Below are 461373 nucleotides of genomic sequence, written 5' to 3' on the forward strand. Positions count from 1 at the left end.
CCCTGGACCTGTTCGACGCCGCGACCGCCGAGCGGATCGGCGAGCGCTTCGTGCGGGTGCTGCGGGCGCTGGTCGCCGAACCGGGGCGGCGGGTGGGGGAGGTCGAGGTGCTGGACGAGGCCGAGCGCGCCCGGATCCTCGTCGAGTGGAACGACACGGCGACCGCCGTGCCCGAGGGCACCCTGCCCGAGCTGTTCGCCGCACAGGCCGCACGCACCCCGGACGCGGTCGCCGTAGTAGCCGGCGAAAGCACACTCACCTACCGGGAACTGGACGAGCGAGCAGCCCGCCTGGCCCGCGCCCTCGTGGCGCACGGGGTCGGCGCCGAGACCGGCGTCGCGGTACTGATGGAACGCTCCACCGACCTGGTGGTGGCCCTCCTCGCCGTGGTCAAGGCCGGCGGCTTCTACGTCCCCCTGGACTCCCGCTACCCCCAGGCCCACCGCGAGCTCATCCTCACCGAAACCAGCACCAAACTCCTCCTCACCGACACCGCACTCCGGGCCGAAGCCGAGCAACTGCCCGCCACCGTCCTCATCGCCAACGACGTGGACGCGAACGTCGACGGGCCCGACTTCCCAGTCCAGGCCCACCCCGAGCAACTCGCCTACGTGATGTACACCTCCGGCTCCACCGGCCGCCCCAAGGGCGTCGCCATCACCCACACCGACATCACCGCCCTCGCCACCGACCACCGCTTCACCAGCCCCGCCATGGAACGCGTCCTACTCCACTCCCCCCACTCCTTCGACGCCTCCACCATGGAACTCTGGGTCCCCCTCCTCACAGGCCGCCAGATCATCATCGCCCCCACCGGCGACCTCACCACCGACGCACTCGCCCACCTCATCAAGCACCACCAGATCACCGGACTCTGGCTCACCGCAGGCCTCTTCAGCCTCACCGCCGACGAAAACCCCACCGCCTTCACCGGCGTCCGCGAAATCTGGACCGGCGGCGACGTCGTCTCCCCCACCGCCACCACCCGCGTGCTCGAAGCCTGCCCCGGCACGGTCATCGTCAACGGCTACGGCCCCACCGAAACCACCACCTTCGCCGCCACCCACACCATCACCGAGAACCCCACCGGCCCCCTCCCCATCGGCCGCCCACTCGACAACACCCGCCTCTACATCCTCGACACAGGCCTACGCCCCGTCCCCACCGGCAGCATCGGCGAGCTCTACATCGCCGGCACCGGCCAAGCCCGCGGCTACCTGAACCGCCCCGACCTCACCGCCGAACGCTTCACCGCCGACCCCCACGGCCCAGCCGGCACCCGCATGTACCGCACCGGCGACCTCGCCCGCTGGACCCACAACGGCGAACTCGAATACGCCGGCCGCGCCGACCGCCAAATCAAACTCCGCGGCTTCCGCATCGAACTCCCCGAAATCGAAACCGCCCTCCTCGCCCTCCCCGGCATCGCCCAGGCCGCCGCGCTCGTCCGCGAAGACACCCCCGGCCTCAAGCGCCTCATCGCCTACACCGTCCCCACGCCCGGCGCCACCCTCGATCCCGCCGCCATCCGCACCCAACTCGCCACCACGCTCCCCGAATACCTCATCCCCGCCGCCATCGTCGTCCTCGACGCCCTCCCCCTCACCGTCAACGGCAAGCTCGACCGCAACGCCCTTCCCGCCCCCACCCACACCGCGACGGTCGCCCACCGCGCCCCGACCACCCCGCGGCAGGAGACCCTGTGCGAGGTTTTCGCCGGGGTGCTGGGCCTCCCCCAGGTCGGCATCGACGACAACTTCTTCGAGCTGGGCGGCCACTCGCTGCTCGCCACCCGCCTGGCGAGCCGGATCCGCACCGCGCTGGACGTCGAGGTGGCCATCCGGACGCTGTTCGAGGCCCCCACCGTCGCCGCGCTGGCCGACCGCCTCGATGCCGCCACGGTCCCACGCCGTCCGGCCCTGACCGCCGGTCTCCGCCCCGAGCAGCTGCCGGTCTCCTTCGCGCAGCAACGCCTCTGGTTCCTCGGTGAGTTGTCGGGTCCGAGCGCCACCTACAACATCCCGCTCTGCCTGCGCCTGACGGGCGAGTTGGACGTCACGGCGCTGGACGCCGCGCTGCGCGATGTGGCCGCCCGGCACGAGGTGCTGCGCACCGTCTTCCGCGCGGTCGACGGCAGCCCGTGCCAGCAGGTGCTGCCCATCGAGTCCGTTGGACAGCTGCTGACGGTCACCGATGCGGCCGACCTCTCCGAAGCCGAGCTGACCGCGGCCGTTGCCCGCGCCGCGCGCCACACCTTCGAGCTGTCGGTCGATCTCCCGCTGCACGCCTGGCTGTTCAGCACCACGGCGACGGAGCATCTGCTCGTCCTGGTGGTGCACCACATCGCCGGTGACGGCTGGTCCATGGGCCCGCTGGCCCGTGATGTGTCCACCGCCTACGCCGCCCACCTGGCCGGGCAGGCACCCGACTGGCAGCCGCTGCCCGTCCAGTACGCCGACTACGCGCTCTGGCAGCGCGAGGTGCTCGGCTCGCCGGATGCCCCGGAGAGCCTGCTCGCCCAGCAACTCGCCTACTGGCGACAGGCGCTGGCCGACCTTCCCGACGAGCTCGTGCTGCCTGCCACCCGCCCCCGCCCCGCCGTGGCCAGCCACGACGGCGGTACGGTCGACCTTGCCATCCCCGCCGAACTGCACGACCGACTGGTCGAGTTGGCGCAGGCCGAGGGCGTGACGGTGTACATGGCGCTGCAGGCGGCGCTGGCCGTGCTGCTCTCCCGGCTGGGCGCCGGCACCGACATCCCGATCGGCAGCCCGATCGCGGGCCGCACCGACGAGGCCCTGGACGATCTGGTCGGCTTCTTCGTCAACACCCTCGTCCTGCGCACCGACCTGGCCGGCGCCCCGAGCTTCACCGACCTGCTCGCCCGGGTCCGCGAAGCGAGCCTGGCCGCCTTCGCGCACCAGGACGTCCCGTTCGAGCGCCTGGTGGAGACGCTGGCCCCCGCCCGCTCGATGGCCCGCCATCCGCTCTTCCAGGTGATGCTCTCGCTGCAGAACAACGCCGCGGCGGTGCTCGAACTGCCGGGCCTGGCAGCCTCGCTGGTGCCGGCCGGGCAGCTGGCCGCACGCTTCGACCTGTCCTTCACGCTCGCCGAGGAGTTCACCGCCGACAGCGCTCCCGCCGGTCTGCGCGGCACCCTGACCTTCGCCCGCGACCTGTTCGACGCGAACGACGCCGCCGCGCTCGCCGAGCAGTTCGCCCGCGTCCTGCACGCGGTCATCACCGCGCCCGAGGCACCGGTCGCGAGCGTCGAGGTGGTGACCGAGGCCGACCGCCACCGGATGCTCACCGACTGGAACGACACCGCACACGAGGCGCCCGCCGGCACCCTGACCTCACTGGTCGAGGCCCAGGTTGCCCGCACCCCCGACGCAACTGCCCTGGCCTCCCTTGGTGTTGAGTTGAGCTATGCCGAACTCAACGGCCAGGCCAACCGGCTGGCCCACCACCTGATCAGCCAGGGCGTCGGCCCGGAGTCGCTGGTCGCGGTCCTGATCGAGCGCCGTGTCGAGCTCATCGTCGCGCTGCTCGCGGTCCTCAAGGCCGGCGGCGCCTACCTGCCGATCGACCCCGACTACCCGGCCGAGCGCATCGCCTACATGCTGGAGGACGCCGCCCCCGCCGTCATCCTGGCGACCCGGCAGACCGCCCACCTCGCCGACCACCGGCAGCTCCTGATCGACGAGCTCGACCTCACCGGCCGCAGCACGGCGAACCCCGACGTGGCCGTGCGGCCGCAGCATCCCGCCTATGTGATCTACACTTCCGGTTCCACCGGCCGCCCCAAGGGCGTCGTCCTCCCGCACGCCGGTGTGACCAACTACGTCTCCCGCTGCCGGGAGGCGTACCCGGAGCTGGCCGGCACCACCCTGGTGCACGCCTCGATCTCCTTCGACGCCGGGGTGACCGCGCTCTACGGCGCGCTCGCCTCCGGCGGCCGGGTGCACGTCGCCGCACTGGATGAGAAGCTGCCGGACGCACTCGCCGGGGAGCAGCTGACCTTCCTCAAGGTGACCCCAAGTGGCTTGGCCTACTTCGACGCCCTGACGGACCGCCATATCAGGTCGGGCCGACTGATGCTCGGCGGCGAAGCCGTCAACGCCGCGCAACTCGCGGACTGGCGGCGCCGCAATCCGCAGGTGGCCGTGGTGAACCACTACGGCCCGACCGAGGCCACCGTCGGCTGTCTCGACCACCTGCTCGACACGGGCGCGGCGATCGAGGGCGGGACCGTGCCGATCGGCCGCCCGATGTGGAACACCCGCGCCTACGTACTGGATGCCGCGCTGCGCCCGGCGCCGGTCGGTGTGGCCGGCGAACTGTACATCGCGGGCGCCCAGTTGGCCCGTGGCTACCTCGGCCGCCCCGGCCTGACTGCCGAGCGCTTCACCGCCGACCCCTACGGCCCCGCCGGCAGCCGGATGTACCGCACCGGCGACCTGGTGCGCTGGAACCGGGACGGCCGGATCGAGTTCTTCGGCCGCGTCGACGACCAGGTGAAGATTCGCGGCTTCCGCATCGAACTCGGCGAGATCGAGCATGCACTGACGGATCATCAGCAAGTCTCCCAGGCTGCCGTGCTGGTCCGGGACGACCGGCTGGTCGGCTATGTCGTGCCGCGCGGCGAGCTCGACCAGGCGCGGCTGCGCGAGCACCTCGCCGCCACCCTGCCCGACTACATGGTCCCGGCCGCCCTCGTCGTCCTCGACGAACTGCCGCGCACGGTGAACGGCAAGCTGGACCGCAAGGCCCTGCCCGCCCCCGAGTTCACCACCGGCGCCGGCTACCGCGCCCCCGCAAGCCCTCAGGAGCACACGCTCTGCGAGGTCTTCGGGGAGGTACTCGGCCTGGACCGAGTCGGCCTGGACGACAACTTCTTCGAGCTCGGCGGCCACTCCCTGCTCGCCGTCACGCTGGTCGAACGGCTGCGCGCCCGCGGCCTCCAGGTGAACGTCCGCGCGCTGTTCTCCGCGCCGACCGTCGCGGCCCTCGCACAGGCCACTGCGGGCGGTACCAAGGTCATCGTCCCGCCGAACCTGATCCCGGCCGGTGCCGAGGCGATCACGCCGGAGATGCTGCCGCTGGTGGAGCTGACCACCGGGCAACTCGCCACCATCACCGAGGCGTTCCCCGGCGGTGCGGCCAACATCGCCGACATCTATCCGCTCGCCCCGCTCCAGGAAGGCATCTTCTTCCACCACCTGATCTCCGAGGGCGAGGGCGACGACCTCTACGTCTCGCCGACCACGCTCACCTTCGACTCCCGCGCGCGACTGGACGCCTTCCTCGCCGCGCTGCAGCACGTGGTGGATCGCCACGACATCCTGCGCACCGCCGTCCACTGGCAGGGCCTGCCCGAGCCGGTCCAGGTGGTCGCCCGGCACGCCGAACTCCCGGTCGTCACCGTCGAACTCACCGGCGCCGCCGACCCGGCCACCGAATTGGCGGCCGCCTGCCGCCGGTCCCTCGACCTGACCCGCGCGCCGCTGCTGCGCGCCCATCTCGCGGCCGAACCGGGCACCGGGCGCTGGCACCTGCTGCTGCACCGCCACCACCTGATCACCGACCACACGGCCATGGACATCCTGATGGCCGAGATCCGCACCCTCCTGGACGGCCGCCGGGACGAGCTGCCGACCCCGCTGCCGTTCCGCGACTTCGTCGCCCAGGCCCGCCTCGGCATCCCCCGCGAGGAGCACGAGCGGTTCTTCACCGAACTGCTCGGCGACATCACCGAGCCCACCGCACCGTTCGGCCTGCTGGACGTGCGCGGCGACGGCACGCAGGTCACCGAGGCCCGCCGAGCCCTGTCCCCCGAGCTCGCCGCCTCCTTGCGCGAACAGGCCCGCCGACTCGGCGTCAGCCCGGCGACGCTGTTCCACACCGCCTGGGCGCGCGTGGTCGCCGCCACCGCCAACCGGGACGACGTCGTGTTCGGCACCCTGCTGTTCGGCCGCATGAACGCCGGCACCGGCGCCGACCGGGTCCCCGGACTCTTCATCAACACCCTGCCCACCCGCCTGCGCACCACCGGCCTGAGCGTCACCCAAGCCGTCGACGCCATGCGCCGCTGCCTCGCCGACCTGCTGGTCCACGAACACGCGCCACTGGCCCTCGCCCAGCAGGCGAGCGGGATCGCCGCTCCGGCCCCGCTGTTCACGGCACTGCTCAACTACCGCCACGGCAGCGGCCCAGCCACCGCCGACGCCGCTCCCGAACCGGCCGGCATCCAGGTCCAGCACGGCCACGACCGCACCAACTACCCCATCACCGTGTCGATCGACGACCACGGCACCGACTTCGGGTTCTCGGTCCAGGTCGCCGACCCGATCGATCCGGAGCTGGTCTGCTCGCTCTTCGACACGGCGATCCGCGGCCTGGTCACGGCGCTCGCGAGCGCGCCCGAGACCCGGTTGGACCGGATCGACGTCCTCACCGACGAGCTGCGCCACACCCTGCTCACCGAGTGGCAGGGCGCCCCGGTCGGGACCGTCCCGACCACCCTGCCCGAGCTGTTCGAGGCGCAGGCCGCCCGCACCCCGGACGCCATCGCCGTCAACGACGAGCAGACCAGCCTGAGTTACGCGGAACTGAACGCGCGGGCCAACCGCCTGGCTCGCCTGCTCGTCGAACGCGGCGTCCGCCCGGAGACCCTGGTCGCCGTCCGGATGCACCGCTCGGCCGACCTGGTCGTCACGCTGCTCGCCGTGCTCAAGGCCGGCGGCGCCTACCTGCCGATCGACCCCGACTACCCGGCGGACCGCATCGCCTACATGGTCGCCGACGCCCAACCGCTCCTGACCATCACAGCCACCGCCGACACAGGCGCCGCCGGCCTGGCACTGCACGACCCCACCACCGCTGCCCGGCTGGCTGAGCTGCCCGGCACCGACCTGACGCCCGCCGAGCGGGGCGCCGAACTACTGCCCGAGCACCCCGCCTACGTCATCTACACCTCCGGCTCCACCGGCCGCCCCAAGGGCGTCCTCATCCCCCACACCAACGTCGGCCGGCTCCTGGCCGCCACCGACCACTGGTTCGACTTCGACACCGACGACGTATGGACCTGGTTCCACTCCTTCGCCTTCGACTTCTCCGTCTGGGAACTCTGGGGCGCCCTCCTCTACGGCGGCCGACTCGTCGTCGTCCCCACCGACATATCCCGCTCACCCGCCGACTTCCTCACCCTGCTGGTCCGCGAGCGGGTCACCGTCCTCAACCAGACCCCGTCCGCGTTCTACCAGCTGATCCAGGCCGACGCACAACACCCGGAACTGGGCGCCGAGTTGGCACTGCGCACGGTCGTCTTCGGCGGCGAAGCACTCGACCTGCCCCGACTGCGCCCCTGGTACACCCGGCACCCCGACCACGCACCACTGCTGGTCAACATGTACGGCATCACCGAGACCACCGTCCACGTCACCCACAAGGCGCTCAACGCCGAGCAGCTCACCACCGGCAGCGTCATCGGCCACGCCATCCCCGACCTGCGCGTCTACGTCCTCGACTCCGCCCTGAAGCCCTGCCCGCCCGGCACCACCGGCGAACTCTACGTCGCCGGCCCCGGCCTGGCCCGCGGCTACCTGAACCGCCCCGCCCTCACCGCCGAGCGCTTCATCGCCGACCCCCACGGTCCGGCCGGCACCCGCATGTACCGCACCGGCGACCTCGCCCACTGGAACCACAACGGCGAACTCGAATACACCGGCCGCGCCGACCACCAGGTCAAGATCCGCGGCTTCCGCATCGAACTCGGCGAAATCGCCCAAGCCCTCAGCACCCACCCCGCCATCGCCCAGGCAACCGCAACCGTCCGCGAAGACGCCCCCGGCGACGTGGGGGCACCCGCCCCCAGCCTGGCGGCCGGGAGGTGCCCCCAGGCCGGAGGCTGGGGGAGCGTAGTCGGGTACGTCGTCGCGTCGGAGCCCGTCGACCCGGCAGAGCTGCGCCGGCACACCGCCCAGTACCTGCCGGACTACATGGTCCCGGCCGCCGTCGTGGTCATCGACCGAATCCCCCTGACCGTCAACGGCAAGCTCGACCACCGCGCCCTCCCCGCACCCGACTTCACCACCGCCACCACCAACCGCGGCCCCTCCACCCCCCACGAAGAAATCCTCTGCGAAGCCTTCGCCAACGTCCTCGGCCTCCCCCGGATCGGCGTGGACGACAACTTCTTCGAACTCGGCGGCCACTCACTGCTGGCCGTCTCGCTGGTCGAGCAACTGCGGGCGCGCGGCGTGCAGGTCAACGCGCGGGCGCTGTTCACCACGCCGACCGTCGCCGGTCTCGCGCAGGCCGCCACCGGCAGCGCGGTCGTCGTGCCGCCCAACCTGATCCCGGCCGGTGCCGAGGCGATCACGCCGGAGATGCTGCCGCTGGTGGAGCTGACTGCCGGGCAGCTCGCCACCATCACCGGGGCGTTCCCCGGAGGCGCGGCCAACATCGCCGACATCTACCCGCTCGCCCCGCTCCAGGAAGGCATCTTCTTCCACCACCTGATGGCGGACGGGCGGGCCGGCGCCGATGTGTACGTGCTGCCGACCGTCCTGCGGTTCGACTCACGCGAGCGGCTGGACGCGGTGCTCGGCGCTCTCCAGCACGTCGTCGACCGGCACGACATCCTGCGCACGGCGGTGTACTGGCAGGACCTGCCGGAGCCGGTCCAGGTGGTCGCCCGGCATGCCGAACTGACCATCCACCAGGTCGAGATCGAGGGCGCGGACCCGGTCGGCGAGCTGCTCGACCGCTGCCCCGCCGCCATGGATCTGGCCCAGCCACCGCTGCTGCGCGCCTGGACGGCCCCCGAACCCGGCACCAACCGCTGGCTGCTGCTGCTCCAGCGGCACCACCTGACCACCGACCACACCGCGATGGAAGTGCTGTTCGCCGAGATCAACGCCGTCCTCGAAGGCCGGCAGGACTCGCTGGCAGCGCCGCTGCCGTTCCGCGACTTCGTCGCCCAGGCCCGCCTCGGGGTCTCCCGGGCCGAGCACGAGCGCTTCTTCGCCGAGCTACTCGGCGACATCACCGAGCCGACCGCACCCTTCGGGCTGCTGGACGTACGCGGCGACGCCTCGGGTGTGGGAGAAGCCAAGCTGGCCCTGGACGCCGACCTTGCCGGGCGGCTGCGCGAGCGGGCACGGGCACTCGGGGTGAGCCCGGCCACCGTGTTCCACGTCGCGTGGGCGCGGGTGGTGGCGGCAACCTCGGGCCGCGACGACGTGGTCTTCGGGACGGTGCTCTTCGGCCGGATGAACGCCGGCAGCGGCGCGGACCGCGTGCCGGGCCTGTTCATCAACACGCTGCCGGTGCGGCTCCCGACCGTCGGGGTCAGCGCGCTGGAGGCCACACTCGCGATGCGCGGACGGCTCGCCGACCTCCTGGTGCACGAGCACGCCCCGCTCGCCCTCGCGCAGCAGGCCAGCGGAATCGCAGGCGGCGCACCGCTGTTCACCGCGCTGCTCAACTACCGCCACAGCGCGGCGGCGACGCCCGACGCGGACCCGAGCGGCATCGAGGTGCTGCACAGCCACGAACGCACCAACTACCCGCTGACGGTGTCGATCGACGACCTCGGCACCGGCTTCGTCCTCACCGCGCAGACGGTCGCGCCGATCGACCCCGCTGTGGTGTGCACGCTGACCCGTGAGGCCGTCACGGCTCTGGTCGACGCACTGGAAACGGCCCCGCAGACGGCACTTGCCCGCATCGAGGTGCTGGACGAGGCCGAGCGCGCCCGGATCCTCGTCGAGTGGAACGACACGGCGACCGCCGTGCCCGAGGGCACCCTGCCCGAGCTGTTCGCCGCACAGGTCGCACGCACCCCGGACGCGGTCGCCGTAGTAGCCGGCGAAAGCACACTCACCTACCGGGAACTGGACGAGCGAGCAGCCCGCCTGGCCCGCGCCCTCGTGGCACATGGGGTCGGCACCGAGACCGGCGTCGCGGTACTGATGGAACGCTCCACCGACCTGGTGGTGGCCCTCCTCGCCGTGGTCAAGGCCGGCGGCTTCTACGTCCCCCTGGACTCCCGCTACCCCCAGGCCCACCGCGAGCTCATCCTCACCGAAACCAGCACCAAACTCCTCCTCACCGACACCGCACTCCGGGCCGAAGCCGAGCAACTGCCCGCCACCGTCCTCATCGCCAACGACGTGGACGCGAACGTCGACGGGCCCGACTTCCCAGTCCAGGCCCACCCCGAGCAACTCGCCTACGTGATGTACACCTCCGGCTCCACCGGCCGCCCCAAGGGCGTCGCCATCACCCACACCGACATCACCGCCCTCGCCACCGACCACCGCTTCACCAGCCCCGCCATGGAACGCGTCCTACTCCACTCCCCCCACTCCTTCGACGCCTCCACCATGGAACTCTGGGTCCCCCTCCTCACAGGCCGCCAGATCATCATCGCCCCCACCGGCGACCCCACCACCGACGCACTCACCCACCTCATCAAGCACCACCAGATCACCGGACTCTGGCTCACCGCAGGCCTCTTCAGCCTCACCGCCGACGAAAACCCCACCGCCTTCACCGGCGTCCGCGAAATCTGGACCGGCGGCGACGTCGTCTCCCCCACCGCCACCACCCGCGTGCTCGAAGCCTGCCCCGGCCTCGCAGTGGTCAACGGCTACGGCCCCACCGAAACCACCACCTTCGCCGCCACCCACACCATCACCGAGAACCCCACCGGCCCCCTCCCCATCGGCCGCCCACTCGACAACACCCGCCTCTACATCCTCGACACAGGCCTACGCCCCGTCCCCACCGGCAGCATCGGCGAGCTCTACATCGCCGGCACCGGCCAAGCCCGCGGCTACCTCAACCGCCCCGACCTCACCGCCGAACGCTTCACCGCCGACCCCCACGGCCCAGCCGGCACCCGCATGTACCGCACCGGCGACCTCGCCCGCTGGAACCACAACGGCCAACTCGAATACGCCGGCCGCGCCGACCGCCAAATCAAACTCCGCGGCTTCCGCATCGAACTCCCCGAAATCGAAACCGCCCTGACCACCCACCCGAACGTCACCCAGGCCGCCGTGCTGGTCCAGGGCGAGAAGCTGGTGGCCTACCTGGTTCCCTCCGGTGACCTCGACCAGGCGGCGCTGCGCACCGACCTCGCCGCGATGCTGCCCGCGTACATGGTCCCCGCCGCCATCGTCGTCCTCGACACCCTCCCCCTCACCGTCAACGGCAAGCTCGACCGCAACGCCCTCCCCGCCCCCACCCACACCCCGGTCTCGACCCGTGCGGCACGCACCCCGCAGGAGGAGGTGATCGCCGTCCTCTTCGCCGAGGCCCTGGGCCTCCCCCAGGTCGGCATCGACGACGACTTCTTCGACCTCGGCGGCCACTCGCTGCTCGCGGCCCGCCTGGTGGGCCGCGTCCGGGCCACGCTGGGCGTGGAGTTGGCGCTGCGCGACCTGTTCGAGGCACCCACCGCGGCCGGGTTGGCCGCACGGCTCGGCGGCGGTGCGGAGCTCGGCGACAAGTTCGCCGAACTGATGCCGCTGCGCCGGGACGGCGAACTGCCACCGCTGTTCTGCGTCCACGCGGGGTACGGCGTCGGCCTCGGCTACAGCCGGCTGCTGCCGCACCTGGCCGGCCGCCCGGTCTACGCCCTGCAGGCCGCGAGCCTGACCCGGAGCGAGGGGCTGCCGGAGACCGTGGAGCAGATGGCCGCCGACTACGTGGCGCTGATCCGCGCGGTCCAGCCGAGCGGTCCGTACCACCTGCTGGGCCACTCCTTCGGCGGCCTGGTGGTCTATGCCATGGCCGAGCACCTCCAGGCGCTCGGCGAGCAGGTGGCGCTGCTGGGCATCATGGACTCCTACGCCTACGCCGACTACACCGTCTCCGGCACCGAGCGGGACGAGCAGGAGACGCTGGCCGTCTTCCTGCAGATGTTCGACGCCGAGCGTCCGGCTCCCGAGGACACCCCGCTCACCCGGGACCAGGTGGTCCAGGCCCTGGTGGACAGTTCCGCCGCCGCGTTCTCCGCGGCCGACCTGTTCGCGATGGGCGATGCCTGGGAGCGCCACGTGGGGATGATGCGGGCGTACCAGCCCGCTCCCTACCGCGGCGACGCGCTGTTCTTCACCGCGCTCCGCGAGCGCCCCGAGGGCACGCCCACCTCCGCCAGCTGGCAGCGGTACCTCGGCGGCCGCGTGGCCGACCACGAGATCGACGCCACCCACCACGGATTGATGAACGCGGGCCCGATCGCCGAGATCGCCCGGATCATCACCGCCCACCTGGAGGCGTAGCGCCCACCCGCCGGCGGAAGGACCAGGCCTGAAGTTGTCTGATCATGTTTGGCCGACGTTCTTCCGCCGGATAGCGCCAACCGGTATCTATGTCCCGTTCGTGATCCACCGCCAAGCCATCACCCCCACCAACGGGACGAGGTATCCCCCATGCGACTGCGCTCAAGTGCCCTCGGCAGCCTGCTCACCGCTCTGCCCCTCCTCGGCGCGCTGGTCGTCGCCACCCCCGCCCAGGCGGCGGCCGGCAGCGGCAACCTGATCGTCAACGGTGACGCGGAGGCCGGCGGCTCCTGCACCAACGACTGGAGCGCGGCCACCACCGTCCCCGGCTGGACCGTCGAGGCCGGCGGCATCAACGCCATGTGCTACACCGTCGGTTCCTTCGGCCAGCCGAACGACGGCCACACGCCCGGCAAGGCCTTCTTCGGCCCGGGCAACTTCGGGGACGGCGCGATGGCGCAGACCGTCGATGTCTCCTCGGCGGCCACCGCGATCGACGGCGGCGGGGTGCACTACAACCTCGGCGGCTGGCTGGGCGGTTGGACCGTCTACGGCGGCTACGTCGCCGTCAGCCTGCACTTCCAGGACGCGAACGGCGACCCGGTCGGCGCGACCGCCAAGCTGCCGACCGTCTCCGCGACCGACCGTGGCCTGTCCACGAAGTTCCTCTCCCGCACCACCACCGGCTCCGTCCCGGCCGGCACCAGGTCGATCCAGGTCGAGGTGCAGTTCCTGTCCACCTCGAACGAGACCGGCTACCTGGACAACCTCTCCCTCACCCTCGACACCCCGGTCACCGCACCGGCGCCGGTCGCTCCGCCCGCATCGAGCGTGCCGGGCTACGACCACGTGTTCACGGTCATGATGGAGAACACCGACTACTCCGAGATCATGAACGACCCGACGGACACGCCGTTCATCCACAGCCTGATGTCCCAGGGCGCCACCCTCACCGACGCCCACGGCGTCTACCACCCGAGCGACGAGAACTACCTGGCCATCGCGGGTGGCGACACCTACACCAAGGGCGCCACCTACTGGCCCAACATCAACTCCCCGCAGCGCAACCTCGGTGACACCATCGAGGCGGCCGGCAAGAGCTGGAAGGCGTACGAGCAGGGCATGGGCACGCCCTGCAACACCACCACCCAGTACGACGCCAAGTACATGCCCGACGACGCGCCGTTCATCAACTACACCGACATCAGCGGCAATCCGGCCCGCTGCGCGGCCCACCTGTTCGACACCTCGCAGCTGACCACCGACTTGCGGTCGGCGGCCACCACGCCCAACTTCTCCTGGATCGCCGCTGACGACTACTACGACGGCGAGGCCTCCGGCAACGGCAGCGCCACCAGCCTCCAGACGCAGGACGGTTGGCTGAAGCAGACGCTCGCCCCCGTGCTGTCCTCCCCCGCGTGGACCCAGCAGCGCTCGCTGCTCGTCCTGACCTGGGACGAGAGCGAGAGCGAGGGCTACAACCACGTCGCCACCGTGGTCCTCGGCTCACAGGGCACCGTTCCGGCCGGCACCAGCAGCCCGTCGCACTACGACCACTACAGCATCGGCCGCACCATCGAGTCGGCCCTCGGCCTGCCGGGGCTGACCGCCAACGACACCTACGCGACGCCGCTCAACGCCGCCTTCGCACCGTCCGCGGCGGCCGTACCGACGCTGACCGGCGACCTGAACGCAGTGGCGAACGGCGGCAACACAACCCTGCGCTACGCCCTGCCGGACGCCTCGCAGGTCAGCGCGAAGAACTGGGTCGGCATCTACCCGGCGGGCGTCACCCCGGGCTCGCAGTCCTCGCTCGCCTGGGCCTACACGCCGAACCAGAGCGGCGCGGTCACCCTCGCCACGGGCAAGCTGAACGGCGCGGGCAAGTACGACGCGTACTACCTGGCCAACGACGGCTACTCGGTGCTGGCCGGGCCGTTCCCCCTGACCGTCGGCTGACGCCGCGCAACGATCCAGGGGTGAGGCCCCGGCCCCGGGGCGGTTTCCCGGGGCCGGGGCCTCACCCCTGGATCCGCCGCCACCCCGCCTCCCCCTCCAGCGCGTACCCCAGCTCCAGCAGCACCCGCTCCTGCCCGTGCGCCGCCGACAGGTGCACCCCGATGGGCAGACCCTCCGCCGTCTGACCCACGGGCAGCGAAATCCCGGGCCCGCCGGTCACGTTGTTGACGGGGGTGAACGCCACGTACCGGTGCAGCCGCTCGATCAGCTCCTCGAACGGCACGTTGGGGCTCAGGTGCCCGAGCAGCGGGGTGGTGTGGGCCAGCACCGGCGACAGGATCACGTCGTAGGCATCGAACACCGACGCGTACGCGTGCTCCGTGGCCCGCAGGCGGCGCAACACCCCAGGGGTGCGCAGGAATTCGCGGTGGAAGGTGCGGCGCAGGCCCAGGGTCAGGCCGTCGAGCCGGCGGGGCTGGAAGCTGCGGTCCAGCAGCAGCTTTCCGGTGGCGGCGATCAGGAAGGCGATGAAGCCCCAGTAGAGGGTGAAGTCGCGCTGGAACTGCCGGTCGAAGGGCAGAGTGGTGGGCTCGACGTGGTGGCCGAGGTCGGCCAGGCGGGCGGCGGTCCGCTCAACGGCCTGGCGGGTCTGCGCGTCGGTGGCCGCCACCGGCGAGTCCACCACCAATCCCACCCGCAGCCGCCGGCTGCCCGGCCCCTCGATCAGGCCCAGCGGGGGCAGCGCGGCCGGACGGTGGTGCTGCTCGGCGGCGGCGAAGAAGGCGGCGGTGTCGCGCACCGACCGGGTCAGCACACCGTCCGTCACCAGATCGATCGGCAGGCGCCGGCCCTGGTCGTTCAGCACCAGCCGGCCGCGGGTCGGCTTGAGGCCGACCAGCCCGCAGCAGGCGGCCGGGATCCGGATCGAGCCGCCGCCGTCGTTGGCGTGCGCGATCGGCACGACGCCGGCGGCGACCAGCGCGGCCGCTCCGCCGGAGGAGGCGCCGGGCGAGTGCGAGGTCTGCCAGGGGTTGCGCACCGGCTCGGCGGTGCCGAATTCGGTGGAGGCGTTGAGGCCGAACTCGGGCAGCCGGGTCTTGCCGAGCACGGTCACGCCGGTGGCGAGGAGTTGTGCGGCGAAGCCCGAGGTGTAGCGCGCGGGGCGGGGGCGGAACGCCGCGCTGCCGTGCCCGGTGGGCATGCCGCGCAGGTCGACGTTGTCCTTGAGGAAGGTGGGCACGCCGTGCAGCAGTGCGTCGGGGCTGTGCCGGCCGACTCGCGGTGTCCGGTAGGACGCGAACGCGACCGGGGCCAGCGCGTCCTCCACCGTTCGGGCGCGCTGAGCGGCGGCCTCGGCCAGTTCGCCGGGGCTGACCTCGCCGTTTCGCACCAGCCGGGCCAGCGCCACCGCGTCATGGTCACCCAACGCGTCGTCGCCGAATGCGTGCACCCGCTGCTCCGCGGTACGAGCCATGCCAACCCCATCCCTACCGACCGGTAATGTCATCGAGGCCGCAGTCTAGAACCGTTGGGGTTCGAAGGTCAGCCGAATCCACGTCAGTTCCCGTGCCTGCCAAGCCGACCCCGCGTCGCGCTCTGGCTTGCGGCCGGGCTCGGCGGCACAATGGCGGGCATGCCGATCACTGTCGTCGCGGCCGAGAAGATCCTCGCCGAGAACTTCGCCCCGTGGGTGCTGGAACTGGGCCTGACCGTCGCCGAGACCGGCGAGCGGCACGCGGTCCTGCGGCTGCCCTGGTCGGACCGGCTGGCCCGGGAGGGCGGCGGGATCTGCGGGCAGGCGCTGATGGCGGCAGCCGACACGGCCTGTGCCGTGGCGATCTCCTCGGCGCGCGGCGGGTTCGGGCCGATGACGACCGTGCAGCAGTCGACCGGCTTCCAGCGGCCGATAGCGGGGGCCGATGTGATGATCATGGCGCGAGTGACCAAGCTGGGGCGGCAGCTGGCCTTCATCGAAGTGGATCTCACCGCCGGCGACGCCACCGACCCGGCCGCGCATGCGAGTGCCGTCTACGCCTTCCCTGCGTAGGGCGTTGCCCGCCACACGGCAAGCCGCACGGCGGTGCTCCAAGATCGGCGACTTCAATAAATGATCTTGCCATCGGATGATTGAGCGAACGCGAGCTGGGCACACGCAAGGAGATCGGCCCGGCCGAGCTCCGGGCCCCCAGCCCCCGAGGAGGTCGGATCGTGGATCCTGTCCAGCGCTATGCCGTCTCCCTCCCCGGCCCAGTCTGCGGGCACCGGCCCGCGACCGTGGTCGTGGTGCACTGGACACCCAGATCCGTCGACGGTAACTCCGTCTACACGGACGAGACCGGTGAATTCCAGGTCTCGATCAACGCTGATGGTGTGGCCAGCCGTCTGGACGCCGACGACGGCCACCAGCACCAGTGCCTGCACGCAGTACCCCTGCCGCGCACCGGCTCCCCCGTGGGGTGACACCCTCACCCCCCGCTGCCCGGCGACCGACACCCACGGTCACCGGGCAGCAGCCTGTGCACGGCAGCTCGCAGCGTTACGATAAGAGGGCAATCCATCACATCGTGTAGCAGATCCCCCCGGTCAGCGTCGCGGCGCCGCCATCGAAGGAGCAAGCCCCATGCCGTCCACCGCCCGCCGGCTGATCGGCTGCCTCGGTCTGCTGCTGGCCACCTCCTGCAGCTCCGCCGCACCGCACCCCGGCGCCGGGGCGGGCGCATCCCCGCCGTCGAGGTTGACCGCCAATGCGGCGACAGCTGCCCTCGCCACCCAGCTGACGCCCGATCAGCTGGCCGGCCAGCGGGTGATCTACTCCTACGAGGGCCTGACCCCGCCGGAGCCGCTGCTCACCGCGATCCGCGCCGGGCGGGCCGCCGGTGTGATCTTCTTCCGCGGCAACACCGCGGACCCCGACCGGTTCCGCCAGGCGGTGGCCCAGCTGCGGCAGGCCCAGCAGGAGAGCCCGGTCCATCTGCCGCTGCTGCTGATGACCGACCAAGAGGGCGGCCTGGTACGGAGGTTGCCCGGCGCACCCGTGCTGTCCCAGAAGGCGGTGGGCGCGCAGCCCGATCCGGTCACGGCAGCGGCGGACGCCGGCGCCGGGGCCGCCGCCAACCTCTCCTCCTACGGGCTGAACGTCAACCTCGCCCCGGTGCTGGACGTCTCCCACCAGCACGGCGACTTCACCGACCGGACCCAACGCTCCTACGGGCAGGACCCGGCGGCCGTGGCCAGGCTCGGCCAGGCGTTCATCACGGCGCAGCAGCGGCACCAAGTGGCCGCCACCGCCAAGCACTTCCCGGGGCTGGGCACCGCCGGGGGCGACGCCAACACGGACGACCTCCCGGTCACCCTGCCGGTCTCGGCGAGCCGGCTCAGCCAGGTGGACGAGGCGCCCTATCCGGCGGCGATCGAGGCCGGCGTGGACTTGGTGATGGTGTCCTGGGCGACCTATCCGGCACTGGACCCGGCGCATCCGGCCGGCCTTTCCCCGGCGGTGGTCCAGGGCGAGCTGCGCGGTCGGCTGGGCTTCACCGGGGTGACGGTGACCGACGCGCTGGAGGCCGGCGCGCTGTCCGCCTTCGGCGACGTCGGCGCCCGGGCCGTCGCTGCCGCGGGTGCCGGCATGGATCTGCTGCTCTGCTCGGCCCAGGACGCGAACCAGGGGGCCGATGCAACGGCCGCGCTCTCCGACGCCCTCACCACCGGGCACCTGAACCGCCCCGAGTTCACCGCCGCCGCCGAGCGGATCGCCGCGCTGCGCGCCCGCCTGACCTGACGGATCATCAGATCGGCGCCCGGGGAACGGCTTCCACCAAAACGACATGACGCTGCCCGAGGTCGCCACATAGGGTGACCGGATGCGACATGACAATCAGGTCCTGGTCTTCGACGCGGACGACACGCTTTGGGAGAACAACGTCCGATTCGAGCAGGCAACCGAGCTGTTCCTGGACCTGGTGGTGCCGCCCGCGGCGAGCCGGGAGGCCGCCCTGGCCGAGCTGAACCGGATCGAGGCGGCCAACGCCAGGACGCTGGGTTACGGCTCCAAGGTCTTCCAGCGCAGCATGGGCGAGTGTTTCGAGCTGCTGCACCAGCGGTCGCTCGCCCCGCAGGAGGCGGCCCGGCTGGCGGAGCTGGCCGCCTCGGTCACCAGCGCCGAGGTGGAGCTGATCCCGGGCGTGGCCGACACCCTCGCCGCCCTGGCCGACCGGCATCACCTGATGCTGCTCACCAAGGGCGACACCGCCGAGCAGCAGGCCAAGGTGGACGCCTCCGGACTGGCCGGCCACTTCCAGTCCGTGCACATCGTCGCCGAGAAGAACCTCGCCACCTACCAGCAGCTGATCGACCAGCACGGACTGCTCCCCGGGCAGACCTGGATGATCGGCAACTCGCCGAAGTCGGACATCCTGCCGGCTCGCGGCGCCGGGCTGAACGCCGTGTTCATCCCCAACCCGCACACCTGGGTGCTGGACCACGCCGAGCTGGACCCGGCGGACACCGGGGTCCTGCACCTTGACGCCTTCGCCGAGCTGGGAGAGCACTTCTGATGGTCCGTCAGTTGACTCCGTCGGTCTCCTGCGTCTTCGTCTGCCATGACGGCGCGGGGCGCGTGCTGCTGGCCCGCCGGGGTGCGGCGGCGCGGGACGAGCCGGGCCGCTGGGACTGCGGCGCGGGGGCGCTGGAGTTCGGCGAGAGCTTCGAGGCGGCGGTGGCCCGCGAGGTGTGGGAGGAGTACCGCGCCGACGCGCTGGCGATCGAGGTGCTGGGCGTGCGCAATGTGCTGCGCGGCGAGCCGGTCGACTCGCACTGGGTGGCCGTGGTCTGCGCGGTGCTGGTGGACCCGGCACGGACGACGATCGGTGAGCCGCACAAGTTCGACCGGCTCGACTGGTTCACCCCGGACGCCCTGCCGGCACCGCTGCACTCCCAGCTGGCGCCCACCCTGGAGCTGGCGCTCAACCGCCTCCGGACGCCCGCGACCTGACGGCGGCCTGCCCTCAGAGCTCCAGCGCCCCGGCAGCGGTCAGAGCTCGACCGCTCCGGCGGCCGTCAGCGCGACCGCCGCCTCCGGCGAGTAGAGCGAGAAGGTCAGTGACTCCTGGAGGTAGAGCCGCACCTCGCGGGTGTCGTGCGAGAGGTAGCCGATCGACAGGTCCTGGCCGAGGTGGAGCTCGAAGTCCCCGCCGCGGGTGGAGAGCACCACCGCGCCGGCCAGCGCCGGAGCCCAGATGATCTCGCCGGTCACCACCCGGGCCAGGTGCTGGCGCACCGGGTAGCCGTGGTTGGAGGTCTCGTTGACGGCGGTGTAGGCGTCGGCGCCGAGCAGCAGCGAGTACGGCCCGTCGACGCCGGCCAGGCGCAGCGTGGTGAGCGCCCGGCTGACCGCGTCGGGGTAGTCGGCGACGTCGTGCGGCAGGGTGATCGGGCCGCTCTGGGCGCCGCTGCGCACGCCGGTGATGCCGGCGGCCGGCCAGCCCTCGAAGACGGCGGTGTCCTCGGCCTGGGCGATGCTGCGGGCGGCGTCCTTGACGGGCTGCCAGTCGGAGTCCTTGCTGCCGCGTTCGACGTTGTCGATCTCCTGGCGGGAGAGGGTGAAAGGCACCCGCAGTTCGACCACCGGGCGGGATTCGCGGGCCCGGGCCTCGGTGCCGGGCACCAGCGGGTCGATCGGCCGCTGGTGGCCGGAGCCGACGGCGGCCAGCTCCGGGCCGTCGGGTCCGGACAGGTCGACCACCCGGCGGCCGGCCAGGTGCAGGGTGAAGGTGCGGCGGGCCTCCTCCTCGATCTCCTCCCAGGCTTCGCTGGAGATCGGGGCCAGTTCGCGGTGCAGGTTGTTCATCGGTGCGGGCTCCTTCTGAGGCTGCCGATGCCGAGGGATCCGTCGGCGCGGGAGCTGGGTGGTGCGGTGGCCGGCTCGGCGGTAGCGGCGGCGGCTGGGGCTGCGCCGGGCGCCGGCGGCGGGTCGTCCAGCAGGTCGGCGGGCGGCACGAAGAACAGGCTGCCGGTGACCGCGGTGGAGAAGTCCAGGATGCGGTCGTGGCCGGCCGTGCCGCGGCCGAGGAACATGTTGCGCAGCATCTCCTCGGTGACGGCCGGAGTGCGGCAGTAGCCGATGAAGTAGGTGCCGAACTCCCCGTCCGCGAAGCTGCCGAACGGCATGTTGGCGCGCAGGATCTGCCGTTCGGTGCCGTCCGGCGCCGGGTCCAGGCTGGTCAGGGCGACATGCGAGTCGGCGGGCTTGACCTCGTCGGGCAGCTCGATGTCGGCGAGCTTGGTGCGGCCGATGGCCCGTTCCTGGTCGTCGGTGCCGAGCTGCTGCCAGGCCGTCAGATCGTGCAGGTACTTCTGGACGATGACATAGCTGCCGCCCGCGAACGCCGGGTCCTCGGCGCCGATCAGGGCGGCGGCGTCGGCTTCCGCGTCCTCCGGGTTCTCGGTGCCGTCGACGAATCCGAGCAGGTCGCGCCGGTCGAAGTACTGGAAGCCGGCGGTCTCGTCGGCCACCCGTACGGCGTCGCCCAGCCGGGCCATGATCTGCCCGGCCAGTTCGAAGCAGACGTCGGCGCGTTCGGCGCGCAGGTGGAGCAGCAGGTCGCCGGGGTGGCGGGGGCGGTGTGCCGGGGGCCGTGCAGTTCGGTGAAGGGGTGCAGTTCGGCCGGGCGCGGTCCGCCGAAGAGCCGGTCCCAGAGCGCGGAGCCGATCCCGGTGACGCAGCTGAGCCGGCCGTCGGGCACCCGGAACCCGACGGCGCGGCGCAGCCCGGCGAGCTCGGGGAGCAGCTCGCGGACCGCGCCCTCGCCGCCGGGCCGGACGGTCAGCACCAGGAACCGCGCGGCGCTGGTGAGCGGGGTGCTGACCGTCTGGGGTCTGGCGTCGGTCACTGCCGCTGCTCGCTGCGGTCGCCGGCCCAGAGGGTGTGGAAGGTGCCTTCGCGGTCGACGCGCTGGTAGGTGTGGGCGCCGAAGAAGTCGCGCTGGGCCTGGATCAGGGCGGCCGGCAGGCGGTTGGCGCGCAGCGAGTCGTAGTAGGCGAGGGCGGTGGCGAAGCCGGGGGTGGGGATGCCGAGCTGGGCCGCGGTGGTGACGACTCGTCGCCAGGCGGACTGGGCCTCGCCGAGCGCCTTGGTGAAGTACTCGTCGGCGAGCAGCGTGGGCAGTTGGGGGTCGGCCTGGTAGGCGGCGGTGATCCGGTTGAGGAAGCGGGCCCGGATGATGCAGCCGCCGCGCCAGATGGCAGCCATGTCGCCGAGGTTGACGTTCCAGCCGTATTCGGCGCTGCCGGCCTGGATCTCGTGGAAGCCCTGCGCATAGGCGACGATCTTGGAGGCGTAGAGGGCCTGTTCGACGTCCTCGGCGAACCGGTCGGAGGCGGCGCTGTCCAGCCAGGTCTCGGTGGGGCCGGGCAGGTCGCGGGCCGCCTCGCGCAGCGCGACGCTGCCGGAGAGGGAGCGGGCGAAGACGGCTTCGGCGATGCCGTTGACCGGCACGCCGAGGTCGAGTGCGGTCTGCACGGTCCAGCGTCCGGTGCCCTTCTGCTCGGCCCGGTCCTGGACGATGTCGACGAACGGCCGGCCGGTCTCGGCGTCGGTGTGGTTGAGCACCTCGGCGGTGATCTCGATGAGGTAGGACTCCAGGCGGCCGGCGTTCCAGCCCTGGAAGATCTCGGCGATCTCGGCGGGCTGGCGGCCGGCGCCGTGCCGCAGCAGGTCGTAGGCCTCCGCGATCAGCTGCATGTCGGCGTACTCGATGCCGTTGTGCACCATCTTGACGAAGTGTCCGGCGCCGTCGGGGCCGACGTGGGTGCAGCAGGGGCGGCCGTCGACCTGGGCGGCGATCGACTCGAGCAGCGGGCCGAGGCTCTGGTAGGCCTCGGCGGTGCCGCCGGGCATGATACTCGGGCCGTTGAGCGCGCCCTCCTCGCCGCCGGAGATGCCGGTGCCGACGAAGTGCAGGCCGCGCTCGCGCAGGGCGGCCTCGCGCCGCCGGGTGTCCTGGAAGTGGGCGTTGCCGCCGTCGACCACGATGTCGCCGGGTTCCAGCAGCGGCACGAACTCGTCGATCACCGCGTCGGTGGGAGCGCCGGCCTTGACCATGATGACGATGCGTCGGGGGCGGGCGAGGCTGGCGACCAGTTCCTGCGGGGTCTCGGCCGGGACGAAGTCGCCCTCCTTGCCGAACTCCTCGACCAGGGCCCGGGTCCGGGTCGGCGTCCGGTTGTAGAGGGCCACCCGGTGGCCGTGCCGGGCGAAGTTGCGGGCCAAGTTGCGACCCATGACGGCGAGTCCGATGACGCCGATGTCGGCAGGTGTCCGCACGCTCATGCAGAGGGCTCCAGTCGTTCGTCTCGTGCCGCGGTTGGGCGGTGGGCCGGGCCGGCCGGTGCCGCGAGGACGGGCCTCTGCCAGCCTGCCGTGCCCGGGTGGCGCGCGCACTTCGAAACGCCAGTCGGTACCGCGACGACATCCGTACGGCGCCCGAAGAACATGTACTGAGAGTCTGTCAGCTGGGGTGCGTCCCTGACCGCGCCCCGGCCAGGACGGCCGGACTGTCAGAAGTAGCCGGGGTTCCTTCGCAGCTGTCGGAGCGTCAGTAGCACCGGGGTGTATACACCTATGGATATACATCGTGTGTATAGTCGGCGGCATGTCACTCGGACACACCATCCTGGGCCTCCTGGAGTCCCAGCCACGGCACGGCTACGACCTCAAGCGCGCCTATGACGAGCAGTTCGGCCACACCCGCGCACTGCCCTACGGGCAGGTCTACGCGACCCTCTCCCGGCTGCTGAAGAACGGCCTGGTCGAGGTCGACGGCACCGAGCCGGGCGACGGGCCGGAACGCAAGCGCTATGTGATCACCGAGGCCGGGATCACCGATGTCGCCCGCTGGCTGGCCGAGCCGGAGCAGCCCAGCTCCTACCTGCAGAGCACCCTCTACACCAAGGTGGTGCTGGCGCTGCTCACCGGCCGCCCGGCCCGCGAGCTGCTGAGCACCCAGCGCACCGAGCACCTGCGCCAGATGCGCGAGCTGACGCAGCGCAAGCTCACCGGCGACCTCGCCGACCAACTGCTCTGCGACCACGCACTGTTCCACCTGGAGGCCGACCTGCGCTGGCTGGAGCTGACCGCGGCCCGGCTCGACGAACTGACCCGGAAGGTGCGTGGCTGAGATGACGACGACCACCGCCCCGAACACCGCCCCCGGCGCCGCCGCCCGGGACGGCGCCCTGCTGGCCGGGCTGGACCTGCACAAGAGCTTCGGCCCCACCGCCGCCCTGACGGGCGCGAGTCTGGACGTGCTGCCCGGCGAGCTGATCGCCGTGCTGGGCGCGTCCGGCTCCGGCAAGTCCACCCTGCTGCACTGCCTGGCCGGCCTGACCCGGCCCGACGCGGGCACCGTCGGCTATCGCGGCGCGGACCTGTGGGCCATGTCGGATGCGGCCCGCAGCGCGCTGCGCCGCACCCAGTTCGGCTTCGTCTTCCAGTTCGGCCAGCTGGTGCCGGAGCTCACCCTGCTGGAGAACACCGCGCTGCCGCTGCGGCTGAACGGGCAGCGCCGCCGGCCCGCCGAGCAGCAGGCCCGCGAGTGGCTGGAGCGCCTGGACGTCGCCGACCTCGCCGGCAAGCGGCCCGGCGAGCTGTCCGGCGGCCAGGGCCAGCGGGCCGCGATCGCCCGTGCCCTGGTCACCGGCCCCTCGGTGGTCTTCGCCGACGAGCCCACCGGCGCGCTGGACTCGCTGCACGGCGAGCGGGTGATGGCGCTGCTGAGCGCGGCGGCCCGGGACAGCGGCGCGGCCGTCGTCCTGGTCACCCACGACCTGCGGGTGGCGGCCTACGCCGACCGCGAGGTCGTGGTCCACGACGGCCGCACCGAGGACCGGGGACGGCTGCTGTGACGAACACTGCGCGTTCGGCGTCCTGGCCCACCCAGCTGCTGCTCGGTGTGCGGATGGCGCTGGCCGGCGGCCGGGACTGCCGGCTGCGCACCCTGCTCACCGCTGTCGGTGTCGGGCTGGGCGTCACCGCACTGCTGCTGGCCGCCTCGATGCCGGCCGTGCGCGCCCACCGGGACGACCGGCTGCGCGCCCAGTCCGGCGCGCTGATCTCCGCCCCGCACGCCGACCGGTCGGACCACAGCCTGCTGATGACCGACATCAGCACCAGCTTCCACGGCCGCCAGGTGCTCGGCCGGGCGGTGCACCCCGAAGGCCCGGCCGCCCCGGTGCCGCCCGGACTGACGAGCTATCCGGCGCCCGGCACCATGGCGGTCTCCCCCGCCCTGGCCGAGCTGCTGCGCTCCCCGTCCGGCAAGCTGCTGCGCGACCGGCTGCCCGAGCCGATCACCGGGACGGTCGGGCAGGCCGGACTGGTCGGCCCCGGCGACTACGCCTTCTTCCTGGGCAGCGACCAACTCACCGACAGCGCCGAGGGCGTGGTGCGGCTGGACCACTTCGCCGACAAGCTGCCGCCGAAGCCGACCGATCCGCTGCTGGTGCTGCTCACCGTGGCCGGGGTGGTGATCCTGCTCTGCCCGGTGGCGGTGTTCCTCGCCGCCGCCGTCCGGTTCGGCGGCGAGGCCCGCGACCGGCGACTGGCCGCGCTGCGGCTGGCCGGCGCGGACCGGGCGACGACCGCGCGGATCGCGACCGGCGAGTCACTGCTCGGGGCGCTGTTCGGCCTGGTGGTCGGAGCCGGCTGCTACCTGATGACCCGTCAGCTGATCGAACGTTTCACGGTGGCCGGTCTGAGCGTGTTCCGTAGCGACCTCTACCCGCAGCCGGTGCTCGCGGCCGCCGCTCTGCTCGCCGTGCCGGTGCTGGCGGTGCTGGTGACGCTGCTGACCATGCGTCGGATCGCCGCCGAGCCGCTGGGCGTGGTGCGCGGCGCCCGGACCAGGCCGCGCCGCGTCTGGTGGCGGCTCGCACTGCCGGCCACCGGGGTCGCGCTGCTGGTCGGCGAGCGGGACCAACTGGCCGTCGGGTACAGCACGCAGGGGATCGCGATCGTGGTGATCGGGCTGCTGCTGCTCCTGGTCGGCACCACGCTGCTGCTGCCGCCGCTGCTCGACTGGGCCGGGCGGGCGCTGCGCCGGGTCGACGGACCGCCCGCCTGGCAACTGGCGCTGGCCCGGGTGCGGTTCAGCCCGGAGACCGCGACCCGCCCGGTGACCGGCATCGTGGTCACCGTCGCCGGGGCGATCGCCCTGCAGACCCTGCTGGGCGCCATGGCCACCGCCCGCGCCACCATGGACACCGGCTACACCGACCGGTCCCTGATCAGCGCGCACTTCAGCCCCGGCAGCGGAGCGCGCGCCACGGAGTACGCGAACCGGGTCCACGGCACCGCCGGAGTGGCGGACGCGCTCGGCTACACCGAGTTCTACGGGACCAGCGGCGTGCAGGGGGTGCCCGTCTGGGTGGCCGACTGCGAGACGCTGCGCCGGTTCGCGCCGATCACCGACTGCGCCGACGGCGATGTGTTCACCGCCCGCGGCGCGGTCGGGCCCGCGACGGTCGGTGCGCTCAGCGTGCTGGACTCGGCGACTCCCTGGCAGCCACCGGCGCCCCGGGGCGAGGTGAGCATGCTCAACGTGCCCGACCAGCCGCCCGGCCCGCCGGCCAGGACCGGCCTGCTGGCCACGCCGGGAGCCGTGCCCGCCGACCTGCTGCGAGCGAAGCGTGCCACCCTGGCGATCCACACCGTGCCCGGCCAGGCGGACGCGGACGAACTGGTCCGCACCGCGGTGGCCCGGCTGGACCGGCAGGCCGCGGTGTACCGGCCGACCGACCCGCTGCCGGACCAGGGGTTCCTGAGCATCCGTCGGGCGCTGACCGCGGGCACTGCGGCGATCCTGGCGCTGATCGGCGCCGGCATGCTGGTCGGGCTGTTGGAGCAACTGCGCGAGCAGCGGCGGACCTTGGCCGTGCTCACCGCCTTCGGTACCCGGCGGCGCACGCTGGCCTGCTCGCTGCTGTGGCAGAGCGGCGTCCCGGTGCTGATCGGGCTGGCGCTGGCGACGGTCTCGGGGATCGGCCTGGCCGCCGCGCTGCTCTACCTGGAACGGCTGCGGCCGGTCGTCGCCTGGCAGGACGTCCTGGTGCTCACCGGGGTCGGGGCCGCGGCGGTCCTCGCGACCACCCTGCTGAGCCTGCCGGCGCTGTGGCGGCGGACCAACGGGGGCGGGCTGCGGCACGAGTAGCGGCGACCGGCGGGTGGAGAACACGGACGGCGTATCGGAGCGGCAGCTCAAAGGGCCGCCCTGAGCATGCCAAGCTTGACTTTCCGTCAGGGCCCCGCCCGTGCTCCACCCGCCGGGCGACCGATCCAGGAGGCCGCCTTGAGCCCGTTCGCCAAGCACGCCCACGCCACGCACACCAAGCTCTGCCAGCACCCGCTCCCCCACGACTACTTCGGCAGCCTCGCACCGCTGCGCTACCGGACCCCCGACTTCAGCCGCGACCTGCTCACCGCCATGGTGGCCGAGCTGCGCCACCGCCGCGGCCGCAGCCGGCTGAAGGTGGTCGACCTGGCCTGCGGCTACGGGGTCAACAGCGCACTGCTGAAGCACGGCGTGGACTTCGCGGGCTTCGCGCGCCTCTACCGGCGCCCGGCCGATCCGGAGGGCGCGGTGGCCCGGGACCGCGCCCACTTCGCCGCCCGGCCGGTGGACCAGGAGCTGACCGTGGTCGGCGTCGACACCTCGACCGCCGCCACCGGCTACGGCCTGGCCACCGGCCTGCTCGACGCGGTGGTCAGCACCGACCTGGAGCACGGCGAGCCGACCGAGGCCGACCGGGCGGCACTGGCGGACGCGGACCTGGTGCTGGCCACCGGCGGCGTCGCCACCCTGGCCCGGGTGCTGGCCCTGCAGACCACGCCCCCGGCCGTGCTCGGCTGGCCGCTCTACGGGCAGTGCACCGAGGAACTCGTCGACTGCCTCACCGCGCACCGCCTCACGGTCTCCAGCCCCGACACCACCCCGCGCCACCAACGGCACTTCGCCACCCCGCACGAGCGCGAGGCCTACCACTACAGCCTGCGGCGCCAGCGACTCGAAGTGGCCGGCTCGGCTGCTGAACGCAGCCTGTGCGTCACGCCGTTGCTCGCGATGCCGCACGCCTGAGCCGCCACTGCACGCCATTTGAGCCGACCGGCGACCCGCAGCCGTCGACCTTGACGGGTGCGTGGTCCGGTCGGTGGCGCGCAACGACGGCAGGAGGCCGGCAGTGCTCAGCTTTCACGGCGCGTGGCGGATCACCGTCGTCGCGCTGCCCGCCCGGCCTACCGGCTCAACGCCCGCCGCGGACCGCCAGCCGGCCGCCGACCCACCGCCGGGTGGCCGCGTGCCGTCCCCGGCGGCGGCCGGCGGTGCGGTGGCGGCCCGGGTCGGTGAGGCTGAGCAGCAGGGCGAGTAGCGGCGGTCCGGTCAGCAGCAGCACGGTGATCATCAAGCCCGGCACCTCTTCCGATCGTGAGCGAACGGCTCAAGGGCAGTCTCGCCAGTGACGACCGGAAGGTAACCGTCCGTCACCCCGGCGAGCCAAGCCGATCACCCGCCCCGCGCAACCGCGGTCCGGCGAGCGGCCGCACCGCCGTCCCATCCGGGTGAGTACCCGCAACCCCGGCCGTCGACTCACCCGGACCGGATCCGCCCCGGGGCGCGCTGATCCGCGGTCGGCGCGGGGACAGGCCCTAAGCTCCCCACCAGCACACGGCGCGGACCAGGGGAGGCGATGAGGTGCGAGCGCTGCTCCACGGGGCGTGGCGGACGGTCCTGCCCGTGCCCGGCGATGCGCACGGGCCGCTGCCGCCACTGCTGCTCGGCCTCACCCTGCTCAGCGGAATGATCGACGCGGCGAGCTATCTGATCCTGGGTCATGTCTTCGTGGCGAACATGACGGGCAACGTGGTCTTCCTCGGCTTCGCGCTGGCCGGCGCGCCGGGCTTCTCGGTCGCCTCCCAGCTGGTCGCGCTGGCGGCGTTCGTGGTGGGGGCGTTCCTCGGCGGGCGCCTGCTCGGTCCGATCGGGCACCGCGGCCGGGTGCTGGTGCGGGCCGGGCTCGCCGAGACGGTGCTGCTGGCCGCCGCCGCACTGGTACTGGTGGTCGACCCGGTGGCGGAGGAGGGCAGCTCGGACAGCTCCCGCTACCTGACCATCGCCGTGCTGGCCGTCGCGATGGGCATCCAGAACGCGCTGGTCCAGGTGATCGCCGTACCGGGGCTGACCACCACCGTGCTCACCCGCACCATCGCCGCCGTCTTCACCGACTCCGGACGCACCGGGCGCTTCCAGGAGCAGGGCGGCCGCCAGTTGCTCTCCGTGCTGGCCCTGGCCGGCGGGGCGGTCACCGGAGCCGCCCTGGTGTTCCACAGCGACCAGCCGGCCGCCGTCGCCGTCCCCGCCGCCCTCGCCGCCGTGGTCACCCTCGGCGCCGCCAGGTCGACGCGAGCGGGCGGCGAGTGGGCGACGCCGCGCTGAGCAGCCGGGTGATGCTCCCGTCGTCCTCGGCGATGTCCCGCACGTGCCGGAAGCCCAGCTTGCCGAGCGCGGCCCGCGAAGCGGCGTTCGACTCGGCCACCGTCGCATAGACCTGCTCCAGGCCCAGCGCCTCGAAGCCGTGGGCCACCACGGCCCCCGCCAGCTCGGTGCCGAGGCCCTGGCCCCACCGGTCGGGGGCGAGGCAGTAGACCAGCTCGTGGCCGTCGACGACCTTGGCCGGCTTGATCTCGGCATGGCCCGCCAGGCGGCCGTCGCCCTGGCGCACCGCCCAGACGTGGAAGCGCTCGCTCGCGTAGGCGCGGGTGAAGATCCGGGCGAACGTGGCGCGGTAGTCGGCCTCGGGCCACGGTCCGTTCCCCATCCACCGGGAGACCCGGGCGTCCATGAAGAGCGCCGTGAAGTCGTCCTCGTCCGCTGGAACATAGGGCTCCAGCAGCAGCCGCTCGGTGCGCAGGGTCGGTGTCATGGCCGGTGACGCTAGCCGCCGCCGTTCGCTCGCGGCAACCGGGTTACGTCAGCTGATCAGCAGGAACGCGTCCCATTCGGGCAGGCCTGCCGGGGGGTGGGTGTACGCGTGCAGGGCCAGGGCGGCGCCCGCCGCGCCCTCCAGCAGGCCCGGCGCGCCAGCCAGCGGGCCCGGCGCCTCGCCGGCGCCGAGCGCGGCGTCGAGCTCGCGGGTGACCGTGGCGGCCAGGGCCGGCAGGTGGGCGGCCAGGTCGGCGGAGCCGGAATCCTGCGCCATCCGCTGGGTGATGCGCAGCAGGCCGCCGGTGCCGTGGCAGAGCCCGGTGCCCTCCAGGTTCCAGGAGGACGGGTCGCGCAGGGTGTCCGCCAGGGCGGCGACGGCGGTGCCCCGCCAGTCGGCGCGGCCCAGGGCGGCGCCCGCGAGGAACAGCGCACGGGCGACGCCGGGGGTGCCGTAGCACCAGGCGGCCCGGGTCGGCGGATCGGCGGGCAGCCGTCCCGCCTCCTCGTCCTCGACGCGCACGGTCATCGGCCAGGCGGCGTCGATGCGCCGGGCGACCAGCCAACCGGCCAGCGCCTCGATCGCCGTGTCCTGCCCGGGCACCTGGACGCCGTGCAGGCGGGCCAGTGCCAGCAGGGCGAGCGGACCCGGAACCCCGTGCGCCAGGCCGAGGTTGAGGTGTCCCCTGGGGAACTCGGAGTCAGGCCCTGGCAGTCCCGGGCCGCCGGCGGTCCACCAGTGCGGCAGCCCGCCATCGCCACTCGGCTCGGCCAACTCGACCAGTGAGCTGAGCAGTTCGGCCAGCGGAGGCCGGTCCGGCGCCAGGGCGAGCAGCAGCCGGCCGAGGCCCGTCGCGCCCGAGACGGTGTCAAAGGCGTGCGCCCGCAGGCCCGCGCCGGCGGCCAGGTCTTCCCTGAGCATGGCGGTGCGTTGGGCGGCGGCCTGCCCGACTCGGGGCGCCAGGCCATCCAGCAGGGCGCGGTACTCGCCCGGCCGCCGAACCATCGTGCGGGCGGCGTACGCGATGGCGCCGACCCCGGAGTACAGCCCACTGCTCTGCATCGCCCCGGGTGACTTCGCGGCGGCCACAAGGTGCCCGTGCGCGGCCCGGCGCAGGTCGGCATCGTCCACGCCATCGGCCAGCGCGGCCAGCACGACGGCGGCACCGGCCCGGCCGGCGGCGAGCGAATGCGCGGCGCCCTGCGATCCGCCGTCGAAGGCCTCGGGTGCACTCAGCAGCTCGGCCACCGCACGGATGGCGTCCACCGCGCTCACCGGCCCGACCGCCGAACTCGGTGGGCCGCCACGGCGCCCCAGGCCCGGCCCGCCCCGAGCGACCGCACAGCGCCCTGCCGGCCGCCGTCGAACGCCTCACGCGCACCCACCGGCCCAGCCACCCCACGGCTCACCGGCCCAGCCCCTGTGCTCGGTGCGCCGCCACGGCACCCCAGGCCCAGCCCGTCCCGAGCGCCCCGCCGTCCAACCGCGAAGGCCTCAGGCCCACCCACCCCACACATCGCCCCCACCGCGCTCACCGGCCCAACCCCCGCGCTCGGTGGGCCTCCACGGCGCCCCTGGCTACCGCGTACGCGCGACGTTCCGCCTCGGGGTCGATGCCGGCCAGCCGGTTGTGGCTCATGTGGAGCAGGGAGGCCAGCACCGGGTTGGCCGACGAACGGTCCAGCCTGGCCGCGTAGGCGGCGAGGACGGCTGCCCGCTGCTGCCAGGCTGCCGTCAGTGCGGGGTCGGCGGGGAGCAGGCCGCCTGCCGGGGAGCTCGGGCCGTCGGGGCCGATCGCCCGCAGCGCTGCCGCGCGGTGCGCGCGGAACGCCTGGTGATGCTGCTCCGACTTCGGGTAGGCCGCCGCCAGCCAGGCGCTGACTGGCGGTCCGTCAGCTACACCGTTCAGGAAGTCCCGTGCGATGCCGGCCGTGTTCACGGCGGCCACCAGCTCCCGGGGGAGGCCGCGCTCTGCTCGAGCCAGCCGCAGCGCGGCGAGGGTGACCAGACTGTCGGCATGGAACACCCGTTCGGCATCCGCCAGTAGCCCGGGTCCGCCGTAGCGGTCGGTCTCGGGCGCGTAGGTTTCCAGGCGCAGGTCGGCGGCGAGTCCGGCCCGGCGCAGCTCGACTGCCCAGTCGTGCAGCGTGGACAGCAGGTCGGCTGCCAGGGCCGGTGGCGCGCCGTGGAAGCGCAGCCGCAGGTGGGGCGCCGGGTCCTGGTAGCGGATGAAGAACCAGCGGTCCACCTCCCCCGGCAACGCGTCGACCAGTCGGGGCAGTTGGTCGACCAGGATCTCCTCGTGGCGTGCTTCGGCGGCGGCCAGGCGGGCGAACAGCCAGGATCCGCCCGGCAGTTCGACGCTGCGCGGGTGCCGAGCGGGGAGCGGGATGCGCGGCCGGGGCGTCAATCCCGGGGTGGCCCGGCGGCGCAGTGGGACCACCAGCTCGGCGGTGTGTGCGCCGGCCGGTCCGCGCAGCCAGCCGGCATCGCTTGCGGGGGCCGGGTCCTCCTGCAGCACGGTGGCCGCCTCGGACCGCGCCTGGCGGTGCAACAGCCGCTGATGCCATGGGAGATCGAGGTCCAGGCTGATCCGCTGGTCACCGCTCGCCAGCCGGACGGCGGCCGGCACGCCCCAGCGCCGGCGCCACCGGGCCAGCCCCTCGGCCCACTGCTCGAACGGGGCCGAGGCCGGGACGGGTGCGGTCAGCCGCCAACTGGCCGGCGCCAGCACCACCCTGCCGCGCCGCACCCGGGGCAGCGCGGGTGCGCTGCCGGCCGCTCCCCAGTCCCATGCCTGCCAGGGGCGCTGTCCGGTGAGCTGCACCTCCTGGAGGAACCGGGCCGCATTGGGCGCGCCCGTGCGCAGGTTGAGCGCATGGCGGGCGGTGGCCCGGACCTCCCGGCCCAGGCTGCGGGAGTAGACGGCGAGCCGTTCGAGGTCGGCCACCACGACCAGGTCGTCCAGCGGCAGCACGGCCGGACCGCCCGCGTCGGGGAAACCGCTGACCACCACCCGGTGGTTGAGCCAGCGCGGTGTCAGCGCGATGTTGGCGTGGCGCGGCCGGTAGGGGGTGAACTCCAGGTGCGCTTCCACCACTTCGCCTTCCCCACCCCCGGCGGCTTCGGCCAGCAGTGCTCCGCCGCCACCGTCCCCGCCCGCACCCGCACCCCCGCCCGCACCCGCGCCCGCGCCCGCGCCCGCGCCCGCGAGCAGCGTGGCGAAGCGGCCGAAGGTCGCACCGGCCCGGTCGCTGCCGGCGGTCGGAGAGAGCAGCAGCCGGAACTCCCCTGCGTCCAGCGCCTCGACGGACTCCGCCGCCAGTTCGGCGTACAGCTCCAGCTCGGCGGGCGGGACCTGGGCGGCGCCGTCGGCCGGCTCGCCGGGCGCCAGGCGCTCCAACAGCTCGTCGTCCAGCACCACTTCCGGCAGCAGGCCGTCTGCTCCCCGGTCGGCGAGGGCACCTGCCGCCAGTTCGGCCAGGAGCCGGTCGCGGGCCTTGTCGGCGTCGGTGCGGGCTCGGGTCGGCTGCGGATTGGCCGCACCACGGCCGCCGACCGGACGCTGGTAGCCGGCCGGCGGCCCCAAGCCGGTGTCGGAGTCGAGCAGTTCGGCCAGTGGCACAGGGCTGTGCACGCCGTACCGCTCGACGAACTCCGCGTGGTACGTGCGCAGTTGCTCGGGAGCGGTGATCGGCGGCGACAACCGCCAGAGCACGGTGGCGGCCTGCTCCAGCTCGGTGCGCACCTGGTCGGGCAGGACGACTTCGGCGTCCAGCGCAAGGTCCGCGTGGATCGGGCGATCGGCCGGTGCGAGGCGGACCATCCGCGCCCGCGTCGCACGGATCAGCTCACCGCCCTGGCCGCGCGGTGCCGTTGCCGCCCGCGCCAACTGGTCGCGGATGTCCGCTAGTTCGGGCCGGACCGGATGGTCGGCCGGCAGTCGGTCCAGGACGTGGCCCAGCAGGTCCGTGCAACTGGGCGCAGGCGTCAGGTCGGTGTGCAGGAATCCCTGCTGGACCAGGGTGCGGACCAGGGCCCCGATCGCCTCGGCGGAGGCCGCCGGGAACTCGGCTGCCAGCGCGGCGAGCAGTTCGCCGTGCCCGATGGGCGCGGCGGCGGCCCGCATGGCGGCCCGGACCACGGCGGTGGCCCGCACGGTCCGTTCGGCAATCGGCTGGTCCGTACCGCCACCGGCGGGTCCGCGCTCGGGCAGGTACGACAGCACCAGCCGGTCGCCGCGCAGCACGGCCTGCTGGTCCAGCACCAGGCGCAGTCCGGGCAGCACCGCCGGGTCGGTGCGCAACCGGTCCAGCAGCGGCAGCAGCCAGCCGAGGTCGGGCCGCAGGGCGCGGCGGTAGGTCCCGTTCCAGCGGACCTTGGCCGTGGCGTCGAAGCGTGCCGTCGCCACCGCGGTCAGCAGTCCGAACGGGGTCGGCCGGGTGGCCATCCGCAGCCGGTAGCGGCTGACCGCCTCGGCCGCACGGCGCAGGGCGGCGGCGCGGGGGCCGGCGCCGGCGGCGATCTGGTCGAGCACGTCGGCCAGCGACGGGCTGGAGACCTCTATCGCCTCCCGCAGGACCGGGTCGGCGGCGGCCTGGGCGAGGTGCGCGAGCAGTGCGGCCGCGTTGTCGTCCGGGGGGCCTGCCGGCTCGGCGGGGACCGTTCGGCCGTGCGAGCGCGGCAGCGCCGGGGTCCGCAGCAGGACCGGGCCGGTCGCGGTGAAGAGCGCGCTCTGCCGTGCCCTGTGCGTCGTGCCCACGGTGCTCCTCGCGCTTGGTGCGTCGTTCCGGGTGCCGTCACCGACTGCGGGGCGGCCTGTCGGTCTGTGTGTATCCCGGTGATCGGTAGCTGTCCACCATCGATCAAGGAGGTCCGGAAGGCGTCGATTATTGGCTGAATCCGTCCATCCGGATGTGCAGGGCCATTGTCCGGCCGTTCACAAGCTGCCTAACGTCCGCTGCAGTCCGCCGCGGCCAGTCGCGGCACCGACGAAGGGAGGCCCCCATGGCCGACGACATGCAGGAGCTGTTCGACCTCGACGTGCAGGACCTGGTTTCGACCGAGCTCGGCGAGCAGCAGGAGTCCGCGATCAGCATCTCCTGTGACGGGTCCTGCCACCGTCCGCTGTGTATCTGACCTAGCGTCAGCTCAGCAGCTTGGGGCGCGGTTGCCCGGGTCGTCCAAACGGCCCTGGCAACCGCGCCCTTCCGCATGTGCGGACCCAGTGCGGGGGCGCTGAACCCGCGCCCTTCCGCATGTGCGGGCCCAGCGCGGGGGCACTGAGCCCGCGCCCTTCCGCATGAGCGGACTCAGTTGCCCAGCACGCCGGCACCGCCGTCCGCTGCCGGCGCGGGCAGTGGCCCGCGGGCCAGGCGCAGCAGTTCCTCGGGCGTCAGCTGGTCCAGCCTGGCGCGGCCGAGCCGCAGCAGTTCAGCGGCCGTGGCCAGCAACTCCGCTTCGGTGGCCGGGCGTTCCGGCAAGCCGGCTGCCCAGTCGCGGGCGGCCAGCCATTCCCCGATCGCGCCGCGCATCCGCCCCGTGCCCGCCTCCCGGATGGTGAACGAGAGGTGGATCGACAGCCCCTGGCTCCCCGTTGCCGCATGCGGGGCTCCGCGCGGCACATAGAGCACCTCGCCCGCCTTGAGCACCGACCTCAGCGCCACCGCGCCGGGCTCGGGGGCCAGCCCGGGTCGCCAGCGACCCTCGGCGGGGGCCTGGTGGACGATCCACTCCTTCTCCCCGGCGAGTTGGACGACCAGCACATCGGCGTCGTCCCGGTGGACATCGAGCCCACGCCGGCCGGCGCCGGTCGCGAAGCAGAACGCCTCGGTACGGCGGCCCAGTTCGACCGCGATGCCGGTGGCCAGCGCGCGCACCGCCGGGTGCCACTGGTCCAGCTGCGGGAGCAGCAGCGTGGCGCCGTCGGCCAGCAGGGCGGCGATCCGCTCGGGGTCGGCGAAGCCGTCCTCCCGACCTCCGGCCACGACGCGGGTGGTGCAGAACTCCGCGGCCGGCACCACCTCGCCGTCCCGGACCATCTCGACGTACGGCACCCGCAGCAGGCCGCCGCGCAGCGCCTCGTCCAGTTCGCCGGGCGTGGGCAGCCCGGTCGGCCGGCCGGCGGGGCGGAACACCTCCGGCTGCCGCTGCGCCAGCGCCTCGGCCAAGGCCGCCCTGTCCCCGACCAACTCGGCCAGTACTTCCGCCGCTCCCGCCATCATCCGTCCTCTCGTCGCGTCGCCGGCCACCGGCCGACCGTCCCATAACGAACGGATGGCTGCCGGTCGCCGGTTTACCGCGGATCCGCCGTCCGGTCGAGAACCGGCCACCTTCACGCCACCATCAGGCCTCGGACACCTTCCGCCGCGGGCCCGAACCGGGCGGCCGGCCCACCGGGTCCGCCCTGGTCACCGCCGCACTCGGGCCGGACGGAGGCACCACCGCCGGCAGCCGCGCCGGGCCGTCCGGGCCCCGGGAGGGCTCCGTGGGATACATCACACCCTCATCGCACGGGGTCTGAACGGCCATCGGCGGGCGGGTGAACTCCGCTCTCACAAAACGGCCCCTCGATCACCACACGTGTATTCCCGCAGCCCGGGTGGCCAGCGTCACGCTACGCCACCCCACACCTACGGTGGCGTAGGTCACTTGAGATAGTGAACTATTCAACGCATGGCTGACCAACTGGAGACCCTTGCCCTCAGCTCCTACGCAGCCCTCGGGGACAGCTTCACCGAGGGACTGAACGACCCCGCACCGGACGGCGGTTTCGCCGGCTGGGCCGACCGGCTCGCCGGACTGCTGGCCGAACGCCGGCCCGCCGGTGAGTTCCACTACGCAAACCTCGCCGTGCGCGGACGGCTGCTCGACCAGATCGTCACCGAGCAGATTCCGCGGATCCGGCAGCTCAGCCCCGACTTGGTCACCTTCGCCGCCGGTGGCAACGACATCCTGCGGCCGGGCAGCGACCCGGACGTGGTCGCCGAGCGCTTCGAAGCCGCGGTCCGCGAGCTGCGCGAGTCGACCGGCAAGGTGCTGATCTGCACCGGTTTCGACACCCGCGGCGTGCCGCTGCTGAAGCACCTGCGCGGCAAGATCGCCACCTACAACGTGCACCTGCGCGCGATCGCGGACCGCAACGACTGTGCGGTGGCCGACCTTTGGTCGCTGAAGACCATCCAGGACCGCCGGGCCTGGAGCGAGGACCGGCTGCACCTCTCTCCCGAGGGCCATCAGCGGGTTGCGCTGCTGGCCGCCCGGGCGCTGGGCCTGGAGACCGAGATGGACCCGGCCGAGCCCTGGCCGCTGGAGCCCCCGCACACCGCCGCCGAGCTGCGCCGGGAGAACCTGCAGTGGGCCCGCGAGCACCTGCTGCCGTGGGTGGGCCGCCGACTGCGCGGCGAGTCCTCGGGCGACCACGTCCAAGCCAAGCGGCCGGAACTGCGGCCGTACTGAACGCAACGCGGTCGCACTGAACGCAACGCGGCAGGGCTGAAACCAACGCGGTCGCACTGAACACGACTTGGCGGGCCCGGACCACCGTTCTGGTCCAGGCCCGCCAAGTAGAGCCAACCCGAAGCAAGCTGACGCAGTGTCAGCCGAACTGCCAGAGCAGCCCGTGCCCGGCGACGAGCGCCACCGCGAGCACCACCAGGTCGGCCGCGCCCAGGGCGAGCCCGAGCAGCGCCCGGCCCCGGCGCACCGTGCCGCGGGTCAGCGCGAGGCCGCCGAGAACCAGGGCGACCGGCCCCAGGATCAGATTGAAGAGCAGCAGCCCGATCAGACCCAGGATGAACGAGGCGACGGCCATCCCGTCGGCCTCGCGGCGCCGCACCCGCGCGGCGACCGAGGCAGTCGCGGCGGTCGGCATGACGGGCGCGACAGTTGTGGTTGTCTCCATGGTTTCCTCCCCAGTTCCTTTGCCGGCCTCGATGGAGCGTCAGTGCCGGCGCAGCCGGGTCAGGCCCTCGCGGGCCGCGAAGGCGAGCAGCCAGAAGCTGATGGCGCTCGCCGCGAAGACGAACCCCGTCAGCGAGGTGTGCGCCGCGGCACCGACCACCAGACCCAGTGCGAGCAGTGCGGCGAAGAACATGATCGACCCTTCGACAGAGGCGGACCGGGACGGCCGGACACCGGTCGGCGGCCAACTCAGCTAACAAGTGTTCGCCGACATCACCCACTCTACGCCCCCACCGGGATGGCGGAAGTCGGCAAACAGTTGTTTACTGAATGATGTGAGTCACACCCCCACCCCCGCCTCGGCCCCCACCCCGCCGACCGGCACCCGGCAGGCCCAGAAGGAGCAGAGCCGTCGCGCCCTGCTGGACGCGAGCCTGCGCCTGCTGGACCACCAGAACCTCAGCGGCCTCGGCGTCCGCGAGGTGACCCGGGAGGCCGGCCTCTCCCCCGCCGGCTTCTACCGGCACTTCCGCGACCTCGACGAGCTGGGCGTGACCCTGGTCACCGAGGCACTGGAGAACCTGCACCTGATGGTCCGCCGGGTCCTCGCCGAGCAGGGCGAGCCCACCGAGCTGATCGACCGGACGATCGCGGTGATCGCCCACCATGTCCGCGAATACCGCCCGCACATCCGGTTCGTGGCCCGGGAGCGGCACGGCGGGGTGCGGCGGGTGCGCGAGGCGATTGCCGCCGAGCTGTCCGTCTTCACCGAGGAGACGGCGACCGCGCTGGGCGCGCTGCCGCAGAGCGCCGGTTGGAGCGAGTCCGAGCTGCGGATGCTGGCCGGGCTCTATGTGGAGCACATGGTGTCCACCGCGGCCGCGTTCATGGAGGCGCCGGCCGGCTCCCGGGCCGCCGAGCGCCGGATCGCCGCCCTGGCCCGCGACCAGCTGCACGTGATCAGCATCGGCCACCGGCACTGGCTGGCCGAGCGGCCCGCGACGACCGAGTGACCGCCCTGACCACCCCGACCACCCCGACCGCTCCGACCGCTCCGACCGGCACAAACGTCAACGCCTGATTGACCGTTCGCCGCCGACACCATCGGACGGGTGACATCCGCGCCCGCCCAGTGTCCTCGCACCAGGGTGCCGCGTTGCACCGGACGCTGGTATGGAATGCCGGCGGACGGCCAGTGGCAGCCCGGTCCGCCGGCCCTGTGAAAGGAACGATTCATGATCAAGAAGGTCCTGGCGAGCGCCGGTCTCGCCGCGGCGGCAGTGACCGCGATGGCCGGTCCTGCGAACGCCATCGCCAACGCCGACGGTTCGGCGGCTTCGATCCAGGGCAACGGCGGCACCAACCAGACCGACACCCACGGCGACCACAGCCCGAACTTCCACACCCTGGACAACCCGAACATCTGCCTGCCGCGGATCGACCACGTCGCGGTCGGCCTGATCGCCGCCGTCAATGTCGAGATTCCGGTCGCCAACCAGCAGGCCCAGCAGATCTGCAACGTGGGCCACACCACCCAGACCACCGGCGACGGCGCGCTGTCGCACCTGATCGGCTGATCCGGCGGTCCACCGACTCGGGGCGGGTCCGTTTCGACGGGCCCGCCCCGAGTTGTTCCCGTGTTCACCACGCTCCACCACCTCGTCATGAATGGTCTATACCAATCGGCTAGGGTGACCCCCGGAAGCTGTTCGACACGGCTGTGGCGGCCATATGACCGTCCATCACCTTCCGGCGCCACCGAACGACCAGGAGCTCTACTGGTACTTCGGTCCGCAACGCCGGCGAGTCCTGCTCTGCACATCGCCCGCCTTCGTCCTGACCGCCGCGACCATGCTCGCGTTCGCGCTGCGCACGTCGGCGCTCTGGGCGTTCCTCGCGGTCCTGGCACTCAATGTGCTGGCACTCGCACTCTCCTCGCTGAACAGCCTGCGGACCCGCCGGCTCACCCCGGCAGTCGCACCAAGTGCTGCTGCGCGCCCGGCAAGGCGCGACCGCGCCGAGCGTCGACCTCTATCTGCCCACCTGCGGCGAACCGTTGGAGATCCTGGCCAACGCCTACCGCGCCGTCGCCGCCGTCGACTGGCCCGGCGAGCCGACCCTCTGAGTGCTGGACGACGCCAACCGACCTGAAGTGGCCCAGATCGCCGCTGAGTTCGGATTCCGCTACGAAGTCCGGCCGGACCGCGGCCGGTTGAAGAAGGCCGGCAACCTCAACCACGCGCTGACCCGCTCCGGCGCCGAGTTCATCGCCATCCTGGACCCCGACTTCGCGCCGCGCGCGGACTTCCTGCACCACCTGGTGCCCTACTTCGCCGACCCGGCGATCGGCATCGTGCAGAGCCCGCAGTGCTTCGACACCACCGCCGCGAGGTCGGCTTTCCCGATGGCGTCTCCGCCCGGAGCTCCCCGGACATATCCACAAGTACCTGTGGGAAGAACACCTCTGGTCCCACAGCTACTTCGCCGCCTCCTGCGACGGAGCGCCCCCGAGCACCATCAAGGAGAGCGACAACAAGATGCGGCCGGACTGACCGTCCAGCTCCACCACTCCCGAGCAGGTGCGCTGGTATCTGGACGGGGTGGAGTACCACCGGGTGACGGCCGATCAGGTCGGTGCCGCCGCCTGGGACCAGGCGGTGCAGCACGGCGTGTTCCTGGTACTGGACGTCGCGGTCGGCGGCGGCCTTCGGCCCAGCGGTCAGCGCGGCCACCGAGCCCGGGCACCCGATGCGGGTGCGGTCCGTCTCGGTGACCTCCCGGGGCTGACGCGGCTCGGGCCCGCACCCTGCGCGGGGTGCGGACCCGAGCGGTCGAACGGGCTCAGAAGTTGATCATGTGCCCGGACAGGCCGTGGATGGCCTCCTTGACCGCCTCGCCCAGGGTCGGGTGGGCGTGCACGTTGCGGGCCACCTCGTGCACCGTGAGGTCCCACTGCTGAGCCAGGGTCAGCTCGGGCAGCAGCTCGGTGACCTCGGGGCCGATCAGGTGGGCACCGAGCAGCTCGCCGTGGGTGTTGTCGCTGATCACCTTGACGAAGCCGATCGGGTGGCCGAGGCCGTGCGCCTTGCCGTTCGCGGTGAACGGGAACTTGGCGACCTTGACGTCGAAGCCCTTCTCGCGGGCCTGCGCCTCGGTGTAGCCGAAGCTGGCCACCTGCGGCTGGCAGTAGGTGGCGCGCGGCACCATGACGAAGTCGATCTCCATGGTCTCGACGCCGCCGATGGTCTCGGCCGCGATGATGCCCATGGACTCGGCGGCGTGCGCCAGCATCAGCTTGGCGGTGACGTCGCCGATGGCGAAGATGTGCGGCACGTTGGTGCGGCCGCGGCCGTCCACCGCGATGGCCCGGCGCTCGGTCAGCGCGACGCCGGTGGCCTCCAGGCCGTAGCCGTCGACCCGCGGGGCGAAGCCGATCGCCTGCAGCACCTTGTCGGCCTCCAGCACCTGCTGCTGGCCGTCCTTGGTGACGGTGACCTTGACCTTGGTGTTCGGGTCGCTGTCGTCGATCGCGTCGACCCGGGTCGAGGTCAGGACCTGGATGCCCAGCTTCTTGTACTGCTTGAACAACTCGGCGGAGACGTCCGCGTCCTCCAGCGGAACCATCCGGTCGAGGAACTCGACGATGGTGACCTTGACGCCGTAGGAGTTCAGCACGTAGGCGAACTCGACGCCGATCGCGCCGGCACCGGCGATGATGATCGACTCGGGCAGGTTGTCGCTGAGGATCTGCTCCTCGTACGTCACCACCCGGTCGCTGAGCGAGGTGCCGGGCAGCAGGCGGGTGGTGGCACCGGCCGCGATGATGCAGTGGTCGAAGGTGACGGTCGCGAAGCCGCCGGCGGTCAGCGCCACCTGGATGGTGTGGTCGTCGACGAAGGTGCCGCGGCCGTCGAGCTCGTCGATCTTGTTCTTCTTCATCAGGTAGTGGATGCCGGCGACCCGGCCGTCCGCCACCTTGCGGCTGCGCTTGAACGCCTCGTTGTAGTCGAAGGTCACCTGGCCGTCGACCTTGATCCCGTAGGTGTTCGCCTCACGGGTGAAGATGGAGGCCAGCTCGGCGTTGCGCAGCAGGGCCTTGGAGGGGATACAACCGACGTTCAGGCAGACCCCGCCCCAGTACTTCTCCTCGATGACCGCGGTCTTCAGGCCCAGCTGGGCCGAGCGGACGGCCGCGGTGTAACCGCCAGGGCCCGCTCCCAGGACAACGACGTCGTAGTGCGTGGTGCTCATGATCCTCGTTCCGGCGTATCGGTGACAGACAACTCGTCTAAGACGCTGACGTCGACGACTGTATTCCCGTGGCAGCACCCGCCACTACGCGGGCTGCTTCTCCAAGTGGGTGAGGAAGTCCAGCAGCGCCTCGTTGACCTCGGCCGGGCGCTCCTGCTGGGTCCAGTGGCCGCAGCCGGGCAGGGTCACGGTGCGGTGCAGCTTGGGTACGGTGAGCGGCAGTTGCTCGATCAGCTTGTCCACGCCGTGCAGGCTGGTCACCATGTCGCGGTCGCCGACCACGTAGAGCGCCGGGACGGTGACGCCCAGGCCCTGGAAGGCGGCGAGCAGCTCCCAGTTGCGGTCGATGTTGCGGTACCAGTTGAGCGGGCCGGTGAAGGCGTGCTCGCCGTGCCGGGCGTAGTCCTCCACGAAGGCCTGGATGTCCTGCTCGGTCAGCCAGCCGGGCAGCTCGGCGACGTCGTCGAGCAGGCCGACCAGCCCCTGGCCCTCGGGCACCACCCAGGGCCGGGGCTCGCGCCCGCTGTCACCGCTGCCGCCCACCAGCGTCTGGCGGAAGGTGGCGGCGGGGTCGGCGGCCAGCTCGCGGTCGGCCACCCCCTCGGGCTGGAAGTAGAGCTGGTAGAAGCGGTCGCCGTAGAGGCGGCGGCTGACGGCGGTGGGGGCCAGGCCGCCCGGCAGCGACGGCGGCACGCTGAGCCCCGCGACGCCGCGCACCAGGTCGGGGCGCAGTGCCGCCGTGAGCCAGGCGACCGGCGCGCCCCAGTCGTGGCCGACCACCACGGCCGACTCCTCGCCGAGCGCCTTGATCAGCGCCACCACGTCACCGACCAGGTGCGGCATCGTGTATGACGTCACGTCGGCGGGGCGGTCACTGCGGGCGTAGCCGCGCTGGTCGGGGCCACCACCCGGTAGCCGGCCGCGGCCAGCGGCGCGAACTGGTGCCGCCAGGAGTACCAGCTCTCGGGGAAGCCGTGCAGCAGCAGGACCAGCGGCCCCTCCCCCTGCTCGGCGATGTGCAGACGTATTCCGTTGACCTCGACAGAACCGTGCGTGAGCGGGTTGACCACGGCTACTCCTCGGTAGGGACTCGGCTGGGAGCAGCATAAGCCGCACTCACACGTGGAACAGCCCCGTGCCCCGGCCCGCCGGAGCGGGTCGGGGCACGGGGCGTGCGGTGCGGACGGGCTTGGCCGTCGCGTCAGTTGACCTCAGGTCAGATGCTCAGCACCTGGCCGGGCATGATCAGGTCGATGTTGCCACCGATGACCTGGACGTTCTTGTTGTACAGCGACTGGACGCTGACGCCGTGGGCGGCGGCGATGGCGCTCAGGGTGTCACCGCTCTTGACGGTGTAGCTGCCGTTGTTGGCCTTGGCGACGCGGTAGTCGCGGTGGCCCTGGCCGGCGTCCGACTTCGGCGCGGCGGGGGCGGCCGGCTTCGCGGGCTGCGGGGCCGGGGTGGCCTGCTTCACGGGCTGCGGGGCCGGGGTGGCGGCCTTCTTCACCGGGGCGCTCTGCTGGACCGGGGCGGCCGGGGCGGCCTGCTTCACCGGGGCGCTCTGCGCGGTGGTGCTGGTGGTGGTGGCGGCCGGGGTGGAGGTGTCCACCTGGGCGGGGGCGCCACCGGCGGTCAGGCCCGCCTTGACGGAGCAGATCGGCCAGGCACCCGGGCCCTGGTCCGCCAGGACCTTCTCGGCGACCGAGATCTGCTGGGCCTTGGTGGCCTGGTAGGCGGCCGGGGCGTACTGGGTACCGCCGTACGCGGCCCAGGTCGACGGGGTGAACTGCAGGCCGCCGGAGAAGCCGTTTCCGCTGTTGATGCTCCAGTTGCCGGTGCTCTCGCACTGGGCGACCGCGTCCCACGTGGAGGCGGGAGCGGCAGAGGCCGTGGTGGCCGTGACGAGGCCCGCCACCGGAAGGGCGGCGATCACGCCACCCATGACGGCCATCCGGACCCGGTTGCGCTTCTTCGGGGTCTCGGTGGCGACGGCGGTGGTGGTGGTGGCGGCGTTCTCGTTACGGAAAGTCAATGTTGTCCCTCTCGACAAGGTCCCGGGGCCGCACGGAACCAAGGTCAGCTGACTGACGTGGTTCCCGGCCGCATCCGTTGGACGGAGAGTGACGTGTCCGACGTCCTGCATCCGTCCGGCGCACCCGACCCGCACCACGTGAACCGCGGTGGGGCCTTTCGGGTGATCCCGGGTAGCGCTCGCTGCGCTGAGATCGAAGTTAGGCAACCGGATGTCCGGTTTCAACCATTTTGGGATCAGCGCAGGCCAGCGGCCGTTACTCGCGGAAACTTCGGGAGCAAATCGGACTAAAACCACCGAAAACTCGGCAAAGCGGCGAGGCTTTCTGTGCTTCGATGTGACGCAGCCCACCGGGAAATGCCGCCGGATTGTCAGCTGAGCGTCATCGCGGGACTTCCCTTGGTGAGAATCCGGGCCTCCCGTGGCCCGGGCCACACGCACGGCCCGCGATCACGGGCCGCCTCACGGCCACACGAGCTCGCGCGTCCAGGCGTCACCGGCGCGGCGGTAGACCAGCCGGACGTGCTGCCGGTCGAAGGAGCCCTGCCAGAACTCCACCTGCTCGGCCCGCACCCCGTACTCGGTGTACGCCGGGTCCAGCAGCTCCGGATCCTCGGCCAGCCGCCGCTCGGCGTCCTGCCGGGCCGCGCGGAACTCGGCCGGCTCGGCCAGCGGCTCGCTCTGCCGCCCGACCAGGGCCGCCACCCGGCTCTTCGTGCTCAGTGCCCGGAACACCTCGGCCATCCGCTCGGCCGGCGTGGTCACCACCGGCCCCCGCATCCGCACCTGCCGGCCCTGCGCCGGCCAGTACCAGGTGAGCGCCGCGCGCGGGTCGGCGGCCAGCTGGCGCCCCTTGGGACTGCCGGCGCCGGCGTGGAACGACCAGACACCCGCCACGGGGTCCAGCTCGCGCAGCGTCACCACCCGGGCATCCGGCGTGCCGTCCAGCCCGGTGGTGCCGAGGACGGCCACCTGCGCGTCGGGCACCTCGGCCCGCAGCGCCCCCGTCAGCCAGTCGACGAACAGCTCCACCGGGCCGGCCGGCGCCGCCTCGGGGTCGAAGCCCGGCAGCTCGCGGGCCATCGCGGGGCGGGCGAAGAGCAGCTCCCGCAGCTCGGCGAGGCGGCGGTCCGGCGACTCGGTCATCAGCACTCCAGAAGGTGTCGGTCAGCCATGACGGGTTGGTCGGCCCAGGCGGCCAGGGTCCGGCGCGAGCGCAAGCGCAGCTCGCGCCCGGTGATCGGATCGGTGAACTCCAGCGTGGTCGCCAGCAACTGCAGCGGTCGGCTGAAGTCGTCCGGCGCGACGGGTGGCAGCACCACGGGGTAGACCGGGTCGCCGATGATCGGCGCACCCAGCGAGCTCATGTGCAGGCGCAGCTGGTGGGTCCGCCCGGTCAGCGGCACCAGCCGGTAGCGGGCCAGCCCGCCGCGCCGCTCCAGCAGCTCGACCCGGCTGACCGCGTTCACCTCGCCGGGCTCCTCCCGGGCCGCGATCACCCCGCGCTCCTTGACCATCCGGCTGCGCACGGTGCGCGGCTGCTCCAGTTCGGGCAGGTAGGGCGCCACCGCCTGGTATTCCTTGTGCACCAGCCGGTCGCGGAACAGGCCCTGGTAGGCGCCGCGCGCCCGGGGGTCGGCGATGAACATCACCAGGCCCGCGGTCAGCCGGTCCAGCCGGTGCGCGGGCACCAGGTGCGGCAGGTCCAACTCGGTGCGCAGCCGGGAGAGTGCCGTCTCCACCACATGGCTGCCGCGCGGCGTGGTGGCCAGGAAGTGCGGCTTGTCGACGATCACCAGGCGTTCGTCCCGGTGCACCAGCTCCACCGGGAACGGGACGGGCGTCTCGGCGGGCAGGTCGCGGTGGAACCAGACGCTGGCGCCGGGCTGATAAGGGGTGGCCGCATCGATCGGGCCGTCGGCGGTGACGATCTCACCGCCCTGGACCATCTCGGCGAGCCGGTCCCCCACCTCGTCCGGGAGCCGGTGCGCCAGGTAGTCGGCGACCGTGGCCCAGCCACCGTCCAGCGGCAGTCGGACCCGCACCGGATCGACTCCCTGCCGCTGGGGCAGCGGGGCGGGGGCGGGCGGGGTCCGGCGTCTCATGCAGCAGAGCTTATAGAGGAGCGTTCCCACCCCGCCCGGGCGGCCGGGCCGCGCCGGGGGACGGACCGGCCGCGAATTGCCGGGCTGTCGCGGGCCCGGCCGGGTATGGTCGGTCGTCGGCCATCCACCCAGCCGCGAATGCGAGGTCAGATGTCGGTCGTCTCCGACGAGTTGCTCCCGCTGGAACTGCTTCCGCAGACCCGCCGGGCCCTGCTCCACCGGATCGCGGTCGGCCAGGCGGAGGGCCGGACGCCCTCGCTGGTCGGGGCCGTGATGCGCAGCGGGCGCATGGCCTGGTCCGGCGCGCGCAGCATGATCGAGGGCCATGCGCCCGACGCCAACGTGCAGTTCCGGATCGGCTCGATCACCAAGACCTTCACCGCGGTGCTGGTGCTGCGGCTGCGTGACGAGGGCCTGCTCGATCTGGCCGACCCGCTGGAGCAGCACCTGCCCGGCACCGCCGCCGGGCACGCCACCATCCGTGAGCTGCTCTCCCACACTGCGGGGCTGGCCGCGGAGCCGCCCGGCCCGTGGTGGGAGCGCACCCCCGGCTCGCTGCGCCCGGAGCTGTCCGAGCTGCTGGAGGAGCAGCCGTTCCGCTACCCGGCCGGGGAGCGCTTCCGCTACTCCAACCCGGGGTACGCGCTGCTGGGCGCGCTGGTCGCGCGGCTGCGCGGCGAGCCGTGGGGGGAGGTGCTGCACCACGAGGTGCTGGAGCCGCTGGGGTTGATCCGCACCACGCTGCTGCCGCAGGCCCCGCACGCGGGCGGGTTCGCGGTGCACCCGTGGGCCGACGTGATGATGCCGGAGCCGCTCACCGACACCGGGGAGATGGCGCCGGCCGGCCAACTCTGGTCCACGGCAGCCGATTTGTGCCGGTGGGCGGCGTTCCTGGTCGGCGGGGACGACAAGGTGCTGGCCGCCGGGACGCTGGCCGAGATGCGCCGGCCCGCGAGCGCGCCCGAGGGCGACTGGACGCTCTGCCACGGCCTGGGCCTGGAGGTGAAGCGGCAGGACGGCCGGCTGCTGGTGGGCCACACCGGCTCGATCCCGGGATTCGTGGCCGGGTTGTGGGCGAGCGAGAGCGAGGATCTGGCAGGGGTCGCGCTGGCCAATGTGACGTCCGGCACGTCCACTGGAACGATCGCCGCCGATCTGGTGCGGATCGTGGCCGAGCACGAGCCGCGGTTCCCGGCGCCGTGGCGCCCGTTCACCGACGCCGATCCCAGCCTGCTCGCGCTGACCGGGCCCTGGTACTGGGGGACGAGGTCGCTCGCCGTGCATCTGCGGGCGGGCGGCGAGCTGGAGCTGCGGGAGCCGGCCAGCGCCTCGGCGCCCACTCGGCTGCGCCCGGAGGCCGACGGCAGCTGGACCTGTCTGGACGGCTACTACGCGGGCGAGCCGCTGCGGGTCGGCCACGCCGCGGACGGCTCGGTCAGCCACCTTGACCTGGGCGGACTCATCCTGACCAGAGCGCCGTACGGCCCGGCGGAGGCGGTTCCGGGAGGTGTCGACCCGACCGGCTGGCACGCCGGCTGACTCATCGTCAGACACCCCGGTCGATCTCCCATGCCTCCCCCGGCCGAAACATGAGACAGCTCACATCAGCTTGTGATACGGCCGATGGTTTGTTTACGGTTCTTCTCGTTCGTCCTCACACGAACCTCGCTCTCCGGAACGCCGAGCCTTGCCGCCGGACCGAGCGAGTCACGTGCACCTAGCACCACGGCAAGGGCGGGGGACCCACAGGTAAGACCGCCCCACCCGGAGCTTCTCCGGGCGGGGCTTGGGGTGAAGCCGCGCCTAGCGCGGCCGGGCAACTCCAGCCCGAACCCGACAGCTCACCTCGTAGGCGTGGGAGAGGAAACACTTCATGCTCTCGACCAACGGTCGTCCCAGCCTGCCCAGCCGCTCCGCCCTCAAGCGCGCCGTCGCCGTCGCCGTGGTGGCCGGCGTGGGTGCCGGTCTCCCGCTGATCGCCGCCGGTGGCGCCAACGCCGCCACCCCGCAGCACTACGGCCACCACGCCGTGCAGTCCCACCACGAGGACGCTGCCCCGGTCGCCGCCCAGCCGGCCGCCGCGCAGGCTCCGGCCCAGGCCGCCCCGGCGAGCTACACCGTCGTCTCCGGCGACACCCTGTTCAAGATCGCCAACGCCCACAACGTGCAGGGCGGCTGGCAGAAGCTCTACGACCTGAACAAGTCGGTGCTCAGCAATCCGAACGTGATCTACCCGGGTCAGCACCTTGCCCTGGGTGCCGCCCAGCACCAGGCCGCCGCCCCGGCGCCGGCCCAGCAGCAGAGCGCCCCGGTCCAGCACAAGTCCGCCCCGGCCGCGAGCACCTCCGCCGCCGTGCAGACCACCACCCAGGCCGCCGCCCCGGCGCCGGTCGCGTCCACCCCGGGCTCGCTGCAGGCGCTGGCCGCCTCCATCGTCCCGGCCGACCAGCTGGCCTCGTTCGACCAGATCATCAGCCACGAGAGCGGCTGGAACGTGTCCGCCACCAACCCGAGCTCCGGCGCCTACGGCCTGCCGCAGGCCCTGCCCGGCAACAAGATGGCGTCCGCCGGTGCCGACTGGCAGACCAACCCGGCCACTCAGCTGCGCTGGGCCCTGCAGTACATGAACCAGACCTACGGCAGCCCGAACGCCGCCTGGGCGTTCTGGCAGACCCACTCGGCGTACTAAGCCGCCTGACCCGGTCTCACCGGTCGGACCTGTCCGACCGACCGGTGCTGCTGTACCGCTGATCCCCTCTCAGCCCTTGGCCGGTCGGCCCGACTCCGCGTCGGGCCGGCCGGCCTCGGCGTTTCCCGGGGACGGCGGCGGAGTCAGTCGGCCTCGCCGTAGCGGACCAGGTAGCGGGCGAATCCGGCCAGGTCGTCGTCGTCCCAGCCGGTGAACCGCTCCAGGAAGGACTGCCGGCGCATCTGGTAGGCCTCGTTGAGCAGTTTCAGGCCCGCCTCGCTGGGCCGCAGGATCTGGCCGCGGTGGTCGTCGGGGTCCACCTCCCGGACGATCACCCCGAGCTTCTCCAGGGCGCCGACCTGACGGCTGACCGTGGACTTGTCGAGCATGAAGTGGGCCGCCAGGTCGGCTGCCCGGCAGCCGCCGCGCTCGTGCATCAGGTCGAGCATGCTGTAGCTCACCAGGGACAGCTCGGGGTGCAGTTGCGAGGCCTTGTGCCGGGCCCGCCGGGCGAAGGCGGTCAGCTCGCGCTGGATGGTCTCGATCGAGGCGTCTCGGCCGGACAACGACGTCTCCTACAAGGGCAGGGGCTACGGTTACCAGTGGCTACTGGTTGCAGAGCACAACATTACTGCCAGCGCGGCCACCCAGGGTGACATGACCGCCCCCGTGGCTGACGTCCCGTCAGGTATTTTCTAGGGTGGCGCTCGGGGCGGGCGACTCGCCGGTCCCCGAACTCGGGAGAGGTGGCTCACCATGCAGCTGGGAGTATCCCTGGAACCGCCGCGCTGGCCGACCGGCGCCGCCGGCCTGGTCCTGCGGACCGCGCTACGGGCCGAACAGCTCGGCCTGGACTATCTGCTGGCGTCGGACCATCTGCTGCACAGCGAAGGCGGCGCGGTCCTCGATCCGCTGACCCTGCTCTCGGCGGTGGCCGGCGCGACCTCGCGGATCCGGCTCGCCACCAGCATCCTGGCGCTGCCCTACCGCCACCCGCTCACGGTCGCCCAGCAGGCGGCGGGGCTGGACGTGCTCTCCGGCGGACGGTTCGCGCTCGGCGTCGGCACCGGCTGGGATCCGGCGGAGTTCGCCGCCCTCGGACTCGACGTGCGGCAGCGCGGCGCCCGCACCGACGAGGCGCTGGCCGTGCTGCGGGCGCTCTGGAACGGCGCGCCGGTCGACTTCGAGGGCCGGTTCACCACGCTGGCCAAGGCGGTGCCCGCGACCGCGCCGCGCGCCAAGGGCGGGCCGGACATCTGGGTCGGCGGCCAGAGCGACGCCGCGCTGCGCCGGGCGCTGCGCTTCGGTGACGGCTGGCACGGCGGGGTGAGCACGCCGGAGCAGGTGCACGAGGTGCGTGGGCGGCTGGACGCCTTCGGCGAGCAGGTCGACCGCGATCCGGGCGACCTGATGCTCTCCTCGGTGTGCTTCGTGGTGCCGCCCGGCTTCGAGCCGGCGGTGCCGCTGCCCGGTGAGCCGCTGGGCGGGCCGGGCGCGAGCACGGCGCAGCTGGTCGACGCACTCGGCCGGCTCGGCAGCGCGGGACTGTCCCTGGTCTCGCTCTGGATGCCACTGGACGCACTGCAGCTGAACGACGCCCTCGACTGGGTGGCCACCGAACTGCTCGGCCAGCTGCGCGCCGTCGAGCCCGCCGAGTAGGCGCCGCTTGCGCCGGTGCGCGGGCGACCCGGTAACCGGCCGCCCGCGCACCGTGATCAGCCGAGCTGCTGCGGCAGGGCCCCCTCGCGCACCAGCAGGAACTCCTTGCGCTCCAGCCCGCCCGCATAGCCGGTGAGCGCGCCGGTCGCGCCGACCACCCGGTGGCACGGCCGCACCAACAGCACCGGGTTCGCCCCGATCGCGGCGCCGACCGCCCGGACGGCCGCGCGTGGCGCCCCGATCTGCTCGGCGAGCCGCCCATAGGTCGTGGTGGCGCCGTACGGAATGGCATCGACGGCCTGCCAGACCCGCTGCTGGAACTCGGTGCCCTCGGCGTGCAGCTCGATGGTGAACTCGGTCACCTCGCCCGCGAAGTAGCCGCGCAGCTGCTCGGCGATCCCGGCGAAGGCCGCCGGATCGTCCACCCAGCCGTCCTGGACGACGGCGGCGCGCTTCTGCCCGGTCATCGACAGCGAGCGCAGTGCGACCCCGCCCGGCGCGGCGCCGTCCCGCTCGCCGACCAGCAGCAGCGGACCGAGCGGACTGTCGACGGTGGTGTGGACGATGCCGCCCACCTTCGCGCCCGCCTTGGTGCTCGTCTTCGTGCTCGACTGAACGGTGCTGCTCACAGCGGTCTGCCTCTCTTCCTGCTGATCCTGCTACCCCTCTACTGTGCCGCCCTCCGAGGGCCGGCACCGGCGGATTTCGGACCTGGCATTCTGGTAAGGGCAAGTGTGATTCTCACTTTTTGATCACAATCACTTCACCGGTTACTCTCGATTGAGGTTCAAATTCGAACCAGCCCTGGCGTCCACCTCCGACGTCACCACCGAGGAAGCCGAGGAACAGGATCGAGATGGCCAAGCAGCCCCGCGACAAGCAGCCCGCCGACCGGATAGCCGACCGCCGGGCCAAGGCGGCCGCCGCCCGGCAGGCCGAGCTGAAGGCCGAGCGCCGGCGCCGCCTGCTGGTCCGCTCGGCCGTCGGCGCGCTGGCCCTCGCCGTGCTCGGTGGGGTCGGCGCCGCGGTGGCCTCCCAGAGCTCCGGCTCGCACGGCAGCACGGCCGCCGCGATGCCCGCGCATCCGCGCACCACCGCCGACGGGCGGACCAGCGCGGCCCCCTGGAACGCACCGGCCGACGCGAGCGCCGCGGTGGCCGCCGCCGGCCTGCCGATGCTGAGCAGCGAGGGCACCGCCGAGCACATCCACACCCACCTGGACGTCTACGTCGACGGCAAGCAGGTCACCGTACCGGCACTGCTCGGCATCGACGAGAGCGCCCAGCAGATCAGCCCGCTGCACACCCACGACACCAGCGGCGTGATCCACATCGAGTCCCCGGTGCAGACCGACTTCACCCTGGGCCAGTTCATGACCGAGTGGCAGGTCTCCATGTCCGCCGACCACATCGGCGGCTCCACCACCGACCAGACCCACGCCCTCACCGCGTATGTGAACGGCAAGGCGGTCTCCGGCGACCCGGCCGCGATCGTGCTGCACGCCCACGACGAGATCGCCCTGGTCTACGGCACCGCGGCGGAGAACTCCCAGGTCAACGTCCCCAACAGCTACGCCTTCGCCGCCGGACTGTAAGCCTGGGGCCGGTAATCCGGGCCCCGCCTCAGAAACCGGTCGCGCCGTCCGGCCGCTCCCGCAGCAGGTCGGCGTGGCCGTTGTGCCGGGCGTACTCCGCGACCGTGTTGATCAGGATCCAGCGCAGTGTGACCGGCTCGCCGGTCATCGGGGCCGCGGCCAATTCGTCCAGCGACCGGGCGGCGGCCACGACGGCCCGGGACCGCTCGCACTCGGCGCGCCAGACGGCCAGATCGGCGGCGAACTCCGCGCCGCCGAAGTCGAAGTCCAGGAACGCGGTCGGCAACTCCCGCTCACCACCCACCCTGGGCAGCGGCTCGCGGGTGTCCGGACCCCCGCTCCAGCGGGGCGAGAGGTTCTCGACGGGGATCCCGTTCATGTCCGCGAGTGTGACACGTGCCACTGACAACGCCCCGACTCCCGGTTGTCACACCCGCCGCCTAGCGTCTGATCCGTGCTCACCGCGACCGCCCTGCCGCTCTCCCTACCCGACGACCTGATCGCCCTGCAGCAGCAACTGCTGTGCGCCGACCGGGCGGTGGGCGACTATGCGCTGGCCGTGCGCGATCGCCGCCGGGCCGCCTTCCCCGCGCCGCACCAGGCGGTCCAGCGCTGCACCTGGGCGGCGGCGGAGCAGCGGGAGTTCGACCGCCTGTGGGCGGAGTACGAGCGGGCCGGCGCCGCCCTGCGGGCGCACCCGGTGCTGCTCCGCGCCCGGGTGCTGGGGATCGAGCCGGCCGCGTTGCAGGCGCTGCGCCGGGCCACCGCCGGGTGCTGACGGACGGTCAGGTCAGCTATCGGCCGGACGCGGGCTGACGCCGCGCCCGAGGGTGCGGGTCACGCGGATCTCGATCACCACCCGCTCGGGGTTCGGTCGCGGCGTGCGGTAGCGGCGGGCGTATCGCTCCTCCGCGTCGGCCACCTCGGCCGGCTCGGTGCGCAGCACGGCCCGCCCCTCCAGGGTGGCCCACCGCCCGCCGTCCACCTGGCAGAGCGCGACCCGGGCGCCGTCCGGGCCGGCTGCCGCCACATTGCGCGCCTTGCGGCTGCCCGCGCTGGTGATCACCCGGGCGATCCCCGTCTCCGGGTCGAAGGTGGCACCCACCGGAACCACGTGCGGGGTGCCGTCCGGCCGCAGCGTGGTCAGCGTGCAGATGTGGCGCTCGACCCAGAAGGCCAGGAACTCGGGAGACAGTGCAGGGGCGTTCATGCCCTCACCCTAGCCAGCCGCGCACGCAGCGGGCCCTCGGGCACCGCCCCCAGGAAGGCGCGGCCGTTGGCCTCCAGCACGGCGGCGTCCATGCCGTTGTCCAGCGGGAACCGGACCGGGTCCGGCTGCGCCATGTCGAACGGGTAGTCGCTGCCGCAGACGATCCGGTCCGGGGAGGCGTGGGCGCGCAGCAGGCGCAGGGTCTCGGGGTCATGGGCGGCCGTGCCGAAGCGGACTGGCCGGCCGGGCTGCTCCAGGTCGGGTGGCGGGCCATCAGCAGCGCCTGTCGAAAGCGCAGCTGACCCCGGGGGCAAGCAGCACCTGCTGGTCCGTTGGCAGAGCCGCTGCCAGGCTCGGCCCGTGACGACGATTCAGGACCAACGTCCCCACTCCCCCGGCCGCCGATCCCGGCCCCGCGCGGAGGCGGTGCGGGTCGCCGCCCGCGCCGCCATGCACACCGGGACCGGCGTGGTGGTCGTGGCGCTGGCCGTGGCGGCGTTCGCCGGCCGGGGCACGCCCGTGGCTCACGGCGCCTGGACCACGGCCGCGGGGGCCGGCGCGGTCGGCGTGCTCGCCGGGCTGCTCCGCACCGCCCTCGGGTCCTGCCGGCCTGCCCGGCGGCACGGCGACCTGTTCGGCTCGCTCCTCTGCGCCGTCCTCATCTGGGTCTTCGCCGCGACCTTCGCGTTCAGCTGGAGCTACTTCTGGTACGCCCGCGCGCTCGACCGACACGCCACCCTCAAGGTCACGGCAACGCTCTCGCACTGCGTGGACGGTGGGGACGGCAACCTGTGCACCTACCACTGGCTGGTCGACGGACGCGCCTACAGCTCCCGGGACGCAGCGGCCCAGGCCTGGCCGGACGGACACCGCGTCACCGTCCGCATCGACCCGGCCCACCCCGGTCACCCGGCCCAAGTCACCCGCGGCTACTGGGCGCTGTGGATCGGCGTAGCCGTCGGCGCCGTGGGCACGCCGGCCGCCGCCCTGGCGGGGTGGGCCAACGAACCCGACCTGGACCGGTGGTGACGCGGCCCGACTGCGAGGTTGGGCGTTCCGGCGGGGCATGTCACGCGGTTGAGCCGCGCGGCGCCCCGGCCGACCGGCCACCGACGCGCCTTCCGGAAGGTCAGGCGCGCAGCACCCGCACGCCGCGGGCGGTGATGGCCTTCTCCTGCGCCTCGTCGAGGACGTCGTCGGTGACCAAGTCGTCGATCTTGTCGAGCGGGCAGATCGTGGCGAAGGTCACCCGGCCGATCTTGGTGTTGTCCGCGACGACCACCGAGCGGGCGCTGCTGCGCAGGAAGGCCCGGTCCGTGTGGGCCTCCATCTCGTCGTGCGTGGTGCAGCCCTCGCTCGCGGTCAGGCCGTCCACGCCGATGAAGGCGATGTCCAGGTGGTACTGGTCCAGCATCCGCTCCGCCGCCGGTCCGACGAGTTCGTAGCTGGCCGTGCGGGCGTTTCCGCCGACGACCACCAGCCGGATGTCGGGCCGGACGATCAGGTCGGCCGCGATGTTGACCGCGTTGGTGACGATGGTGATCCCGCTGCGCTCGGCCAGCGCATGGGCGATCTCGGTGACCGTGGTGCCGCCCGTCATGCCGACCACGGCCCCGTCCGGGACCAGCGCGGCGGCGGCGAGGGCGATCCGCCGCTTCTCCTCCTGCTGCCGACCGGCCCGGTGACGCAGCGGCAGCTCCAGGTTGACCGCACCGGTCATCGCGCCACCACGGGTGCGGTGCAGCAGTCCCTGCTCGTGCAAGCTCTGCAGATCTCGACGGACGGTCGCCTCGGACACGCTGAGCAGTTCGGTGAGGACGTGCACATCCGCGCTGCCTTCCTTGACGATGTAGTCAAGAATGCGCGTGGTTCGATCAGCTTTGAGCATGTCGGGAGTGTAGCTCCAGGTAGGCGCGGTGCCGGTCGCGGTCCGCTTCGGCCCTGCGGGTGGGCCGGGTGGGAGGTCTGCGGCCCTGTGCGGCACCGCAGACCTCCCACCCGGAGTGTCAGATCGTTGTCAGGTCAGGAGGCGGGCGGGGTGCTGAAGGGGGCGGCCCAGGTCTGGTTGGTCTGGATGGCGCTCGGTGCGGCGCCGCAGTCGTAGAGGTCGACCGGGGTGCCGGGCGCGGTGGTGGTGCCGCTGTAGACGTCGAGGCACTGGCTGGTGCCGGCGAGCTTCAGGTTGCCGTCCCGGTTGTAGGTCCAGGTCTGCCGGCCGGGGGCGGAGCCGCAGGGTGCGACGCCGACCCACTGGCCGGACTTTCCGTTGATCGCTCCGGTGGTGGTGCCGCTCTGCGCGGTGAGGCAGAGGTTGGAGGTGCCGTTCTGCCGGAGCTGGACGGAGCCGTCGGTGCCCAGCTGCCACTGCTGGTTGGAGCCGCCGGTGCAGTTGTAGACGTCGACCGGGTTGTCGGTGCCGGTGCCGGAGCGGTAGTTGTCCAGGCAGAGCGAGGCCTTGCCCCAGTCGTCGCGCGAGGCGGTGATCTGGCCGCGCGGGGTGACGGTGCCGCAGCCGTTGTGCGGGGTGACCTTCAGCATCGCATTGTCGTGCGAGCCGATGGTGAGCGGCACGCTGCCGGTCGAGCTGCTGCTGCTGTGCGCCCACAGGTCGCGCACGTCGTAGCCGCAGCCGGCGCCCACCAGGCCGAGGCTCGACAGGGAGAGCGTGTAGTTGGCGGACGTCGCGCCCTTGTTGAGCACCACGACTGCCCGGCTGCCGTCGGCGAGCGGCTTGACGACGACGTCGATGCCGCTGGTCGCGGCCGGCGAGCCGTCGGCGTTCGCCCCGCCGCCGGACACCCGGTAGCCGCCGGCGCCCAGCGGGTCCTGGTCGACCGCGATGACCTCGGGGTTGCCCAGGATCGCCACGGAGGCCTTCAGGTGCGCGGCCTCGCTCGGGTGGGCGGCGATGTAGGCGGGCTCGAACTTGCGGGCGTCGGTGGAGATCACCAGCGGGGCGGCCAGCGAGGAGAAGAGCGCCATCTGGCTGCGCTCCTCGGCGGTGGTCATGCCGTTGTCGCCGATCAGGAGCATGTCGGCGTCGTTCCAGTTGCCCGGGCCCTGGTAGCGGCTGAGCTCCAGGGTGTTGTCGAAGCTCTGGTAGGCGCCGAAGTTGTAGCCACCGCTGGGCAGCGCCTGGTTCCACGGGTCCTTGCCGTCGCCGTAGTTCCAGATGTCCGGGCCGACCCGCCACAACTGGCCCAGCCCGCGCACCGAGTTCAGCGAGGCGAACTTCTCCGAGCCGTTGCCGTAGGCGGCCGGCGCGGAGATGTTGAACATGACGTTCGGCGTCGGGGTGCCGGCGTTGTTCGCGTTGGTGACGGCGGTGTTCAGGTCGCCCGACATCCGGGCGTCGAGCGTCTGCATCGGCTCCTGTTGCCCGCAGTTGTCGTACTTGAGCTCGTCGACCCCCCAGGAGACGAAGGAGTTCGCGTCGTTCTGCTCGTAGTACTCGCTGCCGTTGGGCAGGTTGGGCGCGGTCGGCGCGGCGGTGCTGCAGGTGTGCGTGCCGGAGGTCTCGTAGATGCCGAACTTGGCGCCGAGGCCGTGCAGGTAGGCGCCGTAACCGCTCAGCTCGTAGTCGAAGCCAGGCTGCCGGGTGGTGTCGCGGACGTCGGTGGCGCCGCCCCAGTTGAGCGCGCCGTGCAGGTAGCCGGAGCTGTTGCGGTACATCCAGCAGTCGTCGACGGTGACCGTCTTGTAGCCGGCGCCGATCAGCCCCGCGTCGGACAGGCCCTTGGCGTTGTCCTCCATGTACTGCTGGAACGAGTAGTTCAGCGGGTTCGACCTTCCCCCAGCCTCCGGCTGGGGGGACCCCCATAGCGGGGCCTGCGGCGTGCAGGTGGCGCGCGCCCAGTTGTTGAAGCCCATCGGCGGGACCGGCGCGATCGGGGTGTTCGGCGTCGCTGCGGAGGAGAAGTTCGCGGCCGGCTGGCTGACGCCGTCGTTGGCGGTCGCGGTGCCGGTGCCGAGGAGGCAGCCGGCCGGGATCAGTGCCACGGTCAGCGCGGCGAGCAAGGGTCTGCGGAGCGTTCGGATTGCCACGGGGGTGGGCTCCTTGGGGCGAGGGTGGTTGCCGAGCGGCACTGCCGGGCCGCGGTCGGCGACGGCTCGTCATGGGCTGTCGGCGCATTGAGCCGAAGGGTCCTGTCATGGACAGGGACGCCTGACGAGTGGGTGACATAATCTGCGCACTAGAAGGACCGCGTCAACAGGAACGCGCAGAGGGCCAGTCGGGTGCGACGCCTCGTCACGCGATGCCACCGGCCGCCCTGACGCTCCGTCTGCACTGGGTGGCGAGCACCCGAGGAGCGACGGACGCCCTCGGCCGCAGCAGGTCAGCCGGGCGTCGATCGCGGTTCATCGCAACGGTCCCGTAACGACATCTGGACCTGGCAGCCCGCCTCGTGAATACTTCGCGGACGGCAAGGGCTTTCGGAACTGCTCGAACTCTCAGGACTTTGTGCAAGATTGCGCAGTTGGTCTCCGAGTTCACGCAGAGCACCTGGCCGGTCGGGCGAGTCGGCGTGCGGGCACGGCAGCCATCGACACGGCTACCCCCAGGACGGTGTTCCCGAGGGCGACTGCCGGCTCTCAAACCCTCACGAGTGGTACCCGATCACGGCGCGGGTCCGCAGGCACGAAGGCGGTAACTTCAGTGAACAAGCGCGTACTTGGTCTCTCGGCGGTCTGTGCGATCGGCGCTCTCGCACTCACGGCCTGCGGCAGCGGCAGCAGCGGCGGCACCGCGAACGGCCCGGTGACCCTCAAGCTCGTCGCGGCCGACTACGGCGACAAGGCGTCCAACAGCTCGACGCTGTACTGGAACGGCGTCGTCAAGGACTTCGAGGCCGCCAACCCGAACATCAAGGTCGACGTTCAGGTGATCAACTGGAACGACATCGACAAGCAGGTCAAGACGATGATCCAGAGCGGCAACATGCCGGACGTCCTGCAGACCGGCGGCTATGCCGACAAGGTCGCCGACAACCTGCTCTACGCCACCCCCGACGTCCTGTCCGCCTCCACCGCGAGCAACCTGATCCCCAGCTTCGCCAAGGCCGGCCAGGTCGACGGCACCCAGTACGGCATCCCGTTCGTCTCCTCGGCGCGCGCCTTCTTCTACAACAAGACGATCTTCGCCCAGGCCGGCATCACCACCCCGCCGCAGACCTGGGACGACGTCAAGAACGACGCCGCGCTGATCAAGGCGAAGGTCCCCGGCGTCACCCCCTACGCGCTGCCGCTCGGCCCCGAGGAGGCGCAGGGCGAGAGCATGATCTGGGAGCTCGGCAACGGCGGCGGCCCCACCGACGGTTCCGGTCACTACGCCCTCAACAGCCAGGCCGACATCGACACCTTCAGCTGGCTGAAGAGCAACCTGGTCGGCCCCGGCCTGACCTACGCCAACCCCGCCACCACCGACCGCAAGACCGCCTTCGCCGACTTCGCCGCCGGCAAGGCGGCCATGCTCAACGGCCACCCCTCGCTGATCCAGATGGCCACCGACGGCAAGGTCGACTACGGCGTGGCGCCGATCCCCGGCAAGACCGGTGCGCTCAAGTCCACCCTGGGCGTGGCCGACTGGATGATGGCCTTCAAGAAGAACGGCCACAAGGACCAGATCAAGAAGTTCCTGGACTTCGCGTACTCCGAGCAGAACACGCTGAAGTTCGACGAGACCTACAACCTGATGCCGGTCACCCAGGACACCCTGCAGGCGATGACCACCAGCGGCAAGCACCAGGACCTGGCACCGTTCTTCGCACTGCTGCCGCAGGCCGCCTTCTACCCGCTGGGCGACACCACCTGGGACACCGTCTCGGCCCAGATGAAGCAGAGCATCGGCACCGCCGTCAGCGGCGACCCGGCCAAGGTGCTGGGCGACCTGCAGAAGAAGGCCCAGGACGCCGTCGCCAACAAGTAGCCCCCGGACGCGGGTGGGGGAGCGCGGGCGCCGGACTGCCGCTCCCCCACCCGCCGCGCACCGCACGCCGAAAGCCGTGCGGCAGGCACTGCCGCACACACACGGAAGGCACCACCCGTGTCCCTCGCCTCCACCGCCCCCAAGGCCCCCGGGCCGAGCCGGGGTGAACCGCCCCGCCGGGCAGCGTCGAAGCCGCGGCGCTCGGGCCTCGACAGGCTGGGCCCGCTGCCCTGGATCGCCCCGGCGGTCCTGCTGATCCTGCTGGTCGTCCTGTGGCCCGTCTACGAGATGGTCCACACCTCGTTCCTGCGGATCAGCAGCAGCGGGTTCGTCCGCGGCTCAGCCGGCCTGGACAAGTACCGCAAGCTCTTCGCCGAGTCCGACCTCGGCCATGTCCTGGTCTCCACGGTCATCTGGACCGTCACCGTCGTCGGGCTGACGATGGTGCTCTCGCTGGCCCTGGCGCAGCTGTTCAACCAGCAGTTCCCGGGCCGTCGGCTGACCCGCTGGGCGCTGATCGCCCCCTGGGCGGCCTCCGTCCTGATGACCGCCATCGGCTTCAAGTGGATGCTCAACCAGACGGCCGGTGTGCTCAACACCGCGATGACCGACCTCGGCCTGATCAGCGGTCCCCAGGACTGGCTCGGCAAGCCCTCCACCGCCTGGCCGTGGATGATGTTCGTCGCCGTCTTCGTCTCGCTGCCCTTCACCACCTACACCCTGCTGGCCGGGCTGCAGACCGTCCCCGGCGAGGTGTACGAGGCAGCTCGGGTCGACGGCGCGTCCACCTGGCAGACCTACCGCAAGATCACCCTGCCGCTGCTGCGACCGGCCTTCCTGGTCGGCGTGGTGATCAACCTGATCAACGTCTTCAACTCCTTCCCGATCATCTGGGGCATGACGCAGGGCGGACCCAGCAGCGCCACGGCCACCACGACGGTCTTCATGTACCAGCTGAAGGACACCGACATCGGCGAGTCCGCAGCCATGTCGGTGGTCAACTTCGCGCTGGTCGTGGTCATGGTGCTGGCCTTCCTCAAGGCCAGCCGCTGGAAGGAGGACGAGAGCTGATGAACCGTCAAGCAGCTTCCATCAAGCCGAGGTTGCGGCCGCGCACGATGGTCGTCGCCGCCATCGCCTGGTTGCTCGCCGGGGTCTTCCTGCTGCCGTACGCCGAGATGGTGATCACCGCGCTGCGGCCCGCCGACGAACTGCGCGACCCCGGCTACCTCCCCCACCACTTCGCCTGGTCCAACTTCATCGACGTCTGGCGCGACTCCACCCTCGGCGACAACCTGCAGGTCACCCTGCTGGTGGCGGCCGGCTCCACGCTGCTGGCCCTGCTGGTCGCACTGCCCGCCGCGTACTACACCGCGCGGATCAAGTACCGCGGCCGCAAGTACTTCCTGCTGCTCGTCCTGGTCACCCAGATGTTCCAGCCCACCTCGCTGCTGGTCGGCCTGTACCGCGAGTTCTTCCAGCTCGACATGCTCAACTCCGTCTGGACGCTGATCCTGTGCAACGCCGCCTTCAACCTGGCGTTCGCGATCTGGATCCTCACCGCCTACATCTCCTCGATCCCGGTGGAGTTGGAGGAGGCCGCGATGATCGACGGCCTCGGGCGGCTCAGCGTGCTGCGCCGGGTGGTCCTGCCGCTGGCCATGCCGGGCGTGGTCACCGCCGTCATCTTCACCTTCATCTCGGCCTGGAACGAGTTCGTGATGGGCCTGACCCTCTCGACCGTCCCCAGCAGCCAGCCGCTCACGGTCGGCATCAACAGCTTCATCGGGGACTACACCGTCCAGTGGAACTACCTCTTCGCCGGATCGGTCATCGCCATCCTGCCGGTGGTCGTCCTGTTCGCCTTCATCGAGCGCCAGGTGGTCTCCGGACTGACCGCCGGCTCGGTGAAGTAGCCACCGCGCCGACGCCCCGACTCCCGCCCCAGCCCGATCCGCTCCGAAGGAGCCCCCGCATGACCACCGCCACGCCCTCCCGCACCTCAGTCGAGATCGCCTCCCAGCCCGCCTGCTGGCGCCAGGCCGCCTCCTCACTCACCCGGCACGCCTGTGCCCTGCCCCGCCGGGGCGAGCGCGTCGCGGTCATCGGCTGCGGCACCTCCTGGTTCATGGCCCAGGCCTACGCCGTGCTGCGGGAGAGCGGCGGCCACGGCGTCACGGACGCCTTCGCCGCCTCGGAGTTCCCGCAGGGGCGCGGCGGCTACGACCGGATCCTCGCCATCTCCCGCTCCGGCACCACAACCGAGGTGCTGGACCTGCTGGGCCGGGCGCGCGCCGCGGGCGTGCGCACCGCCGCCATCACCGCCGACCCGGCCACCCCGATCATGACGACCGCCGATGACGTCGCGGTGCTGGACTTCGCCGACGAGGAGTCGGTGGTGCAGACCCGCTTCGCCACCACCGTGCTCGCCCTGCTCCGCGCCCACCTGGAGGCCGAGGGCGCGCTGCCGGCCGGCGTGCACACCCTCGCCCGGGCCGCCGACGACGCCGAGCGGGCCATCGGCACCCCGCTGGCCGCCGAGGTGTGCGGCGCCGAGCAGATCACCTTCCTGGGCAGCGGCTGGACGTACGGGCTGGCCCTGGAAGCGGGGCTGAAGATGCGTGAGGCGGCCGGCGCCTGGACCGAGGCCTACCCGGCCATGGAGTACCGGCACGGGCCGATCAGCATCACCCGGCCCGGGCGCGTGGCATGGATGTTCGGCTCGCTGCCGCCCGGCCTGGCCGGTGACATCGAGCGGGTCGGCGGCATCCTGGTCGCCGACTCGCAGGACGCCGCTGGGGACTTGGACCCGCTGGCCGACCTGGTCCGGGCCCAGCGGCTGGCGGTCGCGGTCGCCGAGGCTCGCGGCTACGACCCCGACCGGCCGCTGAACCTCACCCGGTCGGTCGTGCTGGACGACGCCGATGCATGAGGGCCCGGACCCGGGCGACTGCGTGATCGCCCTGGACGTCGGCGGCACCGGCATGAAGGGCGCGCTGCTGGACCGCAGCCTGCGGCCCTTGCAGACGGTGCGCCGGGCGACCCCCAGGGGCGCCGGCCCGGACGCGGTGGTGGACGAGATCGCCGCCACGCTGCGCGCGCTCGCCCAGCAGGCGGCCGGACTCGGACTGACGGTCCGGCACAGCGGGGTCGTCGTCCCCGGCATCGTCGACGAGGACCGCGCCCGCGCCGTCTACTCGGCCAACCTCGGCTGGCGCGACCTCCCGCTCGCCGACCTCCTCGAACAGCGCACCGGACTGCCCGTGGCCCTGGGCCACGACGTCCGGGCCGGCGGGTATGCCGAAGCCGTCCTCGGAGCCGCGCGCGGCGCGCGCGACGTCCTCTTCGTGGCCATCGGCACCGGCATCGCCGCCGCCGTCATCAGCGACGGCCGCCCGCTGCGGGCCGGCGGCTACGCGGGCGAACTCGGCCACCTGGTGGTCGAGGCCGACGGCGCGCCGTGCGGCTGCGGCGGCCGCGGCTGCCTGGAGACGGTGGCTTCCGCGACAGCCGTCGCCGCCGCCTTCAGCGCGCGCACCGGGCGGGCCGTCGAAGGCTCCGACCAGGTCGCTGCCCTGCTCACGCAGGGCGATCCGGACGCCCAAGCGGTCTGGCAGCGTGCGGCCGAGGCGCTCGGCACGGCCCTGGCGACCGCCGGCACGCTGCTCGGCACCGAACTGATCGTGCTCGGCGGCGGCCTCGCGCAGGCCCGCGAACTCCTCCTCACGCCGGTCCGCGCCGCGCTCTTTGCGCGGCTGACCTTCCAACGCACTCCGTGCGTGGTGGGCGCGGCGCTGGGCGACGAGGCCGGCTGCCTGGGCGCCGGACTCCACGCCTGGCGCGCGGTCAGCGACGCCGCAGTGACCTTCGAGTTGACGGGAAGTCGGACACCGTGATTCTCACCGTCACCCTCAACGCGGCCCTGGACGTCACCTACTTCGTCGACCGCCTGGTCCCCCACAGCTCACACCGCGTCGACGACATCCACGAACGCGCCGGCGGCAAGGGCATCAACGTCTCCCGGGTGCTCAACGCCCTGGGCCGACCGACGACGGTGACCGGGCTCGCGGGCGGCACGACGGGCACCGCGCTGCGCGCCGAACTGCACGAGGCCGGACTGCGCGACGAACTGGTTCCCATCGCGGGCGACTCCCGGCGAACCGTCACCATCGTCTCCCGCGAGGACGGCGACGCCACCGTCTTCAACCAGACCGGGCCGGTCGTTCAACCGGCCGACTGGACGGACTTCGGCACCCGCTACGCACGACTGGTCCGCTTCGCCGACGTTGTCGTGCTCTCCGGCAGCCTCCCTCCCGGCCTGCCGCCCGACGCGTACGCGCAGCTCATCGCGGTGGCCGCGGCGGCAGGAGCCGCTACCGTCCTGGACACCAGCGGCCCGGCGCTGCTGGCCGCGCTGAGCGCCGGGCCCGACGTGGTCAAGCCCAACGCCGCCGAACTCGCCGCGGTCACCGGCTGCCAGGACATCGCGGCCGCGGCCGCCGAACTACGTGCCCTGGGCGCCCGCGCGGTGGTGGCCTCCCGCGGCCCGGACGGGCTGCACGCCCTGACCGCGCAGGGCAGTTGGCGGGCCACACCCCCCGAGCAGCTCAGCGGCAACCCGACCGGAGCGGGCGATGCGTGCGTCGCCGCCCTCGCCGCCGGGCTCGCGGCCGGCGCGCCGTGGCCCGACACCCTGCGCGAGGCCGTGGCGCTCTCGGCTGCCGCCGTCCCCTGTCCCGTCGCCGGCGACTTCGACGCCGAGACCTACCACCGCCTGCGCACCACCGTTCCCGTGGAGGAGATCCATGACGCTCACCCCGACCGATGAGATAGCCCGAGCCGCCGCCGAAAGCACGGTGGGCGTAGGCGCGTTCAACGTCGTCCAGCTCGAGCACGCGCAGGCCATCGTGGCCGGCGCCGAGGCGGCCGGGCGCCCGGTGATCCTCCAGATCAGCGAGAACACCGCCCGCTACCACGGCGCCCTCGAACCGATCGCGCTCGCCTCGCTCGCCACTGCCCGGGCCGCGAGCGTCCCCGTGGCCGTCCACCTCGACCATGCCGAATCGGTCGACCTCGTACGCGAGGCCGTCGAACTCGGCTTCACCTCGGTCATGTTCGACGCCGCCAAGCTCCCCTACGCGGAGAACGTCGCCGCCACCCGGGAGATCGCCGCGCACTGCCGCAGCAGGGGCGTCTGGGTCGAGGCCGAACTCGGCGAGGTCGGCGGCAAGGACGGCGCCCACGCCCCCGGTGTGCGCACCGACCCGGCCGAGGCCGCGGAGTTCGTCGCCGCGACCGGCGTGGACGCCCTCGCCGTTGCCGTGGGCAGCTCCCACACCATGCTCACCCGCGACGCCGTCCTCGACTTCGCTCTCATCTCCCGCCTGCGCGAGGCCGTGCCCGTGCCGCTCGTGCTGCACGGCTCCTCCGGCGTCAGCGACATCGACCTCGCCGAGGCCGTCCGGGCGGGCATGACGAAGGTCAACATCTCCACCCACCTGAACAAGACGTTCACCCAGACCGTCCGCGCGTACCTCGACACACATGCCGAGGTCGCCGACACCCGCAAGTACCTCGGCCCCGCCCGCGACGCCGTCGCGGCGGAGGTGGCGCGGTTGCTGCGGGTCCTTTCCACAATCTGACGCACCCGAACTGCGAGCCCGAACCAGGCAAGCGACCCGGCCCAGCCGCCTCGCGGCCGCCGGGTCGGGCGTCCTGGATCACTGACGCTTCGTCAGCGCGCGTTCGGTCAGCAGCCGGCGCCGGGCTGGACGGGCTTGAGGGCGACGAGGTAGCCGTCCACCGCGTCGGTGACGCAGCTGTTGCTTCGCCCATAGGCGGTGTGGCCAAGGCCGTTGAAGGTGAGCAGCATGCCGCCGGGCAGCTGGGAAGCGAGGCTCTTCGCGTCCTCGTACGGGGTCGCCGCGTCTCCGGTGGTGCCCACCACCAGGACCGGCGGCAGGCCATCGGCCTTCACCCGGTGCGGGTGCTGGGGCCCGGTGGGCCAGTTCCGGCAGCCCAGTTCGGCGAGCACGCTGGATGCGCCGAAGACACCCGAGTCCTGGTAGGCGCGGTCGAGCAGCTGCCAGTACACCTGAGGGTCCGTCGGGTGCGGCGAGTCGAGGCAGTTGACGGCGGTCAGGATGTCGCCGCTGTTGTCGCGCGGTGGGGCGTCGGCGGTACCGGCGCCATCGGCGCCCGAGCTGTCGTCCTGGAGGGACCCGCTCTGCTTGGCGATCGCGGCCAGCGCGGTGCCGTCACCGGAGCTTGCTGCTGTGCTCAGGCCCTCGGAGAGCGCCTGCCACTGGGACTCGGGCGCGTACATCGACATGGTGACGGCCGTGTGCAGCGCGTTCTCGTCGAGCCGGTCCGTGCTGCCCTTGATGCGCAGCGGGTGGCGGGCCGTCTTGGCGTAGAGATCGGCGATGAGCTTGCGGATTCCGTCCGGTGTGGCGGCCGGGCAGGACTTGCCGACCACCGAGGCGCATTTCTGCGCGTAGTCGTCCACCGCCTTGCGGAACGCCCGTCCACCGCTGAGCGCCTGCTCGGACCAGTCGCGTGCGGGGTCGATGGCGCCGTCGAGCACCAGGGCGCGCACCCGGTGCCGGAACTGCTCGGCGTAGACGGTGCCCAGGTAGGTGCCGTAGGACCAGCCGAGGTAGCTCAGCTTCTCGTCACCGAGGACCGCGCGCAGCACGTCCAGGTCGCGGGCCGCGTCCAGCGTCCCGACGTGCGGCAGGAGGTCGCCGCTGTGCGCGCGGCAGGCCGCCACGCTCCGGTCGGCGTCCGCGAGGGCGGCCTGGCGTTCGGCGTCGGTGCGGGGATAGAGCGGCTGCGTCGCCTCGGCGCCGCCGGGACCTTGGTCGGTTGTGTCGTCCTGGGCGGTGCAGTCCACGGCGGGCTTGCTGCCCGCGACGCCGCGCGGGTCGAAACCGACGATGTCGAAGTGCGCCCTGGCCTCCTTGCCGAAGGAGTCCAGGCCGCCCTCCTTCAGCGTGGCCACCCCGGAGGCGCCCGGGCCTCCCGGGTCGAAGACCAGCGATCCGATGCGCTTGGCCGGGTCGGTCGCGGCAGCCCTGATCAGCGGGAGGGTGAAGGTCCGCCCGTCCTGCGGCTGCGCGTAGTCCATCGGGACGGTCAGCGTGGCGCACTGCAGCTCGCCGCAGGCGGTCCAGACCGGGTGCTGCTGGTAGAAGGCGCGCAGGGCGGGCTGGACGGCCGGCTCGGTCGCGGCCGGTGGCGACGCCTGGGCGCCGGGGCCGAGCGCGTGGTCGGGGGTGTTCGGGCCGCAACCGACAAGGGCGGCGGTCAGTGATGCCAGGACCAGGGCGACCGTGCCACGGCCCACCGATCGGTTCGTCCGCTCATGTCCTCGCACCGCTTTGCTCCGTCCCGCTTCAGCCAACTACTGCGGCCGAAAGCCTGACCGGGACACCATGAGGAATTCATGAGGACGTCAGCGGCCGTCCTCAGCCGGCCGTGAACCGCGTTCGTCCCGCCCCTGGGCACAGGGCTCCACTCCCCCAATAACGTGCATGCCAGGATCGGCGAACCTTCATGGCTACCAAGGGAGTTCCATCATGGATCTGACCGGACCTCAGCTCAGTCGGCGTACCTTCACCCGCTCGGCGGTCGTGCTCGGCGCGGCCGGTGCGCTAGCCGGGCTCGGCGCTCTCGGCACCGCCCGGGCCGCCTCATTGCCCGGCGGCGCCGACTGGCTGGCCGCCCTGCCGGACAGCGCACCACTGGCCCGGCTGACCATCCCCGGCACCCATGACACCTGCGCCCTCTACGACGGCCCGCTCGTCCAGTGCCAGAACCTGTCGGTGCCCGACCAACTCACCGCCGGAATCCGCTTCCTGGACATGCGCTGCCGGGCGATCAACGGCGTCTTCGCGATCCACCACTCGCAGTTCTTCCAGATATCACGGGATTGGCGTTTTCTCCCAGGTCAGAGGCCTGGTGCACGCTTCGGAGTCAGCAAAGTGTCAGCAAGTCTCCGAGGAGTGCGAACCGATCATGGCAACCATCAAGCTCGTCCGCGGCATGGGCACCTTCTTCAAGGAGTGCGAGCACCCTGAATCGGCGTGGAGCAGGTGCCCGCACGAGTACAAGATCCGCTACCGCAACGCGGCCGGCCGCCAGACCGAGGAAGGCGGCTTCAGCGACCAGACCAAGGCGAAGACCCGCCTCGCCGAGATCTACCACGCGCGGAAGAACGCGCCACAGAGCCAGCGCAAGGCCGAGCGCATCCAGAAGTACGGGAGCATGCAGTTCGCCGAGTACGTCGCGGACTGGAAGAAGGGCCAGCGACACCTCAACCCGAGCTCACTGGCGCACCTCGACTCCCTCCTGACTAACCATCTGCTCCCGGAGTTCGCCAGCCGCCGAATGGGGACGTTCGACCACAAGGTCGTGGAGGCGTTCATCCAGACTATGGAGCGCAGCGGTACCGGCCTTGCCACGCAGGCCAACGCCTTCGAGAAGTTGAAGGCGGTCCTGTTGGACGCGCACCGGCTCGGCCTCTACGAGGACAGCCCGCTCCAAGGCGTCAAGCCGCCGCAGTACGACCCCAAGCGGGCAGCGATCCCGTCGGTCGACCAGGTGAAGCAGCTCCGCACCGCGGGTAGCGACGCGTTCCGCGTGGTGGCCGACCTCATGAGTGGGTGCGGCTTGCGCAACGGTGAAGCGTACGCCGTCAACGTCAAGAACATCGTCGCGGACGACATCTATCGGGTCCACGAGCAGGTCAATCAGACCACCGGGTCTTTCGCGCGCCTGAAGCACCGCAAGGACGACGAGTACCGAGACGTCCCGCTGCCTGCTTACACCCGGCGCACCATCGAGTGGTACGCCGACACCTACGGGACCGTCGGCGGCTACCTCCTCCGCCGCACCAAGGACATCACACGGCCGATACAGGGGCGGACCTTCGAGAGCCAGTGGCAGACAATCAGGAAGTCCGGCCGGGTCGACATCCCCGAAGGCATGGTCATGTACGGCCTGCGCCACTTCTTCGCGTCGAACTGCCTCGCCAACGGCATCCCGATCACCGACGTCGCCGAGTGGATGGGTCACCGCAGCGTCGACATCACCTTCAAGGTCTACCGCCACCTGATGCCCGGCTCCATCGGCCGCGCCGCCCAGGTCCTCGACCTCGGACTGGCCGCCTGATGAGTGGGAAGGGCCAGCCCCCGGGCTGGCCCTTCCCACAGCTTTCGTCAACTCACCCAGCAGGCAGCCTCTGCTGCTTCACCCACGCCTGGACTTCCGAGATCTTGAACTGCAGCTTGGCGTTCCGCCCTGACCCGAACCGGTACGGCACCAGGCCAACGCCGGCGGCTTCACGGTAGACCCACGCGACAGACATATTCAGGTACTCGGCGGTCTGCTTAACATTCATGAACTGCTCGGGCACGGGCTCCTCCTGTACGGCCAAACCGAAGTTCGCGGAACCCGAATATCGATGGCGGAGGATAGTTTGGATGCACCGCCGCCGCGTGGTACAGACCCCAACTGAAGGCTGCTTCGAGCAGGCCATTCGCAGGAGCTTGAGAGTCATCTGAGGAGCTAGCTTGAGACTGGAACCACTTGACCCCCAGCGATCGAAAAGTCGTCTGACTAATGTTCACCAGTCCGAATCGCGCAGGTCAGGGCCTATCCCATCCAGCCCACATGATGCTTGATGCCACCTCATGACGCCCAATCCGTGAGAGGCGCGTGAGAGGCAGCGTGCAAGCGGGAGTTCGGGAGTGATTTGCCTCACACCCCCGCGGTAGCGTTGATCAACGTCCCAGAGCGCCTCTCCGTCCCCGCCCTGGCGCAGCCAGCTGCCGACCCCAGCCAAAGTATCCGCACTATTCATGCCACTGCAAAAATGCATTGCCGGCCAGCCGATAACCCCTTCACCCGGACATCGGCAATAGAATGAGACCGCTTAGATGCAATCCACAGAGCGCGTAGGGGCTGAGTGCGCTTCGGCCGGATTACTTCCAAGCCGTCCGCGATCCGGCCTCGTAGGGTGCCGAAGTATCTCCAGCCCGGATCCACGAAACAGCGCACTGCCCCAGAGTCTCGCCCTGCGGACTGGTGAGGCCGTGGACAGTCTCCATGTACGCCAGCGATGCCGCGGCGGCACGACGCAAGGGACTGCCGTCACTCCACCGCTGCTCGAGCCACCGCACAACGGCTGGATTACCCCGGGCAGCACCTGCACCGCGATTACCTGTTCGGCGGCGTGGTCGACCGCCCATTTACCCCCGACGGTGTGCCGGAGCACCCGACCCGCTGGCCGACCCAGGCCGCCCTCGACGAGCTCGACCTTCCGACCGACACCCAGGCTCGGGCACGACGTCTTCGCCCGGATCGAGGTCGCCAGCGCAGCACCCGGTTCGACGGGACGACGAGCTGTGCCTGGAGCTGCTGCGCCGCCAGCAGGCCGACCAGGAGGTGCGCCTCGTGCCGGTAGAAGAGCGCTCCCCCGATGCTCTCGAGCGGTGGCGGGCCGTGGACAGGGAGAATACGGCTTAGCCTCCGCGTTTCGCTTGGGGTTGGCTGAGTCGGGCTGACGGTGTTGGCAGCGGTCCGAGGGCCGAGGTTCGGGTGCTGGGCATGGCGAGTGCCCGACGCGGCGGCCGGTGTCTCCAAGGTCCTCGGTTCGTGGGCGGTCAGGGTGGTCGTGTCGGGTCAGGTGACGGGCCGGGGCAGGGCCTGCAGTCGGGTGAATGCGTGCGCGAGGTCGTGGCGCCAGGGCCAGGTGGCGGCGATCCGCAGGTGCAGTCGGCGGGCGCCGCGGGTGATGCGGGCGGCGGCGTGGAGCACCCGGTAACGGAGCTTCTTCGGCTCAGCTGTGGCCAACTCTCCCTCCAGCAGGAGGGCTTGAGTCCAGGCAAGCAGGTCGATGGCGGTCAGGGACAGCTCCAGCCACGCGGTGTTGATGGCGAAGTGACGCGAGGGGAAGCGGCCGAATCCGGTGGTCTTGCCGCAACGGATCCGGTCCTCGACACGGGCGTGCGCGCGGTGGCGGACCTCCAGCAGTTGCAGGGAGCCCTGGCCGTGGGGGGTGTCGGTGAGGAGGATCTGGTGGCGCATGCCCTCGTCCAGGTCGAACAGAGACAGCTGGGCGCCGGGGTGCGGGCGTTCACGGCGGACGATGATCCGGGTGCCCTCGGGCAGGCCCGGCAGGTTGACCAGGCCGGTCAGCTCGGCGACCTCGGCGCCGTCGCGCAGGGAGCCGTCCTGTTCGAGGGCGGGATGCCATACACGGTCGGGCAGGTGGCGGATCGCCCGGCGGACCGGCTCGGTGATGGACCATCCGACGGAGAACGACGCGTGGATCCCGCGCGAGCGCAGGGCGCGAATGTGGGCCAGGAACGCTTTGGCGGAGCCGGCGCTGTCGGCGCGGACGAGGATCTCGGTGCCGTGGCGGTGGGCGTCGGGGATCTGGGCGAGCGCGGCGTCGAGCACGGCGATGTGGTCGGCGGCCGTGTTCGCGGCGGCGTTGCCCGGCCGCAGCACACCTGCCAGGGCCTCGCCCGTGTTGTCGAGGAAGCACAGCAGCGGGTGGTAGCCGAAGCCGCGCTTGTAGGTCGGCGCCGCGTTCTCCTTCTCGGAGTGGCAGGTGACCAGAGTGGCATCGATGTCCAGGACCAGGCCTGGTAGTTCGCGCCCGCCCGCTTGCGCAGCGGGGATGCCGTGGCGGGTCTCACCGGCCTGCAGCCAGGCGATCTCGCGGGCGGCGGCGCGGGCCGCGCGCAACGCTTTGAGCGCGGCGGGGTCGATACCGGCCAGCAGCCGCCAGGCGGTCGGGGTGGAGGCGACGGGGCCGAAGACTTCGGGCTGGTCACGCAGCAGGGTCAGGTCGGCGATGGCCTCGCCGCCGTCGGCGAGCATCACCGCCAGGTCGACCGCGATCCGGCCCGGATCGTGGCCGGTGCCGCGCGGACGAAGCCGGCGCAGGGCCTCGCTGAAGGCGCGGGTGAGGCCGGTGGCGTCGGCGAGATCGGCCAGCAGCCGGGATCCGGCGTGGCTGACGACCCCGCGCCCGTCGGCGGAGACGACGAGCCGGGGACGTGACCCGGTAGTGTGCACGTAGAAAGTGCCTTCCCGCTGGGCTGACAGAGACCTTCGACAAGCCTCATCTTCCCAGCGCAGAAGGCACTTTCGCGTTCCCGCTCATGATCCGGACAGGGCCCCAAGTGAAACGCGCAGGTTAGCTGCGGGCAACGGTCGCCGACGTCGGTTGGCCGGACCACGCCATGAACGGCTGGGACGGAGCTCTTGCGGCCTGGCTGCTCGCCCAGCACGCCGACCACGATCGGGGCTTCCCGCGATACTTCCTCGACCTGCTCGCCGCTGCCTCAAACTGGGGCTGCCGACTCGCAGCACGCTGCGCTGTTGGAAGACCGCGTACGGCTCGCCGCCGGCGTGCCTCAGGTGTTCGGCACCCAGCTGGGGTGGTCGGCCGACGGCCGACCCGACCCGCTTCCGATCGTCGAGCCCGCCGGAGTCGGTGGGCAGCCGGCCGCGTGGGGATTCGAGTCGCTCGAGGCCTATGTCGAGCGGCTGCGCGCTCGAGCGTGACCCTATGGGTCACCACCAGGTGAGGTGCTCGTCGTGGTAGTTCGCCAGGGCCGACCCGGGCACCTGCCCGACTCCGACTACCGGAACACATGCGCCGAGTGACAGTCCTGATTCGGACCTATCTGAGATGCCACGGCCGATGATGTTCTCGACGGCCAGGGCCAACGCCTCTGACCGCTGGCAGTCGCCGGGACCAGCGCTGGAAGGGAGATCTCTTCAGTCCAAAAACAGCGAGCAGGCCGCCGACCAGCAGGCCGGCGGCGCCAGCCGCGATTTTGATCCACCGCTGGTTCTCGTCAGAACCGAGGTGGAGCAGATCCGTCTGGTCCGATTCGCCACGGTAGAGCACCTGGCCAAGCGTCCTCCATGAGTTGCTCTCTCGCGATGTCGAAGGCTTCGGCCCTATCGCGGCCAGCAGCTTCCTTCTGTGCGTGTCAAAGGCAGCACGGATCAACTCCCCATATCCGATGGCTTCCGCGACTGCGGCTCGGTACGCCAGGAAGCTGAGGAGCGCGGCGCCGACCAAGCATGGTGCCCAGATCTGGATCGGCAGGCCGACACCGGCGAACACCACTGCGACAAGGAAAAAGAGGGCCGACAGCAACGAGATCACGAGCATCCGCTCCAGGTTGGCTCGGGCGGTGCTGAGAGGAGTCAGCAGAGCGGTTGGTAGCAATCCATACAGTCGGGGCCAGAAGAACACCCCATCGACTCCATAACGGTCGTTGGGGTAGCACTCGGCGGCCAGCATGACGTTGCCGAGCCGTGTCGGTAGCAGAGGCCAGTCGTCTTCAGAATCCTCGGATAGCGGTGGGAACTCGCGGTGCAGGCGGGCGAAGTCACTGTCGGTGCGGAGCGCTCTAAGCTTGTCCCGCCGCCTGGCCTGACGTCGCTCTCCCCATCTGGCGAGCGGCGTGAGCCACTCCGGCCAGTAGCCCTCGTATGCCTGGATGACCGCCGGCATGGCAATCTCGACGAACCAGCCGAGAATGAGCAGCACGGCGAGCGCGCCACCGGCGACAAGCACTTGCCGTAGTCCTGTCAGGCCGTTCAACCAGTGGTCAACATCCGACCATCCTATGTGTGTCGCAATCAAGGCACCGACGCTGGCCCCGAATGTGAGCACCGGAAGCAGGATCGTCGTGACGAGCGGGCCGTCCAGCCAGCCACTGGTCTTGTCCAGGAGCGTGCCGACCGTGCTCACGGCGTCCTCACCACCTGAACGGGTGGGGGCCGAGGTTCTTCGGGTCTGGACAGTCAGGCATCGGCTGCGGCTTCACTACGAACCTCTGCGGATGTCCGCAGTGTCTGAAGACGCCGCCATACCGGCATACCTTGAGGAGCAACGGAACTCTGGGATACGGCCCCGGCAGGTGAGCGTCACTCCCGCGAAGTGGGTCCAGATGTGGATCGGACCAGATGCGAAGATTGTCGTCGTCCTCCACGATGACGACCGAACCGGGCGTCAGTTCCGCGGCCAATGGAAGCAATTCATCTACGCGTGAATCAGCTGGGGCCAGAATCATCGGTGGAAGATCGGCCAGAATAGACGAGATTGGACGGCCTTCTGGATTCTCCGGCAGCGCTTCGGAGCGCACAGCTGCCAGCGGCTTGTTCATCTCGTCCACGATTACGATCCAGCGGTCTCCCATACCATGGGCGGCCACCTCGCGAATTGCAGTCTCCGCGGGTACTCGAGTAGCTTCTTCCAGTGGCTTATCTCCCAGACGCTCTGCATTCGGCGCGTTCATAATGCCACCTCCGCGGTGCGCAGGTTCAGGAAGACCGGGAATCCAACATGGAGGTATTGGATCCAATTCACTGGGGAACATCCCCTCAGGATGGCACGTTGAGCGCCCTGGTAGGCCGAGAGAGTGTCGCATTCCGCTAGCCTGCTGTAGAATTCTTTGGCAAAATTGTGGGCTGCCCCAGAGCGCACTGGCGCAGAGCAGGAGATCTCGGCGGTAACCCCTCTTACGCGCAAGGCGAGGGGGAATCCATTGAGGTCACCGGCATGCGGGATCTGCAGGCCGGAAGAGCACGCGTTGAGGAAGGCCAGCGATGCCCGGCATCCCCAGTGCAACCACTCATAGGCACTCACCGAAACGTCTTTCGTGAGATTCAGTCTGGAGGTGGACGAAAGTGGCCATTGCTGAAAATCGCAGTCTGCCACGATGTGGATAATTCCCCACTCGCGGTCCCGATCGAGTATCAAGTGATGGCCCTCGGCGGCCCGGCGAGGCTTTGTCACGGTGAAACCCAGATTCTCTACCCAGGGTTCCAGGGAATCCACCTCGTCGCGTGCGTGAATGCCGTGATGCCATCCCCCAAGAAATGCGGATTCCAGGACTCCCGGACTGGGAGGCGGCAAGTCGAGATTGGGAAGGTAGCCAACTCGGAATTTCTCCACCATGTAGCCGCCTGGACCGAGAGCCGCATGGATCGGAAGTCCGGCGAAGTCTCGATGGAGGATCAATACGATGATTTCCGCGCCTGCGACCTGGTCAAGCCATGGGGCCACCGCTTTGTTGTGCAGGTCTTTCAGATCATCGATCAAGGATTCCTGGCTCCCCCTAGCGGTTATCCGGTTGGTAATGTCTTCGCGGATCTTCTTGAGCCATGACAAGGGGACGTCGATACGGGAGGACCAGTACCTGCTGCTCCCGTCGGTCACCCCCGCACCCAGCGCCCAGGCACCATGTTGACGTGTATCCAGAAGCTGCACGAAGGTGACGCGAGGCCCGAAGCGCGCGGCGACCTCAGCAGGACTGGCCGGGGCTCGGGTGGGAGGAGAAACGGGTTCCGTCGTCACGCGCGCCAGCATCATGTCGAACAGCCACTCCTCCACATGCGATGTACCGCCGCGCTGCCGCCCCTCGGCCAGCTCGAATTCCTTGACCAGGTCGGGGTTCTGGGTGAATGCTTCAATCAGCGCACCGATCGGCGCGTGCGCGGCGTTGAAAGCCCACTCGTCGTACCCCTGGGAAGCCAGGAGACCGGCGATACGGGCGCATGGGGTGGTCAGGCTATGCGCGACATCGATCAAGTCGGCTGTCCCGCGAGCCACTGCCAGTGAGTCACGCACGACGTTGCACGCCGCAGCCGCCGACCCGATCACGCCCTCGACCTTGCCCGGGCTTTCGGGTTGGTGATGAGAACGAACCAACGCCAGCTGCGCTCTGATCGCTTCAGTGAAATGCCCGCCCTTACGTGAGACCTGGTATGCCTCCTGGGCCACGGCATGGCACTGCCCAGCGTTGAGGCCGGGGGTTGCGGCCAGTCGACTGAGAATCTCGGGTCGAAAGTGCGGAGCGTAGCCCTGGGCGAACTCGTCGGCTATCTCCAGGCACACCCGTTTGACATCGGCCGCCGATGTGCACTGACAGACCGGCAGTCGGTCTACGCGCCAGCCCCGGTGCGGTGGCCGCCAGTGATCCACCGCGCAGAGCTCATCAAGGAGAGCAGGTTCGGACTGAACCGCGTTCACGTCATGGCAGGCGTCCAGAAGAACGTGCACAAGGCCCGGAACGTGCTCACTACGGAGCTTGTGCTCCAGCTCGCCAATGTGCGAGTTGCTGAGCGCGTCGGGTGTACCGGACGCGGCGCGGCGTGATGCTGGGCGTGTTCGGTCACGCCTGGCGGCCACGGGGGCTGTTGAGACGCCCGGTCTCCACTCGTTGGAGAGCCGGGACCAGAACCACGAGGCGGTAGGACGCTCGAGATGATCGAGGGTTTTGCTCACGTCACTTGCGGCATCGGCGAGTTGCTTGCCGATCTTGCTTCCCAACCTCGGCCAGGTGCCTCGATTGCCGAATTCCGTACCCCGCAGTAATTGCTCATACCCGTCGACTCTGGCCGTTCGATCACGCTCCAGCCGGATGAGTTGCAGTCGGGCTCTCATCCTTTCTTCGTCATCGTCGCTCGTGATGAGAGTCATGGCTTTGCGCGCGCAGGTGGAGGCTAGCTCGTACTCGCCGAAGATCTCCGCGGCACCGGCAGAATCCAGCAGGTATCGCACGACCTTGTTGTGAGGCAGGGACTCGTAGTCGTTATCACCGGGCTGAAATTCGACCGACGCCCCACTCCTGGCTTCCTCCAAGTCACTTTCCACAAGCCGGTAGGCTGTCAGGCAGTTATCAGCCGATTTCAGCCAACCGACTCGCTCCAGTTTGCGGAGGTTTCTCCAGCACTCGCCCACACCGACACCGATCGCAAGAAACAGGGATCTCAGGCTTAAATTGGGTACGTGTCGGAGGAGCATCCGGCGGGCCTCTGCCAGCCGAGGCAGGGCGACCTCAATGCAGTCTCCACGCTGCTCAAGGTCCGGGAGATAGCCTGCCACCATCTCGTATTGCAACGCGGTGTGTGCGACCGCCTTCGCACCCTCAAGCGCATCGAGCCGTAGCACCGCCCGAGAGTTCCATGCTTCATCGAAGAGTGAAATGGCACGATCGCGCTCATGAAGCTCGAACGCCGCGTGACCGGCATCGTTGAGCAGCCACACCCAGCCGCTGCAGTCCGGCTTCGAGGTTCCACCACCAACGCCATATGTCGGGCGGAGCAAGGCAATGAGATGGTCATAGACGGCCAGACGCCAACTGACAGGGCCGCCCTTCTGGAGGTACCCCTTCACCCACCGGTTCCTGTGACGCGGCAGCCCATCATGGCCCAGTTCCCCTGACATCCACCGTGCAACACTGTATGGCTCATCCATGTGAGTAACTTCCTCAGCATGGCAGTTGGATCGCACGCCAAAATAAAGGCGCCGACGTAGCTCCTCCATTACCTCCTAAGACCACCCTAAGCCTGCGCCATCCGGTCTACAGCACGGCCAGTCTGGTGTGCGGGGGCGGTCCGGGGCTGCGCGTGGCGGCGCCAGAAGGGGTGGTGGGGGCCAGCGCTGTTCGAGGAGGGTCAGGCTGCATGGCCTGTTCGGCCCAGATCGTCTTGCCGGTCGGGATGCAACGGGTATCCCAGGCGTTTGCCAATTGGGCGATCATGAACAGTCCGCGACCGCCCTCATCGTTGGCATCGGCCAGCCGCAGATAGGACGAGGCGCTGGAAGGCTCGGAGACCTCACAGGTCAAGCGCGGTCGTGGATGAGGCGTAGCTGGATCGGGCTGCGGCCGTAGCAGATCGTGTTGGTAACCAGTTCGCTGACGATCAGTTCAGTGGCGAGCGCGAGGTCCGTGAGGCTCCCTGCCTCCAGTTGGCGACCTGCCCGGGGGGCGGGCCGGGGAGACGATGGCCAGGTCGGAGGGCAGGCTCCAGGTGGCGAGCTGGTCGGGGCCAGGATGCGGGAGCGGGCGAGGGGTAGGACGGCGTCGTCGTCAGGGGGACCTGTAGCCAGGGCGTCGCGACGGTCGTGCGGGCACGTTCGCAGGTTGCCAGGGGCCCCTTCAATGCCGAGCACAGCCTACCGAGGCAGGAGTCGAGGTCGAGGCGCCGATGTTGGAGGAGGCGGTTGCTGAACAGGGCCAGGACGCTGGCGTCTTCCAGTGCGATGTCTGTGGGTTCGAAGGGCAGGCCGCCAAGTCCTAGCGATGGCCCCACCGGCATGTCGGCGAGAGCGGCGGGGCCAGCCTGGCCTGACGACGGCCAGCGGCAGATGTCCGGCGCTGGCCGCGTGGTGGTGCCGTGACCGGGCCGTAAACCGCGAAGGGGCAGTTGGCACCGATCCCAGACGTGGGCTCGCCCGTGTCCTATGCGGGATGGGCTCCGCCGGAGACGGTGTCGTCAAGGTGGGCGAGGATTTAGCTTGGCGTTTAACCTCGCTGGGCCTGGTGCTCCTTGATCGACTCGGCCCGTTTGACGGTCTTGCCGACGTCGTGGCGCTTGGCCCGGTGCTTGTTCTTCGAGCCGGGTGGCCGTCCCGGTCCGGGACGGGACGGTTTCGGTGCGGCGGCCGGGCGGGCCGTCATCGCGCGGACGTTGCGAAACCCCCGCCTCACCCGGGCGGGGGTGAGACGGCGCGGCTCGGCCGGGCGTTCCCAAGGGCGGCGAAGGTCCTCGGCGAGCGGTCGGGCGAGGCGGAGCTGGGTGTGGGCGGCGATGATGAGCCAGGTCCACAGGTCGGCACTATCCGCGTGGCGGACCTTCGGGGCGGTCCAACCGAGTGTCTGCTTCATCAGCCGGAACGTGTGCTCCAGGTCGAAGCGTCGAAGGAACGACTGCCACCAGCGGTCCACGGCCACGGCCGTCGCGCCGGCGGCCGAGCACCACAGCCAGACCGGCTTCGGTTCGCGGTCGCCCGGCAGGTACTCGACTTTCAGGCGGATCAACGTGCCGTGCAGGACGGGTAGTTCCTCCTCCGCGTGGTCGAGCCACGGGCCACGGTGGGCGAGCCTGGGGTGCATCCGGTCCCAGGCTGTCGCCTCGGCCTTGCCGTAGCGGGTGGTGTCCGTGGCCGTGGTGACGTCGGGTTCGTGCCAGGTGTCGGGCTTGGCGAAGGTGAGGACGCCGCCGTGCTTGCGGGGCCGGCCGCCCTTCGGGCCGGAGCGGGCGGGGCCGGCGTCGCGGAGCATGACGCGGTCCGAGCGCAGGCGTCCGACCAGCACCACGGGCAGGTCGGCCAGGGCGTGGGAGAGGTAGGCGACGTCGTAGCCGGCGTCCATCGTGATCAGGATCTCGGGATCGCCGTTGTGCCACTGCTTGCTTTCCATCAATCGCCCGACCACGTCGCGCAGTTGAATAGCGGTGACGCCGGTGGCGTCGTCTGCGGGACCAAGGCGAACGGCGTCCAGCAGCGCGACCCAGGAGGTGCGGCCGGACTCCAGGGCGGCGACGAAGGAGTACGGCCAGCCCGGCACGAACTGGTCCGTCGAGCGGTCGCCGCGGCCGTAGACATGGCAGAACAGCCGCTCGTTGCTGGTGGGGGCGTCGGGGCGCAGCCAGTTGCTGACGTCGACGGCCAGGACGATCCGCCCGTCGGCGGCCTTCGGCAGCGGCAAGTCGGTCAGGGCGCGGCGCAGGCGGGCCGGCTCGGCCCAGCCCCGGTCCAGCCCCGGTCCAGGGCCTGGTACAGGGCGCCGTGCCCGCGTCGGTGCTCTGCCGCGAGCGACAGCTCGACCAGTGTCTTCACCGGCCCGTCCGTGCACAGGACCGCGTCCGTGAGCTCGAAGAGCGCGTCCGGGCGGGCGTACAGGGATTCGTAGAACTCAACCCGAAAGCGGGACAGGACGTCCAATGCCTCGCCTGTGGCCGCGTGGACGGGGAGACTCATAGGCAGCGGCCGTTCTCTCGTGCTTCGTGACTCGACATCTCGAAGCGTGAAGAACGGCCGCGTCGCGTGCCCGCAGAACCCATGGATCTCAGCCGGTCGAGTGACCAGCGAGGTTAAACGCCAAGTTTAGAAGCCGTTGTCGTACCGAACTTGATCGGCGGGTTTCCGCAGTTCAGGCATGATGCCGGCATGGCGAGGCATGCTCGGGCCGTTGGGTTGTCTCGTTGGTGGAGGTGCCGGGATGGCGTCGGTGGTGGGTCTCCTGGAGGAGCGGGAGCTGGCCGCGCGTGAGCGCGTGGAGGAGCTTCGGGAGGTGGCGGACCGGGTACTCGCTGAGCTCGCCGAAGCGGAGACGGCCTGGCACGAGTGGCTGATCGCCCGGCAGCGCGTTGGCGAGGTTCTGTCCGGGCCGCGGCCCGGACAGGCAGGTGAAGCTGGCCCGGGAGCCGGTGAGTCTTCCGGGTCGGAGCCCGCGACGAACGCGCCCGCCGAGGTTCCCCTACCGAGGGCCGCGCGATCGGGCTCGATCGTCCCGGTGTGGCGTCCCGCGCTTTCCATGGACGCGCTCGCTCCCCACTATCAGCGCATCCTCGCCACGCTCACCGAACAAGCATCCGGCGGGAAGCCAGTGATGTCCTGTCAGGAGATCACTGCTGTACTCGGACTGGAGCCGGTTCCGGCAAGTGTGGAAGGAGTTCGGTCCAAGATGAAGCGGCTGGCCGACCGGGGCTGGGCCGACGAGCCCACCCCGGGACGGTTCACGCTCGCCGCCGGGCCAGCCGGCGGCTCATGAGTATCGTCATCGACCACAGCACCATCTGCTCATGCACGGCGGGGCAGCGAATCGGTCTCGTCCTCGCGGGATCGCCAACGAAAGAGCAACCGATGCAACCGATTGTCCTATTCGACCTAGACGGCCTTTTGATCGACTCCGAGCCGATCTGGGACGCGGCAAAGCGTGAAGTGTTCGGTCCGCTTGGCCTGCACCTCACAACGGAGGTGCAGGCGGCGACGCGCGGGCTGCGGCAAAGGGACATGGTGGCCTACTGGTTCGATCGGGCCACCATTCAAGCCGACCCCGACGACGTCGAGCAGCAGATCGTGGCCGCCGTGTGCCGTGGGCTGGAGGGAGTGGCGCTGAAACCCGGCGCCGAACACGCCGTCGCGGCGTGCGCGAGTGCATCGAGGGCGATGGCCGTCGTGTCATCTTCGCCGGAGTCGGTGATTCGGCATGCGCTCGCGAGCACCGGCCTTGACCGATCTTTCGATGCCGTGTTTTCGGCCGAAGACGACGAACACGGCAAACCCCACCCGGGCGCCTATCTCCGCGCAGCCGCCGCCCTCGGCGCGTCACCCGACGAATGCATTGTGATCGAGGACTCGCTCAACGGCGTCCTCGCTGGCGTGTCAGCCCAGATGACGGTCGTCGCCGTTCCCGAGGCCGCTGATCGCTGCGATCCTCGCTTTGCGATTGCCACTCTGGTACTGGAGTCCCTCAAGGATCTCGATACCTCTGTATTCGGCGTGTATGTGTCCGGGGGGAGCCGGGACGCCACGTGGGCATCGCGTGCTGCGGATCCTCAACCGTTCCGCGAACCAGATCGTGCTGTATGACGCCCTCGATCGTGGGTTCGGGCCTTCACGGGTGAAGGCCCGAACCCACCCCGGGACGGTTCACGCTCGCCGCCGGGCCAGCCGGCGGCTCATGAGCATCGTCATCGACCACAGCACCATCTGCTCATGCACGGCGGGCAGCGTCTCGTAGTCGCGCACCAGGCGCCGCGAGCGCATCAGCCGGCTCAGCGTGCGTTCCACCACCCAGCGTCTGGGCAGCACCACGAACCCCGAGACGTCGTCGCTGCGCTTGACGATCTCCAGAGCGAGCCCCAGTTGCTGCTTCGCCCAGCCGACCAGGCGACCCGCGTAGCCGCCGTCGGCCCACACCAGGACGATCCTGCGATAGCGGGCCCGGACACGTTCCAGCAGCGGCATCGCGGCGTCCCGGTCCGTCACGTTCGCCGCGGTGACCATCACGGCCAGCAGCAGCCCCAGGCAGTCGACCACGATGTGCCGCTTGCGCCCCGGCACCTTCTTGGCCCCGTCGTAGCCGCGGGTGGCCGCCGGCACCGTGGCCGCCGCCCGCAGTGACTGCGCGTCGATCACCGCCGCGGTCGGCTCCGGATCGCGGCCAGCCTCCTCGCGGACCAGGCCGCGCAACCGGTCGTGCAGTTCCGCGAGCAAGCCCTTCACACGCCACCGCCGCGCGAAGGCGTAGACGCGGTCCCACGCCGGGAAGTCGCCCGGCATCGCTCGCCAGGTGATGCCGCCCGCCACCAGATAGCGAACAGCGTCCAACATCTGTCGGTGGCAGTACCCCTCCGGCTGCCCGCCGCGCCCCTCCAGCCACAGTGGCACCGGCAGACAGTCGCGCACGAGGGCCCATTCCGCGTCCGTCATGTCCGACGGATAGCGCGGTGCACGTCCAGGGCGATCACCCGCGTTCCCGAACCGGTGAGCGAGGCAATCACACGATGGGGCAGCCCAGTTGGACTCCACGCGCACGAGAGCGTAAGACTGCATGAACAGGGCCTCCTGGTGTGCTCCGGCTTCGACAACCATGAGCTGAACTGGAGGCCCTGCCTTCATACGCGCACAAGCGAGAGATCACCCGACAGAGTCGCCACACTCGAACCGATGTCCACCATGATCGGTACGACAACAGCTTCTTAGCTTGGCGTTTAACCTCGCTGGTCACTCGACCGGCTGAGATCCATGGGTTCTGCGGGCACGCGACGCGGCCGTTCTTCACGCTTCGAGATGTCGAGTCACGAAGCACGAGAGAACGGCCGCTGCCTATGAGTCTCCCCGTCCACGCGGCCACAGGCGAGGCATTGGACGTCCTGTCCCGCTTTCGGGTTGAGTTCTACGAATCCCTGTACGCCCGCCCGGACGCGCTCTTCGAGCTCACGGACGCGGTCCTGTGCACGGACGGGCCGGTGAAGACACTGGTCGAGCTGTCGCTCGCGGCAGAGCACCGACGCGGGCACGGCGCCCTGTACCAGGCCCTGGACCGGGGCTGGGCCGAGCCGGCCCGCCTGCGCCGCGCCCTGACCGACTTGCCGCTGCCGAAGGCCGCCGACGGGCGGATCGTCCTGGCCGTCGACGTCAGCAACTGGCTGCGCCCCGACGCCCCCACCAGCAACGAGCGGCTGTTCTGCCATGTCTACGGCCGCGGCGACCGCTCGACGGACCAGTTCGTGCCGGGCTGGCCGTACTCCTTCGTCGCCGCCCTGGAGTCCGGCCGCACCTCCTGGGTCGCGCTGCTGGACGCCGTTCGCCTTGGTCCCGCAGACGACGCCACCGGCGTCACCGCTATTCAACTGCGCGACGTGGTCGGGCGATTGATGGAAAGCAAGCAGTGGCACAACGGCGATCCCGAGATCCTGATCACGATGGACGCCGGCTACGACGTCGCCTACCTCTCCCACGCCCTGGCCGACCTGCCCGTGGTGCTGGTCGGACGCCTGCGCTCGGACCGCGTCATGCTCCGCGACGCCGGCCCCGCCCGCTCCGGCCCGAAGGGCGGCCGGCCCCGCAAGCACGGCGGCGTCCTCACCTTCGCCAAGCCCGACACCTGGCACGAACCCGACGTCACCACGGCCACGGACACCACCCGCTACGGCAAGGCCGAGGCGACAGCCTGGGACCGGATGCACCCCAGGCTCGCCCACCGTGGCCCGTGGCTCGACCACGCGGAGGAGGAACTACCCGTCCTGCACGGCACGTTGATCCGCCTGAAAGTCGAGTACCTGCCGGGCGACCGCGAACCGAAGCCGGTCTGGCTGTGGTGCTCGGCCGCCGGCGCGACGGCCGTGGCCGTGGACCGCTGGTGGCAGTCGTTCCTTCGACGCTTCGACCTGGAGCACACGTTCCGGCTGATGAAGCAGACACTCGGTTGGACCGCCCCGAAGGTCCGCCACGCGGATAGTGCCGACCTGTGGACCTGGCTCATCATCGCCGCCCACACCCAGCTCCGCCTCGCCCGACCGCTCGCCGAGGACCTTCGCCGCCCTTGGGAACGCCCGGCCGAGCCGCGCCGTCTCACCCCCGCCCGGGTGAGGCGGGGGTTTCGCAACGTCCGCGCGATGACGGCCCGCCCGGCCGCCGCACCGAAACCGTCCCGTCCCGGACCGGGACGGCCACCCGGCTCGAAGAACAAGCACCGGGCCAAGCGCCACGACGTCGGCAAGACCGTCAAACGGGCCGAGTCGATCAAGGAGCACCAGGCCCAGCGAGGTTAAACGCCAAGCTTAGCTTGGCGTTAACCTCGCTGGTCACTCGACCGGCTGAGATCCATGGGTTCTGCGGGCACGCGACGCGGCCGTTCTTCACGCTTCGAGATGTCGAGTCACGAAGCACGAGAGAACGGCCGCTGCCTATGAGTCTCCCCGTCCACGCGGCCACAGGCGAGGCATTGGACGTCCTGTCCCGCTTTCGGGTTGAGTTCTACGAATCCCTGTACGCCCGCCCGGACGCGCTCTTCGAGCTCACGGACGCGGTCCTGTGCACGGACGGGCCGGTGAAGACACTGGTCGAGCTGTCGCTCGCGGCAGAGCACCGACGCGGGCACGGCGCCCTGTACCAGGCCCTGGACCGGGGCTGGGCCGAGCCGGCCCGCCTGCGCCGCGCCCTGACCGACTTGCCGCTGCCGAAGGCCGCCGACGGGCGGATCGTCCTGGCCGTCGACGTCAGCAACTGGCTGCGCCCCGACGCCCCCACCAGCAACGAGCGGCTGTTCTGCCATGTCTACGGCCGCGGCGACCGCTCGACGGACCAGTTCGTGCCGGGCTGGCCGTACTCCTTCGTCGCCGCCCTGGAGTCCGGCCGCACCTCCTGGGTCGCGCTGCTGGACGCCGTTCGCCTTGGTCCCGCAGACGACGCCACCGGCGTCACCGCTATTCAACTGCGCGACGTGGTCGGGCGATTGATGGAAAGCAAGCAGTGGCACAACGGCGATCCCGAGATCCTGATCACGATGGACGCCGGCTACGACGTCGCCTACCTCTCCCACGCCCTGGCCGACCTGCCCGTGGTGCTGGTCGGACGCCTGCGCTCGGACCGCGTCATGCTCCGCGACGCCGGCCCCGCCCGCTCCGGCCCGAAGGGCGGCCGGCCCCGCAAGCACGGCGGCGTCCTCACCTTCGCCAAGCCCGACACCTGGCACGAACCCGACGTCACCACGGCCACGGACACCACCCGCTACGGCAAGGCCGAGGCGACAGCCTGGGACCGGATGCACCCCAGGCTCGCCCACCGTGGCCCGTGGCTCGACCACGCGGAGGAGGAACTACCCGTCCTGCACGGCACGTTGATCCGCCTGAAAGTCGAGTACCTGCCGGGCGACCGCGAACCGAAGCCGGTCTGGCTGTGGTGCTCGGCCGCCGGCGCGACGGCCGTGGCCGTGGACCGCTGGTGGCAGTCGTTCCTTCGACGCTTCGACCTGGAGCACACGTTCCGGCTGATGAAGCAGACACTCGGTTGGACCGCCCCGAAGGTCCGCCACGCGGATAGTGCCGACCTGTGGACCTGGCTCATCATCGCCGCCCACACCCAGCTCCGCCTCGCCCGACCGCTCGCCGAGGACCTTCGCCGCCCTTGGGAACGCCCGGCCGAGCCGCGCCGTCTCACCCCCGCCCGGGTGAGGCGGGGGTTTCGCAACGTCCGCGCGATGACGGCCCGCCCGGCCGCCGCACCGAAACCGTCCCGTCCCGGACCGGGACGGCCACCCGGCTCGAAGAACAAGCACCGGGCCAAGCGCCACGACGTCGGCAAGACCGTCAAACGGGCCGAGTCGATCAAGGAGCACCAGGCCCAGCGAGGTTAAACGCCAAGCTTAGTCCAGGGGCAGTCCCATGCCTGCCAGAGTACGCACCTCGGTGCGCAACCGTCCGGCACGGGCGGCAGCGTCGATGCTGCGGCCGGGAACGTCGCCAACGACCAGGGCGGTGCGGGCACTGGATAGTTCGATGACGTTCGGATCAAGCTGCCGGCCGAGGTGGTCGTCCAGCACACGTTCTGAGCCCAGAGCCCGCGCGACCACCGGCCGCAGGGAACCGAGTCCGGCCTCGCGTCCGACGCACTTGTCGCCATGACAAGGGATCACAGCAGGTCAGAGCACTATTCAGCCCGTTTGTGGGCACAACGTGAGTGCAGGGATTCACCGCCTGCTGATGCGACCCCTTGACCCCCAGGGCGCACCACCAGGCCCGATCGGTCCAGGGCCTCAAGCGCCTCGCGAACCGTTAAACAGCCCATCACTGGTGTCGGTCCTCACCACTACCCTGGTTCCCATGGCAGAACCTGACGGCCCATCCGAGGCCAGACGCCGAAAGGCGATCGAAGACGAGCTCAACAGGCTCGAAGAGAGCGCCATGTACAGCGCTCAGATGCAGTTCGAGCTCACGAAGCAGTGGCGGGGCGTGAACCTCAGCCTGGGCCTGCCAACTGCCGTCCTAGCGGCCGTCTCAGGCGCCACAGCCCTCGTCTCCACCACCGGCCGCATCCCCGCCGGCATCCTGGCACTCGCCTCGGCAGGGTTCGGCGCCATCCTCACCACCATCAATGCCTCCCACCGGATGAACCAGGCCGCCGCGGCCGCAAACGCCTACCTGGAGATCCAGACCGCCGCTCGGCAGGCCCGGGAGGTGGATCTCCCCGACTGGCCGCTGGACGACGCCCGCAACGCCCTGGCCGAACTCACCGCCCGGCGTGACGAGCAGAACAAGACCGCGGAGCCGCCCAACAAGCGGGCATACAAGCGGGCACAGGCCAATCTCGACAGCGGCGGGCAGACCTACGCTATCGACACCACCCCACCAGCAGAGCGGTAGAGCAGCAATGGCACTCACCGTGTCCCAGGCCTTTCCCATCCTCCTGGATCGCCTCGTTCCGCTAGAGACGGACAGGAAGGCAAAAGCCGACCACCGCGCCAGTGTGGAGGCCTCCTTGCAGGGAGCTGCCTCGTTCAACATCCAGCGCTTCCGTGAGACTGGGTCGTTCACCCACGGGACCGGTATCCGCGGGCACTGCGATGTCGATCTGCTGGCCAGCATCGGCGGTTCCCGGCCCGGAAGCTCCGACACTGCCCTCGGCTGGGTGAAGAACGCTCTGAGCACTACCTTCTGGAACACCACTGTCGTGATCCGCCGCCCGACAGTGGTCGTGCTGTTCAGCGGCGGCACCGAAACCTGGGAAGTCCTTCCCGCCTTCCGCACTTCCCCAACAGCGGACACGCCGGTCTACGACATCCCGGGAGCATCCAGCGGTTGGATGAGCGCGGCCCCGACCGCGCACCTGGACTACGTCACCGCCGTGAACCAGAAGGCCGGCCTCAACAACGGCGCGAAGAAGCTGGCCCGCCTTGCCAAGGCCTGGAAGTACTACAACGCCGTCCCGGTCTCCTCCTTCTACCTGGAGATGCGCGCCGCCGAGTACATGGATGTGCAGACGTACTTCGACCCAGCGACCGACCTCTGCAGGTTCCTGGAATGGCTAAACAAGATCAAGCTGGCACAAATGAACGACCCCACCGGGAAGGCAAGCCGGTTTTCCCCCTGCTCCAGCGACGCCACGTACGCCACCGCGCTGTCCAACCTCAACACGGCCGCCACACGAGCTAGGAAGGCCCTCAACGCCCAGGAAGCAGGGAGCCAGTCGAATGCCTTCGAGTGGTGGAACCTGGTCTTCAACGGGCGGTTCCCCAGTCGCTGACCTCAACGTTCCGCACCACCAGGCCTCCCCGGTTCACCTCTGCCGCAAGCGGAGCCCGGCCCCACCGGTAACCTGAGCGGTGCCGCGCAGCGGCCGAGGACCACGCCGCCTGCGAGACCCACATCAGCCGCACACCGTGGAGCAGCACTCCGTGATCAGCCGCGAGGAGATCGACGCGAAGAGCGCCGAGCTCGGTGTCGACCCGTCCCACGTGCAGCAGGATTACGTCGCCGGCTGGGTCCTCGCCGGGCTCTACGGCGAGAGCCCGCTCGGCCGGGAACTGGTCCTCAAGGGCGGCAATGCCCTGCGCAAGGGCTACTTCGGCGCCACGAGGTTCTCCGAGGACCTGGACTTCGCCATCACCGAGCGCGTCAATCCGGCGGTCTTCCTTGACGCGCTCAACGACATCGGCAGGATGGCGCAGGCCAGGACCGGTGTGCAGTTCCACCTGGACCACACCGCGCAGATCGGCCGGGAGCGCATCAAGGGGGCGCAGACCGTCTACACCTTCGGAATGTCCTTCACCGACTTCTACGGCCACACCGAGACTTTGCCAGTGAGCCTGCACATGGACGTCACCGAGCTGACCCGCCTGCACCTGTCGCCGCAGTCCCGCAGGCTCATCCACCCCTACAGCGACCGCGCGGACTGCACTGCCGATCTGACGGTCATGCACCTGGACGAAGTCCTGGCCGACAAGCTCAAGTGCCTCTTGCAGCGCCAGTCCATCCGCGACCTGTTCGACCTGTCCCACTCCATCTTGTTCAACGACGAGATTCCGATCGACCGGAACAGCGTAGTCTCCACGTTCCTCAGGAAGACCATCTTCTCCCCCAGCCCCGCCGCGGCCCTGAACCTGCTGGCGGCGATCCCCTTCGAGGGCATGCAGAGCCAGTGGGACGACAGCATCGTCTGCAGCCGCGAGACCCGACAGGACTTCACCGACACCGTCACCCGCTGGAAGGACGAGCTGCGGCAGCTGTTCGCCGACTTCCGTCTCGGCGAACAGGGTCAGCTGGCGTTCTTCCCCGCCCGCCTGCGCACACCCATCATGGATGCCGGCGCCCGGCGCAAGCTCCTACGCCTGACCTACGCAGGGAGCACCCGCCTGGTCGAGCCGTACGCCCTACGGTTCAAGCGCCGCAGCGACGGCATCGGCCAGGAGTACCTCTACGTCTGGGACCGCACCGGTGGGAGCAGCGGTCCCGGCATCAAGTCGCTGTTCAACTACCGCATCGACGACCTGGCCATCACCGACGAACCCTTCGAGCCGAGGTACGAGATCGAACTCGCCAAAGCTGGCGAGCTCAGCGAACGCCCCACCTTCAGCCAGGGCCCCAGGCATCGGACACACACCCGCACCGCAACCCGCCGCCCCCGACGACGCTGAGCTCCGCCCGTACCAAGCAGACCCGTCACGACACATCCAACCGCCGGACCGCCCAACCCGGCGAACCTATGTGGTCACAGCACTAGCCAAGTCAGGTGAGTGCGAAGGGCTCACTCCGAAGGGCAAGCACACCCTCGACGTGTTCGGCTTGAACACACGCGCTGAACTGGTCCGCAGTCGGCGAGCCACCTTCGTCGAGGCCAGATCCATGCTCCGGGACTGGGCCCATTGTGGCGATCAGGACGAGGCGAACGAGATCGCGGACGCCCTGACCTCGCTACGCCACGCGGACGTCCTGGCCACCATGATCGGGCTCGCCCACCCGTGAGGCACGGCCGCGAGCTCAGTGCTGGGGACCGAGCTCGCGGCCGTGATCTTGGAGTTCGTTGGCGGGCCGGGGGTCTGAAAGCACGTCCCCTGGGGAGCCAGCGTTGGAGGCGGCACCGCACACCCGCTCAGGCCCACCTCGGGTACTGCTCACTCCGGATCGACCACAGCGCCTGAAACAGATTCCTGTGCCTGCTCGAGAACGCCTGCAAGTCCCGCGACCTGGCCTAGCAGGACCTGGAGCTCAGCGGTGATATCGGCGATGAGGGTTTGCGGGTCCGGCAGCTTTGAGGGGTCCTCCAAGCTGTCGTCCGCAAGCCATGAGATATCGAGGTTGACCTTGTCTCGCGCGATCAGCTCGTCGTAAGTGAAGGGCTTGAATCGTTCACTCTCCACGCGCTGGTGTCGCGCACCTGGGCAGTATGCATCAACAAACGGCTGGAGGTGCTCCCGGGCGAGCTGTCGGGTCTTCATCGTGAAGCGCTCACCGGTGCGAAAGTCGTAGACCCAGGTCTCGCGTGTCCAGGGGCGTTTGGCACCTGGCTTCTTGTCGAAGAAGAGTACGTTCGCCTTGACGCCGCCGGCGTAGAAGATCCCGGTGGGGAGTCGGAGAATCGTATGCAGGTCGCAGGTGTCGAGCAGCTTCTGCCGGATCTTCTCTCCTGCCCCACCCTCGAACAGCACGTTGTCGGGAAGGACGACGGCGGCGCTGCCGTTGTTTTCCAGGATCGTATGGATGTGCTGGAGGAAGTTGAGCTGCTTGTTGCTTGTCTCGGCCCAGAAGTCAGTGCGCGCGGTTGTATAGCGCTCGCGCTCCGTATCCCCTTCGTCATTGATGACGAGGTTGGTGGATTTGCGGCCGAAGGGCGGATTGGCCAGGACCATGGACCAGCGCTCGCCAGGATCCTTCTTGAGGCTATCGCCCGTGCGGATAGGGCTGGGCGCAGTCGGGGAGCCAATCCCATGCAGCAACATGTTCATTGCTGCCAGACGCACCGTGTCGTCGACCAGCTCGAAGCCCGTAACGAGGCCGTCGCGAGCATGCTTGCGCTGGTCTGGATCGAGCTGATGCTTAGTCACGACGTACTCGTGCGCGGCGAGCAGGAATCCGCCGGTACCAGCAGACGGGTCAACCACGGTGTCGTCCGGACCGGGCTGCATCACGTCGACGATGGCTCGGATCAGAGCGCGCGGGGTGAAGTACTGCCCCGCTCCAGCACCGCCATCAGCAACGCCTCTGTCCAGGAGACCCTCGTAGGCGTCACCCTTGACGTCAACGTCCAGGCTCGACCAGTTCTCTTGGTTGATCAGCGTATGGATCAGGTGCGTGAGTCGCGCAGAGTTCTGGATCTTGTTCTGCGACTTCCGGAAGATCTGGCCAAGCATGCCGTCCTGGGTAGCCAGTTCGCGCAGGATGTGGCTGTAGTGGTTCTCGAGGTCCTCGCCCGTACGAGCGAGGAGGCTCTGCCAGTCCATGCTGTCTGGAACGGGCGAGGGTCGATTCCAGGGTGCGCGCGTCTGCTCGTCACTCATCTTGAGGAATAGCAGGAGGGTCAGCTGCTGAACGTAGTCGAGTGTGGAGACGCCGTCATCACGCAGCACATGACAGAAAGCCCAGAGCTTATTTACCAGATCTCGCGGGCTGTTCACGCCAGCTCCTTATTGCTTGCTTCTTTCGCAGTCACGTTGCGCTTCTTCACTGCCCGAGTGCGGGGCCTCGTAGCGGCGTTGGTCGTCGATTCGGCACGCAGCCTTGCAAGAAGCTCATCTGCCGACTCGTCGCTCGGATTCTGTGGCACGACTCGACCGGTCACTGCTGCCTGCAGCAGGGACTTCTTCGCCCCATCCAGCTTCCTCAGCAGCTGCCTGGCACTGTCGATGATCCTGTCCGCGTGCGCAGTAGTCTCGGAGATGTACTCGGTCAGTCCAGTTTGAACATCGAGCGGCGGTACAGGGACTGGGAGTTCCTTCAGTGTCCGCAGGCTAAGCGACGCCAGGTTCGTCGTCTGCTTGCCGCGAAGCTCGAACCACGACCGGCCCCAGGTGTTGCCAAACCAGGAGAGGAGCTTCGGCTCCAGCACGCCCGGCTTCAGCCGAGCTCGAAACACATGGTTCTGATGGATGCAATCATCGATCTGCCCGTCCCAAACCCAACCCCGGCCGAGCTTGTCGCGGTCTCCACCTTCGTTCATCAGCACATCGCCCCGCTCGAGACGCAGAGCTTTCAGCTTCTCAGGCGTGACGCGGATTGTGGCAACGTGATCGAGTTGCAAATGGCCGCGTTGCACGTTGGCAACCCGGAGGTAGGGCACCTCTATCATGCCCTCGGCGCCCTGCTTCTTAGTGTCCTTAGTCACGCCTCCGCTAACGTCGGCCAAATCACCAAGTCGCACCCAGCACCACGATGGAGGAAGTTCTGGCAGATCGGCAGGTGGGGCTGCGATTGGGAAGATGCCGGCTTCCTCCAGGATATCGTGCGCGGAGGATGAGCCTTGCAGTCTAACTGACCCAACAACAGCAGACTGGATCAGTCCTTCCCGGAGCGCCTCGGCCAGTCGGAGCGACCGCTCAGCAGACTGACGGGCTCGGGCAAGGTACTCCCACGCCTCGTCCAGGGCGTCGCTGATGCGCTGTTGCTCGGCAAGAGGAGGCACCGGGAACTCGACATGCTTCAGCCGGGTCATGGAGAGGTGAGCAATGTTCGTCGTGATCCGCGACTCGCGGCGGAACCGCCCGTTGTGCATGTATGCCCGGAAGACAGTCAGGGCCCATTCTGGCAGAACGCCAGCGTGTGCCTGGAATCGGATCAGACTGTTGGTGAAACAGGCGTCTGCAGGCTCACCGCGGTAGATCGCTGGGCGGCCCAGCAGCTCCGGTGACTGGCCCTCGTTGAGAAGGACGTCACCAGGCTGAAGTTGATACGCCTCGAACTCTTCAGGGTCGAAATTCATCGACATGACGTCGCGCGTGTCGATCCGGTCTTCGAAAACGTTAGCAACTCGCAGATAGGGGCGCATATTCGGTCCGGCGTGATAGCGAGGTGCTCGCTGGCGCCCCAGCTGTAGACGCCCTACTTCCGCAACTGTCGCCCAGGCCCACCCGGCCGGAAGCTGTTCATTGGTCATGCCACGAGAACCTGGTTGAGCTCCTCAAGGAGCGGTTGAAGCTGGTTGCCGAACACGCCGTATGCCTTTCCGAGACCGCCGTGAAGCGCGGACTCACCTTCGTCGAGATCGTCGAGAGTAACCTCCAGCGAGGCCGCAATGATGTCAGCGATCCGGTGGAGCCACTCCAGCTGCACCTTGGTGAAGGTGCGGCCGGCCTGCTGCTGGGTCAGAAGCCACCCCGCGAGTCGCTCATCGACGGTGGAACGGTAGGGGACCAGTTCGTTCTCCTGCGCGAGGGCATAGCGGATGAGGCTCACGAGATCGGTCCGCGCCTCCCCACCGGAGCCGCGAACCTTACTGCGGTCGAGCTGCTCGTAAGCCTCCCACAGCTGCTTCGGAGTCCATTGGTGCGGGGGCCTCGCGATCTCCGTCGCGAGCTTGCGGATGTCCGAGAAGGTGACACGCCGCTTGTAGGGAACTTCGTAGAGGGCTTGGATCGCCTCTATCTCGTGGCGGTTGGTGTCAAGGAACGCGCGGAAGTCCTGTGCCGTCTGTTGTGCTCGTACACTCGGGTCTGTCACTGGACCAGCCTCAAGAAGTTCGTCTTGGCTGACCTCGTCTATGGTGCGCTCGGTATTGCGCTTGCGAGCGAGGACCGTGCGAAGTTCGGGGTTGGCCATCAACGGCTGCAGCGCTTCCTCGACCCGCGCCTGGCGAGCAGCTATAACTTCGGCTTCGCTGGGTTCTCCGTCCTGGCCGGCCGCGGCCCGCGCCTTCGAAGCCGCATCCAAGGCGGCATCGGGGTCCACAGAAGCCACCAGGGCGCCAGCAAGAGTTGACAGGCTGATGCCGGCTGACTCAGCAACCTCAGCGAGTTCCGGTGCAGAGAGCGTCTTGGCCAGTCGTGTCAGGCGCGACCCGATGGTGGAGGCGAGGTCGGGTGTGGCCGCCCCTTCCGCGACGCGCTGCAAGAGCTTGTCGAGGCCCACCGACTTGGGCGTCTTGTCCAGCGGCGCGGTTTCGTTGAGCGCCGTGGTGGTCACGCCGACTGCGTCCACGATGACGAAGTGAGTCTTGGTGCGAGCATCCGGGGTCACTTGCTGGAAATCCACGTCATTGATGACGCGCACACCCCGACCCTTCATCTGTTCAAAGAAATTGCGGCTCTTCACTTCACGCAGAAAGAAGACGCATTCCAGGGGCTTGATGTCAGTACCAGTGGCAATCATGTCCACAGTCACGGCGATGCGCGGCCAATATGACGTGCGGAAATCGCTCAACAGCTCCTCAGGCTTCGCGCCTGTGGTCTTGTATGTGATCTTTACTGCGAATCGATTCTCTTCGTTGAACTCTTCCCGCAACATCTGCACGATGCGATCTGCATGGCCGTCGTCCTTAGCGAAGATAAGTGTCTTCGGCACTTCGGTGCGGCCCGGGAAAATCTCGGTGAACAATCGCTCTCGAAATGTGCGGATCACAGTCCGGAGTTGGTCTGGGGCCACCACGGAGCGGTCTAGCGCAGAGGCGCTATAGATGAGGTCGTCCTCGAGTACAGCCTGCCGAGTGCGCCCCGTCAGCCGATCTTTGAAGGTTACAACAGTCTCACCATCGGCCTCCACCGTTGAACCGTTCTCGCCAATCCTGGTGCGGATTCGATAGACGTCGAAGTCGACGTTCACGCGGTCCTTGACAGCACGTTCATGGGTGTAGGAGAAGACGAGGTTCTGCTTGAAGAACCCATAGGTTTGCTTGCTCGGTGTGGCCGTGAGACCGATAAGATGCGCGTCGAAGTAGTCGAGGGCCTGCCGCCAAACGCCATAGATCGAGCGGTGGCATTCGTCAACGATCACGACGTCAAATGCCTCGATCGGGAGAGCAGCGTTGTATCCGAACTCGGCTACCTGCCGCGGTGCTTCCTCCTCCAGCGAGCTCTCCTCGACCTTCGGATCGAGTTCGGGTTCGTCGCGCAACATGGAGTGCAGTCGCTGGATGGTGGTGATGACCACGTTGCTCGCCGGGTTGACCGTGTTCGTGGTGAGGTGCTGCACGTTGTACAGCTCAGTGAAGAGCCGTCCGGTGTCAGGGGTAGCGAACGCCTCGAACTCGCTCAGAGTCTGACGACCAAGGTTGCCTCTGTCGACCAGGAACAAGATCCGCTTCGCTCCGCCGAACTTCAGCAGCCGGTAGGACAGTGACGCTGCAGCGTACGTCTTTCCTGAGCCGGTGGCCATCTGGACGAGGGCTCGCGGCTTGTCTTGAGCGAGGGACTCCTCGATCTGGCCGATCGCCTCATACTGCGCCAGGCGCAGGCCCTTGGGATTCACAGGAGGCATCGACCCCAGCCCGCGCCGGAAGGTCCCAGGGCCCTCCCCTCGGGTGAACAGCTCGTTCTGACGCAGAAGTTCAAGGAGGTGCTCAGGGCGATGGAAGGTATGCACCTCTCGGGACCGCGGCTTCGGGTCGAGGAGAGAGGTAAACCGTGTCTCAATGCCTGTGGACTCGTAGACAAACGGTAACGGCCTGCGGACCGCTGGCACAGAGTCAGGCAGACCATCGGCGTAGCGCCCGGACTGCGGCTCCACGCCGGTCAGCGTCTGCCCCTCCCTCTTCGCCTCTAGTACACCAACGACCTTCCGATCGACATAGAGCAGGTAGTCCGCACGGCCGTACCCCTTCTTCAGGGGGAACTCGCGCACAGCGACACCCAACCCAGCCGACAAGTTGATGGCCTTGTGATCTTGCACCTCCCACCCGCAGGCACGCAGCTGCTTGTCGATCTCCAGACGCGCTCGCTCTTCCGGTGTCAGGTACTCCGCCGCCCCCACCTCGTCGGACATCTGTCCCCTCCGTGTCCTCGTCCTACCTACGGCGCCACGCGAATCACAATGTGCCTACGCTACCGGTCTTGACTGACAGCCGACTGCGGGATGGCTCCTCATCGAGCTGAAGGGCGAGGCCCGCTCCAAGGCCGAGTACGTGGTCGGTGACCGTCGCACACGGCAGGTCCTCGATCAACGGTCCGGTCCCTGCGGCCGTCATAGGTCGGCGGATGGCCGAGCCGAGGGCGGAAACCAGACAGATCTCGCACGGACACGCCACCGGCCCAACGCTTGATCGGCCTGGATGCCCCGCGCTCAGCCGACCAGGCCTTGCACGGATTGCGAGGCGATATACAGCTTTTGCCTGCTATGCGTGTGCCCGTAAGGCCATCGCACGGGATTTGGCCGCGTGGCCGAAGTCAGACCCAAGAGAGGTCTGCGCGGCATTGACGATGCATCAGCTCCTCTATCTTCGGTGACGTCCGCAGGTCGACGGGCAAGGTTATTGACCAGCAGACATCAGACGAGCATGTCCCGCCAGCTCGTATCTGCTCCTGCGGCAATCCCACCGTCCCTCGCGCGCACTTCCTACGGCACCGCACTAGGGCCGGCGGGTTAGTACCCACAAGCGCAAGTCAAGGAGGTACCTGTGATGACTATTGCTCAAGGTCCCGAAGGGGGCGAAGACCGCCCAGCAACCGTCCCCGTGCTCCGGGCCCGCCTGCTGCGGCTTACCGGACGGGTCCTGCAGCCTGAGCTGCCGGAGGTGGTGATGGCCACGTTGGCCTGCGGGGCGATTCGCGGGTATACGGCCCCCAGGTCATGTTCCTGATCGGCGAAGTGACTGTGGCTGTGCTCGCCGCAGGCTACATCCGCCGTCGGGTGTGATGCGAGAGATGCCCTGCCGACCACCTGCCTCCCGGATTCCTCCGAGAGGCAGGGTGCAGAGAGACCATGAGTGCTTCCGGACCAGTCGCACGTCCCCGCGCCGAGCAGGCGCCGCCACTGGGCACACCTGCGGTTCGGTGCGGCTGTAGGGCGGGCGGGGAGTTTCATCCGGAATACAACCTGCTCTTTCCCGATTGGTCGTCCTGTACTGATCGCAGAGCGGATCCGGGTGACAGATCTGAAGTTGTTTCGCACCGGCGCCAACGGCAGCGACATCGAGCTGCACGGCTCAACGGTGGCGCTGGAGGTAGAGCTGCAGCGAAGGGTCGAGGCGAGCATGGAGGCGATGCTCGGCATCCGCTTCGTCGCCTCGGAGTACCCGACCGGGCCGTGGCACCGGGGGCGGATCGGCTCGCTCGGGCTCGACGAGAACGGCACCCCGGTGATCCTCGAGTACAAGAAGGGCAGCGACCACGGGGTGGTAACGCAGGCGGTCTCGTACCTGTCCTGGCTCAAGAGCAGCCGCCACGAGTTCCAGGCTCTCGTGCGGGAGAAGCTTGGCGCCGAGGCGGCCGAGAGCATCGACTGGCGCAACAACCCTCGGGTGGTCTGCATCGCCGCCGACTTCTTCCGGCACGACCGGACCGCGATCCACCTCATGGGTCAGCGCATCGACCTGGTGCGGTACCGGGTCTTCGAGGGCGGCCTGCTGAGTCTGCTCCTGGTGGAGTCGGCTCCGGGCACCGCCGCATCGGCTATCGAGCGCGCTGGCGGATCTCCGGCGGAGGCGTCGAACTCGGCGGAGACGGTCCTGGCTGAGCCGCCGGCGCCGCTGCGTGCTCTCTACGAGGAGCTGTGCGAGGCTCTGACCAGGTCCGGAGACGTCGAGGTGGAGGCGAAGTTCGCCATCCACCCGATCCCGGCTGGGGTGGACAGCGTGCTGAACGCCCTTCTGGCCCTGGTACCGCTCCTGCTGATCTCCGTCGGGAGCACCCGGCCGACCTATCCGAAGGCCCGAGCGACCGTTCGGTACCACCACTTCCTCATCAGGCTTCACCCCCTCTGGGAGCACCTGAGCGAAGCCGCACCCCAGATCCGGTACGGCCGCGCCCAGCATTCGCTCCGCGATGTTCTCGACCCGCGCGGCGTCCGTGACCGCCTGTACCGACGGACCATCGAAATCCGCGACGCCATCCTCATCCTGAACGGCGACGCCCCGATCTCGGTCCGCCTGGCCGCGGCCGACTTCGTCGACGACGCCGGACTCACGGGCCCGACTGCCACAACGGCAGCCGAGGCCTGCTGGCTGCGCGCCGTACGGGAAGCCCACACCGCGGGAGTTGCCCGCGCCGGAAGCCCTGAGGCCCCAGCCCAGGCCGGCGCCGACCTCGCAACAGAAGCAGACCTGCTGCTCAAGCTGTCCGACGCCTACTTCTCCGACCTCGCCACCGAATTCGCCCAGGCCCACCTGGAGCGACTGAACATCGCCGTCTCCGGAGCCACCTCATGACGTTCGCACCGCCCGCGCCGCCCGCCTTCTCCGACTGCACTCCAAGGCAGAAGGCTGCGAAGATCATCACGGACGTCCTCGCGCCGGCCAACCTGGTGATCGCCCTACTCCTCCTCGGCTGGCACAGCACCCACTCCTGGACCGGGCTGGGCTGGGGTGTGCTGGGGGCGTTGTTCTGCGGCGTCATCCCGATCAGCATCATCTTGCTCGGCGTGAAGCGCGGAGGACTCACCGACAAGCACATCCGGGTGCGACGACAGCGAATAATCCCCATGGCCCTGAGCATGATCTCCGTCGCCACCGGGATCACCCTGCTCTACGCCCTCGGCGCCCCGGCCGAGGTCTCCGCCCTGGTGGTCGCGATGCTCGTCGGGCTCGTGTCCTCCCTGCTCGTCACCACCGGATGGCAGATCTCCATCCACAACTCCGTCGCAGGCGGCACCGCCATGATCCTCCTGCTCGCCTTCGGCCCGGTGATGCTCCCCGCCATCCTCGGCGCCGCCGCCATCGGCTGGTCGCGCATCGTCCTCAAGGCCCACACCATCGCCCAGATCCTCGCTGGCACGGCCCTGGGCAGCACAGCAGCACTGACGTTCGTCCTTCTGCGCTGAGCAAGTTCACCGCGTCTCAACGAAGCCAGCGTGGAGTCGGATTCGAAATCGGCTGCCGAGGACAAGCGGCAACTGCGGACAACTGATCTGACAGCCAGTGCCTCCAAAGGTCCGGTAGATTCGTCCGGCATCTGATCGGCACACGAAGCGGCCCCGACGCCGCACATCAGACACGGGGGCAACCTGGTGCAGCCCGGAAGCGCGCAGCGGCAGCGGCTGGCCGACCTGCTGGAGTACTGGCGTGCCGTCGAGCTGTTCAGCCCTCCGTCAATCCCACGGGTGAGCGGCAAGAACGCCAGCGGCGTCGACGGCCTGGTCCGTGATCTGGCACCAACGCCCGGCAGCCCAACGCCCCCGCTGCCGTGGGCGGTCGGCGACCACACCGCCGGGGTCGGCCGGGCCCCGAGCGGGATGATGTGGCGGCACGAGGTCTACGGCGGGGTCTTCAAGCTGGAAGACATGCGCCAGGCCATGATTGCCGTGCTGCCGCCGGATACGAACCCGGATCCGGGTGTCCCGCAGGACGAGCTGAAGCTGTCGGGCGAAAGCGCGATGTTCGCCCTGGTCCTGGACGAGGACGGGCTGCTGATCGATGACACGTCGGTGGTCTCCGCGTGCGGGTGGGCGACCGGCCGCCTGTTCGACCCCGGTCCGGATGCTGCGAACTGGCTGCAGGGCTTCGACGCGCTGAACGCGGCATTCGGCGCAGCCGTCGATGACCTGACCTCCACGAACATCCCGTACACCGGCCGCTCGAGCCCCTTGGACCTCTGGCGTGCTGGCGGCCCGTCGACCTCCGCCGCCGGTGCCTCGACGGCGGGCGGTTGGCAGAAGCTGCTGGCCGAGATCCTGGGCGGTGCCGCCGTCGGGGCGGTCGGGGCGCTGTTCGGGGAAGTTGCCGCCGCCACCGTCAAGGGTGCTGCCGAGCCCCTGCTGCGCCGTGCGGCCGAGTGGGCCGAAGCCCGGCTCCCGAAGGAGGCCGGCGCCGAAGACGCAGCCGACGGTGCCCCCATGGCGCCCCAGGCTGCCGGCGCCACTCCCGTCGAGGAACCTGAGGAGCCTCTGGACACCGAGCCCCGCCCCGTCACCTTCGCCGACCTGGTGGCCCTGACCGCGCAGGTCGCCCACCTGTGCGGTGTCGAGGGCCGGCTCGCCCCGTCGACCATCCGGGTGAAGAGCATGCTGGTCCACCGGCCCAGGGACCCAAAGGAGCCGAACACCGCCGCACAGCCGTTCCTCAACAGCCTGCTGCCTCCGGATCTGTCCCGGGTGTGCGGGGCGCTCGAAGACGGCCTCGGCCCAGCCCTCGATTCCTATCTGATGTCCCGTCATGTCATCGACCACGGCCGGGGATCGACCTGCGGCAGGAGCGCGCCGAGGTGCTCGGCGGCGTCGCTCCGGCCCTGGTGCCCTCCGGCCGATGGCCGTCCAAGGCCGAGCATCCGCTGGCGCTGAGCCAGCAGTTCGCGGTGAACCGGATGCTGGCCGAGCGCGCGGACCCGGCCGGCGGCCTGTTCGCCGTGAACGGGCCGCCCGGGACGGGGAAGACCACCATGCTGCGCGACCTGGTGGCAGCCCTGGTGGTCGAACGCGCCATGGTGATGGCCGAGTTCGAGCGGCCCTCACAGGCGTTCACCGGCCGCGCGTGGGAGGGCCGGGACCGTCAGGGGTTCAACAAGCGCTACGTCGCGGCACTCGACCCGCGGCTGGCCGGCTTGGAGATCGTGGTCACCTCCTCCAACAACGGGGCGGTGGAGAACATCACGGCCGAACTGCCCGGCCTCGACGCGCTGGCCGAACCCTGGCGCGCCGGCACCGACCACTTCGCCGACCTCGCCTCCGCGCTGCTCAAGGGCGCCCCGGCGTGGGGCCTGGTCGCGGCGGTGCTCGGCAACAAGGAGAACCGCAAGCAGTTCGGCAACCGCTTCTGGTGGGGTCGACTGCCCAATGAGGAGTCGGCGGCCCGCGAGGAGGCCGGCCTTCCCGAGTTGCGCGGCATGCGGGCCATCCTGAGCGACTGGTCTCCGCGCGGCTTCGGCAAGACCTGGACCCCACCGGCCCAGCAGCCACCGCCCTGGCAGGAGGCAGTCGCCGCATTCCGCACCGCCCACAAGGAAGTCGAGCGTCTGCGGGCCAAACGCTTGAAGCTGGCCGCCATGCTGGCGGAAGCGGACTCGCCACAGCAGGAGCAGCGGAACCGGGCCTTGCGCACCGCAGCACAGCAGGCCAGCGAACGGGTCACGGCGGCGAGAGCCCGGCTACGCGACGCCCAAGCAGCTGACGCGGCGGCAGTGCGGACAACCGCTGCCGCCCAGACGGCCGAACGACTGGCCGGGGAGCACCTTGCGGTGGCTCGCGAGGAACTGGCCGTGGCCCACGCCCAGTTGGTGGGCGCGCGCGAGCTCGCCGGTCACCACCAGACGCAGGTCGATGCTTTGATGGAGCGCCAGGAGTCCTTGGCGGCAAGTAGTTCGAAGGGCGGGCTGCGCCGGCTGCTGCAGACGGCCGCCAAGCAGCAGGCCGCCGAGGCACAGCGCGAGCGCACCTTGGCGGAGAACGTGATGCTGCTGGCCCAGCAGCGCGCTGCGCTGGACGCGGCCGTCACCAAGGTGGCCGAAGCAGTCGGCGCCCAGGCACTCGCCGAGGACCGGCACGCCCGACGACTCGCCGAGCTGACCGAAGCCGCTGCCGCGGTCCGCACCGCCTCAGTGGGCCAAGAGAAGGCCCGCTCCAGGATCGATACCGAGAACCATGCTGTGGCGGCCGCCGCCCGCGAACGCTCGGCCGCTCGAACGAGGCTTGACGCGGCCGAGGAGCAACTCAGGCTCTCCCAGACCCTGGTGGCCAACGCGGCCACCTACCTTCCCTCACTGCCGCTCGGTTGGCTCGACCTCCGCGACGGAGACCAGGAGCTCAGCTCTCCCTGGTCCGACGAGGCCTGGTCCGCTGCCCGCAGCGAGCTGTTCCTCCGCGCCCTGGACCTGCACCGCGCCCTGGTCGCCAACACGGCGAAGAAGGTGCGCGGCAACCTCCAGGTGCTGATGGAGCTGATGGCCGGCACCAATGGCCCGATCCCTGACGAGCAGGTGCTGCAGGCCTGGCAGACCCTCTTCCTACTGGTTCCGGTGGTGTCCACCACCTTCTCCTCGATCGGCAGCATGTTCGCCCGACTCGGCCAGGGCTCGCTGGGCTGGGTGCTCGTCGACGAGGCCGGACAGGCGACCCCGCAGGCCGCCGTCGGTGCACTCTGGCGGGCCCGCCGCGCTGTCCTGGTCGGCGACCCACTCCAACTCGAACCGGTCGTCACCATGCCCGCTGCCCTTCAGCGCCGCCTGCTGCTCGCCTACCAGGTCGACGAGGAGTGGCTACCGGGCGCCACCTCCGCCCAGGCCGTCGCCGATCGGGTCAACCGCTTCGGCACCTACCTCCCCGCGCCCCGCGGCGACGGCGAATACGTCTGGGTCGGCTCACCGCTGCGAGTCCACCGCCGCTGCCAGGAACCGATGTTCACCGTCAGCAACAAGGTCGCCTACGGCGGACTGATGGTCTACGGCACCCACGAGCAGCCCTTCCCCAACCGCGACCCCGACGGCCTGATGCCCAGCCGCTGGCTCAACACCGACGACTCCACCCGCCCGGCCGAGGCGCCCTGGGGCGATCGCGACCGCCACGCTTTCACCTACGTCCTCGACTCGCTGGACCAAGTCGGTGTCGGCATCGACCGCCTACGCATCATCGCCCCGTTCCGCGCCCTCGTCACCGAGTGCAAGAAAATCTGCCGAGCGCGTGGCTGGAGCAGTGAAGACCTCGACGAGCGCTGCGCTACCGTCCACAAGGCCCAGGGCAAGGAGGCCGACGTGGTGATCCTGGTCCTCGGCGGCAACCTCCAGGGATCCCGAACCTGGGCCGCCCGGACCCCGAACCTGCTCAACGTCGCCGCCAGCCGCGCCAAGCGCCGCCTCTACGTCATCGGCGAACGCGCCCTCTGGTCACAGGAGCTCCACTTCGACACCCTGGCCGACCAGTTCCCCGTGTTCGACCACATCGGCGACCGGGACACCTGGCCACAGGCGAAGCCCGGCCCGCAAGGACGAGCCCCACGGCCGACCGACGCCCGTTGACCACCATGCGCTCTGGCTCGTCTTCGCCGACGTCCCGGAGCGCTGGTCCATCGCCCATGGCCCCGCCGACCGCCAGGCCTGCCTGAACCACGTCGACGCCGACTGGACCGACATGCGACCGACCTGCGTGATCGCCGCGATGGCCCACTGCTGATCCGGAGCTCGCACGACCTCTGTGGACCCGGAGTACCGCCCGAACCCGCGGTGCCTGACGTTCCGGAGCCCGCTCACGGCCGGTGGCCGGTGAGCTGCTGCCACCGCTCGCACGCCGCGTTCCACTCATGGCGGGCTTGCGGAATGCGCACATCCGACTTCTGACGGTCCAGCAGGTCGGCGAGTCGACTCTGGGCCTGCTCCTGTCCGGCGGTATCGGCGATCACGTCGCGCAGCTCGGCCTCGGCCTGTGGCACGAGTGCCTGGCGTTCGGCCTTGGACGCCTTGGCGTTGGCTACGGCGTTGTACACCGCCACAACGAACCCTCGCGCCTCGGCTTCGGGTGTCTCCTCAAGGGGGACGATCACCATCTTCTGGCGGCCGGTCGGGAGCGTCACATAGACGTGACCGGCCTTGCCCGAGTACTCGTCGCGGATGGCGATGTCGTGCAGCGGGTACTCCGCGGTGCGGCCGTCCACCGTCACCTCCAGCGCGTGCTCGTACAGCCGAAAACTGTCGCCCAGCGACGACCGCAGGATGCCTCGGTCCGGGTCTTGGAGCCGGGCCAGGCGATCCCGTGCCTGGTTGACCCGGTCCCGATGAGCACGCTCGGCCGCTTTGACCGCAGAGTGCGCCCTGTCTCGCTCCCGGCCTGCCGCGCGCTCCGCTTCGTGAAGCCTGCTGCGGGCCACGTCCAGTTCGTGCCGATCCTCGGCGTACTCCGTGCTGAAGGCGTACCGCAATCCCCCGGGATAGCGCTTCATCAACCAGGCCACCGCGCCGCCGAGCACCAGCACGGCCACCAGGATCCAGCCCACCAGCCCCATCGATCCCCTCCCCGGTCCCATCGGACGGTGCCCACTCGGGCAGGCTCGATCGTACGGCGGTCACCACCGTGCGCGCGGGAATCCGGGATCTCCTGTGCCGACACCGGCGACAAGCGCGGCTGTCGTGCGCGGGCGTGCGCCGCCCATAACGCGCCATCTGCGAAGACCCGAATGCCCAGGGGCAGTCGCTGGCCCGATGTGGCGCGGACGACATCGCCGCAGCCTACGCGCGCCGCCTCGGCCTGGAGCCCGACAGGCTCGGCAGTGGCCGGTTAACAGCCCCATCGATGATCATTGTTGATGATCAGTCAGAATCTGTCCGTAGTCACTGCTACACCAATTCCCGAAGGTGAACCGCACGGGGCGGGTCACCGAACCGGGAGGGAACAGCCTTGGCGCCTGAGGGATACCACCGCGTCCGCGCCCACTGGCGCCGCAACCCGCGACCCAGCGCCAAGAAGACGAGCGGCTGGGCGATCGTCGGCATCGTCGGACTCGTCTGGCTGTGGGGGCACTTCATCGGCTTCGGTGACAGCAGCACGGCCGCGCCCGCCAAGCCGACCCCGTCGGCGTCCGCCCCGGCAGCCCACTGATGGCCAGGAGGCGGTCACGGCTGCGCAAGCCGCACGGAACCACCGAGTACATCGCCGCCGCGGTCTTCGCCGCCGCCGTGCTCTCCTGGCTGTTCGAGGCCGCCAAGGCGGCATTTGAGGCCGCCGCCCGCCACTGGCCCGTACTCGTCGCCCTCGCCGTGGCGTGCGCCGCCATCGGCGCGGCGGTCTGGGCGCGCAGCAGGCGGGCCGCCCGACTCCGCACAGAGCGACTGGCCATGATGCGGCTCACCCTCGCCCAGATCGACGCCATGGGTGACCAGGACTTCGAGTTCGCGCTACGGGACCTGCTGGTGCGCGACGGCTGGAAGGCACGCAAGGTCGGGCAGCAGGGCGACCAAGCCGCCGATGTCATTGGCCAGCACCCCGACCTCGGCCGGATCGTCCTGCAGGCCAAGCACACCAAAGTCCGTGCCAAGGTCGGCTCCCAGGTGATGTACCAGGTCAAGGGCACCGCCGGCCCCGCGCACGGCGCCAACATAGCCGTCGTGGTGACCAATGGCGCGTTCACCCGCGACGCCGCCGCCTGGGGAAACAAGCACCACGTCCACTGGGTCGACCGCGACCGGCTGCGGGCCTGGGCCGAGCACGGCATCGCCCTGCACGACCTGCTGCGGCTGCCCGCCGCCACCCCGAAGCGCCAGCTTCGCCGCTCGGCAGCCTGACACCCGTTCACAGTCCACACACAGAAGGGGAAGCATGGTGGGTGACGACGCAACGTGGGACTGGATCTGGAAGCTCGCACTGGGCTGCCTGGTCGGCTGGGTGGCCCTCAAGATGCTGTGGCGCTGGCTTTCCACGACCGTCTGGCACTGGCTCAGCGCAGGCGTGTGGCAGTGGCTCACCTCGGATCTGTGGGGGTGGATCGCCAGCCACCCGGTGTGGTCGGCCCTCATCGGCCTGCCGATCGCCGCGATCGCCGTCGCCACCCTCAGGGGCCGGTCTGGCACGAGCGGGTACGTGTACTTCGACGATGACGAAGACCTCGAGGAGGAGCCCGAGGTCATCACCTTCCGGATGCACCAGCTGGCGGCTATGACCCCGACCGGGTTCGAGCAGGCGTGCGCCGATCTGCTGGTCCGGGATGGCTTCCACCCGGTGCGCCGGTCCGGCGGCGCCGGCGACCTCGGGGCCGACGTCATCGCCTGGGACTCCTACGGTCGCAAGATCGTCGTGCAGTGCAAGCGGTACAAGAAGCCGGTCGGAAACGAGGAAGTCCAACGCTTCAACGGCACCGCACGGCCCGAGCACGGCGCCGACGTTCCCATCATGGTCGGGCTCAACGGCTTCACCGTCCCGGCCCAGAAGTTCGCCGCCCGCCACAACATCACGTTGGTCGACCAGGACGCTCTGCAGGATTGGGCTCACGGCAAGGACCTGCACGACATCATCAGCGACGACCTCACAGCAGCCTGATCCCGGCAGACCCGGGCACCAGGAAGGCCGCACGGGTGCCTCCGTGAAGAAGTGTTCAAGCCGACCGGCCCGAACACGCCACGCCGTGCCAAGTCCGGCTGCTAACCGATCGTGTGGGCCAACAGCATGGTGGCGCAGACGCCATGATGGGGGATCACGCATCCACCAACCCGCACCGATGCCCGCGCCGGTCGGCAGGGCAGCCATGGCAGAAAACGAGACTGAAGCTCTTGATCGACAAGATGTACCTTGACACCGACCGCACCTGGCGGGGGCGGACGATCAGTGTCCGACCCTCGCGCTGGTACGCCTCGGTCGTACTCGACCGCGACGGCTACGTCGATACCCTGAACGCCCGCAACGAAGAGTCCCAGCTTCCCGAAGCCTTTCTCGAGGCCGTGCAGCGCTTCAACGACAGCGGGTGCGACCGGATCTGGTACGACGGCTACACGGGCGGTTTCTTGTCGGGCCATGGCGCACGCGGCGTCACCCTGTACACGCCCTTCACTCACGTCCAACCCGCTCGCGAAGCACTGCGCGCCGCCGAAATCGACCACGACTACACCGCGCTGCACGACCTCGCCGAGCAGTTGGCGCTGCCCATCGACAACTGGCTCGCCCCCGGCGAGCGGCAGTTGCTTCGCGGCACCGATTTCCTCCCGCTGCCCGCTCTGTTCCTACGCTTCCTGCGGGCCCAGGCTGGCCGACGCGGCCTACGCCTCAACGGCCGCGCCGAGGCCGGAAGCGTGTGGGTGCGCCCCACGCTGGATCCGTATGAGAAGACGATCCGCGAGCGCCACCCGGAGCGGCACCCCGGGTGGGTCGACCGATGGAGTGACCACGTCGACCCGGACGACACGCCGTGGCGCCCCTGGGTCGGCGGAAGGGATCAGGACCTCAGCCGAGGTGCACTACCAGTGACGTTCCTGTCGGTCACGCTACCGGAGACCGACAAGTGCCCTTGCGGCTTCTCCCGAGCCAACGTGGAACACGATGACGTCCATCGCGAGCGTCACTCGGAGTGGGCGTTCGGCATCCGAGTGCCGAAGAACGCCGTTTGGGGCGACGACCTGGTCGTGGTGACCTCGCAGTCGCCGATCGCCTGGAGGCGGCTGGCGGAGCGCATGGGACAGTTGCCGCGGCGGGAGAGTAACTACGACTTCAACTCATGGTCACACGTCGGCGAGCCGGAGGAGACCCCGGAGCGGTTCCGGGCGTACCTGCTGCGCGTGGACGACCACGTCGTCGGCTACCTCGCCGCGCACGACACCGACCGTCACAGGTGGTGGGACCTGGGCGAGCGGTCGAAGTACGGCGAACGCAACGACGCCGTTCGACCGCGCATCGACATGATCTGGACGGCCGAGACCTACCGCCGCCACGGCGTCGGCAAGATCCTCGTCCAAGCCCTCGCAAAGGACTCCGGGTGTGAGGTCGAGGACGTTTCGTGGTCGAGCCCTGTCAGCGACGACGGCCGGCTGCTCGCCCTTCGCCTGTCCCCCGGCGGCGTCTGGGTCAGCTGAAGGAGAGTCCTCCGGCGGGCCGGAGCACGGCCGCGCCCGCCGACTCGGCCTCACATGCAAAGTGGGCCCACCGACGCCGATCTCCTGCCGCCGCACTGCGCGAGCTGACGGAGGAGGCCGGGCTGGACCCTGCCGATGTGCTCCCTGCGTCGCAGACACCTGTCTAACGACCGAGACGCTGGCCACCGGGGAGGCACACCTCCTACGTCACGGAGTCACGGTCAGCCCGCGCGACCCTCACCGTTCTCGGGGGCGGGCGAACAGGACCACGACCGGACCCGAGTTGCTCGACTCGTGATCACGTTGGGTCTGTCGACGGCGATGAGCACTGGCTCCACAGCGATCCGAGGCGAGGAACCCCCAGTCACCGCACCGAAGTCGTAGCGAACCCGCCCGGGGGCGAGGGCGACCATAGAGAGCGAGACTGAGCCCCAGACGCGTCCGCCCGGTGGCTCAAGACGGCGTATCAGGGCTGCCGAGTCATCGGGTGGCAAGCCGTCGCCACGCGCGATCGGCAGCCACTGACCCCACGCTTCTTCCGGCGGGCCGGCTGCTGGCTCGGGGCGGGCAACGGCTTGCAGCCGCGCACGGAAGTGTGCGGCGCGGGCGGTCATCGTCGCGCTGATGTGGGGCGGACAGGTGCTGCTGGTCGTCAGCCCGTCCAAGCCGTCGTTGAGCACGACACTCGACCTGCTGGCAGCTCCTGATCTTCCAGGGTGCTGCCGTCCCAGCTGATCACCCGTGCCCCGCTGGGGCGGGCCAGGATCAGGTGGAACGGGTCGTAGCACCCCAGCTTGTCGATCCTCCGGCCGCTGGCGGCGATCAGCGGGAGCTCACCCCGGGACAACCGCCGCTGCCGGGGAACGCTCGGGCCGAAGCCGTTGAGCAGGCAGGCCGCCATCGGCCCGGGCCCCGGCTCACCACCCGGGTTGACGGCGAGCCAGGTTCCGCCCGCCTCCAGGTCCAGGCCGCCGGTGACGTTGGGCTGGAACGGCCAGTGACGGCCAGGCGGCAGCCACTGGCGGTCGGTGTACTCGTCCCGGACGGCGAGCAGGAGGACCGGCACCGGCGAGTCCGGGTCGATGCTGACGAACGCCGTACCGTGGCCTCCTACAGCTGTCGGCTGGTCTCAAGGTGGCGGGCCGCCATGAGGATTCCCAACGACGCGCCGGACAGGGTCAGTCGGCCGTCGTATGCGGCTTCAACCGCTTCCGGCAGGTCCCACCATTCCAGGGTCATGCCGGTCTCCGAGGCGGTCAGCTGCTGCTCGCCGAGGGCGAGGCCGCGCGCCAGGAAGAAGTGCAGGCGGGCTGTGTTGCGGGTCATCAGGGCGACGCTGCCCAGCGCCGTCCAGTCCCGGGCGGTGATCCCGGCCTCTTCGATGAGTTCGCGTTGCCCGGCCTCCATGGGGCTCTCGCCGGGCTCGATTTGACCACCCGGCGGGGTGACGACCTCGCCGTGCACGTAGGTGACGGAACGGACCATGCCGACCCGTCCGCGGTCGTCCACCGGGACGGTCAAAGCACCGTCGGGCTGTTCGGTGACCCACACCTCGCCGCGCTGCCCGTCGGGCTGGGTGACCTGGTCGAGGTGAATGGCCAGGCGCGGGGCGGTGAGGACCGTCGCGCGGGCGTGCTGTTGCCAGGTCACATCGGCCTGCCGCAGTGCAGGATGACCTGGCTGCCGGTGGCGTGGGCGGCGACCAGGGCGTTCAGCCGGGCGTGCATCGTGGGCGACACCTTGCTTTCCCAGTTGGAGAGGTGATGGAACCGGTGGTCGTCGTGGGCCGCGGTCAGCTGGACCGACTCGGCCTCCTGGCGGGTGACGGCTCCGCCGCAGAAGAATTAGGTGGTGACGGGCGGCCAGCCCTCGGCCGGCGGCAGGAACTCCACGCCGATCGGGACCAGCGGCCCGGCCGGCTGGAGACCGGTCTCCTCCATGAGTTCTCGCCGGGCCCCGTCCACGGGGGCCTCGCCCTTTTCGAGGAGCCCGCCCGTTGCCCACCAGCGCTGCGGCCAGCCCTTGGCGGCCCGGCCGGCGTTGTAGGAGTCGTGAACGAGGAGCAGCCGCCCCTCGGGGTCGAACAGCAGCACACCGCAGCCGTGCAGGGCCGGGGGCAGTGTCTGGACGAACTCCTCGCGGGGCATCCAGGTCTGCGCCATCGCAGTACCCCCGCCACTCAGGTCGCCGGCGCGAAAAGCGCGCGCAGGTGGGCGGGGTCGGAGGTACCAGGGATCGGCGCGACCTGCGGGCCAAGGTCCAGCAGCCACCGTAGCGCCCCGGCCGGGTCGAGCGCCTGCCCGGCGTTCAGCGGCCGGTACGGCACGTACGGGATGCTGTTGGCCAGGCAGTACGCCAGCGCCGGGTCGTCGGGCTCCTCGATGTTCAGGCAGTTCTGCACGGCAGCGACCGTCACCACCTCGCCGGCCTCGCGGATCTGCTCGGGTGTCACCTTGGACAGGCCGACGTATCCGATCTTCCCCTCCTGCCGTAGCTGCTCCAGTTCCCCGACCTGGTCGACCAGCGGCACCGTCGGGTCCACGCGGTGCAGGTAGCACAGGTCGATCTGCTTGATCCTCAGGCGGCGGAGCGACCCCTCGACAGCGGCGCGCAGATACTCGGGGCGGCCCAGCGGACGCCAGACGTTCGGTGCGGGCCTCACCATGCCCACCTTCGTGGCGAGCAACAGCTGCTCCGGATAGGGGTGAAGCGCACGGCGGATCAGGTCTTCGACGGTGTGTGGGCCGTAGGCATCGGCGGTGTCGATGTGGAGGACACCGAAGCCATCAACGGCCGTGCGCAGCAGCCCTACGACGCCGACCAGGTCAGCCGGGTAGCCCCAAGTTCCGGGACCGGTCAGACGCATGGTGCCCAGGCCCAGGCGGGGGACCTTCTTGCCCGCGATGGTGATCGTGTTCACGCGGCAACCCCGGCCGCCCAGGCGGTGACGATCGTCTCGACCGCCGCTTCAACGGCGGCGGCGTGACCGGTGGCCGGCACCGGGATATGCGCCACGGTGTGCGCGTTCAGCGTCCGGTGCAGTTGCTCATCCACGCCCTGGCGGAACGCGGCGTCGGTCCAGTCGGGGTCCTTGCCCGGGTGGACGGTCAACGGGAGCTGCGGGTCGAGGACGGTGGCGAGGAACGCCGTCGGGCGAGGGCAGGTCAGCTGCGCCAGGCCGGTCAGGCGCGACAGCGCCTCGGAGTCGGGGTGCTCGCCGCGGTGCTGGAGGGCGGCCAGGTAGTAGGCGACGGCGTCGTACTGGGTGCGGTCCACGATCACGACGTCAGCGGCGAGTTCGGCCTCCAGGATGGCGGCCGAGGTCGCGCTGATGATCCAGGCGGTGGACTGGGCAGTGTGCCGGGTCATCTTCGGGAAGCCGAGGTCGGCGGCCCGCTTGGCGAAGCCCCCGGTGCGGGCCACGGTGATGCCGGTGGCGCGCAGTTCCATCTCGATGCGCCGGGCGAGGGTGGTCTTGCCGGACGAGTGCGTTCCGGCGATGTAGAGGCGAAGGGGTGTCACCACAGGGTCTGTTCCTCCGAGTCGGGTGTAGCGGGCAGGGGGGCGCCGGGCATTCCGGGCGGGACGGCGGCGGCGACCAGCGCGTCCCAGGTGTCGTAGTGCGTGGCGAGGTCGAGCAGAAGCAGCGCGGTGGCGTGGGCGTCGAAGCCCGCGCGGTGGCGCTGGCCGGGGACGGCGGCCAGGTCGATGCCGGTCAGCTCGATCAGCGCGTCGAGGCTGTACTTTCCGGCCTTCGGGTAGGTCGCCCGGGCCAGCCGCAGGGTGTCCAGTACCCCGGCCGGCTGCCAGGTGGGCATGTGCCGCAGCAGCACGCCGTAGTCCACATGGGCAGCGTGCGCGGCGATCCACGCGCCCTCCAAGTCGGCGTGCACCCGATCCCCCACCTGCTCCCAGGTCGGGGCGGTAGCCACGTCCTGGTTGGTGATGCGGTGCACCCGGGTGGCGAACGGCGTGATCGGGTGCGGCGGACGCAGCAGGATGGAGCGGGCGGACGCCGGCACCGGGCTCCCCGTCTCGACGGGGATCGCCGCGATCTCGACCAGGTCCGGCGGCTGTGCGCCGTTGCCCTCCACGTCCACGACGAGGAGGCGGGGCCAGGTGCCGTAGTCCATCGGTGCTCCTTACTGGGGGGCCGGCCAGCCGATGTCGGCGCGGCCGTGCCTGCGGTGGTGGTGCGGCTTGTCACGGTCGTGGACCTGGTAGCCGAAGCCGTGCTGCAGGAAGTAGCGCGGCGGCTCGTTCAAGCCCGAGACGATGATGGCGCGTTCGTTCACCTCAACGTCGCCGATCGCTCCGAGAGCACGGGCCTGCTCGGTGGCCTCCTCGACGGTGGGCGCCTGCCAGACGTCGTGGCACAGTCCCAGCTGCGCGACCGGGCAGATGTCGCAGAGCTCCTGGATGCCGTAGTGGCCGTTGTAGTCGGGCACCTTGTGGGCGTAGGCGACCCCGCAGCTGGTCTTGCGGAACAGGGGCCCGTACGGCTCGCCCTGGTCATCGGGGCGGTGGAAGGCGGCGAGGATCCGCCGCTCGGATTCCTCCGGCATGATCTTGCGGCGGGCGGTGTCCTCATACGGCATCGGCAGGCCGTGGGACTCGTAGTAGGCGGCGATCTCATTGCGGAAGAACAGGCCCGTGAACACCGTGGCGTCGGCGTGCCGCGACAACTCCAGCGCCCGCTGGATGCGCTCGTCGGAGTCGTTGAGCCCTGGCACGATCGGCCGCCAGTAGAGCACCGTGCGGTAGCGCTCGGCGTGCCGGTGGAGGGTCTGAAGGCTGGCGGCGGCGATGGCGGAGTCCACCGGCTCGATGCTGGGGTGCTCGATGCCGGAGTGGGTGACCAGGACCGTCAAACGGATGTGGCGGAAGGAGTTGAGGACCTGGCAGTCCTCGGGGCTGACCCGCCAGCGGGTGATGATCAGCACGTGGTTGGTCAGCTCCTGCCCGTCCAGCAGCCGCAGCGTGTTGAACGTGTGCGGCTTGACCACGGGCAGCATCGGGTCCGTCGCCCGGTTGAAGATCTGGATCGGCGTGCGGTGGGGGCGGAAGTACCGGTGCCCGGTCAGTAGGGCGACTGCGGCCTCGTCGCTCATCAGCGCCCGGGGCGTCTTCAGCTCGAAGTTGTCGAACAGGTGGCGCACGCAGTAGCCGCAGTCCAGCGGGCAGCCGACGATGTGGTTGAGGGACAGGCCGGACTTGCGGTACTCGATGATCTCGGCCAGCTCCGGCTTGAGCTGGGCGATCTGATCGGCGGTCAGGATCGGGAGCTGGCGCCGGGCCCTGGGGGCGGCGGTCGTCATCGGTGGTCCTCCTTGATGTCGAGTAACTGGTGCTGGCCGGCGCCGAACCACGTCCCGAAGTCCCGACGCGCGGCGCGCGAATGGTCGGAGGTGTGGATCAGGTTCTCCACCAGGCGCTGCTCGGCGCGGGCGGCGGTGAGGCTGTCGGTGCCCAGATCAGCGCGAATGGTGCCCGGCTCGGCCTGGCGGGGGTCGAAGTGCCCGAGCAGGTCGCGCAGCCGCTCGGGGGTGCCCGGCTCGCCGTGGGCGAGCGCCACCTCCACCGGCTGCCCCACGTAGGTGGCGCGCAGGCAGCCGGGCACGTCCACGTCGAACAGGTCCCGATCGACCAGCAGGTCCCAGTAGTGGACGTGGATCTGCCAGTCCTCCACGACGACCCGCCGCCGGTGCACGATCCGCGCGGCCGGCTCCAGCCGGGCCAGCACCCGGTCACTCAGACCGCGCCGCAGGCAGTCCGGCTTGAGGAGCACAACGCTCCAGCGCGACCAGTCCACCTCGCGCATCGGGTCCTGCCTCACCTGACCTCCTCGGTGGCGACCCGGGTGGGCCAGCGGCGCTCGAACTGCCAGCGGGCGCCCGGCTCCAGCGCTTCGAGCAGCTGCCGATCAACGGGTTCGGTCGGGCAGTTGACCACCTGACGGTGCGCCTCGAAGAGCAGCAGCACCCGCCGCCAGTACAGAGGCAGGTCCAGCCCGGCGATGTCGGCCGGGGTGTACTGGACCTGGTTGGTGCGCAGCAGCTCCTCGTGCTCCAGCACGGTCCGGATGTGCTTCCAGGTGGTGTGGGCGGGCATCACCGGGGCCGCGAACAGCGGCATGGCCCTGGGGCTGGCCGCGGTCTCCTCCAGCACCCTGCCGGCGCGTTCCAGGTCGCGGACGCCGACGTGCATCGACCCCACGTGGTGGGTGTAGGAGCCCAGGCGCAGGCCGAGCTGGGCAGCGGCGAACTCCTGGATCAGGGTGAAGCTGTAGACGTCGCAAACCATGCCCCGGTTGGCGTCGTTGGCGCGCATGTAGGCGATCATGTGCAGGTAGCCGTCGCGCGCCAGCAACTGGAGTCCGACCAGGCACGGCAGGTCGGGATGACCGATCTCATCCAGGTCGCGGGCCTCGAACACCGGCAAGTACGCGCGCTTGCTGTCCTTCTCGGCCTTCAGCAGCTCCAACGCCCGGTCGAACTCGGAAGGGGCGCCGTCGGGCCGGGCGGCGAAGATCCGCGCGCCGTAGGCCGAACCCTCAATGGTCGTGCCGTCGCGCGAGTCCGCCCGTCGGCGGGAGGCGTAGTGCCCGATCAGGTCCAGGTTCCGCAGGCCGCCCAAGTACCAGAGCGCCTCCGCGTAGTGGTAGACCGGGTTGACCGGCCGGCTCGTCAGGAACAGGGCCCGCTGCCGGGGGTCGGTGAGCCGGAAGCTCGCACCGAGGACCTCGTGACTGTCGTTCCCGCGGGCGGTGTTGACGTGCTCGTTGTTCTCGGTGACGTGCCGCAGGACGGCAGCGTAGGCGTGCTGGAACGAGAGGAAGACGGCAGGTGCTATCACGCTGGACTCCACTTCTTTGGTGCGGATTGGGAGGGCGGGCGGGGATCCGAATTGAGGCCCACGCACGGGCGTTGTTCTCTCCCGGGAGCGACCGGAAGGAGCTTGGATAGCCGGGGCTGATCCCCCCGGCGAAGACGCCAGCCGCCGTGAGGCATCCGGCAGTGGCCATCAGGACCGCGATCTTGCGCCGGGGTCACGCCGCGGTGGGGCTGTCTACGGCGAGCGTGGGGCACGCGCGGTCCGCCAACCCTGCCTACCGCTCGGCTGGACGATCAGCCAGGTGCTCGGCCGGCCTTCGCCAGCCCCTCAGGTGGCTCCAACTCGAAGCCCCCTCATACCGAGAAGGACGCGGCCCACCACATTCGGACTGACCGGCGCTCCGTCGACGCCGCCCGGAGACTGGCGCCCGCCCTCGTCGGCGGCCCGCTGATGGCAGTGAGGGCCACCTCCCGCCCAAACGACCTTCCCGACTCCCCCGTTCGCCGGGTAATGCCCCCACCGGGTACTCATCGCCGCAACGATGAAGATCCCGCGACCGCTAACCGCTTCGACGCCGACCTGCTTCAGCACCGGGGGCCGACCATCCCGGTCCCATACCAACAGCCTGATCGCACCGTCGACAAGCTCCGGGGTGAGCTCGAACGTGTGCACCGGGACCGAGGCCAGCTGCTTGCTCTTCTCGGAATGCCGTACGGCGTTCGTGACCAGCTCCGACACGAGGAGCTCGACCGTCCCCACGACATCTGAGGGCACGCCCCAACGCGACAAGACATCCGTCGCGTGCAGTCGAGCCAGACGGACAGCGTTCGGCCTCTCGGCCAGCTGCAGTGTGGAACGCGGGAGTAACGCCTGGGACACGGAGTGCCTCCCGAGTGGATAACAGGACAGGTCGACCCTGGCGGGCCGGGCGCCTGAGGTTCAAGGCGTTCGTGACGAGTTCGCTGAAGACCAGAAGCACGGTCGCCACCACCGAGGCATCAACCTCCAGGTCGGCGACGACGTGGGCAGCGAAAGCGCGTGCCTCTGCAACCGACTCGTGCCTTGTGGCACGGGCCAGATCGCGCGGGCCATCGCCAACAAGTGGAGCTGCAGTCCGGCAGCTTGCAGGGGCATGCCGCAGCGGGATCGCACCGGGCGAGTCCGGCCTCACCTGAACGAGCGTCATGTTGGTCCTCTTCCGCGGTGAGTTCACTGCCGCTTGAGCCGAAAGCTGAGAAGCGCCGTCGCAGCCCAGCAACTTGGACCATCGGTCACGTTGCGAATGCGAAGAACTGCGAGCCGTGATCAAGGGTCGACGACAGGACGGCCCGATCCAAGTACCGCGCGCATGACGTCAGGTGACCCGTGCTGACTTCCGACGACATTGAGCGACCTTGCACCGGTCGGCACTCGCATCGGACATCGTTTGTGCCGCAGCATGGGATCAGGCAGTCGGGGAGGTAGTAATGCAGTCGACTCTGTTTCAAACGCTGGCAAGGCAGCGGGGGCTGGAGGAGTACAAACTCTTCCTCGCCAACTTCCGCCAGGCCGCCCAGCACCTCGCCGAAACGGAGGCCAACCCCGCCATCGCCGGCCTTGAGATCGGCCAGCGCCAGTTCATGCGATGGCTGGGCGGGGAGTTCAACGGGCTGCCCAGGGCTGCCTCACGGCGAGTCCTTGAGCACATGTTCGACTGCTCCGCCGAAGCCCTCTTCTCCTCCGCACCGCAGACTGGTCTGGCCGTCGGCCCCACCCTGATGACCACCACCTCCGTACCGGGATCGGATCCCACCACCGAGAACACCTGGACCGCACTGATGGCATCTGCCGCAGACGAGTCAGCACGCTTCGCGCAGTTGGCCGAAACGACCAACGTCGGACCCCACACCCTGGAGCAGATGGCCGCGGATGTGGCCCGGATCGTGTCCACCTACCCGAACCGGCCGGTCGTCCCGCTCTTCCTCGAGGCGAAGACGCTACGGGACCGCACGTTCTCCCTCCTGGAGGGTCGGCAACCGCCGCTCATGACGAAGGACCTCTACGTCCTGGCCGGCACCCTGTGCGGGGTCCTCGCGAACGCTGCCTTCGACCTCGGCGCATACCATGCGGCCCATACCCACGCTCGCACCGCGCTGCTGTGCGCCAAGCAGGCCGGGCACCACTCCCTGCAGGTCTGGCTCCACGGCATGCAGGCCCTAATCTCCTACTGGGACAACAGACCGGCCGACGCGGTCCACTTCGCCCAGTCGGCTACCGACCTGACTCCCGAGGGCGGAACCGCCGGGATTCGACTGGCCAGTATCGAGTCCCGCGCCCATGCCCGCCTCGGACACCGCACCGATGCGCTCGCGGCCCTCCACCGCGCGGACGACCTCCGCGAGCAGTGGGACGGCAGCGAGTTGCTCGGCGGCATGATGGCCTTCCCCGTTGCCAAACAGCACTTCTACGCCAGCACGTCCTACCTCTGGCTCGGGGAACCCGGCGACATCGCCCTGGCTGGGCGCAGCGCCGAGGAGTCCGTCGGCATGTACACCAGCCTTCCCGCTGCCGAGCAGCGCCTCGGTGAACTGTCCTTGGCACGGATGGACTTGGCGCTGGCGGACCTGTGCGCCGATCAACTCGACGGGGCGGCTGACCAGGTCGACATGGTCTTGGAGGTGTCCGCCCGGCGGCCGACCGAGAGCGTTGCTCGCCGCCTGGACCTGTTCGCCCGGCGGCTTAGCCAATTGCCGGCCGGTCGCAGCTCGGCCGGGACGGTGTTGTTGGATGCCCTTCAGAGCAGTACTCGCCCGCCCGCCCTTCCCGCAGGAGACATGGAATGAGCAGCGTGATCACCGTCCTGCACCCGGGGCAGATGGGAGCGGCGGTCGCCCACCAGCTCCGCCTGGCCGGCCACGACGTCCTCTGGGTGACCGAGGGTCGGAGCGCAGCGACAGCGAACCGCGCCGCGGCGGCGGGGCTGCGGCCGGCCAGCCGCCTGGGCGAAGCGCTGGCCGGCAGTGACATCGTGTTCAGCATCTGCCCACCCGCTGCGGCCGAGGACCTGGCGGCACAGGTCGCGGCGGTCGGCTTCGGCGGGGTGTATGTGGAGGCGAACGCGGTGAGCCCCGGCACCGTGGCGACGATCAAGGGGATCCTGAAGCCGACCGGGGCTGCTCTGGTGGACGGGTCCATCATCGGCCCGCTGCCGGGTGGAGGTGTCGGTGCCCGCCTGTACCTGGCCGGTGGTGAGCAGCACGCCGAGGCGGTCGCCGCCCTGTTCGCCGGAACCCTGGTGTCCGCTCGCGTCCTCGACCGGGAACCGGGAGCCGCATCGGCTCTGAAGATGGCGTTCGCGGCCTACCAGAAGTCCGCCCGGACCCTGGCGGCTGTGGCCCACGCGCTCGCTGACGACCACGGGGTCAGCGATGAACTCCTGGCGGAGGCAGCATCGATGCCGTCCGACATTCTGCTGGACCGCGAGTACCTGCGGTCCGTGGCACCGCGGGCGTGGCGCTGGGGGCCCGAGATGCAGGAGATCGCTCGCACCCTTCGTGAGGCAGGCCTCCCGGACGACCTTGCTCTGGCCGCTTCCAGGACGCTGGCCCACTGGGCGACCCTCAAGGACACCGATCGGCCGCCGTTGACCAGGGTGCTCGCCGCGCTGCACCGCCAGCCCTCGTAGCGGGCACCTCCTCCTGCGGATCGCACCGTCGGCCCGCTCCGACCACAGCACCGCAAAGATCGGAGGCGGTCGAACCGGCGAATGGCGCGCCGCCATGGCTATTCGCCCGGCAACTCACCTGAACCGGACCGGTGTTCACCGGCTGGTGGTAAGCGTCTGCCGACCAGCCGGCCCCTGGCGCTCGCGGTCAACAATCCGACGAGTATCGGCTGCCGAAGCGCTGGGCCACCGGCTCGCCAAGCGTTCCTGCAGTGCGCCCTCAAACAGCAACGGCAGCGCAAACTCCCCTGCCAAGATGCCGACTTGCTGACGAACTCGCCACCGACACCCGGCTGTGCTGCTGAAGGACCACCACCAGCGCCAGCCAAGGTTCCGCCGACCACACCTCCCCACTTCAACATCCACTCCACCTCTCACACCTACGCCCAGGAGCACATCGTGGTCTCCGCCTCCCAGCTCACCTACCGCGGGCTGACCGTGCCGTACATCACCCCGTGGACCGACGAGCGCAACCACATCCCCACCCTGGTGCGCAGAGGACGGGGCGGGGGCATGCGGCTCGGCTACCACGATGAGTCGTTGTACGACCGGGACTGGCGCGGCGCCCTGTGGATCCCCCACACGATGGCCCGCGGCCGGGGCCGCGCCCGGTTCGACGGCGTCCACGCGCTGCGGCAGCGCAGGTGCATGAACGACCTCCTGTGCCAAGTCTGCGCCCGCCCGACCCAGACCGAAGACGACGAGGCCACCTTGTTCGTCCTACGCAACGACGGCCGCCCCGTCGAAGATGGGGAACGGACCACCGCCCCGCCCGTGTGCCGGCAGCACGCCCTGGAGGCAGCGGCGCATTGCCCCGCACCTTCGCGCCGGCCATGTCGCAATCCGTGTCGAACGCGTCCAGTCGTGGGGCGTTGCGGGCCTCCTCCATAACCCCGCCACCCTCGAAGCGCTGCCCCTCCGAGCCGACCAGCAGCTGATCCAGGTCGCGTACGAGGACCCGCAGATCCACTGGATCGTCGCCTGCCGCCAAGTCGTCACCTTGCACGGCTGCACGCCGGTAGACCTCGCGACCTGATGCTCAACTCCCCAGTTGTCGGGGTACGTCGAAGACCATGGCAGACTCCCAGGTTCTGCCAACGGCGCCCGGGGCCGCTTCTCCACCGCGTCAGGACATCCAGCCGCTGGCCCTTGCCATGGTCTGCTTAACATCCTGGCCAGCAATGCTGCAGAGCCCGAGTGAGGTCCTCTTCCGTTGCGGCAAGATGTCCAGTGACAGGGACGACATCGATGACATCCAGATCCGTCGTGGCCAGCGGCCAGCGCTTGCGCACATCCATGTTCGTCTCCAAACGCAGCCTCAGCCTTCTCCCCACCAGCACTTCAGCACGCTTCACCGCCTCCCGTGGAATGGCAACCAGTTTGATACCGAGCACAAACCCGGTCAGTTCGTGGTTGTCCAACCGGAGCTCCCCTGGATCTCCGACCAGTAACCACCAGAGGCCCAGCAGGAGCAGGACCGCCGCAAGGACCGCCCCGGCAAGTCGAACGACTAGTCCGTGCGTTGGCCAGAGCCAGGCAAGGCCCGCGCACACACCGACCGCACCCAACAGTGCCAGCACCGCTCGTGGTCCGCGCAGGCGCAGCGGGACGACAACGCTGCCTGACGCTGTCCGCACAGCTTCGACCGTGTGGTCGAGCGGGCGCCAGCGCCTCCCGGCGAAGCGGGCAAGCGTGTCCTCTGCCGGGCGTTCGCGGTGGTATCCGAGCGGCATAAGCATGACCGACCCGTGTCGTGTGCGCCAGGGGCCGAGATGCCCAGTCTGGACCCTGGCTGTCTCACTCCGTAGCCGGACGACCAGGAAGCCAATCCGCTCCACCAAGCGACGTCCTGGCCAGCAGTTCGCCACCGCCACCGACTCGACCTGGCTCCAGGGCAGTGAGATCTGTCGTCCTCGGACCGACACGCCGATCCCGTCACGGTCGATCTGTACTGCGGCCGACTCTCGGGTCCACTGCCAGGCCAGCACGGTGACCACAGCAAAGAGCCCAACGGCCGCTACCTCACCGGCCCACGCGAACGACGCTGCCATCGGACTGCCCGGGTCTGCGACCACGAAGATCATCGCTACCGACAGCACCAAGACGACCACACCCCAGCCGACGATGACATCCTCCCGTCCAGGACGGATGTCGACCGCATCGCCCGCCGAAACCGCTTCCGCTTCCGTCAGCCAGTCGGGCATGAAACGGGCCAGCTGTGTCAGCAGCACGTCCGGCGTACAGCGCAACTCATCCACATAGAGAAGTCTGATGAGCTCGCCGTCACGTCGCGGAAGCTCGGACAGCACCTCTCGGTGGAACAGCGGCTGCGGCTCGCTCGGGCGCACGCTGAACGCGGTTCTCCCATCCTTCTGCCGAGTGATCACGATTCCACTGAGCCCAGCCCAGCGATGACCGAGCTCTGGGACCCCACGGTAATGGACCGTGATCCCCGCACTGTCCATGACGACCTTGAACTTCGCGCCCACGAGAGCTGCGAGGATAGGCAGCACCAGTCCGAGCAGGCACATTGCCGCCCCGACGGCCGCCGCCCAGGCGGGCAAGCAGCCGAATGCCCAAGCCGCGCTCAACCCGCCGCCCACCAGCATGCCTCCTACCAGCATGCCTCCTACCAGCAGGACCGCGACCCACCAGGGCCAGCGCCGCAGATGCCGCCCCTTGACAGCGAACGGCTGAGCCTCGACCTCCGGGCGCCGCTCCCGCACCAGTACCAATTGCTGGGCTGTGTCCCGGCCATAGAGCTGCGGGCGCGGTCGCCCATGGTCCTCGCTGTGCCGCACCAAGCGGGCGAACACTTCCGCCAGCGTCAGCCCTCCCTCGTCGCCGTCGCTGTCCTTGCCCCGGTCGCCTGTCCCGTCCCGCAGGATCTCCAACAGCGCTCCGGTGAAGTAGGTGTACACCTCCCCTGCCGGCGCCTTCGCCTCCTCCGTCCCGGAGGTGGCCGTGATCAGGCAACTACCGCTCGGCGTCAAGCCCGCCAGCACGTCGCGCCGACCGCTGCCCATCAGCTCGTGACCGGCCAGACCACTGAAGCAGCAGTCCAGGATCACCACCCGGTTACCTGCGGGGCTTCGCCGTACCAGCTTCAGCAGCAGCGCGGGGTCGAAGGCTGTGTACGGATTTCCGTCCTCGGCCCCGCGGAGGGCCAGGTACAGCGTCTCGTAGTCGTACGGGTCCCGCAGCCCATGGCCGGCGAAGTACACCAACAGCGTCTCCTCCGCCTGCTGTGCCACCGCATCCACCACTCGGAAGATCTCCGCCGGATCGTCCGCATCGGCCAGGACGGTGACGCATTCGGGCGGCACACCACCCATTCGCGGGTCCGTCAGAACCCGCCGCAACTCACGCAGGTTGTTGTTCACGGCCGGCAACTGATGGAGGTTCTCGTACGTCGCAGCTCCGATCAGCACCACCCGCCAGCCGCGCCGATCACCCGACTCCACGTAACCCCCTCACCCCGCTGTGCGGTTGCCCGGATGCCTACTGCGCACCAACGCGTCACTGCGATCATCAACCCATGAGTACAGTAGACAAACCCCGCGTCGAAGCCACCCTCCGCCTCGCTCCGGGCGAGGTTTCCACACTGGCGTCCTGGCTGCGCCGTGACCCCGCTTTGCGGTCAAGAGTGACACTTCGTCAGCAAATCGAGCGGGCGGACCCCGAGAGCATGGGTACGCTCGCCGATGTGGTCGTCGCACTCAGTACAGGCACCACCGGCACTGCCCTGTCGCGCTGCCTGCTGACGTACCTCAAACAGCGCCGGACCAGCATCGAGATCACCCTCACCATCGGTGATCGCACCCTGAACCTCACCAGCACCAACCAGCCACCAGAAGACCTGGTCGCCCTGCTCCGCGCTGTGGGCGAGCAGGCCACGAGCAAGCAGGTGACCAGCGACCAGGAGGCGCACGACGACAACGAAGCTCACCCCGCATGAGCACCCCCGCCGGAACATTTCAAGTCCAGTGAGACGGTCGCAACGCCACGTAGTTAAGCCGTGGACGGGCTCGTCAACATCGATGCCATGGCTGATTGAAGGGTCTGCTGTCGGCCCACTCTGCGGTGAGTGCGTAGTGCCCGTGCCCGGTCTTGCGGAGGATTCCTTCCTTGACCCAGTGGCCCAGTTGCGTGCAGAGGCTGCGGGCGTGGTCGATCCCGAGCGTGTGGGCGATCTCCTTGGCCTTCCACGCTCGGAGCGGGTCGGTGCGCAGGAGCTGAAGGGCCCGGTCGCGGCGGCCGTTACTAACCCGACAAAGCGGGATGTCTCACCCAAGGCTGACAGATAGGGACCCGGCGGAGGACGCCTTCCTGGAGCTGCCCTTCCACTGGATTCGAGGGTGCGTCTCCGGTGAGGTGACCTTGGGTCATGATCGAGGGCCGGTCGGGCGGGGTAGTGGACGGCGTACGTTCGCGCCGGCCTGCCTCGCCCCCTTGATCGATGCCGGTCTGCTCCCGCTGGACGATTGGCGCACTGAGGAGTTCCCGCATGAGAAGAAGGCAACGGGGCCTCTCGCGGCCTCCTGTCCCTACACCAGGTTCCACAGGCGGACGTTGCCGTCGTGGCCACCACACGCGAAGGTCTTGCCGTCGGGGCTGAAGGCCACGGACCACACGGTTTCGGTATGTCCGTCGAGAGTGGCGATGGAGCTCCCGGACGCGACATCCCACAGACCGACGCTGTGGTAGTCGCCGCCACTGACGAGGGTCTTGCCGTCAGGGCTGAAGGCTACCGCGTACACACCGCCGGTTCCTTGGAGAGTGGCGACCGAGCTCTTGGCAGCGGCGTCCCAGAGGTAGACGTCGTAGTCGCCGCAGCCGGCGGCGAGGGTCTTGCCGTCGGGGCTGAAGGCCACCGCGGACACGCCGCTGGTGTGCGCGTCGAGAGTGGCGACGGACCTCCTGGACGCTACGTCCCACAGGCGGACGTTGCCGTCGCAGCCAGCGGCGAGGGTCTTGCCGTCAGGGCTGAAGGCCACCGCGGACACGCCGCTAGTGTGCCCGTCGAGAGTGGCGACGGAGCTCTTGGCAGCGACGTCCCACAGGCGGACGGTGCGGTCCTCGCTGCCACTGGCGAGGGTCTTGCCGTCAGGGCTGAAGGCCACCCCATTCACGTAGGTGGTGTGTCCTTGGAGAGCGGCGACGGAGCTCTTGGCGGCGACGTCCCACAGGCGGACCCCGTTGTCGAGGCTACTGGCGAGCGTCTTGCCATCAGGGCTGAAAGCCACCGACTTCACGGTGTCGCCGTATCCGCTGAGAGTGGCGATGGAGCTCTTGGCAGCGACGTCCCACAGGCGGAGACTGCCGTCGCCGCCAGTGGCGAGGGTCTTGCCGTCAGGGCTGAAGGCCACCGCGTACACATTGATCTCGGTATCGGTACTGGAGAGGGTGGCCGCCAGGAGCGCCCCATGGATATCGGACCGCCTCGCCGGCCTGGCGCCCATCTGCGACAGCGCCTCCCCGATGCCGACGGCGGCCAGAACACCGGCGCCGGCGCCGCCGAGGATCAGGGTGCGCCTCCGCATCCCCGTCACCCGGCCTGAACTCGGGGCGGGAGCGGCGGCGGGTGCTGCTGCGGATTCGGTGGGGGCGGCCGACAGTCCGGGGGCGGCTTCGGGGCGGGGCGGGGCCGCGCTCATGGGCAGATCCGGTACCGTCCGGATCGGCGTGGCACGCAGAGCGGGTGAGGGCGCCGGCGAGGGAGCGGCGATGAGGGCGAGCAGGCGGCGTGCCGTCTCCGCCGCATCCGGCCGCATGCCCGGCTCCCGGACCAGGAGCGCGGCCAGGACGTCCGCGAGTGGTCCGGCATGCGCGGCCGTGGGCACCGGTTTCACCAGTACGGCGGTGATGATCTCCATCAGAGTCTGACCGGTGAAGGGCGGATGCCCCTCCACGGCCGTGAAGAGCGTCGCCCCCAAGGACCACAAGTCCGCGGACGCCCCCACCGCCTGACCGTTCAACTGCTCGGGCGGCATGAACTGCGGTGTCCCGACCACGGTATGCGTCGCGGTCAGCGTCGAGGCGGTGTCCAGGATCCGGGCGATCCCGAAATCGGTGAGCACCGCCTGCTCGCCGTCCATGAGGACGTTGTCCGGTTTGAGATCGCGGTGCACCACACCAACACTGTGCGCGTGAGCGAGGGACTGAGCCATCTGCGCCCCGATCACGGCTACTTGCTCCCAGCCCAACCGCCCCTGACGGGCAATCAGCGCGCCGAGCGAGGGACCGTCAACGTACGCCATGACGATCCACGGCACGCCGTCCTGCTCGACCACATCGTGCACGGTGATGATCCCCGCATGCCTCAGCCGTGCCGCTGCCTGCGCCTCCACCTTGGTTCGGCGGATGAGCTGGGACCGCTCCTCGGCGGACAGTTCGGGGGCCGGCAGCACTTCCTTGACCGCAACCTGGCGTCCGAGCACCTCGTCCCAGCCGCGCCAGACGCGGCCCATGCCCCCCTGCCCCACCACCGCTGTGAGGCGGTAGCGCCCGCCAACCAGATTCCCGCCAGTCCCCGTCATGCCGGAATCGTACTCATGCCGCGTCGGGCCCCGCCCGGGGGTTCAGGGCTCTGGCGCAGTCCGCCAGCGGCAGACAGACGCGATTGCCGTGCTCCGCGAACTCCTGGGTATTCTCCTCCAGCGCGGCGTCGGTTGGCGTGGCCTGCCACCGGGTCGGGCACCGCGCGCATCTGCTCTACTGGCTGCACCGCTACTGCGGACACGGGGACGAGGCCAAGAGTTGGGGCCGGCGCGCCCGCAAGCCCACTGACCCACCTGCTGCGCGCCCGCCGCCATGACCTGACGCAAACGCACCACCCGGAAGATTTCAAGTCCAGTGAGACGGTCGCAACGCCACGCAGTTAAGCCGTGGACGGGCTCGTCAACATCGATGCCATGGCTGGCCAGGGCTTGATCACCGTGAATGACGGGACCCCTGCTACTGCAGTGAAGCCGACCAAGGTCTTCCTGCCGCGTAAGGGGTCCCGTTGCGATATCAGTCTGCCACCGCCGTGCTCACCCGTACCATCCGCGTTGCGGACGGTGTCTACGCTCCGGGACATCTGGGGGAGTTGACGCAGCATGTGCCCTTCGAACTCGTCGATGACGTACTGGTGCGGACGCGCACGGTCGAGGAGCGCCTTCGGCAGCTGCCGTCGCGTGTAGGGGTGTACTTCGTGCTCGCCCTGGCCCTGTTCCCCGCGGTGGGCTACGCGCGGGTCTGGGACAAACTGACGGCCGGGCTGGGGCCGCTGGGTCGTGCCCGGCCGTCGGAGAAGGCGCTACGAGACCTGCGCCGCAGGCTGGGACCGGCCCCGCTGAAGATGTTGTTCGAGACGCTGGCCGGGCCGGTGGCCCGGCCCTCGACGCCCGGAGTGCGCTATCGGTGCTGGCGTACCGTCGCGGTGGACGGCTGCAGTTCCATCAAGGCCCCCGATCAGCCTCGGATCCGACGACGGCTGGGCAAGATCTGTCGGCAGGGTGTCTGGGACGGCTACCCCATGCTGAGGCTGATGACCCTGTGCGAGACTGGGACCCGGTCCCTGCTCGGAGCGGTCTTCGGGCCGACGAGCTGCGGCGAACTGGGCTATGCGGTGCAGCTGTTGCCTCTACTCAAGGAGGACATGCTCCTGCTGGCCGACCGGGGTTTCGCCTCTGACGACTTCCTGACCAAGGTCGCGGACACCGGTGCGCACCTGCTGATCCGACTGAAGAAACAGCGCACTCCCGCTGTCCTGGCCGCTTTGCCCGACGGCTCCTACCTCACCCGGATCAACGGCCTGAAGCTGCGGATCATCGAGGCCTACATCACGATGACCACCAGCGACGGCCAGCGGACCGGCGACTGCTACCTGCTGGCCACAACTCTGCTGGACCACCGCACCGACCCGGCTGCCGCCCTGGTCCACCTCTATCACGAGCGGTGGGAGGTCGAGAGCGCCTTCTATGCCCTACGCCACACGCTGCTTTGCGGTCTCGTCCTGCGTTCCGGCGACCCGTTCGGCCTCGCCCAGGAGATGTGGGCCCAACTCGCCCTCTACCAGGTACTGCGACGCGCCATGACGGAAGCCGCCGAGTCCGAGCCGGGCACCGACCCCGACCGCGTCAGCTTCACCATCGCCCTCGAAACCGCACGCAACCAGGTGATCACCGCCGACAGCGTCCTACCGGACGATGTCGGCCCCGGCGTCATTACCCGCGCGGTACTGCAGGCACTCCTGCCCAAGCGCCGGGCGCGCGTCAGCGCCCGCAGGGTGAAGTCCACCGCCGTGCGATACCGGAGCAACGCTGCCGACGAACGCCCGGTGACCAGCACGGACGTTACGCATCTGGCGGTCACGGTCTACACGGCACGCGCGGGCCAACAGCCCCCGCAGCACACAGCCACGGAACCCACGGCTCTTCCCCCAGCCGCGAGTAACGGCCGCCGCGACCGGGCCCTTCAGCTCCTGCGCACCGACCCGCTCCGAGCGTGGAAGCCAAGGAGATCGCCCACACGCTCGGGATCGACCACACCCGCAGCCTCTGCACGCAACTGGGCCACTGGGTCAAGGAAGGAATCCTCCGCAAGACCGGGCACGGGCACTACACACTCACCGCAGAGTGGGCCGACAGCAGACCCCTTCAACCAGCCATGGCATCGATGTTGACGAGCCCGTCCACGGCTTAACTACGTGGCATTGGACAGACCCGAGACGGTCGTCAGGCTATGAGGTTTGTGGTGCGGGTTCCCTGCGCTTGGCCGGGTCGTTGATCCAGGCCGTCTGCGGTATCTCGGGCGGTCGGGGGCGGCGGCCGAAGCGTTCGGGGTGCCGTGCGTATGCCTCGGCGAGGGTGACGGCCCGCTGGTCGCGGATCTCCTCGGCGGTGCCGAAGGGGACGCTGGCGGGCGTGTGGAGTCCGATGCCCGAGTGCCTGTGCTCGTGGTTGTAGTACGAGATGAAGGCGTCGAACCATTCGCGGGCGTGGGCCAGGGAATCGAAGCGTTTCGGAAAGTCGGCCATGTACTTGGTGGTCTTGAACTGGTCCTCGCTGTAGGGGTTGTCGTTGGAGACCTTGGGGCGTGAGTGGCTTCGGGCGACGCCGAGGTCGATCAGCAGCCGGGAGACCTTCTTGGAGGTCATCGAGGTGCCGCGGTCGGCGTGCACGGTCTCGGGGACGATGCCGTTGCGCGCGATGGTCTCGCGGATCAACTCTTCGGCCCGTTCGGCTGATTCGGCCGCTTCGACGGTGTGGCCGACGATGTAGCGGCTGTAGATGTCGATGATGACGTAGGCGTGGTACCAGACGCCCTTACGGGGGCCGGCGGCCCTTGGTGATGTCCCAGGTGAACACCTAGGAGGGGCCGTCGGCGACCAGTTCGGGCACCGTCTTGGCCGGATGGGTGGCCTGGCGGCGTCGCTCACCCGACTGCCCGCGTTCGCGGAGGATTCGGTACATCATGGAGACCGAGCAGTGGTATCACCCGGTATCCAGTTCACGGGCCCAGATCTGCGCGGGCGGCAGCTCGGCGTACTCGGGGTCGTTCATCAACGTCAGGACCGCTTCGCGCTCTTCGGCCGTCAGGGTTGGCGCGCGGGCGGCGGTTTCAGTCTGCGGCAGTGGGTGGCCCGGGAGAAGCCGATCAGCCGGCACGCGGCCGTGGTACCCAGCTCGTGTTCGACGGCGGTGAACGCCTCTTCCACGACCGGGTCGGCGGCATGCCTCAGTCCGCGCTCTCGGAGATCATCTCCAAGAGCGCCGAAGCTTTTCCCAGGACCTCCAACGCGGCCTTGTTCCGGGCGAGTTCCTTCTCCAGCCGTTCCACCTAGCGGCGCAGCTTCTCGTTTTCGACCTCGGCGGTGGACTTCTTCGGACGGGCCGGGCTCGTACGGCGGTCGACCAGGTTCTCCAGGGCCCCGGCGTCGCGCGCGGCCCGCCACTCGGTGACGTGCGAGTGGTACAGGCGCTCGCGGCGCAGGACCGCACCCTTCTCGCCCTCGGGTGCGGCGTCGTACTCGGCGACGATCCGCAGCTTGTACTCGGGGCTGAACGTGCAGCGCTTCGGCCGGGGAGCCGGGTCAGTGCTGGACGGGTTACTGCTGGTCATCAGGGGTGGAACTCCTACTCGGGCCCTCTCAGGCTAACCCGACAAAGCGGGATGTATCACCCAAGGCTGACAGAGAGGGCGCCACCTGCTCCAGCGAGTCGTCATCGCGCATGGCCACCTCCTGGCAGGACCGCCTCGCCGATCCAGCCCGATCGCCGCTCGGGATCGCCTCGGCAGCCGACGGGCCGCAGCCGCCGGCATGCCCTGGTTGCCGTGATCCCCTTCCAGCGTGCACCTCCGGGCTGGGCCCGCACTGGCAGGACAATCGTTCGGTGGGCCACCGCAGGCAGGGCGGCTATGCCAGGTCCGCGTACTCCACCGTGACCGGCGCGTGGTCGCCCCACTGCTCCGCGTGCATGACCGCCTGCGGGACCTTGATGTCACTTCCTGGAGCTCGTGCGCGCATGGGTCGTCTCAGGAGCGCGATGGCTGGGCACCGGCCCTCGACGCATGACGATCAGTGCCGCACCGCCGGATGTCTCGCAGTCACGCATCAGGCACCGCAGGTGCCGGCCGGGGCGTTCGGGCCGCAGAAGTTGGTTCCGGCAATGGAAATGCTGTCAGTGCTCGGGGTCAGGGTCATGCTGATGGGCCCGGTGGGGAGCCAGCTCGGATCGGTGGTGTCGGTCACCGTGCCAGTAGCGGTGGTCCCGTCAGTCCCGCTGAGCTGTCCGGAGGCGCGATCCCCGTCAAGGATGCCGCCGTCGGGGGCGAACGAGTCGCACGGCATCGGGGCTTGGTCGCAGCTGATATAGATGCGTTTGCCGAGCTTGAAAGAGCCGTCCGAGGTGATGGTCAGCCCACCGCCGTGGCCGCTCCACGATCCGGCGAACACGGAGAAGTCGCCCGGCCCGCTCGACGGAGACGCGCTGCCGGCCGGGGCACTGGTGGTTGGCTGACTCTTCGGCGGGTGGCTGCCGCTGCCGCAGGCGGCGGTCACGGCGGACGCCGTCGCCACGGCCAGGAGGACGCCCGACAAGCCGAGCTGCCGGCGTCCGGATGCGGTGCGGCGGGTCAGTGGGAACGGAATCAAGGTGACTCCTTCAGGGGATCCGGTAGCGCATCAAGACGTGCTGCTGCCTGAGCCGCATGGAGCGGCATAGCCGGTCTCGGTGATGTACTGGTGCCACTGGGCCTTGCTGAGCACATCTCCGACTGTCGCGCACAGACGCTTGACCTGGTCCCTGGGACTGGTGTCCCAGAGCTCGGCGATCTCAGACGGGCCGGGGCTGACGACGAGTCGGTCGCGGCCGGGGAGCGGGTCGGACAGCTCCAGCCAGGGTCCGACGACTTCGGACGGCTGGGCGAAGTCGGCGGTCTGACTGGGGTGTTCGGGGTCGGCGACATCCCAGAGATGGAGGCCGCCGCCGGTGTCGGCGCCGACCAACGCCTTGCCGTCCGGGCTGAACCGCAGCCTTGAGAGCCGCGTGGTGCCCCCGGTGGCGGTGCCCAATGCCTTCGGCGCGGCGAGATCGCGGATGTCCCACAGGCTGAGCGTCCCGTCGGCGTTCGCCGTGGCCAGGATGGGCTGGCTGGGCGACAGCACGGTTGCGGTGGACGGTCCCAGGCGGGCCAAGACCGTGGCTGCCGGCATCGGTTGAGCCGGGTTGCGCAGATCCCAGAGTCCGTCGGTGGGACTCCCGCTGTCGGCGGTGGTGTCGTGGCTGAGTGACAGTACCGCGCCCTGCGGGCCGAAGCTCGGGGTGCCGGCGCCGTCGGTGATCTGGGTGGCCAGGATGGTGGGGGCCGATGGGTCGGCTACCGCGACGACGCGCAGTCGACGGTCGGAGATGAAGTGGGCGGCCAGCAGCCGCCCATCGGGGCTGAAGGCCATGGCGACCGGCTCGTCGGGCTGGTTCCCACCTAGGTGGACCGAACCGATCTTGGCGGGATGCTGATGATCGGTCAGGTCCCAGAACGTCACGCCACCGCCGCCCCCGATCGCGAGGATGTGTCCGGAGATCGCCACACTGTTGCCGGTGTCCGGCATGCTGGCCGCCAGGGTCGGTCGGTCGGGGTTGCTGACGTCCCACAGGTTGACCGCGCCCGCGCCGCCGTCGGCCAGCAGGCGGCCGTCCGCTGTGAGGGCGGTGCTCGTGAGCGTGAGGCTGGTGGTGACCCCAGGCTGGGCGATAGTGGCCAATGCCGCTCGGACCGAGCCGCCGCCGACGTCCCAGAGCTGCACCTCGTCATCGGGGGCCCGGGTGGCGCGGACCGTCTGGTCAAGGGTGGCCATCATTCGCCCGTCAGGTGTGAAGGCCAACGCGCCGCTTCCGCCGGTCAGGGCCGGTAGCGCCGCCGGCTGGGCAGGATCCGAGACGTCCCACAGCAGCGTCCCGGTGGCGCTGGGGGTCGCACCGGTGGCCGCGAGCAGCCTGCCGCTCGGACTGAACGCCAGGGCAGCCAGTGGTGTGGTGGCTGTGGACAGCACCACCGTCGGGCGTGGCGAGTGCGGATCGGTGACATCCCACACGTGTACGGCGCTGTCGTCACCGGTGGCCGCCACGGTGCGACCCGCCGGATCGAAGGCGACCGCCCTGACGCCCTGAGGCGTCGTCAGCATGGCGAGCGCAGCCGGGTTTCCGAAGTCGGACAGGTCCCACAGCCGTACGCTGTGGTCCAGGCCCGCGCTGGCCAGCGTTCGGCCGTCCGGACTGACCGCCACTCCTGCGACCGCGTCGGTGTTTCCCCCCAAGGGTGGGCTGGACCGGGGGTGCGTGGGGTCGGCAAGTTGCCAGGCCCGAACCAGGTGGTCCCAGCCCGCGCTCGCCAGCACCTGGCCGCCCGACGCGAACGCCAGGCTCTGGACCGGGCCGTGCGCGGTGGCGAGCTCGGCCAGCAGGCGCGGTGCGGCTGGCTGACCGGTGTCCCACAGCTGGACCGTGCCCTGCCCGGACCCGGTGGCCAGCAGGTGGCCGTCCGTACTGAGCGCGATGGTCGAGACCCCGCCGGCGGGGGTCAGCTGGGCGCGGTCCGCATGGGAAGCTAGGTCCCACAGGCGCAGCGTCCGGTCGGTGGCGATGGCAAGCAGGCCGCCACCCACGCTCACCGCGGTCGCGCCTGGTGCGGCGATGCTCCCGGGGAGCGGCACGCCGGTCGACAGGGCGTCGAGCGCCTCGTGCGTCGGGGCAAGGTGGTACGCGGCGATGCGCAGTTGTTTGGCAAGGTCAGGTTGTGAGGAGTCCAGCCCGGCGGCTTGTGCGGCGAGTCTGCGCGACAGGTTTGCACGCTGCTGAACGCTGCTCTTCTGGTTCTGTTGGAACGCGATGACCGTCGCAAGCGATGCCGCCACGAGCGCCACGCAGATCACCAGGGCGAAGATTCCGCGCCGCCGCCGCTCACGCGCCCGGACTCGCCGGCTCTCCTCGACGAACTTCAGCTCCTCGGCGGAGATTTCGGCCGCCCTGCTGTCAAGCCACCGCTGCGCATCGGCGATCCGTTCCCGGTCGAGCGCGAGCGAAGCGGGCCGACCCCTCTCCTGCCAGCTGCGTTCGGAGCGCCGCAGTTCCTCCTGCCAACTGCGGAAGTCACGATTGGCCTCGACCCAGTCCTTCAGCCGTGGCCAGCTCTCCACCAGTGCCTGATGGGCGAGTTCAGCGGTGTCGAGGCCGGTCGGGCGGCGGGTCACAACGACCAGTCGGGTGCTGGCCAGTCGATGGACCAACGCCCAGTCGGCTTCGGAGAACTGGGGGCGATCGGCGACCCGGCGAGTGTCGGGCCCGCGCTCTCCGGCGTCCAGTTCCTCGCCGGGGCGCACGAGTTGAATGAAGATTCGTTCCAATGCCCGGCGTTCGGAGGCGTCAGCCCACTCCCACAGGGTGTGCTCCGCGTTGCCGACCAGGGCGCCTTCGACGCCGCCCAGCTCCTGGTAGGCGGTGGCGGTGAGGACGCCCCGCTCCTGCCGCGCCCACAGCTGACTCAGGGTGTACTCCAGCAGCGGCAGCGCGGCAGCGCCGTGCGGGGTGTCACGCACCAGTTGCTCGGCCAGGCCCTCGGCGAAGCGGACACCGCCGTACCCCTCCAGCGGACGCGTGACGACCTGGCGCAGTTGCTCCCGCGTCATCGGAGGTACCACGACGTGGGTCGACTCCCAGGCTGCCCGTAGGACGGGGAGCTGTTCCTCGATGTGGTGCAGGAAGTCGATCCGGGTGACGACGACCGCCTGGGCCGGTCGGCTTCCGTCAGCCCGGCGCGCGGTGAGGACACCCAGCATGGTGTCCAACCGCCGGGCGGTCTCCGGGGCGTCCGCGAGCAGGCTCTCGAACTGGTCGACCACGAGCAGGAGCCGGGATCTGCCCCGGTGCTGGGCCAGGGTCTGCTCGACGGCGAGCTGCAGACCGCGCTCGTCGGTTAGTTGCCGGGCGAGGGCTTCCCAGCGGTCGTGCCAGTCGGCCCCTCGGGTGTCCGTGTCACCCGCGGCGGTCAGCGCCCAGGCCAGCAGCTCCTCCGCGGTCAGCCGCAGCCCGTGCGGCAGTTTGGCGGTCAGATGGATGGCCGGGTCCGCCTGGGCCAGGAGCCCGGCGCCGACCAGCGAGGACTTCCCGACACCCGACGCGCCGAAGACCGGGATCACCGGCACCCGCTGCTCATCGAGGAGTTCGAGCAGTCGGCGGGTCTCGTCGGTGCGTCCGTGGAAGACCGCGCCGTCCAGTTCGGTGAACGGCCACAGTTCCCGGAACGGGCTGTCGGAAAGCAGTCGTGAGCGCAGCTGCGGCCACTCGCGGGCGAGGGACTCCACGGTCAGCGCATAGCCGGTGCGGCGCCGCTGGTCCTTCTCGACCGCGACCACGACGCCGACCACTCCCTGGTACTCCTCGTCCCACACGGGTGCTCCACTGAAGCCGCGGGCCAGCGGGAACCCTGCCTGCTCGTCGCGGGTCAGCTGCCACCAGCCGGTGCCCTCGCGGCCGGCGACGGTGCCGGAGGTCCAGATCCCGGCGTCCTTGTTGCCCTGTGACCCGGGGTAACTCGGGAATCCGAAGGCCCGCCAGCGGTGTCCGGCCAGATCGTCGGCTTCCAGGACCCGCATCGGCACGGCGTCCGGCGGCGGTTGCCCGGTCAGCCGCAGGACGGCGACGTCACCGCTGTTGTCGGCGGCCACCGGCACGCTGAAGTGCACGGTGGCACCGACCCGGGGCTTTCCGGACGCGAGCGGGAAGTCAACGGTCACGGCGAAGTTCTCGGGGAGCGGCTGGTCCTCGTCGAGCCCGGCGACCTCGGAGATGACGTGGGCGCAGGTGATCAGGAGGTCCCCGGGGATGAGAAACGCGACACCGACGGGTTCTCCCTCGCGAAGGACACGGGCGGTCGCGCGCTCCCAGCCCGCACTGCCCGCACCACCCGGCCCGTCGGGTCGGCTCACTCGCCGCCCTCGCCGGGAGTCCACTCCATCTCCAGGATCATGTGCGCTTCACCGCCGACCTTGGTCACCACCATCCCGGCTTCACCGGTGAGCTGGATCCCGAACTCCACTCGGATCCGGTCCGGACTCCTGGGCAGGTCGGCCAGTCGCTCCAGCAGCGCTGCCGCCATCTGTCGGACTCGGGCCAGGCCTGCTTCGAAGGTTTCGCTGGCAGATTCGAGCAGTTCGCCACCGCGGGTCGCCCGGACCACGCCGGAAGCCTCATCCTCCGGGAGCTCGACGAGAAACGTCCCGCCATCCTCGAAAGGCACACGAAGATACACCGCAGCACCGCCTCCCAGCCGACCGTCGACTCCAGTCGCGGTACTAGCCAGTGCAGCTCAGAAAGTGATGGCCCGTCAACTAGGCCTAGGACCCCCTTGCCCGAGCCGCGCCAGCACAATCGCACCCAGCCCTGGATTCGGCATGCAGAATCGATTTGTCCTTCTTCACCTCATCGGGTAGATACGCTGCGCACCGCCTCATTCACGAAAACGTGTCCAGCTGCGCCGACGGCGTGGCGCTCGATCAGAAGGTCAGGAACTCCGAGTCAGCGCGAGGGCAGCGGGCGTCATGCCCTCGCCCCAGCCAGCCGTGAACGCGTTCGTCCCGCCCCTGGGCACAGGGCCCCCTCCACCAATAGTGTGCATGCCAGATCAATGAACCTTCATGGCTACCAAGGGAGTTCCATCCGTGGATCTGACCGGACCTCAACTGAGTCGGCGTACCTTCACCCGCTCGGCGGTCGTGCTCGGCGCGGCCGGTGCGCTGGCCGGGCTCGGCGCTCTCGGCACCGCCCGGGCCGCCTCATTGCCCGGCGGCGCGGACTGGCTGGCCGGCCTGCCGGACAGCGCACCACTGGCCCGGCTGACCATCCCCGGCACCCATGACACCTGCGCCCTCTACGACGGCCCGCTCGTCCAGTGCCAGAACCTGTCGGTGCCCGACCAACTCACCGCCGGAATCCGCTTCCTGGACATGCGCTGCCGGGCGATCAACGGCGTCTTCGCGATCCACCACTCGCAGTTCTTCCAGAACATCTTCTTCGGTGACGTGCTCAACGACTGCCAGGCCTTCCTCGCCCAACATCCGGGCGAAACAGTGCTGATGCGGGTCAAGCAGGAGTACTCGACGGTCTCCGACGCGGACTTCGCGGCCATCTTCAACACCTACCTCAGCCGTTGGCCCGGCCTGTTCTGGATGGAGAACCGGATCCCGACCCTGGGCGAGGTGCGCGGCCGAGTGGTGCTGCTCGCCGACAACGGCGGCCTGCCAGGCGTCGGTTGGAACGGTCCGCTGATGGACCTGGAGGACGACTACGACATCGGCACCATCTTCGACTTCAACGGGCGCAAGTGGCCCGAAGTCTCCGCCCACCTGAACGCCGCCCAGGCCGCCACCGATCCGCAGCGGCTCTTCATCACCTTCACCTCCTCCTCCGGCTGGGGCCTGTGGCCGCGCCAGGCGGCGGACGCCATGAACTCCGACCTCGCCGGCTACCTCGCGGGGCTCGACCACGCCAGCCGCCCGGCGCTGGGCGTCGTCCCGATGGACTTCGTCACCACGACCTCGCCGGCTGCCTGGTACGGCCTCAACTTCGGCGCCTGACGGAAAGGTTCCCCCCGACTCCTTCCGGGTGAAGCGACGGGCCCGCCGCAGCACCTCCCCGAATCCTGATGGATCGTCACATAACGTACCCGGTTGGAACTGCGGCGCTGCCCTTCCAGTCGCACGAACGCGCAGGTGGACTCCCGACGGCCGGACCACGCCACAGCCTCCGAGCAGGACGTTTCCACCGATCCCCGAAGGAGCAGCAGATCGTGCGAAGGATCCTCCTCACCGGCGTGGCCGCGGCCACCGCCCTCGCGGCGGCGGCCGTGTGCGCCCCGGCAGCCACAGCCTCCGCCACCGCCGCCGCGCGCGCGGACGACGGCCGACCGCACGCCCACCACGCCGTGTTCGCGCAGACCAACAATCCCGCCGGCAACCAGGTGGTCGCCTACCACCGCGCGGACGACGGACGACTCACCCAGACGGCGGTGTACGACACCGGCGGCCTCGGCGGCGTGCTGCAGGGCTCGGTCGCCGACCACCTGGCCTCGCAGGGCTCGCTGACCTACGACCCGGAGCACGCACTGCTGTACGCGGTGAATGCCGGCAGCAACACCGTCTCGGTGTTCACCGTGGACGGCGATCGGCTGAAGCTGGTCGAGCAGGTCGAGTCCTGCGGCACCTTCCCGGTCAGCGTCGCGGTGCACGGCGACGTGGTCTATGTGCTCAACGCGCTGAACCGCGGCTCGATCCAGGGCTACCGCGTAGTGGACGGACACCTGAAGCGGAAGACGCACTGGAACCGCGCCCTGGGCCTGGACCCCAACGCCAAACCGCAGTTCACCAACACCCCGGGGCAGGTCGGCTTCCTTGCCGACGGCTCGCAGCTGGTGGTCACCACCAAGGCCAACGGCAACGCCATCGACGTCTTCGCGCTCGACTCCTCCGGGGCTCCCGCCGACTCCCCCACGGTCACGACCGTGCCGGGCGCGGTGCCGTTCGGCTTCGTGCCCAACGGCCGGCACGGCCTGTTCCTGACCGAGGCCGGCCCGAACGTGCTGGCCACCTTCCGGGTCCGGGCCGACGGCAGGGCCGCCGAGAAGGCTTCAGTGGCCACCGGCCAGTCCGCCACCTGCTGGGTCGTCGCGGTCGGGGACCTGCTCTTCGTCTCGAACGCGGGCAGTTCGACCCTCACCGGCATTCGCACCGCCGACCACGGCCGGCAGCTCACCCTCCTCGGCAACACGCCCACCGACCCCGGCACGACCGACGCGGCCGTCTCCTCCGACGGCCACCACCTCTACGTCCAGACCGGCGTCAACGGCATCATCGACGAGTTCACCGTCAACGACGACGGCTCGCTCACCCCGATCGGCTCGCAGACCGTCCCGGGCGGCGTCGGCGGCGAGGGCATCGTCGCCTTCTGAGCCCCACTCATGCGTCTCCCGCCCTCGGGCGGGAGACGCGGTCCTTCTGGCAGGGCAACGTCAGTTGAGACTCGGGACCGCCTCAACCTCGGCCACTGACACCTCGTCAGTCACCTCGGGCTTGCGGTCCATCGCACGCCACTCGGGCCGCAGGCCGGTCAGGTTGGTGACCAGCGCATAGGCGATACCGCCGATCAGCAGGGCCGGCACCAGGCCGGCCGCACCGACCGCGAACCCGGCGAGGATCCCGCCCAGCGGGATACCGGCCCAGCCGAGCGCGTCACCGATGGCGCCCACCCGGCCGAGCATGTGGCGCGGGATCCGCTCGTAGTCGATCGCGCCCAGGATCGGGTTGATGAAGCCGGCGGAGAAGCCGTTGCAGACGAAGACCACCACGATCACGGGCAGCGGCAGCCCGAGCGCCAGTGCGATGAACCGGGGCGCACCGGCGAACAGGAAGGCCAGGAAGAAGACCAGCCGCCGGGGCAGCTTGTGGGCGATGGCCGTGGCGATCAGGCTGCCGCCCACCGCAGCGAACCCGCTCGCCGCGAACAGCAGGCCGAGCACGCTCGCGTTGTGTCCCGACCGCTCGACCCAGACCGGCAGCAGCACCGAGGTGAACGCCGCGTCCAGGAGGTTGGTGGCGGTCACCATCGCCGTGAGGGCGAACAGCAGGCGATCGGAGCGCAGGAACGCCAGTCCCTCGCCGAACCGCCGCCAGTAGCCCGGCTCCTGCTCCTCCCGGTCCGGCTCAGCGGGTGCGGTCGGCAGCGTGGGCGCACCGCTGCCGTGCGGCAGACCGAAGGCGACGACCAGTGCGACCACCACGAACGAACCGGCGTTGACCAGCACCGCGAGCATCGGCCCGCAGAACGTCACCAGCAGTCCGCCGACCGCCGGTCCGAGAGTTCCCTGGGACAGCCGTTCGGCCACCGAGACCAGCCCGCTGGCCCGTTCCAGTGGCTGCCCGGCGCGCTCGGCCAGCTCCGGCACCATCACGTACTTGGCGAGGTCGCCGGGCCCGCGCACGGTGCCCAACAGGGCGGCGAGCACCAGCAGCAGCGGAAAGGAGAGCAGCCCGGCGGCGTGCAGCAGCGGCACCAGGCCGGCGGCGACGGCGCTGAGCAGGTCGGCGGTGACCGAGACCCTGCGGGCCCCGACCCGGTCCACCAGCGGTCCGTTCAACGCCTTGGAGATCACATACGGCGTCAATTCGCAGGCGGCGACCAGGCCCGTGCGGGCCGCGCTGCCGGTGCTGACCAGGACGAACCAGGGCAGCGCGATGGCGGCGACCCGGGTGCCGAGCAGGGAGACACCGTTGGCGAGGAGCAGGCGGGTGAGCGGACGCGGCGTCCAGGTTAACGCCCTCACTGGTCTGCCTCCGGGAGTTCCGGTATCTGCTGGATGATCAGGCCGATGCGCGCGGTCCCCTCGGGTGCGGCGTCGGCGACGTCGGGCAGGTCGCGGCGGTAGCGGCGGACCACTTCGGCGAGTTCGGCGTTCAGTTGCTGGGCTTCCTCGGGCGTCAGGCGCAGCGACCAGTCGCTGAGGTCGAAGGTCTCCCGCCATGGACTGGCCATCGTCGGCAGTTCGTTGACGGCGCGTTGGACCCGCAGGGTGTGGGCGGCGATGACCGACTGCAGGTACTCCTGGCCGGCCTCGCTGTTGGCCAGTTCGATGTCGTTGAGGCTGGTGCCGGCGTGCAGTGCCCGCCACCAGCGCTCCCGGGCGTTGCCGCGCTCGGTGTCCTCGACCACGAAGCCGGCGGCGGCGAGTTGGCGCAGGTGGTAGCTGGTCGCGCCCGAGGTGAGCCCGAGCCCGGCGGCCAACTTGGTGGCGGTGGAGGGTCCGTGACGGCGCAGCAGCCCGAGCAGCCGGACCCGGACGGGGTGGGCGAGGGCGCGTAGGCCCTTGGCGTCGAGGACGACGAGGTTGGGCGTGGGGTCGCTCATGCGGTTCACCGTAGACCGCAAAGAGATGTTTGCAAAGACTTCTTTGCGATTAATCGCAAAGAAGTCTTTGCACTCGTCAGGGGCTGACCGGGTGGCGTGCGGGCCCGGGGCCTCAGAAGGCGCCGGCCACCTGCTCTCCACCAAGGCGTCGAGCCCGGAGGGCCGGCGGTCGAGGAGGGCCGCGACGTCCCCGGTCGAGCGGTCGTACCGGTTCTCACCGTGCAACCTGGCCATCGTGGCGATGTGCTCGCCCACGTGCGGGTCCAGGCCGGCCGCCGCCAGGTCCTCGGTGCGCCACCGCTCGTACGGAACGTCGACGTACTCCACCGGGCGGCCCAGGATCCCGGACGGTTCGGCGGCGATGGCGGCCATGTCCCGCGACGCCGCCCCGGTCAACTCGTAGACGTGCCCGACATGCGGTCCCGGGTCGGTCAGCACCCGGACGGCCACGTCGGCCACGTCCCGGGCGGCGACCGGCGAGGTTCGCGCGCTGCCGAACGGCAGGCGGATCGTGCCGTCCCGCCGGATCGAGGCAGCGGCGACATCGGATCCGCGCGTCAGGTCGCCCACCACCACCTCGACGCCGTCCATCGCGCGCAGCGCCCGCGCCAGCTCGTCCTCGCGGTGCACCATGGCCCGCACCGCCACCCCCGACGAGCTCAGCCAGCCACCACCCGGTGGCCGACACCGCCCACGCCCCCACCGGCACCGGTCACCAGGATCGGTCGCTGCTCGGCCATGAACCCTCCGTCCCTCGCTGCCGCGACAACTCGTCCCTGCCCCCGGGCAGGCCTCACTGGCTGGTCAGCACGCTGAAGTGGGACACCTCCGGCGGATGCTCCAGATAGCCGAGCTCGCCCTCCGACCCGACCGGCCGCATCGCCCACATCGGCCCCGCGTACCCGCGCAGCGCCTCCTCGTCGCGCCAGCGGGTGACCACGAGCACCCGGTGCGTGCTGTCCGGCAGCGAGCGCAGCAGTTCGCCGCCCAGGTAGCCGTCGAGCCCGACCAGCTGGGGCATCACCTGGGCCTGCAGCACCGCACAGAGCTCGGCGACCATCTTGGGCGCGACCTGCGCCTCCCAGATCCGCACGATCATCGCTGCCTCCGAAGGGAAGCGGGGGGGGTTCCCTGCTGTCCAGTATCGGTTGACCGGGCGGCACCGGCCCCATCGGAGCGCCGAGCCTCCGGCGGCGCCAAGCTGGCGCTCGCCCCCGGCGTCCGCCGCCACGCGCACCTGCCATCGACACGCGCAAGCTTGTGCGGAACAGGCCCGCCGTCGCCTGGCCGGAGGTACGCTGGCGGGCAACTCGGCCGGGACCGTGGGGGTGCGGTCAGGCCACACGGAGTACAGGGTGATCCTGAGTGGCGGTCTTTCTGCTGGCGGTCGGCGCTGCCTGCTGCCTCGGCCTCGGCTTTGTTCTGCAACAGCACGCGGCGCAACTCGCCCCGCGCTCCGACCTGCTGCGCTGGCGGCTGCTGCTCGACCTGTGCCGGATCCCCGAGTGGCTGCTCGGCATCGGCATCATGATCATCGGCCTGGTGCTCAGCGCACTGGCACTGGGCGCGGGCGAGGTCTCCCAGGTGGAGCCGGTGCTGACCAGCAACCTGGTCTTCGCGATGGCACTGGCCAGTCGGATCTCCCGGCAGCGGCTGGGCCGGTCCGGCTGGGGCGGGGTGGTGCTGCTCGGCGTGGGGGTGACCGCCTTCATCCTGGCCGGCGACCCGCGCAGCGGCGGGCGGACGGCCGATGAGCTGCGGCACTGGCTCGTCGTCGGCATCGTCGCCGGGCTGGCGCTGCTGCTGGTCTCGCTGGCCCGCCGGCTGCCGCTTTTCGAGGAGGCGACCATCCTGGCGCTGGCGGCCGGGCTGCTGTACGGGCTGCAGGACGCGCTGACCCGGGCCACCGCGAGCATCGCGGACAGCGGCGGGGTGCTCTCCGTCCTGCACCGCTGGCAGCCGTACGCGGTGGTCGCCCTGGGTGTCTTCGGGCTGCTCCTGGTGCAGAGCGCCTTCGAGGCGGCACCGCTGCGGATATCGCTCCCGGCACTCACCGCCGCCCAGCCCCTGGCCGGCATCGCCTGCGCGGTGGGCTTCCTGGGTGACCGGCTGCGGGTCACCCCGGGCGCGCTCACCTGGGAGGTGCTGGGGCTGCTGGCGATGGTGACCGGCGTGGTGGTGATCGGCCGGCACCCGTCGATGCCGGCGGCCTGCGGGGGCGGGCCGGAACGCAACAACGGCTCCCCGGCGCCACCGAGCGAGTGATCCGCGGCTGACCCATCCGGTCGACCCTCCCGGCACAGCGCACGCAGGACCTCCCGTGCCGACGCGACCGGCGGAGTGTCAGCGGTTCCACCGGGTTCGAGGCTTCCCCTGACAGACTGTCGGGATTCGATCACCCTCCGCACGGGGAGCAATCAGGGATACCAACCGCCCGCCCCGTCACCCGTTCGCCGGGTTGACCGGGAGCCCGCCAGTCGCCTGTGCCTCACCAGCCCTTCAGGAGCGGTTCCCATGTCGCAGTCGCCGTCACAGTCACCGTCGCAAGTACCGCAGCCCGCCCCCACCCAGATCGTCCGCGCCGCGCTGGTCCAGGCCCGCTGGCCCGGCGACCAGGCCTCGATGCTCGACCTCCACGAGCGGTACGCCCGCGAAGCGGCGGCGCAGGGGGCGCAGATCATCGGGTTCCAGGAGGTCTTCAACTCGCCGTACTTCTGCCAGGTGCAGGAGCCGGAGCACTACCGCTGGGCCGAGCCGGTGCCGGACGGCCCGACCGTCACCCGGATGTCCGCGCTGGCGGCCGAACTGGGCCTGGTGATGGTGGTGCCGGTCTACGAGGTGGAGCAGCCCGGCATCTACTACAACACCGCCGCCGTGATCGACGCCGACGGCCGCTTCCTCGGCAAGTACCGCAAGCACCACATCCCGCAGCTCAAGGGGTTCTGGGAGAAGTACTACTTCAAGCCCGGCAACCTCGGCTGGCCGGTGTTCGACACCGCCGTCGGCAGGGTGGGCGTCTACATCTGCTACGACCGGCACTTCCCGGAGGGCTGGCGGGCGCTCGGCCTGGCGGGCGCCCAGATCGTCTACAACCCGTCCGCGACCAGCCGCAGCCTGTCCTCCTACCTCTGGCAGCTGGAGCAGCCGGCCGCCGCCGTCGCCAACGCGTACTTCATCGCGGCCATCAACCGGGTCGGCACCGAGGAGTACGGTGACAACGACTTCTACGGCACCTCGTACTTCGTCGACCCGCGCGGCCAGTTGGTCGGTGAGGCGGCCTCCGACAAGGAGGAGGAGCTGCTGGTGCGTGACCTCGACCTGAGTGCGATCGAGCAGGTCCGGCAGCAGTGGGCGTTCTACCGCGACCGGCGCCCGGAGGCGTACGGACCGCTGACCGAGGCCTGAGGGGGCGGCAGATGACGGACAGTCAGCGAACCGGAAGCACTGCCGCGCTGCGCAAACGCCACCGCGCCGTCCTGCCCGCCTGGTTGGCGACGTACTACCGGGAGCCGATCGAGCTGACCCACGGCGAGGGCCGCCACGTCTGGGACGCCGAGGGCAACCGCTACCTGGACTTCTTCGGCGGCATCCTCACCACCATGACCGCGCACGCGCTGCCCGAGGTCACCGAGGCGGTCGCCGCTCAGGCCGGCCGGATCCTGCACACGTCCACGCTCTACCTCTCCTCCCCCATGGTGGAGTTGGCCGAGCGGATCGCGGAGCTCTCCGGGATCCCGGACGCCAAGGTGTTCTTCACGACCTCCGGCACCGAGGCCAATGACGCGGCGCTGCTGCTGGCCACCGCCTACCGGCGCTCCAACCAGGTGCTGGCGCTGCGCAACAGCTACCACGGCCGCTCCTTCTCCACCGTCGGCATCACCGGCAACACCTCCTGGTCGCCGACCAGCCTCTCCCCGCTGCAGACCCTCTACGTGCACGGCGGGGTGCGCGACAGCGGGCCCTACGCCCGGTTCTCCGACGCCGAGTTCATCGCCGCCTGCGTCGAGGACCTGGAGGACATGCTCGGTCAGGCGGAGGGCACGGTGGCCGCGCTGATCGCCGAGCCGATCCAGGGAGTCGGCGGCTTCACCCACGGTCCGGACGGGTTGTTGGCGGCCTTCAAGGAGGTGCTGGACCGGCACGGCATCCTGTGGATCAGCGACGAGGTGCAGACCGGCTGGGGCCGCACCGGCGACCACTTCTGGGGCTGGCAGGCGCACGGGCAGTCCGGCCCGCCGGACGTCCTCACCTTCGCCAAGGGCATCGCCAACGGCATGTCGATGGGCGGCGTGGTGGCCCGGGCCGAGGTGATGGACTGCCTGGACGCCAACTCCATCTCCACCTTCGGCGGCAGCCCGATCACCTGCGCGGCCGCGCTCGCCAACCTGCGCCATCTGCTCGCCCACGACCTGCAGGCGAACGCCCGGCGCACCGGGGCGCTGCTGCGCTCGGCGCTGGAGGCGGCCGAGTTGCCGGTGGTGCGGGAGGTGCGCGGGCGCGGCCTGATGATCGGCGTCGCGCTGCGGGACGCCGCCGCGGCCACCGCAACCCTGGAGCACGCCCGCGAGTTGGGGCTGCTGCTCGGCAAGGGCGGCCGGTCCGGTGACACGCTGCGGATCGCGCCGCCGTTGAGCCTGACCGACGCGGAGGCCCGCGAGGGCGCCGACCTACTGATCGAGGCACTGCGGAGGGCAGGAGCATGAGCCGGGTCCACATCACCAACGGGTTGGTCATCACGGCCGCCGACGAGTTGCGGGCCGATGTGCTGATCGAGGATCAGACGGTCGTCGCCCTCGCCGCCACCGGCAGCGCCGCGGCGTCCGGTTGGCAGGCCGACACCGTCATCGACGCGACCGGCCGCTACGTCATTCCGGGCGGCGTGGACGCGCACACCCACATGGAGCTGCCGTTCGGCGGCACCCAAGCTTCGGACACCTTCGAGACCGGCACCCGGGCCGCCGCCTGGGGCGGCACCACCACCATCGTGGACTTCGCGGTGCAGCCCATGGGCGGCTCGCTGCGGGCCGGCCTGGATGCCTGGCACGCCAAGGCCGAGGGCAACTGCGCCATCGACTACGCCTTCCACACCATCGTCTCGGACGTCAACGACGCGGTGCTCAAGGAGATGGACCAGCTCACCGACTCCGGCGAGGCCACCTCCTTCAAGCTGTTCATGGCCTACCCCGGCGTCTTCTACAGCGACGACGGGCAGATCCTGCGGGCCATGCAGCGGGCCGCCCAGAGCGGTTCGCTGATCATGATGCACGCCGAGAACGGCATCGCCATCGACGTCCTGGTGGCGCAGGCGCTGGCCGCCGGGCGCACGGATCCGCTGCACCACGGCGAGGTGCGGCGGGAGTTGCTGGAGGCCGAGGCCACCCACCGGGCGATCAAGCTGGCCCAGGTGGCCGGTTCGCCGCTCTACGTGGTGCACGTCTCGGCGGCCTCGGCGGCCGCCGAACTGGCCGCCGCCCGCGACCAGGGCCTGCCCGTCTTCGGCGAGACCTGCCCGCAGTACCTCTTCCTCTCCGTCGACAACTTGGCCGAGCCCGACTTCGCGGGCGCCAAGTACGTCTGCTCAACCCCGCTGCGACCCCGCGAGCACCAGGCGGAGCTGTGGAAGCGGCTGCGGACCGACGACCTCCAAGTGGTCTCGACCGACCACTGCCCGTTCTGCTTCGTCGGGCAGAAGGAGCTCGGGCGGGACGACTTCTCCAAGATCCCCAACGGGCTTCCCGGGGTGGAGAACCGGATGGACCTGCTGCACCAGGCGGTGGTGGACGGCCGGATCTCCCGGCGCCGCTGGATCGAGATCGCCTGTGCCGCGCCCGCCCGGATGTTCGGCCTCTACCCGCGCAAGGGCACCATCGCCCCGGGGGCCGACGCCGACGTGGTGATCTACGACCCCGGGGCCGAGCAGACGATCTCCGCCGCCACCCACCACATGAACGTGGACTACTCGGCGTACGAGGGGCAGCGGATCCGGGGCGCGGTGCGCACCGTGCTCTCCCGGGGGACCGTGGTGCTGGACGACGGCCGGTGGCTCGGGCGCGCCGGGCACGGACGGTTCCTGCGCCGCGGCACCTGCCAGTACCTCTGACCCTCTCTGTTCGCTCTGACCCTTCGCTCTGACTCTCTCTCAGGAACGGTGGTTGGCCGATGGACATCGGGCTCGTGCTCCAGACCGATCCGCCCGCACGGCTGGTGGTGGAGCGGATGCGCCGCGCCGAGGCGGCCGGCTTCAGCCACGGCTGGACCTTCGACTCCGCCGTGCTGTGGCAGGAACCCTTTGTGATCTACAGTCAGATCCTGGCGCAGACCGAGCGGTTGACGGTCGGCCCGATGGTCACCAACCCGTCCACCCGCAGCTGGGAGGTGACCGCCTCGACGTTCGCCACCCTGAACGACATGTTCGGCAACCGCACGGTCTGCGGGATCGGCCGCGGCGACTCCGCGATGCGGGTGGCCGGGCGGCAGCCCGCCACCCTGGCCCGGCTGAGCGAGGCGATGCGGGTGATCAAGGGGCTCGCCGAGGGACGCAGCGTCGAGCTGGACGGCACCGAGCTCCAGCTGCCGTGGGTGCGGGACGGCCGGCTGCCGGTCTGGATGGCCGCGTACGGCCCGAAGGCGCTGGCGCTCGCCGGGCATCAGGCGGACGGCTACATTCTGCAGCTGGCCGACCCGTTCCTCACCGAGTACATGATCAAGGCGGTCCGCCGGGCCGCCGCCGAGGCCGGCCGGGACCCGGCCTCGGTCACCATCTGCGTGGCGGCACCCGCCTACGTCACCGCCGACGACTCCCCCGCCGCGCTCGCGCACGCGCGGGAGCAGTGCCGGTGGTTCGGCGGCATGGTCGGCAACCACGTGGCCGACCTGGTCCGGCACTACGGTGAGCACTCCGAGCTGGTGCCGGAAGCGCTGACCGACTACATCAAGGGCCGCCAGGGGTACGACTACGCGCACCACGGGCGGGCCGGCAACCCCGACACCGCCTTCGTGCCCGATGAGATCGTGGACCGGTTCTGCCTGCTCGGCCCGGTCGACGCGCAGTTGGCCAGGTTGGCGCGGCTGCGCGAGCTGGGCGTGGACCAGTTCGCGGTCTATGCGATGCACGACGCGATCGAGCCGACCATCGACGCGTACGGCAGCGAGATCATCCCGCGGCTCTGAGCCGGTCGCGGGGGCGTGGGCGTGGCCCTGGGCCGGCCTCTGGGGCGTGAGCGCGGCCCTGGGGCGGCTTCCGGGGCGTGAGCGCGGCCGTGCCCCAGCCGCGGTGGCGTGTGCGGAGCCCTGGGCCGGCCGCCGGAGGGTGAGCGTGGCTCGTCGGCGTTGACGGGGCGTCGCCTTCGCCCGGGTCGCTCGTTGGACCATCCATGGACCATCGAAACACCGCAGCCGCGCTGGCCGGTCTCGCCCTCTCGGCGGCGGTCACGGTCACCGGTTGTGCTGTCGAGCGCCCGGGCCCCCTGGTCAACATGGGCAGTTCCTCGCCCAGCCCGTCGCCCGGTTCGTCGGTGCCGAGTCCCCGGGCCCAGGTTGAGCACAGCGCGATCGCGCTGCCGCCGAGCCCCGCGCCGGGCGGTTCCGGCCCGAGCGGTTCCAGCCCTGGCGGTTCCGTCCCGGCCGGCGCTGACCCGGCCGGGCCGCAGGTGCCGGCGCCGGCCGGTCCGTCGGCCTCGGCTTTGACGGCCCCGCACCCGCACGCGCGCTCGCCGCAGTCCGGTGGCGCTGCCAGGCCCGAGCCGTCCCCCGGCCCGCACCCCCCGGCGCAGCCGGAGTCGCACCCGGCCCCGACCGCCGGTGGGACCGGGATGTGCGCACTGGGCGAGCAGTACGGCCAGTTGACGCCCAACTCGGATCAGGCGCAGCTGTGCCGCGGCATCTACGGCGGCTGACGGCGGTACCACTGCCGCGTGGTGTCCAGGTCGGCTGACGGACCATCGGATATGGCAGCATGCGGAGCATCCGGCCATGAGTCGGCTGAGCCGAGAGTCAGTTGAGGAGAGCGCCCGCATGATCGCCGCATTCAGTGTCACCCCGCTCGGGGCCGGTGAGGATGTCGCCGAAGCCGTCGCGGCGGCCGTCAAGGTGGTCCGCGCCAGTGGGCTGCCCAACCAGACCGACGCCATGTTCACCTCGATCGAGGGGGATTGGGACGAGGTGATGGCCGTGATCAAAGCGGCCGTCGAGGCGGTCAAGCCGTTCGCCAACCGGGTGAGTACAGTGATCAAGATCGACGACCGGGCCGGGGTGACCGACGGCCTGACGCGCAAGATGGAGTCGCTGGAGCGACACCTCGCAAGCTGAGCGGCTGCCCTCGGGCCCGGGCTCGACCCTGGCCTCGGCCTCGGCCTTGACCTCGGCCTTGACCTCGGCCGCAGCCCCGGTCGCTGCGGCCACACCGCACACCCCGCCCCCCCTGACGACTGACCGATCGTCAGGGGGCTTGCACTACGCGCGTAAACAAATCGCGAAGGGCACGCTACGCGCGTAACCAACAATTCACCGGCTACCCCCTTCGAGTACTACCATCACACTGCTGTCATGGACGCATCGCACCCGGCGACCCCAAGAACCGGGTCAACTCCTCTGGAGCTTCGATGCGTTCACTCCACCGACGGTTCGCGACCGGCGGTACCGCCCTGGCTGTCACGCTCGCCAGCGGCGCCCTCGTGCTCGCCCCCACCGCGCACGCCGCCGTTCGCCCCCACGCCACGGCTGCCCTCTGCTCGCAGGCCTACCTGCCGCTGCCGGACCCCAACTGCACGCCCGGGGTGCTCAACCCGGACGTCACCCAGGACACCATAGATTCGACGATATGCGTCTCCGGCTGGACCGCCACCATTCGGCCGTCGACCAGCTACACCAACCGCCTCAAGGCCCAGGGGATCAGCGACTACGGCTACACCGACACCAACATGTCGGACTACGAGGAGGACCACTTCATACCGCTGGAGCTGGGCGGCTCCCCGACCGACCCGCAGAACCTCTGGCCCGAGCCGCACTACTCGACCGGCAGCGGCGGCACCTCGTACACCAAGGACGCCGTGGAGAACAAGCTGAAGAAGGCGGTCTGCTCGGGCACGGTCGCGCTGACCGACGCGCAGAACGCGATCGCCACGGACTGGACGACGGCCCTGTCCTCGCTGGGACTGTGAACTGACGGCTGTGAACCGACGGCTGTGAACTGACGGCTCCGGGCTGACGACTGTGAGCTGACGGAGTGCCCCTGCCCCAGGCCGTCCGGCGCGGTGCGCACGCGCCGGACGGCGGCCCGGGACAGAGTGGGGCATGACAGCTGAACGAGTGGCCGGGGCGGCGAGTCGGCGGGTGCTGCTGACGGCGGCGGTCGGTGTGCTCGCGGGCTGCGGCGGGGGTGGGCACCCGGCGGCGCCCTCGGGGTCCGCGACCGCGTCCGGAGCACCTTCGCACTCGCCGTCCTCGTCGTTCGCGCCTTCGACCTCGCCTGCCTCGGGTGGTACCGCGCTGCCCGCGACCTCCCCGTGGCGTCCGGGGCCCGGTGAGCTCCAACCCGACGTCAAGTTGCGGGCCGCGCAGCTGGTCGAGGCGATCGGCAACTGGCCGCCCGGCGGCTCCGGCGCGGCGGCGGCCCAAGGCCGCGTCGCCGCGCTCGGCGGACTGGACCCGGGCCTGGTCAACCAGGCCGGCCCGCTCCTGTCAACCGCCGATCAAGCGGCGCTCCAAGTGATCTACGCCCAGTACGGCGGCCTGCTCACCGACTCCGCGAGCGTGCTGGTGGTCTGCGACCAGTGGACCCCGCAGGGCGCCGGCGGCACCACGGTCGACGTACGCCTCAGCGCCGCCAGCCCGCGCTGGACGGTCACCGCGCTGCACCCCGCCGCGCCCGGCCCGGCGGCCGCCTCGCTGTCCGCTGCGGCGCAGGCGGTGCTCGGCTCCCCGCACATCGAACTCCCGCCCGCCGCACTCGCCGACGTCCGCAGCGGCCAGGTGCACGACACCGCACTCCGAGCAATGCTGACGCTGGCTCAGACGTACACCTTGAGCATCAGCGTGGTCCGCTCGGGCCACCCGATCGACGTGTTCGGCACCACCCGTCCCAGCGACCATCCCCTGGGACGCGCCTTCGACGTCTGGCGCATCAACGGCCTGGCCGTGGTCGACCCCGCCACCCCGCACGACCTGGTCGACGGCTTCATGCGCGCCGCCGCCGCGGCCGGCTCCTACAACGTCGGGGGGCCGCGCCAGTTGGCCGGAGGCGCCGCGCCGAACCAGTTCTTCACCGACGACACCCACCACGACCATGTGCACGTGGGGTTCAATTCCTAGCCGCACAGCGCAGACTGGCGGCTGCCGCCCTACTGGCCGCGGCCGCGGCGGGTCTTGGCCGGGGGCTCGTCCATGATCTCGGGGTGGGCCATGAAGCTCAGCAGGTGGCCGCAGCCGCGGCAGGCGAGGGCCTCGACATAGGTCTTGCGGGCGAACATCCTGCCGACCACATGGACCTTGACCATCAGGCCGCCCACCTGGTTGCTGAAGACCACCTGCACCGGCCGCAACTCACCCGCGCAGAGCGGGCAAGCCACCGGTGCCCGGTAGGTGGAGCCGTCCCCTCGCTCGTAGTCGTCATCCCGCACCACAACCACCCCCGACGTCGCTGCTGTTCGTTCGTGGTGCAGGTTAACTCCGGCGAACAGGAGCCGAACAGTCGGGTGCCCGGGTCAGCGCAGCTCCTCGGCGAGCAGGTCCATCAGGAGACCGTCGTGCCAGTCGCCGTCGGCACCGCGCTCGTACTTGCGCAGCACGCCGACCGGGCGGAAGCCCACCTTGCTGTAGCAGCGGATGGCGGCGGCGTTGTCGGCGGCCGGGTCGATGGTCAGCCGGTGGTGGCCGACCTCGTCGACCAGGTAGCGGGCCAGGGTGCGCACCGCGTCGGTGCCCAGTCCCCGGCCGTGCACGGCGGGGTCCAGGTAGAGGTCGATGCCGGCGTGCCGGTAGTCGGGCTCGGTCTCCTGGGACCACTGGATGGCCCCGATCACCCGGCCGTGGTGGAGGACGGTGAAGGTCTCGTCCCCCGGGTCGGCCAGGTCCTCGGCGACGGCGGCCGTCAGGTCGGTGCCGCCGCGCCAGCGCCGGTACACCTCGGGGGTGGCGCGGATCGCGGCCAGCGCGGGGATGTCGCTGGCCTCCGCCGGGCGGAGCACCACCTGCTCGCCGTGCAGGGTTCGAGCCTCCATCAGCGGATCCCTCGACGAGGTGGTCGTTGACCGCGACTGGCCGCTGTGTGTTCGTGGTGGTCCCGGGGTGTGGGCGACGGCCACTGGCGGCGCGGGGGGATGAGTTGGCGGAGGAAGCGGTCGGCGATGCGGAGCTTCCAGTCGTCGGGCTCGCGGAACTCGCGGATCAGGTCCGGGGCGATCCGGCTGATCGCCAGATGTGCGTCTGCGGCTGCCGGGCCGTTCACGAGCCGGTCGAAGTTGAACCAGGCGTCGGCTCGCGCCGCCTGGATTCCGCTGTCGGTGAGCAGGCGCTCGTCACGGGTGAAGAGGTGCTCCAGGAAGAGCAGCCCGCGGTTGTAGCGCTTGGCGACGTGGACCTGAACCTCCTCGATGCTTGCGCCGAACAGCGCGTTCATCCGGCAGTAGTCGTCGATGTGGTCATGGATGTCGCCCTGGTCGGCGGCGGCCATGCCTTCGAGGGTGAGCGGCAGGTCGTAGGACATGTGCGCCGCCATGGAGAAGATGATCTCCTCCAGCACATAGGACCGTCGAGCGGTCGAGGCGGCGTAGACCTCGCGCCACGGCTTTGCGACGGTGTCCGGGAGCTCTGCGGGCCGCACCACCGCCCGTCCCACTCGGCGCCGGTCCGCCAGCCAGGCGTCGATGGCGTCCATGGTCGCCAGGTAGGTCATGGCCAGCCGCTGGGCGAGTTCGGCGATCCATCCCGGGTCGTGGAAGGCCGGCCGGCCCGCTCGCAGACTCTGTTCCAGCGCCCGGATCAGGCGGAGGTAGAGGTAGGCGAACACCGCACGGTGGTCTCGCACGGTGTCATACGTGGTGACACGGCTCTCCAGCAGCACGGCAACCTGGGCGACCCGGTCCGCCGGGGCCTCGCTGCCCGTCGCCATCAGCCGGCCGCCGGGCCCGGGCTGGTGGCGACACGCCGAACCTCCTCGGTGGCAATGGCCCAGCCGCAGACCAGGTGGCCGGCGAGGCCGTCGTGCCCCGGCGCGACGTGGTACGTCGCGGTCCACTGATCACCCAGGAGCGGCATGTGGTAGGTCGACGACAGCCCGCCCTCGTGGATCTCGGCCGGATAGGTGAACGACCGCGACAGGATGCCGGGCACCGGGCCGAACTGCTCCTTGGCGTGCACGGTGACCCCGGTGCCGTCCGGATCGAGCACATAGCTCTCACGCAGCAGGTACTGGGTCACGCCGAACTTCGAGAGCCTGACCGTGTTGTCGGCCTCCCCGAACGCGCCTTCGGAGGGCTTGGCGACGATCGTCGACGCCAGCTGGGACTTGCCCGTCACCCACTGGGTCAGCTGCATCACGGCAACGAGCACGGTGTTCCGCAAGCCGATGCGGCCGGCCCTGAGGCGACTCCAGGAAGTCACCCGGAAGGCGAAGCTGCCGTGCCAGGTGCCGGTCCCAACCTGGAAGTAGTAGACGTGGCTTGGAGCATCAATGGGCGGCACGCCGGTCATCCGCTTCACCTTCCATTACCGAGAGTAGGACAGCCATCGCAGGTTGATCTTCAGGCCAGCTCCGCCAGTAGCGGCGCCGAACCAGCCCCGGCCTCCAAGTCCGCCTTGGCGTGGGCCAGTTCGAGGTGGGTGATCTCGAAGGTGGGGCTGGCGTGGAGGCCGTGAGCGACTTTGTGGGGGTCGGGGTGTGGGTTGGCGTACAACTGCCGGGCGAGGTCGCGTAGTTCGAGCATCACCGGGACGGCTGCCCGGAGCTGCTCGGGCTCGCCGTTGAAGGAGCGGTCGAGGAGCCGGAGCAGGCGGGCGTAGACGCGGTTGAAGCGGTCGGCGGCGGTGCGGACTTCGCTGCCCGGCGGGTAGTCGGCGACCTTGGCCTCGGGGTCGATGCGGTAGGCCGCGGTCCAGTCGACCGGCAGGGCGGGGCCGGTCGGCCCGGAGGCCGGGGTGTCGAGCGGGCCGTAGCGGCGCTCCTGGTGGATCTCCATGAACCGGAAGTAGTGGGCCACTTCGCGGGCTTGGCCGAAGAGCCGCCGGTCCGGGTTGTAGATGGAGCCCGGCAGGCCCTCGCCCTGTTCGGCGATGAGCTCGATCGCCTTGAGGGCCGATGGCAGGTCGGTCACGGGAAAGGCCATGCCGCCCGAGTTGTAGAAGTCCTCGGGGCCGATCTGGTACTCCAACTTCCCGCTGAACAGGTCGGGATGGCGCTCGGCCAGCCGGATCATGCCTTCGCGGATGGTGGCGTAGAACTGGCCGATGGACGTCCAGCCGCGCGGGTCCGGCCCCTCCCCCGCGCCGGGGAGCTCGTCGATGCGCTCGGGCCGTTCGATCCACAGGCCCGTTCTGATCGCCTCCGGGCCGAAGTTGCGCAGCGCGATCGGCACCTGCTCCTTGGCGTACGGGAGTTTGGCGGGGTAGTCGGTGACGAACCTGGGGTCGGCCACCACGGGCTTGCCGCCGACCGCGTTGAGCATGTTGGCGACCAGGGTCATGTGGAGCATCTCCGCCGATCGGCCAGTCGCGGCCGTAGCCGAACTCCGTTCGCACCTTGAAGTCCTGCGGGAGCATCCGGGGCGTGAGGCCGAGCCAGTGCATGCCCGTTCCGCCGGCCGCCCGCAGGTAGTCGCTGCCGTACGGCAGCGGGCCGTCCTGGACGAGGTAGCCGACGGCCTGGTAGCCGCGCCCGTCCTTGCCCGGCAGGGTGTCCAGGACGGACGGCGAGGGCGCTGCGGTGTTGGCGCGGTAGGGGGCGTTCGGCACCTTGATCAGTGCGGAGTAGTAGGTGTTCAGCGCGTCGAGGTGACCGGGCCAGGTGTTGAGGGTCTCGGTGCCGGCCTCCAGGACGAGGACGCGCCAGCCCTGGTCGCCGAGGCGCTTGGCGACCAGGGTGCCGGCCATCCCGCCGCCGACCACGATCACGTCGAAGCGGTGGCCGGCGACCGCACGCGCGCGGTTCACCGGCCGCCGCCCGGCTGCCGGCCGTCCCGGCGCACCGGCCCGCCGGGCGGCGGGAGTTCCGGTTCGCCCGGCGGTGGGGTCGCCCAGGTGCCGAACCCGGGCGCCTTGGCGCCCTGCGGATGGCCGTGGAACGTCCGCCACACCAGGCCCTCGACGTAGGCCTCGGGCGCAACCGTGAACGCGGTGTTGGCGCCCTGCCGGCGCAGCTCGGCATGGACGGCCGCGGCGAGCGGCGGCCACACCCCCAGGTACCACAGGTGGGCGATGGCCCGGGCGAGGTCCTGGTCGGCCTCGCCCTGGAGCCGCTCCGGGTCGAGCCCGACCTCCTCCAGAGCCGCCCGGAAGTCGCGGTACGCCTGCTCCCCGACCTCCTCGACGACGGCGTGCAGGTAGCGCGCGGCCATCCCGGTGCCGCGGAGCTCGAAGGTGTCGAACCCGGTGAGCGCGACGGACAGCGCCACGAACTGCTCGACATCGGCGGCGGGCAGGCCGGGCAGCGGCGCCTCGGGCAGGCCGGCACTCATCAGGGGCGAGGCGGTCAGCGGCACTCCGGTGGTCATCGGGAGTCCCCCGGTGGCGTCCTGGGGGCCTTGCCGGTGTCTGTCATCCGCTGCCGCCTCACACTCGTGCCTGCTGTCCGTTCGAGGTTCGTGGACGGAGGACTACCCGGCGGAGTTGTGCGGGCGTACGGCGCAGGGCCGCCATTCATCCGAACGGCCGCCCTGCGCTTGCCCGCGAGGGGCGAGGGGCGTTACGGCAGTGTCACCCCCACGGTGGCGGCCCAGATGGAGTCGGTGGAGGCCGTCGGGGCGACCGCGCTGCCCCAGGCGAGGGCCAGGCGGGTGGGTGAGAGGGTGGCGAAGCCGAAGGTGTCGCCGGGCCAGACGGTGGTGGTGCCGAAGCCCTGGGAGATCCGGGCCGGTGCGGAGAGCCAGCCCTGGGTGGTGGAGAAGGTGCGCAGGTACTGGGCGTAGCCGCGCGGGTCGCTGGAGCCCAGCCAGCCAACGTAGGCGATGCCGGGAGGTCCGGCGACGACCTGCATGACGTGCGGCACGTTGAGGGTGTCCGGCGGTGCTTGGACCGGCGTGGACCAGGTCGCGCCGTGGTCCTTGGAGTAGGCCAGCCAGCCGGTGTCGGTGCTGGTGCCCTGGGTGTCCCAGGTGGCGTACAGGGTGCCGTCCGGGCCGAGGGCTTCGCTGCCGTCGATCCACCACTCGCTGTTGTTCATGGAGCCGGCGTCCGGGCCGATCCGCACCGGCTGCGACCAGGTGGCGCCGCCGTCGGTGGAGCGCGCCGCGTAGGTGTAGGCGACGGTCAGGTCGTCGGTCGGGATGTTGGTGACCGTGTAGCCCTGGTAGACCACGTCGAGCGAGCCGTCCGGCTCGACCAGGATCGGCGCGCTGTCGCCGCCGCTGTTCGGGTAGCCGGGGCTGATGTGCGACATCGCGCTCCAAGTCCGGCCGCCGTCGGTGGACTTCTGCATGACGGCGTTGACGTCGCCGGTGGCGAACGCGCAACTGCCGTTGGACGCGCAGATGGTGGTGATGGCGGCGGCGCTCGGTCCGTAGTCCCAGGTCAGGTAGACGGTGCCGTCCGGCCCGACGGTGATGAAGTCGCGGTCACCCCAGTTGCCGGAGTCCGGCGGGGTGATCACGCCGGCGGTCGTGAACGAGGCACCGTGGTCGGTGCTGACGTCGATGACGGGATAGGTCAGACCGGCGCGGGAGACCATGAACGCCGCGTAGACGGTGCCGTTCGGGGCGACGGTGATCGCCGGGTCCCAGGACCGGCCGCCCTTCTGGCCGACGCTGCCCGGCAGGGTGAGCGGCGTGCCGAAGGTGGCGCCGCCGTTCAGCGAGGCCGTGACTCCGATGCCCTTGCAGCCCATCCACTCGTCGTAGACGGCGTTCGCGGCCGGATCGGTGGCCTCGATGGTCTCGGCGTTCTGCCCGGCGCAGGATCCGGAGATGTCCGTCGGCGTGCTGGTGGTGTAGGTCGCGGTGGCGACGGCGTTGACGGGGGCCGGTACGGCCAGTGCGGGGCTCGCCGTGAAGGCGAGTGCGGCGATCCCCGCACAGAGGCCGGCTGACAGGGACGATCTGAACGTGGCGCGAGGTGAAGGCACGGGCTGATCTCCTCACGGTGCAACGGAGTTGAGGGTGGCGGGCCGTCACCAGGGCGGCTCCGCCTCCGGACGGATTACCCCAACCACCGCATCCGAAGCCCCGACAGGCGCATCCGAAGCCCCGCCCCTCGCACCGGGCGGCGGCCGCCCGTCAGGCCGACCGGACGGGCAGGCCGCGGATGGCCGGGTCCTCGGCGAGCTCCGCCAGCAGGGCGTCCAGCTTGGCCCGGTCCACCGAGGGCATCAGGAAGACGTGCACGTAGCTGCGGCGGGTCGACTCGTCGCCCGGGACCATCAGCACGTCCTGGGAGGACAGCGACCATTTCGCCACCAGCTCGGCGCTGGGCTTGCGGAACCGCACGGTGACCGCGCCCGGGGTCCGGGCCGGCCACAGATCGACGCCCAACTCCCCTTCCATGGCCCGCAGTCGGCGCTCCAGGTAGTCGGCCAGGGCCTGGGCGTCGCGGATCCGGTCCACCTGGTCCTGGTAGGAGTGCCGGGACAGGTGGTCCCAGATGACCAGCGGGGAGAAGCCGTTGCGGGAGCCGGCGAAGGTGGTGTCCGGCGCGCCTGTGTAGTCCGGCTGGGACGGCGGCGAGATCTGGTACTTGACCTTCGTCATGTAGATGCCGCACGGCCACGGTGCGCCGGGCCACTTGTGGCCGCTCATCGCGATCGAGGAGACCATGTCGAGGTCGCCGAACTCCAGGGTGGGCAGCGTGAGTCCGAAGTCGTACTCGGGCAGCTCCACGTCGGGGGTCCAGCCGTGGGTGGCCGGGTCCTGGGAGGCCATCCGCATGAACGGCGCGTAGCCGGCGCCGAGGGCGCCGTCGACGTGGATCCAGAAGCCGCGGCGCAGGTCGACCAGCGGCTCACCGGTCCGGCGGTCCGTGCCGTAGACCACCTCGCGCTGGACCAGGCCGTGCTCCTCGAAGATGGGCAGCAGCCGCTCGCAGACGCCCCGCACGTCGTCGTGGGCGCCCTTGAAGGTGCTGCCGAGGTTGAGGTTGACGAAGATCGGGTGGCCCTTCGCGGCGAAGAACTCGACCAGTACCGCCAGGGAGTCGACGTCGATCTCGCCCGGACCGTCCCAGGAGGTGCCCGAGGGACCGGGGCTGGACGGCACCTCGATCGGCCACTCCCGGCGCCCGGTGGCCGGGTCGACCAGCGGGCACTCGTCCGGGTAGAGCTCCCAGCCGACGGCGTGGAAGGTCTCGACGCCGAGCACCCGGACCGCCTTGGCGAAGGAGTAGTGGGTGTCCTCGGAGTAGAACGCCACCGGGCGGTGGGCGTTCGGGTTGCTGCGGTCGGGCCTGGCCTTGACGTAGCGCAGCGCCTCGAACGGGGCCGTCGGCGGCTGGATCAGTGCCTTGCCGCTCAGGTAGTCCCGGGCGTTCCAGAGCGCGTACATGTTGCCCTCGGTCGAGCCCATGGACAGCATGTAACCCCAGTACGACTCGGGGTCGGCCGGGTCGTGCGGGCCGTTGGCGCGCCACAGCTTCGCGTAGTAGTCGAGCACCGCGCGCTCCACGACCTTGGTGTTCGGCTTGTAGCCGCCGCACTGGAACGGGTCGCCGAGGTTGTTGATGTTGTTCGGCATGAACCGGGCCAGATCGAGCGCGCAGCCCTGCATGTCCTGGGTGGCCTGGTAGCCGACCAGGTGGCGGCGCTTCCTGGTCAGGTACTCGTCCACGGTGTCCAGGACGTGCAGCCGCCGGGCGTCGTCCAACCCGCTCGCGGGGAGCTCGAAGTCGCGGCAGTCCAGCTCGGGCCCGGGGTCGACCGCGGGCCCGGAGTCGACGGCGGACGCGGCGGCGAGGATGTCGAGCGGGCTCGAGCTGATGGACACGGAAACTCCGGGGACGCTGGCCGGCCGGTACGCCGGGCTGGGAACGGTGGCAGGCGCTGGCCACTCGCGGGCCCAGGATGGAACCTTTCGACGATTGAGGGAAGTCCAGCCGAACAAGATTCGGTCGACAGCCGGTTTGATTTGCAGATCAGCGGTGCCGGCGGCGATCATGGGAAGCATGCCGAATAATCCGCAGACTCGCGGTGCGTCCATCGACGAGGTGGACCGGGCGATCATCCGCGCCCTGGCCGACAACGCCAGGCTCGCGAACAACGCCCTCGCCGAGGCGGTGGGCATCGCCCCCTCGACCTGCCTGGCCCGGGTGCGCTCGCTGCAGGAGCGCGGGATCATCCGCGGCTTCCGGGCCGAGGTCGACCCCGCCGCGATCGGTCTGCCGCTCCAGGCGATGATCTCGGTCCGGCTCCGGGCCCACACCCGCGAGCAGGTCGCGAGCTTCCGCAGTACGGCCCCGGATCTGCCCGGCGTCCTGGCGGTGTTCCACATGGCGGGCTCCGACGACTACCTGCTGCACGTCGGCGTCGCCGGCCCCGAGGCGCTGCGCGACTTCGTCGTCGACAACCTGACCACCCACCCGGCGGTGGCGCAGACCCGGACCAACCTGATCTTCGAGCAGATAGCGGGCCGCGGGTACGTGGCCCCGCCCGGGCGCTGACCACGGCGGCCGATCAGCTGCGCTTCCCCCTGGAGCACCGCCGGTTCACCGTCACCGCCCCTGCTCCGCCATGGCGTTGACGATCACCGTGCGGGCGTCGTCCAGGTATCTGGTCAACTCGACTTCGGCGTCGTCGATCTCGCCGGACTCCAGCAGGCCGGCGAGCACCTGGTTCCGGCGCAGGAACGGCTCGTGGAACCCGTGCGCCGAGGGAACCGCCGCGAACGCCAGGCGCAGTTCGGCGGCCAGCTTGGCCATGCACTCGTCGATCCGCTCGCTGTCGGCGAGTCCGGCGACGGCCTGGTGGAAGTGCAGGTCCGCGGTGCCGACGGCACCCCAGTCGCCCTGCTGCTCGGCGTCCTCCGCCCGGGCCAGCGCGGCACGGACCGCGGCCAGGCGCTCCGGGGTCGCGCGCTGCACGGCGCGCACGCCGGCCACCTCCAGCGCGAGCCGCAGGGTGTAGATGTCGGCGACGTCGCTGGGGCCCAGGGTTCTGACGAACACTCCGCGGTTGAGCTCGTGCAGGACCAGGCGCTGGTCGGCCAGCAGCCGGAACGCCTCCCGCAGGGTGTTGCGCGAGACCCCTAGGACCCCACCGAGCGATTCCTCCGACAACCGCGTTCCGGGGGCGAGGCGGCCCTCGGTGATGTGCTCGCGCAGCACCTCGGCCACCCGCTGCGCGGCACTGCTGCGGGCCAGTCGGCTCCGCTCGGCCGCAAGTGCGTCGAACATCCCGGTCATGTCCTACCTCCTGCCGCCGCTGGGGCACCGCCCGCCCTGTCGCCGACGCACCTGTCGGCGCAGCCCGTCCGAGCCCGGAAAACGGAACGCTACCGGAGTCTTGTCGGATTGTTCCACAATCCCCTAGCCTCACGACCGCCCCGCAAGGTTCCGGTCCGCGCGACCGGGACCTCACCTGCCCCGTGACGCGAGAGGTCTCGACCACCCGGTCGCGGCCACCGAGTCGCGGCCACGGCGCAGGGTTCCCGATCCGAAAGGCGGCCCTTGGTGTGATCGTTCTTCTCGGCATCCTCGTCGTGGTGGCGGGATTCGCCACCAAGCGCAATCCCGTCCTCATCGTCGGCGTCGCCGGCGTCCTCACCGCCTTCCTGGGCGGGCTCACCCCGATGAAGGTCCTGGACGCGTTCGGCACCGGCTTCGCCTCCAGCCGCTCGGTGACCCTCTTCGCCGTCACCCTGCCCGTCATCGGGCTGTTGGAGCGCCACGGCCTGCAGGAGCAGGCCCGCGCGCTGATGGGCAGGCTCGCCAAGGTCAGCGCGGGCCGCCTGCTCGCGGCCTACCTGATGATCCGTCAACTCGGCGCCGCCCTCGGCCTGACCACGCTCGGCGGACCGGCCCAGGCGGTCCGGCCCATGATCGCGCCGATGGCGGAGGCCGCTGCCGAGCGCCACCACGGCCCCCTGACGGAGCCGGCCCGCGAGCGGCTGCGCTCGTTCGCCGCCAGCGCCGACACCGTGGGCCTGTTCTTCGGCGAGGACTGCTTCCTGACGGTCGGCTCGATCCTGCTGATCACCGGCTTCGTCAACGCCACCTACCACGCCCATCTCGAACCGACCCAGCTCGCGCTCTGGGCCGTCCCCACCGCGATCTGCGCCACCGCGGTCCACGGGGCCCGGCTGCTGCGGCTGGACCGCTCCCTGGCCCGGACACGGCCCGCCGCGGGCACCGTCACCGCCACCGCCGGCGTCACGGAGGAGGCCAAGTGATCAGGATCGAGTGGCTGTACTGGCTGGTCGGCGCCGTCTTCCTGGCGATGGCCGCGCAGATGGCGACCGACCGCAGCAACCCCAAGCGGTTCGGCAGCGCCGCCTTCTGGGGGCTGCTCGGCGCGAGCTTCCTCTACGGCACCTGGGTCGTCAAGAAGACCGCGCCCGCCGCGCCCCTCGGCGCCGCGGTCCTGGTGATGATCTGCCTGGCCGGCTTCGGCCTCACCGGGCGCGGTGCGCCCAGGACCACCGGCCCCGAGCAGCGGGCCGCCTCCGCCGCCCGCCTCGGCAACCGGCTCTTCATCCCCGCGCTCACCGTCCCGCTGGTCGCGCTGGTCTGCGCCACCCTCCTCAAGGGGACGCACCTCGCGGGCAAGCCGCTGTTCGAGGCCGGCAACGAGACCCTCCTGGGCCTGGGCCTCGGAGTGCTCATCGCCTTGGCCATCGGCCTGTTCCTGTGCCGCGAGCGCAACCCCGCCGTCGCCCTGCACGCCGGGCGCGGGCTGCTGGAGTCCATGGGTTGGGCCCTGCTGCTCCCCCAACTCCTGGCCGTGCTCGGCTCGATCTTCCAAGCGGCCGGCGTCGGCACCCAGGTCGGCAAGCTGACCGTCCACCTCCTGCCCGACGGCAACAAGTACGGCGCGGTGGCGCTCTACTGCCTCGGCATGGCCCTCTTCACCGTCATCATGGGCAACGCCTTCGCCGCCTTCCCCGTCATGACCGCCGCCGTCGGCTGGCCCGTCCTGATCACCCGGCTGCACGGTCACCCTCCCGTCGTCCTGGCCGTGGGCATGCTGGCCGGCTTCTGCGGCACCCTGGTCACCCCGATGGCGGCCAACTTCAACCTGGTACCGGCCGCCCTGCTCGAACTCAAGGACCAGTACGGGCCGATCAAGGCCCAACTCCCCACCGCCGGAGCGCTTCTGGTGTGCAACATCGCCATCATGTCGCTGTTCGCGTTCTGAGCTGCTTGCAGATCTCGAACCGCGTCCCCAACGAGGAAAGGCCGCACCGCAGATGACCCGAGTGCTGCTCACCGGCTTCGAACCGTTCGGCGGCGACACCCTCAACCCCTCCTGGGAGTCCGCCCTGCTGGTCGCCGCCGACCCGCCCGAGGGGCTGGAGGTCACGCCCGCCCGGCTGAGTTGCGTCTTCGGCCGGGCGGCCGAGGAGCTGCGCGCCGCGATCCAGGACACCGACCCGGAGTTGGTGGTCTGCCTGGGCCAGGCCACCGGCCGCCCCGACCTCACCGTCGAGCGCGTCGCCGTCAACATCGACGACGCGCGCATCCCCGACAACGCGGGCCGGCAACCCATCGACCGGCCCGTCGAACACGGCGGCCCTGCGGCCTACTTCGCCACCCTGCCGGTCAAGGCGTGCGTGGCCGCCGTCAGGGAGGCGGGCATACCCGCGTCGCTCTCCCACACCGCCGGGACCTTCGTCTGCAACCACGTCTTCTACGCCCTGATGCACCACCTCGCCACCCAACGCCCCACCACCCGGGGCGGGTTCGTCCACGTACCCGCCCTGCCCGAGCAAGTCCTCGACCAGGGCAAGCCCGCGCTCCCCGCCACCGCTGTCGCCCACGCCCTGCGCGCCCTGCTCACTGCCGCCGCGACCCGCGGCGCGGACCTCCACACCCCGGAGGGGATCACCCACTGAGGCCGCAGGCGGCGACCGTGGCGTCGTCGGGGTGCCCGTGGTCACCCGCGTGCGCGGATCGGCTCGCCGGTGCGGTGCAGGTGGGTGAAGATCTCGCGGTACGAGCGGAGCAGGCCGGTCTCGTAGTACGCGATGCCCTGCTCCCGGCAGAAGTCGCGGGTGATCCGCGCGGCCCGGCCGAGGGCGGGGGTCGGCAGGTTGGGGAAGAGGTGGTGCTCCACCTGGTAGTTGAGGCCGCCCATCAGGGCGTCGAGGAACGGGTTGCCACGGACGTTGCGCGAGGTGAGCACCTGGCGGCGCAGGAAGTCGAGCTTCATCTCGGGTGTCACCATCAGCATCCCCTTGTGGTTCGGGGCGAAGACGCAGCCCAGGTAGAGGCCCAACAGCGCCTGGTGGACGGCGAGGAAGGCGACCGCCTTGCCGGCCGGGAGAGCGGCGAAGACCAGGCCGAGGTAGGCCGCGAAGTGGACGACCAGCAGGGTGCCCTCCAGCCACGGGCGCTTCACGGCGGGGCCGCGCAGCGCGCGGAAGCTGTTGAAGCTGAGGTTGAGGCCCTCCAGCAGCAGCAACGGGACGAACAGGTACGCCTGCCGGCGCCCGATGAACCGGGCCAGGCCGCTCGCCTGGCTGGCCTGGCGCTGCGACCACACGACGAGGTCGGGGGCGACGTCCGGGTCCCGTTCCTCGTGGTTGGGGTTGGCGTGGTGGCGGGTGTGCTTGTTCATCCACCAGCCGTAGCTCATCCCCATCAGCAGATCGGCGGCGATCCGGCCGCCGATCTCGCTCGGCAGTCGCCGGGTGAACACCTGACGGTGTGCCAGATCGTGGGAGAGCAGCCCGACCTGGGCGAAGACGGCGGACATGGCCGCCGCCAGGCCGAGCTGCCACCAGGTGTCGCCCAGCGCGAACACGCCCCACCAGCCGCCCAGGTACGCGGCGAGCACCAGGCCCGCACGAGCGCTGTAGTAGCCGGGGCGCCGGTCGAGCAGGCCTGCGGCGGAAATTCGGCGGCTCAGTCGGGCGAAGTCGCTGCCCCCGGGCGCCGGCCGGGAAGCAGGGGTGACGGTTGTCGTCTGGTGAAGTGTGGGCATGCCCAAGAGTCTGGTTCGGTGGGCGGACCCGCAGAACGGGGTTAGCACCCATCCCGTACGGGTGCTAACCCCCTACTCCCGCCTGGTGCTGGCCGCCCTGCGTCAAGCCGGGCTCCAGAGATTCGGTGGCCATGGGCCCCGCGCACACTCTCCGTTGACGGCTGCCGGACGGCCGTGCGACGGTGAGGACGCGCCCCTGAGGAAGACCCATGGGAACTGGAGGCATACCGCTGTGACCTTCGGCACCGATCACTCCCGCCAGGCCATGGACCGCAGTCTGACGCCGGATCAGCTCGACTTCTTCGAGAAGGAGTTCGCCGCCAGGCCGGTGAACCGGCTGATGCAGAACGCGGTCACCCAGACGCCGGTGGACGATGTCGCCCTGGACCGGCGGATCCTCACCGGCATCGACCGCTCGGTCTCCCACCACCTGGACGCCTGGAGGGCCACCAACCAGAAGCAGAGCGGGCGTTGCTGGATGTTCGCCGGGCTCAACCTGCTCCGGGTCGGCGCCGCGCGGAAGTTGGGTGTGAAGGACTTCGAGTTCTCCCAGAACTACCTGCTGTGGTGGGACAAGTTCGAGCGGGCGAACCACTTCCTCGAAGCGGTCGTCGAGACCTCGGACCGGGATGTGGACGACCGCACGGTGGCGCACCTGCTGGAGAGCCCGATCGGTGACGGCGGGCAGTGGAACATGTTCGTGGCGCTGGTCGCCAAGCACGGCCTGGTGCCCAAGTCGGCCATGCCGGAGACCGACAGCTCCTCCGCGACCCGGGCGATGAACCGGGCCCTGAAGACCCTGCTCCGCCAAGGCGCCCGCGATCTGCGCGAGTTGGCCCCCGACGGGGTCGGGGCGCAGCGGGGGCGCAAGCGCGAGGTGCTCGGCGCCGTCCACCGGGTGCTCAGCATCCACCTCGGCACGCCGCCGCGGCGGTTCCTGTGGCAGTGGCGGGACGAGAAAAAGGAGTTCCACCGCGACGGCTGGCTCACCCCCGCGGAGTTCGCCGCCTCGTATGTGCGGCTCCCGCTGGACGACTACGTCTGCCTGGTGCACGATCCGCGGGAGTCCAGCCCGGTCGGCCGCACCTTCACCGTCGAGTACCTGGGCAACGTCGTGGACGCACCGCCGGTGGTCTATCTCAATGTGCCGATGGAGCTGCTGAAGCGGCTGGCGATGGACGCGATCGTGGGTGGCGAGCCGGTGTGGTTCGGCTGCGACGTGAAGAAGATGATGCGCGCGGACGTCGGCGTCTGGGACGCCGAGCTCTTCGACTACGCGGCCGTCTACGACACCGAGTTCACCATGGACAAGGCCGCCCGGCTGCTGCACCACGACACGCGGATGACCCACGCGATGCTGTTCACCGGCGTGGACGTGGTGGACGGCAGTCCGCGCCGCTGGCGGGTGGAGAACAGCTGGGGCGAGGAGCGGGCCGACAAGGGCTTCTGGACCATGAACGACTCATGGTTCGGTGAGCACGTCTTCGAGATCGCGGTCCGGCGCTCCGCGCTGCCACCGGAGTTGGCTGCCGCCCTCGACCGACCGCCGATCGTCCTCCCCGCCTGGGACCCGATGGGCGCCCTCGCCGAGTGATGAGCGGGCGGGCCACGAGCCCGTGCTGGGCGGACGGGCCGTGAGCCCGTCCGAGGTCTACAACGTCTCGGTCGCGTACTTGGCGCGCAGCGCGGCGAGCCGTTCGGGGTCGAGCGGCTCGCCGGCCTCCAGGGCGCGGTGGACGTCGCGGAAGTAGTCCTCGTACCCGGCCGGCGTCAGCAGGAACAGGCAACGGGCCACGGCGGACGAGGTGTTGCGGAAACCGTGAGCCATGCCGATCGGCACGGACACCGTCCCGCCCGCGCCGAGCGTGCTCACGCCGTCGGGCAGGTCGAAGGTCACCTCGCCTTCGAGGATGTGGAAGTGCTCGGCATGGCCGTGGTGGATGTGCGGCGCGGCCCCGACCGCCCCGGCCGGAAAGCTGTACTCCACAACGGCCAGCGCACCACCGGTCTGCGCCCCCGACAGGTGGACCAGATACGACCCGGCCGGCGCGTGCAGCCATTCCCCGCCACCAGGCTTGATCATCGCCAGGTCAGTCATGCGCTGATGATATGTCAGCCGGGTTCGCGGGAGTAGATCTTCCCCGCCGGGCTCTACCGGGCCCCGCGCCACCGGCACCGCGCTCAGGCGGCCAGGTGGCGTTCGATCCAGGCGGCCGCGGTACGGCGGAACAGGACCCGGCTGCGGGTGTTCCTGAACTCGTGGCCCTCGTTGGGCAGGACCAGCAGTTCGGCGGGGAATCCCCGCTGGCGGGCCGCCCGGACCATCTGCTCGGACTCGCCCAGCGGCACATTGGTGTCGTGCTCACCGTGGACGGCCAGCAGCGGTACCCGGAGTTCGTCGATCCGGCTCATGGGAGAGAGCGTGTGCAGCAAGTCCCGGTCGCGTTCGGGATGGCCATACTTCATGGCGGCCGATCGCGCGATCCACGGCTCGGTGCCGGCGAAGAACGTCAGGAAGTCGGACATGCCGCACACCGAGACCCCGGTGCGGAACAGCTCCGGATGCCAGACCAGCGAGGCCAGCGTCAGGTAGCCGCCGTAGGAGTGGCCCATCACGGCCAGCCGCCTGGGGTCGGCGAGTCCGAGGGTGACCACGTGCGCCGCGCAGTCCGCGACGTCGTCGATCGCCGCGAACCGCCCGGCTCCGAGGTCGGCGTTGACGAAGGAGCGGCCCGCGCCCAGCGAGCCGCGTACGTCGGGCGCGAAGACGTCCAGACCGTGGCCGAGCAGCTCGTGGTAGAGCGGATCGAAGACGGGCCGCTCCTGCTGCTCGGGCCCGCCGTGCAGATGGACGACGCACGGAGCGTGGTAGTCAGGGTCGCGGCCGGGGGCGCGGTAGTACCAGCCGCCCAACTCCAGCCCGTCGCGGGCCTGCAGGCGCAGGTGCTCGGGCCGCTCCGGCGGGCGCCCGGGTGCGACGGCGTCCTCGTCACGCGAGGACCACGGCGTACGGACGGGTGACCCGCCGTCGGCCCCGTGCCAGATGCCGGGCCGGCGGACGGAACCGGAGACGGCCAGCGCCAAGCCGCGCGGTCCCGCCGGGCTGATCCGGGTCACCACCTCGTGTGTCAAGGGCAGTGAACGCGGGGCGAGTTCGGGCGGTGCGTGTCCGCCGTCCACCTGGGCCCCGACGCCGTCGCCGACCCGGTGGCGGGCCGGGACGGGCAGGGCGAGAACCTCCAACTCGGTGCGGCCGCGCACGTTCCACGCCAGGACGGCGCTGCGGCCGTCGTCCCGGACGGACAGCAACTCCAGGTCGACGCCGTCTCGTTGGGCGATCACCCGGCGACGCCGTCCGGCGCCGTCCGGGCCGAGCTCGACGGCGACCAGGGCCGCGAACTCGCGGTCGGCGTCGCTGCGCAAGTACAGCATCCGGCCGTCAGGCGAGAACCGGCCGATCCAGGGATCGCCGTCGGCCACCGGCACCGTGCAGGCCGTCTCGCCGCTGTCGGTCCGCAGCACCACGGCCTCACGCCCGCCGCGCGGCCCGCGCAGCAGCAGGACGAGCCGGCCGTCCGGGGTGGTGTCGCACACCCGCAGGGTGGCGCCCGCCGGTTCGGTGGCGAGGAGTTCGGGGGGCCGCACGCCGGCCGGATCGGTCAGGTAGGCGGCCAGGCCACCGCCCGTGAGGTGCGGCTCGGGGGAGGGTTCGTAAGGGGCCGGCGTCGGCGGGCGCAGCACGGTCGACACCGGTGCCCCCGGCGGACCGGTGCCCGGGAGCGGTATCCCGACCTCTCCCCCGCCGCCGAGCAGCACGGCGGGCCCGTCGCGGCTGGTCCACTCACTCGGGGGCACTTCCTGGTACGGCCCGGAAGGCGCACCGGCGCCGAGCTCGGTGACGGGCAGACCGACCAGCGGATCGGTGGTGGTGATGGCGATGGCCGAACCGTCGCGGGTCCAGCGGCCGAGGTAGGCGGTGCTGCCCGCCAATGCGCCGGCCAGGATCCGGCGGTCCCCGCCGTCCGGCCGGACGCAGAGCACGCGGGTGTGCTCGCCCCCGCCGGGGGCGGTGGTGTAGGCGATCCAGCGGCCGTCCGGGGACCAGGAGGCCTCGATCACCGGGTCGAGCCCGGTGTCCAGGAGGTGCACGTCGTCGCCGTCGGCCGATCCGGTCCACAACTGCGGTACGCCGCCGCGGTTGCAGATGAAGGCCACCTGACCCCCGGTGGGGTCCGCCGACGGGTACCAGCAGCCGTGGGCGGTGACCGGGCTGTGGCCCTCCCGGGTGTCGTGGGCGTCCGGGAGGACCACGGCCAGGGGGGCCGCCGGCGGCGAGGCCACGGGGTCGGAACGCTGGTCCACCACGGTCCGCCTCCCGTTCAACCGATCCCGTGGGACTGCAGCCACATCTCCAGCAGGGCCACCTGCCACAGGGCGTTCGCCCCGCGCGCCGTGCGATGGGTGTCCGGGGCGGCCAGCAACTCGGCCAGGTAGGCCTCCCGGAAGATCCCCCGGGACCGGGCCTCGGGGGCCGCCAGGGCCTGCTGGATCCGGGCGAGCACCGGCGGGGCCATCCGGCGGATCGCCGGTACCGGGAAGTAGCCCTTGGGCCGGTCGATCACCTCGTGCGGCAGCAACTTGCGGGCGGCGTCCTTGAGGACCCCCTTGCCGCCCTGCGCGAGCTTGAGCTGCGGCGGGCAGGCGGCGGCCAGCTCGACCAGTTCGTGGTCCAGGAACGGGACGCGTGCCTCCAGCCCCCAGTCCATGGTCATGTTGTCCACCCGCTTGACCGGGTCGTCGACCATCAGCACGTGGGTGTCAAGCCGGATGGCGGCGTCGAGGGCGGTCTCGGCTCCCGCGGGCGCCATGTGTGCGCGGACCAGTTCGCTGGAGGCGTCGTGGTCGGCCAGCAGCTCCGGCTGGAGGATCCGGGCGAGTTCGGCGTGCGATCGGTCGAAGAACACCTTGGCGAACGTCTCGGGCTCCCGCTCGCGCGACACCGCCGCCAGGTCGGGGTGCCAGCGGTATCCGGCGAAGATCTCGTCGGCGCCCTGCCCGCTCTGCACGACGGTGACGTGCTTGGAGACCTGTTCTGACAGCAGGTGGAAGGCGACCACGTCGTGGCTGACCATCGGCTCGCTCATGGCCGCCACCGCCCGGTCAAGGGCGCCCCGGACCCGGTCCGAAGGGACCATGATCTGATGGTGGTCGGTGGCGAACTCCCGGGCCACCAGGTCCGAATACATGAACTCGTCGCCCTGCTCGCCGCGTTCCGCCTCGAACCCCACGCTGAAGGTGGCCTGGTCGTCCTGGCCCGCTTCGGCGAGCAGCGCCACGATCAGGCTGGAGTCCAGGCCGCCGGAGAGCAGCACCCCGACCGGTACGTCTGCCACCGTGCGGCGGCGGACGGCGGTGCGCAGGGCGTCGAGCACGGCGTCGCTCCAGTCGGCGGCGTCCATGCCCGCGTGCTCCGGCCGGCGGCTGTAGGACGGCTGCCAGTAGCACTCGTCGTGCTGGCCGCCGTCCGGCTGCACGACCCGCACGGTGGCGGGCGGCAGCTTGCGGACGCCGGTGAGCACGGTGCGCGGGGCCGCGACGGTGCCGTGCAGGGTCAGGTACTGGTGCAGCGCGGCCGGGTCGATGGAGGTGTCCACCCCACCGCCCGCGAGCAGGGCGGGCAGTGAGGAGGCGAAGCGCAGCCGGTCCGCCCGCCGTGCCAGGTAGAGGGGTTTGATGCCGAGCCGGTCGCGGCCGAGCACCAGCCGACCGGTGTCCAACTCGGCCACGGCGAAGGCGAACATGCCGAACAGTCGCTCCACGCAAGCCGTGCCCCACTGCCGGTAGGCCCTGAGCAGCACCTCGGTGTCGGAGGTCGAGAAGAAGCGGTGGCCCAGGCCCTCCAACTCCTGCCTCAGCTCCCGGTAGTTGTAGACGCAGCCGTTGAAGGCGACGGTGAGGCCGCTCTCGGCGTCGGTCATCGGCTGGGCGCCGCGCTCCGACAGGTCGATGATCTTCAGTCGCCGGTGGCCGAACGCCACGGCGCCCTGTGACCACAACCCCCGGCCGTCCGGCCCGCGAGCCGCCAGCCGGTCGGTCATGCGCTCCACGGCGGCCAGGTCGGGGCGCCCGCCGTCGAAGCGGATCTCTCCGGTCAGCCCGCACATACTCGGCTCACCTCCCGTTCGAGCGGCGGCGCGGGGCCGGCCGCAGGACGGTGGCGGTCATCGGGTCGCAGCCGGCTGCGAACGGCTGGCGGTCCGCGGCCGTCGCCCGGGTCGCCCGGCGCGGCAGGGCGCCCGACCGATGGGCCGCGAGCCGCGCGGCCTGGTTCTGCCGGCAGCGGGCGGACAGGCCTCTGCGGTCGATCCGCGCGCGGGGGCCGGTTGCCACGGGGTGCGCCCGGGTCCGGGTGACCAGGAAGTCGACGGCCGACGTCATGCCGCCGTCGGCGGCGACGCGCCGCAGCCGCTGAGCGACGTCGCCCAGCCCCAGCGCCTCCTCGGCCAGCCCCGAAACGGTCTCCCAGTCGCCGAACTCCTCCAGGGTCGGCCGCAGCCGCGCCAGCAGCGATCGGACCACGGCACCGGCCGGCCTCGCCTGGCCGGTGGCCGGGTCGATCAGCCGACCGTCCAGCCCCGAGCGGGCGGCCCGCCAGGTCATGGCGCGCAGCCAGGGCTGCCGGGAGTGGTGCCGGCAGCCGTCGGATCGCCGCACCACCTCGCAGGCATCGGCCACCAGCGCGCGGAACAGCCCGGCGAGCAGCACCACCGTCTCCACCCGGGGGCAGGCGTCGCACACCCGCAGCTCCAGCGTCGGCTGGTGTGCGGAGGGCCGGATGTCGTAGTAGACCATCCCCACGTCACTGATCACGCCGGAACGTATCAACCCGGTCACGGCCGCGTCGTAGGCCGCTGCCGAACCGAAGCACCCGACCGGCCCGGAGGTGGGCCAGCGCTGCCACAGCATGGTGCGCCAACTGGCGTAGCCCGTGTCCGCGCCGAGCCAGAAGGGCGAGCTGGCGGACAGCGCCAGCAGGGTCGGCAACCAGGGCGAGACCACGCACATCGCGCGGACGGCCGTGTCGCGGTCGGGCACGTCCACATGGAACTGCGCGCCGCAGATCAGCTGCTCGTCGGCCACCGCGCGGTACTCGTCGGCCATGTGCTGGTACCGGGGCTGCGGGGTGACGTCCACCGCCCCCATCCGGCCCAGCGGCGCGGTCCCGGCCGCGACCACCGCCAGCCCCAGCGGGGCGGCCGCGTCGTCCAGGGCCCGCCGGGACCTGACCAGGTCGGTCCGGAGAGCGTCCAGCGAGGCGTGCACACCGCTGTTGGACTCGACGACCGACTGCAGGAACTCGGTGGTGAAGCCGCGGTCCGGTAAGCGGTCCAGCACCTCACGGGCGCGCGCCACCAGCATCCGGGTCTCCACATCGACGATGTGGAACTCCTCCTCGACTCCCATCGGCACGGTCATCGGGCACCTCCGAACCGGTTCGACGACACGGCGTCTGCTATGCCGCCGCGCCCCCGGACGGCCACTCTTCGCGGTAGTCCGCCCCCGAAAGACCAACCTCCCACGACCACCCCCGAACCGCATCAGGACCCGCAGTGGGCAGCGATCAGCTCCCGGTACCAGCGGTGCGACACCTTGGGGGTGCGGGCCTGGGTCTCGAAGTCGCCGTGGACAGGCCGAAGCGCTCTCTGATGGGACCATGGGAACGAGGCAGCGCGGGGACGACATCCGGCTCGCCTCGGCTGTCGGCCGGACAGCTGCGGACGCGTGCTGCCGCGCCGCAGAAGGAGTCGATCATGGAATACCTCGTCACGATGACCACCCGCGTCCCGGACGGGACCTCGGAACAAGCCGTCGAGGAGATCCGCGCCCGCGAGGCCGCGCGGGCACGTGAACTCGCGGCGCAGGGACACCTGCTCCGCCTGTGGCGCCCTCCGCTGCAACCGGGTGAGTGGCGCACACTCGGACTCTTCGCAGCCGACGACAGCGGCCAGCTCGAGGATGTCCTGGCCTCGATGCCGCTGCGTGTGTGGCGCACCGATGAGGTCACCCCGCTGTCTCCTCACCCGAATGACCCCGACCACGCCCGCAGCTGACCGAGCGCCACACATCCCCGCCGCGGGCTCGGTAGGACCGCCCCTCCCGCAGCCATCCCACCCGCCCGGCCCGCTGACTCCGGGCGCCGACGCCCTCACCCGGGAAGGACTCCGATGAACAGCACCGCAGACGACGAGAAGATCCTTCGTGGTGTCCTCGACGAGTGGAAGGCAGCCGTCGATGCGCACGAGCCCGAGCGAGTCGCCTCCTGCTTCACTGAGGACGCGATCTTCCAGGGCCTCCATCCGTACAGCGTCGGCCGGCAGGGCATTGCCGACTACTACGATTCCCAGCCGCTCGGGATGACCGCCGACTACCAGGTTCTCGAAACCAGGCAGTTGGCCGATGGCCTCGTGCTCGGCTACATGAGTGTCGATTTCTCGTTCGTCGACCGGCCGACGCTCGCGGTGTACCTGAGTCTGGTGGTCGAACAGGCGGCAGACCGCTGGTACATCCGCCACTACCAGGTATCCAGCCTCGGCTGAGGAGATGGTCCGATAACCACGTGTACAGCCGATCCCCGGCAGCGCTGCACCGATCCCGGTCGGCAACCCTGGACGGGTCCGGCCGGCGTGGGCAGGGCCGGCCTGCGTTGCGGCCGACGTGCCGTCAGCGGCAGCGAAGTGCCTGGCGAGGATGGCGGAGAGCCCATGTGTGATCCAGAATCATCGGATGGTCACGCTTGAGACTCCCCGGTTGATCCTGCGTCGCTGGCGCGAGGAAGACGTTGCGCCCATGGCTGCCGTCAATGCCGACCCTGAGGTCATGCGGTGGATCCGTGACGGCAGCGTCCGTGACGAACAGCAGACTCGCAGCGGGATCCAGGCTTGGGAGAGCGAGTGGGAGTCACAGGGCTTCGGCCTGTTCGCCGTGGAGATCCGGTCCACCGGCGAGCTGGCCGGGTTCACCGGCCTTTCGGTGCCCGCATTCCTGCCGGAGGTACTGCCGGCGGTTGAGGTCGGCTGGCGGCTGGGGCGTTCCCACTGGGGGCAGGGTTTGGCCACCGAGGCCGCTGCGGCCGCTGTACGGTTCGCGTTCGAGGAGCGAGGGCTGGAGCGGATCGTCAGCATCACTCAGGTGGGCAACGACGCCTCCGAACGGATCATGACCAAACTGGGGATGCGTCCGGTCCGTGAGACCGTCAATCCCACCAGCGGTCGGCGAGTACGGGTGTACGAGTTGTCGTCGGACCAGTACGCCACAACCTCTCGTTGATGGCGGCAACGAGGACGGTGGCCTCGTAGCGGACCGCGAGTTCGTCGTACCAGCGAAGCCCCAACTTGCCACCGCTGCTTGACCCGGTAGCTGTATGGGGTGCCTCGTCCGCCGGCACCCGTCGCGGCTCCCGCCGTCCCGCCGTCGGGAACCGATTTCGCGCTGGCACGATTACCGCCTAAGCTGATCTCACCGACGCGGGGTGGAGCAGCTCGGTAGCTCGCTGGGCTCATAACCCAGAGGTCGCAGGTTCAAATCCTGTCCCCGCTACTACCAGGGCCGGGGCCCGCGCATGATCGCGCGGGCCCCGGCCCTGTTTCGTTGGTCAGCACGTGGCGCAAACAGGACAGACGGCCGGTGGCGCGAGGCCGGGCGCGCCTGGGCTGTTCGGTAGGTATTGCTCCCCCATTCGTGTGGCGGGTCCGGCGAACAGGAATCGGCAGCGCGGCACCGATCAATGGTCGATGGGACTGGTCGACGGGACCACAGGCGAGCCCGCGACCGCTTCCTGAGAGTAGGCCACGGTGCTCAACAGGCGAGCCGCGCTGCGCACGGGCGTGTTCGGTGCCATCGGAGCGGGGGCGGTGGCCCCGCAGGTGCCGACGGGCGCGGGCGCGGTACCCGAGTCAGCGGAGCACGTCAGTCCTCGAGACTGGGAGCGGCTGGCCGGCGCGCTGTCCCCGGCTTCCACGCTCTACCGGCCGTGCGGCTCCGTCTACCCGTCGCTGGCCCTCCCGTTCAACCACCGGTATGACGCGGTCCAGCCGGCCGGGATCGTCGCCTGCGCCACCACCGGGGACCTTCGCGAGGCGATCCGCTGGGCCCGCTCGGTGGGGCTGCCCGCCGTGCCCCGCTCCGGGCTGGGGCACAACTACGCCGGGTACTCCACCACCACCGGCCTGCTGCTGAACATGGCCCGGATGAGGAGCATCACCACCACACCGCAGCCGGGCCGCGCCCGCTCCCGGGTGTACGGGCCCATGAAGGTCGTGCACGACGCCGGCACCGTCACCGTCGGTGCCGGAGTCACCAACGGCGACCTGCATCCCCTGCTGGAGGACCGCGGCATCTTCGTGCCCACCGGTCGCTGCCCCACCGTCGGGGTCGCCGGACTGGTGCTGGGCGGCGGTATCGGCTTCAGCGACAAGATGTTCGGCCTGACCTGCGACCGGCTCAGCGCCACGACCGTCGTGCTCGCCGACGGACAGGTGGTGGAGGCCGGCGAGGACTCGCACCCCGACCTGTTCTGGGCCTGCCGGGGCGGCGCGGGCAACAACTTCGGTGTCAACACGTCATTTACCTTCCGGTACGAGCAGTTCGAGGGCACCGTCGGCATCTACCGGTTCCGCTGGAGCCTGGACTCCGTCCTGCCGGCGATCGGCGCCGCGCAGCAGATCGCCCAGGACACCGTGGAGGACAAGCGGTTCCATCTGCGCGTCGGCATCGGGACTCGCGGACAGACCAGGCCGCAGATCCAGCAGAACGCCAACGTCAACGCCATCGGCCAGTACTACGGCACCGTCGAGGAACTGCGTGCCGTCCTCGCCCCGCTGCTGGACATCGGCACCGCCGAGGAGCGCGCCCGCAACCGCGCGTCGATCCGAGCCGTCACACCCGGCGAGGCGAGCGTGCTGCTGAGCGCTACCACGCCGGTGGAACGGTTCGCCGCCAAGTCGGCGATCCTGGACTCCCGCACACTCCTGACCGACCGGCAGGTCAGCGCGGCAGCCGAGCGCCTGCTGGACTGGCCGGGCAGCGGCAACGAGGACGGAGCCGGGTTCGCGATGTTCGCCCTCGGCGGCGAGATCAACCGGGTACCGCCGGCTGCGACCGCATTCGTGCACCGCAACGGCCTGTTCGTCTTCGCCGCCGAGACCTCCTGGGCAGACTACGACCCCTTCAGCGTCGCCGACGCCAACCTGCACTGGCTCCAGGAGTTCTACGACGACATCTTCCGTGGCAGACCACCGCAGCACTCGTATCAGAACTTTCCCGACCCGACGCTCAAGGAATGGCAGCGGGCCTACTACGGCACGAACTACGACCGCCTGGTCCGCGTGAAGCGGACCTACGACCCGACCGGCTTCTTCGGCTACCCGCAGGCGATCGGCAGCTGACACCCCCATGCGGTACCTGATGCCGCTTTGCGCGAACTGCGGCGCCGAGCGGAATTCAGGCGCTGCTGCCGACACCGCTACTCCCCGTCGGCGGTCCGCGCCTCCGGTTCGAGGACGCAATTCCCCCACTGTTAACGGCTGGGATCCCTGGCAAGGTTCAGCTGAAAACGTGCTGTTCTTGCGGAGGAGATCGGGCATTGACACCTCCGGCGACATGACCAATCATCATGCGAAACGCTGGATCGGAAGACCAACCAACCTTTTTCCTGCTCAGGACAGTTGGCCGTTGAATGGCTGTCCTGCCAGGAGATGAGCACGCGGTGGGTGAGATGGTGGATACAAGTCGTGCCGAAAGTCCGCTCCACCGAGGGGCACGCAGGGAAGCAGGCGGCCGTTCTGCCCGCGCCGGCCGTGCGCAGTCACCGCTCATCGGCAGACACTGAATCCGCCTGGACGAGGAGCAGTCCGGTGACCCATTCGTTGGCGCACCGCTGAGAAACACACCGGGTGCCCGCAGTTCGAGCAGGGCACCCGTCGAATAGTCATCATCCCTCGCGCCCGCCGCCGGGCCAGTGAGTTCTTTTCTGACGCCTCCCCGATAACTGTCCTCCGCTCAGAGGAAAGAGCTGGCTTTGCCGACGATACCCACCTCCCCTGCGACCATCAGCAACCACCGCGGGCCTCGGCACGGCGCCGACGGATCGGCGGCGGCCCGCCCGGACGACGCGCAGCCGCTCTCGTTCGCGCAGCAACGGCTCTGGACGTTGGCTCAGTTGACCGGGGCCGGCGAGGCCTACAACGAGTCGGTCGTGCACCGGCTGCGCGGGCCGCTGGACCGTGGTGCGCTGGCCCGGGCGCTGGACGCGATCGTCGTTCGGCACGAGGTGCTGCGGACTCGCCTGGTCCCCGTGGACGGCGAGGTGCGCCAGTGGATCGATCGGTCGGACGTCGGGTTTCCGCTCCTGACGGACGATCTGACCGGTGTTCCCGATCCCGAAGCGCGGCTGACCGCCCTGCAACACGCGGAAGCCACCGCGCCCTTCGATCTGGCCAGCGGCTCGCTGGCCCGTGGCCGCCTGGTCACCTTGGCCCCGAACCATCACGCCTTGCTGCTCACGATGCACCACGCGGTCTTCGACGGAACGTCCATGGACGTCATGATGCGTGAACTCACCGCGCTCTACTCGGCGTTCATCCGTGGCGAAGACGACCCTCTGCCGCCGTTGCCGCTCCAGTACGCCGACTACGCCCGCCGGCAGCGCGAGTGGATGGACGGCGAGGAGCAGGCCGCCCAGGCCGCGTACTGGCAGCAGAACCTGGTCGGCGTCCCACCCCTGCTCGAACTGCCGACCGACCGGCCCCGCCCGCCCGAGCAGGACTACCGTGGCGGCCGGGTGGCGATCAGCCTGGACGAGGAGCTGACGGCCGGCCTGCGCACGCTCGCTCGGCGGCACGGCGGCACCCTCTTCGTCGCCGCGCTGACCGGCTGGTCCCTGGTGCTGTCCCGGCTGGCCGGCGAGACCGACATCGTGGTCGGCGTACCGACGGCGAACCGCCGCAGCCGTGACCTGGCCGGGCTCATCGGCTTCTTCGTCAACTCGCTTGCCGTACGCGTCGACCTGTCCGGTGCACCGACGGTCTCGACCGCGCTTGGCCGGACCCGCGCCGCCGTCCGCGGGGCATTGGACCACCAGGACCTGCCGTTCGAGCGGGTGGTGGAGTTGGTCAACCCGCCGCGCAGCATCGCCCATTCACCACTGTTCCAGACCATGTTCGCCTGGCAGCCGTCGCGCAGCGGCCTGCTGGGCCTGCCGGATGTCGAGGCTGCGCCCCTCGACATCCCGTTCGCCTCCGCCAAGTTCGACCTCGCGCTGTCGCTGGCCGAGGAGGACGGCCGGCTGGTCGGCCATCTCGACTACGCCACCGCCCTGTTCGACCACGGCACCGCCGAACGCTACGCGGGCTACCTGCGGCGGGTGCTGGCCCAGATGGCGGAGGAGCCCGGCCGGCAGGTCGCGGATCTCGCGCTGATGGACGCGGCCGAGCGCCACCGGCTGCTCACGGACTGGGACGCGACCCAGGGCGCCGAAGCGGTGCCACCCTCCGGGCTCGGCGGCCTGATCGAACGTTTCGAGGCGCAGGTACGGGCCCGCCCGGACGGACCGGCGCTCGTCTGTGGCGGTGAGCAAACCGACTACGCCGCGCTGGAGCGCCGCGCCAACCGGTTGGCGCACGCGCTGATCGCGCGCGGGATCGGACCCGACCAGGTGGTCGGCCTGCACGCCGGGCGGTCCACGGAGCTGGTCGTCGGCGTCCTCGGCATCCTCAAGGCGGGTGCCGCCTTCCTCCCGCTCGACCCCGGCCAGCCGACCGAGCGGCTGACCGCCATGGTGGCGGACGCTGCACCGGCCCTGGTCATGAGCACCGTTGGCGCTGTGGACGGCTGGCAGGACCTTCGCACGGTCGAGGCGGAGGCCGTCCGTGACGACGCCCCCGCAGTCGCGGTGAGCCCCTCGCACCTGGCCTACGTGCTCTACACCTCGGGCTCCACCGGCCGCCCCAAGGGCGTCGCGGTGACGCACGGCAGCGTGCTCAACCTCCTCGACACCTGGCTCGCCCGGTTCGGCGCGACCCCCGGCGAGGCGACCTCCGCCTGGTCCAGCATCGGCTTCGACGCGACGATCCACGAGATCCTGCTGCCGCTCACCACGGGTGCCGTGCTGCACATCGTCCCCGACGACCTGCGCGCCGACCCCGGGGCGCTGCTGGACTGGCTGCGCCGGCACCGCGTCGTGCAGGCGTTCCTGCCCCCGGCGTACATCCGGTGGATCGACGAAGCCCCCGAGGAGCGCCTGGCGGGTCTGGCCCTGCGCCAGTTGCTGACCGGGGTGGAGTCCCTCCCGGAGATCGCGCTCCACCGCATGACGCGGGTGCTGCCCGGCCTGCGGATCTGCTACGGGTACGGCCCCACCGAGAGCACGCTCTACTGCACGTCCTACACCGACCCGCAGCCCCTCGACCGGCCTTGCCCGATCGGCCGACCGTTGGGCAACACCCGCCTCTACCTGCTCGACGAACGGCTCCGGCTCGTCCCCGCCGGGGTCACGGGCGAGCTCTGGACCGGCGGCGCCGGACTCGCCGCGGGCTACCTCAACCGGCCGGACCTGACGGACGAGCGGTTCCTCCCCGACCCCTTCGTGCCGGGCGGGCGCATCTACCGCACCGGCGACCTCGCCCGTCGGCTTCCGGACGGCAACGCCGAGTTCCTGGGCCGCCGTGACGACCAGGTCAAGCTCCGCGGCTTCCGGATCGAGCCCCGCGAGGTGGAGGCGGCGCTGCTGGCCGTGCCCGGTGTGCGTGAAGCGGCCGTCCTCGCCGACCGCGACGAGGCCGGCGAACTGCGCCTGGTGGCCGCCGTCGGCCAGGGCGGCGCCCGGCCGCGACAGCCGCACGAGTGGCGCGCCGCGCTGGCCGAACGGCTGCCGGACTACATGGTTCCGGCGCTCTTCGTCGAACTGCCCGCGCTGCCGCGGGGCCGCAGCGGCAAGCTGGACCGCGCCGAGCTGCTGCGGCAGGCCCGGGCGGCCGTGCCCCAGCAGGTCAACACGGCCACCCCGCGCGACCACGTCGAGATGGCCCTCTACCGCATCTGGAAGCGCGTGCTGCTGCACCCCGCGATCGGCATCACCGACAACTTCTTCGAGATCGGCGGCACTTCGATCTCCGCCATCAAGGTGGCGGATGCCGTCCGCGAGGAGTTCGGCGACAGCCTGCCCATCCGTGACGTCATCGCACACCCGACGATCGAGGCACTGGCCGAGCGCCTGCGCACCGGCGCGGCCCGGCAGCGGAGCGGAAGCCTGATCGAGTTCCGTGCGGGCGACGGACGCCGGCGGGTGGTCTGCGTCCACCCGGCCGGCGGCACCGCCTTCTGCTACCTGTCGCTCGCCGCCGCGCTGCCGGAGGGGATCGGCGTGTACGGCATCCAGTCCCTGGGCCTGGACCCCGGCGAAACGCCGCTGCCCACGGTCGAGGCCATGGCTCGGCACTACCTGGAGCTGGTCGGACCGCGCGCGGACGAGTCCCTGGTGCTGTGCGGGCTGTCCTACGGCGGACTGGTCGCCCATGAGATGGGACGGCTGCTGGCCGAGGCCGGGCACCCCCGGTTCAGCGTGGTCCTGCTCGACACGCGCGGCACCGACGACCCGCAGGAGCGGGCCGCGATCGAGCCCGTCGACGCGGCGGACTTCCGCGAGAAGCTGGTCAGGTTCAACGGGATGTACCCGGGTATCGAGGACGACCAGATCGAGCGGTACTTCCGGATCTACAACCACAACCGGATGTCGGCCCGCGACTATCCCGTACCGCCGTCACCGGCCCGGCTGGTGTTCGTCCAGGCATCCGAGGGCGGCGGGGACGAGGCGGTGGAGCGCGAAGCCCGCGCGTTCTGGCAACGGCGGGCCAGTGGCGGCCTGTTGGTGGAGCCGGTGGGCTGCGGGCACTGGGACATGCTGGAGAGCGACGCGGTGCCGCGGATCGCCGAGCTGATCACGGCGGAACTGCTGCGGGCGCCGGACCCGGCCTCCCCCCTGCCGTCGCCACGCCACCGTCTCCGGGCCTCGACCGGCGGCCTGCACACCGCGCGGGAGGCGTGATGCGAACCACGACCGAACCCGTCGCCGTACCGCCCGTCACGGGCCTCGCCCAGGGTGTGCACGCGTGGGCGCTGCGGACCCCCGGCGCGCTCGCGCTGGCCGACGGCGACCGGCTGCTCGACTACGCCGCCCTGGACGCGGCCGGCGCGGCGGTGGCCGACGGGCTGCGCCGCAGCGGAGTCCGGCCCGGCCAGGCGGTGGCGGTCCACCTCCCCCGCTCCTGGCAGCTGGTCTGCGCCATGCTCGGCATCATCCGCCTCGGCGCCATGGTCGTGCCGCTCGACGCTCAGAGCCCGCCGGAACGCCGTCGTCACATCCTGACCGACTCCGGCGCTGTGGCACTGATCCACGCGGCCACCGCGCCGGAGGGCCTGCCGGACGGCGTACGGGCCCTCCCGCTGGCCGCCCTGCTCGCCCACCGCGCCGCCCCCGAGGCCCCGTTCACCGGCTCGCCGGTCTCGTTCCTCTTCTACACCTCCGGAACCACCGGCCTCCCCAAGGGAGTCGAGGTGACGGAGAGCGGCGTGCTGCGGCTGGCCCGCCCGGGGTACATCGACCTGGAGCAGGGTGCCCGCTACTCCTGCATGTCCAACCCCGCGTTCGACGCGCTGAACTTCGAGGTGTGGGCGCCGCTGCTGACCGGCGGCTGCTGCGTGATCCTGGCTGACGCGGACGTCCAGACCCCGGAGCGGCTGGCGGCGGCTGTGCTGCGCGAACGGATCGACACCCTCTTCGTCACCGTGGCGCTCTTCAACGCCGTGGTGGACGCCGTCCCCGACTGCTTCGCCGGTGTGGGGCAGGTGCTGGTCGGCGGCGAGCAGCTCAACGCCCGTGTGATCCGCCGCTGGTACCGCCACAACGCGGACAGCCCGACCCGGCTGCACAACGTGTACGGCCCGACCGAGACCGCCACCTTCGCGCTGTGCCACCCCATCCCCCGGGACTTCGGCGCGGACGTCGTCCCGATCGGGCGCCCGCTGCCCGACACCCGGGCCGTCCTCGTCGCAGCGGGCAGCGAGCGGCAGGCCGCACCCGGCGAGGTCGCCGAACTCCACCTGGCCGGAGCCGGTCTGGCGGCCGGCTACCGCAACCTGCCCGAGGAGACAGCACGGCGCTTCGTCCGGCTGCCCTGGTACGACGACGGCCGTGAGCTCCACTACCGGACCGGCGATCTGGTCCGCGCCGATGCCGACGGCGTCGTGGAGTACGTCGGACGCGCCGACCGCCAGGTGAAGGTCCGCGGCTTCCGGATCGAACCCGGCGAGCTCGAACGGCAGATCGTCAAGCACCCGGCCGTGCGGCAGGCGTACGTCTGCACCCGCCGCGACGACGAGTACGGTCCGAACGAGCTGCTCGCCTACCTCGTGCCCGACGGCGAGCTGACCTTCGAGGAGTTCGACCGTCACCTGGCGAGCGGGCTGCCCGCCTACATGCGGCCCCACCACCTCTACCTGCTCGACGCGCTGCCGCTGAACGCCAACGGCAAGGTGGACCAGGCCGCGCTGCTGGACCGCGACGACCAGCCCTGGCGACCGACGACCGGCACCGGCCCCGCCGCCACCGCCTGGCAGCGTGAGGTGCTGGAGCTGGTGGCGCAGGTGCTGGGGATACCCGACCCCCGGCTCGACGACGGCTGGACCACGGTCGGCGGTGACTCGCTGAAGGCGCTGCGGCTGCGGTTCGAGGTCAGGCGCCGCTGGGACTGCGACCTGCCGCAGTCCTCGGTTCTGCGGGGGGACTTCGCCTCGCTCGCCGAGGCCGTCGCCGCCGCCCGCGCCGGCGGGCAGGCGCAGTATCCCGTACCGGCCGGGCCCACCCTGGCCCGCACCGCGCCGGCCACCAGCGAGCAGCAGCGGCTGTGGCTCTTCCAGCAGCGCTCGCCACGCTCCCGCGCCTACGACGTGACCTGCGCCGTGCGGATCGACGGCCCGGTGGACGCCGCGGCTCTGCGGCAGTCGCTACGGCGTCTGGTGGTCCAACACCCGGCGTTGCGCACCGGGTTCGAGGCGACGCCCGAGGGCCTGCGCCAGACGGTGGGCGAGCCGTACGACCCCTGGACCGACCCCGGCACCGCGACGCCCGACGACGAGAGGGGCCGACGGGCCTTCGCCGACGAGTTCTTCGCCCTCCCCTTCGACCTGTCCCGGCCGCGGATGCTGCGCACCTGCTGGCTGCCGCAGGACGGGGGCGGCGTCCTCCTGCTCCACCTCCACCACATCGCTGTCGACGGCTGGTCGCTCAACGTGCTCTTCCGTGACCTGTCGGCCGGGTACGAGCACGCTCTGAGCGGCGAGCACGAACCGCACCAGGTGCAGCCCGCCCTCACGCCGCTCGACTACGCGCGCTGGCAGGCCGAGTGGTCCACCCACCCGGGCTACCGCGCACAGCGCGCCGAACTGCACGCGCACTACGCCGGGTTGGGCGAAGCCGCCGAGCCGCTGCAGCCGAGCCCCGCCCACCCGTCCTTGGAGGGCCGGCTGCTGCACACCACGCTGGACGTGGTGCGCCGCTCCCACATCGACCGGCTCTGCGCCGAACTCGGCCTGACCCGCTTCCAGTTGCTGCTGGGCGTCTTCGCCTGGAGCCTGTACGCCGTGACCGGCCGGACCAGACTGCGGGTGGCAACTCCGGTGGCCAACCGGCCGCTGCGGGAGTTCGAGGCGAGCGTCGGCATGTTCGCGAACACCGTGCTGCTGCCGCTGACCCTCACGCCCGGCGAGGAGCTGCGCGGCCAACTGCGGTGCCTGGGCGCCGCAGTGCACGAGGTGCTGGACCGGCAGGACGTCATGCTCTCCGACGTGCTGGCCGACCTGGGCCCGGCGGCGGGGTCGTCACCGTTCGACGTCCTCTTCGTGCAGGAGAACACCGACTTCGGGGCGCTGGCCCTGCCGTCCTGCGCCGCCCGCCCGCTGTGGTGGGCGCCGGCCGAGGCCAAGTGCCCCATGACCCTGTTCGTGGTGGAGCGCGACGGCGACCTGGACTGCCTGTGGGAGTACGCCGCCGACCACTTCGACGCCGCCCAGGTCGAAGCGATGGCCGGGCTGTTCCGGCGCGGCCTGGACCTGCTCGCCGCCGACGAGCCCGTCACCGTGGCCGAGTTGGCCGCCCCCTACCGCGACAGCCTGCCGCAGCACGGCGACGGCCCGGCGTCGGAGTTGACGTACCGGACCGTGGCCGAGGGCTTCGCCCGGCAGGTCGCCCGGACCCCGGCGGCGGACGCCCTGAACGACGGTCTGCGCACGCTGAGTTACGCCGAACTCGATGCCCACGCGGCCGCGCTCGCCGCCGAACTGCGGTCGGCGTACCCGGCACCGGAGGTGGACGACCGCCCGCGCCGCGTCGCGCTGTACTTCGAGCCCTGCGTCGAGCACGTGGTGGCACTGCTGGCGCTCGCTCGCCTCAACCTGACGATCGTGCCGCTCGACCCGTCCTACCCTCCGCACCTGCTGCGGCTGATCCTCGAACAGGCGCAGCCGCTGTGCGTCCTGCTGCCGCCGGGCGGTGAAGCGGCGTTCGACGCTGTCGACCCGGGCGGCGTGACACGGCACCCGGTCACGCTGGCGCCGGTGCACCGGCCCGTGCCCGCCCTCCCGCCACACGACGGCACCCGGCCGCTGTACACCCTCTTCACCTCGGGCTCCACCGGGACTCCCAAGGGCGTCCAGGTGTCGGACCGGACCCTGTGCAACCTGCTCCAGTGGCAGGCACAGGCGGGCGGCCTCGGGGCGCCCGCCGTGACCCAGCAGTTCTCCATGCTCTCCTTCGACGTCTCCTTCCAGGAGATCTTCGGCACGCTCTGCGGAGGCGGCTGCCTGCACCTGGTGCGGCCCGGCTGGCGGCAGGACGGGCCCGCCCTGCTGGCGCAGCTGGAGTCAGCGGGGGTGGAGCGCGTCTTCATGCCCTACGTGGCCCTGCAACTCCTCGCCGAACACGCCGTCCACCTCGGCCGCTATCCCACTCGGCTGCGTGAAGTGGTGACCGCGGGTGAGCAGTTGGTCTGCACACAGGCCATCCGCCGCTGGTTCGCCGGCCTGTCGGGCGCCCGTCTGTTCAACCACTACGGCCCGACCGAGACGCACGTGGTGAGCAGCCTGTGCCTCGAAGGCGACCCCGCCCGCTGGCCGGATCGCCCGGCCATCGGCCGGCCCGTGGCCGGTGCGGTGCTGCGCGTGGTGGACGAGGCGGGCCGAGCCGTCCCGGCCGACTGCCCCGGCGACCTGCTCATCGGTGGCACGATGGCCGAGCGCTGCTACCTCGGCGAGGGCGCACCGTTTGACGAGCGCTTCGTCGAACTGCCGGGCCTGGGCCTGTTCTACCGTAGTGGCGACCGGGCCCGCTTCGACCGGCAGGGTCTGCTGCACTATCTGGGCCGCGACGACCAGCAGGTCAAACTGAGCGGCCACCGGCTGGAGTTGGGCGAGATCGAGGTGGCCCTGCTGCGGCATCCGGAGATCGTCAACGCCGTGGTGGCACGCGACGGCAAGCTGCTGGTGGCCTGCTTCCAGTCTCGCGGCCAAACCCCCACGGCCGGGGAACTCACCGCTCACCTTGGCGCGTTGCTACCCGCCCACGTACGGGTCGACCGCTTCCGGCGACTGGAGGCCCTGCCCCGAACCCCCAGCGGCAAACTCGACCGTGCGGGGGCCCTGCGCTCCCCGGGCGAGGAGCTGCGCGGACGGGCGGGTGGCACCCCGGTGCTGTCGGAGCGCGAAGCCCGACTGGCCGAGGCGTTCGAAGCGGTGACCGGTGCGGCCATCACGCCCGACCAGTCGTTCTTCGACGCGGGTGCGTCCAGCCTGACGCTGATGCGCTACCACCTGTACTGCACAATGGAGTTGGGGCTACGCTTCACGGTCGCCGAGCTGTTCGAGCACGTCACCGTGCGGCGGTTGGCCCGGTTCCTCGACGGGCCGGTGCGTTCGACCGGTAGCACCGTCGACGCCACGGGCGTGCAGGCCGACGCCGTGGCTGGTGACGAACCGATCGCGATCATCGGCATGGCCGCCCGCCTCCCCGGAGCCCCGGACCTTGCCGCCTTCTGGGAGCTGGTGAGCGCCGCGGGCCGGGGCATCGAGCACTTCGACGCGGCGGACGGCCTGGTCGGGGCGCGAAGCCAGCTGGACGGACTGCTGGCCTTCGACCCCGACCACTTCGGCATCAGCCGCTACGACGCCCGGCTGATGGACCCTCAGCAGCGCCACCTGCTGATGGCCTGCACGCAGGCGCTGGCCCACGCCGGAATCCACGATCCGTCGTCGGGTCCGCGAGTCGGCCTGATCGCCGGGGCGGGCGAGAACACGTACTTCCAGAGCATGCTGCGGGAGGCCGACCCACGGTGGCTGCCCGACGGCTTCCGGCTGGCCCTGCACCACGAGAAGGACTTCCTCGCCACCAAGGCCGCCTACCACCTCGGGCTGACCGGCCCGGCCTTCACCGCCCAGGCCGCCTGCGCGAGTTCGCTGGTCGCCGTCCATCTCGCGGCGGGCCTGCTCCGCCAGGGCGACGCCGAGGTGATGCTCGCCGCAGGTGTGCTCGCCGACCCGACCCTGACCGGCGGCTACCACTACCAGCCCCAGCACATCTTCTCCGTGGACGGCCACTGCCGGCCCTTCAGCGACGACGCGACCGGCACGATCGGTGCCAGCGGCGTCGGCGTGGTGGTGCTCAAGCCGCTGCGACTCGCCCGGCGCGACGGCGACACCGTCTACGCGGTGATCACCGGATCCGCACTGAACAACGACGGTTCCGACAAGCTCAGTTACAGCGCACCCTCACTCGCCGGCCAACGTGAGGTGATCCGCGCCGCCCTGCGCCGCAGCGGTCGCACCGGCGCGGACCTCGCCTACGTCGAGGCCCACGGCACCGGCACCCGCCTGGGCGACCCGGTCGAAGTCGACGCCCTACGGCAGGCGTTCGACATCGCCGAGTCCGGCCGCTGCGCGCTGACCTCGGTCAAGAGCCAGATCGGCCACCTGGGCGCCGCCGCCGGCGTGGTCGGCCTGATCCGCGCCACCCTGAGCGTCCACCACGGTGTCATCCCGCCCAACGTCGACTTCCGCACCCTCAACCCGCACATAGCCGCCGACCCGACTCCCTTCTACATCCCCACCACCGCCCGCAGTTGGCCCGCCGACCGTCCCCGGGTGGCGGCGGTCAGCAGCTTCGGCATCGGCGGCACGAACGCCCATGTGGTGCTGGAGGCGGTCACACCGACGGTCCGGGAGCCCGGCGCCACCGCGGCGGCCCCACCCGGCTGCCTCGTACTGTCCGGCAGCAGTGCGGCTGCCGTGCGGACCGACGCCGCACGCATCGCCGACTACCTGACTGCCCGCCCCGAGGCCTACGACGAGGTGGTGCGGCACCTGCAGGCCGGCCGATCGGCCCGACGGTGGCGCCTGGCGGCGGTCTGCCCTGACGCGTCGGCCGCGGTCCGGTGGTTGCGCACAGCCGTACCGGTCGCGCCGGTGGGACCGGACGAGGTGTCCGTGCCGGCGGCTGGTCGTACGGCGGACGAGTTGGCCGCCGCCTGGGTGGACGGGTGCGACATCGACTGGCCGCAGGGTCCGGCGCAGGCGCCGTGGGACTTTCCCCCGCCGGCCTTCGAGTTGGCGGACTACGACTTCGAGCGTGCCACGGCCATGGCGGTCGACCCCGAACCGGTCGCCGCCGAAGGTCCGCAGCGGCTCGCGGAGTGCGACTGGCTGAGCCAGCCGCACTGGGTACGGCTGCGCCGCGCGGGCACCGCGAGCAGCGCCCGCAGCTCGGCGGTGCTGGTGGTGGTCACGGACGGCCCGGCGCCCGCTGCGGCGATCCGGGTGTTCGAGACGGCCTACGCCCGGGTCGTGCAGGTCATCGCGGCAGACGCCTTCGCCCGGCGCGGGGACGGCGTCTTCGAGGTCGATGCGGCCGATCCCGCCTCGTTGCTCCAACTGCTCGACGCCGTCACCGCGCAGGCAGGACAGGGGGGTGTCGACTGGCTGCACGCGCTGCCCCTGGGCATGGCGGGCCCGGTCACCGGGCGCTCCTTGGAGCAGGCCCGCTGGGCGTGCGTCGACGCGCCTGCCGCCCTCGTCCAGGCGCTGGCCGGGATGCCGGGAGCGCTCCGACCGCGCCTGTGGTGGCTGTCGTACGGAGCCAGGCCCGTCGAAGGAGCCGTCGAGCGACCGGAGTCGGGCCTGCTCACCGGGATCAGCGAGGTCGCTCCGCAGGAGACCCCCGTGGACGGTCGCTGGGTGGATCTGCCGAGCGCCGCCCTGGCCGACTGGGCGGCGGCACTGACCGCCCTGCTCACCGGGGACGGCGCCGGGCGCCCCAGGCAGCTGGCCCTGCGGCAGGGGTACTGGTGGCAGCAGGTCGTCTCGCCGGTGGCCTTGGACGAGGCCGCTGCTCCGGTGATCCCGCGCGGGGACGGCGTCCACCTGGTGCTGGGCGGTACCGGCGGTATCGGCGCGAGCGTGGCGGCCTGGCTGCTGGAGCAGACCGAGGGCCGGGTCCTGCTGCTGGCCAGACGGCCGCGACTGCCGGCCCGACTGGCCGGCTGGGCGGACCGGGTGGACCTGGTCGAGGGGGATCTCGCCCACGACGCCGGGGTGGCGGACATCCTGCGGCGGGTGGGCGGCCGCACCGCGCGGCTCGACACTGTGGTCCACGCCGCCGGTGTCGGCACCGGCGGCATGATCGTCCGACGCGACGCCGCAGCGACGAGCCAGGCGGCCAAGCTCAATGGCGCGCTGCTGGTCGAGCGGCTGATCGAGCGGTACGCACCGGCGCTCGCGGTCTACTGCTCCTCCATGTCGGCCCTGCTGGGCGGGGTCGGCCAGCTCGACTACGCCGCTGCCAACGGCCTGCTCGACGGCTTCGCCCACCACCGGCCCGGCGGCACCGGGACGGGTCCGCAAGCCACCGTGCGGCTCGGCATCGACTGGGACGTGTGGCGCCAGACGGGCATGGCCGTGCGGGTGCCGTCCACGGATGCCCGCCACCAAGCCCATCTGGCGACCGGCTTGACGGTCGACGAGGGGAAGCGGGTGTTCGCCCGGGCCGTAGCTCTCCAGCTCCCCCAACTCCTGGTCTCCACCACGGACATCGAGGAATCCCGGGTGTTCTACACCGCGCCCGCCCCGGCTCCGGCCCCGCAGCCCGCCACGGCGGCCGAGGATGCCCTCTCCCCCGCCGCCCTCCTCACCGGCCGGCTCTGCGAGTGGCTGGGCGTCGACCGGATCGATCCGGATGCCGCCCTGTACGACCTGGGCGCCGATTCACTGACCATGCTCGACCTGATCGGCTCGGTCAAACAGCACTTCGGGGTCGAGCTGGAACTGTCCCGACTGAGCCACCAAGTTTCCGTCAACGAGATCCTGACCCGGCTCGACGAGGCCGCGCCGCGCGGGGCGGGCGAGTCGGACGACGTGACGGTGGAGATCTGGCAGGAGGGTACCGGGCGCGACGTGCTGTGCCTGGTGCACCCGGTCGGTGGCGACATCCAGGCCTACCGCTCACTGGTGTCCGCGCTCGACCGGCGGCTGACCGTCTGCCTCATCGCCGACCCCGCTCTGCGCCGGACCGGCCCGCACCAACCCGCCCCACCCGCCTGGTCGTTGGCCGAGCGTGCCCGCCGCTACCACGCCGCTCTGCGCGATCACTTCTCCGACGGCGTGCAGCGCTTGTACCTGGCGGGCTGGTCCTTCGGCGCCTGGACGGCGATGGGAATGGCGGCCGAGGCGGAGGCAGCCGGCCGACCGGCGCGGGGGCTCTACCTGCTCGACCCTCCCGCACCCGGCTCGGGGCCGCTGTTCCAGGGCTACGACGAGGCGCAGCTCGAAGCGGTGTTCGCCCACGAACTCGGCGACGGTGGCGCCGCGTTCACCGATGAGGCGAGGGCCTACGCCGACCGGCTCGCGCAGTGCTGCCGGGCCAACCTGGCGAGCATGGCCGACCATGAGCTGCCGCAGCTGTCCGCCACGCCGGGCCGGTTGTGGCTGGCGGAGCAGCCGGTGGCGGGGCTGCCGCGACAGGGCACGCCGGACGATCAACTGTCCCTGTGGGAACGGCACTTCCCGGCAGCGGGCAGTCGGCACCGGCTCGCCACCACCCACTACGGCGTCGTCCGCCCGCCGTACGTGCACGCGGTGACGGCCGCGATCAACGCGGCTCTGGACGAGGTACCCGAGTCCTCATGAGACCTCGGCCCACCGTCCGCACCTGCCCCGCCCGGCCGTCACCGGCCGCCCCAGCATCGAAAGGCGCACTGCCGTGAGCCACGCAAACCCGTACCGGTCACTGCCGGTTCGCTCCTTCTGGCGCCCTGCCGTGGCCGAGCCCGACCCGCTCGCCATCGAGGGCCTCTGGACGCCGAAGTTCGCCCTCGGCCAGGACGATCCCGTCCTGACCGCCGGCTCCTGCTTCGCCGCCCACCTCGGTCGCGCCCTGCTGGAGCGCGGCATGAACTGGTACGACGCCGAACCGGCCCCTCCCGGGCTGACCGGGGAGCAGCGGAGGAGCCGCCAGTACGGCCTGTTCTCGTTCCGCACCGGCAACATCTACACACCCGCCGTCCTGCACCAGTGGCTGTCCTGGGCCTTCGGCCACACCGCCGCGCCCCGCACGGCCTGGTTGGAGGCCGGCCGGTACCACGACCCCTACCGCCCGGCCGTCGAACCGGACGGCTGGGCGTCCGCGGAGGAGATGCTGGGCGCCCGGGAGGCGACCCTCGCCGCGATCCGCCGCGGCATCACCACGGCGAGCTGCCTGGTCTTCACCCTGGGGCTGACCGAGGCGTGGCGGGACCGCACCGACGGCACGACGTACCCGGTCTGCCCCGGCACCGTGCGGGGCACGTTCGACGCCGAGCGGCATGTCTTCCACCACGCCGCCTTCGACGAGGTGCACCGCGACCTGGTCGCGGCCATCGCCGTGGCCCGCGCGGCCAATCCGGACCTGCGGATCCTGCTCACGGTCTCGCCGGTCCCGCTGACCGCGACTGCGACCGGTGAGCACGTGCTGAGCGCCAACAGCCACTCCAAGTCCGTCCTGCGCGCCGTCGCCGGGCAGCTGGCACGGGACCACGCACACGTCGACTACTTCCCGTCGTACGAGCTCGTCACCGGGGCTCCCTTCAAGGGCTCCTGGTACGAGCCGAATCTGCGGACCGTCACACCCGAGGGCGTCGACTTCGTCCTGCACCACTTCCTGGCCGCGTTCGGCGGGCCCGGCCCCGGGCCGCGACCGTCACTGACCCCCACCGCAGGACCGGGAGGAGACCCCTGTGAAGACGCCGTCCTCGACTACTACCGCTCCCGCTAGGTTCCTGCTGCTCGGCGACTCGCACGCCGGCCCGATCGGACGGGCCGCTCGCGCCGCCGGCCTGCCCTTCGACGGCGGACCGCTCGGCGCCGGACGGGAGTTCACCGACGACTTCTTCGAACCACGGGACGCGGACGTCGTGTTCCGCAGCCCCGAGGCGGAGCAGCACTACCGCGGCTTCCTGCGCGGGTTGCAGGCGACGGAACTCGGAGCGGTCGCGGTGCCGGTGGTCTCGACCCTCGGGCTCAGCGCCCACTTCGTCGCCACGGCCGACAACTGGCAGATCTACCGGGGCCCGAACGGCCTGATGCCCGGCTTCCTGTCCAGCGCGCTGTTCGGCGACATCGTCCGCGCCTCGGTCCGCGCCGCGCTGGCCTTCTACCGCCACGCGCTCGGCCTGGGCCTGCGGGTGCTGGCCGTGATGCCGCCGCAGCGCGTACCGGCGCACGCCGACCCGCTGGTCTTCATGGCGGCGCAGGACGTCATCCGGGAGGCGCTGACCGGCCTCGGCGTCGAGATGGTCGATCTGCGGGCCCGGACGACCGACGAACACGGCTTCCAGCGGCCCGAGTTGTGCGAGCCCGACGACGCGATCCACGGCAATCTCGCCTTCGGCCGCCTGATCCTGGCCGAACTGCTGGAGCGCGGCCTGTAGTTCCGCCCTCCCGATCCCAATCCCCCCATCCCGCCCAGGAGGACCCCATGGAGCAGTACGAACTCGACGCCGTCAAGCGGCTCACCACGAGGCCGGCGCGGAAGTACCGGACCATCGAGGTGAAGTCCCTCACGCCGGTCATCGGCGCCGAGGTGACCGGCGTCGACCTCTCGGAGGAACTGCCCGAGGAGCAGCTGGCAGAGCTCAAGTCCGCCTTCCTCGACCACCATGTGCTGGTGCTGCGCGACCAGATCATCACGCCCGAGGACCACAAGCGCTTCGCCGCCCACTTCGGCGAGCTCCGCCCCGTCAACCCGCCCCCGGTGGACGCCGATCCGTACATCCTGGAGATCAGCACCAGCCCGGAGGCCGAGAACGTGGCCGGCAACGGCTGGCACGCCGACGGCACCGCCGACGCCGAACCGTCCCTCGGGTCGATGCTCTACATCACCCGCATCCCGGAGGGCGGCAGCGGCGGCGACACCCTGTTCGCCAACATGCACCTGGCCTACGAGATGCTGTCGCCGACCATGCGGGAGCTGCTGGACGGCCTGACCGCCGTGCACGACGGCCGCATCGCCCTCCAGGGCTACACCCCGCCGGCCGACTACGTCATCCCCAAGAGCGAACACCCGCTGGTGGTGCGCCATCCGGAGACCGACCGCAAGGTCCTCTACGTCAACCGGGCCTACACCGACCGCATTCCGCAGCTGTCGGCCGAGGAGAGCAGGGCGCTGCTCGACCTGCTCTTCAAGGTCATATCCGAGCGCCCCATGCTGCACTGCCGCGTCCGCTGGACCCCCGACACGCTGGTCTTCTGGGACAACCGCTGCGTCCAGCACCACGCGACGTACGACTACCACCCCCTGACCCGCTACGGGCAGCGCGTGGCGATCAACGGCGGCCCGCTGAAGGGCTGATGCCGCTCGGGCGGGTAGGGTCCGCCGCTCGCCGTCAGGCCGCTGCGACTCGGGCCAGGCTGTCGGCGAGGCCTTCGGCCAGCCGCGCGCCGACGTCCCTCGTCCTCGTCCGGTCCTGCTCCGCGTAGGCCCGGACGACGGCCCGGACCCGCGCGGCCGGGTACGTGGCGGCGTAGGCCACCGGGTCCGTGGCCGCCAACGCGCGCGCCACGGCCGGTGCGTTCGCCAGGGCGTTCGAGTCGGCGTGGGACCGCGCGTTGGCCTCGGTGTTCAGCTCGGCATAGCTCGCGCCGTACGCGGCGGCCTCGGCCTCACCGTAGCCGTTCGCCAACGCGTACGTGCCCGCCGCCGACGCGGCCGCGGCATGGGCGTCGGCATAGGGGTAGGCGTACTCGTACAGCTCCCGCAGCGCGGGCCCGAGGGCGGCGGTCCAGGCCGTCTCGCCGATCCGCTCGCCGTTGGACGCCCGCTCGTGCAGGTCCGCCACGGCAAGGTGGCGAGCGGGGACCCCGCCGCGCCGCTCGCTCGCCTCGACCAGGACCGGCCGCACGCTGAGGTGGTGCCAGTCATGGACGACGCTGAAGGGCACCTCCCCGTCCAGCCGCACCAGCTCACGGTGCATCCGGCGCACCCAGTCCCGCCCCGCGTCGGCTTCCATCGCCTCGAAGAGCGCCTCGCCCACGCTCCTGAGCCACTCGGGTCCGGCTGCAGGTCCGTCGGCGCCGAGGGAGGAGAGGAAGGCCTCGAACGTCTCCCGCTCCGTGGCGGCTTCAGGTGTGGTCATGGGTGCGACTCCTGGGCTGGTGTTCTGCGGACCGACCCGGCACGTGCTGAGCCGTGGTCAACTGCCGGGGACGGGCGAGCCGATGATCACTTTATGATCCGAGCCGAGTTTTGTGGAGCCCCTGCCGCCCGGCGGGAGTCGGACCGACGAGTGCCGCACCTGCGCCTGTCGGGGCCGCGCCGACCCGACGGCCTCGCGGCTCAGTCGTCCCGTGGTGCCGGATCGGGCCAGGGCCGCGATGATCGGCCTGGAGAGCTTGTGCTCTGTCCCTTCCGGTCACCAGTCAGTCAGGAGGCCCCGGATGCCGCAGGAGACAGCCGCCGCCCCGCGCCGGGTGGTGCACGTCCCTCCCGAGGAGCGCGCGGCGCGCGGCCGGGAGGCCCGTCGCCGCGTGCCCCGGTCGAGCCATGCGGAGTACCGGCCGTCGAAGGACCGGCCGGACCCCCTGGACATCCTGCAGGCCCAGTCCGCCCGCCGGGTCCCGGAACTCGTGCCGATCCGTTACGGCCGAATGAGCGAGTCCCCGTTCCGGTTCTACCGGGGCGCCGCCGCGATCATGGCCTCCGACCTGGCCGGCTCGCCCGACTCCGGGATCAGGGCCCAACTGTGCGGCGACGCGCACATGCTGAACTTCCGGCTGTTGGCCTCCCCGGAGCGGCAACTGCTGTTCGACATCAACGACTTCGACGAGACCCTGCCAGGGCCCTGGGAGTGGGACGTCAAACGGCTCTCGGCCAGCCTGGTCATCGCCGGGCGCGCGAACGGCTTCGACGACGCCGTGCGAGCGGACATCGTTCGGGCCACCGTGCGGTCGTACCGCGAGGCGATGGCCCGGTTCGCGCAGATGCGCAACCTGGAGGTCTGGTACGCCCGCATGGACGCGGAACGCCTCCAGGAGCTCGCCGCGAGCCGGATCCACAAGCACGGCCGGAAGGCCCTCGCACGCGAGTTGGCCAAGGCCCGCACCCGCGACAGCCTCCAGGCCTTCGAGAAGCTCACCGAGACCGTGGCCGGCCGGGTCCGCATCGCCGCCGACCCGCCGCTGCTGGTACCGCTCTCCGACCTGCTCCCCGATGTGACCCGTGGCGAACTGGAACGGGAGATCCGCGGCCTGGTCGAACACTACGACCGAACCCTGTCGTCGGACCGGCGCGCCCTGCTGGGGCAGTACCACCTCGTGGACATCGCCCGGAAGGTCGTCGGGGTCGGCAGTGTCGGCACCCGGTGCTGGATCCTGCTGCTGCTCGGCCGGGACGGCCAGGACCCCCTGTTCCTGCAGGCCAAGGAGGCCGACGACTCGGTACTCGCGGCCCACGTCGGGGCGAGCCGGTACCGCAACCAGGGCGAGCGGGTGGTCTCCGGCCAGCGGCTGATGCAGGCCGCGAGCGACATCTTCCTCGGCTGGGAGCGGGTGGACGGCATCGACGGCCGACGCCGCGACTTCTACATCCGCCAACTGCGCGACTGGAAGGGCATCGCGGTGGCGGAGGAGATGCTGCCGGAGGGCATGCGAGCGTTCGGCGAGTTGTGCGGCACCACCCTGGCCCGCGCGCACGCCAGGTCCGGCGACCGAATCGCCATCGCCGCCTACCTCGGCCGCCGTGACTCCTTCGACCGCGCGCTCGCCGCCTTCGCCGAGTCCTACGCCGACCAGAACGAGCGCGACCACCAGGCGCTCCTCGACGCGGTCACGACCGGCCGGCTGCCGGCAAAAACCGTGGAGCCCTCGGCATGACAACCCGAGTAGCGGACTTCCCCCTTGATGCCGCCATCAGTCTCCCCACGGCGTGATCCCCCAGCGGACCGTGTGCTGTTCGCCGGGGCCGAGGCGGACGAGCCCGGTGCCGCTGCTGAAGGCGTCCGGCGGGCAAGTCATCGGCTCGATGGCGACCGCGCGACGTCGCTCCCCCGGTGGGAGGGTGTCGCCGGTGTAGAGCTGTACGTAGTCGGCGCCTTCACCGAGCCACACGTCCGTACCGAACGCACCCGACGGGTGGGCCAGGCGCACCACGGCCCGCCCGTCCGTGCCTCGGTCGAGGTCGCCGAACGGGGTGTCCAGTCGCAGCGCCCCGACCGCCTGTGGCGTACGCAGGTCGTACGCCGTCCCGGCGACCGGCTGTACGGCCACCGGTAGGCCGCGCTCGTCGGTGCGCAGCCAGGTCCGTGCGGGGACGGTCAGCACCGCCTGGTCGACCACCGCGGTGCCCGCAGTGACGTAGGGATGCTGGCCGAAGCCGTAGGGTGCGGCGCCCACGCCGACGTTGCGCGCGGTCACGGCGACCTCGAGCCCGCCCTCCCCGAGGGCGTACTCGGCGCGGAGGTGGAGGTGGAACGGGTAGCCCGGCTGCGGCCACAGCGGAACCTCCAGGACCGCCCGGCTGCCGCTCGCCTCCACGACCCGCCACGCGACCCACCGGAGCAGCCCGTGGATGGCGTTGCCGCCGGCCGGCTCGGTGAGCGGCAGCTGCAGGTCCTGCCCGTCCCAGCGGTACCGGCCGTCCCGGATCCGGTTGGGCCACGGCACCAGGAGCTGGCCGCGACCCCCGGTGATCCGGTCCTGTTCGGCGAATCCGTCGACCACGGCACGTTCACCGACCGCATACGACCGCAGCGCCGCACCCAGCTCGACGATGACGGCACTGTGTGTGCCGTGACGGAGGGACAGTTGCCGTCCGGTGGGGCTCTCCTGCACGCGTGGCCTCCTCGGTCCGCCCGGTCGGCGTCCTCGGACGCGGACCGAGGTGAAGGCCTGCGGTGCGGCCTCCTCATCGGGAGCGTGCGGCCCCGCACCGGCCTGGTCAAGCGCGACACGTTCCCGGGGGTGGAATCGCCCGGCGGGTTCGCCCGCCGGGGCCACGGCAGAGGCCATCGGCGCGCCCGCACGCCGGTCCCCCCGGTCGGCCCTCAGGCGCTCCCCCGCCTCCCGGGCGGGACCACGGCTTCACCGGCCGGCCGAGCGGCCACATCGCTGGCCGATGCGCCGCCAGACACTGGGCGAGCGGCCATCGACCGCTGCAACGTGGCGAGGACTTCCGGCCCATCGGATAGTGGAGGAAGGGGCATCTTCCGAGATTTCGGAGCAGCCATGGACCGCTACCCTCCCATCGCCGCGCACGGCCTGGTCGGCGACCTGCAGACCGCAGCGCTCGTTTCGTCGCAGGGCGTCGTCGACTGGTTCGCTGCTCCCCGGTTCGACTCGCCCAGCGTCTTCGCCGCCCTGCTCGACCATGACCGCGGTGGGTACCTGAGTCTGGCCCCCGAGCGCCCCGAGGGGACCAGCAAGCAGCTCTACTACCCCGACACGGCCGTGCTGGTGACCCGGTTCATGTCGCCCGACGGCGTGGGCGAGGTGGTGGACTTCATGCCGCCGGACCGGGCCCGCAAGGCCACCGACCGGCACACCCTGATACGCGTGGTGCGTGCCGTGCGGGGAACCGTCGACTTCACTCTCGAGTGCCGGCCGCGCTTCGACTACGGCCGGGCCGAGCACCAGCTGGAGCTCGGCGAGAACCGCGGCCTGTTCCGGGCCCCGGGGATGGACGCGCACCTGCAGACCACCTTCCCGCTGGAGCGGGACGGCCAGGACGTACGCGGCCGGGTGACACTGAGCGCCGGCGAAGTCGGTGGCGCCGTGTTCACCGTCTGCGCGTCCGGCGGCGAGGCACCCGCGCCCCCCTCGGTCGACAGCCTCGCCGAACAGGCCCAGGAGACCGGCCTCTTCTGGCAGCAGTGGTTGCACCAGTCCCGCTACCGGGGCCGCTGGCCCGAGCTGGTGCACCGTTCGGTCATCACCCTCAAGCTCCTCACCTACGCCCCCACCGGCGCCCTGATCGCGGCAGCCACCACGGGCCTGCCCGAGCAGGTCGGCGGAGAGCGCAACTGGGACTACCGGTTCACCTGGGTGCGCGACGGCGCGCTGTCCGTGCGGGCCCTGCTGGACCTCGGCTTCGCCGAGGAGGCCGTTGCCTTCGTCCACTGGCTCGTGGAGAGGCTGTATGAGCGCGAAGGCAGGGAGGACGAGCCGCTCCAGACGATGTACCGGATCGACGGCGACCCCGACCTGCCGGAGGAGACGCTCGAACACTTCGAGGGCTACCGCGGCTCCTTCCCCGTCCGCATCGGCAACGGTGCCGCTGATCAGCTCCAGCTGGACATCTACGGCGAGGCCCTCTACGCGGTGTCCCAGGGCCGCGAGCTCGCGCAGCAGGCCACCTACCGGGGCTGGAAGGCACTGTCCAGGGCGCTGGACTGGTTCGCCGACTCCTGGGACCGGCCGGACGAGGGCATCTGGGAGACCCGCGGCGGCCGCCAGGACTTCACCTACAGCCGGGTGATGGCCTGGGTCGCCTTCGACCACGGGCTCGCCCTGGCCGAGCACTTCCGCAGGCCCGCCGACCTGGAGAAGTGGCGCCGCGCCAGGGACGCCATCTTCGAACAGGTCATGGAACGCGGCTGGAGCGAGAAGGAGGGCGCCTTCGTCCAGCACTACGACGGCGACGTCCTGGACGCTTCGCTGCTGCTCATGCCCATGGTCCAGTTCATCTCTCCGAGAGACCCGGCCTGGCTCTCCACGCTCGACGCGATGGACCGCAAGCTCGTCTCCGACAGCCTCGTCTACCGCTACGACCCGGCGGCATCGCCGGACGGGCTGCGCGGTTCGGAAGGCACCTTCAGTCTGTGCACCTTCCTCTACGTCGACGCGCTGGCCCGGGCGGGGCGGCTGCCCCAGGCCCGCTACACCTTCGAGAAGATGCAGACCTACGCCAACCACGTCGGGCTGTTCGCCGAGGAGGTCGGTCCGAGCGGCGAGCAACTGGGCAACTTCCCCCAGGCGTTCACGCATCTGTCGCTCATCATGGCGGCCACCACCCTCGATCGGGCACTCGACGCGGAGGAGGGGCGCTGACCCATGGTCACGCATGCCGGTTCGGCAGGATCGCCGTCCTGTGACGGCTCAGGCCTCGGGCTGCGGGGCCACCGACGCCCCCGAGCCACCGGGGCCCTCGGGACCCTGGAAGTGCTCGGCTGTCAGCCGGAGCCGGAACACGTGGTACGTCCAGCTCTGGTAGGCGAGTACGACCGGCAGCAGGACGATGGCGACGACGGTCATCACCTTGAGCGCGTAGTCGCCCGAGGCGGTGTTGTGCACGGTCAGGTCGAACGCGGAGTTGGTGCTCGACACCATGACCCGCGGGTAGAGCTCGACGAAGATCGAGACCACGGTGGTGGCCATCGCCAGTGTGGTGGCGGCGAAGGCCCACCCTTCGTGCCCGGTGGCGATCAGCCATGCGGCCGCGAACACGGCCACCACTGCGGCGAGTTCGGCGAGGTTGATCAGGATGCCCCGGCCGGCTGTGGAGTGCGTCCAGGTCACGAAGGCCAGCACCACCAGACCGGCCACCGGGGCGGCCCGGCGCGCCAGCAGGCCGGCCCGGCGGCGGACGCCGCCGGTGGTCTTGAGCGCGATGAACGTCGCCCCGTGCAGGACGCACAGCACCACGAGGGTGATGCCGGTGAACACGCCGTAGCCGGTGAACAGGTCGGCGAAGTTCCCCGCGAACTCCTGGTCGCTCCCGATCGGGACACCGTGCAGCAGGTCGCCCAGGGCGATCCCGATCACCAGCGGCACGATCAGGCTTCCGGCGGTCAGCAGCACGTCCCAGGTCCGCCGCCAGCGGACACTGTCGATCTTGCCCCGGAACTCGAAGGAGACCCCGCGGATGATGAGCCCGACCAGCAGCAGCACGACTGCGAGGTAGAGCCCCGAAAGGAGCGTCGCGTACCAGGCGGGGAACGCCGCGAACATGGCGGCGGCGGCCGTGATCAGCCACACCTCGTTTCCGTCCCACAGCGGCCCGATCGTGTTGATCACGGCCCGGCGCCCGGGTTCGTCCCGCACCAGCACCGCGTGCAGCATGCCGACGCCCAGGTCGAATCCCTCCAGGACGAAGAAGCCCGTCCACAGCACGGCGATGAGGATGAACCAGAAGACGGCGAGTGCCATCGCGACCTCGGAGTGATTCGGGACCTCAGTAGGTCACGGCCGGTACGGGCTGGTCGTCGCTCGGAGCCTCGGCGGCGTCCTTGCGGGCGTAGCGCGTCATCAGCACGGCGGCGACGACGGCAAGTGCTGCGTAGAGCAGGAAGAAGACCAGGATGCTGATCGCCACGGTGGTCGTGCTGACGGACGGTGACACCCCGTTCCTCGTGAGCTGGATGCCCTGGACGATCCATGGCTGACGGCCGTTCTCCGTGAGCAGCCAGCCGGCGGTGTTGATCAGGAAGGGCAGGACGACCGCCCAGACGGCCACCCGCAGGAACCAGGGTGACTCGGCGAGCCGTTTGCGTCTGAGCAGCCAGAGCCCCCAGAGGCCGACCAGGAGGGCGACGGTGGCGAGGTAGGCCATCACGCGCATCGACCAGTACTGGATGAAGATGTCGGGCACGTACTCGCCCGGCCCGTAGCGCTGCTGGTACTGGCTCTGGACGGCGTTGAGCCCGAGCACCTGGCCGTTCCAGTGGTTGGTGGCCAGCAGCGAGAGCAGGTGAGGAATGGCGATGATCTTCGTGGGGGTCTGGTCGTTATTGCCGCCACCGACCTGGAAGACCGAGAAGGAGCACGGCTGGCAGGTTTCCCACTGGGCCTCCGCGCCGGCGATCTTCATCGGCTGGTACTTGCCCTCGGTCACCCCGAGCTCGCTCCCGACCAGCATGGCGAACAGCAGTGCGGGGACGAGCACCACCAGCGACAGCCTCGCCGACAGCCGGAACACCTCGGTGTCGGCCCCCTTGCGCAGCTGCCAGGCCGAGACCGCCAGCATGACCATCGCTCCGGTGACCAGCGAGGCCAGCAGGACGTGCAGATAGCCGCGCAGGAACACGGGATTGGTGAACAGCGCCCAGACGTCGTTCAGCTGCGGGCGGCCGGTGGACGAGTTGATCGTGTAGCCGACCGGGTGCTGCATCCAGGAGTTGGCCGCCATGATGAACGCCGCGGACAGCGCGCCGCCGACGGCCACGGCCCAGATCGTCCCCAGGTGCACCCGCTTCGGCAGCTTGTCCCAGCCGAACAGCCACAGCCCCAGGAAGGTCGACTCCAGGAAGAACGCCCCGAGCCCCTCCATCGCCAGCGGGGCGCCGAAAACGTCTCCCACCGTGCGCGAGTACCCCGACCAGTCCATGCCGAACTGGAACTCCTGGACCAGGCCGGTCACCACACCGACCGCGATGTTGATCACCAGAAGCGTCCCGAAGAACCGGGTCAGCCGCAGGAACTCCGGGCGGTCGGTGCGGTGCCACGCGGTCTGCAGCAGCGCGGTCAGGAAGCTCAGGCCGATGGTGACCGGGACGAACAGGAAGTGGTAGATCGACGTCATCGCGAACTGCAGCCGGGCGAGGTCGAGCTGACTCATTTCTGCTCCCAATCCGTGAGCGTCGATGCCACCAGGGCGGCCCCGGATCCCGGGATGATCTCTGCCCAGGCAAGCACGTCGGCATCGATTCGCCGGGGAGCACTCTCACCGAGCTGTCGACCTGCCCCGCGAAGGCGCAGGTCAGGTGAGGTGGCGGACAGTCGGGTTCACCGAGTCGGCCGCCGCCCGTTCGGTGGTACGGGGGCTCCGTTCAGGACGTGCGGAGCGGCACGGTGCCGGCCTGGCGGATCCCTGACGTACCGTCGGCTCACGTCGGCTCACGTCGGCCGCACACCACGCCGGGAGGAACGTCATGGCGGGAGCCACCCGGGCGCCCACGATCGTGGTGGTCATGGGCGTCTCCGGATCGGGCAAGTCCACCGTGGGCCGACTGCTCGCGCAACGGCTCACGGTGCCCTTCGTGGAGGCCGATGACCTGCATCCGGCCGCGAACCGCGCCAAGATGGCCGCCGGCCACCCGCTCGACGACGATGACCGCCGGCCGTGGCTGCGGTCCCTGGCCGACTGGATCCGGGAGGCGACCGCTACCGGCCGGGGCGGGGTGATGGCGTGCTCGGCTCTCAAGCGCACGTACCGGGACCAGTTCCGCCGGGCCGGCGCGGGTGTGTGGTTCCTGCACCTGACACTCGACCGGGAGACCGCCGACCGGCGGGTCGCCGGGCGGCTGGGCCACTTCATGCCCGCACGGCTGGTCGGCTCCCAGTACGACACCCTGGAACCCCTGCAGTCTGACGAACCCGGTCTGACCATCGACGCAACGGCCGCTCCGCAGACGATCGTCGAGGATGCGCTGAGTGCCGTGCGGGCGATGGGGTGAACGCGACCGCGTTCGGCGTTCGCCCGGTCGCCGCCACCAGGCCCGCCCGATAGCTTCCGTATTGGCAGTGAATGTCCTGAAGGAGGAACGGGATCCCGCGTGGCCGACGACCGGCACTACGATGTCATCATCGTCGGCACGGGCGCGGGCGGCGGCACGCTCGCGCACCGACTGGCAACCACCGGGAAGCGGGTCCTGATCCTGGAGCGCGGGGACTATCTGCCGCGCGAGCGGGACAACCGGGACTCCACCGCCGTCTTCGTCAAGGGCAAGTACCGTGCCCCCGAGTTCTGGTACGACAAGCACGGCAACCAGTTCCCTCCGTAGGTGAACTACTACGTCGGCGGCACTGACCGCCATCGCCAACGCCCTGCGGGTCGGCGACCACATCGAAGCCCGGCTGCGCTGAGGGGGTGTCGCACACAGCGAGAACCGGCGGCGGGTGGACGTGTCACCCGCCACCGGCTCCGTCGCTGCGCGAACCGGCCGAGCGCCGCGCCAGGTTGTTCCCGGGAGATCAGCCGCCGGTGGCGAAGCCCGGGAAGAGCGTCATGCCGCCGTCGACGTAGAGCGTGGCGCCGACCACGTAGTCGAGCAGGTCGGACGCCACGGCGACGACCGCGTTGGCGATGTCGTCCGGATCACCCACCCGGCGGTAGGGGATCAGGCGCAGCAAGTCGGCTTCGGCCTCGGGCGTGGACCAGGCGTCCTTGTTGATGGGGGTGCGGATGGCGCCGGGTGCCACCGCGTTGACCCTGATGCCCTTGGGGGCCAGCTCCTGAGCGAGGGTCTGCATCAGCATGCCCACACCGCCCTTGGAGGAGGCGTAGTTCACGTGGCCCGACCACGGGACGATCTGGTGGACCGAGCTCATGCAGATGATCTTCCCGGCCGACCGGGACACCTCCTTCACCACGCCTCGCCGCACGAACTCCTTGGCGGCCTCCCGCGCGCAGAGGAACTGGCCGGTCAGGTTGACGTCGATCACCTTCTTCCACTGCGCGTGCGTCATCTCCGTCACCGGCGCATCCCGCTGGAGGCCAGCGTTGGCCACCATGATGTCGATGGTGCCGAACTCCTCGACCATCCGCGCGACCATGGCAACCACCTGGTCCTCGTCGGACACGTCGGCCTGGTGGGCGTAGCTGCGGACCCCGAACTCCTTGATCTGCGCCACGACCTTCTCGGCCTCGTCCGCACCGACGACGTAGTTCACCACGACGTCCGCTCCGGCCCGCCCCAGCGCAACGGCGGTCGCCAGGCCGATCCCGGAGTTGGCACCGGTCACCAGCGCCTTCTGGCCCTTGAGAAGCTGCGCGGACAGCGTCCCGCGGGTCTCGTCGACACTTCCTGCCACCACGATCTCTCCTTCGGCGTTTCGGGCGACGCGCCCGCAAGGAGCGGGCTGCGCGTGTGAGGAAGGCCGGGAGTCGGCCGGCTTGCCAGGACAGACAGGGCCGCCGTCGCATGCCCGGTCTTCCAGACGAAAGCACCCGGCACTGCAGGCGGGACAAACCGGCGCGCCACGCAGCCGCATTTCGGCGGGGCGTGTCATGCGGTTGGGCTACGAGCCGTCCCGGCCGCTCCCGCGAGCATGTCTGCGCGGAAATCGCTGGTCGTAGCCCTCAGTCCGCCGAACAGCCTGTCGTTCCATGCGGACCACAGTCGAGCATCGAATGAACGGTCCTCACGACACCACCGGACGGGGGCTCCCCCACCCGCGTCCGGCCGTGTCTGTGCGGGGTCGGGCAACGGCATTGCGTACGGTCGACGGCGGCGCCGCCGAACCCCGGACGGCGGACCACGCCCTCCGTCGAAGGAGACCGTCAGCCGTGCAACGCAAGTGGTGGACGCTGATCGCCGTCTCGGTCGCGACGTTCATGCTGCTGCTCGACATCACGGTCGTGAACGTCGCCCTGCCATCCATCCGCAAGGATCTGGGCGCGAGCTTCACCGACCTGCAATGGGTGTTCGACGCCTACACCCTCTCGCTCGCCGCCCTGGTGCTGACGGCAGGTTCGCTGGCCGACCGGCTCGGGCGGCGCCGCACCTTCGCCGCGGGGCTGGTGATCTTCTCCGGCGCCTCGCTGCTCTGCGGACTGGCACCGAACCCGACCTTCCTCAACATCTCCCGTGCGGTGCAAGGGGTCGGCGGCGCGGTGATGTTCGCGGTCTCGCTGGCCCTGGTCGCGCAGGAGTTCCCGCCCGGCCGCGAGCGCGGCACCGCGATGGGCATCTACGGGGCGACGATCGGGGTGGCCGTCGCCGTCGGGCCACTGATCGGCGGGGCGCTCACCAGCTCGCTCGGCTGGCAGTGGATCTTCTTCCTGAACGTGCCGATCGGCGTGGCGGCCCTGGTCGTCACCTACCTCAAGCTGGCAGAGAGCCGCGACCCGAACGCCACCCGGATCGACTGGGCCGGGGTCGCGGCCTTCAGCAGCGGCCTGTTCCTGCTCGTCCTCGCACTGGTACGGGGCAACACCGACGGCTGGGGCAGCACACTGATCGTGGCACTGTTCGTCGGCGCGGCCGTCCTGCTCGCCGTCTTCGTGCTGGTCGAACACCGCGTCCCGGAGCCGATGCTGCCGCTCGGGCTGTTCCGCCGGCACGCGTTCACCGGAGTGCAACTGGCCGCGTTCGCGGTCTCCAGCTCGCTGTTCGCCCTCTTCCTCTACCTGACGCTGTATCTGCAGAACTACCTCGGACTCTCGCCCTTCGCGGCGGGTGTCCGCTACCTGCCGATCACAGTGCTCAGCTTCCTGGTGGCGCCGGTGGCCGGAGCGCTGCTCTCCCGGGTGCCGGCCCGGCTGATGCTCTGCGTCGGCCTCATCGCGGTCGGCGCGGGCCTGCTGCTGATGGGCAACCTTCAACCCGAGGACACCTGGACCGCCCTGCTCGCCGGGTTCCTGGTCGGCGGCGCGGGCGTCGGTCTGATCAACCCGGTGATCGCCGATGTCGCGGTGAGCGTGGTGCCCAAGGAGAAGAGCGGTATGGCGGCCGGCGTCAACGACACCTTCCGGCAGGTCGGCATCGCGGTCGGCATCGCCCTCTGGGGGGCGATCTTCGTCGGCCGGGGCTCCCGCAAGGTCCGCGAGCTGGCGGCGGGCACGCCGATCGCGGAGGGTGCCCGTCCGCGCGAACTGGTCGAGGCCGCGTCCTCCGGCAGCCTGCCGCAGGCGCTCGCCGCGCTCCCCGAACCGGCCCGGGCAGCCGCGTCGGCCGCCGCCCGGGCCGGCTTCCTCGACGGCCTCAACCTCGTGCTCCTGCTCGGCGGACTGGTCAGCCTTGCCGGCGCCGCCCTTGCGCTCTGGCTGGTCCGGGAGGACGAGATCGACCGTCAGGAGGCATAGGTCCATCCGCACCGAACCGTCTACCGGGGGCGCGCCTCAGCCCGGGTCCGGCCGGAATCCCCGTCTACGGTCGGAAGACCGCCCGGCCTACCTCCCGCGCCGCTCTCGGTGGGCAGCGATCAGATCGCGGTACCAGGCGTACGACGCCTTCGGAGTGCGGCGCTGCGTCTCGAAATCAACGTGGACTAGACCAAATCGCTGACTCATCCCCTCGGCCCACTCGAAGTTGTCGATCAAGGACCAGGTGTAGTAGCCGCGCACGTCCACGCCCTGCGCGATCGCCTCGGCGAGGGCGTCGAGGTGGCCGGCCAGGTAGTCGATGCGGAACCGGTCGTCCAGGGTGTCGTCGGTGGAGCAGCCGCTCTCGGTGATGGTGATGGGCGGGAGGGCGCTGCCGTAGCGGGCGCGGAGGGTGAGGAGGATCTGGCGCAGGCCGTCGGGGACGACGGGCCAGCCGAAGTGGGTGCGGGGGACGCCGTCGATCTCGACCTCGGTGAAGGGGAGGCTGGGGTCGGTGGGGGCGGCGATCCGGGTGGGGTTGTAGTAGTTGACGCCGAGCCCGTCCAGGCGTCCGGCGTCGGCGATCAGTTCCAGGTCGCCCGGGTGGACGCTGCCGGCGAGGTCGGCCGACACACCGTAGGCGCTCAGGTCCGGGTAGCGGCCGAGCAGCAGCGGGTCGAGGAACAGGCGGTTGTGCAGTGCGTCGTAGGCGTCGGCGGCGGCACGGTCGGGGTCGCTCACCGAAGCGGGCCACACGGGCGTGAGGTTGTTGGCGATCAACACCTCACGACCACGGGAACGCAACTCGGACGCGGCCAGCGCGTGACCGAGGAGTTGGTGGTGCCCGGCGGGCAGGGCGTCCAGCATCAGGGCGCGGCCCGGAGCGTGGATGCCGAAGGCGTAGCCGAACACCGTGTGCACCACGGGCTCGTTGAGGGTGATCCAGGCCGGCACCCGGTCGCCGAGGCGGTCCGCGACGAGCGCGGCGTACTCGGCGAAGCGGTACGCGGTGTCGCGGGCCAGCCAGCCGCCGTCCTCCTCCAGGGCCTGCGGCAGGTCCCAGTGGAAGAGCGTGGGCAGCGGGGTGATGCCGGCCGCCAGCAGGGCATCCACCAAGCGGTCGTAGAAGTCCAGCCCGGCCGGGTTCACCGAACCCCGGCCCGTGGGCTGGATCCTGGGCCAGGCGATCGAGAACCGGTAGCCGTCGAGCCCGAGTTCACGCATCAGTGCCACGTCCTCGACGTAGCGGTGGTAGTGGTCGCAGGCGATCCTCCCGCTGTCGCCGTTCTTCACCGCCCCGGGCCGCTCGCAGAACACGTCCCACACCGAGCGCCCGCGACCGTCCTCGTCCACCGCACCCTCGATCTGGTAGGCGGCGGTGGACGCGCCCCAGCTGAAGCCGGCCGGAAGACCACGTCGATCGATCATGCCCAACCCCCTGAACTTATATGAGTTCGGCTCATATTAGGGGAGGAACGCGCTGAACTACCAGAAACAGACGGGCATTTCATGCACATCAAGCATGGACGCGACGATCATGGACTTCGCCGCTGCCGTCCTCAGCGGGCGCAGTGGGCCGGCGGGCACGGAGCGGAGCCGGTCGCGACGATGGGCCCGACCACGGGTCGGCGAGCACACTGGAATGGTCGTCCCCTGGAGCCGACGACCGTCCTGGGTGGTGAGCCATGGCAGAAGTCACCGATGCGGTGCGCACCGTCATCATGACCGTGGACGACGATCCCGCGGTGTCCCGCGCGGTTGCCCGGGACCTGCGCCGTCGCTACGGGAGCGACCACCGGGTGGTCCGCGCCGAGTCCGGCGCGTCGGCGCTGGAGGCGCTGCGCGAGCTGAAGCTGCGGGGCACGCCCGTGGCGGTGATCCTGGCGGACTACAGGATGCCGCAGATGAACGGCATCGAGTTCCTCGAGGAGGCGCTCGACCTCTACCCGGGAGCCAGGCGGGTGCTGCTCACGGCCTACGCCGACACCAACGCCGCGATCGACGCGATCAACGTCGTCGACCTCGACCACTACCTGCTCAAGCCCTGGGAGCCGCCCGAGGAGAAGCTGTACCCGGTGGTGGACGACCTGCTGGAGTCGTGGCGGGACACCGGGGGCCGGGCCGTGGACACCACGAAGGTCGTCGGCCACCGCTGGTCGGCCCGCTCCTCGCAGATCCGGGAGTTCCTGGCCCGCAACCAGGTGCCGTACCGGTGGTACTCCAGCGAGGAACCGGAGGGCGCGCGCCTGCTGGCAGCCGCAGGGCTGGACGCGCGGCGGCTGCCGCTCGTGGTGCCCCCGGACGGCACGGTGCTCGTGGAGCCGGAGGAACGGGACCTGGCCGCCCACGTGGGGCTGTCGACCACCCCGGCGGCGGACTTCTACGACCTGGCCATCGTCGGCGGCGGCCCCGCCGGGCTCGGCGCTGCCGTCTACGGAGCCTCGGAGGGTCTGCGCACCGTCCTGGTGGAGCGTGAGGCGACCGGGGGCCAGGCGGGCCAGAGCTCGCGCATCGAGAACTACCTGGGATTCCCCGACGGGGTCTCCGGCGCGCAGCTCACCGATCGGGCGCGCCGCCAGGCCACGAAGTTCGGCGCGGAGCTGCTCACGGCGTGCAAGGTCACGGGGCTGGAGGTGAACGGGGCCGCCCGCACGCTGCGCTTCGCCGACGGTTCCTCGGTCTCGGCCCAGGCCGTGATCCTGGCGACGGGCGTGTCGTACCGGCAGCTGGACGTGCCGGGAGTCGCCGAGATGACGGGACGCGGGGTCTACTACGGCTCGGCACTGACCGCGGCGGCCGCCTGCCAGGGGCAGGAGGTGTTCGTCGTGGGCGGGGCGAACTCCGCCGGCCAGGCCGCGATGTTCCTCGCCCGCCGTGCCAAGAAGGTCACCCTGCTGGTGCGGGCGCCGGAGCTGGCCGCCTCGATGTCCTTCTACCTGCTCCAGCGGGTCGCGGACGCCCCCACCGTCTCCGTGCGCACGGACACGGTCGTCGAGGCGGCCCACGGCAGGGACCACCTGGAAGGGCTGACCCTGCGCAACCGGGTGACCGGGCGGTCCGAGGCCGTCGACGCGCAGTGGATGTACATCTTCATCGGTGCCGAGCCGCTGACCGACTGGCTGGACGGCACGGTGCTCAGGGACCCCCGCGGCTTCGTGCTGACCGGCCCCGATCTGAGCGCCGACGCGCGCCCTCCGGGCGGCTGGCCGCTGGACCGGCATCCCTACCACCTGGAGACCAGCGTGCCGGGGGTGTTCGCGGCCGGAGATGTGCGCGCGGAGTCCGCCAAACGGGTCGCCTCCGCGGTCGGCGAAGGCGCCATGGCCGTCATGCTCGCGCACCGGTACCTGGAGCAGTCATGACCGCCCGCCCGGCAGGCTGCGACGAGCAGGAGCTGCGGACGCTGTTCCTGTTCGAGAAGCTCACGCCCGAGCAGCTCACCCAGCTGTGCCAGGACGGTTACGCGGAGTGGTACGACCCGGGCCCCGTCTACCGGGAGGGGGAGCCGGCCGTGAACTTCTACGTGCTGTTCCACGGCACGGTGGTGCTCTCGCGCCGGGTCGGCGGCCAGGAGGTGGACGTCACCACCACCTCCGCGCCCGGGGTGTACGCCGGGGCCTTCCAGGCGTACCTCGGTGACCAGGTGCCGCAGGTGTACAACAACTCGCTGCGGGTCACCGAGCGGTCGCGGTTCTTCGTGCTGCCCGCGGAAGCCTTCGCGCGGGTCATGCGCGACTGGTTCCCGATGGCCGTCCACCTGCTGGAGGGCCTGTTCTTCGGATTCAAGAGCACCCAGGAGGCGGTCGGACAGCGGGAGCGGCTGCTGGCCCTCGGGTCGGTGACGGCCGGGCTGACCCACGAGCTCAACAACCCCGCGGCCGCCGCCGTGCGCGCCACCTCGGCGCTGCGGGAGCGCATCGCCCGGGAACGCCGCGAGTTCGCCGCACTCGCCGCCGAGCCGCAGCAGAGCCAGGACCTGGCGCAGCTGAGCGACCTCCAGGAGCTGACCGTCGGCCGGATCGGGCAGGCCCCGGCGCTCGGCCCGCTCCAGGCCGCCGACCGGGAGGACGAGGTCGGTGACTGGTTGGAGGAGCATGACGTCGCCGACGGCTGGGAGCTCGCACCGGTCCTCGTCCAGGCGGGTCTGGGCGCCGACTGGCTGGACCGGATCGCGGACGCGCTGCCCGCGAAGGTGCTCGGCAGCGCACTGAACTGGCTGACCTGCACCGTCGAGGCCGAACTGCTGCTGAACGAGATCGAGGACGCCACCCAGCGCGTCTCCGCGCTCGTCGGGGCGGCGAAGCAGTACACGCAGCTGGACCGGGCCCCGTACCAGAACGCCGATGTCCACGAGCTGCTGGACAGCACCCTGCTGCTGCTCGCCGCGAAGATCGGCCCGAACATCACGGTCGTGCGCGACTACGACACCACGCTGCCCCGCGTCCCCGGCTACCCCGGCGAGCTGAACCAGGTCTGGACGAACCTGATCGACAACGCCGCCTGGGCCATGCGCAGCACCGGCGACGGCGAGGGCACCCTCACCGTGCGGACCGCGCGGGACGGGGACCAGGTGCTGGTCGAGTTCCGCGACACCGGCCCCGGCATACCCGCCGACGTACAGGACCGGGTCTTCGACCCGTTCTTCACGACCAAACCCGTCGGCCAGGGTACCGGCCTGGGCCTGGACGTCTCCTGGCGCATCATCGTCAACCGGCACGGCGGCGACCTGCGCCTCGAGTCCGCGCCGGGCGACACCCGCTTCCAGGTCCGCCTCCCGGTCAACCCCGCGGAGACCGACGGGGAGGGGGCTTCGCCATGACTGCCGCACAACAGCTTCCCCGCGAGACCGACAGCTGGGTGGTCGCCCGGCCGGGGCGCGTGGACACGGACCACCCATTGGTCTGGGAGCGCCGACCGCTCTCCCCGCCGGGGCCGCAGGAGGTGCTGGTGGAGGTCGAGGCCTGCGGAGTCTGCCGCACCGACCTGCACCTGACCGAAGGCGACCTCTCCCCCAAGATCCCCAGCTGTGCTCCGGGCCACGAGGTGGTCGGGCAGGTGCTGGCGGTCGGTACCGGAGTCGAGGACTTCGCGGTCGGGGACCGGGCCGGCGTCGCCTGGCTGGCCTGGACCTGCGGCGCGTGCTCCTACTGCCGGGCAGGCCGGGAGAACCTCTGCCCGCGCTCCCGCTACACCGGATGGGACCGCGACGGCGGCTACGCCGGCCACCTGCTCGCCGATGCCCGCTACGCCTACCGGCTGCCCGACGGCCCGCCCGCCGAGGAACTCGCCCCGCTGCTGTGCGCCGGCATCATCGGCTACCGCGCCCTGGAGCGCGCCGAGCTCCCGCCCGGCGGCCGCCTCGGCATCTACGGCTTCGGGGCCTCCGCCCATCTGACCGCCCAGCTCGCACTGGCCCGCGGCGCCCGGGTGGACGTCTTCACCCGGGGCGAGAACGCGCGGCGGCTTGCCCTGGAGCTCGGCGCGGACTTCGCCGGCGACTCCTACGACCCGCCACCCCGGCCGCTGGACGCCGCGATCCTCTTCGCCCCGGTCGGCGAGCTGGTCCCGGTGGCCCTGGCAGCCCTGGACCGCGGCGGCACCCTCTCCGTGGCCGGCATCCACCTCACCGACATCCCGGCGCTGAACTACCAGCGGCACCTCTTCCAGGAGCGCACGCTGCGCAGCGTGACCGCCAACACCCGGGCCGACGGCCGCGCCTACCTCGCGGAGGCGGCGCGGACCCGGCCGACGGTCCACGTCTCCCGCTACCCGCTGCGGCGCGCCGACGCCGCGCTCGCCGACCTCGCCGCCGACCGGGTCACCGGGGTGGCGGTGCTGGTCACGGGGTAGCCGGGGCCGGTCGGGAGGCGCGGTCGGCGGGAAGCCCGCGCAGGTTCTCCAACGCATCGGCGCGCACGTCCTCGATCCGTCCGAGCCTTGGCAGTTGGGCGTCCGGGAGCAGCATGACGGCCTCCGGCAGACCCAGGGCGATGGCTTCGTACAGCCCCGGCGCGAGCTGCCGTGCGTAGCCGACGAGGTCGGAACTCGGCACCGGCATGCCGGTGTTGACGATCCGCACTCTCCCGCGAGTGATCCTTCCGGGGAGGGGTCGCGGTGGCGGCCGGGGCGGCGAGCCAGTAACTGCACTGCTACGCAGGGCGATCGGCCTCCCGATGGCGGCCGCGGGTGCCCCGCTCCCGGCGACCTCAGGAACACTTGCTACCTTGCGCAAATGGAACCGATGGCCGGTCGTGCAGCGTCGCCATCGCAGAACAGCAGCGCAGAACACAGGTCGAGGAGGGCATGCGGGGATGGTCGACGTATCAGCGGGTGGCGGGTCCGAGGCCCCCGGCCGTGCGCGCGGTGCCCAGCCGACCGGGTCGGCGACCGGGGGCAGGGCGGCGGTCCGCAAGAGCAAGAAGAAACCCAAGCGGAAGGGCCTGCGGATCCTGGCGTACACCACCGCCGGGCTGGTACTGGTGGCCGCCGCCGGGGGTGGCTACATATTCGAGATGCTCAACGGCAACATCAAGCACTCACCGCTTTTCGCCGGCACGTCCGGCGATGCCGGCCACGAGAAGCCGGACGCCTTCGGCCGCACCCCCATCAACATCCTGGTGATCGGCTCCGACAGCCGGGACGACCCCACCGACTGCCAGATCGGCGGAGACTGCGGGTCCGGTGCCAACGCCGACGTGGAGATGGTGCTGCACGTCTCGGCCGACCGCAGCAACGCGACCGTGATGAGCATCCCGCGCGACACCGACGCCTCGCTGCCGGGCTGCGTGGACAGCAAGACCCACGCCACGATGAAGCCGCACCGGGAGCGGATCAACAGCACCCTGGACTACGGTCCGGGCTGCACGGTGGCCGCCGTGCACCAGTTGACCGGCATACCCATCGACCACTTCATGATGGTCGACTTCAAGGGCGTGGTGAACATGTCGGACGCGGTCGGCGGCGTGCCGATCTGCGTCGACAACAATGTCTACGACCCCTACTCCCACCTGAAGTTGAAGAAGGGCAACCACACTCTCCAGGGCATGTCCGCCCTGCAGTTCGTCCGGACCCGGCACGGCTTCGGCGACGGGTCCGACCTGGGGCGTGCGGCGGCCCAGCACATGTTCCTCAGCTCGATGGTCCGCCAGCTGAAGAGCGCGGGCACCCTCACCAACCCGGCCGCGGTGCTGTCGCTGGCCAACGCCGCCACGAAGGCGCTCACCGTCGACGACGGCCTCGCCGGCGTCACCAACCTGGTGAACCTGGCCGACGACCTCAACAAGGTCCCGCCGAACCGCATCACCATGACGACGATGCAGAACGACCCGGACCCCACCGACCCCAATGCCGAGGTGGTGGTCGACCCGGCGGCGAAGAACCTGTTCAACGCGATCACCAACGACCTCTCGCTGACCAACGGGGACGGTTCCAAGGCCTCGGCGGCCGCCCAGGCCACCTCGACGGCCAACCCCGACGCCACCTCCGCCGCCCCCACCCCGGCCCCGCCCGCCGCCACCGGCGGCGCGCCGAAGTCCGAGATCACGGTGCACGTGAAGAACGGCAGCGGGATCACCGGACGCGCCACCGACGTCGCCGACGCCCTGAAGGCGGACGGCTACAACTCCGGCACCGCCGCCGCCAACGCGACCGGCACGGACGAGACCAGCGAGGTGACCTACACGGCGGGCCGCGAGGCCGACGCCCAGGAGGTGGCCGCCTCGGTCGGTCTGCCCGCCTCGGCCGTCAAGCCCGGCGCGGGCCCCGGCATCACCCTGGTGATCGGCAAGGACTGGCCGAGTGGCACCAGCTTCGGCGGTGGCGGCGGCGGCAGTTCGCCCGGCACGCCGGCCCCGGTCAGCACCCAGGCCGCGCTGAGCAACTCCTCGGCCCAGACCGCCGACGACTCCAGCAAGTGCGCCCAGGTCTCCACCCAGGACACGGTGAAGCTCGGAAACGCCGGCATGAACCCGACCGAGGCGTACGCCAAGAGCCCGGACGTCCCCGACTCGGCGCCGTGACGAGGCTCTCCGGCCAGGCCGTAGGCGGCCTGGCCGGAGCGTTGCGCCAGGATGAATCTGACGGATGGTCAACTCACCCTGATCCTGGTCCACATCGCCCTCGTGGTGCGGCAGGATCCGGCTCGCGGAGGTGAACGCCACCCACGCCACCGGGGACGGCGACCGGGTGCGGCGGCTGCCGGCCGAGGGCATCCGGGTGGACGACAGGCGCGAGGGCGAGGCGTCGCCGGACACCCGCCGGCTCGCCGTCCATCCCGGCCGGCCGGTGTCGCCCGCCGATGACTTCCGCATGGCGGACGGCACGCCGGAGCCCGCTTCTACCGAATATGACGTATCTGGGGCCGGGGCGGGCGCCGGGACGGCCGTTTCGGCCGAGGATGGTGATAAGCCATAGCTCGACCCTGGAGTGTGCGACATGGCCGGTCTCATCCGCAGAAGCTTCGACACGCCTGAGGAGGTCCGCCCGTTCGAGGACGGCATGGGCGAGCTCGCCCTGGTCAACCTCGACGCGGGTCCGGTGGGCAGGGCGGTCTTCCAACCCGGCTGGCAGTGGTCCAAGCACGTGAAGCCGATCGCCAAGACCGAGAGTTGCCAGGCGGCCCACCTGGGTTACTTCGTCTCCGGGCGCATGAAGATCGTCATGGACGATGGAGAGGAAGTGGAGTACGGCCCTGGTGATTTCATGGTCTGCCCGCCCGGTCACGACGCCTGGACCGTGGGCGACGAGGCGTGTGTCGTGATCGACTGGCAGGGGTTCGCGGACTACGCCAAGCGCTAGTCCCGCCGTCCTGGCAGGTCCACCGCTCCCCGGCTGCGGGTCAGCGCGGGGAGCGGCTGGTGCTGGCGCGTGCCAGCGGAGCGCTTCAACCCGAGGTGTGGGAGCAGGAGTTGCCGAAGCAGGTCGACACCGGGACACGCCTTCTCGCCGGTGATCGAGCTGCCGGCGCTCCGCGGACTCCCGCCTGGCGGCGCTGACAGGTCATCAGGAACGGGGACTCCCATGCGCGACGCCGGTCGGATGCGGCAGAGTGGTAACCCGAACCGGCGAGTTGCAAGGAGACGGGGCCGATGACCGAGCAGAGCACGGGCACCACCACGGTCGAGGTCACTGAACCGGAGCTGCGGCGCAAGCCCGTGCAGCAGCGCAGCCAGCAGCGCCTGGAGCGGATCCTGAACGCCTGCGCGGAGTTGCTCGACGAGTCCGGTGCGGCCGCGCTGACCACCAAGGAGGTGGCGGCCCGGGCCCAGGTGCCGATCGGCACGCTCTACCAGTTCTTCACCGGCAAGCAGAGCCTGCTGGCCGCGCTGGCCCGGCGCAATCTGGGCCGCTACCTGGACCGGCTGACCAGGCGCCTGGAGGCCGAGAGCCCGCAGGACATCGGCGGCTTCGTGGACCTCGCGGTCGAGGAGTTCGTGGCGATGAAGCGGGCCGTGCCGGGTTTCGGCGCCCTGGACTTCGGGCTGACCGGGCCGACTCCGCCCGCGATGGGCGATGTGACGCACCTGCTGGACCTGTCGCTGGACAACAACACCGCGGTGGCGGCGCTGCTGCTCCGGCTCGTCTCCGAGCATGCGGTGGGCGGCGGACGGCGACCCGGGCCGCTCGCCCTCCGGGTGGCCCTGGAGTGCGCCGATGCGGTGCTCAAACTGGCATTCGAGCAGGACCGGGACGGCGACCCGGAATTGATCGCCGAGTGCAAGGTGCTGTTGCGGCGCTATCTGGCCGGCTGACGGCCGACATTGAAGACGCTCAACCAGAACACGGGCTCGACAGCCATGGTGTCCGTTCGAATTCACGCCACCCCCATGGGTCAATTCACCCATCCAGATCAAAGTTTCACATTCGCCCGACCGCGCGCCTGATTATCGTCCATGGTCATGAAAGGCGATGACGACCCACCGGAGCCCGGCCCGCCGGACCAGGACCTCCCGGGAGACCACGAACACCACGGTCACCATCACCACCACCCCGGCCACTGCGGACATCCGCCGCACCACGGCCACCACCACCACTGCGACCCGCCGGGCCCGCCACCCCCCTGCGGCCCGCCGACCCCGCCGCCCGTGCCGAGTCCGCCCCCGGTACCGACACCGCCGGCACCGCCCACGCCGCCCGCACCGCCGACACCCCCCGCACCGCCGACTCCCCCGGCACCGCCCGCTCCGCCCACGCCGGCCGCGCCCACCACCCATCCGGCGCGCCCGACTCCCGCTCCCCCGCCCACTCCCAAGCCGCACACCGCCGCCCCGCCGCACACCCCCTCCCCACCCCGACACCGTCGCCGACCCCCACCCTCGCCCTGCCCGCCCCGCCACCGCCCAGCCACCTGCGCACCGCCACCGCGATGCCCGTGCACCGCCCGCCCGACCCCGGCACGACCCCGACGGCGGACGCCCAGAGCGCCTTCGCCTTCGTCGCGATCACCATCCCGGCCCTGCTCGCCGCGGCCGTCAGCTTCATCAACCACACCACAGGGAGGCGTCGTTGAGTCTCGGAATCGTCCTCGCCGTGCTGCTCGGGGCCGCCGCGGCCGTGGGCATCCTGGCCGCGTTCGGCCGCACCCACCGGTCCCGCGAGGGCAGCTTCTCCTCGGGCGCGCTGGGCTTCCTCGGCTCCGCCTCGCTCTCGTCGTTCATGCTGGTCACCGGCTTCCTGATCGCCGGATCCTGGTCGAACCTCAACAGCGCGCGCGGCCACACCTGGGACGAGGCGAGGTCGCTCAACGCGGCCTACACCGACGCCGACGCCAGCACCCGGCCGCTGCTGCGCAGTTACGTCTCCGAGGTGATCGGCCCGGACTTCCAGGCGATGACCCACGGCGACGCGTCACCCACAGCCTGGGCCGGCCTGGACGCCGTGCGCACTCACGTCGAGGCGCTGCCGGACTCCGCGCAGCGCACCACCATGCTCAGCGACCTGGACGACGTCTACACCAAGCGGCAGATCCGGCTGGCGGACGCCTCGGTCTCGCTGCCGGCGCCGCTGTACCCCGCGCTGATCGGCACCGGGATGCTGGTCCTGCTCTACGCGCCGATCGCCGGGCTGACCTTCCAGCGGCGGGAGGCGATCGCGCTCGGCCTGGTCGGGGCGGTGGTCGGCTTCGGCATCTACCTGGTGCTGCACATGACCCACCCCTACTCCGGCCCGATGCACGTCACCCCGGTCGCCTACCAGCAGAGCCTGGAGCGCTTCACACAACTGTCACAACAGAGTTGACGCAGTATTCCCTCCAACCTGACGCAGTATCCGATATAACAGAAGCAGCCCGGCTCCGGAGGTGTGCGCGCACCGCCCGAGCCGGGCCGACTGATCAATCTACCCTGCGGTCACGCGCAGCGCCTCATCGTCGATGGTGAATTCGCCCACGGGCGACACATCTCCGACACGGCCGCCCCACCTGGGCGGTCGTCGCGTTTCGGCCGGTCGGCCGACCTGCTGATGATCGACAATGGGGCCATGCGCCTCATCTCCGCCCTGGCCGGCACCCTGCTGCTGGTGCTCACCGTCGCCAGCATCCTGCGCACCCTGGTGGTGCCGCGCGGCCTGTACTCCACACTGACCTTCCGGCTCTGGCAGTTCGGCCGGGCCGTGCTGCACCTGTGCGCGGCGCCGTTCGGCAACTACCGGGCGCAGGACCGGGCCCAGGCCTGGCTGGCGCCGCTGATGCTGGTCGCGATGCTGTTCTGCTGGCTGCTCGCCCTGCTCGGCGCCTTCACCCTGCTGATGGAGGCGACCTCGGGGCTGCCGTGGGACGCCTCGTTCCGCGAGGCCGGCTCCAGCCTGTTCACCCTCGGCTTCGCCAGCGGCGCCCGACTGCGGCTCTCCGGCCTCGACTTCCTGGCCGCCGCCAGCGGACCGCTGGTGATCGCCCTGCAGATCGCCTACCTGCCGACCCTCTACACCAGCTACAACCGCCGCGAGGTGGAGGTCACCCTGCTGCAGTCGCGCGCCGGGGAGCCCGCCTGGGGGCCGGAGCTGCTGGCCCGTCAGTCACTGGTGGACACCGAGACCGCACTCCCGCAGCTGTACGGGGACTGGGAGCGGCTCGCCGCCGAGTTGGGCGAGAGCCACTCCAACTACCCGGTGCTGCTCTCCTTCCGCTCCCCGCAGCCGTACCGGAGCTGGATCGTGGGCCTGATCGCGGTGATGGACGCGGCGGCGATCCAGCTGGCGCTCTGTCCGGAGAGCGCGCCGCCGGAGGCCAGGCTGGTGCTGCGGGCCGGCTTCACCGCGCTGCGCGACATCGCCCGGGTGGTCCGTCTCGACTACGACCCGGATCCGCAGCCCGATGCCCCGATCCGGATCAGCTACGCCGAGTTCGACGCCGCGGTCACGATGATCATCGCCTCGGGCTTCGAGGCGGAGCGGCCGACCATACTGGCCTGGCCGCACTTCCACGGCTGGCGGGTCAACTACGAGGCGATCGCCTATGAGCTGGCCCGGCGCGCGGATGCCGTACCGGCCCTGTGGACCGGCAGCCGCGACTTCCCGACCAAGCCGATTCCGCCCCGCCGACCGGCCGACCGGCGCCCGGACCGCCAGGTCGGCGGCAGCGACGCCTGACAGGTCGTCATAACCGAATGGCGGTGGCACACAGATTCAGCCACCGTACCGTCGGGAATGCGCGAAAAGAAGCGACCTCGAATTAGTCGCATTTACGGGTTATCGGGACTATGCCGATCTTGGCTCTGTTTCCGCAGGTCGAAGCGGTAGCGCGGAGCCTTAAACGGGGGCGCGCGAAGATTCTTACACATCCTTCTGTGGCGGCGGAATGACATTCCACCCCCCACTCAGGTGTTGCGTGCGATGAAATCTGACGAGGCAACAGACGTCAGTCGTCCTGCCACCGCTCATGAGGATGGAGAGATCCGATGTCGATCGAGACCGGGCCCGCGCCGACCGAGGCTCAGGAGGCCGCGACCCAGCTCAGCCTGAGCACCGGTGCCGCGCGCAACCTCGCCACCACCACCAAGTCCGAGCCGCAGATGCAGGGCATCAGCTCGCGCTGGCTGCTCCGAAACCTGCCCTGGGTGCAGGTGTCCGGCGGCACCTACCGGGTCAACCGCCGGCTCAGCTACGCGGTCGGTCGCGGGCGGGTGAGTTTCGCCAAGACCGGCGCGGTGGTCCGGGTGGTGCCGCCGTCGCTGCGCGAGGTGCCGGTGCTGCGCGACCTCGAGGACAACGCGGTGCTGGAGGAGCTGGCCAACCGGTTCAGCCAGCGCGAGGTGGCGGCGGGCGAGGTGCTCGTCGAGGCAGGGCAGCCGGTCGAGGAGATCTTCCTGATCGCCCACGGCAAGATCAACCAGATCGGCACCGGCAAGTACGGCGAGACCACCGTGCTCGGCCACCTGGCCGACGGCGACCACCTCGGCGATGAGGCGATCAGGCAGACCGACGCGCTCTGGGAGTTCACGGTGAAGGCGGCCACCGCCGGCACCGTGATGGTGCTGCCCACCGCCGCCTTCCAGGAGCTGGTCAGCCGCTCCGAGGCGCTGCGCGAGCAGGTCGCCGCCTACCTGGCCAGCGCCGACCAGGCGCAGAACCAGCACGGTGAGGCCCAGATCGAGCTGGCCGCCGGCCACGATGGCGAGCCCGACCTCCCCGGCACCTTCGTGGACTACGAACTCGCCCCGCGCGAGTACGAGTTGAGCGTGGCGCAGACCGTGCTGCGGGTGCACAGCCGGGTCGCCGACCTCTACAACGACCCGATGAACCAGATCGAGCAGCAGTTGAAGCTCACCATCGAGGCGCTGCGCGAGCGCCAGGAGTACGAGTTGGTCAACAACCCGGACTTCGGCCTGCTGCAGAACGCCGAGTACGACCAGCGGATCCAGACCCACTCCGGCCCGCCCACCCCGGACGACCTGGACGAGTTGCTCAGCATGCGCCGCGAGACCACCCACATCTTCGCCCACCCGAAGGCGATCGCCGCGTTCGGCCGGGAGTGCAGCAAGCGCGGCATCTACTTCGGCAGCGTGGAGATCGGCACCCATCACATCCCCGCCTGGCGCGGCGTCCCGATCTTCCCGTGCGGCAAGATCCCGGTGGTCGACGGCCACACCTCCTCGATCATCGCGATGCGCATGGGCGAGAACAACCAGGGTGTGGTCGGTCTGCACCAGACCGGCATCCCCGACGAGTACGAGCCCGGCCTGAACGTGCGCTTCATGGGGATCAACGAGAAGGCCGTCATGTCCTACCTGGTCAGCGCCTACTACTCCGCCGCGGTCCTGGTCCCCGACGCGCTCGGAGTGCTGGAGAACGTCGAGGTCTCGCACGCCCGTTCCTGATCGACCCGACAGTCCCGGCGCCCCTTCCCAACATCTCGACGAGGAGTCCGCAACGCCATGACGACCACCACGCCCAACCCCGCCACCGTGCTGCGCACCGCCTTCCAGAAGTCGGTGGCCAACTACTGGAACACCAACCAGCAGGACCCGGTCAACCTGCGCCTGGGCGAGATCGACGACCTGTACCACCACCACTACGGGCTCGGCGAGTACGACCCGTCGGTGCTGGCCGGGCCGGAGGAGACCCGCGACGAGCGGATCATCAAGGAGATGCACCGGCTGGAGACGGCGCAGGCCGATGTGCTGCTGGACCAGCTGGGCGACATCCGCCCCGAGCACCGGCTGCTGGACGCCGGCTCCGGGCGCGGCGGCACCAGCATCATGGCCAACGCCCGGTTCGGCTGCGAGATCGACGGGGTCTCCATCTCGGAGTACCAGGTCGGCTTCGCCAATGACCAGGCCGAGGAGCGCGGGGTGGCGGACCGGGTCCGCTTCCACTTCCGCAACATGCTGGACACCGGCCTGGAGACCGGGTCGCGGCGCGCGATCTGGACCAACGAGACCACCATGTACGTGGATCTGCACCAGGCGTTCGGGGAGTTCTCCCGGCTGCTGGAGTTCGGCGGCCGCTACGTCTGCATCACCGGCTGCTACAACGACATCACCGGCGGGCCGTCCCGGGCCGTCAGCCAGATCGACCAGCACTACATCTGCAACATCCACCCGCGCAGTGAGTACTTCAAGGCGCTGGCGGCCAACAACCTGGTGCCGATCTCGGTGGTGGACCTGACCGCCGACACCATCCCGTACTGGGAGCTGCGGGCCAAGTCCTCGGTGGCCACCGGGATCGAGGACCCGTTCCTGACCGCCTACAAGGAGGGCAGCTTCCACTACCTGATGATCGTCGCGGACAAGATCTGACGGTGTGCCGGTAGGGGCCTGGGCTCGGCAGGAGCCCAGGCCCCTTGGCTTGTCAGTCATCAATGACTTGATGACTCATCAAAGCATTGATATACATCAGACCATGAACAATGACTCCGCCCTGCATGACTCCTCGCTGGATGACGCCTCACTGCACGGCCGCACCGTCCTGGTGACCGGCGCCACCCAGGGCCTCGGCCGCGCCCTCGCGCTGGACCTCGCGGGCGAGGGCGCCACCCTGCTGCTCCACGGCCGCAATTCGGAACGACTGGAGAAGGTGCTGGCCGAGGTCCGGGCCGCCGGCGCCGAGGCCCGCGGCTATCTGGCCGACTTCTCCGATCTGGCCCAGGTCCGGGCGCTGGCGCAGCAGATCGCCGAGGCCGAGCCGGAGTTGGACGTCCTGGTGCACAACGCGATAGCCCGCAACGATCCGAAGCTGCGGCAGCTGAGCACCCAGGGCTATGAACTGCAGCTCGCGGTCAACCACTTGGCGCCCTGGACGCTGACCACGCTGCTGCTCCCGCTGCTCCGGGCGAGCGGGGAACGCTCGGGCCGGGCCTCACGGGTGGTCAATGTCGCCTCGATGGGGCAGGCTCCGCTCGACCTCGCCGACCCGATGATGGAGCAGGAGTACGACGGGCTGACGGCCTACTGCCGCAGCAAGCTGGCCCTGATCATGGCGACCTTCGACCTCGGCGCCGAACTGCCGGCCCACGAGGTCACCGTCAACACCCTGCACCCGGCCCATCTGATGGACACCGAAGGTGTGCGGGCCTTCGGCCTGGTGCCCGCGGTGAGCGTGGCGGAGGGGGTGCGTCCGACCGTCCGGCTGGTCACCGATCCGGAGTTGGCCGGGGTGACGGGCCGCTACTTCGACCGGTTCACCGAGGCCCGGGCGCACGACTGGGCCTACGATCCGGCGGCCCGTGCCGAACTCGCCGCGCTCACCCGGAGGTTGACCGCTCCCTTCACCGCACCGCTGGACTGAACCAGCGCTCGACGGCCGCTCGCAGCGCGGCCAGCTCGGTCTGGTCCGGGCGCGGGGAGCTGCTGGCCCAGGCCACGTAGCCGTCGGGCCGGACCAGCAGACCGGTGAGACCCGCCGGGTCACAGCCCTGCGCGACGACCAGCTCGACGGCGTCCTTCCCCTCGGCCAGTGCCGCCTCCGGCGACTGGTCGTCGGTGAGGTCGATCAGCAACGGGCGGCCGTGCCGGGCGAGTTCGGCGAGCCGCACGGTTCCCGACTGGGTACTCAGCACCAACTCCGGTGCGAAGTGGCCGACTGCGGGATGCGGCTCGGTGCCGCCCATCTCATAGCGCACGTCGGTGCCGGCGGTGAGGTCGGCCAGGTGCTGGACGACGGCCTGGTGGCCGAGCAGCTCGGCGAAGAGCCCGCGCAGGGCGGTGGTGTCGCTGCCCGGCGCGGTGAGGGCGGACTGCGCCTCGGCATTGAGCACCATGCGGCGGGCGGCCTGGCGGCGCTCGGTGTCATAGCTGTCGAGCAGGCCGGGCGGGGCAGTGTCGCGCAGCACGGCGGCGAGCTTCCAGCCGAGGTTGGCGGCGTCCTGCAGGCCGAGGTTGAGGCCGGGCCCGCCGCCGGAGGTGTAGACGTGGGCGGCGTCGCCGACCAGCAGGATCCGCCCGTCGCGGAACCGGTCGGCGACGCGGGTGTTGCCGCCGGTCAGTCGGCGCAGCACATGCGGGCCGGTGCCGTCCGGCGGGCCGAGCGGCAGGTCGACACCGAGCACCCTCCGGATGCTCGACTCCAGCTCGGCCAGGGTCATCGGCTCGTCGGTCGCCGGCTGGTCCCACTCGGTGGTGCTGACCAGCGGCGGGTGGCCGGGGAACGGTGCGTAGGAGAAGCCGCCCTGGTCGGTGCGGTGGGGCAGGAACGGCAGGATCGGCCCGTAGCCGGGAACGGTGAGGGCGCCGGTGACCGGGTCGACCCAGTCGGCCGGGACGGTGGCGTGCGCGGTGCGGTTGGTGCGGCGGTCGTAGCTGACGCCGGGGAACCCGATCCCCGACTGCTTGCGGATCACGCTGCGCGCACCGTCCGCGCCGACCACGAAGCGGGCCCGGAGCCGCTGGTCGCCGTCGGGGCCGGTGACGTCCAGGGTGACGGCGTCCTCGTCCTGGGCGACGGCGGCCACCCGGTGTCCGCGCCGCAGGTCGACGCCGAGTGCGCGGGCGCGCTCCTGGAGGACTTCGACGATGCGGTGCTGCGGGGCAGCCAGCCCGTACACCGGACTGGCGTCCAGCAGGCCGAGGTTGAGGCCCATGGCGGCGAACATGAAGTAGGCGGAGTTGGGCTGCGGGGGCTCCTTGCTGCCACTGAGCGGCTCGTACAGGCCGCGGTGGTCGGCCAGTCGGACCACCTGGCCGAGCAGGCCGTTGGCCTTGGGTTCGGCGCTGGGCTGCGGGAGTTGCTCCAGCACGATCGGGTGGATGCCGGCCAGGCTGAGCTCGCAGGCCAGCATCAGCCCGTTGGGTCCGCCTCCCACGATGATCACATCGGCGGTCATGGTAAGTCTCCTTGGTGCGAACGGGAATGGGTGGCACCACGGGGCCGCGTCCGGCTACGGCATCGGCAAGCCGGCGGCGAGCTGCTCGAAGACCTGGGCCAACACCGCGCCGAGCGGCTCGGGTTGGTCCGCGCGCAAGCTGTGCTCGACGGCCACGGCGCTGCCGGCCGCGACCACGGCGGCGACCAGCTTCGGGTAGACGTCGCGGTCGGCGTCGGTGCCGGTGCGCCGCGCGATGGCCTTTGCCAGCTCCTGCTGGGCGGCGGCGTTGGCCTTGACGATCTCGCCGGCGAGCGCGGGTTCGGCCAGCATCAGCCGCACACCGTCGCGCCAACGCTGGTTCTGCGGAGCCGAGTTGATCGTCCCGCTGGTGTCCGCCGGGGCGAACCGGCCGAGCACGGCGTGCCGCAGGGCGTCCCAGAGCGGTTCGCCGACGGGGCGGGCGAGCAGGTCGTCGCCCACCTGGAGCATCCGCTCCAGGTGGCTGGCGGCGATCGCCTCGGCCTTGCCGGTGAAGTAGTTGCGGAAGGTGCGGACCGAGACATCGGCCTCGGCGGCGATCTGATCGACCGTCACATTGTCCCAGCCGTGCAGGACGCACAGCCGGATCGCCGCCTGGCTCAGGGCGAGCCTGGTCTCCCGCTTCTTGCGTTCACGGAGTCCGGGCTGCCCGGTGGTACGGGCCTCGTCTGCGGGTGCCATGCGAGAAGCGTAGGGCGAATCGTGCCGCTACGGCAAGGTTTCCGGATTGGCAAGTTTTCCTAGACGGCAAGATTCCGGGGTGGCGAGCTCTTCGCGGTAACTGCGCCGGGAAACGCGACGGCGCCCCGCGCGAGTCGCGCGGGACGCCGTGGCACGCCTCGGAGCCGACGAAGGGTCAGTTGACCCGGATCAGCGTGAAGCCGTCGTATCCCTTGGTGCCGACCGTCTGCACGGCCGTCCCGGTCATCCGGGGGTCGGCCGCGACCATCTCGTGCATCCGGCGGATGCCCAGCACCGAGGCGTCGGTGCTCTCCGCATCGGCCACCTTGCCGTTGCGCACCACGTTGTCCACGATGATCAGCGAGCCGGGCTTGGTCAGCTTCAGCGACCACTCCACGTAGTCGGGGATGCTGGGCTTGTCCGCGTCGATGAAGACCAGGTCGAACGGCTCGGCGCCCTCGTCCACCAGCTCGGCCAGGCTGTCCGCGGCCCGCCCGGTGCGCACCTCGGCGACCTTCTCCAGCCCGGCCTCGTGCAGGTTGGCCCGGGCCACCGCGGCGTTCGCCGGGGAGAGCTCCAGTGAGATCAGCCGACCGCCGGCCGGCAGCGCGCGGGCCATCCAGATGGCGCTGTAGCCGCCGAGCGACCCGATCTCCAGGATCCGGCGAGCACCGGCGGTGAGCGACAGCAGGTGGAGCAGCTTGCCCTGGGTGGGCGAGACGGCGATCTCCGGCAGGCCGGCCTTCGCACTGGTCGCCAGCGCGGCGGCGAGCGCCGGATCCTCACCGATCAGCGCCTGCTCCAGGTAGGCGTCCACCTCGGTCCACTGCTGCTGGGTCATCGGATACCTCCGCTGTCGCGCCCGTTCTGCCGCCGATGATCTTACGCGGGCGAACTGACACTATGTAAGATCCGCCGGCCGGGTCGCCTCACTCCCCGGCGGTGACCTGCTCCGCCTCGGCGCGCGCCGGGGTGACAGCCGCCTGCGCGGCATGGACCTTGGCCGCCCGCTTCTTGATCACCACACCGGTGAGCAGCCCGCCGACCGCGGCGATGCCGAGCGCCACGTAGGAGAAGTCCTTCAGGTACTGCTCGACCGCCTTGCCGATGTAGTAGACGGCCACGGTGGTACCGCCGGCCCAGACCACACCGCCGAGCACATTGGCGATCAGGAACCTCCAGTACGGCATCCGCAGCGCACCGGCCAGCGGGCCGGCGAAGATCCGCAGCAGCGCTATGAAGCGGCCGATGAAGACCGCCCACATGCCCCAGCGGTGGAACGAGCGCTCCGCGGTGGCCAGGTGATCGGGCCCGAAGTGGCGCGGGAACTTGCGGCCGAGCTTCTCGAAGAGCGGCTTGCCGCCCTTGCGGCCGATCAGGTAGCCGATCGAGTCGCCGATGATCGCCCCGCCGGAGGCGCAGACCGCGAGCAGGACCGGGTTGACCGTCCCCTTGGCGGCCATCATGCCGGCAGCCACCAGCGCGAGCTCACCAGGAACCGGGATGCCCAGGCTCTCGATGCCGATGATCAGGGCGAGCAGGCCGTAGACCGCACCTGGCGGCACACTGTTGATCCACTCGTCGATGTGCAAAGCCGCTTCCTCCAGAACGCGGTCGGCAAAGGGGGTGACAGGCCAGCGTAGCGTGCTGTCCGCTTGGCGAACGTTTTACCGACCCTTGGCGTTCCGTTCCCCGCACCCGCCCGTGACGGGGCTCACCCCCGGCGGGCGCCCCGGCCCGTCAGGCCGGCCCGGTCCCTGCCGCCGGCCGGCGCGGCAGTCCGGCGAGGTCGGCGCCCCGCCGCAGCACGTCGCGGAGCATGGCGGGGGTGAGGGTGCGGGTGGACATGTTGCGCCGGCTCGGGTGGTAGCCGGCGACCAGGCAGAGCTCGTGTCGGGTACCGGGGTCGGTGATCAGCACCTCGGCACCGTGGCCGAAGACCGGCCGCGGCCGGGGCAGCTGCCACCCCGCGTCCGCGAGCACGGGCAGCAGCGCCTGCCAGGCGAAGGCGCCGAGCACCACGATCGCCCGCAGGTCCGGGCGCAGCAGGTCCAGCTCGCGGGCGAGCCACGGCCGGCAGGTGTCGCGCTCGGCACCGGTGGGCCGGTTGGCGGGCGGCGCGCAGTGCACCGGCACCGTGATGCGCACCCCGTACAGCTCCAGCCCGTCGCCACGGCGCGTGGCGGTCGGCCGGCTGGCCAGCCCGAGGTCGTACAGCGCGGAGTACAGCGCGTCGCCCGAGGGGTCACCGGTGAAGATGCGACCGGTGCGGTTCCCGCCGTGGGCGGCCGGAGCCAGGCCCACGATCGCCAGCGGTGCGTCGGCCGGGCCGAACCCGGGGACCGGCCTGGCCCAGTACTCCCAGTCCCGGAACGCCCGGCGCTTGACCCGGGCGACCTCCTCACGCCAGGCGACCAGCCGCGGGCAGGCCCGGCACTCGGCCACTGCCGCGTCCAGCTCGCCCAGGGACTCCAGCCCGGGGGCCGTCACGGCCGGGAAGTCGTGCGCCTGCGGCCCCGCCTCGCCACGCATCGTCGATGGTCCTCCTCCCGCGGGTGGCCGGGCGGCCCGGCGAGTGCGTTCAGGACGTCCCCCGAGGGGGCGCCGCCCTGTCGGGTGCACTGATCCGGGAGGGTGCCGCCATGGCCGCACAGATCACTGCTCGGCTCACTTGTCGGCGAGTCTACGAGGGCGGAGGGCGCCTCGTCGGAGTGCGCCCCGCCGGCCGATGGGAACGACGCCGCGGCGAGACTGGCCCGATGACCAGTGCGCACGAGGCATCCCGGCAGCGCCTGCGCCGGCCGCCGTCACCGCGTCGGTGATGTTCGCCCTCGCGTTCGGGAAGGCCCGCACCGGCGCGGCCCTGGACAATCCGGCGCTCCGGACCGAGGGCCGGGTCACCCTCGTCGACGGGCTGCTGGCCGTGGCGGTCCTGCTCGGCCTGGTCCTCGACAGCACCCTCGGCTGGTGGTGGGCCGACCCGGCCGCCGGCTACGTGCTGGTCTACTACGCGGCGCGCGAGGTCCGCGGGATCTTCTTCGGCGAGCACTGATCTGGGGCACCGAACAGCCGTGGCCGCCAGGCTGGTTGGCAGTCCTGCGGACGCGCGGTCCCGCGGTTCAGGAGGCGGAGATCCGATTGGCGCAAGCCCGGGAGTTTCCGACCGCGACCTGCCATAGTGTCCCGGTGACCGATGTAGCTGAGACTTCCGGTAGATCCGATCAATCCGCCTCGCACCACGGCACGTTGTCCCTCGTCCAGGGCACCGCGATGTATGTCGGAGCGGTGTTGGGCACCGGCGTGATAGCCCTGCCCGCGATGGCGGCGAAGGTGGCGGGGCCGGCCTCGCTGCTCGCCTGGGCCGGGCTGGTGGTCCTCTCCGCACCGCTCGCCGCGACCTTCGCGGCGCTGGGCTCGCGCTATCCGGACGCGGGCGGCGTCTCGTACTACGCCCGGTTGGCCTTCGGGCCCCGGGCCGCCTCGATCGCCGGCTGGTGCTTCTACTTCGCGGTGCCGCCGGGCTCGGCGGCCGCCGGGCTGTTCGGCGGGGCGTACGTCGCATCGGCACTCGGCGGCGGGAAGACCACGGTCGTGGTGACGGCGGCCGGTCTGATGGCCGTGGTGGGCCTGGCCAACTGGGTGGGGTTGAAGGTCTCCGGGCGGCTCCAACTCGCCCTGGCCGCCCTGCTGGTGACGCTCCTGCTGGCGGCGGTCGCGACCTCCCTGCCACAGGCGCGGCTGTCCCATCTGCACCCGTTCGCGCCGCACGGGTGGTCGGCGATCGGCCCGGCCGCCGCACTGCTGGTGTGGAGCTTCGCGGGCTGGGAGGCGATCACCTACCTGGCGGGTGAGTTCCGCTCCCCCCGCCGGGACCTGCCCAGGGCCACCGGCATGGCCGTGGTGATCGTCGGTGCGCTCTACCTCGTGCTGGCCTTCGCGGTGATCGTGGTGCTCGGGCCCGGTGCGGCCGACTCCAGCGCACCGCTCGGCGACCTGATGGCCAGCGGGCTTGGGGGCAACGCCCGTCTGCTGGCAGCCGGTTCGGCGCTGCTGCTGACCTTGGGGGCGATGAACGCGTACTGGGCCGGCGCGTCCAAGCTGGGTGCGGCGCTGGGCCGGGACGGGCAGCTGCCCGGCGTGCTGGCGCGCGGCAGCGTGGCGGGGGAGGTACCGCGCCGCAGCCTGGCCGCGGTGGCCGTGCTCTCGCTGCTGGCGCTGGGCGGGGTGGAGGCGGCCAACGTGGGCGCGGCGCCGCTGGTGCTGCTGACCACCGGTTCCTTCGTCATGGTGTACGCGTTGGGGGTGGGGGCGGCGGTGAAGCTGCTGCCGAGGCGGAGTGCGGCATGGGCCTCGGCGCTGGTGGCGCTGGCGGCCGTGGCGGTCCTGTTGGTGATGTCGGGGCAGTACCTGTTCTGGCCGCTGCTGGTGGGTGCGGGGGCGCTGGCGTACGGGAAGTACGGGCCGGGCGCCCCGAAGGGCACCGAAGCCTCCTGACCGAGGGGCGGGTGCTGCTCACCCGCCCCTCCGCCAGGGGGCGTTGGGGTCACACCGGCTCGCCGCCCTGGAGCGCCACGAGCCGCAAGCCGGCCGCGGTCCGGAGCGTCAGCGGACCGCCGCTGCCCGGGCCAGGTCGTCCGTCAGGTCGGCGGCCGCCCGGCGCAGCGACTCGGGCAGCTGGCCGCTGTCCAGCAGCGCCCGCGCCAGCCGCACGGTCTCGGGGCGAGCCGAGTGCTTCGGGTAGAGGGCCTTGACCAGCAGGTCCAGCACCAGGTCGCCCTGCTTGCCGGCCACCGCGGGCAGTTCCTCGAAGAACCGGACGACGTACGGTGCCGTCAGCTCCTCCTGCTCGGGCTGCCAGAAGCCGCCGGCCAGCGCGAAGACCTCGAAGTTGGAGAGGTCGCCGGGAGCGAGCAGCGCGTTCCAGGCGGCCTCCTTGGCTGCTGGATCGGGCAGCGCGGCACGGCACTTGAGGGCACCGAGCGCACCGTCGGAGCCGGGGTCCGCCGCTTGCGCCGCCTCGATCTCCGCGGCGCCCAGTCCGCCCAGCGCGGTGAGCCGCAGCCGGATCCGCCAGGCCAGGTCGGTGTCCAGGGCGAGGCCGGCCGGGAGTTCCACCGGGCCCAGCCAGGAGGCGAGTTCCGCCGCGTCCGGGGTGAAGTCGATCAGGCCGCGGAAGAGGGTGAGGGCCTCTTCGGCGTCGGGCCCCGTGGTGGCGAGCCGGCCGCGCAGCGCGTCGGCGATCGCCGCCACCGCCGCCGGGCGCTCGGCGGGGTCCAGCAGGGTGTCCGCCACCTGGAACCTGGCCTGCTCCAACACCTCGGTGAGGATGGAGAGTTCCGGCTCCACGCGAACCATGTCGGCGACCAGGGCGAGGTGTGCGGCCGCCGGGTAGGCACCGTCCTTGACGGCGAGCAGCAGCTGGCACCAGAGCATCGCGCGGTTGATCGGCGCGAGCCCGGCCAGCAGGCCGGGCAGCGCCTGCTGGGAGCGCTCGTCGAGGCGGATCTTCGCATACGTCAGGTCGCCGTCGTTGAGCAGCAGGAGCGCGGGCTCGGGCAGGCCGGCCAGCTCGGGAACGGGGGTGCGGGCGCCGTCGACTACCGTGCGGACCAGCGCGGTGCGGGTCCCGGCGGCGTCGTACAGGCCGATGTCCAGGGTGTGCCGGCGCAGCACGGGGTGCGTCTGCGGGGCGGACTGGCGGATCGCGGCGGCGGTGATGACGCCGTCGGCGGTCTCCAGCTCCGGCCAAAGGGTGTTCACGTTCGCCGACTTGAGCCAGGTGTCGGACCAGTGGGTGAGGTCCTGCCGGGCGGCTTCGCTCAGCGCGTCCAGGAAGTCCTTGTAGGTGGCGGTGCCGTGGGCGTGCCGCTCGAAGAAGAGGCGCAGCCCGGCGCGCAGCGCGTCGTCGCCGATCGCGGCGGAGAGTTGGCGCAGCGCCGAGTGTCCCTTGAAGTAGGAGATCCGGTCCAGGTCGAGCAGGGCGGCGGCGACGGACTCGCCTGCCACGCTGACCGGGTGCGTCGACGGGCGCTGGTCGGCGTCGTACGCCTGGCCCTTGCGGCGGGCCGCGAAGGTGGTCGGCGGGCCGGTGAACCGGGTGACCTCGGACGGGATGCGGTGCGCGAGGTAGTCGGCGAACGCCTGGCCGAGCCAGAGTTCGTCCCACCAGGCGTTGGTGACCAGCCCGGCCATCCACATCAGCGAGATGCCGTGGGCGAGGATGACCGCCCTGGTCTCCCGCTCGCTGTCGGGTGCCGCCGAGTTGAAGAGCCACTGCTCGCGGAGCAGGACCAGCCCGGGGTGGTCCAGCGAGATGACGCTGAACTCCGGCACGAACATCTGGTCGAACTTGGGCAGCGGGTAGCGGACGCCGAACAGCCGGTGGCTTTCGTCGAGGCATCGCCGTGTCACGTCGAAGAGTTCGGCCACGTCGGCTTTCATCGCCTCGGCCAGCGAGGCTCGGCAATGCAGCCCGAGCCGGATACCGTCGTGGTCGCTGGTGAACGACGCGTACGGACCAGCCGCGATCGTGGTGAGGTACGTCGCCTGGGGTGCGGTGGGGCCGATCTTCCACTGTCCCGGGGCGGTCTGCGAGGCCTCGGCGGTGGACAGCACCTGCCAATGTTCGGGCGTCGTAACGGTGAAGACGAATGGGGCCTTCAAGTCCGGCTGGTCGAAGCAGGCGAAGATCCGCGGCGCCTGGTCCGCATAGGGGAAGCCGTAGACGTAGACCTGCCCGTCCGCCGGGTCGGTGAACCGGTGCAGGCCCTCGTTGCTGCGGGAGTAGGGCATGTCCGCCACCACGGTCAGCTCGTTCTCGCCGGCCAGGCCGGTGAGGGGGAAGCGCCCGTCGCTCAGCAGCGCCACGTCCAGCGGCGTGCCGTTCAGGGTGACCTCGTGCAGGAGGGCCGGCCGGAGCTCGAAGAACACCTCCGCATCCGGCTGTGCGGCGGTGAATCGAATGGCGGTGGTGGAACGGAACACCTCCGCCGTTCCGGCGAGGTCGAGCGTCACCTGATAGCCGCCGACCGAAATGGCGGAGGTCCGATGGGAGGCTTCTGCCTTGGTGAGGCTGGTCATTCTACTTCCCCTTTTCAGAAGCTTTCGGGGAATCCAGGAATACCCGGAGACATCCAGCGGCACGGTTTTCGCCATTCTGGACCCGGTCCTGACCCCGGGAGAGCTGACAAGGGGACATGATGCACGCCGAAGCGGTCCGTCGACAGAGTTCGGGGAGCAAAACCTGTCGGCATTCGCGCCGGGGCGTCCGGCCCCGCGACCCCAACCGGAATCTCATGCTCCTCCTCCGCCGCAAGGGTGCGCCCGCATCCCCGGCGGGTGTTCCATAAGCACGGACACCCGCCGCCTGAGCAGCACTCGCCTGCACCAGAGCGCCCAGCCCTCGGCGTTCGAGTGTGGAGAACAAGCGGTTGAACAAGCCCGCAGAAGGTTGACGGCGCGAGCGGCGCCCGATGAAGGCTTCTCAAACCAGCCCATTTGCGCTCTGATTGGGCGGGCCCGGCCAGGCTCAATGCCCGGCTCCTCGACAGTCCGTCAGGGCCACTTGTAGGTTGTGTTATCGCGCTCACTGAGACTCCGAAGGGGCGACTCGGCCCGCGCGACGGACATGCCGATCATGGAGGCCCGGGAAGGGAACCCAGAATTATGATCACCGGCAGTGACGAAGCGACGGATCGGCCCCTTCTCCTCTTGGTCGCATCAGGCATGCGTCCTTACCGTGAGTACCTGTTGAAGTCGATCGCGACTCGCTTTAGGGTCCACCTTTTCCACACCATCGAGCCGTCCTGGGAGAAGGCCTATCTGAGCGGCTGGACGGTGCTCGCCGACACCTGCGACGGCGCGGCGATGGCCAAGGCGGCACTGGACCTGCACGCCGCCACCCCGGTGGCCGGCGTGCTCTGCTGGGACGAGGTGCGCATCCACGCCACCGCGTACGTCGCCGAGGCGCTCGGGCTGCTGGGCGGGGACCCGGCGGTCGTCTGGCGGCTGCGCGACAAGGGGCAGACCCGTGCGGCGCTCGCCGCGGCCGGCGTGCCGCAGCCCGCGTCGATACCCGTCTCCACCGAGCAGGAGGCCCTGGCGGCGGCCGAGGAGCTCGGCTACCCCGTCGTGCTCAAGCCCCGCGGCTTCGGTGCCAGCCTCGGCGTGATCCGGGTCGAGGACGCCGCCGCGCTGAGCGCGGGCTTCGCCTTCACCACGTCGATCGTCATCCCGGAGCCGGTGCTCTTCAACTCCGCGGAGCCGTACCTGGTCGAGGAGTGCGTCACCGGCGAGGAGATCAGCGTCGACGCGGTGATCCGCAGCGGCGTGGTGACACCGCTGTTCATCGGCCGCAAGGTGGTCGGCTACCCGCCCTACGCCGAGGAGATCGGCCACTTCGTCGACGCCGACGACCCGTTGCTCACCGACCCGGCGCTGGTTGCCGCACTCCAGGACGCGCACACCGCGCTCGGCGTCGAAAACGCCTGGACCCACACGGAGTTCATGCTCACGGCCGACGGCCCCAAGCTGATCGAGGTCAACGGGCGGCTCGGCGGGGACCTCATCCCCTACCTGGGCCTGCTGGCCACCGGGATCGACCCCGGGCTCGCCGCGGCCTCGGTGGCCTGCGGGCTGGAGCCCGACCTGACCCCGTCCCGCCACCGGATCAGCGGGGTCCGCTTCTTCTATGTCGCCGAGGAGGACACCACCCTCGGCTCGGTCGCCTTCGAAGGCGAACTGCCCGCCGCCGTCGACCAGTCGGTGGTCGTGGCCGCGCCCGGCGCTGTCGTCTCGCCGCCGCCCAAGGGCACCGTCTGGGGCCGGATCGCCTTCGCGACCGCGACCGCCGATTCGGTGGACTCCTGTCGGCAGGCGCTGGACGAGGCCGGCGGCGCGCTGGTCGTCAACTCGGTCTGAACCACCTCGTCCCGCCATCTGCCGTCCGACTGAAAGACAGCCACAGCAAATGACCGAGAACGAACAGCAGCCCTCCTCCCAAGGCCCGGGAGCCTGGGTCACGTTCAAGGAATCCCACCCAGCGGTCAAGGCGATCCTGGCCGGTGTCATCGTCAACCGCCTCGGCGCCTTCCTCACCATCTTCCTCGTGCTCTACCTTGTCTCGAAGGGCTACTCCACGGCCGAGGCCTCGCTGGCCCTCGGGGCCTACGGCGCCGGTGGCATGGTGGGCGTGCTGGTCGGCGGTGCGCTCGCCAGCCGGCTCGGCGCGCGCAACGCCACCGTGCTGAGCATGGCCAGCTCGGCGGTGCTGCTGGCCACCATCGTGTACGTGCCGAGCTACCCGGCGATCGTGGCCGCCGTCTTCCTGGTGAGTGCGGTCGGCCTGATGTACCGGCCGGCCTCGGCCTCGCTGCTCTCCGAACTCACCCCGGACACCCGGCAGGTGATGATCTTCGCGATCTACCGCTGGGGTCTGAACCTGGGCACGATGGCCTCGCCGCTGCTCGGTTACGCCCTCTTCAACCTGCGCCACAAGAGCTACACCGTGCTCTTCTGGGGCGAGGCGCTGGTCGCGGTGGTCTATGCGCTGATCGCCTTCTTCCTGATCCCGAGGAAGCACGACGAGGCTGACGTCGCCGCGTCGGCCAAGGCCGACAGCAGCGAGCCGGCCCCGGCCGCCGACGGGCCGTCCGCCGACGAGCAGTCCGCCGCCGCGGCCGGACCGAGCGGCTACCGCGCGGTGCTGCGGGACCGCCGCTACATGTTCTTCCTGATCGGCATGCTGTTCAACACGGTCGTCTACGTGCAGTACACCAGCACGCTGCCGCTGGACGTCGCCAAGGAACACGTGAACGTGCTCTGGTACACGCTGGCGGTGGCGCTCAACGGCTTCATGGTCATCGTCTTCGAGCTGCCGCTGACCAAGTTCACCCAGAAGTGGCCGCTGCGGCTGAGCGTCGTGATCCCCTGGGCGCTGGTCGGCCTCGGCGAGATGTTCTACGGCTTCCCGCTGGGCGGGGCGGTCATCCTGATCGGCACCCTCATCTGGACCACCGCCGAGATCATGGGCGGCCCGGCGGTCTTCTCCTTCCCGGCCACCGCCGGACCCGCCCACCTCAAGCCGGTCTACATCAGCAGCTTCCAGTTCATCTTCAACCTCGGCACCGCGATCGGCCCGGTCATCGGCGGGGAGCTCTTCCTGGGCCTGGGCCGCGCGGTCTGGCCGACCCTCGGTCTGCTCTCCGCCGCGGCGTGCGTGCTCGGGCTGTTCGCCTTCCCGGGCGCCAAGAAGGCCGCCATGGACGGGACTCCGGAGCCGGAGCCGGTCACCGAAGCCGTCTGATCCCGGTACGGGCCGGTGGTCACCGGCAGCCGGCCCGTACCGACAGCACTACACCGCAGGCCGTACCGCCGCTCCTCCGGTGACCCCACGCGAAGCGGCGCGCGCGGCCCACGGCCGCATGAACGACATCCCGTCTGGCGAATCCCACCACCACAGGCCAGCACGGTGCGCACGGTACATCCCGTTGAGGGGGCGCTCATGAACACTGCCGACCGCATTCCCATCGACTCGGTGCTGCCCGGGGAATCCCCGCGATTCACCATCGAGGACAAGGCCCACATCGCTCGTCTCGCCGAAACCGATGCGACGCTGCCGCCGATCCTGATCCACCGTCAGACCATGCGGGTCATCGACGGGTTGCACCGCTTGCGGGCAGCCCAGCTCAAGGGCGAGGAATCGATTGCCGTCGAGTACTTCGACGGCACCGAGGAGGCCGCCTACCTGCTTTCGGTGGAAGCCAACATCGCACACGGACTGCCGCTCTCCGTCTCCGAGCGCAAGGCGGCCGCCGAACGCATCGTCACCATGCGTCCGGAGATGTCGGACCGGTCGATCGCGCGGAACACCGGGCTCTCCGCGAAGACGGTCAGCGAGATCCGCCGCCGCTCGACCGGCGACAGTGGACAGTCGGACGCCCGGGTGGGGCGCGACGGCCGAATGCGGCCGGTCAACGCGGACGAGGGCCGCCGCCGGGTGGCGAAGGTCATCAGGGAGCGGCCCGACGCCTCGCTCCGGGAGATCGCCCAGGCCGCCGGGGTCTCGGTGAGCACCGCGCACGGGGTGCGGTGCCGGATCCGTGACGAGGAGCCGGTCCAGCCAGGCGCCACCAGGACCGGTTCGGTGCCGGCCCAGCGGTCGGATTCGCAGTCCTTCACCAAGTGGGCGCCCACGGCCCCGCCCGCGCCGTCCGAGGCTTCCAGGGCGTCCGAGCGGCGTGTCGCGCAGACCGCGCAGCCTGTTGCGGAGCCCGGCCCGAGTGTCCCGGAGTCCGGGCCCGCACGGCGGGCCGGCGTGGCGGCGGACCCGGTGCCGCCCAGCCGGCTCGGCTCGCAGCGTCTGCCGGCCCAGCGGCGCGCCGACGAGGCGTTCGCCGGCCTGGAGCGGCTGCGCCGGGACCCGTCGCTGCGGTTCACCGACAGCGGCCGCGCGCTGCTGACCTGGCTCCACCAGCGGCTGGTGGTGGTCAGCGAAGCGGAGCATGAACTCCAGTCGATTCCACCGCACTTGCTAACGACGGTATCGGCCCTCGCACTGGAGTGCGCCGACAACTGGCGAGAGTTGGCGACCGAACTACGCGGGCGCGCAAGACAGATCGGATAGGGGAAGCCGTGATTGTCAGACTTGACCACGTGGGAGTGGCGACCGGCGACCCGCAGGGTGCGGGCGACCTGCTGGCCGCCCTCGGCCTGACCGTCGGGGACCGCGGGAACGCCGAGACGTACGGCGTCAGTTGTGATTTCTGGCAGGCCGAGAAGGGCGGCTGCGCCATCGAACTGGTCGCGCCGCTGAACGACGAGGCGGCGATCAGCCGCCGGCTGGCCGAGCACGGTCCGGGGCTCTACCACATCGCCTTCGAAGTGGACGACGTGGTCGCCGAGTTGGAGCGGCTGCGCGGGCTCGGCCTGGTCCCGGTGGACCGCGAGCCGCAACCGGGAGCCCGGCATGGCATGTGGGTGGCCTTCGTCTACGCCAAACGCCCGGCGGGACTGCTGATCGAGCTGGTCGAGTACCGGCGCACGGATCCACCGGCCGCCGGCAACACCGACGCCCACCCCGGCACCGCGGTCGGCGCGCCATGAGGACCGCCATCGTCGGCGGCGGCCTGGCCGGCGCCGTGCTCGCCTGGCGGCTCACCGAACTCGGTCTGAAACCCACGGTGTTCACCAGTGAGCAGGGCCGCTCGGCGGATGCCACCCAGGCCTCCGGAGGGTTGCTGCGAGGCTTCGAGCCCGACCCCGCGGCAGCCCGCGCGGCCGCCGAGAGCCTGGCCGAACTGCGCGGCTCGCCGCTGCTGCGGAGCTGGGCCGGCTACCGCGAGCTCGACTCCACCGTCGTCCTCCCGCCAGGCACCGACCGGTCGTCGGTCGCCGCCGTGCTGCGGCTACTCGACGAACTCCTTCCGGGCTCCGCCGAACTGCGCGAACTCCCGGACCTGAAGCCCTTCCTGGGTCTCCCACCCGACACCGTCGCGGTGGTCGAGCGGCACGCCGGCTACCTCTCCCCCGCCGCGCTGCGGGACGCCATGCTGGAGCAGGCGGTCCTCGCGGGCGCGGTGGTCCGCACCGATCCGGTGGTCCGGGTCGGTCCCGAGGGCGCCGTCCGGACGGCGGCCGGCACCGGGGTCGGCTACGACACGGTGGTGCTCGCCACCGGGCCCTGGACGCCTTCGCTGCTCGCCGCCTGGGGCTTTCCCGCCGGGGGGCTGAGGGCCAAACAGATCCAGTACACGCTGGGCCGGGGCACCCCGCCAGGCCTGGGCGCCTTCGTCGACGAGACCTCCGGTCTCTACGGGCGCCCGTTCGGCTCGGGCCGCTTCCTGCTGGGCCTGCCGACCGATCGCTGGGATGTCGATCCGACGGCGCTGCGGACCGACAGCGAGCTGGTCCAGCGGGTCGCCGGGTGCGCCAAGGCACGGCTGGGCTCGGACTCCTGGCCCGGGGCGGACGCCGTCACGGTGGCCGCCGCCGACTGCTACGCACCGTCCGGGGGGCTGCGGCTGCGCTCCTGCCTGCCGGGCTCGCCGGTGCTCACCTTCACCGGCGGGACCGGTGGCGCGGCCAAGTACGCACTCGGGGCCGGCCGTTCGGCCGCCGCCGCGCTGCTCTGCGGTGAAACTCCCGGCGAAGACTTGCCATAGTAAAACCTGGCTGGCAGCATCGCTTGCGGATTGATACCCGAGTTCCCGGACCCCTGAGTCCCCGGACTCCCAAGTTCCCGAACTCCTCAGTTCCCGGACCCCTAGGTTTCCGAACTCCGGGCGTTCATGATTTCCAATCTTCTTGAGCTCCAGGCTTCTTGAGCTCCAGCATTCGCGAGCTCCAAATCCATTGAGCTCCAACGTTCGCAACCTTCTTGAGCTCCAACTTACTTGAGCTCCAGAGCTCCTATGTTCACTGACAGGGGATGGCTTTGAACGGACAGGAAGTCGAACTGCTCGCCATCGGGGCCGGCCCGGCGAATCTCGCCCTGGCCGTGGCCCTGGAGGAATTGGCGCCCAGTGACATGGCCAGAAAGACCCTCCTGGCCGAGCAGCACGATTCGGTGGTGTGGCAGCGCGGAATACTGCTGCCCTGGACGCAGAGCCAGGTCTCCTTCCTCAAGGACCTGGTGACGCTGCGGAATCCGCGCAGCAAGTTCTCGTTCATCAACTACCTGCACACGGTCGGCCAGCTCGACGAGTTCATCAACCTCGGCACCTTCACTCCGTACCGCCAGGAGATCTCCGGGTACCTGCAGTGGGTGGCCGACTCACTGAGCCAGGTGCGGGTCGCCTACGGCATGCGGTGCGAGGGCATCACCCCGAGGCGGGGTGCCGGCGGCAAGGTGACCGGCTGGCTGGCCGCCTTCTCCGACGGCACCGAGGTGGCCGCCCGGGACTTGGTGATCGGCGCCGGGCGGGATGCCCGGATCCCCGCCGAGTTCGCCGGCCTCCCGGCCGAGCGGGTGATCCACAGCACCGAGTACTCCGCCCGGATCGCCGACCTCGACCCGGCCGGCAAGCACCGGATCATGGTGATCGGAGGGGCGCAGAGCGCTGCCGAGCTGCTCTGGGCGGCGCACCAGGGCTTCCCGGCCGCCGAGACCACACTGGTGATGCGCTCGATCGGCCTGAAGAACTACGAGTCGAGCAAGTTCACCAACGAGATCTACTACACCTCGTTCATCGACGAGTTCCACTCCGCCTCCCCGGACGCCCGCGAGCAGTTGCTCCGGGAAATGCACCTGAGCAATTACGCGGGGCTGGCTCCGGCCATGCTGGAGACGCTCTACCGGCAGCGTTACCTGGAGCGCCTCGCCGGCGCCGAGCGGCTCAAGATCGTGACGATGACCGAGATCACCGCGACCCGCATGGAGGGCGAGGAGATCGTCCTCACGATGCGCGACCGGAAGACCGGGGCGATCAGCGAATCGCGCTGCGATCTGGTGCTGCTCGGCACCGGATTCAACGGGGCGATGCCGAAACTCGTCCAGGAGCTGGCCGGCGAACTCGGCCTCGACGAGATCACCGTCGACCGCAACTACCGACTCGCCATTCCGAATTCCGCCGACGGCGCCTCGTGCTATCTGCAGGGCGTGAACGAGGCCACCCACGGCATTTCGGACTCGCTGCTCAGTGTGCTGGCCGGCCGTTCCGGCGAGATCGTCTCCGACCTGCTGCTGCACCGCGGGCAGGACGGCCGGCACACCCCACTGCTGGCCGACGTCGCCTGACGGATCGTCAGATCCCTGCCCCTTGCTCGCACCGGCACTTTTCGAGGAGATTCCCCATGGCACATGAAATCCGTCCGCTGGACCGGGTAGGACTGAAGCTCGACAACCAGTTGCGCGCCCAGCGGCTGGTGCCCTGGCCGCTGCTGAACGCCCCGTTCGAGGGCTCCTGGTGCGTCGTCGCGCCCGGGACCGAGTCGGGCGAGCACGGGCACCACGAGTACGAGATCTGGATCGCGCTGTCCGGCGCCTCCCAGATCCGCACCGAGGGCAAGCGGGTGCCGTTCGTCGCGGGCGACATCATCCACTTCGAGCCGCACACCGTGCACCAGGTGGTCAACGCCTCGGACACCGACTTCGAGTTCTACGCGATCTGGTGGGACGCGGACCTGGCGGGCGGCTTCCTGAGCCGGCACCAGGAGGGCCCGCACGCCGGGACCGGGCCGGACGGCGGTGCCGGGGCATGACCGAGTCCGACCAGCGGCCCCGGATCCTGATCGCTGCCACCCCGACGCCCAACGGCGACCTGCATGTGGGCCACATGGCCGGCCCGTACCTGGCCGCGGACGTCTACGCCCGCTACCTGCGGGCCACCGGCCTGTCGGTGACGGCCACGACGGCGACCGACGACAGCCAGACCTACGTGGTCTCCACCGCCCAGCGCAAGAACACCACACCGGCCCGGCTGGCGGCGGACTCCACCGTGGCCATCGAGCGTTCGCTGACCGCGATGGGGATCGAACCGACCGCCCCCGAGGGCCGGGTGCTGCCGCCGATCGACGCCCGCTACCGCGAGGCGGTGACGGAGTTCGTCACGGCGCTGCACGAGGCCGGCCGGCTGCGCACCCTGACCGTCCGCCTGCCGTACGCCGAGCGCGCCGGCCGGCACCTCTACGACGGCCTGCTGACCGGTACTTGCCCGTCCTGCGGGGCCGGCAGCAGCGGCGGCACCTGTGAGGACTGCGGCCACCCGAACAACTTCGACGAACTGCTCGACGCCCGCTACGCGCTGGATCCCGAGGACCCGGTCTCGTTCCGCGAGGAGACCATCCTGGTGCTGCCGATGGAGGAGTACCGGGCCGAGCTGGAGGCGCACTTCGCCGAGGTGCTGCCGCGCTGGCGTCCGCACCCCGCCCAGCTGATCCGGGAGCTGCTGGCCGGACCGCTGCCGGTCATCCCGGTGACGATTCCGGGCAGTTGGGGCGTCCCCGCACCGTTCGCGCCGACCCCGGGCCAGATCGTCTACCCGTGGGTCGAGGCCATGCCCGCCTCCATGTACGCCACCTGGTGGGCCAACGGCGAGGACCAGGCGCTCCCGTACGACGAGTACTGGAAGGCGTCGAACGGCGCCGAACTGGTCTACTTCCACGGCTTCGACAACGTCTACCACTGGGGTCTGGTCGACCTGGTCCTGCTGCTCGCACACGGCGACCGCTACATCCGGCCGAGCGCCAGCGTGGTCAACGAGTTCTACGAGCTGGACCACGCCAAGTTCTCCACCAGCCGGAACCACCTGATCAGGGGCGCCGAGCTGGTGGCCGGCACCCCTCGGGACACCGCCCGGTTCTACCTGGCGCTGACCCTGCCCGAGCGGGAGCGGACCAACTTCGACCGGGCCGGCCTGGCCGAGGTCACCGCCCGCCGGCTGACCGGCCCGTGGAACGAGCTGGCGGCCAGGCTGGCGAGCCTGACGGACGCGGCCGGCAGCGCACCGCAGCAGGTCACCGCCGCCGGACGGGCGGACCAGGAGCGGTTCGCGACGGCCATGCGCGGCTGCTTCGAGCTGACCGGCTTCAGCGTGGCCCGGGCGGCCGAGCTGATCGCCGACCGGATCGCCACCCTCAACGAACGCGCCGCCGGGCAGGCCGATTTGGGCGACCTGCTGGCCGCCGTGCGGTCGCTGCTCGGCTGGGCCGCACCGATACTGGTGGACACCGCGCGGCTGGCCGCCGAGGCCGGGGTGGTGCTCTCGCTCGCCCCGGAGCCGGTCGACAAGATCGCACCGTTCCGCCTTCCGTCGCTGCCGTGACCTCGACCTCCCTGCGACCGGACGCCGCAGCCGCCCACCCCCGGGTGGGCCGGGCCGAACGCCTGCTGCTGCCGGCCGCGTTCGTCACCAACCTGGGCAACAACATCCAGCTGATCGCCGCTTCGCTGCTGATCTACCGCAGTACCGGCACGGCGCTCTCGGTCGGCTGGGTGTACATCGCGACGGCGCTTCCGCAGGTGGCGCTCTCGGCGCTGTTCGGGCGGCTGGCGGACCGGTTCGACCGGCGCACCCTGTGCCTGCTGGCCGACGTGACCAGTGCGCTCGCCGCACTGGCCCTGCCGGTGTGGCTGCTGGCCCACGGCTCGGCCGGGGCCGGGGCCTATGCCGTCAGCTTCGTGCTGGCCTGCCTGGCGGCGCTCTTCACGCCCGCCAGTCAGGCGCTGATCAAGGAGCGGATCGCCACCGAGCGGCTGGGAACGTTCAGTTCGCGCTACGAGATGGCGGTCCAGGCCGGCATGGTGCTCTCGGGTCTGATCGGCGGGCTGGTCGCCCAGTTCGCCGGGGTGGTACCGCTGTTCTTCTTCAACGCGGTGACCTTCCTGCTCTCCGGTTTGTGCATGCTGCTGATCGGACGCCACCGCCCGGTGGGCCGATCCGCTTCTGCCGAACCGGAATCCGAGCGGGTTCCGGACGGGCCGGTGGTCCGGCTCGGCGCCCTGTACTGCATCGGCAGCGTCATCGCGACCACGGCCAACACCTTGCTGATGGTCGTGGTGGTGCGCCGGTTCCATCAGGGCTCCGGCCTGCTCGGCTTGGTCGACGCGCTGGCCTGCGTCGGCATGCTGATCGGGGCGGCGCTGTACCAGCGGTGGCAGCACCGGATCGACTACCGGCAGTTGCTGCTCTGGGGTTACCTGGTCTGCGCGCTGCTGGCGCTGGTCCAGCCGATCTCGGTCTGGACCATGCTGCCCGGCATCCTGCTCGGCGGGACGACCTTCGCGCTCGGCCGGCTGCCGTCGCGGGTCGAGCTGACCCGGGCGGTCCGCGCCGAGCGGGCCGGGCGGGTGTTCGGCACCGTCAACGCGCTCGGCCTGGCCGCCGCCGTGCTGGTCACCGTGCTGGTCGCGACGGTCTGCGACCACGCCGGGGTGGTCCGCGGCTACCTCACCCTCGCGGCCGTCACCGCACTGCCCGTCGTACTGCTGGCGGGATCGCTCCTCATGCGCCCCAGGGCGCACAACTCACGTCGTACCCAATCCGGTTGAACGGAGAGACCCGTGAAACTGCTGACCATCGAAACGGTCCAGTACCTGTCGTACTACATCTCGCGCTACCGGCAGGTCGAGGCCTTCGGCGTGGACCTGTACGTGCTCAACGGCGAAGGGACGCCCGACTTCTGGCCCGAGGAGAAGTACCGGCTGGCCGGCACCCGGGACGTCTCGCGCATCGTCGAGCTGGCCCAGGAGTGGCACAAGACCGAGCAGTTCGACGGCGTGATCACCTTCTCCGAGTCCGCGGTGATCACCGCCGCCGCGGTGGCCGAGGGCCTCGGCCTGCCCGGCATCGGGGTGGAGGCCGCCAAGGCGAGCCGCAACAAGTACCTGATGCGCCAGGCGCACGAGCGCGGCAACGCCCCGCACCCGGCCTTCCGCCTCGTCGAGTCGGCGGACGAAGCCCTCGCCGCGGCCGAGGAGTTCGGCTACCCGGTGATCATCAAGCCGACCATGGGCGCCGGCAGCAACTACGTCTTCAAGGTGGACGACGAGGCCGAACTCACCGAGCGCTACGCACAGGCGGCCGAGGGCATCCAGAAGATGTTCTGGGCCAACTCCGAGGTGGCCGGCCTGGACCTCGGTCCGAACGGACTGCTGGTGGAGTCCTTCCTGGACGGGAAGGAGTACCTGATCGAGGCGCTGGCCTGGGACGACGAGGTCTACCTCGGCTCGGTGGTGGACCGGATCACCGTCGAGGGCGCGACCTTCGACGACGACGTGCACCACGCGCCGACCTCGATGAGCGCCGAGGACCTGGCGGCCGTCCACGAGGTGGTCAAGGCCGGCCTGCACGCCCAGGGCCTGCGCCGCAGCGTCGCGCACGCCGAGGTGCGGTTCCACCAGGGCAAGCCGTACCTGCTGGAGATCGCGGCCCGGGTGGGCGGCGGCGGCCTGGACGAGATCGCCCGGCTGACGGCGGCCCACGACCCGATCAAGGCCGTGGCCGACATCGGCGCGGGCAAGCGTCCCGAGGTGCGGCACTTCCAGCCGACCGGGGTGCACACCGCCTCGATGTGCCTGATCAGCGACGGCGGCGTGGTGCGCAGCATCGACGTGCCGGCCGAGGTCAGCGACTCCGAGAAGGCCTTCCTGCTGAAGATCACCGCACGGCCCGGGGACGTCATCCTGCGCCCGCCGTACGGCAACACCATCTTCGGCTTCCTGGGCACCACCGGCGACTCGCTGGAGGACGCCATGGAGACCATGAACGACTTCGCCGCGAAGATCACCGTCGACCTCGACCCGTACCCGGTGGAGGAGAAGTGATCGACTACAACGGCAGGCGGTTCCGCCCGGTCGGGGCGGACCACGGCGAGTCGGGGCGGGTGGCGCAGTACCGCCAGCGCGGCAACCTGCTCTGGGGCGAGTTCTCCGGCGGCGACGCCCGCCGGGGCACCCTCACGGGGCTCTGCGGCCCCGACGGCGAACTGGAGTTCGCGTACTGCGTGGTGCTGAGCGACGGGGAGGTGGTCTCCGGCCGCTGCCACTCCACCCCCGCGACCCTCCCCGACGGCCGGATCCGGCTGGCCGAGACCTGGGAGCGGTACGGCCCGCACGCGGCCAGCGGGGTGTCGTACCTGGAGGAGATCGAGGCGGACAGCGACGCCGCCGACCACGACGAGAGGCAGGAGCGGCGATGAGCAACAGTGCGAAGAAGCCCAGGCAGGGCGGAGTCGTCACCTGGGCGATGGCCCCCGGGTTCCCGCCCGCGGTGATCTTCCCGTTCACCCCCGCCGAGCGGATGGGCACCCGCAACATCCTGGAGTTCCAGGCCCTCATGTACCGCACGCTGTACTTCTTCGGAAGCAACGGCGTGCCGGACGTCGACTACGCCAACAGCATCGGCGAGGAGCCGGTCTGGAGCGAGGACGGCCTGACCGTCACCATCACCGTCAAGCCGTGGAAGTGGTCCAACGGCGAGACGCTCTGCGCCGACAACGTGCTGTTCTGGGTCAACCTGATGAAGGTCAAGGGCGCACGGTACGGGGAGTACGTCCCCGGCTACTTCCCCGACAACCTCACCGACTACGGCAAACTCTCCGACAACCAGGTCTATTTCACCTTCGACAAGGTCTACTCGCAGCGCTGGGTGCTCTTCAACCAGCTCTCCACCATCACCCCGCTGCCCAAGGCCTGGGACCGCACCGCTGACGGCCCGGCCAATGCCTCGGGCGACCTCGCCGATGTCGAGAGCGTCTACGCCTACCTGATGGCGGAGCAGGGCGACATCCTGGACGAAGGCAACGCGCACCGCACCAAGTGGGCCGACAGCCCCGTCTGGTCCATCGTCAGCGGCCCCTGGAAGCTGAAGAGCTACACCCTCGAGGGGATCGTCACCTTCGTTCCCAACCCGCACTACTCGGGGCCCAACAAGCCCTACCTGGAGGAGTTCCGGCAGGTCCCGACCGACTCCGACGAGGAGCAGTACACCCGGCTGCAGGCCGGCCCGGACGGGTCGGACGCGATCCAGGTCGGCTTCCTGCCGCTGAGCTTCGCCACCGAGCCGGCGGTGAGCCCGGACAAGGGCGGCCCCAACCCGCTGGCCGGCTACACGATGTACCCGCAGACCGCCTACTGCGTGCGCTACATCTCGCTCAACTTCAACAACCCGACGGTGCAGGGCAAGCTCTTCGCCCAGCCGTACTTCCGCCAGGCCCTGCAGTCCAGCGTGGACCAGGACTCGGCGGTGCGCGACGTCTACAAGGGCTACGCCTACCGGCAGAACGGACCGGTGCCGGTCTTCCCGAAGACCGACTTCGTCTCGCCGCGCCAGCGCGAGGGCGCCTGGCCGCTGCCGTTCGACCCCGAGCGGGCCAAGCGCCTGCTGGCGGAGAACGGTTGGGACACCTCCACCACTCCGGCGGTCTGCGTCAATCCGGGCACCGGCCCGGGCCAGGCCGGCGAGGGCATCCCGGCGGGGACGTGGGCGAGCTTCCTGCTGCGCTACGTCGAGGGGCGGCCCGCGCTGACCCGGGTGATGGAGCAGTTCCGCGACGACGCCGCCAAGGCCGGTATCGAGGTGCGCCTCCAGGAGGTCTACGGCTCGGTGCTGGTGGCCGAGGACGCGCCGTGCGTCCCCGGCCCGGAGGAGCCCTGCCTCTGGGAGGCGTGCAACTGGAACGGCGGCTGGGTCTTCCACCAGCCCACCGGCGAGATCCTCTTCAGCACGGGCGCCGGCGGCAACTTCGGGCACTACACCGACCCGCGGGCCGATGAGCTGATCGAGAAGACGGTGACCAGCGACGACCTGGCGGCGCTCTACGAGTACCAGGACTACATCGCCGAGCAGGTGCCGGTGATCTTCATGCCGAACTTCCCGATCCGGATCTTCGAGGTCTCCGACCGGCTGCACGGCTTCGGTCCGGTCAACCCGTACGGGATGATCAACCCCGAGAACTGGTACTACGTTGAGGACTGAGGCGACGTTGGCCGCCGTGGCGCCGATCGCCCCGATCGGCGCCCACCCGCTGCTGGTTCTGCTGCTGCAGCTCGGGGTGCTGCTGACGCTGGCGGTGCTGCTGGGGCGCCTCGCCGTGCGGCTCGGCTGGCCGGCGGTGGCGGGCGAGCTCTGCGCCGGTGTGCTGGTCGGCCCCTCGGTGCTCGGGGCGCTCTCCCCCGGGCCGGCCGGGTGGCTCTTCCCACACAATGTCGAGCAGGTCCACATGCTCGACGCGGTGGGCCAGTTGGGGGTGCTGCTGCTGGTGGGTGTGAGCGGCAGCCACCTGGACTTCACGCTGGTCCGCAAGCAGGGGACGACCGCCGCCCGGGTCAGTGCGGCCGGGCTGCTGCTGCCGCTCGGCCTGGGCGTCGGTCTCGGCCTGCTGCTGCCCGCCTCGCTGCTCGCCCCGCACAGCAGCCGGACCACCTTCGCGGCCTTCCTGGGCGTGGCCATGTGCGTCAGCGCCATCCCGGTGATCGCCAAGACCCTGCTGGACATGAACCTGCTCCACCGCGACATCGGCCAACTCACCATGACCGCGGGCATGCTGGACGACGCGGTCGGCTGGCTGCTGCTCTCCGTCGTCACCGCGATGGCCACCACCGGGGTCAGCGGCGCCAACGTGGTGCGCTCGGTGGCCTCGCTGGCGGCCGTGGTGCTGCTCGCCGCCCTGGCCGGGCGGCTGCTGGTCGGCCGGGTCTACCGCTGGGCCGAACGCAACGGCGGCACCGGCACGGTGGTCGGCATCACGGCGGTGCTGGTCCTGCTGTCGGCGGCGGGGACGCAGGCGCTCGGGCTGGAACCGATCTTCGGCGCCTTCGTCTGCGGGGTGACCGTCACGGCGACCGGGGCGGTGAGCCCGCTGCTGCTGGCGCCGCTGCGGACCGTGACGCTCTCGGTGCTGGCGCCCGTCTTCATCGCCTCGGCGGGGCTGCGGATGGACCTGACCGCGCTGGCCCACCCGACGGTGGCGCTGATGGCGCTGACGGCCCTGCTGGTCGCCGTGGCGGGCAAGTTCGGCGGCGCCTACCTGGGGGCCCGGACCAGCCGGCTCGGGCGCTGGGAGGCGCTGGCGCTCGGCGCTGGCATGAACGCCCGCGGTGTGGTCCAGGTGGTGATCGCGATGGTCGGGCTGCGCCTGCACGTGCTGGACTCCGCGACCTACACCGTGATCGTCCTGGTCGCCGTGGTGACCTCGCTGATGGCACCCCCGGTCCTCCGGTTCGCGATGGCCCGGATCGACCTGACCCCGATGGAACAGCTGCGACGGACCGCCCAGTTCGGGTCGGCCGCCCCCGAGAAGCAGACCGTGTGAACGGCTGAGGACAGAGAGATGACGATGACGAACCAATTCGCCGACTTCGGTATCGCGGGCTTCGGCCACTCGCTCGGCGTCGACCAGAAGGTCGAAGCCGAGGTGCTCACCGAGTTCGTGGACGACCCCGAGCGGGTGCTCCAGTGGGGCTACCACACCTTCCACCGGGCGCCCGCGGACGTGACCGCGATCGAGCTGTCCGCCCGGGCGGCCCGCGACGCCATCGAGGACGCCGGACTGACCGCCGACGACGTGGACTACGTCGTGCTGGCGCTCTCCGACGTGCCCGGCTACCTCAACTGGGACGCCTCCTCGGCGCTGGCGCGCGAGATCGGGGTGCGGCTCAAGCCGAACCTGCTGCTCATGGAGGGCTGCGTCTCCGGCGTCACGGGCCTGGGCAACGTGGCCGGCCTGTTCGCCACCGACCCGAGCCTGCAGAACATCCTGTTCGTCGCGGTCAACCGGGTCAGCGAGTACCACCGCAACCGGATGCGGGTCAACAACTCCATCCACAGCGACGGCGCGTCGGCCGTGATCCTGCGCCGCGGCCACGAGTTCGGCCGCTGGCTGGCGACCGTCCAGTTCACCGACCCGGACGTGTCGGACTGGTTCCGCACCGACTTCGGCGGCGAGGTGGCGCCGGTGGCGCCGGCCGACTGGTCCTCCCAGACCCAGGCCAACGGCCTTGAGGCGGTGGTCGACCACTTCCGCACCGACCCGAAGGGGCTGCAGACCTTCGTCACCGCGCTCAACCAGCGCCTGGTCGAGGTGACCGACCAGGCCTGTGCGAAGGCCGGCGTCGAGCGCTCCTCGATCAAGAAGATCATCCACCTGAACGACAACCAGGGCTCGTTCGAGGAGATCGCCGAGGTCTTCGGCGTCCCGATCAGCAGCACCAGCGCCGAAGTCGCCGCCCAGCACGGCCACATGGGCGCGGCCGACCACCTGGTGACGCTCGCCGAGTACACCCGCAGCGGCGAGTTGGTCCCCGGCGACCTGGTCGCCCTGATCGGCATCTCCATCGGCATGCGCTGGTACTGCACCCTGGTCAGGATCTGATGCCCGAACTCGTCGACGCACTCAAGGCGGCCGTCGCCGCCGGCACGGCTCCCAGCCCCGACCTGCGCCTGGCGCTGGCGCAGACCTACGACCCGAGCGTGCTGCGCAAGGCCGGCCGGGCGCTGGCCCGGCTGACCGACCCGGACGGCAGGCTGCGGCCGGTGCGGCTCTCGGTGGTCGCCGCCTGCACCGTCGGCCCGCTCGAACCCCTGCTGCGCGCCTGCCTGGTGGGCGCCGGAGCACTGCCGGCGATCGAGGTCGCCCCGTACGGGACCTTCGAACTCACCCTGGCCACCGGCGGTTTCGACCACGCCGCCGACCTGCTGCTCTGCCTGCTGGACGAGTCCTACTTCCTTCCGGACGACCTGGACGCCACCGCGCCGGAGGCCGCCGGTCCTTATCTCGAGGAGCGGCTCGCCCAGTTGAGCGGACTGGTCGGCGCGGCGCTGCACGGGACCGAGGCGACCCTGGTCCTGCACACCGTCCCGCTGCCGCGCTCACTGCGCGACACCATGATCAGCCTGCGGACCAGGAGCGCGCTGACCAGGCTCTGGCACCGGCTCAACGCCGGGCTGCTGGCACTCGCCGAGGAGCACCCGCAGGTGCAGGTCGTCGACCTGGTCGGGCTGCTCGCCGAGTCGTCGGTGGCCGCCCGCGACCAGCGCCTGCACAAGTACGCCGATCTGCCCTACACCGACGGGGCGTTGCTGATCCTCGCCAGCGAGGTGCGGCGGATCGCGCAGGCCCGCTCGGGGCTGTCCAAGAAGGTGCTGGCGCTCGACCTGGACAACACCCTCTGGGGCGGGGTCCTGGGCGAGGTCGGCTCGGAGGGCGTCGAACTCGGCGGGCTCTACCCGGGCAAGAGCTTCCAGGATCTGCAACGGACCGTCAGCCGGCTGCGTGAGCAGGGCGTGGTCCTGGTGCTGGCCAGCAAGAACGACGCCGGCCCGGTCGAGGAGGCGCTCAGCCGGCACCCGGCGGTGCTGCTGCGCCCGGAGGCCTTCTCGGTCAGCATGGTCAACTGGGCGCCGAAGGCGGGCAATCTGCACAAGGCCGCCGACACGCTGGGGCTCGGCACCGACTCGTTCGTCTTCATGGACGACTCGGACTTCGAGCGCGGCAGCGTGGCGGCCGAACTGCCCGAGGTCGCCATCATCGACTCCAGCGGCGAGCCGGCCCAGCTGGTCGACTCGCTGGTGCGGCACGGCTGGTTCGACGTGGTCGAGTTGACCGGCACCGATCTGAAGAGGCCCGAGCTCTACCGGGCGCGCAGTCTGCGCAATGACTTCTCCGGCGGCTTCAGCAAGGCGGAGGACTACCTGAAGGCGCTGGATCTGAGGGTGGCGGTCGAGCCGGTGACCCGGTTCACTGTTGCCAGGGCCGCTCAACTCGCCGCCCGAACCAATCAGTTCAACCTGACCGGGGTCCGGTTCGACGAGGCGGCCACGATCGCGATGATCGACGCCCCGGACCGGTTGGCGCTCACCGTCTCGGTCACCGACCGGTTCGGGGACGAGGGCCTGGTGGGCGCGGTCTGGCTGGAGCGGACCACGGAGCGCTGGAGCGTGCTCAACCTGGTGCTGAGCTGCCGGGTGCTGTCCCGGGGCGTCGAGTTCGCGATCGCGGGACGGATCGCCGCGCTGGCCGCGCAGGCCGGGGCCGAGGTGCTGGAGGGCCGCTTCACGCCTTCGGCGAAGAACGGTGTGGCGGCGGGGTTCTGGGAGAAGGCGGGATTCGTACCGGACGGTGACGGGCACTTCGCGTTCGCACCGGGCAAGGCCCCGGACCCGACCCCGTCCTGGATCACCCTTGTCGAGAGCACCGACAGCACCGAGACCATCGAGAGTGAGGAGCGGCAGCCATGAGGAACACCGTCGAGTCGGTCGGCACCGAGGTGCTCGAAGTGCTCAGCGAGGTGCTGAACCAGGAGCCGGAAGCGCTCACGGCGCAGCCGGTGCTGGCCAGTTACGACTGGGACAGCCTGGCCATGCTGGAGGCGCTGGCGCAGTTGGAGAGCGCCTTCGGCGTTCGCCTGGAGCTGCGGGCCTTCCAGGCCGTCCGGACCGTCGAGGACATGGCGGCCCTGGTGGCCGCCACCCTGAACAGCTGACCTGGATACCTGACGCGCCGTCAGATGACGAACGAAAGAGAGCACCATGAGCCTGCTGGAGATCCGCCTCTTCACCGTGCAGCCGGGTACCCGTGAGGAGTTCGACCGGGTCAGCCGGGAGGAGACGATCCCGATGATGCGCCGCTGGGGCATCAACGTGATCGCGTTCGGCCCCGCGCTCAACACCGAGGACGGCTACTACCTGATCCGCAGCTTCCCCTCCGAGGAGCAGCGGGTCTGTGTCCAGGAGGCCTTCTACGCGAGTGCCGAGTGGGAGGACAACTACGACAAGAAGATCACCGAGATGATCGCGGACTACCACACCGCGGTCGCTCCGCTGACCGGTGACCTGTCCACCGATCTGAAGGGCATCTAGGCCGACCGGGCTTAGACCCGACCGGCCCAGGGCCGCCGGCCCTGTCTCAGACGAGCCACTACCCGCCGGCTCGTCCCACAGCTGAGGAGAACCAGGAATGCCGTACACCGACGTCATCGGAGCCGACCGCGAGGCCGCCGCCACCAGAACAGCCGTCCCGCGCCGGCTGCTGATGTGCCGTCCGAACCACTACGACGTGTACTACTCGATCAACCCCTGGATGCACCCCGAGAAGCCGGTCGACACCGGCCTGGCGGTGCTCCAGTGGGAGCGGCTGCGCGAGCTGTACGCCTCGCTGGGCCACACCGTGGAGGTGATCGAGCCCGTGGTCGGTCTGCCCGACATGGTGTTCGCCGCCAACGGCGCCACCGTGGTGGACGGCAAGGTGCTGGCCGCCCGGTTCCGGCACATGGAGCGCACCGCCGAAGGCCCGGCCTACCTCTCCTGGTTCCAGCGCAACGGCTACCAGGAGGTGCTGTGGCCGGAGTTCATCAACGAGGGCGAGGGCGACTACCTGCCGGTCGGCCGCCGGATCCTGGCCGGCACCGGCTTCCGCACCGACCAGCGCTCGCACTACGAGGCGCAGGAGTTCTTCGGCATGCCGGTCACCAGCCTCACCTTGGTCAACCCCCGCCACTACCACCTGGACACCGCCCTCTCGGTGCTCTCCGACACCGAAATCATGTACTGGCCCGAGGCGTTCACCCCGGGCAGCCAGGCCGTGCTGCGCGAGCTCTACCCCAACGCGGTGCTGGCCACCGCCGACGACGCCGCCGTCTTCGGCCTCAACGCCTTCAGTGACGGCTACAATGTGCTTCTCCCGCAGGCGGCTTCCGGCCTGATCGAGCAGCTCAAGGCGCGCGGCTTCAACCCGATCGGTGTCGACCTGTCCGAACTGCTGCTGGCCGGCGGCAGCGTCAAGTGCTGCACCCTCGAACTCCGCGACCGCTGAACCTCGCAGACATCCGCTTGTGAAAGGCCACTACCGTGACGGATCGCGCTGAACTGACGGCGAGCTTCCTGGACGGCGTCCGCGAACACGGCGCTGTCGCATCCGAACTGATCGGCAACCAGCCCGAGAACGAGATGCTGGTCGCCTTCTACCGGGGCAGGTTCCTCTCCCGCCCGCTCTTCCTCGGCTACGAGGAGCGGGTGCGGCTGCAGGCCGACCTGGAGAACCTGCACAGCGCCCTGACCAGCCTGCCGGAGCGCCTCTTCGGCGGGGACCTGGGGGCCTTCGCCCGGGCGGTCGGGATGACCGACGTGCAGGTCTCGGCGATCCTGCGCAGCAGGGGCGCCGCAGTGACCAAGCAGATCCGCGCCGACATGTACGTGGACGAGTCGGGCTTCAAGCTCCTCGAGTACAACATGGGCAGCGCGCTGGGCGGCATCGACGTCGGCGAGATGTCCCGGGCGCTCCTGGAGCACCCGCTGATGCGGGAGTTCGCCGAGAAGCACCGGCTCGGCTACACCGACTTCACCACCGAGAAGCTGCACGACATCGTGGCGGAGTCCGGCTTCGCGCCCGACGACGACCCGGTCGTGGTGATCGCCGACTGGCCGTCCAGCTACGTCGACCTGGCGCCGTACATCGCCCTCACGGTGGACCACTGGCGGGCCCGCGGCATGAACGTGCACGGCTGCCACGTCGGCGAGTTGGAGGTGCGCGATGGCGCGGTCCGGCTCGGCGACGTGAAGGTGGACATCATCCACCGGCTCTTCCTGATCGAGGACCTGCTGGAGTCGGAGGAAGCCGTCGCCCTGCTGGACCCGGTGCTGGACGCCGCCGCGGCCGGCCAGGTCAAGATCTTCACACCGATGGAGTCGGAGGCCTTCGCCAGCAAGGGTGCGCTGGCGATGCTCTCCGACGAGGGCAACCGCCACCTCCTCACCGAGGAGGAGCGGGAGAGTCTGGACCGGATCCTGCCGTGGACCAGGATGCTGCGTCCGGGGAAGGTCACCCTGGAGAACGGCGAGCTGGTCGAGATGCTCGACTACGTGCTGGCCCATCAGGAGGACCTGGTCCTCAAGCCCACCCTGCTGCACGGCGGCCAGGGCGTGCTGCTGGGCTGGGAGGAGCAGGTCACGCCGGAGGTCTGGCGCGAGCAGGTCACCGCCGGGCTGGACGGCCCGTACCTGGTCCAGCGCCGGGTCGACCCGCTGACCGAGTACTTTCCGGACGAGCAGGGCGAGTTGGTGCCCTGGCTGCTGGTCTGGGGGATCTTCGGGGCGCAGCGCGGCTTCGGCGGCATCTATGCGCGCGGGACCACGCTGGAATCCAAGGCGGGCGTGGTGAACACGGCCTCCGGCGCGTACGCCGGCACCGGCCTGCACGAGCTCGGGCCGGACGAGACGGCCTGACGAAACGGCTGACGGGCAGGGCCGGCCGTCCACCCTCCCGGGGGTGGACGGCCGGTCTCGGTCGCCGGGATCACTCGGCGAAGTCGACGGTCACCCGAGGCCGAGGCCGCCGATCCAGGCGCGGATCGCGGTCACCGTGCTGGTGGCCTGCTCCCGCAGCAGGGAGACGTGGTCACCGGGCACCTCGACGCGGTCGTGCGGCAGCGGCCAGGAGGCGCGCCAGGCGTCGCCGTCCGTGCGCGCCGCCATCAGGGGGGTCGGCTGCGCGGCCCCGAGGAACAGCGTCGGGGTGTCCACGGGCTCCGGCCGCCAGTCCATGAAGAGCCCGGTGTAGGCGCCCATGGCCGCGAGGGCGGCGTCCTCGTCACCGGTCGACCCGTCAGCGCCGGGGCGCGGCCCCGGCGAGGCGGCCAGGGCGGCCAGCCAGTCCGTGGAGCGATTGCCCTCGTGGACGAGATACGTGTCGATCAGCACCTGCCCGGCGGGGGCCGATCCCATGACCTCAAGGCGCCGGGTCACGGCGTGCGCGACGGCGCCTCCGGCGGAGGCACCGACCAGGATGACGGGCCGGTCGCCGACGTGCCGCCGCAGCGTCTCGGCGTGGACCCGGGCGAGCGCCTCCCGGTCGGCCGGGACGGCGCTGCCCGTGCCGATGCCGGGGTGCGGGAACTCCAGGACGTCCCACTGGTCCTCGAAGCAGGCGTGCAGGGCCGCGAACCCACCGCCCGGGAATGCGGAGACGGGACGGTAGTCGGCGAAGAAGGCCACGACCGGGGCATCGGCGCGGCCCTCGGCCCGTCGCAGCGGCGGCACGGCGTGCTCCGCTGCGGCGGAGGCGTCGAACGTCGGGGCGGCCGAGGACGCCGCGACCACCAGGTGCATCGCGGCCACCGCCCGGTCCAGCTCGCAGAGCCTGCGGTACAACGACGCGAGCGTCTGCGCGGGACGGCCGCCGGGCGGTTCGGGCCGCGGATCGGGCCGTTCCGGTGGCGCGCCACCGGGCAGGTCGTCGAGCAGGTCGTGCAGGTGGCGGGCGAGGTCCTCGATCGCGGGGTGCTCGAACACCACGGTCGCGGGCAGCCTCAGACGCAGGGCCGTGCTCAGCCGGTTGCGGAGCTGAACCGCCGTCAGGGAGTCGAAGCCGAGTTCGGCAAGGGTCTTGCCGACGGGCACGGCCTGCACGCCGGAGTACCCGAGCACCTCGGCCACGTCGCCGCGCAGCAGTTCGGTGAGCGCGGCTCCGCGCTCAGCGACGGACAGCCCGGCCAGCAGTGTGCGCCACGCCCCGGGCTCCGGGCCCTCCTGCGCGCCCGCAGGCGGTTCGCTGGTGCTGCTCCGCGCTTCGGCGGCGGGCCGGCCCGGGTGCGCCGGCTGGCGCAGCGGCGCCGGCAGCGGCCCTGCGGCGGTGCGGAGCGCGGCGCGGTCCAGCAGGATCGGTGCGAGCACGGGATCGCCGGTCCGCAGCGCCGCGTCGAACAGGGCGAGTCCTTGGGCGGGAGTGAACGCCTGGACCAGGTCGCCGGACCTCGCGTGCCCGCCGTCCTCGGTCGGCTGCGCGCCCATGCCCGTGGCGTGGCCCCACCGGCCCCACGCGAGCGAGACGGCGGGCAGGCCGGCCGCCGCCCGGTGCTGCGCGAGCGCGTCCAGGAACGAGTTGGCCGCGGCGTAGTTGCCCTGACCTGCCCGGCCCAGCACGCCCGAGGCGGAGGAGAACAGCACGAAGGCCGACAGGTTCCGGTCGCGGGTCAGCTCGTGCAGGTGCCAGGCCGCGTCCGCCTTCGGCCGCAGGACCGCCGCCAGCCGCTCTGGGGACAGCGCGGCCAGCGCTCCGTCGTCCAGGACCCCGGCGGCGTGCACCACGGCGGTCAGCGGGGGATCGCACTGCTCGATCACCTCGGCGACCCGGGCCCGGTCGGCCGTGTCGCACGCGACGATGCTGACCTGCGCGCCCCGCTCCGCCAGCGTCGCGCGCAGGGCGTCGGCGCCCGGTGCGTGCGGGCCGCGCCGCCCGACCAGCAGCAGGTGCCGGACGCCGTGCGCGTCGACCAGGTGCCCGGCCAGGTCCGCGCCCAGTGCGCCGGTGCCGCCGGTGATCAGCACCGTGCCGTCCGGGTCGAGGGCACCGGGGCGGCGCGGCGCCGCGGTCTCGGCCGTCCACGACTCGGGCGGGTGGACCGCTGCCGGGACGCCGACCAGCCGTGGCACCGTCGCCCGCCCGGCGCGCAGGGACAGTTGGGGCTCGCCGGAGGCGGCCGCCGCGGGCAGCAGTCGCAGGGAGGCGGGGTCCGCGTCGACGTCGATCAGGATGACGCGCCCCGGTAGCTCCGACTGTGCGGTGCGCACCAGCCCCCAGACCGCGGCTCCGGCCAGGTCGGGAGCGGCAGCGGTGGCGTCCCGCGTCACCACGACGAGCCGCGAGCCGGCGGTGTCCGGGTCGCCCTGCCAGTCCTGCAGTGCCTTGAGCACCTTCGCGGTCAGCCGGTGGACGTCGGCCAGCGGGCCGTGATCCGCGCCCGATCCGACGGCGGTGACCGCCAAGTGGCCAGGCTGGGCTGCGGCGTTCGCGTGGACGGACGGGCTTGCGAGGGGGACGAAGGCGGCGAGGTTCAACTCGTCCGGCCCGAGGACCGTCCAGCTCTCCAACTGCCGTGCACCGCTGGGCAGTGCGACGGGGAGCCAGTCGGGGCGCAGCAGGGCGCGCTCGGCGATGTCGTCCCCAAGGCGGCGCTGCCCAGCCGGAAGCTCCCTGGTGGCAAAGGAGTTGACGCGGGCCACCAGGCGGCCGGCCGGGTCGGCGAGCGTCAGCGAGAGCGTGCCGTGCCCGGAGTCGGGGCCGGCATCGACTCCGACCGGCGAGATCCGTACCCGCAGCTGCGACGCCGCGGCGGCATGCAGGCACACGCCGCTCCACTGGAACGGCACCCTGGCGCCGCCCGCGTCCGGTCCCTGGGTGGGCGCGGCGAGCAGCGCGGCGTGCGAGGCGGCGTCCAGCAGCGCGGGGTGGATGCCGTACCCCTCGGCTGTCCACGGCTCAGGCAGGCGGACTTCCGCGAACACCTCCGCGCCGCGTCGCCAGAGCGTGCGCACGCCGCGGAACGCGGGGCCGTAGGCGAGACCACGCTCCGCGGCGGATTCGTAGGCGCCGGTGAGCCCGATCTCCTCGGCGCCGGGCGGCGGCCACTGGGTGAGGCCGTGGTCCTGCGGTACCGCTCCGGGCTCGGGCGTCCGGGTGAGCAGGCCGGTGGCGTGCAGCGTCCACCCGGCCGTGGCGGGCTCCACCGGTCGCGCGTGGATCTCGATGGACCGCCGACCGGATCCGTCGGCCTCCCCCACCACGGCCTGGACCCGTACCCCGGCGGCGGGCAGCGCGAGCGGCCGCAGGATCACGAGGTCCTCCAGCGTGCCGCTGCCGGCCGCGTCGCCGGCGCGCGCGGCCATCTCGACGAACGCCGTCCCCGGCACGAGCGGCGCCCCGCTGACGACGTGGTCCGCGAGCCACGGCTGGGCAGCCGCCGACAGCAGGCCGGAGAGCACCGTGTGCCCGCTGCCGGGGACCTCGAACGGCGGTCCCAGCAGCGGGTGTTCCCCAGCGGCCGGCTCGGCCACGGCCGGGCGCGGCGGGTCCAGCCAGTACCTCCGGCGCTGGAAGGCGTAGGTGGGCAGCTCCACCCGCCGCAGCCCGCGGTCCGCGAACACCGCGGGCCAGTCGACGCCGACGCCCCGCAGGTGGAGCCGGGCCACGGCCGACAGCAGGGCCGAGGGCTCGTGCTCGCCGTCCCGGGCCGCGAAGGCGAACACCGGGCCGCCGCCGTCCTGCGAGGCCGAGCAGGACTGCGCGTACGCGGTGAGCACGGGCTGCGGGCCGAGTTCCAGAAAGCCACCGACCCCGTTGCCGCCCAGCCATCCGACGGCTTCGGCGAACCGCACGGGAAGACGCGCGTGCCGCACCCAGTAGTCCGCGCAGCCCAGTTCCTCGGGCGCGGCCCGACGGCCCGTCACGGTGGAGACCAGCGGGATCCGCGGCGGCCGGAACTCCAACGTCTCGGCGACGCGCCGGAATTCGTCGAGCACCGGGTCCACGAGCGGCGAGTGGAAGCCGTGGCTGACCTTGAGCCGGGTGCTGTGGCGGCGGCGGGCCTCGAAGCCCGCCGCGACGGCGAGTACCGCGTCCTGCGCGCCGGAGATCACCACGGCGCGTGGCCCGTTGACCGCGGCGATCGCCACGCGGTCGGCCACGCCCGCGAGTTCGGGCATCACCTCGTGCTCCGCCGCGTCGAGGGCCACCATCGCCCCGCCCTCGGGCAGCGCCCGCATCAGCCGCCCGCGCGCCGCGACCAGGCGCACGGCGTCGGGGAGGTCCAGTACGCCAGAGACGTGTGCGGCTGCCAACTCCCCCACGGAGTGGCCCGCCAGGAAGTCGGCCCGCACGCCCCAGGACTCCACCAGGCGGAACAGCGCCACCTCGAAGGCGAACAGGGCGGCCTGGGTGAAGTCCGTGCGGTCGAGCAGGGCATCCGGCGAGCCGGGCTCGGCGCGGATCACCGTGCGCAGCGGCCGGTCCAGTTCGGCGTCCAGGAGCCGGCAGACCTCGTCGAAGGCCGCGGCGAACGCGGGGAACGCCTCCCGGAGTTGCTCGCCCATCCGCGCGCGTTGGGCGCCCTGTCCGGTGAACAGGAAGGCGGTGCGGGTCCGTGGGTCGGCGAGGCACGCCACCGCCCCGGCGCCGGAGGTGCCGTCGGCGATCGCCCGGAGCCCGGCCAGCATGCGGTCGCGGTCCGCGGCCGGCACCATCGCCCGGTGCGTGAGCGCCGACCTCGACACCACCAGCGAGAAGCCCAGATCGGCCGGCGACAGTCCCGGCCGGGCCGCGACGTGGTCCGCCAGCCGCCGCGCCTGGGCCCGCAGGGCCGGCTCGTCGGCTCCGCAGACCAGCCAGGGCACTGCCACCGGCCGCTGCGGCGGCTCGGGTGCCTGCTGCGGCGCGCGGTCGGTGGCGGCCGGCTCCTCGATGATCACGTGGGCGTTGGTGCCGCCGATTCCGAAGGCCGACACGCCGGCGCGGCGCGGCCGGTCGGCGGGCGCGGGCCACGGCCGGGCGGAGGTCAGCAGCTCGACCCGGCCCGAGGACCAGTCGGCGTGCGGCGTGGGTGCCGCCACGTGCAGGGTCCTGGGCAACTCGCCGTGCCGCATGGCCTGAACCATCTTGATGATCCCGGCGACTCCGGCGGCGGCCTGGGTGTGTCCGAGGTTGGACTTGATGCTGCCCAGCCACAGCGGGGGATCCGCCGGCCCCCGGCCCTGGCCGTAGGTGGCGAGCAGTGCCCGTGCCTCGACGGGGTCGCCGAGCGCGGTTCCCGTCCCGTGCGCCTCCACGGCGTCCACCTCGTGCGCGCGCAGCCCGGCGTCGGCCAGCGCCCGCTCGATCAGGCGTTGCTGGGCGTGGCCGTTGGGCGCGGTCAGGCCGTTGGACGCGCCGTCGGAGTTGACGGCCGAGCCGCGCAGCACGGCCAGCACCGGGTGTCCGTTGCGGCGGGCGTCGGACAGCTTCTCCAGCAGCAGCGCCCCGGCGCCCTCGGCCCAGGCGGTGCCGTCCGCGGTGGCCGAGAACGACTTGCAGCGGCCGTCGGGCGCCAGGGCGCGCTGGCGGCTGAACGCGACCAGCGGCTTCGGGGTCGCCATCACGGTGACGCCGCCGGCCAGGGCCAGCGAGCACGCGCCGGAGCGCAGCGCCTCGGCCGCCTGGTGCACCGCGACCAGCGAAGAGGAGCACGCCGTGTCGATGGTGATCGCGGGTCCGCGCAGGCCGAACACGTAGCAGAGGCGGCCGGAGGCCACGCTGCCGGCCGACCCCAGGGCGAGATGGGCCTCCAGTTCGTGCTGGGTGAAGCGGTCCGCGTAGTCGCCGTACATCACCCCGAGGAAGACGCCGGTGTCGCTGTCGCGCACCGACGCCGGGTCGATCCCGGCCCGCTCCCACGCCTCCCAGGAGATCTCCAGCAGCAGCCGCTGCTGCGGGTCCATGGCGAGCGCCTCGCGCGGCGAGATGCCGAACAGGCCCGCGTCGAACTCCGCTGCCTGGTGCAGGAATCCGCCGCTGCGGGTGTAGGAGGAGCCGATGCGGTCCGGATCGGGGTCGTGGAGGGCGGCCAGGTCCCAGCCCCGGTCGCCCGGCAGCTCCGAGATCGCGTCCGCGCCCTGCGACACCAACTGCCAGAGCCCCTCGGGGGATTGCACGTCACCGGGGTAGCGGCAGGCCATGGCGACGATCACCACCGGGTCCTGGTCGTGCGCCGCGTCCCGCCCGACGGCTCGCGGGGCGGCGGCGGTCGCGGGTGCGGGGGCGAACAGTTCGGTGTGCAGGTACCGGGCGACGGCGGCCGGGGTGGGGTGGTCGAAGACCAGTGCCGTCGGGAGGCTCAGCCCGGTCGCCGCCGCTAGCCGGCCGATCAGCTCGATGGCACCGAGGGAGGTGAGCCCGAGGTCCGCGAAGGGGCTGTCCGCGTCGAGCCGGTCCGCCGGCTCGGATCCGCTGACCCGGGCCGTCTCGGCGCACACCGCCTCGCGCAGCGCGCGTTCCCGTTCCTCCTGGGGCAGCGGCAGCAGCCCGCGGTACAGGGCTCCGTCGGCTGCGGCCGGGGTCGGCGCCGAGGCCGGGCCGGTGTGGACCGCATGGCGGATGATCTTGCCGGACGGGGTGCGCGGGACGGCCGCGATCTCGCGGACCTCGACGGGGACCTTGTGCTCAGCCAGTTGCGAGCGGCAGGCGTCGAGCACCCGCCGCGGGTCGAGGCCGTCCGGGCCGGGCACCACGAAGGCGACCGGGACCTCGCCGAGGACGGCGTGCGGCATGCCGAGGACCACGGCGTCCCGCACGCCGGGACAGCGCCGCAGGACGTGCTCGATCTCGGTGGGATGGATGTTCTCGCCGCCCCGGATGATCAGTTCACTGACCCGGCCGGTGAGGACGAGGTGACCGTCCCGGGCCCGGCGGCCGAGGTCCCCGGTCCGGTACCAGCCGTCGCGCAGCGCGGCGGCCGTTGCCTCCGGCTGGTTGTGGTACCCCGTCATCAGGTTCGGACCGCGCACCCACAGCTCGCCCTCGCCACCCGCCTGGACGTCGATGCCGCTGTCCGGGTCGACCACGCGGACCTCGATGCCGGGCACCGGTGCTCCGCAGGACCCGTCGACCCGGGGGCCGGTCGGCCGGGTCACCGCGATCGCGCCGCAGGTCTCGGTGCTGCCGTAGGCGTCGACCAGCGGCACGCCGAGCGTCTCCTCGACCGCGCTGCGCAGCGCGGGCGGACACGGCGCGCCCGCGGTGAGGCAGAGCCGCAGGCCGGGCCGCACCCGGGTCGACGGGGCGTCCGGCGCCGAGGACACCAACTGGTGGTACGTGGTGGGAACGCCGGCCAGGACGGTGAACGGCCCGCCGAGGTCGTCGTCCGGGGTGCGCAGTTCGCGCCACAGGTCGCCGGGGGTCAGGAGCTCGCCGGTGATCGCGGTGCTCGCGCCGATGGCCGTGGTGCCGAGGATCGCGAGGGAGTGTCCGAAGCTGTGGAACAGCGGCAGCGGCCACAGCAGCCGGTCCTCGGCGGAGATTCCGAAGATCGGCGCGTAGCAGGCCGCCACCGACCACAGTGCGCTGCGCTGGGTGGAGATCACGCCCTTGGGGCGGTGGGTGGTCCCGGAGGTGTAGAGCAGCCAGGCCGGCTCGTCCAGCCCCAGGTCGTCCGGCGGCTCGGACCCGTCGGTCTCGGCCGCGGTGCGGAAGAGGACGGTGCCGTCGGGGGCGTCCGCCGGGATCGGGCCCGTGCCGGTGAGCAGGACGTGCAGGTCGTGGTGCTCGGGGCCGAGGCGCTGCAGCTGGGCGAGGTGTGCGGGGTCGGTGATGATGGCCGACGCACCGCTGTCCTGGAGGAAGTAGTCGAGTTCGGCGTCGGCGGAGCGGGGGTTGAGCAGAACGCCGATCGCCCCCGCCCGCAGCACGGCGAGGCAGCCCTCGACCAGCTCCACGCAGTTGCCCAGGCAGAGCGCGACCCGATCGCCGCGGCGAACCCCGGCCCGGGCCAGCGCCCCGCCCAACCGCCTGGTGCGCCGCTCCAGCTCGGCGTAGCCGACGGCGCGTGCGGAGTCGCGGAACGCCACCCGGTCCGGCGACCGCTCGGCATGCCCCTTCAGCAACTCCGGTAGCGGCCTGAGCAGATCGTCATACCGCAGTCCGTCGCTCACGCCCTGGCTCCGACCTCTCACGATCATTGATCCGCTCCCGTTGATCCCTGCCGGTGCACCGCCTACGACGGGTCGGGCCGCTCGGCGAACTCCAGGACGGTGACCGAGGGGCGACGGTTCGCCAGCGGCGGAACGGCCAGCACCAGTGGCAGCAAGGCGCCGACCAGCCCGCGCCCGCCCGCCGGACGGACGTCCCGCACACCCACCACCGCCGGACTGGCGGTGCGCAACTTCGCCCGCTCCCCCGCGTCCATCCCCCAGGGCATCGGCGGCACCTGGTAGCCGGAGGTGTGCAGCTTGCCGTCGCGGACCAGCCGGGCGAACCAGCGCGGCACGGCATCCAGCACCATCGAGCCCCCCGGGAGCCGCTCGGCGCACCCGGCGATCAGGGCCCGCACCTGGGCGGGCCGGAGGTACATGCACAGGCCCTGCGCCGTCACCAGGACCTCGCGGCTGAGGTCCACCTCGTCGGTCCAGCCCAACTCGGTGGCGTCGGCGGCCAGGTAGCGCTGGCGCGGTCCGGGCGGCAGCAGCTGCTCGCGCAGCGCCACCGACTCGGGCAGGTCGACGGTGAGCCACTGGGCGCGCCCGTTGTCGACCCGCCAGTACTGGGTCTCCAGGCCCTCCCCCAGGCAGACCACCGTGCCGCGCGGCTCCCGTGCCAGGAAGTCCGCCACCTCGCGGTCGAAGCAGGCCACCCGCAACGCCTGCAACTGCGCCTGGAGGGCGCTGGTGCCGAACCGCTCCTCGAACGGGTAGTCGATCCGGTCGACCAACTCCACGGCCTTGGGGTCGTCCAGCAGCGGCTCCGGCCGCCGGGCCTCGACGGCACGCTGGTACAGCGTCCAGAGCGCCGTCTCGGGCACGGCGCTCAGCTCGGTCGGCAGCGGTGCCGACGGGTCGTCAGAAGCCATCCGGGTCTCCTAGGGGGATCCATGTTCGATTGGTCCTCCCGCACAGTCTGACACCTGATCAGGCCATTTCCCTGCTCAGCCCCAACCGGATGCCTCCCCCCGTTCTGCGGCGTGTCCGCCCCCGAGGACCGAGCAACGCGGCGATCGCCGGACGGTGCCACCGGCTGGACCCGAGCCGACCGTCGATCCGGACGCCCGGAACGGTCAGCCGTCCCGCTCGCCCTCGTCCTCGTCCTCGGGCTCGTCCTGGGGCGGCTCCCAGACGGCCAGGTACGCCTCGACCTCCTCGGCCGTGCAGCCCGGGCAGACCGGCGGCCCCTGCATGGCGATGCCCAGCCCCGGGCCGGCCTGCAGCGGCAGCCAGTCGCGGACCAGGGCCCGCCCGCACCGCGGACAGCTTCCCCACGGCGCGCCGCGACCAGCCGACTCGCCCATACCCGGATGGTAGCCCCGGGCTGCCCGGACACCGCAGCTCAGTGGACCCGCAACGGCACCGGCATGCGACGGCCTCAGAACGGGTCGCAGCCTGAGCGACCACGGCCATGGACCTGCGGTCTGGTCAACAGCGTTGACCGCAAGGCCCCCTGGCTGCTCGAGGCCCGCGTGCGCACGCGCAGACCCGCCCGAGGTCGAGGTCCCTGACGGGTACTCGAACCCGCGGGAGCCCGCCGAGAGCTCGCTCGCCACCGCCTGCGAACTCAGCACGGCCGGGCCGACGTTCTCCAACACGGCGGCCTTGATCGCGGTGGTCGAGGACAGTTCCAGCAGCAGCGGTTCCTGGGCGAGGCCGCTGTGGGTGGCCAGCGCGCGCGCTCCAGGTGGCAGCGGGTGCGTTGCCAAGGGGCCCCGACGACCGAGCGGCCTGCCGAGCAGTCGATCACTTGTATTGGCCCGCAAGCGACTTGGACCCGTGGATGATGACTACTATGAACATGAACCCAGCCCCGCGCACTGCGGTACGCGGGGACACCCGAGACGCGGAAACGCGGGAGGCGCCATGAGCGATGCCGTCATACTCGCCCAGGAGATCACGCCGTATGTCGCAGCCGCAGTGAGCGCCTACGGGGCAGCGGTGCTCACCCAGGTCGAGCAACACGCCGCTGATGCCACCGTATCGTGCGGTCAGCGGCTGCTGCGTCGTCTGCTCCGCCGGACAGGGCCCGAGCAGGAAGCGGTGGCTGGCGCGGTCAATGATCTCGCTGGTGATCCCAAGGACGTTGACCTGCAAGCCGGACTGCGTCTGGCGATCCGCCGGGCTCTCCAGGCAGACGCGCAGCTCGCCTCTGACATTGCCGCCGTGCCCCGCCCCACGGTGGCCATGACCGCCTCCGGTGAGCGTTCCGTCGCCGCGCACACCGTCCACGGCAACATCACCACCGGAGACAACCACCCTCCCACCACGCCATGACCACGTTCTCCCAGCCCGACCCTGGTGGGGAGCCGGCCATCCACATCGAGACGCGTGGTGAACGCTCCGTCGCCGCGTACAGCCTCTCCGGAACGGTCTTCACCGGAGACATCCGCGCTCCTGTGGTGCTCCCGGAGCCTTCTCAAGTCCCTTCTCCGGCCGAGTTGCACAACCTACCCCGGCCTGTCCAGGCGTCGTTCATGGGGCGTAGCAGGGAGCTGCGCAAGCTGGAAGAAGCCGTACGCGCAGGGCACGGCCCGGCCACACAGGTGGTCACGCAAGCCGTGGCTGGGCTGGGTGGGATCGGCAAGTCCATGCTGGCCCTGCACTACGCGCACGCCCATCGCCGGGAGTATTCGGCCACTTGGTGGGTCGCCGCCCAGAGCCCGGACACCATCACCGCTTCGCTGGCGAACCTGGCGCGTCGCCTCCTGCCACGCTGGGACACCAGCAGCTTCCCCGACGACGACCTGGCGACCTGGGCCTTGGCCTGGCTGCAGCAACACCCTGGCTGGTTACTCGTCTTCGACAACGCCACCCACCCCGATCACCTCGCCCCCTACCTCGCCCAAGCCACCTCCGGCGCATGCTTGATCACCAGTCGGCTCGCCACCGGTTGGCGTCGTGTCACCCCCCGTCCGCTGCTCCGCCTCGATGTCCTGCCTATCCGGCCCGCCACCCGCCTCCTGCTCCACCTCGCCGAACGGGGCACCGCTCCCGAGGAGCGCAGTCAAGCCCGCGTCCTGGCCAAGGAGCTGGGCTGCTTTCCGCTCGCCCTCACCCACGCGGGCGTGTACATCGCACGCATACAGACCACCTTCGCCGGTTATTGCGACCTCTTCCGCGCTCAGCCGAAAAAGGTGTTCTCCAGCGCCGGCGATCCGGACACCATCACCATCGCCCGCACCTGGCGGATCACCCTCGACGTCCTCGCCGACCGGCACCCGTACGCCGTCGGGCTCCTGCGCGTCCTCGCCTGGCTCGGCCCCGATCGCCTCGCTCGCGACGTGGTCACCGGAAACCTTCTCGATGCCGCCGAGATCAACGATGGCATAGCGCACCTGGCCGACTTCAGCATGATCACCTTGGATGAGTACTCGATCACCACTCACCGCCTCGTCCAGGCTCTCGCCCGAACCCCGGACCCGGACGACCCTCACCGACAGGCGAGCGACATCGACCATGCCTGCGACCTGGCAGCGGCCGTTCTGGCACAGGCGATCCCGGACGGATCCGGGGGCGTCGCCGAGTGGCCGCGCTGGCGCGCGCTGCAGCCCCACATCGAGGCCCACATCACCCACAGACGGTCCCGCGACGACACCCCGGACACCGCGTTCGTCCTTCACGCCACCGCCGATTTCCTGCTCGGGCAGGGCCAGGTCGCTCAGGCGATCGCCTACGGCGAGCGCGCCTTGACTGCCCGCACAGATCTCTACGGGCCGGACGCTCGCGCCACGCTGGTCAGCCGCGGCAACCTCGCGAACGCCTATCAGGCGGCGGGGGACATAGGCCGGGCCATGGCCCTGCTCGAGCAGACCCTCGAGGACAGCGAACGGCTGCTGGGCTCCGATCACCAAACCACCCTGGCCTCCCGCAACAACCTCGCCCGCGCCTATGAGGCGGCTGGGGACTTGGGCCGTGCCATACCTCTGTTCGAACAGGTTCTTGAGGATCACGAGCGGGTGCTGGGCCCCGATCACCAGGACACCCCGGCCTGCCGCAACAACCTCGCACACGCATACCGGTCGGCGGGGAACCTGAGCCGGGCCATACCCCTGTTCCGGCAGACCATCGCAAACGCCGAGCGGGTGCTGGGCCCCGACCACCCCCAAACCCTGGCCTCCCGCAACAACCTGGCGAACACCTACGCAGAGGCGGGGGACCTCAAGCAGGCCATATCCCTGTTCGAACACGTCCTCAAGGATCGCGAGCGGGTCCTCGGTCCCGACCACGTCGCTACCCTGAGCTCCCGCAACAACCTAGCGGGCGCCTTGCTGCAGGCAGGAGACCTGAGCAGAGCCACTCGGCTGTACACGCAGACCCTCAAGGACCGCGAGCGGCTGCTGGGCCCGAATCACCCCCACACCCTGAACTCACGCAACAACCTCGCGAACGCCTACCAGGAGGCGGGGGACCTGGAACGAGCCACCCGCCTGTTCGAGCAGACTCTCGAGGACCGTGAGCGAGTGTTGGGCCCCGACCACCCCGACACCCTCGGCTCCCGCAGCAACCTGGCGAGCGCCTACCGATCGGCAGGGGACCTCGATCGGGCCGCGCCTCTGTTCGAGCAGCTCCTCGCGCACGTGGAACGGGTACTGGGGCCCGACAACCCCGGCACCCTGAACTCCCGCAACAACCTTGCAGGCGTCTGGCTGCGGGCGGGGGACGTGGGTCGGGCCATCCGCTTGTACGAGCAGATCCTCAGGGACCGTGAGCGGGTGCTGGGCCCCGACCACCCCGACACCCTGACCTCCCGCAACAACCTCGCGAACGCCTACTTCTTATTGGGGGACTTGAACCGGGCCATCCGCCTGTCGGAGCAGACTGTTGCGGACTCTGAGCGGGTGCTCGGCCCCGACCACCCTCGCACCCTGGCTGCCCGCAACAACCTCGCGGGCGCCTGGGTACTGGCAGGGGACCCGGCGAAGGGCGTGCGTCTGTTCGCGCAGAGCGTTGCGGTCGCCGAGCGGGTGCTCGGCCCCGACCATCCCGACACCCTGACCTACCGCACCTACTTGGCCAACGCCTACAAGGCGATGGGGGACCCGGGCTAGGTCATGCCGCCGTTCGAGCAGGCGCTCGCGGATACGGAATCGCCGCAGAGTCCGATCACCTCCGGGCACGATCCTCCGGGCGATTCCTTGGACGCCCTCGCCCTCTTGGACACGATCAACATGCTACCGCCGGGTCAGTCCAGCGGGGTTGGCGCCGGCAGGGCTGCGGTTCCGTTCCGCCGGGACACCTCAGGCCACGGCGGACACTGGCTCAGACCTGTGCCGTGATCTCCGCCGCCACCCGCTCCCCCGACGCCACGGCCGCGTTGAGGGTCGCATTGTCGACGTCGGTGTGCTCGCCGGCGAAGTGGATCCGACCCTCCTGGAGGGCCTCGTAGCCGGCGAACGTGGTGTACTGCCCGACGCCGTAGTAGTGGTAGGAGCCCAGGTGCCAGGGGTCGAGCGACCAGTGGTCCTCGTAGGCGAGGCCGTTGAAGGCGGCCGTGGTCCCGGGGTAGACCTGCTCGATCTGGCCGAGGAACCAGTCCACGTCGGCGGCCGGGGCCGGGCCGTGGGCGGTGCCGGTGAGGACCGAGCGTGCGGTGTTCCCTCCCGGGAAGTTGACCAGCAGAGCCGGGCCGCCATTGCGTCCGAGCTGGACCGAGCCGTCCCAGGCGGTCTGGTAGCCGCTCGGGGCGGTGTTGCTGACGCCGTTGTAGCCGAGGGCGGGCCAGGTCTTCGCCTGCACCTGGGTGACCAGCTTCGCGTGCTGGCCCATTCCCTGCTGCTGGATCGCCTGCAGCTTCAAGGGCGTCAGGCCGGCCCTGGTCAGGTCCACCGCGCGCAGGGTACTGAACGGCAGGGCGAGGACCAGGTGGTCGGCCGGGACGCAGACCGGTGGGCCGCCGCCGGTGCAGTCGAAGGTGCAGGTGTAGCTGCCGTCTGCGTTGCGCACCACCGCGACCAGCTGGTAGCCCTGCTGCACGGCGCCCACGGGCAGTTGGGCGACCATCCGGCTGGCCAATTGGTCGTTGCCGCCGACGAGGTGGTACTTCTCGTCGAAGCCGGCGCCGCCGTCGAAGGTCGAGGAGTTGCCCAGGAAGCCGATCATGCCGATCGCCGAGGACTGCGCGGCCTCGCCGCCGCCCTGCAGTTGGATGGACTGGATCAGCTGGCTCAGTGCGGAGCCGGTGGGCAGGCCGATCTCGGCCAGGTAGTCGAGGCAGGAGAGCCGGTCGAGCCGCTGCGCCTCGGCGGTCGCGCTGTTCCAGCGCGGGGTGCCCATGGCGGCGTAGGAGGCGGCGAAGGCGGTGTAGGCCTCGGCGACCCAGTCGTTCTGCTGCTGCGGGCCGTCGTACCGCGCGCCGTTGAACCAGCCGGCGTAGCTGCCCGAGTCGAGTGAACCGCCGTTGGCGTACTCGGTCTTGAGCCCGAAGGAGGCGGCGAGCCGGAGCACGGCGGTGTCGGTGGAGCTGATGAAGGAGCCGCCGTGCTCGCTGACCATGTCGTTCGCGAAGAAGCCGCGCAGCGACCAGCACCTACCTCCGAGGTGGGTGGTGTCGGCCTCGTAGACGGTGGCGGCGAGCGGTCGGTGGCCGGTCCAGAGCTGGTGCGCGCAGCGCAGCCCGGCGAGGCCTGCGCCGACGATGACGATGCGCGGCGCGGCGGCGGAGTTCGGCGCGGCGGCCGCGCGGGTGGCGGCGGGCAGCGCGGCGACTGCCGCCGCGCCGGCGCCTGCGGCGAGCAGCTGACGGCGGTTCAGTTGATGTTCAGCCCGCTCGGCCCGCTCGCCGGCGACCTCGGCGACGGGCATCCCGCGCCGTCGGGCCTCGCCCTCCAGCCAGAAGGCGAGGCCGAGGCCGTCCGGCAGTCCGGTGCGGGTGGTGGCGGGGAGTTGGGTGGTCGGTCTGGCAGGTTCCTGGTCCATGGCAGATCCCCTCTCTCGGGGTGAGAACGGTTGCCCTGGAGTGAACGGCTCCGCAACGGCGTTGTCAACAGCGTTGCGCAAACCGGCCGTTGCCGGGCTACGCGGCCAGCTCCGCCGCCCTCCGCTCGATCGCCGTGATCAGCGCCTCGACCCGAGCGCGGTAGACCCCGTCCTGGGTGACCTGTGCCAACTCCTCGGCCACCGCCGTGATCTGCGGAAACGCGACCGGATCGACCAGCCGGTACTCCCGGGTCCAGGAGGCTTCGTCGGCCGCCCGTGCCTCGGCGGAGAAGAGCAGGTAGGCGGCACGCTGGCCGACCAGGGCGAGCAGCGAGTCGCCGACCATCCGGTAGTGGACTGCCGCCTCGGCGCCGGTCAGGCCGGCCTCGGTGACCGCGCCCAGGATCAGCTCGACGACGCGGAACTCGTTGGCCCGTCGGGTGGTTCGGCTGGCCATCGCGGAGGCGACGGCCGGGTACTTGAGGGCGACCGCGAGCGAGCCGTCGGCCAGGGCGCGGATCCGGTCCTGCCAGCCCAGGCCCTCGGGGATGCTGTCCAGGACCTCGCCGAGGGTGCGGTCGGCCACTTCCAGCAGCAGGTCGTCCTTGTCGCGGAAGTGCCGGTAGACGGCGGTCGGATCGGCGCCGAGCTCCTCACCGAGGCGCCGCACGGTGAAGGCGTCCGCGCTGCCGCGGGCGGCTATGCGCAGGCTGGCTTCGATGATCGTTTCGGGGCTGAGCTGGCTTCCGGAACGCCGGTTGCGCGCGCGGGCGGGTGGCGCCGCAGCCCGCGGGGTCGACGGGTTCGAGGCTGTATTCGACATGGTGCCGCCAGTGTAACGATGGGACCCCCGCTCTGCGCAACACCGTTGACAACACCGTTGCGCAGCGCTTCACTCCTCCTCACCACCACTCGGGGAGGGACCCGCCCATGGCTCCTGACGCAGCGTCAATCCAACGATCATCACGCCGCCCTGCCGACTTGCTCTTCCGCGGCGGCCGGGTGTTCACCGCGACCGGCACCGAGCCGGTACCGGCCGCCGTCGCCGTCCGCGCCGGACGCATCCTCGCGGTCGGCGACGAGCGCGAGTTGCACGAGCAGCTGACCGCGCCGACGACCGAGGTGATCGACCTCGACGGCGGGCTGCTGGCGCCCGGGTTCCAGGACGCCCATGTGCATCCCGTCATCGCCGGAGTGCAGCTGCTCCGCTGCGACCTGTCCGAACAGCGCGGCGTCGAGGGCTACTTGGCGACCGTCGCCGCCTACGCGGCCGAGCATCCGGAGGCCGAATGGATCTGCGGTGGCGGCTGGTCGATGGACGCCTTCCCCGACGGCATCCCCACCCGGGCCATGCTCGACGCCGTCGTCCCGCACCGCCCGGTGCTGCTCACCAACCGCGACGGGCACGGCGCCTGGGTCAACACCCGCGCCCTGGAGGTGGCCCGGGTGGACCGCCACACCGTGGACCCCGCCGACGGCCGGATCGAGCGCGAGCCGGACGGCACCCCGGTCGGCACCCTCCAGGAGGGGGCCATGGACCTGGTGGCCAGGCACGTCCCGGTCGCCACACCGGCCCAGGCGCGGGCCGGTCTGCTGGCCGCCCAGCGGTACCTGTTCTCACTCGGCGTCACCGCCTGGCAGGACGCCATGATCGGCAGCTTTCCCGGCAACCCGGACAACTACCCCGTCTACCTGGACGCGGCCCGCGACGGTTCACTGGAAGCCCGGGTCGTGGGCGCACTCTGGTGGGACCGTCGGCGCGGCCCGGAGCAGATCCCCGAGCTGGTGGAACGCCGACTGCACGGCCGGATCGGCCGGTTCAACGCCACCACCGTCAAGATCATGCAGGACGGCATCGCGGAGAACTTCACCGCGAGCATGCTGGAGCCCTACCTCGACGCCTGCGGCTGCGCCACCGCCAACGCGGGCCTCAGCTTCGTCGAGCCGGCCGTGCTCCGCGCAGCCGTGCCCCAACTCGACGCGCTCGGCTTCCAGTTGCACTTCCATGCGCTCGGCGACCGGGCCGTCCGCGAGGTGCTCGACGCGCTGGAGCTGGCCCGGGCCATGAACGGCGCCAACGACAACCGCCACCACCTGGCCCACCTCCAGGTCGTCCACCCGGACGACGTCAAGAGGTTCGCCGAACTCGGCGCCGCCGCCAACATCCAGGCCCTCTGGGCGGCCCACGAACCGCAGATGGACGAGCTCACCATCCCGTTCCTCGGCCCCGAACGGGCCGCCCTGCAGTACCCGTTCGGCGATCTGGCCCGGGCCGGCGCGCGGCTGGTCGCGGGCAGCGACTGGTCGGTGAGCAGCCCCAACCCGCTCTGGGGCATCCATGTCGCCGTCAACCGCCGGGCGGTTGACGCCAACGCCGACCGTCAACCCTTCTACCCGGAGCAGGCGCTGACGCTAGCCCAGGCCTTCACCGCCTACACGGCCGGCAGCGCTTGGGCGAACCACCTCGACGCCGAGACCGGCACCGTCGAACCCGGCAAGTGCGCCGACCTGGTGGTGCTCGACCGGGACCCGTTCGCGGGCCCGGCCGAGGAGATCGGCTCCGCCAAGGTCCGGATGACCTTCGTCGACGGGCAGCCCGTCCACATCGCCACCAGCTGACTCATCGTCAATTCCACTTCTGGAGGCTCATCGTGCCCAGACCAAGACCCCGTAGCGCCGCGCTGGCCGCGCTCCCGCTCACCGCCCTCGCACTGACCTCCTGCAGCGGCACCGCCCACCCCGCAAGTTCGGCGGACGGCGCCCCCGCCTACCGGTTGACCACCCGCACCGCGTCGAGCACCGGCGACGTCGACTCCTTCACCTGGTCGCTGTTCGCCGAACCGGTCTCGATCGACTACGCCTTCTCCTTCGACTACCCACCGAACACGGTGCTGTCCAACGTCTGCGAGAGCCTGCTGCGTTGGAACCCGGACCTGACCACTTCGCCCGGCCTGGCCACCGGCTACGCCAACCCGACACCCACCACCTGGGTCTACACGATCCGCAGCGGCGTGCGCTTCCACGACGGCACGCCGCTGACCGCCGATGACGTGGTCGCCTCGCTGCGCCGCAACCTCGATCCGAACACGGGCAGCGACTGGGCCTACGCCTTCCGCAACGTCAAGTCGGTGGACAAGACCGGCCCGATGCAGGTGACGGTCACGCTCAACACCCCCGACTCCACCTTCAACGCGTACATGGCCGCCAGCCCCGGCACCGTCGAGTCCGCCGCCACCCTGCAGGCGGACGGCAAGGACTACGGCAACCCCGCGAGGGGCGTCAACTGCACCGGCCCGTTCGCCTTCTCCTCCTGGACCCCCGGGCAGTCCCTCGTGCTCAAGCGGTTCGACGACTACTGGGACCAGTCGCTGCGCGCCAAGGCGAAGCAGGTGAAGTTCGTCTTCCTCTCCGACGAGACCGCCCGCGTCAACGCCTTCCAGAGCGGCGAGGTCGACGGCGGCTGGATGGTCCCGGCCGACTCCTACGCACAACTGGCCACATCCAGCAAGGGAAAGCTCTACTACGGCCAGAACACCACGGTCGCCGACGAAGTGGTGGGCAACCTCCAGGGCCCGCTGGGCGACGCCCGGGTGCGGCAGGCGCTGCTGATGGCGATCGACCGCAAGGGCATCGTGAAGGCCGGCGTGGGCGGGATCGGCGAGGTGGCCGACTCGCTGGTCACCCGCAACACCTGGAACAACAGCCCGCAGAGCACCGTCGATCCGCTGCTCAAGGCCCTGCCGCAGTACCCGTACGACCCGGCCAAGGCCAAGCAACTCGCCGCGAGCGCAGGGGTGCACGGCCAGTCGGTGGTCATCGCCAGCAGCCCGCTCGACTCGCAGAGCACGATCATCACCCAGGCCGTGGAACAGGCCGCCACCGCCATCGGGTTGAAGCCGCAGATCGACACCGTCTCGCCGGACAAGTACACCGCGCTGTTCACCGACCCGGCCGCGCGCAAGGGCATCGACCTCTTCGAGACCTTCTGGTACACCTCGATCACCGACCCGCTGGACATGTACGGCTCGCTGCGGACCGGCGCGTTCAGCAACTACGGCAACTGGTCGGACCCGCAGTTCGACGCCGCGGTCGACCAGGCCGCCGGCACCTCCGATCCGGCCGCGCACGCCGCTGCGGCGGCCAAGGCGCAGCAGATCGCAATGGAGCAACTGCCCTGGCTGCCGCTCTACAGCGAGCCCGTCTCGGTCTTCCTCGGCAACCGGATCACCGGCCTGCAGCCGTCGATCGACTACCTCTACTACCCCTGGGCCGCCGAGATCGGAGCCAAGGGATGAGGAGGCGACGGATGAGCCTCGCGGTCGCCGTGCTGCGCAGGCTGGCCGGCACCGCCGTGACGCTGCTGGTCACCTCGTTCCTGGTCTACTCCTCGCTCTACCTCGCGCCCGGCGACCCGGTCTCCTTCCTGGTCCGCGGGCGCAGCCCGAGCCCCGCCGAACTCGCCTCGATCCGCAGGCAGTTCGGCTTCGATCAGCCGTTCCTGGTGCGCTACTGGCACTGGCTGGACGCGGTGCTGCACGGCGACTTCGGGCGCTCCTACCTGTTCCACCAGAGTGTCGGCGCCGTCATCTGGTCCCGGCTGCCCGCGTCGCTGCTGCTGGTCGCCGTCGCCACCGTGCTGATCGCCGTGGTGGGGACCGGCGCCGGCGCGCTCGGTGCGCTACGGCGCGGCACCCGGACGGACAGCGCCGTGCTGCTGCTGGTCACCGTCGGCGCGGCCGTCCCGTCGTTCGCCGCCGCGATCGTGTTGCGGTCCGTGCTCGGGGTGAAGCTGGGCTGGTTCCCGACCATCGGCAACGGCACCGGCCTGCTGGACCAGTTGCGCCACGTGGTGCTGCCGGCGATCGCGCTCTCGGTGACCTTCATGGCGCTGGTCACCCGGGTCACCCGCAGCGCGATGCTGGACCAACTCGGCCGCGAGCACGTCGAGGTGGCGCTCAGCCGGGGCACACCGAGGTTCGCCGTGCTGCGCCGCCACGTGTTCCGCAACGCGCTCGGGCCGATCGTCACGGTCTCCGGCCTGCTGGTCTCCGGCATGCTCGTCAGCACCGCCATCGTGGAGACCGCCTTCGGGATGTCCGGGATCGGCTCGCTGCTCGTGCAATGCGTCGACGAGCTGGACTTCCAGGTCGTGCAGGCGCTGGTGCTGCTGGTGGTCGCGGCCTTCGTGGTGGTCAACATGCTGGTCGACCTGGTGTATCCGCTGATCGACCCGCGGGTCGCACGGACGGCGGGGGTGTTCGATGAGTAGCGACATCGTGCGGCTGGGCGCCGGCCGGGTGCTGCGCCGACTCGGCGGCCACGGCTGGCTGTTCCGGATCTGCCTGGGCGTGCTGGTGGTCTTCGTCGCGGTGGCGCTGTTCGCACCGTGGCTGGCGCCGCAGGACCCGACGGTCGGCGACTTCGCCGACACCATGGCCGGGCCTAGCGCGCAGCACTGGCTCGGTACCGACCAGGGCGGCCACGACACCTTCTCCGCGCTGCTGGAGGGTGCCAGGACCAGCCTGCTCGGCCCGCTCGGCGTCGTCGTCTTCTCCAGCGCCGGCGGCATCGCCGTCGGGCTCCTGAGCGGCTGGCGCGGCGGACGGGTGGACGCGGTGATCAGCCGGGTGCTCGACGTCCTCTTCGCCTTCCCGTCGCTGCTGCTGGCGATCCTCGCCGTGGCACTGTTCGGCAAGGGCCTGGGCGCACCGGTGCTGGCCATGGCCGTCGCCTACCTGCCCTACACCGCCCGCCTGGTGCGCGGCCTGACCGCGCAGGAGAAGACCCGCCCCTACATCGCCGCCTACCTGGTCCAGGGCCACGCACCCGGCTACGTCGCGGTGCGCGGACTGCTGCCGAACATCGCACCGACCGTGCTCGCGCAGTCCACCGTCAACTTCGGCTACGCGCTGCTGGACCTGGCCGCGCTCTCCTTCCTCGGCCTCGGCGTGCAACCGCCGACGCCGGACTGGGGCGCGATGATCAACCACGCGCAGTCGGCCGTGCTGGCCGGGCAGCCGCTCTCGGCGGTGCTGCCGGTGGTCGCCGTGGTGGCGGCGGTGCTGGCGTTCAACGTGGTCGGCGAGCGACTGGGCGAGAGGGGGACGACGCGGTGAGCGGCTCTTTGCCGAAGGAGGAGGACGGCGCAATCAGCGCCTCGTTGCTGGAGATCGACGGCTTGACCGTCGAACTGCCCGGCACCGCACGGCCCGTGCTCGACGCGGTCGGCCTGCGGGTGGCGGCGGGCGAGGTGGTGGGACTGGTCGGGGAGTCGGGGTCCGGGAAGTCGGTGACCGCGCGGGCCGCCCTCGGGCTGCTCCCACCGGGGGCGCGCTGCGCCGGCCGGGTGCTGGTGGACGGGGAGGACGTGCTCGGTGCAGGGCAGGGCCGGCTGCGCGCGATCCGTGCCGGCACGGTGTCGATGGTCTTCCAGGATCCTCGCGCGGGCATCAATCCGGTCCGCCGGATCGGCGACTTCCTCACCGAACCGCTGCGCCTGACCCGCCGTTGGCCGCGGCACCGGGCCGAGCAGCGGGCGGTGGAACTGCTGGCGGCCGTGGGCCTGCCGGAGCCGGAGCGCCAGCTGCGGCGGTACCCGCACCAGCTGTCGGGTGGGATGCTGCAACGCGTCATGATCGCCGGCGCGCTGGCCGGCGAGCCGCGGCTGCTGCTCTGCGACGAGCCGACCACCGCCCTGGACGTCAGCACCCAGGCGGAGATCCTCGCGCTGCTCGGCCGGCTGCAGCGCGAACGGGGTCTGGGCCTGCTGCTGATCACCCATGACATCGAGCTGGCGGCGGCGAGCTGCGACCGGGTGTACGTGATGTACGCGGGGCGGATCGTGGAGCACGCCACGGCGGCGGAGTTGTTCGGCCGGCCGCGGCACCCCTACACGATCGGACTGCTCGGGTCGACCCCGCCGCTGACCGGTCCGCTGGAGCGGCTCAGGCCGGTGCCCGGCACACCGATCGGCCTGGACGAGGCCGCACCGGGGTGCGCGTTCGCGGCGCGGTGCGCATTCGCGCAGGCCGGGCGGTGCGACCAGGAGGTGCCGGCGCTGCTGCCACTCGTGGACGGCGCTGATGGCGCCGGGCGGGCTGTGGCCTGCCTGCGAGTGGCCGAGATCCCGTCCCCCGCCGAGGAGGTCCGCCCGTGAACGCGTTGCTCGAAGTCAGCCGACTGCGGAAGGCGTACGGCCCGACGGTCGCCGTCGACGGGGTCTCGTTCTCACTGCCGCCGGGGGGCGCGCTGGGACTGGTCGGTGAGTCCGGCTCCGGGAAGACGACCACCGCCCGGATGCTGGTCGGGCTGGAGCGCCCCGACTCCGGCTCGATCAGCGTCCTCGGCCAGCCGCTGGCGCCGGCCGTCCACGGTCGTGCGGCGCGGCTGGCCAGGGCCAAGGCGGTGCAGATGGTCTACCAGGACCCGTACCTCTCCCTGGACGCCCGGCTGACCATCGGTGAAACGCTCGACGGCGTGCTGCGCCTGCACGGCCACCGCGACCGATCGGCCCGCGCCGCCCGGGTCCGCGAACTGCTGGCCCAGGTCGGCCTCGGCGACCGCGAGGCCGCCGCCCGTCCGCGCGGGCTCTCCGGGGGCCAGCGCCAGCGCGCCGCGATCGCCCGCGCCCTCGCGGTCGAGCCGGCGGTCCTGGTACTCGACGAGGCGGTCTCCGCGCTGGACGTCTCGGTCCAGGCGCAGGTGCTCAACCTCCTGACCGACATCCGCCGCGAGGCCGGCATCGGCCTGGTCTTCGTCAGCCACGACCTCGCCGTGGTGCGGTACGTCTGCGACGAGGCCCTGGTCATGTGGCAGGGCCGCCCGGTCGAACACCGTGCGCTGCCCGACCTGCTGGCGAGGCCGGAGCATCCGTACACACGCCTGCTGCTCGCTTCGGTGCCGCACCCGGGATGGGAGCCCGGGGACATCGCGAGCCGGCGCCGGGCGCTCAGCGAGCCGATTCCCGGGGAGCGTCCGGCATGACTGATCCGATTCGCCGACTGCGGGACGCCGAGCCGGTGCCCTTCTGGCTCGACGACCCCGCCCGGCCGGACGCCGCGTCCGCCCTGGTCGCCGACACCCGCTGCGACCTGCTGGTGGTCGGAGGCGGCTACAGCGGCCTGTGGACGGCGCTGCTCGCCAAGGAACGGGACAGCGCGTGTGACGTGTTGCTGATCGAGGCCGAGGAGGTCGGCTGGGCCGCCTCCGGCCGCAACGGCGGCTTCTGCGAGGCCAGCCTGACCCACGGCCTCGGCAACGGACACCAGCGCTGGCCCGGCGAGCTCACTGTGCTGGAGCGGCTCGGTGCCCGCAACCTGCAGGCCATCGAGGACACGGTCAAGCGCTACGGCATCGCGTGCGACTGGGAGCGCACCGGCTCGCTGAGCGTCGCAACCGAGCCGTACCAGGTCGACGGTTTGCGGGAGTTGGCCGCGCTGGCCGCCCGGTACGGCGTCGAGCGGACGCTCCTGGAGACGCCGGAAGCCGTGCGCGCCGAGATCGACTCCCCCGCCTTCCTGGCCGGGCTGTGGGACCGGGACGGCGTGGCGATGGTCAATCCGGCGCGGCTGGCCTGGGGGTTGAAGCGAGCCTGCGAGGAGCGCGGCGTTCGGATCCACGAGCACACGCGGGCCACGCGGCTCACCCCGTCCGGCGGTGGTGTCGAGGTGCGGACCTCGTACGGCCGCGTCCGGGCCGGACGTGTCGCGCTTGCCACCAATGCCTTTCCGTCGCTGGTGCGGCGGCACCGTCCGTACACCGTCCCGGTCTACGACTACGCGCTGATGACCGAGCCGCTGAGCGGGCGCCAGCTCTCGTCCGTCGGATGGCGGCACCGCCAGGGCTTCGCCGACAGCGCCAACCGGTTCCACTATGTCCGCCTGACCGCCGACAACCGCATCCTGTGGGGAGGTTACGACGCCGTCTACCACTACCGGGGCCGCGTGCGCGCCGAACACGACCAGCGGCCGGAGACCTTCGCCACCCTGGCCCGCCACTTCGCCCGCGCCTTCCCGCAGTTGGACGACCTCTCCTTCACCCACGCCTGGGGCGGCGCGATCGACACCTGCACCCGCTTCACCGCCTTCTTCGACCTCTCGCACGGCGGCCGGGTCGCCTACGCCGCCGGCTTCACCGGCCTGGGCGTCGGAGCGACCCGGTTCGCCGCCGAGGTGATGCTCGACCTGCTGGCCGGTGAGCGCACCGAGCGGACGGCGCTGGAGATGGTCCGGCACAAGCCGCTTCCCTTCCCCCCGGAGCCGATCCGCTCGGCGGCGATCGGGATCACCAAGTGGTCGCTCGCGCAGGCGGACGCGAACGACGGACGGCGGAACGGATGGCTGCGGCTGCTGGACCGGCTGGGCCTGGGGTTCGACAGTTGACGATCCATCAGCCAGCGCATCCCGGCGGCCCGCTCACTCGATGCTGAACGCGCCCTTCGGCGGCGGCGGCGAGGGGCGGGCCTCGGCGTCGGTGACCGGTGTGGCCGTGCCGACCAGGCGCCGCAGGTCGGGTCCCTCGACCAGGCGGGCCGGGAACGGGTCGGCGGCGAGCCGGCGGGCCAGCGCGTCGACCCGCAGCGGCTGGTCGGAGCCGATCAGCAGCAGGTTGCCGAACCGTCGCCCGCGCAGCACCGAGGGTTCGGCGACCAGGCAGGTGTGCGGGAAGACCGCGCGGACCGTGGCGGCCTGGGCGGCGGCGAAGGCCAGCGGGGCGCCGTCGGCGAGGTTGGCCGCGTAGGCGCCGCCGGGGCGAAGCGCGCCGGCGGCGAGTCGGACGAACTCGACGGAGGTCAGGTGGGCCGGGGTGCGCGAGCCCTGGAAGACGTCGGCCACCACCAGGTCCCAGGAGCCGGGCGCCAGTTGGGCGAGGTGCTCGCGGGCGTCGCCGACGGCGACCTCGATGCCCTGGCCGGTCCAGGGCAGCACCTCGGCCACCAGCTCGACCAGCGGTCCGTCCGCCTCGACGGCGAGTTGGCGCGAGCCGGGGCGGGTGGTGGCCAGGTACCGGGGCAGGGTGAGGGCGCCGCCGCCGAGGTGCAGTGCGTCCAGGGGCTCGCCCTCGGGTGCCAGCACGTCGGCGAGGTGGCCGAGGCGGCGGGTGTACTCGAACTCCAGATGGGTCGGGTCGGACAGGTCCACGTAGGACTGCGGGGTGTCGTCCAGGGTGAGCAGCCAGCCGCCCTCGCGATCCAGGTCGGGCATCAGCTTGGCGGTGCCGAAGGCGGTGTCACGCAGCACCGGGCGGGGTTCGGTCACTGGCGGGCCTTCGGTCGGCGGGCCTTCGATCGGCGGGCCGGCCCCGCGGCGGGGTCTCTCAGCAGCATGTCGGCAGCATAGGCCGGAGGCCGCGGCGCAGCGCACTCGCCCTACTGGCCGGTATCGTCGGTGCCCTCGGGTCGGCGGTCCTGCCGGCGGCCCGGTCGGCGGTCCTGCCTCGACAGGCCAGAGCGGAAGCGGGTGCGGCGGTAGATGGAGTTCCGAGAAGACATCCTGGGTGCGCCGTACGAGGCGGCCGAGCTGCCGTTGCGCGCGGACGAGGAGGGTGCGGTCAGTGCGACCCTGGTGCGGCGGCTGGTGCCCGGCTCCAAGCAGGCCGTGCTGTACATCCACGGCTACACGGACTACTTCTTCCAGACCAACCTGGCGGACCACTTCGTCGCGGCCGGCTTCTCGTTCTACGCGCTGGACCTGCGCAAGTACGGCCGTTCGCTGCGGCCGCACCACTCGCCGAACTTCGTCCGCGACCTGCGGGCCTACGACGAGGAGCTGGAAGCGGCGGTCCGTACCGTCCGGGCGGACGGGCACACCCGCCTGCTGCTGAACGGCCACTCCACCGGCGGCCTGGTCGCCGCGCTCTGGGCGAGCCGGCAGGCCGGGCGCGGTGTGGTGGACGGGATCTTCCTGAACAGCCCGTTCCTGTCGATGCCGGCGGCGCCCGCCGTCCGCACCCTGGGCGCTCCCGCCGTGGGGGCGCTCGGTCGACTGGCCGCGCTGCGCAAGCTCCCGGCCCCGCTCAATCCGCACTACGTGCACAGTCTGCACCGCGACCACCGGGGCGAGTGGGACTTCGACCTCTCGCTCAAGCCCGCCGAGGGCTTTCCGCTCTACGCGGGCTGGCTGGCCGCCATCCAGCGCGGCCACCGCGAGGTGCGGCGCGGACTGGCGATCGACTGCCCGGTGCTGCTGATGGCCTCCACCTCCTCCGTCGTGACCAGCAAGTGGGACCCGGCGCTGCACCACTCCGACGCCGTGCTGCGGGCCGATGACATCGCGGCGCTCGGCCCGCGGCTGGGCCGGCACGTCACCGTCGTGCGGATCGAGGGCGGCGTGCACGACCTGGTGCTCTCCCGGGAGTCGGCGCGCAAGCAGGTGTTCGACGAGCTGGACCGCTGGATCGGCGCGTACTTCCCGGTGGCCACCGGGTGAACCGGGCCACCGGGTGAACCTGCCTGCCGGGTGGGCACCCGGCGGGCCGCCCCGTTCAATACACCGCCGGGCGCCTGATCCGCGTCGGCACCCCAAGTCCCGTCAGCAGAAGTCAAGCTGAGGGGACGTCACACGCAGAGCACCTCGACGCCCTGGCTGCTGATCCTCTCGACCAGCTCGTCCGGGGCGTCGGTGTCGGTCACCAGCACGGCGATCTCGTTGATCGCGCAGACCTGCGCGAAGGCCCGCTTGCCGAGCTTGGTGGAGTCGGCGGCCACGATGACCCGGTCCGCCCGCTCGGCCATGGCGCGGTTGGCGCTGGCCTCGCCCTCGTCGTGGGCGGCGGCGCCGAACCGGGGGTCGACGGCGTTGACTCCGAGCACCGCGTAGTCCAGCGAGATGTTCTGGAGCACCAGGTTGGCCAACGGCCCGGTCAGCTCGTAGGAGTTGGGCCGGGCCACGCCCCCGGTCACCACGGTCTTCACATACGGCCGCACCGCGAGCTCGTTGGCGATGTTGATCGCGTTGGTCACGATGGTCAGCGCCGTGCCGGCGGTCTGCTCGGCGAGGTCGGCCCGGGTGGCGAGCTCGCGGGCGACCTCCGAGGTGGTGGTGCCGCCGTTCAGGCCGACCACGGCGCCCGGCGGGATCAGCCCGGCCACGGCGCGCGCGATCCGGTGCTTCTCGTCGGCCTGGCGCGCGGTCTTGTAGCGCAGCGGCAGGTCGTACGCAACACCGCTCAGCACGGCGCCGCCGCGCGTCCGGGTCAGCAGCTGCTGGCGGGCCAGTTCCTCCATGTCGCGGCGGATCGTCGCGGCGGACACCCCGAGCAGTTCGGCGGCCTCGGCGACTTCGATCCGGCCCTGCTCGCCCAGGACCTCCAGCAGGCGCGTCCACCGCTCGTGCGTGCTCATCCCCACTCCTCAATCGTTGCGCGAACAGCGAGCGTATCGCGCAGGCCAGTGATGCCCTGACCTGCGCACCATTGCGTGATTCTGCTTGAAACAGCTATAACTGAGCATCTTCACGCAACGGGCTCCGCCCGCAGGAGGACGCGATGACCTACGTCTCCGACGAGATAGCCGGCCGGCCCGCAGGCCGGCGCCGCGCCAGGCGGCTCACCCCGGCCGGCCTCCCCGCCCAGGTCCACCCGAGCGGTGCGACCGTCTCGCGCTCGCCGCTCGACCCGCTCGCCGATCCGGTCCGCGCCCAGCGGCTCGCGGCCGAAACGGCCGAGCGCCACGGCCTCGACCCGGACCAGCCGCTGGGCCTCGGCCGCCCGGTCCTCCTGGCGACGTCATGACCGGGCCCAGCGAGTGCGACGGGGGCGTGCCGGTCATCGCTCTCGACGTCGGCGGCACCCAGATCAAGGGCGGCGTGCTGGCCGACGACGGCACCCTGGTGCAGTCCGAGCGCCGACCCACCCGGGCTGAGCGCGGCCCGGACGCCGTCCTCGACACCGTCCTCGCCTTCGCCGCCGACCTCACCGAGCGGTACCGGCCCGCGGCGGCGGGCATCGCCGTGCCGGGCCTGGTGGACGAGGCCTCGGGCACCTCCGTCTTCGCCGCCAACCTCGGCTGGCGGCAGGTGCCGGTGCGCGACTGGCTCGCCGAGGAGTTGGACCTGCCGGTCGCTTTCGGGCACGACGTCCGGGCCGGCGGACTCGCCGAAGCCAGGCTCGGTGCGGGCCGCGACTGCGGCTCCTTCCTGTTCGTCCCGGTCGGCACCGGCATCGCCGCCGCGATCATGGTGGACGGCCGGGCGCTGACCGGCGGGCACGGCCTCGCCGGGGAACTCGGCCACCTGGCGGTGACACCGGACGGCGAGCCGTGCCCGTGCGGCGGGCGCGGGTGTCTGGAGACCGTGGCCTCGGCCGCCGCCATCGCCCGCAGGTACGCCCGGCGCACCGGCACGCCCGCAGTCAGCGCCAAGGAGGTGTCCCGGCGGGCCGCCGACGGCGACACCGAGGCCGCCGCGGTCTGGCAGGAGGCCGTCGAGGCTCTCGCCGACGGGCTGAGCGCCGCGATCACGCTGCTCGACCCGGAGCGCGTGGTGATCGGCGGCGGCCTGGCCCTGGCCGGCGCGCCGTACTTCGACGCCCTGCGCGCCGCCCTGGCCGAGCGGCTGACCTTCCAGGCCTCGCCCCCGGTCGTGCCTGCTGCCCTTGGCCACCAGGCGGGCTGCCTGGGCGCGGCACTGCTCGCGCAGCAGCTGCGGCCCGACCCGGGCACCCGCAGGTTCCCGATACCCCGTCAGCTGTCGTGGAAGGCGGCCGGATGATCCTCACCGTCACCCTCAACGCGGCGCTCGACGTCACCTACCGGGTGGACCGGCTCCGACCGCGCGCCGGCAACCGGGTCCGCGCCACGGCCGCCCGGGCGGGCGGCAAGGGCGTCAATGTCGCGCGCGTGCTGCACGCCCTCGGGCACCGCACCGTCGTCACCGGCCTGGCCGGCGGGCCGACCGGTGCGGCCGTGCGCCGTGACCTCGCGGCGGCCGGACTGACCGACGAGCTGGTGCCGATCGCGGGCGAGAGCCGGCGCACCGTCGCCGTGGTCGACGAGGAGGCCGACGACACCACGATCCTGCTGGAGGGCGGCCCGCATGTGTCGGCCGCGGAGTGGACCGCGTTCCTCGACCGGTACGAGCAACTGGTGCCGCACGCCTCGGTCGTGGTGCTCTCCGGCAGCCTGCCGGGCGGCCTGCCCGTCGACGGCTACGCCGAGCTGATCCGCCGCGCCCGCGCACATCGCGTGCCGGCCGTGCTGGATGCCGACGGCGAGGCACTGCGCGCGGCGCTCGGCGAGGGGCCGGCTCTGGTCAAGCCCAACGCCGATGAGCTGGCGGCCGCCAGCGGCAGCAGCGATCCATACGCCGGGGCCGAGGCGCTGCGTGCTGCCGGGGCCCGGGCGGTGGTCGCCTCGCTCGGGCCGGACGGCATGATCGCCGTTACGCCGCACGGCAGTTGGCGGGCCGCGCCGCCGGCGGCGCTGGCCGGCAACCCCACCGGCGCGGGGGACGCGGCGGTCGCGGCCCTCGCCGCCGGCCTGGTCGCGCAGACCCCGTGGCCGGTCCGGCTCACGGAGGCGGTGGCGCTGTCCGCCGCCGCCGTCGCCGCCCCGCTCGCCGGTGACTTCGATCCCGCACTCCACCGCCGCCTGCTGCCGCAGGTGACCGTCGAACCGCTCCGCACTCGTGAAGGAGAGTCCCCATGCCGCTGACCGGTACCGGTGACGTCGTCGCCAAGGCCCTGAGCGCCGGGCGGGGTGTCGGCGCCTTCAACGTCATCCAGCTCGAACACGCGCAGGCGATCGTGGCCGGCGCCGAGGCCGCGGGCACGCCGGTGGTCCTGCAGCTCAGCGAGAACGCCGTCCGCTACCACGGCAGCCTCGCGCCGATCGGCGGTGCCATGCTGGCGGTGGCCGAGGCGGCCGAGGTGCCGGTCGCGGTCCACCTCGACCACGCCACCTCGGTCGAGCTGGTCGAGCAGGCCGTCGAACTCGGCTTCGGTTCCGTGATGTTCGACGCCTCGGTGCTGGACTACGAGCGGAACGTGCGGACCACCGCCGAGGTCGTCGTCCGCTGCCACGACGCGGGGCTCTGGGTGGAGGCCGAGCTCGGCGAGGTCGGCGGGAAGGACGGCGTGCACGCTCCCGGTGCCCGCACCGACCCGGCCGAGGCCGCCGCGTTCGTCGCCGCGACGGGTGTGGACGCGCTCGCCGTCGCGGTCGGCAGCTCGCACGCCATGCTCACCCGGGACGCGGCGCTCGACTTCGGGCTGATCGCCGCGCTGCGGGCGACCGTGCCGGTGCCGCTGGTGCTGCACGGCTCCTCCGGGGTCGCCGACGAGCACCTGGCGGAGGCGGTGCGGCACGGCATGACGAAGATCAACATCGCGACGCACCTCAACCAGGTCTTCAGCACCGCCGTCCGGGCGGCGCTGGCGGCCGACCCGCGGCTGGTCGACACCCGCCGCTACCTCGGCCCCGGCCGGGCGGCGATGGCCGCCGAGGTCACCCGGCTGCTGGCGGTCCTCGACCCGGCGGTGGTGGGCTAGCCCCGACGGAAGGGCCGGTCACTGTCACGGCACCCATGGATCCGCCGTCCGGTCGGGCCCGTGGGTGCCGTCCGTGTTCCGGGCCCCGCCTGACCTCCCTGAGGCCGGGTCAGGCCTCCTCGATCCGCACCTGGTGGTCCGGCGCTTCCGGCGCCGCGAAGGCGAGCAGCCGCTCGGCCTCGGTGGTGGCCTCGGCGCGGGCGAGCCGGTTCAGGGTGGTGAACGGCCGCAGCGCGGCGGTCACTCGGTCCTTCTCCCGCTCCAGCTGCCAGATTCCCGCAACGAAGCCGTCCACCAGGAGCGTGCCCAGCACGATGCCGTTGGCCGTCATCACCCGGTGGCGGAACGCCCCGGGGAGCACCCGGCTGCGGTCGGCGTGGGAGAGCAGCAGATTGTCGAACGGGGCCACCAGCCGCACGGGTGCGGCGGTCGCCGGCTCGGGGCGCGGCGCCTCGGGCAGGTCGAACAGCGCCTTCCCGTGTTCGTCGCGGAACTCCACCAGCCGGGCCCGGAGCCGTTTGACCACGCCGGCCAGCCGGGTGAGGCCGGACCACTTCTGCAGGTCGGCGACGGTGGCGGGGCCGAACGCGGCCAGGTAGCGCAGCACCAGCTCGTCCCGGGCGGCCTCCGGGGCCGACCGGTCCAGCTCCCGGCCCAGCCAGTGTTCGGCCGTGGTGTGGGCCGCCGCGCCGCTGGTGCGCCAGAGTCCGCGCGGCGGCACTTGCACCAGGGCCAGCCGGGCCCGGAGCACTTGGGCCAGGGCAGCGGGGTCGCGGTCGGGGTGGCCGGCGGCCAGCAGGGTGCCCAACTCCTGGAAGGTGCGCGGTCGTTCCTCGACCAGCGCGCGGCCGCGCCGGGCCACCGCGTCGAGGTCGAGGTCGGCGAGCAGGCGGCCGCGGGCACCGGTCAGCGCCTGGTCGAGCGCCGGCTGGAAGAGCGGGCGCAGCCGCAGGCAGTCGGCGGCGGTGACCAGGTGGATGGTGGCGCGCTGCAGGCTGAGCCGGACCACCTGGCGGTCCGTCACCAGGTCGCTCAGCTGCTCCGGGCGGAAGGCGGGCAGCCGGGACCAGAGGCCGTAGTAGGGCGGGTCGGCGGCCTGGGCTTGCAGGCCGACCAGCTGGGTGATCAGCTGGATCGGCGTCAACTCGGCTGGCTCCAGCAGGTGTTGACGGGCCAGCAGCGCCCGGTTCAGGGCCCGCCGCTCCAGCAGCGGCTCGGTCACCCGCGCCGCCCGGGGCGGGCGTCGAGCTCGGCGCGCAGCACGGCGATCCGGTTGGTGGTGAGCGAGGCCACGCCGAGGGCGCGCATCCGGCGCATGGTGCGGCGCAGGTCGACCGTCCAGGTGCTGACCAGCAGCCCGGCGTCGGTCGCCCGCGCCACCAACTCCTCGGTCACCAGGCCGAAGGGCGGGTTGAGGTGGCGCGGGCGCAGGTCGGCCAGCATGGCGGGCACCGGGAGCTCGGGCCGCTTCCAGGTGAGCGCTATCGGCACCTCGGGGGCCAGCTCCCGCACCGCGAACATGGCGGCCACCGGCCCGCAGAAGGCCACCCGCGACTCGGCGCCCAGCTCGGTGACCGCCGCCCAGGTCGCCTTGGCCGGCCCGGGCTCGTCCAGGTCGATCAGCAGCTGGGCGGTCGGCGTCCCGGCCAGCAGGCCGAGCGCCTCGGCCAGGGTCGGCACCCGCTGGCCGCCCTCGAACTCCTGGGCGGCCAGTTGGGCGCTGGTCAGCGCGGAGACCGGCCGGTCCAGGCCCCAGAGCCGCTTGAGGGTGGGGTCGTGCAGCAGTACCGGGACCCGGTCGCGGGTGAGTTGCACGTCCACCTCGACGGCGTCCGCGCCCGCGGCCAGCGCGGAGGCCAGCGACGGCAGGGTGTTCTCCCGGTGGCGGTACGGGTCGCCGCGGTGGGCGACGGCGAGCGGCCGGACGGGCTGGTCGACACGTGACAGGGCATCAGTCATCAGGCGGTCTTTCGGAGGCGACGGCGGGTCAGCTGGCAGGCGATCAGGTGCGTTCGATCATCACATTGGTCGACTTGATGACCGCAGTCGCGGGTGCCCCCGGGACCAGCTCCAGCTCCTCGGCCGAGTCCCGGCTGATCAGTGAGACCACCCGGAACGGGCCCGCCTGGATCTCCACCTGCGCCGCCACATCGCCGAGCACCACCTGCGTGACGATCCCCGGGAACCGGTTGCGCGCGGAGGACGGCGGACGGCCCTCCGCCTCGGCGGTGCCGGGCCTGGCCAGCTCCCGGGCGAAGGCCGCCAGCGGCTCCCCCGGGATGATGCGGTGCCCCTGCTCGTCCCGCTCGGCGGCGACCCGGCCGGCGTCGACCCAGCGGCGCATGGTGTCCGCACTCACCCCGAGCATCGCTGCGGCCTCACCGATGCGGTAGTTGTTGACCGACCGGCCCGGTTGGCCCATGGCGCTCGCTCCCCTCGTTCGGCTGGTCACCACGGTCCCATCCTGCCGCATTCCCCGGCCTGGTCAGAGCCCGCCGAAGAGATCGCGCTGCACGGCGTCGCAGGCCGTCAGCACGGCGCCGCTGAGAATCGCGCCGCCGCCTGCCGTGCCCGCGCGGACCTCGGTGCGGAACGGGGAGAGCACGGCCAGCCGGGCGGCCACCCGGCCCGCGAGCGCCGCGCCGCCGGCCCGCCCGGTTTCGCCGCCGAGCACCACGCACCCCGGATCGAGGATCACGCACACCGCCGCCGCGCCGATCGCCACCCGCTCGGCCAGCTCGTCCAGGAACGGCTCCCCGGCGGGGCCGGCCGCCAGCGCGGCCAGCATCGCGGCCTCGGCGGCGGGCGCGTCGTCCGCACCGCCGCCCGGGACGGGCAGGCCGTGGCGGCGGGCCAGCCCGCACACCGCCGCGCTGCCGGCCAGGCTGTGGAAGCCGCCGTCGCAGGTGGAGCGGTCGGGCAGGCCGCCGGTGCCGGGCACCGGGAGGAACCCGATCTCGCCGGTGCCCCCGGAGGAGCCGCGGCGCAGCCTGCCGTCGAGGACCACGGCGGCGCCGGTGCCGTGTCCGAGCCAGAACAGCACGAAGGTGTCCCGGTCGGTGGCGGCGCCGAGGCGGTGTTCGGCGATGCCGGCCAGGTTGACCTCGTTCTCCAGGATCACCTCGCCGGTCAGGCCGGCGCGCAGCTCGTCGACCAACTCGGCGTGCCACTGCGGGAGTTGGCTGGTGGAGCGGAGCTGCCCGGTGGCCGGGTCGACCAGGCCGGGGGCGCCGACGGCCACGGTGTGCAGCTCGCGGGCGCCGGCCTGCCGGGCGGTGTCGAGCAGGGTCCGCAGCACCTGCCGGGCGAAGCCGGGCGGCGGTCCCGCGGGGTCGACCGGGAGCGCGGCGGTGGCGAGGGTGCGGCCGGTGAGGTCCGCGACGGTGAGGGTGACGCCGACCGTGCGGACGTCGACGCCGGCCAGGTGGGCCCGGTCGGCGCGCAGGCCGTAGACCCGGGCATTGGGTCCGCGGCGCTGCTCGCCGCGCTCGCCGACGATGCCGACCAGGCCGCCGTGTTGCAGGCGTTCCAGTAGATCGGCGACGGTGGGCCGGGAGAGACCGGTGAGCGTGCGCAACTCGGTGGCGGTGAGTGACCCATGGGTCAGGAGCAGGTCCAGGGCCAGCCGGTCGTTGATCGCACGGGCGGTGCTCGGGGTGGCCGTGCGCGCGGTGGTCATGGCATCGCATCCTTCCAGATCTATCTATCAGGGTCCCTTCCTGATAATTTACTCGCAACTCCGCCACCGGCTCACCGGGGCCCGTCAACGTTTCATCGAGAGCACCTCAACGGGAGGGACCCAGCCATGCCATCCAGCCCACGCCCGCTGCGCCGAGCCAGGGTGGGCATCGCCGCCGTCTTCGCCGTCCACGGCGCGGTGGCGGGCACCTTCGCCAGCCGGATCCCGGCGCTGCAGGGCGCGGATCACCTGTCGGCCGGTCAGCTCGGCCTGGCGCTGGTGATGCCCGCGCTCGGCGCCTCGCTGGCGATGCCGCTGGCCGGCCGGATCACGCACCGGCTCGGTTCCAAGGCGGCGCTGCGGCTGCTGCTGGCGCTCTGGTGCCTGGCGCTGATCCCGCCCGCGGTGGCGCCGGGGCTCCCGTCGCTCTGCCTGGCCCTGGCGGCCTACGGCGCGGCCGCCGGAATGGCCGACGTCACCATGAACGCCATCGGGGTCGAGGTGGAGAGCCGGATGGGCCGGGCGATCATGTCCGGGCTGCACGGCATGTGGAGCTTCGGCGGACTGGTCGCCGCCGCCGGCGGGGCGCTGGCGGCCCGTCAGCACCTGGGGCCGCGCCCGCACCTGCTGCCGGCCGCCGTGGTGCTGCTGGCGATCGGGCAGCTGGCCTGCACCCGGGTGCTGGACGTGCGGCCGGAGCCGGAGGCCGAGGCGCCGCCGCGGTTCTCGCTGCCGCCGCGCTCGGCGGTGGTGATCGGACTGGTCGGGTTCTGCGCGGTGTTCGCCGAGGGAGCCGGGATGGACTGGTCGGGCGTCTACCTGCGCGATGTCACCCATGCGGCGCCGGGCATGGCGGCGATGGCCTACACCGCGTTCGCCTGCACCATGGCCGTCGCCCGGCTGGCCGGCGACGCGGTGGTGCGACGGCTCGGACCGGTGCGCGCGGTGCGGGCCGGCGGCGCGGTGGCCGCGGCCGGCGGGGTGCTGGTGGTGGCCGCGACCGGCCCGGCGGTGGCGATCCCGGGGTTCGCGCTGATCGGCATCGGCATCGCCGTCGTGGTCCCGCTCGCCTTCGCAGCGGCCGGCCACGCCGGGCCCAACCCGAGCCAGGCGATCGCCGGGGTGGCCACGGTCACCTACACCTCCGGGCTGGTGGCGCCGGCGATCGTGGGCAGCGTGGCGCAGGGCAGTTCGCTGCGGGTCTCGTTCGCGCTGGTGACGGCGCTGGTGGCGATGCTGGTCCTGGCGGCGGGAGCACTGCGATCGGGCGCGGGGGCGGCGGGCGGCGCCGGCCAGGCCCAGGCCCAGGAGCGGGCGGGGGTCTGAGGCGGGCACAGCCGTTCGAGTGGCGTTCGAGTCATAGGGCATTACCGCGGATCGAGCCGGGGACGGTGAGCCCGCCGGATTCCCCCGGCGCCCCCCGAAGTACAGAGAGGCACTGAACCCCTCATGAGCATCACCCGACGAACCGCCCGCGCCCTGCTGGTGGCCGCCACCGCCATCGCACTGGCCGCGCCCGCCGCCATGGCCTCCGCGGACGCCACGGACCACGACCGGCACGTCCGCGAATACGCCTGCGACAACCTCAGGGCCGACACGGGCCCCGAAGGCCGCTGGGACGGCTTCGGCGGCTGCGAGGTCGCCCGCGGCGAGCTCCCCAAGCACGGGCCCGTGTTCGGGGACTTCAAGATCCGGCACAAGCACACCGATTTCGTCGTGCTGTGCGAGGCCCGCCACGATGAGCTGTCCGGCTTCGCCGAGCTGCCGTTCCACGTCGAAGGCCGCGACTGCCACCCCGTCCACGAGCACAAGTAGCCCCACGGTTGTGAGAGGCTCGGCGGGTGCCTGATTCCGCCCCGCCGAGCCGTCTGCTCCGCTCCCGCTGGACCCGGCCCGTGCTGCTGGTGCTGATCCTGGCAGCCGCGGCCGGGTCGGCGGCGTTCTGGGATCCGCGCACGGTGATCGGCGCGGTGCCCACGCTCTGGCGGGCCCCGGCCTTCGTGCTGCTGTTCGCGCTCGGCACGCTGGCGTTCCTGCCCAAGCCCGCGCTCAGCGTGGCGGCCGGAGTGCTGTTCGGGGCCCGCTGGGGTGCGCCGGTGGCGGTGCTGGGCACCACGCTGGGAGCGGCGATCGCCTTCGGGCTGGGGCGCGGCCTGGGACAGCGGGCGCTGCGCCCGCTGCTGCGCGGCCGGGCACTGGGCGCGCTGGACCGGCAGCTCACCGAGCAGGGGTTCCGCACCGTGCTGGTGCTGCGGCTGGTGCCGGGGGTGCCGTTCCAGGCGGTCAACCTGGGCGCGGCGGTGTGCGGGGTGCGGCTCGGCCCGTACCTGGCGGGGACGGCGCTCGGGGTGCTGCCCGCCACCGCCGCCTACGCGGTGGCGGGTGCCTCGGCGGGGACGCCCGGTTCGCCGGCCTTCCTGCTGTCGACGGCGGTGATCCTGGTGCTGGGCGCGCTCAGCCTGGCCGTCCTCTGGCGCGACCGGCGCAGCCGCCGCCGGGCCGCTGCGGCCTGAAGCCGCCTCAGAGCCCGCCCGCCACACGCAGGATCGCGCCCGTGGTGTAGGAGGCGTCCGGGGAGAGCAGCCAGGCGATGGCGGCGGCGATCTCCTCGGGGCGGCCGGGCCGGCGCAGCGGCACGGCGGGCGCGACCCGGGCGGCCCGGCCGGGTTCGCCGCCGAGTGCGTGGAACTCGGTGTCGGTGGTGCCGGGGGCCACGGCGTTGACCCGGACGCCGGCGGGGCCGAGTTCCTTGGCGAGCCCGATGGTGAGCGCGTCGACGGCGGCCTTGGTGGCGGCGTAGTGCACGTACTCGCCGGGGCTGCCGAGGGTGGCGGCGGCCGAGGAGACGTTCACTATGGCCCCGCCGGCGCCGAAGTCCCGGGCGGCGCGGCGGGCGCACAGCAGGTAGCCGACCAGGTTGACGTCCACCACTCGGCGCAGGTCGTCGGTGCGCAGGTCGGCGAGCGGGCCGCTCAGGCTGGTGATGGCGGCATTGTTGACCAGTCCGGTGGCCGGGCCGAGCTGCTCGGCTGCCTGGTCGAAGAACCGCTCGACATCGGCCTCGACGGCGGTGTCCAGGCGCAGCGCGACGGCCGTGGCCCCGGCGGCGCGGGCCTGTGCGGCGACCTTCTCGGCAGCCTCCTCGTCCTGCCGGTAGCCGATCGCGAGGTCGTGGCCGTCGGCGGCGAGGCGCAGGCAGAGGGCCGCGCCGATACCGCGGCTGCCGCCGGTGACCAGGGTGACGGGTCGTGACATTGGTGCTCCTCGGTTGTCGTTGGTTCGCGTCGAGGGTATTTGGTTCGCATCGAGGCTATCCAGCGGAAATCGGTCGCCCCGAGCGGACCGGGTGGGTCAGGATGGCAGCATGACCGAGAGCAGCAGCATGGAGCGCCTGGATCCCCCGAACGCCGCCGACGAGGCTGGGATGCTCGCCGCCTGGCTGGACTTCCACCGCAAGACCCTGGCCGTCAAGTGCGCCGGTCTGACGGCGGAACAGCTGAGGAAGCGTTCGGTGGCGCCGTCCTCGTTGACCCTGCTCGGTCTGCTGCGGCACCTCGCAGAGGTGGAGCACTACTGGTACCAGGTGGTGCTGCTCGGTGGGGACGACATCTCGCTGTACTGCGAGGCGGACCGGGACGGCGACTTCAACGACGTGGACACCGCCGATCCCGACGAGGCCTTCGCCACCTGGCGGCGGCAGATCGAGCTGGCGGAGCAGGCGGTGGCCGGGCTCCCGCTGGACACGGTGGGCCGGAAGCAGCGCCGCAACGGGGATGTGACGTTGCGCTGGATCCAGGTGCACATGATCGAGGAGTACGCCCGCCACAACGGGCACGCGGACCTGCTGCGGGAGGCGGTGGACGGCGTCACCGGGGAGTGACCTGACGTCAATTCCGGTTGACATCCGTGGCATTCGGGTGATGTTCGGCCGGACCCGGGAACCCTCCACCGACCTGCGGCGTCCGCACTCAGTAAGAGCGGTGTATGCCATCGGCATGCACCACGAGTTCGACGGCGCGCCAGGGCGGGCGCCAATGCGGTGATCAGTGCGATACTCGGACAGTTCCGACGGGTGGATGACGCGTCAGCTGGTCGCACCGCACACGGAACCGACCGGGGATCAGGACAGGGAGGCGCGGCATGGGAGCACTTCGCGACGAGCACCACAACGGGTGGCTGATGCCGTCCGGTAGCTACCCGGCTGCGGTGTACGAGGACGACTGGGGCACCGCCGACACCATTCCGGCGCTGCCCAACCCGGCGCGGATCGTCTCCGTGAAGCCGACCGGGTTCGAGTCGGCCCGCACCGTCGGTGAGCACGTTCGGTCCGGCACCCCCGTGGTGATGGACGTGACCGAGATGGACGACGCCGAGGCCAAGCGGATGGTCGACTTCGCCTCCGGGCTGGTCTTCGGCACCCAGGGCGGGATCGAGCGGATCGCCCGCCGGGTCTTCCTGCTCACCCCGCCGGAGGTCGAGGTGATGGTGATCGACCGGCCGCTGGACGAGAGCGGGTTCTACAACCAGAGCTGACCGGGGCTGCCCTGGGCGCGGGGCTCAGCTGCCGAGCGGCAGCTCCAGCTCCGCCCAGACCACCTTGCCGTCCTTGGTCGGCCGGCTGCCCCAGCGGTGGGCCAGCTCGTTCACCAGGTACATCCCCCGCCCGCCCTCGTCCTCCGAGCCGGCCGGGCGCAGCCGGGGCTGCTGGCGCCCGGTGTCGCCGACCTCCAGGGTGAGCGTGCGGTCCCGGAAGAGCCGCAGCCGCAGCGGCTCGCCGCCGTGCACCAGGGCGTTGGTGACCAGCTCGCTGACCAGCAGCTCGGCGAAGTCGGCCAGCGGGGTCAGGCCCCAGGCCGTCAGCGCGCCACGGGTGAACCGGCGGGCCGCGGCCGGGATCGGGCCCTCGCCGGTCAGCGGCAGGGTGGCGATCCGGTCCCGGGGCACCGGCAGCGCCCGGGCCATGATCATCGCTACGTCGTCCTCGCTGCCGTCGCGGACCAGGGCGGAGATGACCGCGTCGCTGTGCGCCTCCAGCGTGCGGCCGCGCGCGGCCAGGGTGGCGCACAGCTGGTCGATGCCCTCGTCGATGTCGGCGCCTCGGCGTTCCACCAGGCCGTCGGTGTAGAGGGCCAGGATGCCGCCCTCGGGCAGGCCGAACTCGGTGTTCTCGAAGACTGCGCCGCCGACCCCGAGCGGCACCCCGGGCGGGGTCTCCAGCACCCGGGCCTCGCCCGAGGGGCCCATCACCACCGGCGGCAGGTGCCCGGCGCTGGCCACCGTGCAGCTGCGGTCCACCGGGTCGTAGACCGCGCAGACGCAGGTGGCGAACTGGCCCTCGCCGATCCCGTTGGCGGTCTCGTCCAGCCGGGCCAGCACCTGGGCCGGCGGCATGTCCAGGGTGGCCAGGGTGCGGGCGACGGTGCGCAGCTGGCCCATGGTGGCGGCGGCCCGGATGCCGTGGCCCATCACGTCGCCGACCACCAGCGCGACCCGCCCGCAGGAGAGCGGCACCACGTCGAACCAGTCACCGCCGACCTCGCTGACCACGCTGCTCGGCAGGTAGCGGTAGGCGATCTCCAGGCCGAGGGTGCGGTGGATCTCCTGCGGCAGCAGGCTGCGCTGCAGGGTGAGCGCGGTGTCCCGCTCCCGCCGGTAGAGCCGGGCGTTGTCGATGCTGACGGCGGTGCGGGCGACCAGCTCCTCGGCCAGCGCCACATCGGCCTCGCCGAACGGCACCGGGTTGCGGGCGCGGATGAACTCGGCGCCGCCCAGCACCATGCCGCGGGCCAGCAGCGGGACCAGCAGGTAGGAGTGCAGGCCGGCGGCGAGCGCGGGTTCGACCCGCTCCTGGCGGGCCGCGATGGTCCGCAGCTTGGCCTCGTCCATGTGGGGGACGTAGAGCGTGCGGCCGCTGCGCAGGCTCTTGGTGTACACCCGGCTGGATTCGTAGGCGGTGGTCTCGCCGATGGCGTCGGCGGCTTGGGTGAGCGCGTCCTCGTACGCCTCGCCGGCCGCCACCGCGCGCAGCAGCACGCCCTGGTCGGGCGCCAGCACGCCGGGTTCCTCGCCCTGCAGGATCGGGTCGAGCAGGTCGACGGTGGCGAAGTCGGCGAACCGCGGCACGACTGCGGCGATCAGCTCCTCGGCGGTCCGCTGCATGTCCAGCGTGGTGCCGATCCGGGCGTTGGCCTGGGCCAGCAGGGTGAGCCGCTCCTGGGCGCGGGCGGCGCGGGCCTCGGCCTGGAACCGCTCGGTGACGTCGATGATCGAGGAGCTGACGCCGAGCACCCGCCCGGCCGGGTCGGCGAGCCGGAAGTAGGAGGCCGACCAGGCGTGGTCGTGGCCGGGGTCTCCCGGGGTGCGGCCGTGCGAGCGGGCGTCCAGCACCGGCTCACCGGTGAGCAGCACGTGGCGCATCACGGCCTCGACCTCGGTGGCGTTGATGCCGGGCAGTACGACGTTGATCCGGTGGCCGAGGTGGTCGGCGACCGGCAGGCCGTTGAACCGGGCGAGCGCTTCGTTGAGCCGGACGAAGCGCAACTCGGTGTCGTAGACGGCCAGGCCGATCGGGGACTGGGTGAAGAAGCCGTCCAGCACGGCGAGGTTGGCCTCGACCTGCTGGACGGCTTGCACGTCGGTGCCGGTGGCCAGCACCAGCGGGCGGCCGCCCGGGCCGCTGATGCCGTAGGTGCGCAGCTCCAGCCGGACTTCATGGCCGTCCTTGTGCCGGACCGGGAAGACCCCGGACCAGCGGCGGCCGCCGAGCACCCGCTCGTAGAGACCCATCGCCGCGCCGCGCTGCTGCTCGGTGGTGAGCAGCGGAGCCGCACGCTGCCCGACGATCTCGTCCGCCGACCAGCCGAGCAGCCGTTCGGCGTCCTCACTCCAGTGCAGCACCACGCCGTCGGCGTCGAGCAGGGCGGTGGCGAGCGGGACCAGGCGGTGGCCGTTCAGGCGGGCGGGGTCGATGTGCGGTGCTGGTGTGTCCATCGGCAACCACCCGGCGGCTCGGCTTCGGTCGGCTCGCTTCCAGGTTGCCTGGTGATGGGCGCGGCGGCGACCGGTGGTGACCTCGGGTCAGTTCTGCTCCACCGGTACGGCGGCCGCGCCGTCCACGGCTGCCTGGAGCATCGCCGACCACTGCCTGACCACCCCGGACCGGCGCTGGGTGTCGTCGGTGAGCAGGTTGGCCAGGCCCAGGCCGCGGGCCAGGTCGAGGGTGGCCTGCACGGTCTCGCGGACGCCCGGGGTGCCCTCGTCGAGGCCGAGGAACTCCAGGGCGGCCCGGTGGGACTCGCGGCCGACCCGGTTCTCCAGGGCGATGATCCGGGCCCGCAGCGGCTCCTCGGTGGCGGCGGCCACCCACAGGTGCAGGGCGGCCCGGAACAGCGGGCCGGTGTAGAGGCGGATGATCAACTCCACCACCGCCTCGGTGCGGGCCGGACCGAGCGGCGGCAGCTCCCCGGTGTCGGCGCGCAGGGCGGCCAGCCGCTCGGCCGCCACGTGTTCGACGGCGGCGGTGAAGAGGTCCTCCCGGGTCGGGAAGTGGTGCTGGGCGGCACCGCGGGTGACACCGGCGCGTTCGGCCACCACGGTGACCGTGCTGCCGTTCCAGCCGAGCTCGGCCAGGCAGTCGACGGCGGCCTCCAGGAGCCGCTGGCGGGTGGCGCGGCTGCGGTCCTGCTGGGGGGTGCGGGCGGCGGTGCTCATGACGGTGCGGTCCTTCGGTGGTCCAACGGCGGCACGGGTGACGGGGCCCGGCCACCGCATCTTCGCAGACGGCGGCCGGGGTGCGCCTTGGGGCGGCTAGCGCCCACGCAGCTCACGGCGGAGGATCTTGCCACTGGCGGACTTGGGCACCGCGCTCAGGAAGTCGACGAAACGGACCTTCTTGTACGGGGCGACCCGGTCGGCCACGTAGGCGATCACCTCCGTCTCGGTGAGGCTGCTGCCCGCCGCCCGCACCACGAAGGCCTTGGGGCGCTCGGTGCCCTCCGCGTCGGTGACGCCGACCACGGCGGCGTCCACGATCTGCGGGTGGGTCAGCAGCAGGGCCTCAAGCTCGGCCGGGGCGACCTGGTAGCCCTTGTACTTGATCAGCTCCTTCACCCGATCGATGACATGCAGATAGCCGTTCTCGTCCTGGTAGCCGATGTCGCCGGTGTGCAGCCAGCCGTCCGCGTCGATCATCGCGGAGGTGTCGGTGGGGCGGCCGAGGTAACCCTTCATCACCTGCGGTCCGCGGATCAGGATCTCGCCGGACACCCCGACGCCGGCGTCGGTCTCCAGGCCGTCGGTGCTGATCACCCGCAGCTCGGTGCCGGCGATCAGCTTGCCGACCCCGCCGGGCGCCCGGTTCGGGTCGTCGAGCAGGTCGACATGGCTGGCGGGTGACAGCTCGGTCATGCCGTAGCCCTGCTGGATGGCCGGGAGCTTCAGCCGGGCCGCGGCGACGGCGGCCAGCTCGGCGTCCAGCGGGGCGGCGGCGCTGAGCACGTAGCGCAGCGAGGAGAGGTCGAACCGGTCCACCATCGGGTGCTTGGCCAGCGCCAGCACCACCGGCGGCGCCACCAGTAGGCCCTCCACCTGGTACTGCTGGATCACGGTCAGGAACTGCTCCAAGTCGAACCGGGGCAGCACGATCACGGTGCCGCCGGCCCGCAGCGGGCGGTGCATCAGCATCGTCAGGCCGTAGATGTGGAAGTACGGCAGGACGGCGAGCATCCGCTCGCCGGGGCGGACCGGGCGCACTGCGTCCACCTGGCTCAGGTTGGTGGCGATCGACTGGTGAGTGAGCATCACCCCCTTGGGCAGGCCGGTGGTGCCGCTGGAGTAGGGCAGCGCGGCCAGGTCGGTGGCCGGGGCGATGGCCGGCACCGGGGCCGGGGTGGTGGCGGGCAGGTCGCCGAGGGTGCGGTGGCCGGCCCCGGGTGCGCCGGCGGCCAGGTCGAGCAGGAGGACCTCGCGCACCTTCGGGCCGCCGTCTGCGGTGGCGGCCAGTGAGACCGGCAGCAGCACCTCGGCCGTGATGATCCACTGGGCGCGGCTGTCCCGCAGCTGGTCGGCCAACTCGCCCGGGGTGGCGAGTGAGGAGACGGTGGTGAGCACGGCGCCGGCCCGGCTGACGGCGTAGACCGCGACCGGGTAGGCGATCGAGTTGGGGCTGTGCAGCGCCACGACGTCCCCCGCCGCCACCCCGGCCGCGGCCAGTCCGGCGGCCACCCGCTCGACGGCGTCGGCCAGTTGGGCGTAGCTCAGGCTCTCACCGGTGACGCCGTCGATCAGCGCGGGTGCCTCACCGAACCGGCTGGCGCCGCCCAGTACCGCCTCATGGAGTGGCAGTTCGACCAGGGGGACATCGGGGAACTCGCTGCGAAAAGCCATCGCCACTCCTGCTACTGGGTGTCCGGATCTGACGCGCACCGCGGTGGCGCCGGCTGCCGAAGGTGCTGCTACCCCGGTGCCCGGCGCCCACACGCGCCTTCACTCTCAGTAGGACCGGGGCAGCCCGAGGGAGTGCTGGGCAACGTAGTTGAGGATCATCTCACGGCTGACCGGGGCCACCCGGCCGACCCGAGTGGCGCTCAGCAGGGCGGCCAGACCGTACTCCTGGGTCAGCCCGTTGCCGCCCAGGGTCTGCACGGCCTGGTCGACGGACCGGGTGGCGGCCTCGCCGGAGGCGTACTTGGCCATGTTGGCGGCCTCCCCGGCGGCCAGGTCGTCGCCCGCGTCATAGAGGTGGGCGGCCTTGCGCATCATCAGCCGGGCCAGCTCGACCTCGATGTGGCACTGGGCGAGCGGGTGGGCCAGGCCCTGGTGGGAGCCGATCGGGGCGTTCCAGACGGTACGGGTCTTGGCGTACTCCACGGCGGTGTTGAGCGCCTGCCGGGCCACGCCGAGGGAGAACGCGGCGGTCATGATGCGCTCCGGGTTGAGCCCGGCGAACAGCTGCAGCAGGCCGGCGTTCTCGTCGCCCACCAGCGCGTCGGCGGGCAGCCGGACATCGTCCAGGAAGACCTGGAACTGGCGCTCGGGCGAGACGAGTTCCATCGGGATCGGCCGGTACTCGAAGCCGGGGGTGTCCAGCGGCGTGATGAACAGGGCCGGCTTGAGCTTGCCGGTGCGCGCGTCCGCGGTGCGGCCGACCACCAGCACCGCGTCGGCGCCGTCGAGGCCGGAGATGAAGACCTTGCGGCCGTTCAGCACCCAGTCCTCGCCGTCCCGCTTGGCCACGGTGCTGAGCCGGTGCGAGTTGGAGCCGGCGTCCGGCTCGGTGATGGCGAAGGCCATCCGGCGGCTGCCGTCGGCCAGCGAGGGCAGCCAGGAGCGCTTCTGCTCCTCGGTGCCGAACCGGGCGATGATGGTGCCGCAGATCGCCGGGGTGACCACCAGCATCAGCAGCGGGCAGCCGACGGTGCCCAACTCCTCCAGCACGATCGACAGTTCGTAGACGCCGGCGCCACCGCCGCCGTACTCCTCGGGCAGGTTGACGCCGAGGAAGCCCAGCTTGCCGGCCTCGCGCCAGAGTTCGTCGGTCTGCTCGCCGGCGCGGGCCTTGGCCTGGAAGTAGCTCGCGCCGAAGCGGCGGCCCAGATCGCCGACCGCCTTGCGCAGCGCGATCCGTTCGGGGGTTTCGATCAGCGGGCTCTCGGTGCTGGTCATCACGGGGACTCCTGTTCGGTCAGCGGTTCGTGGTGGCTCAACTGGTCCAACTCGGGCTCGGCGGCGGTGGTTACGACTCGGCGGGGGCCACCACGGCCAGCAGGGCGCCGGGTTCGACCTGCTGGCCGCGGGCGGCGCGCAGTTCGGTGAGCAGGCCGTCGACCGGTGCCACGACCTGGTGCTCCATCTTCATCGCCTCCAGCCAGAGCAGCGGCTGACCGGCCGTCACCTGCTCGCCCACGGCTGCGCCGAGGCGGATCACCGTCCCCGGCATCGGGGCCAGCAGGGCGCCGGGCAGCTGCTGGTCGACCGGCTCCGAGAAGCGCGGCAGCGCGGTCAGCACCAGCGACCGGCCCGGGGTGTCCAGGTGCACCTCGGTGCCGTGGACGGCCACCTCGATGGTGCGGCTGATCCCGTCCAGCTCCAGCACCACCCGGTCCGGCGCGGCCGCCAGCAGCCGCACGCCGGGGTGGTCCTCGGCCTGGAGGCCGGCTCGGGTGATGCGGTAGCGGACCGTCAACTCCTCGCCTTCTGCTGTGCGGTAGCGCTTGACCTGGGGCTGCGAGGGCAGATTGCGCCAGCCGCCGGGCAGTGCGCCGCGGCGGCCGGCGGCGTCGGCCAGAGCGGCGGCGAGCGCGGCCAGTGGCAGGGCGCCCTTGTCGGTGGCGGGCAGCAGGTCGGCCGCGTGCTCGGCGAGGAAGGCGGTGTCCACTCGCCCGGCTATGAAGGCGGGATGGCGAAGCGCCCGGACCAGCAGGTCACGGTTGGTGCCCAGGCCGTGGATCCGGGCCCGGGCCAGTGCGCCGGACAGCTTGCGGGCGGCGGCGGCCCGGGTCGGGGCCCAGGCGATCACCTTCGCCAGCATCGGGTCGTAGTGGATGGACACCGTACTGCCGTCCACCACACCGGAGTCCACCCGCAGCCCGTCGCCGGCCGGCAGGTCGAAGCGGTGCAGGGTGCCGCTCTGCGGCTGCCAGCCGGCGGCCGGGTCCTCGGCGTAGAGGCGGGCCTCGATGGCGTGGCCGTGCGGCTCGGGGGCCCGCTCGGGCAGTGGCTCGCCTTCGGCGACGGCGAGTTGCAGGGCGACCAGGTCGACTCCGGTGACCGCCTCGGTGACCGGGTGCTCGACTTGGAGTCGGGTGTTCATCTCCAGGAAGAAGAACCGGCCGTCGGGGGCCAGCAGGAACTCGGCGGTCCCGGCACCGGTGTAGCCGATCGCTCGGGCGGCGGCGGTGGCTGCCTCGGCCAACTCGGCGCGCAGCTCGGCGTCCAGACCGGGGGCCGGGGTCTCCTCGATCACCTTCTGGTGCCGCCGCTGCAGCGAGCAGTCGCGCTCGCCGAGCGCCCAGACGGTGCCGTGGGTGTCGGCGAGCAGTTGCACCTCGACATGGCGGCCGGTCGGCAGATAGGGCTCCAGGAAGACCTCGCCGCTCCCGAAGGCTGCCGCGGCCTCGGCCTGTGCCATCGTCAACTGGTCGGTCAGGTCGCCCAGTTGGTTGACGATCCGCATGCCGCGACCGCCGCCGCCGGCGGCCGCCTTGACCAGCAGCGGCAGGTCCGCCTCGGTGGCGGCGGCCGGGTCGACGGGTTCCAGCACCGCCACGCCGGCTGCCGCCATCAGCCGCTTGGCGGCGGTCTTGGAGCCCATCGCGGCGATCGCCTCGGCACTGGGCCCGATCCAGGTCAGGCCGGCCGCCTGGACGGCGCGGGCGAACGCCGGGTCCTCGGAGAGGAATCCATAGCCGGGGTGGACGGCGTCGGCGCCGGCCGCGAGCGCCGCCGCCACCAGCAGGTCGGCCCGGAGGTAGGTGTCGCCGGGCGCGGCCCCGGGCAATCGGACGGCGCTGTCGGCCTCGCGGACGTGCGGGGCGTCGGCATCCGGGTCGGAGTACACCGCCACGGTGGCGATTCCGAGGTCGCGGCAGGTGCGGAAGATCCGCCGGGCGATCTCGCCCCGATTGGCGACCAGCAGGCTGGAGATCATGATCTGACGGTCCCTCATATCGGTCACATTCGGAAAACGCCGTAGCCGCGCGCCCCTTGGACGGGGGCGCTGTGGATGGCGGAGAGGCACAGGCCCAGCACGGTGCGGGTGTCGCGCGGGTCGATCACCCCGTCGTCGTAGAGGCGACCGGAGAGGAAGGCGGGCAGCGACTCGGCCTCGATCTGCTGCTCCACCGCCGCGCGGATCGCCGCGTCCGCCTCCTCGTCGTACGGCCGGCCCTTGGCGGCGGCCGACTGGCGGGCCACGATCGAGAGCACGCCCGCGAGTTGCTGCGGTCCCATCACCGCCGACTTGGCGCTGGGCCAGGCGAACAGGAAGCGCGGCTCATAGGCCCGCCCGCACATGCCGTAGTGCCCGGCCCCGTAGGAGGCGCCGATCAGCACCGACAGATGCGGGACGGTGCTGTTGGAGACCGCGTTGATCATCATCGCGCCGTGCTTGATGATGCCGCCCTGCTCGTACTCCTTGCCGACCATGTAGCCGGTGGTGTTGTGCAGGAAGACCAGCGGGATGTCCCGCTGGTTGGCCAACTGGATGAACTGCGTGGCCTTCTGCGACTCCTCGCTGAACAGCACGCCCTGCGCGTTGGCCAGGATGCCCACCGGGTAGCCGAACATGGTGGCCCAGCCGGTGGCCAGGCTGCTGCCGTACCGCGGCTTGAACTCGTCGAAGTCCGAGTCGTCCACGATCCTGGCGATCACCTCGCGCGGATCGAAGGGCACCTTGAGGTCACCGGGGACGATGCCGAGCAGTTCCTCCTCGTCGTAGCGCGGCGGGGCGGCGGCCGGGTCGAGGCCGGGCCCGGCCTTGCGCCAGTGCAAGCGGTGCACGATCCGGCGGGCCTGGCGGATCGCGTCGGGCTCGTCCACCGCGAAGTAGTCGGCCAGGCCCGAGACTCGGGCGTGCATCTCGGCGCCGCCCAGCGACTCGTCGTCGCTCTCCTCGCCGGTGGCCATCTTCACCAGCGGCGGACCGCCCAGGAAGACCTTGGCCCGCTCCTTGACCAGCACGGTGTGGTCGGACATGCCCGGCACATAGGCGCCGCCGGCGGTGGAGTTGCCGAACACCACCGCGATGGTGGGGATCCCGGCTGCGGAGAGCCGGGTGAGGTCACGGAAGAGTGCCCCGCCCGGGATGAAGATCTCCTTCTGGCTGGGCAGATCGGCCCCGCCGGACTCCACCAGGCTGATCACCGGCAGCCGGTTGCGCATCGCGATCTCGTTGGCCCGCAGCGACTTGCGCAGCGTCCACGGATTGCTGGCACCGCCGCGCACCGTCGGGTCGTTGGCGGTGATCAGGCACTCGGTGCCGGCCACCGTGCCGATGCCGGTCACCAGGCCGGCGCCGACCGGGAATTCACTCCCCCAGGCTGCCAGCGGCGAGAGCTCCAGGAACGGCGAGTCCTCGTCGAGCAGCAGCTCGATCCGCTCCCGGGCCAGCAACTTGCCGCGCTTGTGGTGGCGTTCGACGTACTTGGGGCCGCCGCCGACCAGCGCCTTGGCGTGTTCGGCGTCCAGGTCGGCGAGTTTGGCGAGCATCGCGGTGCGGTGGGCGTGGTAGTCCGCCCCCGTCGGGTCGAGCCGGCTGGCCAGCACGGTCATGCGGTCACCAGCCCTTCGGTGGGCGCCGGTCGGGTCACAGCAGGCTCTCCGGGATCTCGACGTGACGGGAGCGCAGCCACTCCCCCAGGGCCTTGGCCTGCGGATCGAACCGGGCCTGGGCGGCGACTCCCTCGCCCAGCAGTCCCTCGATCACGAAGTTCACGGCCCTCAGGTTGGGCAGCAGATGGCGGGTGATGGTCAGTTCGGCGGTCTCCGGCAGCAGTTGGCGAAGCCGGTCCACCGTCAGGGTGGCGGCCAGCCAGGGCCAGGCGGCGTCACTGCGGACCCAGACGCCGAGGTTGGCGTCGCCGCCCTTGTCGCCGCTGCGGGCGCCGGCGATCAGGCCGAGCGGGGCGCGGCGGGTCGGGCCGGTGGGCGGTGCGGAGGTCTCGGGTTCGGCGGCCTCGGGTGCTGCGACCTTGGGTTCGGCGGCCTTGGGTTCGGCAGCCTCGGGTTCGGTGACCTCACGTTCGGCGGCCTCGGGCGAGGGTTCGAGGGTGACCGGCGCGGGGGCGACGGCCTGGCGTGTGCCGTCCGAGCGCACCGCCCAGTGCGGCACCTCGTCCTGCGCCACGAAGGCGCTGCTGAACACCCCGTACGGCGCGCCGGGCCCGGGTGGCGCCGTGAGATGGAACCCCGGGTAGCCGGCCAGGCCGAGCTCCACGGCGGCCGAGCTCACCGCGCGGCCGACCTTGGCCTGGTCGGCGTCCCGCACCGTCAGTTGCAGGAGTGCGCTGGCCTGCTGCTCGGTCGCGGCGTCCGGCTGGTCGGTGCGGGCCAGCGTCCAACGGACCTCGGCCGGCCCGTCCGCCAGCACCGGGTCCAACTGGTCGCGGATCAGCGCGGCCTTGGCCTCGATGTCCAGGCCGGTGAGGACGAACACCACCTCGTTGCGCCAGCCGCCGAGCCGGTTGAGGCCCACCTTGAGGGTGGCCGGCGGGGCCTCGCCGCGCACTGCGCTGATCCGCACCCGGTCCGGGCCCTGCTGCTCCAGCCGGACGGTGTCCAGCCGTGCGGTGACGTCCGGGCCCAGGTAGCGGGGACCGCCGGTCTCGTACAGCAGTTGGGCGGTGACCGTGCCCACGGTGACCGCGCCGCCGGTGCCCGGATGCTTGGTGATCACGCTGCTGCCGTCGGCGTGCAGTTCGGCGAGCGGAAAGCCGGGGTGGCGGGTGTCGTGCTCGGTGAAGAAGGCGTAGTTGCCGCCGGTGGCCTGGGCACCGCACTCCAGCACATGGCCGGCCACCACGGCGCCGGCCAGCGCGTCGAAGTCGGTGCGGCTCCAACCGAAGTGCGCCGCTGCCGGGCCGACCACCAGGGCGGCGTCGGTGACCCGGCCGGTCACCACCAGGTCGGCGCCGGCGGTCAGGCAGTCGGCGATGCCGAAGGCACCCAGATAGGCGTTGGCGGCGAGCAGTCCGGCCGGATCGGCGAACTCGGCGGCCCTGGGCAGCAGATCGTCACCGGTGACGTGTCCCACCTTGAGGTCGAGGCCCTGACGCTGCGCCAGTTCACCGATCTTCAGGGCGAGACGCGCGGGGTTGAGCCCCCCGGCGTTGACCACGATCCGCACGCCCCGGTCGTGCGCCAACCTGAGGCACTCCTCCAACTGGCGCAGAAACCCCTTGGCGTAGCCGAGTTCGGGGTCCTTGAGCCGCTCCCGAGCCAGGATCAGCATGGTGAGCTCGGCCAGGTAGTCCCCGGTGAGCACATCCAGCGGCCCCCCGGTGAGCATCTCCCGGAAGGCGGCGAACCGGTCCCCGTAGAAGCCGGAGGCGTTGCCGATCCTCAGCGGCGTGACGGTGGACGCGGATGCGGGGTTGGGCATGCGTGGGCAGCCTCTCTGGCGCGGCACACGGGACGCACATGATGGTGGGTCAAGATGACGAAAAAAGCAATCACGCATGCTTGTTTTTGCCACTCTGAGGAGCGTGCCGTGGCGATATCGTTACGCGCTGTCCGCATCCGTCGGGGATGCGTCGAGGGGAAGGCCCACGGTGTTCACGAGCGTCCTGATGGTCGAGCAGCCGCTGTCCGCGACAGACGTCGACTTCGTCACCACCCTGCACGACGACGACATGTCCTTCGTCGTCCTGATGCAGCCACGCGGCAAGGAGGACCGGCTTCTTCGCGCGATCGACGATGTCGCGCTCGGCGAGCTCGACGAGGCGGTGCACGAGCGCGATGAGCCCGAGGGCGAGGCAGCCCTGAAGCCTGCCGCGGTGGCGTTGGAGCACTCACTCAGGGCGCTGCGGGCGGCGGGCTGTGCGGCCGTTGGCCAGGTCGTCGATGACCATCCGCTGGACCTGCTGCGGTCGGTGGTCGATCAGACGCATGCCGATGAGGTGATCGTGCTGGTGGCCCCGCACCTGGTGGAGGAGTTCTTCCACCGGGACTGGGCGAGCCGGGCCCGCCACAAGGTGGGTGTTCCGGTTCTGAAGCTCTACGCCCACGCCGACGAGGAGGGGGCGGCGCAGGCGGACTGATCCGGCGCAGGGCGGATCGTCACGCTGCTGGGTGACTGTCGCCGAATCGGCGCTCGCAGTCGCCGCGCCTAGAGCCGGCCCGGGTACGGGCCTGAGCCGCTCACGCGGTCGTAGATCCGGCGAAGCCAGGGGGCACGGACGGCGGGGAGCCGGGCCAGGGTGTGCAGGAACACGCCGGAGTCCGGCTCGAACAGCTGCCGGGGACGCAGTGGCAGCGGCTCGTCGCGGAGTACGAGCTCGGGCAGTCGGCCGGTCGCTGGGATCAGCAACCGGTCGTTGTGGAAGGCCAGGTGAATCCACACGTCGGCGGAGAGCGGCACGGCGGCTGCGGCACCGGGCGGCTGCCACACCTCCCCCGTCTGCGGGTGTCGCGGCACCAGTAGCAGGTCGGGGGCCGGATCCCGGACCGGCAGACCCGGGCCGGCCAAGGCCAGCGTCTTCGCGGGCGGCGGCCCCGGAAGGAGTCTGCCGAGCGGTCGCCGGAACATCTCCGCGATCAGGCCGTCAGGGACGGCCACGGCTTCGCCTCCCGAGGCTGCCACCAGGTGGGCCAAGGCCTCCCCGGCCGTCGCCTCCCAGCGGGAGTCCCAGAATCCGCCGGGTGCGATCGGCGGGGTGCCGTTCGTCTCCTGGAGCAACGCTGCCCAGTCGAGCGCCCGGTCGGCGTGGCCGTCAACCGGGATGCGGCGCACCGCCTCCCGTGCCAGCCGCACCTCCTGCCAGCGGTCGCAGTCATCGATGCGGGTCCCGACCGGCGCACCGCAGCTCGCGCATCGCAGGTTGGGCCCCTCCCCGCCGTCGACCCCGCAGCACGCGGAACGGCTCGACTCCGGGGTCAGCACCGTGTTGCAGGCGTCACCGGGGGCCATCACGAACGTTCCCCACGCCCCTGCCGACGGGAAGGCGACCGGCGCGAACAGCCCCCGGGCCACCGCCTCGCCCTCTCCGAGTTCGCTCCACGGCCGCCCGGGCGGCCCCCATGGCTCCGGGTCCACGGCATACGTCCCGGCCGCCATCAGCGGCGGGAGCCACCGCTCGCGGCCGTACGACTGGTGAGCCAGCACCGGGAGCGCGACCTGCGACAGCGGGACGGTCAGCGGGCAGTCGCATCCCGCACAAGCGAACATCTCCCCCATGACCCCTCCCCCGGCTGGCTGGATTGTTCCAGTCGACCGGGAGCGGGGCCAACAGCCTTATCGGTCGGCTCAGTCGCCCAGCCGGGCTTCCAGGCTCTCGATCCGCGCGACCAGCGGCTGGAGTTGCTGCTGCAGCTGCTGCTGGAGCAGCGAGGTGAGCTGGCCGGCGGAGGGGGGCGTGGTGCCCTGGCTGGCGCGCAGGTAGTTGTAGCCGACCAGGGCGGCGGCCACCGCGCGGCGGGTCAGCTTGGGCTCGGCGCCGGCCGCCCGCAACACCTCGCCGCCGGCGCCGCCGGGCTCGGCGACCAGGCCGAGCAGCAGGTGCTCGCACCCCACGTAGTTGTGGCCGAGCATGCCGACCTCGGCCACGGTGAGCTCCAGCGCCCGGGCGGCCGGGCCGCTGAACCGCAGCGCGCTGTCCGGGCCCTGTTCCGGCTCGGCGGACGGGGCACCTGCCAGCGCCGCGGTGAGCTGCTCGGGGGCGATCTCCAGCGCGCCGAGCACCTGGAGCGCCAGGTTGCCGCCCTCGGCGAGCAGGCCGGCGAGCAGGCGGGCGGTGGAGACGTTCGGCTCCCCCGCCTCGCGGGCCTGCTCGATGGCGAGGCGCACCGCGCTGCGGGCCCGGTCGGTGAACCGGGCCAGCGCGGGCTCGCCACCGTCCAGGTCCTGGGTGACGGCCGCCTGGATCGCGTTCGCCTGGCGGACTGCGTGCTCCAGGGCGCGCTGGCAGATCGGCGAGACCGACAGGCCAGTCGCCCGGACGGCGTCGGCGAGCTCATCGGGCAGGTACACGTTGATCTTGGGCATGGCTGATGCCTCCGAAGGCCTCGTTGGGACCGATGCCAGAGTTGTACCCCGCAGCGGGGGTATGGCGATATAACCCCATGAGGCACTGCCCGCCTTTTGCCGCACTCGGAAGTAGCTGGGAGTCGGCTGCGACCCACTCCGGGCGATACTTCGGCGGATCGCCACATATCGGACAGCCGCGGCCGTCGAGCTGCCAGCTCCACGGCGGGAACTCCCAGCCGGACCCAGGGTTTCCCAACGACGGTGCGCAACAGTCGGTGACGTCGCCGGCGCTACCGCCCGCTGCATCAGCGGCACCGAAGCTTCTGCGCCAATTCGTCTGCACCACTGCAGCGCTGTGCCGAGGCGCTGCATAGGAGCACCACACCAAGCGCAATCCGAACCCGCTCATCGAAGACCAGGAGGCACCGGCCTTGTCCCGGACCACCATCCGCACCGTCGGGGCCGCCGCACTGCTCGCCGCCGGCCTGCTGCTCACCGGCTGCTCCTCCAGCAGCTCCAACACCAACGCGGCGTCGGCCTCGATCTCGCCGTCCGCCAGCGCCTCCGGTAGCGGTGCGGCTGGGCGTGCCGCGTACATGGCCTGCCTGAAGGACCACGGCGTGACGCTGCCCACCGGCCGTCCCAGCGGCCACCCGAGCGGCGCCCCGGGCGGCGGCGGCAACGGCGGTGGCAACGGCGGCGGCGGACCCTGGGGTGGCGGCGGCTCGCCCGACCCGGCCCGGCAGGCCGCGATGCAGGCCTGCGCCTCGCTGCGCCCGCAGGGCGGCGGTGGCGGGCGCGGCAACGGCGGCGGCCCCAACAGCTCGGCGATGCAGGCCTTCAGCAGCTGCCTCAAGGACCACGGCGTGACGCTGCCGACCAGCGGCGGCCTGCGGGCCCTCAACACCGCCGATCCCAACACCGCCGCCGCCTACAAGACGTGCGCCCCGCTGCTGCCGGCCCGTCCGTCCGGCTCTCCCTCGGCGGGAGCGACCGACAGCCCCAGCGCCTGATCGGCCAACTCCTGGGCGGTTACCGTCACTTGCCCACTGGCTGGGACAAGCCCACGGTAGCCGCCCAGGAGAAGTCGTCCGCCTCGCCGTGGGCCGGCGCGATCCACTCGAGGTACGGATCGGCCAGGGCCAGCACCTCGTCCCGCCGCTCGGCCGCGCCGCGCAGGCTGATCCCGACCGCGTACACCTCGCCGGTGTCGCGCAGCGGCCCGGCCAGCGCGGCGGCAGCGACATCGGTGCGCACGACCAGGCCCGGGGCCTCGGTGAACAGCCACGCCACCTTGCGGGCGCGGGCCGCCGGCGACAACTGGGCGGTGAACCGCTCCCGGGCCGCCGCGTCGAGATAGCTCAGCAGCGAGGCGGTGAAGACCACGACCGGCTGCTCGCCCGGCATTTCGGCGATCAGCCGCGCGGTGTCCCGCACGGCGTCGGCGCGGACCAGCGGGTACGGTTCGCGCCGCGCCAGCTCGATCGCCGCCCGCAAGGTGGCCAACTCGCGGACCTGCTCGGGCCAGATGAACGCCTCCAACCAGGGCCCGGCAGCCGGGTCGGCGGCCAGGTCCACCGGCTCCAGATCCGCACCCATGCGATGCGCCACCACCGGTGCCTCGCCCGGCAGTTGGTCCGCCGGGCCGCCGCCGCGCACGGTGGTGGAGAGCGTCAGAGGCGCGCCGCCACCGGCCTGTGCCAGCTGGTAGGCGTAGCGGTCGAAGTGCAGGTTCAGCCCGGCGCTGGTGCCGACCTCCAGCAACGTCAGCGACCCTGGCCAGTGAGCCGCGATCCGGTGCAGCCCCAGACGCAGCGCGAAGCACCGCCGGATCTCGTTGGTCTGGGTGTTCCGAGTGGCCAACAACTCGGCCAGCTCGTCCGATTGTTCGGCCGAGGCGCAGCGTCCGCAGCGCCAGCGGGGCTGCCATCGGCAGGGTGGTGGCCGTGCCGAGGTCGACGCCGTCCGGGACGGATGCCAGCCAGGCGGCGTCGGCGACCACGTAGTCGGCGAACGCGTCCTCGGCCAGCGTGGCGACCCGCTGCCCGGTCAACTCGCCTGCCACGCCGGGGCCGACGGCCTCGACGGTGCCGACCACGTCGCCGGTGAGGATGCCCGGCAGCGGCTGGTTGAAGATGGAGCCGACTCCCCGACGGAACTCGGTGTCGACGAAGTTGGCCCCGATCGCCTCGGTGCGCAGCAGTACCTGCCCCGGGCCGGGGACGGGGGTGTCGGCCTCCTCCAGGGTCAGAACCTCGGGGCCGCCGTACTGGTGGTAGCGAACGCGTCGCATGATGCCTCCCTGATGCGGTGAACGCACCGGCCGATAAACTGGACCGACGGTCAGCTTTCATCAGGGGCCGTACTGGACCGCCAGTCCAGTTGTCCATGGAGTACGACGTGAACGACATGAACAGGAGTGGGCGGAGCATGACGGAAGGCAGACGCGAACGCGCCGACGCGACCCGGAACCGGCGCGCGATCCTGCGGGCGACCGAGGAACTGCTCGCGTCCCAACCACCCGAGCAGGTCTCGATGGAGCGGATCGCGGCCGCCGCGGGGGTGGGCAAGGGGACCGTCTTCCACCGCTTCGGCAGCCGGATGGGCCTGATGCTCGCCCTGATGCAGGAGCGGGCGCTCGACCTGGGCGAGGCCGTGCGCACCGGGCCGCCGCCGCTGGGTCCCGGCGCGCCGGCCCGGATGCGCGTACTCGCCTTCCTGGACGCCGTGGTCGACATGGTCGCCCGCAACAAGAGCCTGCTGGCCGCCCTCGGCCACGCCGTCACCACCACCCCGCACGCGCACGACGACCAGCCGCGCGGTGCGCACCCGGTCTACCAGGAGTGGCACACCCACCTCAGCGCCCTGATCGCCGAGCAACGCCCCGACCTGGACGCCGACTTGGTCGCCCACCTGCTGCTCAGCGCACTTCAGAGCGACCCCGTGCTGCGGCTGCTGGAGCGGGGCGATGGCCGGCGACTCGCCGACACCCTGCGGGAGTTGGCCACCGGGCTGCTCGACAGGCAGCCGTGAACACCGAACCGCGCACCTTTCCGCCACGGCCGATCCGTGGCCTGCGGGCGCGCTTTGTGCGCCAGTTCAGCTGTCCGTCCGACTTCGCGGACGTCACGGTGGACTTCGAGCCCTGGGAGGACGGCTTCACCTTCGAGGTCGACCGCGAGGCCACCGTGGTCAACGATCCCGGCCCGCGCGAGCTGGCCGCCTACCACGCGGCCCTGGCCGCCGGAATGCGCGAGGAATTGGCCGAGTTGGCCGAGTCGGCGAGCGGCGGCGGCCTGGTGGTGGCGGTGGCCGTCGTGGTGCGCCGCACCGTCGTGCATGACGTCGACTCGCACGCCGGGGCGTTCCACCGGGCCGGTCGCCTCGTGGTGCGGGAGGCCTTCGACCAGGCGTACGGCGGACCGAGCAGGCCCGAACGCCGCCGGGCGGCCCCGAGTCGGTGAACTCGGAGCCGCCCGGCGCGTCGAAACGGGAGCAGACGGGATCAGTGCTGCTGAGCGGCCTTGATCTGCGCCCAGGAGCGGGGCTGGGCCACCGGTGCGGCGGCGGTGGCCGAGTGCGCCTGGCCGGCAGTCGGCTGGGCCGGCTTGGTGGCAGTGTAGAGCCAGGTGTGGAACAGGTCGCCGAGCTGCTTGCCGGAGATCCGCTCGGCCAGCGCCTGGAACTCGGCGATGGTCCCGTTGCCGTAGCGGTGCTCGGTGGGCCACGCCTTGAGCAGCTTGAAGAAGGCGTCGTCCCCGATCGTGTTCCGCAGCACCTGGATGGCCAGGGCGCCCCGGTCGTAGACCGCGTCGGCGAACTGGTTGGCCGCGCCCGGGTCGCCGGGCTTGACGGTCCAGAACGGGTCGTCGGCCGGGTGCGAACTGTAGACGTAGTCGGCGAGTTGCTGCGTGGTGCCCTCGTCCTCGTGCTCCGACCAGAGCCACTGGGCGTAGGTGGCGAAGCCCTCGTTGAGCCAGATGTCGCTCCAGTGCTCCAGCGAGACGCTGTCGCCGTACCACTGGTGCGTCAACTCGTGGACGACCACGGAGGGGTTGGCCCCGTTGGCGAACTGCCGGGGGCTGTAGAACACCCGGGTCTGGGTCTCCAGGGCGTAGTGGGTGGGCACATTGGGCACGTAGCCGCCGACCGTGCTGAACGGGTAGGGGCCGAAGTACCCGCTCAGCCAGTCGACCAGCTCCCCGGTGCGCTCGACGCTGGAGCGCGCCGCGTCCTCGTTGTCGCCGAGGTCCGGGCTGTAGGCGTTGATGACCGGGATGCCGCTGGGGCTGGTGCCGGTGGTGATGTCGAACTTGCCGATCGCCAGGGTCGCCAGGTAGGTCGCCTGCGGCTTGTTCTCGCGCCAGTTGTAGCGCGTCCAGCCGAGCTTCGAACTCGTCGAGGTGAGCACGCCGTTGCTGATCGCCTGGGTTCCGTCGGGGACCAGCACGGAGACGTCGAAGGTGGCCTTGTCCGACGGGTGGTCGTTGCTGGGGAACCACCACCAGGCGGCCTCCGGCTCGTCGGCGATCACGGCGCCGTCGGGGGTGCGCTGCCAGGCGTCGAAGCCGTAGGTGGAGACCGTGGACGGCACACCGGAGTACTGCACCACGATGGTCGCCTGGCTGCCGTCGGCCAGTGGCGCGTCGGGGGTGACCTGCAGCTTCTGCACCCCGACCACCGAGAACTTCGCCGGATGGCCGTTGACCAGCACCGAGTTGACGTTCAGCGCGAAGTCCAGGTCGAAGCTGGAGAGGTTTTGGGTCGCGGTGGCCAGCAGCGTCGCCGTGCCCTCCAACTGGTCGGTGGCGGGCTGGTACTTCAGCCGCAGGTCGTAGTGCGACACCCGATAGCCGCCGTCCCCGTAGGTCGGGTAGTACGGGTCGCCCGCGCCGGGCGCGCCGGGCGTCGGGGTGGCGGCGGAGGCCGGGACGGCCAGCAGCAGGGTGGCCGCTGCGGCGGCCGAGACGAGCAGCTTCTTGCGCACGGGGCTCCTCCGGATCAGTGGGATCAGCGTCTGGTTGACGCTGCCTCAGATCCCTGTCCCGATGGAAGGCCGCATACGCGAGATTTATGAGGTGTTCACGCTCAGAAACAGGCCATTTGTGCGTTCGACTCAACCCGGCAGGTCAAAGCGCCCGCTCAGCCCAGCCCCGCCGCCACGGTCTCCAGCGCCCGCAGCACCGGCCGGATCAGCGGATGCTTCTCGGCACCGCCCCGGACGGCGGCGAAGACCTTGCGAGTGGCCAGGGCGCTGTCCACGGCCCGCACCGCCACCTGGTCGAGCTCGACCCCGCGCAGCGCCGAGCGCGGCACCAGCGCCACCCCGGCGCCGGCCGAGGCGAGCGCGATCACCGCGCGGAAGTCGTCGGAGGAGTGCACCAGGCGGGGCGCGAAGCCGGCGTGCTCACAGGCCAGCAGCACCACGTCATGGCAGGGGTTGCCCGGGTAGGGGCCGATCCACGTCTCGGCGGCCAGCTCAGCCATCGGTATCGGGCCCGACCCGGCGGCCAGCCGGTGGTCCAGCGGCAGCACCGCCTCGAACGGCTCGGCATAGAGCGGGTACCGGGCCAGCCGCTGGTCGTCGGCGCGCGGCGCGCCCCGGTACTCGACGGCGACGGCGAGGTCGGCCTGCCCGTCCAGCAGCATCGGCAGGCTGGCGTCCCCCTCGGCGTCCAGCACCTTGAGCCGCACACCGGGGGCGGTGTCCACCAGGGCGGCGATCGCAGGGGCCAGCACCATGGAGATGCCGGTGGCGAAGGAGGCCACCGTGACCTCGCCCTGGGCGCCCGACGCATAGGCGGCCAGATCGGCTTCGGCCCGCTCCAGCTGGGCCAGCACGGCGTCCGCGTGGCCAACCAGGATCTCGCCGGCCGCCGTCAGCCGGACCCCGCGCCCGTCCCGGGCCAGCAGTGCGTGCCCGGTCTCCTGTTCCAGCGCGGCCAGTTGCTGGGAGACGGCGGACGGGGTGAGGTAGAGCGCGGCGGCCGCGGCGGTCACCGTTCGGTGGTCCGCCACGGCACGCAAGGTCCGCAGGCGTCTGGTGTCGATCACCCGGTCAATTCTGCCAGGAATTGTGACCAGTTCTGACGACAGGCTTGACAGGGTCCCGTCGACCGCACTCAGGTCACGCGTTCAGCCCCGGCCGACGGGCTCAGGCGTCCAGCGCCGCCCGGGCGTCGACGAAGGCCGCGATGGCCCGCTCGACGTCCTCGGTGGAGTGCGCGGCGGACAGCTGGACCCGGATCCGGGCCTGGCCGTGCGGGACCACCGGGTAGGAGAACCCGATCACGTAGACGCCGCGCTCCAGCAGCAGCTCGGCCAGCCGGCCGGCCCTGGCCGCGTCACCGATCATCACCGGGGCGATGGCGTGCTCGCCGGGCAGGACCTCGAAGCCGGCCTCGGTCATCTTGGTGCGGAACAGCTCGGTGTTGGCGGCCAGGCGCTCGCGCAGCTCGTGCGAGGTCTCCAGCAGGTCGAGGACCTTGAGCGAGGCGGCGGCGATCACCGGGGCCAGCGAGTTGGAGAACAGGTACGGGCGGGACCGCTGGCGCAGCAGCGCGACGATCTCCCGGCGGGCGGCGACGTAGCCGCCGGAGGCCCCGCCGAGCGCCTTGCCGAGGGTGCCGGTGATGATGTCGACCCGGTCCATCACCCCGTGCAGCTCCGGGGTGCCGCGGCCGTTCGGGCCGACGAAGCCGACGGCGTGCGAGTCGTCCACCATGACCATGGCGTCGTAGCGGTCGGCCAGGTCGCAGATCTCGGCCAGCGGCGCCAGATAGCCGTCCATCGAGAAGACGCCGTCGGTGACGATCAGGCGGCGGCGGGCGTCCTGGGTCTCCTTGAGGGCCTGCTCCAGGGCGTCCATGTCGCGGTTGGCGTAGCGCTTGCGCTTGGCCTTGCTGAGCCGGATGCCGTCGATGATGCTGGCGTGGTTGAGCGCGTCGGAGATCACCGCGTCACGCTCGTCGAGCAGGGTCTCGAAGACACCGCCGTTGGCGTCGAAGCAGGAGGAGTAGAGGATGGTGTCCTCCTGGCCGAGGAAGGCCGACAGCCGCCGCTCCAGCTCCTTGTGCACGTCCTGGGTGCCGCAGATGAAGCGCACCGACGCCATCCCGTAGCCCCAGCGGTCCAGCGCCTCCTTGGCGGCGGCGATCACCTCGGGGTGGTCGGCCAGGCCCAGGTAGTTGTTGGCGCAGAAGTTCAGCACCTCTCCCGGGCGGCCGCCGGAGGTCACGGTGACCTCGGCGTTCTGCGGGGTGCCGATCACGCGCTCGGGCTTGAACAGGCCGGCCTCGGTGATCTCGTCGAGGGTGGCCTGGATGTCGTCGCGCACAGAGTTGAACACAGCTCTCCTAAAGCGGTACCTGGTGCGGCAGTTGGGGCAGAAGGGTCAGACGTTCGACCAGTCGAGGATGATCTTGCCGCAGCGGCCGCCGGCCGCCTCGTCGAACGCGGCCTCGAACTCCTCGGCCGGGTAGCGGCCGGTGATCACCGGGGAGAGGTCGAGGCCGCCCTCCAGCAGCACCGACATCGCGTACCAGGTCTCGAACATCTCACGGCCGTAGATGCCCTTGATGGTGATCATCGAAGTGACCACCTTGGCCCAGTTGATCGCGAACTCCTCGGCGGGCAGGCCGAGCATCGCGATCTTGCCGCCGTGGGTGAGGTTGTCGATCATCGAGCGCAGCGCCTCGGGGCGGCCGGACATCTCCAGGCCGACGTCGAAGCCCTCGCGCAGGCCGAGCTTCTGCTGGCCCTCCTCGATGGTGTGCTGGGAGACGTCCAGGGCCAGCGAGACGCCGACCTTGCGGGCCAGGTCCAGGCGGTACGGGCTGACGTCGGTGATCATCACGTGCCGGGCACCGGCGTGCTTGGCGACCGCCGCCGCCATGATGCCGATCGGGCCGGCGCCGGTGACCAGCACGTCCTCGCCGACCAGCGGGAAGGAGAGCGCGGTGTGCACGGCGTTGCCGAACGGGTCGAAGATCGCGGCCACGTCCAGGTCGACCGGCACCCGGTGCACCCAGACGTTGGAGGCCGGCAGCGAGACGTACTCGGCGAACGCGCCGTCCCGGTTGACGCCCAGCCCGACGGTGTTGCGGCACAGGTGGCGCCGGCCGGCCAGGCAGTTGCGGCACTTGCCGCAGACCAGGTGGCCCTCGCCGCTGACCAGGTCGCCCACGTTGACCTCGGCGACCGACGAGCCGATCTCGACGACCTCGCCGACGAACTCGTGCCCGATCGTCATCGGCGTTCTGATGGTCTGCTGCGCCCAGCCGTCCCACTTGCGGATGTGCAGGTCGGTCCCGCAGATGCCGGTCCGCAGCACCTTGATCAGCACCTCGTCGGGGCCGATGGTCGGCTCCGGGACCTCGGTCAGCCACAGTCCGGGCTCGGCGTGCTTCTTGACGAGTGCCTTCATGGCTGCGGCTCCTGACGGGGCGGTGGGGCGGGAGGGGTCCAGGGGCCCGGTCGCGGCGCCATTCCGCGCCGGGCCCGGGAGCAATCTGCCTGGTAGGAGGGGGTGCGGTCCATCGAGGAATTCTTAACGGCCGCCACAGCTCGGCTTCACGATGGTGCCCGAGCAGGGTCCGGGCGACCGTTGCGCCATGCCGGTCCTCACTCGCACGGGCGACGCGCAGCGAGCGACGGCGGGCCGCCGGAGCGGCACCTCGCGGCCTTGTCCCACTGATTTTCGAATTCCGGTGGCCATCGAACCCGTGACCGGCACGCCGCCAACTGGCGGAAGGTCCCGGCCGCATCTGCATGCGGACCTCGCTGCCCCAGTGTCCTAATGAGCGTACTGCCTCGGTGCCCGATTCACGGGCATTTCAACGGCATTGTTCCCATCTAGTTTTGGAGGAATCACCCATGCTCCACCGCATCAAGTGGGCGCTGGTCGTGGCCGCCGCCGCAGGCTTCGCCGCCGTGCCCACCGTCGCCTCGGCCCAGTCCTTCTCCGGCAACGTCGGCACGGTGATCGTCGGTGACCACAACCAGGTCGCCGGCGACGACATCATCAACGCCGGTTGCGACGCCAACGTCGGCTCCTTCAACGGCTCGCACGACGAGCACCACCACGGGCGCAAGTGCGACCGGGACGAGGACCGCGACCACGGCGACAAGTGCGACCGGCACCACCACCACCACCACGGGGACGACAACGGCCGGAACGAGAACGGCCGGGACGACGAGGGCAGGCACCACGAGCACGGCAAGGACTCGGACGAGAACGCGAGCGGCAACTTCGGCACGGTGATCGTCGGTGACCACAACCAGGTCGCCGGCAAGGACATCATCAACGCCGGCCGTGACGTCAACCTCGGCTCCTTCAACGGCTCCGACCTGGACGAGGAGATGGGGAGCCTGCTGAGCGGCCTCTAAGCCGATGACGCAGTGAGACGCCTCAAGCGCGTCCGTCCGCCCGCCCGCATTCCGCAGGCGGGCGGACGGCTGTGACGGGCGCTCGCGACCGATGGGGGTGACGGCCGGTGGGGGACGGTGACGGCTGCCCCGGGACGGGCCCGTAGGGTGCCGATCATGAACGAATCGACCTTGGCCCTGATCCTGGACGACGCCGCCCGCGGCCGGTTCCCGCCCACCGACGGCAGCGTCACGGTGGTGCCGCAGCCCGATGAGCGGGAGGCCGGGGTGCTGGCGCTCTGCGCGCACGCCGTGGTGTTCAGCGACGAGGACCCTCAGTGGATCCGCAAGACCATCGCGGGCGCCTCGCACGACCAGCTCGCCGCGCCGCTGTCGCCGCACTTCCTGGTGGCCCTAGCGGAGCGGACCGGGCGGCGGATCGGCAACAGCGACCTGCTGACGGTGGCTCAACGGCTGCCCGGCGAACCGCCGTTGCCGCTGGTGGAGATCGAGGACCGGGAGCACCCGCGCGTGGTCCGGGCACTGCGGTTCCGCGACGGGGTGCGGGTCTGGGAGGCGCCGGGCGGCGGCCTGCTGGTGCTCGGGCGCGGGGTGGCCGGGCGCTGGGAGGCGGCCATCGAGGTGGACCCGGGTGCGCAGGGGCGCGGGATCGGGCGGGCGCTGGCGGTGAGTGCGCGGCATCTGGTGCCGGAGGGCGATGTGGTGTGGGCGCAGCAGGCGCCGGGCAACGCGAAGAGCGTGCGGGTCTTCCAGGCGGCCGGGTACCAGCCGGTGGGGGCCGAGGTGCTGCTCACGGCGGGCGGGTCCTGAAGGCTTGACGGGCGCGTCCTGAAGGAGCTTTGACGAGGGGCTGCCCGCAGCCGGGCAGCCCCCGCGCCATCAGGCGAACTTGGCCTTGCCCGGGCCCTCCTCGACGAAGCTGCGCATGCCGGTGGTCCGGTCCTCGGTGGCGAACAGGCCCGCGAAGTGCGCCTTCTCGATGGCGAGGCCGGTGTCCAGGTCGCTCTCCAGGCCGCGGTCGATCGACTCCTTGGCGGCGCGCAGCGCCCAGGCCGGGCCGGCGGCCAGCTTGCCGGCCCAGGCCAGCGCAGCCTGGTAGACCTCCTCGGCCGGGACCACCTGGTCGACCAGGCCGATCCGCAGCGCCTCCTCGGCGTCCACCATCCGGCCGGTGAAGATCAGGTCCTTGGCCTTGCTGGGGCCGACCAGGCGGGGCAGGCGCTGGGTGCCGCCGGCGCCGGGGATCAGGCCGAGCAGGATCTCCGGCTGGCCCAGCTTGGCGTTGTCCCCGGCGATCCGGATGTCGGCGCACAGCGCCAGCTCGCAGCCGCCGCCGAGGGCGTAGCCGGTGATGGCCGCGACCACCGGCTTGGGGATCCGGGCCACGGCGGTGAAGGCGTCCTGGAGCGCACCGCCGCGGGCCACCATGTCGGTGTACGACATGGCCTGCATCTCCTTGATGTCGGCGCCGGCGGCGAAGACCCGCTCGCCGCCGTAGATCACCACGGCGCGGACGTCAGTGCGGGCGGCGGCCTCGTCGGCGACCTCGCGCAGCTGGTCCTGCATCGCGATGTCCAGTGCGTTCATCTTGGGGCGGTCCAGCCGGATGGTGCCGACGCCGTCGGTGACCTCGAGGGTGACGAACCGGGTCATGAGGGTCCTCCAAGGTGGTTAACGTTCGTGAACCCAGACAGTAGCGGCTACGGCCTCGGGGCAGTACGGGCCAGGGTGGCCACCGCGAGCGAGATCTGGGCGTCCGTCAGGTCGGCGCGGGCGGTCAGCCGCAGCCGGGAGTAGCCGTCGGGCACGGACGGCGGGCGGAAGCAGCCCACCGCCAGTCCGGCCGTGCGGCAGTCGGCGGCCCATGCGAGCGCCTGCTCGGGGCCGGGCGCGCGCACCGAGACCACCGCCGCATCCGGGGTGCTGGCGTGCAGCCCGGCCCCGGTCAGCCGCTCGGCCAGCAGCGCGGCCACCTCGCGGGCCCGGGCGGCGCGCTCCGGCTCGGCCCGCAGCAGGCGCAGCGCGCCCAGTGCCGCGCCCACCGAGGCGGGGGCCAGGCCGGTGTCGAAGATGAAGGTGCGGGCGCTCTCCACCAGGTGCCTGATCACCCGTCGCGGGCCGAGCACCGCACCGCCCTGGGCGCCGAGCGACTTGGAGAGGGTGGCGGTGGCGACCGTGTCCGGCTCGCCCGCCAGGCCCGCGCCGACCAGCGCGCCGCGCCCGCCGGGCCCGAGCACGCCCAGTCCGTGCGCGTCGTCCACCAGCAGCGCCGCTCCCCCGCTGCGGGCCGCCGCCGACAGCTCGGCCAGCGGCGCCGCGTTGCCGTCCACCGAGAAGACGGAGTCGCTGACCACCAGGGCCCGCGGCTCGGCCCGCTCGGCCAGCGCCCGGGCCACGGCGGCGGGGTCGGCGTGCGGGGCCCGGTGCACCTGGGCGCGGGCCAGTCGGCAGCCGTCGATCAGCGAGGCGTGGTTGTAGGCGTCCGAGACGATCAGGGTGTCCGGGTCGGTGAGCGCGGTCAGCGCGGCCAGGTTGGCCGCATAGCCGGAGGAGAACACCAGGGCCGCCTCCACGCCGTAGAAGTCGGCCAGCTCGACCTCCAGCTCGGTGTGCAGCGCGGTGGTGCCGGTGACCAGTCGGGAGCCGGTGGCGCCGCCGCCCCAGCGCCGGGCGGCCGCGGCGGCGGCCTCGGTCACGGCCGGGTGGCGGGTGAGGCCGAGGTAGTCGTTGGAGGCCAGGTCCAGCACCGGGTCGTCGGCCGGGCGGCTGCGCAGGGTGCGGGTGAGGCCGGCGCGGGCGCGCAGTTCGGCCGCCTCGTCCAGCCAGTCGAAGACGGCGGCCGGGGCCTGCGGGCGGGCGGTGGTGGTCGGCTCGATCATGGTCCGCACCCTGGCACGCGCGGCGGGCCCCGGGCAACGTGCTCCCGGGCACACCCCGGGCCTGTGCTGCGCGAACGGTAGGGTGGGCCGGTGACCCTCCTTGATCTGATGCCCAGGCCCGCCGACCCAGACGCGCTGTACACCACCTTCGCCGGGTGGGCCGAGGAGCGGGGCATCACCCTCTATCCGGCTCAGGAGGAGGCGCTGATCGAGCTGTTCACCGGCGCCAACGTGATCCTGGCGACGCCGACCGGCTCGGGCAAGTCGCTGGTCGCCGCGGGCGCGCACTTCGCCGCGCTGGCCGAGGGCAAGCGGACCTTCTACACCGCGCCGATCAAGGCCCTGGTCTCGGAGAAGTTCTTCGACCTCTGCAAGATGTTCGGCACCGAGCAGGTCGGCATGATGACGGGCGACGCGAGCGTCAACCCGACCGCGCCGATCATCTGCTGCACCGCCGAGGTGCTGGCCAACATCGCGCTGCGGGACGGCGAGCGGGCCGACATCGGCCAGGTGGTGATGGACGAGTTCCACTTCTACGCCGAGCCGGACCGCGGCTGGGCCTGGCAGATCCCGCTGCTGGAGCTGCCGCAGGCGCAGTTCCTGCTGATGTCGGCGACGCTGGGCGACGTCCGCCGGTTCGAGGCCGACCTGACGCGGCGGACCGGCCGGGCCACCACCGTGGTCCGCTCCGCCACCCGCCCGGTGCCGCTGTTCTACGAGTACCGCCGGACCACCCTGCACGACACCCTGGAAGAGCTCCTGAAGACCAATCAGGCTCCGGTCTACGTGGTGCACTTCACGCAGAAGGAGGCGGTGGAGCGGGCCCAGTCGCTGATGAGCATCAACATGTGCTCGAAGGCGGAGAAGGACGCCATCGCCGACCTGATCGGCAACTTCCGGTTCACCACCAAGTTCGGCCGCAACCTTTCCCGTTACGTCCGGCACGGCATCGGCGTGCACCACGCGGGCATGCTGCCCAAGTACCGCCGGCTGGTCGAACGCCTGGCCCAGGCAGGCCTGTTGAAGGTGATCTGCGGTACCGACACGCTCGGCGTCGGGGTCAACGTGCCGATCCGCACCGTGCTGTTCACCGCGCTCTCCAAGTACGACGGGGTGCGGGTGCGGGTGTTGCGGGCCCGGGAGTTCCACCAGATCGCCGGCCGCGCCGGGCGGGCCGGCTTCGACACCGTCGGCCAGGTGGTCGCCCAGGCGCCCGAGCACGTGGTGGAGAACGAGAAGGCGCTCGCCAAGGCCGGCGACGATCCCAAGAAGAAGCGCAAGGTGGTGCGCAAGAAGGCGCCGGAGGGCTTCGTCGGCTGGACCGAGGAGACCTTCGACCGGCTGATCGCCGCCGATCCGGAGCCGCTGGTCTCCCGGTTCAAGGTCACCCACGCGATGCTTCTGGCGGTGATCGGCCGGCCCGGCAACGCCTTCGAGGCGATGCGCAAGCTGCTCACCGACAACCACGAGGACCGCGCCGCCCAGCGCCACCTCATCCGCTCCGCGATCGCCATCTACCGCAGCCTGCTGGCCGGCGGCGTGGTGGAGCGGCTGCCGGAGCCTGACGCGGAGGGCCGGACCGTCCGGCTCACCGTCGACCTGCAGGAGAACTTCGCGCTCAACCAGCCGCTCTCCACCTTCGCGCTGGCCTCCTTCGAGCTGCTCGACCAGGAGTCCCCCAGCTACGCGCTGGACGTGGTCTCGGTGGTCGAGGCGACCCTCGACGACCCGCGGCAGATCCTGGCCGCCCAGCAGAACAAGGCGCGCGGCGAGGCGATCGGCCAGATGAAGGCCGACGGCATCGAGTACGAGGAGCGGATGGAGCGGCTCCAGGAGATCACCTGGCCCAAGCCGCTGGAGGAGCTGCTGGAGCACGCCTACGAGGTCTACCGCCGCGCCCACCCGTGGATCGGCGACTACCAGTTGCAGCCCAAGTCGGTGGTGCGCGACCTGTATGAGCGCGCCATGACCTTCACCGACTACGTCGGCCACTACGACCTGGCCCGCACCGAGGGCATCGTGCTGCGCTATCTGGCCGGTGCCTACAAGGCGTTGGAGCAGACGGTGCCGGAGGAGCTGAAGACCGAGGCGCTCAAGGACGTGATCGCCTGGCTGGGCGAGCTGGTCCGCCAGGTCGACTCCAGCCTGCTGGACGAGTGGGAGCAGCTCGCCAATCCGACCGAACCCACCGAGGAGCAGGCCGAGTTGGAGGCGAAGCCACAGCCGGTCACCGCCAACGCCCGGGCCTTCCGGGTCCTGGTGCGCAACGAGATGTTCCGCCGCGTCGAGCTGGCCGCCCTCGAACACTACGGCGCGCTGGGCGAGTTGGACGGCGAGAACGGCTGGGACGCGGACCGCTGGGCGGACGCGATGGACGTCTACTACGAGGAGCACGACGACCTGGGCACCGGTCCGGACGCCCGCGGCCCGAAGATGCTGCTGATCGAGGAGGACGACGACGCCGGCCTGTGGCGGGTCCGGCAGATCTTCGACGACCCGGCCGGCGACCACGACTGGGGCATCAGCGCCGAGGTCGACCTCTACGGTTCGGACGCCGAGGGCCGGGCCGTGCTGCGGGTGATGGCGGTGGACCGGCTGGGCGGCTGAGCGTCCGCCTCCTGATCGGCCGTCGGCTGACGGTCGATCAGGAGGCTCAGGCTGGTCGGGAAGCTCAGGATGGTCACGAAGCTCAGGATGGCCGGGAAGCTCAGGACCAGACGAAGGCCGTCCCGGCGATGTAGGAGCCGGCCCGGGTGGCCTCGTCCAGGTCCTGGCTGTCCTGCGGGGTCACCGGGGCGTGGCCGTCGGCGAACCGCGAGCTGGTCAGCGTGACGTAGTGCCGCACCGCCTGCACCTTGGGCGCCGGGTCGCTCTTGGCGGCGGCGCCGGGAGCCGGGCTGGGCGTGCCCGCGAAGGTGGCGTCCGGCAGCACGAAGCGCACCACGGCGCCCTGGCCGGCGAGCAGTTCGGCGGCCTTGGCGGCGGCGCCGTCGTCGGCGAACCGCAGCACGGTGACACTGGTGAGCACCCTGGTGTCCCCCCGGCTGATGCTGACGGCCATGTAGCCCTGGCAGCCGGCGTCCTTGAGGAGCTTCTTCGCCGCGTCCTGCAGGACCTCGTTGCAGTCGCCGCTCTGCCGGGCTCCGGACCGCTTGCCCTTGTAGTTGTTGACCTCGACCGGCTTGCTCTGCGGGAAGTACCGGTTGACGTCGAACGGGTTGGGGTCGGTCGCCGAGCTCGGCGCCGGGCTGCCCACCACCACGGACACGTCCTGGCTGGTGCTGCCGAGCCCGGGCAGCAGATCGCCGGGATGCGGACGGGAGACCACCCAGCCGCCGGCGCCCAGCACGGCGATCGCGCCGCACCAGGCGACGATGCGCCGCTTGGACCCGCCGCGCGCGCCGTTTCTGACGGCGTCTGGGGTGCCGGGTGCGCGGTCGGATATCGAGCTCTCATCCCCCTGCGTGGTCATGGGGTGATTGTATGCAGCAAGATCGAGGCGCAGGTCACAGGGTTGGCAGCGGCCCCACCGGCGGACCCGCCGGCCAAGGGCTCGTGAGCGAACCATCCCTCAAATCCGCTATGTGACAACTCGCACACCATCCGGGCGATCTTCTGGTCGGTTCGCTATGGCGCCGCGCGCCGTCGGCCAGGCAGGATCAGCGCATGGATCTGCTCGACACCCTCGTTGCCAAAGGCCTCAACCGCGAACTCCCCACGCGGGAGGAGGCCCTCGCGGTGCTGGCCACCGCGGACGACGACCTGCTGGACGTCGTCGCCGCCGCCGGCAAGGTTCGCCGCAAGTGGTTCGGCCGCCGGGTCAAACTCAACTACCTGGTCAACCTGAAGAGCGGGCTCTGCCCCGAGGACTGCAACTACTGCTCCCAGCGGCTCGGGTCCAAGGCCGAGATCCTCAAGTACACCTGGCTGAAGCCCGAGGAGGCCGCCCAGGCGGCGACCGCGGGTGTGGCCGGCGGCGCCAAGCGCGTCTGCCTGGTGGCCAGCGGGCGCGGGCCGACGGACCGCGACATCGACCGGGTCACCGACACCATCGCCGCGATCAAGGACGCCGACCCGGGCGTGGAGATCTGCGCCTGTCTCGGCCTGCTCTCCGACAACCAGGCCGAGCGGCTGGCCGCAGCCGGCGTCAACGCCTACAACCACAACCTCAACACCTCCGAGGGCACCTACGGCGACATCGCCACCACCCACACCTACGCGGACCGGGTGGACACCGTGGAGAAGGCGCACGGCGCCGGCCTGTCCGCCTGCTCCGGCCTGATCGCCGGCATGGGCGAGAGTGCCGAGGACCTGGTGGACGTGGTGTTCGCGCTGCGCGAGCTCGGTTCCGACTCGGTGCCGGTGAACTTCCTGATCCCGTTCGAGGGCACCCCGCTGGCCAAGGAGTGGAACCTCACCCCGCAGCACTGCCTGCGGATCCTGGCGATGGTCCGCTTCGTCCACCCCGACACCGAGGTGCGGATCGCCGGCGGCCGCGAGGTGCACCTGCGCAGCCTGCAGCCGCTGGGCCTGCACATCGCCAACTCGATCTTCCTGGGCGACTACCTGACCAGCGAGGGCCAGGCGGGCCAGGCGGACCTGGACATGATCAAGGACGCCGGCTTCGAGGTCGAGGGCCAGGGCGAGGCGACGATGCCGCGGCACCGCTCGGAGTACGCCGAGCAGTTCGCCGGCTGCGGCTCCTCCGGCGGGTGCGGCTCCTCGGGCGAGGCCGCCGGGACGGCCGCGGCCCACGCCTGCGGCGGGCACGCGGGTGGCGGCTGCGGACCGTGCGGTGAGCCCGCCGAGGCCGTCGAGGCCGCCGGGCAGTCCGAGGCGGCGGTCGCGCAGGCCGAGCCCGACGCCGGTGCCCTGCGCGAGGACCTGGTCCGCGTCCGCCGCCGCGGCGCCGGCACCGAACTGGCCCCGAACGCCTGATGTCGGACCTCACCAACGCAGCAGAGCTGGTCGCGCTCGACCGGGCGCACGTCTGGCACCCGTACGGGCCGATGCCCGGCACGGTGCCCTCGCACCTGGTCGAGTCGGCCGCCGGTGTGCGCCTGCGGCTGGCCGAACCCCTGGGCGGCAACCGCGAGTTGATCGACGGCATGTCGTCCTGGTGGGCGGCCCTGCACGGCTACAACCACCCGGTGCTGAACCAGGCGGTCCAGGACCAGCTGGGCCGGATGAGCCATGTGATGTTCGGCGGGCTCACCCATGAGCCCGCCGTGCGGCTGGCCGCCAAGCTGGTGGAGATCACGCCCGAGCCGCTGCAGCACGTCTTCCTGGGCGACTCCGGCTCGGTCGCGGTCGAGGTCGCGATGAAGATGTGCCTGCAGTACTGGCAGTCGGTGGGCCGTCCCGCCAAGCAGCGCCTGCTCACCTGGCGCGGCGGCTACCACGGCGACACCTTCCACCCGATGTCGGTCTGCGACCCGGTCGGCGGCATGCACCAGCTGTGGGGCGGGGTACTGCCCCGTCAGCTGTTCGTCGGTGAGCCGCCGGCCGGCTTCGACGCGGAGGTCGACCCGGCCTACGCCGCCGAGCTCGCCGACACCATCGAGCGCAATGCCGACGAGCTGGCCGCGGTGATCGTGGAGCCGGTGGTGCAGGGTGCGGGCGGGATGCGCTTCCACTCCCCCGGCTATCTGCGGCTACTGCGTGAACTCTGCGACCAGCACGGCGTGTTGCTGGTCTTCGACGAGATCGCCACCGGCTTCGGCCGGTCCGGAGCGCTGTTCGCGGCCGACCACGCCGGGGTGTCGCCCGATGTGATGTGCCTGGGCAAGGCGCTCACCGGCGGCTACCTGACGATGGCGGCCACGCTGTGCACCGCCGAGGTGGCCGATGGCATCAGCCGGGGCTCGGTGCCGGTGCTGGCGCACGGGCCGACCTTCATGGGCAACCCGCTGGCCGCCGCGGTCGCCAACGCCTCGATCGAGCTGCTGCTCGGGCAGGACTGGGCCGCCGAGGTCAAGCGGATCGAGACCGGCCTGCGGGCCGCGCTCGACCCGCTGGTCGGGGCTCCGGGGGTCGCGGACGCCCGGGTGCTCGGCGCCATCGGCGTGGTACAGCTGGACCACCCCGTGGACGTGGTGGCCGCCACCGAGGCGGCGGCCCGCGAGGGGGTGTGGCTGCGTCCGTTCCGCAACCTGGTCTACACCATGCCGCCGTATGTGACCGGCGACGAGGACCTGGCCCGGATCGGCGCCGCCGTCGCGGCCGCGGCGCTGAAGGGATGAGCACGATGAACGCGGCGACCAGCTCAGTAGGCAGTCCCGGACAGCTGCTCTTCGTCAGCGGCGTCGGCACCGAGGTCGGCAAGACCGCCGTGACGGCCGCGATCGCGGCGCTCGCGGTGCGGGCCGGCCGCTCGGTGGCGGTGCTCAAGCCCGGCCAGACCGGCGTGGCGCCGGGCGAGGCCGGCGACTGCGCCCAGGTGGCCCGGCTCGCCGGATCCACCGTGACGCTGCGCGAGTTGGCCCGCTACCCCGAGCCGCTGGCCCCCGACACGGCCGCCCGGCGCTCCGGACTTCCGGCCCTGACCCTTGATCAGGTGACGCTGGAAATCAAGGAGTTGACGAGCAGCCACGACCTGGTGCTGATCGAGGGAGCCGGCGGCCTGCTGGTCCGCTACAACGAGGACGGGCTGACCCTGGCCGACATGGCGCAGGCCACCGGTGGCGAGGTGCTCACCGTGGTGACCGCCGGACTCGGCAGCCTCAACAGCACCGGTCTCAACGCCGAGGCGCTGCGGGCCCGCGGCCTGCGCACCCCCGGCATCGTGATCGGCAGCTGGCCGGCCGAACCCGACCTCGCGATGCGGTGCAACCTCGCCGACCTGCCCAAGGACGCCGGCGCACCGCTGCTCGGCGCCCTGCCCGCCGGGGTGGTCGCGACCGCCGAGGGCTTCGCCGACCGGGCGGCCGCGGCGCTCGCGCCCGCCCTCGGCGGAGTCTGGGACGCGGCGGCGTTCGCCCGGGCCCACCCCGCGTAGTCCGTGTCAGTCGCCCTGTGAGGACGCCGAGTTGAGCTGCCAGACGGTGGTGGCCTTGTGCTCGGCGTCCTCCAGGTCGGCCACCACCGGCACCCGGTAGGTCGCCAGGCTGGTGAACCGCTCGCGCGGCAGATACGCCCGGCCCGGATCACCGACGATCACCTGCGCTCCCCTGGCCTGCGCCCGCTGGAGGAACGGCAGGAACCGCGCGGCCATGGCCCGCTCGTAGAACACGTCGCCCGCCAGGACCACCTCCGCCGTCCCGCCGTCGCCGTCGAGGATGTCCTCGGCAACCGGCTCGATCTCGACGCCGTTCGCCTCGGCGTTGACGTCCATGGCCACCACGGCATCGGGGTCGATGTCCACCGCCCGCACCGCCGCGGCACCGCACCGCGCGGCTGCGATGGCGACCAGCCCCGAGCCCGCCGCCAGGTCGAGCACCCGCCGCCCGGCGACCAGCTCCGGGTGGTCCAGGACGTACCGGGCCACCGCCACGCCACCGGCCCAGGGGAACGCCCAGAACGGCGGCGGCAGTCCGATCTCACCGCGGGCCTCCTCCATCTCCTCCCAGAGCGTGATGACGTCATCCGCCATGTGCAGCCTGACCTCGGGCACGAAGGGCACGGGGGCCAGACTGGTCCGCCCCGCCAGGAACGCGGCCGCAGCCGGCGCCGGGGTTCCGCTCGGTTCGAGGACGGGAATATCGTTCGGCATGCGCCGCAGCATATGTCCCCCGGCGCCCTGCCGTGCCCGCAACTCGCGCGGGGCACACCTGCGCCATGAGCCCATCAACAGCCCACCGCCGCACCGCCCGACCTTAGGTCAACTTTCGGTTTCGAACGGGGCATGAGCTGCGCGAATGCTCGCGGGCTCGTCGCGGCCCGGGCTAGGATCCGGCTGACGCCCTCCGAGATGCGGCACCTCGCGCGCGGCATCGGCGAAGCGTCCGCCCGCGGCGCACCGATCGCACCGCGCACTCTCGTCACCGCGCACCAGGGACCTCGCGCGAATGCGGAAAGGCAGCGACTTGACGGATCGACTCGTCGGAGGAGACACCTCGCTGCTGCGTCGGATCAACGCCGCGGTCACCCTGCGGGCGCTGCGCGACGGGCAGGCCGTCACCCTCACCCAACTGGTCGGCGACACCGGCCTGTCCCGGCCGACCGTCGAGGGCGTGATCGAGGGGCTGATGGAATCCCGGCTGGTCGCCGAGGTCGAGCAGAGCCAGGACGGCGGCCGCCAGCGCGGCCGGCCGGCCCGCTGGTTCCGGTTCCGCGCCGAGGCCGGGCACAGTCTCGGCATCGAAATCGGCGTGCACACGATCCGGGTGGTGCTGGCCGACCTGGCCGGCGAGCAGATCGGCAGCCACACCCGCGCGGTGACCGAGACCATGGACGCCGAGGAGCGGCTCGGCGCGGCGCGCGGCGCGGTGGCCGAGCTGCTGCGCAAGGCCGGGGTGTCCCGGGACAGCCTGTGGGCGGTCGGCGTGGGCACGCCGGGGATCATCGACGGCGACGGCTCGGTGCGGCTCGGCACCGCGATGCCCGGCTGGACCGGCCTGGACCTGGGAGCCAGGCTGCGCCGCTCGTTCCGCTGCCCGGTGCTGATCGAGAACGACGCCAACCTGGCCGCGATCGCCGAGCACTGGCAGGGCGCGGCGGTCGGCATGGGCGATGTGGTGTTCGTGCTCGCCGGGCTGAGCCCGGGCGCCGGCTCCCTGATCAACGGCCGGCTGCACCGCGGCTTCGGTGGCGCGGCGGGCGAGATCGGCGCCCTCCACCTGCTGGGCCAGCAGGCCACCCCGGAGCGGCTGCTCTCCACCACCGGCAAGCCGCTGGACCCGCTGGACGAGGCGGCGGTGGCCCGGGTGCTGACCCTGGCCCGCGAGGGCGACGAGGTGGCCCGGGTGGCGATGGACCGCTTCCTGCGCCGGCTGGTGCACGATGTCGCGGCGCTGGTGCTGGCGATCGATCCGCAGCTGGTGGTGATCGGCGGCTGGGCGGCCGGCCTGAACGACGTGCTGGAGCCGCTGCGCGAGCAGCTCGCGCGCTACTGCCTGCGGGCGCCCGAGGTGGCGCTCTCCACACTGGGCGAGGACGTGGTGGCGCTTGGGGCACTGCGGTTGGCGCTCGACCAGGTGGAGGAGCAGCTGTTCGCGGTGGATCAGCCGGTCTCCGCACGTGGCTGACAGGCAGTCAGGCCCCCGTCCTGGTATGAACGGGGGCCCATTTTGACGTCTCGCCTTTGACGTCTCGTCCTTCGTCTCGTCTTTGACGTCTCGTCTTTGACGTCTCGTCAGCTGGCGGCTTCAGCTGGCGCTGCGGACCGCCGCCGGGACCGGGGTGACCTCGACCAGGCCGGTCTCGCCGAAGGTGAGGCGGCAGGTGTCGGCGCGGTAGGTGGAGACGGCCAGGGCGGCCAGTCGGCCCGCGGCGGCGTACTGGGTGGTGACCACCAGCACCGGGGTGCCCGGCGGCCGCTGCAGCAGCGCGGCCTCGTCGGCCTCGGCCACGCCGAGCTCGACCGCGCGGGACTCGCCGTCCACGGTCAGCCGCTCCAGCCGGCGCAGCACCGCGCGGCCCTGCTCCTCGCCGTCGGCGGCACCCTCGGCAGCCTCCTCCCCCGCACCGGAGAGGCGGATCTCGGGGAGCGCGGGCAGTGCGGAGTCCGCCACGTGCAGCGCCTCGGTGGCCACGATCTGGCCCTGGGCCACCCGGATCCGGCGCACGCTGTGCACGGTCTCGCCGGCCGGCACACCCAGCGCCCCGGCGAGCCGCTCACCGGCGGGGGCCACGGTGCAGCCGACCGTCTGCCAGACCTGCTCCCGGTTGCCACCGGGCCAGCCCTCGTCGCGGCGGCTGACCGGCACACCGACCCGGGGCGCGGCGACCAGGGTGCCGATGCCGCGCCGGCGGACCAGCCGGCCCTCCAGCTCCAGCTGGTCGAGCGCCTGCCGCAGGGTGGCCCGGGCCACGCCGAACCGGGCGGCCAGCTCACGCTCGTTCGGGATCACCTCACCGGTGGCGAACTCCGAGGTGATGGCGCGCAGCAGCACCGTGCGCAGGTGCCAGTACTTCGGCTCCGGTACCGCCGCGAGCTGAGCTGTCCCCACCGTGTCCTCCACCCTGGCCGGCCCGGGCCGCTGTGGTACGGCCGCGCGTCCGGCATCCCGAAGGCGCGGCTGGCTCCGGCCGCCGAGGCGCCTGCTGCGGGGCGGGTTCTGCCTGGTGGCAGGCCGGGGCTTTATCCGTCCTTCTTTATTAAAGGTCTTTGCAGTAAGGGACCCTAGGTGGTGCGCCGGGAGATGGTCAAGACCAATGCCAAGGCTTTGACCGCCGCGCAACGGACCTTCATCCGGCCTTCACGTTGACCGGCCGCCCGCACCCGGCAGGTAGGCTGCGCGGGTGACTGTGGTGACGACTGCGAATGTGAACGGGATCCGGGCCGCGGCGAAGAAGGGCTTCCTCGAGTGGCTCGCCGCGACCTCGGCGGATGTGGTCTGCCTGCAGGAGGTGCGCGCGGAGGTCGCCCAGCTGCCGCCCGAGCTGCGGGACGCCGACGGCTGGCACACCCTCTGGGCGCCGGCCGCCGCCAAGGGCCGCGCCGGGGTGGCCGTGCTCTCCCGCACCGCCCCGCAGCGCACCCAAATCGGTTTCGGCTCAACGGAGTTCGATGGCTCCGGTCGCTACGCGGAGATCGACCTGCCCGGCCTGACCATCGCCAGCCTCTACCTGCCCTCGGGCGAGGTGGACACCGAGCGGCAGACCGAGAAGGAACGCTTCATGGCCGAATTCCTGGTCCACCTCACCGAGTTGCGCACCAGGGCAGCCGCCGAGGGCCGCGAGGTCCTGGTCTGCGGCGACTGGAACATCGCCCACCAGCAGGCCGACCTGAAGAACTGGAAGGCCAACCAGAAGGCCTCCGGCTTCCTCCCCGAGGAGCGCGCCTGGCTCACCCGAGTCCTCGACGAGGCCGGCTACGTCGACGTGGTCCGCCGCCACCACCCCGACCAGGACGGCCCCTACAGCTGGTGGTCCTACCGCGGCCGGGCCTTCGACAACGACAGCGGCTGGAGGATTGATTATCTGATGGCCAGTCAGAAACTCGCGGACTCCTGCGTCAAGGCCCACGTCGAGCGGCCGGCCTCCCATGCCGAGCGATGGAGCGACCACGCACCGGTGACCGCCGTCTTCGACCTCGATCAACTCCTTTAGCACTGAGAGAATTTCAGGTAACTGACTTTGGCTGCTGCGGTCGTCGCACGACCCGCCTGGAGCGACTGCCGCAGCCGCTACAGCCCCGCAGATTGGCTACACAGCGATCGCCAGGTTCCGCTAGGTTCTGAGCGTGCGTCAGTTGATCTTCCGGGAATTCCTCGGTTTGTAAAACCCTGGACCCACTGGCGGAAGGCGCCTTCGCAACACAGGCGCTGCAACCACCCCGGGCTTCACCCGCTTCGTGAACCACCTGACGGCTGCGGTCGCCGCCGGGTCGCCACGCCTCCTGGAGAACGCTGTCACCGCCTGGCCGACTCGACGAACCCCCGGCCGTCATCGATGATGTGCGGGGGGGGGTGGTGGAATCCGGCGGCGGAACCCCGGTGTGGGTAGCCGCCGCTCAGGAGATCTCGAACTCAAACGTGATCCCGCCGGCTGTCCGATCCCCGCGGTCCTCGTTCCGGCAACTATCGCTCCGTACGATCCGCTCTTTGCCAGGGTGTCGGCGTTCGCGGCGGCAGCAAATACTCCAGACTTCCGGCACCCCGCAGTGGCAGGCCAGCATGATGCTGATGGCCTGCCACCTGGACGCGAAGCGCGATCCGATGCGCTAACGCCGACCAGACTCAGCGGTCCGCGACGATGGAGCACGCCCGCTGGTAGAGCTCGTCGAAGGTGATGATCTCGACGTCCTGAATGGACGTCCGATACAGCTCGAAGGAGCTGAGCTGCGCGGGGTTCACGGCGCCGTTTTGGATGAACTCCTGCAGGCTGCCGATCACCACGACTTGTCGGGGCCGAGTGGTAGACAGCCCGACCTCGATCGGGGTGCCGTCGTCCTCGTAGATGCGATCGAGGAACTCGCGGGCGATGAGCTGCTGGGCCTTGTTGACGGTCTTCTGAACCTGGGCCACGCCCCCGCCCAACTCCTTCGATGCCTGGTAGACGCCCGATCGGTACGGGACTTTGGCGAGTAGCTCCGTCTCGTGAGTCTTGATCTCGCAGAAGAGCATGCTGCTGATCAGGCCCTTGGAACGCATGATGGCGTCGATGCGCTTTCCGGCCCCGCCGAAAATGCTTGCCCCTGTGGTGATGCGTTCCAGCTTGCCGTCGTCGATGGATTCGCAGGCGATGAGGTTGAGGCCGTAGCCGAAGATCCACTGGTTCTCTTCGAAGAAGACCTGCCACACCGCCTCCGGCCCGCGTGTCGTGGCCAGGCTCTCAGCCTGCTGGAAGTAACCCGGATCGGTAAGCAGTCGCTCGAACCTCTGGAGCTGTTCCTTGCGGTTGCTGATCAGCCGGATGTCCTCTTCCGTAAGGCCACCGCCGATCGCGGTCTTGACCGCACCGAGAACCGTCGTCCGGTCCTGACCGGTCAGCAGCTGGGCCAGTTGGGATTAGTCTCCGGCCACCAGCTGAAGGGGGTCGGCGGGGGTGCTCAGGCCGGCGCACCCCTGGAGGAAGTTGATGACCTTCCAGAAGTTCTCGTGAACGTCGCCGGTGTCGACGAGCGCCTTGACGGCACGGGTAGCGCCGGTGTCGGGCACCATCTGAGAGGATGTTCTGTGGGGCTTTGCCGGATTTCAGCTTGAGTTGGTCTCCGAGGTGCCCGGTGTTGATCTGGCGAGGACGAATAGGCCGGGCTCGGGCTTGGTGAGGATGTGCGGTCAGCCAGGCACGTCGGGCACCGCCTTGGATGTTAGGAGCCATCCGGTACGACGAGCCGGTCAAGCGACGGTCGCATCATCGGCAGGATAATTTCCGAGTGTATGCCGAGGACGCGGCCGTCATGCTCCGTGAGGTCCCCGCAGCCATTCAGTCTCACAGTCATCAGCGGCATAGCGTAGGTGCGTGAGTCGAACGGCTACCAGGTGCAAATGTCAGCGGCAGCCGGTCCGAAATGAGATCCCGGAGAAGTGCTGGGCCCACACCTCGGGTGTGAGCGCTCCCGAGGTCGTGGCGCAGATCCGGTCGATGGCGTGGGAGACGTCCAGGTCCCAGAGCTGCAGTGTCCCGCCGGCGCCGCTGGTGGCGATGGAGCGGCCGTCCGGGCTGAACGCCAGGCCGTCGTATCCTGTCCACGGCAGCGGCCGGCCGATCTGCTGCGGATGGTGCGGGTCCGAGAGGTCCCACAGGCGCAGCGAGTTGTCCTCACTCACCGTCGCGAACATCGGGGTCTTCGCGGAGAAGGCCATCTCGTTGATGGCCCCGGCGTTCCAGGGCGCCAGCGAGGCCAGCTTGGCGGGATGGTGTGGATCCGCGATGCTCCAGAGCTGGATGCCCGCTTGCCTGTCGGTCGTGGCCAGCATTCCGCCGCCGGGGGCGATGACCACTGCGTCGTCCGAGCTCGAGTGGACCGCCCCGAGCGGGCCGAGGCGCGCTGGGTCTCGGGCGTCCCACAGCCCGATCCCGTTGTCGGAGGAGACCACCAGCAGGGGTCGCTGTGGCTCGAGCACCGTTTGGCCACCGGCGTTGGACAGGCTGTTGGTCGGGTATTCGCGAGGATTGCTGCGGTCGCTCACGTCCCAGGCAACCTTCTCCTGGACGTCCCAGAGCGTTCGTCCGTCGGCGGTGAAGGCCAGTTCGCCGACGAAGTCGCGCGTGTCGTTCACCTCTGCGAGCGGGGTGGGTCGAGCTGGGTCGGTCAGGTCCCAGAGCCGCAGGTTGTGGTCCGGGTCGCTGGTGGCCAGAGTCCTGCCGTCCGGGCTGACCGCCACGGTCTTGGCGGTTTTGTCGGACTGCCCGAGGATCGGATCGCCGACGGGCACGGCCCGGTTCGGTGCTGTGACCTGCCAGAGCCGGACCGGATCGCCGACCGCGCCGCCGTCGGCGTTGCTGGCGGTGGCGAGACCCTTGCCGTCGGATAGGTAGTCGATGACCTGGATGTTGCCGCCAGGCGTGGCCTGGGTGGGTGGCAGGTTCCAGAGCCAGACGCGGGAACTGAAGGTGGTGGCCAGGGTCGAACCGTCGGGCGAGAAGGTGAAGTCCGAGATGGTGCCGTTCTCCGTGCTCAACGGCAGGCCCAGGGGCTGCAGGTCGCCGATGTCCAGCCCCCCGTGCTCGGCGTGGTGCGTGGGGGTCTGATCGAGCCGCCACAGTTGGACCGACTTTCCGGCCTGGGCCGCGACCACTTGAGCGTCGGGACGCAGTGCGATGCTGTTCCCGTCGACCTGCTCCGGGAACACCCGCTCCGTCTGCAGAACCGGATGGCTGCGGTCGGTGATGTCCCAGGATCTGAGCGGGGTCTCGTAACCGGACTCCGACAGCGTGGTGTTCCCGGGCTGCTGGCCGCCGGTGGCGACGAGGTGGTGGCCGTCCGCACTGAACCGCGCATGGGCGGAATCGTCCCCGCCCAGGTCGAGCGGGTCCGGGAGCTGGGGTACGCCCTCGCCTGGGCCGGACACGTCAAGCAGCCGAAGGCCGCCCGGGAGAGTCTCGGCGTTGCCCGCCCCGAAGCCCCCGGAGGAGACGGCGAGGGTGCGGCCGTCCGGGCTCAACGCGAGTGCCTTGCCCAGCGCCGTCGCCCTGACTGCCGGGTGCGCCGGGTCGGCGAGGTCCCAGACGGTGGCGGATTCGTTGGTGGTCGTCGCGACGCTCTTCCCGTCCGCGGCGAAGGCCCCGCCCTCGAGCACGCCGCCGGTCAGCTCGGCACCGGTGGGCCGAGGGTGGGCCGGATCGGCCACATCCCACAGCACCGTGCCCCCCGCGTCGTTGGGGCCCTGCGTATTCTGCTCAAGAACGGAGAGCGCGAGGAACCGCCCGTCCGGACTGACCGCCAACCAGTTCGCGAAGGTGGGCACCGTCCCGGCCAAGCGCGGATGGGCCGGATCCGTGGTGTCCCACAGACTCACCGTCTTGTCTGTACCGATCGTCGCCATCCGGTGCCCGTCGCCGTCGAACGCCGGACCCTTCGCGGGGATCGGCAGCGCGGTGGCGAGCGGGCTGCTCTCGGTGGCCAGCAGATCGGTGTAGCGGTCTTGGCTGGGATTGATCCGATCAGACGCCAGATCCAGCTGCGCCGCCAGGGACGGGTCGGTGGCGCGGATCCGGTCGGCTTCGGTGGCGATCTGCCCGGCGATCGCGAGGTCCCGCTGGTGCTGGGCGGTGGCGCGCTGCTGGAAGGCGATCACGGCCGCGGTACTGGCGATCAGTGTCAGTACGGTCAGCCCGGCGATGACAGCACGTCGGACCCGGACCGCGCGGGCCGCCGCCTGCCGGACTGCGGCCGCCGCCAGCCTGGAGGCCTGCAGAAAGGCCGCGGCCGTCTCGCTTAACTCACCCGGGGTGTGCTGATCGGCCTGGTCGGCGCGCTCCAGCCTGCTGCCCCGGACCAGCAGGGCGCTGTCCCGCTGGGAGGCCTGCCAGGACCGGGCGGTAGCCTCCAGCTCCTGGCGGACCAGCAACTCACCGCGGCTGGCGTTGACCCAGTCCCGCAGCCGCTGCCAGGCCCGGATCATGGCCTCGTGGGCGAGCTGGACAGTGCCGGTGCCGTCCTCGTTGCGGTCCCAGGTGAGCAGTCGAGCGTCATGGAACACCGCGAGCACCTGCTCCACCACGGCGGGGCGCAGGCCGATTCCGAGCTCGGCGGGTGTCACGCGCTGCCGGGTGTCCTCGGCGTCGTCGGCGATCCTGACCAGCCGCGGGAAGAGTCGCTCGGCGGCCTCCCGGCCCAGCCCGTCCAGACGCGCGAAGCAGTTCTCGGCGGTCTGGTTCAGCGCGTTCTGGATCCCACCGGTCTGCTGGTAGCCAGCGACGGTGAGCGCCCGTCCCTCGCGCTGGCTCCAGGTGTTGGCCAGGGCGTGGGAGAGCAAAGGGAGTTGGCCGGCGGCAGACCACGGCCCCGATGTGGTGCTACTGCTCGCCCCGGTCAGCACGCCCATGTCGAGCAGCAGCATCTTCACCAGCTCGGGCTCGACCAGGTGGTCGACACTGGCGGCCGGCTTAATGATGGCCTCCTCGAGCTGCTCCCGGTCCATCGGACCGACCGGCACCTGGTTCCGCTGCAACGCGTCCTTCAGCACGGGGTATTCGAGGCAGTGACCGTAGAAGTCGGCACGCAGCCCGAAGACCAGCCGGGCCACCGGACCGTCGGTCGCGAGCCGGCTGACGGCCTCGACGAACCGGTGCCGCTCGGCAGCATCCTCGCAGAGCGTGAAGACCTCCTCGAGCTGATCGATAATCAGAATGATCTGATCGGAGTGTTCTTGGCCGATCTCCCGCCACGCCTCGGCGAGCCGGCTGGGGTCGCCGGCCAGCAGCACGCCGATCCGGGCGGCCTGCTGCGGGTTCCGTCCGAGCTTCTCGGCCAGTTCGGTGAGCGGATGCCGCCCCGGAGCCATCACGATCTGCCGCCAGTGCCTCGACGTCGGCACGTTCACCCGGCCTTCGGACAGCTCGTGCAGCAGCCCGGCCATCAGCAGCGACGACTTCCCCGACCCGGACGGTCCCACCACCATCAGCGGCACCCCGGGCTTCTCGCTCAGCCGGCTCGACAGGTCCTGGACCAGCTTGCCGCGCCCGGCGAACTGCCCAGCCCGATCCTTGCCGAATGGCCGCAGACCGGGGTACGGGGAGGGGGTGTCGCGGCTGCTCGGCCCCTTGAGTGCGCGCTGCGATTCGGCGAAGTTGTAGTTGTGGTAGTCCCCGGCAACCTGGGTGATTGAGCTGTTCCCGTGCGCGACCGCCGACTGCTCGACATGGTGCGGCCGGTGGTCACTGCTCTCCCCTTTCGAAGGCTCCTCAGCTGGCGGCGTCACGGCTCGACCACTTCACGTTCCCGGCCGCCTGGACGATAGTGCTGTGGTCCGACGCCTCCGCCCGCTGGATCACCGTGGTGTGCGATGCCGAGGGTCGGGGCTCGTTGAGCAATGGTCGCCACTCCTCGTCCAGGATCCGCTGGAGTTCAGGGACCAGGGACGGATACCGGTTGAGCAGCCGGCGCAGCTTGCGCTGCCAGTCGTCGGCCAGAACCGTTTCGAGCCGCTCGTCCCCTGCCTCCCGCGCGGCGAGCAACTCGGCGCGCACGTCCGACAACTCCTCGGCCACCGCAGCCTCCTGAGTCGGATGCACGCAATGCCAGAGCGCTACGGCGGAGTCCTTTACCTGGTGCCACGCATCAGTCGCCATGGCGTTCACCAGCGTCGTTCCGGCTGCACTGATCAGCCCGTCTACGGCAAGCGGGTCCATGCAACTCCTCCACAACACAGTGGCGTTGGGCATATGTGCTAACGCTAGTGGATGCACAGTGTTTATGCTGCGACCTGATCGGGGCGGCGTCGCAACCAAGCTGATGCCAACGGGAAGTGGGGAGCCATACCCGACGGTGTTGCCAGCATCGAGGCGGGCCGCGAACAACAGCAACCGGCCCTCGCCCCGGGCTCACGCTGATAGGCCCTGCGCTCGCCCATGTCTACAGCAATCCGCATCTCCACTGGACGTCACCCCCCTGGGCTGGCAGCCGACTTCGAAACAATGGACAAACCGCTCAGACCCTCACAGAACTCCCTCTGAGAGACGGGGGTGTCCCCCGCCTTCTTCTTGTCCTTCTTCCAGAGCTTGACCCTCGGCGTGTAGCTGTCACCCTTCTTGATGATGGTGACACTGAGCAGGGTCGCCACCTGGGGCCGGTCGTCGAGGACGAAGTCGGTGATCCTCCGACCTGTGCGCGTGTCGTACAGGTGCCGGAGCCCGTCGCTGTCTTGCGAACCCCGGATCCTCAGGCTGGCGAAGTCCCCTCGGGTGACATCGAACTCGGTGGTGAGATTGAGGAGGCGAAAGCCGCGAACGATGGGGGCGGCAGGTGCGATGCCCTGGCTCCGCCAGTCCGGTGCGATGTTGGGCATGGGCCGGGGATCGCCTTCAACCACGAAGCGCTGGACGTCGATGCGCCCGAGCTGGCCGAGCACGGTCTCCAGCGTCCGCCAGACCAATTCCTTCGTCTCTTCGGTGACGGTGTGCAGGAGCTCGCGCTCCACCGTCAGGACCGCCTCGTACGTGGCCTCCGTCCAGCCGTCACCCGGCATGGGATGGAAAAAGCCGCCGTCGCGGCGCAGGGTCAGAACCGCGGTGCGCAGCAGATCGCGTGCGCTCTCCTCGCCGGCGCAGTCGAGGAGGCTGTAGGTCTGGCCCAGGACCAGGTCGAGCTTGCCCGTGTCCTCATCGCCCAGCGGCAACGGGACCAACGGGCCTGTCGGCGCGACGCGGACCGGGGTGTACAGCGGGCGGCCGGAAACGAACTCGTAGGAGCGCAAGCCCCATCCGTCCGGTGCCAGAAGCCGGTTCAGCTCCTTGACGTGCCCGGTCGCCTCCTCGACATCGGCCACCACCTCGGGATGGACCACCCGTGCCAGAAAGGCGAGCAACACCTCATCCGCTCCGTGGGAGAGCCCCAGCCTGAGATCCTCGAAGATCCAGTCGTCGGGAAGGTCGAAGTTGTTGAACCGGTGCTGCTGGATATCGGCGCGGACAGTCGGGAGCTGGCTGTTCTCTGACGGCGGCCGGTCGAGGTCGTAGAGGTCCTCAAGAAACGTGACTTCGTCCAGCTTTCCCCACCAGGGACTCGACAGCCCGCGCAGATACTTGAAGATGTCTTGCCGCGTCACCGCCGTGATCTCGGGTCGTGCATGTGCCGGGGCGGGGTCACTGGACGTCATGCCTCCATGATGGACGGCCGGTATGCCAGGAGGCGGGCTATCGGGAGATTCCGATTCGCGCGGGCGTCAAGGAGTCTGGCTGGCTGCGAGAACGTCGCAGCATTTCCAGGCGAGGCCGGGGTGCCGGCAAAGGTCTGCCCGTCCTCAACGTCCCTCCATGCACACGGCGTTGTGGGAGAGGGCATCTCCCACAACAATGTGCCGTGCGCCCACGGACTGAGGTCAGCCTGTGCTTGCGAAAGCGACCGCGTTCGAGGCCCACCCATCCCACGACCCGCTCGGGCCGACGATGATCCAGGGCAGCCGGCCTACACCGAGCTCCCGGCGCTCTCCAGTTGCCCTGCGCGTACTTCGAGTTCGGCAGGTAGGACTTCTCAATTCCCCTTGTCAACGCGCCGGGCGCCGCTGATTAGGCTTCGACCATGTCGAGTCAACACCGGGCGGCAGGTTCCGCTGACGACCAGCTGTCGATCACCGAGGCCCTGATCGACTTGCCATTCCCCCTTCAAGAGGAGAGCTCGCTGAGGGAAGGCGGTTGGAGCGGGCCTGGCTTTCACCTGGCCGTCCTCCGGGAGAGCCAGGACTTCTGGGACGATCGGAGCGAAGAGATCACCGAGGCGGCCGAGCAAGAACTGGAGTCCGATCTCGCCGTACTGGCTGCGACTTTGACCGGCCGCTGGGGCAATCCGACGTTGGTGGACCTGTGGCCGTATCTCGGGCTCGACCATCCCGACCCCGACTACGCGGCGCCCGAGCCGCTCTCCTTCCTGAGCATGGTCGCCGGCAGCATGTGGGTATGGCGGTTGCCGGCCGCCGACCGTTGGCTCGCGTTGACCATCGGCCAGGCTGATCCGGAGTTTCCGTTTCAACTGCTTGCTGCCGTAGGTGAGGCGGCCTCGCTCCGCGACGACGCCGGTGGTCATGGCGGGTGAGTTCGTCAGCGTATGGGGCCAGCGCCGCAGGGCGCCGGCTTGCACTCAGCCGCACTGGATCACGGGCGGCTGGCTTGGTAGGACCGTCCGTCGCGCAGGAGAGCCCAGAGGACGTTGACACGTCGGCGGGCGAGGGCGAGTACAGCCTGGGCATGTGTCTTGCCTTCCGCGCGTTTGCGGTCGTAGTAGCGGCGGGAGTCCGGGTAGCAGGTGATGCTACTCAAGAATCGGGCTGGCGCAGTTCCGAGGTGAGGCCCACTAGCGCATTCTCCCGCCTGCCAGACCCAAGTGACGGCTTTTCGGGCAACTGCGCCCGGTGCTGGTCTACGTCGACAAATCGCCCCTTGGTGGATGGTTCTGGGGCCCGGGCCTCGCCCGTCAGCCACGGCGGTGCCGCGCGTGCCTACGGGCGGGCGGAGGCGGGCCAGCCGCGCGGCCGGCTACGGCTGTGCGGCGGAGCCACCCTCGCGCCGCCCGCTACCCCGACTTGTTCTTGAACGTCTCCTCGATCAGCCACAGGGCACTCTCAGGACCGTTGCCGATCGCCACGGACGCGCGGATCGCAACGCACGCCGCACGCGAAGCGCGCTGAGCCATCGTCCCTGACTTGTCGGCTCGTCGGCCGGGTGGTCGCGCCCACGTCGGCCGGCCTGCCCAACCGCGTGCGCCTCGCTCGTCGGGCCCATGAGGCCCGTCATGCACGGTTGCCGATCAGGTGTCTCCGAACCACCGGCCTGTGACTGGGCGTTATGGCATGCTCACCCGAGGGCGACGGAGAGGTTCGCCGTACGGACAGCCGATGCACCAGGGGTGGGACCAGCATGTTGTCGGTCAGCGCGACCGTGTTCTTCGCAATCGTCATCTACCTGCTGCTGGCCCGGCGTACTGAGGCTCGTAGCCGTGTCAACGAACGGCTGACCGCGTTTGTCTGCGTGGTGTTCGGCGTTCTCATCGCGTCGAGTTCCTGGGGGCAGATGATCTTGCACTTGGTCGGGAACGTGTTCGGAATCGTCGGCCAGGCGACCCGCTGACGCTCCGGTGTGCGCGTGCGCGGCTGACGTTCTGTCAGGGATGGGTGATGTCATGGGTGCCGTAGGCATGTCCACGTACTGGGAGTGGGACCGGGTGGCTCGGCTGGGACGGGGTGCGCTTGTCGTCGGCATCGGGGGTGGGCGGTGACTGCGCGCAGGCCTCCGGCCCGCCGGCGCAGCAGCGGGCGCCGGCCGAAGAAGGCCGCCACCGGGTCGGATGAGTTGTGGCTCTTCGTTGTCGGTGCGGTGGTTGCGCTCGCCGTGGTGGTCACGGTGTTGCGGTGGCTGGCGACCCACGTCTGGGTGCTGGTGCTGCTGGCGCTGATCGGGGCCGGGGTGGCGGTCTTCTTCGTCCGCCGACTGCTCGATCAACAGCGCGCCGAGCAGGCCCGGCAGTTGGCCGACTTGGAGCGCCAGCGCCGGCTGCGGCTGACGCTGACCGGGCCCGGGGGCCTGGACCACATGCGCCACGACGCCTTCGAGTTCGCGGTACGCGACCTGCTGCTGCGCGACGGCTGCACCGCGCATCGGGTCGGCCAGGGCGGTGACCAGAGCGCGGACGTGCTGGCCACGGATCCGATGGGCCGTACCTGGGTGCTGCAGTGCAAGCACAAGCAGGACCCGATCGGTGGCGCGCCGGTGTCGGTCGGCGTGCTGTACAGCCTGGTGGGCGCGAACGAGCGGGTGCACAAGGCCCAGGTGCCGGTGGTGGTCACCAACGGCCGCTTCACCAAGCCGTCGGTGAAGTGGGGCGCCGAGCAGAACGTGCTCCTGGTCGACCGTGATCTGCTGGGGCGCTGGGCCTCCAGCGGCCGGCCGCTGTGGGATCTGCTGCCCCGCGTCCCGGGCCCGCGCGGCGCCCAGGGCGGCTGATCCCCCCTTCGCATCCCGCGCCACCTTGCGCTCACCCCCGGAGCGGCCGATCAGCTTCAAGCCCATCGTCGCCGGCGAGCGCAGGATCTTGCCGATACTCGAGGCGTTCCACTGGTTCGCCGGCGGCTTCTTGCGCTTGCTGCTGTAGCCCTCGCCCTGGTTCCGGTACACGTGCGTCGTCGGCGTGTCGAAGCCCGCCGCCTCCAAGGCGGCGGCGATCATCCACTGACTCTGCCCCCGCACCACCAGCCGACCCATGTACCGCACCGCCTCCGACGTCACCGGATCCGGCTCCAACGTCCGCCCACCCCCGGCCCGGTCCACGATCCGGTACCCGTACGGCGGCTGACCACCCGCCCACCGATCCGTCTTCCGCAGATGCTTGTGCGCCCCCGCCACCCGCGCCTTGATCCGCTTCAACTCCATCTCCGCGAAGATCGACGCCAACATCAGGAACACCTTCGCCATCTCATTCCCGAACGAACTCCCCCTCCCCTCCCGGTAATCCAACGTGATCCCGTCATCCGCGAACACCAGAACCTTGCCGTTCTCCTCCGCCCAATGCGCCACATCCGCACAGTCCTTCGCCGACCGGAAAGCCCGGTCCACCTTCGCCCACACCAACGCATCCCAATCGTCCTTCCGATCGGTCAACCACGGCCCCAGATCCGGCCGCTTCCACGGCGCCACCTGCGCCGACACATCCAAATCCTCGAACGCCCCCACGATCTCCCACGACTGCCCCAGCGCATGCCGAGTCCCCGACTCCGCCTGCACCAGATGCGACACCTTCCCCTCATCCCCATGCGTATCCGACACCCGCGAACCCACCACCGCCCGAACCGCCACCGAAGTCGTCATACTGGCCACAGGTAGCCCCCTCCACACGAGCCGACCGCCACCACAGACCACGGCACACCCGAACGAGCGAACCATTTTGAGAAACCCGTTCGATCTGCTGGCGGATCGACTACCACATCTCATCGTCCGGCCTGGCCGAGCGCGCCCTGTGGAGCAAGGTCGAGCGGGCCGCCACGCATGCCGAGCGGTGGTCCGACCACGCGCCCGTCACGGTCGCGTACGACATCTGACCCTGGTCCGCGGGCAGTGGGCGGCGGTCAGGCAGATGATGCGGGGGCTGGCTGCGTAGTCCTCGGTGACTGAGGGGAGGAACGCTGTCGCCCATGGCCTTGCTGATCGCCGCACCGTGCCTCAGCCGCCACCGTACCGGCCCAGCGCGTCCAAAGCGTCCAAGGCGTCCAAGGCGTCCAAGGCGCCTTGGGCTGTGCGGATCCTCGAAGAGCTGAAACACTCCGGCTCCCGAAGCAGCAGTGCCATGTCACCCCAGCACAGCACGCTGGGGCGGCGGCGTCGAAACGCCGGGGCCTGCGGCCGGAGCGGCGGTCGCGGCCCACGGCAGCGCGTACCAGGAGAGCGCGACGAGAACGGTTGCACTCGGCAACTCGGCGAAGTAGGCCAGCAGTTGTGCGAGCTGGTAGTCGGAGCCGCGATGTGCCGACCACAGGTCGAAGAACGCGTCCAGGCCCAGTAGGACGGCGGTGGCCGAGGCCACCGGACTGGTGGCCGGGTGGCGGCGACGCACCAACCGGGCCAACAGGAACAGCGCCGCCACCTCCATGACATCCAGCCACACCCAGGAGTTGGAGAGGTTCCGTGCACCGAAGCGCCCCTTCACCGACAGCGCAAGCACGACGATCCATGGCATCAGCAGGAAACCCGCCGTACGGAACGCCATCGGCAGCCAGCGCCGGATTGCCGCCTCACGGACTGCGATCTGCCTCCGAAAAGTGTGCGCCGGCATCGTTGTGCGCCTTCTCCTTCGCAGTAGTTGGGTTCCAAGCGGTGTATCGGCCAGGCGTCCAGCAGGTCGAGCGTCAGTTCCAGGGCCCGCGCGGCCGGCGAGGACGGCCCCTGGGCAGCACCTCGTCGAGGGCGCATCCCTGGACGTACTCCAACACCGGGTACAGCAGCACCCCCTCATCCAGCGCCTCCTCGCCGCTGTCGAAGGCCGCAACGATCGAGGAGTGGTTGAGCGAAGCCGTAGAAAGGGCTCCCGCCGGAACCGAAGCAGCGAGGTGGGGTCGACGGCCAGATCCGGTCGGAGGGCTTTCACTGCTACCAGGCAGTCAAGACGCTGGTCTTGGGCCAGGTGCACCTCGGCCATGTCCCCGCGTCCCAAGACCGCGTACCGCCCGCTCAGGACGTGCTCTGGTTCCATCGCAACCGTCCTCACTCGTGTCGAGACGTGAGCGCCGCCATCTCAGGCCGGCAGGTCCGGACACGGTACGAAGCCTTCTTGTGAGATCTCTGTGACGCCGCCGGTACCAGTAGTGCCCCCGGCCGGGCTCTTTCCCTTCCCTTCAAGGCCACCGAAGGTGACCGTCACCGGTACAGCCGGTCTCCGACGGCTACGCCCAGGGCCGCAGCGGCACGGTCTCAGGCGTCGACAGGGGCAACGTGCTCGACTTCGACCTTTGGCAGCACGTCGACGACCTCTACTACTACACACACGCCCTGATGTCCGTACCGCCCACCCAGTGGACCAACGCCGGACATCGCAACGGCGTCCCGGTCTTCGCCACGGTGACCGCCGACTGCGCTGGCTGCGTCAACCAGGCCCAGATCCTCTTCGATGCGGACCACTACCACGAGACGGTCGAGAAGCTCTACCGGTACGCCGTCGCCTACGGCTTCGACGGCTGAGTGATCGACATGGAGAACGGCTTCGAGCCCACTCCACCGTTCTCGCCGCGGTGCAGGCACTGCTCGACAAGAAGCTGCCGGACGGCCGGCGCATGCAGGTGATCGTGTATCACGGAGGCCAGGACCGCCTGAGGCAGGATGACGTGCTGCTGCCCTACATCAAGGCGGGGACCTCCTGGCAAGCGGACTACAACCCGGACGCGCAGCCCGGACCCGACAATCCGGCAGCGGTGACCCACGGCACCCCGCAGGGACCGCCCCCGGCATCGCCTTCAACCTCGCGATGGCCCGGCACGATTCGGGGCACCTGCCCGAGGCACTGGACCTGCTGGACGAGGTGGTGGAGGAGACCGACGACACCGACGCCCGGCTGCGCCGCGCGCAGGTACTGATCGCCCTCGGGCGCGATAACGGGCACGTGGAGCTGGCGGCAGCGTGTCAGCGGCTGCCGGCATACAACGGCGCGACCGCCTTGACGGCCCCCTCCACGAGTGCCAGCGTGCTGTCCGAGCAGGGCGGATGAGGTTTTCGGCAAGGGCAGGTGCACCACCGCCGACGTTCCGGCACGGCCCGAGCCGATCCCAGTGCTAGCCGAACTCGGCTTTCCTGTGGGGTGGTTGGTGGCAATGGATCCGTGGTCGGCACGACATATTCCCCCTTTGGCATATGGGATGCCGGTCAGGACGGCCGGGGCCGACCGACCGGTCGGACGTACCATTGCACATGTCATACCCCTGGAGCGAGAGCATGGCCATGGCGAATCTCCGCCGCCGTGATCCTGCGCAATCCTGGCACCGTGTCGCACCTACCCGGGGGCGGTGCGGCCGGCGGGCGAAAGCCCCTGCGCCCCGTGGCGTTCGCGTTCGCGTTCGCGTTCGCGTTCGCGTTCGCGTTCGACGAGCATGCGGCTTGCCGGCGGCCGCGATCCAGGGCTACCGGGCATTGGTTGACCTGGTGTCATGACGCGGTCTGCGACTGGCTGTTGTCGACTGATGTTCTGTCACCCGGGGGCGGAATTCGTGGTTCCAGGGACTTGACCAAGTGGCTTGACGTGTCACTAACATGATCCGCACCAGCAGGCCGGAGGCTCTCGACCCAGCACCCTTCGACCTGCACATCAGGGCTGTTGGCGGGCAGCCGATCCATCACAGGCGCCGAGCCGGTGCCAGTTGCCATTCATGGTCGGGGATAGTCATGACGCTTGGTAAGTCGTACGCAGACTGATTTCATCGCCTCTTCTGGTCACCACGGGGTGTCTTCACGGAGGCGGCTGAACCGTGCCGCGCGGGCTCGAACCGCGTCGGCACGGCCGGATCGGCGTCTGTCGCAGCCGTCTGCCGTCATGCCGTCTGCCGTCATGCCGTCCGCCGGCCTCCATTCCGCACGAATTCCCAGCTGCGCGGGGTCCGGCTGCTGCCGTACCGGCTCGTCCCACCTGTCCGTTCGAGAAGGAATTGCTGCATGCACGGTTCTCCTCCCTTCCGTCGTCGGCGAAGGGCAACTAACGCGGTGGTCACCGGGCTGATGACCGTGGCGGGATGGCTCGGGGCGGCTGCTCCGGCCTTCGCCGACTCCACCGGCACGGTGACAGGCGGTCAGGAAAACTACTCGTACATCAACGAACGCGCTGCTCCGCACCTGTCCGCGTCCCTCGTGGGGCAGGCGTCCCCCGGCAATACGGTGAACATGAAGTGCCAGACCCAGGGCGACACCGTCGACAACGACTCCCGCTGGATCTGGTCGGGCTCCTTCTTCATCGCCGACGCCTTCATCTCGGAGAGCACCGACTCCCTGCCCGGCTGCGGCCAGTCCTCCCTGCCGATCACCATGCAGAAGCAGGTCCAGGACGAATGGTGCTGGGACGCCTCCGGCCTGACCATCGCCAACTACTGGGGCTACAACCAGTACAACCAGTACGACTTCTGCAACCTCGCGAACGAGTACAGCGGCATCAGCTGCAACGACCGACCCGCCACGCTGGACGACATGGCGGGCGCGCTGTGGGAGATGGGCTTCGCCAGCACCGGCAGCGACCTCAACCGCAGCGCCACCTTCGCGGAGACCGCCAACGAGATAGCCGACAACCGCCCGTTCGCGGTGCGCATCGGCTGGACCTCTGGAGGCGGGCACATGAACGTCATCTACGGGTACGACCCGTCCTCGAACATGATCGCCGTCGGCGACCCGTGGCCGTCTACCCAGACCTACACCTGGTGGGACTACAGCAGCTACGTCAGCAACAACTCGTTCCGCTGGACCCACTCCCGGATCGGGATCCACAACTGAGGAAGGCCGCAGCCGCAATGCGAAACAACATCCGTACCGGTCGGCGAGCGGGTCGGCTGGTCGCGCTGGCCCTGGGCGCGGCAGCGCTCATGGCCGTCGTGTCCCCGGCGGCCCAGGCCGACCAGGGGCAGGACGTCCCCGACCTCGCGGGAGCCCAGCAGGTACTGGCCTCCGACCATGTGCACAGCACCGTCTCCCAGTTCCTCGGCGCGATGGCCGCAGGCAGCCCCAGCGGTGCGCCCACCATGCCCCGGGCGGCCGAATCCCCGGTCGCCGGGCAGGCGTTCAGCATGGACGCCCCCGTCCCGCTCTACGAGCTCTCGCCCGACTTCGTCCGGGGAACGTCGTCGGTGACGCCGGGCAACACCGTGCACCTCGCCTTTCTGGCCACCCCGGTGACCAGCAAGGACGGCCACCACGCCGATGTCCTGCTCAGCCACCGGACCGGCTCGTGGGCGCTGGCCGGAGTCCGCTCCGAGAGCGAGGACACCGGCTACGCCAAGCGGGCCACGCCGGGGACCACGATCTTCACCGAGCCGCAGATCCACGCCTGGTACGAGCTCGCGGACGACAAGGTCCAGCCTCTCAACCACGAGGCGCAGGACGGGCTCGCCGGCCGCCCGAGCCTGTCGCTGGCCGAGTACCAGAAGCTGGTGCACCAGCGTTACGCCGACGAGCTGCCGGGCTCGGCGTATGACCAGAAGGGCCTGGCCGGAGGGTACGGCCTCGCCTCCGCTCAGAAGGCTCAGCAGTCGGGGCCGTCCACGGCGGAGCTCGGCGCCTCCGGTGCCGCGGCGCTGGCGCTGGCCGGCGGCACCCTGACCCTGCGCCGGCGCCGCGCGCGGAGGCAGGAGTAGATTCCGCGCGCTGACGCGGAGTCGGGTTTCCGCACGCGCCTGCGGCAGGGCACGTGGTTGCCCTGCCGCAGGTTGCACCCAGCGATCCCCGCCGCCCAGCGTCTGACGCGCCCGATCCACTCGCAGTCCCCGTCAGACGGCGGCCCGGCGCCTGCCGCGCTTGCGGCGCGGGTACGGGAAGAGCCGCGGCGAGCGCTTGGCGGCCACGTCCTCGACCCAGCCGAAGATCAGCACCAGCAGACCGATCAGCGGGATCGCCACCATCAGCGGGAACCACTGGCTGGTCAGCAGCCACTGGCAGTGCTTGTAGAAGAAGTCGACGGTCCAAAGGGGGTCGATCAGAGGGATGGACAGCACCAGCGCCGTCTCGTGCCAGAGGTAGACACTGACAGCACGTGCGTTGAGCAGGCTGACCAGGCCGTTCCAGCGTTCCAGCGGTTTCGGCCACTGCTCCCAGGACGGGCTGACGTGGAGCAGGATGGCGACGAAGCCGAAGGACCACAGGGCCTGGGCGATCGGCCAGCTCTCGATGTCGGTCGGGTTGCTCGGATCGACCGGCCGGGTGTGCAGGTACCACCAGCCGGCCACCATGATCAGCGGCGCGACGGACGGCACGACGTACTGCGGGATCTTCTTGAGCAGGCCCTCCTGGTGGGCCATGCCGAGGATCCAGCAGGAGCCGAAGGTGGTGAAGTCGGTGGCGGTCTCCCAGACCCGGCCGTAGATGAACTCCTGATCGGCGAAGAACACGTTCATGACGATCGACAGCGCCAATGGCACGAACAGCATCACCCACGGCAGTCGCCGCAGCGCCCACCGCATCAGCGGGGAGAGCAGGACGTACCAGAGGTAGGCACGCAGGTACCAGAGCGGGACGATGGTCTGCTCGGCCCAGACGTGCTCCAGATGGTGGTTGAAGCCGTGCAGGCTGACGGCGTACGGCGGAGTGCTCAACGGCACGATCCAGAACACCAGCTTGCCCCACCACCAGTTCGGGTGGCCCTCGGCGTTGGGTCCCCAGCCGTCGAGGATCTGGGCGGTGATCATGATCGCGCCGAACAGCCACATCGGCGGCAGCAGTCGGCGCAGTCGGCTCCGGATGACGCCGAGGGCGGGCCGGCTGAGCGAACGTGCCATCAGCGACCCGGCCAGCGCGAACATCACGCCCATCGACGGGAAGACGATCGGCAGCCAGAACCAGCCGAAGTTGTGGTAGATCACCACGCGGACCAGCGCCAGCGCGCGCAGCAGGTCGAGGTAGCGGTCGCGGCCGCCCCCGCGCTTGGACGGCGGCTCCGACTCCGGCTCCGGTCGCAGACCGACAGGGATGCGCAACTGGAGCGTGTCCTGGTTGCCCCCGAACTCGGTGGACGCAGTCATGGTCATGCCTCCACCGGTGCGGCGACCTCGCCGGTGCGCCGGAGCTTCTGCCAGCGCAGTCGGCCACCGGTCAGCGCCGTGATCGTGGACTGCAACAGGACCATGTACATCAGCTGCCGGTAGACCAGTTGCTGGATCGGCAGGGTGATCAGATGCCATGGCTTCTCGTGGTCGAGCCGGAAGGCGTACCAGGACAGTGCGGCCTGGAGCAGGATGAAGCCGCCCCAGCTGGTGAGGGTGACCGGGGCGTCCGCGAACAGCACGCCGTACAGCAGGAACAGGTCGACCAGCGGCGCCAGCAGCGGGGCGACCACGCCGAACAGCACGACGAGCGGCAGCCCGAGCCGGCCGAAGCGCCCGGCCGGGCCGCGGGAGGTCACGGCACGGCGGTGCTTCCACATCGCCTGCATGCTGCCGTAGCTCCAGCGGTACCGCTGGGACCAGAGCTGCTGGATGCTGGCGGGAGCCTCGGTCCAGGCGCGGGCGCGCTCGGCGTAGACGATCCGCCAGCCGTCGCAGAGCACCGCCATGGTGATGTCGGTGTCCTCGGCGAGGGTGTCGTCGCTCATCCCGCCGACCCGCTGCAGGGCCTCCTTGCGGAACGCGCCGACCGCGCCGGGTATGGTCGGGATGACGTTGAGCATGTCGTACATCCGGCGGTCCAGGTTGTGGCCGAGGACGTACTCGATGTGTTGCCAGGCGCCGATCAGGCTGTGGCGGTTGCCGACCTTGGCGTTGCCCGCGACCGCGCCGATCGCCGGGTCGCCGAACGGCTGGACCAGCTCGCGCACGGTGGACGGCTCGAAGACAGTGTCGCCGTCCATCATCACGATGATGTCGTACGAGGCGGCCGCGATACCGGTGTTCAGCGCACTGGACTTGCCGCCGTTGACCTTGCGGATCAGCCGGACGAACGGCAGGTTCATCTCCTCGACGACGTCCGCGGTCCCGTCCGTGGAGCCGTCGTCGATGACGATCACTTCGATCGGGTAGTCGCTGGCGGCCAGGGAGTTGAGGGTGTTGGCGATGCACTCGAGCTCGTTGTAGGCCGGGACGAGCACGGTGACGGGCTCGGTGACGGGCGGCCCCCAGGCGTTCCGCCGCCGGGAGCGGCGGGCGTGGATCGGTGCGAGGACTAGCATCAGCGCGAACCGGCCGAAGTTGAGGAAGCCGACCAGGGCCAGCAGGCCGACCAGCACCGGCAGGCTGTACACGCCAACCTGGGTGGCCCAGATGAATCCCTTGCCCGCCCACAGCTGGTAACCGTGCACCGGCACCATGGCGTTGGAGGCGCCGAGCGCTTCGGAGATGGTGCTGAACCGATAGCCCTCGCCCTGTAGCTTGTCGATGATCTGCCCGAGTGCGGTGACGGTCTGGGAGCGGTCGCCACCCGCGTCGTGCAGCAGGATCAGCTCGCCCGCACCGGGCTTGGGCGGCATCGCCGCCTTGACGATCTTGTCGACACCGGGACGCTTCCAGTCGTCGGTGTCAGAGTCGATGAACGCGGTGAGATAGCCGTGCGACCCCACGTACTTGACCACCGGGTAGTTCCAGTCGTCCAGCGCGGAGGCGTCGGAGGAGTACGGCGGGCGGAACAACGCGCTGTGGACGCCCGCGACGCCGGCCAGCGCCACCTGCGTCTGCGCCAGCTCCCAGGCGATCCGGGTGTGGGACTGGAACACCAGGTCGGGGTGGGTGAAGGTGTGCACGCCGATTTCGTTGCCGCCCGCGACGATCTGCCGGATCAGCCCCGGGTTGCGCGTGGTCATCGCACCGGTCACGAAGAAGTCCGCATGGATGTGGTGGGCCGCGAGCACCTCCAGGATCTTCGGAGTCCACTGCGGCGAGGGGCCGTCGTCGAAGCTCAGGACCACGGTGTGTTCGGGGATGCGGTAGCTCGTTGGGTTCGCGTTCTTGGTGCCACGCGCGTCAATGATCGGCCCGCCCTTGAGCAGGTTGTCCGGCACGGTCGTCTTGTCGACCGAGACCGCGATCCGGGTGTCGTGGAACACCTCGTTGCTGGCGAGGCCGCGCAGGACGAGCAGCGCGAGCAGGCAGGCCAGCAGGGACAACGGCATGAAGAAGCGCAGACGCGGCGCGGCCAGTCGACGCGGCCTCAGCAGGGACTGCCGGCGGCGCTGGTGGCGGGACAATGGCGCTCCTGGAGATGGGTGGTGCGGACGATCAGGCGTGCTTGGTCGGCTGGTGCGAAGGCGTTGCCGCGTGCGGTGCGGCGCCCGACGCGTGCGGCGCGGTGGCCGAGGCGTGCGGCACGATGCCCGCCGTGTGCGGCGCAGTGGCCGCGGTGTGCGGTGCGGTAGCCGAGCTGGTCGCGTGAGGTGTCGGAGACTGCGTGGCCGTCCGGGGCGAGGACGGCGAGAGTGACGGGGTGGGCGACAGCGACGGCACAGGCGGGGGAACCGGTGCGGACGGCAGCGAGGGCTGCACGGGTATCCCCATCGCCGGGGCGTCCGACTGCACACCGACCAGGCTGCTGCCCATGGCGGCCGCCAGCATCGCGCCGACCAGGGATACCGGCCAGCCTAGGCCCCGCAGCAGACGGCCACGCAGACCCGACTCGTCGACGAAGACCGGCGCGGGAGCCTGTTCCTGAAGTCCCGACTCGGACATGTCAGGCTGCGCCCGGTGCGCCGATCCGCGTTCGACGGAAGTGATGACTGGGCGCACCTTGCAAGGCCTTTCAGGGCAGGGTACGTAGACCCCGGAAACGTAGAGGGGGAACGCTAGTGCACCAGCCCGACTCGAATTGGGCTCGATGTGTGCATTTGGCGCGATCTGCCCAGAGGTTGTGATCAGATCGAAATGCTTCGAACACTTCTCACACTTCTCACGCCGCGCTCCGTCCCGAGCGCGGAATGGCCCACCTGATGAACTTGCGCGCCCTCGCCCGGCACCGCAGCCGCCGTGACCACCTGCGCATCCGTCCCACCGCGGGACCGCTGTCCGACCAACAAGCAAGGTTCAAGAGGCAGTTGATCGCACTCCCCAAAGGTCGAGCCGGCTGATCAGATGGGCGGACTCGGGCTCGAGCCGTCCAGGTCCCCACCGCGGACGAGGTGGCAGGGCCTGGACACTTGGTTAGGATGACGCCTCAATTCGATCAGTGATCGATCCTCATGCAAAGGGCGTGTCCAGATACCGCCCCTACGCCCCAAGGAGCCTGTGTGAGCCAGCCCCGCCGCACCTCTCGTCGCCGCGCGTGGACCGTGCTCACGCTGCCGGCCCTCGTGTGCGGCCTCGCCGCGTGTTCCGGCGCCCCCGCATCCAGCGGGGGCGCCGACGCCGCCGCGCCCGCGCAGGGCGCGTCCGCCCCCAGCGCCTCGCCGACCCCGTCCGGACCGCCTGGAACCCTGTTCGACGACTTCCACTACAGCGGTCCTGACGACCCCTCGCTCACCGCCCACGGCTGGCAGGTCCGCACCGACGATGGCGGCCCGGGGATCAAGGGCACCTGGTCCACCACTGGTGCCGGCTTCCCGTCCGATACGACCGCTCAAGGGGGCAGGATCCTGCAGTTGCAGGCGTCCACCGACGGCACCGCGCAGGGCACCAAGCAGGTCGAGGTGCAGAGCACCGGCACCGGCCTCTTCACGGGGACCTTCGCCGCTCGGATCTACCTCAGCGACAAGCCTGCGAGCGGTCGCAACGGCGACCACCTCGTCGAGTCCTTCTACCCGATCTCCCCCGCGGACTCCTCGACGAACTACAGCGAACTCGACTACGAGTACATGCCGAACGGCGGCTGGGGTTCGGTGGGTCCGGAACTCGACACCACGAGCTGGTACAAGGCCGATCCGCCGGACCGGGTCACCCACGCCCTCAAGCAGCACCTCGAGGGCTGGCACATCATGATGGTCACCGCCATGAACGGAAAGGTCACTTACTCTCTGGACGGCAAGGAGCTGTTCACCAGCTCCGGCAACTACGTCCCGCGCGAGAAGATGGACATCCACTTCAGCGACTGGTTCATCGACCTCCCCTTCACCGGTGGTCCGCGCACATGGGACACTAAGGTCAACTGGTTCTACTACAAGGCCGGTGAGGCCGTGTCCCAGACGGATGTCCAGAAAGCGGTGGACGGCTTCTACGGTGCCGGTACCGACTACGTCAACACCGTGCCGAAGTCCTGACCCGGGCGGCAACCGCCGGGCTCGAGGAGCTGAGCCGCGATCAGGCCCGCAGCATCGAAGGGTGCGCGTCGAAGCAGCATGCGCGCACCTGCTTCATGCGGTGATTCCTCCAGGGCGTCTGTCAACCGTCCGGCCGTCGCTGTCGAAGACGCCACGCCACCACCTCCTCGGCCCGGCTGATCTGCCCCGTCGGGCCGCAGAGCCAGCCGTTCATCCCATGGGGCGACTTCGGAGAGTACGAGCACGTTCCGGGGGGTGACTTCGAGCCCGGACACTTCTCCTGGACCCCGGACAACGGTGCCGCCGTGAGCGCGGGCAGCGAGCCCTGGTACGTCGTCAGCCCCGCCGACAGTCGCTCCCTGACCCTGCCGCAGGGCGCGCACGCCACCTCCCCCACCTATTGCGTCGGTGTCGATCAGCCCAACGTCCGCTTCTTCGCCAAGGGCACCGGCACCCTCGCCGTCGACGTCAGCTACAAAGGCCCGCTCGGCATTTCCACTGTGCAGATCGACGCCAGGCACCTCCCCGACGCCTGGCAACCCAGCACCCGTGTGCCGATCACCGTCAACCTCCTCCGCTGCTGCCCGGCAACCAGACCCCCATCAGCCTGACCTTCCGCTCCCAGTCCGGCACCATCACCATCGACGACGTCTTCACCGGCAGCTGACCACCACCGCGGAAAGAACCGCAGACCCCGCACACACCGGCACCACCGGCCCGACACCACCCGGCGGCGCCCACCGAACGGGAACAGCCCCCACACCTCCCGCGCTCCCGGGCACCGCCGAAGACCACAGCCTCCAGGACCCCGGCCGCCGCGCCCGGTTCGCGGGAACCACGAATCACCCCGGCCACCCTCCGGACACGCGGTTCAGCACCGCAGTGCGGACTCCTCGTGCAGCGCCGCATTGAGCCTGGCCATGGCGGCGGCGAGGCCTTCGCATGAATCGTCGGGGCACCGGTACGGTGACTGACGGCAGGTATGTCCACTCACCCGGAAAGCCCATCAGGAGATGGGCCGTTCGGGTGACATCCATCCCTGTGCAGCCTGACCCGCCCGGGTGCCGCGCCCATCCAGCCCGGCACTGATCGAGGTAGGCATTCCGAGGGCGGGGGCACGGCACTGAGTTGTGCGCATCGTGAAATTGCCTGCATCATCACGGCTGCGGCGGTCTCGTCACTGATGCCGTCGGGAACCCGGACCAGCGAGTGGGCCGGGACGGCCAGCAGTTCGGCGTAGCTGCCCGGGTGGTAGAACCACGCCACCCGGTCGCCGACGGCCAGGTCCCTGACCCCTTCGCCGAGGGCGGTGACGTAGCCCATCCCCTCGGTGCCGAGGATCGCTGGAGCCGCCCAGCCCGGGCCGCCCTCGGCGCGGGCACCGACGTCCATGTAGTTCACGCCGGCAGCGCCCAGCCGTACCAGCGCCTCGCCGGGGCGAGGGGTCGGATCCGGCAGCTCGGTCCAGCGCATGACCTCGGGGCCGCCGTGCTCCTCGATGCGGATCGCGTGCATGATGACACCTTCCTATGGGATCGTCCGTGAGGGAACGGGCATCACGTTAGGCAGCCAGAATTGGACCAGCAAGTCCAAAATCGTTGCCGGGAAAGCGAGTTGACCGGCCACCGGTGGGGGGCCCGACGGAAGGTCGCGACGAGCATGGCCGCCATCAGCCGGCGCATCACCAGATCCACCGCGATCACCTCGCCCGGGCGCCAGTCCGACACCTGTTCCTCGGTGATGTCGGTCATCGTGCCGACGCAGGCGGCGATGCTGTCACAGCGGAAGGCGGGCGGGAGGGCACGCCGCTGACGCCGGTGGAAATCCCGTTCGGACGTGATGATGCCATTCCGAGTGGTGGAGGCCCACCTGCGGGGATTGGGACGGCAGCGCCCCTGATGGGCGCCTGTGGAGCTGTCGGGCCACATCTTGCACACCCATTCGTCACCAGTCAAAATGGTGACGTGAATCATGCCTTTCCTTGCGGAACCCTGCCCCTGGACTTCGTCGGCACCTTGCGCGCCCGGCGCAACGACGCGCCGATGGAGAAGCTCGCCACGGCCGGCCTGCTCGACGACTGGTTCGTCGAGTCCGGCATGCTGGACGGCGCCCCCGGTGCCGACGACATCGACCTCGACATCGCCGTCGAGGTACGGGAAGCGATCTACTCGCTGGTCGCCGCCCACCTCGACGGCCAGCCGCTGCCCGCCCACGCGGTCGGCGTGCTGAACCGGCACGCGGCAGGGCTGCCGATCACCCTGCGCCTCGGCCCCGGCGGCGTGACCCGCAGCGGTTCGGCCGCGCAAGGACTCACGGCGCTCGCGCGCGAGGCGATCGAGATCCTCGGCGGCGCCGACGGGGCACTGCTGCGCGAGTGCGCCCGCCCCGAGTGCACCCAGGTCTACCTCGACCGTTCGCGCGGCCGGCGCAGGGAGTGGTGCGCCATGCGGACCTGCGGCAACCGCGTCAAGGCCGCCGCCTACCGGGCCCGGGCCGGCGGCAAGGACTGAGCCGCGGTTCCTGCGCCGCGGCTCTTGCCGGCCGCAGCGCAGGACCATCACACCGAGAGTCGCCTCAAGGGCACCCTGTCACCCTCTTGACAGGTTACGCGTGGCAGAGCAACACTCGTCACTGTTCAAACAGGTGACCAGGAGACCGACACCGAGCCGGCCGACGCCGCCCACCAGCTCTGCCCCTGCTCCAAGCCCATCACGGGCCACATTCCGGTCACCGCCAACGCCACCGCGGTGTCCGCCTGAGAGAACCGGAGGTAGCGGACCATGGCTACGAAACAAGCACGTGCACTGGATGCCGTCGTCGCGGCCGGGCGGGCGCGCTTCCGCACGCTGCCCGAGCGCGTCCGCTTCGAGGACATGACCGAGATGAAGGACGTGTCGGCATCCGGCGGGCCGGACATGTACGACCCTGAGAGGCAATGGGCCTTCTACTCTTGCCTCGCACTGGACCTGGGGCTCTAGTCCAACGCCGTTCAGTCGTGCTCTTCGGCGAGGACGTACTCCCTCGCCGAGAATCCGCACGTTCATGATGCGGCCTCATCGTCCGGCGGTGTGGCGGGCTTGTTGCCGGCTTCGATGGCCGGGCCCGCGCCAGGTTCGGCCAACTGAGCTTTCATGTTGGCCAGTTCGGCCTCGACGTCGTGGCCTTCGCTCGCGGCGTCGAGCTGGGCCTGGATGTCGTCACGTCCCGCGGGCAGGGTGGCGTCCTCCAGCGCGCCGGTGGCGATCAACTCGTCCAACGCCCCGGCTCGGGCCTGGAGTTGCTCGGTCTTGTCCTGGGCCCGCTGCATGGCCATACCGATGTCGCCCATCTCCTCGGAGATACCGGTGACGGCCTCGTTGATGTGCGTCTCGGCCTCGGCGGCCGTGTAGGTGGCCTTAATCGTCTCCTTGCGGGTGCGGAACGCGTCAACCCGAGCCTGCAGCTGCTGCGAGGCCAGGGTGAGCTTCTCCTCCTCGGCCTGCAGTGACGACTCCTGGCCCCGCAGGTCGCTGATCTGCGATGCCACGGCGGCGCGCCGGCTCAGGGCCTCACGTGCGAGGTCCTCCCGTCCGACCGCGAGCGCCTGCCGCGCCTGACCGTCCAACTTCACAGAGGACTGGTCGAGTTGGGCAATCTGAAGCTCGACGCGCTTGCGGCTGGTGGCCACGTCCGCCAGCCCGCGCCGCACCTTCTGCACCAGCTCCAACTGCTTCTCGTATGAGTAGTCGAGTACCTCGCGCGGATCCTCCGCACGGTCCAGCGCCTTGCCCACCTTGATCCTGAACAGGGCGGCGATACGCTGCATGATGCCGCTCATCGCCCCCACCTCCTTCTCCGCTGTGCTGTTGGAGCCGGTCGAATGGCGGCGGCGCCCCGCGTGGTGTCCGCCGTAGCGTGACCCAGAGCTAGGGCCATTGGTGACCGGCGGCTCTCATCCATCGCACTGGCGGCGCTTCGCTTCGGAACCCGCCCGCGGGGAACGGGGCATGTGGCGCCCGACCTGGCAGGACGGGCTCCTGGTCCTCGCAATGTGCGGGGCGGTGGAAGTGGTCATGGGGTCCTCCCCCGGGACGGCGGGGCGCAGCTGCCGCCGACGGCTGTGTCAGGTGTTGGGGAGGTCCGGTCTGTGAGTGTGGAGCGCGGCGAGACGCTTCTTGTACTCGTCCTTGTCGTTCTCGTCGCGGGCGAGGCGCTCGGCGGGCCGTTGCTCCGGCGGCGGTGTGATCGTAGACGAGGGCAGGGTGTTCTTCTTGCTCTTGGCCGGGCGGGCCATCGATCGCAAGGCCAGGATCAGGGTGATCAGCAATCCCAAGAAGACGATCACGCCCAACGCCATGCCGAGCCACCCGCCGGCGTCGTGAGCGGTCCAGAACATCACTCCCACCTCCCAGGGATCGTGCTGCACGCAGGCGCCCTCCCCCGTCCTCACGTTCCTGCGGCCCCGATGACGTGAGCCAGGGCCTTCCGGCCTTGAGGCCGGGGCGGGCGGCCCCGGCCAATCAGGGTGACGTCGGCGGCTTCGATGGCGACACCGGTGCCGATCGCCAGCCCGACGTCTGCCCGGGCCGGCGCGGGGGCGTCGTCGATGCCGTCGCCGACCATGTCGACCCTGCCCGCGCCGCCCCTGGCCGGCTTGCCGCGGACGACCGCGGCCGGCAGTCCTCGGGGCGGCAAGCGGAGCGCTGGCTCCGCGCGATGGGAGCCGACTCCGGCAGGCCCGGCAGGGGCTCGTACAGATCGCCGACAGGCGCGAGGGCTTGTGCGTCCAGTATCCGGCGAAAACGTCAAGATGACGCATGCGCGAAGCCGCATACCGTCGCCTGCCCCGCCGCTCCGTCATCCCTCATCACTGATCGTGTCCTCGCGTCAGTGCAGTGCGTGCGGGCAGACGAAGACCTGCAAGGTGGGCTCCCTTCGCCGGCATTGTCCGGATCAGGTGGTGGAGGTCGCCTTCCGGTCTCACAGACCTTCCAGCCTCTCAGCCCGACCGCCGACAAACAGCCCCGCGCGGAGCCTCCGCCCATCGCCCGGGGCCCATCCGGTCGAACTCCCTCGCTCGCCCTGCAGGCCAATATCCACGATACACACGCCCCTGCCCGGCACCACAGCCGAATGACCCCATCGCTGCCCGGGGGTCGCCCAGCAGCGCCATCAGCCCGGGCCGGCGTTCCCGCCTGCGTGGCTTCAACCCCACCGTCGGCACCTCCGGCGCCCACAATCGCTCCCCCGGCTACCGTGAACCCCGCCTACCCTGACGCACCGGGCGCGAAGGCGGGCCTGCGTACTCCGCAACCGCTCATGGCACCGGTGGGCCCCCGACCCCGTGGGCCGGTCCACCCGCGCCGGTCATCCGCCGGTCGCGGTGCGGAACTTGGTGGGGGACATCCCGGTAGTCAGGCGGAACCGGCGCGAGAAGTAGAGAGGGTCGGTGAAACCGACCTTGCGGGCGACGTGGTTGACGGGCAGGCCGGTGACGGCGAGCAGGTGCCGGGCGAGTTCCATGCGCTGCTGCTCCACGTGCGCCATGAGGCCGGTGCCGAGTTGAGCTGCGGCCAGGTGGGCGAGGCGGGACGGCGACAGGCCGCCGATCCGGGCCAGCGAGGCGACCGTGTGCGGGCGGTCGAGGTGGTCGCTGACGTGCTCGAGCACGGCCAGGAGCCGGGGGTCGAGCACGTTTCCCCGCGGGTTCCGGGTGTCGCACCACAGCAGGGCCTCCTCGACGGCGTTCATCGCGAACAGCGTGTTGCGGCGCAGTCCGCAGTGCTGGGCGCCGACGGCCCGGTCCAGCGCTTGGACGACGCGACCGCGCACGGTGCCGTCGACCTCGATGCTGCGGATGCCCGGGGCCGCCGCCGGCCAGTGCAGGAGCGGCAGCCAGTCGGGCCGTGGCTCGATGTGCGCCCAGCGCAGCGACCAGTGGCCGGCGTCCCGGTCGGTGCCGTAGTCGTGCGGCGTGTGCGGCTCGATCACGGTGATGCGGTCGGCCGGCGCGAGGATGTCGGGGGCGCCGGTGCGTCGCAGGCGCCCGCAGCCGGCCACGGTCACGAACAACACCCAGTCGGTCGTGCCACCGGGTCTGACGGTGCGGTAGGTGGCATCCTCGTCGAGCCGACCGCAGAGCACGCGCTCGGTCCGGGAGGCGATGGTCACCGCGTCAGGAGGTGGGGGCACAGCAGGATCATCCATGAGGACGACGGGTTCGGCGATACCCCGACCGGGGTCCGGTGCAGACGATGGAGGCATGACGAACAGCACTCTCTCCGTTCCGGCGGCCGATCCCGCCGCGCTGCGCGACCGGTACGACCGCGACGGTGTGGTCCAGGTCGACGCGGTGCTCCCGGCCGCCGAGACCGACGGAATCCGCGCGGCTTTCATGGCTCAGGTCGAGGCCGACCGCCTCGCCGTCGGTGCCGTCGAGGAGGTGGCGCAGGACGCCGTCCTCGCCCGCTATCCCCGCTTCATGAACCCGCATCGCCGCCCGGATCTGGTGATCGGGCGCCTGGCCCGGACGCTGATGACCGATCCGCGCCTGCTCGGGCTGGTCAGCGCCCTGGTCGGCCCGGTATACGGAGCCCAGTCGATGTTCTACTTCAAGCCCCCTCGGCCCGTGGCCAGGCTCTGCACCAGGACAACTTCTTCTTGCGCGCCCACCCGGAGACGTGCATCGCGGCGTGGATCGCCGTCGACGCGTGCGACGCTGCCAACGGCGCACTTCGAGTGGTGCCGGGCAGTCACACCATGGAGATCGTCTGCCCCGAGGAGGCCGACCCCGGGCAGTCGTTCACCAGTGGGCTGGTCCGGGCGCCGGCGGGCCTGCCGGTCGTGCAGAGCGAGATGCGACCCGGCGACGTGCTGTTCTTCCACGGCAGCGCAGTCCACGGATCACTGCCCAACACCACCGCCGACCGCTTCCGGCGCTCGCTGATCTTCCATTACGTCCCGCAGAGCAGCACCGAGATCGCCGGCTGGTACCTGCCGCTGGTCGACCCGGACGGCAGCGACGTCGACCTCGCCGAGGCCACCGGCGGCGGACCGTGCGGAGACACCTGGACCGGGGCCGCCCACTGACCGCCAGACCCGGTACCCGTTCTGATCGCTCGACAACAGCCCTGCGTGGCGAATCGACGCACATTCCACAACGCCGGGACTGGCTGACAAGGCCCTCTGAACGAAGACCGAGAAGGCTGCGACCCGCCTGAACGCACCGCGCTGGGCGGGGACAGAGTCCCCACCCCAGCGCGGTTCATGCCTCAGCTGTCGGACTGCGAGGACGACAGCCCCGAGCCCTGCGTCGCACCGGCCCCCGAGCCCTGCGGCGGCGCGTCCGCCGGCAGCGGCGGCAGGCTGACGCAGTCGGGTGCCTGACCCTTGATCAGCTCGACCGCACTGGTGATGCGGCCGCCAGACAGGGCCTCGAAGGCGACCAGCGCGGTTCCGCCGCAGGCGGGCCCTGGCCCGCATCAGCCGCATCCGCAGCGCGCCCGGCGTCATGCCGAGCACGCCCGCTGCCTCCCTGGCCGTCAGGCCGGCGAGGTCGACCAGCTCCACCACGGCCCGGTCGGGCCCGGACAGCGCGGTCAGCTCGCTGACCAGATGCCGGCCGGCCCGCTCGGCGTCGATCCGGTCGAGCAGCTCCTCGACCTGGTCGGCGTCCAGCTCCCGGCGGCCCGCCAGGCGCACCGTCTTCTCGCGCTGCCGGGTGCCGGCCGCACAGTGCGCCGCGTAGACGCGCCGGGCGATGCCGAAGACCCAGGAGCGCGCGGTGCCCTTGCGCGGGTCAAAGGTGGCGTAGGAGGTGATCACCTCGACGAAGGTGTCCGCCGTGAGATCGGCGACGGTGTGCGGATCGGCGCTGCGGCGGGCGAACTCCGAGCGAGCGTCGCGGTGTTGGGATCGGGCCGGGTGGTGCACCTGGGGTACGCGGACAGCGGGCGCGGGCCGGAGCTCCAGCCGGACCCGCCGGGCCGCACTCGGTTCGCCCGCACGAACACCGAGGAGGCCGCCAGCGGCTGGCCGAGCTGATCCGCCAGGAGCGGGCCGACCTACTGCTCGGCTACGACGCGAACGGCGGCTACGGGCATCGGGACCACCGCAAGGTGAACCAGGTGGCCCGCGGCGCGGCCGAACTGGTGCCCGGAGTGCGGCTGCTGGAGGCGACCATGCCGCGTGAGACGGTCACCCGGCTGGTCATCGCGGTCTGCGGCCACAACAGCGAGCTGATCGTCACCTGGGACGAGGACGACTTTCACCACCGCCAACCACATGTCAATGACCAGCGTGCAGGACTGAGGGTTGTCCCGCCCGGCTGGTCGGAGCGGAGTGCCCAGCCGGGATACGGGGCGCCGCCCGGCACATAACGCAGCAGGCAAGTGAGACGAAGGCGCCGTGAATCGAGGCGCCGTTCCCGACGGAGAGCGAGGCACTTGAACTGGTGGAGTCGGGCGCCGGTCTGCTCGACCTACCCCGGCTTCCGTGCCAGGCAGGCGCGGGCCGGCGGGACGTTGCGCCACGCGGTGCGCTCACCCAGCCCGTACGACTCCTCGAACTGTCGCAACAGGTGGACCACCGCGCGGTGTTGGGCGGCGCGTCGCGGACCGGAGGTGAGCGCGCGAAGGGCGGTCGTTCCCCGGTAGCGGAAGTACGTCAGCTCACCCCCGGGAGCGAGCAGCCGCAGGTAGAGGTCCAGCAGCTGCCGCACCTGCACCGGTGGGAAGTTGGTGAACGGCAGGCCGGACACGATCACGTCGTACCGTCCGAGCTCGTCCTGATAGTCCATCAGATCCTCGGCCCGGCCGGCAGACAGCCGCAAGCCGACACTCGGCCCGTGCCGGACCAGCACCGGGTCCTCACGCAGGTGCTGGACGAACCGCGCGTTGGCCTCGACCACGTGCAGCCGGTCGCCCGGCCGTAGCGCCAGCACCAGCCGCCGGGTCACCACCCCCGTTCCCGCGCCGACCTCCAGAACCGAGAGCGGTCGGTCGGGGCGGCTGGTCACGGGGACCAGGAGCGCGTTCACCAGGTCGGCGCCGCTCGGTGCCACCGCGCCGGTGTCGTGCCAGGAGCGCAGCGCCTCGGCCAGGAAGAGAAGGCCGTCACCGAGTGAACCCCGGTGGCGGCGTGGTGAGTCGGGGCGGGCATCGAGCCGAACTGTCGTCATGGCAACGACGGTAGGAAGGCCGACCGCGCCCGGAATCGGCCGACCTGCGGCGCCCACCCCCGACCAAAGTCGAGGGTCGCGGTAGCCGTGAGGAGGAGGCGTCGGGCCGTGGGCCGGCCCTAGCATCGACGGTACGGAACGCGGTGGGGAGGTGGACTGTGCGCTCGGCACCCCTCGGTTGGTTCGGCTCCGGCCGCCGCCCGTGGGTCGACGTGCTCTACCTGCTGGCCCTCCTCGCGCTCACCGTCGAGGAGGCCGCGGTGCAGTGGGTGCGCGCCGACGGCCCGTGGCGCCTGCCACGGGTCGCCATGGCCGTTCTCGCTGCCGCCTCCCTGCTCTTGACCCGCCGCCACCCGGTCGCCGCGGCCGTTCTCCCGGTCCTCACCGGCGGTCTGCTCAACCGGGCCGTGCCAGGCTTGTTCAGCGTCTACTACCTCGCCAGCATCGGCCGGCTCGGCCCAGCGCTCGTCGGGGGTGCCCTGATCGCCGCGACCAGCACGGTCCGGGCCACCTCACTGGCCGACGGGGCCGGCATCTTCACTTCCCAACTCCTGGCGCAGGTCGCACTGTTGTCCTTCGGGTTGTGGCTGCACGGCCGCCGCCGGCTGATTCGCACCCTGCACGCCCAGGTCGCCGCCCTGCGACGCGAACGCGAACTGCGGGCCGAACAGGCAAAGTCCGCCGAACGGGCGCGGATCGCCAGGGAGATGCACGACGTACTCGCCCACCGCCTCAGCCTGTTGGTGCTGCACGCCGGCGTGCTGCGGGATCGGGCGCTGGCCGGAACAGTCGCCACCGATCCCGAACTGCTCACCGAGCGTCTGGAGTTGCTACGCGCCACCGCGGCCGGCTCGCTCGACGACCTGCGTGACGTGCTGGGCGCGCTGCGCGCCGATCAACCGCCACAGCGAGTCCCTGGGGCCGCTGCCCCGGCACTGCGAGGCCTCACCGAGCTGGTCGGCGAGGCGGTTCAGGCCGGCCAGCAGGTCGAACTGGCCGTCACCGGCAAAGCGGAGAGCGTCCCCACCACCCACCGCCTGGCCGTCTACCGCCTGGTCCAGGAGGCGCTCACCAACGCGCGCAAGCATGCCCGCACCGCGCCCGTAGCGGTACGGGTCCGCTACGGCGCCCCGGCCACCACCATCGAGGTCCGCAACGGCCCGGGCCGGCCTGGCGGGGCTACATCCGATGGTCCGCGCAGCAGCGGCTACGGGCTGGTCGGGCTCGCCGAGCGGGTCCGCTCGCTCGGCGGCCAACTGGACGCGGGCCCGGACGGCCGCGGAGGCTTCCTGCTCGCCGCCCAGCTGGACACGGCTCCCGATCAGCTATTGAACCCACCCGCGCCACCGGAGGACACCGCATGATCCGCACCATGGTGGTCGACGATGACGCACTGGTCCGGCTCGGCCTCATCGACCTGCTCGGCCAGGATCCGGCGCTGAGCGTCGTCGCCGAGGCCGCCGACGGGCTGCAGGCCGTCGAACTGGCGCGCAGTCAGCAGATCGACGTCGTGCTGATGGACATCAGGATGCCCCGGCTCGACGGGATCGCCGCGACCCGGCGGCTGCGCGAACTGCCCACCGCCCCACGCGTCATCGCGCTCACCACCTTCGACCTTGACGAATACGTCTACCACGCGCTCGCCGCCGGCGCCGACGGCTTCCTCCTCAAGGACACCCCGCCCGCCGAAATCGCCCGGGCCGTCCATGTGGTCGCCGCCGGACAGGGCATGCTGCACCCGGCGGCCGCACGTCGGCTGATCGACCGCTACCACCGGGCCGGCACGCCCCGGTCCGTCGCCGCGCGGGCCCGGATCAACTGCCTGACCGCGCGGGAGGCGGACGTGCTGCGCCTGCTCTCCGCCGGGTTGTCCAACGCGGACATCGCCAAGGGCCTCGGCATGCGCGAGAGCACGGTCAAGGCCCACGTCAGCCGGATCCTCACCGCTCTCGGCACCGCCAACCGGGTCCAAGCCGCCCTACTGGCCCGCGACGCCGGCCTGGACCATGCGGAAGCCTGACGGCCGCGATCCGTAGTGGCGTCCCAGAGTGCGTCTCGGGTGATGCCCCATAGGCGGCCCGACCCGCTCTCCCCGCTACGCCAGTGAAGCCTCCTTGACATCAGCAAAGGATTGGCGAAGCACGCGCAACGACGCAGCTCGCAAAGGGTTCTCCCCACGCGGGTGGGGTTGCTCCGACGGCGCGGGAGCGGGTCAGCGAGGACAGGGCGTCCTCCCCGCGCGCTCGGGGCTGCTCCGCAGGCGGCTAGGGCGTGTAACGACCCTCAGACGATGTCGAATTCGTTGCCCTCGGGGTCCTGCATGGCGGCGGCGTAGAGCCCCATGTCCGGCTCGTCCTTGATCCGCAGCACGGTGGCACCAGCTTTGACCAGCCGTTCCACCGTAGCCATGACCCGCTGCATGCGGACGTCCACTGGAACGTCACGGCCCCCACCGACCTTCAAGTCGAAGTGCCACCGGTTCTTGGCGACCTTCGGCTCCGGAACCTGCTGGAACCACACCCTCGGTCCACGTCCCGCGGGATCGATGATCGACTCCGGAATGTCCCCGGCTCCGGCCGGCAACTCTGCCTCGGGCACCCCCATCGCCGCCCAGTAAGCACGCCATGTGGCGTGCCCGCCCGGCGGAGGCTCAGGCACGTAGCCCAGGGCCTCGGCCCAGAAAGCCACCATTCTCTGCGGATCGGAGCAGTCGATCGTCAGCTGCAGCGTCATCTCCATGCTCGGAGAATCCCAGACGGGTCTGACAGACGATCCGATTTCGCAACAGGCTCTAGTAGGGCTTGGTCAGGTCGGCTCGGTGGTGGCGTGTCCTTTGTGCCGGGTGGCGCGTTGTTGAGGTGTGACACCTGGGGAGATGGCCGAGGTCCGGGAGGACCTGGAGGCGTTCGCGGCGGAGATGTTCGGTGCGTTCACCCGTGCCGATCAGCGCCGTTGGGGGCAGGCGTATGTGCGGGGTCTGCTGTTGGACGGCCGGAGGAAGTCGGTGGAGCCGATGGCCGCGCGGCTCGGTGAGGACGGCAACCGGCAGGCCCTGGCGCACTTCGTCACGACGAGCCCGTGGGACCCCGCGCATGTCCGTGCGCGGCTGCCGTGGAGGATGCAGGATGCCATCGCACCGACCGCGCTGATCATCGACGACACCGGGTTCCTCAAGGACGGGGACGCCTCGGCCTGCGTGTCGCGCCAGTACACCGGGACAGCGGGCAAGGTCACCAACTGCCAAGTGGGCGTGTCGCTCCACCTGGCCCGCGACCACGCCTCCGCGCCGGTCGACTGGCGGCTGTTCCTCCCGGCGAGCTGGGATGCGGCCTCGGCGAAAGCGGATCCGGACAAGGTCGCCCGCCGCACCCGGTGCGGCATCCCCGCCGACCTGGGCCACGTGGAGAAGTGGCAGCTGGCGCTGGACATGATCGACGAGACCCGGTCCTGGGGCGTCCACGTCCCGCTCGCCGTCGCCGATGCCGGGTACGGCGACGCCGCCGCCTTCCGCCTGGGCCTGCAACAGCGAGGCCTGCACTACGTGGTGGGGATCTCCACCACCCTGTCCGCGCACCCCGGCGAAGCCCGTCCGTTCACACCCGCCTACAACGGCACCGGCCGGCCGCCGGTGGCGAAGTACCCGGACAAGCCCCGCAGCGTGAAGGAGCTGGCCATCGCCGCCGGACCGAAGGCGGCCAAGCCGGTGTCGTGGCGAGAGGGATCCCGCCCCGGCCGCGCAAGGAGCGGCTTCAAGCGGATGTACTCGCGGTTCGTGGCCCTGCGGATCCGCCCCGCCGGGCGCGAGGTCCGCGACGCCACCGAAGGCGCGGAGCTGGCCGAGTGCTGGCTGCTGGCCGAATGGCCCGCCAAGGAAGCCGAACCGGTCCAGTTCTGGCTCTCCGACCTGCCCGCCGACACCCCGCTGACCACGCTGGTCCGAACAGCCAAGCTCCGCTGGCGGATTGAGCACGACTACCGGGAGATGAAGCAGGCCCTGGGCCTGGCCCACTTCGAGGGCCGCACCTTCGGCGGCTGGCACCACCACGTCACCCTCGTCTCCCTTGCCCACGCGTTCTGCACCCTGCGCAGGCTGAACACCGCCCCAAAAGACACGGCGCCGGCCTGAGCCTCTACCAGGTCGTCCGCCAGCTGCAGACACTCCTGGCGACCTGGGCCGGCGCCTGCCCCACCTGCCACCGCGACATACCCACACGACAACAGACCTGACCAAGCCCTACTAGTTCGGCCCAAGGTCAGTGCGTGGTGACACGCTGACGGAGCAGCGGTGGCGATGGCCTTGAGCGGACCGCCGCTTAGTCCACGAGATATGCCTTCTCCGTGATGCGCAGTGGTGCCCCGGCAGGGCCCTTGATGAAGGGGCCTCTCCAAACCGCTCGGCTTGCGTCGGGTGAATGGCGGTTGGCAGTGAACTGGTTGCGAGCGGGTCAGTCGTGGCTCTGGGCTCGCCCTCGGATGGGTGACGATCAGTAGTCCGTGGGCGGGCCGGCGCTATCTCTTGACGCATGATCGCTTCTCGTGGGTGGCTCCCCGCTGCCACCGCTCTCGTTGGCTTCTCCATTGTTCTTGTCCCCGCCGCGGCGCCGGCCTCTGCCTCACCGGTCCGGGCGGTCCGGGTTCCGCTGGCGCAGTACCGGGTGTTGCCCGAGCCGTCGCCCGCCGATGTCGCCCGCAAGGAGCTTGGCGACCTGAACGTCTCACGTTGGGCGAGATGCTCGACACCTGCGAGAGTTGATGGCCGCCCGCGGAGCCCGCCGTGTGCGAGGACGAGGTCACCGCGGGCCCCGGCGGTGCGATGACCGTCGAGGTCGGCGTCATCACCGGTGAGCTGACCGTCCGCAGCACCCGCCGCCCTGAGCAGCTCGTCGACGTCGCCATCCGGTACACCGGCGCCGACGAGTGGTACGCCCTCACCGGCAGCCCGGCCCCGGTCCCCGACGGCGACCTTGAAGACTTCCACGCCGCCGTACTGGTTGCCGTCGAACTCGGCGGCGAAGCCGAGGTCCCCCGCTGAATCCCGCAACACCACCACAGGGCGAAAGCGCCCCGCCATCGAGGAGAACACAGTGAACGTGCGCAGGAAGATCACCGTCCTGGTCATGACCACCGCCCTGACGGCCGGCCTGGCCGCGATCGGCTTCCCGGCATCCGCCGCCGAATGCGGCGTCCGCTCCGACGGCAGGCTGTACTGCGGCAACAAGGCCGGGGCCAAGGGCTACGCGGACCGCTCCTACCGTTCAGCCACCCGCGGCCAGCTCAACGGCACCTTCAGCTGGTTCCAGTGCTGGGGCCACGGCGACCCCCACCCGGGCGGCAACGACATCTGGTACTGGACCCAGCTCGACAACGGCGCCTGGGGCAACGTGCCCGCCGTCGACGTCAGCACGGGCCAGGACCCGGCTCCCGGGCTACGCGAGTGCTGACCGGCAACGCCGAGATGCCGTCCGTTCGCCCCGGCTGACCGAACGCCAGGATCGGCGCTCCTCAGACAGATCGACTGCCGGCTCCGGCTACACCCGGGACCATCAGCGCGCAGAACACGACGATGGTCCCGGGGTAAGCAATCGAGTGTCCCCTGAGGTTCGCCCGAGGCAGGCAGAATGACCGCCATGACGATGTGAAGAGCACCTGCCGACCGAAAGTCCCGACGTAAGAGCTTGTAACACGAGTGTGTCGCGTCCACGCGATGGCACTCATGGATTACCTGTAGTCATCCGCGGGTGTACTCAGCCCACAGCGGGCCGCCGACCCGGTCCAAGACCTCTTCGACTGTGGCGGCAAAGCGCGCCGGCCCATCCGCATCGCTCGAGACCGCCTCGACCGCACCGGCGGTCAAGGTCCCCGCACCCGGGTCGGACGCACGCATCTGATCCAGGATCATGAGCGCTCTAAATCCTCCGAAATGATCTTTTTGTCATCAAGAAGGTAGATCTGTGCACTGACGAACCGTCGGCCAGGCGAGTGAATGCGGCGGCGCCGACCGCCGATGATCACACCATCGGCCTATCCGGACGTGCACAGGAGCACGAGCAGCTGTAACAACGCCACCGCCCGGGACCACAACACCGGCACCACCCACTTCTCCGCGCTCTCCACGCCACCCGTGCGGCGGCTGGCCGGCTTCAACGAGCGGATCCTGTCGCTGTATGCACGCGACATGAGCGTGCGCGAGGGCTTGCTGACGGTCCGTTCGATGGCAGCGGCGATAGCGAAGGAGGCGTGCGCGAGCATGGCCAGGGTGACTCAGCGGTGCCAGGTCAGCGGCAGCGCCGCGCCCAGTAGGCGTAGGTGACGGCCAGCAGCAGCCGGCCCCACTGGACCAGCAGGCTCCGGCAGCACACTGCCAGCACCCGCCACCAGCCGTCGGTGTAGTGCAGGCCGGGGATGACGCCGAGGATCCCGAGCGACCACTCGACCAGTACGCCGGTCAGCACCAGCCCGCCGAGGGTCGCCGGCACGATCGCCGCGGCCAGCGGTACCCGCCGGCCGCCGATCACCGGGACCCAGCCGGGCACGACCTCGCCCCACCCGCGCACCAGGCCGATGGAGAGCAGGGCGAGGCACTCCGAGACCGTGCTCAGGGTGAAGGCGTACGGCGCGATCTCCCACCAGTTGTACGTCTTGTCCTGCATCTCTTGCGACGGAGGCGGGCCGGCACACCCGCCGATTCAGCCCGCGAGGGAGGCGAGCCAGGCGGTCAGCAGGCGGTTGACCTCCTCGGGACGCTCCTGCTGGATCCAGTGCCCGCAGCCGTCCAGGATGTGGGTGGAGGCCAGGGCGGGGAGGGTGGCCGGGTAGGCGTCGATCGCGTCGGCCATCCAGGTCGTGGAAGCGTCCAGGGCGCCGCCGATGAACAGGGACGGCTGCTTGATCGGGGCTCCGCCGTACTGGGCGAGGTCCTCCCAGTCGCGGTCCATGTTGCGGTAGCGGTTGAGGGCCCCGGTCATGCCGGTGCGCTCGAACTCCCCGGCGTACACGTCGAGGTCGTCCTCGGTCAGCCAGGCGGGCAGCTTGCCGCCGGGGAAGCGGTCGCGCATCCGGCCGCCGGTGCGGGCCACGAAGTGCGGGTCGGGCTCGCCCTGGGCGGGCATGGTGTCGGCGGACATGGCCGCGTAGAAGCCCGCGAGCCAGCCCCGGAGGTCGGGCTCCATCTCTGCTTCGGCCCGGCCGGGCTCCTGGAAGTACGAGACGTAGAACTCCTGGTCGCCGCCCATCTGCGCGAAGACGTCGGTGGGGCGGGGGCCGCCGGGCGGCGCGTAGGGGACGCTCAGCAGTCCGACGGCGCGGAAGACCTCGGGGTGGAGCAGGGCGGAGGCAGCCGCGATGTTGGAGCCCCAGTCGTGCCCGACGACCACCGCCTTCTCCTCGCCCAGGGCGCGCACCAGGGCGACGTTGTCCTCCACTAGGTCGAGCATCCGGTAGGCGTCCGTCGCGGCCGGCTTGGAGGAGCGGCCGTAGCCGCGCACGTCGAGCGCCACGGCCCGGTACCCCGCCGCCGCGAGGGCCGGGAGTTGGCGGCGCCAGGAGTACCAGGACTCGGGGAAGCCGTGGACGAGCAGGACCAGCGGTCCGGTGCCCTGCTCGACCAGGTGCAGGCGCCCGGCGGGTGCCTCGATGGTGCGGTGGCGCAGGTCGGCGGACGGCGCGGGCTGGTGCATTGCCTCTCCTCGGTTCACGGGCGGCCGTGGTTACGCATCGATCATGCGGCCCGGCGGCCGCGCGACGCGAACGCCCTTGCCATCGTGGCAAACTGGCAGGACAGGGCGGTGGAGACGGCACGGCCGGAGGGAACGGGGCGACTGTGACGGACGACGGCATAGCCGACACGCTGGCGGCCATGGGCCCCCGGCTGCGGACCGCGCGCGAGCAGCACGGCGCCACACTCACCGGCGTCAGCCGCGCGACCGGCATCTCGCTGAGCACGCTGTCGCGGATCGAGACCGGCCGGCGCAAGCCGACCCTGGAGGTGCTGCTGCAGCTCGCGGAGGCGTACGACGTCTCCCTGGACGAGCTGGCCGGCACCGCACCCGCCGCGGCGGCCGGACCGCGCACCCCGGTGCCGCAGCGATCCGGCAACGACAAGGCGGTGCTACCGCTGACCCGGTACGTCGGGGGCCTGCACGCCCACAAGCACGTCCTACCTGCCATCGACGCGCCGCCGGCGCGGCCGCGGCAGGTCTCCCACGACGGGTACGAATGGCTGTGCGTCCTGTACGGGCGGCTGTGGCTGGCGCTCGGCGAGCAGGACCTCGTCCTGAGTGCCGGGGACGTGGCCGAGTTCGACACCCGCACCGCCCACGGAGTCGCGAACGCCGGGCCCGGCGGACCGGTCGAATACCTGATCATGTTCGGGCCGCAGGGAGAGCGCCTACGACCGCGCACCCCAGCCCCCGACCGCTGGGCCCGGTAGTGCGGAGCACAGCGTCCGGCCCCGCGACGGTGCCTGCGGCTTCACGCCTCGGCGGCGTCCGGATCACGCAGTGGTCGCAGGCCGCCGGGCAGGTCAAGGAGCTGGAAGGAGTACCGGCCGAGCATGTTGACGTGGTGCCGCACGAACGGTGAGAGGCGAGCCACGTCCTCGTCACGGACGTCGAAACCGTCCATCCGCAGCCGCTTCACCGCAGCCTCCATGGACCGCGTGTTGCACAGCACGAGGGCGTCGAGGACCAGCCCCGGCGCCCCGATCTGGTCCTCCATGCCGTCCCACTCGCCCTGGCGATCGGTGAGCCACGGCCCAAGACCTGGACGCTTCCACGGAGTGATCACCGCCGAGACGTCCAAGTCCTCGACGGATCCGACGGCCTCCCAGTCCTGCGTCAATGCATGACGGGTAGCCGACTCTGCCTGGACCAGGTGCGACACCTTGCCCTCGTCCCCATGGGTGTCCGACACCCGGGAACCCACCACCGCCCGAACCGGCACCGACGTCTTCACACTGGACATGAGCAGCCCCAGATCACGCCAGCTGCCGCCACCGCCCGCCCGCTGCACCTGAAGAGCGCACCCCGGGCTCCCCGGATGAACGCCCGCTGCGAGCGAGTGATCGGCAGCATCCGGTGTGAGGCCCTGGACCATGACCTCGTCATGAACGAGGCCCACGCCCGGTATGTCCCGGCCACCTACCAGCGGCACTGCAACGAGCACCGACAGGCTGCTCGACCAGCGACGATGACTTTGCGAGCCCCACAGGGTCGGGTCGGTCATTTCGGCTGGCGCCGAGGGGTGTTGATCGGCCGCCCGGCCGGGGTGCGGCTCAGGACGCCACATGCAGCCCCAGCGTGCCGCCCGGCATCCCGGCTCGGTGGGCCAGGGCTGCCGCCTCACCGCGCGAGGCGACGCCCAGCTTCGCCAGGATGTTGGCGACGTGGAACTTCACCGTCGACTCGCTGATGTGCAGCGCCGCGGCGATGTCGCGGTTGCGGCGGCCCTGGGCGAGCTGGTCGAGGACCTCCGACTCCCTCGGCTGGAGGCCGTCCAGCGGATCGGTGGCGTGGGTCGGCTCGGGGAGGGTGAGCGGCAGGTCGACCGCCACCGTGGTGCCCCAGCCGGGCACCGCCTCCACGGTGCAGCGACCGCCGAGCGCGGCGACGCGGTCGGCGGTGCGGTGGACCGTGAGGGCGTCGACGGCCAGCACGCCCAGGCCGTCACCGCGGACCACCGCCCGCAGGGCATCCTCCGGGGTGAACTGCCAACTCACGTGCAGGCGAGTCGGCTTCTCCTGGTCCAGCATCATCAGGACGGCAGCCCGGACCGCGTCCCGTGCGGTGTGCGCGGCGTCGGCCGGGACCGAACGGGCGGCCTCGACCGGGGGTGCCGCCTCCAGCCGGACCCGGGTGTGCCGCAGCAGCGGGCGCAGCTCCCGGGTGAGCCGGGCGAAGGCGGCGTCGGCGGGCTCCTCGCTGAGCGTACGGTCCAGGTCGGCGCCCCGGCGCAGGTCCAGCAGCGCGGTGACGGCCAGCTCGGTGGCGCTGCGGCGCGCCGCGGCGTCGTCCAGGTCGGCCGAGCGCAGCGGCGCCAGGATCGCGCTGAGCGCAGCGCTGTGCGTGCCGGTGAACTCGGCGATCGCGCGGGCGCGGGTGTTCGCCGAGGAGCGGGAGGCCGCCGCGTGCTTGGGCCCGGCGTCGGTGGCGCGGTGGTCGGAGTGGGCGATGACCAGGTCCCACAGCTGCTGCAGGACGGCGAGCGCCCCCGGCGCCACCGGGGTGGTGTCCGCCCGGACGAGCACCAGAACGGCGCCGCCGGTGGTGGCCGAAAGGGTGCCGGTGCCCGCTGTGGGGGTGTCGTCCGCCGAGGGGCCGCCGTTCGGTGCGGCGGCGACGGCCACCACCACCGGCCGGGTGCAGCCGGCGAGTTCGGCCTCACCCTGCCAGGGCCGGCCGGCCGAGGTGGTCGCAGTGGTGCGCTCGGCCAGCCGGGACAGCTCCAGGCTGCTCACTCCCCGGGTCAGCTCGGCCGGGCCGAAGGCGTGCGACGGGGAGAAGGTGCAGACGCCGCTGAGCTGGGCGACCGCCACGTGCGGGACGAGCGTGTCGAGCATCTGGGAGAGGCGGAGCAGCAGGTCCGGCCGCGGCGTGCGCAGCACTTCGACGGCCCGCGCCAGCGCGTCCTCGGGGCGGCCCCAGAACTCCCGCCACCGGTCGTCCGCAACGCCCGTGCCGCCCGTGCCGCCCGTGCCGCCCGTGCCGCCCGCAGCACCCGTACTGCCGCTGCCGCCCCTACCGCTCCCGCTGCCCGTACCGCCAGTGCTGTCGCCGCGCTTCATGCCGACGAGCCTAGCCCGGCCGGACCGCCCGGACCCGCCTGGTCTTTCGGACAGGTCGAACTGTCCGGAAGAGTGGGTCGCCGCCCGCCGCCCCGGCGCCAGGATGGGAGCTGTCGGAAGAACCAACTCCACGAAACCCCAAGGACCTTCCATGGCCAAGGCGATCGCCTTCCACGAGTACGGCGGCGCGGACGTGCTGCGCCCGATCGACATCGAGGTACCCGCCCCCGGGCCCGGCCAGGTGCGGGTCGCGGTCCGCACGATCGGCGTCAACCCGTTGGACCACAAGGTGCGCAGCGGCGTGATGACCGAGGTCTTCCCGGTCACGTTCCCGGCCGTGTCCGGCTACGAGCTGGCCGGCGTGGTCGAATCCCTCGGCGAGGGCGTGAGCGGCTTCGCGCCCGGCGACGCGGTGTTCGGCGCGGTGATGGGCGGCGGCTACGCCGAGCAGGTGCTGGTGCCCGCCGTGATGCTCTCCCACAAGCCGGACTCGCTCGGCTGGGAGGAGGCCGCGGCGATTCCGGTGGCGGCCGAGACCTCCGAGCGGGCGCTGAACGTCCTGGGCGTGCGGCCCGGAGAGACCCTGCTGGTGCACGGCGCGGCGGGCGGGGTCGGCACCGTGCTGCTGCAGTTCGCCCGGGCCCGCGGGATCACCGTGGTCGGCACCGCGAGCGAGGCCAACCACGACCACCTGCGCGAGCTCGGCGCGATTCCGGTGACCTACGGCGAGGGCCTGGCAGAGCGGGTCCGGGCGGCCGTACCGGGCGGCGTGGACAGGGTGCTGGACGTGGCCGGGCAGGGCGGGGTGCTGCCGCTGTCCATCGAGCTGACGGGCCGTGCGGACCGGGTCCTGACCATCGCCGACTTCGAGGGCGCGGAGAAGTACGGCATCCTCGCCACCGGCGGTTCCGACACCGAGTTCCACCACCAGCCCGCCTACACCGCCGCGCTCGCCCTGCACGAGGCCGGCACCCTGCGGCTGCCGCTGCACCGGGTGTTCCCGCTGGCGGAGGCCGCCCAGGCGCAGCGGGTCAGCGAGCACGGGCACCTGCGCGGCAAGATCGTCCTCACGGTCTGACGCCGGATCCGCTGCGGTCGTCGATGCCGCGGGCCTGGCTGTCGCGCTGGAGACGGCCACCCGCGCTCTCGACCGGCTCGGCGTCGCCAACGGCACGTCCCGGTTCATCAACGGCGCCTCCGGAGGGATCGGCGGCACGGCGGTCCGGCTGGCCGTCGCCCGCGGCGCCCACGGCATCGGCGCCGCGAGTGCCGCGAGTGCCGCCGACCAGAACTACCTGCGCCTGCTCGGCGCGGAGCGACTGCCGTTGTGGAGCACGCATCTGTTCAACCGCCGCTGGTGAACAGTTGTACGACATCCGGCAATTGCCGAGGATAGATCGCATCCGTCCGGGCCGCGCACGGGTGGCTCCCGCGCGTCCTGACGCAGGCCGCCGAGGGCGGCGCGGAGGGGACTGGCCACCGACGCACAGCTGCAACTCCTTGGAGTGCCGGCCTACACCGGCATGCCTGAACGGCCGCTGACGCCTGCTCCTTTCCCGGTGGCGATTCTGGCATGTCCGGCAAGTCGAGACGTTGAGGGGTGCGCGGAAATGGCTGTGTTCGACGGCGAGCTCAAGGAACTGATGGCCGGTCAGCTCGAGATCTGGCAGGCACAGCAGCTCGCGCCGGAGAATCCGGTCTACAACCTCGGCGAGTACCTGGAGATCCGCGGCGACCTCGACGTCGGCCTGTTCACCGAAACGCTCCACAGGCTGGTCGCCGAAGCCGAGACCGTACGCCTGCGGTTCCGCACCGATGCCGCCGGGACGCCCCGGCAGTACGTCGGCGACGTCCCCGAAGACCTGGTCCAGCTCGTCGACTTCAGCAGCGAACCCGACCCGCGAGCGGCCGCCGAGAGCTGGATGCGCGAGACCGTCACCCGGCCGGCCGACCTCAGCGGCGGCCCGCTGTTCGGGTTCGCCCTGCTCACCCTCGGCCCGGACCTGCACCTGTGGTACCAGGGTTACCACCACCTGCTCATCGACGGCATGGCCGGCAGCGTCCTCAGCACCCGGGCGGCCCGGATCCACGACGCACTGCTGCACGGCCAGGACCCCGCCGACGGCGCGCTGGAACCACTCGCCCTGCTGCTCGACGCCGACCGTGCCTACCGGGTGTCGGACGACCTCGACCGCGACCGCGCCTACTGGCAGGGCGTCCTCGCCGACCTCCCGCAGGTCGTCGAAGCGGGCACCGACGGCGCCGCGCGCCCGTCCCGCGGCCGGCGGCTCCCGGAACGGCTCGAACGCCACATCGCCGCCCTCACCACCGACGAGCTCGCCGAACTCAGGACCGCCGCCCGCCGCCTGCGCACCAGCCTCACCGGCCTGATGGCCTGCGCCGCCGCCGTCCACCGGCACCGCCTCACCGGACAGCGCGACATCGTCATCGGCCTGCCCGTCGCCGGTCGGACCGGACGGCGCGAACTCGCCGTCCCCGGCATGACCTCCAACAACCTGCCGCTCCGGGTGCGGATCGAGCCGAACACCCCGCTGGCCGACCTGGTCCGCCAGATCTCCGACGCCGTCCGCGAGGGCCTGCGCCACCAGCGCTACCGCTACGAGGACATCCTGCGCGACCTGCGCCTGACCGACGGCGACCCGCTGTGCGGCCTCTACGTCAACGCGATGGCCTTCGACTACCCGGAGAAGTTCGGCAGTTGCCGCGTCACGGCGGTGCGCAACGTGTCCACCGGGCCGATCGACCACACCCGCGTCAACCTCTACGCCCGCGGTGGTGACTTCGGCGTCCAGCTCGACGTCGACGTGAACCCCGCCCTGCCCGACCAGCTCCCGGCCCGGGACGTCTCCCGGCAGCTGCGCCGCGTGCTGGCCTGGCTGGTCACCGCCGAACCCAGCGAGCCGGTCGGCCGGGCCGGTCTGCTGGACCGGGACGAGCAGCGCCGTGTCCTGGTCGAATGGAACGACACCGCCCGCGACCTGCCGCCCGCAACCGCCGTGGACCTGTTCACCGCCCAGGTCGCGGCCCGCCCCGACGCCGTGGCCGTCACCGGCGAGGGCGTCCACCTCAGCTACGCCCAACTCGACGAACGGGCCAACCGGCTCGCCCACCACCTCGCCGCCCGGGGCGTCGGGCCGGAGACGGTCGTCGCCGTGTGCCAGCACCGCGGAACCGACCTGGTGGTGTCGCTGCTCGCGGTGTGGAAGGCCGGAGCCGCCTACCTGCCGATCGACCCGCAGTACCCCGCCGAACGCATCCGCCACCTGCTCACCGACAGCCGGGCGGTGGCCCTGCTGAGCGAGCAGGACATCCTCGACGAACTGCCCGCCGGGCGCCTGCTGACCGTGGCCGTGGACTCCGCCCCGGTCCACGCCGCGCTGGCGGCCGCACCCGCCACCGCACCCGGTACCGCCCTCACGCCGGCCGCCCTGGCCTACGTGATCTACACCTCGGGCTCCACCGGCACGCCCAAGGCCGTCATGCTCACCCAGGCCGGCGCCGTCAACCTGGCCGTCGCGCAACAGGAACGCTGCGCTGTGGACCGGCACAGCCGCGTCCTGCAGTTCGCCTCGGTCGGCTTCGACGCCGCCACCTGGGAACTGCTGATGGCGCTCTGCTCCGGAGCGAGCCTGGTTGTGGCCCCCGCGCGCGACCTACTGCCCTCCCCCGCGCTGACCGACCTGATCGCCCGCCACGGCGTCACCCACGCCACCCTGCCCCCGCCGTCCTGGCCGTGCTCGACCCCGCCGACATGACCGGAATCTCCACCCTCATCTCGGCCGGCGAGGCACTCGGCGCCGACCTGGCGGCCCGCTGGGCCGACGGGCGCCGCCTGATCAACGCCTACGGGCCCACCGAGGCAACCGTCTGCGCCACCATGACCAGCCCGCTCGCCGCCGGTGAAAGGCCGTCCATCGGCCGCCCCAACCCCAACGTCCGGGTCTACGTCCTCGACGGCTCCCTGGCACCCGTGGCACCCGGCGTCCTCGGCGACCTCTACATCGCCGGCGCCGGCGTCGCCCGCGGCTACCTCGGCCAACCGGGTCCGACCGCCCAGCACTTCGTCGCCGACCCGTTCGCCGCCGACGGCACCCGCATGTACCGCAGCGGCGACCGCGCCCGGTGGACCCTCGACGGGCAGCTCGACTTCGCCGGCCGCGCCGACGACCAGGTCAAGATCCGAGGCTTCCGCATCGAACCCGGCGAGGTCGAGGCAACCCTGACCGCCCACCCGCGAATCGACCAGGCCACCGTGTTGGTCCGCGAGGACGCCCCGGGCGAGCGCAGGCTGGTCGCCTACGTGGTCCCCGCCGTCGGCACCGAGCCTGCCGACGGCACCGAACTGTCCTCTGCCGTCCGGGACTTCGCTGCCGGCCGACTGCCCGAACACATGGTCCCGTCCGCGGTGACGGTCCTGGACGCGCTGCCGCTGACCGTCAACGGCAAGGTCGACCGCCGCGCCCTGCCCGCGCCCGACCACGCCACCACCACCAGCCGTCGCGCCCCCGCCACCGCGCAGGAGGAAATCCTGTGCGCCGCCTTCGCCGACACCCTCGCAGTGCCCGCCGTCGGAGTCGACGACAACTTCTTCGAGCTCGGCGGACACTCACTGCTCGCCACCCGCCTGGTCAGCCGCATCCGAGCGCTGCTCGGCGTCGAGGTCGAGATCGCCACCGTCTTCGAGGCCCCCACGGTCGCCGCGCTCGCGGCCCTGATCTGCGACTCGCACGCGGCCCGCGCCACCCTCGTCGCCGGACCGCGCCCCGAGCGCCTGCCGCTCTCCTTCGCCCAGCGCCGGCTCTGGTTCATCAGTCGGCTCGAAGGCCCGAGCGCCACCTACAACAGCCCGATGGTGCTGCGCCTGACCGGCGACATCGACCGCAAGGCGCTTGCCGCCGCACTGCGCGACGTCATCGAGCGGCACGAGGCACTGCGTACGGTGTTCGGGGTGACGGACGGCGAGCCGTTCCAACGGGTGCTGGGCGTCGAGGAGTTGGTGTGGGATCTGGCAGTGGAGGAGGTCGCGCCGCAGGAACTGCCCGCCGCGGTGGAGCGTGCGGCGTTGTCCGCTTTCGACCTCTCCGCAGTCGAAGTTCCGGTGCGGGCACGGCTGTTGGCGGTGGGCCCGCTCGATCACGTACTGGTCGTGGTGATCCATCACATCGCCACCGACGGCTGGTCGGGCGCTCCGCTGGCGCGCGATCTGTCGACGGCCTATGCGGCGCGGCTTCAGGGCCGGGCGCCGACCTGGCAGCCGCTGCCGGTGCAGTACGCGGACTACGCCCTTTGGCAGCGCGAGCTGCTCGGTGACGCGGACGACCACGCGAGTCTGTTGGCACGTCAGATCGACTACTGGCGCACCGAGTTGGCCGGAGCACCGGAGGAGCTGGCGCTCCCCGCCGACCGGCCGCGCCCGGCGGTGGCCACGCACCGCGGTCACCCGGTGGCCGTGGAGCTCCCCGCAGAGCTGCACCAGCGGCTGCTGGAGCTGGCCCGGGACCGCGGGGTGACCCTGTTCATGGTGCTGCAGGCCGGCCTGGCGGTGGCACTCTCCCGACTCGGTGCGGGCAACGACATCCCGATCGGCTCGGCGGTCGCGGGGCGCACCGACGAGGCGTTGAACGAGCTGGTCGGCGCCTTCGTCAACACCCTGGTGATCCGCACCCGGCTGTCCGGAGCGGCCGGCCTCGCCGACACCCTCGACCACGTGCGCGAGCAGGTGCTGAACGCGCTGGCGCACCAGGAGGTACCGTTCGACCGCCTGGTGGAGGAGCTGGCGCCGACCCGGTCGGTGGCCCGTCATCCGCTGTTCCAGGTGGTGCTGACGCTGCAGAACACCGACCAGGCGGCCGGCGGCACCGGCCTCGACCTGCCGGGGCTGCGGGCCGAACCGGTGGCGCTGGAACGGACGGTGGCCAAGTTCGACCTGGACGTGATGCTCGGCGAGACCTTCGATGCCCAGGGGAGGCCGGCAGGCATCCGCGGCGTCCTCACCGCGGCGGCGGACCTGTTCGATCCACCGGCTGCGCCGCGGTTCGCGGAAGCACTGCGCCGGGTGCTGGTCGCGATGACCGAGGCCCCGCTGACACCGGTGGACCAGGTCGACGTGCTCGATCCCGCCGACCGGCAGCGGGTGCTGGTGGAGTGGAACGCCACCCGTGCCCCCGCAGCGGAGTCGACGGTCCATCAGCTGTTCGAGGCGCAGGTCGCGCGCACTCCCGGTGCCGTGGCGGTCGTGGCCGGCGGCGAGTCGGTGTCGTTCGCCGAACTCGACGCGCGGGCGAACCGGTTGGCGCACTACCTGGCGGCGCGGGGCGTGGCTGCGGACTCCCTGGTGGGGCTGGCGCTGCCGCGCGGCGTGGAGATGGTCACCGGCATCCTGGCGGTGTGGAAGGCGGGCGCCGGATACCTGCCGATCGATCCCGGGCAGCCGGTGGAGCGGATCTCGTTCCTGCTGCGGGACAGCGGTGCCGCGCTGACGCTGACGACCGAGGAGATCCTGGACGACCTGCCGGCTGGCCTGGCACCGCTGGTGGCGCTGGACTCGGCGTCGGTGCGGTCGTGGCTGGCCGGCGCTGCGGCACAAGCTCCGGCCGTGTCCGTGCCGCCGGCCGCCCTGGCCTACGTGATCTACACCTCGGGGTCGACGGGTCGGCCGAAGGGCGTGGCGGTCAGCCGGGCGGCGCTGGCGAACTACGTGTCGTCGGCACCGGCGCGGGTGGGCTGCGGCGAGCCGGGCGGGCGGTATGCGCTGCTCCAGGCGCAGGCGACCGACCTGGGCAACACCATGCTCTTCGCCAGTCTGGTATCGGGTGGTGAGCTGCACATCCTGGCGGAGGACGCGGTCACCGATCCGGCCCTGGTGGCCGGCTACCTGGCCGAGCAGCGGATCGACTACCTGAAGGTGGTGCCCTCGCACCTGGCGGCCCTCGGCGCGGCGGGCGGTCTGGCGCGGGTGCTGCCGGGCAGGTCACTGGTCCTCGGCGGTGAGGCCGCACCGCCCGCTCTGGTGCGGGAGTTGGTGTCGCTGGCCGGTGACCGCGGGGTGTTCAACCACTACGGTCCGACCGAGACGACGATCGGCGTGCTGACCACCCGCCTGACCGGCGGCGAGGTGGTGCCGGTGGGGCAGCCGATCGACAACACCCGCTGCTACGTGCTGGACGGGATGCTGCGTCCGGTGGCGCCCGGTGTGGTCGGCGAGTTGTACGTCGCGGGCGCGGGTCTGGCCCGCGGGTACGTCGGGCGTGCCGGGCTGACGGCGGACCGGTTCGTGGCGTGCCCGTTCGACAGCGGACAGCGCATGTACCGCACGGGTGACCGGGCGCGGTGGACGGCCGACGGCCGACTGGTGTTCGCCGGGCGCGCGGACGACCAGGTGAAGATCCGCGGTTTCCGGATCGAGCCCGACGAGGTGGCCGCGGCGCTGACCGGGCACCGCGGGGTGGCGCAGGCGGCGGTGGTCGCGCGTGAGGACGTCCCCGGGACCCCGCAGCTGGTCGCGTACGTGGTGGGCGATGGCTCGAACGATGCCGAACTCCCGGTCACAGCACGGGCGTTCCTGGCACAGCGACTGCCGGAGCAGATGGTGCCGGCGGCGGTGGTCGTGCTGGACGCGCTGCCGCTGACCACCAGCGGGAAGCTCGACCGCCGCGCCCTGCCCGCCCCGGATTTCGAGGGCGCGGCGGGCGCGGGCCGGGGGCCGGCGACGGTCCGCGAGGAGGTGCTCTGCCAGGCGTTCGCCGAACTCCTGGGCCTGTCGGCGGTCGGCGTGGACGACGACTTCTTCGCCCTGGGCGGGCACTCGCTGCTGGCGGTCTCCTTGGTGGAGAAGCTGCGCACCCGCGGCATCGCGGTGTCGGTCAAAGCCCTGTTCCAGACGCCGACCCCGGCCGGCCTGGCGGCCGAGGCGGGTACGGAGCAGGTGGTGGTGCCGGCGAACCTGATTCCCCGGGACGCGGTCGAGATCACCCCTGCGATGCTGCCGCTGGTCGAGCTGGACGCGGCCGAGATCGAGCGGATCACCGCCCGGATCGAGGGCGGCGCGGCCAACATCGCCGACATCTATCCGCTGGCCCCCTTGCAGGAGGGCATCTTCTTCCATCACCTGCTGCAGGCCGGTCGCGGGGACGAGTCCGACGTCTACGCAGGCGCGATCACGCTCGCCTTCGACACCCGCGAGCTGCGCGACGACTTCCTCGCGGCGCTGCGCCAGGTGATCGACCGGCATGACGTCTACCGCACCGCGATCGTCTGGGACGGCCTGCGCGAGCCGGTCCAGGTGGTTCAGCGGCAGGTCGAGCTACCCGTGGTGCGGATTGCGCTCGACCCGCACGGTGCCGACGCCGAACAGCAGCTGCGCGCCGCCGCCGGCGGCTGGCTGGACCTGCGGCGTGCCCCACTGATGGACGCGCACGTCACCACGGGTCCCGGCGGGGACGGCCGGTGGCCGGCGCTGCTGCGCATCCACCACCTGGTGCGCGACGACACCACCACGGGGGCGCTGCTGAGCGAGGTGCGCATGATCCTCGCAGGGCGGGGCTCGTCGCTGCCGGACCCGCTGCCGTTCCGTGGTTTCGTCGCGCAGGCCCGCCTCGGCGTACCGCGCGAGGAGCACCGGCGCCACTTCACCGAACTGCTCGGCGATGTGTCCGAACCCACCGCCCCCTTCGGCCTGTTGGACGTGCACGGCGACGGCAGTGCGACGCACCGGGCGCGGCAGGAGGTTGACGGCGCGCTGGCAGGCCGGATCCGCGAGTTGGCGCGCCGGCTGGGCGTGAGCCCGGCCACCGTACTGCACCTGGCGTGGGCCCGGGTGGTGGCCGCGCTGTCGGGCCGCAGCGACGTGGTGTTCGGCACGGTGCTGTTCGGCCGGATGAACTCCGGCGGCGGGGCCGACCGGGTCCAGGGGCCGTTCATCAACACCCTGCCGGTGCGGGTGCGCACCGGGGAGGCCGGCGTGACGGACGCGCTGTTCGCGCTCCGCGGCCAACTGGCCGACCTGGTGGTCCACGAGCAGGCGCCGCTGACCGTGGCGCAGGGCGCCTCCGGTGTGCCGAGCGGGAGTCCGCTGTTCACCGCGCTGTTCAACTACCGCCACGACCAGGGCACCGGATCGCGGGCGGGATCCGGCGGCGCCGAAGGCCTCGCGGGCATGCGGGTGCTGTCCTACCGGGGCGCGACGAACTATCCGCTGGTCGCCAGCGTAGACGACCACCCTGACGGCTTCACCATCAGCGTCGAGGCCGCCGAGCCGGCCGACCCGGACCGGGTGTGCGCCCTGCTGCACACCTGTCTGGCCAACCTGGTGGCGGCCGCGGAGCAGGCCCCGCAGACCCGGTTGGCGGCCGTCGAGGTGCTCGACCGAGCCGAGCTCGACCGGATGCTGACGCAGTGGAACACTCCGGCCGTCCCGACCGAGCCGGTGACCGTTCCCGCGCTGTTCGCGGCTCGGGTGGCGGCGGCGCCGGAGTCGGTGGCGGTCGTCGCCGACGGTGCGTCCGTGTCCTACCGGGAGTTGGACGAGCGGGCGAACCGACTGGCGCGGCTGCTGGCCGACCGCGGTGTGGGTGCCGAGACACGGGTCGCGGTGGTGATGGAGCGCGGTGTCGACCTGATCGTGGCACTGCTGGCCGTGTTGAAGGCGGGCGGGGCGTACGTGCCGGTGGATCCGGCCTATCCCGACGAGCGGATCGAGTTCACCCTCGCGGACGCGGGCGCGAGCTGGGTGCTGACCGAGGCGGTGCTGCGGGACCGCCTGGCGGGCTCCGGAGTGCCGCTGGTGGTACTGGACGATCCCGCCGTGGTGGCGGAGTCGGCGGCCGCCGGGGGCACCGCGCCGGACGTCGAGCTGCTGCCGGACCACGCGGCGTACGTGATCTACACGTCGGGCTCCACGGGGCGGCCGAAGGGCGTTGTGGTGACCCACCGCAACGTCACCGACCTGTTCGCGCAGACTCGCGGGCTCTTCGAGTTCGGCACCGACGAGGTGTGGAGCTGGTTCCACTCCTTCGCGTTCGACTTCTCGGTCTGGGAGCTGTGGGGAGCGCTGCTGCACGGCGGCCGGGTCGCTGCGGTCTCCTACGAGGTGTCGCGCTCGCCCCGCGAGTTCCTGGAGCTGCTGGAGCGCGAGCGGGTCACCGTGCTGAGCCAGACCCCGTCGGCGTTCCAGCAGTTGATGGCGGTGGCGGACGACCGCCCGGAGGCGCTGGGGTCGTTGCGCACGGTGGTGTTCGGCGGCGAGGCGCTCGATCCCGCGCGGTTGGTGCCGTGGTGGGCGCGGCACCCGGCCGGCGGGCCCCGCCTGGTGAACATGTACGGCATCACCGAGACGACGGTCCATGTGACGTTCCACGAACTGGTCGCCGGTGACGACGCGGTGGGCAGTGTGATCGGGCGGGCCGTTCCGGGCCTGCGCAGCTACCTGCTGGACGAGGCACTGGCCCCGGTGCCGGTCGGGGCCGTCGGTGAACTGTACGTCGCCGGCGGCCAGTTGGCGCGCGGCTACCTGGGGCGTGCCGGGCTGACGGCGGAGCGGTTCGTGGCGTGCCCGTTCGAGAGCGGACAGCTCATGTACCGCACGGGTGACCGGGCGCGGTGGACGGCCGACGGCCGACTGGTGTTCGCCGGGCGCGCGGACGACCAGGTGAAGATCCGCGGTTTCCGGATCGAGCCCGACGAGGTGGCCGCGGCGCTGACCGGGCATCCGCGCCTCGCCCAGGTCGCGGTGGTCGCGCGGGAGGACGTGCCCGGTGACCCGCGCCTGGTCGCCTACGCGGTGCCGGCCGAGGGTGCGGCCGACGGGCTCGCGCAGTTGGTCCGCGAGGTCGCGGCCGAGCGGCTGCCGGCGCATCTGGTGCCGTCGGCGGTGGTGGTGCTGGACGCGCTGCCGCTGACGGTGAACGGAAAGCTGGACCGCCGGGCGCTGCCCGCCCCGGAGCAGGCCGCCACCGGCGCGGGCCGGGCCCCGGCCACCACCCATGAGGTGCTGATGTGCCAGGCGTTCGCCGACGTCCTCGGCCTTGACCGGGTCGGCGTCGACGACGACTTCTTCGCGATGGGCGGTCACTCGCTGATGGCGATGCGACTGGTCAGCCGGGTGCGGGCGGTGCTCGGCGTGGAGCTGCCGGTCCGCCAGTTGTTCGACACGCCGACTCCGGCCGCGCTGGCCGCCCGGCTGGACGGGGCCGCCGCAGGCCGGGCCGCCCTGGTGCCGATGGCTCGCCCCGAGCACCTGCCGCTGTCCTTCGCACAGCGCCGGCTCTGGTTCATCGGGCAGCTCGAAGGCGCGAGCACCACCTACACCATTCCGCTGGTCCTGCGGCTGACCGGGGAGCTGGACCGCGAGGCCCTCGCGGCCGCCCTGCGCGACGTGGTCGGCCGGCACGAGGTGCTGCGCACGGTCTTCGAATCCCTGGACGGCGAGCCCTACCAGCGGGTCCTTCCCATCGAGGAGGCCCGCCTCGAACTCCCGGTGCTGACGGTGACCCAGGCAGAGCTGACGGCCGCGATCGCCGACTCGGCGGGCCGTCCGTTCGAGCCCGGCGACCGCCTGCCGCTGCGGGCGACGCTGCTCGCGCTGAGCGCGGTCGACCACGTCCTGGTGCTGACGGTGCACCACATCGCCGCCGACGGCTGGTCGGCCGGCCCGCTGACCCGCGACCTCACGGCCGCCTACGCCGCCCGGGCGCAGGGGCATGAGCCGCGCTGGGCCGAACTGCCGGTGCAGTACGCGGACTACGCGCTGTGGCAGCGTGCGGTGCTGGGCGAGGAGGACGACCCGAGCAGCCTCCTGGCGCGCCAGCTGGACTACTGGCGCGAGGAGTTGGCGGGCGCGCCGGCCGAGCTCGCGCTGCCGGCCGACCGGCCGCGGCCGCGGCTGGCCTCGCACCGCGGGCACACGGTGGCGCTGGAGCTGCCCACCGAGCTGCACGCGCGGCTGGCCGGGCTGGCCCGGGAACGGGGCGTCACCCTCTTCATGGTCCTGCAGGCGGGCCTGGCGGTGCTGCTCCGTGCGCTCGGCGCCGGGGAGGACATCCCGATCGGTTCGGCGGTGGCCGGACGCACCGACGAGGCGCTGGACGAGCTGATCGGCTTCTTCGTCAACACCCTGGTCATCCGCACCGACCTGTCCGGGGACCCGACCTTCGAGCAGCTGCTCGACCGGGTCCGCGAGCGCAGCCTCGGCGCCCTGGCCCACCAGGACGTGCCGTTCGAGCGGCTGGTGGAGGAGCTCGCGCCGGCCCGCTCCATGGCGCGGCATCCGCTGTTCCAGGTGATGCTGACCCTGCAGAACACCGTGGCGCCGGACGGCCTGGAGCTGTCGGGCGTGCGGGCCGCGCGGATCCCGACGGTGGCACCGGCGGCCAAGGTCGACCTGGAGCTGTCGCTGCGGGAGATGTTCGACGCCCAGGGGGTGCCCGCGGGCCTGACCGGGACGCTGGTCGCGGCGGCGGACCTGTTCGACGCGGAGTCGGCCGAACTGCTGGTCGCGCGGCTGCGGCGGGTGCTGGAACAGGTCTGCGCCGAGCCCGGCACGCGGGTGGGCGCGGTGGAGGTGCTGGACGCGCCGGAGCGCTGGCGGATCCTCCGGGAGTGGAGCGGGACGGCGGCCGAGCTGCCGGACGCCACCCTGGCCGAGCTGTTCGAGGCCCAGGTGGCGCGCACGCCGGACGCGACCGCCCTGGTCTGCGGCGGTGTGCAGCTGTCGTACGCGGAACTGGACGCCAGGGCGAGCCGGTTGGCGGTGCTGCTGGCGGACCGGGGAGTCGGCCCCGAGTCGGTGGTCGCGGTGCTGCTGGAGCGCGGCGTCGACCTGGTGGTGGCCCTGCTGGCGGTCGTGAAGGCGGGCGGCGCGTATCTTCCGGTGGACCCGGAGTACCCGGCGCAGCGGATCGCGTTCATGCTCCAGGACGCGGCGCCGGTGTGCGTGCTGACGTCCTCGGCGGCCGGGTCGGCGGTGCCCGTGCCGGCCGGTGTGCCGGTGCTGGACCCGGCGGAGTCGGCTGAGCCGGCGGCTGTCGGAGCCGGGACCGGCGCACCGCCGTCCCGCGCGGCGCTGCGGCCCGAGCACCCGGCCTACGTCATCCACACCTCGGGTTCGACCGGGCGCCCCAAGGGAGTCGTCGTCCCGCACGGGGCGCTGGTGCAGCACCTGCGGGCGGTGGCCGAGCGGGTGCCGCTGGCACCGGAGGACCGCCTGCTGGCGGTGACGACGGTCTCCTTCGACATCGCGGCCCTGGAGCTGTTCCTGCCGTTGGTGCACGGCGCGTCCGTGGTGCTCGCCGATCGGGACACGGTGCGCGACCCGTGGGCGCTGCGGCAGTTGGTGCGGCGCAGCGGTACGACGGTGCTCCAGGCCGTGCCTTCGCTGTGGCGGGAGCTGCTGGCCGAGCCGGCCGACTGGGCGCGCGGCCTGCGGATGCTGGTCGGCGGCGAGGCGTTGCCCGAGGAACTGGCGGCGCGGATCCGCGAGTCGGGTGAACGGGCGGTGAACCTGTACGGTCCGACCGAGACCGCGATCTGGGCTGCCTCGGCCGAGCTCGGCGCGGGCCCGGTGACGATCGGCCGGCCGTTCGCCAACACCCGTGCCTATGTGCTGGATGCGGCGCTGCGCCCGGTCGCCCCGGGTGTGGCCGGGGAGTTGTACCTGGTGGGCGGGCAGCTGGCGCGCGGCTACCTGGGTCGCAGCGCACTGACCGCCGAGCGGTTCACGGCCTGCCCGTTCGAGGACGGGGCCCGGATGTACCGCACCGGTGACCTGGCCCGCTGGCGCCGCGACGGGACCCTGGAGTGCCTCGGCCGCATCGACGAGCAGGTGAAGGTGCGCGGGTACCGGATCGAGCTCGGCGAGGTCGAGGCCGCGCTGGAGAGCCACCCGCTGGTGCTGCGGGCGGCTGTGGCGGTCCGTCAGAACTCCGTTGGTGAAGGCCGGTTGGCCGGATACGTGGTGCCCCGCAGCGGCGCCGCCCTCGACCCGGCCGAGTTGCGCAGCCGGCTGGGCCAGGCGCTGCCGGACTACATGGTGCCCTCGGCGCTGATGGTCCTGGACGCGCTGCCGCTGACGGCCAACGGAAAGCTGGACCGCACGGCGCTGCCGGAGCCGCAGTTCGGGACCGGCGCCGGCCGGGCACCGGCCACTGCCCAGGAGGTGCTGGTCTGCCAGGCCTTCGCCGACGTGCTCGGCCTCGAACGGGTCGGCGCCGAAGACGACTTCTTCGAGCTGGGCGGGCACTCGTTGCTGGCCATGCGCCTGCTGAGCCGGGTGCGGGCGGCGCTCGGAGTGGAGCTGCCGGTCCGCATGGTGTTCGAGGCGCCGACGCCGGCCGCGCTGGCGGGCCGGCTCGCCGGAGCCGGGCAACCCGCCGTGCCCCTGACGGCGGCTGTGCCGCGGCCGCGGCACCTGCCGCTCTCCTTCGCCCAGCGCAGGCTGTGGTTCCTCGGTGAGCTGGAGGGACCGAGCCCGGCCTACAACGTGCCGATGGCCCTGCGTCTGACCGGTGAGCTGGACCGCGAGGCCCTCGCGGCCGCGCTGCGCGATCTGCTCGGCCGCCACGAGGTGCTGCGCACGGTCGTCGAGACGGTCGACGGGCAGCCGGGTCAGCGGGTGCTCCCGGTCGAGCGGAGCGGCTTCGAGCTCGCGGTGCTGCCGACGACTCCGGACCGGCTGGCCGCCGCGGTCGTGGCCGAGGCCGGGCACGCCTTCGACCTCGCGGGCGAACTCCCGCTGCGGGCGAGTCTGTTCGCGGTGAGTGCGACCGAGCACGTGCTGCTCCTGGTGGCCCACCACATCGCCACCGACGGCTGGTCGGCCGGACCGCTGGCGCGCGACCTCTCGGCCGCCTACGCAGCACGGCTCACGGGCCGGCAGCCGGACTGGGCGCCGCTGCCGGTGCAGTACGCGGACTACGCGCTGTGGCAGCGTGCGGTGCTGGGCGACTCGGCGGATCCGGACAGCCTCGGCACCCGTCAACTCGCTTACTGGCGCACGGACCTGGCCGGCGCTCCGGAGGAGCTGGAGCTGCCGGCCGACCGTCCGCGCCCGGCGGTCGCTAGCCGCCGTGCCCTCGCGGTGGAGCTGTCCACCCCGGCGGACCTGCACCGCGGCCTGCTGGACCTCGCGCGCGTGCACGGCGTGACCCTGTTCATGGTGCTGCAGGCGGCCCTGGCCGTGACCCTCAACCGGTCCGGCGCCGGCACCGACATCCCGATCGGGACGGCCGTCGCCGGGCGCACCGACGAGGCGCTGGCGGAGCTGGTCGGTTCCTTCGTCAACACCTTGGTGATCCGAACCGACCTGTCCGGCAACCCCACCCTGGCTGAGGTGCTGCACCGGGTCCGGGAGCGGAGCCTGGGCGCCCTCGCCCACCAGGAGCTACCGTTCGAGCACCTGGTCGAGGAGCTCGCCCCGGCCCGTTCGCTGGGCCGCAACCCGCTGTACCAGGTGGCGCTGACCCTGCAGAACACCGCGGCGGCCCAGTCGGACGGCGGCGCGCTGCCGGAGCTGGCCGGCCTCCTGGTCGAGCCGTTCGGCGTGCGGGCGCCCGGGGCCAAGGAGGATCTCGAACTCAGCCTGCGGGAGGCGTTCGACCCCGAGGGCGCTCCGGCGGGGATCACCGGTGTGGCCACCGCGGCGGCCGACCTGTTCGAGGCGGCGACGGTCCAGCGGCTGGCGGACCGGTTGATCCGGGTACTGCAGGCGATGGTCGGCGATCCGCAGGCCCGGCTGGCCTCGGTGGACGTGCTCGGGGCCACCGAGCGCCACCAGGTGCTGGAGCTGTGGAACAGCACGGCGCTCGCGGCGCCCCCGCTGTCGGCCTCCGCGCTGTTCGAGGCGCAGGTCGCACGGACTCCGCACGCGCTCGCCGTCCTGGCGGACGGCCTGTCCCTGACCTATGCCGAACTCGACGAGCGGGCGGACCGGTTGGCGCGCCGGCTGACGGCGCACGCAGTGGCCGCCGAATCGCTGGTGGGCATCTGCCTGCCGCGCGGCGCCGACCAGCTGGCCGCGATCCTGGCGGTCTGGAAGGCGGGGGCGGCGTATCTGCCGCTGGACCCCGGATACCCGGCCGAGCGGCTGGAGTTCATGCTGCGCGACGCTGATCCGGTGCTGACGCTGACGACCCCGGAGCTCCTGGGCACGCTGTCCGCGGCGGGCACCCCCTGGCCACCCTGGACGGGCCGTGGCCGCCGCGGGCGCCTCAGGAGCCGGGAGCAGCCGGGTCGCCGGGAGCAGCCGGGTCGCCGAGCGGGCTGGCCTACGTGATCTACACCTCGGGGTCGACGGGTCGGCCGAAGGGCGTGGCGGTCACCCACACGGGCGTGGCCTCGCTGGCGGCCGCCCAGGCGGAGCGCTTCGCGGTGGACGGTGGGAGCCGGCTGCTGCAGTTCGCGTCCGTCAGTTTCGATGCCGCGGTGTCGGACCTGCTGGTGGCGCTGTCCAGCGGTGCCGCCCTGGTGCTGGCCGACGCGGCGGAGCTGGTGCCGGGGGCCGGTCTGGTGGAGTTGGTGGCACGGCACGGGGTGACGCACCTGACGCTGCCGCCGGCCGTTCTGGCGGTCCTGGACCCGGCGAGCCTGCCGTCGGTGCGCACGCTGGTGTCGGCCGGTGAGGCGCTGGGCGCCGACCTGGTCGACAGGTGGGCTGCCGGCCGGAGGTTCGTCAACGCCTACGGGCCGACGGAGACCACGGTCTGCGCGACGATGTCGGCTCCGCTGGCGCCCGGAGACCTGCCGACCATCGGCGGCCCGATCGCCAACGCCCGGGTGTACGTGCTGGACGAGCAGCTCGGCGTGCTGCCGCCGGGAGTCGCAGGTGACCTCTACGTGGCGGGCCCCGGCCTGGCCCGCGGCTACCTGGGCCGCCCGGATTCGACGGCGGAGCGGTTCGTCGCCTGCCCGTTCGGCCCCGAAGGGCATGGGCCCCTCGCCCCCAGCCTGACGGCCGGGAGGTACCCCCAGCCCGGCGGCGGGCAAGGAGGGCGCATGTACCGCACCGGAGACCGGGTGAAGTGGACGGCGGACGGCCGGCTGGTGTTCACCGGCCGGGCGGACGAGCAGCTGAAGATCCGCGGCTTCCGGGTCGAGCCGGGCGAGGTCCAGGCCGTGCTGGCCGGCCATCCCGGGGTGGCCAGGACCGCCGTGGTGGCCCGGGAGGGGGCGCTCGTCGCCTACCTGGTGCCCACCACCCCCGGCTCGGTTCCCGAGGACCTGCGGGAGTTCACGGCCAGGCGGCTGCCCGAGTACCTGGTACCCGCGGCCTTCGTGGCACTCGACACGCTTCCGCTGACCCCCAACGGCAAGCTGGACCGAGCGGCGCTGCCGGCTCCGGACCAGGCCGGGGCGGCCGCCGGTCGGGGGCCGGAGACCGTGCGGGAGGAGATCCTCTGCGCGGCGTTCGCCGAGGTGCTGGGCCTGGAGCGGGTGGGGGTCGACGACGACTTCTTCGAGCTGGGTGGTCACTCGCTGCTGGTGGTGTCGTTGGTGGAGGCTCTGCGGGTGCGGGGCGTGTCGGTTTCGGTGGGGGCGCTGTTCCAGACCCCGACCCCGGCCGGGCTGGCCTGCTCGGCGGCCGCCGAGCAGGTGGTCGTGGAACCGAACCTGATCCCGGCGGATGCCACCGAACTCACCCCCGCGATGCTGCCGCTGATCGAGCTGGACGAGTCCGAACTCGCCGCTCTGGTGGCGCAGGTCGACGGCGGTGCGGCCAACATCGCGGACGTGTACCCGCTGGCGCCACTGCAGGAGGGATTCTTCTTCCACCATCTGATGGCACGGCAGGACGGTGCGGACTCCGACGTCTACGTGGCGCCGACCGTTCTGGCGTTCGACACCAGGAAGCGGCTCGACGGCTTCCTGGCGGCGCTCCAGCAGGTCGTGGACCGGCACGACATCTACCGCACCGCGATCGTCTGGGAGGGGCTGCGCGAGCCGGCGCAGGTCGTACTGCGTCATGCCCGGCTTCCGATCGTGCCGGTGGTCCTGGCCCCCGAGGGCCCGGACCCGGTGGACCAGCTGCTGGCGGTCACGCCTTCGTGGCTGGATCTGCGCCGGGCGCCGCTGATGGACCTGCACATCGCCGCCGAACCGGGCAGCGACCGATGGTTGGCGATGCTGCGGTTCCACCACCTGATCCAGGACCACACGTCGATGGAGGTGATGATCACGGAGGTGGCCGCGCTGATGGCCGGCCGGGGCGACCGGCTGCCGCGACCACTGCCGTTCCGAACCTTCGTGGCCCAGGCACGTGGCGGGGTGCCGCAGGCTGAGCACGCGCGCTACTTCCGCGAGTTGCTCGGCGACCTGACCCAGACCACCGCGCCGTTCGGCGCCGTGGACGTTCCCGGCGGGGACGCCGGCGAACGGGCCCGACTCACCCTCGACAGCGCGCTCGCGGCACGGACCAGGGAGCTGGCGCGCCGGCTGGGAGTGAGTGCGGCCACTGTCTTCCACCTGGCGTGGATCCGGGTGCTGGCCGCGGTCAGCGGCCAGGACGACGTGGTCTTCGGCACGGTGCTGTTCGGCCGGATGAACGCCGGTGCGGGGTCGGACCGGGTGCCCGGGCTCTTCCTCAACACCCTGCCGATGCGGATGCGGATCGGTGCGCTCACCGTGACCGAGGCGCTGGCCGCCACCCGGGACCGGCTGGCCGAGCTGCTGGTGCACGAACACGCCCCGCTCGCGCTCGCCCGCCAGGCCAGCGCTCTGCCCGCCGGCAGTCCGCTGTTCGCCGCGATCTTCAACTACCGCCACCAGCAGGCGGCCACGCGGGCAGCCGGCGGCCTCGAGGGAATCGAGGTGCGGTACTCCCGGGAGCGGTCCGACTACCCGCTCAACGTCACCGTCGACGACGACGGCGCGGAGTTCCGGCTCACCATCGAGGCCACGGCTGCGGCCGAGCCGGTACGGGTCGGGGCGCTGCTGCAGACGGCGCTCGGCCACCTGGTGACAGCGCTGGAGTCGGCGCCGCAGACGCGCCTGGCGGCGGTGCCGACACTGGACCGCGAGCAGCGGGACCAGGTGCTGGCACGGTGGAACGACACCGCGGCCGAGCTGCCCGCGGGTCTGGTGCCCGAGGTGTTCGCCGCACAGGCGGCGCGGACGCCGGACGCCGTCGCGGTCAGGTCCGGGGAACGGACGGCGACCTTCGGCGAGTTGGCGGCTCGGGCGAACCAGCTGGCCCACTACCTGAGGGCGCAGGGCGTGGGCCCCGAGTCCGTGGTGGGCCTGTGCCTTCCGGCCGGCGTGGAGCTGCTGACCGTGATCCTGGGGGTGTGGCAGGCAGGTGCGGCCTATCTCCCGCTGGATCCGCAGTACCCGGCCGATCGGCTGGCGTTCATGCTGCGGGACAGCAGGGCCGGGGCGCTGATCGGCACCCTGGACAGCCTGGACGAGCTGCCGGCCGGACTGCTGCGCACCATCGCGCTGGACGAGCCGCTGGTGGCCGCCCAGTTGGCGAACCGGTCCGCCGAGGCACCGGAAGGCGGCCTGACGGCCGAGCGGTTGGCGTACGTGATGTACACCTCCGGGTCCACGGGCCGGCCCAAGGGTGTGGCGGTCACGCACGGCGGGCTGGCGAACTACGTGCTGTGGGCGGCGGACGCCTACGGCATGGCGGCCGGTGGCGGCGCCCCGCTGCACTCCTCACCGGCCTTCGACCTCACCGTGACCAGCCTGCTCGTGCCGCTGGTGACCGGCTCGACGGTCGTGGTCAGCGAGGCCGGCGGCGCCGAGGGGCTGGCCGACCTGATGGCCGGCGAGCCGGAGTTCGGCTTGGTGAAGGTGGTGCCCGGTCATCTCCCGCTGCTCGCCGAGCTGTTGCCGGACGAGGCGGCGGCCCGGTCGACCCGCCGCCTGATCGTGGGCGGCGAGGCCCTGCACGGCGCGGACGTCCGCGCCTGGCTCGAGCGGGCACCGGGCTCGGTGCTGGTGAACGAGTACGGCCCGACCGAGACCGTGGTCGGCTGCTGCGTCCATGAACTGACGGCGGGTCAGGCGATCGGCGACGTGGTGCCGATCGGCCGTCCGATCGCCAACACCCGGCTGTTCGTGCTGGACGAGCACCTGCAGCCGGCTCCGATCGGCGTGCCCGGGGAGGTCTACATCGCCGGCGCCCAGTTGGCGCGCGGCTACCTGGGCCGACCGGACCTGACGGCGGAACGCTTCGTGGCGAACCCGTTCGGGGCCGGCGACGGGCTCCTGCCCGGTGGCGCGCGGGCGGGGAGGATGTACCGCTCGGGCGACCTGGCGCGCTGGACGGCGGACGGCCTGCTGGAGTACCTCGGCCGGGTGGACGAACAGGTCAAGGTGGGTGGCTACCGGATCGAGCCCGGCGAGGTCCAGGCCGTGATCGCCGGCCACCGGTCGGTGGCGCAGGCCGCGGTGATCGCCCGCGAGGACGTGCCCGGTGACCGGCGCCTGGTCGCCTACGTGGTTCCGTCGGGCGGGGCCGGCGAGGGGCTGGCGGACGCGGTGCGCGACCATGCCGCCGCGCGGCTGCCGGAGCACATGAGGCCCTCCACCGTCGTGGTCCTCGACACGCTGCCGGTCACCAGGAACGGCAAGCTGGACCGGGCGGCGCTACCCGCCCCGGTGCCGGCCGCCCCGGCAGGCGGGCGGGCGCCGCTCACCACACAGGAGGAACTGCTCTGCCAGGCCTTCGCCCAGGTCCTCGGGCTGGCGGCGGTCGGTGCCGACGACGACTTCTTCGCCCTCGGCGGCCAGTCACTGCTGGCCACCCGACTGGTCAGCAGGGTGCGTGCGGTGCTCGGCGTCGAGCTCCCGATCCGGGTGCTCTTCGAGCGGCCCACCCCTGCCGCCATCGCCGCCCACCTCACCGGGGCCGCCCGGGGCCGTACCGCACTGACACCGGTGGCGCGGCCCGAGCGGCCGCCGCTCTCCTTCGCGCAGCGCCGGCTCTGGTTCATCGGCCGGCTCGAAGGGCCCAGCGCCACGTACAACGTGCCGATGGCGGTACGGCTGACCGGCACGCTGGACCGTGCGGCGCTGGCCGCGGCGCTGCGGGATGTGATCGGCCGTCACGAGGTGCTGCGCACGGTGCTGCGGCTGTCCGGTGGCGAGCCGTACCAGTGGGTGCTGCCGCTCGACGAGACCGGCTTCGAGCTGCCGGTGGTCGAGCTGAGCGCGGAGGAGCTGCCCGCCGCGCTCACCCTGGAGGCCGGCCGGGGCTTCGACCTCGCAGCCGAGATCCCGCTGCGAGCCTGCCTGTTCGGGCTGGGCCCGGCCGACCACGTCCTGCTGCTCGTCGTCCACCACATCGCCACCGACGGCTGGTCGACGGCACCGCTGACCCGGGACGTCTCCCGCGCCTATGCCGCACGGACGGCGGGCCGGGCACCCGGCTGGGAGCCGCTGCCCGTGCAGTACGCGGACTACGCGCTGTGGCAGCGCGAGCTGCTCGGGAACGACGGCGAGCCGAGCGACCTCCTCGCCGACCAGTTGGCCTACTGGCGCGCCGCGCTGGCCGGGGTGCCGCAGGAGCTGGCGCTTCCCGCCGACCACGTGCGTCCCGCGCTGGCCGGCCACCGCGGCCACACCGCACCGGTGGCCGTCCCGGCCGACGTGCACGCGCGCCTGGTGGAGCTGACCCGCTCCGAAGGCGTGACCACGTTCATGGTGCTCCAGGGCGCGCTGGCGGTGCTGCTGTCGCGGTGGGGCGCGGGCAGCGACATACCGATCGGATCACCCAGTGCCGGTCGCACCGACGAGGCGCTCGACGAACTGGTCGGCTGTTTCGTCAACACCCTGGTGCTGCGCACCGATCTGACGGGGGATCCGACCTTCCGTGAGGTGCTGCGCCGGGTGCGCGAGTCGAGCCTGTCGGCCTTCGCCCACCAGGACGTCCCGTTCGAGCGGCTGGTCGAGGAACTCGCCCCGGACCGCTCGATGGCCCGTCATCCGCTGTTCCAGGTGATGCTGACGCTGCACGACAACGCCGGGGCCGTCCTGCGGCTGGCCGGCCTCGACGCACAGGCGGTGCCGGTCAGCCGGTCGACGGCCAGGTTCGACCTGGATCTGAACCTCGGTGAGCAGTTCGACGCCGACGGTGCGCCGGCGGGCCTGCGCGGTGCGCTGGTCGCCTCGGCCGACCTGTTCGAACCGGAGACCGCCGAGCGCCTGGCCACCGGGCTGGCGCGGGTGCTGGAGCAGCTGCTCGCGGCGCCGCAGGAGCGGCTGAGCACGGTGCGGGTACTCGACGGGTCCGAGCGGCAGCAGATCCTGACCGCGTGGAACGACACGGCCGCGGTGGTTCCGGACACGACCCTGGCGGAGTCGTTCGCGGCGCAGGCGGCGCGGACGCCGGATGCGGTGGCCGTGGTGTTCGACGGGGTGCGGGTGTCGTACGCGGAGCTGGACGCCCGGGCGAACCGGCTGGCGCGCCACCTGATCGCGTGCGGTGTGGGTGCGGAGTCGGTGGTGGGGGTGTGCCTGGAGCGGTCGGTGGAGCTGGTGGTGGCGCTGCTGGCCGTGGTCAAGGCGGGTGGCGCGTACCTGCCGGTGGATCCGGAGCATCCGGCCGAGCGGATCGCGCTGACGCTCGCCGATGCGGGTGCGGTGTGCGTGCTGACCACGGATGCGTGCGGCGGGGCGCTGCCCACCGGTGCGGCGCGGGTGGCGGTGGACGATCCGCTGATCGCGGAGCAGTCGTCCGAGGCTCCCGAGGTGCGGGTGCTGCCGGCCCATCCGGCGTACGTGATCTTCACCTCCGGCTCGACGGGGCGGCCCAAGGGTGTGGTGGTACCGCACGAGGGCATCGTGAACCGGTTGGCGTGGATGCAGGAGCTGTCCGGCATCGGTGCCGGGGACCGGGTGCTGCAGAAGACGCCGTTCGGGTTCGACGTGTCGGTGTGGGAGTTCTTCTGGCCGCTGGTCCAGGGGGCGGCGGTGGTACTGGCCCGGCCGGGCGGGCACCGGGATCCTGCGTACCTGGCGGCCTTGGTGCGCGAACAGGGCGTGACCGTCGCCCACTTCGTGCCGTCGGTGCTGGAGCTGTTCGTGCGCGAGCCGGCCGCGGCCGGCTGCACGGGTCTGCGGGCGGTCTTCTGCAGCGGTGAGGCGCTGGCCGCGCCCTTGCGCGACCGGTTCCTCGAACTGCTGGACGGCGTGCCGCTGTTCAACCTCTACGGGCCGACCGAGGCGTCGGTCGACGTGACGGCCGCACGCTGCCGCGCGGACGACGGTGCGGTGGTGCCGATCGGCGGACCGGTGGCCAACACCCGGGTGTACGTGCTGGACGGCTCGCTGAGCCCGGTACCGGTGGGCGTCGCGGGCGAACTGTACCTGGCCGGCGTGCAGTTGGCGCGCGGGTACGCGGATCGGGCGGCGCTCACGGCCGAGCGGTTCGTGGCCTGCCCGTTCGAGGCGGGAGCCCGGCTGTACCGCACCGGTGACCGGGTGAAGTGGACGGCCGATGGGCGATTGGTCTACCTCGGCCGCACGGACGACCAGGTCAAGATCCGCGGTGTCCGGATCGAGCCCGGGGAGGTGCAGGCGGTGCTGGCCGCGCACCCGGCGGTCGACCGGATCGCCGTGGTCGCGCGGGACGGGCTGCTGGTCGCCTACCTGGTCCCCGCCCACCCCGGCATCACCGCCGAGGGCCTGCGGGAGTTCGCGGCGCTGAGCCTGCCGGAACACCTGGTGCCGTCGGCCGTGGTCGTCCTCGACGCGCTGCCGGTCACCGCCAACGGCAAGCTCGACCGCGACGCGCTGCCCGCACCCGAGTACACCGCCGCACGGGGCCGGGGCCCGGCCACCCTCCGCGAGGAGATCATGTGCCGGGCCTTCGCCGAGGTCCTCGGGCTGCCCATCGTCGGAGCGGAGGACGACTTCTTCGCACTGGGCGGGCATTCGCTGCTGGCCGTGGCGCTGGCGGAGCACCTGCGGGCGCAGGGGGTGCCGGTCTCGGTGCGGGCGCTGTTCCGCACTCCGACTCCGGCGGGACTGGCAGCCGCAGCAGCCAGCGAGGTCGAGGCGCCGCCGAACCTGGTTCCCGACGGCGCCGAGGAGCTCACACCCGAAATGCTGCCGCTGGCCGGGCTCACCGCGGCCGAGCTCGACCGGGTGGTGGCCCAGGTACCGGGCGGCGCGGCCAACGTCGCGGACGTGTACCCGCTCGCCCCGCTGCAGGAGGGCTTCTTCTACCACTACCTCGCCGCCGATCCGCACGGCGGCGGAGCCGATGTGTACGCGGTGCCCTTCGTGCTCGGCTTCGACGCGCGGGAGCGGTTGGACGCGTTCCTCGCCGCGCTCCAGCAGGTGGTGGACCGGCATGACGTCTACCGCACGGCGATCGTGTGGGAAGGGCTGCGGGAGCCGGTGCAGGTGGTGCTGCGCAGGGCGGAGCTGCCGGTCCGGGAGGTGGTCCTGGACACCGGGAGTGCGGATCCGGTGGAGCAGTTGCCGGCCATCGGAGGGACCCGGATGGACCTGCGCCGGGCCCCCTGATCCGCGTCACCACGGCCGCCGAGCCCGGCAGCGGACGCTGGCTGGCCCTACTGCGCATCCACCACATGGTCCAGGACCACACGACGATGGAGGTGCTCCTCGACGAGCTGGCCGCCTTCATGACCGGCCGCGCCGACCGGCTGCCGCAGGCGCTGCCGTTCCGCAACTTCGTGGCGCAGGCCCGCCTCGGCGTGTCGCGCGAGGAGCACCAGCGGTTCTTCGCCGGCCTGCTCGGGGACGTCACGCAGACCACGGCCCCGTTCGGCCTGCTGGACGTGCACGGCGACGGCAGCGGCGTGGACCTGGCACGACTGGCGGTCGACCAGCGCCTGGCCGACCAGGTGCGAGCCCTGGCCCGCCGACTGGGAATGAGCGCGGCCCCCTCTTCCACCTCGCCTGGGCGCGGGTGCTGGCGGCGGTGTCGGGCCACGACGACGTGGTCTTCGGTACGGTGCTGTTCGGCCGGATGAACGCCGGTGCCGGCTCGGACCGGGTGCCCGGCCTGTTCATCAACACCCTGCCGGTGCGGGCCCGGACCGGCGACGCGGGCGTGTCGTCGGCATTGACCGGGATGCGGGACCAACTGGCCGAGCTGCTGGTGCACGAGCACGCCCCGCTCGCCCTCGCACAACAGGCCAGCGGTGTGCCAGGCGGCAGTCCGCTGTTCACCTCCATCCTCAACTACCGCTACCGGCAGGTGGTCGAGCAGCCCGGCGCCGGGCTCACCGGCATCACGCTGCTGAGCTCCGACGACCACACCAACTATCCGCTGAGCGTGTCCGTCGACGACGACGGCGAGGGATTCTCGCTGACCGTCCAGGCGGTCCGGGTGGCCGCCGACGACGTGTGCGTGCTGCTGCACACCGCCCTCGCCGGGCTGGCCACCGCCCTGGAGGCCGCCCCGGACACCCGGGTGGCCGATCTGCCGGTGCTGGACCCGGCAGCGCGGCACCGGCTGCTCACCGAGTGGAACGAAACGAGCCACCCCGAGAGCGATGTGACACCACACCAGTTGATCGAGGCGCAGGTCGCCCGGACACCCATGGCCACCGCCCTGCTCTTCGAGGGTGCCGAGCTCTCGTACGCCGAGCTGAACGCACGGGCCGAGCAGGTGGCGCGCGGGTTGGCCGACCGCGGGATGGGTGTCGAGTCGGTGGTCGCGGTGGCGCTGGACCATCCGGTTCGGCGGACGATCGCGATGCTCGCGGCCTGGAAGACCGGCGCTGCCTACCTCCTGCTGGATCCGCAGGGCCCGGCGGACCGGACCGAGTCGGTCCTCGCCGACCTCGCGGCCGCCGGTACCCCGCTGCTGGTGCTGGACGAGGCGCAGCTGCAAGCCGTTCTGGACGGCGCTCCGCACTCCGGCGCGCCGCGCCCCGCGGCGCTGCCGGAGCACCTGGCCTGCCTGCGGGTGACGGCGCGGACCTCGGCGACCGCGGCTGCGAACCGCAGTGTGGTGAACAGGTGGGCCTGGCTGGGAGAAGAGTGCGGCCTGTCGTCGTCGGACCGGGTGTTCGCGGTCGACCCCTCCTCCCCCGAGTTCCTGCGGCCGCTGGCCGAGGGTGCCGCACTGGTGCTGTCCCGACCGGCCGGGTACCTGGCCCCGGCCCGCCTCGCGGCCCTGCTGCGCGAGACGGGGGTGACGGTCGCACACCTGACCGGCCCGCTGCTGGAGCTGCTGGTGACCGAGCCCGCGGGCGCGCGGTATCCGGGCCTGCGGGCGGTGTACTGCGCCGGTGACGGGCCGACGGCCGCGACACGTGATCGGTTCCTCGAAAGCTCCGGTGCCCGGCTGTCCACCCTGCTCGGGGCGACGGCCGCGCGCTGCGAGGCCGGCGACGGCGCGCTGGTGCCGATCGGCCGACCGCTGGCCAACACCAGGGTCTACGTGCTGGACGCGGCGCTGCGGCCGGTGCCGGTCGGCGTCGAGGGCGAGCTGTACGTCGCGGGTGCCGGCCTGGCGCGCGGGCTCACGGGCGGTGCCGCCCTGACGGCGCAGTGGTTCGTGGCCTGCCCGTTCGAACAAGGAGGAAGGATGCACCGCACGGGCGAGCGGGTGCGGTGGACCGCGGACGGTCGTCTGGAGCATCTCGGCGGTGCGGACGAGCGGGTGGTGATCCGCGCGGTGCCGGTCGAGCCGAGCCAGGTTCGGGGCGTGCTGACCGGTCACCACGCGGTGGCCCAAGCGGTGGTGGTCGAGCGGGACGGAGCGCTGGTCGGGTACGTGGTGCCGGCCGGCGTCGGCGCCGCACTCGACGACGCCGCACTCGAGGAGCTGCGGGCGCATGCCGCCGACCGGTTGCCCGAGCAGGCGGTGCCCGCGGTGCTGTCGGTGCTGGACTCGCTGCCGTTGGCCCCGGACGGGAGCCTGGACCGCACCGCGCTGCCCGTACCGGACGCCCGCTCGGCAGCGGAACCGGCACGGCTGCGCGGTCCCGCCACCGTGCAGGAGGAGATCCTGTGCCAGGGCTTCGCGCACGTCCTGGGCCGGGAGGGCGTCGCCGTGGACGACAACTTCTTCGCGCTCGGAGGCCACTCGCTGCTGGCGGTGGCACTGATGGAGTACCTGCGGGCCTACGGCATGTCGATCTCCATCCGCGCCCTGCTGCGCAACCCGACACCCGCGGGGCTCGCCGCGGTGGCCGGTCCGGCGCAACTGGTCGTGCCGCCGAACCTGGTTCCCGACGGCGCCGAGGAGCTCACACCCGAGATGCTGCCGCTGGCCGGGCTCACCGCGGCCGAGCTCGACCGGGTGGTCGCCCAGGTACCGGGCGGCGCGGCCAATGTCGCGGACGTGTACCCGCTCGCGCCACTGCAGGAGGGGCTGGTCTTCCACCACCTGATGTCCGGTCAGGACGGTGGCGAGGCTGATGTGTACGACGCTCCGACGGTGCTCGGCTTCGACACCCGGGAGCGGTTGGACGCACTCCTGGCGGCGCTGCAGCAGGTGGTGGACCGGCATGACGTCTACCGCACGGCGATCGTGTGGGAGGGGCTGCGGGAGCCGGTGCAGGTGGTGCTGCGCAGGGCGGAGCTGCCGGTCCGGGAGCTGGAGCCGGGCACCGCGGGTACGGACCCGGTGGAGCGGTTGCTGGCCGCCGGCGACACCCGGATGGACCTGCGCCAGGCCCCGCTGATCCGCGTCACCACGGCCGCCGAGCCCGGCAGCGGACGCTGGCTGGCCCTGCTGCGCATCCACCACATGGTGGGTGACCACACGACCGAGGCCGTGCTGCTCGACGAGGTGCGCGCGTTCATGTCGGGGCGGGGCGGGGCGCTGCCGCAGCCGTCGCCGTTCCGCAACTACGTGGCGCAGGCCCGCCTCGGTGTGTCGCGCGAGGAGCACCGGCGCTTCTTCGCCGAGCTGCTCGGGGACGTCACGGAGACGACGGCACCGTTCGGCCTGCTGGACGTGCACGGCGACGGTCGCGACATCCGGCAGGCGCGGCTCGACATCGACGGTGAGCAGGCCCGTCTGATCCGCGAGTCGGCCCGCCGGTACGGGGTGAGCCCGGCCACCGTCTTCCACCTGGCCTGGGCGCGGCTGCTGGCAGCGGTGTCGGGGCGCGACGACGTCGTCTTCGGCACGGTGCTGCTCGGCCGGATGAGCGCCGGTGCGGGCTCGGACCGGGCACCCGGCCTGTTCATCAACACCCTGCCGATGCGGGTGCGGGTCGACCGGGTCGGTGTGGCCTCGGCATTGACGGGCGTCCGGGACCAGTTGGCCGAGCTGCTGGTGCACGAGCACGCGCCACTCGCGCTGGCACAGGGCGCCAGCGGTCTGCCCGGCGGCGAGCCGCTGTTCACGTCGATCTTCAACTATCGGCACAGCGATGCCCCGAGTGCGAACACGGCCCCGGGAGTGGACGGCATCACGGTGCTGGCCTCGCGAGACCTGACCAACTACCCGCTCGCCGTGTCGGTCGACGACCGTCGAGCGGGGTTCACGGTGACCGCCGAAGCGGCGGCGCCGGCCGATCCGGAAGCGATCGGCGAGCTGCTGCGGCTGGCCGTCACCAACCTCGTCACTGCGATGGCCGAGGCTCCCCGGTCCAGGCTCAGCGCGGTTCCGGTCCTCGGCGCGGAGGAAGCCCGACGGATGCTCACCGAGTGGAACGCCACGGGGCGCGGCCTGCCGGCGGCGACCGTGCCGGAGCTGTTCGCCGCACAGGCCTCGCGAACGCCGGACGCGGTGGCCCTGGTGGCTGATGGCATCCGGCTCAGCTACCGGGAGTTGGACGCGCGGACCAACCGGTTGGCGCGGCTGCTCATCGGCCGGGGCGTCGGCCCGGAGGCCGTGGTCGCGGTGTCGATGGAGCGCGGTGCCGAGCTGGTGGTGACGCTGCTGGCGGTGTTGAAGGCGCACGGTGCCTACCTGCCGGTGGATCCGAACTACCCCGCCGAGCGGATCGCGTTCATGCTCGAGGACGCGGCGCCCGTCCTGCTGGTGACGGGCGCGGGGGCGCCGACCGTGGCGTCCGACCTGCCCCTGGTGGAGCTGGAGGCGCCCAGCACGGTCCGGCTCCTCGAGCGGATGGACGACGGCCCGCTGCGCGCGACCGAGTTGCCCGGCCGGCTGACCGTGGACAACGCGGCCTACCTGGTCTACACCTCCGGCTCGACCGGGCGGCCGAAGGGCACGGTGATCCCGCATCGGGCCATCGACCGCCTGGTGCGCCGCGGTGGCTACCTCGACCTGGGTGCGGGCGACGTGGTCGGGCAGTTGGCCTCGGCCTCCTTCGACGCGGCGACCTTCGAGATCTGGGGCGCCCTGGCGGGCGGCGCGACGCTCGCGATCCCTGCGGCCGGGGTACTGTCCGTCGCCGAGCTGCGGGAGTTCCTGACCGTCCGTCAGGTCACTGTCGCCTTCCTGACGACTGCTCTCTTCAACGAGCTGGTCGAGTGGGATGTGACGGCCCTGCAGGGGGTGCGGCAGGTGCTGACCGGCGGGGAGCAGCTGTCCGGGGCGCACTTCCGCAAGCTGCTCGAGCGCCTGCCCGGGGTACGCCTCAGCCATGTCTACGGGCCGACCGAGAACACCACCTTCACCACGGGCCACCTGGTGCGGACGGCGGACCTGGCGGGTGCGGGCGGCGTCCCGATCGGCGGCCCGATCGCCGAGACCCGGGTGTTCGTGCTGGACAGGTCGCTGAACCCGGTGCCGGCCGGAGCGGTCGGGGAGCTGTACGTGGCCGGCGCGGGTCTGGCACGCGGGTACGCGGGGCGCCCCGCCCTGACGGCCGAACGATTCGTGGCCTGCCCGTTCGCAGTGGCGGACCGGATGTACCGCACGGGTGACCTGGTGCGCTGGACCGCGGACGGAGAGCTGGTGTTCGTCGTGCGCGGGGACGACCAGGTGAAGATCCGCGGGTTCCGGGTCGAGCCCGGCGAGGTCCAGGCGGTTCTGGCCGAGCATCCGGCGCTGGCCCAGGTCGCGGTGATCGCCCGCGAGGGCGCCCCCGGCGGCAAGCACCTGGTCGGGTACGTCGTCCCGGCGGCCGGGGTGCAGGCACCGGCCGGGAACGCGGGCGACCTGGCCGGCGCCGTTCGCGCCTTCGCGGCCGAACGGCTGCCCGGCCATCTGGTCCCGGCGGCCGTGGTGGTGCTCGACGCACTGCCGCTGACGGTCAACGGGAAGGTGGACCGCCGGGCGCTCCCCGCGCCGGAGTACGGCGTCACGGCCGAGCCGCCGACCGAGCAGGGGCCGGTGGGCGCGCTCGCGACCGGCATCTGCGAGGCCTTCGCCGAGGTGCTGGGGCTTCCCGCCGTCGGCCTCGACGACGACTTCTTCGCGCTGGGCGGCCACTCGCTGCTGGCGATGTCACTGGTGGAGCGGCTGCGCCTGCGCGGCGTCTCGGTCTCGGTACGCGACGTGGTCGCGGCCCCGACGGTGTCCCGGCTGATGCGGTCCCTGGGCCGGCCGGCCATCGCCGACGCACTCGCGGTGCTCCTGCCGATCCGGACCTCCGGAAGTCGGCCGCCGTTCTTCTTCGTCCACCCGGGAGGAGGCCTGAGCTGGTCCTATGCACCGCTGGCCCGGCACATTCCGCAGGAGCATCCGCTCTACGGCTTGCAGGCCCGCGGGCTCGACGGCGCATCGGGGCTCGCGCCCTCGCTCCGCGCGATGGCCGCGGACTACCTCGCGCAGGTCCGCGCCGTCCAGCCGACCGGTCCCTACCACCTGATCGGCTGGTCGTACGGCGGGATGGTCGCCCACGAGATGGCGGTGCAGGCGAGGGCGGCGGGTGAAGAGGTGGCGGCGCTGGTCATCCTGGACGCCTACCCCGCACCCGCCGCGCAGTCCGCCGACCGCGGCGGGAACGCCCCGGGCGGTCGGGCCGATCAGGTCGAGCAGGCTGCCGAGATCGACCGGGCGAAAGCCGAGGCCCGCGAGCGCCTCGCCGGCGTCGTCGGGGACCTCACCGACTCGGAGCTCGCCGCTGTCGCCCAGGTGGTCGTCAACCACCTCCACCTGCCCGCAGAACACGAGTTCGGCCGGGTCGACTGCGATGCCCTGGTCATCGTGGCCGAGCACGATCCGCGTGCCGACGAGGCGGATCCGCAGGCATGGCGGCCGCACATCACCGGAACGATCACCGCGGCCGGCCTGCCCTGCGATCACGACGCGATGCTGCGGCCCGAGATGCTGGAGCCCCTGTGGAGCACCATCGCGCAGTGGCTGACACGATCCCCCGGTGACCCGCACACCCGGTCACCTCGCGGGCGCGGCGGCAGCGACAGCTGAGCACCGTGTGCCGAGGGTGCGTGCGTGGGCCTGGCCCAGGTCCACGAGCCCCCTACCGTGGCGTCCTGGGCCCGACGGCCCAGGACGCCACCGGCTGAGCGCGTGGACCTTGAGGTCATGACGCACGACGACGCGAACGTGTGCGCGGTAGGAACGAGGACCGTCGGGCAGGTTGACTCTGTTTCAGGACTCGGAAGGTCGGACGACGACGACCGGGCAGTGGGCGTGCTGGACGCAGCTGTGGCTGGTGGAGCCGAGCCGGGTGTCGGGAAGGCCGCCATGACCGTGGCTGCCGACAACGAGCAGGTCCGCACTGCTTGACCGTTCCACCAGCACCTCGGCGGCCTTGCCGGGCAAGGCGCTCTGGCGCACCTGCACCGGGGGCGCGTCCTGGAGGGCGTCGGCCACGGTCGCGGCGAGCGTCTTCCTGGCGGTCGCGTCCTGGTGGGGGTCCTTCGCGTGCAGCATCCAGTCGTACACGGTCGTGGGGTGCCAGCAGGCTATTGCGTCCACGGCGGCGCCGGTGAGATCCGCCTGGCGGATCGCCCATCGCAGGGCCTGGTTCGATGAGGGGGAACCGTCGACGCCGACTACGATCCGGCGTTCTGGACTAGTCTGCTCGTTCATTCTGTCCCACCAGCCTTCAGCACCCATGGCTCCCGCTGCCGGCCGCCAACCGGCCGGCACGGACCGAACCGGGCCATCTACCCGTTGCTTCCAGTATCCGGCGGCCGCGCAGCAGTCCCCAGTCGATCCTGCGTCCCGGCGACTGCCTCGTTCGAGCGGCAGCGCGCCGGGCCGACTTGCACCAGGGGCCGCCAGGGGCCGGGCGTGCGACGGTGGAGGCGTGGAACGCGAGGACTGGGTGTGGACATGAGCGAACCGGCTATCGACTACCGGGCGGTGCTCCAGGCGCTGCCGGGAATGGTGGCGCTGCTGACGCCGGAGCTGGTGTACGTGGATGCCAATGCGGACTACATGCGCAACTCCGGCCGTACCCGCGAGGACTTGGTCGGCCGCTATCTCTTCGACGTGTTCCCGAACAACCCGAACGATCCCGCCGCCACGGGAGCCGGCAATCTCGAGGCGTCCCTGCGCCGGGTCATCGCCACTGGGGAGCGCGACACGATGGCGTTGCAGCGCTACGACGTGGAGTCGCTGCAACGCCCGGGCAGATGGGAGCAGCGGTACTGGAGTCCGATCAACGCTCCGGTGCTGGACGCCGAGGGCCGGGTCGTGCTGCTGGTTCACCGGGTGGAGGAGGTCACCGAGCTGATCCGCGCCCGCGGCCGGGCGGCTGGGGATCGGGCCCGGGTGCTGGAGGCGGAGCTGTACACCCGCTCCCGGGAGCTGCAGGAGGTGAATGAGCGGCTACGGCAGGCCCACGCCCGCGAACGGGAGGTCGCCCTCGCGCTCCAGGACGCGATGCTGCCCGTCCCCCACCTGGCCGATCACCACCAGACCGCGGTGCGCTACCAGCCGGCCGTCGGCGCACTGAACGTGTGCGGGGACTGGTACGACCTCGTCGAGCTGCCCGGCGAGCGACTGGCGGTGGCCGTGGGCGATGTCGTGGGCCACGGTCTGGCCGCCGCCGGCGTCATGGGCCAGCTGCGCAGCGCGCTCAGCGCCGCCTCCCGGGTCTCGGCCGGACCTGCCCAGGCCCTGGAGGCGCTGGGCCTGTACGCCCGATCGGTCAACGGCGCCGAGTCGACCACCGCGGTGTCCGTGCACATCGACTGGCCCGCCCTCTCCCTCACCTACAGCAGCGCCGGCCATCCCCCACCGGCTTTGCTGCGCGAGGGTGGCGCGGTGGCGTTTCTGGACCGGGCCACCGACCCACCTCTGGGCGCCCGGCCCGAGCACGGGTCGCGGCCCCAGGTACGGCAGGAATTCGCCGGCGGGGACACCCTCGTTCTCTACACCGACGGTCTGATCGAACGCCGTGGTGAAGACATCGATGTCGGCCTGGGCCGCCTCGCCCGCTCCCTGGCCACCCACCGCGCGCTCGCACCCGAGCGGCTGGCCGACGCGCTCCTGCACGACCTGCTCCCCGTCGCCGGCGCCACCGACGACACCGCCTTGGTCGTCATTCGCCTGTAGCCGGTCCTGAGCGGCCAGTGACCGCCAGGCGACCGCGGCCGGCCAGGGCGACGAGCAGTCCGACCTGCGGGACGGCTCAGCCCAGGAACCGGACCAGGTCGATCAGCCCGTCCCGCACCCGGTACCCCACCGACACCCGGATCGGCTGCTCGGCCACCCCGTGGGCGATCTCGTGGTCGACGACCCAGTCGCCCGTCAGGTCGTCTGCGTTGTGAGCGGTCAGCCGGCGGTCCACCACCGCGGTCTTCTCGTTCATGCCGGGCTCGCCGCCCCTTCCGCTTCGACGGGCAGCAGCCCGCGCTCGCCGAAGACCTTCTTCGCCACGAACGTCGCGTTCAGGGCCTTGGGGAAGCCGCAGTACACCGCCGAGTGCAGCAGGGCCTCGACGATCTCCGTCGGCTTCAGCCCCACATTGAGCGCCGCGTTGACGTGCACCTCCAGCTGGGGCTCGCACCCGCCGAGCGCCGTCAGCATGCCCAGCGTGACCAACTGGCGGTCCCGCGGCGCCAGGCCCGGTCGGCTGTAGATCTCCCCGAAGCCCCACGCCACCACCTGGTGGCCCAGCTCCGGCGAGATGTCCGCGAGCGAGCCGATGACCTTCTCACCGGCCTCGCCGTCCACCGCACCGAGCACCCTCGAACCCCGCTCGAAGCGGTCCTGGCGGGTCTCCGCTCCCATGTCACCGACGGTCATTCCGTACTCCGTTCCATCTGCTCGATCGAGACGCGCTCCGACGCCGCGTCAGATCCCCGACGCATCCGCCGGCGACCGGGCAACTCCTGCCCGGTCCAAGATCACCATAGGAGTTGGAGCGCACTCTAAGACAAGCCAGCGCGACTACGGCCGACCTGGCAGCTCGGTGACCGCTTGGTCCGGCGAACGCGCAGTCGCCTGGAATGCCGCCGGGCGAACACTCCTCGACCGCCGCGCGTCCTGTCCGGTCCGAAGCCGTGGGCGGCGCCGCATCAGGCCCGCTGACGGGAACTCAACTCGGTTGGTCCGGCGGCTCGATGGCGCGGGTCATCGTGAGGAGAACTCGGGTGAGCCGCGACCGTGCGGGACCGCTGCGAGTACGGTGGCCGCATGACGCTACTTGCCGCTGGTAGGCACTGCCACAACGTCCTCAACCCGCTGCACTCGGTGATCTACTTCGCACCGGAGGCCGAGGCGGAGTTCACCGCGCTGGGCCTGGCCCCGGGCGCGATGAGCTATTTCGCCGGACGGGCGGCCGCGATGGGCCGGGTCGGGCCCGGAGTGGTCGCGGCCACCTTCTACAACTACAACAAGGCGCTGATCTCCCGTCACGTCCCCGCACTCTGGCAGATCGCCGCTCCCGAAGACGTGCTGGCGGCCAGGCTGCGCGCCGTGGTGGCGGCCCAACAGCGAATCCTGGGCGCGGAGTTGCTGGCGTCGGCGGAGCTGGCCGAGGCAGCCGAGCTGGCGCTGCGGGCCGCCGAGGGGTGCACCGCTCCGGGGCGGCCGCTGTACGCGGCGCACGCGGAGCAGCCGGTGCCCGATGAGCCTGCCCCGGCGCTGTGGCACGCGGCCACCCTGCTGCGCGAGCACCGGGGCGACGGGCATCTGGCCGCGCTGCTGGACGCCGAGCTGGACGGGCTGGAGGCGCTGATCAGCCACACTGCCACCGGGAAGGGATTCCTGCCCGAGGCGGCGCGGGCCACCCGCGGCTGGAGCGAGGACGAGTGGGCCGACGGCGAAGAGCGGCTGCGCTCCCGCGGGCTGCTGGACGGCGCGGGCCGGCTGACCGAGGCCGGCGAGCGGCTGCGCCGGCAGATCGAGGATCGCACCGACCGCCTGGCCGTGTCCCCTTACCGTGCCCTCGGCGAGGACGGCGTGGCCCGGCTTACCGAGCTCGCGGGCAAGCTGACGGCGGTGAGCCTGGCCAACGGGGCCTTCCCGGCGGGCGTCTTCGCCGCCGGCGCCGGGCGCGCAAGGGCAACGGAGTGACTGTGCACGGAGGTTGACGAGTCACGCCACCGGTCCTCACCACGATGAACGTCGACCTGTGGGTCAACGGCCAGGGCCTCCCGGTCCGCATGCACGAGTCCACGCCGTCGACGGCCACCGCGCAGTTCGACGTGACGGCCGACTACTCCGACTACGGCACCACCCCGGTCACCGTCACCGCGCCGCCGGCCGGCGACACCACCGACCTCAGCGGCATGCTGAAGGGTGCCGCCGGCTCCGTCGGCGGCACCAGCTGACAACAGGTCGGGTGACCAGGCATGAAAGGGGGGCCTCCCGCATAGCTCGTGGGTGTCGAATCCAACCGAGTAACAGGAGGCCCCTGATGCTGAAGCCTTCCGTGTCAGTATCCGTTTCGTCCAACTCGGCTTCCCTGACGTGTGATTGCCTCGCTCATCGGTCCGGGAACGGCGCATCGTCCCGTCCTGACCGCACCTGACGACGACCTGACGCCCCGCCACCTCGGCCTCCGCCACCGCCACCGCCAAGGCCGTGCTGCTCAGGCCCGCCGGTTACGGGTTCACAGCAGGGCCGCACAGGTGCTGCCGCCTCCCTTGACGGGCCTGCATAACACGGTGTGATGGGGTGCTGGGATCTTCTGGGCAGCCCCTCGGTCGGCCACTCTTCTCTCACGCATGAAATGTCACATCATGCATGGAGGAGACGTGAGACAACGAAGAGTCGGGCTGGCCCTCGGCACCGCCCTGGGGCTGCTGTCGGCGGCCGGTTGTACGGGCGGTGGCGCCGGCGCCACCGTGACGGGCGCGGCAGCGGTGAAGGGCGGCACGCTGCATGTGCTGTCCACACTCGACCTGGAGCACCTTGACCCGGCACGCAACTACGTCACGTCCTCGCAGGACGTGAGCCGGCTGGTCTACCGGACGCTGACCACCTTCGCCGCCGCACCGGGCCAGGCCGGCGGGAAGATCGTGCCGGATCTGGCCACCGACACCGGTCGGCCCAGCGACGGCGCGAAGACCTGGACCTTCACCCTCAAGCAGGGGGTGAAGTTCGAGGACGGCCGCCCGATCACCAGCAAGGACGTCAAGTACGGTGTGGAGCGGACCTTTGCCGCCGAGCTGCCCGAGGGTCCGCCGTACGCCCGAACGTGGCTGGCCGGCGGCGAGTCGTACAAGGGGCCCTACAAGGATCCCGCCGGGCTGGCCTCGATCGAGACCCCGGACAGCAGCACCGTCGTCTTCCATCTCAACCGCCCGGTGGCCGACTTCGGCTCGGCGGCGTCGCTGCCGATGTTCGCGCCGGTGCCGCAGGACAAGGACACCGGCGTCAACTACGACTCCAGGCCGTTCTCCTCCGGCCCGTACAAGATCGACAGCTTCGAGCCGAAGAAGCAGCTCACCCTGGTCCGCAACACCAGCTGGGACCCGGCGACCGACACCGTCCGCAAGGGCCTGCCCGACAAGGTCGTCATCGACCTGGGCCTGGACGCGGCGGTGGTCGACCAGCGGCTGATCGCCGGGCAGGGAGAGGACGCCAACGCGGTCGCGCTGGAGCCGATCGGTCCCGCTTCGGTCGGGCGGGTGCTGAACGATCCGCAGTTGAAGAGCCGGCTGGTCACCGGCGACTCGATCAACACCCGCTACCTGAGCATCAACACCAAGCACAAGCCGCTCGACGACGTCCGGGTGCGCCAGGCCATCGCGTACGCGCTGGACAAGGACGCCCTGCGCACCACTCGCGGCGGTCCGATCGCCGGCGACCTGGCGACCAGCCTGCTGCCGCCGTCCCTCGGCTACCAGGCCGAGGACCCCTATCCGAGCAAGGACGGCAAGGGTGATCCGGACAGGGCCAAGGCGCTGCTCGCCGAGGCGGGCCGCGCTTCCGGCCTCACCCTGACCCTCGACGCCCCGGCCTCGACCGCCGGCAAGGCGCAGGCCGAGGCGGTTCAGGCCTCGCTCGGCCGGGCCGGCATCACCGTGAAGATCAACGAGATCAGCACCTCGGCCTTCTACAGCACGGTCGGCAACACCTCCCAGGAGCACGACCTGGTGATCGCCGGCTGGTCCCCGGACTGGCCCGGCGCGTCGACGTACCTGCCGATCGTGTTCGACGGCCGTCTGATCACCGGTCAGGGCAACAACAACTACTCGCAGTACGACTCTCCGGCCGTGGACGCGCAGATCGACAGGATCGCCGCGATGGGCGACCCGGCGGCGGCCCAGGCGGCGTACGGGCAGCTCGCCCAGCAGATCATGCAGGACGCTCCGGTGGTGCCGTTCCTGTGGGACAAGGCGCCGATCCTCGTCGGTCCGAACGTCGCCGGAGCGTACGGGCACATCGCCTACGTCGGCCGACTCGACCTGGTCTCCCTGGGGTTGCGCAAGTGACCGTACTGTCTCAAGTGACCGTACTGCGACGACTGTTGGCCCAGCGCTCGGCGGCCCTCGCGCTGGCCGTGGTGGCCGGGCTGGTCCTGGTCGCGGTTGCCGCGCCGCTGATCACCTGGATCGCCGGGAGTTCACCGACGGCCTTCCACGGCGACGCGGTGGACCCGGCGCTCGGCGGCCTGCCGCGCGGTGCCGCAGGCGGGATCAGCACCCGGCACTGGCTGGGCGTGGAGCCGGTCAACGGCCGGGACGTGCTCGCCCGGGTGGTGTACGGCGCACAGGTGTCACTGCTGATCGCCGTGCTCGCCACCGCGCTGTCGGTGGTGTTGGGAACGGCGCTGGGCCTGGTCGCCGGGTTCTTCGGCGGGTGGGTCGACACCGCGATCGGACGCACCATGGACCTGCTGCTGTCCTTCCCCAGTCTCATCTTCATGATCGCTCTGATCTCGGCGGCGCCCGGTGTGGACCGCCGGCTGCTCCTGGTCGTGGTCCTCGGCTTCTTCGGCTGGCCGTACGTCGGCCGGATCGTGCGCGGACAGGCGATGGTGCTCGCGCGGGGCGAGTTCGTCGCGGCCGCCCGGGTGCTCGGCGCCTCAAGGCGGGCACTGCTGCTGCGCGAGGTGCTGCCCAACCTGACCGGGCCGGTCCTGGTGGTGGCCACGATGTCGATCCCCGGCTACATCGCCACCGAGGCCGGCCTGTCCTTCCTCGGTGTGGGTGTCCAGGCCCCCACCCCCTCCTGGGGGCAGATGATCGCCACCGCCGTGCCCTGGTACGCCGCGGACCCCGCCTACTTCCTGATCCCCGGCGCCTTCCTGTTCGTCACCGTGCTCGCCTTCAACGTGCTCGGTGACGCCGTCCGCGACGCGCTCGACCCCCGGAGCAAGCGACGATGATCCTCTACCTGCTGCGCAGACTGGCCGTCACCACGGCCATCCTGCTGGTGGTCTGCGCCGCCACCTTCGCCATCTTCTACCTGATGCCGGCCGACCCGGCGCAGGGCGCCTGCGGCAAGGCGTGCAGCCCGGAGCGGATCGCCGAGATCCGCACCACCCTCGGGCTGAACCACTCGCCGCTGGTCCAGTTCCGCGACTACCTGGCCGGCATCGTCTCGGGGCGGACCTACGGCAGCGGCGCGCAGGCCGTCAACTGCCCTTTCCCGTGCCTGGGGTTCAGCTTCCAGACCGACCAGCCGGTGTGGCAGCTGCTCACCGGCCGGCTGCCGGTCAGCTTCTCGATCGCCATCGGCGCGGCGGTGCTGTGGCTCGCGGTCGGCGTCGGTGCCGGCGTGGTCTCGGCCCTGCGGCGCGGCAGCCTGTGGGACCGGGCGGCGATGACGGCCGCCCTCGGCGGGGTCTCGCTGCCGATCTACTTCACCGCCCTGGTGCTGCAGTACCTGCTGGTTGTGCAGTTCGAGCTGCTGCCGTACCCGCAGGCCGTGCCGTTCACCGCCGATCCGGTCGGCTGGGCGCAGTCGATGGTGATGCCGTGGATCACGCTGGCCATGCTGTACGCCGGGATCTACGCCAGGGTCACCCGCGGCGAGATGTTGGAGAGCCTCGGGCAGAACTACGTGCGCACCGCCCGGGCCAAGGGCCTGCCCGAGATCACGGTGGTGCGTCGGCATGCCCTGCGGCCCGCCCTGATGCCGATCGTGACCATCTTCGGCATGGACCTCGGCGCGCTGCTCGGTGGCGCGCTGATCACCGAGTCGGTGTTCGGTCTGCCGGGCGTCGGCAAGCTCGCGGCTGACGCGATCGCCTCCGCCGACCAACCGGTGATCCTCGGGGTGACGCTGTTCGCGGCCGCCTTCGTGGTCCTCGCCAACCTGCTGGTGGACCTCGTGTACGCCGTCCTCGACCCGAGGGTGAGGGCACTCGGATGACCCTGCTGACGGTGCGTGACCTGGCCGTGGAGTTCCGCTCGGGCGTTCGCGCCGTGGACGGGCTCGACCTCGACCTGGACGCCGGCCAAGTGCTCGGCGTGGTCGGTGAGTCCGGCAGCGGCAAGTCGGTCACCAGCCTCGCCGTGCTGGGCCTGCTGCGCGACGCCCGGGTCAGCGGCGAGATCCGCTTCGACGGGCGGGAGTTGACGGCACTCGACCAGCGCTCGCTGCGCCGGCTGCGCGGCGACCGGATCGCGATGATCTTCCAGGACCCGCTGTCCTGCCTCAACCCGTACTACTCCGTTGCGTTCCAGATCGCCGAGGCGTACCGGGCGCACCACCGCGCCGGACGCAAGCAGGCGCAGCGGATCGCGGTGCGCATGCTGGAGCGGGTCGGCATCCCGGAGCCGGAACGGCGAGCGAAGGCGTACCCGCACGAGTTCTCCGGCGGAATGCGGCAGCGCGTGATGATCGCGATGGCCCTGTGCCTGGAACCCGACCTGCTGATCGCCGACGAGCCGACCACCGCGCTGGACGTCACCGTCCAGGCGCAGATCCTCCAACTGCTGCGCGAGCTCCGGGAGGAGGCCGGCACGGCCATCATGCTGATCACCCATGACATGGGCGTGGTGGCCGGACTGGCCGACCAGGTCGCGGTGATGCACCAGGGCCGCGCGGTCGAGCGCGGTCCGGTACGGGACGTGTTCCACCGGCCGCAACAGGCGTACACCCGGGGCCTGCTGGCCTGCGTGCCACGCATCGACGGTCCCCTGCCGGACCGACTGCCCACCCTGGGAGCCGCAGAATGAGCCTTCTCGAAGTACGGAACCTGGTCAAGCGCTTCCCGGTGCGCCACGGGCTGACCCGACGGCTGGCCGGCCACGTCACGGCCGTCGACGGGGTCTGTCTGGTCGTCCGGCCCGGCGAAACCCTCGGTCTGGTCGGCGAATCCGGCTGCGGGAAGTCGACCGTCGCCAAACTGATCACGCGCCTGGAGCGGCCCACCTCGGGCAGTATCCAGTTCGCCGGGCGCGATCTCGCCGAGTTGGACGCGGCAGCCCTGCGACCGGTCCGCCGTGACCTGCAGATGGTCTTCCAGGACCCATTCTCCTCGCTCAACCCCCGGCACACCGTCCGTCAGATCCTCGCCGGCCCCTACCGCTACCAGGGGCTGGAGCCCGACCAGCCGGCCGAGGAGTTGCTGGGCCGGGTCGGCCTGCGGCCGGAGCACGCCGACCGCCATCCCCACGAGTTCTCCGGCGGACAGGCCCAACGCATCGGCATCGCCCGGGCGTTGGCCCTGCGCCCGAAGCTGGTGGTGTGCGACGAGCCGGTCTCCGCACTCGACGTGTCGGTCCAGGCGCAGATCCTCAACCTGCTGAAGGACCTGCAGGACGAGTACGGACTCAGCTACCTGTTCATCGCCCACGATCTCGGCGCCGTGCGCCAGATCAGCAGCCGGATCGCCGTGATGTACCTCGGCTCGATCGTCGAAACCGCCGACCGGGACACCCTGTTCGCCCACCCCGCGCACCCGTACACCCACGCCCTGCTGTCCGCCGTGCCGCTGCCCGACCCGGACTTGGAGGCTTCCCGGGGGAGGATCGTGCTCCACGGCGACCTGCCCAGCCCACTCGACCCGCCCAGTGGCTGCGGGTTCCGCACCCGCTGCCCCAAGGCCGACGAACTCTGCGCCGCCGAACGCCCGCAGCTGCGGACGATCGCCCCCGGACAGCAGGTCGCCTGCCACTACCCAGAGAGGACGCCGTGATCCGCGCCCAGTACCGGCTGCCCGGACTCGCCGTGACCGACCACGTCTTCGACGTGCCGCTCAACCACACCGAACCCGGGCGGGGGACCATCGAGCTGTTCGCCCGGGAGGTCGTCGACCCCGTTCAGGCCGACGAACGGCTGCCCTGGCTGCTCTACCTCCAGGGCGGGCCCGGCGGAAAGTCGCCGCGTCCGCTGAACGCCACGGCCGGCTGGCTCGGCCACGCGCTCAGGACCCACCGGGTGCTGCTGCTGGACCAGCGCGGCACCGGCCGCTCCACGCCGCTCACCGCCCGGGCCGCCGCCCGGTCCCCTCGGGCGGTGCGCTGGCCGACCACCTCTCCCACTTCCGCGCCGATTCGATCGTCGCCGACGCGGAACTGATCCGCCGCCAACTGTGCGGCGACGAGCCGTGGGAGACCCTCGGGCAGAGCTACGGAGGCTTCGTCACCCTCAGCTACCTCTCCTTCGCCCCCGAAGGCCTGCGTGCCTGCTACGTCACCGGCGGCCTGCCCGGCCTCGACGCCACCGCCGAAGACGTCTACGCCGCCACCTACCCCCGAGTGCGGGACAAGGTGCGCTCCTACTACGCCCGTTACCCCGAGGACCGCCGACTGGTCCGCCAGATCGCCGGCCTGCTCGACCAGCGGGCCGTCCAGCTCCCCGACGGCGACCGGCTGACGGTCCGGCGGCTGCGCACCCTGGGACTGGCCCTCGGCATGGGCGACGGCTTCGAACGCCTGCACTGGCTCTTCGACGAGGCCCTCGACCCGGACGGCGAACTCTCGGCCACCTTCCTTCAGCAGGTGGCGAACCTGACCGGCTTCACGGACAACCCGCTCTTCGCCGCCCTCCAGGAGTCGATCTACGGCCGCCCCGGAGCCGCCACCGGCTGGGCCGCCGCCCGGGCCATGGCCGAGCGCCCCGAGTTCGCCGAGGACACCGACCCCCTGATGTTCACCGGCGAGATGTTCTACCCGTGGATGTTCGAGGAGATCACCGGGCTGCGCCCGTTCGCCGAGGCCGTCCACCTGCTCGCCGAGCGCACCGACTGGCCCGCCCTGTACGACCCGGACCGGCTCGCCGCCAACCGGGTTCCGGTCGCCGCCGCCGTCTATCACGACGACATGTACGTCGACGCCGGCCTGTCGCTGCGCAGCGCCCGCGCGGTCGGCTCCCTGCGCGCCTGGGTCACCAACGAGTGGGAGCACGACGGGGTCACCGCCTCGGGCGACCGGGTCCTCTTCCAACTGATGGACCTTGCCACCGGCCGTAGTTGACGAATCGTCAGACATTCTCGGAAAGGGAACGCCATGAAACTCCGCCCGCTCACCGCCGCCTTGGCGCTGACCGTCACGCTGACCGCCGCCACCCCGGCCCTGGCGGACACCGCCCGGCCCGGCACCACCGCGCCGGCCTCCGACTGCGCCCTGCCGGGAAAGACCGGCTGGACCGACGAAGGCCACAACACCGACTACACGCAGTTCCAGCAGCCGCTCGGCACCAAGCACGTGCTGATGCTGTTCGTCGACTTCCCGGACGCACCGGCTAGCGGCTCCCTCGACGACTACTACCGCGAACTCGCCCCCGCGCAGGACTGGATGAAGCAGGACTCCTACGGCAGACTCCACCTGGAGATCGATCCACTGAAGCGGTGGATCACCATGCCGCAGACCTCCGCCTCGTACGGATTCCAGCGCGGCATCACGTTCGACCAGCAGGAGCTGTACGTGAAGCAGGCCGTCCAAGCCGCCGCACCGTACACGGACTTCTCGAAGTACGACATGCTCTACATCGTCCCCACCAGGTCCGCCTCCGCGATCGCCTTCTCCCCCACCTACCTCTACGACCCGACCACCGCCGGGATCACCGTCAACGGCACCCGGATCAAGTGGGCGATCACCTTCGGCCAGGACATGTACCACTGGGGCTACAAGGTCGCCGACCACGAGACCTCCCACACCTTCGGCCTGCCCGACCTGTACGCCTTCACCGGCACCGACGTGCACCCCTACGTCGGCGGCTGGGACCTGATGGGCAACATCGCCGGCCCCGCACCGCAGCACACCGGCTGGGAGCGCTGGAAGTTCGGCTGGATCGACGACGCCCAGGTCGCTTGCCTGCCGGCCACCGGCAGCCGCACCGTCCGCCTGAAGGCCGTCGAACGCCCCGGCGGCACCAAGATCGCCGTGATCCGCACCGGTGGGAGCACGGCGTACGTCGCCGAATCCCGCCGGGCCATGGCCGGGGACGCCAACTCCTGCTCCACCGGCGTGCTCATCTACAAGGTCGACACCTCCATCACCACCGGCGACGGGCCGATCCAGGTGGTCACCAACCCCAACGCCGGCGCACCCACCGGGAACTGCACCACGCTGGACATGCAGACCTGGCAGCCCGGCCAGTGGTTCCAGGACGACACCGCCCGCATCCGGATCTACGTGAACGCCTCCGACGCGTCCAGCGACACCCTCTGGACCTACAAGTGGTGACCGGGTAGCGCCGGGACGCTTCCGCTCAACTCGCCGGCTGCGTGCGCTGTGGAGGTGCGGCGCCGTCGTGCCTTTCGAGCCAAGCCTGGTAGACCGTGCTGCGGGCGCAGGCCACTTGGTACGCCTCGATGACGTTCTGCACGAGCGAGGGGCCCAACAGTTGCAGCGGCCCCTCCTCATGCCAGGCGAGCAAATGCCGGTACCAGAGCGGATTCCCGGCAAGCGGACGCACGGCGATGCCCGGCACCTCCTCGAACGTGGCCTGGCAGAAGCTCACCGCGTGGCCGTTGCGGACGACGTCCAGGAGGAGTCGGCCCTCCGCCTCGTGGACGACGCGGACGCGATGGCCCAGGACGAGCAGGGTCCTGGACCAGTACTCACGGATCCGGTCGTTGTCCGGACGGGGAGCGGCCCAGTCCTCGTCCTCAAGGTCCGCCAGCCCGACCTCCTCCAGGGCCGCCAGCGGATGGGCTGCCGGCAGTGCCACGAAGAGCGGCTCGGTGGCGATCGGCTCGGCGGTGACTCCTGGGGGGAACGCGAGCTCGTAACCGGGGCTGTCGCCCACCACCGCCGCTTCGAGACGGCCGCCGGCGATGTCGTCGACGAGCGGGACGGTGCAGCCCTGGCCCCGCGAACTGATCTCGGCCTCCGGATGGTGCAACCTGATCGCCGTGATCAGCCCGCCGAGCAGGGGGGCGTTGACGGAGCCGAGCCGGAACCGGTGCGGCGAACAGCCCTTCTGCGCGGCGAGAGCGGAGACCTCCAGCAGCTCATCGACGGTCGGCAGCACCGCTCGCGCCCGGCTGAGGACCACCTCCCCGAACGCGGTCGGGACGACACCCGACTGCGCACGGCTGAACAGCTCACCACCGAGCACCCGCTCGATCCGCGTCAACTGGGCGCTGAGGCCGGGCTGGGTCAGCCGCAACGACGCGGCGGCCCGCGTCAGGCTGCCGCTGTCCGCGATGCTGCAGATGATCCGAAGGTGCCGGAGTTCGAGCTCCATGGCGAGATGGTATGGAGATCAGGCCCATATCAATAGGGGTGCGTCGGTAACGGCTCGGCCATCGAACCGGAAGTGGCTCCTACTGGAGCTTCCACTGCTGGTTCCAAGCGTTGCTGCAGGTCCAGACACCCGGGGCCTTGGCGTCCTCGTCGTAGGTGAGGCAGTCCTGATCGGTGATCCGGATCTCGTACCGGCCGTCGCCCTCGTTGACGAGCTGCCACTTCTGCTGGTCGGCGCCGGTCCAGGCGTTGGCCTCGGCGAATTAGCTCTTGGTGCTCTCGGTGAGCGCGAGACCGTTCAAGGCGCTGGTGATCTCGAACCGGCCGTTGCCCGGCGGGGTGAGCAGCCAACCGGAGGCCATGGGGCCGCTGGCCCCGGCGACGATCGAGGGACCCGAGGCGGATCCGGTGGCGATCGGGCCGCTGCCGGTCTTCACCGTGGGGTAGAGCCCTCCGGGTGGGGCCCGCGCACCGTCAGGTCCCCCTGGGCCGGGACATAGGTGTGGCGCAGGCCTAGGCGGTCGATGATCCGCGTGGTGATCTCCTCCCCCAGCGGCCGGCCGGTCACCTTCTCGATGAGCAGGCCCGCGACGATGTAGTTGGTGTTGGAGTACTCCCACTTCGTGCCCGGGGCGAAATCGGCCTTCCGCGTGAGGGCGAGGTCGAGGAGGTCACGGGGTTCGTAGTAGCGGTGCGGGTCGGCGAGGATGTTGCCGATGGCCGCCAGGTACTCAGGCAATCCGCTGGTGTGCTGCAGGAGTTGGCGCACCGTGATGCGGCGGCCGTCGATCCCGTCGCCGCGGAGCAGCCCCGGCAGGTAGGTCTCGACCGGCTGGTCGAGACCTACCTTGCCCTCCCCGACCAGCTGGAGCACCACGGTGGCGGTGAACGTCTTGGTGTTGCTGCCGATCCGCACCTGGCCGTCGCGCGGGACCGGAGCCCCGGTGGCCAGGTCGCCGACGCCGGCGGTGTAGGTGTGGCTGCGGCCGTCGCGGCCGGTGACGGCCGCCAGTGCGGCGGGCATGCCGTCGCCGTGGACCAGCGCGTTCAGGCTCTGCTGGACGGGGACGGGGGTGGTGGCCAGGGCTGCGGGGCTGCTCAGGGCAGCGGTGGTCGCGGCGAACGCGGCGATGAGCGTCGCGGTTCGACGGGCGGCGCGGAACCGCGGGTGGGACGGCTTGGCCATGAGGGACGGTTCCTTCCGGTGGCTGGATTCTCTGCTCCCCAGCTCATCAGCGCGCCCAGCGCGGATCGTCGGAGCGGGGTAGGAGAACCGGAGAGGGACCGCAGGACCAGGACGGCCGCCGACTGGGACCGTGCTCCCAGCGCGGTGCCCACCGTGACGGCCTTCCCGTGACGGCACCTCACCCCTCATGGCACCGGTGGTCCCCCGACCCCGTGGGCCGGTCCACCCGCGCCGGTCATCCGCCGGTCGCGGTGCGGAACTGTCGTTCACCAGTGGGCTGGTCCGGGCGCCGGCGGGCCTGCCGGTCGTGCAGAGCGAGATGCGGCCCGGCGACGTACTGTTCTTCCACGGCAGCGCAGTCCACGGATCACTGCCCAACACCACCACCGACCGCTTCCGGCGCTCGCTGATCTTCGAGGGAGCTGCCTTGTCCTCCCACGCTTCGATCTCACCCCAGGAAGCCGCTGACCGGCTGGCCATCCGTGAGCTGATCGACGCCTACGCGCACTGCGCCGACCGGCGCGACGCCGAGGGCCAGATGGCGCTGTTCACCGACGACACCCGCTTCCTCGTGTACATGGACGCCACTGCGGCCGAACCCACCCAGGAGCTCCACGGGCGCGCGGCCCTCGCCCCGGTCTTCGACAACCTGAACAGCTACCGGGCCACCACCCACTTCAACGGCCAGAGCACCGTCTCCCTGGCCGGCGACCGTGCGACCGGGGAAAGCTACTGCCTCGCCCACCACGTCTCGTTCGGCGAGGACGACGAGCGCACCATCATGATCGCGTCCATCCGCTATCTCGACGAATTCGTCAAGCAGGGCGGCGAGTGGTACTTCGCCGAGCGCCGCCTGATGGTCGACTGGACCGAGACCCGCCCCTGCGCGCCCTGAAGCTGCGAGGCGGTCGAACAGTGGCCGCCGGCGGGGAGTTGACAGCGGATGAAGGACGACGACGCCCGCGCCGCAGCCGGGAATCCGACGTTCTGGAGGCAGTTGCGGCGCCAGCTGTGGCAGCCGCCGCGCGCCCACGGCGAGCAGCCGCGCGAACGCGTCGTCGGCCCGCTCGAGCTCTTCTACGACCTGGTCGTGGTCGCCCTGGTCGCCCAGGCGGCCCACCACCTCGCGGGTCAGCTCACCTGGCGCGGGATCGGCGAGTACAGCGCCGTCTTCGCACTGGTGTGGATCACCTGGCTCAACGGGAGCCTCCACCACGAACTGCACGGGCATGAGGACGCCCGCGCCCGCAGCACCTTCCTGCTGCAGATCCTGGTGCTGGTCCCGCTGGGTGCGTTCATCCCCGAGGCGGGCGGCGCCCGGGGCGCGGCCTTCGCCGTCACGGCGGGAGTCCTGTTCGCGGTGCTGACGCTGCTGTGGCTGCTGGCCTCCCTGGGCGACAGCCCCGAATTCCGCCGCTCCAGCGGGCTCTACATCACCGGGAGCGCCCTGTGCGCCGCGGTCCTCGTCCTGAGCGCCCCGCTCCCCGCCACCACGCGAGTCCTGACCTGGGGGTTGCTCGATGCCGCCTACCTGGCGGGCTTCGCCGCCTTGCTGCTGACGGCCACACCGGTCACGGTCGCCGCGCTCAGCATCACCGACGCGCTGATCGAACGGTTCGGGCTGCTCATCATCATCGTCCTCGGCGAGACCGTGACCGGCGTGGTGAGCGGCCTCGCGGCCGAACCGGTCAGCGCCCTCACCCTGACCGTGGGGCTGATCGCCGTCGTGGTCGGATTCGGCGCCTGGTGGACGTACTTCGACTTCGCCGGGCACCGCGAGCCCCGGCGGTCAGCCGCGGCCACCACCCAATGGATGCTCGCCCATCTGCCGCTCACGGCCGCGATCGCCGCCATGGGCACGGCCATGGTCAGCCTGGTCGGGCACGCCCACGCCGCCCGCACCCCCGCCGCCACCTCCTGGGTGCTGTGCGGCGGCGCGGCCGTCGTGCTGGCCGGCACCATGCTCGTCGCCGCCGCCCTCCAGGCCTGGCGCACCAAGCCGGACCTGTACCGCCCGCTGTCACGGACCTGCGCGGCGGCTGCCCTCGGCTGCCTCGCACTCGGCGCGGCCCACCCGGCACCGCCGGTGCTCGGTGTCAGCCTGGTCGCGCTCTTCGCGATTCCGTGGGGGCTCGCCGTGGCCTACCGCCTGCGCCACCAGGGGACGGCTGCCCGGGAGTAGGTCCGCTCGGCGATCCGGGTCTGCGCGAACCGGACCACCACCCTGACCACGGGCCGAGCCGGGTGGCCGCCTACTATCGTTCCGCATTCTTCGGGGGACGCTGACGCCTGATCGGCCGTGCTCGTCGCCCAAGGCCACGCCCAACACGGCACCACGAGTCCACCGCACGACGGTGGACTCGTGACTCGAGGAGGAACGTTCATGCACGCCCGGAGAATCGGCGCCGTCGCCGCGACAGCAGTGGCCGTGGTGGCTGCCCGCGACCTCATCCAGAAGCGGCACGCACTGCTCCGGAACTTCCCGGTGATCGGCCACGCCCGCTACCTGCTGGAGGCGATCGGGCCGGAGCTGCGGCAGTACATCGTGACCTCCAACGAGGAGGAGCGCCCCTTCAGTCGTGACCAGCGCACCTGGATCTACGCGTCGGCGAAGGAGGAGAACAACTACTTCGGATTCGGGACCGAGGTCGACGTCGAGCACGTGCAGGGGCACGCCTACCTGAAGCAGCGCACGTTCGCCGGCGCGCTGCCCGACGCCCACGACCCGCAGGCCCCGCTTCCCTCGGCCAAGGTGCTGGGCGGGCCGCGCGGGCGCGCCAAGGCGTTCCGGCCGGCGAGCGTGGTGAACATCTCGGCGATGAGCTTCGGCTCGCTCTCCGGCGCGGCCATCACGGCGCTCAACAAGGGGGCGGCGCTGGCCGGCGCGATGCACAACACGGGCGAGGGCGGCCTCTCGCCGTACCACCGCAGCGGCGGTGACATCGTCCTCCAGATCGGCACCGCGTACTTCGGCTGCCGCAACGAGGACGGCACCTTCAACCTCGACAAGCTCAAGGACGTGGTCGCCGGCGCGCCGGTCAAGGCGATAGAGATCAAGCTCTCCCAGGGCGCCAAGCCGGGGCTGGGCGGGATGCTGCCGGGCGCCAAGGTGACCCCGGAGATCGCCGAGATCCGCGGCATCCCGGTCGGCAAGGACTGCGCCTCCCCGTCACGGCACACCGCGTTCAGCGACGTCGACTCGATGCTCGACTTCGTCGAGCTGCTGGCCACCGAGACCGGTCTGCCGGTCGGGGTCAAGAGCGCGGTCGGGGAAATGGGCTTCTGGCAGGAGCTGGCCACGCTGATGGCACGTGGTGACCGCGGTGTCGACTTCGTGACCATCGACGGCGGTGAGGGCGGCACCGGAGCGGCGCCGCGGATCTTCGCCGACTCGGTGGCGCTGCCGTTCCGGATGGGCTTCTCCCGGGTCTACGGGACGTTCGCCGAGCTGGGGCTGACCGACGACCTGACCTTCATCGGCTCCGGCAAGCTCGGCCTGCCCGAGAACGCCGCGGTCGCGTTCGCCCTGGGCGCCGACATGGTCAACGTGGCCCGCGAGGCGATGCTGTCGATCGGCTGCATCCAGTCGCAGAAGTGCCACACCGACAAGTGCCCCACCGGCATCGCCACCCAGAACCCCTGGCTGGCCCGCGGCCTCGACCCGACCTCGAAGGCCACCCGGGCCGCGGTCTACCTGCGCACCCTGCGCAGGGAGCTGACCAAGGTCTCGGCAGCCCTCGGCGTCGCCCACCCGGGGCTCATCACTGCCAACGACATCGAGATCATGAACGGCGACTACGAGGCCCGCACCCTGGCCGGCGTCTACGGCTACAAGGACGGCTGGGGCGAGCTCGGACCGCACCTCGCCGATGAGATCACCGCCCTGCTCACCGCCAAGCCGGCCGTCTGACGCTCCGACGGCGACGGGCACCCAGCCCGGTGGCCGGGGGCGCCCCTGGCCGCAGGGCAGGTGCGGATCGTGGCGATCGCCGAGACGACGTGCTCGGCGATCGCCACGCACAGCTGCCGCGGCGATCGGACAACGTCGCCCCACGGCGGACTTTTCGAGGCCGGGTGCGGCGGCAGGCACGGCCTCCCGGTGATCCGAGGTGTCAAGTCCCCGATCACGGAACACCCATCGGCCCCACGGACGGTCAAGGCCGGCCGACGCAGGCCCAGTTGTGGTCCCAGGGCTCCGGACCGGCGTCAACACAGCGGGCAGCAGCGATCCGACGGCCCCTCAGTAGCGGCTGCTGGAAGAGCCCGGCGGCTCGTCGGGATGCCGCAGGCACGGCCCCTCCACCACGTGCACTGCGCCGTCGGCGGCGGTGCCCTCGGTCGCCTCACGACCGGACGAGGCGCCGAACCAGAAGTTCTTGCCGATCCGTTTGTACCTGTGCGCCCAACGCTGTCCGGGGGTGACGGGGGCGTGAGCGCCGCACAGTGATTCACTATTTTAGGGGACTGTCAATGGTGACCCAACCTATTCGATTCCTCATGCTCGGGCCCGTGGCAGCCCATCACGGGGAGATGGCGCTGCCGGTCGGATCGCCGTTGCAGCAGGCCATGATGGCAGCCCTGTTGCTGCGGGACGGACGGGCCGCCAGTGCGGGCGAGCTGATCGCGGCCCTGTGGGGCGCGGCGCCGCCCAACAGTGCCTCGGCCATGCTGCGCACGTACGCCTGGCGGTGGCGCAAGGAACTCGAACGCGACCGCAGCGCCCCGGCGATCCTCACCTCGCTCGGCGACGGCTACCGCATGGTGCTGCCCGCCGAGAACGTCGACGCCGTGCGGGTGGAGTCGCTCGCCGCCGCCGCGCTGGCCGCGGCCAGGAAGGGCGAGGACCACGCGCGGGCCCGGCGGCTGCTCGACGAGGCGCTCGACCTCTGGTTCGGGGAGCCGCTGGCCGGGGTGCCCGGGCCGTTCGCCGAGCAGCAGCGGGCCCGCCTGGAGGACCTGCGGATCAGCCTGCTCGAGGAGAAGTGCGGCCTGGAGCTGGAGTTGGGGGACCAGAGCCGCGCCGTCCCGGCGCTGCGCGAGCTGACCGCCGAGCACCCGCTGCGCGAGCGCCCGTACGTGCTGCTGATGCGCGGGCTGTACCAGAGCGGACGGCAGGCCGACGCGCTCGCGGTCTTCGAGCGGGTCCGCCGGCTGCTCGCTGCCGAACTCGGCATCGACCCGGGGCCGGAACTGCGCGCGATGCACCAGCGCATCCTGCGCAACGACCCGGCTCTGGTCGGCACCGCCGCGCCCGAGCCCGAGCCGACCGCCGGTGGCCGCACCCCCGCCCGGCCCACCCCGGCCCGGTCAACCCCGGTCCCGGCCCAACTGCCGGCCGACATACCCGACTTCACCGGGCGCGAGAGGGAACTCGCGGCGCTGCAAGCGGTGCTCGGCCGGGTCGTGCAGGACACCGCCGACCACACCGTGCTGCCGATCGCGGCCGTCTGCGGCATGGGCGGCGTCGGCAAGACCGCCGTCGCCCTGCGCGTCGCGCACCGGCTGCGCGCCGGGTTCCCCGACGGCCAGCTCTACGCCGACCTGCGCGGCGACCAACCGAAACCGGCTCAACCCAGCGTGCTCCTGGCCAGCTTCCTCACCGCCCTGGGGATCGCCCCCAACGCTGTGCCCGAGACGCTGGAGGACCGCTCCCGGCTGTTCCGCTCGCTGCTCGACGGCCGGCGCGTGCTGATCCTGCTGGACAACGCCCGGGACACCGCCCAGGTCCGCCCGCTGCTGCCCGGCTCCGCGCACTGCGCCGTCCTGATCACCAGCCGGGCCCGGCTGTTCGGTCTGGCCACCGCCGCCCAGATCGACCTCGATGTGTTCAGCGTCGGCGAGGCCACCGAGATGCTGGCGCAGGCCGCCGGTGGCGGCCGGGTCTGCGCCGACCCGGCCGCCACCGGCGAGCTGCTGCGCTACTGCGGCCGGCTCCCGCTGGCCATCCGGATCGTGGCCTCCCGGCTCGCCTCCCGCCCGTCCTGGACGGTGGCCCGGCTCGCCGACCGGCTGGCCGCCGAGCAGCACCGGATGGCCGAACTGAGCCTCGGCGACCTCGCCGTGGCCAGCGCCTTCGACTGGGGCTACCGGCAGTTGACGCCGGACCAGGCGACGGCATTCCGGGTGGTCGCCGCGGTGAGTCGACCGGACATCGGCCTACCGGCCGCGGCGGCCGTGCTGGGCGTCGACCGGCGCCGGGCCGAGGACCTGCTGGAGTCGCTGGTCGACGCGGGGATGGTCACCCAGACCCACGCCGGCCGGTACCGCTACCACGAGCTGCTGCGCGTCTTCGCCTCCCAACTCTGTGCGCCGGGCGGCGCGGTGGAGTCCGCCACCGCGCTGAGCAAGCAGCTGGACTTCCTGCTCGCCACCGCCACCGCCGCCTTCCTGCAGATGGTGCCCGGCGACCCGATCAGCTCGGCGCTGCGTACTCCGGTGGTGCCCGGGCTGCGCTTCGACACCCCGTGCGCGGCCGCCCGCTGGGTGGCCGAGGAGTTCGACGCGGCGATCACCGCGGTGCTGGCCGCGACGACGGCCGCCACCTCGGCACAGGACCTGCGCACCGCCGCCGACCTGCTGATCGCGCTCCGCCCGTTCGACGCGGACCCGCGCCACGAGCGGCTCGCGGTGGCCGCGGCGGCGGTCTCCGCCGCGGCCACCGACCGCGCCGACCGGCACTCGCCGGGCCGGGCCGAGTTCATCCGCGGGAACCTGGCCGTCCAGGCCATCCGGCTGGGCGAGGCCGCCGAACACTGCCGCCGGGCGGCCGCCGCCTGCCGCGACGGCGACGACCGGGTGATCCTCCCGGCCAGCCTGGCAGCAGCCGACATCCGCCCGATGTCCGTCGCACACCGCCCGTAGAACCGGGGCGGTGGTACGTGGAGCGGGTGACGGCGGCCCGCCGTCACCCGCTACCGCTCGGATGGCCGCCCTGCGCGACTGGCTGGCGGACACCGTCAACGGCGGACGGTTCCCGGTCGCGGGAGGGGGTCGGCTCCGGCTCACCGGCCGGCAGCTCGCGGATTCGCCGCAGCGGGGAGGCGATCAGGACCAGCGGTACCAGGAGCTCGCCGAGCTGAGCCGCCCCCAGCGTCGTCCGTGCTCCGACTCCGGCGCCGAGCGCTCCGCCCAGCAGCGCGCCCAGCGGCATGACTCCCCAGGTCAGGAAGCGCATGGTGGCGTTCATCCGGCCCAGCGCCCCGGCCGGGCAGAGCGTCTGGCGCAGGCTCACCTGGGCGATGTTGTAGGCCACGATCGCGAACGAGCAGCCGAACCACCCGACCACGAACGCGATGAGCCCGATCCCGCCGTGGGTCAGGGGAACGAGGAGCCCGAGCGGCAAGCCGACGAGCGGCGGCAGCCACACCCCGCGGGCGAGGCCGACCCGTCGGATGAGGCCGGGGGCGGCGAGCGCCCCGGCGAGGCCGCCGGCACTGCCCGCTGTCATCAGTACGCCGATGAGTCCGGCGGACAGCCTCAGATCGTGAGCCAGGAACGTGGTGATGACCGCCGCGAACACCGACATGAACAAGTTGACCACGGCGGTGGCCCCGGCGAGCGCGCGCAGGATCGGATCACGCAGGACCAGCCCCAGTCCCTCCCGGACGTCCCGCAGCAGCCTGGGCTTCTCCGGGCGGGACGGCGCGGGCTCGGTCTGCCGGATGTTCGCTATGAACAGGCCCGACAGGCCGAAACTCACCGCGTTCGCCGTGATCGCCAGTGGTGCGGTGAGCACTTGGACCAGCACACCGGCCACCGACGGCCCGGCCATTTGCGCGACCGAGGCGCTGGCCTGCAACTTCGTGTTCCCTTCGACCAGGTCTCCGGGTTGGATCAGGGTGGGCAGATAACTCTGATACGCGACGTCGAAGAAGACCGTGGCGAAGCCCTGGGCCAGCGCCACGGCGTAGAGCTGCCAGATCGTCAGCGCATCGCACCAGGCCGCGAGCGGTACCGACGCCAGCAGCCCGGCGCGCACCAGGTCGGCGCACACCATGATCGGGCGCCGCCGCCTGCGGTCGCACCACACCCCGGCCGGCAGCCCGATCAGCAGGGACCCCAGGAACTCCATCGCGACCAGCACACCCACAGCCGGTGGCCCGGCGTGCAGGTACAGCACGGCCACCAGCGGCATCGCCAGCACGGACACCTGCACCCCGAACTGGCTGACCGTGTCGGCGATCCAGAGCGAGCGGAAGTCCCGGTGGCCCGACAACCCGGAGCGGCGGCGTCGGGGCAGGTCGCTCATGCGTGCGCCTCGGCCTCGTCGTCGAGCAGGAACTCCGCCAGCCGGGGCGCCATGGCAGCCACCGTCCGGCTCTCGAACAACATGCTCATCGGGAAGTCCAGGGCGAGGTCGTCACGGATCCGGTTCGCCATCCGCATCGCGAGCAGCGAATGGCCGCCGAGGCCGAAGAAGTTGTCGTGGATTCCGACGTGCGCGATCCCGAGTACGTCGCACCAGACGCCGCAGAGCCATTCCTCCAACGCGTTGCGCGGTTCGCCGTCTTCCGCGCCGGGTGCCGACAGGTCGGGCGCGGGCAGCGCCGCCCGATTGAGTTTGCCGCTGGCCATCCTGGGGAGCTCGGGCAGGATGACGACCGCGCTCGGCACGGCGTGGGCCGGCAGGCGCCGCTCCGCGAAGGACCGCAGGGCATCGGGCTCCGGCAGAGCGCCGGCCGCGGCCACCACGTACGCGACGAGCCTGGAGTCGCCGGGCGGGACCGCCGAAACCGTCGTCGCGCATTCCCGGACGCCGGGGTGCGCGCACAGGGTCGCGTCGATCTCGCCGAGTTCGATGCGGAACCCGCGGACCTTCACCTGGTGGTCGGCCCGTCCGAGGAAGTCCAGGCTCTCGCCGTCGGGACGCAGCCGTACCAGATCCCCGGTGCGGTACAGCCGTGCGCCGGGGCGGGCGGAGAACGGGTCGGGGAGGAACCGTTCGGCGGTCAGGCCGGGGCGGTTCAGGTAGCCGCGGGCCACGCCGGTGCCGCCGATGAACAACTCGCCCACGGCGCCCGGCGGAACCGGCCGCAGATCGGCGTCCAGGATGTGGGTGGCGGTGTTGCCGAACGGCGTTCCGAGCGGCACCGCGCTCAGGTCGGTCAGCGTTTCGGGCGTGCACTGCCACCAGTTGACGCAGACCGTGGCCTCGGTCGGGCCGTAGCCGTTGTACAGCTCGCAGCCCGGGAGTGTGCGAAGGAGCTCCTGCGCCGTGGCGACGGGCACTTCTTCGCCGCAGGCCACGGCGAGCCGCAGTGTCGTGCATTCCTCGATACCGCGCTCGGTGAGGAGAACGCTCAGCATGGACGGCACGAACTGGGCTGCGGTGACGCCCTGGGTGCGGATCAGGTCGCGCAGGTAGCCGGTGTCCTTGTGGCCGTCGCGGCTGGGGAGGACCAGGCGCGCGCCGACGGTCAGCGGCCAGAAGAACTCCAGGACCGAGGCGTCGAAGCTCAGCGAGGACCGCTGCAGGAAGGCGTCGTCGGGCTGCAGCGGGTACCTCGCCTGCAACCAGTCCAGCCGCTCGACCGCATTGCGGTGGGAGAGCACCACGCTCTTGGGACGCCCGGTCGAGCCCGAGGTGGAGATGGTGTAGGCGATGTTGTCGAGGTCGCAGGGTGCGGCCGGGTCGCTGTCCGGCCAGGCGGCCCACTGCGCCGGATCGTCGAGGTCGAGGATCAGCGCGTCCGTGGGCGGGAGCGCTTCGGCGATCCGCCCCTGGGTCAGGATCACCGGCACGGCCGTGTCCTCGATGAGATCGGCGAGGCGGTCCCGCGGATGCTCGGGGTCGAGGGGGACGTAGGCGCCCCCGGCCTTGAGGACGCCGTACAGGGCGGCGACCAGCTCCGTCGAACGTTCCGCGTGGACGCCCACCAGTGTCTCCGGGCCGACACCCGAGGCGCGCAGACGGTGCGCGATCCGGTTGGCCTGCCGGTTCAGCTGGGCGAAGGTGGTCGCCGTGCCGTCCGGGAGCACCAGCGCGACGGCGTCCGGTGTGTCACCGGCCTGGGCGGAGAAGCGCTCGTGCAGAGCGGTCTCGGCGGCGGGCCTGTCGGGTCCCACCGAGAACCGCGCCAGGGTTCGTCGGGCCTCAAAGGCCGGTGCCAGATCGCCGATCCGACGCTGGGCGTCCTCGGCGACCTGGGAGAGCACGGTTTTCAGGTGCGAGGCGAACCGGCGCATCGTCTCGGGCCGGTACAGGCTGACGTCCCAGGCGACGTCCACGGCTATCGCGCCGTCCACGCGGTGGTCGAACCAGATGCCGAGGTCGTACTTGGACCCCACGCCGGGCACCGGCAGTTCGGTGACGGTCAGGCCGGCCAGGTCGGGCGCGAAGCGGCGGCCGCTGCCGTAGCCGACGATGATCTGGAACAGCGGTGTGCGGGAGGGGTCGCGCTCGGGGGCGAGTTCCTCGACGAGCAGCGGGAACGGGACCTCCGCGTGTTCGAAGGCGTCGAGCACGAGGTCCCGCATCCGCTCGACCGATTCGGCGAAGGTCGGATCGCCGGAGGTGTCACCGCGCAGCACCAGCATGGTGAGCAGCGGGCCGATCATCGAGGCCGTCTCGGCTGCTTCCCGCGCCGCGGCGGCGGTGCCCACGGTCACGTCGTCTCGGCCGGTGTACTGCCGGAGTACGATCTGGCACGCCGCGAACAGCACCATGGCGGGTGTGGCGCCCACGGAACGGCCGAGTTCGGCAAGCCGCTCGGCCTCCGGACGCGGAATCACGAAGCCGGTGACGTCCCCGGCACCGGACCGGTGCGCGGGCCGCGGCAGCTCCGGGAGCAGTTCGAACGGGTCGAGGCCGGCGAGCTGTTGGCGCCAGTAGTCGAGGTGTTCCGAGGTGCTCTCGGCCCGGGCCGCGTCCTCCTGTGCCGCCGCGAACTGCGCGTACGAGATCTCCAGCGGGGCCAGGTCCGCCGCGCGGCCCGTGACGGCGGCGTTGTAGAGCTCTGCCAGTTCGGCGTAGAGGACGTTGCGCGACCAGTCGTCGAAGGCCAGGTGGTGGACGGTGACGAACAGCAGGTGGAGCTCGTCGGCCAGGCGGATGAGCCGGGCGCGGATCGGCAGGCCGTCGGCGACGTCCAGCGGTGCCGTCGCCTCGGCGAGCACGTGGTCCTCGATGCTCCTGCGGTCCGGCGCGTCCGCGGCGTCCTCGGTGGCCAGACTGAACTGGTCCGCCGACCGCACGACGCCGCACGGCTCGCCGTCGACGAGGCGGAACGAGGTCCGCAGCAGTTCGTGCCGTGCGACGAGGGCCGACAGCGCGGAGCGCAGCGAGCCGACGTCGAGCGGTCCCGTCAACCGGAGCGGCAGTGGCACGAGGTATCCGGCCGGGTGCGCACCGAGTTGCTCGGCGAACCACAGCTGCTGCTGGCTCTTGGACAGCCGGACGAGGTTCGTCATGGTCCCTTCCTGAGCGTTGGCTTGGGCATTCGGCGTCCGGGGCGGTGTCACGGTGCTTCTTCCTCCTCCGGGTCGGCGCCGAGCCCGCAAGTCATCGCCAGGGTGCGGGCGTGCCCGAGGAACCGGTCGACCAGCTCCTGGATGGCGGGCACCTCCCATTCGCGGCCGGGATACCCCCAGTGCAGTCGCAGTTCGCCGTCCGCGACGAGCGCCGTCACGTCGAACCGGTAGGGGCGCGGGAGACCGGGCGCGAATTCCGCGCCGCGTTCGCCCCGAGCCCGCCGGAGCAGGCCGTCCTCCGAGCCCGAGCTGAGTTGCCCGTGGTAGTTGAAGCAGAGGTCCGACGCGGTCCAGGGCTCGGACCCGTCGCGCAGGTACCTGGTCATCCCGTACCCGGCGCCGACCGGCTGTCCGGAGAACTGGCGGTGGACGTCCAGCAGTTGAGCGACCGGGTCGTCTCCCTCCGGCAGGCGCACGTGCACCGGGTAGACCGCGGTGAACCACCCGACCGTGGCCGACACGTCGAGGTCTGTGCCCAGGGCGTCGCGGCCGTGGCCTTCGGTGTCGATCCGGAACTCCCGCCTCCCCGTCCAGTCCGCCAGGGTCCGGACGAGGACGGTCATCAGCACGGACTTGATGTCGGTGCGGTGGACCGCCGCCGATCGGCGCACGAGTGCTTCCGTCGCCGCCCTGTCCAAGGTGCCGGAGACGGTCCTTGCGTCGGCGGCCAGGTTGCCGCCGGCGCCTTCACCGTGCGGCAGTTCGCCCGCGTGGCTGGTGCCGAGCGCGCGCCAGTGTTCTGCCGCCGGGGCGAACTCCTCGGATCGGGCTCGGGCCGCGACCGCGCCCGCCCAGGCTTGGAACGAGGTCGTCTTGGCGGGCAGGCTCGGCTGCCGACCGGCTTCGAGCTGGCCGTAGACGAGGCCGAGGTGCTGCAGCAGGATGTCCCAGGACACCGTGTCCACCGCCAAGTGGTGGACGACGAGCACCAGTTGGTCGGGGCCTTGGTCCGCTTCGAGCAGCACCGCGCGCAGCAGCGGTCCGGTGGCGAGATCGAAGGACGCCTGGGCGGCTTCGGCGGCGGCCAGCAGCGCCTGTTCTGCCTCGTCGGCGGTCAGGCCGGCGCCCTCGACGATGTCGAGGAGGTCGGTGTCGTCGACCGGTGCGAGGTACTGGTGCCAGCGGCCGTCGCGTTCCTCCAGCCGCAACCGCAGCGCGTCGTGGTGCCCGACCAGCGCGGACAGCGCGTCGCTCAGCAACGTGGAGTCCAGTTGCTCGGCGCTCTCCAGCCGCACCGACTGGTTGAAGTGGCTTTCGGGACCGTGGGTTTGGAGGAACCAGTGCTGGATCGGGGTGAGCGGGACTTCGCCGGTCACCGCTCCCTGCTGCGCCCGCACCGGGGCGCCACCGGCCCCGGCGGCCTGCGCGAGCTCCGCGATGCTCTGGTGGTCGAACACCTCACCGGAGGTGAGCGTCACGCCGGCCTGGCGGACCTTGGAGGCCACCCGGATCGCCATGATGGAGTCGCCGCCGAGCTCGAAGAAGTTCTCGTCGATCCCCACCTCGGCCAGGCCGAGCACCTGGCACCACGCCTCGGCCAGTACCTTCTCGGTCCGGGTACGCGGGGCCCGACGGGGGCGATCCGCACCGGCCTCCTCCGCCGGGACCGGCGCCGGCAGCGCATTGCGGTCGACCTTGCCGTTGGCGGTCAACGGGATCCGCTCCACCACCACGAACGCCTGCGGCACCATGTACTCCGGCAACGCCTGCCCCACATGCGCACGCAGCACCGACACCGGCACCTCGACACCACCACGCACCACCAGGTAGGCCACCAGGCGCTTGTGACCACCATCGGCCCGCGCCACCACCACCGCCTCCGCGATCTCCGGATGCGCGATCAACCGCGCCTCCACCTCACCCGGCTCGATCCGGAAACCACGGACCTTCACCTGCCGGTCGATCCGACCCACGAAGTCCAACTGCCCATCGGCACGCCACCGCACCGCATCACCCGTGCAGTACATCCGCGCACCCGCCACCGGACTGAACGGATCCGGCACGAACCGCACCGCCGTCAACCCCGGATCATTCAGATACCCACGCGACACCCCCGCACCACCCGTACACAACTGCCCCACCACACCCACCGGCACCGGATCGAAGTTCTCATCCACCACATACACCGACGTCCCCGAGATGGGACCACCGATCGGTATCCGCGCATCGACGGCGTCCTTGATGACGACGCTGGTCGTCGTACCGGTGTTCTCGGTCGGGCCGTAGCAGTGGAGCAGCGCCACATCGCGGGTCGCCGGGCCGGCGAGCGCCGCCGAGAACGCGCTCGGCATGGCCACGTCGCCACCGATCGCGATCTGTCGAAGGCCGGCGAGCGCTTCGAGGTCGTGCTCGACGAACTGGTTGAACAGTGCGGTCGTGGTGACCAGGCTGGTCACCGAGTGCTCGCGGATCAGCGCCGCGATCTCGGGGATGTCCAGCTGCCCTGCCCTCGGCATCACGAGCCGCCCGCCCTGCAGCAGGCTCGTCCACAGTTCCATGGCGGAGATGTCGAAGCTGAGCGGCGCGAGCTGGATGAACGTCTCATCCCGGCCGTGGGCCAGGTAGTCGGGCAGGTAGGCCAGCCGCAGGATGTTGCGATGCGTGATGCCGACGCACTTCGGGACCCCGGTCGAACCCGAGGTGAAGCTGACGTACGCGAGCGAGTCCGGGTGCGCGGCAATCGCCAACGCCTCGGCGGATTCCGCGGCGAGCGCGGCCTGGACCTCGGGATCATCGAGCACGACGACCGTGCGGCCATGCGCCGCCGCGCCGATCCCGGCCAGCGACTCGGTCGTGGCCACGATGACCTCGGTCCGGCTGGCCTCGGCGTAGCCGGCGGCACGCTCGGCCGGCCCGGCCGGGTCCAGGAAGAGATAGGCACCGCCGGCCTTCAGGGCCCCCAGCAACGCGACCACCGTCTGCGCCGATCGCGGAACCGCGATCCCCACGACGGAATCCGCGTTCACTCCGTGGCCGCGTAGCAGCCGGGCCAGCCGGTTCGTCAGCGAGTCGAGCTCGCCGTAGCCGAAGGTGCCACCGGCCCCGGTCAGGGCGACGGCGTCCGGGTGCCGCGCCGCCGCCTCGGCGAACAGCTCGCCGATGGTCCCGGTCGATCGGTCCCAGTGCACCGACCCCGTCCACGCGGTGATCCGATCGGCTTCAGCGGCCGAATCCAGCCGCAGGCCCGCCGGCGCGACCGCGGGATCGGTGATGGCCTGCTCGACGGCCTGCCGGAAGTGGTCCATCAGGACTCCCACCGTCGCCGGTTCGAACAGCCCGGATTCCCCGATCAGTTCGAACTCGATCACGGGGCCCCGGCCGACGCCGACGAGCATCAGGTCGTTCTTCACCGAGCCGAGGTCGACGGGCACCGGCTCGGCCGCGACCCCCGCCAGCGACCAGCCGCCTGCCTCGGTGTCCACCCAGTCCGCGACCGCCTGGCACAGCGGCATCCGCGAGCCGCCGCGGGGCACGCCCAGCTCGGAGACGATGCGCTCCAGCGTGATGTCCTGATGGTCCAGGGTGCCCAGGAACGCTCTCGCCGTGTGCCGCACGGCGTCCTCGACGGTGGCGGCGGCGCCGAGCCGGACCGGGATCGGCACCAGGTTGGCGAACAGGCCGACCAGCCCTTCGGTCTCGGTGCGCCGGCGGCCGGAGACCGCGGCGCCGATCACCAGATCCGACTGCCCGGAATGCCGGCTCAGGACCGTGGCGAACAGCGCGACCATCGCGGTGAACGGCGTGGCGCCCGCGGCGGCGGCGAGCTCGTGGAACCGCTGGCTCTGCTCGGCGGACATCGACCACTCCGCACGGTGGCCCCTGGGCGAGCGCGCCGAGGTCCTCGGCCGGTCGGTCGGCAGCTCCAGCACGTGGGGGATGCCCGCGAGCGCCTCGCGCCAGTACCCGAGATCGCGCTCGCCCGGCTCGGAGTCGAAGCGGGCAGCCTGCCACTCGGCATAGTCGCCGTACTGGACGGGAACTGCCGCAAGCTCGACCGGGGTGCCGGTCACCCGGGCCGTGTAGCAGGCGTCGAGCTCGCGGTGCAGGACGCCGAGTGACCACTCGTCACCGATCAGGTGGTGCATGGCCAGCAGGAGCAGGTGCTCGTCCGCTGCGGTGCGGGCCAGCCGGACCCGCCACAGCGGCCCGCCGGCGAGGTCGAACGGACGGGCGCCTTCGCGCGTCAGCGCCCCCACTGCGTGCTCGCGGGCGGCTCCGCCGTCGGCACTCAGGTCGATGACCTCGAAGTCGACCGCAGCCGAGGCCTGTGGGGCGACCGACTGGCGCGGCGGGTCCTCGCCGGCGAAGGTCGTCCGCAGCGTCTCGTGCCGCCGTGCGAGGTCCGTGAAGGCTTGCCGGAGGGCTTCGTGATCCAGCGCTCCGCGCAGCCACGACAGCTCGGTCATGGTGTAGAGGCCCTCGTCGGCGGCCAGTTGCCCGGCCGCCCAGACCCCGCGCTGGATCGGCGAGAGCACGGCGTCCGCGCCCGCCCGGCGCGGGATCGCGCGCCGGGCGAGCCTGGCGGCGAGGTCGATCGTCTTGCCGCCGACTCGGAGCTCCCGGCTCGCGACGCTTTCGACACCGGTCATCGGACTATCCCCTGTCCCAAGTCATGAGCGGGCCCTGGACGCGCATCACCAGGTCGACCCGCAGTTCGGCGAGCAGATCTTCGAGCAGCGGCGTGGCGCCGTCACCGTTGGCGAGGACCACCAAGCCGTGGCCGGACACCGGATCCACGGCGTAGACGCTGCGGAATCCCGGGCCGTCGCCGGGGTGTCCGATCCACCGCCTGCCCGCCACGGTCTTCACGGAGGTGCCGAGCCCGTAACCGGTCCGCAGTCCGTCGAGCATCTGCTCGACGTCCGAGCGGCTGAGCACGACTCCCCGGTCCTGCGTCAGCGCGCGGTGGAGCTCGGCACCGACCCGGGCCAGGTCCGCGGCGGACGTCCAGACGAGTTCGGCCGCGGCCGCGCCGCCGGACCGCCGACCGCGGCCGTAGCCGCGCCCGGTCGCGGTGTGCCCGACGGCGACCGCGTCCCCGGCCCCGGTGGGGAACTCGGGCAGGAACACCGTGTCGTCCATGCCCAGGGGATCGAGTACCAGAGTCCTCAACGCCTTCGGGAACGCCAGGTTGGTGACATCGGCGATGATCCGCTCGATCAGCGTGTAGTTCGCGAGGCTGTACTCGTACTGGGAGCCCGCCGGTCGGCTGACGGCGACGAGCGGCCCTTCCGCGTCCTCGTCCGGGCTCAGTCCCGCGCTGTGGCAGAGCAGATGACGGACCGTCACCGGCTGGGCCGGGTCCGGCGTGTCGACGCGCTGCTCGAGCAGCAGCTCGTTCACGGGGGTGTCGAGCGTGAGCAGGCCGTCGCGGGCTAGCCGCATCACCGCGATGGCGGCGAGGTGCTTCGCCACCGACCCGACCTGGAAGACCGTGTGCTCGGTCACCGGGACCGAGCCGCCGGCCGCGGTCACGCCGCTCCCCCACGCCGTGATCTCGCCGTCCGTGATCGTGGCGACACTCAGACCGGGCACGCGGTAGCGCACCATCGGTCCGATCAGCAGCGGCGTCTTCGGATGGATGCGCCGCAGCCACTCCTCGGGCTCGGCCTGGTCCGCGTCCCAGAGCGAGATCTGGTTCACGAAGCGCCGCAGTTCCCGCAGGTGGTTCTCCGCGACGGACCGCACGGTCTCGCGGTCGAAGGCGTCGGCCGCGTACAGCCACGTCACCTGGAGCCGGCCGTCGATGATCCCGGCCATGACCTCCAGCGGATAGGAGCTCGCGAAGTCCGCCGGCGCCTCCGAGCCGAGCGTGCCGGGCAGGTCCGTGAAGGGGAAGCCGCCGTCGCCGGGTGCGTCACCCACCTCGCCGATGTAGTTGAAGCCGATCTCCGCGTCGGAGCCGACCGCCGCGGCGAGTTCGGGGCCGGCGAGGTAGCGGGCGACACCGTAGCCCATGCCGCGGTTGGGCATCGCCTGGGTCTGGTCCCGCACCTGCGCCACGTAGGAGCCGAGGCTGTCACCAGCCGTGAGGTGCAGGGTCATCGGATGGACGGCGGTGAACCAGCCGACGGTCCGGGCGACGTCCTGGTCGCGGGCGAACGCCTCGCGCCCGTGGATCTCGACGTCGAGGGCCACGGCGCCGCTGCCCACCCAGTCGTGCAGCGCCGGGACGGCCGCGACGAGCAGCAGTTCGGCGGCGGTGATCCGACCGGTGGTGCGCCTGGTCGCGGCGCGGAACGCGTCGGTCTCGGCGAGGTCCAGCTCGACCCGCACCCGGCCGGTCCCCGCCGGGTCCGAGCCGGCTGCCGCGTCGCGGGGCAGCGGCGTGGGGCGGCTGCGGGCCTGGGTCCAGTACTCCGCGTCCTTCTGGAACGCCGGGCCGGCCGCGTACCGCTGCAGGTGCTCTGCCCATTCCTTGAACGACGTGGTCTTGCTCGGCAGTTCGATGGGCTCGCCGCGCACGGCGCTGGTGTACGCGGCGGCCAGATCGCCGGCGAGGAAGCTCCAGGAGACGATGTCGACCGCCATGTGGTGGACGACGATCAGCAGTTCGTCCGGCGCGGTCCCGCCGTGGTCGAAGAGGACCGCGCGCATCAGCGGGCCGGTCACCAGGTCGAGGCCCGCCTGGGCCCGCGCCCCGGCCGCCTCGGCCAGCTCCTCGCGCTGGGCCTGCGGCCACGCCGAAGCGTCGATGACCTCCAGGGGCGTCGGGTTGTCGTCGACCGGTGCGAGGTACTGGTGCCAGCGGCCGTCGCGCTCCTCCAGCCGCAACCGCAGCGCGTCGTGATGCCCCGCCAGCGCCGACAGCGCGTCGCGCAGCGCCTCGGGGTCGGCCTTGTCGTGCCAGCGCAGCAGCTTCGACTGGTTGAAGTGGTTTTCGGGGCCGTGGGTTTGGAGGAACCAATGCTGGATCGGGGTGAGCGGGACTTCGCCGGTCACCGGTCCCTGCTGCGCCCGCACCGGCGTGCCACCGGCCCCGGCGGCCTGCGCGAGCTCCGCGATGGTCTGATGGTCGAACACGTCACCGGAGCTGAGGGTCACGCCGGCCTGGCGGACCTTGGAGGCCACCCGGATCGCCATGATGGAGTCGCCGCCGAGCTCGAAGAAGTTCTCGTCGATCCCCACCTCGGCCAGGCCGAGCACCTGGCACCACGCCTGAGCGAGGACCCGCTCGGCCTCGGTACCCGGGGCGCGACGGGCACCGCCGTCCTCGGCCGCCTCGGCGGGCGAGGGGGCGGGCAGCGCGTCGCGGTCGACCTTGCCGTTGGCGGTCAACGGAATCCGCTCCACCACCACGAACGCCTGCGGCACCATGTACTCCGGCAACGCCTGCCCCACATGCGCACGCAGCACCGACACCGGCACCTCGACACCACCACGCACCACCAGGTAGGCCACCAGGCGCTTGTGACCACCATCGGCCCGCGCCACCACCACCGCCTCCGCGATCTCCGGATGCGCGATCAACCGCGCCTCCACCTCACCCGGCTCGATCCGGAAACCACGGACCTTCACCTGCCGGTCGATCCGACCCACGAAGTCCAACTGCCCATCGGCACGCCACCGCACCGCATCACCCGTGCAGTACATCCGCGCACCCGCCACCGGACTGAACGGATCCGGCACGAACCGCACCGCCGTCAACCCCGGATCATTCAGATACCCACGCGACACCCCCGCACCACCCGTACACAACTGCCCCACCACACCCACCGGCACCGGATCGAAGTTCTCATCCACCACATACACCGACGTCCCCGAGATCGGACCACCGATCGACACCCGCGGCCCCTGCTCGGGGCCCAGCACCGCTGCGGTGGTGACGCAGGTGTTCTCGGTCGGGCCGTAGGCGTTGATCAGGGTCAGTTCCGGATGGGCGCGGACGACGCTCGCGCAGGGCGCGGGCAATGCGACGTCGCCCCCGATGAGCAACTGCCGCAGGCCGCTGAACGCCGCCATGTCCTGCTCGGCGATCTGGTGGAACAGCCCCGTGGTGGGGCTGAAGCTGGTGATCGAGTGCTCCCGGATCAGCGCCGCGATCTCGGGAACGTCCAGCCGCCCGGGCGCCGGCGCGACGACGGTGCCGCCGTTCAGCAGCGGAACCCAGATCTCCTCCAGGGAGACGTCGAAGGCGAGCGGCACGGTGTGCAGGGCGGTGTAGCCGGGGCCGGACGACAGGTAGCTCTGCCGGTGCGCCAGCCGGACGATGTTGCGGTGGGTGATGCCGACGCACTTCGGGACCCCGGTCGAACCCGAGGTGAACGTCACGAACGCCAGCGAGTCCGGATGCGCGGCAATCGCCAACGCCTCGGCGGATTCCGCGGCGAGCGCGGCCTGGACCTCGGGATCATCGAGCACGACGACCGTGCGGCCCTGCGCCGCCGCACCGATCCCGGCCAGCGACTCGGTCGTGGCCACGATGGCCTCGGCCCCGCTGTCACCGACGAGCAGCCGGTTGCGCTCCGGCGGCGCGACCGGATCGAGCGCCAGGTACGCGCCACCGGCCTTGAGCACCGCGAGCAGCACCGTGATGAGGGCGGCCGACCGGGGAACCGCGACTCCGACGACGGTGTCGGCCCCCACGCCCCGCGCGCGCAGCACCCGCGCCAACCGGCTGGAGCCGTCGTCGAGTTCCGCATAGGTCATGGTCCGGTCCACCCCGACGACGGCCGTCGAGTCGGAGGCGGTGGGCAGGATGGCGGCGAACAACTCGGGCACTGTCGTCTCGACGGTGGTGCCGAGGGCCTTGAGACCCCAGTCGAGCAGTTCCCGGCGATCGGCGGCGGTGAGGACCTCGATCTCACCGATGCGGGCTTCGGGCCGCTCCGCCATCTGCTCGAGTATCAGCTCATAGGTGCTCAGCACGCGTTCCGCGTCGGCTTCGCTCACCCGCGCGGGCTCATAGGTCAGGTGGAGCAGCAGTTCGTCACCGGCCACCACGCTGAGGTCCAGCGGGAAGCCGGTCTGCTCGTAGCTCCGCACGACCTGCAGGTCGAGCCCGGCTGCGTCCGCGTCGGCGTCCTGATGGAGGTCGACGAACTGGAACAGGCTCTCGAACAGCGGGGTCCCGCTCGGCACCGAGGTGTGCCGTCGGATGCGGGTGATGCCGATGTGCTCCGCCTTGCGCATCCCGTTGAGGGAGGTGCGCAGTTCCGCGAGCCAGTCCGCGACGACCGCGTCGGCGTCGACCGTGACCCGGGCCGGCACCGTGTTGATCAGCAGGCCGACGATCCGCTCCAGGTCGGCCTGGTCCGCGGAGCGGCCGGAGAGGATGGTGCCCCAGCACACGTCCCGCTGCCCGCTGTACCGGCTCAGCGCGATCGCCCAGGCGCCCTGCACCACCGTGTGGACGGTGCAGTGGTTGCGCCGGGCGAGTTCGGCCACCCGCTCGGTGAGGGCCGGGGAGACGGTGCGGACGGCCGACGCGCTGCTCGAACTCGCCTCGCGGGCGGCAGCGGCGATGAACGGCAGCGTCGTCGGCGAGTCGAAACCGCCCAGCAGGCCCGCCCAGAAGTCCTCGTCGGCCTGCTCGTCGCGCCGCCGCAGCCACTCGACGTGGCGGCCGAAGGGCACTGGCTCGGGAAGGCCGGGGAGCATGCCCGCGGCCAACGCGGAATAGGCCGCGCCGAGTTCGCCCCGGACGATGGATCCGCTCCAGGCGTCCATGAGGATGTGGTGCTGGTGCCAGGCGAGCAGATGGCGTTCGCCGTCGAGCCGGATCAGGTCGAATGCCAGCGGCGGCGCGGCAGCCAGGTCCATGCCGCGGTGGCGCCGGTCGAGGAGCAGCCGGGTCGTCGCCGCGTGTATCGCCTCGTCATCGCGGCCGCGCCAGTCCAGGGCCCGCAACGGCAGCGGGAAGCCCCGGTGGACGACCTGGACGGGGTGCGCGACGCCGTCCGTGACGAAGGTCGTCCGCAGGATCGGGTGCCGATCGATGACGTACCGCCACGCGGCGATGAACGCCTCGGTGTCAAGCCGGCCCCGGATCTCGAACACCGTCTGGGTCAAGTAGTTCCCGTTGCCCGGGCGGTGCGTCGATTCGAAGAGGATCCCCGCCTGCAGCGGCGACAGGGCATAGATGTCCACGACCGTGTCCGGCGGGTACCGGTCGAGGACGCTGTCCAGACCGTCCGCATCCAGATCGGCCTCGGGGAACTGCTCGGGGGTCGGCCGGAACCGTTGATTCATCGCCATCACCAATCAGCCTCGCTCAGAAGATCACAGGATCAGGCGTCCGCCGCAGCGGCCATCCGGTCGCGCAGGCTGCGCGGCCGCAGGTCCGTCCACACCTGCTCGATGTGCTTGACGCAGTCCTGCTTGGAACCCGCCGTCCCCTCGTCGAACCAGCCCGGCGGATTCGGCCGGTCCGCGGCCCAAAGGGAGTACTGCTCCTCGTGGTTGACGACTACCTTGAACTGCGCCTCATGGCCGTCGGCCATGGCTTCCTCCTTCGTTTCGGGGGTGTCGCGGCCGGTCAGCTCATCGCGACGAGGATCCGGCGGTCGCCGGTGTACGGCTCGCGGCCGTGGGCCATCAGCATGTTGTCGATCATCAGGACGTCGCCCTGCCGGTACGGCAGCGCCAGCGCGACGCGGTCGTAGGCCGACGCGATCGTCCTCAGGGCCTCATCGGGGATCGAACCGCCGTCCGCGAAGTAGGCGTTGCGGGGCAGCTCGGCCTCCGAGTACACCCCGAGCAGGGCTTCGCGCACCTCGGGCTCCAGGCTCGAGACGTGGAACAGGTTGGCCTGGTTGAACCAGACCTCCTCGCCCGTGTGCGCGGCCTGGGCGGTGGCCGGCCGGCGGTGCCGGGTGCGCAGCCCGTCCTCGGCCCACTCGAACTCGATGCCGTGGCGCGTGCAGTACTGCTCGACCGCTCCGCGGTCGGCGGTCTGGAAGGCCTCCTCCCAGCTCAGGCCGAGCCCGTCGCGGTACGCGCGGGTGTAGACGACGCCGTCGGCGAAACGCGCCCGCAGATCCGCGGGCAGCTGGGCGAGCACCGATCGGCTGTCGGCGATCGGGGTGGCGCCGCCGGTCGCGGGCGGGGTCTGGCAGGAGAAGAACAGCAGCTCCGGCCAACGGCTCGCGTAGGAGTTCTCGTTGTGCATCGGGATCGCCTGGTCGGCGGGGTACTCGGTGGAGGTGTAGATGTTGCCGCTGACCGCGCTGCGCGGGGTGGAGCGCTCGGTGTACTCGAGCAGGTCGCCGCCCACCGCGCTGACCACCTCGTGGAACGCCCCGACATCGCCCGCGGCGCCGCGCAGCAGGACGAACCCGCTGCTTCGGAGCGCGGCGCGCAGCGGCTCCCGGTGGGCGGTGACCCAGGCCAGGGGATCCTCGACGGTGGCGAGGTCGTAGACCAGTGCGGCGGTGTGGCCGTTGTCGTGAACGTCGGCGGGCACGCCGCCGAGCGTGCTGCCTTCAGTGCGGAGCATGGAGAGTCCTGTCCTTGAACGGGAGACCGGGGACCGGTCAGTCGGCGAGGATGTCCCGGACGGTGCGCTTGCGCAGCACGTCCATCAGACCGACCTGCAAGCCGGCCTTGCGGGCGCGGGTGACCACGCGTGCGGCGGCGATGCTCGTGCCGCCCAGAGCGAGGAAGTCGTCGTCGATACCGACCTGCTCGGCGCCGACGGTCTCCCCGATGATCCGGCACAGCAGTTCCTGCTCCGGTGTCATCGGCCCGACCCCGGTCCCGGCGGGCTCGGCCGCCTCCGGTCCGGGGAGCGCCGCGCGGTCGAGCTTCCCGTTGGCCGTGAGCGGGAGATCGGCCATCGGTACGAAGACGGCCGGGACCATGTACTGGGGCAGCGTCCTCGCCAGGAACCGGCGCAACTCGACGGCGTCGACGGCGCCTTGGGCCGCGCCCACGACGTAGGCGGTGAGCCGGGTGTTGCCCGCGTCGTCCGGGCTCGGCACCACGGCAGCCCGGTCCACCAGCGGGGACCCCGCGAGCGCTGCCTCGATCTCGCCGAGCTCGACCCGGTAGCCGTTGACCTTCAGCTGGTCGTCGACCCGGCCCAGGTACTCGAGCTCGCCGTCCGGCCGCGTCCGGACCAGGTCGCCGGTGCGGTACATCCTCCCCGGGCCCGGTTCGCCGGACGGATCGTCGATGAACCGCTCCGCGGTGAGCGCCGGACGGTTCAGGTATCCGCGCGCCAACTGGGCGCCCCCGATGAACAGTTCGCCGATCCCGACGTCGGGGACGGGCCGCCGGGCGTCGTCGAGGACGTACAGCCGGGTGCCCTCGATGGCGCGCCCGATCGGCACGGCTCCCGGCTCCAACCGGCGACCGGGTTCGACCACGTACACGCAGCAGCCGACGGTCGCCTCGGTGGGGCCGTACTCGTTGACGACGCTCACCCCGGGGTGTGCCGCCCGCCACGCCTCCAGCGCCGCGCCGAGCAGCGCCTCGCCGCCGATCACCAGTTGCTCGCTCGGCGAACACTCACCGGGCAGCCGACGCAGCAGCGCCAGGTGCGACGGCGTGACCTTGAGGAAGCTCGGCTTGCGGAATCCCGGCGGCAGGGCACGGCCGTCGGCCAGCGAGACCAGATCGACGACCTCGACCGATCCTCCCGCGATCAGCGGGGGGAAGATGCTCGTCACGGCCAGGTCGAAGGAGACCGAGGAATGCAGCAGCGTCCGGCCGGCCGCGGCGGGGTAGTGCGTGCGCGCGTAGTCGAGGTAGGTGTTCAGGGCTCCGTGCTCGATCACGACGCCCTTGGGCATGCCCGTGGAGCCGGACGTGTAGATCACATAGGCGGTGCTGTCGTCTTCGGGCGGCGGGGCCACGGATGTCGAGAACGCCGAGTACACCGATCCAGCCGGATCGCAGGCGTCCAGCAGTCCTTCGGTCTCCGGAGATTCCAGGTGCAGGACGCAGGCCCCGGTGTCCGTCCCGGCGAGCACGGTGCGAGCGGCCTCGCCCGACGCCACCACGATCGGCGCGGCGGAGTCGGCGAGGACATGCGCGATCCGCCGGGCCGGGTCGTCGAGGGCGATCGGCACGTACCCGGCGCCGGTCTTCAGCACCGCGAGCAGCGCGGCGACGATGTCGGTCGACCTGTCGAGCATCACTGCGACGAACGCACCGGGCCCAACGCCCTTGTCGGCGAGCACTCCGGCGAGCCGGGCCGCCCGGTCGTCGAGTTCCCGGTAGGTCAGCTCGCGGCCGTCGTGGACGACGGCGACCGCGTCGGGAGTCGCGCGGACCTGCTCGGCGAACAGCTCGGGGGCGGTGCGCGGCGCGTTCGTCGAAAGTCGGGATGACATGGTTCGGGTTGACATGGTGATGGCCTTTCAGCTGCTGACCGTGAGCGTGGCCGTGACGGCGGCGGCGACCGCCGGGCTGCGCAGCAGATCGGCGCGGCTGGCGTCGAACGAGGTCTCACGATCCGTGAAACCGCCTTCGTGGTCAGCCGAGTTGATGGACAGTGCGTCCACCCACCGGGGCTGGCGCTCCAGTTGGCGCGCCGCCGACAGGTAGCGCGTATAGGCGCGGAACAGCCCCATGAGCTCGTCGCCGACCTCGCCCTCGATGCCCCATCGATCGAACGCGATCCGGCTGGCGTCGACGTAGACGGCGCAGAACTCCTCCGCCAGGGCCGCGAAGTCGCCGGCGCAGTGCTTGGCGACCTCCTCGGCGCGCTGCCGGAACCGCTGCCGCTCGTCCTCGTTCAGCGCGGTCATCGACCCCAGCGCGCCGAACAGATCGCGGCTGAGGGTCGCCGTGTTCGGCGATCCCGGGTTGAAGAGGACGACCTCGGGCCGGACCTCCTGCCTGAGCTCGATCGCGTCGGCCAGCGCCGCCGCGTACACACCGCCCGCGCAGTAGCCGAGGACCGCCGAGACGCGCTCGCCGGAGCGCGGCAGGGTCTCCAGCCACCAGGCCAGGTACTGGTCGGCGCGCTCGAGATCCGCTGTCGGCGGGACCGCGTGCCACACGTCCAGCCGATCGGGCAGCAGCCGGGCCAGGTCCCGGAAGGTGGCCTCCTGGCGGGTGCTTCCGTCGAAGTCGACGGCCAGGACCAGGGCGCCCTGGCCGCCCCCGCCGAGTCGGTCCCACCCCTGCGATGCTGAGGTCATTCGCGTACCTGTCTCCAGTGTCCGGCCGTGCCCTAGCCCTGAGCGGTTCGAACGGCCACGGCCTCGGCCACGCCGTCGACCGTCCTGGCCCGGAAGACGTCGCGGATCGTCACCTTGACGTCGAAGACCTGGCGCAGCCGGGCGACCAGGCGCGCGCCGAGCATCGAGTTACCGCCGAGCTCGAAGAAGTCGCTCTCGCCGTTCACGGGTGCGTCGCCGCCGAGGACCTCCTGGAAGACCTCCGCGACCTGCGGTGCGAACATCTCGGCGGTGGGCTGGTTGGACGTCAGGTCTGATGCGGTGTTCATGTGTCGTGTCCTTAGGTCAGGGGTAGCGGTGAGTCTGATGTCGCCATCGCCGGCTGGGAGTTACGCGCCGGCGCCGTCGATCGCGACGAGCCGCAGCTCGGACGCGTAGGCCGCGCCCGCGCCGTCCCGGAGCCAGTGCCCGGGCAGGTCGGGCAGCATCTCGGAGAACGAGACCCGGGACGCGGGATCGTCCTCGGCCGCGCTGCGGACCGCAGCGGCGAGCAACTCCACCAACGCGATGCTGCTGAAGTCGACGTAGATCGGCTTGGCCTCCACCGCGACCCGGTAGAAGGCACGCCGCGGCAGCCCCACCAAGTCGCGCCAGCGCACTGCGGCCCGATGCCGCTCGACGCGGTCGGAACGCCGCACCCAGGCCAGTTCGGTGACGCCGATGCTCCAGGACTCGCGGGAGATCACCAGCCGGTCGATCGTGACGCGGGGACGGTATGCGGCCGACGGCAGCGGCTTGAAGCCGTTCATGGCGGCGCCGGACAGGTACTCCCCCAGCACCTCCAGGATGTCCAGGTCCGGCGCCTCGGGGGACTTGACGATCAGACGCTCGCCATCGCGGTGCACGGTCATGGACGCGCCGGGGATGACCCGGCCCGTCGTCCCGGTGTTTCGGGCGTGCATGGTCCACACCAGGTCCTGCGGGCCGACCAGCACCGGAGGGTACGTGCGGGAGTTGACCGCCGGGGATTCCCGTGCGGGCAGCGGGAGCACGCGCGGCGTCCGGCGGTCGGCCGCGTCCGTCGCGGCGAACCGGGCGGGGTCGGGGCACTGCGCGATACCGGCCGGGCTGTCCTGCGTGTTGATCGCCAGATGCAGCTCTCCGAGCACGAACTCGTAGTCGCCGGCGGCGATCGCCTGCGGGTCGCGGCCGGTGATCATGATGTCCGGGCACTGGTGGACCGCCGACGACCACGGCGGCTCGCAGGCCGGGAACAGCTCGCGCACCCGGTCGGCCAGGTCGGCGGCCGACACCTGGTGGCGGCGGACGCCGTCCGGGACCGCAAGGATCTCCGCCCAGCGCCGCTGGAGCTCCGGGACGACCGCCGCGACCGGCGGCGCGAGGTCCTGGAACGAGTAGACCAGGTCAGGTGTCATCGCGTTGAGGACGGCGTTCAGCGACACCTCGCCGTCCGCGGAGGCCGAGCGGAGCCTCTCGTACACCTGCACGAGGCGCCTGCCGTACGCCTCGCCGACCTGTCCGACGAACCAGCGCGCGCTGTCGAGCAACAGGCCCAACGGCGCGGCGAGTTGTCCGAGCAGGTCCGCCCCCAATGCCACCTCGGTGTCGCGGACCGTGTCCTCGTACACCACCCGCCGACCGCCGTAGGCCTGTCCCGCCCGGCGTGCCGGATCCTGCCCGGTCACCCGCTCGAAGACCTCGTCGAGCCGTTCCATTGCCTTGAACACCGAGTCGGCGTCGCCCGCCGCCTCGCTCACGGCCTCACGGGCGGCGAGCACCTCGTCCAGGAGGCCGAGCGCCTGCTCGCGGGCCACCGCGTCGGCCACCGCCAGGAGCTCACCGCGCAGCTCCTGCTCGCGGAACTCGCCCACGGAGAGCGGGAGTTCGCATACCAGCAGGTCTTCCGCGGTGAGCCGGTCGACGACCGCCAACACACTCTCGCCGGTCCGCTCGGCGTATCCCGGGATCGACCGCTCGATCTCCAGGATCGTCATGGCCCCATCGCACAGGTCGAAGACCTCGGCCTCCGCGGCGGTGAGCTCGCGCACCGGGCCGCGCGGCCTGCGAACGCTGCCGTCGCCCAGCAGCACGTCGGCCTCCGAGCGACGCGGCTTGAGGGACACCCGCACCCGCGGATCGGCGGCGAGCGCCCGGGCCACCGCTTCGACGGCCCAGTGCTCGAAGTACACCTGGCGTCGGCGCAGCAGCCGCTCACCGGGCCGGACCGTCATCCCGGTCGTGTCCTCGCACCATCGACCCCAGCAGTGCGGTCCGAAGAAGCCGATGGTCTCGTTCTTCAAGCCGTAGCGCTGGAGGTAGGTGGCGACCTTGAGCTCCCGGCGGCGCTGCCGTGCCGGCTGGGCCTTGGACCGGGTGGCGACCTTGTCCACGCAGTCGCGGAGCATGGCGGGGTTCTGCCACGCGACCGCTTCGCGGAGCATCGGGTCCGCCGCCGCCGCGCGCAGCGCCGCCTCCATCCGTGCGATGGCGCCGTCGTACTCCCGGGCCAGTGCGTCCGACAGCGGGGCTTCGGAGTCCTCGGCGGCTGCGGCCGCCAGCAGTTCGTCGTCGGCCAGCGGCTCGACGATGGCCGACGGGAACCCGGCGGAGCGCAGCTCCACCTGTCGCCACACCTGCCACCCGGTGTCACCGAGGGGGATCAGATCCCCGTTCTGGTTCCCGCTCGCCTCGCTCGCTCCGGTTGTTCCGGTTGTTCCGGTTGTGCCAGTCATCCCGTTCATGAGGCCTCCTCAATCCGCACCGCGGTTCCGGCGCACTGTGCGAGTGACTCGGCCAGGCACTGCGTGTACCGCTCGCCGGACCGCGCCGACAGGTGCCCGCTCCACTGCACCTCGCAGCCGAGGCCGCCACCGTCCTCGAAGAAGCGCACCGACAGCGGGGTCTTGGCCGCGTAGTTGGGGACGTCGAGCTCTGCCGTGCACGTCACGCCCGCGAAGGCGCGCTCGACGGACTGCTGCTGGCTGCGGTAGGAGATCATCACCTGGTTCAGTGCCTCCACCGCACCCCCGCCGCGGCGCACGTGCGCGGCCAGGTCGGCGAAGGAGTAGTGGCGCCGCCGCAGATCGTCGGACCATCTCGCATGCTCTCGCCGAGCCAGGTCGACGACTGTCTCGCCGGCCTCCCGACTCGCGGGCAGCGGCACCTCGTTGATGAAACATCCCACCACCGCGGCCTCGCCGGCGAGCCGCTGGGATGCGGCCGCGCCGAGCGCGGTCACACCGCTGTCCGGCACCGGCAAGGCATGGTGGACCGCCGCCGAGACCAGTTTGAATACGCTGATGCCGACGGAGCCGGCGCACGCGCTGATGCCTGCCGCGGCGGCCGGATCCGCGGTGATGATCCGCCGCAGCACCGTGTCGGAGGCGCCCTCGCGCGGGAACGGGGCGACCATCGCCGATGGCGGGATCCTGTCGTACCAGTAGTCGCGGTCCTCGGTGAGCGCGGACTCCTCAGCCGCGCGAACCCGGCGGACCAGGCGGACGTACTCGTCAGGCGAGGCCGGCGTCACGGCTCCGGTGATGGACATGCTCAGCTGCTCGGCGAGGAGGCGGTGGCTGATCCAGTCGTAGACGAGATGGTGGACGATCAGGACCACTGTCGTGTGCCCGGGAGCCACCGGCAGAACGAGGAATCGCACCAGCGGACCGTCGTCCACCTCGAACGGCCGCATGGTTCGCGCCGCGATGAAGGTCTCGGCGTCGTCCACCGGCTCGGCGAGCATCTCGATCTCGGGCTCGTCATCCGAGAAGCCGTAGACGATCTCCCCGGTCCAGGCGTCGATGCCCATCCGCACCCGAAGGGCCGGCGTCGCGGCCACCAGCCGCCGACAGGCGGCGGCCAGCTCCGCCGCCGCGATCCGGCCCCGGACCTCCACGCGCACCGCGAGGTTGAAGGCCCCTGTCGCTTCGGCCTTCTCATCCGCGAAGTAGAGCGCGGCTTGGGCCAGCGTCGCCCGCTCGCTCCCCTTGATCAGAGCCACGTCGGCTCCCTGCTCGTCGACCTCATGCCGACCATTCCAGAGGATGGGGATCCACAGGGGATATGCGATCGGTCCCTGGGGGATCGACGATCCGGGGGCTCGGGCCATTGCCGGCCCTGGAATCGGCTCCGCGCTCGCGGACGGGCGTGGAGCGATCGTGGATCGCGGACGGGCATGGAGCGACCGTGGAGCGTGGACGGGCGTGGAGCGACCGTGGAGCGTGGACGGGCGTGGAGCGACCGTGGAGCGTGGACGGGGTGGCACGCTGCACCTTGGGTGCGATCGTGCGACGTGTGCGCGCGTGCGTCGGGCGCGTCGGGCGTGGCAGGCCGTGCTTCGCGGCGATGATCTGCGCATGAGTTGCGGTGAAGCCCACGTCATCGGAGCAGCCAGTGACTGATCGGATCGTCCCCCAATCACCCCCCGCGCCCGTGCCGAGCCGACGCCGGTTCCTGGTCGGCGGCGCCGCCGCGCTGGCTGCCACCCCCGCGCTCGGCGGCCCGGCGCAAGCCGCCGTGGGCCGCCCGACCTGGGCGGTCCGCGAGGCGCCGGGATCGCCCGACGAGGAGTCGACCGACCCGGAGCTGGTGCTGCGCCGGCTGATCCAGGGCAACGACCGATGGGTGTCGGGTCAGCTGACCCATCCTCACCAGACCGTGGCCCGCCGGATGGCGGTGGCAGCAGGGCAGCACCCGATCGCCACGGTCTTCTCCTGCATCGACTCGCGGGTGCCACCGGAGATCGTGTTCGATCTCGGGGTGGGCGACCTGTTCGTGGTCCGGACCGCCGCGCAGACCAACGACGGCCTGATCCAGGGCGCGGTGGAGTACGGAGCCGAGGAAGCCGTCACACCGCTGGTCGTGGTGATGGGCCATCAGCGCTGCGGCGCGGTCACGTTCGCGGTGGACGCGCTCAACAACGGCACCGAGGTGCCGGCGAAGTTCAAGGACGTGGTGGAGGCGCTCCGACCCGCCTACGAAGCGGCGCTGCCACTTCCCGGTGACCAGGTCGAGAACACGGTCCGCGCCCAGATCCGGCTCACCGTGGCGCAGTTGCGTGTCGATCCGGTGCTCGCCCCGCTGATCAGCGAGCACCGGATGCGGGTGGTCGGCGCCTACTACTCGCTGGACACCGGCTGCGTCGAGTTCGCCTTGCCGTGACGGCGCTCCGGCCGCAAACATAACGGTCTTTCATCTTCGCCTTGGTGAAGGCCAGTTGTGGGTAGATACCCGTTCCGGCCCACGGATCGCGGGCCGTCGGGATCGAGACGGTGCGCGAGGTGTCCGTGGCGAGTGGTCCTGGCAGTGCTGCCCGTGCGGACGCGCTGCTGCAGCTCAGGGGAGTCAACAAGCACTACGGACAGTCGCATGTGCTGCGGGATGTCGACCTCGACGTGCACGCGGGCGAGGTCGTGGTCCTGCTGGGTGCCTCCGGCTCCGGCAAGTCGACGCTCTGCCGGTGCGTGAACCGGCTGGAGACCATCGACTCCGGCGAGATCGTCCTGGACGGCACGCCGATTCCGGCCGAGGGCCGCGAACTGGCCCGGCTACGCGCCCAGGTCGGGATGGTGTTCCAGTCCTTCAACCTGTTCGGCCACCGGACGGTAGTGGAGAACGTCACGCTCGCGCCCGTCCGGGTGCGCGGGCTGCCCCGCGCCCGGGCCGAGGCACGCGCCCGTGAGCTGCTCGACCGGGTCGGGCTCGCCGACAAGGCCGACGCCCATCCCGCCCAGCTCTCCGGCGGGCAGCAGCAACGCGTCGCGATCGCACGCACGTTGGCGATGGACCCGCGACTGATCCTGTTCGACGAGCCGACCTCCGCGCTGGACCCCGAGATGATCGGCGAGGTGCTGGAGGTGATGACCGAACTCGCCGCCGAGGGCATGACCATGCTCGTGGTGACGCACGAGATGGGCTTCGCCCGCCGCGCCGCCGACCGGGTGGCCTTCCTGGACCAGGGCCGGATCCTGGAGACCGCGCCGCCCGACGTCTTCTTCGAGAACCCGAGCACCGACCGCGCCCGCGACTTCCTCGGCAAGATCCTGCGGCACTGACGCCGACCGCCGCCCGGCCGCATGCGGCACCACCGCGCTCCCTCGCCTGCAAGGAGACCCCGCATGACCACTCGCTCCTCCCTGACCCTCCCGGCGCTGCTGCTCACCCTGACGGTCGCGTGCGGCCTGACCGCGTGCAGTTCGTCGAGCAAGATGCCGGCCCCACCCGGCTCGTCCGGCTCGGCGGCCGGGGCGGACAGCTACCAACAGGTCATCGACGACGCGCCGGTGGCCGCCGCCTCGGACATCCCGGCCGGCAGCCTGATGGCGAAGATCAAGGCCCGTGGCACCCTGAACGTCGGTGGCACCGACGCCGCCGCACTGTTCGCCCTCAAGGACCCGGTCAGTGGCAAGGTGACCGGTTTCGACGCCGGCCTGGCCGACATGCTCGCCAAGTACATCATCGGCAAGCCGAGCACCAACCGGGTGCAGATCGACGTCACCACCCGCGAAGTCCTGCTGCAGAACGGCACGGTGGACTCGGTGCTCGCCACCTACACCATCACCCCCGCCCGCGCGCAGAAGGTCGGCTTCGCCGGACCGTACTACTCCTCCGGCGACGCCATCCTGGTCAAGTCGTCCGACACGGCCATCACCAAGCCGTCCGACCTGAACGGCAAGTCGGTCTGCACCGAGACGAGTTCGACCGCCGCCAACGACATCAAGCAGTTCGCCCCGAGCGCCAAGGTGGTGCTGTTCCAGACCAACGCCGAGTGCCAACAGGCCGTTGAGCAGGGCCGGACCGACGCGTACGTGCTGGACCAGGCGCTGCTGCTCGGCGACGCGGCCCGGGACAAGAACGTCAAGGTGGTCGGCCAGCCGTTCACCGACGAACCGTACGGCATCGGAGTGCCGTTGAGCTCGCCCGAGATGAAGACCTTCGTCGACAACTGGCTGAAGCTGATCGAGTCGGACGGCGAGTGGGCCAGGCTATGGAAGGCGACGATAGGCACCGAACTGTCCGGTGACGCCCCGACGCCGCCCGTCGTCGGCTCGGCCGCCGGGAGCTGAGTCCGGTGCCTACGGCGGTCCTGAGCCAGCTCGGCGACGGCCTGCTGGTCACCGTGGAGATGACGGCGCTGGCCTTCGCGGGCGCGCTGGTGCTGGGCGTGCTGCTGGCGATCTGCCGGATCAGCCCGGTGCCCCCGCTGCGGCTGGCCGGCGCGGCGTACGTCACGGCGTTCCGCAACATACCGCTGCTGGTGCTGCTGGTGCTGTTCGTCTTCGGGATGCCCGAAGTCGGGCTGCTCTACCCGCTGTTCGCGACGGTGGCGCTCACCATGGCGCTGTACTGGGCCGCGTTCGTCTGCGAGGTGGTGCGCTCGGGAGTACGGACCGTGCCGCGCGGGCAGATCGAGGCGGCCCGGGCGCTCGGCCTGACCTTCACCCAGTGCCTGCGGTTCGTGGTGATACCGCAGGCGCTGCGCTCGATGGTGCAGCCGCTGGGCAGCGTCTTCATCGGCCTGGCGCTCGGCACCTCGCTGGCCGCCGCCGTCGGCGTGCCCGAACTGACCGGCCAGGCCCAGCTGGTGACGCTCAAGTACGACAACCCGCTGACCAGCTTCGCGCTGACAACGGCGGTCTACGTGGCGATCACCCTGACCTCCGGGCTGATCGCGGGCCGGATCGAACGGAAGGTGGCCATCAAACGGTGAAGGGCCAAACGGTGGACGACGACCAGCTGTTCGACGTCCCGGGCCCGCGGGGCCGGCGCCGGATCCGGATCGTCACCGCTGTCTCGGTGCTGGTGCTGGCGGCGCTACTGGCCCTGGCGCTGCGCCAGTTCGCCGCGCACGGGCAGCTGGCGGCCTCCCAGTGGCAGATGTTCGGCAACTGGGCGATCATCCGGTTCCTGCTCGACGGCGTCGGCCAGACCCTGCTGGTCACGGCCGTCGCCGCCGGACTGGCGCTGCCACTGGGGGCGTTGGTCGCGCTGGTCCGGCTCAGCCGCAGCCGGGTGGCCCGCGCGCTGGCCCGCGGCTATGTGGAGTTGTTCCGGGCCGTGCCGCTGCTGTTGCTGCTGTACATCTTCCTGTTCGGCCTGCCCCGGACCGGGTTGACCTTTCCGGTGTTCTGGCAGCTGGTCATCCCGATCGTGCTCGGCAACGCCGCCGTGCTGTCCGAGATCTTCCGGGCCGGTGTGCTGGCGCTGGACCGCGGCCAGTCGGAGGCCGCGTACAGCCTCGGCATGACGTACTGGCAGGCGATGGCCTGGGTGGTGATCCCGCAGGCGGTCCGCCGACTGGTCCCGACCCTGGTCAGCCAGTTGGTGCGGCTACTGAAGGACTCCACCCTCGGCTATGTGGTCAGCTATCTCGAACTGCTGCACAAGGCCCAGGTGTTGGGCGAGTACTACCACAGCGTGCTGCCCACCTACCTGGTCGCGGCGGCCTGCTTCGTCCTGATCAACACCACCCTGTCCGCCCTGGCCACCTGGCTGGAGCGCCGCCGCCGCAGCTGACCGGTTCGACCAGCAAAAGGCGTAGGCGACGTGTCCGTCGCCTACGCCGCGCACCTCAGACCTGGTCCACGAGCGGGCGGTGCGCGCTCATCGCAGCGACGCCATCCATGCCTCGACCTCGTCCGCGCCCCGCGGCAGGCCCGAGGACAGGCAGACCGGGCCGTCGGCCGTGATGAGGAAGTCGTCCTCGATCCGGATGCCGATGCCGCGCAGTTCCTCGGGGATGGTCAGGTCATCGGGCTGGAAGTACAGTCCCGGCTCGACGGTGAGGACGTGGCCCGCCTGGAGCACCCCGTCCGCATAGGTCTCGCTGCGGGCGCCGGAGCAGTCGTGGCAGTCCAGGCCGAGCATGTGTCCCGAGCCGCAGACGGTGTAGCGGCCGTACAGCCCGGGGTCGGGGTCGCTGGCGGTGCCGCCGGGCCGCAGGCCCCAGCCGTCGAGGCCCTCGGCGATGACCCGCATCGCGGCGTGGTGGAAGTCGCCGTACCGCGCCCCGGGCCGCAGCGCGGCGATGCCCGCCGACTGGGCGGCGAAGACCAGGTCATAGACCCGGCGCTGAGCATCCGTGAACTGCCCGCTGACCGGCAGCGCCCGGGTGACGTCGCCGGTGTAGAAGGAGTCGGCTTCGACACCGGCGTCCAGCAGCAGCAGGTCCCCGTCCCGCACCGGGCCGTCGTTGCGCATCCAGTGCAGGACGCACGAGTGGGCGCCGGCAGCCGCGATGGTGTCGAATCCCAGGCCGTAACCGTCGAGCCGGGCACGCCGGTTGAAGGTGCCCTCGATCCAGCGCTCGCCCCGCGCCAGTCCGGTGGCGTGGCGCAGCTCGCCGACGACGTCGTGGAACCCGGCGACCGTGGACCCCACGGCCGCGCGCAGCTGCTCGATCTCCCACTCGTCCTTGACCAGCCGCAACTCCGAGAGGAAGGTGCTCAGTTCGGCCTCGTCCCGGGCGGATGGCGGCACCAGTGCGTCGACCAGCGCGTCCTCGCCGCGCAGCACCCGGGTCGGGACGTTCCCACCGAGGGCTCGTTGCAGGTCGTCACGTGCGGCGGCCTCGATGCCGAAGGCGTCGGCGGTCTCCGAGAGCGTCCGGCGCCTCCCGACCCAGAACTCGCCGTGCTGGCGGCTGCGGTAGAACTCCGTGCCGTTCGGCCCGCCGTCCCGCGGTGACCGGGGCCGGGTGTACAGCGTGACCGAGTGCCCGGTCCCGGTGGGCTCGAAGACCAGGACACTGTCGGGGACCGCGTTCGCCCCCTGCTCCGCGGTGAGGTGGACGAACGCGGAGTGCGGCCTGAACGCGTAGTCGAAGTCGTTGCTCCGAACCTTGAGCCCACCCGCCGGAATGACGATCCGCTCCCCGGGGAACCGCTCGGACACCGCCGCACGCCGCTTGGCCGCGTACGCCGCCCCGGGAACGGGCGACAGCTTCAGGCCCGTATCCGCCCACCCCTGCCGGAAGGCCTCGGCCGACGCGGCTGGCACCGCGCGGTCGTGACTCTCGACACCGCGCGACCCGTCCTGCTGCTCCACAGAGTGCCTCCGATCGTCGTTGATCCACACACAGAAAAAGACAATACCATTTCACATGTGACGTATCTATAGCTGCGCACCCAGCAGGCCGCGGTGCACGGTGTCTCCGATCTCACCGAGCTGCCGGCCGCGCCAGTAGGCTCTGGGCCGGGGGCGGCCCGGCGCCGCAGTGCCTCCGGGGCCATCATGGATCAGCCGACTCCGCGGTGGTCGTACCAGCGGGCGATGGAGTCCTTGTAGCCCTGCGGCATCACCAAGTCGGCGATCTGGTCCTCGACGAAGAGGCCGATCTCCTTGTGCTCGCTGCTCACCACCGGGGCCTGTTCCGGTCCGAGCAGCCGGCAGCCGTAGGTGACGATGAAGACGTGGCGGCCGGGGATCGGCTCGTACATCCAGACGTCCAGCAGGGGGCCGGCCGCGATATCCCAGCCGCTCTCCTCCCGGACCTCCCGGGCGGCGCAGTCCGCGGGTTCCTCGCCGAGTTCGAGCTTGCCGCCGGGCAGTTCCCATTCCTCACGCTCGTTCTTGAGCAACAGCACTCGGTTCTGCGAATCGAGCACCACGCCCTTGATCGAGATCGGGAAAGTGCGCGGCGTGTACGGGGAGTCGTTCATTGCTTCCTTCGCGGTGCGCTGGCGGCCATGGGCTTCCCGAACGTAGCGCCTGGATCGGCCCGGCCGGTCCATTGGCCGTCGGCACGACAGTTGACAGCTAGTCACTTCACGGTGGCTCAGCGCTGGCTCGACAGCGTGAACCCTCCTCCCCCACCTGCTACTATGCGAAGGGACGACATGACGTCCGGCTCGGTGCAGCCCTCTCATCGGTTACGGCCCCGGCCGGGAGATCGTCACCTGCGTTGCAGGCCTTCCAGAGCCGACGACGCCAGCCTGTTCGAGCGAACCCGCCTTCGCGCAGGTCGCTGCGAGCTCTCCAGAGCTGATGACGGCAGCAGCACGGCGACCTGGTGGCGGCGGGCGTCAGCCAGTTGCGAGCCCTCCAGAGCTGATGACGAAACTGACGCTTCGCCAGTACCCGGCACCGGCTAACCTGTTGCGAGCCCCCTAGGCCTGATGACGACGCCGCCTCCAGGGCTGATGACGACCGGAACCGGCCGTACGGCGAGGCCTGCGGCCCCCGGTCGTCATCAGCCCTAATTCCTTGTTAGCGGACGGTGGGAGCCAGGGGTTGCCACCGGTCCGTTCGAGCGCCGGGGGCGTGATGCCTGGACTCACCCGGGCCATTGAGGTCTCCCGATAGAGCGGCACGCGGCCCTGGCGCTCGTGGTGGTGGCGGTCGCGTGGGCGCCGGACGGATGCCTTACAGATATCCGGCTGTGCAGGCCTTCCCCCAGACCGGCGACGTTCGGCGCCTACTCGGCCGCCACCACCGTCAACACCTTGCGCTTGACCACTCGTTGGTGTTGGTGGTGCGAGCCCGCTGCGCGGTGACCTCTCGATCTGCCCGAGCCGCTTGAGCTCCCTCAACAGACCGAGGCCCGCGCGGCGCGCTGGTGCCACGAACGGCTAGTGAGGTGGCGGACCGACCGTATGGTCGAGTCCTGGAATTAGGTCGCTGCGTGGCCCGCATGCGCTCGCAACCAGCGCAAACACCGCGTCCTTGGGGAGGGAACCTTGATCTACTGCGGCATCGACTGGGCCGAGAAGACGCACGACGTCGCCCTGGTCAACGACTCGGGCCAGCTGCTGGCCAAACGTCACATCACCGACGACGCGGCCGGCTACAAGATCCTGCTGGACCTGCTCGCCGAATGCGGCGACACCGCCGAAAACCCGATCCCGGTCGCGATCGAGACCTCCCGCGGGTTGCTGGTCGCCGTGCTGCGGACCGGCAGGCGCCAGGTGTTCGCGATCAACCCGCTGGCCGCCGCCCGCTACCGCGACCGGCACGCCGTCTCCCGCAAGAAGTCCGACCCCGGCGACGCCCTGCTCCTGGCGAACATCCTGCGCACCGACATGCACGCCCACCGGCCCCTGCCCGACGACAGCGACCTGGCCCGCGCCATCGCCGTCCTCGCCCGCGCTCAACAGGACGCGGTCTGGAACCGGCAGCAGATCGCCAACCAGCTCCGCTCCCTGCTGCGCGAGTACTACCCGGCCGCCTTGGAGGCCTTCGCCAAGTGGGCCAACGGCCTGTGCCGCCCCGAGGCCCGCGAGCTGCTCAAGCTCGCCCCCACCCCTGCCCAGGCCGCCCGGCTGACCCACACTCAGATCACTGCGGCTCTCCGGCGGGCCGGTCGCCAGCGCGGCATCGAACCGGAGGCCGAGCGGCTACGCGAGGTCTTCCGCACCGAGTGGGCCCATCAGCCCGCCCTGGTCGAGAAGGCGCTCGGCAAGCAGATGCTCGCCCTCATGGGCCAGCTCACCGCCGCCTGCACCGCCGCCGACAACCTCGCCCAGGCCGTCGAGGAGATGTTCCCGCAGCACCCGGACGCCGAGATCATCCTCAGCTTCCCCGGCCTCGGCCCCCAGCTCGGCGCCCGGGTGCTGGCCGAGATCGGTGACGACCGCACACGCTTCGCCGACGCCCGCGGCCTCAAGGCCTACGCCGGTGCCTCCCCCGTCACCCGCGCCTCCGGCAAGAAGTCGAGCATCACCCGCCGGTGGGTGAAGAACGACCGGCTCAACCACGCCGGCTACCTGTGGGCCTTCGCCGCCTTGACCAACTCGCCCGGAGCCATGGCCCACTACCGGCGCCGTCGCGACGACGCCGGCGACTGGCACGCCGCCGCCCAGCGCAACCTGTTCAACCGCCTGCTCGGCCAGCTCTACCACTGCCTCAAGAACCGCCGGCTGTTCGACGAGCAAGTCGCCTTCCCAGCCCCGGCCGTGGCCGCTGCTGCCTGACGGTTCAGGCGCCGGTCACGGTGCCGGGGTTGAGGCAGTCCGCCAGTGCGGCTCGCTCAGCGGGCGGCAGGTGATCTCCGAGCGGGGACTGCCGGTGGCTGAGCTCGCTGTCACAGATCCAGCTCCGCTCGTCCGTATCGAACGACCACGGCTGGGCACCCCACATCGGGTGGCCCGCGAGCAGCTGCCGGGCCAGAGCTTCGCACTCGTCAGGGGCACCATTGGCGATCAGCGCCTCGACCACGGCACCCACGGCCTCCTCGGGGACCCGGGAGTCACCGAGCGCCGGAAGGAGCAGCAGCAGGCGGGCATGGGGATCGGTCACACCGTCCGCGCCGTCGGGGGCGCGGAGGATCGCTACGAGCTCCGGCCAGCACAGGCCCGGACCGATGCGGTCCTCATCCGGGCTGGCCAGCACCACGTCGGCACCGCCCGGGCTGACCAGGAAGTAGTCGGTGGTCGTGTACTCCTCGCCGCTGTTGTAGTGCACGACGATCGAGAACCCGCCCTCCAACGGAACCGTGAACATCGGCCAGGCCGACTTGTCCTGCAGCCGGTCCAACATGGCGCCGGCGTCACCCGCGTCCACGCCGAAGGCCTCCGGCGGCTCCCCCTCGTACAAGTCCACCAGGTGCGCGGCCCAGAACCCGGGCTCGCCCAGCAGCGGGAGGCCGTCCACAACGGGAACCGACGAGTACCAGTGCCGCGCCATCACCATGCCGCGATTCTCGCGCACGAAGATCCGCTCTGTTCGACTGCCCCATGCTCCGGCCGGCCATCGACTTGACGCCTTCGCACCGTGAGGGTGTCTAATTCCAGGACTCAACCACCCGGTCGGTCCGCCACCTCACTAGCCGTTCATAGCACCAGCGCGCCACGCGGACCTCGGTCTGTTGCGGAAGCTCAGATGGCTCGGGAGTATCGAGAGGTCACCGTGCAGCGGGCTCCGACCACCAACACCAACGAGTGATCAAGCAGGCGGTGTTGACGGTGGTGGCGACCATGAAGGCGCCGAGCGTCGCCGCTCTGGAGGTAGACCTGAATCGGCCCGGCTGATAACGGGCATCCGCCCGGCGCCCATGCGACCGCCACCACCACGAGCGCCGGGGCCGCAAGTGCCGCTCTATCGGAAGACCTCGATGGCCCGGGTGAGTCCAGGCATCACGCCCCCAGCGCTTGAACGGTCCGATGGCAACCCCTGGCTCCCACCGCCCGTTACCGAGGAATTAGGGCTGATGACGCCGGCCGAGCGCGGCGTCCCTGTTCCACCGTCACGCCGTAGTGCGTTGCGCGCCTTCAGCGCGGCCTTCCAGCGGTGAGACGCGGGGAAGGCCGCTTGTTCTCGGGGAGGTCAGAGCAGCACCGCCTTCCGGATGTCCTTCAGGAACGGCCAGTGTGGCCCCGCCCTGGGAACGCATCATGACTGCTGCCCCGAGCGGCGGCGGCCAGGACCGCACTCTACCCTCGGGGCCGCCGCGTGCTGCTGACGGTCCGCCACGAAGCCGGAAGTCCCTCCCGTCGACCCCGCTGGCCCCGACGCTACGGCGCCATGGCGCCGCTCCCCGAAGGCAGACTACGCGCCGGACGTGACGGGTGTCATCAGCGGTCGTCCTGTGCCTGCCGGTCGCGCCAGCGGCGGACGCGGATGCCGACTATGGCAGCGAACACCATCCAGGCTGAGGCGGCGATCCCGATGGCCTGGGCGTGCGAGTGTATCCAGTTCACTGGCGTGTTCCCCCGGTGAATGATCTGTCAATTGCTTTGGAAAAGCTAGCAGTTGACCTGGAGATGTGACGGCGAATCAGCAGATGACGGGTGACGAAGGCCGGGGCGTAGGCGACGACGACGCCCTGGGGCGGCCATCAGCGACGTTCAGGTCAAGGACCTGGCCCGGACCACCACCCGGGGGGCGGTGGAGTCGAGCTCCACCCCCACCGTCGACATCCAGTACTCCATCGCCGGGTTGTTGAGCGTACGTCATCAACATCTCAGGCCTGGGTCGGTCGGTGGAGGCTCCGGACGATGCAGTCGCGCAGCAAGGCCGCTTGACGGGTGCAGTGATTGGAAGACCAAATGAGCAGCGCGGTACTGCACGGCTTGCAATGGCCACCGTGGACCCGCGGTGACCGAGCCGCCCGACACTGACGACCCGAGGGTAAAGTCCCAGGTCACGCGCGGTCTGACTCGACCGCAGCCAATCGGCGCGCCGCAGCGGTCCGACGGTGCAGTTACGCAGGTCACAGGATGTCGCCGGGGCCGCCGAGGTGGACGCCGATCGTGGTGGAGTCGATCATGCCCGGGGAGCGTGCGGTGTACGTGACGATGCTGTCGTACTCGGGGTCGATGGCGGTACTGAGCGCGCTGGTCAGCTCACGGTACTGGGCGGCGGTGAGTTCGCCCTGGAAGACGCTGCGCTGGGTCCGGTGGAGGTAGCGGCGGCAGGTCATCAGGACCGTGGGGTTGCGTTCGGCGGCGGTGTCGTAGACCAGGATGACGAACACGGCAGCTCACCACCAGGGCCGGAACGGCTTGTAGGGGGTGCCCTCCAGACACAGGCGGACCCACCTGATGACCCGCGAGCGCCACCACGCGCCGGCCGTCACGATGGTCCAGCACACCGCCGACCAGCTCGGTGGCCACTACGACCAGCGCAAACCCGGTGCCCTCGCCGCCTTCGGCCTGATGCTCCTGCGCGGGGTGACGGCTGCCAGTAGTGGTGGCGACCGTTCCACCACGGCGAGCTGCTGGACCAAGCCGACGAAGTTGCCCGGTACGTCGACCGCGACCACCCGGATGCCTGGGCGAACTTCAGCCAGACCAACGTTGCGCTGCACCGGGTATCCGCCGCGGTGGCCCTGGGCGACGCCGGCGCCGCCATCGATACGGCCCGGCCGCTGCTGCGGCGCCGCATCCCAGCACCCGAACGGCAAGCGGCACTGTGGGTGGACCTTGCCAGGGCCTTCAACCAGCAGGGCAAACTGTCCGAGGGCTACCGCGCCCTGCGCATCGCCGAACGTCACGCCGCCGAAGACATCCGGCGTCGTCCGGACATCCGGGAGCTGGTGGCCGACATGGCAGCACGCGACCGCCGCGGTGCCCTGCCGGGGCTACGCCAGTTCAGCCGTGAGTTGGGAGTCCGACCTTGAGCAAGCCGTTCCTCTACGTCGTCGTGTGCGCCTCCGGCATCGCCGACGACGTGGGCCAGCTGATCTCAGCCGCCCAAGCTGAAGGATGGGCGGTAGGCGTGGTAGCGACGCCGAACGCGATGGGGTTCATCGATCAGGCCGCCATCGAGAAGCAGACCGGCTACCCGATCCGCTCGGCCTGGCGCACGCCCGAGGTGCCGGCCTCACTGCCGCCGGCCGACGCCATCGCGGTCGCGCCCGCCACCTTCAACACGATCAACAAGTGGGCGGACGGCCATGCCGACACTCTGGCGCTCGGCATACTCACCGAGGCCTACGGCCTGGGCATCCCGGTAGCCGCCCAGCCGTACGTCAACTCGGCCCAGGCCGCCCACCCGGCCTACCCGGCCAACGTGGAGCGACTGAAGGCGATGGGCGTGCTGTTCGGCGACTACATGCCGCACGAGCCGAAGGCCGGCGGGGGCCGTGACCAGTACGACTGGAGCACACCGTTGCGCCTGCTGCGCCCGGTGCTCGAAGCCAAGACCAAGGCGTAGCCAGCCAGCTCGGGAAGGAGCAGCAGGTGGACGTGGTGGGGACCTGGACGGGCAAGTCCGCCTGTGCGCTCCAAGAGGCGCTGCGCGACACCAACGAGGGGTTCGCGGGGCGGCTTGGCATCGGCCTACGGACAGTGGCAAGTTGGCACGCCGATCCGGAGCTGGTCCCCCGCACCGAGATGCGGCAGCTACTCGACCAGATCCTGGAGACCGCGCCGCCGGCAGTGCAGAAGCGGTTCGCGCTGCTGACCGCCGAAGCCAGCCCACGCAACGCGGGCCAGGCCCTGCGCGTGGCCATCGCCGTGGTGGTGCGCGACTCCGAGGTACTGCTCGTCTGCCGTCGGGACGACGAGAGCGCTGGCATCCGCTGGCAGTTCCCAGCAGGCGTCATCAAGCCGGGGGTGAACCCGGCGTCGGCAGCCGTCCGCGAGACGTTAGCCGAGACCGGGATCCACTGCGCCGTACGCCAACTCCTCGGCGGCCGACTCCATCCGGCTACCGGGGTCTGGTGCGAGTACTTCCTGACTGAGTACCTGGCCGGGGAAGCCCTGAACCAGGACACGGTCGAGAACGCCGACGTCGTGTGGGTTCCAAGAAACGCAGTGCCCGTTCATCCCCGTCGATACCATCTTCCCGCCCATCCTGGCCTCCCTGGAGGAGCCGCAGCATGACTGAGCAGATCACCGATAAGCCGGGTATCGCCGCCGCCATCGTGGTCCAGGACGGCCGCGTGCTGATGGTGCAGCGCCGGGTCAAGGAAGGCGAGCTGTCGTGGTAGTTCCCGGCCGGTGAGATCGAGCGGGGAGAGACGGCCGAGGAAGCCGCGGTCCGCGAGACCGCTGAAGAGGTCGGCCTGACGGTCAAGGCCGTCCGGCTGCTCGGTGAGCGCGTCCACCCGAATACCGGCCGGCAGATGTCCTACAGCGCCTGCGAGATCGTGAGCGGTAGCGCTTCAGTGGTCGACACCGAGGAGTTGGCAGCGCTGGCCTGGGTCACCCACGACCAGATCGCCGAGTACGTGCCAACCGGGCTGTTCGAGCCGGTGCAGCAGTACCTGACGACGCTCTGCCCGGCCAGCCACCAGCTGATCGACGAACGCTCCTTGTCCGCAGCTCTGCGGACAAGGAGCGTTTTCGCGCTCGACCTGCGAACCACCGAGCAAGGCGACTGCCATCAGCGTCATCGCCGGCGGGCTGGGCCGATCGCCACGCCGCTGACGGTTGAGGTTGTTGGCGGCGCCGGCGAACTGGCGTCGGATCGCGGCCAGTGCGTCGATGGTCGTGTCGAGCCTCTCGCGAGGTCCAACGACCGAGCCGTCAGCGGACATGACCTCGCCCTTCACGTAGTAGGCGACCAACATGTGCTTGGCGACTGAACTGTCCACCGGCGAGCGCGCCGTGGGCGCCCCCAAGTCCGAGGCTGGCAAGCACGCGGTCGGCATCCCAGCGGAGATCGTCCCGGAGTTCGAGCAACACCTACGCTGGTACGCCCAGGACGGCGACGACGGCCTGCTGTTCATCGGCGAGCGCGGCGCTCCCTACCGGCGCTCGACCTTCGGCCGCAATTGGCGCAAGGCTCGCGCGAAGCTCGGCATGACCGGCTTCTGCCTCTACGGCCTACGCCACACCGGCAACGTCCTCGCCGCCAGCACCGGCGTCAGCCTGCGCAACCTCATTGCTCACATGGGTCACAACTCCGCCCGTGGCGCGCTGATTTACCAGCCCGTCCCCGCCGAACAGCAGGCCAAAATCGCCAATGTCATCAGCGCCGCCGTCGTCGACATACGCACCCGCCGCCGGCAACCCGCCTCTGCGGGCTCCGCCCCGATCACCACCGCGTTCCGTCAGCGCTGACCTCCTGACAACGTGGCGCGATACGGCACCCACGTTCATGACGATGGCGCCCGACCACCGCCGGGCGCCATCGCTACGCCGTCCTACTTGAACCAGACCCGCACGCCCTTGTGGCCGGAGCAGGTGCCGGAGCCATCGTCGCCCGCGAACGAGACGTACCCGTCCTTGCACGTTGCCGTCTCACCCGGTTGCTGAGGTGTCTCGCCCCGATCCCAGCCGCAGTAGCCCACCGTGTGCGCCTTGCACGACCCCGCCGGACTTGGGGCCGGTGGTGTCGGTCCTGCGGCAGGAGCGGGCGGCGGGCTATACGTGTTGGCCGGTGGGTTCGTGGTGGCTTCCGGGGCCGGGACCTGAGTGGAGGGTGCAGTGTTCGGCGTGGGCGTGGCTGTCGTCTGTGCAGAAGGCACGGCCGTCGGCGCGGAGGTGGACATCGAAGGTCTCGGCGAAATCCCGGGGCAGTTCTCCTCGTTCTTCACCACGTACAGCTTCACCGTCAAATCCTTCACCGACGGCGAGCCTGCTGCGGGCGCCTGCCCGCAGACCTTCCAGTTGCTCTTTATGATCACGATGCGCGGGGACGTCTCACCGGCCTTCACGTCCTGGAAGGTGACGTCCCTTGCTATATACGCATCCGGCTTCTGCAAGGCATCCTTCGCCTTGTCACCGTGCATCCCAACGACGTTGGGCACTGGCGTCCCAGTCGTGGCCGGCTTGCAACCGGCCGCTAAGAGCACTGCCGCCAGCGCGGCGACACCCAACCCGACCTTCCTACCAGCTGAGTTGGGCAACCGGTGGCTGTTGAGCGTCCGTTCAGTCCTCACGAAGGATGAAGGTACTGTCATATGACACACTGCGCGGACGGAACGCTCGAACTCGCAGCGGACACTGCTCCGACCGAGCCAACGCCAGCCTGGCAGCCAGCCTTCCGGCTCTCGCCGACCCGATCCAACGCCCCGCCGACGCCTGGGTTCGGCTCCGTGAGGACATCACCCTCGGCATGTGGCGCGTGGCCACTGCAGGCCAACCGTCTTGTCCTTCCCAACGTCGATGCCCGTGCAGGCAAGGGACTCAAGATCTCCGAGGTGCTCCCGCAGGCGCTAGGCGAAACCGTCGTAGCCGAGCGACTCGGTGATCTCAACAGTGCCAAGCGGCTGCTAAAGCAGACAGTCCGGTTCCAGGTGCACTGAGCCACCTGCCCGGGTAGGCAGAGGCCTCGCGCGGTCTCCGTTGCCTCTTGAGGATGCGGGAGGAGGTCGTTCAGCCTCACCCTTAGCGGGTCCCCGCGGTGAGTCCATCCGAGGTACCACACGGGGTTGGGCTTCCGGGCATCGGCGGCGGCAACCTCCCATCCGCCCCGGTTGAACTCAGAAGGGTTGATGGTCCGGCCCCAGAAAGGCCGTATCGACTCATGGCCACGCCAGCAGAACGCCGACGCTCCGGCAGGCCCACCCCAACGATTTCCACTGGGAGCTCACTCGGCCCACAGCACGCCCCGTACCCGCGACGCTCGCGCCTTTACTTGGCTCACATGGCCATCGACCGGATCCCCTCCCTCACTGCCGGTAGCTCACGCTAGGGTTGACCCCATCGTCAACGCGGCCCGACGGGCTTCCGCTCGGCGCCGACATGCGCGGTTTCGAGTCTCGAAGGACATGCCCCCACCCGCACGAGTCACTTCGTGCTGCCTGGGGGCATGTCTTGCTGTTCCGCGGTTCCGCATCCTCCGTCTCCGCCGAGAGGGCCGCAGGCACTCTTGTGCTCCGCCTGAGCGAGAACTTCGTGCACAAGCATGGCTACCGGCCGAGCCCCTCTGAGACCCGCTCGTGGGAGCGAAGCATCCCGGTCCTCACCGATGCACTGCTGGACGCAGGCCTCGGTGAGGTCGAGCTCCTGTTGGAGTATCAGCTGCCATTGACCAGCCGCCGAGCGGACATCGTGCTGGCGGGCGTCCATCCGAAAACGCAGGAGCCGTCCTACGTCGTCGTCGAGCTGAAGCAGTGGAGTGCCGCTTCTCCAGACGATGGTGCGCCGGCGCTCTGCTGGGTCGATGCCTACTCGACCCCGAGGCTCAATCCGATTGAGCAAGTCCGCGGGTACTGCGACTACCTGGCAGACTTCAACGGTGCGCTCGCCGAACATCCGCAAAGGATCGCGGGCGTGGCGTACCTGCACAACGCGACCGAATTCGGAATCCGGGGCCTACAAGACGTGGGACAGGACATCCGCGGACGGATCTTTAGCGGTGAACGCAGGGCCGATCTCCTGGAATACCTGAAGACTCTGCTCGCCCCCTCCTCGGGAGCTCGGGCTGCCGATGAGCTGCTACTCGGTAAGAATCGGCCATCGAAGCAGCTGATGACGGTGGCCGCCCAGGAAGTCCGGGCGCGCGAGCAATTCGTACTGCTTGAGGAACAGCGGCTAGCGTACGAGATGGTGCTGCGCGCGGTCGAACGCTCCCATCAAGCGGACCGCAAGGAGGTGGTGGTGGTCCTCGGCGGCCCCGGGACGGGCAAGAGCGTCATTGCATTGTCGTTGCTCGGCGAACTGTACAGGCAGGGCCGTACCGCACTGCACGCCACAGGTTCACGTTCATTCACCTTGACCATGCGCAAGGTAGCCGGAGCCCGCAAGCCCGCCGTGCAGAAACTCTTCAAGTACTTCAACGACTTCATAGCCGCAGAAAAGAACGCCCTCGATGTACTGATCTGCGACGAGGCTCACCGCATCCGAGAGACCTCTAGCACCCGCTGGACCCCAGCCGCATACCGCACCAAGCGATCCCAAGTGGATGAGTTGATCGATGCAGCCCGGGTGCCGGTGTTTCTGTTGGACGAGAACCAGGTAGTACGACCTGGGGAGCTGGGCACCGAGGCACAGGTAGTCAAAGCCGCCCAGGATAAGGGACTGGACGTGCACGTCGTGCAGCTCGCGGATCAGTTCCGGTGTGGTGGAAGCGAAGCCTACGTGGACTGGGTAAACCGTCTGCTGGGATTGACTGAGGGCGGTCCTGCGGCCTGGGAACCGGACGGCCTGATGGATCTACTTGTTGCCGATTCACCGTCAGCACTGGAGGAGTTCCTGCAGGCGCGTCAGGCCGAAAAGTACGAGGCTCGCATCACCGCGGGGTATTGCTGGCGATGGAGCCCGGAGCCAAAGGACGGTGAGCCGCTTCCCCTGGACGTCGTCATCGACACTTGGGCGCGGCCGTGGAACCTGCGAGGCGATCGCTCGATCTCCGGCGCCCCGCCAGCCGCACTTTGGGCGACCGACCCGGCCGGCTTCGGCCAGGTCGGCTGCGTCTACACAGCCCAAGGCTTCGAGTACGACTGGAGCGGGGTGATCATCGGGCCGGACATGGTGTGGCGCAACGACCGCTGGGTAGTGAACCGGAGCCTCTCCAAAGACAACGTATTCACCAAAGCGACCACGGACGCCGAGGTCGACCGGCTGATCCGGCATACCTACAAGGTATTGCTGACTCGCGGTGTCAGGGGCACGGTGGTCTATTCGGCGGATGCCGAAACCCGTGCCAAGTTGCGCGAGCTAGCGTCGGCCCCGTTCAGCGGTCAAGCGAACGATACGCGAACCATCGATCTTAGCGTCAACATATGACCGCAGCGCATTGGATCATCAGGGAATCGGATGTAGTGATGGTCGCATTGAGATCCTGGCCCTACTTCCCGAACACTCAGCCATGTTCTGTGGCTCCTGCGCAGGACTGACCGACGGCTACGGCAGCGTCAGTTGCCCGCGCAGCAGCGGCGTGTCCGTATGGATCGGCTCACCCCAGCGAGAGGACCCCGTCCAGCCTCGACGAGGCCCCTGATCATGGCTCAGCCCTACTCGCCCGAATACACCAGCGCACCCCCCACATACGTCCGCAGGACCCGGGCCGCGCAGATCTCCTCCGGCGGCGCGGCGAAGAGGTCGCGGTCGAGGACCACCAGGTCCGCCAGTTGGCCGACGCGCAGGGTACCGGTGTCGTCCAGGCCGTTGACGTGCGCCGAGCCGGCCGTGTAGGCGGCGACCGCGCTGGCCAGGTCGAGGCGCTGCTCGGGGAGGAAGACCCGGTCGTCGGTGGCACCCGGTTCCGTCCGGTTGACCGCGACGTGCAGGCCGGCGATGGGGTCGGGGCTGCTGACGGGCCAGTCGCTGCCGGCCGCGAGCGTGGCGCCGGCCCGCAGCAGGGAGCCGAACGGGTACTGCCAGGCGGCGCGTTCGGGACCGAGGAAGGGGATGGTCAGTTCGTCCATCTGCGGCTCGTGGGCGGCCCACAACGGCTGGATGTTGGCGATCGCACCGAGCCGGGCGAAGCGTGGCACGTCGTCGGGGTGGACCACCTGGAGGTGCGCGAGGTGGTGCCGGGTCGCCCGGCGGCCGTTGGCGGCCCGGGCGGCCTCGACGGCGTCCAGTGCTTCGCGCACCGCGCGGTCGCCCAGGGCGTGGAAGTGCACCTGGAAGTCGAGCTCGTCCAGCGCGGTGACGTAGGAGCACAGGGCCACCGGATCCACGAAGCTCAGGCCGGAGTTGGCCGTGGCGCAGCCGCAGGCGTCCAGGTACGGGCTGCTCATGGCGGCGGTGAAGTTCTCCGCGATGCCGTCCTGCATGATCTTGACCGAGTCCGCCCGGAAACGGCCGTGGCGCAGTGCCGCCCGCCGGTCGGCCAGCTCCGGGATCTGCTCTGCGCCCCGGTCGCGGTCCCACCAGAGGGCGCCGTTGACCCTGGCCGTGAGGGAACCGTCCCGGGCGGCGGCGAGGTAGGCGTCCGAGGGGTCGGGTTGGCCGTTGAACTCGCCGAGCAGGGCGTCCTGCCAGCCGGTGATGCCGAGCGAGTGCAGCAGCGCCTGGGCGCGCAGCAGCCCGGTCAGCCGTTCGGCCGCGCTCGTCGGCGGGACGAGCCGGGCGACCAGGCCGGTGGCGCCCTCCTGAAGGACGCCGCTGGGCGTGCCGTCCGGCTCCCGCTCGATCCGGCCGTCGGCCGGGTCGGGGCTCTGCCGGGTGAGGCCGGCGAGTTCGAGCGCGCGGGTGTTGGCCCAGGCGCCGTGGTGGTCGCGGTTCAGCAGGTAGACCGGGCGGTCCGGGACCACGGAGTCGAGCAGCTGCCTGGTCGGCAGACCGCCGTCGAAGCTCTCCATCGACCAGCCACCGCCGGTGATCCACGGCCGCTCGGGGTGGCTGTCGGCGAACTCGCGGATCCGCCGCAGGTATTCGTCGACGCCGGTGGTGCCGGTGAGGTCGCACTGGGCGAGTTCCACGCCGCCGTAGACGGCGTGGATGTGCGAGTCCTGGAAGCCCGCCAGCAGCAACTTGCCGCGCAGGTCGATCACTTGGGTCTTCGGACCGATCAACTCCCGTACCTCGTCATGGCCGACGGCCGTGATCCGCTCCCCGGTCACGGCAAGGCTGCTCGCCCGGGTTCGGGCGCCGTCCCCGGTGTGGACGGGACCGTGGGTGAATACCAGGTCGGCCTGGTGCATGGAGGTGCTCCAACTGGGGTCGGCGGCCCTTGGGGAACCGCGGTTGGGAGGGGGCGGAACAGCGAACGGACAGGAGCGCGAATCGTGGGTCAGGCAGTGCCGACCGGGGCCTCGGCGACCGGTTCTATCCCGCCGGTGAAGTACGGCGAGCGGCGGTGCCAGCGGGCCCAGGCAGCGGCCAGCAGCCCGGAGCCGACCATCAGCACCGGCACGAGCAGCTCGAACCACCCGTTGTCCGCGTTGAGTTCGAAGTGGTCGGCCGAGGCGTAGAAGCTCCAGGCGAGGTATCCGCCGACGGCCAGCAGGGTGACCGCGCCCAGCAGCGGGGCGACGACCACCCGCAGCGACTCGACGGGTGAGGTGCGCAGCAGGTGCCGG

The 461373-nt window shown here is 71.2% G+C and carries 353 protein-coding genes, 1 tRNA gene, 22 pseudogenes and 1 riboswitch (2 of these 377 cut by a window edge); of the genes and pseudogenes, 208 read left to right on the top strand and 168 right to left on the bottom strand.

Annotated elements, in window-relative coordinates; genetic code table 11:
- Positions 1-12296: the 3' portion of an amino acid adenylation domain-containing protein gene (locus E6W39_RS02185; protein WP_141631995.1), read on the top strand. It extends 1207 nt beyond the left edge of the window; 12296 of the gene's 13503 nt are visible here — the last part of the coding sequence; its start codon lies off the left edge, out of view; it ends in the stop codon at positions 12294-12296.
- A 150-nt stretch (positions 12297-12446) separates the two neighbouring features.
- Complete coding sequence (locus tag E6W39_RS02190; protein WP_141631996.1) at positions 12447-14255, top strand: alkaline phosphatase family protein; 1809 nt, start codon at positions 12447-12449, stop codon at positions 14253-14255.
- Positions 14256-14316: 61 nt separating this feature from the next.
- Here E6W39_RS02190 and E6W39_RS02195 read toward each other — a convergent pair whose 3' ends face one another.
- On the bottom strand, positions 14317-15729 hold the full coding sequence (locus tag E6W39_RS02195) for an amidase (protein WP_181799050.1): 1413 nt from the start codon (positions 15727-15729) through the stop codon (positions 14317-14319).
- A gap of 159 nt (positions 15730-15888) precedes the next feature.
- Between E6W39_RS02195 and E6W39_RS02200 the strand changes: the two genes are divergently transcribed.
- The 5 genes from E6W39_RS02200 to E6W39_RS02220 all read left to right on the top strand — a co-directional run bounded on the left by E6W39_RS02200 (position 15889) and on the right by E6W39_RS02220 (position 19245).
- Positions 15889-16302 carry a PaaI family thioesterase gene (locus tag E6W39_RS02200; RefSeq protein WP_141631998.1) on the top strand — a complete coding sequence of 138 codons (414 nt, stop codon included), beginning with the start codon at positions 15889-15891 and terminating at the stop codon, positions 16300-16302.
- Positions 16303-16463: 161 nt separating this feature from the next.
- Positions 16464-16715, top strand: a complete 252-nt coding sequence (locus E6W39_RS02205; RefSeq protein ID WP_141631999.1) for a DUF6296 family protein — start codon at positions 16464-16466, stop codon at positions 16713-16715.
- A 160-nt stretch (positions 16716-16875) separates the two neighbouring features.
- Positions 16876-18033, top strand: coding sequence for a glycoside hydrolase family 3 N-terminal domain-containing protein (locus E6W39_RS02210; RefSeq protein ID WP_141632000.1), 1158 nt, complete (start codon positions 16876-16878; stop codon positions 18031-18033).
- An 82-nt stretch (positions 18034-18115) separates the two neighbouring features.
- The gene (locus E6W39_RS02215) at positions 18116-18808 is read left to right on the top strand and encodes an HAD family hydrolase (protein WP_141632001.1); all 693 of its coding nucleotides are present in this window, start codon (positions 18116-18118) and stop codon (positions 18806-18808) included.
- Positions 18808-19245 (top strand): NUDIX domain-containing protein, encoded by a 438-nt coding sequence (locus E6W39_RS02220; RefSeq protein ID WP_141632002.1) that lies wholly within the window; start codon positions 18808-18810, stop codon positions 19243-19245. Before E6W39_RS02215 ends, E6W39_RS02220 begins: the two co-directional genes overlap by 1 nt.
- Before the next feature lie 39 nt (positions 19246-19284).
- Here the strand turns inward: E6W39_RS02220 and E6W39_RS02225 are convergent, their stop codons facing one another.
- The 3 genes and pseudogenes from E6W39_RS02225 to gndA all read right to left on the bottom strand — a co-directional run bounded on the left by E6W39_RS02225 (position 19285) and on the right by gndA (position 22581).
- Entirely contained in the window at positions 19285-20100 is an 816-nt protein-coding gene (locus tag E6W39_RS02225) for a family 1 encapsulin nanocompartment shell protein (RefSeq protein WP_141632003.1), read from the bottom strand.
- Positions 20097-21142 (bottom strand): annotated as a pseudogene (locus E6W39_RS02230) (Dyp-type peroxidase). The gene E6W39_RS02225 and the pseudogene E6W39_RS02230 overlap by 4 nt, the downstream one beginning before the upstream one ends.
- Positions 21139-22581, bottom strand: a complete 1443-nt coding sequence (gene gndA, locus E6W39_RS02235) for an NADP-dependent phosphogluconate dehydrogenase (RefSeq protein WP_141632004.1) — start codon at positions 22579-22581, stop codon at positions 21139-21141. The pseudogene E6W39_RS02230 and the gene gndA overlap by 4 nt, the downstream one beginning before the upstream one ends.
- A gap of 322 nt (positions 22582-22903) precedes the next feature.
- Here gndA and E6W39_RS02240 point away from each other — a divergent pair, with 322 nt between their 5' ends.
- From E6W39_RS02240 to E6W39_RS02255, 4 genes are all read left to right on the top strand, one after another.
- Positions 22904-23428 carry a PadR family transcriptional regulator gene (locus E6W39_RS02240; RefSeq protein ID WP_141632005.1) on the top strand — a complete coding sequence of 175 codons (525 nt, stop codon included), beginning with the start codon at positions 22904-22906 and terminating at the stop codon, positions 23426-23428.
- 1 nt (position 23429) lies between these two features.
- Positions 23430-24155, top strand: a complete 726-nt coding sequence (locus E6W39_RS02245; protein WP_141632006.1) for an ABC transporter ATP-binding protein — start codon at positions 23430-23432, stop codon at positions 24153-24155.
- A complete protein-coding gene (locus E6W39_RS02250) occupies positions 24152-26458 on the top strand; it encodes an FtsX-like permease family protein (RefSeq protein WP_141632007.1) in 2307 nt (768 codons plus the stop codon). Before E6W39_RS02245 ends, E6W39_RS02250 begins: the two co-directional genes overlap by 4 nt.
- Positions 26459-26596: 138 nt before the next feature.
- On the top strand, positions 26597-27382 hold the full coding sequence (locus tag E6W39_RS02255) for a hypothetical protein (protein WP_141632008.1): 786 nt from the start codon (positions 26597-26599) through the stop codon (positions 27380-27382).
- A 166-nt stretch (positions 27383-27548) separates the two neighbouring features.
- Here E6W39_RS02255 and E6W39_RS39000 read toward each other — a convergent pair whose 3' ends face one another.
- The gene (locus E6W39_RS39000) at positions 27549-27707 is read right to left on the bottom strand and encodes a hypothetical protein (RefSeq protein WP_181799051.1); all 159 of its coding nucleotides are present in this window, start codon (positions 27705-27707) and stop codon (positions 27549-27551) included.
- Positions 27708-27997: 290 nt separating this feature from the next.
- Between E6W39_RS39000 and E6W39_RS02260 the strand changes: the two genes are divergently transcribed.
- On the top strand, positions 27998-28738 hold the full coding sequence (locus tag E6W39_RS02260; protein ID WP_141632009.1) for a YoaK family protein: 741 nt from the start codon (positions 27998-28000) through the stop codon (positions 28736-28738).
- Here the strand turns inward: E6W39_RS02260 and E6W39_RS02265 are convergent.
- The 3 genes from E6W39_RS02265 to E6W39_RS02275 form a co-directional block, all read right to left on the bottom strand.
- Complete coding sequence (locus E6W39_RS02265; RefSeq protein WP_141632010.1) at positions 28680-29225, bottom strand: GNAT family N-acetyltransferase; 546 nt, start codon at positions 29223-29225, stop codon at positions 28680-28682. The genes E6W39_RS02260 and E6W39_RS02265 overlap by 59 nt on opposite strands.
- A gap of 48 nt (positions 29226-29273) precedes the next feature.
- Positions 29274-30491, bottom strand: coding sequence for a lanthionine synthetase C family protein (locus E6W39_RS02270; RefSeq protein ID WP_181799052.1), 1218 nt, complete (start codon positions 30489-30491; stop codon positions 29274-29276).
- Positions 30492-30756: 265 nt separating this feature from the next.
- Positions 30757-33987 (bottom strand): lantibiotic dehydratase, encoded by a 3231-nt coding sequence (locus tag E6W39_RS02275; protein WP_141632012.1) that lies wholly within the window; start codon positions 33985-33987, stop codon positions 30757-30759.
- A gap of 245 nt (positions 33988-34232) precedes the next feature.
- Here E6W39_RS02275 and E6W39_RS42595 point away from each other — a divergent pair, with 245 nt between their 5' ends.
- Positions 34233-34364, top strand: coding sequence for a hypothetical protein (locus E6W39_RS42595; protein WP_267286665.1), 132 nt, complete (start codon positions 34233-34235; stop codon positions 34362-34364).
- Positions 34365-34537: 173 nt separating this feature from the next.
- On the opposite strand, the gene E6W39_RS02280 is transcribed toward E6W39_RS42595, so the two are convergent.
- Complete coding sequence (locus E6W39_RS02280) at positions 34538-35476, bottom strand: JmjC domain-containing protein (RefSeq protein WP_141632013.1); 939 nt, start codon at positions 35474-35476, stop codon at positions 34538-34540.
- 424 nt (positions 35477-35900) lie between these two features.
- On the opposite strand from E6W39_RS02280, the gene E6W39_RS02285 reads away from it, so the two are divergent.
- Positions 35901-36683 (top strand): SGNH/GDSL hydrolase family protein, encoded by a 783-nt coding sequence (locus E6W39_RS02285; protein ID WP_141632014.1) that lies wholly within the window; start codon positions 35901-35903, stop codon positions 36681-36683.
- Positions 36684-36822: 139 nt separating this feature from the next.
- On the opposite strand, the gene E6W39_RS02290 is transcribed toward E6W39_RS02285, so the two are convergent.
- Both E6W39_RS02290 and E6W39_RS39005 read right to left on the bottom strand, forming a co-directional pair.
- On the bottom strand, positions 36823-37128 hold the full coding sequence (locus tag E6W39_RS02290; RefSeq protein WP_407658352.1) for a DUF4190 domain-containing protein: 306 nt from the start codon (positions 37126-37128) through the stop codon (positions 36823-36825).
- Between the two features lie 39 nt (positions 37129-37167).
- On the bottom strand, positions 37168-37320 hold the full coding sequence (locus tag E6W39_RS39005) for a hypothetical protein (protein ID WP_181799053.1): 153 nt from the start codon (positions 37318-37320) through the stop codon (positions 37168-37170).
- Positions 37321-37462: 142 nt separating this feature from the next.
- Here E6W39_RS39005 and E6W39_RS02295 point away from each other — a divergent pair, with 142 nt between their 5' ends.
- The 5 genes and pseudogenes from E6W39_RS02295 (at position 37463) to E6W39_RS39015 (ending at position 39979) form a co-directional block, all read left to right on the top strand.
- A complete protein-coding gene (locus E6W39_RS02295; protein ID WP_141632015.1) occupies positions 37463-38140 on the top strand; it encodes a TetR family transcriptional regulator in 678 nt (225 codons plus the stop codon).
- A gap of 222 nt (positions 38141-38362) precedes the next feature.
- A complete protein-coding gene (locus E6W39_RS39010) occupies positions 38363-38704 on the top strand; it encodes a rodlet layer protein (protein WP_181799054.1) in 342 nt (113 codons plus the stop codon).
- 154 nt (positions 38705-38858) lie between these two features.
- Positions 38859-39513: pseudogene (locus tag E6W39_RS02305) on the top strand (glycosyltransferase); the annotation flags it as partial.
- Positions 39514-39547: 34 nt separating this feature from the next.
- Positions 39548-39679 (top strand): annotated as a pseudogene (locus tag E6W39_RS02310) (transposase); the annotation flags it as partial.
- Between the two features lie 27 nt (positions 39680-39706).
- Positions 39707-39979 (top strand): hypothetical protein, encoded by a 273-nt coding sequence (locus E6W39_RS39015; protein ID WP_181799745.1) that lies wholly within the window; start codon positions 39707-39709, stop codon positions 39977-39979.
- Here E6W39_RS39015 and lpdA read toward each other — a convergent pair.
- The 5 genes and pseudogenes from lpdA to E6W39_RS02335 form a co-directional block, all read right to left on the bottom strand.
- Positions 39969-41378, bottom strand: a complete 1410-nt coding sequence (gene lpdA, locus E6W39_RS02315; RefSeq protein ID WP_141632016.1) for a dihydrolipoyl dehydrogenase — start codon at positions 41376-41378, stop codon at positions 39969-39971. The two genes, E6W39_RS39015 and lpdA, sit on opposite strands and share 11 nt — an antisense overlap.
- Positions 41379-41462: 84 nt before the next feature.
- Positions 41463-42448: pseudogene (locus tag E6W39_RS02320) on the bottom strand (alpha/beta fold hydrolase).
- Between the two features lie 146 nt (positions 42449-42594).
- Positions 42595-43410, bottom strand: coding sequence for a transglycosylase family protein (locus E6W39_RS02325; RefSeq protein ID WP_323808976.1), 816 nt, complete (start codon positions 43408-43410; stop codon positions 42595-42597).
- A gap of 462 nt (positions 43411-43872) precedes the next feature.
- On the bottom strand, positions 43873-44556 hold the full coding sequence (locus E6W39_RS02330) for a pyridoxine/pyridoxamine 5'-phosphate oxidase (protein ID WP_141632018.1): 684 nt from the start codon (positions 44554-44556) through the stop codon (positions 43873-43875).
- On the bottom strand, positions 44556-45515 hold the full coding sequence (locus E6W39_RS02335; RefSeq protein WP_141632019.1) for a pseudouridine synthase: 960 nt from the start codon (positions 45513-45515) through the stop codon (positions 44556-44558). Before E6W39_RS02335 ends, E6W39_RS02330 begins: the two co-directional genes overlap by 1 nt.
- A gap of 138 nt (positions 45516-45653) precedes the next feature.
- Here E6W39_RS02335 and E6W39_RS02340 point away from each other — a divergent pair, with 138 nt between their 5' ends.
- Entirely contained in the window at positions 45654-47054 is a 1401-nt protein-coding gene (locus tag E6W39_RS02340; protein ID WP_228717917.1) for a serine hydrolase domain-containing protein, read from the top strand.
- A gap of 165 nt (positions 47055-47219) precedes the next feature.
- Positions 47220-47385: riboswitch (cyclic di-AMP (ydaO/yuaA leader) on the top strand.
- 3 nt (positions 47386-47388) lie between these two features.
- Positions 47389-48204 carry a LysM peptidoglycan-binding domain-containing protein gene (locus E6W39_RS42600; protein WP_141632020.1) on the top strand — a complete coding sequence of 272 codons (816 nt, stop codon included), beginning with the start codon at positions 47389-47391 and terminating at the stop codon, positions 48202-48204.
- 143 nt (positions 48205-48347) lie between these two features.
- On the opposite strand, the gene E6W39_RS02350 is transcribed toward E6W39_RS42600, so the two are convergent.
- Positions 48348-48770 carry a MarR family winged helix-turn-helix transcriptional regulator gene (locus tag E6W39_RS02350; RefSeq protein WP_141632021.1) on the bottom strand — a complete coding sequence of 141 codons (423 nt, stop codon included), beginning with the start codon at positions 48768-48770 and terminating at the stop codon, positions 48348-48350.
- A gap of 190 nt (positions 48771-48960) precedes the next feature.
- Between E6W39_RS02350 and E6W39_RS02355 the strand changes: the two genes are divergently transcribed.
- Positions 48961-49863 carry an LLM class flavin-dependent oxidoreductase gene (locus E6W39_RS02355; RefSeq protein WP_141632022.1) on the top strand — a complete coding sequence of 301 codons (903 nt, stop codon included), beginning with the start codon at positions 48961-48963 and terminating at the stop codon, positions 49861-49863.
- Positions 49864-49919: 56 nt separating this feature from the next.
- On the opposite strand, the gene E6W39_RS02360 is transcribed toward E6W39_RS02355, so the two are convergent.
- On the bottom strand, positions 49920-50429 hold the full coding sequence (locus E6W39_RS02360; RefSeq protein WP_141637492.1) for a methylated-DNA--[protein]-cysteine S-methyltransferase: 510 nt from the start codon (positions 50427-50429) through the stop codon (positions 49920-49922).
- Between the two features lie 290 nt (positions 50430-50719).
- On the opposite strand from E6W39_RS02360, the gene E6W39_RS02365 reads away from it, so the two are divergent.
- Positions 50720-51457, top strand: coding sequence for a hypothetical protein (locus E6W39_RS02365; RefSeq protein ID WP_141632023.1), 738 nt, complete (start codon positions 50720-50722; stop codon positions 51455-51457).
- Between the two features lie 28 nt (positions 51458-51485).
- On the opposite strand, the gene E6W39_RS42605 is transcribed toward E6W39_RS02365, so the two are convergent.
- A complete protein-coding gene (locus tag E6W39_RS42605; RefSeq protein WP_141632024.1) occupies positions 51486-51836 on the bottom strand; it encodes a mycothiol transferase in 351 nt (116 codons plus the stop codon).
- Between the two features lie 75 nt (positions 51837-51911).
- Here E6W39_RS42605 and E6W39_RS02375 point away from each other — a divergent pair, with 75 nt between their 5' ends.
- Entirely contained in the window at positions 51912-52235 is a 324-nt protein-coding gene (locus E6W39_RS02375; protein WP_141632025.1) for a hypothetical protein, read from the top strand.
- 12 nt (positions 52236-52247) lie between these two features.
- Here E6W39_RS02375 and E6W39_RS02380 read toward each other — a convergent pair whose 3' ends face one another.
- On the bottom strand, positions 52248-52667 hold the full coding sequence (locus E6W39_RS02380) for a pyridoxamine 5'-phosphate oxidase family protein (protein ID WP_141632026.1): 420 nt from the start codon (positions 52665-52667) through the stop codon (positions 52248-52250).
- On the bottom strand, positions 52664-52981 hold the full coding sequence (locus E6W39_RS02385; protein ID WP_228717918.1) for an amidohydrolase: 318 nt from the start codon (positions 52979-52981) through the stop codon (positions 52664-52666). The genes E6W39_RS02380 and E6W39_RS02385 overlap by 4 nt, the downstream gene beginning before the upstream one ends.
- 46 nt (positions 52982-53027) lie before the next feature.
- Between E6W39_RS02385 and E6W39_RS02390 the strand changes: the two genes are divergently transcribed.
- Positions 53028-53696: a DUF3592 domain-containing protein gene (locus E6W39_RS02390; RefSeq protein WP_141632027.1), complete on the top strand. Its 669-nt coding sequence runs from the start codon at positions 53028-53030 to the stop codon at positions 53694-53696.
- Between the two features lie 100 nt (positions 53697-53796).
- Here the strand turns inward: E6W39_RS02390 and E6W39_RS02395 are convergent, their stop codons facing one another.
- Together E6W39_RS02395 and E6W39_RS02400 are read right to left on the bottom strand one after the other, a co-directional pair.
- Entirely contained in the window at positions 53797-54555 is a 759-nt protein-coding gene (locus E6W39_RS02395) for a DeoR/GlpR family DNA-binding transcription regulator (protein ID WP_141632028.1), read from the bottom strand.
- Between the two features lie 134 nt (positions 54556-54689).
- Positions 54690-56711 carry an alpha-galactosidase gene (locus E6W39_RS02400; RefSeq protein WP_141632029.1) on the bottom strand — a complete coding sequence of 674 codons (2022 nt, stop codon included), beginning with the start codon at positions 56709-56711 and terminating at the stop codon, positions 54690-54692.
- Between the two features lie 613 nt (positions 56712-57324).
- On the opposite strand from E6W39_RS02400, the gene E6W39_RS02405 reads away from it, so the two are divergent.
- From E6W39_RS02405 to E6W39_RS02435, 7 genes are all read left to right on the top strand, one after another.
- Positions 57325-58593, top strand: a complete 1269-nt coding sequence (locus tag E6W39_RS02405; protein ID WP_141632030.1) for an extracellular solute-binding protein — start codon at positions 57325-57327, stop codon at positions 58591-58593.
- 117 nt (positions 58594-58710) lie between these two features.
- On the top strand, positions 58711-59664 hold the full coding sequence (locus E6W39_RS02410) for a carbohydrate ABC transporter permease (RefSeq protein WP_141632031.1): 954 nt from the start codon (positions 58711-58713) through the stop codon (positions 59662-59664).
- Positions 59664-60509 carry a carbohydrate ABC transporter permease gene (locus E6W39_RS02415; RefSeq protein ID WP_141632032.1) on the top strand — a complete coding sequence of 282 codons (846 nt, stop codon included), beginning with the start codon at positions 59664-59666 and terminating at the stop codon, positions 60507-60509. Before E6W39_RS02410 ends, E6W39_RS02415 begins: the two co-directional genes overlap by 1 nt.
- A 59-nt stretch (positions 60510-60568) precedes the next feature.
- Positions 60569-61525 (top strand): SIS domain-containing protein, encoded by a 957-nt coding sequence (locus E6W39_RS02420; RefSeq protein WP_141632033.1) that lies wholly within the window; start codon positions 60569-60571, stop codon positions 61523-61525.
- The gene (locus tag E6W39_RS02425; protein WP_141632034.1) at positions 61518-62489 is read left to right on the top strand and encodes an ROK family protein; all 972 of its coding nucleotides are present in this window, start codon (positions 61518-61520) and stop codon (positions 62487-62489) included. The genes E6W39_RS02420 and E6W39_RS02425 overlap by 8 nt, the downstream gene beginning before the upstream one ends.
- Positions 62486-63421 carry a 1-phosphofructokinase family hexose kinase gene (locus E6W39_RS02430; protein ID WP_141632035.1) on the top strand — a complete coding sequence of 312 codons (936 nt, stop codon included), beginning with the start codon at positions 62486-62488 and terminating at the stop codon, positions 63419-63421. Before E6W39_RS02425 ends, E6W39_RS02430 begins: the two co-directional genes overlap by 4 nt.
- Entirely contained in the window at positions 63399-64235 is an 837-nt protein-coding gene (locus E6W39_RS02435) for a class II fructose-bisphosphate aldolase (RefSeq protein ID WP_141632036.1), read from the top strand. Before E6W39_RS02430 ends, E6W39_RS02435 begins: the two co-directional genes overlap by 23 nt.
- 107 nt (positions 64236-64342) lie before the next feature.
- On the opposite strand, the gene E6W39_RS02440 is transcribed toward E6W39_RS02435, so the two are convergent.
- A complete protein-coding gene (locus E6W39_RS02440) occupies positions 64343-65941 on the bottom strand; it encodes an alpha/beta hydrolase (protein ID WP_228717919.1) in 1599 nt (532 codons plus the stop codon).
- A gap of 232 nt (positions 65942-66173) precedes the next feature.
- On the opposite strand from E6W39_RS02440, the gene E6W39_RS02445 reads away from it, so the two are divergent.
- Together E6W39_RS02445 and E6W39_RS02450 are read left to right on the top strand one after the other, a co-directional pair.
- Positions 66174-66674: a PI-PLC domain-containing protein gene (locus E6W39_RS02445; protein ID WP_141632038.1), complete on the top strand. Its 501-nt coding sequence runs from the start codon at positions 66174-66176 to the stop codon at positions 66672-66674.
- Positions 66613-67767, top strand: coding sequence for a tyrosine-type recombinase/integrase (locus E6W39_RS02450; RefSeq protein ID WP_228717920.1), 1155 nt, complete (start codon positions 66613-66615; stop codon positions 67765-67767). Before E6W39_RS02445 ends, E6W39_RS02450 begins: the two co-directional genes overlap by 62 nt.
- Positions 67768-67819: 52 nt before the next feature.
- Here the strand turns inward: E6W39_RS02450 and E6W39_RS02455 are convergent, their stop codons facing one another.
- Both E6W39_RS02455 and E6W39_RS02460 read right to left on the bottom strand, forming a co-directional pair.
- Positions 67820-68011, bottom strand: a complete 192-nt coding sequence (locus E6W39_RS02455; RefSeq protein WP_141632039.1) for a helix-turn-helix transcriptional regulator — start codon at positions 68009-68011, stop codon at positions 67820-67822.
- A 1268-nt stretch (positions 68012-69279) separates the two neighbouring features.
- Positions 69280-70683 (bottom strand): IS1380 family transposase, encoded by a 1404-nt coding sequence (locus E6W39_RS02460; RefSeq protein ID WP_323808977.1) that lies wholly within the window; start codon positions 70681-70683, stop codon positions 69280-69282.
- Between the two features lie 189 nt (positions 70684-70872).
- Here E6W39_RS02460 and E6W39_RS43940 point away from each other — a divergent pair, with 189 nt between their 5' ends.
- Positions 70873-71175 (top strand): DUF6624 domain-containing protein, encoded by a 303-nt coding sequence (locus E6W39_RS43940; protein ID WP_407658354.1) that lies wholly within the window; start codon positions 70873-70875, stop codon positions 71173-71175.
- A 118-nt stretch (positions 71176-71293) separates the two neighbouring features.
- Here the strand turns inward: E6W39_RS43940 and E6W39_RS02470 are convergent, their stop codons facing one another.
- From E6W39_RS02470 to E6W39_RS02485, 4 genes and pseudogenes are all read right to left on the bottom strand, one after another.
- Complete coding sequence (locus tag E6W39_RS02470; RefSeq protein ID WP_141632042.1) at positions 71294-72379, bottom strand: hypothetical protein; 1086 nt, start codon at positions 72377-72379, stop codon at positions 71294-71296.
- Positions 72380-72386: 7 nt separating this feature from the next.
- Complete coding sequence (locus E6W39_RS02475) at positions 72387-72926, bottom strand: hypothetical protein (protein WP_141632043.1); 540 nt, start codon at positions 72924-72926, stop codon at positions 72387-72389.
- Entirely contained in the window at positions 72923-75808 is a 2886-nt protein-coding gene (locus E6W39_RS02480; RefSeq protein WP_181799055.1) for a CHAT domain-containing protein, read from the bottom strand. The genes E6W39_RS02475 and E6W39_RS02480 overlap by 4 nt, the downstream gene beginning before the upstream one ends.
- A gap of 1132 nt (positions 75809-76940) precedes the next feature.
- Positions 76941-78397 (bottom strand): annotated as a pseudogene (locus E6W39_RS02485) (NF041680 family putative transposase).
- Between the two features lie 241 nt (positions 78398-78638).
- On the opposite strand from E6W39_RS02485, the gene E6W39_RS02490 reads away from it, so the two are divergent.
- Together E6W39_RS02490 and E6W39_RS02495 are read left to right on the top strand one after the other, a co-directional pair.
- Positions 78639-79190: a hypothetical protein gene (locus E6W39_RS02490; protein ID WP_141632045.1), complete on the top strand. Its 552-nt coding sequence runs from the start codon at positions 78639-78641 to the stop codon at positions 79188-79190.
- Positions 79187-80011, top strand: coding sequence for an HAD family hydrolase (locus E6W39_RS02495; RefSeq protein ID WP_141632046.1), 825 nt, complete (start codon positions 79187-79189; stop codon positions 80009-80011). Before E6W39_RS02490 ends, E6W39_RS02495 begins: the two co-directional genes overlap by 4 nt.
- A 60-nt stretch (positions 80012-80071) precedes the next feature.
- Here E6W39_RS02495 and E6W39_RS02500 read toward each other — a convergent pair whose 3' ends face one another.
- Complete coding sequence (locus E6W39_RS02500; protein WP_141632047.1) at positions 80072-80854, bottom strand: IS5 family transposase; 783 nt, start codon at positions 80852-80854, stop codon at positions 80072-80074.
- Between the two features lie 398 nt (positions 80855-81252).
- Here E6W39_RS02500 and E6W39_RS02505 point away from each other — a divergent pair, with 398 nt between their 5' ends.
- Positions 81253-82698 carry an NF041680 family putative transposase gene (locus E6W39_RS02505; RefSeq protein WP_141632048.1) on the top strand — a complete coding sequence of 482 codons (1446 nt, stop codon included), beginning with the start codon at positions 81253-81255 and terminating at the stop codon, positions 82696-82698.
- Between the two features lie 137 nt (positions 82699-82835).
- Entirely contained in the window at positions 82836-84281 is a 1446-nt protein-coding gene (locus E6W39_RS02510) for an NF041680 family putative transposase (protein ID WP_141632048.1), read from the top strand.
- A 9-nt stretch (positions 84282-84290) separates the two neighbouring features.
- Here E6W39_RS02510 and E6W39_RS40855 read toward each other — a convergent pair whose 3' ends face one another.
- Entirely contained in the window at positions 84291-84467 is a 177-nt protein-coding gene (locus tag E6W39_RS40855) for a SpoIIE family protein phosphatase (RefSeq protein WP_323808978.1), read from the bottom strand.
- Positions 84468-84747: 280 nt separating this feature from the next.
- On the opposite strand from E6W39_RS40855, the gene E6W39_RS02520 reads away from it, so the two are divergent.
- From E6W39_RS02520 to E6W39_RS02535, 4 genes are all read left to right on the top strand, one after another.
- Complete coding sequence (locus E6W39_RS02520; protein ID WP_141632050.1) at positions 84748-85287, top strand: SLATT domain-containing protein; 540 nt, start codon at positions 84748-84750, stop codon at positions 85285-85287.
- A 7-nt stretch (positions 85288-85294) separates the two neighbouring features.
- Positions 85295-86167, top strand: coding sequence for an SMODS domain-containing nucleotidyltransferase (locus E6W39_RS02525; RefSeq protein WP_181799057.1), 873 nt, complete (start codon positions 85295-85297; stop codon positions 86165-86167).
- Positions 86168-86303: 136 nt separating this feature from the next.
- The gene (locus E6W39_RS02530; protein WP_181799058.1) at positions 86304-87557 is read left to right on the top strand and encodes a nucleotidyl transferase AbiEii/AbiGii toxin family protein; all 1254 of its coding nucleotides are present in this window, start codon (positions 86304-86306) and stop codon (positions 87555-87557) included.
- Between the two features lie 139 nt (positions 87558-87696).
- The gene (locus tag E6W39_RS02535; RefSeq protein WP_141632052.1) at positions 87697-87885 is read left to right on the top strand and encodes a hypothetical protein; all 189 of its coding nucleotides are present in this window, start codon (positions 87697-87699) and stop codon (positions 87883-87885) included.
- A gap of 149 nt (positions 87886-88034) precedes the next feature.
- Here the strand turns inward: E6W39_RS02535 and E6W39_RS02540 are convergent, their stop codons facing one another.
- The 3 genes from E6W39_RS02540 to E6W39_RS02550 are packed head-to-tail and all read right to left on the bottom strand — an operon-like array spanning position 88035 to position 93828.
- The gene (locus E6W39_RS02540; RefSeq protein ID WP_141632053.1) at positions 88035-89534 is read right to left on the bottom strand and encodes a class I SAM-dependent DNA methyltransferase; all 1500 of its coding nucleotides are present in this window, start codon (positions 89532-89534) and stop codon (positions 88035-88037) included.
- Positions 89531-91009 (bottom strand): restriction endonuclease subunit S, encoded by a 1479-nt coding sequence (locus E6W39_RS02545; protein WP_141632054.1) that lies wholly within the window; start codon positions 91007-91009, stop codon positions 89531-89533. The genes E6W39_RS02540 and E6W39_RS02545 overlap by 4 nt, the downstream gene beginning before the upstream one ends.
- On the bottom strand, positions 91006-93828 hold the full coding sequence (locus E6W39_RS02550) for a type I restriction endonuclease subunit R (protein WP_141632055.1): 2823 nt from the start codon (positions 93826-93828) through the stop codon (positions 91006-91008). The genes E6W39_RS02545 and E6W39_RS02550 overlap by 4 nt, the downstream gene beginning before the upstream one ends.
- A gap of 940 nt (positions 93829-94768) precedes the next feature.
- Between E6W39_RS02550 and E6W39_RS02555 the strand changes: the two genes are divergently transcribed.
- The 5 genes and pseudogenes from E6W39_RS02555 to E6W39_RS02575 all read left to right on the top strand — a co-directional run.
- Positions 94769-96208 (top strand): DUF6545 domain-containing protein, encoded by a 1440-nt coding sequence (locus E6W39_RS02555; protein WP_141632056.1) that lies wholly within the window; start codon positions 94769-94771, stop codon positions 96206-96208.
- Positions 96205-96819 carry a hypothetical protein gene (locus E6W39_RS02560; protein ID WP_141632057.1) on the top strand — a complete coding sequence of 205 codons (615 nt, stop codon included), beginning with the start codon at positions 96205-96207 and terminating at the stop codon, positions 96817-96819. Before E6W39_RS02555 ends, E6W39_RS02560 begins: the two co-directional genes overlap by 4 nt.
- Before the next feature lie 186 nt (positions 96820-97005).
- On the top strand, positions 97006-98274 hold the full coding sequence (locus tag E6W39_RS02565) for a hypothetical protein (protein WP_141632058.1): 1269 nt from the start codon (positions 97006-97008) through the stop codon (positions 98272-98274).
- Positions 98199-100940: a DEAD/DEAH box helicase gene (locus E6W39_RS43405; RefSeq protein WP_141632059.1), complete on the top strand. Its 2742-nt coding sequence runs from the start codon at positions 98199-98201 to the stop codon at positions 100938-100940. The genes E6W39_RS02565 and E6W39_RS43405 overlap by 76 nt, the downstream gene beginning before the upstream one ends.
- A 13-nt stretch (positions 100941-100953) precedes the next feature.
- Positions 100954-101094, top strand: a pseudogene (locus tag E6W39_RS02575) (MbtH family NRPS accessory protein); the annotation flags it as partial.
- 73 nt (positions 101095-101167) lie between these two features.
- Here E6W39_RS02575 and E6W39_RS02580 read toward each other — a convergent pair.
- Complete coding sequence (locus tag E6W39_RS02580; protein WP_141632060.1) at positions 101168-101920, bottom strand: hypothetical protein; 753 nt, start codon at positions 101918-101920, stop codon at positions 101168-101170.
- A gap of 392 nt (positions 101921-102312) precedes the next feature.
- Here E6W39_RS02580 and E6W39_RS02585 point away from each other — a divergent pair, with 392 nt between their 5' ends.
- The 4 genes from E6W39_RS02585 to E6W39_RS02600 all read left to right on the top strand — a co-directional run bounded on the left by E6W39_RS02585 (position 102313) and on the right by E6W39_RS02600 (position 105470).
- On the top strand, positions 102313-102513 hold the full coding sequence (locus E6W39_RS02585; RefSeq protein WP_141632061.1) for a hypothetical protein: 201 nt from the start codon (positions 102313-102315) through the stop codon (positions 102511-102513).
- Positions 102513-103196, top strand: a complete 684-nt coding sequence (locus tag E6W39_RS02590; protein WP_141632062.1) for a restriction endonuclease — start codon at positions 102513-102515, stop codon at positions 103194-103196. Before E6W39_RS02585 ends, E6W39_RS02590 begins: the two co-directional genes overlap by 1 nt.
- A gap of 34 nt (positions 103197-103230) precedes the next feature.
- Complete coding sequence (locus E6W39_RS40865) at positions 103231-103947, top strand: restriction endonuclease (RefSeq protein ID WP_228717921.1); 717 nt, start codon at positions 103231-103233, stop codon at positions 103945-103947.
- A 230-nt stretch (positions 103948-104177) separates the two neighbouring features.
- Positions 104178-105470 carry a GNAT family N-acetyltransferase gene (locus tag E6W39_RS02600; protein WP_141632063.1) on the top strand — a complete coding sequence of 431 codons (1293 nt, stop codon included), beginning with the start codon at positions 104178-104180 and terminating at the stop codon, positions 105468-105470.
- Positions 105471-106122: 652 nt separating this feature from the next.
- Here the strand turns inward: E6W39_RS02600 and E6W39_RS40245 are convergent.
- From E6W39_RS40245 to E6W39_RS02650, 10 genes are all read right to left on the bottom strand, one after another.
- Positions 106123-106554 carry an NRDE family protein gene (locus tag E6W39_RS40245; RefSeq protein WP_228718601.1) on the bottom strand — a complete coding sequence of 144 codons (432 nt, stop codon included), beginning with the start codon at positions 106552-106554 and terminating at the stop codon, positions 106123-106125.
- Between the two features lie 26 nt (positions 106555-106580).
- Positions 106581-107120 carry an NUDIX domain-containing protein gene (locus E6W39_RS02610; RefSeq protein ID WP_141632064.1) on the bottom strand — a complete coding sequence of 180 codons (540 nt, stop codon included), beginning with the start codon at positions 107118-107120 and terminating at the stop codon, positions 106581-106583.
- A 194-nt stretch (positions 107121-107314) separates the two neighbouring features.
- Positions 107315-107632 carry an NUDIX hydrolase gene (locus E6W39_RS02615; RefSeq protein WP_141632065.1) on the bottom strand — a complete coding sequence of 106 codons (318 nt, stop codon included), beginning with the start codon at positions 107630-107632 and terminating at the stop codon, positions 107315-107317.
- A gap of 17 nt (positions 107633-107649) precedes the next feature.
- The gene (locus E6W39_RS02620) at positions 107650-108390 is read right to left on the bottom strand and encodes an aldo/keto reductase (protein ID WP_228717922.1); all 741 of its coding nucleotides are present in this window, start codon (positions 108388-108390) and stop codon (positions 107650-107652) included.
- Complete coding sequence (locus E6W39_RS02625; RefSeq protein WP_141632066.1) at positions 108387-108995, bottom strand: AAA family ATPase; 609 nt, start codon at positions 108993-108995, stop codon at positions 108387-108389. The genes E6W39_RS02620 and E6W39_RS02625 overlap by 4 nt, the downstream gene beginning before the upstream one ends.
- Positions 108989-109603, bottom strand: a complete 615-nt coding sequence (locus E6W39_RS02630) for a 3'-5' exonuclease (protein ID WP_141632067.1) — start codon at positions 109601-109603, stop codon at positions 108989-108991. The genes E6W39_RS02625 and E6W39_RS02630 overlap by 7 nt, the downstream gene beginning before the upstream one ends.
- A gap of 9 nt (positions 109604-109612) precedes the next feature.
- Positions 109613-110788, bottom strand: a complete 1176-nt coding sequence (locus tag E6W39_RS02635; protein ID WP_141632068.1) for a radical SAM protein — start codon at positions 110786-110788, stop codon at positions 109613-109615.
- Positions 110785-111306, bottom strand: coding sequence for a nucleoside-diphosphate kinase (locus E6W39_RS02640; protein WP_228717923.1), 522 nt, complete (start codon positions 111304-111306; stop codon positions 110785-110787). Before E6W39_RS02640 ends, E6W39_RS02635 begins: the two co-directional genes overlap by 4 nt.
- Complete coding sequence (locus tag E6W39_RS02645) at positions 111303-112325, bottom strand: thymidylate synthase (protein ID WP_228717924.1); 1023 nt, start codon at positions 112323-112325, stop codon at positions 111303-111305. Before E6W39_RS02645 ends, E6W39_RS02640 begins: the two co-directional genes overlap by 4 nt.
- Before the next feature lie 306 nt (positions 112326-112631).
- A complete protein-coding gene (locus E6W39_RS02650) occupies positions 112632-113183 on the bottom strand; it encodes an ATP-binding protein (RefSeq protein ID WP_141632069.1) in 552 nt (183 codons plus the stop codon).
- 515 nt (positions 113184-113698) lie between these two features.
- Here E6W39_RS02650 and E6W39_RS02655 point away from each other — a divergent pair.
- From E6W39_RS02655 to E6W39_RS02665, 3 genes are all read left to right on the top strand, one after another.
- On the top strand, positions 113699-115126 hold the full coding sequence (locus E6W39_RS02655) for a hypothetical protein (RefSeq protein ID WP_141632070.1): 1428 nt from the start codon (positions 113699-113701) through the stop codon (positions 115124-115126).
- Positions 115123-115968, top strand: coding sequence for an NAD(P)-dependent oxidoreductase (locus E6W39_RS02660; protein WP_141632071.1), 846 nt, complete (start codon positions 115123-115125; stop codon positions 115966-115968). The genes E6W39_RS02655 and E6W39_RS02660 overlap by 4 nt, the downstream gene beginning before the upstream one ends.
- 438 nt (positions 115969-116406) lie before the next feature.
- Positions 116407-116898: a hypothetical protein gene (locus E6W39_RS02665; protein ID WP_141632072.1), complete on the top strand. Its 492-nt coding sequence runs from the start codon at positions 116407-116409 to the stop codon at positions 116896-116898.
- A gap of 272 nt (positions 116899-117170) precedes the next feature.
- Here the strand turns inward: E6W39_RS02665 and E6W39_RS02670 are convergent, their stop codons facing one another.
- Entirely contained in the window at positions 117171-119471 is a 2301-nt protein-coding gene (locus tag E6W39_RS02670) for a caspase, EACC1-associated type (RefSeq protein WP_141632073.1), read from the bottom strand.
- A gap of 74 nt (positions 119472-119545) precedes the next feature.
- On the opposite strand from E6W39_RS02670, the gene E6W39_RS02675 reads away from it, so the two are divergent.
- Entirely contained in the window at positions 119546-119965 is a 420-nt protein-coding gene (locus E6W39_RS02675; RefSeq protein ID WP_141632074.1) for an effector-associated constant component EACC1, read from the top strand.
- 73 nt (positions 119966-120038) lie between these two features.
- On the opposite strand, the pseudogene E6W39_RS40870 reads toward E6W39_RS02675, so the two are convergent.
- Together E6W39_RS40870 and E6W39_RS02680 are read right to left on the bottom strand one after the other, a co-directional pair.
- Positions 120039-120272, bottom strand: a pseudogene (locus E6W39_RS40870) (hypothetical protein); the annotation flags it as partial.
- A 282-nt stretch (positions 120273-120554) separates the two neighbouring features.
- Entirely contained in the window at positions 120555-122546 is a 1992-nt protein-coding gene (locus E6W39_RS02680; protein ID WP_141632075.1) for a WD40 repeat domain-containing serine/threonine protein kinase, read from the bottom strand.
- A 467-nt stretch (positions 122547-123013) separates the two neighbouring features.
- Here E6W39_RS02680 and E6W39_RS02685 point away from each other — a divergent pair.
- Positions 123014-124695 (top strand): annotated as a pseudogene (locus E6W39_RS02685) (IS4 family transposase).
- Positions 124696-124732: 37 nt separating this feature from the next.
- On the opposite strand, the gene E6W39_RS02690 reads toward E6W39_RS02685, so the two are convergent.
- From E6W39_RS02690 to E6W39_RS02710, 6 genes are all read right to left on the bottom strand, one after another.
- Positions 124733-125431, bottom strand: coding sequence for a DDE-type integrase/transposase/recombinase (locus E6W39_RS02690; protein ID WP_228717925.1), 699 nt, complete (start codon positions 125429-125431; stop codon positions 124733-124735).
- A 55-nt stretch (positions 125432-125486) separates the two neighbouring features.
- Positions 125487-125660 (bottom strand): hypothetical protein, encoded by a 174-nt coding sequence (locus tag E6W39_RS40875; protein WP_228717926.1) that lies wholly within the window; start codon positions 125658-125660, stop codon positions 125487-125489.
- A gap of 172 nt (positions 125661-125832) precedes the next feature.
- Positions 125833-126114, bottom strand: a complete 282-nt coding sequence (locus E6W39_RS02695; RefSeq protein WP_141632076.1) for a hypothetical protein — start codon at positions 126112-126114, stop codon at positions 125833-125835.
- A 493-nt stretch (positions 126115-126607) separates the two neighbouring features.
- Complete coding sequence (locus E6W39_RS39025) at positions 126608-127054, bottom strand: hypothetical protein (RefSeq protein ID WP_181799059.1); 447 nt, start codon at positions 127052-127054, stop codon at positions 126608-126610.
- A gap of 123 nt (positions 127055-127177) precedes the next feature.
- A complete protein-coding gene (locus tag E6W39_RS02705; RefSeq protein ID WP_181799060.1) occupies positions 127178-131476 on the bottom strand; it encodes an nSTAND1 domain-containing NTPase in 4299 nt (1432 codons plus the stop codon).
- On the bottom strand, positions 131473-131799 hold the full coding sequence (locus E6W39_RS02710) for a CU044_2847 family protein (RefSeq protein WP_181799061.1): 327 nt from the start codon (positions 131797-131799) through the stop codon (positions 131473-131475). The genes E6W39_RS02705 and E6W39_RS02710 overlap by 4 nt, the downstream gene beginning before the upstream one ends.
- A gap of 409 nt (positions 131800-132208) precedes the next feature.
- Here E6W39_RS02710 and E6W39_RS02715 point away from each other — a divergent pair, with 409 nt between their 5' ends.
- Positions 132209-133123 carry a phosphatidylinositol-specific phospholipase C gene (locus tag E6W39_RS02715; protein WP_228717927.1) on the top strand — a complete coding sequence of 305 codons (915 nt, stop codon included), beginning with the start codon at positions 132209-132211 and terminating at the stop codon, positions 133121-133123.
- A 212-nt stretch (positions 133124-133335) separates the two neighbouring features.
- Positions 133336-134493: a lactonase family protein gene (locus E6W39_RS02720; protein WP_228717928.1), complete on the top strand. Its 1158-nt coding sequence runs from the start codon at positions 133336-133338 to the stop codon at positions 134491-134493.
- A 60-nt stretch (positions 134494-134553) separates the two neighbouring features.
- Here the strand turns inward: E6W39_RS02720 and E6W39_RS02725 are convergent, their stop codons facing one another.
- The 3 genes from E6W39_RS02725 to E6W39_RS02740 form a co-directional block, all read right to left on the bottom strand.
- On the bottom strand, positions 134554-135864 hold the full coding sequence (locus tag E6W39_RS02725; RefSeq protein ID WP_141632081.1) for an MFS transporter: 1311 nt from the start codon (positions 135862-135864) through the stop codon (positions 134554-134556).
- A complete protein-coding gene (locus tag E6W39_RS02730; protein WP_141637500.1) occupies positions 135861-136445 on the bottom strand; it encodes a winged helix-turn-helix domain-containing protein in 585 nt (194 codons plus the stop codon). Before E6W39_RS02730 ends, E6W39_RS02725 begins: the two co-directional genes overlap by 4 nt.
- Positions 136446-137238: 793 nt before the next feature.
- Complete coding sequence (locus tag E6W39_RS02740; protein WP_141632082.1) at positions 137239-137544, bottom strand: antibiotic biosynthesis monooxygenase family protein; 306 nt, start codon at positions 137542-137544, stop codon at positions 137239-137241.
- Positions 137545-137810: 266 nt separating this feature from the next.
- Between E6W39_RS02740 and E6W39_RS02745 the strand changes: the two genes are divergently transcribed.
- The 9 genes from E6W39_RS02745 to E6W39_RS02785 all read left to right on the top strand — a co-directional run bounded on the left by E6W39_RS02745 (position 137811) and on the right by E6W39_RS02785 (position 146753).
- Positions 137811-138710, top strand: coding sequence for a DMT family transporter (locus E6W39_RS02745; protein WP_141632083.1), 900 nt, complete (start codon positions 137811-137813; stop codon positions 138708-138710).
- A 249-nt stretch (positions 138711-138959) separates the two neighbouring features.
- Positions 138960-139850, top strand: a complete 891-nt coding sequence (locus E6W39_RS02750) for a nitrilase-related carbon-nitrogen hydrolase (protein WP_141632084.1) — start codon at positions 138960-138962, stop codon at positions 139848-139850.
- Positions 139851-139861: 11 nt separating this feature from the next.
- The gene (locus tag E6W39_RS02755) at positions 139862-141148 is read left to right on the top strand and encodes an aspartate aminotransferase family protein (protein WP_141632085.1); all 1287 of its coding nucleotides are present in this window, start codon (positions 139862-139864) and stop codon (positions 141146-141148) included.
- Positions 141145-142545, top strand: a complete 1401-nt coding sequence (gene hydA, locus E6W39_RS02760) for a dihydropyrimidinase (protein WP_141632086.1) — start codon at positions 141145-141147, stop codon at positions 142543-142545. The genes E6W39_RS02755 and hydA overlap by 4 nt, the downstream gene beginning before the upstream one ends.
- A 59-nt stretch (positions 142546-142604) precedes the next feature.
- Positions 142605-143615, top strand: a complete 1011-nt coding sequence (locus tag E6W39_RS02765; RefSeq protein ID WP_141632087.1) for a TIGR03842 family LLM class F420-dependent oxidoreductase — start codon at positions 142605-142607, stop codon at positions 143613-143615.
- 203 nt (positions 143616-143818) lie between these two features.
- Positions 143819-144340: a hypothetical protein gene (locus E6W39_RS02770; RefSeq protein ID WP_141632088.1), complete on the top strand. Its 522-nt coding sequence runs from the start codon at positions 143819-143821 to the stop codon at positions 144338-144340.
- Between the two features lie 118 nt (positions 144341-144458).
- Positions 144459-144752, top strand: a complete 294-nt coding sequence (locus tag E6W39_RS02775; RefSeq protein WP_141632089.1) for an MTH1187 family thiamine-binding protein — start codon at positions 144459-144461, stop codon at positions 144750-144752.
- Between the two features lie 293 nt (positions 144753-145045).
- Entirely contained in the window at positions 145046-145603 is a 558-nt protein-coding gene (locus E6W39_RS02780; RefSeq protein ID WP_141632090.1) for a hypothetical protein, read from the top strand.
- 133 nt (positions 145604-145736) lie between these two features.
- The gene (locus E6W39_RS02785) at positions 145737-146753 is read left to right on the top strand and encodes a hypothetical protein (protein WP_228717929.1); all 1017 of its coding nucleotides are present in this window, start codon (positions 145737-145739) and stop codon (positions 146751-146753) included.
- Between the two features lie 29 nt (positions 146754-146782).
- Here the strand turns inward: E6W39_RS02785 and E6W39_RS02790 are convergent, their stop codons facing one another.
- The 8 genes from E6W39_RS02790 to E6W39_RS02825 all read right to left on the bottom strand — a co-directional run bounded on the left by E6W39_RS02790 (position 146783) and on the right by E6W39_RS02825 (position 154561).
- Positions 146783-147061 (bottom strand): hypothetical protein, encoded by a 279-nt coding sequence (locus tag E6W39_RS02790; RefSeq protein WP_141632091.1) that lies wholly within the window; start codon positions 147059-147061, stop codon positions 146783-146785.
- 84 nt (positions 147062-147145) lie between these two features.
- Complete coding sequence (locus tag E6W39_RS02795) at positions 147146-147661, bottom strand: GNAT family N-acetyltransferase (RefSeq protein WP_141632092.1); 516 nt, start codon at positions 147659-147661, stop codon at positions 147146-147148.
- On the bottom strand, positions 147661-148551 hold the full coding sequence (locus E6W39_RS02800) for a DUF5995 family protein (RefSeq protein WP_141632093.1): 891 nt from the start codon (positions 148549-148551) through the stop codon (positions 147661-147663). Before E6W39_RS02800 ends, E6W39_RS02795 begins: the two co-directional genes overlap by 1 nt.
- On the bottom strand, positions 148551-149132 hold the full coding sequence (locus E6W39_RS02805) for a hypothetical protein (protein WP_141632094.1): 582 nt from the start codon (positions 149130-149132) through the stop codon (positions 148551-148553). Before E6W39_RS02805 ends, E6W39_RS02800 begins: the two co-directional genes overlap by 1 nt.
- 50 nt (positions 149133-149182) lie before the next feature.
- Positions 149183-150130, bottom strand: a complete 948-nt coding sequence (locus E6W39_RS02810; RefSeq protein WP_141632095.1) for a ferritin-like domain-containing protein — start codon at positions 150128-150130, stop codon at positions 149183-149185.
- 453 nt (positions 150131-150583) lie between these two features.
- Positions 150584-151147 carry a hypothetical protein gene (locus E6W39_RS02815; RefSeq protein ID WP_141632096.1) on the bottom strand — a complete coding sequence of 188 codons (564 nt, stop codon included), beginning with the start codon at positions 151145-151147 and terminating at the stop codon, positions 150584-150586.
- A gap of 191 nt (positions 151148-151338) precedes the next feature.
- Positions 151339-152712 carry a sialidase family protein gene (locus tag E6W39_RS02820; protein ID WP_141632097.1) on the bottom strand — a complete coding sequence of 458 codons (1374 nt, stop codon included), beginning with the start codon at positions 152710-152712 and terminating at the stop codon, positions 151339-151341.
- A gap of 151 nt (positions 152713-152863) precedes the next feature.
- Positions 152864-154561: a PLP-dependent aminotransferase family protein gene (locus E6W39_RS02825; RefSeq protein WP_141632098.1), complete on the bottom strand. Its 1698-nt coding sequence runs from the start codon at positions 154559-154561 to the stop codon at positions 152864-152866.
- Between the two features lie 178 nt (positions 154562-154739).
- Between E6W39_RS02825 and E6W39_RS02830 the strand changes: the two genes are divergently transcribed.
- On the top strand, positions 154740-155234 hold the full coding sequence (locus E6W39_RS02830; RefSeq protein ID WP_228717930.1) for an Lrp/AsnC family transcriptional regulator: 495 nt from the start codon (positions 154740-154742) through the stop codon (positions 155232-155234).
- A 51-nt stretch (positions 155235-155285) separates the two neighbouring features.
- On the opposite strand, the gene E6W39_RS02835 is transcribed toward E6W39_RS02830, so the two are convergent.
- On the bottom strand, positions 155286-155975 hold the full coding sequence (locus E6W39_RS02835; RefSeq protein ID WP_141632100.1) for a GntR family transcriptional regulator: 690 nt from the start codon (positions 155973-155975) through the stop codon (positions 155286-155288).
- A 269-nt stretch (positions 155976-156244) separates the two neighbouring features.
- Between E6W39_RS02835 and E6W39_RS02840 the strand changes: the two genes are divergently transcribed.
- From E6W39_RS02840 to pcp, 3 genes are read left to right on the top strand one after another with little or no spacing between them, the layout of a single operon-like run.
- Positions 156245-156961: a DUF969 domain-containing protein gene (locus E6W39_RS02840; RefSeq protein ID WP_141632101.1), complete on the top strand. Its 717-nt coding sequence runs from the start codon at positions 156245-156247 to the stop codon at positions 156959-156961.
- Positions 156958-157926, top strand: a complete 969-nt coding sequence (locus tag E6W39_RS02845; RefSeq protein ID WP_141632102.1) for a DUF979 domain-containing protein — start codon at positions 156958-156960, stop codon at positions 157924-157926. The genes E6W39_RS02840 and E6W39_RS02845 overlap by 4 nt, the downstream gene beginning before the upstream one ends.
- Before the next feature lie 52 nt (positions 157927-157978).
- Positions 157979-158623: a pyroglutamyl-peptidase I gene (pcp, locus tag E6W39_RS02850; protein ID WP_141632103.1), complete on the top strand. Its 645-nt coding sequence runs from the start codon at positions 157979-157981 to the stop codon at positions 158621-158623.
- 41 nt (positions 158624-158664) lie between these two features.
- Here pcp and E6W39_RS02855 read toward each other — a convergent pair whose 3' ends face one another.
- The gene (locus E6W39_RS02855) at positions 158665-159714 is read right to left on the bottom strand and encodes a fatty acid desaturase family protein (RefSeq protein ID WP_141632104.1); all 1050 of its coding nucleotides are present in this window, start codon (positions 159712-159714) and stop codon (positions 158665-158667) included.
- A gap of 265 nt (positions 159715-159979) precedes the next feature.
- On the opposite strand from E6W39_RS02855, the gene E6W39_RS02860 reads away from it, so the two are divergent.
- Entirely contained in the window at positions 159980-161308 is a 1329-nt protein-coding gene (locus E6W39_RS02860; RefSeq protein ID WP_141637502.1) for a C1 family peptidase, read from the top strand.
- A 57-nt stretch (positions 161309-161365) separates the two neighbouring features.
- On the opposite strand, the gene E6W39_RS02865 is transcribed toward E6W39_RS02860, so the two are convergent.
- The 4 genes from E6W39_RS02865 to E6W39_RS02880 all read right to left on the bottom strand — a co-directional run bounded on the left by E6W39_RS02865 (position 161366) and on the right by E6W39_RS02880 (position 167190).
- The gene (locus tag E6W39_RS02865; protein ID WP_141632105.1) at positions 161366-161812 is read right to left on the bottom strand and encodes a cupin domain-containing protein; all 447 of its coding nucleotides are present in this window, start codon (positions 161810-161812) and stop codon (positions 161366-161368) included.
- 83 nt (positions 161813-161895) lie between these two features.
- Positions 161896-164079 (bottom strand): alpha/beta fold hydrolase, encoded by a 2184-nt coding sequence (locus E6W39_RS02870; RefSeq protein ID WP_228717931.1) that lies wholly within the window; start codon positions 164077-164079, stop codon positions 161896-161898.
- A gap of 14 nt (positions 164080-164093) precedes the next feature.
- Positions 164094-165878 (bottom strand): N-acetylglutaminylglutamine amidotransferase, encoded by a 1785-nt coding sequence (locus tag E6W39_RS02875; protein WP_141632107.1) that lies wholly within the window; start codon positions 165876-165878, stop codon positions 164094-164096.
- Positions 165879-165885: 7 nt separating this feature from the next.
- Complete coding sequence (locus tag E6W39_RS02880) at positions 165886-167190, bottom strand: carboxylate-amine ligase (RefSeq protein ID WP_141632108.1); 1305 nt, start codon at positions 167188-167190, stop codon at positions 165886-165888.
- 335 nt (positions 167191-167525) lie between these two features.
- Between E6W39_RS02880 and E6W39_RS02885 the strand changes: the two genes are divergently transcribed.
- The 10 genes from E6W39_RS02885 to E6W39_RS02930 all read left to right on the top strand — a co-directional run bounded on the left by E6W39_RS02885 (position 167526) and on the right by E6W39_RS02930 (position 187690).
- On the top strand, positions 167526-167825 hold the full coding sequence (locus tag E6W39_RS02885; protein WP_141632109.1) for a muconolactone Delta-isomerase family protein: 300 nt from the start codon (positions 167526-167528) through the stop codon (positions 167823-167825).
- 114 nt (positions 167826-167939) lie between these two features.
- On the top strand, positions 167940-168311 hold the full coding sequence (locus E6W39_RS02890) for an SgcJ/EcaC family oxidoreductase (RefSeq protein WP_141632110.1): 372 nt from the start codon (positions 167940-167942) through the stop codon (positions 168309-168311).
- Positions 168312-168498: 187 nt separating this feature from the next.
- On the top strand, positions 168499-169041 hold the full coding sequence (locus E6W39_RS02895) for a GNAT family N-acetyltransferase (protein ID WP_141637503.1): 543 nt from the start codon (positions 168499-168501) through the stop codon (positions 169039-169041).
- 196 nt (positions 169042-169237) lie between these two features.
- Positions 169238-169311 (top strand) — tRNA-Met (locus tag E6W39_RS02900).
- Positions 169312-169565: 254 nt separating this feature from the next.
- Positions 169566-171158 carry an FAD-binding oxidoreductase gene (locus tag E6W39_RS02905; protein ID WP_141632111.1) on the top strand — a complete coding sequence of 531 codons (1593 nt, stop codon included), beginning with the start codon at positions 169566-169568 and terminating at the stop codon, positions 171156-171158.
- 632 nt (positions 171159-171790) lie between these two features.
- The gene (locus tag E6W39_RS02910) at positions 171791-175813 is read left to right on the top strand and encodes a non-ribosomal peptide synthetase (RefSeq protein ID WP_228717932.1); all 4023 of its coding nucleotides are present in this window, start codon (positions 171791-171793) and stop codon (positions 175811-175813) included.
- Positions 175813-184992 carry a non-ribosomal peptide synthetase gene (locus tag E6W39_RS02915; protein WP_141632112.1) on the top strand — a complete coding sequence of 3060 codons (9180 nt, stop codon included), beginning with the start codon at positions 175813-175815 and terminating at the stop codon, positions 184990-184992. Before E6W39_RS02910 ends, E6W39_RS02915 begins: the two co-directional genes overlap by 1 nt.
- 73 nt (positions 184993-185065) lie before the next feature.
- Positions 185066-186115 (top strand): GSCFA domain-containing protein, encoded by a 1050-nt coding sequence (locus tag E6W39_RS02920; protein WP_141632113.1) that lies wholly within the window; start codon positions 185066-185068, stop codon positions 186113-186115.
- On the top strand, positions 186078-186770 hold the full coding sequence (locus E6W39_RS02925; RefSeq protein ID WP_181799062.1) for a hypothetical protein: 693 nt from the start codon (positions 186078-186080) through the stop codon (positions 186768-186770). Before E6W39_RS02920 ends, E6W39_RS02925 begins: the two co-directional genes overlap by 38 nt.
- A gap of 47 nt (positions 186771-186817) precedes the next feature.
- A complete protein-coding gene (locus E6W39_RS02930) occupies positions 186818-187690 on the top strand; it encodes a TauD/TfdA dioxygenase family protein (RefSeq protein WP_141632114.1) in 873 nt (290 codons plus the stop codon).
- A 34-nt stretch (positions 187691-187724) separates the two neighbouring features.
- Here the strand turns inward: E6W39_RS02930 and E6W39_RS02935 are convergent, their stop codons facing one another.
- The gene (locus E6W39_RS02935; RefSeq protein WP_141632115.1) at positions 187725-188474 is read right to left on the bottom strand and encodes a SpcZ; all 750 of its coding nucleotides are present in this window, start codon (positions 188472-188474) and stop codon (positions 187725-187727) included.
- A 301-nt stretch (positions 188475-188775) separates the two neighbouring features.
- Between E6W39_RS02935 and E6W39_RS02940 the strand changes: the two genes are divergently transcribed.
- Positions 188776-190209, top strand: a complete 1434-nt coding sequence (locus E6W39_RS02940; RefSeq protein ID WP_141632116.1) for a DUF2252 domain-containing protein — start codon at positions 188776-188778, stop codon at positions 190207-190209.
- A gap of 36 nt (positions 190210-190245) precedes the next feature.
- Here E6W39_RS02940 and E6W39_RS02945 read toward each other — a convergent pair whose 3' ends face one another.
- Positions 190246-191166 carry an aldose 1-epimerase family protein gene (locus E6W39_RS02945; protein WP_141632117.1) on the bottom strand — a complete coding sequence of 307 codons (921 nt, stop codon included), beginning with the start codon at positions 191164-191166 and terminating at the stop codon, positions 190246-190248.
- 393 nt (positions 191167-191559) lie between these two features.
- On the opposite strand from E6W39_RS02945, the gene E6W39_RS02950 reads away from it, so the two are divergent.
- Complete coding sequence (locus tag E6W39_RS02950; protein ID WP_141632118.1) at positions 191560-193380, top strand: glycoside hydrolase family 15 protein; 1821 nt, start codon at positions 191560-191562, stop codon at positions 193378-193380.
- Between the two features lie 48 nt (positions 193381-193428).
- Here E6W39_RS02950 and cydB read toward each other — a convergent pair whose 3' ends face one another.
- Both cydB and E6W39_RS02960 read right to left on the bottom strand, forming a co-directional pair.
- The gene (cydB, locus tag E6W39_RS02955) at positions 193429-194478 is read right to left on the bottom strand and encodes a cytochrome d ubiquinol oxidase subunit II (RefSeq protein WP_141632119.1); all 1050 of its coding nucleotides are present in this window, start codon (positions 194476-194478) and stop codon (positions 193429-193431) included.
- Between the two features lie 25 nt (positions 194479-194503).
- Positions 194504-195886 (bottom strand): cytochrome ubiquinol oxidase subunit I, encoded by a 1383-nt coding sequence (locus tag E6W39_RS02960; RefSeq protein WP_141632120.1) that lies wholly within the window; start codon positions 195884-195886, stop codon positions 194504-194506.
- Between the two features lie 313 nt (positions 195887-196199).
- Here E6W39_RS02960 and E6W39_RS02965 point away from each other — a divergent pair, with 313 nt between their 5' ends.
- Positions 196200-196724 carry a gluconokinase gene (locus E6W39_RS02965; protein WP_141632121.1) on the top strand — a complete coding sequence of 175 codons (525 nt, stop codon included), beginning with the start codon at positions 196200-196202 and terminating at the stop codon, positions 196722-196724.
- A 99-nt stretch (positions 196725-196823) separates the two neighbouring features.
- A pseudogene (locus tag E6W39_RS02970) lies at positions 196824-197048 on the top strand (NAD(P)-binding protein); the annotation flags it as partial.
- 193 nt (positions 197049-197241) lie between these two features.
- Here E6W39_RS02970 and E6W39_RS02975 read toward each other — a convergent pair.
- Complete coding sequence (locus tag E6W39_RS02975) at positions 197242-198081, bottom strand: SDR family oxidoreductase (RefSeq protein ID WP_141637506.1); 840 nt, start codon at positions 198079-198081, stop codon at positions 197242-197244.
- Positions 198082-198556: 475 nt separating this feature from the next.
- Between E6W39_RS02975 and E6W39_RS02980 the strand changes: the two genes are divergently transcribed.
- On the top strand, positions 198557-200074 hold the full coding sequence (locus E6W39_RS02980) for an MFS transporter (protein WP_220140152.1): 1518 nt from the start codon (positions 198557-198559) through the stop codon (positions 200072-200074).
- Positions 200075-200161: 87 nt separating this feature from the next.
- On the opposite strand, the gene E6W39_RS02985 is transcribed toward E6W39_RS02980, so the two are convergent.
- On the bottom strand, positions 200162-201502 hold the full coding sequence (locus E6W39_RS02985; RefSeq protein WP_141632123.1) for a GH1 family beta-glucosidase: 1341 nt from the start codon (positions 201500-201502) through the stop codon (positions 200162-200164).
- Between the two features lie 257 nt (positions 201503-201759).
- Between E6W39_RS02985 and E6W39_RS02990 the strand changes: the two genes are divergently transcribed.
- Genes E6W39_RS02990 through E6W39_RS03000 form a run of 3 tightly spaced genes read left to right on the top strand, consistent with a single transcriptional unit; the run spans position 201760 to position 205924 of the window.
- Positions 201760-203436, top strand: a complete 1677-nt coding sequence (locus tag E6W39_RS02990) for an FAD-dependent oxidoreductase (RefSeq protein ID WP_141632124.1) — start codon at positions 201760-201762, stop codon at positions 203434-203436.
- Positions 203433-204893, top strand: coding sequence for an ATP-binding protein (locus tag E6W39_RS02995; protein WP_141632125.1), 1461 nt, complete (start codon positions 203433-203435; stop codon positions 204891-204893). The genes E6W39_RS02990 and E6W39_RS02995 overlap by 4 nt, the downstream gene beginning before the upstream one ends.
- Complete coding sequence (locus E6W39_RS03000; protein WP_141632126.1) at positions 204890-205924, top strand: zinc-dependent alcohol dehydrogenase family protein; 1035 nt, start codon at positions 204890-204892, stop codon at positions 205922-205924. Before E6W39_RS02995 ends, E6W39_RS03000 begins: the two co-directional genes overlap by 4 nt.
- Here E6W39_RS03000 and E6W39_RS03005 read toward each other — a convergent pair.
- Positions 205914-206153, bottom strand: coding sequence for a hypothetical protein (locus E6W39_RS03005; RefSeq protein WP_141632127.1), 240 nt, complete (start codon positions 206151-206153; stop codon positions 205914-205916). The two genes, E6W39_RS03000 and E6W39_RS03005, sit on opposite strands and share 11 nt — an antisense overlap.
- A gap of 232 nt (positions 206154-206385) precedes the next feature.
- On the opposite strand from E6W39_RS03005, the gene E6W39_RS42610 reads away from it, so the two are divergent.
- The 4 genes from E6W39_RS42610 to E6W39_RS03025 all read left to right on the top strand — a co-directional run bounded on the left by E6W39_RS42610 (position 206386) and on the right by E6W39_RS03025 (position 209823).
- The gene (locus E6W39_RS42610; protein WP_141632128.1) at positions 206386-208092 is read left to right on the top strand and encodes an LCP family protein; all 1707 of its coding nucleotides are present in this window, start codon (positions 206386-206388) and stop codon (positions 208090-208092) included.
- Between the two features lie 130 nt (positions 208093-208222).
- Entirely contained in the window at positions 208223-208486 is a 264-nt protein-coding gene (locus tag E6W39_RS03015; RefSeq protein WP_141632129.1) for a hypothetical protein, read from the top strand.
- Positions 208487-208507: 21 nt separating this feature from the next.
- On the top strand, positions 208508-208870 hold the full coding sequence (locus E6W39_RS03020; RefSeq protein ID WP_141632130.1) for a cupin domain-containing protein: 363 nt from the start codon (positions 208508-208510) through the stop codon (positions 208868-208870).
- A 290-nt stretch (positions 208871-209160) separates the two neighbouring features.
- Entirely contained in the window at positions 209161-209823 is a 663-nt protein-coding gene (locus tag E6W39_RS03025; RefSeq protein ID WP_141632131.1) for a TetR family transcriptional regulator, read from the top strand.
- 132 nt (positions 209824-209955) lie between these two features.
- Here E6W39_RS03025 and E6W39_RS42615 read toward each other — a convergent pair whose 3' ends face one another.
- Positions 209956-210078 carry a hypothetical protein gene (locus E6W39_RS42615; RefSeq protein WP_267286666.1) on the bottom strand — a complete coding sequence of 41 codons (123 nt, stop codon included), beginning with the start codon at positions 210076-210078 and terminating at the stop codon, positions 209956-209958.
- 359 nt (positions 210079-210437) lie between these two features.
- Between E6W39_RS42615 and E6W39_RS39030 the strand changes: the two genes are divergently transcribed.
- The 6 genes from E6W39_RS39030 to E6W39_RS03050 all read left to right on the top strand — a co-directional run bounded on the left by E6W39_RS39030 (position 210438) and on the right by E6W39_RS03050 (position 216292).
- Complete coding sequence (locus E6W39_RS39030; protein ID WP_181799063.1) at positions 210438-210581, top strand: hypothetical protein; 144 nt, start codon at positions 210438-210440, stop codon at positions 210579-210581.
- Positions 210578-211309, top strand: coding sequence for a bestrophin-like domain (locus tag E6W39_RS03030; protein WP_141632132.1), 732 nt, complete (start codon positions 210578-210580; stop codon positions 211307-211309). Before E6W39_RS39030 ends, E6W39_RS03030 begins: the two co-directional genes overlap by 4 nt.
- A gap of 240 nt (positions 211310-211549) precedes the next feature.
- Positions 211550-212656 (top strand): hypothetical protein, encoded by a 1107-nt coding sequence (locus E6W39_RS03035; protein WP_141632133.1) that lies wholly within the window; start codon positions 211550-211552, stop codon positions 212654-212656.
- Positions 212657-212964: 308 nt separating this feature from the next.
- Complete coding sequence (locus E6W39_RS03040) at positions 212965-214383, top strand: family 2B encapsulin nanocompartment shell protein (RefSeq protein WP_141632134.1); 1419 nt, start codon at positions 212965-212967, stop codon at positions 214381-214383.
- A 57-nt stretch (positions 214384-214440) separates the two neighbouring features.
- A complete protein-coding gene (locus E6W39_RS03045) occupies positions 214441-215304 on the top strand; it encodes a geranyl diphosphate 2-C-methyltransferase (RefSeq protein WP_141632135.1) in 864 nt (287 codons plus the stop codon).
- Positions 215305-215407: 103 nt separating this feature from the next.
- The gene (locus E6W39_RS03050; RefSeq protein ID WP_141632136.1) at positions 215408-216292 is read left to right on the top strand and encodes an SDR family NAD(P)-dependent oxidoreductase; all 885 of its coding nucleotides are present in this window, start codon (positions 215408-215410) and stop codon (positions 216290-216292) included.
- Here the strand turns inward: E6W39_RS03050 and E6W39_RS03055 are convergent.
- The 5 genes from E6W39_RS03055 to E6W39_RS03075 all read right to left on the bottom strand — a co-directional run bounded on the left by E6W39_RS03055 (position 216273) and on the right by E6W39_RS03075 (position 221060).
- Entirely contained in the window at positions 216273-217826 is a 1554-nt protein-coding gene (locus E6W39_RS03055; protein ID WP_141632137.1) for an FAD-dependent monooxygenase, read from the bottom strand. The two genes, E6W39_RS03050 and E6W39_RS03055, sit on opposite strands and share 20 nt — an antisense overlap.
- 54 nt (positions 217827-217880) lie before the next feature.
- A complete protein-coding gene (locus E6W39_RS03060; protein WP_141632138.1) occupies positions 217881-218528 on the bottom strand; it encodes an acyl-CoA-like ligand-binding transcription factor in 648 nt (215 codons plus the stop codon).
- Between the two features lie 175 nt (positions 218529-218703).
- Positions 218704-219369, bottom strand: coding sequence for an O-methyltransferase (locus E6W39_RS03065; RefSeq protein WP_141632139.1), 666 nt, complete (start codon positions 219367-219369; stop codon positions 218704-218706).
- An 88-nt stretch (positions 219370-219457) separates the two neighbouring features.
- Positions 219458-220120 carry a DedA family protein gene (locus E6W39_RS03070; RefSeq protein WP_141632140.1) on the bottom strand — a complete coding sequence of 221 codons (663 nt, stop codon included), beginning with the start codon at positions 220118-220120 and terminating at the stop codon, positions 219458-219460.
- A 148-nt stretch (positions 220121-220268) separates the two neighbouring features.
- Positions 220269-221060 carry a uracil-DNA glycosylase gene (locus E6W39_RS03075; protein ID WP_141632141.1) on the bottom strand — a complete coding sequence of 264 codons (792 nt, stop codon included), beginning with the start codon at positions 221058-221060 and terminating at the stop codon, positions 220269-220271.
- A 289-nt stretch (positions 221061-221349) separates the two neighbouring features.
- On the opposite strand from E6W39_RS03075, the gene E6W39_RS03080 reads away from it, so the two are divergent.
- Together E6W39_RS03080 and E6W39_RS03085 are read left to right on the top strand one after the other, a co-directional pair.
- Entirely contained in the window at positions 221350-221580 is a 231-nt protein-coding gene (locus tag E6W39_RS03080) for a hypothetical protein (protein ID WP_228717933.1), read from the top strand.
- A gap of 194 nt (positions 221581-221774) precedes the next feature.
- Positions 221775-223022: an APC family permease gene (locus E6W39_RS03085; protein WP_228717934.1), complete on the top strand. Its 1248-nt coding sequence runs from the start codon at positions 221775-221777 to the stop codon at positions 223020-223022.
- A 108-nt stretch (positions 223023-223130) separates the two neighbouring features.
- Here E6W39_RS03085 and pepN read toward each other — a convergent pair whose 3' ends face one another.
- Positions 223131-225608, bottom strand: a complete 2478-nt coding sequence (gene pepN, locus E6W39_RS03090; protein WP_141632142.1) for an aminopeptidase N — start codon at positions 225606-225608, stop codon at positions 223131-223133.
- A 645-nt stretch (positions 225609-226253) separates the two neighbouring features.
- Between pepN and E6W39_RS03095 the strand changes: the two genes are divergently transcribed.
- The 19 genes from E6W39_RS03095 to E6W39_RS03185 all read left to right on the top strand — a co-directional run bounded on the left by E6W39_RS03095 (position 226254) and on the right by E6W39_RS03185 (position 247183).
- Positions 226254-227447 (top strand): ATP-grasp domain-containing protein, encoded by a 1194-nt coding sequence (locus E6W39_RS03095; RefSeq protein WP_228717935.1) that lies wholly within the window; start codon positions 226254-226256, stop codon positions 227445-227447.
- 49 nt (positions 227448-227496) lie between these two features.
- Positions 227497-228831 (top strand): MFS transporter, encoded by a 1335-nt coding sequence (locus E6W39_RS03100; protein WP_141632144.1) that lies wholly within the window; start codon positions 227497-227499, stop codon positions 228829-228831.
- Between the two features lie 198 nt (positions 228832-229029).
- Positions 229030-230151, top strand: coding sequence for a ParB/RepB/Spo0J family partition protein (locus tag E6W39_RS03105; protein ID WP_141632145.1), 1122 nt, complete (start codon positions 229030-229032; stop codon positions 230149-230151).
- A gap of 29 nt (positions 230152-230180) precedes the next feature.
- The gene (locus tag E6W39_RS03110; protein WP_181799064.1) at positions 230181-230630 is read left to right on the top strand and encodes a VOC family protein; all 450 of its coding nucleotides are present in this window, start codon (positions 230181-230183) and stop codon (positions 230628-230630) included.
- Complete coding sequence (locus E6W39_RS03115) at positions 230627-231688, top strand: NAD(P)/FAD-dependent oxidoreductase (protein ID WP_141632147.1); 1062 nt, start codon at positions 230627-230629, stop codon at positions 231686-231688. The genes E6W39_RS03110 and E6W39_RS03115 overlap by 4 nt, the downstream gene beginning before the upstream one ends.
- Positions 231689-231954: 266 nt before the next feature.
- Complete coding sequence (locus E6W39_RS03120) at positions 231955-233262, top strand: SidA/IucD/PvdA family monooxygenase (protein WP_323808979.1); 1308 nt, start codon at positions 231955-231957, stop codon at positions 233260-233262.
- Between the two features lie 56 nt (positions 233263-233318).
- Positions 233319-233726, top strand: a complete 408-nt coding sequence (locus E6W39_RS03125; RefSeq protein WP_141632149.1) for a cupin domain-containing protein — start codon at positions 233319-233321, stop codon at positions 233724-233726.
- Positions 233723-235288, top strand: coding sequence for a class I tRNA ligase family protein (locus E6W39_RS03130; RefSeq protein WP_141632150.1), 1566 nt, complete (start codon positions 233723-233725; stop codon positions 235286-235288). The genes E6W39_RS03125 and E6W39_RS03130 overlap by 4 nt, the downstream gene beginning before the upstream one ends.
- Positions 235285-236514 (top strand): MFS transporter, encoded by a 1230-nt coding sequence (locus E6W39_RS03135; RefSeq protein ID WP_181799065.1) that lies wholly within the window; start codon positions 235285-235287, stop codon positions 236512-236514. Before E6W39_RS03130 ends, E6W39_RS03135 begins: the two co-directional genes overlap by 4 nt.
- 12 nt (positions 236515-236526) lie before the next feature.
- A complete protein-coding gene (locus tag E6W39_RS03140; RefSeq protein WP_141632152.1) occupies positions 236527-237789 on the top strand; it encodes an ATP-grasp domain-containing protein in 1263 nt (420 codons plus the stop codon).
- Complete coding sequence (locus E6W39_RS03145; RefSeq protein WP_141632153.1) at positions 237786-238163, top strand: hypothetical protein; 378 nt, start codon at positions 237786-237788, stop codon at positions 238161-238163. The genes E6W39_RS03140 and E6W39_RS03145 overlap by 4 nt, the downstream gene beginning before the upstream one ends.
- The gene (locus E6W39_RS03150; RefSeq protein ID WP_141632154.1) at positions 238160-239941 is read left to right on the top strand and encodes an ABC transporter substrate-binding protein; all 1782 of its coding nucleotides are present in this window, start codon (positions 238160-238162) and stop codon (positions 239939-239941) included. Before E6W39_RS03145 ends, E6W39_RS03150 begins: the two co-directional genes overlap by 4 nt.
- Before the next feature lie 16 nt (positions 239942-239957).
- Positions 239958-241277 (top strand): cation:proton antiporter, encoded by a 1320-nt coding sequence (locus E6W39_RS03155; protein WP_228717936.1) that lies wholly within the window; start codon positions 239958-239960, stop codon positions 241275-241277.
- Positions 241278-241301: 24 nt separating this feature from the next.
- The gene (locus E6W39_RS03160; RefSeq protein WP_141632156.1) at positions 241302-242336 is read left to right on the top strand and encodes a 3-oxoacyl-ACP synthase III family protein; all 1035 of its coding nucleotides are present in this window, start codon (positions 241302-241304) and stop codon (positions 242334-242336) included.
- Positions 242336-244201 carry an HAD-IIIC family phosphatase gene (locus E6W39_RS03165; RefSeq protein WP_141632157.1) on the top strand — a complete coding sequence of 622 codons (1866 nt, stop codon included), beginning with the start codon at positions 242336-242338 and terminating at the stop codon, positions 244199-244201. Before E6W39_RS03160 ends, E6W39_RS03165 begins: the two co-directional genes overlap by 1 nt.
- Positions 244198-244446 (top strand): acyl carrier protein, encoded by a 249-nt coding sequence (locus E6W39_RS03170; protein ID WP_141632158.1) that lies wholly within the window; start codon positions 244198-244200, stop codon positions 244444-244446. Before E6W39_RS03165 ends, E6W39_RS03170 begins: the two co-directional genes overlap by 4 nt.
- 46 nt (positions 244447-244492) lie before the next feature.
- Positions 244493-244822, top strand: coding sequence for an NIPSNAP family protein (locus E6W39_RS03175; RefSeq protein WP_141632159.1), 330 nt, complete (start codon positions 244493-244495; stop codon positions 244820-244822).
- A gap of 97 nt (positions 244823-244919) precedes the next feature.
- Positions 244920-245774, top strand: a complete 855-nt coding sequence (ddaH, locus tag E6W39_RS03180) for a dimethylargininase (RefSeq protein WP_141632160.1) — start codon at positions 244920-244922, stop codon at positions 245772-245774.
- A gap of 35 nt (positions 245775-245809) precedes the next feature.
- Positions 245810-247183, top strand: coding sequence for a hypothetical protein (locus E6W39_RS03185; RefSeq protein WP_228717937.1), 1374 nt, complete (start codon positions 245810-245812; stop codon positions 247181-247183).
- A gap of 90 nt (positions 247184-247273) precedes the next feature.
- On the opposite strand, the gene E6W39_RS03190 is transcribed toward E6W39_RS03185, so the two are convergent.
- The 3 genes from E6W39_RS03190 to E6W39_RS39035 form a co-directional block, all read right to left on the bottom strand.
- Positions 247274-255412, bottom strand: a complete 8139-nt coding sequence (locus tag E6W39_RS03190) for a type I polyketide synthase (protein WP_228717938.1) — start codon at positions 255410-255412, stop codon at positions 247274-247276.
- Positions 255413-255474: 62 nt separating this feature from the next.
- Entirely contained in the window at positions 255475-256326 is an 852-nt protein-coding gene (locus E6W39_RS03195; RefSeq protein ID WP_141632161.1) for a class I SAM-dependent methyltransferase, read from the bottom strand.
- Between the two features lie 204 nt (positions 256327-256530).
- A complete protein-coding gene (locus E6W39_RS39035; RefSeq protein ID WP_181799066.1) occupies positions 256531-256761 on the bottom strand; it encodes a hypothetical protein in 231 nt (76 codons plus the stop codon).
- A 562-nt stretch (positions 256762-257323) separates the two neighbouring features.
- Between E6W39_RS39035 and E6W39_RS03205 the strand changes: the two genes are divergently transcribed.
- On the top strand, positions 257324-257734 hold the full coding sequence (locus E6W39_RS03205) for a hypothetical protein (RefSeq protein ID WP_141632162.1): 411 nt from the start codon (positions 257324-257326) through the stop codon (positions 257732-257734).
- Complete coding sequence (locus E6W39_RS03210; RefSeq protein WP_141632163.1) at positions 257731-260508, top strand: tetratricopeptide repeat protein; 2778 nt, start codon at positions 257731-257733, stop codon at positions 260506-260508. Before E6W39_RS03205 ends, E6W39_RS03210 begins: the two co-directional genes overlap by 4 nt.
- Before the next feature lie 211 nt (positions 260509-260719).
- Here E6W39_RS03210 and E6W39_RS03215 read toward each other — a convergent pair whose 3' ends face one another.
- Both E6W39_RS03215 and E6W39_RS03220 read right to left on the bottom strand, forming a co-directional pair.
- Positions 260720-262375: a flavin monoamine oxidase family protein gene (locus E6W39_RS03215; RefSeq protein ID WP_141632164.1), complete on the bottom strand. Its 1656-nt coding sequence runs from the start codon at positions 262373-262375 to the stop codon at positions 260720-260722.
- Positions 262376-262472: 97 nt separating this feature from the next.
- Entirely contained in the window at positions 262473-263198 is a 726-nt protein-coding gene (locus E6W39_RS03220) for a TetR/AcrR family transcriptional regulator (protein ID WP_141632165.1), read from the bottom strand.
- Between the two features lie 107 nt (positions 263199-263305).
- Between E6W39_RS03220 and E6W39_RS03225 the strand changes: the two genes are divergently transcribed.
- Genes E6W39_RS03225 through E6W39_RS03255 form a run of 7 tightly spaced genes read left to right on the top strand, consistent with a single transcriptional unit; the run spans position 263306 to position 271755 of the window.
- Entirely contained in the window at positions 263306-264994 is a 1689-nt protein-coding gene (locus E6W39_RS03225; protein WP_141632166.1) for an amidohydrolase, read from the top strand.
- A gap of 32 nt (positions 264995-265026) precedes the next feature.
- Positions 265027-266670, top strand: coding sequence for an ABC transporter substrate-binding protein (locus E6W39_RS03230; protein WP_181799067.1), 1644 nt, complete (start codon positions 265027-265029; stop codon positions 266668-266670).
- 11 nt (positions 266671-266681) lie between these two features.
- Positions 266682-267644 (top strand): ABC transporter permease, encoded by a 963-nt coding sequence (locus E6W39_RS03235; protein ID WP_141632167.1) that lies wholly within the window; start codon positions 266682-266684, stop codon positions 267642-267644.
- Positions 267637-268491, top strand: a complete 855-nt coding sequence (locus tag E6W39_RS03240) for an ABC transporter permease (protein ID WP_141632168.1) — start codon at positions 267637-267639, stop codon at positions 268489-268491. Before E6W39_RS03235 ends, E6W39_RS03240 begins: the two co-directional genes overlap by 8 nt.
- Entirely contained in the window at positions 268488-269531 is a 1044-nt protein-coding gene (locus E6W39_RS03245) for an ABC transporter ATP-binding protein (protein WP_228717939.1), read from the top strand. Before E6W39_RS03240 ends, E6W39_RS03245 begins: the two co-directional genes overlap by 4 nt.
- Positions 269528-270358, top strand: a complete 831-nt coding sequence (locus E6W39_RS03250; RefSeq protein ID WP_141632169.1) for an ABC transporter ATP-binding protein — start codon at positions 269528-269530, stop codon at positions 270356-270358. The genes E6W39_RS03245 and E6W39_RS03250 overlap by 4 nt, the downstream gene beginning before the upstream one ends.
- Positions 270355-271755 carry an NAD(P)/FAD-dependent oxidoreductase gene (locus E6W39_RS03255; protein ID WP_228717940.1) on the top strand — a complete coding sequence of 467 codons (1401 nt, stop codon included), beginning with the start codon at positions 270355-270357 and terminating at the stop codon, positions 271753-271755. The genes E6W39_RS03250 and E6W39_RS03255 overlap by 4 nt, the downstream gene beginning before the upstream one ends.
- 33 nt (positions 271756-271788) lie before the next feature.
- Here E6W39_RS03255 and E6W39_RS03260 read toward each other — a convergent pair whose 3' ends face one another.
- On the bottom strand, positions 271789-272631 hold the full coding sequence (locus E6W39_RS03260; protein ID WP_228717941.1) for a spermidine synthase: 843 nt from the start codon (positions 272629-272631) through the stop codon (positions 271789-271791).
- 213 nt (positions 272632-272844) lie between these two features.
- Between E6W39_RS03260 and E6W39_RS03265 the strand changes: the two genes are divergently transcribed.
- Entirely contained in the window at positions 272845-273801 is a 957-nt protein-coding gene (locus tag E6W39_RS03265) for an alpha/beta hydrolase (protein ID WP_141632171.1), read from the top strand.
- Between the two features lie 128 nt (positions 273802-273929).
- On the opposite strand, the gene E6W39_RS03270 is transcribed toward E6W39_RS03265, so the two are convergent.
- Complete coding sequence (locus tag E6W39_RS03270; RefSeq protein WP_141632172.1) at positions 273930-274715, bottom strand: DeoR/GlpR family DNA-binding transcription regulator; 786 nt, start codon at positions 274713-274715, stop codon at positions 273930-273932.
- Between the two features lie 143 nt (positions 274716-274858).
- Here E6W39_RS03270 and E6W39_RS03275 point away from each other — a divergent pair, with 143 nt between their 5' ends.
- From E6W39_RS03275 to E6W39_RS03290, 4 genes are read left to right on the top strand one after another with little or no spacing between them, the layout of a single operon-like run.
- A complete protein-coding gene (locus E6W39_RS03275) occupies positions 274859-275104 on the top strand; it encodes a hypothetical protein (RefSeq protein ID WP_141632173.1) in 246 nt (81 codons plus the stop codon).
- Entirely contained in the window at positions 275101-276081 is a 981-nt protein-coding gene (locus tag E6W39_RS03280; RefSeq protein ID WP_141632174.1) for an ROK family protein, read from the top strand. The genes E6W39_RS03275 and E6W39_RS03280 overlap by 4 nt, the downstream gene beginning before the upstream one ends.
- Complete coding sequence (locus E6W39_RS03285) at positions 276078-277022, top strand: 1-phosphofructokinase family hexose kinase (protein ID WP_141632175.1); 945 nt, start codon at positions 276078-276080, stop codon at positions 277020-277022. Before E6W39_RS03280 ends, E6W39_RS03285 begins: the two co-directional genes overlap by 4 nt.
- Positions 277013-277858, top strand: coding sequence for a class II fructose-bisphosphate aldolase (locus E6W39_RS03290; RefSeq protein WP_141632176.1), 846 nt, complete (start codon positions 277013-277015; stop codon positions 277856-277858). The genes E6W39_RS03285 and E6W39_RS03290 overlap by 10 nt, the downstream gene beginning before the upstream one ends.
- A 109-nt stretch (positions 277859-277967) precedes the next feature.
- On the opposite strand, the gene E6W39_RS03295 is transcribed toward E6W39_RS03290, so the two are convergent.
- From E6W39_RS03295 to E6W39_RS03310, 4 genes are all read right to left on the bottom strand, one after another.
- Positions 277968-279080 carry a winged helix DNA-binding domain-containing protein gene (locus E6W39_RS03295; protein ID WP_141632177.1) on the bottom strand — a complete coding sequence of 371 codons (1113 nt, stop codon included), beginning with the start codon at positions 279078-279080 and terminating at the stop codon, positions 277968-277970.
- Positions 279077-279817, bottom strand: a complete 741-nt coding sequence (locus E6W39_RS03300; RefSeq protein WP_141632178.1) for a glycerophosphodiester phosphodiesterase — start codon at positions 279815-279817, stop codon at positions 279077-279079. Before E6W39_RS03300 ends, E6W39_RS03295 begins: the two co-directional genes overlap by 4 nt.
- Positions 279818-279860: 43 nt before the next feature.
- Positions 279861-280280 (bottom strand): TOBE domain-containing protein, encoded by a 420-nt coding sequence (locus tag E6W39_RS03305; protein WP_101384388.1) that lies wholly within the window; start codon positions 280278-280280, stop codon positions 279861-279863.
- Between the two features lie 63 nt (positions 280281-280343).
- On the bottom strand, positions 280344-281537 hold the full coding sequence (locus E6W39_RS03310) for an ROK family transcriptional regulator (protein ID WP_141632179.1): 1194 nt from the start codon (positions 281535-281537) through the stop codon (positions 280344-280346).
- Positions 281538-281663: 126 nt separating this feature from the next.
- On the opposite strand from E6W39_RS03310, the gene E6W39_RS03315 reads away from it, so the two are divergent.
- The 3 genes from E6W39_RS03315 to E6W39_RS03325 all read left to right on the top strand — a co-directional run bounded on the left by E6W39_RS03315 (position 281664) and on the right by E6W39_RS03325 (position 284050).
- A complete protein-coding gene (locus E6W39_RS03315) occupies positions 281664-282863 on the top strand; it encodes an MFS transporter (protein WP_141632180.1) in 1200 nt (399 codons plus the stop codon).
- Positions 282864-282986: 123 nt separating this feature from the next.
- Positions 282987-283352 (top strand): hypothetical protein, encoded by a 366-nt coding sequence (locus tag E6W39_RS03320; protein ID WP_141632181.1) that lies wholly within the window; start codon positions 282987-282989, stop codon positions 283350-283352.
- A 26-nt stretch (positions 283353-283378) separates the two neighbouring features.
- Positions 283379-284050, top strand: a complete 672-nt coding sequence (locus tag E6W39_RS03325) for a TVP38/TMEM64 family protein (protein ID WP_141632182.1) — start codon at positions 283379-283381, stop codon at positions 284048-284050.
- Positions 284051-284057: 7 nt separating this feature from the next.
- Here E6W39_RS03325 and E6W39_RS03330 read toward each other — a convergent pair whose 3' ends face one another.
- Positions 284058-284792: an SDR family oxidoreductase gene (locus tag E6W39_RS03330; protein WP_141632183.1), complete on the bottom strand. Its 735-nt coding sequence runs from the start codon at positions 284790-284792 to the stop codon at positions 284058-284060.
- Between the two features lie 109 nt (positions 284793-284901).
- Between E6W39_RS03330 and E6W39_RS03335 the strand changes: the two genes are divergently transcribed.
- Complete coding sequence (locus E6W39_RS03335; RefSeq protein WP_141632184.1) at positions 284902-285417, top strand: DinB family protein; 516 nt, start codon at positions 284902-284904, stop codon at positions 285415-285417.
- A 260-nt stretch (positions 285418-285677) separates the two neighbouring features.
- Positions 285678-286070 (top strand): cell division protein SepF, encoded by a 393-nt coding sequence (locus E6W39_RS03340; RefSeq protein WP_141632185.1) that lies wholly within the window; start codon positions 285678-285680, stop codon positions 286068-286070.
- A gap of 24 nt (positions 286071-286094) precedes the next feature.
- Here E6W39_RS03340 and E6W39_RS03345 read toward each other — a convergent pair whose 3' ends face one another.
- The 7 genes from E6W39_RS03345 to E6W39_RS03375 all read right to left on the bottom strand — a co-directional run bounded on the left by E6W39_RS03345 (position 286095) and on the right by E6W39_RS03375 (position 297633).
- Positions 286095-288527, bottom strand: a complete 2433-nt coding sequence (locus tag E6W39_RS03345) for an ATP-binding SpoIIE family protein phosphatase (protein ID WP_141632186.1) — start codon at positions 288525-288527, stop codon at positions 286095-286097.
- A gap of 87 nt (positions 288528-288614) precedes the next feature.
- On the bottom strand, positions 288615-289247 hold the full coding sequence (locus tag E6W39_RS03350; RefSeq protein WP_141632187.1) for a TetR/AcrR family transcriptional regulator: 633 nt from the start codon (positions 289245-289247) through the stop codon (positions 288615-288617).
- 96 nt (positions 289248-289343) lie between these two features.
- On the bottom strand, positions 289344-290921 hold the full coding sequence (locus E6W39_RS03355) for an AMP-binding protein (RefSeq protein ID WP_141632188.1): 1578 nt from the start codon (positions 290919-290921) through the stop codon (positions 289344-289346).
- Between the two features lie 105 nt (positions 290922-291026).
- The gene (locus E6W39_RS03360; RefSeq protein WP_141632189.1) at positions 291027-292199 is read right to left on the bottom strand and encodes an acyl-CoA dehydrogenase family protein; all 1173 of its coding nucleotides are present in this window, start codon (positions 292197-292199) and stop codon (positions 291027-291029) included.
- A 70-nt stretch (positions 292200-292269) separates the two neighbouring features.
- Positions 292270-294183: an acetyl/propionyl/methylcrotonyl-CoA carboxylase subunit alpha gene (locus tag E6W39_RS03365; RefSeq protein ID WP_141632190.1), complete on the bottom strand. Its 1914-nt coding sequence runs from the start codon at positions 294181-294183 to the stop codon at positions 292270-292272.
- Between the two features lie 23 nt (positions 294184-294206).
- On the bottom strand, positions 294207-295805 hold the full coding sequence (locus E6W39_RS03370) for an acyl-CoA carboxylase subunit beta (protein WP_141632191.1): 1599 nt from the start codon (positions 295803-295805) through the stop codon (positions 294207-294209).
- Positions 295806-295839: 34 nt separating this feature from the next.
- Positions 295840-297633, bottom strand: a complete 1794-nt coding sequence (locus E6W39_RS03375; RefSeq protein ID WP_141632192.1) for an acyclic terpene utilization AtuA family protein — start codon at positions 297631-297633, stop codon at positions 295840-295842.
- Between the two features lie 169 nt (positions 297634-297802).
- Here E6W39_RS03375 and E6W39_RS03380 point away from each other — a divergent pair, with 169 nt between their 5' ends.
- Positions 297803-298291, top strand: coding sequence for an indole-3-glycerol phosphate synthase (locus E6W39_RS03380; protein ID WP_141637513.1), 489 nt, complete (start codon positions 297803-297805; stop codon positions 298289-298291).
- Between the two features lie 68 nt (positions 298292-298359).
- On the opposite strand, the gene E6W39_RS03385 is transcribed toward E6W39_RS03380, so the two are convergent.
- Positions 298360-299427: a hypothetical protein gene (locus E6W39_RS03385; RefSeq protein WP_141632193.1), complete on the bottom strand. Its 1068-nt coding sequence runs from the start codon at positions 299425-299427 to the stop codon at positions 298360-298362.
- 69 nt (positions 299428-299496) lie between these two features.
- Positions 299497-300234 (bottom strand): Clp protease N-terminal domain-containing protein, encoded by a 738-nt coding sequence (locus E6W39_RS03390; protein WP_141632194.1) that lies wholly within the window; start codon positions 300232-300234, stop codon positions 299497-299499.
- A 413-nt stretch (positions 300235-300647) separates the two neighbouring features.
- Here E6W39_RS03390 and E6W39_RS39040 point away from each other — a divergent pair, with 413 nt between their 5' ends.
- On the top strand, positions 300648-301229 hold the full coding sequence (locus tag E6W39_RS39040) for a hypothetical protein (protein ID WP_181799068.1): 582 nt from the start codon (positions 300648-300650) through the stop codon (positions 301227-301229).
- 25 nt (positions 301230-301254) lie between these two features.
- Here the strand turns inward: E6W39_RS39040 and E6W39_RS40900 are convergent, their stop codons facing one another.
- Together E6W39_RS40900 and E6W39_RS40905 are read right to left on the bottom strand one after the other, a co-directional pair.
- A complete protein-coding gene (locus E6W39_RS40900) occupies positions 301255-302079 on the bottom strand; it encodes a DUF2332 family protein (protein WP_267286667.1) in 825 nt (274 codons plus the stop codon).
- Positions 302080-302239: 160 nt separating this feature from the next.
- Positions 302240-302509, bottom strand: a pseudogene (locus E6W39_RS40905) (alcohol dehydrogenase catalytic domain-containing protein); the annotation flags it as partial.
- A gap of 137 nt (positions 302510-302646) precedes the next feature.
- On the opposite strand from E6W39_RS40905, the gene E6W39_RS03405 reads away from it, so the two are divergent.
- Together E6W39_RS03405 and E6W39_RS03410 are read left to right on the top strand one after the other, a co-directional pair.
- A complete protein-coding gene (locus E6W39_RS03405; RefSeq protein WP_141632195.1) occupies positions 302647-303249 on the top strand; it encodes a TetR/AcrR family transcriptional regulator in 603 nt (200 codons plus the stop codon).
- Positions 303246-303680: a hypothetical protein gene (locus E6W39_RS03410; protein WP_141632196.1), complete on the top strand. Its 435-nt coding sequence runs from the start codon at positions 303246-303248 to the stop codon at positions 303678-303680. Before E6W39_RS03405 ends, E6W39_RS03410 begins: the two co-directional genes overlap by 4 nt.
- A gap of 41 nt (positions 303681-303721) precedes the next feature.
- On the opposite strand, the gene E6W39_RS03415 is transcribed toward E6W39_RS03410, so the two are convergent.
- The 4 genes from E6W39_RS03415 to tdh all read right to left on the bottom strand — a co-directional run bounded on the left by E6W39_RS03415 (position 303722) and on the right by tdh (position 308641).
- Complete coding sequence (locus E6W39_RS03415; protein ID WP_141632197.1) at positions 303722-305203, bottom strand: M1 family metallopeptidase; 1482 nt, start codon at positions 305201-305203, stop codon at positions 303722-303724.
- 155 nt (positions 305204-305358) lie between these two features.
- On the bottom strand, positions 305359-306270 hold the full coding sequence (locus E6W39_RS03420) for a LysR family transcriptional regulator (protein WP_141632198.1): 912 nt from the start codon (positions 306268-306270) through the stop codon (positions 305359-305361).
- Positions 306271-306370: 100 nt separating this feature from the next.
- Positions 306371-307564 carry a glycine C-acetyltransferase gene (locus E6W39_RS03425; protein WP_141632199.1) on the bottom strand — a complete coding sequence of 398 codons (1194 nt, stop codon included), beginning with the start codon at positions 307562-307564 and terminating at the stop codon, positions 306371-306373.
- Between the two features lie 45 nt (positions 307565-307609).
- Positions 307610-308641, bottom strand: coding sequence for an L-threonine 3-dehydrogenase (tdh, locus tag E6W39_RS03430; protein WP_141632200.1), 1032 nt, complete (start codon positions 308639-308641; stop codon positions 307610-307612).
- Between the two features lie 449 nt (positions 308642-309090).
- Between tdh and E6W39_RS03435 the strand changes: the two genes are divergently transcribed.
- A complete protein-coding gene (locus E6W39_RS03435; RefSeq protein WP_141632201.1) occupies positions 309091-309603 on the top strand; it encodes a hypothetical protein in 513 nt (170 codons plus the stop codon).
- A 156-nt stretch (positions 309604-309759) separates the two neighbouring features.
- Positions 309760-310413: a GNAT family N-acetyltransferase gene (locus tag E6W39_RS03440; protein ID WP_141632202.1), complete on the top strand. Its 654-nt coding sequence runs from the start codon at positions 309760-309762 to the stop codon at positions 310411-310413.
- 69 nt (positions 310414-310482) lie between these two features.
- Here the strand turns inward: E6W39_RS03440 and E6W39_RS03445 are convergent, their stop codons facing one another.
- Positions 310483-311256, bottom strand: a complete 774-nt coding sequence (locus tag E6W39_RS03445; protein WP_141632203.1) for an enoyl-CoA hydratase/isomerase family protein — start codon at positions 311254-311256, stop codon at positions 310483-310485.
- Between the two features lie 47 nt (positions 311257-311303).
- A complete protein-coding gene (locus tag E6W39_RS03450) occupies positions 311304-312482 on the bottom strand; it encodes an 8-amino-7-oxononanoate synthase (RefSeq protein WP_141632204.1) in 1179 nt (392 codons plus the stop codon).
- Positions 312483-312590: 108 nt separating this feature from the next.
- Between E6W39_RS03450 and E6W39_RS03455 the strand changes: the two genes are divergently transcribed.
- On the top strand, positions 312591-315089 hold the full coding sequence (locus E6W39_RS03455) for a DEAD/DEAH box helicase (RefSeq protein WP_407658596.1): 2499 nt from the start codon (positions 312591-312593) through the stop codon (positions 315087-315089).
- Between the two features lie 100 nt (positions 315090-315189).
- Here the strand turns inward: E6W39_RS03455 and E6W39_RS03460 are convergent, their stop codons facing one another.
- Positions 315190-315954: a hypothetical protein gene (locus E6W39_RS03460; RefSeq protein WP_141632206.1), complete on the bottom strand. Its 765-nt coding sequence runs from the start codon at positions 315952-315954 to the stop codon at positions 315190-315192.
- A gap of 194 nt (positions 315955-316148) precedes the next feature.
- Here E6W39_RS03460 and bioB point away from each other — a divergent pair, with 194 nt between their 5' ends.
- The 3 genes from bioB to bioD are packed head-to-tail and all read left to right on the top strand — an operon-like array spanning position 316149 to position 319479.
- Positions 316149-317420 carry a biotin synthase BioB gene (bioB, locus tag E6W39_RS03465; RefSeq protein WP_141632207.1) on the top strand — a complete coding sequence of 424 codons (1272 nt, stop codon included), beginning with the start codon at positions 316149-316151 and terminating at the stop codon, positions 317418-317420.
- A complete protein-coding gene (locus E6W39_RS03470) occupies positions 317420-318724 on the top strand; it encodes an adenosylmethionine--8-amino-7-oxononanoate transaminase (RefSeq protein WP_141632208.1) in 1305 nt (434 codons plus the stop codon). The genes bioB and E6W39_RS03470 overlap by 1 nt, the downstream gene beginning before the upstream one ends.
- Entirely contained in the window at positions 318721-319479 is a 759-nt protein-coding gene (bioD, locus tag E6W39_RS03475; protein WP_228717942.1) for a dethiobiotin synthase, read from the top strand. The genes E6W39_RS03470 and bioD overlap by 4 nt, the downstream gene beginning before the upstream one ends.
- A 6-nt stretch (positions 319480-319485) precedes the next feature.
- Here the strand turns inward: bioD and E6W39_RS03480 are convergent, their stop codons facing one another.
- Positions 319486-320193 carry a class I SAM-dependent methyltransferase gene (locus tag E6W39_RS03480; protein WP_141632209.1) on the bottom strand — a complete coding sequence of 236 codons (708 nt, stop codon included), beginning with the start codon at positions 320191-320193 and terminating at the stop codon, positions 319486-319488.
- A 295-nt stretch (positions 320194-320488) separates the two neighbouring features.
- On the opposite strand from E6W39_RS03480, the gene E6W39_RS03485 reads away from it, so the two are divergent.
- Positions 320489-321667 (top strand): ROK family protein, encoded by a 1179-nt coding sequence (locus E6W39_RS03485; RefSeq protein ID WP_141632210.1) that lies wholly within the window; start codon positions 320489-320491, stop codon positions 321665-321667.
- 120 nt (positions 321668-321787) lie between these two features.
- Here the strand turns inward: E6W39_RS03485 and E6W39_RS03490 are convergent, their stop codons facing one another.
- Positions 321788-322591, bottom strand: coding sequence for a GntR family transcriptional regulator (locus E6W39_RS03490; RefSeq protein WP_141632211.1), 804 nt, complete (start codon positions 322589-322591; stop codon positions 321788-321790).
- Positions 322592-322883: 292 nt separating this feature from the next.
- Between E6W39_RS03490 and E6W39_RS03495 the strand changes: the two genes are divergently transcribed.
- Positions 322884-323693, top strand: a complete 810-nt coding sequence (locus E6W39_RS03495; protein WP_141632212.1) for an exodeoxyribonuclease III — start codon at positions 322884-322886, stop codon at positions 323691-323693.
- Between the two features lie 629 nt (positions 323694-324322).
- On the opposite strand, the gene E6W39_RS40910 is transcribed toward E6W39_RS03495, so the two are convergent.
- The 5 genes from E6W39_RS40910 to E6W39_RS03515 form a co-directional block, all read right to left on the bottom strand.
- The gene (locus E6W39_RS40910) at positions 324323-324886 is read right to left on the bottom strand and encodes a Shedu immune nuclease family protein (protein WP_228717943.1); all 564 of its coding nucleotides are present in this window, start codon (positions 324884-324886) and stop codon (positions 324323-324325) included.
- A gap of 207 nt (positions 324887-325093) precedes the next feature.
- Positions 325094-325246 (bottom strand): hypothetical protein, encoded by a 153-nt coding sequence (locus tag E6W39_RS40915; RefSeq protein ID WP_228717944.1) that lies wholly within the window; start codon positions 325244-325246, stop codon positions 325094-325096.
- Positions 325247-325576: 330 nt separating this feature from the next.
- Positions 325577-329452 carry an nSTAND1 domain-containing NTPase gene (locus tag E6W39_RS03505; protein ID WP_141632213.1) on the bottom strand — a complete coding sequence of 1292 codons (3876 nt, stop codon included), beginning with the start codon at positions 329450-329452 and terminating at the stop codon, positions 325577-325579.
- Positions 329436-329882, bottom strand: coding sequence for a hypothetical protein (locus E6W39_RS03510; protein WP_141632214.1), 447 nt, complete (start codon positions 329880-329882; stop codon positions 329436-329438). The genes E6W39_RS03505 and E6W39_RS03510 overlap by 17 nt, the downstream gene beginning before the upstream one ends.
- Before the next feature lie 251 nt (positions 329883-330133).
- Complete coding sequence (locus E6W39_RS03515; RefSeq protein WP_141632215.1) at positions 330134-331348, bottom strand: AbiJ-related protein; 1215 nt, start codon at positions 331346-331348, stop codon at positions 330134-330136.
- Positions 331349-331770: 422 nt separating this feature from the next.
- Between E6W39_RS03515 and E6W39_RS03520 the strand changes: the two genes are divergently transcribed.
- Positions 331771-332280, top strand: a complete 510-nt coding sequence (locus E6W39_RS03520; RefSeq protein WP_141632216.1) for a hypothetical protein — start codon at positions 331771-331773, stop codon at positions 332278-332280.
- A gap of 59 nt (positions 332281-332339) precedes the next feature.
- On the opposite strand, the pseudogene E6W39_RS03525 reads toward E6W39_RS03520, so the two are convergent.
- Positions 332340-332513: pseudogene (locus E6W39_RS03525) on the bottom strand (IS110 family transposase); the annotation flags it as partial.
- A gap of 588 nt (positions 332514-333101) precedes the next feature.
- Between E6W39_RS03525 and E6W39_RS03530 the strand changes: the two are divergent.
- Positions 333102-333311, top strand: coding sequence for a hypothetical protein (locus tag E6W39_RS03530; RefSeq protein WP_141632217.1), 210 nt, complete (start codon positions 333102-333104; stop codon positions 333309-333311).
- Between the two features lie 144 nt (positions 333312-333455).
- Positions 333456-334184 (top strand): restriction endonuclease, encoded by a 729-nt coding sequence (locus tag E6W39_RS03535; protein ID WP_141632218.1) that lies wholly within the window; start codon positions 333456-333458, stop codon positions 334182-334184.
- A gap of 27 nt (positions 334185-334211) precedes the next feature.
- On the opposite strand, the pseudogene E6W39_RS43945 reads toward E6W39_RS03535, so the two are convergent.
- Positions 334212-335168 (bottom strand): annotated as a pseudogene (locus E6W39_RS43945) (recombinase family protein); the annotation flags it as partial.
- On the opposite strand from E6W39_RS43945, the pseudogene E6W39_RS40920 reads away from it, so the two are divergent.
- Positions 335144-335275: pseudogene (locus tag E6W39_RS40920) on the top strand (exodeoxyribonuclease III); the annotation flags it as partial. The pseudogenes E6W39_RS43945 and E6W39_RS40920 overlap by 25 nt on opposite strands.
- Positions 335276-335523: 248 nt before the next feature.
- On the opposite strand, the gene E6W39_RS03550 reads toward E6W39_RS40920, so the two are convergent.
- Complete coding sequence (locus E6W39_RS03550; protein ID WP_141632219.1) at positions 335524-335910, bottom strand: hypothetical protein; 387 nt, start codon at positions 335908-335910, stop codon at positions 335524-335526.
- Between the two features lie 740 nt (positions 335911-336650).
- On the opposite strand from E6W39_RS03550, the pseudogene E6W39_RS03555 reads away from it, so the two are divergent.
- The 4 genes and pseudogenes from E6W39_RS03555 to E6W39_RS03570 all read left to right on the top strand — a co-directional run.
- A pseudogene (locus tag E6W39_RS03555) lies at positions 336651-336908 on the top strand (endo-beta-N-acetylglucosaminidase); the annotation flags it as partial.
- Positions 336909-337191: 283 nt separating this feature from the next.
- Positions 337192-337431, top strand: a complete 240-nt coding sequence (locus tag E6W39_RS03560) for a hypothetical protein (protein ID WP_141632221.1) — start codon at positions 337192-337194, stop codon at positions 337429-337431.
- Between the two features lie 1001 nt (positions 337432-338432).
- On the top strand, positions 338433-339194 hold the full coding sequence (locus tag E6W39_RS03565; protein ID WP_228717945.1) for a papain-like cysteine protease family protein: 762 nt from the start codon (positions 338433-338435) through the stop codon (positions 339192-339194).
- A gap of 17 nt (positions 339195-339211) precedes the next feature.
- Entirely contained in the window at positions 339212-340051 is an 840-nt protein-coding gene (locus tag E6W39_RS03570) for a hypothetical protein (RefSeq protein ID WP_141632222.1), read from the top strand.
- Between the two features lie 132 nt (positions 340052-340183).
- Here E6W39_RS03570 and E6W39_RS03575 read toward each other — a convergent pair whose 3' ends face one another.
- From E6W39_RS03575 to E6W39_RS03585, 3 genes are all read right to left on the bottom strand, one after another.
- On the bottom strand, positions 340184-341437 hold the full coding sequence (locus E6W39_RS03575) for an acyltransferase family protein (protein WP_141632223.1): 1254 nt from the start codon (positions 341435-341437) through the stop codon (positions 340184-340186).
- A complete protein-coding gene (locus tag E6W39_RS03580; protein WP_141637517.1) occupies positions 341434-343521 on the bottom strand; it encodes a bifunctional polysaccharide deacetylase/glycosyltransferase family 2 protein in 2088 nt (695 codons plus the stop codon). Before E6W39_RS03580 ends, E6W39_RS03575 begins: the two co-directional genes overlap by 4 nt.
- 94 nt (positions 343522-343615) lie before the next feature.
- Positions 343616-344062, bottom strand: coding sequence for a hypothetical protein (locus E6W39_RS03585; protein ID WP_141632224.1), 447 nt, complete (start codon positions 344060-344062; stop codon positions 343616-343618).
- A gap of 554 nt (positions 344063-344616) precedes the next feature.
- Here E6W39_RS03585 and E6W39_RS39045 point away from each other — a divergent pair.
- Both E6W39_RS39045 and E6W39_RS03595 read left to right on the top strand, forming a co-directional pair.
- Complete coding sequence (locus E6W39_RS39045; RefSeq protein ID WP_181799069.1) at positions 344617-345582, top strand: glycoside hydrolase family 16 protein; 966 nt, start codon at positions 344617-344619, stop codon at positions 345580-345582.
- A 305-nt stretch (positions 345583-345887) separates the two neighbouring features.
- Positions 345888-346193 carry a hypothetical protein gene (locus E6W39_RS03595; protein WP_141632226.1) on the top strand — a complete coding sequence of 102 codons (306 nt, stop codon included), beginning with the start codon at positions 345888-345890 and terminating at the stop codon, positions 346191-346193.
- 379 nt (positions 346194-346572) lie between these two features.
- Here the strand turns inward: E6W39_RS03595 and E6W39_RS03600 are convergent, their stop codons facing one another.
- On the bottom strand, positions 346573-347097 hold the full coding sequence (locus tag E6W39_RS03600; RefSeq protein WP_228717947.1) for an alcohol dehydrogenase catalytic domain-containing protein: 525 nt from the start codon (positions 347095-347097) through the stop codon (positions 346573-346575).
- A 41-nt stretch (positions 347098-347138) separates the two neighbouring features.
- Positions 347139-347555: a hypothetical protein gene (locus E6W39_RS03605; protein ID WP_141632227.1), complete on the bottom strand. Its 417-nt coding sequence runs from the start codon at positions 347553-347555 to the stop codon at positions 347139-347141.
- Between E6W39_RS03605 and E6W39_RS03610 the strand changes: the two genes are divergently transcribed.
- Together E6W39_RS03610 and E6W39_RS03615 are read left to right on the top strand one after the other, a co-directional pair.
- Positions 347547-348092, top strand: coding sequence for a CGNR zinc finger domain-containing protein (locus E6W39_RS03610; RefSeq protein WP_141632228.1), 546 nt, complete (start codon positions 347547-347549; stop codon positions 348090-348092). The two genes, E6W39_RS03605 and E6W39_RS03610, sit on opposite strands and share 9 nt — an antisense overlap.
- A gap of 270 nt (positions 348093-348362) precedes the next feature.
- A complete protein-coding gene (locus tag E6W39_RS03615; RefSeq protein WP_141632229.1) occupies positions 348363-348560 on the top strand; it encodes a hypothetical protein in 198 nt (65 codons plus the stop codon).
- A gap of 62 nt (positions 348561-348622) precedes the next feature.
- On the opposite strand, the gene E6W39_RS03620 is transcribed toward E6W39_RS03615, so the two are convergent.
- The 5 genes from E6W39_RS03620 to E6W39_RS40925 all read right to left on the bottom strand — a co-directional run bounded on the left by E6W39_RS03620 (position 348623) and on the right by E6W39_RS40925 (position 352054).
- The gene (locus tag E6W39_RS03620) at positions 348623-349399 is read right to left on the bottom strand and encodes a PspA/IM30 family protein (RefSeq protein WP_141632230.1); all 777 of its coding nucleotides are present in this window, start codon (positions 349397-349399) and stop codon (positions 348623-348625) included.
- Positions 349400-349684: 285 nt separating this feature from the next.
- Complete coding sequence (locus tag E6W39_RS03625; protein WP_228717948.1) at positions 349685-349957, bottom strand: SHOCT domain-containing protein; 273 nt, start codon at positions 349955-349957, stop codon at positions 349685-349687.
- A 50-nt stretch (positions 349958-350007) separates the two neighbouring features.
- Positions 350008-350256: a hypothetical protein gene (locus E6W39_RS03630; protein WP_141632231.1), complete on the bottom strand. Its 249-nt coding sequence runs from the start codon at positions 350254-350256 to the stop codon at positions 350008-350010.
- A 672-nt stretch (positions 350257-350928) separates the two neighbouring features.
- Positions 350929-351732, bottom strand: coding sequence for a helix-turn-helix domain-containing protein (locus E6W39_RS03635; protein ID WP_181799070.1), 804 nt, complete (start codon positions 351730-351732; stop codon positions 350929-350931).
- Between the two features lie 28 nt (positions 351733-351760).
- Entirely contained in the window at positions 351761-352054 is a 294-nt protein-coding gene (locus E6W39_RS40925; protein ID WP_228717949.1) for a hypothetical protein, read from the bottom strand.
- Between the two features lie 167 nt (positions 352055-352221).
- Here E6W39_RS40925 and E6W39_RS40930 point away from each other — a divergent pair, with 167 nt between their 5' ends.
- On the top strand, positions 352222-352650 hold the full coding sequence (locus E6W39_RS40930; RefSeq protein ID WP_267286668.1) for a phytanoyl-CoA dioxygenase family protein: 429 nt from the start codon (positions 352222-352224) through the stop codon (positions 352648-352650).
- Positions 352651-353076: 426 nt separating this feature from the next.
- Here the strand turns inward: E6W39_RS40930 and E6W39_RS43950 are convergent.
- Positions 353077-353493, bottom strand: a pseudogene (locus E6W39_RS43950) (RNA polymerase sigma factor); the annotation flags it as partial.
- A 185-nt stretch (positions 353494-353678) separates the two neighbouring features.
- Here E6W39_RS43950 and E6W39_RS40255 point away from each other — a divergent pair.
- Positions 353679-353939: a hypothetical protein gene (locus E6W39_RS40255; RefSeq protein WP_220140153.1), complete on the top strand. Its 261-nt coding sequence runs from the start codon at positions 353679-353681 to the stop codon at positions 353937-353939.
- 101 nt (positions 353940-354040) lie between these two features.
- Here E6W39_RS40255 and E6W39_RS03655 read toward each other — a convergent pair whose 3' ends face one another.
- The gene (locus E6W39_RS03655) at positions 354041-354739 is read right to left on the bottom strand and encodes a class I SAM-dependent methyltransferase (RefSeq protein WP_141632233.1); all 699 of its coding nucleotides are present in this window, start codon (positions 354737-354739) and stop codon (positions 354041-354043) included.
- A gap of 158 nt (positions 354740-354897) precedes the next feature.
- On the opposite strand from E6W39_RS03655, the gene E6W39_RS03660 reads away from it, so the two are divergent.
- Entirely contained in the window at positions 354898-356103 is a 1206-nt protein-coding gene (locus E6W39_RS03660; protein ID WP_141632234.1) for a sensor histidine kinase, read from the top strand.
- Positions 356100-356759, top strand: coding sequence for a response regulator (locus E6W39_RS03665; protein ID WP_141632235.1), 660 nt, complete (start codon positions 356100-356102; stop codon positions 356757-356759). The genes E6W39_RS03660 and E6W39_RS03665 overlap by 4 nt, the downstream gene beginning before the upstream one ends.
- Positions 356760-357022: 263 nt before the next feature.
- Here the strand turns inward: E6W39_RS03665 and E6W39_RS03670 are convergent, their stop codons facing one another.
- Positions 357023-357478: a VOC family protein gene (locus E6W39_RS03670; RefSeq protein WP_141632236.1), complete on the bottom strand. Its 456-nt coding sequence runs from the start codon at positions 357476-357478 to the stop codon at positions 357023-357025.
- 136 nt (positions 357479-357614) lie between these two features.
- On the opposite strand from E6W39_RS03670, the gene E6W39_RS03675 reads away from it, so the two are divergent.
- The 3 genes from E6W39_RS03675 (at position 357615) to E6W39_RS03690 (ending at position 360180) form a co-directional block, all read left to right on the top strand.
- Positions 357615-358865: an IS701 family transposase gene (locus tag E6W39_RS03675; protein ID WP_181799071.1), complete on the top strand. Its 1251-nt coding sequence runs from the start codon at positions 357615-357617 to the stop codon at positions 358863-358865.
- Between the two features lie 648 nt (positions 358866-359513).
- On the top strand, positions 359514-359771 hold the full coding sequence (locus E6W39_RS03685; protein WP_141632239.1) for a hypothetical protein: 258 nt from the start codon (positions 359514-359516) through the stop codon (positions 359769-359771).
- 52 nt (positions 359772-359823) lie between these two features.
- Positions 359824-360180, top strand: a complete 357-nt coding sequence (locus E6W39_RS03690; RefSeq protein WP_141632240.1) for a hypothetical protein — start codon at positions 359824-359826, stop codon at positions 360178-360180.
- Between the two features lie 287 nt (positions 360181-360467).
- On the opposite strand, the gene E6W39_RS39050 is transcribed toward E6W39_RS03690, so the two are convergent.
- Positions 360468-360638: a hypothetical protein gene (locus E6W39_RS39050; protein ID WP_181799072.1), complete on the bottom strand. Its 171-nt coding sequence runs from the start codon at positions 360636-360638 to the stop codon at positions 360468-360470.
- 132 nt (positions 360639-360770) lie between these two features.
- Between E6W39_RS39050 and E6W39_RS03695 the strand changes: the two genes are divergently transcribed.
- Positions 360771-361049 (top strand): hypothetical protein, encoded by a 279-nt coding sequence (locus tag E6W39_RS03695; RefSeq protein ID WP_141632241.1) that lies wholly within the window; start codon positions 360771-360773, stop codon positions 361047-361049.
- On the opposite strand, the gene E6W39_RS03700 is transcribed toward E6W39_RS03695, so the two are convergent.
- On the bottom strand, positions 361015-361389 hold the full coding sequence (locus E6W39_RS03700) for a hypothetical protein (RefSeq protein WP_141632242.1): 375 nt from the start codon (positions 361387-361389) through the stop codon (positions 361015-361017). The two genes, E6W39_RS03695 and E6W39_RS03700, sit on opposite strands and share 35 nt — an antisense overlap.
- Before the next feature lie 36 nt (positions 361390-361425).
- Positions 361426-362415: an alpha/beta fold hydrolase gene (locus E6W39_RS03705; RefSeq protein WP_141632243.1), complete on the bottom strand. Its 990-nt coding sequence runs from the start codon at positions 362413-362415 to the stop codon at positions 361426-361428.
- A 143-nt stretch (positions 362416-362558) separates the two neighbouring features.
- Here E6W39_RS03705 and E6W39_RS03710 point away from each other — a divergent pair, with 143 nt between their 5' ends.
- Entirely contained in the window at positions 362559-363167 is a 609-nt protein-coding gene (locus tag E6W39_RS03710; protein ID WP_181799074.1) for a helix-turn-helix domain-containing protein, read from the top strand.
- A gap of 41 nt (positions 363168-363208) precedes the next feature.
- On the opposite strand, the pseudogene E6W39_RS43955 reads toward E6W39_RS03710, so the two are convergent.
- Together E6W39_RS43955 and E6W39_RS43410 are read right to left on the bottom strand one after the other, a co-directional pair.
- Positions 363209-363460: pseudogene (locus E6W39_RS43955) on the bottom strand (Tn3 family transposase); the annotation flags it as partial.
- Between the two features lie 550 nt (positions 363461-364010).
- A complete protein-coding gene (locus tag E6W39_RS43410; protein WP_323808982.1) occupies positions 364011-365519 on the bottom strand; it encodes a helix-turn-helix transcriptional regulator in 1509 nt (502 codons plus the stop codon).
- A gap of 151 nt (positions 365520-365670) precedes the next feature.
- On the opposite strand from E6W39_RS43410, the gene E6W39_RS03730 reads away from it, so the two are divergent.
- From E6W39_RS03730 to E6W39_RS42635, 7 genes and pseudogenes are all read left to right on the top strand, one after another.
- Entirely contained in the window at positions 365671-366597 is a 927-nt protein-coding gene (locus tag E6W39_RS03730) for an NADP-dependent oxidoreductase (RefSeq protein ID WP_141632244.1), read from the top strand.
- A gap of 25 nt (positions 366598-366622) precedes the next feature.
- Positions 366623-366835, top strand: a pseudogene (locus E6W39_RS43960) (NADP-dependent oxidoreductase); the annotation flags it as partial.
- Positions 366836-367129: 294 nt separating this feature from the next.
- Positions 367130-369295 carry an AMP-binding protein gene (locus E6W39_RS42620; protein ID WP_181799076.1) on the top strand — a complete coding sequence of 722 codons (2166 nt, stop codon included), beginning with the start codon at positions 367130-367132 and terminating at the stop codon, positions 369293-369295.
- Positions 369292-381804 (top strand): non-ribosomal peptide synthetase, encoded by a 12513-nt coding sequence (locus E6W39_RS42625; RefSeq protein WP_141632246.1) that lies wholly within the window; start codon positions 369292-369294, stop codon positions 381802-381804. The genes E6W39_RS42620 and E6W39_RS42625 overlap by 4 nt, the downstream gene beginning before the upstream one ends.
- On the top strand, positions 381801-390002 hold the full coding sequence (locus E6W39_RS42630; protein ID WP_141632247.1) for a non-ribosomal peptide synthetase: 8202 nt from the start codon (positions 381801-381803) through the stop codon (positions 390000-390002). The genes E6W39_RS42625 and E6W39_RS42630 overlap by 4 nt, the downstream gene beginning before the upstream one ends.
- A 65-nt stretch (positions 390003-390067) precedes the next feature.
- Positions 390068-390472: a condensation domain-containing protein gene (locus tag E6W39_RS39060; protein ID WP_181799077.1), complete on the top strand. Its 405-nt coding sequence runs from the start codon at positions 390068-390070 to the stop codon at positions 390470-390472.
- Entirely contained in the window at positions 390421-396747 is a 6327-nt protein-coding gene (locus E6W39_RS42635; protein WP_181799078.1) for an amino acid adenylation domain-containing protein, read from the top strand. Before E6W39_RS39060 ends, E6W39_RS42635 begins: the two co-directional genes overlap by 52 nt.
- Before the next feature lie 183 nt (positions 396748-396930).
- On the opposite strand, the gene E6W39_RS03760 is transcribed toward E6W39_RS42635, so the two are convergent.
- Positions 396931-397374, bottom strand: coding sequence for a universal stress protein (locus E6W39_RS03760; RefSeq protein WP_141632249.1), 444 nt, complete (start codon positions 397372-397374; stop codon positions 396931-396933).
- Positions 397375-397620: 246 nt separating this feature from the next.
- Here E6W39_RS03760 and E6W39_RS03765 point away from each other — a divergent pair, with 246 nt between their 5' ends.
- Positions 397621-398847, top strand: a complete 1227-nt coding sequence (locus E6W39_RS03765; protein ID WP_141632250.1) for a PP2C family protein-serine/threonine phosphatase — start codon at positions 397621-397623, stop codon at positions 398845-398847.
- A gap of 76 nt (positions 398848-398923) precedes the next feature.
- Here E6W39_RS03765 and E6W39_RS03770 read toward each other — a convergent pair whose 3' ends face one another.
- Together E6W39_RS03770 and E6W39_RS03775 are read right to left on the bottom strand one after the other, a co-directional pair.
- Positions 398924-399103: a hypothetical protein gene (locus tag E6W39_RS03770; protein ID WP_141632251.1), complete on the bottom strand. Its 180-nt coding sequence runs from the start codon at positions 399101-399103 to the stop codon at positions 398924-398926.
- Positions 399100-399540 (bottom strand): carboxymuconolactone decarboxylase family protein, encoded by a 441-nt coding sequence (locus E6W39_RS03775; protein ID WP_220140155.1) that lies wholly within the window; start codon positions 399538-399540, stop codon positions 399100-399102. The genes E6W39_RS03770 and E6W39_RS03775 overlap by 4 nt, the downstream gene beginning before the upstream one ends.
- Before the next feature lie 390 nt (positions 399541-399930).
- Between E6W39_RS03775 and E6W39_RS03780 the strand changes: the two genes are divergently transcribed.
- From E6W39_RS03780 to E6W39_RS03820, 9 genes and pseudogenes are all read left to right on the top strand, one after another.
- Complete coding sequence (locus tag E6W39_RS03780) at positions 399931-400812, top strand: SCO6745 family protein (RefSeq protein ID WP_141632252.1); 882 nt, start codon at positions 399931-399933, stop codon at positions 400810-400812.
- Between the two features lie 44 nt (positions 400813-400856).
- Positions 400857-401069, top strand: coding sequence for a hypothetical protein (locus E6W39_RS03785; RefSeq protein WP_141632253.1), 213 nt, complete (start codon positions 400857-400859; stop codon positions 401067-401069).
- 426 nt (positions 401070-401495) lie between these two features.
- Positions 401496-403178 carry an ABC transporter substrate-binding protein gene (locus tag E6W39_RS03790; RefSeq protein ID WP_220140156.1) on the top strand — a complete coding sequence of 561 codons (1683 nt, stop codon included), beginning with the start codon at positions 401496-401498 and terminating at the stop codon, positions 403176-403178.
- Between the two features lie 14 nt (positions 403179-403192).
- A complete protein-coding gene (locus E6W39_RS03795; protein ID WP_228717951.1) occupies positions 403193-404074 on the top strand; it encodes an ABC transporter permease in 882 nt (293 codons plus the stop codon).
- Positions 404071-405063: an ABC transporter permease gene (locus tag E6W39_RS03800; protein ID WP_141632256.1), complete on the top strand. Its 993-nt coding sequence runs from the start codon at positions 404071-404073 to the stop codon at positions 405061-405063. The genes E6W39_RS03795 and E6W39_RS03800 overlap by 4 nt, the downstream gene beginning before the upstream one ends.
- Positions 405060-405872: an ABC transporter ATP-binding protein gene (locus E6W39_RS03805; RefSeq protein ID WP_141632257.1), complete on the top strand. Its 813-nt coding sequence runs from the start codon at positions 405060-405062 to the stop codon at positions 405870-405872. The genes E6W39_RS03800 and E6W39_RS03805 overlap by 4 nt, the downstream gene beginning before the upstream one ends.
- Complete coding sequence (locus E6W39_RS03810) at positions 405869-406834, top strand: ABC transporter ATP-binding protein (RefSeq protein ID WP_141632258.1); 966 nt, start codon at positions 405869-405871, stop codon at positions 406832-406834. Before E6W39_RS03805 ends, E6W39_RS03810 begins: the two co-directional genes overlap by 4 nt.
- Positions 406834-408113 (top strand): annotated as a pseudogene (locus tag E6W39_RS03815) (alpha/beta fold hydrolase). The gene E6W39_RS03810 and the pseudogene E6W39_RS03815 overlap by 1 nt, the downstream one beginning before the upstream one ends.
- Positions 408114-408146: 33 nt before the next feature.
- Positions 408147-409325: a M6 family metalloprotease domain-containing protein gene (locus tag E6W39_RS03820; RefSeq protein WP_141632259.1), complete on the top strand. Its 1179-nt coding sequence runs from the start codon at positions 408147-408149 to the stop codon at positions 409323-409325.
- A gap of 25 nt (positions 409326-409350) precedes the next feature.
- Here the strand turns inward: E6W39_RS03820 and E6W39_RS03825 are convergent, their stop codons facing one another.
- The 3 genes and pseudogenes from E6W39_RS03825 to E6W39_RS03830 form a co-directional block, all read right to left on the bottom strand.
- Positions 409351-410331, bottom strand: coding sequence for a LysR family transcriptional regulator (locus tag E6W39_RS03825; RefSeq protein ID WP_141632260.1), 981 nt, complete (start codon positions 410329-410331; stop codon positions 409351-409353).
- Positions 410332-410593: 262 nt separating this feature from the next.
- The gene (locus tag E6W39_RS39065; RefSeq protein WP_181799079.1) at positions 410594-410767 is read right to left on the bottom strand and encodes a hypothetical protein; all 174 of its coding nucleotides are present in this window, start codon (positions 410765-410767) and stop codon (positions 410594-410596) included.
- Positions 410768-410778: 11 nt separating this feature from the next.
- Positions 410779-411516 (bottom strand): annotated as a pseudogene (locus E6W39_RS03830) (serine hydrolase domain-containing protein); the annotation flags it as partial.
- A 187-nt stretch (positions 411517-411703) separates the two neighbouring features.
- Between E6W39_RS03830 and E6W39_RS03840 the strand changes: the two are divergent.
- The 4 genes from E6W39_RS03840 (at position 411704) to E6W39_RS03855 (ending at position 418377) form a co-directional block, all read left to right on the top strand.
- Entirely contained in the window at positions 411704-412411 is a 708-nt protein-coding gene (locus tag E6W39_RS03840; RefSeq protein WP_407658361.1) for a nuclear transport factor 2 family protein, read from the top strand.
- Between the two features lie 48 nt (positions 412412-412459).
- Complete coding sequence (locus E6W39_RS03845; protein WP_141632262.1) at positions 412460-413698, top strand: low temperature requirement protein A; 1239 nt, start codon at positions 412460-412462, stop codon at positions 413696-413698.
- 201 nt (positions 413699-413899) lie between these two features.
- Positions 413900-415426 carry an FMN-binding glutamate synthase family protein gene (locus tag E6W39_RS03850; protein ID WP_141632263.1) on the top strand — a complete coding sequence of 509 codons (1527 nt, stop codon included), beginning with the start codon at positions 413900-413902 and terminating at the stop codon, positions 415424-415426.
- Positions 415427-416025: 599 nt separating this feature from the next.
- Positions 416026-418377, top strand: a complete 2352-nt coding sequence (locus E6W39_RS03855; protein ID WP_181799080.1) for an AfsR/SARP family transcriptional regulator — start codon at positions 416026-416028, stop codon at positions 418375-418377.
- Positions 418378-418420: 43 nt separating this feature from the next.
- Here the strand turns inward: E6W39_RS03855 and E6W39_RS03860 are convergent, their stop codons facing one another.
- From E6W39_RS03860 to E6W39_RS03910, 11 genes are all read right to left on the bottom strand, one after another.
- The gene (locus tag E6W39_RS03860; protein WP_141632265.1) at positions 418421-419764 is read right to left on the bottom strand and encodes an MFS transporter; all 1344 of its coding nucleotides are present in this window, start codon (positions 419762-419764) and stop codon (positions 418421-418423) included.
- A complete protein-coding gene (locus E6W39_RS03865; RefSeq protein WP_181799081.1) occupies positions 419761-422925 on the bottom strand; it encodes a non-ribosomal peptide synthetase in 3165 nt (1054 codons plus the stop codon). Before E6W39_RS03865 ends, E6W39_RS03860 begins: the two co-directional genes overlap by 4 nt.
- Positions 422926-422972: 47 nt before the next feature.
- Positions 422973-427574: a non-ribosomal peptide synthetase gene (locus tag E6W39_RS03870; protein WP_141632267.1), complete on the bottom strand. Its 4602-nt coding sequence runs from the start codon at positions 427572-427574 to the stop codon at positions 422973-422975.
- Positions 427575-427578: 4 nt separating this feature from the next.
- Positions 427579-433182 (bottom strand): non-ribosomal peptide synthetase, encoded by a 5604-nt coding sequence (locus E6W39_RS03875; RefSeq protein ID WP_141632268.1) that lies wholly within the window; start codon positions 433180-433182, stop codon positions 427579-427581.
- Between the two features lie 32 nt (positions 433183-433214).
- Positions 433215-433427, bottom strand: a complete 213-nt coding sequence (locus E6W39_RS03880; protein ID WP_141632269.1) for an MbtH family protein — start codon at positions 433425-433427, stop codon at positions 433215-433217.
- 35 nt (positions 433428-433462) lie between these two features.
- On the bottom strand, positions 433463-434422 hold the full coding sequence (locus E6W39_RS03885; protein ID WP_141632270.1) for a TauD/TfdA family dioxygenase: 960 nt from the start codon (positions 434420-434422) through the stop codon (positions 433463-433465).
- Between the two features lie 37 nt (positions 434423-434459).
- Positions 434460-436262 (bottom strand): non-ribosomal peptide synthetase, encoded by a 1803-nt coding sequence (locus E6W39_RS03890; protein ID WP_141632271.1) that lies wholly within the window; start codon positions 436260-436262, stop codon positions 434460-434462.
- Positions 436263-436289: 27 nt separating this feature from the next.
- Positions 436290-437075 (bottom strand): HMG-box domain-containing protein, encoded by a 786-nt coding sequence (locus E6W39_RS03895; RefSeq protein WP_141632272.1) that lies wholly within the window; start codon positions 437073-437075, stop codon positions 436290-436292.
- Between the two features lie 32 nt (positions 437076-437107).
- Positions 437108-437383 (bottom strand): acyl carrier protein, encoded by a 276-nt coding sequence (locus tag E6W39_RS03900; RefSeq protein ID WP_141632273.1) that lies wholly within the window; start codon positions 437381-437383, stop codon positions 437108-437110.
- A gap of 60 nt (positions 437384-437443) precedes the next feature.
- On the bottom strand, positions 437444-439696 hold the full coding sequence (locus E6W39_RS03905; RefSeq protein WP_181799082.1) for a lantibiotic dehydratase: 2253 nt from the start codon (positions 439694-439696) through the stop codon (positions 437444-437446).
- 116 nt (positions 439697-439812) lie between these two features.
- Positions 439813-441075, bottom strand: coding sequence for a condensation domain-containing protein (locus E6W39_RS03910; protein WP_181799083.1), 1263 nt, complete (start codon positions 441073-441075; stop codon positions 439813-439815).
- A gap of 431 nt (positions 441076-441506) precedes the next feature.
- Between E6W39_RS03910 and E6W39_RS03915 the strand changes: the two genes are divergently transcribed.
- The 5 genes from E6W39_RS03915 (at position 441507) to E6W39_RS03935 (ending at position 445589) form a co-directional block, all read left to right on the top strand.
- The gene (locus E6W39_RS03915) at positions 441507-442235 is read left to right on the top strand and encodes a carbonic anhydrase (protein WP_141632276.1); all 729 of its coding nucleotides are present in this window, start codon (positions 441507-441509) and stop codon (positions 442233-442235) included.
- 110 nt (positions 442236-442345) lie between these two features.
- A complete protein-coding gene (locus E6W39_RS03920) occupies positions 442346-443128 on the top strand; it encodes an amino acid ABC transporter ATP-binding protein (protein WP_323808983.1) in 783 nt (260 codons plus the stop codon).
- A 63-nt stretch (positions 443129-443191) separates the two neighbouring features.
- Positions 443192-444139 (top strand): glutamate ABC transporter substrate-binding protein, encoded by a 948-nt coding sequence (locus tag E6W39_RS03925; protein ID WP_181799084.1) that lies wholly within the window; start codon positions 443192-443194, stop codon positions 444137-444139.
- Between the two features lie 5 nt (positions 444140-444144).
- Positions 444145-444783 carry an amino acid ABC transporter permease gene (locus E6W39_RS03930; protein WP_228717952.1) on the top strand — a complete coding sequence of 213 codons (639 nt, stop codon included), beginning with the start codon at positions 444145-444147 and terminating at the stop codon, positions 444781-444783.
- Entirely contained in the window at positions 444780-445589 is an 810-nt protein-coding gene (locus tag E6W39_RS03935) for an amino acid ABC transporter permease (protein WP_141632278.1), read from the top strand. Before E6W39_RS03930 ends, E6W39_RS03935 begins: the two co-directional genes overlap by 4 nt.
- Before the next feature lie 87 nt (positions 445590-445676).
- Here E6W39_RS03935 and E6W39_RS03940 read toward each other — a convergent pair whose 3' ends face one another.
- A complete protein-coding gene (locus tag E6W39_RS03940) occupies positions 445677-447071 on the bottom strand; it encodes an aminopeptidase P family protein (protein WP_407658362.1) in 1395 nt (464 codons plus the stop codon).
- 239 nt (positions 447072-447310) lie between these two features.
- A complete protein-coding gene (locus E6W39_RS03945) occupies positions 447311-447733 on the bottom strand; it encodes an NUDIX hydrolase (protein WP_141632280.1) in 423 nt (140 codons plus the stop codon).
- Positions 447734-448750: 1017 nt separating this feature from the next.
- Between E6W39_RS03945 and E6W39_RS03950 the strand changes: the two genes are divergently transcribed.
- Positions 448751-449983, top strand: coding sequence for an IS110 family RNA-guided transposase (locus tag E6W39_RS03950; protein ID WP_141632281.1), 1233 nt, complete (start codon positions 448751-448753; stop codon positions 449981-449983).
- Positions 449984-449987: 4 nt separating this feature from the next.
- Here E6W39_RS03950 and E6W39_RS03955 read toward each other — a convergent pair whose 3' ends face one another.
- The 3 genes from E6W39_RS03955 to cas2 form a co-directional block, all read right to left on the bottom strand.
- Positions 449988-450719, bottom strand: a complete 732-nt coding sequence (locus E6W39_RS03955; RefSeq protein ID WP_141632282.1) for a hypothetical protein — start codon at positions 450717-450719, stop codon at positions 449988-449990.
- A gap of 863 nt (positions 450720-451582) precedes the next feature.
- Complete coding sequence (locus E6W39_RS42645) at positions 451583-451708, bottom strand: hypothetical protein (protein ID WP_267286669.1); 126 nt, start codon at positions 451706-451708, stop codon at positions 451583-451585.
- A gap of 512 nt (positions 451709-452220) precedes the next feature.
- On the bottom strand, positions 452221-452484 hold the full coding sequence (cas2, locus tag E6W39_RS03960; RefSeq protein WP_141632283.1) for a CRISPR-associated endonuclease Cas2: 264 nt from the start codon (positions 452482-452484) through the stop codon (positions 452221-452223).
- Between the two features lie 67 nt (positions 452485-452551).
- On the opposite strand from cas2, the pseudogene E6W39_RS40980 reads away from it, so the two are divergent.
- The 7 genes and pseudogenes from E6W39_RS40980 to E6W39_RS03995 form a co-directional block, all read left to right on the top strand.
- A pseudogene (locus E6W39_RS40980) lies at positions 452552-453129 on the top strand (hypothetical protein); the annotation flags it as partial.
- Positions 453126-453665 carry a flavoprotein gene (locus E6W39_RS03970; protein ID WP_141632285.1) on the top strand — a complete coding sequence of 180 codons (540 nt, stop codon included), beginning with the start codon at positions 453126-453128 and terminating at the stop codon, positions 453663-453665. The pseudogene E6W39_RS40980 and the gene E6W39_RS03970, both read left to right, overlap by 4 nt.
- A 26-nt stretch (positions 453666-453691) precedes the next feature.
- Positions 453692-454340 (top strand): annotated as a pseudogene (locus E6W39_RS03975) (NUDIX hydrolase).
- A pseudogene (locus E6W39_RS03980) lies at positions 454333-454722 on the top strand (NUDIX hydrolase); the annotation flags it as partial. The pseudogenes E6W39_RS03975 and E6W39_RS03980, both read left to right, overlap by 8 nt.
- A 307-nt stretch (positions 454723-455029) precedes the next feature.
- Positions 455030-455518, top strand: coding sequence for a hypothetical protein (locus tag E6W39_RS03985; protein ID WP_141632286.1), 489 nt, complete (start codon positions 455030-455032; stop codon positions 455516-455518).
- Between the two features lie 366 nt (positions 455519-455884).
- A complete protein-coding gene (locus E6W39_RS39070) occupies positions 455885-456364 on the top strand; it encodes a hypothetical protein (RefSeq protein WP_181799085.1) in 480 nt (159 codons plus the stop codon).
- An 852-nt stretch (positions 456365-457216) separates the two neighbouring features.
- Entirely contained in the window at positions 457217-459130 is a 1914-nt protein-coding gene (locus tag E6W39_RS03995) for a DUF2075 domain-containing protein (protein ID WP_141632288.1), read from the top strand.
- A 227-nt stretch (positions 459131-459357) separates the two neighbouring features.
- Here E6W39_RS03995 and E6W39_RS04000 read toward each other — a convergent pair whose 3' ends face one another.
- Positions 459358-460995, bottom strand: a complete 1638-nt coding sequence (locus E6W39_RS04000) for an amidohydrolase (protein WP_141632289.1) — start codon at positions 460993-460995, stop codon at positions 459358-459360.
- A gap of 89 nt (positions 460996-461084) precedes the next feature.
- On the bottom strand, positions 461085-461373 hold the final stretch of the coding sequence (locus tag E6W39_RS04005; RefSeq protein WP_141637525.1) for an APC family permease. 1160 nt of this gene lie beyond the right edge of the window; 289 of the gene's 1449 nt are visible here — the last part of the coding sequence; the start codon falls outside the window, past its right edge — the gene reads right to left on this strand; the stop codon is at positions 461085-461087.

It is taken from the genome of Kitasatospora acidiphila (genome assembly GCF_006636205.1).
Lineage (GTDB): Bacteria > Actinomycetota > Actinomycetes > Streptomycetales > Streptomycetaceae > Kitasatospora > Kitasatospora acidiphila.

Excerpts from the sequence above, each read along its gene's own strand:
- E6W39_RS03810 (WP_141632258.1), top strand. The coding sequence starts at position 405,869 with ATGAGCCTTCTCGAAGTACGGAACCTGGTCAAGCGCTTCCCGGTGCGC.
- E6W39_RS03220 (WP_141632165.1), bottom strand. The coding sequence starts at position 263,198 with ATGTCGAATACAGCCTCGAACCCGTCGACCCCGCGGGCTGCGGCGCCA.
- E6W39_RS03195 (WP_141632161.1), bottom strand. The coding sequence starts at position 256,326 with ATGGCTTCTGACGACCCGTCGGCACCGCTGCCGACCGAGCTGAGCGCC.
- hydA (WP_141632086.1), top strand. The coding sequence starts at position 141,145 with ATGAGCCGGGTCCACATCACCAACGGGTTGGTCATCACGGCCGCCGAC.
- E6W39_RS03890 (WP_141632271.1), bottom strand. The coding sequence starts at position 436,262 with ATGTCATCCCGACTTTCGACGAACGCGCCGCGCACCGCCCCCGAGCTG.
- E6W39_RS03585 (WP_141632224.1), bottom strand. The coding sequence starts at position 344,062 with ATGTCCGAGTCGGGACTTCAGGAACAGGCTCCCGCGCCGGTCTTCGTC.
- E6W39_RS03800 (WP_141632256.1), top strand. The coding sequence starts at position 404,071 with ATGATCCTCTACCTGCTGCGCAGACTGGCCGTCACCACGGCCATCCTG.
- E6W39_RS03305 (WP_101384388.1), bottom strand. The coding sequence starts at position 280,280 with ATGGGCCAACCGGGCCGGTCGGTCAACAACTACCGCATCGGTGAGGCC.
- bioB (WP_141632207.1), top strand. The coding sequence starts at position 316,149 with ATGGATCTGCTCGACACCCTCGTTGCCAAAGGCCTCAACCGCGAACTC.
- E6W39_RS03860 (WP_141632265.1), bottom strand. The coding sequence starts at position 419,764 with ATGAGCGACCTGCCCCGACGCCGCCGCTCCGGGTTGTCGGGCCACCGG.
- E6W39_RS02770 (WP_141632088.1), top strand. The coding sequence starts at position 143,819 with ATGGACCATCGAAACACCGCAGCCGCGCTGGCCGGTCTCGCCCTCTCG.
- E6W39_RS02830 (WP_228717930.1), top strand. The coding sequence starts at position 154,740 with ATGCCGAATAATCCGCAGACTCGCGGTGCGTCCATCGACGAGGTGGAC.
- E6W39_RS02835 (WP_141632100.1), bottom strand. The coding sequence starts at position 155,975 with ATGACCGGGATGTTCGACGCACTTGCGGCCGAGCGGAGCCGACTGGCC.
- E6W39_RS02930 (WP_141632114.1), top strand. The coding sequence starts at position 186,818 with ATGGAGCAGTACGAACTCGACGCCGTCAAGCGGCTCACCACGAGGCCG.
- E6W39_RS03615 (WP_141632229.1), top strand. The coding sequence starts at position 348,363 with ATGGCTACGAAACAAGCACGTGCACTGGATGCCGTCGTCGCGGCCGGG.
- E6W39_RS02740 (WP_141632082.1), bottom strand. The coding sequence starts at position 137,544 with ATGATCGTGCGGATCTGGGAGGCGCAGGTCGCGCCCAAGATGGTCGCC.
- E6W39_RS02660 (WP_141632071.1), top strand. The coding sequence starts at position 115,123 with ATGAGCAGCGTGATCACCGTCCTGCACCCGGGGCAGATGGGAGCGGCG.
- E6W39_RS02510 (WP_141632048.1), top strand. The coding sequence starts at position 82,836 with ATGAGTCTCCCCGTCCACGCGGCCACAGGCGAGGCATTGGACGTCCTG.
- E6W39_RS03900 (WP_141632273.1), bottom strand. The coding sequence starts at position 437,383 with ATGAACACCGCATCAGACCTGACGTCCAACCAGCCCACCGCCGAGATG.
- E6W39_RS03785 (WP_141632253.1), top strand. The coding sequence starts at position 400,857 with ATGAACGTCGACCTGTGGGTCAACGGCCAGGGCCTCCCGGTCCGCATG.
- E6W39_RS03285 (WP_141632175.1), top strand. The coding sequence starts at position 276,078 with ATGATCCTCACCGTCACCCTCAACGCGGCGCTCGACGTCACCTACCGG.
- E6W39_RS02985 (WP_141632123.1), bottom strand. The coding sequence starts at position 201,502 with ATGATCGATCGACGTGGTCTTCCGGCCGGCTTCAGCTGGGGCGCGTCC.
- E6W39_RS02220 (WP_141632002.1), top strand. The coding sequence starts at position 18,808 with ATGGTCCGTCAGTTGACTCCGTCGGTCTCCTGCGTCTTCGTCTGCCAT.
- E6W39_RS03770 (WP_141632251.1), bottom strand. The coding sequence starts at position 399,103 with ATGAACGAGAAGACCGCGGTGGTGGACCGCCGGCTGACCGCTCACAAC.
- E6W39_RS03885 (WP_141632270.1), bottom strand. The coding sequence starts at position 434,422 with ATGCTCCGCACTGAAGGCAGCACGCTCGGCGGCGTGCCCGCCGACGTT.
- E6W39_RS03065 (WP_141632139.1), bottom strand. The coding sequence starts at position 219,369 with ATGACCCAGCAGCAGTGGACCGAGGTGGACGCCTACCTGGAGCAGGCG.
- E6W39_RS02335 (WP_141632019.1), bottom strand. The coding sequence starts at position 45,515 with ATGAGACGCCGGACCCCGCCCGCCCCCGCCCCGCTGCCCCAGCGGCAG.
- E6W39_RS02755 (WP_141632085.1), top strand. The coding sequence starts at position 139,862 with ATGACGGACAGTCAGCGAACCGGAAGCACTGCCGCGCTGCGCAAACGC.
- E6W39_RS39050 (WP_181799072.1), bottom strand. The coding sequence starts at position 360,638 with ATGATCCTGGATCAGATGCGTGCGTCCGACCCGGGTGCGGGGACCTTG.
- E6W39_RS02225 (WP_141632003.1), bottom strand. The coding sequence starts at position 20,100 with ATGAACAACCTGCACCGCGAACTGGCCCCGATCTCCAGCGAAGCCTGG.
- E6W39_RS03385 (WP_141632193.1), bottom strand. The coding sequence starts at position 299,427 with ATGGGGGAGATGTTCGCTTGTGCGGGATGCGACTGCCCGCTGACCGTC.
- E6W39_RS03470 (WP_141632208.1), top strand. The coding sequence starts at position 317,420 with ATGTCGGACCTCACCAACGCAGCAGAGCTGGTCGCGCTCGACCGGGCG.
- E6W39_RS02560 (WP_141632057.1), top strand. The coding sequence starts at position 96,205 with ATGACGTTCGCACCGCCCGCGCCGCCCGCCTTCTCCGACTGCACTCCA.
- E6W39_RS39035 (WP_181799066.1), bottom strand. The coding sequence starts at position 256,761 with ATGGGCGAGTCGGCTGGTCGCGGCGCGCCGTGGGGAAGCTGTCCGCGG.
- E6W39_RS39000 (WP_181799051.1), bottom strand. The coding sequence starts at position 27,707 with ATGATCACCGTGCTGCTGCTGACCGGACCGCCGCTACTCGCCCTGCTG.
- E6W39_RS03345 (WP_141632186.1), bottom strand. The coding sequence starts at position 288,527 with ATGGACACACCAGCACCGCACATCGACCCCGCCCGCCTGAACGGCCAC.
- E6W39_RS03270 (WP_141632172.1), bottom strand. The coding sequence starts at position 274,715 with ATGAGCACGCACGAGCGGTGGACGCGCCTGCTGGAGGTCCTGGGCGAG.
- pepN (WP_141632142.1), bottom strand. The coding sequence starts at position 225,608 with ATGACCAGCCTCACCAAGGCAGAAGCCTCCCATCGGACCTCCGCCATT.
- E6W39_RS03275 (WP_141632173.1), top strand. The coding sequence starts at position 274,859 with ATGACCTACGTCTCCGACGAGATAGCCGGCCGGCCCGCAGGCCGGCGC.
- E6W39_RS02890 (WP_141632110.1), top strand. The coding sequence starts at position 167,940 with ATGAACAGCACCGCAGACGACGAGAAGATCCTTCGTGGTGTCCTCGAC.
- E6W39_RS03025 (WP_141632131.1), top strand. The coding sequence starts at position 209,161 with ATGACCGAGCAGAGCACGGGCACCACCACGGTCGAGGTCACTGAACCG.
- E6W39_RS02380 (WP_141632026.1), bottom strand. The coding sequence starts at position 52,667 with ATGAACGCCCCTGCACTGTCTCCCGAGTTCCTGGCCTTCTGGGTCGAG.
- E6W39_RS03170 (WP_141632158.1), top strand. The coding sequence starts at position 244,198 with ATGAGGAACACCGTCGAGTCGGTCGGCACCGAGGTGCTCGAAGTGCTC.
- E6W39_RS02855 (WP_141632104.1), bottom strand. The coding sequence starts at position 159,714 with ATGCCCACACTTCACCAGACGACAACCGTCACCCCTGCTTCCCGGCCG.
- E6W39_RS02355 (WP_141632022.1), top strand. The coding sequence starts at position 48,961 with ATGCAGCTGGGAGTATCCCTGGAACCGCCGCGCTGGCCGACCGGCGCC.
- E6W39_RS03165 (WP_141632157.1), top strand. The coding sequence starts at position 242,336 with ATGCCCGAACTCGTCGACGCACTCAAGGCGGCCGTCGCCGCCGGCACG.
- E6W39_RS02785 (WP_228717929.1), top strand. The coding sequence starts at position 145,737 with ATGACAGCTGAACGAGTGGCCGGGGCGGCGAGTCGGCGGGTGCTGCTG.
- E6W39_RS03895 (WP_141632272.1), bottom strand. The coding sequence starts at position 437,075 with ATGACCTCAGCATCGCAGGGGTGGGACCGACTCGGCGGGGGCGGCCAG.
- E6W39_RS02680 (WP_141632075.1), bottom strand. The coding sequence starts at position 122,546 with ATGACGGGGACTGGCGGGAATCTGGTTGGCGGGCGCTACCGCCTCACA.
- E6W39_RS02520 (WP_141632050.1), top strand. The coding sequence starts at position 84,748 with ATGGCAGAACCTGACGGCCCATCCGAGGCCAGACGCCGAAAGGCGATC.
- E6W39_RS03045 (WP_141632135.1), top strand. The coding sequence starts at position 214,441 with ATGACGACCACCACGCCCAACCCCGCCACCGTGCTGCGCACCGCCTTC.
- E6W39_RS02800 (WP_141632093.1), bottom strand. The coding sequence starts at position 148,551 with ATGGCGACGGGCAGCGAGGCCCCGGCGGACCGGGTCGCCCAGGTTGCC.
- E6W39_RS02935 (WP_141632115.1), bottom strand. The coding sequence starts at position 188,474 with ATGACCACACCTGAAGCCGCCACGGAGCGGGAGACGTTCGAGGCCTTC.
- E6W39_RS03225 (WP_141632166.1), top strand. The coding sequence starts at position 263,306 with ATGGCTCCTGACGCAGCGTCAATCCAACGATCATCACGCCGCCCTGCC.
- E6W39_RS03515 (WP_141632215.1), bottom strand. The coding sequence starts at position 331,348 with ATGACGTCCAGTGACCCCGCCCCGGCACATGCACGACCCGAGATCACG.
- E6W39_RS03335 (WP_141632184.1), top strand. The coding sequence starts at position 284,902 with ATGACCGAGAGCAGCAGCATGGAGCGCCTGGATCCCCCGAACGCCGCC.
- E6W39_RS03445 (WP_141632203.1), bottom strand. The coding sequence starts at position 311,256 with ATGACCCGGTTCGTCACCCTCGAGGTCACCGACGGCGTCGGCACCATC.
- E6W39_RS03565 (WP_228717945.1), top strand. The coding sequence starts at position 338,433 with ATGACCGTGGCGGGATGGCTCGGGGCGGCTGCTCCGGCCTTCGCCGAC.
- E6W39_RS03240 (WP_141632168.1), top strand. The coding sequence starts at position 267,637 with ATGAGTAGCGACATCGTGCGGCTGGGCGCCGGCCGGGTGCTGCGCCGA.
- E6W39_RS03845 (WP_141632262.1), top strand. The coding sequence starts at position 412,460 with ATGAAGGACGACGACGCCCGCGCCGCAGCCGGGAATCCGACGTTCTGG.
- E6W39_RS03825 (WP_141632260.1), bottom strand. The coding sequence starts at position 410,331 with ATGGAGCTCGAACTCCGGCACCTTCGGATCATCTGCAGCATCGCGGAC.
- E6W39_RS03120 (WP_323808979.1), top strand. The coding sequence starts at position 231,955 with ATGGCTTTGAACGGACAGGAAGTCGAACTGCTCGCCATCGGGGCCGGC.
- E6W39_RS03600 (WP_228717947.1), bottom strand. The coding sequence starts at position 347,097 with ATGCACGCGATCCGCATCGAGGAGCACGGCGGCCCCGAGGTCATGCGC.
- bioD (WP_228717942.1), top strand. The coding sequence starts at position 318,721 with ATGAGCACGATGAACGCGGCGACCAGCTCAGTAGGCAGTCCCGGACAG.
- E6W39_RS02285 (WP_141632014.1), top strand. The coding sequence starts at position 35,901 with ATGGCTGACCAACTGGAGACCCTTGCCCTCAGCTCCTACGCAGCCCTC.
- E6W39_RS03670 (WP_141632236.1), bottom strand. The coding sequence starts at position 357,478 with ATGGAGATGACGCTGCAGCTGACGATCGACTGCTCCGATCCGCAGAGA.
- E6W39_RS03205 (WP_141632162.1), top strand. The coding sequence starts at position 257,324 with ATGAGCGATGCCGTCATACTCGCCCAGGAGATCACGCCGTATGTCGCA.
- E6W39_RS03700 (WP_141632242.1), bottom strand. The coding sequence starts at position 361,389 with ATGCAGGACAAGACGTACAACTGGTGGGAGATCGCGCCGTACGCCTTC.
- E6W39_RS42600 (WP_141632020.1), top strand. The coding sequence starts at position 47,389 with ATGCTCTCGACCAACGGTCGTCCCAGCCTGCCCAGCCGCTCCGCCCTC.
- E6W39_RS02865 (WP_141632105.1), bottom strand. The coding sequence starts at position 161,812 with ATGACTGACCTGGCGATGATCAAGCCTGGTGGCGGGGAATGGCTGCAC.
- E6W39_RS03575 (WP_141632223.1), bottom strand. The coding sequence starts at position 341,437 with ATGACCATGACTGCGTCCACCGAGTTCGGGGGCAACCAGGACACGCTC.
- E6W39_RS03290 (WP_141632176.1), top strand. The coding sequence starts at position 277,013 with ATGCCGCTGACCGGTACCGGTGACGTCGTCGCCAAGGCCCTGAGCGCC.
- E6W39_RS03360 (WP_141632189.1), bottom strand. The coding sequence starts at position 292,199 with ATGACCAGCACCGAGAGCCCGCTGATCGAAACCCCCGAACGGATCGCG.
- ddaH (WP_141632160.1), top strand. The coding sequence starts at position 244,920 with ATGCCGTACACCGACGTCATCGGAGCCGACCGCGAGGCCGCCGCCACC.
- E6W39_RS03570 (WP_141632222.1), top strand. The coding sequence starts at position 339,212 with ATGCGAAACAACATCCGTACCGGTCGGCGAGCGGGTCGGCTGGTCGCG.
- E6W39_RS03210 (WP_141632163.1), top strand. The coding sequence starts at position 257,731 with ATGACCACGTTCTCCCAGCCCGACCCTGGTGGGGAGCCGGCCATCCAC.
- E6W39_RS03480 (WP_141632209.1), bottom strand. The coding sequence starts at position 320,193 with ATGCCGAACGATATTCCCGTCCTCGAACCGAGCGGAACCCCGGCGCCG.
- E6W39_RS03375 (WP_141632192.1), bottom strand. The coding sequence starts at position 297,633 with ATGCCCAACCCCGCATCCGCGTCCACCGTCACGCCGCTGAGGATCGGC.
- E6W39_RS03560 (WP_141632221.1), top strand. The coding sequence starts at position 337,192 with ATGGCCCGGCACGATTCGGGGCACCTGCCCGAGGCACTGGACCTGCTG.
- E6W39_RS03040 (WP_141632134.1), top strand. The coding sequence starts at position 212,965 with ATGTCGATCGAGACCGGGCCCGCGCCGACCGAGGCTCAGGAGGCCGCG.
- E6W39_RS03035 (WP_141632133.1), top strand. The coding sequence starts at position 211,550 with ATGCGCCTCATCTCCGCCCTGGCCGGCACCCTGCTGCTGGTGCTCACC.
- E6W39_RS39030 (WP_181799063.1), top strand. The coding sequence starts at position 210,438 with ATGCCCGTGCACCGCCCGCCCGACCCCGGCACGACCCCGACGGCGGAC.
- E6W39_RS02810 (WP_141632095.1), bottom strand. The coding sequence starts at position 150,130 with ATGCTCCACATGACCCTGGTCGCCAACATGCTCAACGCGGTCGGCGGC.
- E6W39_RS02365 (WP_141632023.1), top strand. The coding sequence starts at position 50,720 with ATGGCCAAGCAGCCCCGCGACAAGCAGCCCGCCGACCGGATAGCCGAC.
- E6W39_RS02860 (WP_141637502.1), top strand. The coding sequence starts at position 159,980 with ATGGACCGCAGTCTGACGCCGGATCAGCTCGACTTCTTCGAGAAGGAG.
- E6W39_RS03340 (WP_141632185.1), top strand. The coding sequence starts at position 285,678 with ATGGGAGCACTTCGCGACGAGCACCACAACGGGTGGCTGATGCCGTCC.
- E6W39_RS02265 (WP_141632010.1), bottom strand. The coding sequence starts at position 29,225 with ATGACACCGACCCTGCGCACCGAGCGGCTGCTGCTGGAGCCCTATGTT.
- E6W39_RS42615 (WP_267286666.1), bottom strand. The coding sequence starts at position 210,078 with ATGTCCGCAGTGGCCGGGGTGGTGGTGATGGTGACCGTGGTGTTCGTG.
- E6W39_RS03100 (WP_141632144.1), top strand. The coding sequence starts at position 227,497 with ATGACCGAGAACGAACAGCAGCCCTCCTCCCAAGGCCCGGGAGCCTGG.
- gndA (WP_141632004.1), bottom strand. The coding sequence starts at position 22,581 with ATGAGCGTGCGGACACCTGCCGACATCGGCGTCATCGGACTCGCCGTC.
- E6W39_RS03050 (WP_141632136.1), top strand. The coding sequence starts at position 215,408 with ATGAACAATGACTCCGCCCTGCATGACTCCTCGCTGGATGACGCCTCA.
- E6W39_RS02750 (WP_141632084.1), top strand. The coding sequence starts at position 138,960 with ATGTCGCAGTCGCCGTCACAGTCACCGTCGCAAGTACCGCAGCCCGCC.
- E6W39_RS03255 (WP_228717940.1), top strand. The coding sequence starts at position 270,355 with ATGACTGATCCGATTCGCCGACTGCGGGACGCCGAGCCGGTGCCCTTC.
- E6W39_RS02765 (WP_141632087.1), top strand. The coding sequence starts at position 142,605 with ATGGACATCGGGCTCGTGCTCCAGACCGATCCGCCCGCACGGCTGGTG.
- E6W39_RS03520 (WP_141632216.1), top strand. The coding sequence starts at position 331,771 with ATGTCGAGTCAACACCGGGCGGCAGGTTCCGCTGACGACCAGCTGTCG.
- E6W39_RS03300 (WP_141632178.1), bottom strand. The coding sequence starts at position 279,817 with ATGACTGATGCCCTGTCACGTGTCGACCAGCCCGTCCGGCCGCTCGCC.
- E6W39_RS03080 (WP_228717933.1), top strand. The coding sequence starts at position 221,350 with ATGTTCGCCCTCGCGTTCGGGAAGGCCCGCACCGGCGCGGCCCTGGAC.
- E6W39_RS02450 (WP_228717920.1), top strand. The coding sequence starts at position 66,613 with ATGGCAACCATCAAGCTCGTCCGCGGCATGGGCACCTTCTTCAAGGAG.
- E6W39_RS02425 (WP_141632034.1), top strand. The coding sequence starts at position 61,518 with ATGCATGAGGGCCCGGACCCGGGCGACTGCGTGATCGCCCTGGACGTC.
- E6W39_RS02215 (WP_141632001.1), top strand. The coding sequence starts at position 18,116 with ATGCGACATGACAATCAGGTCCTGGTCTTCGACGCGGACGACACGCTT.
- E6W39_RS39060 (WP_181799077.1), top strand. The coding sequence starts at position 390,068 with ATGGTCCAGGACCACACGACGATGGAGGTGCTCCTCGACGAGCTGGCC.
- E6W39_RS03265 (WP_141632171.1), top strand. The coding sequence starts at position 272,845 with ATGGAGTTCCGAGAAGACATCCTGGGTGCGCCGTACGAGGCGGCCGAG.
- E6W39_RS42620 (WP_181799076.1), top strand. The coding sequence starts at position 367,130 with ATGGCTGTGTTCGACGGCGAGCTCAAGGAACTGATGGCCGGTCAGCTC.
- E6W39_RS03235 (WP_141632167.1), top strand. The coding sequence starts at position 266,682 with ATGAGCCTCGCGGTCGCCGTGCTGCGCAGGCTGGCCGGCACCGCCGTG.
- E6W39_RS40865 (WP_228717921.1), top strand. The coding sequence starts at position 103,231 with ATGGTGGGTGACGACGCAACGTGGGACTGGATCTGGAAGCTCGCACTG.
- E6W39_RS02730 (WP_141637500.1), bottom strand. The coding sequence starts at position 136,445 with ATGAGCGACCCCACGCCCAACCTCGTCGTCCTCGACGCCAAGGGCCTA.
- E6W39_RS03550 (WP_141632219.1), bottom strand. The coding sequence starts at position 335,910 with ATGCCATGGATCGTCGTGCTTGCGCTGTCGGTGAAGGGGCGCTTCGGT.
- E6W39_RS03760 (WP_141632249.1), bottom strand. The coding sequence starts at position 397,374 with ATGAACGAGCAGACTAGTCCAGAACGCCGGATCGTAGTCGGCGTCGAC.
- E6W39_RS02615 (WP_141632065.1), bottom strand. The coding sequence starts at position 107,632 with ATGGCGCAGACCTGGATGCCCCGCGAGGAGTTCGTCCAGACACTGCCC.
- E6W39_RS42605 (WP_141632024.1), bottom strand. The coding sequence starts at position 51,836 with ATGAACGGGATCCCCGTCGAGAACCTCTCGCCCCGCTGGAGCGGGGGT.
- E6W39_RS02950 (WP_141632118.1), top strand. The coding sequence starts at position 191,560 with ATGGACCGCTACCCTCCCATCGCCGCGCACGGCCTGGTCGGCGACCTG.
- E6W39_RS02190 (WP_141631996.1), top strand. The coding sequence starts at position 12,447 with ATGCGACTGCGCTCAAGTGCCCTCGGCAGCCTGCTCACCGCTCTGCCC.
- cydB (WP_141632119.1), bottom strand. The coding sequence starts at position 194,478 with ATGGCACTCGCCGTCTTCTGGTTCATCCTCATCGCCGTGCTGTGGACG.
- E6W39_RS02815 (WP_141632096.1), bottom strand. The coding sequence starts at position 151,147 with ATGACCACCGGAGTGCCGCTGACCGCCTCGCCCCTGATGAGTGCCGGC.
- E6W39_RS02395 (WP_141632028.1), bottom strand. The coding sequence starts at position 54,555 with ATGCTCAAAGCTGATCGAACCACGCGCATTCTTGACTACATCGTCAAG.
- E6W39_RS02780 (WP_141632090.1), top strand. The coding sequence starts at position 145,046 with ATGCGTTCACTCCACCGACGGTTCGCGACCGGCGGTACCGCCCTGGCT.
- E6W39_RS02545 (WP_141632054.1), bottom strand. The coding sequence starts at position 91,009 with ATGACCAATGAACAGCTTCCGGCCGGGTGGGCCTGGGCGACAGTTGCG.
- E6W39_RS03775 (WP_220140155.1), bottom strand. The coding sequence starts at position 399,540 with ATGACCGTCGGTGACATGGGAGCGGAGACCCGCCAGGACCGCTTCGAG.
- E6W39_RS03160 (WP_141632156.1), top strand. The coding sequence starts at position 241,302 with ATGACGAACCAATTCGCCGACTTCGGTATCGCGGGCTTCGGCCACTCG.
- E6W39_RS03435 (WP_141632201.1), top strand. The coding sequence starts at position 309,091 with ATGCTCCACCGCATCAAGTGGGCGCTGGTCGTGGCCGCCGCCGCAGGC.
- tdh (WP_141632200.1), bottom strand. The coding sequence starts at position 308,641 with ATGAAGGCACTCGTCAAGAAGCACGCCGAGCCCGGACTGTGGCTGACC.
- E6W39_RS03455 (WP_407658596.1), top strand. The coding sequence starts at position 312,591 with ATGCCCAGGCCCGCCGACCCAGACGCGCTGTACACCACCTTCGCCGGG.
- E6W39_RS03130 (WP_141632150.1), top strand. The coding sequence starts at position 233,723 with ATGACCGAGTCCGACCAGCGGCCCCGGATCCTGATCGCTGCCACCCCG.
- E6W39_RS02995 (WP_141632125.1), top strand. The coding sequence starts at position 203,433 with ATGACCGCCCGCCCGGCAGGCTGCGACGAGCAGGAGCTGCGGACGCTG.
- E6W39_RS02420 (WP_141632033.1), top strand. The coding sequence starts at position 60,569 with ATGACCACCGCCACGCCCTCCCGCACCTCAGTCGAGATCGCCTCCCAG.
- E6W39_RS03365 (WP_141632190.1), bottom strand. The coding sequence starts at position 294,183 with ATGATCTCCAGCCTGCTGGTCGCCAATCGGGGCGAGATCGCCCGGCGG.
- E6W39_RS03865 (WP_181799081.1), bottom strand. The coding sequence starts at position 422,925 with ATGACGAACCTCGTCCGGCTGTCCAAGAGCCAGCAGCAGCTGTGGTTC.
- E6W39_RS02330 (WP_141632018.1), bottom strand. The coding sequence starts at position 44,556 with ATGACCGAGTCGCCGGACCGCCGCCTCGCCGAGCTGCGGGAGCTGCTC.
- E6W39_RS02895 (WP_141637503.1), top strand. The coding sequence starts at position 168,499 with ATGGTCACGCTTGAGACTCCCCGGTTGATCCTGCGTCGCTGGCGCGAG.
- E6W39_RS03850 (WP_141632263.1), top strand. The coding sequence starts at position 413,900 with ATGCACGCCCGGAGAATCGGCGCCGTCGCCGCGACAGCAGTGGCCGTG.
- E6W39_RS03150 (WP_141632154.1), top strand. The coding sequence starts at position 238,160 with ATGAGCAACAGTGCGAAGAAGCCCAGGCAGGGCGGAGTCGTCACCTGG.
- E6W39_RS02435 (WP_141632036.1), top strand. The coding sequence starts at position 63,399 with ATGACGCTCACCCCGACCGATGAGATAGCCCGAGCCGCCGCCGAAAGC.
- E6W39_RS02490 (WP_141632045.1), top strand. The coding sequence starts at position 78,639 with ATGGCGTCGGTGGTGGGTCTCCTGGAGGAGCGGGAGCTGGCCGCGCGT.
- E6W39_RS03075 (WP_141632141.1), bottom strand. The coding sequence starts at position 221,060 with ATGCGTGGCGAGGCGGGGCCGCAGGCGCACGACTTCCCGGCCGTGACG.
- E6W39_RS03880 (WP_141632269.1), bottom strand. The coding sequence starts at position 433,427 with ATGGCCGACGGCCATGAGGCGCAGTTCAAGGTAGTCGTCAACCACGAG.
- E6W39_RS03055 (WP_141632137.1), bottom strand. The coding sequence starts at position 217,826 with ATGACCGCCGATGTGATCATCGTGGGAGGCGGACCCAACGGGCTGATG.
- E6W39_RS02635 (WP_141632068.1), bottom strand. The coding sequence starts at position 110,788 with ATGACGACCGCCGCCCCCAGGGCCCGGCGCCAGCTCCCGATCCTGACC.
- E6W39_RS39010 (WP_181799054.1), top strand. The coding sequence starts at position 38,363 with ATGATCAAGAAGGTCCTGGCGAGCGCCGGTCTCGCCGCGGCGGCAGTG.
- E6W39_RS03875 (WP_141632268.1), bottom strand. The coding sequence starts at position 433,182 with ATGGCGATGAATCAACGGTTCCGGCCGACCCCCGAGCAGTTCCCCGAG.
- E6W39_RS03665 (WP_141632235.1), top strand. The coding sequence starts at position 356,100 with ATGATCCGCACCATGGTGGTCGACGATGACGCACTGGTCCGGCTCGGC.
- E6W39_RS02695 (WP_141632076.1), bottom strand. The coding sequence starts at position 126,114 with ATGACCAGCAGTAACCCGTCCAGCACTGACCCGGCTCCCCGGCCGAAG.
- E6W39_RS03280 (WP_141632174.1), top strand. The coding sequence starts at position 275,101 with ATGACCGGGCCCAGCGAGTGCGACGGGGGCGTGCCGGTCATCGCTCTC.
- E6W39_RS02775 (WP_141632089.1), top strand. The coding sequence starts at position 144,459 with ATGATCGCCGCATTCAGTGTCACCCCGCTCGGGGCCGGTGAGGATGTC.
- E6W39_RS39005 (WP_181799053.1), bottom strand. The coding sequence starts at position 37,320 with ATGTTCTTCGCCGCACTGCTCGCACTGGGTCTGGTGGTCGGTGCCGCG.
- E6W39_RS03440 (WP_141632202.1), top strand. The coding sequence starts at position 309,760 with ATGAACGAATCGACCTTGGCCCTGATCCTGGACGACGCCGCCCGCGGC.
- E6W39_RS03125 (WP_141632149.1), top strand. The coding sequence starts at position 233,319 with ATGGCACATGAAATCCGTCCGCTGGACCGGGTAGGACTGAAGCTCGAC.
- E6W39_RS03925 (WP_181799084.1), top strand. The coding sequence starts at position 443,192 with ATGACCACTCGCTCCTCCCTGACCCTCCCGGCGCTGCTGCTCACCCTG.
- E6W39_RS02960 (WP_141632120.1), bottom strand. The coding sequence starts at position 195,886 with ATGAGTCAGCTCGACCTCGCCCGGCTGCAGTTCGCGATGACGTCGATC.
- E6W39_RS02500 (WP_141632047.1), bottom strand. The coding sequence starts at position 80,854 with ATGACGGACGCGGAATGGGCCCTCGTGCGCGACTGTCTGCCGGTGCCA.
- E6W39_RS03370 (WP_141632191.1), bottom strand. The coding sequence starts at position 295,805 with ATGACCGTGCTGGCCAGCCGGCTCGACCCGACGGGGGCGGACTACCAC.
- E6W39_RS03485 (WP_141632210.1), top strand. The coding sequence starts at position 320,489 with ATGCGGAAAGGCAGCGACTTGACGGATCGACTCGTCGGAGGAGACACC.
- E6W39_RS02990 (WP_141632124.1), top strand. The coding sequence starts at position 201,760 with ATGGCAGAAGTCACCGATGCGGTGCGCACCGTCATCATGACCGTGGAC.
- E6W39_RS02580 (WP_141632060.1), bottom strand. The coding sequence starts at position 101,920 with ATGGGGCTGGTGGGCTGGATCCTGGTGGCCGTGCTGGTGCTCGGCGGC.
- E6W39_RS02805 (WP_141632094.1), bottom strand. The coding sequence starts at position 149,132 with ATGACCGGCGTGCCGCCCATTGATGCTCCAAGCCACGTCTACTACTTC.
- E6W39_RS02245 (WP_141632006.1), top strand. The coding sequence starts at position 23,430 with ATGACGACGACCACCGCCCCGAACACCGCCCCCGGCGCCGCCGCCCGG.
- E6W39_RS02475 (WP_141632043.1), bottom strand. The coding sequence starts at position 72,926 with ATGAACGCGCCGAATGCAGAGCGTCTGGGAGATAAGCCACTGGAAGAA.
- E6W39_RS03510 (WP_141632214.1), bottom strand. The coding sequence starts at position 329,882 with ATGGACCCGCTTGCCGTAGACGGGCTGATCAGTGCAGCCGGAACGACG.
- E6W39_RS03310 (WP_141632179.1), bottom strand. The coding sequence starts at position 281,537 with ATGACCACCGCGCGCACGGCCACCCCGAGCACCGCCCGTGCGATCAAC.
- E6W39_RS02880 (WP_141632108.1), bottom strand. The coding sequence starts at position 167,190 with ATGACCGTGCCGATGGGAGTCGAGGAGGAGTTCCACATCGTCGATGTG.
- E6W39_RS03820 (WP_141632259.1), top strand. The coding sequence starts at position 408,147 with ATGAAACTCCGCCCGCTCACCGCCGCCTTGGCGCTGACCGTCACGCTG.
- E6W39_RS03675 (WP_181799071.1), top strand. The coding sequence starts at position 357,615 with ATGGCCGAGGTCCGGGAGGACCTGGAGGCGTTCGCGGCGGAGATGTTC.
- E6W39_RS40915 (WP_228717944.1), bottom strand. The coding sequence starts at position 325,246 with ATGGTGCCCGACACCGGCGCTACCCGTGCCGTCAAGGCGCTCGTCGAC.
- E6W39_RS03730 (WP_141632244.1), top strand. The coding sequence starts at position 365,671 with ATGGCCAAGGCGATCGCCTTCCACGAGTACGGCGGCGCGGACGTGCTG.
- E6W39_RS03605 (WP_141632227.1), bottom strand. The coding sequence starts at position 347,555 with ATGATTCACGTCACCATTTTGACTGGTGACGAATGGGTGTGCAAGATG.
- E6W39_RS03350 (WP_141632187.1), bottom strand. The coding sequence starts at position 289,247 with ATGAGCACCGCCGCCCGCACCCCCCAGCAGGACCGCAGCCGCGCCACC.
- E6W39_RS42610 (WP_141632128.1), top strand. The coding sequence starts at position 206,386 with ATGGTCGACGTATCAGCGGGTGGCGGGTCCGAGGCCCCCGGCCGTGCG.
- pcp (WP_141632103.1), top strand. The coding sequence starts at position 157,979 with ATGACCCGAGTGCTGCTCACCGGCTTCGAACCGTTCGGCGGCGACACC.
- E6W39_RS02290 (WP_407658352.1), bottom strand. The coding sequence starts at position 37,128 with ATGGAGACAACCACAACTGTCGCGCCCGTCATGCCGACCGCCGCGACT.
- E6W39_RS03390 (WP_141632194.1), bottom strand. The coding sequence starts at position 300,234 with ATGCCCAAGATCAACGTGTACCTGCCCGATGAGCTCGCCGACGCCGTC.
- E6W39_RS03020 (WP_141632130.1), top strand. The coding sequence starts at position 208,508 with ATGGCCGGTCTCATCCGCAGAAGCTTCGACACGCCTGAGGAGGTCCGC.
- E6W39_RS03530 (WP_141632217.1), top strand. The coding sequence starts at position 333,102 with ATGTTGTCGGTCAGCGCGACCGTGTTCTTCGCAATCGTCATCTACCTG.
- E6W39_RS02940 (WP_141632116.1), top strand. The coding sequence starts at position 188,776 with ATGCCGCAGGAGACAGCCGCCGCCCCGCGCCGGGTGGTGCACGTCCCT.
- E6W39_RS03000 (WP_141632126.1), top strand. The coding sequence starts at position 204,890 with ATGACTGCCGCACAACAGCTTCCCCGCGAGACCGACAGCTGGGTGGTC.
- E6W39_RS04000 (WP_141632289.1), bottom strand. The coding sequence starts at position 460,995 with ATGCACCAGGCCGACCTGGTATTCACCCACGGTCCCGTCCACACCGGG.
- E6W39_RS03655 (WP_141632233.1), bottom strand. The coding sequence starts at position 354,739 with ATGACGACAGTTCGGCTCGATGCCCGCCCCGACTCACCACGCCGCCAC.
- E6W39_RS03805 (WP_141632257.1), top strand. The coding sequence starts at position 405,060 with ATGACCCTGCTGACGGTGCGTGACCTGGCCGTGGAGTTCCGCTCGGGC.
- E6W39_RS03705 (WP_141632243.1), bottom strand. The coding sequence starts at position 362,415 with ATGCACCAGCCCGCGCCGTCCGCCGACCTGCGCCACCGCACCATCGAG.
- E6W39_RS02915 (WP_141632112.1), top strand. The coding sequence starts at position 175,813 with ATGCGAACCACGACCGAACCCGTCGCCGTACCGCCCGTCACGGGCCTC.
- E6W39_RS03215 (WP_141632164.1), bottom strand. The coding sequence starts at position 262,375 with ATGGACCAGGAACCTGCCAGACCGACCACCCAACTCCCCGCCACCACC.
- E6W39_RS03355 (WP_141632188.1), bottom strand. The coding sequence starts at position 290,921 with ATGGCTTTTCGCAGCGAGTTCCCCGATGTCCCCCTGGTCGAACTGCCA.
- E6W39_RS03405 (WP_141632195.1), top strand. The coding sequence starts at position 302,647 with ATGACGGAAGGCAGACGCGAACGCGCCGACGCGACCCGGAACCGGCGC.
- E6W39_RS03095 (WP_228717935.1), top strand. The coding sequence starts at position 226,254 with ATGCGTCCTTACCGTGAGTACCTGTTGAAGTCGATCGCGACTCGCTTT.
- E6W39_RS02505 (WP_141632048.1), top strand. The coding sequence starts at position 81,253 with ATGAGTCTCCCCGTCCACGCGGCCACAGGCGAGGCATTGGACGTCCTG.
- E6W39_RS03115 (WP_141632147.1), top strand. The coding sequence starts at position 230,627 with ATGAGGACCGCCATCGTCGGCGGCGGCCTGGCCGGCGCCGTGCTCGCC.
- E6W39_RS03780 (WP_141632252.1), top strand. The coding sequence starts at position 399,931 with ATGACGCTACTTGCCGCTGGTAGGCACTGCCACAACGTCCTCAACCCG.
- E6W39_RS03945 (WP_141632280.1), bottom strand. The coding sequence starts at position 447,733 with ATGAACGACTCCCCGTACACGCCGCGCACTTTCCCGATCTCGATCAAG.
- lpdA (WP_141632016.1), bottom strand. The coding sequence starts at position 41,378 with ATGAGCACCACGCACTACGACGTCGTTGTCCTGGGAGCGGGCCCTGGC.
- E6W39_RS40925 (WP_228717949.1), bottom strand. The coding sequence starts at position 352,054 with ATGCGGGTTCATGAAGCGGGGATAGCGGGCGAGGACGGCGTCCTGCGC.
- E6W39_RS02445 (WP_141632038.1), top strand. The coding sequence starts at position 66,174 with ATGGATCTGACCGGACCTCAGCTCAGTCGGCGTACCTTCACCCGCTCG.
- E6W39_RS03765 (WP_141632250.1), top strand. The coding sequence starts at position 397,621 with ATGAGCGAACCGGCTATCGACTACCGGGCGGTGCTCCAGGCGCTGCCG.
- E6W39_RS03060 (WP_141632138.1), bottom strand. The coding sequence starts at position 218,528 with ATGGCACCCGCAGACGAGGCCCGTACCACCGGGCAGCCCGGACTCCGT.
- E6W39_RS02885 (WP_141632109.1), top strand. The coding sequence starts at position 167,526 with ATGGAATACCTCGTCACGATGACCACCCGCGTCCCGGACGGGACCTCG.
- E6W39_RS03620 (WP_141632230.1), bottom strand. The coding sequence starts at position 349,399 with ATGAGCGGCATCATGCAGCGTATCGCCGCCCTGTTCAGGATCAAGGTG.
- E6W39_RS03105 (WP_141632145.1), top strand. The coding sequence starts at position 229,030 with ATGAACACTGCCGACCGCATTCCCATCGACTCGGTGCTGCCCGGGGAA.
- E6W39_RS42625 (WP_141632246.1), top strand. The coding sequence starts at position 369,292 with ATGACCGGAATCTCCACCCTCATCTCGGCCGGCGAGGCACTCGGCGCC.
- E6W39_RS03330 (WP_141632183.1), bottom strand. The coding sequence starts at position 284,792 with ATGTCACGACCCGTCACCCTGGTCACCGGCGGCAGCCGCGGTATCGGC.
- E6W39_RS02210 (WP_141632000.1), top strand. The coding sequence starts at position 16,876 with ATGCCGTCCACCGCCCGCCGGCTGATCGGCTGCCTCGGTCTGCTGCTG.
- E6W39_RS02550 (WP_141632055.1), bottom strand. The coding sequence starts at position 93,828 with ATGTCCGACGAGGTGGGGGCGGCGGAGTACCTGACACCGGAAGAGCGA.
- E6W39_RS02590 (WP_141632062.1), top strand. The coding sequence starts at position 102,513 with ATGGCCAGGAGGCGGTCACGGCTGCGCAAGCCGCACGGAACCACCGAG.
- E6W39_RS03175 (WP_141632159.1), top strand. The coding sequence starts at position 244,493 with ATGAGCCTGCTGGAGATCCGCCTCTTCACCGTGCAGCCGGGTACCCGT.
- E6W39_RS03450 (WP_141632204.1), bottom strand. The coding sequence starts at position 312,482 with ATGATCGAGCCGACCACCACCGCCCGCCCGCAGGCCCCGGCCGCCGTC.
- E6W39_RS02525 (WP_181799057.1), top strand. The coding sequence starts at position 85,295 with ATGGCACTCACCGTGTCCCAGGCCTTTCCCATCCTCCTGGATCGCCTC.
- E6W39_RS02965 (WP_141632121.1), top strand. The coding sequence starts at position 196,200 with ATGGCGGGAGCCACCCGGGCGCCCACGATCGTGGTGGTCATGGGCGTC.
- E6W39_RS02495 (WP_141632046.1), top strand. The coding sequence starts at position 79,187 with ATGAGTATCGTCATCGACCACAGCACCATCTGCTCATGCACGGCGGGG.
- E6W39_RS02340 (WP_228717917.1), top strand. The coding sequence starts at position 45,654 with ATGCGAGGTCAGATGTCGGTCGTCTCCGACGAGTTGCTCCCGCTGGAA.
- E6W39_RS42595 (WP_267286665.1), top strand. The coding sequence starts at position 34,233 with ATGGCCGACGACATGCAGGAGCTGTTCGACCTCGACGTGCAGGACCTG.
- E6W39_RS03315 (WP_141632180.1), top strand. The coding sequence starts at position 281,664 with ATGCCATCCAGCCCACGCCCGCTGCGCCGAGCCAGGGTGGGCATCGCC.
- E6W39_RS43410 (WP_323808982.1), bottom strand. The coding sequence starts at position 365,519 with ATGAAGCGCGGCGACAGCACTGGCGGTACGGGCAGCGGGAGCGGTAGG.
- E6W39_RS02795 (WP_141632092.1), bottom strand. The coding sequence starts at position 147,661 with ATGGAGGCTCGAACCCTGCACGGCGAGCAGGTGGTGCTCCGCCCGGCG.
- E6W39_RS02195 (WP_181799050.1), bottom strand. The coding sequence starts at position 15,729 with ATGGCTCGTACCGCGGAGCAGCGGGTGCACGCATTCGGCGACGACGCG.
- E6W39_RS03320 (WP_141632181.1), top strand. The coding sequence starts at position 282,987 with ATGAGCATCACCCGACGAACCGCCCGCGCCCTGCTGGTGGCCGCCACC.
- E6W39_RS02875 (WP_141632107.1), bottom strand. The coding sequence starts at position 165,878 with ATGTGCGGGCTGACCGGAGAGATCCGCTTCGACGGCGGGCGCCCCGAC.
- E6W39_RS03460 (WP_141632206.1), bottom strand. The coding sequence starts at position 315,954 with ATGACCACGCAGGGGGATGAGAGCTCGATATCCGACCGCGCACCCGGC.
- E6W39_RS02200 (WP_141631998.1), top strand. The coding sequence starts at position 15,889 with ATGCCGATCACTGTCGTCGCGGCCGAGAAGATCCTCGCCGAGAACTTC.
- E6W39_RS02675 (WP_141632074.1), top strand. The coding sequence starts at position 119,546 with ATGAGTACAGTAGACAAACCCCGCGTCGAAGCCACCCTCCGCCTCGCT.
- E6W39_RS03870 (WP_141632267.1), bottom strand. The coding sequence starts at position 427,574 with ATGACCGGTGTCGAAAGCGTCGCGAGCCGGGAGCTCCGAGTCGGCGGC.
- E6W39_RS02240 (WP_141632005.1), top strand. The coding sequence starts at position 22,904 with ATGTCACTCGGACACACCATCCTGGGCCTCCTGGAGTCCCAGCCACGG.
- E6W39_RS03625 (WP_228717948.1), bottom strand. The coding sequence starts at position 349,957 with ATGTTCTGGACCGCTCACGACGCCGGCGGGTGGCTCGGCATGGCGTTG.
- E6W39_RS03840 (WP_407658361.1), top strand. The coding sequence starts at position 411,704 with ATGGCACCGGTGGTCCCCCGACCCCGTGGGCCGGTCCACCCGCGCCGG.
- E6W39_RS02630 (WP_141632067.1), bottom strand. The coding sequence starts at position 109,603 with ATGGACTACGGCACCTGGCCCCGCCTCCTCGTCGTGGACGTGGAGGGC.
- E6W39_RS02415 (WP_141632032.1), top strand. The coding sequence starts at position 59,664 with ATGAACCGTCAAGCAGCTTCCATCAAGCCGAGGTTGCGGCCGCGCACG.